The organism is Methylobacterium sp. J-118, from assembly GCF_057836565.1.
Genome location: NZ_JBYQFA010000001.1, coordinates 5,129,236 through 5,577,628, shown reverse-complemented (window position 1 = coordinate 5,577,628; position 448,393 = coordinate 5,129,236). Strand labels below are relative to the sequence as shown.

The window sequence follows — 448,393 nt, the reverse complement described above, 5'->3', positions numbered from 1 at the left end:
GCTTCTCTCGTGGGGAGGAACCAAACATGATCGGCCGTCTCAACCACGTCGCCATCGCGGTGCAGGATCTCGAGGCCGCCTGCGCGGTCTACCGCGATACGCTGGGCGCCACGGTCACGCCGCCGCTGCAGCAGCCCGAGCACGGTGTCACCGTGGTGTTCGTCGAACTGCCGAACAGCAAGGTCGAACTGATGGCGCCCCTTGGGGATGACTCGCCGATCGCGGCCTTCGTGGCCCGCAACCCGGGCGGCGGCGTTCACCACGTCTGCTACGAGGTCGACGACATCCTGGCGGCCCGCGATACGCTCAAGGCGCAGGGCGCCCGGGTGCTCGGCACCGGCGAGCCGCGGATCGGCGCCCATGGCAAGCCGGTCCTGTTCCTGCACCCGAAGGACTTTCTGGGCACCCTGGTCGAGCTGGAGCAGGTCTGAAGCCCATGATGACCACGCTGGCCCGCTCGACGCCGGTGACGCTCGTCGTCATCACGGTGCTGGTCGCGGCCTTCGTGGCGGCGGGGGTGGGCCTGTTCAAGCTGACCGTGGGCGGCGCCATCGCCCTCTACTTCGTGGTATGGTGGACGCTGCTCTTCGCGATCCTGCCCCTGCGCAACCAGCCCGAACGCCGGGCGACCCACATCGTGCCGGGCCAGGATCCGGGCGCACCCGCGGCGCCGCGACTGCGCGAGAAGGCGATCTGGACGACGCTGGTCGCGGGGGCCGCCTTCCTGATCGCGCTGGCGGTGTTCCCACTGACGGGGCTGTGACAGGCTCAGAGTAGCGTTCCGGAGGACGAGGTCACCGTCAGCGACTTGCCCGCCCGCGCCACGAGATGCGCGAAGGCCAGGGCCGCCGCGGAGGCCTGCGCGGCCGACGGGAAGGTCTGATCCGACTCGGCGATCGTCTCACGGGCCTCGTTGCGGAGGATCCAGGCCCAGCCCGTTTCGGCCTGGCGAATCTCGAAGTGCATGGCGGGCTCACCCAGGCTGCTGAGCCCATCCTGTGCGGCGCAACAGCCTGCCGGGTTAACGGCCTGCCCCACGCGAGCCGAAGCCGCGTCTTCTCCGCGCTTTCACCAGTCTTCACAGCGTCCCGGGACGCCGCGGCCGGCCCCGGAGAAGCGCCGCCGCGTTGCTGCGCCTGAAATAAAAAAAGCAAGGCCCGAGGCCTTGCTTTCAAGCTTCACTGGCTCGACCATTAAAGTCCTCCGCATTTCCTGCGGGGCGGTCGTTTTTCCTCCCGAGACTCGGACCTTGCGCCGCCTCTTCCGGGCATCGCAAACATCGCCGGACGCTTATAGGAACAACAATTCGTGTTGTCACCGGGTCCAAGCGAAAAATCTGCGCTTTCTTGCCGGCAAACGGGCAGATCGCCTCTGTTTCGGCCAGCGGGCGGCTGAAAGGCGAGGGCGCCTCCGGTTCGCCGCGATTACGCCGCGCCGTGGTCGTGCAGTGCTTGTAATTTGCGTCTCCGGCGTGTTGTGTGCCGGCGCGCCGCGGCTCCTCCCGGCCGGATCCAACATCCAAGACCGGACGATATGCGTCTCTCCCGCTACTTCATGCCGACCTTGCGCGAGACGCCCAAGGAAGCCGAGATCGTCTCGCACCGGCTGATGCTGCGCGCCGGCTTGGTCCGCCAGGAGGCCGCCGGCATCTACGCGTGGCTGCCGCTCGGCCTGCGGGTGCTGGAGCGCGTCTGCGCGGTGATCCGCCGGGAGCAGGACCGCTCCGGCGCCATCGAGATCCTGATGCCGACGGTGCAGTCCGCCGAACTCTGGAAGGAATCCGGCCGCTACGACGCCTACGGCAAGGAGATGCTGCGCCTGAAGGACCGGCACGACCGCGAGATGCTCTACGGCCCCACCGCCGAAGAAATGGTCACCGAGATTTTTCGGGCGAGCGTCCGGTCGTACAAGGATCTCCCCAAGAACCTCTATCAGATCTCGTGGAAGTTCCGCGACGAGGTGCGGCCGCGCTTCGGCACGATGCGCTCGCGCGAGTTCCTGATGAAGGACGCCTACTCGTTCGACTTCGATCAGGCCGGCGCCCGCCACGCCTATAACCGCATGTTCGTGGCTTACCTGCGCACCTTCGCGGGCCTCGGCCTCAAGGCGATCCCGATGCGTGCCGAGACCGGCCCGATCGGCGGCGACCTGTCCCATGAGTTCATCATCCTGGCCAAGACCGGCGAGAGCGAGGTCTTCTGCGACAAGGCCTATCTCGACTTCGCCATCCCGCCGGAAACGGTCGACTTCGACGACATTCCCGGCCTCCAGGGCATCGTGGATGCCTGGACCTCGCACTACGCCGCCACCGAGGACATGCACGAGCCGGCGGCCTTCGCGGAGGTCCCCGAGGAGAGCCGCCTCGCCGCACGCGGCATCGAGGTCGGGCACATCTTCTATTTCGGCACGAAGTATTCCGAGCCGATGGGCGCCAAGGTCGCCGGGCCGGACGGGATCGAGCGGCCGGTCCATATGGGGTCCTACGGCATCGGCCCGAGCCGGCTGGTGGCGGCGATCATTGAATCCAGCCACGACGAGGCCGGGATCATCTGGCCGGATTCCGTGGCACCCTTCGACGTGGCTCTGATCAACCTCAAGGTCGGTGATGCCGCCACCGACGCCGCCTGCGCGCAGATCCAGTCGGATCTCGAGACCGCCGGCCTGACGGTCCTCTACGACGACCGCGATGAGCGCCCGGGCGCGAAATTCGCCACCGCCGACCTGATCGGCCTGCCCTGGCAGGTGATCGTCGGGCCGAAGGGGCTGGCCGACGGCAAGGTCGAGCTGAAGCGGCGCGCCGGCGGCGAGCGCGAGAGCCTCGCGATCGTCGACCTGCTGGCGCGAATCCGGCGCGTCTGAGGGCTCCGATGGCGGCATCCGCGGCGATCGACCGGGTGAGGGGCTTCGCGGCCTCGTTCCGCCAGCAGGGGACCGCGCCGTTCGCGCCGTTCGAGTGGATCCTCGCCGGCCGCTACCTGCGGGCGCGGCGCCGGGGCGGGGGCGTCTCGGTGGTGGCGTTCTTCTCGGTGCTGGGCATCGCCCTCGGCGTCGCCACGCTGATCATCGTCCTGTCGGTGATGAACGGTTTCCGGGCGGAGCTCCTGTCGAAGATCGTCGGCATCAACGGTCACTTGTTCGCCACGCCGATCGACCGGCCGTTCAACGACTGGACCGACCTGTCGGAGCGCCTGTCCAAGGTGGCGGGGGTGCGCGCCGCCGTGCCGCTGGTGGAGGGGCAGGCCTTCGCCTCGTCGCAATACGGCGGCTCGGGCGTGATCATCCGCGGCGTGCGCGCCGCCGACCTCGACGCCCTGGCGGCGGTCTCGTCCTCGATCCGCGGCGGCACCCTGGAGGGTTTTGACGACGGCACCGGCGTGCTGATCGGCCGGCGCCTCGCCGACACGCTGGGCCTGCAGGCCGGCGACACGATCACGCTGGTGACGCCCAAGGGCTCCTCGACCCCGTTCGGCACCGCGCCGCGGACCAAGAGCTACACCGTCAAGGCGGTGTTCGAGGTCGGCATGACTGAGTTCGACCAGACCTTCGTGTTCATGCCCCTCGCCGAGGCGCAGGCGTTCTTCAACAAGGACGGCGACGTCAGCATGATTGAGATCTACGTCGACGAGCCCGACCATGTCGGCGAGATGCGCGAGCCGCTGGAGATGGCGGCCGAGCGCCCGATCCTGCTGACCGACTGGCGCCAGCGCAACCGGACCTTCTTCGGGGCGCTGGAGGTCGAGCGCAACGTGATGTTCCTGATCCTCAGCCTGATCGTGGTGGTGGCGACCCTCAACATCGTCTCTGGCCTGATCCTGCTGGTGCGCGACAAGTCGAGCGACATCGCGATCCTGCGCACAATGGGGGCGACGCCCGGCACGATCATGCGGGTGTTCCTGATCAACGGTGCGCTGATCGGCGTCGTCGGGACGCTCGGCGGGCTGGCGCTGGGCGTCCTGATCACCCTCAACATCAAGCCGATCCAGCACGTGCTGTTTCCGGGGGCCTGGGATCCGACGGTGCGGTTCCTGGCCGAGATCCCGGCCCAGATGAACCCGAAGGAGATCACCGCCGTGGTGATCACCGCGCTGCTGCTGTCGCTCGCGGCGACGCTCTATCCCTCCTGGCGCGCCGCCCGGCTCGATCCGGTGCAGGCCCTCCGCTACGGCTGACGGGCCACCCGCGCATGACCGACTCGAGCCAGATCGCCGGCGACCAGCCGGTGCCGGCCCTGTTCTTTTCCCGCGTCGAGCGGCGCTACGCCCAAGCCGAGGGGGCGCTGGAAATCCTGCGCGGCGCCGACCTCGCGATCTGGCCGGGGGAGCTGGTGGCCCTGGTGGCGCCCTCGGGCGCCGGCAAGTCGACGCTGCTCCACCTCGCCGGGCTCCTGGAGCGGCCGGACGGGGGGGAGGTCTATATCGGCGGCCAGCCCACCGCCGCGATGGCGGATTCCGAGCGCACCCGCCTGCGGCGCGAGGAGATGGGCTTCGTCTACCAGTTCCACCACCTCCTGCCGGAGTTCTCGGCGCTGGAGAACGTGGTGATGCCCCAGCTCATCCGCGGCCTGAAGGCCCCGGAGGCGAAGAGCCGGGCCACCGAGCTCCTGAGCTTCCTTGGCCTCAAGGAGCGGCTGCCGCACCGCCCGGCGGAGCTGTCGGGGGGCGAGCAGCAGCGCGTCGCCATCGCCCGGGCGGTGGCCAACGGGCCGCGGCTGCTACTGGCCGACGAGCCCACCGGCAACCTCGACCCGGGCACGGCCGGCCACGTCTTCTCGGTGCTGATGGCGCTGGTGCGGGCCTCGGGTCTCGCGGCCCTGGTGGCAACCCACAATCTGGACCTCGCCGCCCGCATGGACCGCCGGGTGACGATCCGCGACGGGCTGATCACGCCGCTCGACTGAGGACGGGCACACGCACCGGCGGGCCCGGAGGGCGCCGGCCCTGCGCCCGACACGCCGAACCGCCCGCGCGTTTTAATCCGTCGTGCCACGTGCGGCCCGTCACGCCGCGAAGTTTATCTTCCAACTATATTGCAGTTGTTGAGGATAAGCAGTGCCGATCTGAGACGATCGCCCTGCATAAAATTTGGAGAGACACCATGAAGACTAGCATTGCTGTTGCCGTCACTGCGCTCATGCTCGCCGCCGCGCCGCTCCCGTCCGCCCTGGCCTCCGACGGGGCCCGCTGGACCGGTTTCACCACCGCCGCACCCGAGACCACCGGCGCGCTCGGGCTCGGCCTCGGCGTCCACGATACGCCGCTCTACGAGGGCTGCCCGATGAGTTCGGCCGCCGAGGGCAACGCCAACCAGCAGACCCGGCCGGTCAAGCAGTACGGCCAGACCGCGGGCGGTCACCGCTGCTGATCCGGCGCGGCGACGGGTGACGCTCAAGCCCTTCTCCTATGTCATGATCGGCGCTTTCGCAGGCGGCGTCGTCATGACCCTGATCGGCTCGGCGCTCGTGCTGCTGGGCCCGTGATCCCGCGGCATCGCTCCGGAACCGGAGCGGTGCCGCGCCCGCTCAAGGCGCGGGTGGCGATCCGCGGCCGCGCCCCGCATGCGTCGCCGCGGCGCGCGCGGCCGCCAGGGCCTCCACCTGGTCGCAGGCCTCGGTGATCGCGTCGCGGCCCTCCGCCATCCGTGCCCGGGCCGCCGCGGTGGCGCGCGCCACCGCGGGATCGGCGAGCAGCCGGCGCAGGATCCGGGACGCCCGAGCGGGGCGGAAGGCGCGGCGGCTCACGGTCGCGCCAAGGTCCCGGTCCTTGAGCCGCCGCCCCTCGTCGAAATGGTCGAACGCCACCGGGACCACGAGTTGCGGGATCCCCGCCGCCAGCGCCTGCGCCACCGTCCCGACGCCGCCGTGATGGACCAGGGCGGCGCTGCGCGGCAACAGGGTGCTCAGGGGCGCGTAGGGCAGGTGGATGATCCCGTCCGGCAGTGGCTTGGGGATCTGCCCGCCCTGGGGGGCGAGCAGGACGCCGCGCCGACCCATGCGGCGGCACGTCTGCACCGCGGTGTCGAAGAAGCCGGCCCCCTGGCGCATCGCCGAGCCGTAGGTGAAGACGATCGGCGCGTCGCCCGCCGCCAGGAAGGCGTCGAGCTCCGGCGGCATGGTGGGCACGTCGCCGAACCGGTCCACCAGCGGGAAGCCGAGTTGCACCGCCTGGGTGGGCCAATCCGCCTGCGGAGCCGCGTACCAGTCCGGGAACATCAGAAGCATGCGCGTCGGGCTGTTCCACCAGTGCCGCAGCCGGTGGACCGGATCGAGTCCGAGGCGCGCGCGCAGGGCGTTCAGCGGCGGCAGCGTGAACGGACCGACCGCGAACCGGTCGACCCCGAGATTGACGTAGGCCCGGAGCGCCGCCGGCAGCAGCCGCGGCAGGGCGAGCCCGGGGAGACGGGGGGGATCGGACCGGCTCTCGATCAGGAACGGCATCACGTGCAGCGTCGCGGTCGGGAGGTCGTAGAGATCCTGGGCGAGTCGTGCGCCCCAACCGAGGGGCGAGGCGACCACCAGCAGGTTCACTCCGCGCGCCCGGGTCGCCCCCAGCCACAGACAGGTCGCCTCCGCCATGCGCAGGGCATAGTCGAACATGGGCCGGAAGCCCTGTTGCGGATGCCACAGATCCGGCTGGCGGATCACCGCCTCGTAATCGGCCACCGTCCCGAGGGGCTGGAACGCGAGGCCGGCCCGGCGCGCCATCGCCTCGAACGGGGCCGGGGCGGCCAGCGAGACGCCGTGACCGCGCGCGAGCAGCTCATGCCCCAGCGCGATGAACGGCAGCACGTCGCCATGCGTGCCCACGGCCACCAAGGCGACGTCGAAGCTCTCGGCCGTCGGATGCGCGGGAATGGCTTGCTCCTTACAACCCCCCCAATGCGGTGACGGGCTCGTTTCGAGGGCGGGGCATGCCAGCCCGCCCGATGCGCATCAAGACACTTTTTACCGTAACCCCAAGACGTGACCGCCTGACGCGCGCTGGCCCTTTCCCTGGAACAAAACATGAACATACTTGGCCGGGCACACGGGAGGCACGGCGATGCAGAAGCGGTTGGTCCTGACCGGGATGGTCGAGCTGATGATCGAGCTCATGGCGTTCGGGATGCTGTTCGCGGCGGTGGGGGCGTGGGCGATAGCCTTGGCACCGGTGCGTTAGCGGTTTTTCGCCGATGGCCGCCCGGTTCCCACCGCCGAGGGCTTATGCACAGGCGATCACCCTTCGGCGACCGATTATCCACAGAGGCGGCCGGAACTGGTGCTCAAGGGGCACGACCGGTGGATATCGTCGGCCGATGGCCCGGCCTACGTCGACTTGGTGACGGCGAGGGGGGATGCTGGGCGATCCCTGTACAAGGTCGGCCATGCCACGTCAGCTCAAGGAGGTCGGCTTCGTCCACCTCCATGTCCATTCGTCCTATTCCCTGCTCGAAGGCGCCCTGAAGGTCGGTACCTTGATCAAGGCCGCGGTCGCAGACCGGCAGCCGGCCCTGGCGCTCACCGACACCAACAACCTGTTCGGGGCGCTCGAATTCTCCGAGAAGGCGGCCGGGGAGGGCGTGCAGCCGATTGCCGGCGTGCAGCTCTCGGTGGCGTTCGAGGCCGCGGATCCCCACCAGCGAAACGCCCCGACGAGCCACAGCATCGTGCTGCTGGCCCAGGACGAGGCCGGCTACGCCAACCTGCTGCGGCTCGCGAGCCGCGCCTATTTCGACACCGCGCTCGGCGAGTCCCCCCGCCTCGATGCCGCGGCGCTCGTCGGATCCTCGGACGGGCTGATCGCGCTCACCGGCGGCCTGTCGGGCCCCCTCGACGCGGCCTTCCGGGCGGGCCGGCCCGAACTGGCGCTCGCCCGCCTGAAGCGCCTCAAGGAGGCCTTCGGCGAGGACCGGCTCTATGTCGAGCTCCAGCGCCACGGTCAGCCCGAGGAGGGGCGGGTCGAGACCGCGCTCCTCGACCTCGCCGGCCGTCACGGCCTCGGGATCGTGGCGACGAACGAGCCCTATTTCGCCAAGCCCGACGATTACGACGCCCATGACGCCCTGCTGGCCATCGCGGAGGGGCGGATCGTCTCGGACGAGCGCCGCCGGCGGGTGACGCCGAGCCACGCCTTCAAGACGCGGGCCGAGATGGCCGAACTGTTCCGCGACCTGCCGGAGGCCCTCCAGGCCACAGTGGAGATCGCCATGCGCTGCGCCGTGCGGGCGCGGACCCGTAAGCCGATCCTGCCGAATTTCGGCGCCGTGGCGGCGGGCGAGAAGCCCCCGATGGCCGACGCGCTGGCCGAGGCTTCGGAGGCGGGTGCCCAGGCGGTCTCGGCCGACGAGCCGACCGAACTGCGCCGTCAGGCCGAGGCCGGACTGGAACTGCGCCTGAAGCAGCACGGCACCGCACCCGGCTTCTCCGAAGACGATTACCGCAAGCGCCTCGCCTTCGAACTCGACGTCATCGTGTCGATGAAGTTCCCGGGCTACTTCCTGATCGTCTCCGACTTCATCAAGTGGGCCAAGGACCACGATATCCCGGTGGGGCCGGGCCGCGGCTCCGGTGCCGGCTCGCTGGTGGCGTGGTCGCTGCTGATCACCGACCTCGACCCGCTGCGCTTCGGCCTGCTGTTCGAGCGCTTCCTCAACCCCGAGCGCGTCTCGATGCCGGATTTCGACATCGACTTCTGCGTCGAGGGCCGCGAGCGGGTGATCCGCTACGTGCAGCAGCGCTACGGCGAGGGGCAGGTCGGGCAGATCATCACCTTCGGCACGCTTCTCGCCCGCGGCGTGCTGCGCGATGTCGGCCGTGTCCTGGAGATGCCCTACGGGCAGGTCGACAAGCTGACCAAGCTGGTGCCGCAGAACCCGGCGAACCCGGTGACGCTCGCCCAGGCGATCGAGGGCGAGCCCAAGCTCCAGCAGGCCATGGAGGAGGAGCCGATCGTCGGCCGGCTCATCGACATCTCCAAGAAGCTCGAGGGTCTGCACCGCCACGCCTCGACCCACGCGGCCGGGGTGGTGATCGGCGACCGACCCCTGGAGGAGCTGGTCCCACTCTACCGCGATCCGAAGACCGGCATGCGGGTCACCCAGTTCAACATGAAGTGGGTCGAGCAGGCGGGGTTGGTGAAGTTCGACTTCCTCGGCCTGAAGACCCTCACCATGCTCCGGTGCTGCACGGATCTCCTGAAGAAGCGCGGCATCGACATCGATCTCGCGGGCCTGCCGCTCGACGACCCGAAGACCTACGAGCCGATGGGCCGGGGCGAGACCGTCGGCGTGTTCCAGGTGGAATCGGCCGGCATGCGCAAGGCGCTCTGCGAGATGCAGGCCGACCGGCTGGAGGACATCATCGCGCTCGTGGCGCTCTACCGGCCGGGCCCGATGGCCAACATCCCGGTCTATTGCGAGCGCAAGCTCGGCCGTGACGCCGGCAATGAGGCGTCCTGGTACCCGGACCCGAAGCTGGAGCCGATGCTGAAGGAGACGTTCGGCATCATCGTCTACCAGGAACAGGTGATGGAGATCGCCAAGGTCCTGGCGGGCTACTCGCTCGGCGAGGCCGACATGCTCCGGCGCGCCATGGGCAAGAAGATCCGCGCCGAGATGGACGCGCAGCGCGACCGGTTCCTGAAGGGCTGCATCGAGCGCGGCCTAACCAAGGCCAAGGCCAACGAGATCTTCGACCTGCTCGCCAAGTTCGCTGATTACGGTTTCAACAAGAGCCACGCGGCCGCCTACGCGCTGCTGACCTACCAGACCGCCTACCTGAAGGCGAACCATCCGGTCGAGTTCCTGGCGGCCGCCATGACCCTCGACATCGACAACACCGACAAGCTCGCGGAATTCCGCCAGGACGCGCAGCGCCTCAAGATCACCGTCGAGCCGCCCTCGATCAACACCTCCGGCGAGGTCTTCGAGGTCCGCGACGGAAAAATCTTCTACGCGCTCGCCGCCATCAAGGGCGTCGGCCGCGAGGCGGTGCGGGCGCTGGTGGAGGCCCGCGGCGACCGGCCGTTCAAGGACCTCGACTGCCTCGCCCGCCGAGTCAATCCGCGGATGATCAACAAGCGCACCCTGGAGAGCCTCGTCCAGGCCGGGGCGCTGGATTGCATCGAGCCCGACCGGGCCCGGGCCTTCGCGGCGGTGGAGCCGATGATGAAGCTCGCCGCCAGCGCGGCGGAGGCCGAATCCGCCGGAGTCACCGACATGTTCGGCGGCGTCGTGGCGGACGACGTGTCATTGCGCATCCCGCCCCACGAGATCTGGCCGATGGCCGACACGCTCAAGCGCGAATACGCGGCGATCGGCTTCTTCGTCTCGGGCCACCCGCTGGACGAGTACGGCGACCTGCTCGACAAGCTGCGGGTGCAGAGCTGGGCCGATTTCTGCCGGGTGGTGCGGGCCGGGACCTCGAGCGTCGGCCGGGTCGCGGCCTCGGTGCTCGACCGGGCCGAGCGGCGCACCAAGACCGGCAACAAGATGGGCATCGTCACCCTCTCGGACCGGACGGCGCATTTCGAGGCGATCATCTTCTCCGAGGGCCTCGGCCAGTACCGCGACATCCTCGAACCGGGCCGCCCCCTGGTGCTGCAGCTCCAGGCGAACCTGGAGGGCGAGGATGTCCGCGCCCGCATCCTCACCGCCGAGCCCCTCGACCAGGCGGTGGCCCGCCACCAGAAGGGCATCCGCATCCACCTGAGCGACCCCCGCGGGGTCGGTCCGGTGCAGCAGCGGCTGTCGATGCGCGGCGAGAGCGAGGTGTCGCTGATCCTCAAGCTCGACGGCGGGGAGCGCGAGGTCGAGATCCGGCTGCCGGGCAAGTTCCAGGCGACCCCGACGCTCGCGGGCCAGCTCCGGACCGTGCCGGGGGTGGTGCAGGTGGAGGTAAGTTAGCAGGCCGCTCGCACGTCGCTGGCGGCTTGGTCGTGGAGCGGATTCACGTCGCCTGAATGAGGGGCGGCGCTGGGAGGGCCCCATTTCCGGGGGGCGATCCCGGGCCCCCTGACCGCATGCGATCCGGGGCGATTCAGAGGCGCTTCGGCACGGGGCGCCGACAATAGCCGCGGGCCTCCGCGGTCGAGAGACCGTCCTGCGCGGCGATACATTGGTCGAGGGTCAGCCCGATGCTGGCGGCGTAGGGCTCGTTCGGCGACAGGGCCTCGCGGGCGAGGTTGGCCAGGTAGATCAGGAACGCGGCCGCCGCGAGCACGACGGCCGCAAGCACGGCTCGGTTCAGCATCGCGTCCACGCCCCGGCGCCGCAGCCCGTCACGGGAAACCCGCGAGCAGGAGCGCGAGCACGAGGACCGTGAGTCCGACGGCGATCAGTGCGGCGGCAGTGCGGTCGATCCCCGATCGGCGCCGGCCGGGTTGTCCGATCCGGATCACGCGCCGCACATCCCGGCGGCATCCCGCACCGGGCTCACTGCAGCAGGCCCCAGAGGCCCGTGGCGAGGCCGAAGGTGAGCGAGAGCATCGCTGCGCCGAGCAGGACACGATCGATCACGCGGGCGGCGCGATCCTCCGGCTGGAATTCAGTCATCGTGGCGTCTCCTCTGCGCAGAGACTGACGGGCGCCTGTTGCTGCGCTGTGTCGATGCGCCGTCTGGGCCGGGTTCCGTGTCGTCGCGCCGGACAGGCACATCCCGCAGCGGCGGGCGCGGAGGTGCCGCAGGGCCGGAACACCCCGGAGGCTTCCTGGTTGGACCGGCATTCCAAACGGAGACGACGCGTGACCACCGACCCGCTGCACAAGTACCCCCGCCCGCCCTTCGAGGCGCGGCCGCAGAGCTTCCCCGGCAAGACCGGCCGCATGGCCCCGGAACCCGATCACGGCGAGGCGAGCTATGCGGGTTCGGGCAAGCTCACCGGCAAGGCGGCGCTGATCACCGGCGGCGACAGCGGCATCGGCCGCGCGGTCGCCATCGCGTTCGCCCGGGAGGGCGCGGACGTCGCCATCTCCTACCTGCCGGAGGAGCAGGCGGATGCGGAGGCGGTGGGCCAGTGGATCGAGAAGGCGGGCCGGCGCGCACTGCTCCTGCCGGGCGACCTCAAGGATCCCGCCTACGGGCGCCAGATCGTCGCCCGCACCGTGGAGAGTTTCGGGCGCCTCGACGTGCTGGTCAACAACGGGGCGTTCCAGCAGCCGAACCAGGGTCTCGACGCCATCGACGACAGCATCTTCGAGGATCACTTCCGCACGAACGTGTTCGGACCGTTCTACGTGACCAAGGCGGCGCTCGCCCATCTGAAACCCGGCGGCTCAGTGATCTTCACCTCGTCGGTCAACTCGAAGCACCCGATGCCGTCGCTCATGGCCTACAGCGCCACCAAGGGCGCCCTGAGCAACATGGTGCTCAGCCTCGCACAGCTGCTCGCCGAGAAGGGCGTGCGCGTGAACGGCGTGCTGCCCGGGCCGATCTGGACCCCGTTCATCCCGTCCGGCATGAGCCAGGATGCGGTGACCTCGTTCGGCAGCCAGGTGCCGTTCGGCCGTCCGGGCCAGCCGGCCGAGCTCGCCTCGGCCTACGTGATGCTGGCCTCGGACGAGAGCAGCTATACGTCGGGCGCGCTCGTCACGGTGGCGGGGGCGATGCCGGTGCTCTGACAGCGCCCCTCGATCGAGCGCGCGGGAGACCCGGCCGCGGCGAACCATCCGCGACCGGGTCGGGGCGCCGCCGCGGCCGGAACGGCACGCCGGTCTCCCCGTTCGCGCCCGAACAACCGAGCGCCACGGTGCGGCGTGGGCGTGTGGGTGACCCGGCACCTGCGACAGCGGCCGCCTCGAGCCGCCGCGATCAAACCATCTGCCGCGGAAAAATCTCGAACTTCCGTTCGGCCAGCATGCTCACGCGTCGTTCGTAATCTTCCAAGCTGTAGAGCTTGTCGTATTCGGCGACCAGGGCATGGTTGAGACGATCGTAGGCGGCACAATCCCGCCCTAAGCGCGTCATCAACGGGACGATACCATCGATCAGAGCTTCGGCGCTCTCAAAGAAATTGGGGAACCGCAGAAAATCTTCCGATGGGAAAAACTCTTTGCGAAAGATCGTTATCCCAATACCGCCTTGGAAGATCGGCTGTGCAACGTAGCCATCGAAGCCCTCGCCAAACGAGATCGAGAAGCGACAGCGGGTCGCCAACTCCATGTAATGATCGAAGGGCATGCCGCGCACCTCGATCAGCTGGCAATGCGGGAACGCTTCCCGCACACGCTTCAGACAGCTCGTCTTGTAAATGGCGTCATCGAGCGAGTAGATTAAAAGATCGCTCTTATGTTTTGCCGGAATTTTTCTGTAACCGCGGAGATCCGTATAAGCCGGTAGCAGCAATGTCGGCAGATTTCGGCGATCGGCTTCCGCCTGGTTGAAGTAGGCGTGATGCGCGACCGATTGACTGAGCTCGTCGGCAAAGCGACGCAACGCCACGAAGGTGCTGGCATCCGGCATGAGTTCGATGTTTTGATTAAGCAAGTTGATGTATAATTTTTTCCGCGATGACAGATAGCGTATGACGTCCCCCGAGCATCGATCAATAAATCCTGGTGCGGTATACTCCGGAATATGAATATATAATTCTTCAACGCCCTGACAGTATGTAAGCTGATCGAATCGAAACACATTCTCATCGTTGCGGAAATTTGTCTGTCGCGCATAGGTCGCCCCCTCGAGGTTCGGAGCGGTCATCACGACGACGTCATAGCCGTGCTCCCGCTTCAAGCTCCGAAGAGTCTTCGCGATCGAGAACATCGAGAAGATGCCCCCACTCATGGCATCGTGTTGCGGCACAACCATGACGATGAGCCGCTTTGTTGTCTCAAGACGTAGAGGGAACGTCATATCTTGATAGCGGGCGAAGATCTGATCCGTTGAGAAGCGCTCGATTCCAGGCGCCACCTCAAGGTAAGGTCGCCGTGACTTGGCAACACGTTGCTCGCCATGTTTTACATAATGCAAGAATGGCACAAGGCCCGATTCGGTTACATCCGCATAAGCTCTCGCGTAGAAAATCGTCGAGAATTCAGCATTCGGATCCCACCCGTCTTTCCACCCGATGAGCATGTAGTGCTCGAACGGATCGAGGCCTACAGTTCGGATCTCTGGATGACATCTCAAGTAAAAATCGGGATCGAAGGCCTCGACCAACTCAGGCAGCTGTTCGGCTTCGGAGAGCCGGTGCGAACTGACATAGTTCTCCTTCTTGCGTTGCAGCATGTAATGCGTGAACGGATTGGTGCCGACTTTGAGCCGACCGCGATAAACCTTGAGATAAAACCATGTCGAGAAATTCGGATTCGGATCAAATCCGAGCAACCACCCGATCGTGAGGTAATGTCGAATGGGCTCAATCGAGGTCTCGGACGGATCCAGATAGCTGCGACGGTAAAAATCCGCGTCGAAGCCGGCTTCTAACGCGACGAGCTCCTCATCTGTCACGACCAGGCGGGCCGGATATACGCGGTCCATTCCATACCGGATGAGATGAAGCATCGGGTTAAGTGCGGCTGGTTCACCGACCATGTACTGCGCCCGGTACCAGCGCGTCGCGAAGCTCGCGCTGGGGTCGCGTCCCTCAGCATGACCGTGGAGCAGATAATGCTCTTCCGGACCGAAGTCGGCCTGGCTGACATCCGAGTTTTGTCCCAAGTAGAAATCGCGATCGAAGGAATGCTCGATCTCTTTGACCTGACTCTTAAGGTCGTCAATCGTCGTTTCGCCTCGAAACGCCGTAAGATAATGAACGAACGGATGCATCCCGTCGGGAATTGCATCTTTGTGCGCCTTCATATGGGCCGCCGTCGAGAACCTGGAATTTGGATCTCGCAACTCGGAAGCGCCGTTTTGAAGGAAATGCGCGAACGGATCCATCCCGGATTTCTTGACATCCGGATTTTTTATTAAGTAGAAATAGGGATCGAAATTGTTCTTCACGAGCTCCATGACGTCAGGATCGAGCGATCTCAAGTCATAATTCGACGCTGAACCGCGCATAAATCACCTCGCATGAACGATGATGTACGACAGGCGCTCCGTGAAACCTGCTCCGTTACACCCTGCGGCCTCCCCAATGGCCGCCGTGTTGGCCTATCGGGCATGCCTGTCGATGATGGATCGCACCAAGTGAGCGATACTGCGCGCCGTTCCATCTGCCAGATCACCGTAGAAAGGTAAGCAGAGAACGTCCTGGGCTGCCTTCCTGGCCTCCGGCAGACTGTCGAGGGGAGCGAGGTGGCGATAGGGTTTGAAATCGGCGATGAGAGGGTAGAAATACCTGCGACTGAAGACATTAAATCTTTTAAGTTCGTGATATATCACATCTCGAAATTGCTCTATCCTGATCGGAAAATACTGATAAGATCCGCCGACGCAAGCGGGATAATCCGGGATGTGGACCTGCCGCACGGGCGATAGCTCTTCGGTGTAAATCGCCCTGACATCCCGGCGCCGGGACAATTCCTGCTGGTAGGTTCGGAGATTCAACAGCCCGAAGAGAGCATGGACTTCGCTCATTTTGCCGTTCAAGCCGACGCTATCCACGGTATCTTCGTCTATGATGCCGAAATTCCGGTAGTTTTTAAGACGGTCGTAGCGCTCCAGCGAACCGGTGCTCACCGCTCCACCCTCGATCGTGTTGAAGAGTTTCGTGGCGTGGAAAGAAAACACGCTTGCGTCACCGAAATCGGCGATGGATCGACCGCCGACTGTCGCGGCGAAGGCATGCGCCGCGTCGTAGACGAGCCGAAGGTCATGCTCCGCGGCGATGGCGGCAAGTTCATCGAGCCGGCACGGGAATCCGTAAACGTGCACGGCCAGGATGCAGCGGGTGCGATCCGTGATCTTCTTGCGGACTTCGATAGGATCGAGGGTCAGGTGTTCCGGTTCGATATCGGCGAAGACCGGCTGCAACCCGACGGCCTTGATGGAATGGGTGGTGGCTGCAAACGAGAACGGAGTCGTAATGACTTCAGAGCCGGGCGGCAGGTCAAGCGCCTGCAACGCAGCCATCAGCGCGATCGTGCCGTTATTGTACAAGACTAAATTATGGCCGCCGAGCACGGCGCGCAGTTCGAGTTCCAATTCCTGATGCATAGGACCCATATTCGTAACGTTGCCGCTTTGATAGACGCGCTCCATCCCTGAGGACAGTTGCGACAGAGGCGGCAACATCGGCTTGGTTATGAAGATGGGATGCGAGAATGCCGGCATCATTTAAAATTGACCGTTGAAATTGTGAGCAAGCCGAATACTTGATTATACGCAATCATATCCCTAATCATACCCTTCCTTCGAAAGTCGATCCTCCGTCGTCGGACAGTCTTCGTAGACTTCGCGGCTTAAAAAAGACTCGTAGAGATCGTTTGCGGCCTCGGCAGAAGTCGTTTCGAGGAAGAGGACGCCGGATCTGGCCTTCTGATCCGGAAGAAGGGCCTCGCCCATTCGCTGGATCGGATAAAAGGCGCGGAGCGGCAGCGGATGCTTCAATTCCAAGCCGGAATTGATGCCGCTTCGAGTCGACGTGACCGTATGCCGGACGACGAAACGGTCGAGATCCGAGGAGCCCGTCACTGTCTCCCCGATGAAGTAGGACGCATAGCGGGCTGCGTAGGGGAAACCCGTCGCGTATTCGATCAGGAGCGCGTAGAGATCGCCGGGGCAGCGGCGGGTCGCCTCGATGAGGTACGGCTGCCCGTCCCGCAGGACGAACTGGATGTGGAGAAGCCCGTCCTTCAGGTCGTGGTACTCGCTGATCCGGTGGACATAGGCGGCGAAAGCCGATGCCAGCGCCGCGGGCATGTTTCGGACGACGAAGCTCGTGTCGACGGCAAAGCGGTTGGCGGAGGAACCTTCCTTGACGAAAAAAGCCTGCGTGGCCTCAAACCGCTCCACGAAAACTGTGTAGCTGTAGAGCGGACCGGCGATAAACTCCTCGACGAGGATCGAGGCGGTCGGGCTCGTCTCGGTCGCCGCACGACGGGCGGCGGCGAAATCTCCAAGATTGTTGCCGTCGAAGATCGTGATACCGCGCCCGCTAAAAGAATCGGCCGGCTTGCAGATGAAAAGACCGCCGCGGGGAAATGCGGTCTCAGGCACCACGGGGGGCGCTGGTAGGCCAAGTCCGCGGCAGAGCTCGCGAAACTTCCTCTTGTCGCTCAGGACGTCGATCACGGACGGCGGATCGATATGGGGGGAGACAGCGGCGGCGGCCGCGGCCGCGAGCGAGACATCCGTGCATCCCGGAACCACGAGTCCGCAATCGTGTTCGTGGAGCCAGATCTTCACCGCCTCCAGTTGGCTATAATCCTGCTGCACCCAACGGGCCCCGGCCTTCCTGGCCAGGATGTCATCTGCGCGCGAGCCCATGACCCAGAGGTCTATGCCCCTTTGAGCAAGGTAATCGTATATGGGCAGCGCGGAGAACGCCGGATCCAGCAAGAGTACCGGTCTCATAATCCAAGTTTCCGTTCTGCAGTGCTCGGGAGCACTGATAGATCTGGGTACATTTAGTGCGGCACAACGACGGTCCGGCCGTCCTTCGCGGCCCGTAGGATCGCGTCCAGCACCACCATGTTGTTGTAGCCATCCCGTGCAGACACGAGCGGCGTGGCCCGACTGCGGATCACGTCGATGAAATGGGCGATCTGGCGCTCCAGCGGGTCGGCCCGGTCGGTCTCGAGTTCGCGGCTCTCGAAGGGTCGCCACCAGGATGGTGCTTCGGCACCGGAATAAAGTCTTGCCTTCATACTTGGGAAATCGAGCGATCCATTTGTACCGGCCAGATGGTAGGCGTATTCATCCTCATAGTATGGATATGCTGCATTCTCGCCGCTGGTCATCTCCCAACTCTTGCTGCTGGCTGCGACATCCGAGAGGATGAAAGTGCCGAGGCATCCGTTGTGGAAGCGGAGCCCCATCGCGAGGGTGTCCTCAACGGGGAACCCCCGCACGGCATTGCTAGCGAGCGCGACAACACGCTCCACCTCGCCGCATAGCGACCGCATGATGCCGATCTCGTGGATCAGGTTGATGAGGGCCGGCCCCCCGCCCGGCCGGCTTCGCCAAGGTCCGTCCGCGAAATATTCGGTGGGCTTGTAGAACTGGGCCGAGCCCTGGACGGTCACCAGCCGGCCGAATTCTGGCGCCTGGACGAACGCGCGGGCCCGCTGCAGCAACGGGCTGTGCGCCCGGTGATGTCCGGTCATCACCGGGACGCCGCTTTTCTCGGACGCCTCCACGATCGCCCGTGCGGTGCCGAGGTCATCGGATAGCGGCTTCTCCACCAGTGTCGGCAGACCGGCTGCGATGCAGGAAAGCGCCTGCGGGCCGTGGTTCCCGTTGGGTGAACTGATGATCGCACCCTCGAAGCGGGAGCCCGCCAGCGCGTCTTCGATGGTGGTGTGGAAACTGGCCCCGATGCCCTCGGCGGCGTCGCGGTGGCCGTTCCTGTCCGGAGCGACGATCGCGGCCAGGACGCAATCGTCCCGCTCGCGGATTCGCGCCGCATGGACGAGGCCGATCAAGCCAGGGCCGGATAGGAGCAATCTGAGCGGTTGATGCATGCGATCGACCCCGCCGCCGTTACGCTGAAGGGGTGTGCTTAGCTTCAAAAATCGTCGCTCTGTCAAGTTAAGCCGAGAAAACCATGGGTTGTTATAACGACCATTCAAGTAAAGTTTGATTTTTTTGAAGCAAATATTCCATTTGTATTATTTCATTACGCAGGTAGATTTTTATGATAGGCAATTTTGTATCTTATTTTTTCGCGTTTCAAAAATTTCAGACAATCTCTGTTTCACATTAGAGATTTTTTGATTTTCAATTCGCTTTTTTTAATTTGTAAAACATGTCTTTGGCGTTCAGTCATTTGGATTTCGCCTTCGCTGAAAAAGTATCCTATGTTTTGTTGAGGGATCGAATTATATCACCAGCCATCGAGCGTGAGGGAATGTGCAGGTTGATCGGTGCCCTCGACGGGCGACGGGCCGTCTGCGCGTCGATCACGCCGATGCGAATGCCCCGATCGCGGCGGTGGCCGTGTCGACACCGCCGCAATCGGCGGCTTGGATGGCGGGCTCGGCGTCGGGGCTTTGCCCTGGCCGACCGGCCCGCCCGGGGGGGGTGACGGGCTCCGGGGCTGAACCGGCGGTCGCTTCGGGGGCGCGCGTTCTGATGGATCCCGGCCGGTTCGACGCGCACCGCCGTCACGGAGGCAGGCTTTCATCCGGCGGGCGGTGATTGCGGGCCGGTCAAGACGCTGGCGCGCAGGGCCGGCCGCAGGGGCCCGGGAGAAGATACAGGGTGTCTCCTCGACGCGCCGGCCGCAGGCCCGCTTCCGCGACGAGCCGCCCCCCGCTCTTTTGAGGACTATCCGGGCATGATAACCCAACGCCCGGATCTCACGCGCGGGCGTCCCATCGCGGCGCGGCACGCACAACACGGGTGGATGGCGATCCATCCGAGGCCCGATGGCGCACGGTGAGGCGCGGGACATGACGAAAGCGACAGCACGTGATTGCCGCCCCGAAAGACCCTGACCCTCTCGCCGGCTGGCGCTTTTCCGTCGCCCCGATGATGCACTGGACGGATCGCCACTGTCGGGCGTTCCACAGGACGCTCTCGACGCGCGCGCGGCTCTACACCGAGATGGTGACAACGGGGGCGGTGCTGCACGGTCCGCGCGAGCGCCTGCTCGGCTTCTCGGAGGTCGAGCACCCGGTCGCCGTCCAGCTCGGCGGCTCGGACCCGGCGGAGCTGGCGCGGGCCGCGCGGATCGCTGCGGAATTCGGCTACGACGAGGTCAACCTCAATGTCGGCTGCCCCTCGGACCGGGTGCAGGACGGCCGCTTCGGCGCCTGCCTCATGCGCGAGCCGGCCCTGGTCGCCGATTGCGTGGCCGCCATGAAGGCGGCGGTCGCCGTGCCGGTGACGGTCAAGTGCCGCATCGGGGTCGACGATCAGGATCCCGAGGCGGCCCTCGACGCCCTGGCCGACGCGGTGGTGGCCGCGGGCGTCGACGGGGTGATCGTCCATGCCCGCAAGGCCTGGCTCCAGGGCCTCTCACCCAAGGAGAACCGCGACGTGCCGCCGCTCGATTACGGCCGGGCGGCACGGCTGAAGCAGCGGCTGCCGGGCCTGCCGCTCGCGGTGAATGGCGGCCTGCGCGATCTCGACGCCGCCCAAGCCCGCCTCGCCGAGGTCGACGGCGTCATGATCGGCCGCGCCGCCTATGCCGAGCCGGCCCTGCTTCTGGGCGTGGATCCCGCGCTGTTCGGAACCCCCGCACCGGCCCCCGACGCCTTCGCGGCGGTCGAGGCGTTCGAGCCGTATATCGCCGCGATCCTGGCCAGCGGGGAGCGCCTCCACGCGGTGACCCGGCACATGCTCGGGCTGTTCAACGGCCGGCCCGGCGCCCGGGCCTACCGGCGCCACCTCTCGACCCATGGGCTGCGGCCCGAGGCCGGGCTTTCGACCCTGCGCGAGGCCGTGGCGCTGGTCTCCCGGGAGGTGCCCACGGCGCGGGCGGCCTGAGCCGAAGGCCCGTCAGGGCGGGCTCAGGATCAGGCGGTCGCCACGGACCGCATAGCCCGACAGGCGTTGCAGGAAGCTCTGTCCGAGAAGATTGGCCGACAGCGCGCCGGGCTTGACCACCATGGCGTTCAGCCGCCGCTCCGTGATCGGACCGATGCTGAGCGAGTCGAGCTGGACCGGCGCCGCGTAGGCGATGCCGTTGGCCGTGGACACGCGCGCCGTGAACGCCGCGGCGGCGGGTGCGAGGCCGAGGGCGGCGGCGTTCTCGGCGGTCAGGACGACGCTGCTCGCGCCCGTATCGAACAGGAACGCTTGCGGTCGGCCGTTGACCTCGGCCTCGACCCGGAATTCGCCATCCGCCCGCCGGACGATCGTGACGGCACCGTCAGGGCCCGGGATCGCGGTTCCGGGCCGCACCGCACCGACCACCCGGGCGCCGAGGCCCCGGAGCCGATCCCGCTCGCCGTAGCCGATGACCAGGGCGAGGCCGATCAGCGCCCAGGCGAGGAGCGCTCGCAGGTTCGCGCCGAGCGAGGCGGTGAACGTCCGCCAGAACCCGGCCACCACCAGGATGAGGATCATCCCGGTCCAGGCGAGGCTCGCGAGCTGGTCCTGCCCGATCAGGCCGCCGACGCTGTCGCTGCCGTCGCTGAGCACGAGGGCGGCGAGGACCAGCGCGAGGGCGGCGAGCCCGATCAGGATCATGACGGCTGCGCCACCTCCGGCGGCGTCAGGTGGGCCGCGCGCATCCGGGCGCCGAGCCCGGCCATGACGGTGCGGCGCTGCGACTCCGACATCCTGCCCCAGGCGGCGATCTCGTCGCGGGTCCGGCCGCAGCCGCGGCACAGCCCGGTGACGGGTTCGAGCACGCAGACCCCGGTGCAGGGGGAGGAGGGTTTTTGCGCGGGCGGCATCCGAAAACCCTGGCCGGCGGATCGTGGCCAGGTCATGACCGATCAGGGCGCCGCGGCCGGGGCGTCACCCCGCCGCCGCGACCAGGGCCAGCAGGGCGGCGATCTCGGAGACCTGCTGGCAGGCCCCGATCACGTCCCCCGTCTGGCCGCCGATCTTTTTCCGCGCCAGCCGCGTCAGGCCCAGGGCCGCGAGGCCCGCGCACGGGATCATCAGCGCGATGCCGCCGAAGGGCAGGCCGAGGGGAACGGCGGCGAGCGCCAGACCCGCGCCGAGGCCGAGGGCGGTGGCGAGGCTCGCCCGATCCGGGCGTCCGACCGAGGCGGAGAGCCCCCCCGGGCGTGCGGGCTCCAGCAGCACCATCGGGGCCAGGGCGGCGACCCGCGACACAGCGGCGGCGAGCCCGAGCGCGGTGGCGGCCGCGTAGCCGGTGCGGTCGAGGAGCGTCGCCAGGGCGCCGATGCGCAGGGCCAGCGCCAGCACCAGCGCCGCCCCGCCATAGGCGCCGATGCGGCTGTCGCGCATGATCTCCAGGCGGCGCTCCCGGGTCGTGCCGCCGCCGAAACCGTCCGCCACGTCGGCGAGGCCGTCCTCGTGGAGGGCCCCCGTGGCCACCACCAGGACCGCGACGGCAAGCGTCGCCGCCAGGAACGGCCCGAGCCCGATCCACCAGCCCGCCGCCAGCACCAGGGCGGCCGGCAGGGCGACGATCACGCCGGCCAGGGGCAGCATCCGCGGCAGGCGGGTGAAATCCGGACTGCGATGCGGATCCGGCTCCCCGGGCAGTTGCGGCACGGGCAGGCGGGAGTAGAACCGCACGCACCCGGCGAGGTCGTACAGGGCGCCGCGCCCGGGCCAGTCGGCCTCGCCGCCGGTCTGCCTGTCCATCGCGGTCTCCCGCACCGCCCGCCGGTGGCGCGGGCCGGCCCGGTATACCCGCCCCGATCCGGCTCCGTCTGCCCGCGCCCACAGGAAATCATCGCCGCCATGACCGAGGCCAGCCCGTTCGACGATATCCGCAACCTGCTGCGGGCGATGCCCGGACCCGACCAGGAGGCGCAGGACGCCGTCGCCGCAAGGGACGCCACCCTGACCAAACCCGCGGGCTCCCTCGGGCGGCTGGAGAGCCTCGTGTCCTGGCTGGCAGCCTGGCAGGGCAAGGCGCCGCCGAGTTTCGACCGCCCCCTGGTCTGCGTCTTCGCCGGCAGCCACGGGGTGACGCGGCGGGGCGTCTCGGCTTTCCCGGACGCGGTCAACCGGCAGATGCTCGACAATTTCGCGGCGGGCGGAGCCGCGATCAACCAGATCTGCGCGGCCTACGGGCTCGGCTTCAAGGTGTTCGACCTCGCCCTCGACCTGCCGACCGGCGACATCACGGAAGGGCCGGCCCTCGACGAGCGCGCCACCGTCGCCACCATGGCGTTCGGCATGGAGGCGGTGGCCGCGGGCACCGACTGCCTCGGCATCGGCGAGATGGGCATCGGCAACACCACGGTGGCCGCCGCCCTCTATGCCGCCCTGTTCGGCGGCGATCCCGCCCACTGGGTCGGGCACGGCACGGGCGTGGACCGGGAGGGCTTAAGCCGGAAGGTCGCGGCCGTGGAGGCGGCGCTCGCCCACCATGCCGGCCATCTCGGCGATCCGCTCCAGGTGCTCGCCCGCTTCGGCGGCCGGGAGATCGCCGCCATGGTGGGGGCGATCCTGGCGGCGCGGCTGCAGCGGATCCCGGTGGTGATCGACGGCTACGTGGCGACCGCCGCAGCGGCCGTGCTGCACGCCGCCGATCCGTCCGCCCTCGACCATTGCCTCGCCGGCCACGTCTCGGCGGAGGGCGTCCACGCCGAGGTTCTGGAGCGGCTCGGCCTCGTGCCGCTGCTGGCGCTCGGCATGCGGCTCGGCGAGGCCTCCGGTGCCGCCATGGCGATGGGCATGCTCAAGGGGGCGCTGGCCTGCCACACCGGCATGGCGACCTTCGCGCAAGCGGGGGTGTCCGGGAAGGGAGCGGCTCCCACGGGCTGACGCGTCGGGGTTTTACCCCGGCCCCCCACCAAAGGGACACGGCCCTTTGGAATCCCCGATCATACCGACGGCCGTAGACACGGACTCTTCCAGCGTTTGGCCGTCAGTAAGCGCGAACGCGCGTCGCCGCTCATGCGGCGGTTGGCCCACGAGGCGTCAGCCTCATGGGCCACGGGTCTCAGCCGGTTTTCTCGATGTTCCAGAAGAACTGGACGGGGGCCATGACCATGCCCTTGAGCTTGGTGCTGACGGCCATCGGCTGTTGCACGAGGCCCGCCGGGGCGTAGGGGACGACCTCGAAGGCGCGCGCCTCGATGCGCGCGGCCAGCGCCTTCTGCTGCGCCTCGTCCCCCGTGGCGATCCATTCGCTCCGCAGCGATTCCAGCGTCGGGTCGTCCGGCCAGCCGAACCAGGCGGCCGGACCGTTGGCCCGGATCAGCGGGTGCAGGGCTGGATTGAGCACGTCCGCCCCCGACCACAGGGTGTGGAAGACCGACCAGCCGCCGGCATCGACGGGCCCGCGGTTGCCGCGGCGGGCGATGAAGCTGCCCCAGTCGGTCGAGACCAGGTCGACGTTCATCCCGAGCTGCTTGAGCAGGTCCTGGGTCACCAGCGACTGGTTGTAGGCGATGGGCTGGTCGGCAGGGGCGAGCAGCACGATCGTCTCACCCTTATAGCCGGCCTTGGCCAGCATCGCCTTGGCCTTGGCGAGGTCCTCCTGCATGGCGGCGCCCCCGCCGGCGCCGGTCGACATCGGCGAGCCCGGCGTGAAGAAGGTCTTGGCCTCCCGGTAGTAGTCCGGGTCGCCCACCACCGCCTGCATGTAGTCGTCCTGCTTCATGGCCATCATCACGGCCCGGCGGATCTCGGGATTGTTGAACGGCGGCTGCGTGTGGTTGAACCGCATCAGCAGGATCAGCCCGAGCGGCACGTTGCGGATCTCGATCCCCGGCTTGCCTTTGAGCACGGGGATCAGGTCGATCGCCGGCTGCTCGTACCAGTCGACCGCGCGCTGGATCATCGCGCCGACCGCCGCCGAAGCCTCCGTGATCGCCAGCCACTCGATCCGGTCGACCTTGGCGACCTTGCCGCCGGCCGCCCAGGAGGGCGCCTCCTCCCGGGGCCGGTAGCCAGCATGGCGGGTGTAGATCGCGTTCTGGCCCGGGATCCATTCCCGCGCCTCGAAGCGCCAGGGCCCGGAGCCCATGGCATCGGCGATCGGCTTGGACGCGTCCTGGAGCGCGATGCGCTCCGGCATGATGAAGGGCACGTTGGAGGACAGCTTGCCCAAAGCCGCCGGGAGCAGGGGGAACGGCCGCTTCAGACTGATGGTGAAGGTCCGCGCGTCCGCCTGGCCGTATTCCGCCACGAAGCCCGCGAGCGTCTGCCCGAACGCGTCCCGCTTGGACCAGCGCGCTATGGACGCGATGCAGTCCTTGGCCTCGACGGGGGTGCCGTCGTGGAAGCTGAGGCCGTCCCGGAGATGGAAGGTCCAGCGCAGGCCGTCGGGCGCGGTCTGCCAGTCGCTCACCATCTGCGGCTGGATCCGGAAGTTCTCGTCCGTGGCGAATAACGTGTCGTAGACGAGGTAGCCGTGGTTGCGGATGACGTAGCTCGTGGCGACGATCGGATCGAGGGACGGCAGCGGCGTCGACGGGATGAAGCGCAGCACGCTACCGCCGGGCTGGGCCCGGGCGACGTACGGGCGGCCGATGCCGGCGGCGGCCGCGCAGGCGGTCCCGGCCAGAAGCTGGCGGCGGTCGAGCGTCATCGCGGGCACCCTTTCCGGATCGAGCCCCGACGCCCGATCGATTTTATACAATTTCAACACCCGACTGCTGCCGTCAAGGGTCCCGCGGCGCTTCCGGGACGGATGGGGAGCGAACCATGAAGAACCGGACCATCGCAAGTTCGATCGGGTTCGAGATCCGGCGGCGCATCCTCGATGGGCGCTATCCGGCCGGCTCGCAGCTCCGCCAGGACGGCCTCGCGTCGGAGTTCGGCGCCAGCCGGATCCCGGTCCGGGAAGCCCTGTTCCAGCTCGAGGCTGAGGGCCTCGTGCGGATCCACCCGCACCGGGGTGCGACGGTGGCCCCGCTCTCGCCGGCCGACGCGGCCGAAGCCCTCGAACTCCGGGGCGTTCTCGAACCACGCCTCCTCGCCCTGTCGACGCCCCGGCTGACCGGGGGCGACTTCGATCGGGCGGACGCCCTGCTGGAGGACTACGCGGCGGCGCTGCGCGACGGGGCGACTGCGCGCTGGGGCACCCTCAACACGGAGTTGCACCTGCTCCTGTACAGCCGGGCCGACCGCCCCCGCACCCTCGGGATCGTCGGCGCGCTGCTGGCGGAGTGCGACCGCTACACCCGCCTGCAGCTCTCCACCGATGCGGCGGAGCTGGAGCGAGCGGACCGCGAGCATCGGGAGATCGTCCGGCTGTGCCGGAACGGTCACGCCTCGGCCGCCTGTGCCCTCCTGGCCGACCATATCGACCACGTCGCCGCCTCGCTGATGGCCTTTCTGGGCACGGCGCCAAAGCCATAGATCCCGCGGTTGATTGTATAAAATCCTTGCCCGAATCGCCCGCTGCTGCCATGGGGAGACGCGCCGTCCCGCGAGGCCGCCAGGCCGGCGGGGACGATCCCCCTCCCAGCAGACGAGCCGGCGATGGCCTCCGACCGACAGATCTTCTCCGGCACGATCCCGGCCCTGATGACGCCCTGCCGGCCGGACCGCACGCCCGATCTCGACGCCCTCGCCCGGAAGGGGCGGGACCTCGTCGATGCCGGGATGTCGGCGGTGGTCTATTGCGGCTCGATGGGCGATTGGCCGCTGCTGACCGACGCGGAGCGGATGGCGGGCGTCGAGCGGCTGCTGGCCGCCGGCGTCCCGGTGATCGTGGGGACCGGCGCGCAGAACCCAAAGGCGGCGGCGGCGCTCGCGGCCCACGCCAAAGCGGCCGGGGCGCAGGGCCTGATGATCATCCCGCGGGTCCTGTCGCGCGGCAGCTCGGCGGCGGCGCAGGAGGCCCATTTCGCCGGCATCCTGGAGGCGGCCGTCGACCTGCCGTCGGTGATCTACAACAGCCCCTATTACGGCTTCGAGACCCGGGCGGAACTGTTCTTCCGCCTGCGCGACCGGTACCCGCACCTCGTCGGGTTCAAGGAGTTCGGCGGCGCCCAGGCGCTCACCTACGCGGCCGAGCACATCACCGGCCAGGCGCCCGACATCACCCTGATGGTCGGGGTGGATACGCAGGTGGTGCACGGCTACGTCAATTGCGGCGCCCGGGGCGCCATCACGGGCATCGGCAACGTCCTGCCGCGGGAGGTGCTGCACCTCGTCGCCCTGTGCGAGAAGGCGGCCGCCGGCGACGTCCTGGCCCGGCGGCGGGCGGAGGAGCTCGACGCCGCCCTCGCGATCCTGTCGAGCTTCGACGAGGGGACCGACCTCGTCCTGTACTACAAGCACCTGATGGTGCTGGAGGGGAACGCGGAATACGCGCTCCACTTCAACGCCTCCGACGCGTTGAGCGCCGGGCAGCGCTACTACGCGGAGAATCAGTTGCGGATCTTCAAGGCGTGGTACGCGCGGTGGTCGGAGGAGAGCGGCCAGGACTGACCTTCGCCACAGCGGCCATCCTCGGCCGTCGGGGCGGCGCGGGGCACGCCCCGGGACACAGCGCCTTTGCGCGGGACGGCCGGTCGGCGCTATTGCGGGTGCGAAATCGGTCCCAGCCCGCGAACCCCCCCATGAAGATCACCCAAGCCTTCACCTTCGAGGCGGCCCACCGCCTGCCGAACGTGCCCGAGACCCATCGCTGCCACCGGATGCACGGGCATTCCTACCGGGTCGAGCTGACCGTGGCCGGGCCGGTCGATCCCCACACGGGCTGGGTGATCGACTTCTACGAGATCGAGTCGATCTTCGGCCCGCTGCTCGCCCGGCTCGACCACCATTGCCTCAACGAGATCGAGGGCCTGGAGAATCCCACCGCCGAGATCATCGCGGCCTGGATCTGGCATCGCCTGCGACCGGACCTGCCGGGCCTCGCCCGGGTGCGGGTCGCGGAGACCCCGATGTCCTGGGCGGAATACGATGGCGACTGAGACCGTGAGACCGGGTGACCACTCAGCGCTTGTGCTGTTCTCCGGCGGCCAGGATTCGGCGACCTGCCTCGCCTGGGCGCTGGACCGATTCGACCACGTCGAGACGCTGGGCTTTGACTACGGCCAGCGCCACCGGGTCGAGCTCGACCGCCGGGCCACGCTCCGGGACGGGATGGGGCGCATCGATACGGCCTGGGCCTCACGCCTCGGCGACGACCACACGATCGCCCTCGACGCCCTGGGCAAAATCTCCGAGACGGCGCTGACCCGGGATGCGGCGATCGGTTACGAAGCGTCGGGCCTGCCCAACACCTTCGTGCCCGGGCGCAACATCGTGTTCCTGACCTTCGCGGCGGCGCTCGCCTACCGGCGGGGCCTGCGCCACGTGGTCGGCGGCATGTGCGAGACCGACTATTCCGGCTATCCCGATTGCCGCGACGACACGATCAAGGCGCTGCAGGTGGCGCTGAACCTCGGCATGGACCGCCGCTTCGTGCTGCACACACCGCTGATGTGGCTCGACAAGGCGCAGACCTGGAGCCTTGCCGAGACCCTGGGGGGGGCGGCGCTGGTCGACCTGATCGTCGAGGAGAGCCACACCTGCTATCTCGGCGCGCGCGGACAGCGGCATCCCTGGGGCTACGGCTGCGGCACCTGCCCGGCCTGCCAGCTGCGGGCGGCGGGCTACGCGCGCTTCATGGCGTCCTGAGCCCATCGACTAGCACCGCCAGCGTCCCCCGGAAGGCGTCGGGACTCGCGAACAGGCGCTCCATCAGCAGCGCCCCCTCCAGGGTGGCGATGACGTAGCGGGCAAGCGCCGCCGGATCCGCGCCCGCGCGCACGCTTCCCGCCGCTTGGCCCTCCCGCAGGACCGCCTCCAGCCAGGCGAGGTGATCCGCGAAGAAGGCCGCGATGTCCCGGCGGAGGCGCTCGGGCAGGGCCTCGCCCTCGATGGCGAGCGCCGCGCACAGGCAGCCGAGCCCCTGCTCGACCCCGCCCAGATAGAGTTTGCCGTAGGCCTCCACCCGGCCCGGCCCGTCCGTACCGTCGGCGCGGATCACCGCCAGGGCGGCGGCGTAGCGGGCCGCGTAGGCCGCCACCAGGGCGGCCCCGAGATCGACCTTGGTGGGGAAGTGGTGGTGGATGCTCGCTTTGCGGATGCCCACCGCCTCCGCGAGGTCGGCATAGCTGAACCCGGCATAGCCGCGCCCCCGGACCAGGGTCTCGGCCTGCATCAGCAGCTCGGCGCGGGTGTCTCGCATCGCCTGAACCGTCTCGTCCGGCTCGCGCGAACGTGTCACCGTCCGGCGTCCGTTCCCCTGTCTGCCACTTGCCCGCCCAAAGATCTACCTACTTAATGGTAGATAACAAGATCAGGAGGATTCGGCATGACGGCGTCCGCCGTCCAACCGTGGGAATCCGTCGTCGCGGGCCGCCGCACCGTATCGCGGCGCGGCGCGCTGTTCGGCGGCCTGTGCCTCTGCTGCCTGCCGACCCTCGGCCGCGCCGCCGAATCTTTTACGATGGCGGAGGTCGGGCCGGGCATCTTCATGCGCAAGGGCCTGATCGCCGACGCCACCGCCGAGAATGCCGACGCCATCGCCAATATCGGCTTCGTCATCGGCCGGGACGGCGTGCTGGTCACCGAATCCGGCGGCAGCCTCGCCGACGGCCAATGGCTGCGCGCCGAGATCGCCAAACGCACCCCCAAGCCGATCACCCACGTGGTGCTGACCCATGTCCACCCGGACCATGTCTTCGGGGCGGGGGCGTTCGTGCAGGACAAGCCGGTCTTCATCGGCCACGCCAAGCTCACCGAGGCGCTCTCGGCCCGGGGCGAATTCTACCGCAAGCGCCTGAGCGATCTCCTCGGCGAAGACCGGACCGGGCCGGTGGTCTACCCGACGATGACCGTGGCCGACACGGCCGAGATCGACCTCGGCGACCGCCGCCTGACCTTCACGGCGCATGGCCCGGCGCACACCACCTCGGACCTGTCGATGATCGACTCGGGCAGCGGCCTGCTGTTTCCCGCCGACCTGCTGTTCGTGAACCGCATCCCCTCCCTCGACGGCAGCCTGAAGGGCTGGCTGAAGGAGGCCGAGCGCCTGAAGGCCATGGGTCCCGCCCGGGCGGTGCCGGGCCACGGGCCGGTGACGGTGGATCTCGCCCCGGCGCTCGCCGACCTCACCGGCTACCTGACGGCGCTGCGCGACGGCACCCGCGCGGCGATCGCCAAGGACGTGTCGATCGAGAAGGCGGTCGACAGCGTCGCGAAGGGTCAGCGGGACAAGTGGGCGCTGTTCGACACCTACAACGGCCGCAACGTTACCGTAGCCTACCAAGAACTCGAGTGGGACTAAGTTTCCGGACCGCCCTATCGTAACCAGACGGGAGACACGCCATGACCTCCAGGATCAACAGGACCGTTCTCGCCCTCGGGCTCGCCCTCGCGGCGACCGCCGTGACCGGGCCGCTCGCCGGCGCCGCGCGGGCCGCGGGCGCCTCCGACACGGATCAGGAGCGGGCCGCCCGCTGGCACGAGATCGCCACGTCGATCTTCGGCGACCGCGCGATCACGCCGACCGACAGCCTCGTGAAGATCGATGCGCCCGTGCGCGCCCTCGACGCCGCCCTGGTGCCGATCACCCTGACCATGCCCAAGGACGGGCAGATCAAGGCGGTGTCGCTGATCATCGACGACAACCCGGCGCCCTACGCGGCCCGGTTCGCGTTCGGCCCGGCCGCCGACCCGGCGGAGCTGAAGCTGCGCGTGCGGGTCAACAACTACACCGACATGCACGCCGTGGTGGAGACGCAGGACGGCAAGCTCTACGAGGCCAAGCAGTTCGTGAAGGCGTCCGGCGGCTGCTCGGCCCCGATGGGCATGAGCGACGAGGAGGCCATGAAGGGTATGGGCGACATGCGCATGAAGTTCGCCGACGCCCAGCCCGGCCAGCCCGTGGAGGCGACGCTGATGGTCCGCCACCCGAACTTCTCCGGCATGCAGATGAACCAGGTCACCCGGGACTTCACGCCGGCCCGCTACATCGACAAGATCGTCGTCTCGGCCGGCGATCAGACGGTCTTCACCCTGACGGGCGACATCTCGATCTCCTCGAACCCGGTGATCAACTTCGCGTTCAAGCCGGACGGCAAGCCGATCCAGGTGGCGGCCTCCGACAACCAGGGCGGGCACTGGCAGCACAGCTTCACCCCGCCGAGCCCGACGAACTGAGCGATGCGGACCGCAGGCCCGATCGTCCGGATCGCAGCGGCCCTGGCGGCGCTCGGCGGCCTCGCCGCCGCGCCGGCCGATTCCCCCGTCAACGTCCCGGAGCCGGAGGGGCTCTATGCCGGTCCACCGAAGGGCTATACGCCGCCGACCCTGACGGGCGCGGCGGTGGTCGACGCCGGCGCCGTCGCCGCCCTGCTGGCGGGGCCGGACAAGCCGGTGCTGATCGACGTGGCGGCGCCGGACCGCAAGCCGTCGAACTTCCCCGCCGGCCGCCTCTGGCTGCCGGTGCACCCCTCGATCCCGGGCGCGGTCTGGCTGCCCGAGGCCGGGGCCGAACCCCTGGCGCCCGAGCGCGAGGCGCTGTTCTACGCGCGCGTCGCCGCGCTGACCGGCAACGACAGGGCCAAGCCCGTCGTGGTCTTCTGCCATGTGGAGTGCTGGGGCAGCTGGAACGCCGCCAAGCGGCTGGTGCGCAAGGGCTATACCGGCATCCGCTGGTTCCCCGAAGGCGTCGAGGGCTGGCAGGACAAGCATGAGACCGCGGCCTTGCGCGTCGATCCGGCCTGGCAGGCGGGGACCGAGCCGCAGGCGGGGCGCTGACCCGGGGGGCAGGGCGGTGTAAGAAGCGCGACGAGGCCTGACACGCGCGTCTCCCTCCCCCCTCTGCGGGGGAGGGAGACGCGCGGATACCGAAAGGGATCTGAACCATGTCGCAGGTCGTGCAGTCCCGCCGGCTCCGGGCGATCGATATCGGCAAGCGCAAGGCCGAGGGGCACAAGATCATCGCGCTCACCGCCTATCACGCCCACACGGCCGGCATCGTCGACCCCTATTGCGACTTCATCCTGGTCGGCGATTCCCTCGGCATGGTCATGCACGGGATGGAATCGACCATTCCCGTGACCCTGGAGATGATGATCCTCCAGGCCCAGGCGGTGATCCGCGGCACCGAGAAGGCGCTCGTCGTGGTCGACATGCCGTTCGGCTCCTACGAGGCGAGCCGGGAGCAGGCCTTCCTCAACGCCGCCCGGGTGCTGAAGGAGACCGGCGCCGGGGCGATCAAAATGGAGGGCGGGGCGCATTTCGCCGAGACCGTGGCGTTCCTGGTCCAGCGCGGCGTGCCGGTGATGGGCCATATCGGCCTCACCCCCCAGGCGGTGAACACGATGGGCGGCTTCAAGGTCCAGGGCCGCGCCCCCGACGACGAGCGTCGCCTCCTGGAGGACGCAAGGGCGATCTCCGAGGCGGGGGCCTTCGCGATCGTGCTGGAGGGCATCGTCGAGCCGGTGGCGCGCGCCATCGCGACATCGCCGCGGGTCACGGCGGCCACGATCGGCATCGGCGCCTCGGCGGTCTGCGACGGGCAGATCCTGGTGCTGGAGGACATGCTCGGCCTGTCCGAGCGCACGCCGAAATTCGTGCGCCAGTTCGGCAGCCTGCGGGGGCATATCGAGGAGGCCGTGAAGGCCTATGCCGAGGAGGTCCGGGCCGGGCGCTTCCCGGCCGAGGACCACACCTACGGGTAGGGGCGCCGTCAGCCCCGCGGCAGCGGCCGGGCCGGGTTGCCGACGACGGTCGCGCCCGCTGGCACGTCGCGGGTGACGACGGCGCCCGCGCCGATGATGGCGTCGTCGCCCACCGTGACGCCGGGCAGGATCAGCGCGCCGCCGCCGATCCAGACATTCGCCCCGACCACGATGGGCCGGCCGGATTCGACGCCCGCCCGGCGCAGCGCCGGATCGCGCGGATGGTCGGCGGTCAGGAACTGCACCCCGGGGCCGACCTGGGTGAGGTCGCCGATCGACACGGGGGCAACGTCGAGGATCACGCAGTTGAAGTTGAGGAACACCCCGTCGCCGATCGCGATGTGCTGGCCGTAATCGCAGAAGAACGGCGGCCGGATTACCGCGTCCGCGCCGACATGGGCGAGGAGTTCGCGCAGGAGGACGCGCCGCTCGTCGGGGGAGGCGTCCAGGGTGGCGTTGTAGCGGACCATCCAGGCGCGGGCGCGCCGCGCGTCGGCGGCGAGTTCCGGGTCGCCGGGCCGGTAGGGCTCGCCGGACAGCATTTTTTGCTTTTCGGTTTTGGTCGTCATGCGGTTTCTCCTGCGGTGCCGGGCGGGGGCCAATCCTGTGCCTGCTTGATGGCCTCGGCCTGCCGAACGCCACGGCGACAGGCCGAGGCCATTGCAGGGGCGTTGAGAGCGACCGTTGATGACCATACGGAAATTCCGTATCGTCTCGCTCGATGACGGCCGACCGGTTCGCTCCCACCAAGGATGCGAGCAATCGCAGGAAGCACAAGCTGTCCCTGGCGTTTGGCGACCGGATCTTCGAGGACGGTGATCATCTGCTCATCCCCAGCATTCGCGAGATCGACGGAGAGGAACGGTTCAAGGTGGTCGGGCTGGTGGAGGGGACGCTGTTCACCGGCGTTTTCGTCTGGCGTGTGGACCGGGCGCGTTTCATCTCGGTGAGAAGGAGCAACACGGGTGAAGAGCGAGCCTATCGCGCTGCCGGCTGATCCGGCGGACGTCGAGGATTTCGATACGACGGCCGAGGCGCTGGACCGCGGTCAGCGTGCCCGCCTGATCCGCAGGACGCGGACCGGGCTCGGCCTGTCGCAATCCGAGTTCGCCAGCCGCTTCCGGGTTTCGATCGGCACGCTGCGCGACTGGGAGCAGGCGCGGACCACGGCACCGGATTTCGCCATCGCCTACATGCGGGTGATCGGGCAGCATCCGGAGATGGTGGCGAAAGCCGTCGCCTAGGCAATCATCGACCGGGTGCTCCCAGCCCGCAGCAGCCGAGCCCCATTACCCCACCCGCCGCAACGGCAGCCGCAGCCCCGGCGCGGGCCGCTCCAGAAGCACCTCCCGGCGGAACCGCACCAGCCGCGCCGGCCGGCCGGCGGCGCCGCTGGTGACGCTCTCGGTCTCCTCCACCAGCCCCTGCTGCGCCACGAGCCGGCGAAAATTCTGCTTGTGCAGTTGCGTCCCCGACAGGGCCTCGACGGTCTTCTGGAGCTGGAGCAGGGTGAATTCCGGCGGCATCAGCTCGAACACCACCGGGCGGTACTTGATCTTGCCCCGCAGCCGGCCGATCGCCGTGGCCAGAACCCGCCGGTGGTCGAAGGCCATGGGCACGCCGGCCGGGTCGTTCGGGAGCGCCGGGCCGGCATTGCCGCCGGCCTCCGGGATCAGCCCGGCCTCGAACAGCAATTCGTAGCGCTCCAGCACGCGCTCCTCGTTCCAGGTGCCGCCGTTCATGCCGAAGGTCAGGCCCAGGCGGTCGAGGCGGCGGGTCCGGGTGGCGCGGTCCTCGGGCTCCCCCGCCCAGGCGGAGAGCCGTTCCGCGATGGCGTCGAGCTGGGGCGGACGACCGTTGCGGAAATCCTCGTAGGGCAGGTAGCGGTACCAGTTCTGCCAAGCCGCCTCGGCGAGGCCGGCCGGGCGCTCCTCGCGGACCAGGGCGAGATAGGCCACCGAGAGGGAGTGCACCTCCGCCATGTCCGAGGCCCCGGAACGGTCGCGGTCGCCGAAGGTGTAGAGCTGCTCCACGTAGCCGAGGCGCTGGTGCGTCTGCCGCTCCACCCAGGCGCGCAGGCCCCGCTCCAGGGTGGCGTGCTCGGGAACCAGCGGACCGGCCGGCAGGCCGTCGCCGCGGCCGGGCGCCTGGTCGGGCACCCGGATCGTGAGGGCGCGCGGCTCCCCCCCGGTCGCGGCGACGATCACCGCGACGAGGCCTACGGAGGAGCGCTCCGGCGGGGCCTGCGCCCCGCGCGCACCCGTCTGCGCCGCGGCACCCTTCATCGTCCCTCGACCGCCTCTCCCCGCCGATCCGCCCTAAGATCTTGATCCACCGCGCGCGCGTCCGCCGACCGGCATCCGCTCCGGCGGCGCGCGCTCTATAGGGGGGCAGGATCGCCGCGCGTCAACGCCGCCGTTGACCGCGCGGCACCGGCGCATGGGACACGCTTGCCAAGCCGGCGGGGGCTGCCCAAACAGGGCCGCCCGGGACGGGCCGGCGCGGCGCCGGCCGGGGCGGGGGCCGAGCGACAGCGATGCCAGAGCGCGCGAACGCCGCATCGACCGGGGGCCGCGCGGTCGACCTGCGGCTCTACGGTCTCCTCGATGTCGGAATCTGCGGCGGCGACGGCGACCGGCTGGGGCGCCTCGGGGCCGAGGCGGTGGCGGGGGGCTGCACCCTGCTCCAGTACCGCGAGAAGGACATCCCGGACGCCCGCGCCGCCCTGGCGCGGATCCGGGCGATCCGGGAGGCGGTGGGCGGACGGGTGCCGGTGCTGGTCAACGACCGGGTCGACCTCGCCCTCGCCGCGGGGGCGGAGGGCGTGCATCTCGGCCAGTGCGACCTCCATCCGGCCGACGCCCGCCGCCTCCTGGGGCCGGACGCGATCATCGGCCTCACGGTGAAGACGGCGGCCCAGGCCGACGAGCTGTACCGGCTGCCCGTGGACTACGCCTGCATCGGCGGCGTGTTCGCCACCACCAGCAAGGACAACCCCGACCCGCCGGTGGGCCTCGACGGCTTTTCCAGCATCGCCTTCCGGGCGCGCCTCGCCCGGGGCGCGGGCCTGCCCCTCGGCGCCATCGCGGGGATCGGCCTGGAGAACGCCGCCGCCGTGATCGCCGCCGGGGCGGACGGCGTCGCGGTGATCACCGCCCTGTTCGGGGCGGAGCCGGTGCGCCCGCGCGCCCGGGACCTGCGCGCCCGGATCGACGCCGCCCTGGCGGAGCGGACGCGGTGAGCGGCCCGATGAGCCGCGGCCCGGTGCCGATCGCCGTGACCATCGCGGGCTCGGATTCCGGCGGCGGCGCCGGCATCCAGGCCGACCTCAAGACCTTCTCGGCGCTCGGCGTCTACGGCGCCAGCGTGATCACGGCGCTGACCGCGCAGAACACCCTCGGCGTCCAGGGCATCCACGACGTGCCGGCGGCGTTCGTGGCCCGGCAGATCGACAGCGTGTTCTCCGACCTCGCGGTGCGCGCCGTGAAGATCGGCATGCTGTCCCGGCCCGCGGTGATCGAAGCGGTGGCCGAGGGTCTCGCGCGCCACGCCGGGGCGATTCCCGTCGTCCTCGACCCCGTGATGGTCGCCACCAGCGGCGACCGGCTGATCGCCGACGACGCCGTGGCGGCGCTCCGGGACCGGCTGATGGCACGGGCCGACCTGATCACCCCCAACCTGCCGGAGGCCGCGGTGCTGCTCGGCGAGTCGGTCGCCGAGGATGACGCCGCGGCGGTGGCGCAGGCCCGGCGGCTCGTGGCGCTCGGCGCCCGGGCGGTGCTGATCAAGGGCGGCCACGGGACGGGGCGGGAGAGTATCGACCACCTCGTGACGGCGGACGGGACCCTGCGGACCCTGGCGGCGCCGCGGATCGCCACCGCCAACACCCACGGCACCGGCTGCACCCTCTCGGCCGCGGTGGCGGCGGGCCTCGCCCGGGGACTGACCCTGCCGGAGGCGGTGGCCAGCGCCAAGGATTACCTCACGGCCGCGCTCGCCGCCGCGGACCGCCTGGGCGTCGGGGCGGGCCACGGGCCGGTCCACCACTTCCACGCCCTCTGGCCGTAGACCGGGCGGGCGGCGGCGCTTTCCAGTGCGCCGAGCCCCCTCCGCCTTGCGCCCGGGCGGCGATTGCGTTTGAAGAAGCGCACGATCGTTCGGATAACGGAACGGCGCAGGCGGACCGGAGATCATGCAGGATCAGGCGGAACGGCCCGACCGGGGACGCGGGCGCGACCTGCTGACCGGGGCGCAGGTGCTCTCCGGCCAGCTCGGCAAGACCATCCAGCGCCTGCGCAAGGCCTACAACCTGTCGCTCTCGGAACTCGCCGAGCAATCGGGCGTGGCCAAGTCGATCATTAGCCAGATCGAGCGCAACGAGACCAACCCGACGCTCGCCACGATCTGGCGGCTCTCCCAGGCCCTCGACGTCTCGATCGAGCGCGTCCTGGCGGCGGGCGACGAGGAGCCGTTCATCGAGAAGACCTCCCGGGCGGACACGCCGATCCTGGTTTCCGAGGACGGCAAGGTGCGGCTCGCCATCATCGGCTGGCTGAAGACGATCGAGTGGCTGCAATGGTACGAGGTCACGGCCGATCCCGGCGGGGTTCTCGATTCGGACCCGCACCAGCGCGGCTCGGTGGAATCACTGTCGGTCGCCGAGGGGGCGTTCGAGGTGGAGATCGGCGGCATCGTGCAGCGGGCCCGGGCCGGCGAGACCCTGCGCTACCGCTGCGACCGGCCCCACCTCGTGCGCTGCACCGACGGACCGGCGCGGGCCACCATGGTGGTGATCCTGAAGGCCGCCGTGATGGAGTGAGGAACCAAGCGGTCGTCTTGCGCGGACGCGCTGCCTGAAACAATCTCTAACGCCGAACGGGATCTATCAGAATCAGAGGCGGCTCGGTGGAGCGCATCAGGCGGTTGCTCTTCGACCATCCGCTCATGAAAGCACTCGGCCTCGGCCTGCTTGGTCTGGTTGGCACCGTGCTGTCGGGCGCCTACATCTTTGAGATCACGACGACACGCGACGGAGTACAGACTCTCGACTGGAGTGCAACGCCACACAGCCGCTCGTTCTAGCTGCTCCTGATCGTCCTCCTGGGCATGGGGTTATACGGGTGGGGCGCCGCCCGCTCTGAAAATCGGGTGCGTCGCGCGTTGAGCGAGACAGATGTCCTGGGCATTGCGTTGCAGGAACTGGTGGGGCCGATGATCGAAGCGGCAAAACGCGATATCCGAGACGGGAAGCTGCGCACGCTCGACGATATCAAGCGCATGTTCGGATCCGAGCCGGGGGATCGCCAGACATGAACGCAGTCTTCACCCAGCACGCCGTCGATCACATGCGCGCGCAGGGCCTCAAAACCGTCGATGTGGATCGGCTTCTTCAACGAGTCGAGCGTGTCGCGCAGGATCGCGAAACACTGACGCATTCGGACGATGTCGTTCGCCTGGGTATGCTCAGCGGCGAGGAGGCTTTCCTCGTTCGCGCCGGTGACATGAGAGCCGTCCTGGCGGTCACCCGCGACCGTCCGGAGCGGGTCGTCGTGGTCGGTGTGTATCGAGCCGACGAGACTCTGCCCGCGTTCGAACTTGAGCCGCGTAATTAGATCGGCATGGCTGGTAAGCAGGCGGTCTTCGTACGTCCCGCCACGCCGGCAGATTTGCACGTCCTGGTCGCGCTGAACGCTATCGTGCAGGCGCTGCACGTGCGGCTGGAGCCGGACGTCTTCAAAGCCGAGGTCGATGCGGCCGAGTTGCGGGCCTTCTTCGCGAGCCTCCTCGACAAGCCCGAGAACGACCTTCTGATCGCCGAGCAGTCCGCCGAGCCGGTCGGCTATCTCTGGTACGAGTTGCAGGAACGTCCCCCCACCGTGCTCACGCAAGCGCGCCGGCGCATCTACATCCAGCGCATCGCGGTCCGTGAATCCCGCCCGCCATGCCGGCGTGGCGACGGCGCTCCTGCGCGCGGTGGAAGGCGCGACCACGGCTCTGCAGGTGGATCGCCTCGTCCTCGACGCGTGGACGCGGAACGAAGAGGCCCTCCGCTTCTTCCAGGGGCGCGGCTTCCGGCCGTTCAACGTCGTGCTGGCCAAGGCGCTGCGGTAGAGCGCGCCTTCGCCGAGACAGGTCCGGCGTCGGCGAGGGCGCTCAGCCGCAGATCGTAGGGCGTGTCCGAAAGGGCCCCGCCCGTCCAATCCTCCACCTCATCCTGTGGCGCCGGAGCGCAGCGGAGGCCTCGAAGGAGCCCTCCCGCCGGCCGCGCGATCCCTGGAGGCCTCCTTCGAGGCCCGCTGGCGCGGGCACCTCAGGATGAGGGCGTGGACGGGACGTCATCCTTCCAGAGGCGCACCGTCTGACGATGCCAGAGCGTTTGCGGACGATGCGGCCTCACCGCCCCGTATTCACCCACCGCACCACGTCGGCCAGCACGGTGATCAGCGCCTGATCGAGGGCGTGGGCGCTGGTACCGGCATCGATCTTGGCCACGGGGACCCGGGCCGTGAAGATCCGGGCGGCGGTCACCTTGCCGGTGCCGTCGGCCACGAGCTTTAGCGACAGGTCAACCACCGCCTCCCCGGTCCCGGCCTGGACGTCGAAGGCGCGGATCTCGCTGATCAGCTGGTAATCGGCCACGACCTTGTCGCCGGGCCGGCTCACCGAGCGCAGCCGACCGGAATTCTCCAGGCTCTGAATGATCCGCGTCTGGATCAGGCGCGGCAGGCGGTCGGCCCATTGGCCGCCGCCCAGGAAGGAGAGGGCGCCGCCGGGTTCGCGCACGATGATCCGGTCGGCCTCGAAGGGCTGGATGCCCACCGGCTCCGAGACCGCGATCGAGCGGACGGCCGCGACCGGCCGCCCGGCTGCGGGCAGGGCCGCCAGGTCGAAGGTGAGGGGCGCGGCGCCGCCGCCGCAGCCGCCCAGCAGGGCAGCGAGCAGCGTAGCGGCGGCAATGTGGGACGAGCGGACCATACACGCAACCTGAAAAGCCCCACCGGCGAACGGCGGAGCTGTATAAGCTATGCGGTTAAAACTACGCCGCCGCGGCATCCGTGCCGTGCGACGGGACACATCGGCCCGGCGACCGGTGATTTCACCGGCCGCCGTTGTATTCCGGCAACGACGGCTTGCCGCCGAAGATCACCTGGCTCGGGTCGCGCTCCAGGCTGCGGACCGTGCGGTTGAGGGTGCTCAGGGTCCGCTGGCCGTCCCCGGACAGGGCCTCCACCTCCCGGCGGCCGGTGCCGCTGAGCCGGCCGAAATTGGTCGCGATGCTGGCGGTGCGCTTGTCGAGGTTCTCCGACATCACCCGGAAGGCCTTGCCGGCGTCGCGCACCGAGACCGCGGCGGCGCGGATCTCCGAGAAGGTGCTGGAGCCCTCCTGGCCCGAGGCCGAGCCGAGGAAGCCCTGGGCGCCGTTGAGCACCGCGTCGATCTTGTCGGCCGAGGCGTTGAGCTTGGCGGCGAGCGACCGGGCGTCGTGCAGGCTCCCCTCGATGTCGGGGCTGGCCTTGGACAGGGCCTCCGAGAAGCGGTCGGCGTTGTCGATCACGTGGCCGAGCTTGGCGCCGTCCACCGCCTTGACCAGGGCCGAGATGTTCGGCCCGGCATCGGCCAGCGTCTTGGAGAAGGTCTCGACGTTGGTGAGCGAGCGGTTGATCGCGCCCTCGTTGGCCGAGACCAGCCGGTCGAGGCGGGCCAGCATGTCGTCGGCCCGCTGCGCCACCTGGCGGGCGAGCGCCATCATGTCCTGCATGTCGGAGGAATCGGCGAAGATCGTCGGCGGCTCGCCGTTGGCCATCGGGGTCAGCGCCGGCGCATCGGCGTTGCCGCCCGACAGCGAGATCACCGAGACGCCGGTGAGCATCGCGGAATCGAGCCGGGCGCGGGTATCGGCCCGCAGCGGCGTCGCTGGCTCGACCTTGATCTGGGCCAGAACCCGGCGCGGATCCTGCGGGGCGAGGCGGATATCGGTGACCTCGCCGACCTTGATGCCGTTGAAGTTCACGCTCGACCCGCGCGACAGTCCCCCGACCGAGCCGGAGAAGACGATCCGCACCGTCTGGCTGACCTGCCGCGACGAGCCGCCGGAGAGCCACAGCACGGTGCCGAAGCCCGCCAGGATGACGGCGATGGTGAAGGCCCCGATGAGGGCGTAGTTCGCGCGGGTTTCCATGCGCTCAGCCTGTTCTTCTGCCTGGCGGACGGGACCCGTCCGGGCGTCGGGCCTCAACTCCCGGACAGGAGCGGGGCGGGATCGGGATGGGGAAGCGGTCAGGCATGGGCCGCCGCATTCCCCGTGGCGATGGCCCGGGCGCGCTTGCCGTGGAAATAGGCGCGCAGCCAGGGATGGTCGCTCGCCAGCATCTCGTCGATGTTGCCGGCCGCGATGATCTGGCCGTCGCCGAGCGCCGCGATGCGGTCGCAGGCGGTGTAGAGGCTGTCGAGGTCGTGGGTGACCATGAAAACGGTGAGCCCCAGCGTCTCCTTCAGCGTCGAGACGAGGTCGTCGAACTCGCCCGCGCCGATCGGATCGAGGCCCGAGGTCGGCTCGTCCAGGAACAGGATCTCGGGGTCGAGCGCCAGGGAGCGGGCCAGAGCCGCGCGCTTGATCATGCCGCCCGACAGTTCCGAGGGCAGCTTGTCGGCGGCGTCGGGCTTCAGGCCGACCATCTCGATCTTGAGGCGGGCGAACTCGTCGAGCAGGCGCTCGGACAGGTTCAGGTGCTCGCGCATCGGCACCTGGATGTTCTGCTTGACAGTGAGCGACGAGAACAGGGCACCCTGCTGGAACAGAACGCCCCAGCGCTGCTCCATCCGCCGCCGCTCGGCGTAGGTCAGGTCGTCCACGTCGCGGCCGAACACCTCGATCGTGCCGGCCCGCTTCGGGTTGAGGCCCAGGATCGTCCGGGTCAGCACCGACTTGCCCTGGCCGGAGGGGCCGACGAAGCCCAGGATCTCCCCGGCCCGGATGTCGAGGTTCAGGCCTTTCAGGATGTCGCGGTCGCGGAAGCCGACCACGAGGTCGCGCACGCGGATGATCGGGGCGGGGGCGGTCATCGAGGCATCCATCGGGGCGGCCTCAGAAATCGATCGCGGCGAAGAACACCGCGAACAGGCCATCGAGGACGATGACCATGAAGATGGCCTTCACGACCGAGGCGGTGACGTGGCGTCCCAGCGATTCCGCCGAGCCCTCCACGGCGAAGCCCTCGATGGTCGCGATGATGCCGATGGTCAGCGCCATGAACGGCGCCTTGATCAGGCCGACCATCACGTGGTGGATGCCCACCGCCGCCTGGAGCCGGGCCAGGAACTGGTCGAGGGTCAGCCCGCCGTAGAGCATCGCGGTGAGGCCGCCGCCGGCGAGCGCCGCGATGTCGCCGATCAGCGTCAGCATCGGCAGGCCGATCATCAGGGCCAGCACCCGGGGCACGATCAGGATCTCGACCGGGTCGAGGCCCATGACGCGCAGCGCATCGACCTCCTCGCGCATGCGCATGGAGCCGATCTCGGCGGTGATCGCCGAGCCCGAGCGGCCGGCCACCATGATCGAGGTCAGGAGCACGCCGAGTTCGCGCAGGATCAGCAGGCCGATCAGGTTGACCACGAAGGTCTGGGCGCCGAAGCGCTGGAGCTGGAAGATGCCCTGCTGGGCGACGATGCCGCCCACCAGGAACGAGATCAGAACGATGATCGGCGTGCCGTTGAGGGCCACCTGCTCGATCTGGTTGACCAGGGCCGTGCCCCGGAAGGTGCCGGGCCGCAGGGCGACGCGGCCGCAGGCGGCGATCAGCTCGCCCAGGAAGGCGAGGGCGGTGACGAATTCCTGCCCCCCGCGCACGGTCCGGCGCCCGGTGGCATCGAGCCATCCCACGATCCGGCCGTGACGCCGCGGCGGCGGCGCCTCGGGCTCGCGCAGGCGGACCTCGCCCAGCAGGGTGCGGTGCTCGGACCGCACGCCGAGATAGGTGAGGCCGCCCCCGGCGCGCTCGATCTCGGCGCGGGTGCGCTCCAGGACCCAGGCGCCCAGGGTGTCGAGGCGCTCGATCCCCGCCAGGTCGAGGGCCACAGGCCCGGCCCGGCCGGCCGCCGCGATGCGCGCGGCCGCGGCCTCGACGGCGGGCGCCTGGTCGGCGGTCCAGCGGCCGTCGAGCGCCAGCCGGCCGTCCGACGTCCGGTCCCGCACCGATGCGCCCGCCAAGGCGGCGGGAACAATGCCCTCGCTCAGCAAGACTTCACTCCTCGATCGAGGCACCACCCTGCCGGGCGGTTATGTCGACATTACGGTTGACGATCCGTGTCCGCCCTCACCCCTGCCGCAGGGCGGGCGGCGAGGGCGAGCCCGAGGCCGGCGGCGGCCAGCGGCGCCATCAGCAGGAAGGCGAGGGGGCCGCCGGCCCGGTAGGCGAGGCCGCTCACCAGGGTGGCGACCACGGAGATACCGGCATTGACCGCGCTGAGCGTGCCCTGCGCGCGCCCGCGGGCGCCCTCCGGGGCGTAGGCCGAGACCGCCGCCATGGCGCCGAGCTGCGTCGCCCCGAAGGTCAGGCCGTGGAGGGCCTGCAGCGGCACCAGGGCGGCCAGGCGGTCGCCGAGCAGGAACATCCCGATCGCCCGCAGGATGGCGGCCCCCCCGCCGAGGGCCAGGAGCCGCACCGGGCTGCGCCACGCCGCCGGCAGGGCGGGCAGGGCGGCGAACAGCGCGATCTCGGCCAGCACCCCGGTCGCCCAGAGCGATCCGACCCAGGCCGCCGGGATGCCGCGATCAATCCAGTAGATGCTGCCGAACCCGTAGATCGCGCCGTGGCTCGCCTGGATCGCCGCGGCGGCGCCGATGCAGAGCCACAGGATCGGCGGCAGGCGCGGCCGTCCGGCGCCGGCGGCGGGCTGCGGCAGGGCCGCCACCGCGCGGCTGCGCCACGCCACCAGGGCCGCCCCGAGGGCGAGGCCGGTGAGCAGCAGCGGCACCGCCAGCCGGCCGCCCAGCGCCGAGAGCAGGAGCCCGCCGGCGAGGTTCGCCAGCAGGAAGGCGACGGAGCCCGCCATCCGGATCCGGGAATAGGCGAGGCGGGCGTCCCGGCGCACGGCCGCGAGCGTCAGGTAGTCGATGCAGGGCACGAGCGGTGCGCCGGCGACCGCGTTGAGCACGATCAGCGCGGCGAGCCAGGGCCAGGCGATCGCCGCGGCGGTCGGCATCAGCGCGTAGGTCAGGCTGAGCGCGAGGCTGCCGAGCAGGATCATCCGGCGGGGCCCGAGCCCGCGGTCGAGCAGGCTCATCAGCGGCGCGGTCGCGGCGATCCGGGTGGCGATCGGCAGCGCCAGCAGCACGCCGATCACCCCGGCATCGAGCCCGAGGGCGTCGAGCCAGACCGGCATGAACGGCATGGCGATGCCGATCTCGGTGAAGACCACGGCGTAGAGCAGCGACAGGCGCGCCGGGCCGGACGGGCGGGGCAAGACGGGCTCGGGGGCTTTCGGGGAGGCCCGGCGGCGGGCCGCCCCGTAAGTGCCCGTTAAACGGATCCTGTCAAATTGCCGCGGTGTCGCGCTCGCCGCGGGCGTTCAGGGAAGCTCATGTCCGGTCCCGCCACCCCGAGCCCGAACGCGCCGGCCGAGTACGACGCCATCGCGGCGACGATCGCCGCCTCCGAGCGCGGGCGCTGGTTCCTGGCCGAGCATGCCCGCCGGAACCGGGGGGCCGAGACCGAGACGCTGCTCGGGGCGATCGCCCGTCTGGAGCGGAACGTCGTCGCCGACCGCGGCCACGAGGCATTCGGACAGATGCGCGGCAACCTCGTCGAGATGGCCGAAGCGATCAGCCGGACCAAGAGCGAGATCGCGGCGATCAGCGCCGCGGACCGCCAGCAGACCCGTCTGACGCAGGCGTCGCTGGCCCTCGACGGGATCGTGCGCGAGACCGAGCGGGCGACGTCGGACATCCTCGGCTCGGCCGAGGCGATCCAGGAATCCGCCTGGACGCTGCGCGAGCGGGGCGCCGATGCGGCGGCCTGCGACGCCCTCGATCTGCACGCGACCGCGATCTACACGGCCTGCTCGTTCCAGGACCTCACGGCGCAGCGCACCGCCCGGATCGTCTACACCCTGCGCTACCTCGAAGACCGCCTGTCGGCGATGATCGCGATCTGGGGCGACAGGGCCGCGCGGGTGCCGTCCCCGCCCGGCGCCGGGACAGGCGCGCGGGCCGGCGCCGGGGAGGCCGAGGCGGGCGATCTCTGCCAGAGCGACATCGATCGCTACATCAGCATGGAGGTCCCGGCGGTGACGGCGGCCGCCCTCGTGGCCCGGCCGGGGAGCCCAGCGCTGCACGAGGATCTCGTGTTCCTGCCGGTCTCGGACGGCGCCCAGATCGGGGCCGACGCGGACAGCGAGCCGGCCCGGGAAATGCTCGAACTCGACTGGGCCGGGATCGTCGCGGCCGCCCCCGCGCCGGGCGGGATGCAGACGGAGGCAGGGCAGGGGGAGGCGGCGCTGAGCCTGGCCAAGATCGACGCCCTGTCGCCGGAGCAGCGGCTCGCCCTGTTCGCCTGACCGGCGCGCCGCATCGTGAACGGACCGGCGGCGCCCCGGATGGGGCATCCGCCGGCGCGCAGGTGGTCCGGAAGACCCGGTCCCCCTTTGCCCGATCATGCTCTATCAGGGGCCCCCGCCGAGACAACCGAGACCGCGCGCCCGTGGCCCTGCACCTGATCAAGCTCTGCGTCGGCCCCGCCTCGATCGCCGATCTCGAAGCGCGGCAGGCCCGGGTCCTGGCCGAGGCGCTCCGGGAGGGGCGGGCGGCCGCGCCGTCCCACGTCACCCGGACCCTGCCCAAGCGGCACCGCGAGATCAGCGGCCAGGGCTCGATCTACTGGGTGATCCGCGGGACCCTCTCCTGCCGGCAGGCGATCACCGCGATCGAGCCGGTGACGGGCGAGGACGGCATCCCGCGCTGCCGCCTGGTCTTCGATCCAAGCCTCGTCCCGGTGGCCCCCCGGCCCTGCCGCCCATTCCAGGGCTGGCGCTACCTCACGGCCCACGATGCGCCGGCCGACCTCGGCGCGGCGGCGGCGGGCGACCTCGCCGAGATGCCCGAAGCCCTGCGGCGGGAGCTGGTCGGCCTCGGCCTGCTGTGACGGCGCCGCCCGTCCCGGGGCAGGCCGGCGGGACGCGTCACAGAACCCGGCCCTTTCAAGATGTGTCCGGAGGTGCCGGGACACCGACCAGGCGCGGGATCCCCCTCACCATCGCTACGATGTCCACACATTGGCTCGGGAAGGCGCGACAGGCCCCCTCTCCTGTGCGGACCAGCGAATTCACGCTTCGCGTTCGGTATCATCGCCCGGTCGACGGGTGTGCCGGTCCGGCGTTGCCACACACCCTCCCTCCCCCGCAGAGGGGGGAGGGAAACGCGGTGAACATCGTAGCCCGCACGGCAGAAGGGACCCGCGCCCCGTCCTGTGCCCAAGTAGCCCGGCTCGATCCGTGAAGCCGCAAACCCGAAAGGCGGAGGGGAAACACGCGGCTTTTTCACGATGTTACAGCCATGGATCGTGATCCATGCACCCAGCCCAAACACCTTGAAAGGGCTGCTTCCAGAGCCGGTCCCGGTCGCGCTGCGAAGGGGACCGGCTCTGGCTCCTTGTTCGAACGGGCTCTCCTAAGCCGAACCGGCATCCACTGCGGCGGACAGCACGCTACGCCCCGTCGAAGCGCCCGCTGGCATGGGCCAGCATCGTGTAGACCTTGCCGGTCTCGGAGGTGAGATAGGCGTCGGTCCGCTTGGCGTCGCTGTCGTTCTTGACCACGTCGCCGAGCAGGCGCTCGAACTCGCTGACGTAGCGGTCGACGCTCCGGCGGAACTCCGCATCCGCCCGGTAGCGGCGCTGGATCTCCGTGAAGGTCGTCCGGCCCTGGGGCGTGTAGATCCGCGGATCGAACAGGTTCGGCTCGCCGCGCCGGTAGCGCTCCCACAGGTCGACGGCGGTCCGGTGCTCGATCATCTTGGCGATGTCGGTCGAGATCGTGTCGAGGGCGATCCGCCCGGTCTCGGCGGCGGCCACCGGGGTCCGCCGTCCCGACGGCGCGGCGGCGGCCAGTGCCTCGGCGCCCGGTTCGGCCTCCTGATCGTCGTCCAGCGAGGCGCGGGTCAGCAGGTCGGACAGCCAGCCCCGCTTGTCCCCGGCCTGCGCAGGGCCGGCGGGGCGGGCCGGGGCGGCCGTGCGCGGTGCCTCGATCCGGGCCGCCTGACCGGCCGCCGCGGGCCGCGACCGCGCCGGGGGCGCCGGCAGCGTCAGGGGCGGCATGGCGGGGGGGGCCGACGCGAAGGACGGGGCCGGTGCAGGAGCCTGGATCGCGGCCTGGGTCGCGGCCTGGGCGGCCGCAGGCACCGCGGCGGCCCGGCCACCGCCCTCGGCGACCCGCCGCTGGGCCTGCGGCTGGGCGACGTCCACCGAGCGGCCGGAGCGGGAGACCAGGGTCGAGAGCTCGTTGAGCGCCTTGATCTGGTCCGCCACCACCCGGCGCATCTCGCCCGTGGCGTCCTGCGTCTCGCGGGGCAGGTCGAGCACGCCCTTGGCGAGTTCGGCGCGGGTCGCGTCGAGTTCGCCGCGGATCGAGCCCGCCATCTCGCGCAGCGCCGAGAAGGAGTCGCCGAAGCTGGCCTGGGCCTCCTGGAAGCCGCTGCGCATCTCCCGGGACGCCTCCTCGATGGCCTGCCGCACGCCGTGGGCGGCCTTCTCGCCCTCGGCGCTGGCGCTGTCCTTCAGGTCGGCGAAGGCGCTCGTCACCGAGGCGCCGGCGCCCTGCGCCGTCCGGGTCAGGGTCTCGCCCACGCTGCGGGCGCGCTCCTCGGCGGCGCGCAGCGTGCGCTCGATCGTCTGCGCCAGGGCGTTGCCGTTCTGCTCCAGGGCGGCGGCGCGGGCCTCGAAGGTGGCCAGCGCCTCCGTGAGCGCCGTCTCGCGGCCCGACAGGGCCGAACCCAGCCGCTCCTCGATGGCGGCCAGCGAGGCCGCCGCCCGGTCGAGGGTGGCCACATGGGTGGCGGTCTGCTCCCCGAGCGAGCGGCCCCGGTCGTCGAGGGTCTCGGCCAGGCGGGACGCCTCGCTCAGGGCCCCGTCGGCGGCGCCGCGCAGGGCCTCGACCTGCGCGGAGACACCCGCGCTGGCTCTTCCGGTCTCGGCGGCGATGCGCTGCAGCGCCCCCTGGACCTGCTCGATCCGGTCCGCGAGGCTCCTTTCGACCGCGCCGAGATTCGTGTCGGCCCCGGCGACCAGCTCGCCGAGCGCCGCGTTGGCGGTCTCGATCCGCTGGAGCAGGGTGCCGAGTTCCCGGCCCATCCGGTCGTTGGTCTCGAACAGCTCCGACAGGGTGCGGCCCGCCCCGTCCTCGACGGCGGCGCGCAGCAGCTCGGCCGAGGCCCGCGACTGCACGGCCAGCTCCTCGGTCCGCTCCCGCAGGCTCTCGGCCAGGGGCAGGCCGGTCTCGGCGAGGGCCCGCTCGATGGCGTCGGCCCGGTCGGCCAGGGCATGGGACAGGTCGAGCATCGGCCCGTCGATGGCGGCCCGCAGGCGCTCGACATGCCCCTCCAGGGTGTCGCCGACCGCGCGTCCGCTGTCGTCGAGGCCGGCGAGGAGGGCACCGCCCCGCTCCTCGATGGCGCGCACCAGGACCTCGGCGCTCTCGGCGAGGCGGCGGGACAGGGCCTCGCCGCGGGCGTCCACGAGGGTGCCCAGGGCGTTGATCCGCCGCTCGAATCCGGCCCCGAGGGCCTCCGTGCGGTCGTCGATCAGGCCCGCCAGGGTCGCCTCGCGGCGGCTCAGCGTCTCGGCCAGCGCCGCGTTGTGGGCGTCGACCTGCTCGGCATGGGCCCGCGCCCGCTCGTCCAGGGCAGCCACGAGAGTCGCGGTGCGCTCGTCGATCAGGCCCGCGAAGGCCTCGTGGCGGTCGTCGAAGGCGTTGGCCAGCGTGTCGGCGCGCTGCGCCACCAGGGTCGCGAACAGCCGCATGCGGCTGTCGATCCGCTGGGTGAAGGCGTCGGCGCGGGCATCGACGCCGCGGGCCAGGGCCTCGCTGTGCGCCTCCACGGCCTGCGCCAGGGCCGCCGCGCGGCCCTCCACGACCCCGTCGAGGTCGCGCAGCCGGGTGTCGAACACCTCGACCAGCGCGCCGGTGCGGCCCTGGGCGGCGTCGATCAGGGTCCGGCTGCGCTCGTCGAGCAGCCCCTCGATCGCCGCGCGCGCCTCCTCGAAGGTCGTCCGCAGGGCCTCGATCCGCGTATCCACCCGCTCGGACACGTCGCGGCCGGTCCCCTCGACGATCGCGCCGAGGCGCCCCTGTACCCGCTCGAACAAGAGCTGCAATTCGCCGGTCCGCTCCTTGAGGAGTTCGGCGAGCTGGCCCTCGCGGGTCTCCAGCAGGCCGGCGATGGCGGGATTGACCTTCTCGATGGTCGCCTGGAGCGCCTGCGTCCGGTGCTCGATCGTGCCGGCGATCTGGCGGCCGCGGGTCTCCACGAGGCGGTCGATCTCGCCCTGCGCCCGCTCGAACAGGCCCTGGAGGTCCGAGAGCCGGTTATCCAGCAGGTCCGCCAGCTGGCCGGGCGCCGTGTCGAGGATCGTGCGCAGACCCTCGGTCCGGGTCGCGATGGCGTCGGCGACCTCCTGGCCGCGCCCGTCCACGAGGTCGCGCAGGCCGGTCTGGGCCTCCTCGAACAGGGTCTGGAGGCGCTGCGTGCGGGAATCGAGGGTGGCGGCGAGCTGGCGCTCGCGGGTCTCCACCAGCGCCGAGACGGCGGCGGGGGCCTCCTCCAGCACGCCGCGCAGGGACTGGATGCGCGCGTCGACCGAGGCGGTGAAGCGGCCACCGCCGTCCTCCACCACGGCGTCGAGGGCCGACTGGGCCTCCTGGAACAGGGTTTTGAGGGACTGGGCCCGCTCGCCGAGGGTGTCGGCGAGGCGGTTGCCGCGCCCCTCGACCAGGGTCTCGAGGTGGCCCAGCCGCTCGTCGAACAGGCTGCCGAGCTGCCGGGTCCGGTCGTCCAGGGCCCCGGTCGCGGTGCCGAACGCACCGTCCAGGGCGGCGACCAGGGCCTGCCCGCGGCCGTCCAGCGCCGCGTTGATCGGGCCCATGCGGCCGTCGAGGGTGGCGGCCAGGGTGCCGGCGTGATCGTCCAGCATCACGCGGATCTGGTTGGTGCGGTCGTCGAGCAGGGTATGGACCGTGCGCACGCCGTCGTCGAGCAGGCCGCTGATGTCGGCGGTGCGGCTCGACAGGGTGTGGCCCAGGCGGCCCTCGCCGGCGTCGAGCATGCGCTCGGCATCCGCGATGGTCTGCTGGAGCTTGGCCAGGACGCTCTCGCCGCGCTGGTCGATCAGTTCGGCCAGCGACGTGCCGCCGCGGTCGAGCAGGCGGGCCAGTTCGGTGATCCGGCCGCCGATCGCCCCGAACACCGCCCGGCCCTTCTCGTCGAGCTCGCCCGACACGGCGGCGATGCGCTCGTCGATGAGCCGGCCGAGCAGATCGGCGCGCTCCGCGAAGGCGGCGCGCACGGCCTCGGTGCGGGCGGCCAGCGTCGCGTCGGCGCTCTCGGTGCGCTCGTCCACCAGCCGCACGAGGGCCTCGGCGCGGCCCGACAGCGACGCCTCGAGACCGCTCGTGGCCGCCTCGATCGTGGCGGTCAGAGCGCGGACGCGCTCGGCCATGGCGCCGTCGAGGCCGCCGGTCCGGTCGGCGACCATCGCCACGAGGTCGCGCGTCCGGCCGGCCAGTTCCTCGTCCACCGCGCGGGTGCGCGCCTCGATGAGGCGGATCGCCTCGAAGGCCTGGACGCCGAAGCTCTCGTCCACGAGCCGGGCGCGCTCGTCGAGCGTGTCGGCGATCGCCTGCAGGCGGCCGATCACGCCGGCGTCGAAGTGGCCGGCGCTCTCCTCGATCCGGCGGGCGATCTCGCCCGTGTGCCGGGCGATGTCCTGCCCGAGCCCGGAGGTGCGCCCATCGAGCATCTCCACGAGGCCGCGGTGGCCCTCGGCCACGATGCGCGCCATCTCGTCGGTGCGCGACCGCAGGGCCTCGTCCATCGCGGTGGCGCGCCTGCCGAGCTGGCCGTCGATGTGGCTGACGAGGTCCGCGACGGCCGCGCCGATCTCGGCGGCCCGCTGGGCGGAGCGCTCCTCCAGCCCCCCGAGATGGGTCTCGATCAGGCTGCCGGCCTCGCGGGCCCGGGCCGAGATCGTCTCGGCCACGGCCTGGCCCTTGCCGGTGATGAGCCGGTCCATCTCCTCCAGCCGGGCGCCGACGGTCTCTCCGAGGGCGGCGGTGTCGCGGCCGATCCGGTCGGCCAGGATGTCGCCGCGGGCGATGGTCTCCTGCAGGGTGGCGAGGCGGCTGCCCAGCGTCTCGTCGATCGCCCGGACCCGGCCGTCGGCGGTCTCGGCGAAGCGCGCGCCCGTCTGGCTGAGGGTGTCGGCGATGCGGGCGCCCTGACTCGCCACGGCGAGCACGATGTCGCGGCCGGTGCCGCTGATCCGGGCCTGGGTCTCGTCGGCGTGGCTGGCGAGCAGGCCCGCGACGCTCCGGCCGTGCTCCCCGAAGGTGGATTCCATTGCGCCGATCTGGGCGGCGAGGTCGTCCGAGATCGCCCGGGCGGCCTCGGCGAGGCTGCCGGTGGCGTCGCCGGTGCGGGCGGAGAGTTCGCGGTTGAGATCGTCGAGGGCGGCGCGGACGGCCGAGACCGCCTCCGTGCCGCGGCTCCCGAGATCCGTCCCGGCGCGATCGGCGGCTTCGAGGAACCGGGCCATGAGGGACGCGGTCTCGGCCTCGACGGTGCCGGCGACCTCCGCGGAGGCGGTGCGCAGGGTCTCCAGGGTCGCGGCCAGCCGGGCGGCGGCGTCGCGGGCCTGCGCCTCGGCGGCGGTGCCCGTCCGCTCGGCGGCGGCGGCGAGCGCCTCGGCCGCCTCCTCGGTCCGCGCCGCCAGGGCGGCGGCCGAATCCGCGATCCGATGCTCGAAGGCCCGGACGGCCTCGAGGGTCCGGGTCTCGACCGCGCCGGTGGCGGCCTCGGTCGTCCCGTGCAGGGCGGTGGTGGCCTCCTCGGCGCCGCGCCGGAGCGCCGCGACCGCCTCGGCCGCGCGCCCGTCGATCTCGCCGGACAGGCCCTCGACCGTGCCGCGCAGGGACTTGACCGCGGAGGCCGCCCCCGTCTCGAAGCCCTGGCCCAGCGCCGAGAAGGCGGCCTCCAGGTTGGCCGCGACCGCGTCGGTCCGCCGCGCGATGCCGCTTCCGGCGCGCTCGGCCGCCGCGGCGACGCGGTTCTCCAGATCCGCCGCCCGCACCGTCACGGTCTCGTCGAGCCGCGCCGCGATGCCGTCCATCCGGTCGGCGACGCCGCCGCCCCGCTCGGCGAGGGCCTCGGCGATCCGCTCGGCGGCGCCGAGCAGGTCGTCGCGAACCGCGCCGGCCCGGGCCGTCAGGGTCTCGCCGACGCCGCTGGCGGCGAGTGCCAGGGCAGCCTGGGCGTCGCGCCCGCGCCCCTCGATCGTCTCGGCGACCGCCAGGCCCGCGCTCTCAATCTCGCCCCGCAACGCCGTGCCGCGGCCGGCGATGTCCTGCGTGAGGGCCGACCCGGTCTCGGCGAAGCGCGCCGTGATCTCGGCACCCATCGCGCCGAAACGGTCGGTCAGCTCGGATCCGCGCGACAGGAACACGGTCTCCAGCCCGGTCGCCGAACGCTCGAAGCTCTCGCGCACCGCGCCGGCCTGTCGCTCCAGCGCCGCGCCGACCCGCGCACCGGTCTCCTCGAGACTCCGGGCCAGGGTGCCGGCATTCTCGGACAGACGGCCCGCCAGGGCGGTGCCGGCGGCCTCGAAGGCGCCGGTCGCCTCGCCGGCGTGGCCCTGGAACGTGCGGGTCAGGCTCTCGCCGACCTCCTGGAGGCTGCCGCGCACCGCGTGGCTGGTGGCCGTGAGATTGTCGATGAGGTCGCTGCCGCGGGCGTTCATCAGGCCGACGACCCGGTCGCCGGCCTCGCCCAGGGAGGCGGTGATGGCGGCGCCGCGGGTCGCCAGAGCCCCGGTCACGCGCTCACCCGCGCCGTTCACCGCGGAGACGATCCGGTCGGAGGCGCCCTCCAGCTCCTGGCTCAGGCTCTGGTGCGAGCCGGTGATGGCTGTCCGCACCCGGTCGGCATTGGTGACGATGGCCTCCCGCTGGGCCACCAGCTCCTCGACGAGGGAGCGGATCCGGATCTCGTTGTCGGAATAGGCCCGTTCCAGCGTGGCGATCTCGCCGCGCACCAGGGTCTCGAGCTCGCCGGCCCGGGCAAGCGCCCGCTCGACGCCGTCGCCCACCGCCGCCACCTCCCGGCGCACGGTCTGCGACATGGTCAGGACCGCGTCGGTGGAGAAGCTCTCGGGCTCGGCCAGCCGCACCGCGACCTCGCCGACCGCGCGGGCGACGAGGCGCATCTCCTGGGCGCGCACCGCCAGCATGGCGGCGATGACGAACAGCACCACCGGGCCGAACAGGGCCGCGGCGGCGACGCTCGCCTGGAGGGCCGAGAGCCCCGCGACGACGACGCGCAGGTCGCCCTCGGACTTCGTCCAGGCGATCAGCACGAGGGCGCCGATCCAGGCGAGGCCGGCGGCCAGGGCGAACAGGTAGGGCTTCGGCGAGGAGCGGACCCGGAGGGTCTGCTGCAGGATGCCGATGTTGCGCCGGTCGTCGTTGGCCACGAGCGAGCGGTCGGGGGGCAGGAGGCCGCCCTCGCGGCGCGGGCGCTCCAGGCCGGGCGGGGGCAGGTCGGAGGCGAGCGGCGGGTCGAGGTCGAGGCGCGGCGGCATGGTCCGCCCGACCGGGTCGAGGTTCCCGTCGAGCAGCGGATCGGCGTCACCGACATCGGGCAGGCGCGGCTCGGCGCGACCCTCGGGGCCGGTCGGCGTCAGGGCGTCGAGGTTCAGCGCCTGCTCGATCGCAGAGAGCGCGGCCTCGGCCGGATCCTTCAGCTTCTTCTCGGTCGCCATTCAACGCCTCGTCACACGGGATCACCGGCACCTGGGGAGGCGGATGCCGGAGACGCAACGCCCCGTTTACCATTACAAGATTAGACCTGGGCAGCGATTGCCGATACCCGAGCCTCCGGCCGGCCCCAGAAAACGTTAACCGAATGGTTACCGACCCTGCCGCTCACCGCCTCCGCATCCTGCCGCACGGGAGGGGTCCGGCGCGATCCCCAGCCGGCGAATCGGGGGGTGAATTGTGTGGATCAGACCCGCAATCCCCGAAGAACACCGAGTCCGGGAGCCCCGGCATGCCGCCGATCATGCCGCCGATCGACCGCGCGGCGCTCGACGCCCAGACCGGCGGCGATGCCGACCTCGCCCGCGAGGTTCTGATGCTGTTTGCCGGCCAGTGCCGGTCGATCCTGCCGCGGCTCACCGACCCGGCCCTCCCGCGGGGTGAGCGCGCCGACCTCGCCCATACCCTGAAGGGCTCGGCCGCGGGGGTCGGCGCCACACGGATCCACGCGCTGGCGGATGCCGCGGAGACGCGCCTGCGGGACGGCGGCGGGCCGGTGCCCCTCGACGACCTCGCGGACGCGGTCGCGGCGGCGCTCGCCGCGGTCGCCGTCTGGCACCCCTGACGGGCCCGGCCGCGATGCGGCGATCGAACCGGGATCGGCGTCAATTGCCGCGCTTGCATTCCGAAGTTTCAGCCGCCAAGCAGTCACGCCGCCCGTTGGACTGAATGCGCCCGACGCGAGCCCGGAGCCCCCAGCATGCCCAAGATCACCTACGTCGACCACGCCGGGACGGAGAGGACCGTCGAAGGCAGTGTCGGCGCGACCGTGATGGAGACGGCTCTGCGCAACAACGTGCCGGGCATCGACGCGGAATGCGGCGGCGCCTGCGCCTGCGCGACCTGCCACGTCTACGTCGGCGACGCGTGGATCGAGGTGGTCGGCAAGGCCCAGGACATGGAGCAGGACATGCTCGATTTCGCCAGCGACGTGCGCGACAATTCCCGCCTGTCCTGCCAGATCAAGATCACCCCGGCGCTCGATGGGCTCGTGGTGACGACGCCGTCCCAGCAGGGCTGATCCGGCTTCGGTTCCGGTCGGTTCCGCCGGCCTGCCTCTAACACGCCATCGCGCGTGCAGCGAAGCGACCCGGGGCAGCGTGACGTCGGCGGGCATGGCACCGCTGGGCGGCTTCGCTGCGCTCGCAAAGACGGCGGCAGCGGGCGCTCAGCACCGCGACGGCGGCACCAGGAAACGGCGCCTCACCGCACCAGCGACCGCGCGGCCGCATCGAGCCCCTCCAGGGTGAGCGGGAACATCCGGCCGCCGACGAGCCGCTGCATCATCCCGACCGACTGGGTGTAGCCCCAATGCGTCTCGGGCACCGGGTTCAGCCACGCCGTCTTCGGGAAGTGATCGAGGAGGCGCTGCATCCACACGGCGCCGGCCTCCGCGTTCCAGTGCTCCACCGAGCCGCCCGGTGCGGCGATCTCGTAGGGGCTCATGGAGGCATCGCCCACGAACACCACCCGGTAGTCGCTGCCGTAGGTGCGGATCACGTCCAAGAGCGGCGTCTTCGCCTCGTGCCGGCGCCGGTTCTCGGTCCAGACCGCCTCGTAGGGGCAGTTGTGGAAATAGTAGTGCGCGAGGTGCTTGAACTCCGAGCGCGCCGCCGAGAACAGGGTCTCCGCCTGCTCGATGTGCCAGTCCATGGACCCGCCGACATCGAGGAACAGCAGCACCTTCACGGCATTGCGCCGCTCCGGCCGCAGCTTCACGTCGATATAACCCTGGCGGGCGCTCGCGCGGATCGTGCCGTCGAGGTCGAGCTCCTCGGCGGCGCCGGTCCGGGCGAAGCGGCGCAGGCGCCGCAGGGCGAGGCGCATCGTGCGCGCGCCGATCTCCCGGTCGTCGTCGAGGTCCTTGAACGCACGCTTGTCCCAGACCTTCACCGCGCGGAAGTTGCGGTTGCCGTCCTGGCCGATGCGGATCCCCTCGGGATTGTAGCCGTAGGCGCCGAACGGCGAGGTCCCGCCGGTGCCGATCCATTTCGAGCCGCCCTGATGGCGCCCCTTCTGCTCGGCCAGCCGCTGCTTCAGGGTCTCGAACAGCTTGTCCCAGCCGAGCGCCTTCAGTTCCGCCTTCTCGGCCTCGGTCAGGTACTTGTCGGCGATCCTGCGCAGCCATTCCTCGGGGACGGCGGTGGGCTCCACCGCCTCGCCCAGGGTCTCCAGACCCTTGAACACCGTGCCGAACACCCGGTCGAACCGGTCGAGATGCGACTCGTCCTTCACCAGGGCCGTGCGCGACAGGAAGTAGAACGCCTCGACCTCGTGCCCGGCGAGTCCCCGGTCGAGGGCATCGAGCAGGGTCAGGTACTCCCTCAGGGAGACGGGGACCTTGGCGTCCCGGAGGGCCGTGAAGAACTGCAGCAGCATCCGCCAAGAACGCGCCAGCCGGCGGCGCGGGTCAAGTCCAGGCGAATCGGAGTCACTTGGACCAAGCTTGGCAGGACTTCCCGGACCGGATTCCGAATCTTCAGGGATGGTCGACAAGATTCAGCGCCGCGTCACCGGTCGATTCCGACGCCGCGCGGAGTCTCTCCGGACACTCACGCCGCAGAAGCTGGGTATAAGTCATCGAATCTGTTGATATGTGCCGTCGGACGCCTCGTGCGGTCACTCATTCGGTCATGGGAATCGCTCAACTCGAAGGATCGAGTGTGTGCGGACGCGGCCACGCGGACCGGACAGGGCAAGCGAGGAGACCTGCGATGGCGGTCATCCTGCGGAATCTGACGGATTTCAAGCGGTTTCTTGGGAAGCCGGGCGCGACGATTCAGTTGGTGCGCAACACCTTCATGGACCGTCAGCCGGAGGCGACCCGGGAGGGCTACCGCGACAAGGGCATGTACGCGCCGCGCGCCGTGCAGGCCCTGTCGCGCAAGGCCGCGGTGTTCACCCTGCGGGGCTATCCCGGAACGGTCTGGCTCTACTGGGACAAGGGCGCGCGGGGCTGGCGCTTCTCCGGGGACACCGTGACGGTGCCGCTGGTCACCGGCCTCGGGCCGGCGGACGAGCTGGTCTACCGCTGCAGCTTCGCCGACGGGTTCGAGCCGGCGCAGCGCAACCGCGTCGTGCGGCGCCCGAAGCTCGCCGAGGCTCATCCCGCCCCGGCCTGAGGCCAGCCGCGCCGGACGAGGCCCGCGCGGCGATCCCGGGCCGGACGGGCCCCTGGCTCACGCCTCCTGGCCGGCCGCCTCCTCCCGGCGCCCGGGCTCCCGCTTCACCGCGGGCTTGCCCAGGGCCTTCCCGACGGTGCGCCGCGCCCGGAAGATCGGCTTCGCCTCGTTCTCGCGCTTCTTGAGGAGGGCCCGGTACTCGTCCCGCCGCTCGTGGATCGACGCGATGACGAGACCCATCGGCACGCCGACATCGACCAGCACCGCCTCGGACAATTGCAGGGATGCCTCGATCGTCTCTGGCACCGCGTCGTCGACGCCGAGTTCGTACAGCGCCGTGGCGTGGCGGGCGTCGCGGGCCCGGGCGACGATGGTCAGGTCCGGCCGCTCGGCGCGGGCCGCCGTCACCGCCGCCTCGACGGCCCGGGGATTGTCGAGGGTCACCACGAGGGCCCGGGCCGAGGCGATGTCGCAGCGGCGCAGGATCTCGGTGTTTCCGGAATCGCCGAAGAAGACCGGCGCGCCGGCGCGCCGCTGCTCGGCCACCCGGGCGGGGTCGGAATCGAGGGCGAGATACGGGATCTTGTGCCGCTCCAGCATCTCGCCGACCTGCCGTCCGACGCGGCCGAAGCCCGCGACGATCACCCGGTTCTCCACCCGGTCGGGCAGTGGTTCGGTCCCGGCGGCGGCCCGGGCGTTGGCCGTCGCCCGCAGCTTGAGCCGCCGGCCGATCGCTGCGAGCCCCGGGATCATAATCATCGTGACGGTGGTCACCACCAGGGCGGCGGATCCGACCTCCTCGGGCACGAGGCCGGTCGCCATCGCGCCGCCGATCAGCACGTAGGCGAACTCCCCGCCCGGCCCGAGCAGCAGCGCCGTCTCGATCGCCACCGGCCGGGGGATCTTCATCACCGGGGCGGCCATCACCACCACGGCGGCCTTGATCAGGACCAGCGCCAGCGAGAGGCCCAGGATCGCGCCGGGCGTCGCCATGAGCTGGGCCGGATCGAGGTTCATGCCCACCGAGACGAAGAACACCCCGAGCAGCAGGCCCTTGAACGGGTCGATGGTCGCTTCGATCGCCCGGCGATACTCGGTCTCGGCCAGCAGAAGCCCGGCCACGAAGGCGCCCAGCGTCATCGACAGGCCGCTCGCCGCCGCGGTCAGCGCCGTGCCGACGATGACGAGCAGGCAGGCCGCCATGAACAGCTCGGTGGAGCGCGTGCGCGCCACGAGCTGGAACAGCGGGCGCAGGGCGAGGCGCCCGGCGATCACGATCAGCACCAGCGCGATGGCCGCCTGGCCCAGGGCCATGGCGAGCGCCCAGCCCTTGTCGCCCCCGTCGTCGCGGCCGAGCACCGCGATGGCGAAGAGGGCCGGCGCCACCGCCAGGTCCTGGAACAGCAGGACCGCGAAGCTCGCCCGGCCGGTGGGCGCGTTGAGCCGCTTCTGCTCCGCCAGGACCGGCAGCACCACGGCGGTCGACGACAGGGCGAGCCCGATCCCCACGATCACCGCGCCGGCCAGCGGCACGCTCAACCCGTAGAGGATGATCGCGAGGACGAGGGCGGAGCAGCCCACCTGCAGGGAGCCCAGGCCGAAGACGAGGCGGCGCAGGATCCTGAGGCGCTCCCAGGACAGCTCGATCCCGATCATGAACATCAGGAAGATCACGCCGAACTCGGCGAGATGCGCGATCTCCGTGCGGTTGCCGATGGTGAAGAGGTGCACGTAGGGATGATCGTCGGCGAAGCGCCCGAGGCCGTAGGGTCCCAGCAGGGCGCCGGCGCCGATGAAGCCGAGCACCGGCGAGATCCGCAGACGGTGGAACAACGGCACCACGATGCCCGCGGTGACGAGGAACAGGATCGCTTCCTTGTAGGAGCCGGCGTGGAGCTCTGGCATCGGCGGCGGATCGAACCTCGCTGTTCGGGACGGAGCAGGCGCCGATCACGGCTGCGCGATCATGGGTCGCCTCCGCCCGGCGGGCAACCGGTTTCGGCGCCGGCGCGGCCGGCCGCGTGCGATCTGACACAAGCCGGATACACGATCCGGGTGAGACATTTCGGCCACCGGACCGGTGCCCACAGGCGCCCGGACGGTCGAGGCGTGCAACGCGGCCCAAAATCGGCACAATGCACGCATACACGCGGGAGTTAACCGAGGGTTAAGCGTGGGCGGGCCGTGCCCGGGACTGGACCCGATGGATGCGACGAGGCCGATGATTTCCATCAAATCGATTTTCTCCGGCCCGGCCGCCCCTCCGAGCCGCGACCGCAAGCGCGAGCAGCGGGAATGGAGGCTCGAATCCGACCGCTGGCGCCACCAGCGGCACGTCGACCGGGGCTACCGCGTCAAGTGGGGCTACGTGGCGATCGCCTACCTCGTCGAGTTCATGGTGATCGGCGCCTCGCTCTGGGGCGCGTGGCTGTTCGCCAGCGTGTACAGCGACGGCGACTGGCACGCGTTCTACTTCATGTTGCTGGCGCCCCTGGTCTACGCCGCCGTGGAGCTGTGCCGGGTCCCCCTCGGCATCCTGGCCCGCACCCAGCGCTCGTATTTCGTGCGCGCCCTCGCCGTGCTCGGCATCGTCTTCGCCGCCGGCGTGACGACCAAGTCGGTGTCGCAGCTCGGCGAGATGATGTTCCACCCGCGCCTGATGGAGGCCGCCAAGGCCAAGACCGCCCTGAAGGACGCCCAGGCCGACCGCGCCACGATCGGTGACCGCATCAAGGCGGCCGACGAGCGCGTGGCGCAGTACACGGCCGAACTCGACCAGATCGAGAAGCGCGCCTCCGACAACGCCCAGCAGCTCGCCGGCCTGCCGGCCCAGCGCTGCGAGCGGGTCTTCGGGACCAACAGCAAGGGCCGGAAGTACCAGAACCTGAAATGCCTGGCCGACCCGCGGGTGGCCGCCCTCTCGGCGGGAGTCACCAAGGCCTCAACGGACCGCGCTGCGCTGATCAAGAACCTCGAGGAGGCCCGCAAGGCCCGGGCGGCCCTCGATCCCGGCGCCGCCGACCGGCACGTGGCCGATGCCGAGCAGGCCTATCGCAACGCGGTCAACCGCTCGCAGCTCCACTCCTTCACCGCCATGGTCTACGGGGTCGACCCGATCGACGTGAGCGAGCGCCAGGTCCACGCCTTCCTGCGGATCTTCGTGTTCGTGCCGGCCCTCTGCGCCGCCTTCGCGTCGACGATCCTGGCGCTGAGCGCGGTCTCCACCCGCCGGACCTTCATGGACGAGGACGACCTCGGCGCCGCCGTGAACCCGGAGGCCGCCCCCTACATGCTGGACGCCATCGCCGACGCCCTGCGCTCGAATCCTGAGCCGATCCTGCCCCGGGCGGCCAACGCCTCGGGCGCGGTGATCCCGATGAACCGGCCCGTGCCGGGCCAGCAGGCCCTGCCCGGACAGACCCATCCGGGCCAGACCCTCCCGGCCGCGGGAGCCGGCGCATGAACTACGTCGCCAACGGCACGCCGGAGAACGTCGCCCTCGCCCAGCAGGTGAATTCCCGGCTGCGGGCGGATTCGAGCTACGTCGCCGCCCGCGCCTTCCTGTTCCGGGCGCTCGGCTTCGGCGCCTTCGCGTGCCTCGCGGGCATCGGCGTCGGGGCGGCGGCCTATGGCTGGGCGACGCTCAACCAGTTCGACACCGCGGCGGAGAAGATCGCCGCCGCCATGCAGACCGCGCTCTCGGACGTGACCCTCAAGACCAAGGGCGAGGTCACGCTGACCGACAACACCCTCAAGCTCGAGGGCCTGCCCAAGATGGGCGGAGGCACGCCGACGCCCACCCGGGCGCAGCTCGGCAGCGACGCCGCCCCGGCCTCGAAGGCGGCGGTGAACACCACCTTCACGGTGTTCAAGCAGGTGCCCTACCTCGACGGGCAGATCGTGACCGGCTGGAACTTCAAGGACAATGCCGACCAGCCCTACCAGCAATATTGCTACTTCTCCCGCCGCTCCAACGAGTCCAAGGGGCAGGTCGAGATCAAGATCGACCTCGCCATGGACGGCAAGACCTTGCCGCAGCCGCAGAAATCCGACGTGAACCTGGAGATCCTGGCCCGGAACTGCGTCTGGCACGAGAAGGGTTAGGCCCGGCTCGCTTGCCGGGCGGCGTCGCCACGCGCTACCGGTTGCGTCCAGGCCAGTTTCTCCGAGAGCGCGATGCGATTTTCCGGAACCGAGTCGTACGTCGCGACCCCCGACCTCACCGCCGCGGTCAACGCCGCCGTGGTCCTGGAACGGCCGCTCCTGGTGAAGGGCGAGCCGGGCACCGGCAAGACCGTGCTGGCCGAGGAGATCGCCAAGGGGTTGAACGCCCCGCTGATCGTCTGGAACATCAAGTCGACCACCAAGGCCCAGCAGGGCCTCTACGAGTACGACGCGGTCTCGCGGCTGCGCGACTCGCAGCTCGGCGACAAGCGGGTCTCGGAGATCGGCCACTACATCCGCCGCGGCAAGCTGTGGGAGGCGTTCACGGCGCCCGAGCGGCCGGTCCTGCTCATCGACGAGATCGACAAGGCCGACATCGAGTTCCCCAACGACCTCCTGACCGAACTCGACCGGATGGAGTTCCACGTCTACGAGACCGGCGAGACCGTGAAGGCCGTGCGCCGGCCGATCGTGATCATCACGTCGAACAACGAGAAGGAGCTACCGGACGCGTTCCTGCGCCGCTGCTTCTTCCACTACATCACGTTTCCGGACGCCGAGACGCTGCAGCGCATCGTCGACGTCCATTATCCGGGCCTCAAGCACCGCCTCGTCGAGGAGGCCCTGCGGACCTTCCTGGCGATGCGCGAGGTGCCGGGCCTCAAGAAGAAGCCCTCGACCTCGGAGTTGCTCGACTGGCTGAAGCTCCTCGTCTCCGAGGACATCGCCCCCGAGACCCTGCGCGAGCAGGACGGCCGCAAGCTGATCCCGCCGCTGCACGGGGCGCTCCTGAAGAACGAGCAGGATGTCAGCCTGTTCGAGAAGCTCGCCTTCATGATGCGGCGGGAGCAGCGGGGCGGCTGACATCCGAACCGCCGCGGTTCCCGCGCGCCGCGCTTTCGGCTAACCCGGCCCGGCGAGACCGCGGCGCCGGTCCGGATTTCTGGCCAGGGGCTCACGTCATGCGCAGGCTGATCCTGTTGCGGCACGCCAAGTCGGACCGACCGGCGGGCGTCGCCGACCGCGAACGTCCGCTCAACCCCCGGGGCCGGCGGGCGGCGCCGGCGGTGGGCGCCCGTCTCGCGCAGGACGGGCTGCGTCCGGACCTCGCCCTGGTCTCGACGGCCCAGCGCACCCGGGAGACCTGGGCGGCGATGGCGGCCGCGCTCGGCGACCCCGAGACCCGCTGGCAGCCGGAGATCTACGAGGCGCCGGCACACCGGATCCTGGCGGTGATCGGGGCCGCGCCCGACACGGCGGCCACGGTGATGGTCGTCGGCCACAATCCGGGGTTGGGCGACCTCGCCGCCGACCTCGCCGGGGAGGGGCCGCGCGACGCCCGCAACCGCCTGGCCCTCGAATTTCCGACCGCCGCCTACGTGGTGATCGATTTCGACACGGATCGCTGGGCCGAGATCGCCCCCGGGCAGGGGCGCCTGGACCGGTTCGTGCGCCCCCGCGACATCGATCCAGATCTGGGCGGCTGAAGTCTTTGGGATCCCAAAGGGCGAGCCCTTTGGTGGGGTATCGGGGTGAAACCCCGATGTCGGGCTTCGCCCGAGCCCAGCAGGGCGCTGCCCTGCACCCGCGAAAGGGCTCGCCCTTTCGAAACCCCGTCAGGCCACCGGCACCGCGGCGTGCGTGGCGACCTCCGCGTGGGAGGGCAGGGGGGAGCCCGGCACGAACGCCTCGAAGGCCGCCCAGAAATCCTGCCGGATCGCGTCGCGCTCCGACAGGATCTCGTGGCGCGAATCCGGCAGGACCAGGATGTGCCCGGCCTTGAGCCGCGCGGCGAAGCGCTCGGTATCGGGGGTGCCGCAGACCGGGTCGGCCCCCGACGCGACGATCAGGGTCGGCACGGCGATGCGCGGGGCCGCCCGCGGGTCGCGCAGGCGCGCCATCGCCCGGAACGCCTCGGAGAGCCACGCGATCGTCGGGTCGCCCACGGCGCCGGCACCGACCTGCCGGGCCGCGGCGGCGTTGCGGGCGTAGCGGACGGGATCCCGCGAGAGACGGTTGCCGGCATAGGGGTTGGTGGCGATCGAGACCGGCTTGCCGAACGGGATGTAGCGGCCCCCGAGCCCGAGGCGGTGCAGGCCCCGCGAGAGCAGGGCCGCCCCCGCCGGCCAGCGGATCATCCGGATCGACAGCATCGGCGCCAGCGCCACGAGGCGGCGGAACGGCAGCGCGCCGTCGAGCGCGGCCAGGAGCGCCACGCAGCCGCCCATGGAGTGCGCGAGGCCGATATGCGGCTCCGGCATCAGCGGCACCAGCACGGTCTCGGCCACGGCCCTCAGGTCGAGCCGGTAATCGTCGAAGCGGGCGACGTGACCCTTGTGCGGATCGTCCACCCGCCGGTCCGACTCGCCCTGGCCGCGCCAGTCGAAGGCCACGACCGCGAAGCCGCGGGCGCGCAGGTCGTGGATCGTCTCGTAATACTTCTCGATGAACTCGGCCCGGCCCTGCAGCAGGCAGACCGTGCCCCGGCAGGTCCGGGTCGCCGCAGGCCAGTAGGCCGCCCGCAGGGTGAAATCGTCGCGCGTGCCCACCGCGATCAGCGTGCCGCCCGGCGGCACCGGGTTGTCGGGCGTGCCGCGCAGGGTCAGCAGCGGCGGCTCTCCCCCGGTCTCACCGTCGAAGCGTCTCACGGGCCCACCTCAGCACGTCGGTCCACCGCCGGATCGTAGCGAAAAAATCCCGCCGGCCGCCATGGCGCGGCCACTTGAAGCCCGATTTTTCCCTCCCGATATCTCACCCGTGCCGGCCTCCGGGCGGCACGAGAGACGGGTCCGGCCCCTTCGGGCGGACCGATCCAACATGTTGCTCACACGAGGATATGTCATGCGTCAGTTCGACCTCGCCCCCCTCTATCGCTCCACCGTCGGCTTCGACCGGCTGTTCTCCGCCCTCGACCAGTTCGCCAGCGCCGAGGCTGCGCCCACCTACCCGCCCTACAACATCGAGCGCACCGGCGAGACCGCCTACCGCATCACCGTCGCGGTCGCCGGCTTCACCGAGGCCGACCTGTCGATCGAAGTGCGGGAGAACGCGCTCACGCTGAAGGGCGAGCGCACGGCCGAGTCCAAGGCCGAGTTCCTGCATCAGGGCATCGCGGCCCGGTCCTTCGAGCGCCGCTTCCAGCTCGCCGACCACGTCCAGGTGACGGGTGCGGCCCTGGAGAACGGCCTCCTCCACATCGACCTCGTCCGCGAGGTTCCGGAGGCGAAGAAGCCGCGCCGCATCCAGATCGCCACGGCGGGCCGCGCCGGCGCCCCGGTGATCGAGGGTGACGTCCGCAAGGATGCGGTCCAGCAGGCGGCCTGATCCCGCCCGCACGCGAGCTTCGGACCCTCTTGCAAAGCTCTGAAGCGCCCCGGCCGCCCGGCCGGGGCTTTTCATGTGTCGGCTGTCATAATCGCGTGTGCGCTTCGTGCTCTGTTTCCGGCGAAGCGGCGCATGACGCGCGCCCGGAGTGAACCGGACCATGGTCGCCAATCTCGCCCGCGGAGCCTACAGCGCGCTCGGAGCCGGCTGGCACAGGGGCGTGCAATGGGGCGTCGGCGCGCCGATCGCGAAGCTGCGCCGCCGGCAGATGCATCGCCGGGACCTCGCGGGCGGCCCGGCCGGCATCGCCGAAATCCTGTCGGCCGAGCAGGCGATCCGCCTGCCCGAACCGTTCGAGGGCCGCAGCCTGGGCCGGATCGGCAACCTCGAAGTGCGGCTGGCGACCAGGAAGTCCGAGATCCGCCGGGCGCAGCGCCTGCGCTTCAAGGTGTTCTACGAGGAGATGTCGGCGGTCCCCACGGGGCTCGCGGCCCTGTCGCGCCGGGACGCCGATGCCTACGACGCGCTCTGCGACCACCTCCTCGTCCTGGACCACGAGGCCAAGCGGCGGAAGAAGCCGTTCGTCGAGCACCGGCCCAAGGTGGTCGGGACCTATCGCCTCCTGCGCAGTGACGTGGCCGAGCGCCATGCCGGATTCTACTCCGAGGGCGAGTACGACCTCGCGCCGCTGCTGGCCGCCCAGGGCCACCGGCGGCTCCTGGAACTGGGCCGCTCCTGCGTGCTCAAGCCCTACCGGAGCAAGCGCACCGTCGAACTCCTGTGGCAGGGGATCTACGCCTACGTCCTGCACCACCGGATCGACGCGCTGATCGGCTGCGCCAGCCTGGAGGGCACCGATCCGGACCGGCTGGCCCTGCCGCTCGCCTTCCTCCACCACCATGCCCGCGCCCCCGAGGGCTGGCGGGTGCGGCCGCTGCCGGAGCGCGCGGTGGCGATGGATCGTCTGCCGCGCGAGGCGGTGGACCCCAAGGCCGCCCTGCAGGCGCTGCCGCCCCTGATCAAAGGCTACCTGCGCCTCGGCGCCACCTTCGGCGACGGCGCGGTGATCGACCGCCAGTTCGGCACCACCGACGTGTTCGTGACGCTGCCGGTGGAGGCGATCGGCGCCCGCTACCGCGGACATTTCGCGCCTGCGGGGTAAGCGGACCGGAGTGCCCCGGTGCCGTCATCCCATCCAACCACCTCATCCTGAGGTGCCGGAGCGGAGCGGAGGCCTCGAAGGAGCCCTCGAGATGGCGCCGCGATCCCTGGAGCCCTCCTTCGAGGCCCGCTTCGCGGTCACCTCAGGATGAGGGGGTCTGTTAGGAGGGGCGACCAAACCCGCTCGCCGTCTCCTACAGATCCCCCAGCGCCAGCTGGCCCTGATTGCGCGCCTTCGGGGCCGCCGTCTTCCGCTCCTTGGGACGCGCCGCGGCGGCGGGCTTCTTCGGCTTCGGGTCGCCGCGCATCCGGGCGACCGCCCTGTCGCGGGCCACCGCCTCCGGGGCGCTCGGATCGTCGGTCAGCCACTTGCCGCGCTTGATCACCTCGTTCACCCGGCCCTGATTGACCCCGACCTTGAAGGCGATCTCCTGCTGGGTCATGCCGGTCGTCGCATGCAGGTCCAGGATTGATCGGGCCAGCTCCGGAGTCATCTTCTGGCCGGTCAAACGCCGGGCCGGCTTGACCGTGCGGGTCGCGCGGTCGCGTTCGCGCAGGCGCTCCAGGAGCGCCAGCGCCATGTTCATGCCGTGCTCGCGCAGGGCTTCCTCGAATTCCTTCAGGGTCGCCATCGGCGCCATCCTCCGCCGGGCTCAGGGGCCGGTACTGGTGCGAGAACGTGCCGGGAACGCGACCATTGCGCAAGCACCCGGGACGGGCGCCCGCCCCCGTGTCGGTGGACGGACGGTGTCATCCACCGGAAATGGCGCCGGACCGCCGCCCCTGGTGTCCCCGCGGCGGCTCGGCTACAGGGGGCCGACCCGTTCCGGCAGCGCCAGCCCGCACACGATGATCAGCCCGATCCGCACCGTCGTCCCCGGCGAGACGCAGGGCTCCCTGGCCCGGGAGCTGGAGGCCGGGGCGGTGCTGCTGTTCCCGGACCTGCCCTTCCCGTTCAGCGATTTCGAGCGCCGGTTCACCGCGCGGCCCTTCGCGGACGGCAAGGCCAAGAACGTCAGCATCCGCGGTGAGGCCGCAGAGCTGCGCGGGGCGGCCGGCACCCCGGAGGAGCAGGAGGCCCTGCGCCAGCTCCTGATCCGGTACCGCGCCTTCGCCCGGGACCTGATCGGCACCTACCTGCCCGGTTACGCCGACCGGGTCAGCCTCGCCGGCACCTCCTACCGCCCCTTCGACGTGGATCAACGCAAGCTCAGCTGGCGGCGCGACGACACCCGGCTCCACGTCGACGCCTTCCCGTCGAACCCGATCGGCGAGAAGCGGATCCTGCGGGTGTTCCGCAACATCAACCCGTCGGGCGAGCCGCGCCGCTGGCGCGTCGGCGAGGATTTCGGGTCGATGGCCCAAAAATTCCTGCCGCGGCTGCCGGGCTACGCGCCGCTCCCGGCCCGCCTGCTCGCGGCCTTGCGCATCACCAAGGCCAAGCGCTCGGAATACGACCACCTGATGCTGCACCTGCACGACGCCCTCAAGCAGGACGAGACCTACCAGGTCGAGGCCCCCCAGGCCGACGTGGAATTCCAGCCCGGCGCGACCTGGGTGACCTTCTCGGACCTCGTGATGCACGGGGCCATGGGCGGCCGCTACATGCTGGAACAGACTGCCTACCTGCCGGTCACCGCCCAGGCCGACCCGTCCTTGAGCCCGCAGCGCATCCTGGCGGCCAAGCTCGGCCGCCCCCTTCGGACCTGAGAGAGGAACGTCACACCATGATCCTCGAAATCGCGCAGATCGAGATCAAGCCGGGTATGGAAGCCGCGTTCGAGGCGGGCATCACCGAGGCCTCCGCCATCTTCAGGCAGGCCAAGGGCTGCCGGGCCTTCGAGGTGCGGCGCTCGATCGAGCATCCGCAGCGCTACCGGTTGATGATCCACTGGGACACGCTGGAGGCCCACACCAAGGACTTCACCGGCTCGCAACCCTGGCAGGATTACCGCGCCCTGGTCTCCCATTGCTTCGCCGGGCCGGTGGCGGTCGAGCATACCGAGCAGGTCCTGAAGGCGTTCTGAGCGGCCCCGATCGGGTCCCCGGGGCCCGAAGCATTGCGGCGCCCTCCGCCGGTGCTAGGCTCCCGGGCGACGGCCCCGGGAGCGAATCATCGGGGAGGCGACACTTCGGGGACAGGCTCGGGGGACAGGCTGATGGCGCGACTCGGACGGCTCGCGGGTGTCCTGCTTCTGCTCGGATGCGCCGCCGCGCCGGCCCTCGCCCAGACCGCGCCGGCGGCCCGCACCGCCCCGCGGCCGGCGGCCGCCGCGCCGTTCTCCAAAACCTTCGTCCGGACCGACCTCGCCAGCGAGGCGATCCGCCTCGAGACGGCGCTCAAGGGGGAGGCCGGCGGTCCGCTCCGGCCGGCCGGCCCGTCCCGCGCCGCCGGCCAGGCGCTGCTCGCCGCCGACAAGCCGGACGAGGCCCTCGCGCCGCTCGCTGCCGCGGTGACGGCCGACCCGGCCGATCCGCGCAACTGGCAGGCCTACGCGCGCGCGGCCGCCGCGGCCGCCCCCACGCTGGACGAGAACGACGATCAGGGCCGGGCGCGCCTGCGCGATCGGGCGACGGCCGCCGCCTACCGCGCCTACGAGCGCGCCGCTTCGGCCAGCGACGCCGCGGCGTCCCTGGCGCTGCTGGGCGCCACGCAGGCCGAGCAGGAACTCTGGCGCCCGGCCCTCGATGCCTACGCGGCGAGCCTGGCGCTGGCCGACGACGGTGCCGTCCGCGCGACCTACGAGACGCTGCGGGCCGCGCACGGCTTCCGCATCCTCGCCTACACGGTCGATGCCGACGGGGCGGCCCCGCGCGCCTGTTTCACCTTCTCGGAAGCCGTGAAGCCCAAGACCGATTTCGCCCCCTTCGTGGCCGTGTCGGGCAGCAGCGCGGCCGCGGTGACCGGGGAGGGCTCCCAGATCTGCGTCGACGGGCTCAGGCATGGCGGTCGCTACGCCATCGTCCTGCGCCAGGGCCTGCCCTCGGCGATCGGCGAGAGCCTGCTCAAGGCTGCCGACTACGAGATCTACGTGCGCGACCGCGCCCCGCAGGTGCGCTTCACCGGCCGCAACTACGTCCTGCCGCGCACGGGCCAGGCGGGGGTGCCCCTGGTCACGGTGAACGCCGCCAAGCTCGACGTCGAGGTGCTGCGCATCGGCGACCGCGGCCTGCTGCCGACCCTGCGCTCCGAGGATTTCCTCGGTCAGCTCAGCGGCGCCACCGCCCGGACGATCGCGTCCGAGAAGGGCGTGCGCGTCTGGACGGGCACCCTCGACACCGCCACGGCCGAACTGAACCAGGAGGCGGTCACCGCCTTCCCGGTCCTGCAGGCCGTGGGCAAGCTCGAGCCCGGGATCTACGTGATGCTGGCCCGGCCCACCGGCACGGCCGCGTCGGACGACGCGGGCTACGCCACCCAGGCGACCCAGTGGTTCGTGGTCTCGGATCTGGGACTGACCGCGACCAAGGGCCGGGACGGGGTCCACGTGGTCCTGCGCTCGCTCGCCTCCGCGCAGGTCATGCCGGGCGCCGAGATCCGGCTGATCGCCCGCAACAACGAGGTGCTGGGCACGCGCACGACGGACGCGCAGGGGCACGCCGCCTTCGATCCGGGGCTGGCGCGCGGGGAGGGCGGGACGGCGCCGAGCCTCGTGGTCGCCCAACGGGGCGACGATTACAGCTTCCTCGACCTCAACCTCGGCGCCTTCGACCTCACCGACCGCGGCGTGAAGGGCCGGCCCGAGGCCGGCGGCCTCGACGCCTACCTGTTCCCGGAGCGCGGGGTCTACCGGACGGGCGAGACCGTCCAGCTCACCGCCCTCCTGCGCGACTCCCGCGGCGCGGCGGTCCCGGACCTGCCGCTGACCCTGGTGGTGAAGCGGCCGGACGGCGTCGAGTACCGGCGCGTCTCGGTGCCCGACCAGGGGCTCGGCGGCCGGGCGCTGCCGCTGCCGCTCCTGTCGGGCTCCATGCACGGCACCTGGCGGGTCACCGCCTACACCGACCCGAAGGCGCCCGCGATCGGCGAGACCAGCTTCCTCGTGGAGGATTACGTCCCCGAGCGGCTGGAGGTGAGCCTCAAGCCCCGGCAGCCGGCCCTGCGCCGGGGCGAGGCGGCGCAGGTCGACGTCGCCGCGCGCTACCTCTACGGCGCCCCGGGGGCGGATCTCGACGTGTCGGGCAGCGTCGTGGTCCAGGCCGCCGCGGCGAGCGGCATCGCGGGGCTTGAGGGCTATGCCATCGGCCTCGACGACGAGGCCGTCGAGCCGGTCACGCAGGAGCTTCAGGACCGCGCGACCACCGACGCGCGGGGCGCCGCCGCCGTGACGGTGCCGGTGCCGGTGGTTGCCGCACCGCGCGCCCTGGAGGCGAAGATCACCCTGGCGGTGGGGGAGCCCGGCGGCCGGGCCCTGTCGCGCAGCCTGACCCTGCCGATCCTTCCGGATCATCCGGTGCTGGCCCTGCGCAAGGGCTTCGCGGATCTCAAGGACGGCGGGATCGCGGGGTTCGACGTGGTGCTCGCGACGCCCGAGGGGGCGCTCCTTGCCCGGCCGGGGGTGAGCTGGACCCTGTCGCGGATCGACCAGTCCTATCAATGGTACCGGGCGGACGGGCGCTGGTCGTTCGAGGCGGTCAAGACGGCCCGGCGGGTGGCCGACGGCACCGTCGATCTGAAGGCCGGCGCGCCGGGCCGGATCGAGGCCCCGGTGAGCCTCGGCCGCTACCGCCTGGAGGTCTCGGCCCCGGGCGCCCCCGAGGCGGGCGCGAGCCTCGGTTTCGAGGTGGGCTGGGGCGGCTCGGAGACTGCGGACGCGCCCGACCTCCTCGACCTGACCCTCGACAAACCCGCCTACGCGGCCGGCGACACGCTGCGGGCCAGGCTGAGCCCGAAGTTCAGGGGGCAGGCCAGCCTGATGGTGGTCAGCGACCGGGTGCACGAGACCCTGGAGGTCGGCGTGCCGGAGGGCGGCACCACGGTCAACCTGCCGGTGAAGGCCGAATGGGGCGCGGGCGCCTATCTGGTGGCCACCGCCTACCGGCCCCTCGACCAGGCGGCCAAGCGCCTGCCCGGCCGGGCGCTGGGGCTGGCGTGGTTCTCGGTGGACCGGGCGCGGCGCAGCCTCGGCGTCGCCGTGACGGCGCCCGAGCGGGCACGCCCGCGCCAGGACCTGACCCTGCCGGTCCAGCTCAGCGGGCTGAAGGCCGGCGAGCCGGCGCGGATCACCGTGGCCCTGGTCGATGTCGGCATCCTCAACCTGACCCGCTACGCGGCGCCGGATCCGACCCAGTACTTCCTCGGCCAGAGGGCGCTGGGGCCGGAATTCCGCGACCTCTACGGCTACCTGATCGACGGCATGCAGGGCTCGGCCGGGGCGATCCGCTCCGGCGGCGACGCGGGCGGCGCCGAACTCGCCGATTCGCCCCCGACCCAGGCGCCGCTGGCCCTGTATTCCGGCGTCGTGACCGTGGGGCCGGACGGGGCGGCCACCGTCACCTTCCCGCTCCCGGCCTTCAACGGCACCGGCCGCGTGATGGTCACCGCCTGGAGCGGCGACCGGGTCGGGCAGGCCCAGGCCGACGTGATCATCCGCGATCCGGTCGTGCTCGCGGCGACGCTGCCGCGCTTCCTCGACACCGGCGACCGCTCGCGCCTGTTCGTGGCCCTCGACAACGTCGAGGGGCAGGCGGGCGACTACACGGTCGATCTCAGCCCGGCGGGCCCGGTCGTGGTCGGCGCCGGCGCCCTGCGGCAGACGCTGCGGCTGGAGGCCGGGGCCAAGGGCCAGTTCGCGATCCCGCTCACCGCCGCCGGCCCGGGCACCGTCCGGCTCGACCTCGCCCTGTCGGGCCCCGGGCTGACCGCGCCGCTGAGCCAGAGCTTCGCCCTCGGGATCTCCCCGGGGACCGGCGCCCTGCTGCGCCGCTCGGTGCGCAGCCTCGCCCCCGGGGCGGGTCTGACGCTGACGCCGGATCTCCTCGCCGACCTGCAGCCCGGGACCGGCAGCGTCTCCCTCTCGGCCACGCCCCTGACGGGGGTCGACGTCGCGGCCCTGCTCCGGGCGCTCGACCGCTACCCCTACGGATGTTCCGAGCAGGTGGTGAGCCGGGCGATGCCGCTGCTCTACGTCAACAAGCTCGCCGCCCTGGAGAAGCTCGCCCTCGACGCGGGCGCGGACGAGCGGGTGCGCGAGTCGGTCGAGCGGCTCCTCGCCCGCCAGGATTCGAGCGGCGATTTCGGCCTGTGGTCGGCGCAGGGGTCGGGCGACCTGTGGCTCGACGCCTACGTGACCGATTTCCTCACCCGCGCCCGGGAGCGCAACGTCCCGGTGCCGCAGAAGGCGTTCGCGCAGGCGCTCGACTACCTGCGCAACGCCGTGGCCAACGCCACCGAGGTGCGCAACGGCGGTGCCGACCTCGCCTACGCGGCCTATGTGCTCGCCCGGAACGGCCGGCCGGTGATGGGCGACCTGCGCTACCTCGCCGACACAAAGCTCGCCGCCTTCTCGTCGGCGCTGGGACGGGCGCAGCTCGCCGCCGCCCTGGCGCTGCTCGGCGACCGGGGCCGGGCCGCCCGGGCGATGGATTCGGCCCTCGCCGTGCTGCGCGGCGAACGGGACAGGGGCCTGTACCGCACCGATTACGGCTCCCGCCTGCGCGACGGGGCCGGGCTGATCACCCTGGCGGCCGAGAGCGGGCTCACCCAGGCGGCCCTGGGCCCGGTGGTGGCGGTGCTCGGCGAGGAGCAGCAGGCCGAACGGGTGACGAGCACGCAGGAGAATGCCTGGCTGGTGCTCGCCGCCGAGAGCCTGTCCAACGAGGGCGGCGCCCTGTCGTTCACCCTGGACGGCGCGCCCCAGACCGGGATGCTCGCCCGGGTCTACCGGGAGGCGGGCCTGGGCGACCGGGGCGTGCAGCTGGTCAATACCGGCCGCGGCCCCGTGCAGGTCGCCGTGACCGTCAACGGCAGCCCCCTGGCGCCGGAGCCGGCGGCGGCGCAGGGCTACACGATCGAGCGGAGCTTCCACCGCCTCGACGGCAGCCCCGTCGATCCGGCGGGCGGCCTGCGCCAGAACGACCGGCTCGTGGTGGTGCTCAAGGTCACCGAGGCCAAGGCGGAGGCCGCGCGCCTCCTGCTGGTCGATCCCCTGCCGGCCGGCCTGGAGATCGACAATCCGAAGCTGCTGGACGCCGACGCGCTCCAGGGGCTGGCCTTCGCCAAGTCCGACGTGCAGCCGGTCCACACCGAGTTCCGCGACGACCGGTTCGTCGCGGCCTACGACCTCGATCCGGGCCAATCGGCCTTCTTCACCGTGGCCTACACGGTCCGGGCGGTCTCACCCGGGACCTACGTGCATCCGGGGGCCACCGTGGAGGACATGTACCGCCCGGCCCGGTTCGGCCGGACTGCCTCGGGGAGCGTGACGGTCGGGGCGGTGAAGTAGGGCGCGCAAGCACACGCTCCGGGGCCGCCGCGCCCGTACGGGCTTCCAGAGGGCGTGCCGTTTGGCCGGGGGGGTGTCGGGGCGGAGCCCTGCACCCACGAAAGGTCTCGACCTTTCGAAACTGTGAGCGGTTCAGTCGTCGGCGCCGGCGTAGAAGCTCTCTACGCCGAGACCCTCCTCCTGCATCAGCCGGGCGCGGGCGCGCAGCTTCTCGGTCTCGCTCTTGAGCTGGCCGCAGGCCGCCAGGATGTCCCGGCCCCGGGGCGTGCGCACCGGCGAGGCGTAGCCGGCGTTGAACACGATCTCGGAGAAGCGCTCGATCCGGTCCCAGTCGGAGCATTCGTAGCGGCTGCCCGGCCAGGGGTTGAACGGGATCAGGTTGATCTTGGCCGGGATGCCCTTGAGCAGGCGGACCAGCTCCCGGGCATCCGCGTCGGAATCGTTGACGCCCTTCAGCATCACGTACTCGAAGGTGATCCGGCGGGCGTTGCTCAGCCCCGGATAGGTCCGGCAGGCCTCGAGCAGTTCGGCGATCGGGTATTTCCGGTTGAGCGGCACCAGCTCGTCGCGCAGGTCGTCGCGCACCGCGTGGAGCGAGATCGCCAGCATGGCGTTGGCCGCCTCGCCGAGGCGGGGGATCTGCGGCACCACCCCGGAGGTCGAGACCGTGATCCGACGCCGGGACAGGCCGAGCCCCTCCTGATCCGACATCACCGCCACCGCGTCGACCACGGCGTCGAGGTTGTACAGGGGCTCGCCCATGCCCATGAACACGACGTTGGTCACGAGCCGGCCGACCTCGCCGGCCCCGCCCGCGTCGCGGCTCGGCATCTGGCCGGGCCAGTCGCCGAGCTCGTCCCGGGCGGTGACGAGCTGCTGCACGATCTCGGCGGCCGAGAGGTTGCGCACGAGGCGCTGCGTGCCGGTGTGGCAGAACGAGCAGGTGAGGGTGCAGCCGACCTGGCTCGACACGCAGAGCGTGCCCCGGTCCGGGCCCGGGATGTAGACGCACTCGATCTCGGCGCCGCGGTTGTGCTCCTGCGGGTTGGTCGGCGCCATGCGCAGCAGCCACTTGCGGGTGCCGTCGCGGGAGACCTGACGGCTCGCCACCTCGGGGCGTTCCAGGGTGAAGTGCTCGGCGAGCTGCGCCTTCAGGGCCTTGCCGACATTGGTCATGGCGGCGAAGTCGCTCGCCCCGCGGAAATTGACCCAGTGCCAGATCTGGCCGGCGCGCATCCGGCTCTCGCGCTCGGGCACGCCCATGCCGACGAGCTGCGCCTTGAGGGCATCGCGGGTGAGGCCGACCAGGGATGGCCGCCGGCTGGGCAGCGCCTCCGGCTGGAGGTCGGGGGCCTTCTCGATCGCGGCCTCGGCCGCGCGGGCGCTGTCGAGCGACGGCGTCGCCATGGCGTTCAAACAATCCGTGCGATGGGAAAGACTTCGGTATACGCGATCGCACCGGCGAACGCGAATGCGCCCGGCCCACGGGTGACCCGACCGGGCGCGATGGCAAACGGGCACGCAAAAGGGCGCCCGCAGGCGCCCCGATCCGTCTCGCGAAGTCCCGATAAACTCAGGCGGCGGCGGTCTTCACCGGGACGCCCTTCTCGGCCAGGAAGGTCTGCAGTTCGCCGGACTGGAACATCTCCCGGGTGATGTCGCAGCCGCCGACGAACTCGCCCTTCACGTAGATCTGCGGGATGGTCGGCCAGTTCGAGAAGGCCTTGATGCCCTCGCGGATTTCCTGGTCGGCCAGCACGTTCACGCCCTTGAACGGCACGCCGAGGTAATTGAGGATCTGCACCACCTGCCCCGAGAAGCCGCATTGCGGCATCTGCGGCGTGCCCTTCATGAACACCACCACGTCCTGGGAGGTGATCTCGTTCTGGATGGTCGTGTTGGCGTCGGTCATCACTCTATCCTCAGTTCTACGGTCTCGTATGTGCGGTCTCAATCAGCGGCGTGCAACCGAGGCGGCGATCGTTCGCAGCGCACGATCGATATCGAAATGGTCCGACAGAAGGTCCTCGGGCACGATCGGGCACGCCTCCGGCAACCCCGGAAGAAGCTGATTCCCATAGGCACCGAGACCAGCCTCCGCGGTCGTGACCGCAGATTTCCAGATCCTGGGCCAGTTCAACCTCTGCCGCATAGACGCCTCGTAGGCATTCCAGGCCGTGATCTGAAATGTCGCGATCTCTTCCCTCCAATGCAAGCTTGATGGGGCGAGGGGCGCGGAGGCGCGCTTCAGGAGGTGGGCGAGCGTCTGGATCAGCAGTCCCTCGACCGCCCGCAAATGGGATCGCCCCACGCTTTCGATCTCCTCGGCGACGTTCTCCCAATCGAGTGCATTCGACAGATCGCCTCGGGTTCCGAGGGCGCGCAGAGCCGCCGCCTGCTCCTCGGCCCAGGTCACGATATCGTCGTCGTAGAGACTCGGTCGGTCCATCGGGAGCGCTCCCGCAAGAAGGCTCAATCCTGCGGGACGCCCGTGGTCAGCGCAAGGGCGTGGAGCACGCCGCCCATCCGGCCCTGGAGGGCGCCGTAGACCATCTGGTGCTGGGCGACCCGGGTTTTGCCCTTGAAGGCCGACGACAGGACCGTCGCCGCGTAGTGGTCGCCGTCGCCCGCGAGGTCGCGGATCTCGACCTGCGCGTCCGGCAGGGCCTCGCGGATCATGCGCTCGATCTCGCCCGCATCCATCGGCATCGGGAAATTCCTTGGGTCGGGGGTTCAGGACGCCGGAGCCGCCGGCTGGCTCGCCATGTAGGCGGGCAGCCAGCCCTCGTGCGCCGCGGTGAGGTCGGCCAGCGATATGGTCTCGCCGCCCGGCAGGGTCAAACGGTCGGAGCCGGTGACGCCCACGGAAGCCGCCTCGACACCCTGGGCCGCGGCGGCGGCGAGGAGGTCGCTGGCGGCCTCCGGCTTCACAGCCAGCAGGTAGCGGCCCTGGTCCTCGCCGAACAGGTAGGCGTGGGCTGCCAGATCCACCGGCACGTCGGGCAGCGCCGCGCCGAGGCGGCCCGCCATCGCCATCTCGGCGAGCGCCACCGCGAGGCCGCCATCCGAGAGATCGTGAACCGTGTCGACGGTGCCCGCGAGGATCAGGCCGCGGACGAAGTCGCCGTTGCGGCGCTCGAGCGCCAGATCCACCGGCGGCGGCGCGCCCTCCTCGCGGCCTTCGATCACCGACAGGTAGGCGGACTGGCCGAGCCAGCCCTCGCCGGCGCCGATCAGCACCAGCACGTCGCCCTCCCGCTTGAGGGCGATCGTGGCGTGGCGCGCCACGTCGTCGAGGACGCCGACGCCGCCGATGGTCGGGGTCGGCAGGATGCCGACGCCGTTGGTCTCGTTGTAGAGCGACACGTTGCCGGACACGACCGGGAAGTCGAGCGCCCGGCAGGCCTCGCCGATCCCCTGGAGGCAGCCGACGAGCTGGCCCATCACCTCGGGCTTCTCCGGGTTGCCGAAGTTCAGGTTGTCGGTGATGGCGAGCGGCCTGGCGCCGACCGCGGTGATGTTGCGCCACGCCTCGGCCACGGCCTGCCGGCCGCCCTCGACCGGGTCGGCCTCGCAGTAGCGCGGGGTGACGTCACAGGTCAGCGCGAGGCCCTTCGGCCCGTCCTCGACCCGCACGATGGCGGCGTCGCCCCCGGGCTTCTGCACGGTGTTGCCCAGGATGAAGTGGTCGTACTGCTCGAACACCCAGCGCTTGGACGCCAGGTCGGGCGAGCCGACGAGGCGCTTCAGCGCGTCGGTCAGCGAGGCCGGGGCCGGGACCTCGGAGGCCGCGAGCACCGGCAGGTGGGTGTTGGCCAGGTGCGGCCGGTCGTAGAGCGGCGCCTCGTCGCCGAGTTCCTTGATCGGCAGGTCGGCCACGGTCTCCCCGTGCCACTTGACCACGAAGCGCAGCGTGTCGGTGGTCCGGCCGATCACCGCGAAATCGAGGCCCCACTTCACGAAGATCGCCTCGGCCTCGGCCTCCATGCCGGGCTTGAGCACCATGAGCATCCGCTCCTGGCTCTCAGACAGCATCATCTCGTAGGGGGTCATGCCCTCCTCGCGAGCCGGCACCTTGTCGATGTCGAGTTCGACGCCGAGGTCGCCCTTGGCGCCCATCTCCACCGCCGAGCAGGTCAGCCCGGCCGCGCCCATATCCTGGATGGCGATGACCGCCCCCGAGGCCATCAGCTCCAGGCAGGCCTCCAGCAGCAGCTTCTCGGCGAAAGGATCGCCGACCTGCACGGTCGGGCGCTTCGATTCGGTGGCCTCGTCGAACTCGGCCGACGCCATGGTGGCGCCGTGGATGCCGTCGCGGCCGGTCTTGGAGCCGAGATAGACGATCGGGTTCCCGATTCCGGCGGCGGCCGCGTAGAAGATCCCGTCGGTGCGGGCGAGGCCCACCGCCATGGCGTTGACCAGGATGTTGCCGTCGTAGCGCCGGTGGAAGCCGGTCAGGCCGCCGACGGTGGGCACGCCGAAGGAGTTGCCGTAGCCGCCGACCCCCGCCACGACCCCGGAGACGAGGGCGCGGGTGCGCGGATGGTCGGGGGAGCCGAAGCGCAGGGCGTTGAGGGCCGCGATCGGCCGCGCGCCCATGGTGAACACGTCGCGCAGGATACCGCCGACGCCGGTCGCCGCGCCCTGGTAGGGCTCGATGTAGCTTGGGTGGTTGTGGCTCTCCATCTTGAAGACGCAGGCCAGCCCGTCGCCGATGTCGATGACGCCCGCGTTCTCGCCCGGCCCCTGGATCACGTGTGGGCCCGAGGTCGGCAGCCCGCGCAGATGCTTGCGGGAGGACTTGTACGAACAGTGCTCGTTCCACATCGCCGAGACGATGCCGAGTTCGGTCAGCGTCGGATCGCGCCCAATCAGGCCGCGGAAGCGCGCGTACTCGTCCGGCGTCAGTCCATGCTGGGCCACGAGCTCGGGGGTGATGGGAACGTCGTTGCGGAACATGCGGCGGTCTCGGCAGGAAGCGGCCCGTCCCGGGAGACGCGTGCCGCGGCGAGCCCGAACCGGGCGGGGATCCAGGCTGCCCCGGCTCTAGAGCGGAAGCGCCCGCGCTGGCAACATCCCGGGGCCGATCGAGGGCGGACGGGGGTGGATCGCCACGGCCGGGCGGGGTTGTCCGGGGCGCGTCTCGGCCCCCTGCGGTCAGAGTTCGGCTTCGCCGTCCGTGCCCGGAGCGTGCCCCCGGCATCGGGCCGCGAGGGCATGCACCGGCTCCGGTCCCGTCACCAGATCGAGATAGTCGAACCCGCTGCCGCTCTGGCTCGCCATGAGCAGCTGGAAGTGCATCTGGAACAGGTTCCACTGGCGCCGGCGGACGTCGGCGCCGGTGATGAGATCGCTGATCATCACCCCGAGCACGGCCGGGCGCCCGGGATCGGGGGGGACGAGGCCGCAGGCCGCGAGCGGGTGGCCCTGATGGATCGACAGCCAGTCCCAGGGCGCGCGCAGGTCGAGCCAGCGGATCTGCGCCGCCCGCCCGAAGCGCAGGAGTGCATCCCGGAATCCCTGGGCGGCCGGGTCGAGGCCGAGCCACGGGATGACGCTGCCCATGCTCACGAAGGTGACCGGCGTCCCGCCGCGGCCGAAGCCGGGGGCATGGGCGAGCACCCGGTCCAGCACCTCAATGCCGAGGAAGCTCGACGAGGAATGGCCGACCACCACCACCTCGTCGGCCTCATGCTCCGCGGCCCTGATGCGCGCCGCGAAGGCGTCGAGCCGGGGGGCGATCTCGGGCGCCGCCCCGGCCGCGTAGGCGTGGGTGAAGGCGGTGTCGTCCACGAGGTGCGCGACGTAGAAGGGCTTGCCGCGGGTCGCCCGCATCAGCCCCGCCAGGATCGCGTAGGCGAGGGGCGGCACCGCCAGGAGCGGCCAGGGCTGGAGCGCGGCCGGCGCCAGGGTCGCGAGGCCCCAGGCCGCGCCGAGGCTCAGCAGGACGAGCGCGCCGTAGATGGCGTGGACGCCATAAATCACCGTGAAGAAGCGCCAGCCGTTCCGGCGCAGGTCGGCCATGTAGCCCGACCGCCACAGCCGCCAGAGCAGCACCGGGACGCCCGTCAGCCGCGCCCAGCCGGATTGCGGGAAGCGCGCGCGGACGACGTCGTCCCAGCGCAGGAGGACGTAGCGGGTGGAGACGCCGCGCGCCCGCACCGTCCAGGCGAGCGCGATCCCGTCCGCCGAACGGACCGGATCGCCCACCGCGATGGCGGCGCCGCGGCGCGCCGCGGTGAGACGGGCCTCGCGGCGGAACAGGCCCCAATAGGTCTCGGGTTCGCGCGGGTCGAAGCCCGGCAGGTAGAACACGATGCGGGAGGTCAGCGTCCGCGGATCGCGCGCGACCGACGGGGCCGCGGTTTCGCCGGGGCGCGGGGCCTCGGCGACGGGCACTTCTATCGAGATGACGGGTCCGATCGATTCGGTTGAGAGGCGGGCGCCCTGCCTACACGAACCGGCCCGGCGCGCCGAGGGCGATCGTCCTCCGATCCGGTCCTACGCCGCCGGCGGCTGGGCCAGGAACTCGGCGACCGCCGTCACGAACCGTTCGCCGTAGGCCTCGCGCTTGCGCTCGCCGACCCCGTGGACCGCGCGCAGGGCCCAGAGGTCGACGGGCTTCTGACGGGCCATCTCGATGAGCGTCCGGTCGGGGAAGACCATGAAGGCCGCGATGCCCTCGGCCCGGGCCAGCGTGGCGCGCAGCCCGCGCAGGTGCTGGAACAGGGCCTCGTCGGCCTCGGAGAGGGTGCTCTCGCCATCCTCGCGCGGCGCGGCCCGGCGGCGCTCGCGCGATTCGGCCTTCAGCTCCGGATCCGGGCGGAGCTGGACCGGCTCCCGCCCGTACAGGATCGCCTCGCCCTTCTCGGTCATGGACAGGCCGCCGTAGCCGTCGGCATTCTCGGCGATGGCCCCGGCGGCGAAGAGCTGGCGCAGGATCGCACGCCAGGCCGCCACCGGCTTGTCGGCACCGACCCCGAAGGTCTTCAGGCTCGCATGTCCGTTGCGGCGGATCGGCTCGCTCTCCTTCCCGTGGACCACGTCGCAGATATAGGCCGCGCCGAAGCGCTGGCCGGTGCGGACGATGGCCGAGAGGATCTTCTGCGCCGGGACCGTCCCGTCCACCAGGGTGACGCCGCCGCGGCACAGGTCGCAGCGGCCGCAGGCGCCGCTCGTCTCGCCGAAATAGGCGAGGAGCGACTGACGCCGGCAGGTCGCGCCCTCGCACAGGGTGATCATCGCCTCGAGCTTGCGCCGCTCGACCCGGCGGCGCTCGTCGGAGATCTCCTTCTCGTCGATCTGGCGGCGGCGGAGCGCCATGTCGTCCAGGCCGTAGAGGGTGAGCGTGTCGGCGGGCAGTCCGTCGCGGCCGGCGCGGCCGATCTCCTGATAGTAGCCCTCGACGTTGTTGGGCATGTCGGCGTGGCAGACGAAGCGCACGTCGGGCTTGTTGATGCCCATGCCGAAGGCGATCGTGGCGGTCATCACCACCCCGTCCTCCTGGAGGAACCGGTCCTGGTTCCGCATCCGCGTCCCCTGATCGAGGCCAGCATGGTAGGGCAGGGCGTCGAACCCGTCCTTCCTGAGGGTCTCGGCGAGCTGCTCGACGCGCTTGCGCGAGGAGCAGTAGATGATCCCGCTCTCCGACCGGCGGTGCTTCAGGAAGCGCTCGATCTGGCGGGCCGGGTTGTCCTTGGGCTGGAAGGTCAGCCGGATGTTCGGCCGGTCGAAGGAATGGACGAAGATCTTCGGCGGCCGGCCCTGCGGGAACAGCCGCTCGGCGATCTCCGTCCGGGTGGCCGCGTCGGCCGTGGCGGTGAGCGCCAGGGTCTGGATGTCGCCGAGCGCGGTCCGGGCCCGGGCGATCTCCCGGTACTCGGGCCGGAAATCGTGGCCCCATTGCGAGACGCAGTGGGCCTCGTCCACCGCAAGGCGCCGGACCCCGGCCCCGCGCAGGGCCTCGATGCAGCCCTCCATCAGCAGGCGCTCGGGGGAGACGAACAGGAGGCGCAGCTCCCCCGACCGCAGGCTGCGCCAGGTCTCGCGCGACTCCGCCTCCGTCACCGTCGAGTTGAGGGTGGCGGCCTCGACGCCGACGCTGCGCATCTGCTGCACCTGGTCGTGCATCAGGGCGATCAGCGGCGACACCACCACGGTCAGGCCCGAATCGATGAGCGCCGGGAGCTGATAGGTCATCGACTTGCCCGAACCCGTGGGCATCACGGCGAAGACATCGTCGCCGTCCAGCACCGCGCCGATCACCTCGTCCTGCCCGGTCCGGAAATCCTCGTAGCCGAACGTCTTCTTCAGCGCGGCGCGGGCCTCGTCGAGGCGGGTCATCGGGATCCTTGTTCGGGGTACGCGCCGCGCTTGCGGCTCTGGTGTGTAGGCACTAGCCTCCCTGCGTCTACACGGAGGCTGTCGTGCCGCTCAACATCCGCAGCGAAGAGGTCAACCAATTGGCCGAGACGCTGGCATCGCGGGCCGGCGTGAGCAAGACCGAAGCGGTGCGAATCGCGCTCGAAAACGAGATCGCGCGGCGCAGCCGACGCGTGCCGCTCGCGGAACGCCTGAAACCCTTGCTCGACAAGATGGATGCCGTACCGCGCACGGGCCTGGAGGCCGACAAGGCGTTCTACGATAGCCTGAACGACGAGTGATGTTCGTCGACGCCTCGGCTCTCGTGGCGATCCTGACGGCCGAGCCGGAGCGTGCCGTCCTGCTGGACTGCCTCGATGGCGCGATGACGCCGCTGACATCGGGCATCGCCGTCTTCGAGACGGTGGTCGCGGTGGCGCGCAAGAAGGCGATCTCCGTGGCAGACGCCGAGACGGAAATCGCCGCGTTCATCCGTATCGCAGGTCTGCGAGTCGTGCCGATTTCGGCGGCGGAATCCGCCCTCGCCCTCACCGCCCATGCCCGTTTCGGCAAGGGCCGCCACCCCGCCCGCCTGAACCTCGGCGACTGCTTCGCCTATGCCTGCGCGCAGGTCCACGGCGTGCCCCTGCTGTTCGTCGGCGATGATTTCCCGCAGACCGATATCCGCTCCGCCCTGACGTAACGCCTCACCCGGCGTGGAACGCCGCAACGTGCTGCGCCACGATCGCGTCGAAGGAGGCGTCCGCCCGGAAGCCGAGGGCGAGGGCCGCCTCCGGCTCGAACGCCTCCGGCCAGGAGCCGACGATCCGCGCGATGGTCGCGTCGGGCTCGCGCCGGATCAGCGCCACGGCCCTGTCGGCCGCCGCCCGCCGAAGGGCCTCGATCTCCTCGGCCACCGTCGCCGAGACGCCCGGCATGGTCAGGCTGATCCGCGGGCCGATCGCCGCAAGGTCGAGCCCGGCCGCGTGGATCAGGAAGCCCACCGCCGCATCGGGGCTGGCGAACCAGTGCCGCACGGTATCGGGGACCGGCAGGATCGCCTCCTGGCCGGCCAGCGGTTCGCGGATGATCCCCGAGAAGAAGCCCGAGGCCGCCTTGTTGGGCTTGCCCGGCCGCACGCAGATGGTCGGCAGGCGCAGGCCGATCCCGTCCAGGAAGCCGCGCCGGGCGTAGTCGGCGAGCATCAGTTCACCCATGGCCTTCTGGACGCCGTACGAGGAGGCCGGGCGCAGGATGAAATCGTCCGGGATCACCTTGGGGAAGGGCGGTCCGAACACGGCGAGCGAGGAGGTGAAGACCAGCTTCGGCCGGTAGCCGTCCGCCGCGTTGGCGTGGCGGATCGCGTCGAGGAGCAGGCGGGTGCCGTCGAGATTGACCCGGTAGCCGAGTTCCAGGTTGGCCTCGGCCTCGCCCGAGACCACCGCGGCGAGGTGGAAGATCACCTCCGGGCGCCCCGCGATGGCGGAATCGGCGGCGCCGGGGGCGGTGAGATCCGCGGCCTCGGCCCGGACCGGGCCGGAGAACCCCGCCGGCGCCGTCGGTGGCACCACGTCGAGCAGGGTCAGCGCGGTGAGCGGCTGGCCGCCGACCCGGCCGTCCTTCACCAGGGCGTCCACGAGGCGGCGGCCGATCATGCCGGCGGCGCCGAGAATCAGGGCGTGCATGCAATTCCTCCGGTCACAGTGTGAGGCTTCACGCCATCATGTCGAGGGCGCGGCCGAAGAAATCCGGGCCGCCGAAATTGCCTGATTTCAGGGCGAGCAGCATCGGCTCGGGCCGTCCGGCACTACGCAGGACGGGGACACCCGCGGCGATCTCGGGGCCGAGCAGGAAGGCGCTGAGGCCGAGCCGGTCGACCACCGCGCCGGAGGTCTCACCCCCGGCCACCACGAGCCGGCGCACCCCCCGGGCGACCAGCCCCTCGGCGATGGCGGCCAGAGCCGCCTCGATGGCGTGGCCGGCGGCGTCGACCCCGTGCCGGGCCTGGAGGGCGCGCACCGCCTCGGGGGGCGCCGAGGAGGCGATCAGAACCGGGCCGGCGGCGAGGCGCTGCTCCGCGAAGGCCAGGGCCTCGGCGACCACGTCGGCACCGGCGAGCAGCCGTGCCGGGTCGAGGCGCAGCACCGGCATCAGCGCCTCCGCGGCGGCGACCTGCTGCAGCGTTGCCTGCGAGCAACTGCCGGCGAGGCAGGCGGCGCCTCCGCCCACCGGTTCGCCGATCGCCGCCCCGGCGGCGTCCTTCGTGCCGCGCCCGTCGGCGGCGAGCGCCCGCGCGAGGCCGAGCCCGAGGCCCGAGGCGCCCACGGAGAATTTGCGTCGAACGATCGCCCAGCCGAGCACTTCGAGGTCGCTGTCGAAGATCGCGTCCGCGATGGCGGCACCCTTGCCCTCGGCCGCCAGGGCGTCGAGGCGGGCCGCCACGGCCTCCGCGCCCCGGGCGACCGTGGCGGTGTCGACGAGGCCGACCGGGCTCGCGCTCTGGCGCCCGAGCACGCGCACGAGGTTGGCGTCGCGCATCGGGTTGAGCGGATGGTCCTTCAGCGGGCTCTCGTTCAGCGGCACGGCGCCGACGAACAGGTTGCCCTGGTAGACGCTGCGCCCCGTCTCCGGGAAGGCCGGGGTGACCAGCGCGATGGCCTCGCCGGCGTCAGCCCGCAGGGCATCCATCACCGGGCCGATATTGCCCGCGTCGGTGGAATCGAAGGTCGAGCAGACCTTGAACATCACGTGGGCGGCGCCCCGGGCCCGCAGCCAGGCTTCGGCCTCCCGGGAGCGCGCCACGGCCTCGTCGGCCGGGATCGAGCGGCTCTTCAGCGCCACCACCACCGCATCGGCCTCGGGCAGGGCGCGGCCCGCCTCCGGCACGCCGATGGTCTGGATCGTGCGCAGGCCCGCCTTGGTCAGGGTGTTGGCGAGGTCCGAGGCCCCCGTGTAGTCGTCGGCGACGCATCCCAGGGCGAGGCTCATCGGGCGTTCCCCTTGTAGGCGGCGAGCCAGCCGAGGCCCGCGACGGTATCGGCGGCCGGGATGTACTCGCAGCCGACGAAGCCGGCGTAGCCGAGCCGGTCCAGCTCGTCGAACAGGAAGACATCATCCATCTCGCCGGTGCCGGGCTCGTGCCGGTCCGGCACGCTGGCGGTCTGGACATGGCCGATCATCGGCATCAGCGCGCGCAGCCGCATGGTCACGTCGCCGTGCAGGATCTGGCAATGGTAGAGGTCGAACTGGAGCTTCAGGTTCGGCAGCGCCAGGTCGCGGATCAGGTCCGCCGCCCGGCCGAAATCGTTGAGGAAGTAGCCCGGCATGTTCCGGCCGTTGATCGGCTCCAGGACGAGGTCGAGACCGGCTGGCGCCAGGCGCTGCGCCGTCCAGGCGACCGCCCGGCGATAGGCCTCGGCGGCGCGCGGGTCGTCGTGCGGCGCGAGCCCCGCCATCAGGTGGAGCCGGCCGACGCCGGTCGCCTCGGCATAGCGCAAAGCCGTCTCGACCCCCGCCTTCAGTTCATCGAAGCGCTCGGGAAACGCCGCCAAGCCACGCTCACCCTTGGCGAAATCGCCGGGCGGCAGGTTGAACAGCGCCTGGGTCAGGCCGTTGCCCCGGAGCCGCGCGCCGATGGCCTCCGGCGGGTGCTCGTAGGGGAACAGGAACTCGACGGCGTCGAATCCGGCTCTGGCGGCGGCCTCGAATCGGTCGAGGAACGGAACCTCGTTGAACATGAGGCTCAAATTGGCGGCGAAGCGCGGCATTGTTCTGGGACTCCCTACGCTCGATCCGGCTACGCTTGACCCGGCAGCTTGGCCCCCGAGACCTGCGCGTAGAGCCGCGCCACGGAGGCGTCGTCGTCCCGGCCCATGCCGGCGCCCGACGCCATCAGGAACATCTGAAGCGCCGCCGCCGCCACCGGGACCGGGTATTTTTCGGCTCGGGCCATGTCCTGCACGATGCCGAGATCCTTCACGAAGATGTCGACGGCGCTCTTCGGGCTGTAATCGGCGTCGAGGATGTGGGGCACCCGGTTCTCGAACATCCAGGAATTGCCCGCCGACTTGGTGATCACCTCGTAGACGCGGGCGAGGTCGAGGCCCTGCTTGGCGGCGAAGCTCATCGCCTCGCAGGCGGCGGCGATGTGGACGCCCGCGAGCAGCTGGTTGATCATCTTGAAGGCCGCGCCCTGGCCGGCGGCGTCGCCGAGCTCGTAGAGCGTGCCCGCCATGGCATCGAGGGCGGGCCGGGCCTTCGCGAAGGCCGCCGCCGAGCCCGAGGCCAGGAAGGTGAGGCCGCCATCCGCCGCGCGGGCGGCGCCGCCGCTCATCGGGGCGTCGAGGTAGTGCCGGCCGGTGGCCTCCAGCCTTGCCGCCAGCGCCCGGGCGACGGCCGGGTCCATGGTGGCGGAGGAGACGAACACGGCGCCTTCGGGCATCGCGCCGGCGGCGCCGGCGGCGCCGAACAGCACCGCCTCGGTCTGGGCGGCGTTGACGACGACGCTCACCACAACGTCGGCGTCCCGGGCCGCCTCGGCCGGGTTGGCGGCGGCGCGTCCCCCGGCGGCGGCGAAGCGCGCCACCGCCTCCGGGTTCACGTCGCAGGCGGCGACGGAGAAGCCCGCCCGCAGGAGCGAGCCGGCCATGCCGGAGCCCATGGAGCCCAGGCCGATCACCGCGGCGCGGTGTGTTGGGTTGGTCATCGGGAGCGGCTCCTGCCTGGAGTGGTGGAAGGGGTCGTTACGTCGCTGAGTGGGGTGCATCGGGAGCCGCATTTGTCCCTCCCCCCTCTGCGGGGGAGGGTGGCCCGCGAAGCGGGTCGGGAGAGGGGAGCGACGGTGCAGAATTGAACGCCGGCCTTCATGAAGGTTGCGCCCTTTCCTGAACCCGGGTTCCCCCCTTGCGGGACTTCGTCCCGACCCGACCCCTGCTGACGCAGGGGCCACCCTCCCCCCTCTGCGGGGGGAGGGAGACCGGCGCGCTTGGCTCAAGGCCTCAGCGGTTGACCATCCGGGCCGGCGTGACGAACACGCAGGCCGCGCCGACCACCAGCATCACGGCGAGGGCGTACATGCCAGCCGCGGTGCTGCCGGTGGCGTCGCGCAGGGCCCCGATCACGTAGGGGCTGGCGAAGCCCGCGAGGTTCCCCACCGAGTTGATCAGCGCGATGCCGGCCGCCGCGCCCGCGCCGCTCAGGAAGGCGGTGGGCAGGGACCAGAACAGCGGCGAGCAGGTCAGCACGCCGGCCGCCGCCACCGAGAGCGCCGCCACCGCGACCGTCGTCGAGCCGGCGCTCGCCGAGACCACGAAGCCGACGGCGCCCAGCAGGGCCGGGACGATGAGGTGCCAGCGCCGCTCGCGCATCCGGTCGGCGCTCAAGCCCAGCAGGACCATCACGATGGCGGCGGACAGGAACGGGATCGCGCTGATCAGCCCGATGTTGAAATTGCCCTGCACCCCGGACGCCTTGACGATCGTCGGCAGCCAGAAGGTCAGCCCGTACTGGCCGGTGACGAAGGCGAAGTAGATCAGGCTCATGAACCACACGCGGCCGTTGCGGAACACGGTGGCGATGGAGTGCGGGCTCGATTCCTTGCCGTGGTTGTCGGCGGCGATGTCGCGCTCGAGGACCTGCTTCTCGGCCTCGCTCAGCCACTTGGCCTCGGTGGGGCGGTTGTCGAGGTAGAAGAACACCGCGAGGCCGACCAGCACCGCCGGCACCGCCTCGATCAGGAACATCCACTGCCAGCCGGACAGGCCGTGGGCGCCGTTGAACCCGTCCATGATCAGGCCCGAGAGCGGGTTGCCGAAGATGCCCGAGATCGGGATCGCCGCCATGAACACCGCGATCACCTTGGCCCGGCGATGGGCCGGGAACCACTGCGTCGTGTACAGGATCACCCCCGGATAGAACCCGGCCTCGGCGAGCCCGAGCAGGAAGCGCATCCCGTAGAAGGTCCATTCCGAGTTCACGAACACGAACGCGCCGGAGATGATCCCCCAGGTGATCATGATCCGGGCGATCCAGACCCGGGCGCCGACCCGGTGCAGGATCACGTTCGAGGGCACCTCGAACAGGAAGTAGCCGAGGAAGAAGATCCCGGCGCCCAGCCCGTAGACCGTCTCGGAGAACTTCAGCTCCTGGGACATCTGGAGCTTGGCGAAGCCGACATTCACCCGGTCGAGATACGCCACCACGTAGCAGAGCATCAGGAACGGCACGAGGCGCCAGAACACCTTGACGTAGGTGCGGTCGACGAAGGATTTTTCGTCCCTGGGTGCGGCGGCACTCCCCAGCGGAGCGGCTTGGACCGGCATCGGCGTTCTCCCGGGTCCGGGGCAGGGGCCCTCGGACGATGGTCTTCGCCGCACGGTTGGCAGCGCTGGGCCGGTGGCATATCTCCTTTTGGCAGCGCTGCCAATCCGGTTGTGCGGAATAATGCAGGCGGGTATGTCGGGTGTCGAAGCGCCGAGGACGGTCTTCCCATCACCCCCCCTCATCCTGAGGTGCCGGAGCGCAGCGCAGGCCTCGAAGGAGCCCTCCAGCCGGCCGCGCGATCCCTGGAGCCCTCCTTCGAGGCCCGCTGACGCGGGCACCTCAGGATGAGGGGGTTTGCGTGGGAGAAGTGATCGTCGTCGCAAGAAAAATCGCGCCGGGAGAGCGGGGCCATGGACGACCTTCAGCCGCCGGGGCGGCTCGTGACCCTCACCGACGTCGCCCGGGAGGCCGGGGTGGGCGAGAGCACGGTCTCGCGGGTCCTGCGCAACCACGGCTCCTATTCCAAGCGCGCCGGCGAGCGGGTGGCCGAGGCGGTGGCCCGGCTCGGCTACGTGCCGAACCGGCTGGCCGGGAGCCTCGCCGGGCCGGGGGCGAGCACGCGGCTCGCAGGGGTCGTCATCCCCTCGCTCGCCAACGTAGTCTTTCCCGACCTGCTGCGCGGCCTGACCACGGCGCTCGATGCCGAGGGCATCCAGTGCGTGATCGGGGTGAGCGACTACGATGCGGACCGCGAGGAGGCGCTCGTGGCCGCGCTCCTGTCGTGGCGCCCGGCGGCGCTTCTGCTCACCGGGCTGGAGCACACGCCCGGGACGGTGGCCCTGGCGCGGGCCGGGGGCCTGCGGGTGGTCGAGATGATCGACACGGACGGGGCCGGGATCGACGCCGTGGTCGGCTTCTCCAACCGGGCCGTGGGGGCGGCGAGCGCCCGCCACCTCGTGGGGCGGGGCTACCGCCGCATCGCCTATCTCGGCCACGATCTCGCCGTCGACCTGCGGGCGGGCAAGCGGCTGGCCGGGTTCGAGGAAGCCCTGGCGGAGTCAGGTTTGGCGCTCTGTGGCAAAGACATCCGCCCCGGCCCGTCCTCGCCGGGTTCCGGGCGGGCCGGGCTGGAGGCGCTGCTCGCGCGCCGCCCGGACCTCGACGCGGTCTATTTCTCCAACGACGACATGGCGCTCGGCGGCTACTTCGCGTGCCTGGCGGCGGGCCTGGCCGTGCCGGGGCGGATCGCCCTGTTCGGCTTCAACGGGCTCGACTTCGCGACGGCGATGCCCCAGCCCCTGTCGACGGTGCGCACGCCGCGCCTGGAGATCGGCCGGCAGGCCGCCAACTGCGTGATGGGCGAGCGTGCCAAACGGATCGATCTCGGCTTCACGCTGATCGAGGGAGCGACCGCATGAATGAGACGGCGTTGCGCGAGGAGATCTGCCGCTACGGCCGCTCGCTGTTCGAGCGTGGCCTGACGCCGGGCTCGTCCGGCAACATCTCCCTGCGCCTGCCCGACGGCGGCTGGCTGGTGACGCCGACCAACGCCTCGCTCGGCTTCCTCGACCCGGCGCGGATCTCCCGGCTCGACGACGCCGGCCGGCTGGTCTCCGGCGACAAGCCGACCAAGGAGATCCCGCTGCACAGCGCGCTCTACGAGAGCCGGAGCGGCGCCAAGGCCATCGTCCACCTGCACTCGACCCACGCGGTGGCGGTCTCGATGCTGCCGGAGATCGACCCGAAGCAGGTGCTGCCGCCGCTGACGCCCTACTACCTGATGCGCACCGGCGGCACGGCGCTCGTGCCCTATTACCGCCCCGGCGACCCGGCGGTGGCGGACGCGATCCGGGGGCTCGCGGGGAAGTACAGTTCGGTGCTGCTCGCCAATCACGGACCCGTGGTGGCCGGCGACAGCCTGGAGGGCGCGGTCTTCGCCACCGAGGAATTGGAGGAGACCGCCAAGCTGTATTTGTTACTCCGCAACCTCAACCCGCGGCAGCTCAGCCCGGGGCAGGTGGCCGATCTCGTCAGCCATTTCGGCCTGACCCTGCCGGAAACCGACGGGCACCACGATCACGGATGAGGCGCGCGTCTCCCTCCCCCTCTATGGGGGAGGGTGGCCCCTGCGTCAGCAGGGGTCGGGCCGGGACGAAGTCCCGCAAGAGGGGAACCCGGGTTCAAGAAAGGGCGGGGCCTTCAAGAGAGGCAAGTGCCCTCTTCTGCACCGTCGCTCCCCTCTCCCGCCCCCCCTCCGGGGGCCACCCTCCCCCGCAAAGGGGGGAGGGAGACCGGCGTGCCTCACCCCTCGATCTTCGAGAACTCCGCCACCTCGCGCGTCGCGGCGCGGAGCGCGTTGAGCAGCAGCAGGCGGTTCGCGCGGAGCTTCGGATCGGGGGCGTTGACGGTCACGTCCTGGAAGAACGCGTCCACCGGCGCGCGCAGCGTCGAGAGCGCCTGCATGGCGCCGGCAAAGTCCTCGCGGACCACAGCCGCAGAGGCGGTCTCCCGCGCCTTGGCCAGGGCCTCGGCGAGCGCCCGCTCCGCCGGCTCGCCGGCGGCCGCGAGGGCGGCGTCGGGTTCGGAATCGTAGGCGTGGCCGTCCTTCTTCTCCTCGATGCGCAGGATGTTGGCCGCGCGCTTGTAGCCCGCGAGCAGGTTCTTCCCGTCCTCGGTGTCGAGGAATTGTCCGAGGGCCTCAACCCGGCGGACCACCATCAGCAGGTCGTCCTGGCCGGGGAGGGCGAAGACGGCGTCGATCAGATCGTGGCGGGCGCCCTGGTCGCGGAGGTAGACTTTGAGGCGGTCGGCGAAGAAAGCGAGAAGATTGCCATCTGATGAATTGAAGATCCGCGGAAAAGCCTCGCTTTCCGTCTCTTCGCCGGTGATATCAGGAACCAAATATTTATACGCCTCGAATGCGTGCTCTGATAGCTTGAGCCGCAATCCATTCTCGATAATGATTCGGATCATACCGAGGGCGGACCTTCGAAGCGCGTACGGATCCTTACTGCCGGTCGGCTTTTCATCGATAAACCAAAAGCTCACCAGCGTATCGAGCTTGTCGGCCAGTGCCACTGCGATCGAGACTGGATCGCTCGGCACCCGGTCGGTGGGACCGACCGGCTTGTAGTGCTCTTCGATGGCGGCACAGACGCTGGGTTGCTTGCCTTGAAGGGCCGCATATTTGCGGCCCATCAGGCCCTGAAGCTCCGGGAACTCGCCAACCATCTCGGTTACGAGGTCAGCTTTGGCGAGGTGGGCGGCATCTTCAGCTTGCTTGGAATCAGCGTCAATCAGCGGTGCAAATTCCCTCGCGAGTGCGGCGATGCGAGTGATCCGCTTGCCCTGTTTCCCAATTCGCTCGTGGAAGACGATGGCGTCGAGCTTCGGCAGCCGGTCCTCCAGCGGAACCGCCCGGTCCGTGTCCCAGAAGAATTTGGCGTCCGACAGGCGCGCGCGGACCACCCGCTCGTTGCCGGCGGTGATGGCCTGTCCCCCATCGGTGGCCACGAGGTTCGAGACTAGGATGAAGGCCGGCGCCAGATCCTCCGAGCCGCTTTTCCGCAGCACGAAACACTTCTGGTTGGCCCGGATCGTCGCGCGGATCGCCTCGGCGGGGATGGCGAGGAAGGCTTCGTCGAAGGAGCCCAGCAGCACCACCGGCCATTCCACGAGGCCGGCGACTTCGTCCAGCAGGCCTTCGTCCTCCACGAGATCAAGGCCGCGGGCGAAGGCGAGGTCGCGGGCGTCGTGCAGGATCACGTCCTTGCGCCGGTCGGGATCGAGGATGACCTTCGCCCGCTCCAGGGCCTGGATGTAATCGTCGAACCGGCGCACCTCGATCGGCTCCGGCGCCAGGAACCGGTGGCCGTAGGTCACGGTCCCGGCCGGGATCCCGCCCACCGTGAACGGCACGACCTCCGGGGTCTCGGTCTCGGGGCCGAAGGTCGCGACGATCGATTGCAGGGGGCGCACCCAGCGCAAGGCGCCCGGCTCGGCCGAGGCCGCGCCCCAGCGCATGGATTTCGGCCAGGGGAAGGTCTTGATGATCTCGGGCAGGAGTTCGGCCAGCACGTCCAGGGTCGCACGGCCCGGGCGCTCGATCACCGCGAGGTAGAATTCGCCCTTCTTCGGGTCGGTGATTGTCTGGGCGTCCTCCAGGCGCGCCAGGCCGGCGCCCTTCAGGAAGCCCTGGATCGCCGCCTCGGGGGCGCCGACCCGCGGGCCGCGCCGCTCCTCGCGCACGGCCTCGCCGCGGGCGGGCAGGCCGGCCACGTGCAGCGCTAGGCGCCGCGGCGTCGAGAAGGCCTTGGCGCCCTCGTAGAGGAAGCCGCGCTCGACCAGCGCGTCGGTGACGCGTTTCTTCAGATCCTCCGCCGCGCGCCGCTGCATGCGGGCGGGGATCTCTTCCGAGCGGAGTTCGAGCAGGAGGTCGGGCATGGCGCGGCCATATCGCCGCGCCGCAGGCCTGTCGAGGGCCGCGGGCGGGGGCTCAGCGCGCCTCGCCCTTCAGGATGGTCGAGAGCTGCCACTTGCGGTCGCCGATCGCGTGGGCGTCGGACACCTTCCAGCTCCCGTCCTCGCGCACGAGGTCGTAGACGATGGATTTCGAGCCGTCGCCGCCCTTGCGCTCCACCGTGACCTTGGCCTGGTCCTGACCCTCGGTGGCCTCCTTGAAGGTCAGGGCCTTGACCGTGTCGGGCTTCAGGGGCTCACCGTTGAGGCGGTAGTCGAAATCGAGGTTGCCGGCGGCGCCGTTGGCCTGCTTGGCGTCGGCGTCGAACAGGCCCTGGAGCCGTTTTGAGTACACCGCGGAATGATTCGGATGCGGCTCGGCGTAGAGCTTCTTGACCACCGCCTCGGGGCCGGGATCGGCCGCGAGCGCCGGGGCCAGGCCGAGCCCGAGGATGCCGAGGGCGAGGAGGGACTTTTTCATCGAACGGTTCCCGCGTCTGCGGACGCGCCGGGGCGCGCCGGTTGGCGGGGGTTGCAACGCGCGAGGGCTCAAGCGGCTCCGTTGGGGCCGGCGGGCGAATCGATCAGGGCCCGCGGTCCGTTGGACGCTCGATAGCCGGAACCAAGCGGCCGCTGGGTGATTCGAGGAGGTCAGCGCGTTTCATAAAGTGCAATCCGAGGGTCCGCTTCACGCCCCCCCGGCCGCCGTCCTCAGCCACGCCGCCCCGCAGGCCTTGGCCAGGTCCCGCACCCGCAGGATGTAGCTCTGGCGCTCGGTGACCGAGATCACCCCGCGGGCGTCGAGCAGGTTGAAGACGTGGCTCGCCTTGATGCACTGGTCGTAGGCCGGCTGCGCCATGCGGTGGCGCTCGCCCTCTGCGGCCGGCGCGCCCGCGTCCAGATAGGACCGGCAGGCGGCCTCCGCGTCGGTGAACTGGCGGAACAGCATCGCCGTGTCGGCCGCCTCGAAGTTGTGGCGGGAATATTCCTGCTCGGCCTGGAGGAACACGTCGCCGTAGGTGACCCGGTCGGCGCCCGCGGCGCCGTTGAAGTCGAGATCGTAGATGTTCTCGACGCCCTGCACGTACATGGCGAGCCGCTCCAGCCCGTAGGTCAGCTCGCCCGCCACCGGCGCGCATTCGAACCCCGCCACCTGCTGGAAATAGGTGAACTGGCTGACCTCCATCCCGTCGCACCAGCACTCCCAGCCGAGGCCCCAGGCGCCGAGCGTCGGACTCTCCCAGTCGTCCTCGACGAAGCGGATGTCGTGGAGCGTCTGGTCGACGCCGATGGCGGCGAGCGAGGCGAGATAGAGCTCCTGCAGGTTCGGCGGGTTCGGCTTCAGGATCACCTGGAACTGGTAATAGTGCTGGAGCCGGTTGGGGTTCTCGCCGTAGCGCCCGTCCTTGGGCCGGCGCGAGGGCTGGACATAGGCCGCCTTCCAGGGCTTGGGCCCGAGCGCCCGCAGGGTCGTGGCCGGGTGGAACGTGCCGGCGCCGACCTCCATGTCGTAGGGCTGCAGGATCACGCAGCCCTGCGCCGCCCAGAATTCCTGAAGCGTCAGGATCAGCCCCTGGAACGATTTCTTTTGGGACATGGGTGTCGGCGGCTCGGGATCGTGCGGCCGGTCGGACCGCCGGCGCGCCGGTTTAAGTGCGGGCCGGCGGGGGTGCAAGGCGCCCCGGCTTGCGCATCCGGGGCGGAGGATGGTCCGATCCCGCCGGACGGAACCCGGAGGACATCATGGACGCTGACACGGCCGGCATCGCGATTCGCCCGATCGGACCGGGCGACCGGGCGGCGTGGGGGCCGCTCTGGCGGGGCTATCAGGCCTTCTACAAGGTCGACCTGTCGGAGGCGGTCACCGACACCACCTGGGCCCGGCTCAACGACCCGGCCGAGCCCGTGGACGGCGCCCTGGCCTGGCGCGGGACGGAGGCCCTGGGCCTCGTCCACCACATCCGCCACCGCTCGGCCTGGACGGTCGGGGACTATTGCTACCTGCAGGACCTGTTCGTGGCGGACGGCGCCCGGGGCCTCGGGATCGGCCGGCGGCTGATCGCCCACGTCTACGCGGTCGCCGAAGCGGCGGGCTGCGCCCGCGTCCACTGGCTGACGCACGCGACCAACACCGACGCGATGCTGCTCTACGACCGGATCGCGGAGAAATCCGGCTTCGTGCAGTACCGCAAGATCTTCTGAGCTCAGACGCCCCGGGTGCGGCGGGACACCGAAGCCGGGCGGTTTTCGGGCAATAAGCCGGAACCGCCGAGCTGACGGCCAAGTTATCAGTCCAACAGGGGATCTCGGCACCTTCGCGCTGCCGACTCGAATGCATCGGACGACCAGCCATGCGCAATGCTCGCACCATCGACACCTTCGGCCGCAAGAACATCGCCGTCCTCGCCGCGCTCGCCATCTCCTCCCTGGTCGCCACGCCCTTCGTGATGAGCGCCAGCCGCGCGCTGGCCACCGCGGAGGATCAGCCGATCGCCGCGACCCTGCGGGTCGAGCCGGTGGAGGTCGCCCCGGTGGCGGCGGCGCCCAAGGCGACCTGCCTGCGCAAGGTGCGGGTCGTCTACAGCGGCTACGGCCAGCCGGCCGATGGCTGCGCCGCCCACTGACGGCCGCGCCCCGAACTAACCATGGGCCGGCGCGGTGCCGGCCAAGCGCTTGAGGTGGAGCTCCTCCAGGTCGAGTTCCGTCTCGAGCTGCCGCAGCACCGAACTGTGGATCCGGTTCTCGCGGTGCAGGCCGATCAGGGCCGACCGGCCGGACCGCACCGCGAGCAGCGCGGCGGCGAAGTGCTCGGTCTTCTCGGCCGCGAGCGCCGCGCGCTCGTCACGATCCCGGGACGCGGCCCGGACCCGGCGGCGGTACTCCTCGACGAGGCGCGGGTGCTGCAGGCCCCCGGTCTCGGGACGCACCAATCCCTCCAGGGCGGCGAGCCCCGCCTCGTGCACCACCACCCGGGCCATGGGCGCATCGAGTTGCCCGTCGGGCAGCTGCGCCGCGGGGTCGAGGCCGAGCCGACGGATCAGCGGCCCCAGGGTCGTCCCCTGCACCAGCACGGTGAACAGGATCACCGCGAAGGACGCCACCAGGATCGCGTCGCGGCCGGGGAAGTCGACCGGCAGCGCCAGGGCCGCCGCCAGGGTCACCACCCCGCGCATGCCGGCCCAGCCGACGATCAGCGGCACCGCCGGCCTCGGCGCGGGTTCCTGCGCCCGCACCCGGACCCACAGGATCCGCCGCAGGTAGACGGCGGGAAAGACCCAGAGCAGGCGGGCGACCACGCAGGCCGCCGTGACGGCGAGCGCCAGCGGCAGCCCGGACGAGAGCGATCCGAGTTCGCCGCCGGTCCGCGCCAGCACGCCGCGGAGCGCCAGCCCGATCAGCACGAAGACCAGCGCCTCCAGCACGAAGACGACGAATTCCCACACCGCCACGGCGTGGCGGCGGGCCTGGGCGTCGAAGGTCTCGTGCTCGCGTCCGCCCATCATCAGGCCGCAGGCCACCACGGCGAGCACTCCGGAGGCGTGGACCTCCTCGGCCAGCAGGTAGGCGATGTAGGCGGCGAGGAAGCTCAGCACCGTGACGGCGTTGGCGTCGTGCAGGCGCCGCACGACGGCGTTCACCACCATCCCGCAGGCGAGCCCGATCGCGACGCCGGCCACCGCCAGCCAGGCGAAGCTGCCGACGGCCGCCGAGGCGCTGAAGCTTCCGGTCAGAGCGGACGCCACGGCGAAGCGGTAGAGCACGAGGCCGGAGGCGTCGTTGACGAGGCTCTCGCCCTCCAGGACCGTGATCATCCGGCGGGGCAGGGCGACGCGGGCGAGCACCGCCTTGGCGGCCACGGCATCCGGCGGCGAGACGATGGCGCCCAGCGCGAAGCAGGCGGCCCAGGGCAGGGCCGGCGCCACCGCGTGGGCGACGAGCCCGACCGCCAGGGTCGTGAACAGGACCGCGCCGAGGGACAGGGACAGGATCGGGCCGAGGCTCGCGCGGAAATCGCGCCAGACGGTGAAATAGGCCGATGCGAGCAGGAGCGGCGGCAGGAACAGGACCATGATCAGGTCCGGATCGAGGTCGAAGGCCGGCAGGCCCGGCACCACCGCGAGCGCCATGCCGCCCAGCACCAGGGCGGCGGCCGGCGGGAACCCGAGCCGCCCGGCGGCCAGCGACACCAGCAGGGCCGCCCCGAGCAGTGCGAGGATCACTTCGAACAGGGCGACGGGCGTCATCGATCGGCCATAGCGCGGTCTTCCGAGAAACGTCAGGGTTTCAAGAGGTCCGAGGCCTTTTGCGGGTCCACGGCAAAGCCCTGCAAATCTCGAAGGCTCCGCCCCCGAACCCCGCCGAAGGGCTCAAGCCCTTTGGAAACCCCTCTCAGAGCGCGCCCTCGCGCACCGCACCCGGATCGGCCAGGGCGTGGAGGATGCGCGCGGCGCTGTGGGCGAAGCGCAGGGTCACCGCCTTGCGCCGGGCGCCGCTCAGCGGGTGCTCCGGGGCCTCCCGGAGGATCCCGGCGCCGTAGCCGTCGGCGACGATCAGGCCGCATGCCTCCGGGATCAGGGATTCCGGCACGTCCTCGGGGATCGCGAAGAAGAAGCGGTCGCAGAAGTCGCGGTAATCCGGCCATTTCCGGTCGGCGCGGAAATCCGCCACGCTCGACTTGATCTCCACGATGGTCAGCCGGCCCGCGCCGCAGAGCGCGATCACATCGGCCCGGCGGCCGTTGACGAGGGAGAATTCCGGCAGGGTGACGCAGCCCATCTCGGAGAACAGCCGGCGCACCCCGCGCTGGATGCGCAGGGCGGTGGGCGACTGGCGCCGGTCCGGCGGCAGCAGCGCCTCCACGGCCGGGGCGGCGGAATCGGGCAGGCTGAGGGAAGCGGACATCGATCGGGGCGTGTGTCTGTGCCGAATCGGGACATCCTGCCGATCCGGACGCCATCCGTCACCTGCGGCGCGGCAGCGCCCCGGCCTCAGCCGCCCAGGCAGGCCCGGATCGCGTCGAATCCGTCGGTGAGGGCGGCCGGACCCGGCTGCAGGATCAGCGGCGCCTTGATCTCGTGGATGCGCCCGTCGCGCACAGCCGGGATCGCCGCCCAGCCCGGGCGCGACCGGATCCGGTCGAGATTGACCTTCTTGCCGCACCAGGAGGCCAGGATCACCTCCGGCGCGGCCGCCGCCACCTGCTCGGGCGTGACGATCCGGTCCCGGGCGGCGGGCTGCCGGCTCAGCGCCGGGAAGACATCCCGGCCGCCGGCATAGCCGATCAGGTCGGAGACCCAGCCGATCCCGGAGATCATCGGCGCGTCCCATTCCTCGAAGTAGACGCGCACGGGCGGGCGGTGCCGCGCCGCCGCTTCGGCCTCCGCCAGCCGCGCCGCGAACCCCGCCGCCAGGGCCTCGGCCCGCTCCGGGACGCCCACCAGCGCGCCGAGGGTGCGCACCATGGCGAGGCATCCGGCCACGTCGCGCTGGTTGAACAGGTGGACCGCGATGCCCGCCCGGGCGAGGTCGGCCACGATCTCGGCCTGGAGATCGGAGAAGGCCAGGACGAGGTCCGGCGCCAGCGCCAGGATCTTCGGGATGTCGGCGCTGGTGAAGGCCGAGACCCGGGGCTTCTCCCGCCGGACCCGGGGCGGCCGCACCGCGTAGCCCGACACGCCGACGATCCGGTCCTCCTGCCCCAGCAGGTACAGGGTCTCGACGGTCTCCTCGGTGAGGCAGACGATGCGCTCCGGCGGGAAGCGGCGCATCAGCGGGCGCGCCGGGTCATCGGTTGAGCCGAGTCACTGGTCGAGCCACGCGAGCAGCCCGGCCCCGGGGGCGAGCAGCACGAAGGCCCAGACCAGCGCCGAGGCGACGTTGGCCGCCTGGAACGGCAGCCGCGACAGCCCGAGGATGCCGGCGAGCAGCGGCACCAGCGCCCGGGCCGGCCCGAAGAACCGCCCCAGGGCCACCGCGGCGATGCCCCAGCGCCCGATGAAGGCCTCGGCCTTCGCGGTGAGGTCGGGATAGCGCCGCAGGGGCCATTTCGTCTTGGCCCCCGGCCCGAGCCAGCGCCCGGCCTCGTAGGAGACCCAATCCCCCAGGGCGGCCCCGCAGGCGGCCCCGAGGACCACCGGCCAGAAAGCGAGATCGGCGCCGCCGACCAGGGCGCCGATGCCGATCAGGATCACGGTGGCCGGCACGAACAGCGACAGCACCGCGATCGACTCGCAGAAGGCGAGCCCCCCGGCGATCAGCGGCGTCCAGACCTTGTGCGCCTCGACGAAGGCAAGGGTCGCGGTGCGCAGGGCTTCGATGTCCATCGGGCTCGGGGGGCGGCGGGGCGACCGGACGCATCTGAGGTGGGGGCGGGCGGGGGACAAGGGTTTTTCGGGTTTAGGCTTGCCTGGAGGCGCAAGTGAGAAGCGCCGCCATGGGCGGACCTTCGGAATCGGCTTATTCTTCCCGGTATGGAGAGGCCGCTCCATACCGGGGTCGAGACCGAGATCTATCTGCGTTCTACGGAGCGCGTGATGGATGAGGCGGAGCGCGATGCGGTGGTCGACCACCTGTCGGCCAATCCGCAGGCCGGCGATCTGATTCCCGGGACCGGCGGTATCCGCAAGGTTCGGGTTCCCCGCGCCGGGCGGGGAAAGCGCGGCGGCGGCCGCGTGCTCACATACGTTCTCGTGGATCGCGCCGTCTACCTGCTGCTGGCCTACGCGAAGGGCGATCAGGCGCCCCCCTCGCCCGAGCAGGTCCGCATCCTGAAGCGGCGGATCGAGGATCTGTCCGGAGGGATCGCAGCGGCGCGGCTCAGGCCGCCCGAGCCAGATCCCCTTCGATCGCGGCGAGCGCCCGCTCGAGCGCCGCGAAGCAGGCCGGGTCGAACGCCGTACCGAGATCCGCGCGCATGATGCCGAGCGCCTTCTGAAGCGGCATAGCCGCCCGGTAGGGACGGTCGGCGGTCAGCGCGTCCAACACGTCCGCCACCGAGACGATCCGGGTCTCGGGTGCGATCGCATCCCCTGCAAGCCCGCGCGGATAACCCTTGCCATCCAGCCGTTCGTGATGGCCGCCGCCGACAAGGGCCATCTCGTGGAACGCCGCCACCCGGGTCAGGATGGTTTCGGATAGGGACGCGTGATTGCGCATGTCCCGCCACTCCGCCTCGTCCAGCTTGCCGTTCTTGTCGAGGATCGCGTTCGAGACCCCGAGTTTGCCGACATCGTGCAGCAGCGCCGCCCGCTTCAGCCAGCGGCGGCGTTCCGACGTATAACCGAGTTCGGCCGCGATCATGTCGGCGTAGACCGCGACCCGCTCCGAGTGGCCGGAGGTGAACGGGCTTTTGGCATCGATGATCTGGGCGAAGGCACGGGCGATATCGTCGAGGTAGTCCTCGTCCACGACGATCGAACTGTGCGGCGCCAGGGCCAGCACCGCCGCCTCGACCTCGTCCGAGGCCAGGGTTTCCCAGAAGCCGGGCTCGGCCGCGACGGCCTCGAAGCAGGCCACAACCTGAGGATCGAACCATGTCCCCGAGCGTGTCCGCACCTCGGCGATCGCGGCCGCGGGGCCGGCCGTCGTGTGGAAGACGTCTACGACCTGAGCCAGCAGCGCCACGCGTGCGTAGAGCGGGATTGCAGGGCCTGCGAGATGGTCCGGCCGGCCCGCGCCGTTCCAATGCTCATCCAGCGTGTGGATGGCTTCGCAGACGCTCGCGGGGAACCGCAATTGCCGGGCGATCTCGGCACCGCGCTGACAGCGGGTTTGGATGAGGTCGTCGACGATCGAGCCGCCGTTCTGCAAGATATTGAGCACCGCACGGAAGCGTTCGGCCAAACCGGCCTTCAGGCCCGTATGCGAGAAGACAAAGCCGAGCACCTTCGGAAGGCTATCGCTCACTGTCTTGAAATCACGCTTGAAACTGAGATCATCGGATAGATAGAGCTCGCAAATGCGCGCGGCGTTGCTCGAGCAGCCGAGATCCTTCAATATGATCGTGTGATAGAGCTCCCAGAGCTTCGACTCAGGCAGATCAAGCTTCCGGCCGATTTGGAAGCCGATCCACGTCGCGCGGACGCAATGACCCACGGGCTGACCTTCCGTCAGATCGAGGGCGTGGCTCAGGGCGCCGAGGATTTCGGAGAGCGCGACCGTCTTGTCTTCCGCTTTACCGCCCGCCACGATCTGCATCGCTGTAGCCAACTCTAGACCTGTTCAGCAGTAGTATTATTCTCAAAGTCTAATAAAAGCGTTGCCGTTTCGTCCGAGCCGGATGACGAATGCGCAGCCGGTACGGCACGCACGAGCCGCACTCGGATCGCAGCCGGGCCAAACGACCGCGGTGCCTTCGGGGCAGGGCCGTAGGGCAGCGGCACTGAGGAGGCCCGCCTCGACGCTCCGGCCGCCCCGGGGCAGAAAGCCGCCGAACCGCGCGTCGCAGACCATCGGAGACGGTCACCAACCGCCGAGGCCAAACCACCCCGCGCCCATCGCACCCCCGCGCTTGCACCCGCGCCCCGGATCGCCGACAGCTTCGGCACCCCCACGGCACCGGGAATCACCCGCGTTGAACGTCCTGTCGATCCAGTCCCACGTCGCCTACGGGCATGTCGGCAACGCGTCGGCGGTGTTCCCGATGCAGCGGCTCGGGGTCGAGGTCTGGCCGGTCCACACGGTGCAGTTCTCCAACCACACCGGCTACGGGGCGTGGCGCGGCCCGGTCTTCGAGGCGGAGGCGATCCGCGAGGTGGTGCGGGGCATCGGCGAGCGCGGGGTGTTTCCCACCTGCGACGCGGTGCTGTCGGGCTATATGGGCTCGGCCGCGATCGGGGAGGCGATCCTAGAGGCGGTGGCCGCCGTCCGGGCCGCCAACCGCCAAGCGCTCTATTGCTGCGACCCGGTGATCGGCGACGTCGCGGAGGGCGTCTACGTGCGGCCGGGGATCGAGGCGTTCCTGCGGGAGCGTGCCGTGCCGGTGGCCGACATCCTCACCCCCAACCAGTTCGAGCTCGACCTGCTCACCGGCCTGCCGAGCCGCACCCTGCCGGAGGCCGCCGCCGCCATCGCGGCGCTCCAGGCCCGGGGGCCGCGGGTGGTGCTGGTCACCTCGGCTCTGTGTGCCGATACGCCGGCCGAAAGCATCGACCTGCTGGCCGGGGCGGAGGGCCGGGTGTTCCGGGTCCGCACCCCGCGGCTCGCCATCGCGGTGAACGGCGCCGGCGACTGCATCGCGGCCCTGTTCCTGGTCCACTACGCCCGCACCGGCTCGGCCGCCACGGCGCTCGGCGCGGCGGCGGCCTCGGTCTACGGCCTGCTCAGGCGCACCGCCGAGGCGGGGTCCCGGGAGATCCTGACGGTGGCCGCGCAGGAGGAATATGTGAATCCGAGCGCGGTGTTCTCGGTCGAGGCGGTGTGAGGCGCGGGACCGCGCGCATCCGCCCTCACGTCCCCTCCCGCACGATCGTCGGCTCGTGGGCCACGGAAAAGTTCACCGAGCGGGCGATGAAGCACAGGGCGTGCGCGCGCCGGTGCAGCGCCAGGGCCGCGTCGGGGTCCGAACCCGCCGCGATGGTCACGCGGGGGCGCAGGATGACCGCGGTGAACTGGCCGGCGCCGCCCGCCTCTTCGGTCATGCGTCCCTCGGCGGCGTCCTCGTAGGCGGTGACGACGATCCCGGCCTGCGCGCACAGGCCGAGATACCAGAGCTTGTGGCAGGCGGCGAGCGAGGCCACCAGCAGCTCCTCGGGGTTCCAGCGGCCGGGATCGCCCCGGAAGGCCGGATCGGACGAGCCGGCGATGGGCGGCTTGCCCGGCGCCGACAGGGTGTGGGCGCGGGCATAGCCGCCAGACGTGCCGGTCCCCGTCCCGGTATTGCCCGTCCAGGTCACCGTGACGGCGTAGCGGTGCAGCGTCTCACCCATGGATCCCCCCGCGACAGATTCGGTCCGCACGCCGTCCAGGCCCCCGGGCCGGGTCGATACGGCGCGCCGCACCATGTACCAAAGGCGCGCCCCGCCCTCGAATCGCGGCCGTCCCGCCGCCGGGCCCGCGCGACACGGAAGGTCCGACACGATGGCGCGCCGCTTCGTCACCCTCGACGTGTTCACCGCGCAGAGGCTCGCCGGCAACCCGCTCGCCGTGGTGCTCGACGCGGAGGGCCTCGACGCGGCCGCCATGCAGGCCATCGCCCGGGAGTTCAACCTGTCCGAGACGGTGTTCGTGCTGCCGCCCACGCAGGCCCGGCACCGGGCGCGCCTGCGCATCTTCACCCCCGGCCGGGAGCTGCCCTTCGCCGGTCATCCGACGGTGGGCACCGCGGTGCTGCTCGCGCTCCGGGATCCCGCGCGGGGCGATGCCCGGGCCTTCGGCCTGGAGGAGGAGATCGGGGTCGTGCCCTGCGTGGTCGAGACCCTGGCGGATGGCAGCGGCGGACGGGCGCGGTTCAGGCTCCCGGTCCTGCCGGACTATCTCGGTCCGGGCCCCGAGCCCGCCCTGCTGGCGCAGCTCCTCGGCCTGGAGCCCCGGGATATCGGCACGGGCCGGCACGCGCCGAGCCGCCACGGGGTCGGCCCCCGCTTCACCTGCGTGCCCGTCGGCTCGGTGGCGGCCCTCGACGCCGCGCGGCCGGCCCAGGCGCCGGAGCCGGGGGACGGGCTCTACCTCTACGCCCCGGACCCGGAGGGCACGGGCGCGAGCTGGCGGGTGCGGATGTTCGCGCCGGATCTCGGCGTCCCGGAGGATCCCGCCACCGGCGCGGCGGCGGCCGCCTTCGCGGGGGTGCTGATGCAGTTCGAGGCGATGGGGGACGGCACCCACGACGTGGCGATCCGCCAGGGCGAGGTTATGGGCCGGCCGAGCGCGATCGCACTCCAGCTCACCCTCGCGTCGGGCGCCCTGCGCGCGGTGGAGATCGGCGGCGCCGCGGTGATCGTCTCGGACGGCACGCTGCATGTCTGAGGGTTTTCGCAGCACGCGCCTCACCGACGTGACGGCGCGGTTCGTGGATCACGCCTGGGCCTTTCCGCGGGCGCACGAAGCCGCCATCGCGGCGCATTGGCAGGCCCGGATCGCCCGCAGCCCCGGCCTGTTCGACGGCACCGTCCTCCTGTGCTGCGCCCACGCCATCGTCGACGGGGTCGCCCAGCTCGACCTGTTCGCGACGCGCTATTCCATCTTCACCTACTACCGGCATGTCCGGCACGCCGATCCGCAGGTGCGCAACGCCTTCGCGGCGATCGTCCCCTGGACGGCGGACGGCGCCGTCCTCCTCGGCGCGATGGGCGCCCACACGGCCAATGCCGGCCAGCTCTACTTCCCCTGCGGCACCCCGGACCCGGACGACGTGCGCGGGACGGCGGTCGACCTCGCCGGCAGCGCCGCCCGGGAACTCGCCGAGGAGACCGGCCTCGAACTGCCGGAGGCGGCCGAGACGGCGTGGATCCTCCTCGAAGGCGAGGACCAGCTCGCCTTCCTGCGCCCCGTGCGCTTCCCGGAGCCGGCCGCGGTGATCGCGGCGCGCATCGCGGACCACCTCCGGAGCGAGGCCGAGCCGGAACTCGCCGGGATCGCCGTCATGCGGAGCGCCGCGGAGATCGACCCGGCCCGCATGCCGGGCTTCGTGCGGGCCTATCTGGCGCAGGCTCTGCCGAAGCGGGCCTGAGCCCGTCCGCGCGCCGCGCCCGCTCCGATGACAACGGTCTCGCCTCGCGTAGCGGCATGGCCCCCACGGGACGACGCCGGCAGGGATTTTTGCGGCATCGCGGGAGCTTCGCAGTTGCCGGCACGTTCACTGGACGCTCCCCGCAGCGGCACGTGGCCGTGCGGGTCGCGTTCCGGAGTGTCCATGTTCGATTCCCGACGTCCTGCTTCACAGGCCCGCGCGACCCGCACGCGCATCGAGGAAGGCCAACCCTATCCGCTCGGCGCCACCTGGGACGGGCTCGGCGTCAACTTCGCCCTGTTCTCGGCCCACGCCACCAAGGTCGAGCTCTGCCTGTTCGACGATGCCGGCGAGCGCGAGATCGAGCGGATCGAGTTGCCCGAATACACCGACGAGATCTGGCACGGCTACCTGCCCGATGCCCGCCCGGGCACGATCTACGGCTACCGGGTCCACGGCCCCTACGAGCCGAAGGCCGGCCACCGGTTCAACCCCAACAAGCTGCTGATCGACCCCTACGCCAAGGGGCTCGTCGGCTCGATCACCTGGAACCCGGCCCTGTTCGGCTACCAGATGGAGACGGGCGACGACCTGACCTTCGACGAGCGCGACAGCGCGCCGTTCAACCGCCGCTCCCGGGTGATCGATCCGGCCTTCACCTGGGGCCGGCACCGCAAGCCGAACGTGCCGTGGGAGAAGACGATCTTCTACGAGACCCACGTCAAGGGCATGACCAAGCTCGACCCGCGGGTGCCGGAAAAGCTGCGCGGCACCTATGCCGGCCTCGGCACACGGGACGTGCTCGACTACATCAAGAGCCTCGGCGTCACCTCGGTGGAGCTGCTGCCGGTCCATTCCTTCGTGCAGGACGATTACCTGCAGGAGAAGGGGCTGGTGAATTACTGGGGCTACAACACGATCTCGTTCTTCACCCCCGCCAGGCGCTACGCGGCGGTGCCGGACTTCGCCTTCTCCGAATTCAAGGAGATGGTCTCGCGCTTCCACGGCGCCGGCCTCGAGGTGATCCTCGACGTGGTCTACAACCACACCGCAGAGGGCAACGAGAAGGGCCCGACCCTGTCGTTCAAGGGGGTCGACAACGCCTCCTACTACCGGCTGCTGCCCAACGAGCCGCGCTATTACATCAACGATACCGGCACCGGGAACACCTTCAACCTGTCGCATCCGCGGGTGCTGCAACTCGTCACCGATTCCCTGCGCTACTGGGCGACCGAGATGCGGGTCGACGGCTTCCGGTTCGACCTCGCCACGATCCTCGGCCGCGAGCCCTACGGCTTCGACGAGGGCGGCGGCTTCCTCGACACCTGCCGGCAGGACCCGGTGCTCAACGGCGTCAAGCTGATCGCCGAGCCGTGGGATTGCGGCCCCGGCGGCTATCAGGTCGGCGGCTTCCCGCCCGGCTGGGCCGAGTGGAACGACCGGTTCCGCGACGATGTCCGTGCCTACTGGAAGGGGGACGGCGGGCTGCTGCCGGATCTCGCGGCGCGCCTCGCAGGCTCGGCCGACAAGTTCAACAAGCGCGGGCGCAAGCCCTGGGCCTCGGTGAACTTCCTCACCGCCCATGACGGCTTCACCCTGCACGACACGGTGGCCTACAACGAGAAGCACAACGAGGCGAACGGCGAGGGCAATCGCGACGGCCACTCCCACAACCTCTCGTACAATTACGGCGCCGAGGGCCCGACCGACGATCCGGTGATCCGGGCGGTGCGGCTGCGCCAGATGCGCAACATGCTGGCGACCCTGTTCCTGTCCCGGGGGACGCCGATGCTGCTCGCCGGTGACGAGTTCGCCCGAACCCAGAACGGCAACAACAACGCCTATTGCCAGGACAACGAGGTCTCCTGGCTCGACTGGGCGGCGATCGGCGAAGAGGAGCGGGATCTGGCCGAGTTCGCCCAGCGCCTGATCATCCTGCGCAACGCCCTGCCGATCCTGAGCCGCGGGCGGTTCCTCACGGGCCGGTACGACGAGGAGTTCGGCGTCAAGGACGTGGCGTGGCTGCGCCCGGACGGGAGCGAGATGACCCCCGAGAACTGGACCGACGGGGGCGCCCGCGCCTTCGCGGTCCAGCTCGACGGCCGCGCCCAGGCCACCGGCCTGCACCGCCGGGGCGGCGACGCGACCCTGCTGATCATGTTCAACGCCCACCACGACCTCGTGACCTTCACGCTGCCGGAATCGGTGGGCGGGGTGGCCTGGACGCGGCTCCTCGACACGAACCTGCCCGACAGCCAGGACGTGGAGAGCTTCCGGTTCGGCACCGGCTACGCGGTGACCGGGCGCTCGCTGCTGATGTTCGTGCTTAAGCCCGAGGACAGCCCCGGCAGCGGCGACGACGCCATGGAGCGCTCGTACCAGCACGTGATGCAGGCCTTCGAGCGGGCGAACGTGGAGCATGTCCGCTTCCACCTCGACGACGAGGCCTGAGACCCAAGGCCGGGCGGTTTTCACGCCGTCCGCGCCTTGCGCGCGGCGGCGCACCCGGCTAACAGCACGGCACCGCGCGGCCCAGGCCGCGTCCGGCGCCCTGCGGGCGCGCCCGGGCGCCCGGTTCGCGGCTGGAGGGGTGGCCGAGTGGTTGAAGGCGCACGCCTGGAAAGTGTGTATACGGGAAACCGTATCGCGGGTTCGAATCCCGCTCCCTCCGCCAGCCTTTCGCCCCGTGGCTGATCCGCCGCGAAGCACACTGAAATCAAAGGCTTACGTCTCGGCGGCGGCTGAAGACGTTTCGATCGGGCGACGGGGGACGTCTTCCCGTCGCCCGCTTGGGTTTGCCGGGCTGGCGGATCGGCGACGGGGCCGTTCCCGCCGCTGATCCGGGGCGCCTGATCGCCGGTCCGATGAACCCGTCCAAACGGCTCAGCGGGCCGCGGTGATGACCGCCTCGATCAGAACCTGCGGGCCGAGTTCGGCGACGCCGATGGTGGAGCGGCTCGGCAGGATCTCGGGCGCGAACCACGCGGTCCAGGCCGCGTTCATCTCGTCCTTGAGCGCCATGTCGGTGATGTAGAGCGTGGCCGTCAGGATCTTGGTCCTGTCGCTGCCCATCTCGGCGAGCAGCGCGTCGATCCGCGCCAGGATCTGTTCGGTCTGGCCCTTCATCGCGGCCGATCGATCCTCGGCCACGATACCGCCGAAGTAGAGAACGCCGCCGTGCTCCACCACGCGGTGCATGATCGGCGTGCGGATATGGCGCTGGATCATCGAAACGTGTCCTTCCGTTTGCGGGGGTTCTAACCGGCGGGCTGGAGCAGCGCCGACCGGGTCTCGGGCACGGCGCCCGGCTGGCCGAAGCGGGCCGGTGCGAACGCCGCGATGGGGTGGTGCGCGGCGCCGTCGAGCAGCAGGCCGGCGACGATCTCGCCGACGAGGGGCGCCAGGGCGAAGCCGTGCCCGGAGAAACCGAAGGCGTGCACCAGGCCGTCCGCCACGGCGGATCGGCCGATGACCGGCAGTTCGTCCGGCGTGACGCCCTCGATGCCGGCCCAGGCATGCACGATCCGCGCGCCGCGCAGGATCGGGAACAGGTCGAGGGCCGTGCGCGCCGAGTAGGCGAGGCGCGGGACGTCGAGTTGCACCGCGCCCGTGTCGAGATCCGCGTGCCCCTTGTGGCCGCCGCCGATCATCACGTGGCCGCTCTCGGACTGCTTGAAGGACAGGGGCCGGCCGGTCGCCCCGACCACCGGTGCCAGGAACGCCGGCCGCGCGTCGGTGAGCAGCATCTGGAAGGCGTTGAAGCCGAGGGGGATCGGCTCCCCGGCCGCGCGGGCGAGGCGGCCGCCCCAGGCGCCCGCGGCGTTGACCAGGAGGGGCGCGGCGTGCGCCGCGCCGCCGCGGGTCCGCAGGTGCCAGCGCCCGGCACGGCGCTCCACGGCGGTGACGCGCGCCTCCTCGACGATCTCGGCTCCGGCGGCCCGCGCGGCGCGGCCGAAGGCGAGCGTCGTGCGCAGGGGGGCCGCGAAGCCGTCGCGATGCGCGACGATGCCGCCGACGACGTGCTCGGCGACCGCGGGGAGCAGCCGGCGCACGGTCGCGGCGTCGGCCAGTTCCTCGTGCGTCCAGCCCCCGGCCTGCAGGCGCGCGACCCGTTCGGAGAGGAGCGCGAGTTCCGCCCGGTTCTCGGCCACCCGGACCTGCCCGGCGGCATGGAAGCCGCAGCCGTCGCCGACGAGGTCCGCGATCCGGTGCCAGCGCGCGACCGCCTCCAGGGCGAGCGGCACCTCGGCGATGTGGCGGCCCAGCGTGCGCACGCCGCCCGCCGAGTATCCCGAGGCCTGGGCCGCGACCCGTCGGGCCTCCAGCACGCGGACGCGTCGACCGGCTCGGGCGAGGAACAGGGCGGCGGACAGGCCGTGCAGGCCGCCGCCGACGACGAGGATGTCGGGATCGGTCATGCGAGCGCGCCTTCGTCCCCCTGCGGCGGGACCGGCTCCGGCAGGGTCGCGGCGAGGCCGGCCAGGGCCGCGAGACCGACGGGCCGGGCCGGCACCACCGCGCCGAGGATCGCACCCTGCGCGAGCGCGGCCCCGGTCCGCCCGGGTCCGGCGGGCCGTTCGAGCAGCGCCGCGAGGGCGACCGGATCGAGCCGCGTCACGGCGGGGTCCGCGGCCGACGGCGGCGACGGCTGGATCGGGGGCCCGGCGCGCAGGGCGCGGGCCGCGGCGACCGCCTGCCGCTCCGCGGCCCGTGCCGTCGCCGCGCCCGCGACGCGGCCGGCCGCCCCAATGCCGGGCACGCTGGTCCGACCGTCCGCGTCGGTGCGCACCCGGCCGTCCGAGATTGCGCAGCCGAGCGCCGCGAGCAGCAGCGGCTCGTCGGCGCAGACGAGCAGGACGTCGAACGGCTCCGCCCAGACCCGCCCGTCGCCCTCGACCCAGACACGGCCGGGCTCGGCGTGCCAGGCCGTGGCGTCGGGCCGGGCGATCAGGACGGCGCCGGGCAGTTCGGCCAGGGCGGCGCGACCGGCCGGGCCGCCGCCCACGATCACCGCGCGGGGGGTGTCCGCGGCGCTCACGCGGTCAGCTCCGGCATCGCGTCCGGCCGCCCGTTGGCCAATTCACCCACCGTCATCGGCTTGAACGGCGCCCGCGGGCGCAGGGCGCCGACCGTCTCCATGGAGGCGCCGCGGGTCTCGGCAATCAGCCCGGCGACGACGGTGCCGCACATGCGGCCCTGGCAGGGGCCCATGCCGGCGCGCAGATACGCCTTGACCTGGTTCGGGCCGGCGGCGCCCAGGCGCGCGGCCCCGCGGATTTGCCCGGCCGTGATCTCCTCGCAGCGGCAGACGACCGTGTCGTCGGCGGGGGCGAGGATGCCCGCGGCGGGGCGGTAGAGACGGTCGAGGAAGGGCCTGAGCGCCAGGGCCGCGCGCTGCGCGCGCCGGGGCTCCGCGGCACGGGCGTCGCGGGCGGCGGCGTCCAGCCGGCCGAGGCGGAGGGCCGCGTCGAGGGCGGCGAGCCGTCCGCCCGCCGCGGCGGCCTCCCAGCCGCCGATGCCGCCGCCGTCGCCCGCCACGGCCAGGTTCGGATGGCTGGTGGCGCCCCAGGCATCGAGGCGCGGCCGCCAGCAGAGCTGCAGGTCGTCCCAATCGTGGTCGAGGCCCAGCGCCCGGGTGATGTGGGTCGACGGGATCACCCCCTCGTGCAGGAGGAGCGTGTCGCAGGGAAGCACCTGCTCGCGGCCCCCCTGGCGCCACCGCACCGTCGAGACCCGGCCGTCGCCCTCGGCCCGCAGGTCGCGGACGTTGCGGACCACGGTGAGGCCCCGCGCCCGGGTCTCGCGCATCAGGGCGATGCCCTTCGTCAGGAGCCTGCGGCCGGTCCAGAGACCGCCCGCCCGCAGGGCGTCCCGGAGGGCGCCGCCGGCGCCGGTCTCGAGCAATGTCAGCCGTTCGACCCCGGCGCGCAGGAGTTGCACGGCCAGCAGCCAGCAGAGCGGCCCCTGCCCGGCGATCACCACGGATCCCTCGGGCACCGCGCCGGCGGTCTTGAGCAGGATCTGGGCGGCGCCCGCGCTCATGACGCCCGGCAGCGTCCAGCCGGGGATCGGCACCGGCCGCTCCTGGGCGCCGGTGGCGAGGAGGACGCGCCGTGCCTCGATCTCCGCGGTGGCGCCGTCCGAGGCCACGGACAGCAGGCCGGCATCCGGGTCGAGGTGCCAGAGGGTGGTTCGCGGGCGGTAGTCGATCCCCCGGGCCGCGCGGAATCGCGCCGCCAGGGCACCGCCGGAATCGAGGAACTCGCCGGCGAGCGCCGGGTCCCCGGAGGCGGCCTCCACCGCCCGGAAGACCTGGCCGCCGGGGGCGGGCTGCTCGTCCAGCACGGCGACCGAGAGGCCGAGGGCGGCGGCCTCGATGGCGGCGGCCATGCCGGCCGGGCCGGCGCCCACGATGGCGAGATCGTGGCTCATGCGGCGTCCTCGATCCGCGCCGCGCGGGCGCCGCGCTGCGGCTCGATCCGCATGCCCGGGGCGACCGGCACGAGGCAGGACTGGCGGTTGGCCACGCCGTCGATCTCGGCGAGGCAGTCGAAGCAGGCGCCGATCATGCAGTAGGGCAGGCGCGGCGCGCCGCCGACCGGGGTGGTCCGGATCGCGGGCAGGCCGGCGAGCAGGACCGCGGCGGCCGCGGAGGCGCCCTCCGGCACGCGGACCGGCCGGCCCGCGACGAAGACCTCCACCAGCCGGTCCCCGGGGGCCGGACGGGCCTCAGGCCGCCTTCTGAACATCGAAGCGTCTCGCGCTGAAGGGGGACAGGTCCGGCGTGAGCGCGCCGGCCGCGATCATCGGGGCGAGCAGGCCGGCATGCGCGCCGGCGAGCGTCACCCCCGAATGGCAGTTGGCGATGGTCGCGCCGGGGTAGCGCTCGGATTCATCGTAGATCGGCTTGCCGTCCGGCGACATGACGCGCAGCGCCGCCCAGGCCCGGACGATGTTGAGCTCGGCGATCCACGGGAAGGTCTGGACCGCGCGTTGGGCGATGGCCCGCATGATCGCGGGGGTCTGGGTCAGGGTGTCGAAGCCCATGTCCTCCTTGCTGTCGCCCAGCAGCAGCGAACCCTCCTCGGTCTGGCGGACGACATGGGTCGGCAGGGCGAGCACCTGCCGGGTGCGCTCCGTGACCAGGATCTGCCCGCGCTCCGGCCGCAGGGGGGCGGACAGACCGACGAGGGGCGCGAGCTCGGCATTGCCGAGGCCGGAGGCCAGGACGAGGCGCGGGGCACGGACGGTCTCCGCCCCGATATCGACCGCGAAGTCGCGCGGAGCCGCCGTGACGGCCGTGACCTTGGCGTTCGGCCGGTAGAGGCCGCCCAGATCCTGGAACGCCGCGTGGAGCGCGCGCAGGAGATGCAGGGGGCTCGCGTGGCCGTCATAGGGCGTCCACGAGGCGCCCACGACCTGCGGCCCGAGGCCCGGCACCAGGTCGCGCAGCTCCGCGGCCGGGATCATGCGGTATTCGTAGCCGGCATTGCCGGCCTCCCGGCGCAGCTGGCCCATCAGCGCGTCGCGCTTGGCCATCTCGTCGTCCGAGAAGCAGAAATGCAGCCCCCCCGGCTGATGCAGCCCGACGCCGATGCCGGTCGTCTTGAGGAGATCGGCGGCCAGTTCCGGCCAGGCCCGGGCCGAGGCGTGGGTCCAGTGCTGATAGTGCGGCGCGCCGAGGCCCTTCGACTGGACCCAGACCAGCCCGAAATTGCCCCGGCTCGCCCGGTGGGCGACGTCGCCCTCGTCGAGCATAACCGTCGACAGACCCTGGCGCTGCAGGCCGTAGGCGATGGCCGCGCCGACGAGGCCGCCGCCAATCACGATCGCGTCCTGCATCTGGTGTCCGGTCATGCGCGGCGCTCCCCGGTGAGCAGGCGGTCGATCGGGTAGAAGCGATCGAGGCCTAAGAGGACCAGGGCGGTGACGACGATCAGCGCCGCCGAGACCGACGCGACCAGCGGGTCGGTCATCTGGTCGATGTAGTTGAACAGTTGCACCGGCAGCGGGTTGGCGGCGGGCGAGGCCAGGAACAGGCTCACCGTCAGCTCGTCGAAGCTGGTGACGAAGGCCAGGATCCAGCCGCCCGCGAGGCCGGGGGCGATCAGCGGCAGCGTCACGCGCCGGAACACCGTGAGCCGGTCGGCGCCGAGGCTCTCGGCGGCGCGCTCGATGCGCGGATCGAGACCCGACAGGCCGGCGCCGACGAGGCGCAGCATGTAGGGCGTGATCACGATGACATGGGCCGCCACGAGGCCGGCGAAGCTGCCCGACAGCCCGAACCCCGAGAAGAAGCGCAGCAGCGCGACGCCGAGCACCACGTGCGGGATCATCAGCGGCGAGGCGAGGACCGCCACCAGGGTGCCCCGCCCCGGGAAGCGCCAGCGCGCGATCGCCAGGGCGGCCGGGACCGCGATCAGGGCCGAGAGGGTCGCGGCCGTCACGCCGAGGCGGGTGCTGTACCAGAAACTCTCCAGGAAGCGCGGGTTGTCGCCGATCGCCCGCCACCAGCGCAGCGACAGGCCGTCGACCGGCAAGGCGAGGTAGCCCTGGCTGGTGAACGAGACGGCGATCACCACCAGCAGCGGTGCCAGGATGAAGGCCAGGAACAGGGCGTGGAAGGCCAGCGCCAGGGGGCCGTTGCGGCTCATGCCGGGCCTCCCTGCGCGACCGCGCCGAGGCGCCGCAGCGCCCGCTTCTCGACGAGCCGCGTCCAGAGGAGCGTGGTGAGGAGGATCGCCGCCATCAGCACGGTTGCGAGCGCGGCACCGAGCGGCCAGTTCAGGGTGTTGAGGAACTCGTTGTAGGTCATGCTGGAGACGACCTTCAGGCGCTTGCCCCCCAGCATGGCGGGGGTCGCGAAGGCCGAGGCCGAGAGGCAGAACACCATCAGCGCGCCGGCCATGACGCCCGGCATGACGTTGGGCAGCACGACCCGGGTGAACACCGTGAACCGCCCGGCCCCGAGGCTGGTCGCCGCCCGCTCCAGCACCGGATCGAGCCGGCCGAGGCTCGCCCAGACGGACAGGACCACAAGCGGCACCATCACGTGGACGAGGCCGACCACCACGGCGCCCTCCGTGAACATCAGCCGGAAGGGCGCCCCGGGCACGTGGAGGGCGGTGAGCGCCTGGTTCACGAGGCCGTTCGTGCCGAGGAGCACCATCCAGCCGAAGTTGCGCACCACCACCGAGACAAGCAGCGGCCCGACCACGACGAGGAGCATCGGCCCGCGCCAGCGCGGGTCCATGCGGTGGATGATCCAGGCCTCCGGCACCCCGACGAGGAGGCAGATCAAGGTGGTCAGCCCGGCGATGCGGAAGGTCCGCGCCAGGGCCTCGCCGAACAGCGGATCGGTGAAGAGATCCTGGTAATTGGCGAGCCCCCAGCTGGGCAGCACGCCCTTCTCGAAGTCGAAACCGTGCAGGCTCAGGGCCAGCACGCCGGCCAGCGGCAGGAGCAGCGCCCCGGCATAGACGAGGGCGGAGGGCGCCGTCAGCAGCGCGGGGGTGAGGCGGTCGAGGCGGGTCATACCGGCTCCAGCCGCCGCAGGCTGTGGGCGTCCCAGTCGAGCGTCACCGCGGCGCCCTCGTCGAGGGGCGTCGCGCCGGTGTTCTGGGCCATGACAACGAAGGCGCCCAAAGCCGTCTCCACCGTGTAGAGCCAGAACCCGCCGAGGAAGAGCCGCGCCTGCACGCGCCCCTCGAGGCCGGGCGGACTCTCGGGCGCCCGCTCGCAGCGGATCCGCAGGCGCTCGGGCCGGATCGTCAGGAGGATGTCGCCCTGGCGGTCGGCGAGTTCCGGCGGCAGGCAGAAGCGGTGCCCCGCGGCCTCCGCGTGGCCGGAGGCGGCCCGCGCCGGCAGCCGGTTGCTGCGGCCGAGGAAATCGGCCACGAAGGCGTCGGCCGGGATGTCGTAGGCCTGCCAGGGGGCGTCGATCTGGACGACCCGGCCCCCCTGCATGATCGCGACCCGGTCGCACAGGGCCATCGCCTCGGCCTGATCGTGGGTGACCAGCACCGTGGTGACGCCGATCCGGCGCTGCAATTCGCGCAGCTCGACCTGCATCTCCTCACGCAGCTTGGCGTCGAGGTTCGAGAGCGGCTCGTCGAGGAGCAGCAGGCGCGGCTCGACCACCAGCGCCCGCGCCAGGGCGACGCGCTGCTGCTGCCCGCCCGACATGTTGCGCGGGAAGCGCTCGGCGAGGTGCCCGAGGCGGACCTGCGCCAGCGCCTCGGCGACCCGCCGGCCCCGCTCGGGCCTCGGCACCCGGCGCATCTCCAGGCCGAAGGCGACGTTCTCGGCGGCCGTCATGTGCGGGAACAGCGCGTAGGACTGGAACACGAGGCCGATGCCGCGCTGGGCCGGCGGCGTGCCGGTCAGGTCGCGCCCCTCCATCAGGATGCGGCCGCGGCTCGGGGCCTCGAAGCCGGCGATCATCTGCAGCGTCGTGGTCTTGCCGCAGCCGGAGGGCCCGAGCAGGCCGAGGAACTCGCCCGGCGCGACCGCGAGGCTGACGTCGCGGACCGCGGTGACGGTGCCGTAATCCTTGCCGAGACCGTCGAGGGTGAGGAAGGCCGGCGCGGACATCAGCGCTCGACCTGCCGCTGCCACTGCCGGGTCCAGTCGGCGCGGTTGCGGTTGACCACGTCCCAGTCGAGGCCGATCAGCGAACGCACCTGATCCTCGCCGTAGATCACGCGGTCGGCGACCTCTGGCGGCAGCTTGGTGGCGCGGTTGGTCGGGCCCGCCCCGTACTGCGTGGCGAAGATCTCCTGGACCTTCGGCGAGACGAGATAGGCCAGGAACTTGTCGGCGAGCGCCGGTTCCGGGCTGCCGGTGATGGCGCAGCCCGCCGTCATCAGGACGACGGCGCCCTCCTTCGGCCGGGCGATGGCCAGGGGAAAGCCCGCCTGCTGCATGGCGGCGACCCGGGACGAGCCCCAGACGGCCAGCCAGATCTCCCCCGACTGGAACATCTCGCTCATCTTGCCGGGGCTGCTCTCGTAGGCGAGCACGTTCGGGTTGATCTGCTGGCGCATGACCTTCAACCCCGGGGCGATGTCGCTGTCGCTGCCGCCATGGATGCGGGCCATCATCGCCAGGGTGTGGACGCCGTAGGTGTTGTCGATGCCGGGGATCGCGATCCGCTGCCGGTAGTCCGGCCGGGCGAGGTCCATCCAGGAGGTCGGCACCGGGAAGCCGCGCTCCTTGAACAGCTTCGTGTTGTAGGCGATGCCCGTGAAGCCGAAGCCGGTGCCGACGGCGTGGTCGTCGCCCAGGACGGCGATCGGGTAGACCGCGTCGCGCACCGCGTCCGGGAGCTTCCGGCACAGGCCGAGGGACACGGCCTGCACCATCGGGCCGTCGTCGAGCACCGCCACGCCGACCGTCTGGTTGCCGCGCTGCGCCTGCATCCGGGCGAGGTTGTCGGAGGAGTTGCCGGTCAGGTAGTCGATCTTGACGTCGTTCTCGCGCTCGAAGGCCGGGATCACGCTCGTGCGCATGATCTGCTCGTAGCTGCCGCCGTACCCGGCGACGGTGAGGCGCGGCTCGGCCGAGGCCGGGGATGCCGCCCCGGCGAGCGCGGCCGCCATCGCGGTGAGAAGACCCAGTATCGGCCGCAGCATTGCTTTGCCCCCGTGAGCAATCGGAAAGCTGTTCGTGAGCAAGAAGCGGGCAGGGCGCTCCTGTTCTGAGCATCTCCGCCACGTATCAGTCCCGAATGCTGATCAACGTGCGATCTCTTGACGAGGGAGGCAAATTCATAATTTTTGCCGTTTCATTCCTCACGGTAGCGAGGGGCGGGATTTTCGATGACGCCGAGCCGGCTCCGCCAGTTGGAAGCGTTCCGCGCGGTCATGCAGAGCGGCTCGGTCAGCCGCGCGGCGCAGCGGATGTATCTCTCGCAACCGGCCGTCACGAAGCTGCTGCGCGGCCTGGAGGACGAGACCGGGCTGCCGCTCTTCGACCGCTCGCGCCGCCACCTCCAGCCGACGCCGGAGGCCGTGAAGCTGGAGGGCGCCGTCGCGACGCTGTTTGCGGCCGCCGACCGCCTGGATCGCACCATCGACGACATGCGCGGAATCGGAAGCGGCGAATTGCGCGTCGCGGCCATGCCGCTCATGGGGCTGTCGCTCATCCCCCGGCTGCTGGCCCAATTCGCCACCGACGTGCAGCCCGTGCGGATCTCGCTCGTGGTGGCGAGCTCGCGCGAGGTCTACGATCTGGTGCAGGCCGGCAATGCCGATCTCGGCTTTGCCCTGCCGGTCGGCCGCAGCGCGCTCGTGGCAGCCCCACCGATCGAACTGCCCGGGCTGGTCGTCCTGCCGCCCCGTCATCGCCTGGCGCGCAACAAGGTCGTTCCGCTCTCCGAGCTCCACGATGAGCCCTACATCTCGCTCGGTCGCCAGTATCGCCTGCGCGATCAGGTCGACGAACTCTTCACCAACAACGGCGTCACGCCCCGGCTCGTCGCGGAGACCCAGAACGCGGCGGCCGCCTGCGCCATGGTCGCCGCGGGCCTCGGCTTCACCATCGCGGAGGCCGTCACCGTGCGCGCCCTGAAGGGACAGGTCATCGCGCGCAGCCTGCGGCCGACGGTGACCTACACGGTCACGGTCCTGGGCAGCCCGGGGCACCCGCTCTCGTCCACCGCGCTGGGCTTTCTCAAGCTGGTCCGCGGCGAATTGAGCAACTGACGTCGGATCGGGCCCGGTGGGCGCGCGACGATCGATCTGGGCCTCGCTACGGAGGGGCTGTTCCGCTCGAATCCTTGATCGCAGGCCGCCGCCGCGTCAGCGGGATCGGCTCTGACGGCACAGGCCCTCGACCCGCCTGGAGGGGCGTGGCCGGTTTCGGCGCTCGCTGACGGAACAACCGTTCGCGTGATGCCCCGGGCTCCAGGTCCGGCGCCCCGTCCTGAGGGCTCTCGTCGGCTGCCGATTAAGTCGCACGCCGTGGCGCCCCGTGAACCGGACGATCCGGATATCCTGTGGGCGTTGCCGCGGGTGACGACGAGCGACCGCGCGGCGCCTGTCGCAGCCCGGCGGGAGGACATTGTGGATCGCCGCGCCGCGCGCCCTCGAAGACGCGGTCCCCGCGCGGATCCCAGGCCGTCGGGCGGCGCATATCCGGATCGGACAGGAAGGCGGTACCGATGACGACCCAGGATCTGTCGGACTTCCCGCGGGAGGCCTTCGCGAAGCACGATCGTGATCCCGATCCCCTGTTCTACGCCCAGCCGCGCTTCGTCACCCATATCGACGCCGCCGCGATCGCGGCCGTGACCGAGATGTACAGGACGGTCGTCCCTGCGGGCGGTGTCGTCCTCGACCTGATGTCGAGTTGGGTCAGTCACCTGCCGGACGAGGTCGCCTACGCCGGCGTCATCGGTCACGGCCTGAATGCCGCGGAACTCGCCGCCAACCCGCGCCTGACCCGGCATTTCGTGCAGGACCTCAACGCCGACCCGCACCTGCCCCTCGACACGGCCTGCGCGGATGCCGCCCTGGTCTGCGTCTCGGTGCAGTACCTGCAGCAGCCGGTCGCCGTCCTGTCCGAGATCGCCCGCGTGCTGCGCCCGGGCGCCCCGGTGGTGATCAGCTTCTCGAACCGCCGCTTCCCGACCAAGGCGGTGGCCATCTGGAACGCCCTCGACGGCGCGGGACATGCGCGCCTCGTCAGCCTGTATCTCCAGCGCGCCGGCTTCGCCGATCTCGACGTGCGCGTCCTGAAGCCGGAGGGAGGGGCCAGCGACCCCATGACGGCGGTGATCGGCCGGACCGCCGCGGCTTGAGGGGCCCGGCGGCCGGTCCGGACGGGGCGGTCGTGGGGGATCGCGTTCGCCGAAGACCCCGGTCGCCACGGATGGCCGGTCAGGCCGGGGGGCGGGTCGGGAACCAGTTGCCGTGGAAGCCCGGCGGGATCCGGTGCGCGAGGCGAACGCGGGCGATGGGCGGGGCCTCGAACGATCGGGCGTCGAGGATGACGAAGTCGGTCGTGTCGTTCGCGGTGTCGATGACGAACCCGACGAGCCAGCCTTCGTCCTCTGCGGCCCCGGCGCGCGCCGGCACGAAGACGAACTCCCCCGGGACGCGGTCGGCACCGAAGGCGTGCACCCGGCGGCCGCCGGTCTCCAGGTCGTGCTTGTAGAGCTCTGTCGCCCCGGCCAGCTGCGTGTTGCCGTCGGCGGGGACACTGACGGTGTAGACGTACCGGTGGCGCTGCCCGAGACGCCGCTCGTCGATGCGGGGGAACTCCTGCGCCGCGGGGTCGAGGACCCGCCGCGCGACCCGCTTCGTGCCAGGGTCGATCGTCCAGCGTTCGAGCCGGCCCGGCCTGTCGAGCCCGCCCCCGGCCGAGGCGAACACCGTCTCGTAGGCGACCACGTCGAGGATCACCCGTCCATCCGCGTCGTCGTAGGCGTTGGCGGCGTGGAACACGAAGCACGGTTCGACGGCGCACCACACGATGTCGGCGCCTTCGCCCTGCCGGGGCAGGAGGCCCACGCGGGCCCCGTGGCCGGGGTTCCAGCGGAACGGGAAGCGGTAACCGGCGAGCAGGGCCCGCAGCGAGAAGGTCACGGGCAGATCCAGGACGATCGCGAAGCGCGCCGTGATCGCGCAGTCGTGGATGCAGGGGCCGTGCGCGACCGCCACCGGCACGTCCCGCACGACCCGCCCGGTCGGCGCGACGACGACGTGGCGGATCTGGTCCCAGACGCGGCCGTCATAGGCGATCGCGTGGGTCTCGCCGGTCAGCGGGTCGCGGTGCGGGTGTCCGGTGAAGGACCCGGCGAGCGTCCCATCGAACGGGTTGTAGCGCTGCACCTCCAGGTCCTGCGCGAGTTCGACGGGAAAGCTGCCGGCCTCCACCACGGCGAAGATCCGGCCGCCGATCTCGACCACGTTGGTGTTGACGGTGTCGTTGCCGCCCCGGCGCGGCCCGGACGCGGCGGGACGGCCGAGCGCGGCGGCCGCGGTGCGGGAACCGATCCAGCGGTTGCGATACCACAGCGCTTTGCCGCCCTCGATCGCGAGACCGTGCACCATGCCGTCGCCGAGGAACCAATCGTGGCCCCGCCTCGCCGGGCGGACGGGGTTGGCCCCCATCTTGAGGTAGAGGCCGTCGAGCCCGGGCGGGATCGCCCCGGTCACGGCGAGGTCCCGCAGCGTCAGCTCTTCCCGCATCGGTTCGTGAACGCCGACCACGAAGGGGTTCTGCGTTCCGGGCAGGCGCAGGCGGTTGCAGGCCGCCACCAGGGCGACGCCGCCCTCGAGGGCGGCGCGGACAGCCGACTGGACTGGGTTCGGCATCGGCATCGGTCCCCGGGTGAGGTGGCAGACCGGGATCTAGTCGGGCGGGGCGCGCCCGGTTCCCGTCGGGGAGGGATCCGAGGACCGATCCGGCCCGCACGCTGACCGAGGCCGAGCCGCACGCGCGCCACGCCGGGCTGTGCCGTCGAGGCGGCGGATGTCGGGTGCCCCCGACCCTCCTCCGTCGGCGTGACGGCGGCGGCGGTGCGAAGGTCGGTCAAGTCGGGGCGATGCACAAGGGCGACGCGCCGCCCCGCCCGCGCGGTCCCTGACGTCTCTGCCGCGCCCGACGACGGGCGGTGACTCTGCCGCAGGAACACGACCGTCCCGCCCCGGTTCGCTGACCGAGATCGACGGACGGGGATGCGAGACATGGCGCAGATACGCGGATCGACGGTGGTGATCACCGGCGCGTCGAGCGGCATCGGACGGGCCGCCGCCTATGCCTTCGCGGCCAGAGGCGCGCGCGTCGTCCTCGCGGCCCGCCGTGCCGATGTGCTCGACGATATCGTGCGGGAGATCCGAGACGCGGGCGGCGCGGCCGTCGCCATCCCGACGGATGTGACCGATTCCGACGCGGTCTTCGCGCTGGCGGAGGGCGCGCGCCGGGCCTTCGGCGGCATCGACGTCTGGATCAACAACGCGGGGGCCGGCGTGTTCGGCCCGCTCCTCGACGCGCCGCTCGCCCTGCACCGGCAGACGATCGAGATCAACCTGATGGGCGCCATCCACGGTGCCTACGCCGTGCTGCCGCACTTCCGGCGCCAGGGGCACGGCACGCTGATCAACACCATCTCGATGGGCGGCTGGGCGCCGACGCCGTTCGCGGCCGCCTACACCGCGAGCAAGTTCGGCCTGCGCGGCTTCTCGGCGAGCCTGCGCCAGGAACTCGCCCGCCACAGGCACATCCACGTGTGCGGGGTGTTCCCGGCGATCGTCGACACGCCCGGCCTCGAACACGGGGCCAACGTCACGGGCAAGACGCTGAACCCGGGCCACCTCTACTACGCGCCGGAGGACGTGGCCGCGACCTACCTGCGCCTGGTCCGGCACCCGCGCCACGAGACGGCGGTCGGCTGGCCGGCCCGCCTCGCCCAGGCCGGCTACGCGCTCGCGCCCGCACTGACCGAGCGCATGATGGGCGCCGGGTTTCGCTTCGCCCTGGACCGTGCCGACCCGGGGCCGCGGACCCACGGGGCGCTGGAGAAGCCGATCCCGCAGGGAACGGGCGCCGATGGCGGCTGGCGGGCGCGCAAGGGTGTCCCGTCGGCGGGGACGATGAGCGCCGGGCTGGTCTGGGCCGGCGTCGGGGCCGCCGCGCTGCTCGGCCTCGCCCTCGGCACGCGGAGGTTGGGACAGCGGAGCTAGCCGCATCCGCTCGGACGATCCGACGGCACCGATGGGCCGGGCCTAGGGACGCCCTGCCGAGCCTCGGGCCGTCCGCACCCGGCCCGACCGAGCCGGAGGACCGTCGGCGGGACTCGATCGAGGATGCGGCCCCCTGCGGGGAAGCAGGCCGTGAGCGTTCGCGCATGAGCGAGGCCATCGTTTCGCGAATTCCACATCGAAGATCGCGCTGAGCCCCCGACGAAGACTGGGATTCCGGCTTCGCGCCCACCGCGGACCCGCCTCGGGAAGAAGGATCTTCCGAGGCGGCTCTGCGTCCACTCCGCCGACGCGCCGCCTCTAAGGATAGGCCGCCGCCAAGTCATCGGACATCGCGCACGAAATTTTGGAACATCTCGCCAGCTCTGTCGGCGCGATCGGCGGGAACTGATAAGAAGAGACTCTGACCTGCCGGTGTAATGAACCCGTCAAGTCTTCTCGTGCGTGGCACGCGTGTTGCTAAAACGGTGGGACGCCTGAGGAGTCTTCCGGCTTGCCCCCTTCGTTCAACGTGACCGATCTCTCCCGCCGCACGGTGCTGGCGCTTCCCCTCGGGCTCGCGGCCGCCGCGAGCGGCGCGCGCGCCGCCGAGCCGAGGCGTGGGGGCACGATGGTGATGATCGTGCATCCCGAGCCCTCGACCCTGGCCCATTACGCGGTGTCGGCGGGCAACATCCCGCCGATCGCCACGCAGGTCTACGAGGGGCTGTGCACCTACGACTGGGACCAGAATCCGCAGCCGAACCTCGCCAAGGCCTGGGACGTCGCCCCCGACGGCAGAACCATCACCTTCACACTTCAGGAGGGCGTGACCTTCCACAACGGCAAGCCGTTCACCAGCGCCGACGTGCAGTACTCCTTCATGGAGATCCTGAAGAAGTACAATCCGATCGCCCCGGTCATGCTCGCGGAGCTGGTCGCCGTCGACACGCCGGACCCGATGACCGCGGTCCTGCGGCTCGCCAACCCGGCCCCCTACATCATGAAGGCGCTCTCCGGGCGGGACCTGCCGATCCTGTGCCGCTCGGTGTTCGAGGGTACGGACGTCCTGCAGAATCCCAGCGCCAACAAGCCGATCGGGACCGGTCCGTTCAAGTTCGTGAGCTGGGAGCGGGGCCAGTCCGTGCGCCTGGACCGCAACGCGGCCTACTGGAAGCCGGGCCTGCCGTATCTCAACCGGATCGTCGCCCGGTTCATCCCGGACGCGGCCACCCGCTCGGCGGCGATGGAGGCGGGTGAGGCGCATTTCGCCGGGTACAGCGCGGTCAACTACGCCGACCTCGCCCGGATGAAGACCAACCCGATCCTCGACCTCACCACCAAGGGCTACGAGATGACGCCGGCCCAGAGCGTCCTGGAGCTGAACGGCCGGCACCCGCAGCTCCAGAAGAAGGCGGTGCGCCAGGCGATCGCCTACGCCATCGACCGCAAGGTCATCCTCAGGGACGTGATGTTCGGCTACGGCCTGCCGGCCACCGGACCGCTCAGCCGCAAGTTCAAGACCGCCGGCCTCTACACCGACGACGTGCGCCAGTACGACGTCCCGGACCGGCTCGACATCGCCAACCGGCTGCTCGATGAGGCCGGCGCCCCGCGCGGCCCGGACGGGACCCGCTTCCCCCTGCACCTGGAGGTGAATTCCTTCGGCGAGCAGTGGCTGCGGCAGGCCGAGTACCTGAAGCAGGCCCTGGCAATCGTGGGCATCGACGTGACGCTCCGCTCGGAGGACACCGCGACCTGGCTGCGGCGGGTCTACACGAACTACGATTACGACCTGAACGAGCCGTTCCTGAGCCAGGGCGTCGACCCGGTCTACGGGCTCAACAAGCAGTTCCTCACCAGCCAGATCCGCAAGGGCGTGACCTTCGTCAACGACACCTTCTACGCGAATCCCGAAGTCGACCGCCTGCTCGGTGAGGGCGCGCGCGAGCCGGACCCGGAGAAGCGGAGCGCGCTCTACAAGACGGTCCAGCAGATCCTGGCCGAGGACAGCCCGATGATCTGGCTCATCGACGTGCAATACGTCAGCGTCTTCAACCGGCGCCTCAAGGACCACACCACCGGCCCCCTCGGAACCCAGCAAGCCTTCGAGCGGGCCTGGATGGACACGTAGTCCCGTGCGGCTCGCGCGTTTCCTCGGCTACCGGCTGCTGCTGGCGATCCCGGTGGTGCTGGGCATCGTGGTGCTCAACTTCTTCCTGATCCACCTCGCGCCCGGCGACGCGGCCTCCGTACTGGCCGGCGAGAGCGGGGCGGCGAGCCCCGAATACATGGAGCAGCTGCGGCACAAGTTCGGCCTCGACCGGCCGCTCCTGGCGCAGTTCGGCGTCTATCTGCTGAACATGGCCCACCTCGATCTCGGCTACTCGTTCCGCAACGACAGCCCGGTGGCGAGCCTGATCGTCGACCGGCTCTGGCCCACCGGCCTGCTGATGCTGACCGCCTTCGCGGCCGCGTTGCTGATCGGGACGCTCCTCGGCCTCGTGGCCGCGACGGGCCGCAATTCCTGGCGCGACGGGATCATCTCCCTCCTCAGCCTCGTGGCCTACGCGACCCCGGGCTTCTGGCTCGGGCTGATGATGATCGTGGTGTTCGCCATCCGCCTCGGCTGGCTGCCCACCAGCGGCTACGACACGGTCGGCGCCGACAACGAGGGCTGGGACGAGGTCTGGGACGTCGGCCGCCACCTGGTCATGCCGGCCGTCGCCCTCGCGCTGTTCTACCTCGCCGTCTACGCCCGGGTGATGCGCGCCTCCGTGCTGGAGCAGATCGGCATGGATTACGTCACCACCGCCCGCGCCAAGGGCCAGACCGAGGCCCGGGTGATGACCGGGCACGTCCTGCGCAACGCGCTGCTGCCGGTGGTCACCATGGCGGGCGTGCAGGCCGGCAACCTGATCGGCGGCTCGATCGTGGTCGAGACCGTCTTCGGCTGGCCCGGGATCGGCACCCTGGCGTTCAACGCCCTCCAGTCGCGCGACCTCAACCTGCTCCTCGGCATCTTCTTCGTCTCGGCCTGCCTCGTGGTGGTGATCAACCTCGTCGTCGACCTCGTCTATGTCGGCCTCGACCCGCGGATGGAACTCTAGCGATGCGCACGGCCCTGGCGCGGTTCGCGCGCAACCGCCTGGCGCTCGCCGGGGCGGCGGTTCTCGTCGGACTGGTCGTCCTCGTGGCGCTCACGCCGCTGCTCTATCCCGGCGACCCGTTCCGCCTGGTCGGCCCGGCCCTCCAGCCGCCGGGCCGGTCCTTCCTGTTCGGCACCGACACGCTAGGGCGGGACGTGGCCGCCGAGATCGCCTACGGCGCCCGCACCTCCCTGATCATCGGCCTCAGCGCGACCGGGGCTGCGATCCTGCTCGGGACCCTGATCGGCGGGCTCGCCGGCTATTACCGGGGCGGCGTCGAGGTCGCGCTGATGCGGCTCACGGAGTTCTTCCAGACGATCCCCGCCCTCGTGCTGGCGATCCTGATCGTGGCGATCCTCTCGCCGTCGCTCGGCAGCGAGGTCGTGGCCATCGTGGCCGTCTCCTGGCCCGGCATAGCCCGTCTCGTGCGCGGGGAGTTCGTGGCGCTCGGCGGCCGCGAATTCGTCCTCGCCTGCGACGGCCTGGGCGCGGGCGACGCCCGCATCGTCTTCCGCCACATGCTGCCGAACTGCACCTCGGCGATCATCGCGGTCGGGACGCTGCTCATCGGTACGGCGATCCTGATCGAGGCGGGGCTCGCCTTCCTCGGCCTGGGCGATCCGAACGTGATGAGCTGGGGGCTGATCATCAGCTCGGGCCGCGCGGTCCTCCGGTCGGCGTGGTGGATCTGCACCTTCCCCGGGCTCGCCATCCTGCTGACCGTCCTCGGCATCAACCTCGTCGGAGACGGGCTGAACGAGGTCCTGAACCCGAGGCTGCGAGAGCGATGAGCGACGCCGTCCTCGAGATCGAGAAGCTGACGATCACGCTGCCGCCCGGCGCGGACCGGCCGCACGCCGTCACCGATCTGGATCTGGTCCTGCGCCCCGGCGCGGTCACCTGCCTGATCGGCGAGAGTGGATCGGGCAAGTCGATGGTGGCCCGCGCGATCCTCGGGCTGCTGCCGGGGCCGCGCGTCCGGGTGGCCGGCGGCCGCATCCAGTTCGAGGGCGATGATCTCGCGGCGATCACGCCGCGGCGGATGCGCGGCGTCCGGGGCGCGCGCATCGCGATGATCTTCCAGGAGCCCATGACGGCGCTCAACCCGCTCCACACGATCGGGCGCCAGATCGACGAGGTCCTGCGCATCCACACCCCGCTCGGGCGCGGTGCCCGCCGGACGCGCATCCTCGCGCTCCTCGACAGCGTCCACTTGCCCGACCCGGCCCGGCTCCTGCGCGCCTACCCGCATCAGCTCTCGGGCGGCCAGCGCCAGCGGGCGATGATCGCCATGGCGCTGGCGCTGAACCCGCGGCTGCTCATCGCCGACGAGCCGACCACGGCGCTCGACGTCACCACGCAGGCGCAGATCCTCCACCTGATCCGCGCCCTGCAGCGCGAGCACGGCACGAGCGTCCTGTTCATCACGCACGATTTCGGCGTCGTGGCCGACATCGCCGACACGGTGGCGGTGCTGCAGAAGGGCGTCCTGGTCGAGCAGGGGCCCGCGGCCGCGGTGCTCGGGGCGCCGCAGCATCCCTACACGCGCGCCCTCATCGCCGCCGTGCCGAAGCTGGCGCCGCCGCCGCGCCGGGCCGCCAGCACCGCCCCCCTGGTGGTGGAGGCCCGGAACGTGGAGAAGACCTACGGTGCCCGGGGCCTGTTCGGGGGCCGCGTCATCCGCGCCCTCGACGGCGTGGACGTCACCCTGCGGCGGGGCGAGACCCTGGGGCTCGTCGGCGAGAGCGGCTCGGGCAAGAGCACGCTCGCCCGGGCGATCACCCGGCTGATGCCCGTCGACGGCGGGGAGATCCTCCTCGCCGGGCACAGCGTCGCCGAACTGAGCCGCCGCCAGATGCGCCCGCACCGGCGGCGCGTGCAGATGGTGTTCCAGGACCCCTACGGCTCCCTCGACCCGCGCCAGCGCGTGATCGACATCGTCGCCGAGGGGCCGATCATCCACGGCACCGAGCCCGGGACCGCGCAGGCCGAGGCGCGCGCGATGCTGGCGCTGGTTGGCCTCGACCCCGCGGCGGCGCAGCGCTACCCGCACGAGTTCAGCGGCGGCCAGCGCCAGCGGATCGGCATCGCCCGGGCGCTCGCCATGAAGCCCGAGATCCTGGTGGCCGACGAGCCGGTCTCGGCCCTGGACGTCTCCGTGCAGGCGCAGGTCCTGGCGCTGCTCGCCGACATCAAGGCGCGGCTCCATCTCAGCATGCTGTTCGTGACCCACGATCTCCGGGTCGCGCTGCAGGTCTGCGACCGGATCGCCGTGATGCGGGCCGGCCAGGTGGTCGAGGTCGCCCCCACGGCCGAGATCTTCTTCGCGCCCAAGCACCCCTACACCCGGGCGCTGTTCGCCGCCGTGCCCGGCGCCCAGTGGCAGGAGCCGATCCCCGCATGACGCCCGAGCAGCCCCTCTCCACGGACCCGTTCCTGCCCGGGCCGCGGGCCCGCGTCGCCGGCGCCGCAACCGGACCGCTCGCCGGCCTCGCCTTCGCCGTCAAGGACCTGATCGACGTCGCGGGCTTCCCCACGGGGGGCGGCAATCCGGACTGGCCGCGCGTCTACCCGACGCCGGACCGCCACGCCGGCGTGGTGCAGGTGCTGCTCGATGCCGGCGCCTCGGTCGTCGGCAAGACGGTGACCGACGAGGTCTCCCTGGGGATCCTCGGCGAGAACGCCCATGACGGGACGCCGTTGAACCCGGCGGCGCCGGACCGGGTGCCCGGCGGCTCGTCGAGCGGCTCGGCCTCGGCGGTGGCCGCGGGCGCCTGCGACTTCGCGTTGGGGACGGATACCGGCGGCTCCGTACGCGTGCCGGCGAGCTTCTGCGGCCTCTACGGGATCCGGCCGACCCACGGCCGGATCGACTTCGCCGGGATCTGCGTCCAGGCGCCGAGTTCGGATACCTGCGGCTGGTTCGCCCGGGACGCGCGCACCTTCGCGCGGGTCGGCGAGGTCCTGTTCGGCCAGGCGATGCCGGACCACCTGCCGCACACGCTGCTCGTGGCCGCGGACGCGCTCGGCTTCGCCGACGCGGCGGTCCAGGAGGCGCTGGCCCCGCGGATCGACCGCCTGGCCGCGCTGATCGGCAATCGCCGCGACGTGACGCTGGCGCCGCAGGGCCTGTCCGTGTGGCAGCGGGCGCAGCGCGTCCTGCAGAGCAGCGAGGCCTGGCAGACCTTCGAGCCCTGGCTCGATAGCTGCAACCCGCGCCTGGCCTTCTCGGTCGCCCGGTCCCTGATCCAGGGCGCGACGATGACCGATGCCGAGCGCAGCGCCGCCAGCCTGATGCGGATCGAGGCCCGGGCCCGCCTCGCGCGGCTGCTTCCCCCCGGCACCATCCTGTGCCTTCCGACCACCCCGTTCCCGGCGCCCCGGCGCGGGCTGCCCCTCGGCGCGCTGCACCCGCTGCGGGAGCGCATCGCGTGCCTGACGAGCCACGGCGGCCTCACCGGCGTTCCGCAGGTGAATCTGCCGGGCGCGCAGGTCGACGGCGCTCCGCTGGGGCTGTCGATCATTGGGGGGCGCGGGACCGACCTCGACCTGATCCGCACCGCGGTCGCCCTGGAGGGCTGAATGGACGTGACCCTGATCCGCCCCGCGGTATGCCGTGATCGGGCGTGACGACGGCTCCAGTCCGGGATATCGTCGACGGCCGACCGCCTTGTGGGATGCCACGGGCGCGGGCGCGTTAAACCGCGTGCGCAATTCACCCGCCCCCGGGCCGCCGCCCGCCTTCTTGGGGGCCGCGGCCGCCGAGACCACCGTCGGGGTGTTCGCACGGAACGCGGCGGTTCGGGCGTGCGGGAGGCGTCGATCCAATCCCCGAGGCTGCGGAACGCCCGCGCCGACCCGCCCATCGACACCGCCGCGGGTGTCGGCGCGCGACGGCGCCGGTCGTGCGCTGATCGATCCCGCCGCGGGTCAGACCGGAGACGTCATCCGCTCGGCATCGGCGACGACGGCTCTCACGCGCGCGTCCAGACCTGCCTTCAGGGCAATCCACCGCTCCCGGCCTCTTCCGGGATTGGTCGCACGCGCGGTGCTCTGCATCGGTCCGAGACGCGCCACCATGATAATGCCCGCCAATTGCAATGAATCCGGCAGCACGTCAGTCGCTCAGGATTCTGTGCCAATGTCGGACGAATTCATCCCGTTCTGGAGATTGTTGGTCTCCGCGGAAGAACAGCTTCAGTGGGGCATCGAGCCGGAGACCATGGAGGATACGGCCCGAACGCTCGCGTGCCGGCATCCGGGCAGCGCATTGGCCGAGCGCCTGATGGCGCGGGCGGCCTATGTCAGGGTCATGGGCGCGCGCATGCCGAGCCACGGGACACGGACGGCGTCCGCACCCCCGCGAGGGGCCTGAGCGCCACCGGATCGCCCCACGGGCGAGACGGGGCTCAGGCGACCCTGTGGCGGTCCGCCGGAGCCTGCGGCGCCGGAGCGGCGGCGTTGGCCTGGTCGGTCAAGGTCCGAAGGGCCGCCACCATCGCGTCGGTCTGCGCGTCCAGGGTCGGCGTGGCCTGACCGTCGCGGCTGCCGCGCCACACCATCAGGAAGCTGGCCAGCACGGCCGCGGCGCTGGCCACGAACGGTGCGGTGATCAAGGCGGCGAGCGGACTGACGGGCCCCAGCAGGGCGGCCGTCGCCACGCCGCCGCCGAGTGCTGCCACGACCAGGAAGAGCATCGGAGCCTCGCCCGACAGAGGGAGCCGACCCCATCGGTCGGCCCCTGTCCCGCCAATAGGATGAATTCGTTACCGACCGATTAACGACAAGGTCTACGGTCAGCATAGATCTTAGCAATTCGGGTTCAGGCGAAGCTTCGAACCCATATCCAAACGACGTGACCGCAATCCGCAGGTCCCGAGCGGGATCGCGCCGCCATACGTCCCGGAGGCAGCCGGCCCGGGCATTGTCGACGGTCGAGCCGGGCCCCGCAACGCGGACGTTCCTGCACAGGACAGGGCTATCGGGCCATCGATGACCCGCAACACCCCTTAAGATTTCGCAAACCGCGGCGAGAGACATGCCGGATCTCGCCGCACTGCAGCGAAGGCACCGGGGGCCGGCCGTCGCATCCTCCCGGCATCTTGAGCCGGCGGCCGGGACGGGCGGTTAACCATACGCCGCCTGCCGGAGCCGCACGATCGGCCCGTCGCGCCGGCCGGGTTGCAATCGATCGCTAAATGGCTAAGCTCATGCGTATGTACTACTGAGGAGGGCGGCGATGAAATCAGTCTATCCCCAGGGCGAAGACCGTATGGAAGCCCCGCTTCCGTCGGCACCGGCGATCCCTTCGCTGCACGAGGACCTCGTCCTCCAGGAGCAGATGCGGCGCCTCCACAACACGCGCGCCCGCCAGCGCGCCGCCCGGCATCATCGCGCCGGCCGATAACCGCTGTAAATGCCGTGCTCGATTCCGTGCTCCTCGTCTGCGCCGTGATCGCCATCGTGGGGACGGCGGTCCGGATCGGCATCGCCGCCTCCGTCCCGGCCATCCGCCGCCGCCGAATCGAGTGGGATGATCCCGCCGAGGCGGAGGGCTGAGGGGAAGGGCCGCCAGCGGGCTCGGCAGGCGTCAGCGCCGGTCTTTCGGGCCGGATCGACGGTCCGGCGAAGGTCGGGCCTGGCGCCATCCCCCGCGCGTTTCGGATCGACGCGGGGGCGCGGCGCCCCTATACGCGCCCGGCGGGCGGCGCGGTGATCGGCGCCTTCGCGTCCGCTGAGGGATCCGGCGTGGCGGAGAGCGTGGCAATCGTCGGCCTCGGCTATGTCGGGCTCCCGCTCGCCCTGGCCTTCGGCCGGACGCGGACCACGATCGGCTACGAGCACTCCGCCGACAAGGTGGCGGCCTACCGCGCCGGGCGCGATCCCGCGGGCGAGATCGACGCGGCGGCGTTCCGGGCCGCCGAACACCTCGCGGTCACCGACGACCCGACCCGGCTGGCGGCGGCCGACGTGATCATCGTCACGGTCCCGACCCCGGTCGACGCGGCCCAGCGCCCGGATTTCGATCTGCTGATCCGGGCCTCGGCGCTGGTCGGGCAGCACATGCGGCCCGGGGCGACCGTGGTGTTCGAATCGACGGTCTATCCCGGCGCCACCGAGGAGATCTGCATCCCCGTCCTGGAACGGTGCTCCGGCCTGCACTGGAAGACGGATTTCTTCGTCGGCTACTCACCCGAGCGGATCAATCCGGGCGACCGGGAGCACAGCCTCGCCCGGGTGGTGAAGATCGTCTCCGGCGACGGCCCCGAGACCCTGGCGCGGCTGACCGCGCTCTACGGATCGATCATCGAGGCGGGGGTCCACGCCACCGCGTCGATCCGGGTGGCGGAGGCCGCCAAGGTCATCGAGAACACCCAGCGCGACCTGAACATCGCCCTCATGAACGAATTGTCGCTGATCTTCGACAAGCTCGGCCTCGACACGCTGGAGGTGCTCGCAGCCGCCGGGACCAAGTGGAATTTCTTGCCGTTCCGCCCGGGGCTCGTCGGCGGCCACTGCATCGGGGTCGACCCGTACTACCTCACCCACAAGGCCGCGATGATCGGCCACCACCCGCAGGTGATCCTGGCCGGGCGGCGCATCAACGACAGCATGGCCGCCCACGTCGCCCGCGGGACGGTCAAGCGCATCGTCCGGCAAGGCGGCGGCGGCCGGAGCGCGCGGGTCATCGTGCTCGGCCTGACCTTCAAGGAGAATTGTTCGGATGTGCGCAATTCCAAGGTCGCCGATCTCATCCGGGAGCTCGGGGAATTCGGCTGCGCCGTGTCGGTCCACGACCCCCGCGCCGGGAAAGCGGAGGCCCGGGCCGCCTATGGCCTCGACCTCGTCGACTGGGCCGACCTGCCGGGGGACGCGGACGCGGTGGTGATCGCCGTCCCGCACGGCGACTACGCCCGGCTCGGGCCGGCGGCGATCGCCGCGCGGGCGAAGCCCGGGGGCCTGATCGTGGACGTGAAGGGGCTGTACGACCGGGCCGACTTCGAGGGGATCGGCTACGAGGTCTGGCGGCTGTGACCGCCGCGATGTCCGGCCCTGCGACGAACCCCGGGATGAGACACAGGCCATGATCGAGACGGGCGACGATGACCGGCACGCACGCTACCCCGACGCGCGGATCCGCGCGATCCTGAACGCCACGCGCACGATCGCCCTGGTCGGAGCCTCGGCGAACCCGGCGCGCCCGAGCTGGATCGTGCTGAAATATCTGCTCGACCGGGGCTACGCGGTCACCCCGGTCAATCCCGGACTCGCCGGCCAGGATCTGCTCGGGCGCCGGGTCGCGGCCTCGCTCGCCGAGGTCCAGGCCACGCTGGGCGGCCCGCCGATCAACATGGTCGAGATCTTTCGCAATTCGGCCGCCGCGGGTCCCCTGGTCGACGAGGCGCTGGCCCTCTCGCCCCTGCCCAAGGTCATCTGGATGCAGCTCGGCGTGCGCGACGACGCGGCCGCCGCCAGGGCCGAGGCGCGCGGGCTCACGGTGATCATGAACCGCTGCCCCAAGATCGAGTACGGGCGGCTCTCCGGGGAGATCGGCTGGACCGGCGTGAATTCCCGCATCCTCAGCGCCAGGAAGCCCGTGCTGGCGGGCCGGGGCGTCCAGCGGCTGACCATCGCCGAGCGGGGCCGGCGCGGGGACCGTTGACGGTATTCTAATACCTCATCTCATAAGTCGTTGCAGAAGAGCGATTTTTCGCGATTTCGCGATTCCGTGTTGACCCGCCATCCGGGTCCGGCTATGCACTCGGCACCGCCGCCGCGTGCACCCCACGCGGCGGCTCGTTTTTCGGCACCCCGATGCCGGAGGGCCCCGACCTGTCGGAGCCGGACGCGTCGGAACCCCTGGGATTTGGCTATGAAGACCACCTCGCTGAAGCCCGCCGAGGTCGACAAGAAGTGGATCGTGATCGACGCGGAGGGCCTCGTGGTGGGCCGGCTCGCGTCGATCGTGGCGATGCGCCTGCGCGGCAAGCACAAGCCCGCCTACACGCCCCACGTCGATTGCGGCGACCACGTCATCGTCGTCAACGCGGACAAGGTGAAGTTCACCGGCCGCAAGTACGTTCAGAAGCGCTACTACTACCACACCGGCTATCCGGGCGGGATCAAGGAGCGCACGGCCAAGTTCATCCTCGAGGGCCGGTTCCCCGAGCGCGTGGTCGAGAAGGCCGTCGAGCGCATGCTGCCCCGCGGCCCGCTCTTCCGTCAGATCCTCGGCAACCTCCGCGTCTACAAGGGTGCCGCGCACCCGCACGAGGCCCAGCAGCCGCAGGCGCTCGACGTCGGCGCCCTCAACCGCAAGAACGTGAGCGCTTGATCATGGCGACCCTGCAGTCCCTCGCCGACCTCAACCGGGCGAATACCGGCGCGGTCGACCCCGCCAACGAGGCCCCCATCCACGTCCAGAAGCTGGACGCACAGGGCCGTGCCTACGCCACCGGCAAGCGCAAGGACGCGGTCGCCCGCGTCTGGATCAAGCCGGGCAACGGCACGGTCACGATCAACAAGCGTCCGGTCGAGGTCTATTTCGCCCGTCCGGTGCTGCGCATGATCCTGCGCCAGCCGCTGGAGATCGCCGGCCGCGTCGACCAGTACGACATCAACGTCACGGTCGCCGGCGGCGGTCTCTCGGGCCAGGCCGGCGCCGTGCGCCACGGCCTCTCGAAGGCGCTGACCTACTACGAGCCCGAACTGCGCGCCCCGCTCAAGCGCGAGGGCTTCCTCACCCGCGACGCCCGCGTGGTCGAGCGCAAGAAGTACGGCCGCAAGAAGGCTCGCCGCAGCTTCCAGTTCTCGAAGCGCTGAGATCCGGTCACAGAGGTGTCACGGAGAGGGCGGTTCCTGCGGGGGCCGCCCTTTCGCATTTTCAGGCTGCGGCGCGGCCGTTGACAGGATGGGGCACCGCGCTCACCTGATCGGTGACCGTGGGGCCCGAGTCGGGCGGCGCGTGAGGATCGAAGAGCGAGACGGACGATGGCTGGCGACGGCGCGACGAAGCCCACGGTGTTCATCGACGGCGAGGCCGGCACCACCGGCCTCGGCATCCGCGAGCGCCTGGAGCGCGACGGGCGGGTCGCCCTGCGCAGCATCGCCCCCGAGCACCGCAAGGATCCGCAGGCCAAGCGCGCGCTGCTCGCCGAGGTCGATCTCGTCGTGCTCTGTCTGCCGGACGAGGCCGCCAAGGAGACGGTGGCGCTGGCCGACAGCCTGCCCGGCGGCGGCCCGCGCGTCCTCGACGCCAGCACCGCCCATCGCGTGGCCGAAGGCTGGACCTACGGCTTCCCGGAGATGACCGGGGTGCAGGGCGCCGCGATCGCCCGCGCCCGGCGGGTGGCCAATCCGGGCTGCTACCCGACCGGCGGCATCGCGCTCCTGCGCCCCCTGGTGGAGGGCGGGCTGATCCCGGCCGATCACCCGATCAGCGTCAACGCGGTCAGCGGCTACAGCGGCGGCGGCAAGAGCATGATCGAGGCCTTCGAGCAGGGCACGGCCCCGCCGTTCCAGCTCTACGGCCTCGGCTTCGCCCACAAGCACGTGCCGGAGCTGCAGCGCTACGGCGGGCTGTCCCGGCGGCCGATCTTCGTGCCGTCCGTGGGCAATTTCCGGCAGGGCATGCTGGTGAGCATCCCGCTCCACCTCGACGCGCTGCCGGGCCGGCCCGCAGCCGATGACCTGGAGGCCGCCCTGCGCGACTGGTACGCCGGCCAGCCGCTGGTGCAGGTCGTGCCGGGCGCCGGCACGGGGGCGCACCGCGAGAAGATCGAGCCGGAGGATCTCAACGACACCGACCGGCTGGAGCTGCGGGTGTTCGGCGCCTCCGACCACGGGCAGGCGGTGCTGGTGGCCCGCCTCGACAATCTCGGCAAGGGCGCCTCCGGGGCGGCGGTGCAGAATCTCGGGCTGATGCTCGGGCTCGACGGCTGAGGCCCGCGCCCCGGATCGACCGGCGATCCGGGCGCATCGTCGGCGACCAGCCGATCGCGCGGCGCGCGGCCGTCGCCGTCGGTCTCCCCGCGGGGGCTTGCAGCACGCGGCGTCGATCGGCGCGGATGCCCCGCGCGCCGCCCCGATCCCCCCACGCCGATCCCTTCCGGCGCATCGCCGTCCCGACCGCCGCGCGGGAGCGACCTTTACCGCCCATGGGTTGACGCTCCAAAGCGCGTGCCACGCAAGGCGCGCGGGAGGCGTGAGCGCATCGCAGCCGGCGCTCTCGACGGCAGAGCCATGGAAACCTCATGACGACCGAGCCCGATATCGACGCGGAGAAGCAGAAGCTGCTCAGGCACCTCGTGACGTTCGACGCGCGGATCCGGTATCCGGCGCCCTACGTCGCCTTCGCCGGGAAGCCGTCGTCCCAGATCTTCGAGAACGGCTGGCACTACGACGGCCTGGGATACCGCAACGACGTGACGGTCGGCCCCCGGGGCAGGGCCGAGGCGGCCCGGGTGTTCATCGTCGGCGACAGCACCCTGGTCGACGGCCTCGACACCGCCGATACCGTCCCCGGCCGCGTCCAGACCGTGCTCCGTCAGAGCCTCGGAGCGGGCGCGCACGTCTACAATTTCGGCGCCATTTCCAACTGCCTGAATCAGGCGATCATGCTGATCACGACGAAGCTCATCGATCTAGAGCCGGACGCGATCGTCATCCTCGCCGGCGGAACGGACGTCTTCCAGCCCTGGACCTTCGACCCGCGCCCCGGTCAGCCGTACAATCAGTTCGCCATCGAAGCCATCCACGACGACCTGTTCTCGCAGGGCACCGACACCCGCGCGGCGAGCATCGTGGATCAACGCGCGATGTTGGAAATCCTCTTTTCGAGACTGCGCAACCTGCGGCTGGTGACGTGCTGGAAGGAGGCCGCCTGGGAATGGGAGGTGGTGCGGAATTTCGAACTCTCGGTCGACCGCATCGGCCGGCTCTCCACGGGCATCGGCATTCCCATCCACCTCGTCCTGCAGCCGATGGTGGTGCGCAAACCGGCGCTGTCGGAAGAGGAACGGTCGTTCGCCACGCTCGAATTTCTCGAGTATCTCGATCGTCAATACACGAGGCTGAAGGCCGTCGTCGGAGATTACGACCGGAAATTCGGCCGGCGGAAATTCTTCACCGTCCATGATCTCAGCGACTTGTTTTTCGATCACACGGACAGCGTCTTCACCGACATCGTGCATTACAACGCGAGCGGCCGACAAAGGATGGCGGAGGAACTCGTCGGCCTGCTGAATATCGTCCGGCCCGGCGCGGCCTGACGGCAACCCGCGACCTGGGGTCGGGGCGTCGCCCGACGCCGCCCCAGAACGGCGCCCCGAGGCCATTCCCGACCCGGAGCTTCGACGCCCGAGGGACTTAGTTTGGCATGTCGTTTTCGATCTTCGCGTCCGAGTCGCGCGATGCCGGCGGGGCCTCGAACGTCGCGGCGGCGGCGGACTGAGGCATCCGGACTTGATCACCGCCCCCGGGCACTGCCTTGACTCGGCCGTTCCGAGGGCCCTAAAGCCCGCCGCGATCGGATTGCCACACTTTACGCGACACGCTGACGGGACCGGTCCTTCCCGAGGGGAGGGCGATCCAAGCCACGCCCGCTTCCTGAACTGCCGAAGCGCAGCGGCGTCCTCCGGGGATCGCGCGGCCGGCCGGAGGCCTCCTTCGGGCGGGATGGGATCGCCGGGTGCCGGGCACGGCGTCGAGCCCTCGACCGCGCGCGCCGCCGAACCGGTGTCCATCGTCCATGCTTCGACGGGATCGCGCGGGATGACCACGATGACCAACGCCGCCCTGACCGTCGCGGATTATGCCTTCGCACAGGCGGAGTTCTACACCTGCCGGCGAACGCTGGCCGACTATGCCGCGCGGCTGTCGGAAGCGGCCGACCTGCTGCGCGTACGGACCGACCGGGTGAGCATCACCGGCGTTGGCCCCATCCCCCGGCCCGCCGGCGCGCCCGTCATCGACGGTTCGGCGCTGCCCGCGGCCACCGACATCCAGCGGGCCCTGGAGCGCTATCGCGGCGCCTACGACAGGCTGCGCCGGGCCTGGGACGGACTGCCGCCGACCGAGCGCCAGGACCTGCGGCCGCCGCCCTCCGAACTGCCGACGCTGCGGCCCGCGGACGGTTAGGGCCGCGTCCCGGGAGGCCGCGCGGCGCCCGGGCGATCTCGGAGCCGGCCGTTGCGGCCCGCCGGAGCCCTGGCTATCAGTTGCGCCCGCTCGAGACCTCAGGACGACATGGACGCCGCGCCGCACTCCGACCTGTCCGCTCCGGAACGTTCGGAGCCCGCCCGCGCGGTATCCCCCGAGACCGCCGCGGTCGCGCAGGCGATCTCGGAATCCGGCCTGTTCGACCCCGCCTGGTACGCGGCCCGCCATCCGGAGGCGGCCGACGATCCGCTCGCCCACTACGTCGCGCACCGGACCGAGGCCGGGTTCGATCCGAACCCCCTGTTCGACACCGCGTGGTACCGGGCCCAGGCCCCGCAGGCCGGGGCGGGCGCGCTCCTGCACTACGTCACGCACGGCGCCGCCGCGACGCTCGATCCGCACCCGCTCTTCGATACCGCCTGGTACTTCGCCTGCAACAGCGACGTGGCCGGGGCGGGGGCGAACCCGCTGCAGCACTACCTCGCCGAGGGGGGCCGCGAGGGCCGCAACGTCCATCCGCTGTTCGACACCGGATGGTACCTGCGCCAGCGCCCGGACGTGCGGGCGGCGGGACTCAACCCGCTGCTGCACTTCCTCGCCGATGGCGGCCGGGAGGGCGTCGATCCCCATCCCCTGTTCGACAGCGCGTGGTATCTCGCCCGCCACCCGGAGGTCGCGGCCACCGGCGAGAACCCCCTCGTCCATTACCTGCGGGCCGGCGCGCGGCTCGGCTACGACCCGCATCCGCTGTTCGACACGGCGTGGTACCGCGGCCGGTTCCCGGATGCGGGGGAGAACGCGCTGCTCGATTATCTCGGCCGGGATCCCGAGGACGGCGCCGAGCCGCACCCGCTGTTCGACTCGCCCTGGTACCTCGACCAGGCGCCGGACGTCGCCGAGAGCGGGATGAACCCGGCGATCCATTATTTCACCGAGGGGGCCCGGGCCGGCCTCGGCCCGCACCCGCTGTTCGATCCCGCCCACTACCTGCGGCAGGTGCCGGAGGCGGCCGAGGCCCGGGCGAACCCGCTCCTGCATTACCTGAAGGACCGCGGCGAGACCGACCCGCATCCCCTGTTCGACGCGGCCTGGTATCTGCAGCGCAACCCCGCGGCCCGGGGCGGCAACCCGCTGCTGCATTACCGGCGGCACGGCGCCGGGCTCGATCCGCATCCGCTGTTCGACGCCGCCTTCTACCGCGCCCGGAACACGGATCTCGTCGCGAGCGGGGGGAGCCCGCTCGCGCATTTCATCGCGGGGGGCGCCGCCGAGGGCCGCGACCCCTGCCGGCTGTTCGACACGTCCTGGTACCTCGCGCGCAATCCGGACGTGGCCGGCTCCGGGCAGAACCCCCTGGTCCACTTCCTCGGCGACGGCGGCCGGGAGGGGCGCGACCCGCACCCGCTGTTCGACAGCGGCTGGTATCGCGGCCGGGTCCCGGATCTCGGCGCGGCCAACCCCCTCGTCCACTATCTGGCGCACGGGATCCGGGCCGGCATCGATCCGAACCCCCTGTTCGACGCCGCGTGGTACCGGGCGCGCCATCCCGAACTCGGCCCGGATGCGGATCCGCTGGCCGACTACATCGCGCGCGGGGTCCATATCGGCTCCGAGCCGCACCCGCTGTTCGACGGCGGCTGGTACCTGCGGACCTATCCGGACCTGATCGACGCCCACGAGACGCCGCTGCACCATTACCTGCATCTCGGCGTGGCGGAGGGACGGGATCCGAGCCCGGACTTCTCGACCCGCTGGTATCTCGAACGCCACCCCGACGTGGCGCGCGCCGGCCTCAACCCCCTCGCCCATTTCGCCGTCGCCGGGCGCGCCGAGGGTCGGGCGCCGCTGCCGCTGGAGGCCCTCCATGCCCGGCGCGTCGCCGCCGAACGGCTGGCGCTCGCCGCCGAGATCCAGGACATCCACCGCCATATCGGGCTGATGGTCGTGCGGCCGACCTTCGTCGTGCTGGTCGAGGGCGGGGATGCGGAGGCGGAGGCGCGCACGCGCGCCTCGCTGGCGCGGCAGATCTACGACCGGATCCAGGTCTGCGACACGCGGGCGGCCGCGGCCGAGGCCCTCCGGGATCGGACGGAGGCCTACCTGCTCTGGCTGAAGGCCGGCGACGCGCTGCCGCCACGCGCCCTCTACGACCTCGCCTGCGACATCAACCGGGCCCCCGCGGCGGACCTGATCTACGGGGACGAGGAGATCGAGGGGCCGGACGGGATCCTGCCGTTCTTCAAGCCCGGTTGGAGCCCGGACTACCTGGAGAGCGTCGATTATATCGGCCGGGCGGCCTGCTACCGCGGCGCGGCGGTGGCCGACCTCGTCCCGGACGCGCGCAGCGCCTTCGCGCTGAGCCTGCGCCTCGGGGCGGCGGGCGCCCCGGTGCGGCACCTGCGCCGGATCCTGCTGCGCGGGCCGGACCGGCGCTCCGGCGCGGACGAGACCGAGCGGGCGCTGATCGGCGAGCACCTGGCGCGGACCGGCCGCGCGGGCGCCCGCGTCGAGGCCGCGCGCGGCGCACGTCGCTACGCCGTCGCCCCGGGGCCGCGCGACGAGACCGTCTCGCTGATCGCCGCGCTGGCGCTCGGGCCCGCCGGCGGGGAGCCGCGGGCGGTCGCGGCCTTCCTCGATCGGATCGCGGCGATCCGCGAGGCATCGAGCCACGGCTCCCTCGACGTGGTCGCCGTCCTCGACCGGGAGGCCGGCGCCGCCGAGGCGGGGGCGCTCTGGGCGGCCGGATGCCGGACCGTCGCGGCCGAGCCCGCGGCCGGCCCCGCGCGGGGGTTCAACGCCGGCGCCCGGGCGGCCACGGGCCCGTTCCTGCTCTTCCTCGATCCGGATCTGGAGCCGGTCGAACGCCACTGGATCGAGCGCATGCTGATCCAGTTCGACAAGCCCGCGATCGGCGTCGTCGGGGCCCGCCTGATCGGTGCGGACGGGCAATTCCGGCATGCGGGCATCGTGATGAACGGTGGCAGCCCCGAGCCGATCCGCGAGGGCCATGGCGGCGCCGACGGCTACTTCTTCAGCGCGGCGGCGGCGCGGAATTTCCTCGCCGTGAGCGGCGCCTGCCTGATGACCCGGGCCGAGGCGTTCCGCGCGGCCGGCGGCTTCGACGCGGGTCTGGACGGGGCGCTGTGGGACGTCGACTACTGCCTCGGCCGGCGCGCGGCGGGCCTCCGGGTCGTCTACGAGCCGGGGGCGGTGCTGGCCGACACGCGCCCGGGGCGGCCATCGCCGATCCGGGCCGACGAGGCCGCGCGCTTCACGCGGCGCTGGGGGGCGCGGATCGCGCACGATCCCTACTACAACGCGGCCGTCCTGCGGCTGGGGCCGCCGAACTACGATGGCCAGCCGGTGCCCTGAGGGCGCGGGCGGGCGAGTTTACGGGGCCGAGCGGTTCCATTAGTGCGCTCAGCGAGACCACATCCGCGCGGCCATCGACCGCCGCCCCAGCACCGAGTCCTCCGGCACCAAGTCCTCATGAGCCCGACCGACCCGATCCGCGCGACCGCGCCCGCGAGCCCTGCGGGCGCCCTGCGCCCGAGCCGAGAGGTGCCGTGATGGTGCTGCGCTTCACCCGGGGCGGCCGTCGCAGCCTGAGCGGCCTCGGCCGGACCGTCGGCAAAGCCATCGCCCACAGCGGCGCCCTGCGCGCGCTGAGCCGCCTCGACGGGCGCTATCACCGGTGGGCGGGGGCGCCGGAGACCCGCGCGAGCCGCAATCCCCTGGTGCGCCTCCTCGCCCGCGGCGGCCTGCCGGCCGCCACCGATCCGACCGCCGAGGCCGAGCAGCTCGCCGCCCTCGCACCCCATTTCGACGCGGCCTTCTACGAGAGCTGGTACGGGATCGGCGGCCCGGCGGCGCTGCGCGACTATCTCCGCACCGGCTGGCGCCAGGGCCGGGACCCGCGTCCGGACTTCTCGACCGCCGCCTACCTCGCCGCGCACCCGTTCCTCGCGCACACGGAGGTGAATCCGTTCCTGCACTACCTGCGCGCCCTGCTGGCTCGGGGCGTGCAGGCGATCCCGCAACCCGACCCCCGCCGCGCGGCCCGCCTCGCGCGCCGGCTCGTCGACGGCGACCATTATCTCGCCGGAAACCCCGACCTCCGGGCCGCCGGCGTCGATCCCGGCAGCCACTACATGAATTCGGGCTGGCGCGAGGGCCGCGACCCGTCGCCGAACTTCGACGTCCCGTATTACTGCCTGTCGCACGGCATCAGCTACGCAACCGAGAATCCGCTGCTGCACTACGTCCGGCACGGCGGCAAGGCGCGGCCGGCGAGCGAGGACGAGGCGGTGGCCTTCCGGATCGCGACGATCGCGCCGTATTTCGACGCCGCCTATTACCGCGGCCGCGGCGACGACCGGTCCGACGAGAAGCTCCTGCGCGCCTACGCGGCCGGCGCATGGCGCGAGATGCGCAGCCCGCGCCAGGATTTCGACCCGGCGGGGTTCGTGCAGGCGCGGGCCGACAACCGCGTGGTGCGCGGCGACCCGTTCTTCCGCACCATCGCCGAGACGCTGCTCGCGGGGGAGACGCCGTTCTCGGGTCCCGGCCAGATCAGCTTCCCGGCGGTCGACGACGACTGGTACCGGGCGACCTACGCGGACGTGCGCGGCAGCGGCCTGCGGCCCTACGCGCATTTCGCCAGCACGGGCTGGCGCGAGGGCCGCGATCCGGGACCGCAGCACGCGACGCTCTACACGTTGCTGCGCGTCTGCGGCTTTCGCCCGGAACGGCCGCCCGTGGAGGACACGGCCTGGATCGCGCAGATCGGCCGCGAGCCGGTCGACCGCGAAGCGTATCTGCGGCTGCAGACCGCCCTGGCGGCGCTGCATTTCGATCACGCCTACTACCGCGCGCGCTACGGCGTGCCCGATACGGTCGACGCGGTCCGCGACTATTGCGAGCGCGGCTGGCGGACGGGGCGCAATCCGCGCGCGGATTTCAACGGTCAGGACTACCTCGACCAGCACGGTTCCGTGCTGGAGACCGGGGTGGCGCCCTTCGTCCACCACCTCGCCACCGCGGTGATGCTCGGCGTCGACGTCGCGGCCGGAACCTTCGACCCGCGCTACGGGGCGCCGCCCTCGGAGGCGGACGAGGCCCTGGCCGACGAGGCGCTCCTGATGGAGCCCCATTTCGACGCCGATTTCTACGCGAGGCGCTATCCCGACGTCGCCGGGGCCCGGGGCGGGCCGCTCGCCCATTTCGTCGCCCACGGCCAGCACGAGGGACGGCTGCCGAACAAGCGCTTCTCGTACGATTTCTACGGCAAGACCTACGGCCACCTGCTGGCCGCGGGGGAATCGCCGTTCCTGCACTACGTCCGCACCGGCCACGCCGCCGGGCTGATGGCCTGCCCCGAGGATCTCGGCACCTGGCCGGCCATGACCGCCCCCGAACCGCACGAATGGGACGGCCTGCCCCGGGCCCTGCCGATCGCCGGGGCCGACGTCGTCGTCATCATGCCGGTCTACAAGGGGCGCGGCGAGACCCTGCGCGCCATCCATGCCTGCCTGTCGGCCCGGCAGCGGACCCGGTTCACGCTGCTCGCCATCAACGACCGCTCGCCCGATCCGGGTCTCACCGCGGAGCTGGCGGATCTCGCCGGCCGCGGCCTGTTCCACCTCGTCGAGAACGCGCAGAATCTCGGCTTCGTGCGCTCGGTCAACCGCGGCCTGTCCCTGCGCCAGGGCAAGGCCGTCGTCTTGCTCAATTCCGACGCCCAGGTCTTCGGCGACTGGCTCGACCGCCTGGTCGCCCATGCCGAGGCCCGGCCGCTTGTCGGCAGCATCACGCCGCTGTCGAACAACGCCACGATCTGCAGCTATCCGAAGTTCAACGCCAACAACAGCATGCAGCTGGAGATCGCCCGGCCCGAGCTCGACGCCGCCGTGGCCCGGATCAACCGGGGGCATGCCGTGACGGTGCCCACCGGCGTCGGCTTCTGCATGTACATGACGGCGCCGTCCCTGGAGGCCGTCGGGGTTCTCGACGAAATCGCCTTCGGCAAGGGCTACGGCGAGGAGAACGACTGGTGCATGCGCGCGCTCAAGGCGGGTTACGTCAACCTGCTCGCCGAAGACGTGTTCGTCTATCACGCCGGCCAGATCTCGTTCGGGCTCGACGAGGGCGGCGAGTACGACCAGGGGCAGGCGGCCTTGCTCGCCAAGCACCCCGACTATCCGGCCGTGGTCGGCCAGTTCGTCCAGGCCGATCCCGGCCGCCGGACGCGGGCGCGGATCGACCTGTACCGGCTGGCCCGGCACTTCCGGGAGCGGGCCGTGCTGTTCGTGACCCATAGCTGGGGCGGGGGCATCCAGCGGCACATCGAGGACATGATCGCCCGACTCCAGGGGGAGGGGACCAGCGTGGTCCTGCTGTCGGTCGACCGGGACCGCAACCTCCAGATCAACGTCTCGTACCGCAGCGGCGACCTGCTCTACCTGCCGACGGTCGAGAGCCTGTATCTCCCCCACGACGAGGCCCAGATCGCCGAGTTCCTCGGCTGGCTGGCGCCGCAAGTGATCCACGTCCACTCGCTGGCCGGCCTGCGCTGGTCGGCGGCGCGGACGATGATGCGGCTGGTGGCGGAGTCCGGGCGCCCCTACGCCTGGACGCTGCACGACTTCTCGCCGGTCTGCCACCGCAACCACCTGGTCCAGCCCGACGGCAGCTATTGCGGGCTCGCCCCGGTCCCGGTCTGCCGCGGCTGCCTGAATGCGGACCAGCAGGGCTTTGAGGAGCCGGATCCGGAGGCGCGGCGGGCGGCGTTCGGCGGGTTCCTGGCCGGTGCCGCGCGGGTCTTCGCCCCCTCGCCGGACACGGCCGGGCGGCTCGCCGCGGCCTATCCGGATCTCGCGATCACCGTGCGGCCCCATTTCGAGGCGGACCGCCGGATCCGGCCCGCGATCCGCAAGCGCCAGGAGGGCCGGCGCCGGGTGGCGGTACTCGGCGCTATCAACATGATGAAGGGCGCGCGCTTCCTCCAGGCGCTCGCCGTGGATGCCCGCGACCGGGACCTGCCGATCGACTTCACCATCGTGGGCTTCTCCGACCCGGCGCTGCGTCCGGCGCTGAAGGCCGTCGGCGTGACCGAGACCGGCCGCTACAGCAGCGACGACGAGGCCCTGGACCTCACGGCGCGCGCCTTCGCCGACATCGTGCTGCAGCCGGCGATCTGGCCGGAGACCTACTCCTACGCCCTGACCCTGGGCCTGCGCACCGGCCTGCCGGTGGTGGCCTTCGACCTCGGCGCGCAGGGGGAGCGGCTGCGGGCCTATCCGCACGGGCACGTCCTGCCCTACGGGCTGATCCACGATCCGTCCGGGTTCAACGACCGCCTGCTCGCGGTCGACGTCTCGCCACGCGGCCGGATCCGCGGGCCCATCGCGGCGGCCGAGTACGGCGATCTGATGCGCGACTATTACGGCCTGGACCCGGCGCCGGCCGGGACGGAGCGCCTCGCCGCCGCGGACGCGGCCTGATCGCCGTCCCGGGCGATCCGGGCTTCAATCGCCGTCGCGGTCATGCTCTGGGCAGAGAGGGCGCGGGTCTCCGCTCGCGTGTGGGCTACGGAGTTCGCACAGCGCGGCCGGATGCAGGCCAGGCCGCCCCCCGCGCGTCTCCCTCCCCCCTCTGCGGGGGAGGGTGGCCCCCGAAGGGGGTCGGGAGGGGGGAGGGAGGGCGCGCAGGTACGGCCATTGCCCCCATCCGGCAGCGATACGCGAACATCGAAGCCGGCTTACCTTTTTCTGTGCCGGAGGCCCATAAATCCGGCGGCTCAGATCGTCCCGTCGAGGCGCAGGTTGGCAGCCGGGTAGTCGATCATCGTCCGGCGCTGCTCGGGGGAATTGGTCCAGCCGCCCGGCCGGATGTAGTCGCCGGTATCGACCACCTCGACCACGTTCCGGACGGTCGGGATCTCCCGGAACCGGTGATCGTAGCCGTTGGCGAAGGTGACCACGGTCTCGACCGAGTCGGACAGGTAGCAGATCGCCGGCCCGAGCGTCCCGAACCCGAAGACGAGGTGGCGCCCGTTCACCAGGGCGGCGGTGTCCTCGACGATGGTCCCGCTCTGCACGGTGAACGGGATCGCCCGGGCCGCGAGATGGGCTTTCAGCGCCTCGATCACCGGGTTCAGGCGGTTCTCGTAGACGAGCTTGACCCGGCCGATGCGGCCCGCCTCCAGGAAGCGGTCGATGACCAGGGTGTAGAAGGACAGCGGCGGCTGGATATAGGCCGCGTTGACCCAGGTGCTGAACACGTCGCCCGACCGGAGATGGATGATGAGTTCGTCCTCGGGCTTCGGCGCGAACACGGGCGGCAGCAGGTTGTACAGCGGGTGGATGACCGTGCGGACCATCGCGCGCTTCTCCTGCGGCGTCAGCAGGTCCCGGGCGAAGCGGGTGTGGTGCTCGAGCTCCCAGAAATAGCCCTCCAGGAACCAGCCGCCCGGGGGCAGGGGGTCGGCGGCCGGCAGGAAGGTGAGGCCGCCGAGTTCCATCGGCTCGGTACGGGCGATCACCCCGCTACTCTCCCGGGTGGCGAGCTTGACGTAGCGCAGGCCCAGCCTGCGGGCGATGGCGATCGCCATCGAGTGCTGCATCAGGCCGTTGCCGAGGGCGGCGTTGAGCACGAGCGACACGCCGATCAGCGGGGCGTCCCGGGTGCCGGGGGCGCCGACGAGGGCGTAGCTCATCTGCTCGACCGCGCCGGGGGTCTCGGCCAGCAGCGGCACGTCGAGGCCGATCGCGTCGCGCAGGCGGATCAGTTCGAGGGCCGGCCGCTCGACGAAGACCTCGACCTGGGTCAGGACCAGCGGCTGGCGCTCGTCGAGGGAGACCCTGACGAAGCGGGCCCAGACCAAGCCGGCCAGGGGAAGCTGCAGGGGGATCGCCTGCCCCTTCGCCCGGAAATGGGTCAGCCCGGCGTGGATCAGGGTCCAGGCGGTCCCATCCTCCGAGACCTCGACCCGCAGCGAGCGGGCCGCCTCCCGCGCGACGTCCCGCCGGTTGTGGACGACGATCGCCGCCAGGGGCAGGCGCTGGCCCAGGTCGACCTGCCACCAGGCCGGCGGCTCCGCTTCCGTATGGGCGTTGTATTCCCGGCTGAAATCCCCGTCGACGAGCCCGTCCGGACCCAGGGGGCACCAGGCCGGCCGGGAACTCTGGCTCGCCGGCCTGCCCAGGGCGACGTTGACGTAGAGGTCCGGATCGTCGAACGGCGCGGTCATCGCCGGGCTCTGAGCAGGTCGCGGGGGCGCGGTCAACCGCCTTGCCGGCACCAGGCCATCCCGCGGCCGCCGCGCCTTGCCTGGCCGCGAGACATCCGGCTAGAGCTGCGCCCGCGCGGGGCGTGACGCGGTCCCGTCACCGCGTGGCCCTGTCGGACGCGCCCGCGCGCCATCGCCCCGGAACGGGCGGAAGCGGCTCGACCCGGCCGCCCGCGCGCCGCCGTAAATGCCGGTCCGCCGACCGTGACGGGGACATCCGGGAGCCGACGAGAGCATCGCATGGCCGCAGCAGCCGATCGGACCGAAGATTGCGTGGATGTCGCGGCCACCCGGGATCAGACACGCGCCCACGACGGCATGGCGCTGACGCTCCAGGTCGATCTCGGCGCGCGCTTCCCGATCTCGGCCGTGTCGGTCAGCCCGGTCGAGGACGGCCGGAGCGGGGCGGGGGCCGCCCTCCGGCTCGCCGTCTCGTCCGACGGGCTGACGTGGTCGGAGGTGGAGCCGGCGGGACTGACCGAGGCGGACGGGGCGATCCGGCTGGCCCTCGCCGCCGGGGTGGCGGGTTGGGCCCGCCACGTCCGCGCGGTGCTCCCCGCCGGAGCCGGGGCGACGCCCGGGCGGCTGCAGGTCTGGTGCGCCGCCGCAGCGCTCGACCTGATCGCCTTCCGCAGCCAGCTCGGCGTCGCCTTCAACATCCTGCACGAGCGTCCGGAGGCGGTGCTGCACACCTCCTACAGCCTCGTGTGCGCGCCGCATCCGCGCGCCAAGGCGATCGTCGGCCTCGCGCTCCTGGAAAACGGCGCCTTCGGCAATTGCCTCGTCCAGTACGCCATCGCCATCTCGGTGGCGCGCGCCCTCGGGCTGAAGCTCGTGAAGATCCCCAAGATCGACCGGAGCCAGGTGATCTTCCTCACGGAGCGCCTGACCTGCGCCGGGATCACGTTCATCCCCGCCGACGAGCCGCTGCCGGACGACGGCTACTTCCTGTCGGGGATGTTCTTCGATTCGCCGTTCCAGCCCCTCGTGAACGCGCGCGATCCCCTGCCGGTGCGCGCGATCGTCCACACCTACATCCGCCGGGTGTTCAACGGCCTGCCGGCGGCGTTCCCGGCCAAGCCCGCGGACGAGTTGATCATCCACATCCGGTCGGGCGACATCTTCAGCACCTGGATCGACCCGAACTACCCGCAGCCGCCGCTCGCCTTCTACCGGATGGTGATCGAGCGCCTGATGGGCGAAGGCCGGATCCGGTCGGTCAAGATGGTGTTCGAGAACCGGGCGAACCCGGTGATCCCGGCGCTGGAGGCCTATGTCGCGGAGATCGGCCTGCCGCTGACGACGCAGAGCGGCACCCTCGCCGCCGACGTCGCGGCGATCGCCGACGGCCGCTACCTCGTCTTCGGCTTCGGCTCGTTCGGCCCCGGCGTCTGCCACGTCTCGGAGCGCGTGGAGCAGGTGTTCTACTTCTCGTGCAACTGGCCGCAGGGCTTCCAGTCGATCGAGACGGTGGGCCAGGCCATCGAGGTCCGGGATGTCGGGGGCGGGTACATGAAGATCGGCGACTGGGCGAACACCGAGGCCCAGCGCCGGCTGATGATCGACTACCCGGCCGCGAATCTGGCCTTCGACGACCGGCTCTGAGCCGGGTTTCCAGAGGGCCGCTCGACACCTCGACATGGGCTGGGGCCCGGACCTTCCGAAACCATCGCGTCCGAGGGTCCTAAGCCTCGATCACGGTGGCGGGGATCGCGCGGCCCCAGGATGCGAAGGTCACCTCGGTGCGGGCGCGGGCGTCCATCGCCTCGAAGCCGCGCGTGTAGTTGTCGTGCACGAGCAGGTTGGCCTGGCTGCCCTGCCGGGAGGTCTCGCTCTCCGGCCAGAGCGGCGGCGCGTAGCCGCGCCCGTCGGCGCCGACGATCAGGCAGGTCAGGCCCAGGGCCATGACCCGCCGGGTGAGGCCGTCCGGGCCGCTCTCCGCGAAGAAGGCGTCGAGCTTGGACCGGATGGCGTAGGTGCCGAGCAGGGCGGCGGCATGCTCCCGCCGCATCGCGAAGGCGTTGGTCCGCAGGTGCGGATTCGGGAAATCCGGGAACAGGCGGTTGATGTAGCGCAGGCTCTCGAAGGACCCCGTCGCGCCGACCAGGCCGACGCCGGGGCTGTCCAGGTTGCGCAGCAGCTTGGCGAGCCAGTGCGGGGCGTTGAGCTCCGCGTTCGTGTTGAGGAAGCAGACGTGGTCCTCGCGCACGCGCGACAGGGCATCCGCGTAGGCGCCGAGGTCGAAGCTGAGATCGTCGGTGTCGATCGCCTGGACGGGCAGGCCGTCGAAGGCCTCCTCCGCGGCCGAGCGCTGCGTGGCGTCGGCGAATCCCTTGAAGATCACGTAGAGCGCGTGGTCGTGGCCGGCCGGATGCGCCCGGTAGGAGGCGGCGAAGCGCCGGAACCGGTCGGCGTGGTCGGCGTCGTAGCCGCGGGCGAGGTAGAGGACGGCGGCGGTCCGGGTCGACATGGTCTTCGGGCACTCCGACGGCGTGGCCGGCCCGGGCGGCCGGACCGCGGGCCTTCACGGCGAGGCTGATAGAGGCTGCCGGCCGGCGTGACGAGGGGGGTCCGCGCGGGCGGGGGCTCCCGCCGACCCGGCCGCGTCCGGAGGAGGCGTCGCCGCCCGGGGTGATGACGGGTTGTACAGCATCGGCCTTCGCGCGTAAGCCGCACGGGATCGGAGTGGAAGGCCGGCCCCCGCGCCGCCGGCGCGGCGCGACGCTCCGGCGGGACCGACGGATTGCCGGGGAGGCAGGGATGAAGGCGGTGATCTTGGCGGGCGGCCTCGGGACGCGCCTGTCGGAGGAGACCGGGACGCGCCCGAAGCCGATGGTCGAGATCGGCGGCCAGCCGATCCTGTGGCACATCATGAAGGGCTTCGCGGCCCACGGGGTGCGCGAGTTCGTGATCTGCCTCGGCTACCGCGGCTACATGATCAAGGAATTCTTCCTCAACTACCGGCTCCACCTCTCCGACGTCACCGTCGAGACCGGGACGGGCGCGATCGAGTTCCACCGCAGCGGCGCCGAGGACTGGAGCGTGTCGCTGATCGAGACCGGGCCCGAGACCATGACCGGCGGCCGGCTGAAGCGCGTGCGCCCCTATCTCGGGACCGAGCCGTTCTTCATGACCTACGGCGACGGGGTCTCGGACGTGGACCTGACCGCGCTCGCCGCCTTCCACAGGGCCCACGGCCGGATGGCGACCCTGACCGCCGTGGCCCCGCCCGGGCGGTTCGGCGCCCTGGAGCTGGAAGGCGACGCGATCCGCAACTTCCGGGAGAAGCCCGCCGGCGACGGCGCGGTCATCAACGGCGGCTTCTTCGTCCTCGACCCGCGCGTGCTCGACTACGTGACGGGCGACAGCACCGTGTGGGAGAACGAGCCGCTGGAACGCCTGGCGCGCGAGGGGCAGCTCCAGGCCTACCGGCATACCGGGTTCTGGCAGGCGATGGACACCCTGCGCGACAAGAACCAGCTCGAGGCGCTCTGGACGCGCCGGGCCGCCCCCTGGATGGTGTGGTGATGGGCGCGCGCAATCCGGATCCGGGCTTCTGGGCCGGCCGGCGGGTGCTGGTCACCGGCCATACCGGCTTCAAGGGCGGCTGGCTGAGCCTGTGGCTCACGCATCTCGGCGCCCGGGTCACCGGCTTCGCGCTGGCGCCGGAGACCGAACCGAGCCTGTGCGCGCTCACCGATCTGCCCACCCGGATCGACAGCCGGATCGGCGACGTGCGCGAGGCCGCGGCGCTCGCCGCCTGCGTGGCCGAGGCGCGGCCCGAGATCGTCCTGCATCTGGCCGCCCAGGCGCTGGTCCGGCCGTCCTACGCCGACCCGGTCGGCACCTACGCCAGCAACGTCATGGGCACGGTCCACCTGCTGGAGGCGGTGCGCGCCTGCCCGTCGGTCCGCGCCGTGGTGATCGTCACGAGCGACAAGGCCTACGAGAACCGCGAGTGGGTCTGGGCCTACCGCGAGGACGAGCCGATGGGCGGGCGCGACCCCTATTCCAACTCGAAGGGCTGTGCCGAGCTCGTCACCAGCGCCTACCGCGCCTCGTTCTTCGGCGCAGGCGCCCACCCCGCGCGGATCGCCAGCGCCCGGGCCGGCAACGTCATCGGCGGCGGCGACTGGTCCCTCGACCGCCTGGTCCCGGACGCGGTGCGCGCCTTCGCGCGCGGCGCGCCGGTGGAGATCCGCGCGCCGGGTGCGGTGCGGCCCTGGCAGCATGTCCTGGAGCCGCTCTCGGGCTACCTGGCGCTGGCCGAGGCCCTGTGCGGGGCGGATGGGGGACGCTACGCGGAAGGCTGGAACTTCGGCCCGGCCGACGCGGATTGCCGGCCGGTCTCCGAGGTGGTGGCCGGGCTCGCCCGGGGCTGGGGGGCGGGCGCGCAGTGGCGGCTTGCCGCCGGCCCCCACCCGCACGAGGCGACCTTCCTCAAGGTCGACGCGTCGAAGGCGCGCGCGCATCTCGGCTGGGACCGGCGGCTGGCGCTCGCCGAGGCGCTCGACTGGACCGGGGCGTGGTACCGCGCCCAAGGGGAGGGCGCGGACGCCGCCGCGCTGACGTTGGATCAGATCGCGCGCTACGCAGCGCTGGCGGAGACGGGGGACCGGGCATGAGCGCAGGAACGGAACCTCTCCCCGCCGCCGCGGCCCGGGCCTGCTGCCGATCCTGCGGTGCGCCGCTCACCCGCACCGTGGCCGATCTCGGCCTGTCGCCGCTCGCCAATGCCTACGTCCCGCCCGAGCGGGCCGGGCAGGGGGAGATGGTCTACCCGCTCCACGCCTATGTCTGCGAGACCTGCTGGCTGGTGCAGCTCGAAGCGTTCGAGAGCCCGGAGCAGATCTTCTCCGACTACGCCTATTTCTCCGGCTTCTCCGCGGGCTGGCTGCGCCACGCGGAGGCCTACGTCGCGGCGATGACCGGGCGCTTCGGCCTGGGGCCGGACAGCACGGTGGTGGAGGTCGCGAGCAACGACGGCTACCTGCTCCAGTACTTCGTCGCCCGCGGCGTGCCGGTGCTCGGCGTCGAGCCGGCCGCCAACGTCGCGGCCGCGGCCCGGGACAAGGGCGTGCCGACCGAGGTCGCGTTCTTCGGCCGCGCCACCGCCGAGCGGCTGAAGGCCCAGGGCCACGGCGCCGACCTGATGGCGGCCAACAACGTCCTCGCCCACGTCCCCGACATCCTCGACTTCGTGGCCGGATTCCAGGTGCTGCTGAAGCGCGACGGCGTCGGCACCTTCGAGTTCCCGCACCTGCTGCGCATGATCGAGCACAAGCAGTTCGACACGATCTACCACGAGCATTTTTCCTACCTCTCGCTCGGTGTCGTGTCCGGCATCCTGGAGCGCTCGGGCCTGCGGGTGTTCGACGTGGCGGAACTGCCGACCCATGGCGGCTCGCTGCGGGTGTTCTTCTGCCACGCCGACGGGCCGCACGCGCCGACGCCCGCCGTGGCGCGGGTGCTGGACGCCGAGCGGGCCGGCGGCCTGTTCTCGGCCGAGGGCTACGCGCGGTTCGCCGAGTCCGTGGTCGCGATCAAATGCGCGAGCCTGGACTTCCTGATCGCCGAGCGTTGGGCGGGCCGGCGGGTCGTGGGCTACGGGGCGGCCGCCAAGGGCAACACCTTCCTGAACTATTGCGGGATCGGCCCGGAGCTGGTCACGGCGGTGGCCGACCGCTCGCCGCACAAGCAGGGCCGGCTCCTGCCCGGCAGCCGGATCCCGGTGATCGCCCCCGAGGCGCTGCTGGCGCTGCGCCCGGACACCGTGCTGATCCTGCCGTGGAACCTGAAGGCCGAGGTCATGGACGAGATGGCCGGGATCCGCGCCTGGGGCGGACGCTTCGTCACCTGCATCCCGAGCCTGAGCGTGGAGTAGGCCGGTGATCGTCGAGGAGCTGCCGCTGGCGGGCGCCTATCGGATCGGGATCCGCCCGCACACGGACGAACGCGGCTTCTTCGCCCGTACGGTCTGCGAGGACACGCTGGCCGAGCGCGGCCTGGTCGGCCGGTTCCGGCAGTCGAGCGTGTCGTTCAACCGGCTGCGCGGCACGGTGCGCGGGATGCACTACGCCCTGGCCCCGCACGCCGAGACCAAGCTCGTGCGCTGCACGATGGGGGCGATCCACGACGTGATCGTCGACCTGCGCCGGGGCTCGCCGACCTATCTCCGGGCGGCGGGGATCGAGCTCTCGGCGGAGAACCGGGCGGCGCTGTACATCCCGGCGGGGTTCGCCCACGGCTTCCAGACGCTGCGGGACGACACGGAGGTGCTCTACATGATCGACCGCGCCTACGTGGCCGAGGCCGCCCGCGGCCTGCGCTGGGACGACCCGGCGCTCGCCGTGGCCTGGCCGGAGCCCGTGGCGGTGATCGCCGAGCGCGACCGCACCTATCCGGCCTGGACCGGCGCGGATCCGGTCGTATGAGCGTGGGCGCGCGCCGCGTCCTCCTCACCGGGGCGACCGGGTTCGTCGGCGCCCACGCGATCCCGGCGCTCCAGGCCCGCGGCTTCGCGGTCCACGCCCTCGGACGCCGGCCGCCGGCCGCGGAGACCACCTTTCACCCGGTGGACCTGCTGGACACGGCGGCGATGCGGCGTGTCGTCGGCGCCGTCCGGGCGAGCCACCTTCTGCACCTCGCCTGGTACGCCGAGCCGGGCCTGTACTGGCGCTCGCCCGCCAACCTCGACTGGGTCGCGGCGAGCCTCGCGCTGGTCCGCGCCTTCCGGGAGGCCGGGGGCGGGCGGGCGGTCGCGGCCGGCACCTGCGCCGAATATGCCTGGGGGCCGGAGCACCTGCGCGAGGACGCGCTCTGCGCGCCCGCGACCCTGTACGGCGCCGCCAAGGACGGCACGCGGCGCGTCCTCGAGGCCTATGCGGGCGAGACCGGCCTGTCCCTCGCCTGGGGGCGGCTGTTCTTCCTGTACGGGCCCGGGGAGAAGCCAGGCCGGCTGGTCGGCGACGCGATCCGGGCGCTTGAGGCGGGGGCGCGCTTCGGCACCAGCCCGGGCCACCAGCGCCGGGATTTCAGCCACGTGGCGGACGCGGCCGGGGCGTTCGCGGCCCTGGTCGACTCGGAGGTCGCGGGACCGGTCAATATCGGCTCGGGGACGGCGCCGCCGGTGCGGGCGATCTTGGAGCGGATCGGCCGCCTGACCGGCCGCCCGGACCGGATCGATTTCGGCGCCCGGCCGCTCGCTGCGGGCGAGCCGGCCTGCATCGCGGCGGACGTGACCCGCCTGCGCGCGGAGGTCGGCTTCCAGCCCCGCTTCGACCTCGATGCGGGGCTCCAGGCGACGCGCGCGGCGTACGGGGCGGGGGTGTAGCGCCTGTCAGCACACGGCGCGTCTCAGCCCGGCCGCCGCTCCGTCCCGCACCATTCGGCCACGAACAGCGCCATCGCGGTGGTGCAGCGCTGCACGGAGGCGAGGCTCACGCGCTCGTCGAAGCCGTGGATCGCCTCCGCTCTCGGCCCGTAGCACAGGGCCGGCACCCGGTCGTAGAGGGCGTGGACCCGCGTATCGAGGTAGCTCGCGCTCATGAAGCTCTGAAGCGGCGCGCCCATCGCCCGTTCATGGGCGCGGCCGAGCACGGCCTCGGCCTCGGAACCCGCGTCGAGCACGTAGCCCTCGGCGAAGAAGCCGTTGAACGCCACCCGGGGCGGGTTGTTGGCCAGGAACGAATCGGTGCGGGCGAATCGCGCCACCGCGGCCTCGACCTCGGCCGCGGCCCGCGCCGCCGGCACACCCGGATAGAGCGCCACCCGGCAGTCGATCCGGCACCAGGCCGGGACCGAGGAGGCCCAGTCGCCCCCCGCGATCCGGCCGATATTAAGGTTGATCGGGTGGTCCTCCCCCTCGAAGTGCCGGTGCCCGGCCGCCTCGGCGTTCCAGCGGGCCTCGACCTCGCGGAGCGCGCCGATCACCCGGTAGGTGGCGTCGATGGCGTTGGCGCCCGCACCCATCTCGCGCACGTGGACCGGCACGCCCCGGACCTCGACGGTGAACCACAGCACGCCGGTATTGGCGCGCACGAGCTTCTCGTCCTCCGGCTCGGGGATCAGCACGGCCTCGGCCCTGTAGCCGCGCAGATGGGTCATCAGGGCGCCGTTGCCGGTGGATTCCTCCTCGACCACGGACTGGACCGTCACCGAGGCCGCCGGCTGCAGGCCCAGGCGGGCGAGCGCATCGAGGGCGAACAGGTTGGCCGCGTGCCCGGCCTTCATGTCGCCGGCGCCGCGGCCGTACATCCAGTCGCCCTCGATCACCGGGTCGAAGGGGGGATGGGTCCAGAGGTCGAGGGGGCCCGTCGGCACGACGTCGACATGGGCCTGCAGGATCAGGGAGCGCCCGGTCTCGGTGCTCGGCCGGTGGTGGCAGACGACGATCGGCGCGTCCGAGTGGTGCGCCGGGTCGATCTTCGAGCCGCCCGGATGGGCCGCGATGGCGTCCCGGTCCATGGCGAAGCGCTCGGTGGCGTAGCCGCGGGATCGGAACCGGTCGAAGACGTAGTCCTGGCAGGCATGCTCGGCGCCGCGCAGGGAGGCGAACCGGACCAGCGCCTGCGTGTGGGCGACCTGATCGGCAAAGCCCTCCGCCACGGAGGCTTCGATCTCGGCGACGAGGGCGGGGTCGAGGGCCATGGGATCTCCGGCAGGTTACAATCGGGAGGAAGCGCCCGGCCCCGGACACGTGTCAACCGAGGCGGGATCTCAGCTCGATTCGGGCGCGGCCCGGGCGGCGGGCGGGGGACCGCAGGCCCGCGCTCCGCAAAGCGTGACCGCCTGCGCCGGGAACCGCGGTGTTGCCAACGGCTTAGCCAATCGGCAAACCGTCGCGGTTTCGCAGTCGGAGTGGCTCATGCGTATCGGTCTGGTCTCGGTCCTGTCCGGCCTGCTCCTGTGGGCCGCAATCCCGGCGCCCGCCTCAGCGGACGTGCTTGTCAGCGTCGACAAGGGCACGCAGCGCATGGAGGTCGCGGTCGACGGTCAGCCCCGCTATTCCTGGCCCGTCTCCACGGGTGTCGAGAGCTACGACACCCCGTCCGGGTCCTACCGCCCGTTCCGGATGGAGCGCGCGCATTTCTCGAAGGAGTGGGACGATGCCCCGATGCCCTTCGCGATGTTCTTCACGAACCAGGGCCATGCCATCCACGGCACCAACCACGTCCGCAACCTCGGCCGGGCGGCCTCGCATGGCTGCGTGCGCCTGTCGGTGCGCAATGCCGCGACCCTGTTCAATCTCGTGAAGGCGCAGGGCATGGGCCGGACCCGGGTGGTGATCGAGGGCGCGGACATGCCGGTGGCCGAGGGTGAGCCGCGCGCCATCCGCGTCGCCCGCCGCCGCGGATCCGACGCGCCGGAATTCCTGCAGGCGGATGGCGACCAGATGGGCCGCCGCCCGCGGCCGGCCTACTACGAGAGCCGCCCGACCTACGTGCCGGCGGTGGGTTACGGCTACCCGGTCGACGCGAACCCGACGGACGCCTGGTAGGCCGCCCGCGTCCCGCACGGCGGCGCCGGCGGGGGCCCGGCAAGGCCCCTCCGCCCGGACGACCGCCGGTCGCGTGGTCCGGGTGCGAACGTCATGCGCGGTGGCGCCTGCCCATTGCCGCGGACCCCGTCCAGGCTTAGCTCCACCGCGGCCCCAGAGCCCACGCGGCTGCGGCCGCGATCCGACACGGATGGAGACACCCCCGAAATGCCTTTCGCGTTCTGCCGGTCCCTTCCCCTCGCCGCCCTGGCGCTCGCCGCGGCCACCGTGCCGGGCTACGCCCTGGACGTGACGCGCTCGGCCGACATCGCCGCGCCCCCGGCCAAGGTCTGGCAGACGATCGGGGAGTTCTGCGGCATCGGCGACTGGCACCCGGCCATCGAGAAATGCGCCCTGTCCGACAAGGACGGCATGAAGGTCCGCACCCTCAGCCTGAAGGGCGGCGGCACCATCAAGGAGGAGCAGGTCTCCCGGGACGACAAGGTGATGAGCTACACCTACACGATCCTGGAGAGCCCGCTGCCGGTCTCGGACTACAAGTCGACCCTCTCGGTCGCCCCCGCCGGCTCCGGCTCGAAGGTGACCTGGACCGGGACCTTCAACGCCAAGGGTGCGCCGGACACCGTTGCCGTCGACGCGGTCCAGGGCATCTACGATTCCGGCCTGAAGGCGCTGGCCGACAAGGCGAAGTAGCCGCCGTCACAATTTGGCGTGCGCGGCGGCACCGTGACGGCGGCCGCGCGCGCCAAGCCCCTCTGACGACACCGGAATTCCGCGCGGCGGGTATCCGCCGCCCCGCATCCTGTGATCGATCGTCCCGTCGCGGCGGCGATTGACCCGCTGCCAAGCTCGGCTCAAAACCCGGGCGGCGCGGCCCCTCGCGCCCCAACAGGATGATCGCCGTGCCCGCGTCCCGTCTCCCGATGCGCCTCAGCCTCGCCGTGCTCGCCGTCGCGGCGCTGGGGGCCTGCCAGCAGCGCGCCGCGCCCGCGGTGGCGGAGCCCTCGACCATCGTCCCGGCCCCGCTGGCCCTCCCGACGGGCAGCGGCTGCGGCCCGGAGATCGCGCGCACCAAGGCGATCGTCGACAGCGACGTCGCCACCGGCAATCTCAACAAGCCGGTGGGCGACCGCTTCAACGCCGATCTGGCGCAGGCCGCCTCGGAATGCGCCGCCGGCAAGTCCGGCGAGGCTGTGCATCTCCTGGCCGCCGCCAAGAGCCGGTACGGGTATCGGTGAGCGGAGTCTTTCGGTTCGGCGCGCCGTTGGGGCCTCTGGTTTCAATCCTCAACGTGCGTCCAACCCATCTCCCTCATCCTGAGGCGCCGGAGCGCAGCGGAGGCCTCGAAGGAGCCCTCCAGCCGGCCGCGCGATTCCTGGAGCCCTCCTTCGAGGCCGCTCCGCGGCACCTCAGGATGAGGGGGATTGGCTTAGGATAGGGATTGCCCCAACGCGGGCGCAGTTCAGCTAGATCACGAACAGCAGGTTCAGCCCGGCCCGCCGGAACCCCTCCTCGGCGATCTTGAGATCCAGCCCGTAGGCGGCGATGTCGTCCGCCACCGGGTCGAGGGTCGGCGCCCGGTGCTGGTGCAGGTGCTTGATGTAGCTGTGGCAGGTCGTGCAGGTCTCGACCTGGACGTCCTTCGAGACCTCGTCGAGGCCGTAATAGCTGACGCCCTCGCCCGCGCCGCAGGCGGTGCAGCGGATGCGGACATGGTTCCAGAAGGTGCCGCAGAGCGAGCAGCTCAGGTAGCGGGCCTTGTCGGCCGGGGTCCAGGCCACGATGACGCTCGCCACCGGGGCACCGCCGCAGCACGGGCAGACGCCGTCGGCCACCGGCTTCAGGACCTTGGTGTCGAGGCGGGCGGCCTGTTCGGCGAGGCGGATCTGCAGGGCTGCCGCCACGAACACGCATTCGGCGATCCGGTCCATCGGCAGCGCCCCCTCGAAGACCTGCAGGGCGAGGTCGAGGCGATCCGCCGGGGACGCCGCGCGCAGGGTCTCCCGCGCCGCCTGTGAGGCCTCAGGTGCCGTGGCGAGGTCGACGGCGTCGAGGAGGCCCAGGAGGCAGGCGTCGAAGCCCGTATCGGCCTCCAGGCTGTGCCGCGACAGGGGCGGCATGCCGTGCTCGCTCCGCAGCGCCAGATCGGCCGCGTCCGGCAGGGTGGCCGGCGGCCCCTTCGCCTGGAGCGTCGCCTGGGCCCGGGCGATCGCGGCCACGAACCGGAGATAGGCCTCCAGCGGGTGGCCGGGCGCGATCGCAATCAGGCGCTCGGCCCGGTCGGCGAACAGCGTCGCCGGATCGGGCAGGCGCACGAACGGGACCGAGCCCGAGATCCCGATCTTGTCGGGGTCGGGCTGCAGCTCGGAGAAATCTCGGCGGCGGGGTTTCGGTTCGGCCGCGACGGGGGTCGACTCATCCGCGGCCGGCGCCGCGGGCTTGCGCCGGAAGAAATTGGCCACGCCTCAGGATCCGCTCTTGTCCACCGCGCCGTCGCGGGCCTTGCTGCCGGCGATCTGCCGGAACCACTTGCGGTGGTGGCGATAGGCCCAGCCGCCCGTGACCGTGCCGCGGACCATCGCCCGGCCGGTGCCGCGCACCCAGATGCCGGCGTAGATGTGCACGACGATGATCGCGATGGCGATCACGGCGGCGAGCGAGTGGGCAAGCAGCGCCCAGCGCTGGGTCTCGATCGAGGTGAAGCCGCCGAAATAGGTGTTCCAGATCACGAGCCCGGTGACGAACATCACGCCGATCAGCGCGGTCTGGCCCCAGAACACGCCCTTCTGCCCGGCATTGTACTTGCCGAGTTCGGGCAGCCGGTCCTCACGGTTGGTGACCACGTCGCCGATCTTCATGGACCACGCGACATCGTCCTTGTTGGGGATGTTCAGCTTCCAGAAGCGCACGAACAGGAAGAAGAAGCTCACGGCGAGCGCCACGCCGAACCAGGGATGGATCGCCCGGGTCGCCTGCCCGCCGCCGAAAAGGCCGGTGAGCGAGAACAGGTAGGGCGTGAACATCGCCAGCCCCGAAAGGGTCAGCAGGGTGAACAGGATCGCGGTGATCCAGTGGTTCACGCGCTGCACGCCGGTGTAGCGCGGGACGTACAGCACCTCCGGCGTCTCGGCCTTGGCGTGGTGCAGGGGGCGGGGATCGCCGTCGCGGATATCGCTGTGGATCGTCATCGGCCTTCACTCGCCTGACGGGGCCGGCTCCGCGGCGCGGGGCGGCCGTTTCGTACAAGATAGGGTGTGGCGGCGGTGCCGTCTCCACCCTGTCGATTCCGGAACCGCGCGCCTTTCCCTCCCCCCTCTGCGGGGGAGGGTGGCCCCTGCGTCAGCAGGGGTCGGGCCGGGACGAAGTCCCGCAAGAGGGGAACCCGGGTTCAGAAAGGGGCGGCGCGGTGATGAAGGCCGCAGCCTTCTTCGGCACCGTCGCTCCCCTCTCCCGACCCCCTTCGGGGGCCACCCTCCCCCGCAGAGGGGGGAGGGAGACCGTCGCGTTTCAGTGCGGCCGGGCCTCGCCGCCGCCGGTCTCCCGGCGCTTGGCCTCGTCATACTCGACCGCCTCTTCCTCCTCCTCGGGCACGACCTCGTTCGGGCCGGCCGTGACGTAGTGGAAGAAGCCCGCCACCGCGGCGAAGCCCATGGCGGCGAGCCCGAACACCTTGGCGCCGCCCTTCCAGAAGGCGACCAGCGGCGAGATCTTCGGGTCGTTCGGCAGGCCGGCATAGAGGCTCGGCTGGTCGGCATGGTGCAGCACGTACATGACGTGCGTGCCGCCGACACCGGCCGGGTCGTAGAGGCCGGCATGGGCGAAGCCGCGCGACTTCAGGTCCTCGACCCGGGTCTCCGCCTGCTCGATCATCGCCTGCTTGGTGCCGAACATGATCGAGCCGGTCGGGCAGGCCTTGGCGCAGGCCGGGGCCTGACCGACCGCGACCCGGTCCGAACACAGGGTGCACTTGTACGCCTTGTGGTCGGTCTGGCTGATCCGCGGGATGTTGAACGGGCAGCCCTTCACGCAGTAGCCGCAGCCGATGCAGTTCTCCTCGATGAAGTCGACGATGCCGTTGGAGTACTGCACGATCGCGCCCGGCGACGGGCAGGCCTTGAGGCAGCCCGGCTCGGTGCAGTGCATGCAGCCGTCCTTGCGGATCAGCCATTCGAGGTTCTGGGTCTCCGGGTTCTCGTACTCGGTGAACCGCATCAGGGTCCACGACTTCGGGGTGAGGTCGTGGGGGTTCTGATAGCTGCCGGTGTTGACGCCGATGTCGTCGCGCAGGTCGTTCCACTCTTCGCAGGCCGATTGGCAGGCCTTGCAGCCGATGCACTTCGACACGTCGATGAGTTTTGCGACCTCCACCTGGCGGCGGATCTCCGGCGGCGTCTCCGTGGAGGCGGAGCGCTGGCGGATGTCGAGGGAGCTGTAGTCGGCCATGTGTCAGCTCCCCCTATGCGACCGCGTCCGACGGCGGCGTGGTCGGCTCCATATTCACGAGCCAAGCCTTGAACTCCGGCGTCTCGGTGTTCGCGTCGCCCACCACGGGTGTCAGCGAGTTCGGGTGCCATCCTTTCTTGGTCAGACCCATGAAGCCCCAGTGCTGCGGGATGCCGACGACGTGGACGGGCTTGCCGTCGCAGATCAGCGGCTTGATCCGCTTGGTCACCATGGCCTTGGCCTTGAGCGAACCGCGCTTCGACCAGACGCGGACCCATGAGCCCCTGGCGATGCCCTTCTCCTTGGCGAGTTCCTCGGAGATCTCCACGAACGCCTCCGGCTGGAGGATCGCGTTGATCCGGGCATGCTTGGTCCAGCCGTGGAAGTGCTCGGTGAGCCGGTAGCTCGTCGCCGCGTAGGGAAACTCCTTCGCGTCGCCGAGATCGGCCAGGTCATCCTTGAAGATGCGGGCCGCGGGCGCGCCCTTGATCTTCGGGAACGGGATGTTGGCCACCGGCGATTCGAACGGCTCGTAGTGCGTCGGGAACGGCCCGTCGCGCATGAGACCCCGGGTCCACAGGCGGGCGACGCCCTCCTGGTTCAGGATGAACGGGCCGACGCCCTTATCGGGGGCGACGGTGACGCCGTAATCCGGCACGTCGAAGCCGATCCACTGCTTGCCGTTCCACTCGATGAGCTTCTTCTTCTCCGACCAGGGCTTGCCCTCGGGGTCGCAGGACGCCCGGTTGTAGAGCACGCGCCGGTTGGCGGGCCACGCGAAGGCCCAGTTCGGCGCGATGCCGCGGTCGCCGGGATCATTGTTGTCCCGGCGGGCCATCATGTTGCCCTTCTCGGTATAGCAGCCCGAGTAGATCCAGCACCCGCAGGCGGTGGTCCCGTCGTCCTTGAGCTGGGCGAAGCCGTCGACCTGCTTGCCCGCCGGGATGATGGTCCCGTTCAGGTCCGGGGTCGGCGCCAGGGTATAGCCGTTGAGTTCGCGGGCCAATTCCACGGGCGTCGGCGACTCCGACATCGCGTAGTCCCACTTCAGATTGACGATCGCGTCCGGGAACGCCCCGCCATCCTTCTTGTAGGCCTCCTTCATGCGGAGGAAGATCCCCGACATGATCTCGATGTCCGAGCGGCACTCGCCCGGCGCTTCCTGGGCCTGCCAGTGCCATTGCAGCCACCGGCTCGAGTTCGAGAGCGAGCCCTCCTCCTCCACGAACAGGGTGGTCGGAAGCTCGAACACCTCGGTCTGGATCTGGGTCGGATCGACGTCGTTGTACTCGCCGTGATTCTCCCAGAACCGGGCCGTCTCGGTCTTGAGCGGATCCATCACCACGATGAACTTCATCTTGGAGAAGGCCTCCGTCATCTTGGCGCGATTCGGGAACGACATCAGGGGGTTGAAGCCCTGGATGACGTAGCCGGTCATCTTGCCCTGCTTAGCGAGCTCGAACCCGCGCAGCACGTCGTAGGTCGCCACATCGAGCTTGGGCAGGTAGTCGTAGGCCCAGTCGTTCTCCTTCGTGGCGTAGTCGCCCCACATTGCCTTCTGGAACGAGACGAAAAACTTGTTGTAGTTCTGCCAGTAGCTCGTCTGCCCGGGACGCAGCGGCTTGAACTGCCGCTTGGCGGCGTAGCTCGCGTAATCGGGCTCCTTCTCCACCGGGATGTTCAGATAGCCGGGGATGAGGTTGCTCATCAGCCCGAGATCGGTCAGCCCCTGGATGTTGGAGTGGCCGCGCAGGGCCTGCATGCCGCCGCCGAGCATGCCGATATTGCCGAGCAGCGTCTGGACGATGCACATCGCCCGGATGTTCTGCGAGCCCTTGGAATGGTGCGTCCAGCCGAGCGCGTAGAGCGAGGCCATCGTCCGCTCCGGAGAGGACGTGGTCGCGATCATCTCGCAGACCTTCAGGAAGGTCTCCTTCGGCGAGCCGCAGATCCGCTCCACCATTTCCGGCGTGTAGATGGCGATGTGCTTCTTGAGGAGCTGCATGACGCAGCGCGGGTGCTGCATCGTCTCGTCGACCACGGCGTAGCCGTCGGGGCCGATCTCGTAGTCCCAGGTGGTCTTGTCGTAGTCGCGCTTGTCGGCGTCGTAGCCCGCGAACAGGCCCTCGCTGAAGTCGTAGCCCTCGCGGACCACGTACCCGGCGTTGCTGTAGGCGGAGACGTAGCGGTGCTGCAGCTTGTCGTTGTCGATCAGGTACTTCGCGACGCCCGACAGGAACGCGATGTCCGACCCCTGCCGGATCGGGCAGTACAGATCGGCCACCGAGGCCGTGCGGGTGAAGCGCGGATCGACGACGATCAGCTTGGCGTTGTTATGGGCCTTCGCCTCGACGACCCACTTGAAGCCGCAGGGATGCGCCTCGGCGGCATTGCCGCCCATCACGGTGATCACGTCCGCGTGCTTGATGTCCATCCAGAGGTTGGTCATCGCACCGCGTCCGAAGGAGGGCGCCAAACTGGCGACCGACGGACCGTGTCAAACCCTGGCCTGGTTGTCGAAGACCAGGGCCCCCATGCTGCGGACTGTCTTGTAGGTCAGCCAGGCCGTCTCGTTGGTGGTGGCCGAGGCGCCGAGGAAGCCCATCGTGGTCCAGCGGTTGACCGTGAGGTCGCCGTTCTTGGCCACGAAGTTCTTGTCCCGGTCCTCCTTCATGAGCTTCGCGATCCGGTCGAGGGCGAAGTCCCAGGAGACGCGCTTGAACTCCGAGGAGCCCGGGGCGCGGTGGAGCGGGTACTTGGTGCGGGTCTCGGCATGCACGAAGTCGAGCAGCGCCGAGCCCTTCGGGCAGAGGGTGCCGCGGTTGACCGGATGATCCGGGTCGCCCTCGATATGCATCACCGAGGAGCGGGCGTTCTTCGAGCGGTCGCCGAGGCTGTAGAGAATCACGCCGCAGGCGACCGAGCAGTACGGGCAGGTGTTGCGGGTCTCGCGCATCTGCGCGAGCTTGAACGGCCGCACCGCGGCCGCCATGGCCGGTTCGAGGCCGCCGAACCCGAGCGCGCCGAGCGTGCCGCCCGCGAGGCCGGCGCCGGCCCCCCTGAGCAAGCCGCGCCTTGAGACCTGGACCGTCATCTCCGCCTCACAAAAAAGCGATCTGGTATAATTCCAGGGTGTCCCAAAAAAGCGTGCGCGAGGCAAGTGCGGTTGCGTGACACAGCATCCGATCCTGTCCCGGATGAAGCGGCCCGTTTCCCCGGTCCGGTATCATCCTCCGGGGAAACGGTTTTTTTACTTGCTCGGAATCGCGGGATTGGTTCCCGAAGGCCCCGCGGTCCGGTGTTCCAGGGGCGCCTGCGGCTCGGTGGCGGAGGAGCCGCCCGTTTCGGCCTTCGGGACCGGACGGTCGGCATTCTCCTTGGTCGACTGGCCGCCGGGATCCGGCGCGTCCTTGGCGGCCGATTGTTCCCGGGGCACGGGAGCCTGGCTCCATCCGTCCTGGGCGCTCCGGGACTTGTCGCCCATCGCGTCGACGCCCTTGATCTCCCCGGGCTTCGTCTGGGCCAGGCACGGCGATCCGGCCATGACCGCCACCAGAAATACCAACGTCGTCAACGGGATCGGGCGGGACACGGGCGGCTCCGGGCAGCAGGATTGTCAAAGGTGGGCAACGTGTCCCCGGCGGCGCCAGTTCCGGCCTGCGACACCGCCCCGGCGGTCGGTGCGCCCCGCCCGGCCGGAGGAGACTTGTCCTTAACCAAGCTTTGCCATTCTGGTCCGGAGCCGATGCCAGGATGTCCCGATCATGTCGAAGCCGCATCCCGAGCGTCCATCTCCGCCCGGACCGGCCGCGCGCGCGACACCCCTTCCCACCGGAATCCGGCGCCACCTCGGCCAGAACCTGCGTGTCTACTACGCGGAGGCCCTCGCGGCCCCGGTGACGCAGCGCCTGGAAGCGCTCATCGCCCAGCTCACCAAGCCGAAGGTCTGATCCGGACCGGAATTTTACAGGCGCGCTCGGACGAGCGGGCTCGTCACGCCCGGCAGGCGGACCTGCGGGCAAGATCGGTGTGCGCCACCACACAATAGATCGTTCGTTCTATGGAACCAGCCGAGACGTCATGTTTCTTCCCCTCGATCCGATCTCGGGAGAAGATCCATGCCTTCTAGCCGGCTACGTCCCTGACGACGCTTGCCTTTCTAACGGTCTCCCGGATTCTCCCCACCGCAGGGCATCGGGCATTTTCGCGGCTGGACTTGACTTCGTTCGATAAAACGAACGATTTCTGGCTCTCCGGGGGGCGACCCCTGCATCGCAACCGCGAATGGCCGGGGATCGGACGGGATGACGTACGCTGCGGGTCGAAGCCGAATCGTCCGGGCGGTCGCCCTGTCCCTGCTGGCCGGGGCCGGCCTGTGGACCGGCCCGCACCCGGCCGCCGCCGAGACCGCCCTGCTCAACGTCTCCTACGACCCGACCCGTGAGCTCTACCGGGAGATCAACGCGGTCTTCGCCGAGGAGTGGAAGGCCAAGACCGGGGAGGCGATCACGGTCCGCGCCTCCCACGGCGGCTCGGGGGCGCAGGCGCGCACGGTGATCGACGGCGTCGATGCCGACGTGGTCACCCTGGGCATCCCCTCGGACATCGACGCCATCGCCCGGCTCACCCACAAGATCCCGGAGGATTGGCGGACCAAGCTCCCCAACGAGGGCGTGGCCTACACCTCGACGGTGGTGTTCCTGGTCCGCAAGGGCAACCCGAAGGGCGTCAAGGACTGGGCCGACCTCGCCAAGCCCGACGTGAAGGTGATCACCCCGAACCCGAAGACCTCGGCGGGCGGGCGCTGGAACTTCCTGGCGGCCTGGGGCTACGCCTACGGTCAGGACAAGGACGCCGCCAAGGCCGACGCCTTCGTGGGGCAGATCTACAGGAACGTGCCGGTGCTCGACACGGGGGCGCGCGGCTCGACCGTGACCTTCGCCCAGCGCGGCCTCGGCGACGTGCTGCCGACCTGGGAGAACGAGGCCTATCTGGTGCTCCAGGAGTTCGGCGCCGACAAGTTCGACATCGTCTCGCCGCCGAGCTCGATCTACGCCGAGCCGCCGGTGGCCCTCGTGGCGGTGAACGCCGAGCGCAAGGGCACCACCAAGGCCGCCCAGGCCTATCTGGACTTCCTCTACACCGACCGCGCCCAGGCGATCTTCGCCAAGCACCATTATCGGCCGATCAAGCGGGACGCGGCGGCGCCCGCCGACCTCGCCCAGCTCCCCGAGATCAAGCTGTTCAAGATCGAGGACCTGCAGGGCTCCTGGGACGAGATCCAGAAGCGGAACTTCGACGCCGGCGGCCTGTTCGACCGCTTGAGCCGCGCCGGCCGCTGAGGCTCCGGACCATGGTCGAGACGCCGCGTCGCAAACGCACCTTCCGCCGGCCGAGCGTGATCCCGGGTTTCGGGATCAGCTTCGGCTACACGCTGACCTGCCTCGGGCTGATCGTGCTGCTGCCGCTCGCCGGGCTGGTCGCCAAGGCCTCGGGGCTCGGGCTCTGGGGGATCTGGGGGGTCGCCACCGATCCGCGGGTGGCGAGCGCCCTGCGGATCAGCTTCGGCGTCTCGGCGCTCGCCGCCCTCGTGGCCTCCGTGTTCGGCTTCCTGGTCGCCTGGGTGCTGACCCGCTACCGCTTCCCGGGCCGCAAGCTCGTCGACGCGGCGGTGGACCTGCCCTTCGCCCTTCCGACCGCGGTCGCCGGCATCGCGCTGGCCTCGCTCTACGCGCCGGACGGGCTCGTCGGCGCGCCCCTGGCCCGGCTCGGCATCCAGGCGGCCTACACCCCGGTGGGCATCTTCATCGCCATGGTGTTCATCGGCCTGCCCTTCGCGGTGCGGACCGTGCAGCCGCTGATCGCCGAGATCGACAAGGAGATCGAGGAGGCCTCCGCAACCCTGGGCGCCACGCGGATCGTCACCTTGACCAAGGTCGTGCTGCCGCCGCTGATCCCGGCGGTGCTCACCGGCTTCGCGCTCGCCTTCGCTCGGGGGGTCGGCGAGTACGGCTCGATCATCTTCATCGCCGGCAACCTGCCCTACGTGTCGGAGATCGCGCCGCTGCTGATCGTGATCAAGCTCTCCGAGTTCGACTATGGCGGGGCGGCGGCGATCGCCACGATCATGCTCGGGATCTCGTTCCTGACGCTGCTCGCCATCAACCTCATCCAGACCTGGTCACGGCGGCGGTTCGGCTATGTCTGAGATCTTCTCCCCGGCCTCCGTGCCGTCGGCCAAGCCGGACTCGGTCGCCTCCGAGGGGGCGGCCACCCGCGCGGTCCTGATCGGGATCGCCGTGGCGTTCCTGGCGCTGTTCCTGGTGCTGCCGCTGATCGCGGTCTTCACCCAGGCCCTGTCGCACGGGCTGGCCGCCTTCCTGGACGCGTTCCGGGAGCCGGACGCCTGGAGCGCGATCCGCCTGACGCTGACGGTGGCGGCGATCGCGGTGCCGTTCAACGTGGTGTTCGGGCTCGCCGCCTCCTGGGCGATCGCCAAGTTCGAGTTCCCCGGGAAATCCCTGCTGATCACCCTGATCGACCTGCCCTTCTCGGTCTCGCCGGTGGTCTCGGGGCTGATCTACGTGCTGCTGTTCGGTTCCCAGGGCCTGTTCGGCGGATTCCTGCTCGATCACGGCATCCAGGTGCTGTTCGCCCTGCCGGGGATCGTGCTGGCTACGGTGTTCGTGACCTTCCCGTTCGTCGCCCGGGAGCTGATCCCGCTGATGCAGGAGCAGGGCACCGCCGAGGAGGAGGCGGCGCTGACGCTCGGCGCCTCGGGCCTGCACGCGTTCCGCACGGTGACGCTGCCCAACATCCGCTGGGGCCTGCTCTACAGCGTGCTCCTCTGCAATGCCCGGGCGATGGGCGAATTCGGGGCGGTCTCGGTGGTGTCGGGCCACATCCGCGGCCTGACCAACACCATCCCGCTCCACGTGGAGATCCTCTACAATGAGTACAACTTCGTCGCCGCCTTCGCCGTCGCTTCGCTCCTTGCCGCCCTTGCCCTCATCACCCTCGTCCTCAAATCCGTCCTCGAATGGCGCTTCTCAGGCGAGCTCGCGGGCGGCCGGGCGCACTGACGCCCCCTCGGATCGCCCGTCGACGGCGATCCGGGTCGAGACCGTCTCGAAGACCTTCGACACGGCGGCGGTGCTGCACGACCTGTCCCTCGACGTGCGGGCGGGGGAGCTGATCGGCCTGCTCGGCCCCTCAGGTTCCGGCAAGACGACGCTGCTGCGGATCATCGCGGGGCTCGACGCGCCGGACCGGGGCCGGATCCTGTTCGGCGGCGACGATGCCACCGGCCTGCCCGTGCAGGAGCGGGCAGTGGGCTTCGTGTTCCAGCACTACGCCCTGTTCAAGCATATGAGCGTGGCCGACAACATCGCCTACGGGCTGAACGCGCGCCGCCGGGCCGACCGGCCGGCCAGGCCTGAGATCAAGCGCCGGGTCGGCGACCTCCTCGATCTGATCCGGCTCTCCGGCTTCGGCGACCGCTATCCGTCGCAGCTCTCGGGCGGCCAGCGCCAGCGGGTGGCGCTCGCCCGGGCGCTCGCGGTCGAGCCCCGGGTGCTGCTGCTGGACGAGCCCTTCGGGGCGCTGGACGCCCAGGTGCGAAAAGACCTGCGCCGCTGGCTGCGGGAGATCCACGACCGCACCGGCCAGACCACGATCTTCGTGACCCACGACCAGGACGAGGCCCTGGAGCTGTCCGACCGGGTGGCGGTGCTCGACCACGGGCGCCTCGAGCAGGTCGGCACCCCCGACGAGGTGCAGGAGCACCCGGCCTCCGCCACCGTGATGAAGTTTTTGGGGGATTCCGTCGAGGTCGAGGCCATCGCCGAGGGCGGCCGCGTCCTGGTGCGGGGCCGGGAGACGCCGGTGGTCGCGCCCGCCGGGGTGATCGGCCCGGTCAAGCTCTACGTGCGCCCCTGGCAGCTGCAGCTCGCCGAGCCCGAGACCGCGCATCTCACCGGCACCGTGCGCAGCTCCTACCGGACGCAGGGACGCCAGCGGATCGAGGTGGCCGATGCCGAGGGGCACCTGCTCGCCGTGGAGGATTTCGACGGCGTGCGCTACCCGGCCGGGCACCCGGTGGGCCTGCGGATCAACGGGGGGCATGTGTTCGGGTGACGCTCGCCAGCCCCGGCGCACCTGCCTAGGTTCCCGCCCATGACCGAACCGAATCGCACCGCTCCGGATGTCCTCGCCGCCATCGGCGACACGCCGCTGATCCGCCTGCGCCGGGCCTCCGAGGCGACCGGCTGCGAGATTCTTGGGAAGGCCGAGTTCCTCAATCCCGGCCTGTCGGTGAAGGACCGCGCCGCGCTCGCCATCGTGCGGGACGCGGAGGCGCGGGGCCTGATCCGGCCGGGCGGCACCATCGTGGAGGGCACCGCCGGCAATACCGGCATCGGCCTCGCCCTGGTGGCGTCGGTGCGCGGCTACCGGACGCTGATCGTCATCCCGGTCACCCAGTCCGAGGAGAAGAAGCAGACCCTGCGGCTCGCGGGGGCACGCCTCGTCGAGGTGCCGGCCGTACCCTTCGCCAACCCGAACAACTACGTCCACGTCGCCCGACGGCTCGCGGACAAGCTCGCCGCCACGGAACCGGCGGGTGCCTTCTTCGCCGACCAGTTCGACAATGTCGCCAACCGGCAGGCCCATGTGGACGGCACCGGCCCGGAGATCTGGGCGCAGACCGGCGGCCGGGTCGACGGCTTCACCTGCGCGGCCGGGACCGGGGGCACGCTGGCCGGCACCGCCGAGGCCCTGCGCGCCCGCAATCCGCAGGTGAAGATCGCCCTCTCGGACCCGGAGGGCTCGGCCCTCTACGCCCACTACACGACCGGTACCCTGAAGGCCGAGGGGTCCTCGATCACCGAGGGGATCGGCCAGGGCCGCATCACGCGGAACCTCGACGGCTTCACCCCGGATCATGCCTTCCGCATCCCGGACCGCGAGGCGCTGGACATCGTGTTCGGCCTGATGCGGGAGGAGGGGCTGTCGCTCGGCGGCTCCTCGGGGATCAACGTCGCCGGGGCGATCCGGCTGGCCTGGGAACTCGGGCCCGGCCACACCGTGGTGACGATCCTGTGCGACGGGGCGGCGCGCTACGCCTCGAAGCTGTTCAACCCGGCCTTCCTGACGGAGCGGAACCTGCCGGTGCCGGGCTGGCTCGACGCGCCCGGGGATGCGCTGCCGGACTGGCACGCCTGAGACCCGGGCGCCCATCCGAAACTTTCCTCACAAAAGCGTGGCGTGGGGTTGAACGGAACGGAATGTCGCAGCGTTTGAACGGTCACGCTCGCATCAGCGCGACCGTCCGGAGAGTTCGACCATGTCCCTCGTCACCATCCTCCTCATCATCCTGATCATCCTGGCCTTCGGTGGCGGCGGCTTCCTCGGCGGCGGCGCCTATCGCGGCCCCGGCTTCGGCCTCGGCGGCATCCTGCTCATCGTGCTGATCGTCCTGCTGGTCACCGGCCGGCTGTAATCCGCGGGCCGTTGCCCGAAGCCTCACCCCGAAAGACGGCCTCCGGCGTTCGGGGTGAGGCGGATCGAGGGACGAAGGCATCGTCCCGATCGCGATTTCGCGGGACGGTGCGCCGGCGCCGCTCCCGAACGTGCCGGACCGCGGTCGTCGACCTTGCGATGACGGAATGGACCGGCGTTCGGCATCCCACCCCGACCGCCCTTCGCCGGGGGCGCCGGAGCGCAGCGGAGGCCTCGAAGGCGGGCGCGGGCTGGATGGCCAGGGTGCCCAAGCCAAGGGCCCCCAAGCCTCGCGCCTGACCGCGCCCTCGGGAGGCGCTAGCGGCAGGCGATGCCCACCACCGCCCGCGCCACCGCCCCGGGGCCGCCGTCCTGAAGCGGCTTCGCCTCGGCGATGCCCTGGGCGGCGAGGAACGGGCCGATCGCCCGGACCGGCACCAGCGGCAGGCGCGCCGGGGGCACGATCCCGGCGACCCGGCGCGGCGCCGCGGGATAGCGGGCGACCAGCCCGACGAGCCGACCGGACCGGTCGAGCACCGGCGCGCCGGCCGAGCCCGGCTGGAGGGCCGCGATCACGTCGCCCCCGACCGCGCTTCCGGGGGCGGCCCCGATCCCGTCCGGGCCCGGGGCGAGGGCGATCAAGCCGTCCTCGGCCCCGACCGGCTCCACCCGCGCTGCGGGCCGGAGCGGGGCGGGGGACCCCGGCGCGTCGAGGAGCGCGAGACCAGCCGGGTCGGCGGCGAGCATCCGGGCCGGCGCGCTCCCGATGCGGGGCAGGGCGCAGCCCTCCAAGACCGCGGCGGCCGTGAGCACGCGGCCCGGCGCCACCGTGAGACCTGCCCCCGCGCTGGAGACCTCCTGTGCCGGGGCAGGGCCGGCCTCGGGCCGGGCCGGAGCCGGTCGGGCCGTCGCAGAGCCCGGATCGGTCGGCACCGCGGCGGCCTCCGGGAACGGCGCGAAGGCGTTCGCCACCGCGATCACGAGGCGGTCGACCTCCGGCGCCAGGGCCCGGTCGTAGCCGAACAGGAAGCCGCGCACGCCCGCCGGCCCGGCGGCGTAGCGGATATAGGACCGGCCGGTCCCGGTCTCGGCGGTGACCACCACGCTGTCCGGCCGCCGCAGCCTGTAGGTGACCTTGCGGCTCGGCAGCGGCGCGGTGGCCTTCTCGAACAGGCTGTCCAGGGTCTCGGTCCCCGGCGGGTAGGCCCGGGTCTCCAGGGTCACGCGGCCGTCCTGGCTCTGCCAGCGGGTCCCCGAGGGGAGGGCGGTGCGCTTCGCCAGCAGGCGCTCGGGCACGCCCATCGCCGCGCCGCTGCCGGGATCCACGGCGACCCGGAAGCGCGCCGCCGCCCTGGCCGCGGCGCCGGCCGCCAGGAGCGCCGCCCGCCCGCGCGGGTCGAGGGGGTCGGCCCCGCCGGCGCGGGTCCGGTAGGCGTCGAGCGCCTCGAAGGTCCGCCGCCCGAACGCCCCCGAGACCACGGCGTTGAAGTCGCCGGTCCAGACCAGGGCCTCCTGGACGGCCCTGCGCTCCGCCTCGGGCAGGGCCTCGAACGCCGCCTTCGCCGCCTCGAAGGCGGGATCGACCGGTATCCCGGCCGCCGGCGCAGCCCGGGGCGGGACCGGCCGGGCCTGGGCTTGGGCTTGGGTCTGGGCGGCGGCGAGGAGGCCGGCGAGCAGCACCGTCGCGCCCCGGATCCCGTCCAGCCACGATCCGCCCGAATCCATGTTCGCCCCCGATCCAACGGCCCGATCCTGGCAGAGGCCGATGCGGCAGGCCAGATCGCACCGTTTCGATCCCCGCCGACGCTGTGCCACCGTGCGTCCCCCGCCGCGATGCGCTACAGGGCGCCTGTCCGGCCCCGGGCGGCGGCCGGACACCCGAATCGGCCTAGGGGCCGCGCGACGCCGCCACGGTTCGAGGGGGCCGGCATGAGCGAGACGAACAACACCTTCAAGAAGGCGCCCAAGCGCAAGGCCGCCAAGGGCAAGAGCATCAGCGTCTCCCCGGAGATGCGGCAGGCCTATGCCGACCTGATCCAGGAGCGGGCGGAGAAGCAGGAGGTCTACGGGCGCCACCTGCCGCAGGACGAGCCGCGCAAGCGCTAGGCGCACCGCCGCATTCCGCCCGCGGCGGGCTCAGCGCTTGCGCACGAACTCGGTGCGCAGGACGAGGCCCTTGATGGTGTCGTGGCGGCAGTCGATCTCCTCCGGATCGTCCGTGAGCCGGATCGACCGGATGACCGTGCCCTGCTTCAGGGTCTGGTTGGCGCCCTTGACCTTGAGGTCCTTGATCAGGGTCACGGAATCGCCGTCGGCGAGGATGGTACCGGCCGCGTCGCGGACCGCCACCGTCTCGGGGGCCGCCACCGTCTCGGGGGCCGCGCCCGCCGCCCCCGGCGGCAGCCACTCGCCGGTGGCCTCGTCGTACACGTAAGTCTCGTCGTCGCCTGTCAAATCCTCAGCCCCCGGGTTCGGTTCGGGGCAGGGTCCGGTCAGGATCTCGCAGGCCCGTCATCCGCGCGTCCCCACGCACCGAGCCAGTCGCCGAGTCGGCGGGGGACGGACGAGCTTAGCCGATCGGGCGGCCCGGGCGCGAGCCCGCACTTGCATCGGGCACGGGCCCGCACTGGCCAGGCGCGCCGCCCCCGGGGCCGGGCGGGCTACCGCTTGAGCGGCCCGGCCTCGATCACGTCCTCGACGGTGCGCAGACCGGCGCGGGGGGAATTGACCAGGCAGGCCATGTTGCCCGGCGGGTGCAGGTTCTTCCACATCTTGGTGTGGGCCTGGGGGATCTTGTCCCAGGGGAACACCTCGCTCATGCACGGGTCGATCCGCCGGTCGAGCACGAACTGGTTGGCCGAGGACGCCTGCTTGAGATGGGCGAAGTGCGAGCCCTGGATCCGCTTCTGCCGCATCCAGACATAGCGGGCGTCGAAGGTGATGTTGAAGCCGGTGGTGCCGGCGCAGAACACCACCATGCCGCCGCGCTTCACCACCAGCGCCGAGACCGGGAAGGTCGCCTCGCCGGGATGCTCGAACACGATGTCGACATCCTGCTTGCCGGTGATCTCCCAGATCGCCTTGCCGAATTTCCGCGCCTCTTTCGTCCAGGCGTGAAATTCAGGGGAGTTCACCTTCGGAAGCTGGCCCCAGCAGTCGAAGTCTTTCCGGTTGATGACGCCCTTGGCGCCGAGGCTCATCACGTAGTCGCGCTTCGACTCGTCCGAGATCACCGCGATGGCGTTGGCGCCGGAGGCCGCGCAGAGCTGGACGCCGAACACGCCGAGGCCGCCGGAGGCGCCCCAGATCAGGACGTTCTGGCCCGGACGGACCGTGTGCGGCGCGTGGCCGAACAGCATGCGGTAGGCGGTGGCGAGCGTCAGCGTGTAGCAGGCCGCCTCCTCCCAGGTCAGGTGCTTGGGCCGGTGCATCAGCTGGCGCGACTGAACCCGGCAGAACTGCGCGAAGGAGCCGTCGCCGGTCTCGTAGCCCCAGATCCGCTGGGTCGGCGAGAACATCGGATCGCCGCCGTTGCACTCCTCGTCGTCGCCGTCGTCCTGGTTGCAATGGACGATGACCTCGTCGCCGACCTTCCAGCGCTTCACCTTGGCGCCGACCTTCCAGACGATGCCCGACGCGTCCGAGCCGGCGATGTGGTATTCGCCCTTGTGCACGTCGAAGGGCGAGATCGGCTCGCCGAGGCCGGCCCAGACGCCGTTGTAGTTGACGCCCGCCGCCATGACGTAGACCAGCACCTCGTCGTCGCCGATCTCCCAGACCGGCAGCACTTCGAGCTGGTGGGACTGCTCCGGGGGCCCATGGCGCTCGCGCCGGATCGCCCAGGCATACATCTTGGCCGGCACGTGACCCAGCGGCGGGATCTCGCCCATCTCGTAGAGGTCCTTGACCTCGCCGGTTGCCGGACCGACCGCAGCGCTCGCCGCCATCTCGCTCTCCTCTCGTCCCGCGTGGTTCTAGAAGGCCGCGGTTCTCCCCCGCGCTATAGCGGCGATGCCGAAGGTGTCCAAGTGGGCCGAAAGTCGAAACCGAAGGGTTTCCGACAGGAAAAAGGCCCCGGCACAGGGACGGCGCCCGCGTATTCAAATTCGGCTTTTCGGCAGGCCAAGTATTATTCCGCGCCGGCCTTGCGGGTGTCGGGTCCGAGACCTTGCGCCGCCCCGGAACCGAAGATCGGGTGGACTTTATACCAGCGATCCATCCTCCGCCCCGGGATCGGGGGTGGACGATCGCCCGACGGGGTGATTCCGGCCTTCGCGCGCCGCCGGCTCGCGTATCGGGACCGACTGCCTGGCCTTGGACGGATCGAAGACCGAAGACAGCCCTCAAATCGGGCTGTCCGGGCGGGCAAGTTTTTTAAAGGCCGGCCGGGACCCGCGGGAGCGACTTGCACGTCTGTCCCGGATGACGCGTCGCCAAGGCTTCGCTACGGTGGCCGCAAGACCGCGCCCCGCGCGCGGACATAAGATCATATGGAGGCGAGGGATGGGCGCGAACGTCGCGGAGACCAAGAGCGACAAGTCGAGCCGCGACAAGCCCTGGATCATCCGCACCTATGCGGGCCATTCCAACGCGGCCGAATCCAACGCGCTCTATCGGGGCAATCTCGCCAAGGGCCAGACCGGCCTGTCGGTGGCCTTCGACCTGCCGACCCAGACCGGCTACGATCCCGACCACGAATTGGCGCGCGGCGAGGTCGGCAAGGTCGGCGTCTCGATCGCGCATCTCGGCGACATGCGGACCCTGTTCCAGGACATCCCGCTCGCCCAGATGAACACCTCGATGACCATCAACGCCACGGCACCGTGGCTGCTGGCGCTCTACCTGGCGGTGGCCGAGGAGCAGGGCGCGCCGTTCGACGCCCTCCAGGGCACGACCCAGAACGACATCATCAAGGAATACCTGTCGCGCGGCACCTACGTGTTCCCGCCCGCGCCGAGCCTGCGGCTCACCAAGGACGTGATCCTCTTCACCACGAAGACCGTGCCGAAGTGGAACCCGATGAATGTCTGCTCCTACCACCTGCAGGAGGCGGGGGCGACGCCGGTCCAGGAGCTGTCCTACGCACTGGCCATCGCCATCGCGGTGCTCGACACGGTGCGCGACGACCCCGAATTCGACGAAAAGAGTTTTTCCGACGTGTTCGGGCGGATCTCGTTCTTCGTGAACGCCGGGCTGCGGTTCGTCACCGAGATTTGCAAGATGCGAGCCTTCGCCGAACTCTGGGACGAGATCGCGCAGGAACGCTACGGCATCGACGACCCGAAGAAGCGCATCTTTCGGTATGGCGTTCAGGTCAACAGCCTTGGACTGACGGAGCAGCAGCCCGAGAACAACGTCCACCGCATCCTGATCGAGATGCTGGCCGTGACCCTGTCCAAGCGCGCCCGCGCCCGGGCCGTGCAGCTGCCGGCCTGGAACGAGGCGCTCGGCCTGCCGCGCCCCTGGGACCAGCAATGGTCCATGCGCATGCAGCAGATCCTGGCCTTCGAGACCGATCTTTTGGAATATGACGATATCTTCGACGGCTCGAAGGTCATCGAGGCCAAGGTCGAGGCTCTGAAGGCCGAGACCCGGGCGGAACTGGAGCGGATCGGCGGCATCGGCGGCGCGGTCGCCGCGGTGGAGACCGGCGCCCTCAAGCGCGCCCTGGTCGAGTCGAACGCCAAGCGGATCTCGGCGATCGAGGCCGGCGAGCAGATCGTGGTCGGCGTCAACAAGTGGCAGCAGGGCGAGCCCTCGCCGCTCACCGCCGGGGAGGGGGCGATTTTTTCCGTCTCCGAGACGGTGGAGATGGAGGCGCAGGGCCGGATCCGCGAGTGGCGCAGCAAGCGCGACGACCGGGCCGTCGGCCAGGCGCTGGACGCCTTGGAGCAGGCGGCGCGCTCCGGCGCCAACATCATGCCGCCCTCGATCGCGGCCGCGAAGGCCGGAGTCACCACGGGCGAGTGGGGCGAGCGCCTGCGGCAGGTCTTCGGCGAGTACCGGGCGCCCACCGGGGTGAGCGTGGAGACGGTCTCCGCCGGGGCGGCCGAGGAGGCCAAGCTCCTGATCGCCGATCTCGGCGAGCGCCTGGGCGAGACGCCCAAGCTCGTGGTCGGCAAGCCCGGGCTCGACGGCCACTCGAACGGCGCCGAGCAGATCGCGCTGCGCGCCCGGGACGTCGGCTTCGACGTCACCTACGACGGCATCCGCCAGACGCCCGCCGAGATCGTCGCCAAGGCGAAGGAGACCGGCGCCCACGTGGTCGGCCTGTCGATCCTGTCGGGCAGCCACGTGCCGCTGGTGCGCGAGGTCCGGGCCCAGATGCGGGAGGCGGGGCTCGACCACATCCCCGTGGTGGTCGGCGGCATCATCTCGCCCGAGGACGAGTTGGTCCTGAAGAACATGGGCGTGCGCGCGGTCTACACGCCCAAGGACTACGCCATCGACCAGATCATGGTCGGGCTGGCCAAGGTGGTGGAGAAGAGCCTGGAGCGCCGGGACGACCGGCCGCGGGCGGATGCGCAGGTCTACTGAACCGGGCCACGCGCAAGGCGAATCGCGTCTCGATCGCGCACCGAACAAGGCGGAGCAGGTGGTGGCGACGCGGAAGATCGTCCGCCACGTCGCCGAGGCGGCCGCCGGCACCGGCGCGGTGACCGGCACCCTCGCGAGCCTCGCCCATTCCGCCGCCGCGCAGGGGCTCGGGGCCGCGCGCGCTGTCGCGTCAGTCCGAGCATCGGGAGCCGAGGTCGCGCGCTTCCGCACCACGCGGGCGGCCCGACCCCGCCCCTTCCCGGCTGCGCGGCGGATCGCGTAGGACGGCGCCATGCCGTCCGCCCTGCCCACGATCCTCCTCCTCGCCGTCCCGCTGGCCGCCGCCCTCTCGGCGGGGCTGATCCTGCGCCTGTTCCCGCTGCTCCGGCGCTACGCCCTGGCGCGGCCGAACGCCCGCTCCAGCCACACCGTGCCGACCCCGCAGGGCGGCGGCATCGCCGTGGTGACGGCGCTCCTGACGATCTCGGGGCTGCTCATCGCCGCGCCGGAGATCGGCGGCCGGCCGGACTGGATCTGGCTCGCAGGCTGTACCCTGGCCCTGGCTTTCCTCGGTGCGGTGGACGACCTCCGACCGCTGCCGGCCGCCCTCCGGCTCGCCGTGCAGGCGGTCGCGGTCGGGCTGCTGGTCTGGCACCTCGACGGGCGGCTCCTGCCCGGGGCACCCCTTTGGTTCGAACGCGGCCTCGCGCTGCTGGCGGGGCTCTGGTTCGTGAACCTGACGAACTTCATGGACGGGCTCGACTGGATGACGGTCGCCGAGACCGTCCCGGTGGCCGGGGCGCTGCTGCTGCTCGGGCTCACCGGATGCCTCCCGCCGCTGCCGACGCTCGTGGCGGCCTGTCTGCTCGGGGCGATGCTCGGCTTCGCGCCGTTCAACCGGCCGGTCGCGAAACTCTTCCTCGGGGATGTCGGCGCGCTGCCGGTCGGGCTCGTCACCGCGTGGCTGCTCTGGCATCTGGCCCTGGCGGGGGGCCTCGCGGCCGCTCTGCTGCTGCCGCTCACCGCCGTGGCCGATGCCACTTTGACGCTGGCCGCCCGGGCGGCCCGGGGCGAGCGGGTCTGGGAGGCCCATCGCGGCCACTACTACCAGCGCGCCACCGTGAACGGCCTGACGGTTCCGGGCGTGGTGGGGCGGGTGTTCGCGGTCAATCTCGCGCTGGCGGCGCTCGCCGCCGCGACCTTGTTTTGGCCGTCCTGGCCGGTCACCCTCGCGGCGCTCGCGGCCGGGCTCGCCCTGGTCGCGTCCCTGCTCCGCCGCTTCGCCCGCGCCCCGGCGCCGGCCCCCGCCGAAGGTGCCGCCCGCCCGTGACCGGATCGATCGCGCTCACCGGGGCGACCGGCTTCATCGGCCGCCGCCTGCTCGCCGACCTCACGGCCCGCGGCTACCGGGTCCGGGTGCTGCTGCGCCGGCCCACGGCCCTGCCGGAGGGCGCGGCGAGCGCGGTGGTCGGCGACCTGACGCGCCCGATCAATATGGCGGCGGCGCTCAGCGGCGTCGACGCCGTGGTGCATTCGGCCGGTCTCGCCCATGCGATGTCGGGCGCCCCGGAGGACGATTACCGCACCCTCAACACCGAAGCGACGCGCAGGCTCGCGGAGGCGGCCGCGCGCGCCAAGGTGCGCCGGTTCGTGTTCCTGTCCTCGATCCGCGCGCAGGTCGGCGCCAGCGCGCCCGGCGTGATCGGCGAGGGCGATCCCGCGGCGCCGACCGACGCCTACGGCCGCTCCAAGCTGGAGGCCGAGCGGGCGCTCGCCGAGACCGGGCTCGACTGGGTCGCGCTCCGCCCGGTCCTGGTCTACGGCGCCGGCGTGAAGGGCAACATGGCCGCGCTCCTGCGGCTCGCCCGCAGCCCCTATCCGCTGCCGCTCGGGGGGCTGACGGCGCGGCGCTCGCTGATCGCCCTGGAGAGTCTGTCGGCGGCCGTGGACGCGGTGCTGCGGGCGCCCGAGCCGCTGCGCCGGGCGCTGATCGCCGCCGACCCGGATCCGCTGAGCCTTCCCGAGATGATCGCCGCGCTCCGCGCCGGCCTCGGCCGCAATCCGGGGCTGGTCCCGGTGCCGGCGAGGCTCCTCGGGCTGGCCTGCCGGCTGACCGGGCGGGCGGCGCAGTTCGCCCGGGTGGCGGAGGGCCTGGAGGCCCGCGCCGACGGCCTCGCGGCTCTGGGATGGCGCCCGGCCGGGCCGACGCGGGACGGGCTGGTGCGGCTGGCGCGGGACGGGGGTTGAGCGCCGGACTGTCGTGTCGCGCCTGTTCTCCCTTTCGGGAGAGCCGTATTCCTACATCGGAGCCCGGACCAAGTGCACGATGGCGGCCTGCGCCGCATCGCCGAGCGAGGGGATTCACGCATCGGGGATGGGTCTTCAGGACCGGGCGCAGATCCCCTCTCCCGTGCGGGCTACGGGCTACACAAGTTTGAGGTACCAGTGCTGTCGTAGACCGCGCCGCGTCCCTCTCCCTTGCGGGCTACCGGATGCACACATCTTCGACGATAGAGGGCAGCGGCCGGACACAGTCGCGTCTCCCTCCCCCCTCTGCGGGGGAGGGTGGCCCCCGAAGGGGGTCGGGAGAGGGGAGCGAGGGTGCAGAATGGGACTAGCGCGTCATGACCGTCGCGCCCTGTCCTGAAGCCGCGCTCCCCTCTCCCGACCCCTGCTGACGCAGGGGCCACCCTCCCCCGCAGAGGGGGGAGGGCGCGTGTCATCTCTGGAGCGGGGTCTGAAGTCCAGCCGGAGCGATACAAGACCCGATGTGTGAATCCGGTAGCCCGCATAGGAAAGGGGACCCGCGTCTTCTGCGCCCACGGCTACGATCGAAACCTGTGTAGTCCGTAGCTCTGCGGGGGGAGGGTGGGCGCGTGGCTGTTCTGAACTGCCATGGCCGTCGACCGGGCGATGACCCCAAACCCGATCTGTGAATCCCGTAGCCCGCACGGGAGAGGAGGGCGGCGGCGCTCTCTTCCTTCAACGCAAGACGCGCGGACGTCATAGCCCGCAGACGTGACGGGCGTGTGCCCGATCAGCCGGTCACGGCCGGCGCCGCACCGGCCGACGGGTCGGCCTCGATCGTCACCGCGGCACGCGTCGCACGCCCGGGCGGCCTTTGTCCGTGGCGCTCGCGGAAATGCGGCACCGCCGCCTCGAACACCGCCTCCGCGGCCGCCCGATCCCCCGCCGCCACGGCGTCGCGCAGCTGTGCCACCCAGCCGTCGAGCCGGCCCCGGTCGGCGAAGACCGGCCGCGCCGCCATCACCCCGTCGATGCCCGGCAGGGCGACCCGGGGTTCCTCCCGGGCGAACAGGATCTCGTTCAACCGCTCGCCCGGCCGCGCCCCCGTGAAGGCGATCTCGATCTCCGCGCCGGGCTCGAAGCCGGCGAGCCGGATCATCCGCGCAGCGAGGTCGGCAATCCGCACCGGCTGGCCCATCTTGAGCACGTAGACCGCGGCGCGCTCGGTCTCGGCCGCGGCGCGCGCCTCGGTGTCGGCGTGGGAGGCGGCGGTCAGCACCAGGTCGCAGGCCTCGCGCACGGTCATGAAGTAGCGGACCATGTCGGGGTGGGTCACGGTGACCGGGCCGCCCCGGGCGATCTGCGCCTTGAACACCGGCACCACCGAGCCGGCCGATCCCAGGACGTTCCCGAAGCGCACGGCGATCAGCCGGGTCGGCGGAGGGGACGCGGGGTCCGGCCGGGCGGATTGCTCCGCGTCCAGCGCCTGGGCGACCATCTCGGCGAAGCGCTTGGTGACGCCGAGCTGCGAGACCGGCTCGATCGCCTTGTCGGTGGAAATCATCACGAGCGCCCGGGCGCCCGCCGCCACGGCGGCCTCGGCGACGTTGATCGAGCCGAACACGTTGGTCTTGATGCCCTCCTGCCAGTCCCGCTCCAGGTAGGGCACCTGCTTGAGCGCGGCGGCGTGCAGGACGTAGTCCGGCCGGAACGCCGCGATGACCTCATGCGTGCGCGTCCGGTCGCGGATATCGGCGAGCACGCCGGTCACCGCGGCCTCGGCGGCCAGGATCGCCGGGTGGGTGAGGATGCCGTGCAGCGCCGGCTCGGAGGAATCGAGCACCAGCACCGCCGCGGCCCCGAAGGCCACGGCCCGCAGGCAGATCTCCGAACCGATCGAGCCGCCGCCGCCGGTGACCACCACCCGGCGGCCGGTCAGGAACGCCTCCAGCCGCGTCCGGTCGATGGCGACCGTGGCACGCAGCAGCAGATCCTCGATCTCCAGCGGCGCCAGTTCGGGGCCCTGCGCGCCCTCGCCGAGCCCGACCACCCGGGCGAGCGGCAGGCCGAGGCGGCGGGCGCGGGCGAGGAGGTCGTCGGGGGCAGCCTCCGGCACCAGGGCGCTCGGGGCGGCCACCAGCCGCCGCACCGGCTCGCCGCCGGCGGCCAGGTCCGCCACCACCCGTTCGAGATCCCGGAAGCCGCCGAGCACGGGCACGCCGCGCATGAACTGCCCGGTCTCGTCCGCCCGGGGCGAGAGGATCCCCCGGGGCGCCAGCTTCCTGACCGAGCCCGCCTCGATGGCGCGGATCAGGACGTCGAGATCGGCGCCGCGCCCGAGCAGCAGCGTCGGGACCGTGGCGGCCCGGGCGCTGGATTGCCGGGACCGGGTGTCCTTGAGGTACCGGAAGGCGAGGCGGGTCCCCCCGAGCAGAAAGATCTGGAGGACCCAGTACAGAAGAATCGCGATCTTGCCGAAGAAGTAGAAGCCGTACAGGTCGGAGGAGACCAGGACCCAGTCGGTCACCAGCAGGGCGAGCGCCAGCACGCTCGCGGCGCGGACGATGCCGGCGAGATCCTGCAGGGAGGCGAAGCGCCACTTGGTCCGGTACAGCCGGAAACGGCCGTAGACGAGCCCAGCGCAGGCCAGGAACGGCGGCAGCAGGAGGGGCAGGGCGTGCAGGCGCTCGTCCAGCATCCCGCCCTGGAAGCGGAACAGGAAGGTGAGCACCACGGCGGCGGCGGTCGCCGCGAGGTCGTGGGCCACCATCACCGCGGTCTTGTAGAGGCGCTGCTGCATCGGGGGCCGGATCGGGTGCCGCGGGGTATCCGCCGCGCCACCGGTCCTGTCAACGCGCGGCATCGGCGCCGCGCCACACGGACGCGCGACCGCCCGGGCGGCCGCGGTACCGCCTACTTGACGAACGCGCCGGTGAAGCCGGTCTTGAAGTTCTTCCGGTAGACACGGCCCTTGACCGGGTCGAGCTTGTCGACGAGCACGATGCGGACGCGTTCGTTGAAGTCTTCGGTGGTCACGGTCTGTGCACGACCGGTGATCAAGGTTCGGGCCATCATCGTCTCCGCTGCGTCGCCCATGGCACAGGATTGCGCGGAGGGTCCGTTTTACTTGGGGTCCGGGCGGCCGTTTACAATCGCGGCGGATGACAAACCGCCGAATCCGGGTCGCGCACGCGGCTCAGGTCAGCGCCCGGGCCGCCGCGCCGGCGGCATCGTCCACGCGGTCGATGTCCGGGGCCTCGATGCGCCGGTAGCGGGCCTGGATCAGCCCGAAGGCCCCGAAGGCGGCGTGGCCCGCCGCCACGAGCCCCAGCAGGATCCAGCCGTAGGGCTGGGCGCGGAGCAGCGCGAAGGCCTCGGCCAACCCCTTGGCTTCGGAGGAGCGCTGGTGCCACGCCGCTGCCACGAGGAACCCGCCGATGATCAGGAAGGCCAGGCCCCGCGCCGCGTAGCCGAAGCGGCCGATCGGGCCGGCCCAGCGCGCCCGGGCCTGCGCGTCGAGGGCGAGTCGGTCGGTGACGTCGCCGCGCCACGCCTTGCCGAGGAAGCCGAAGCCGCCGCCGACGACCGCAAGGCCACCCAGGGCCACGAGCCAGCGGCCGAAGGGCTTGCCCAGGAGCCACGCCGTCCCGTCATGCACGCCGTCGCCGCCGCGCATGCCGAGGCCGAGGCTCAGGGAGGCGGCGCTGGCGGCGAGTCCGAGATAGAGCGCGGCGCTGACCACGTGCGCGCCGCGCACCGCCAGGCCCTTGATCGCGGTGCCGCGCCGGTCGGCATCCGTGATGCCCTCGACGAGGCGCCAGAGGGCGAAGCCCAAGAGGCCCAGCGCGATCAGGCCGACGAGCGCCGACCCGAAGGGTCCGGCCAGCACGGTACGCAGGGCGTCCTGGCTGTCGCCGGCCCGCCCGCCATGCCCGAGCGCCGCCAGCAGCGCCAGGGCACCGACCACGATATAGACCACGCCCCGGGCCCCGTAGCCGAGGCGGGCGATGCGCTCGATCGTGTTGCGGCCACCGGGGAGGGGGCTCATGCCGGGCCCCGGGGCGCGGCGGATCGGACGTTCGGCGGGGATGGCATCGACGGGCGGCATCCGGTGGGGCGGGACCGGCCAACGCCCGGCCGCGCGCACGCAATCCATGGCCGGCACGGGGACCCGGGCCGATGCCCTATGGCGGCGTCCGCTCGGCCCGCCCGGCGAGCGCCACGTAGAACCCGAGCCCGTCCTGACCCGGCAGGGTCTGCAGGCGCTCGATCAGGCCGCGGCGCTTCGCGTCGAGGAGCAGGCGCCCGGCCGGCTGGAACAGGGTCTCGCCGCCGCCCTCGGGGGGCGGGTCGAGTCGGATCGCCACGGTCTTGCCCTTGGCGAAGCGGCTGCGCTCCAGCATGTCCTTGAGCGAGGCCTCGGCGGTGGCCCGGTTGGCGCCGCGCAGGTCGAGCACCGAGTCCGCGTCCGTCACACCGAGGGAGCCGCGCAGCTTGGCCGCGTAGAAATCGTCGAAATGGGGCAAGTCGGTGCCTTGGTGCTCTGGCGGGCCGGGGAAGCCGGCCGTTGCGATCGGGTGCGGCTCAGACGCTGAGGCCGCGATAGATGTCGCGCACCGGCACGGCGCCATCAAGCTCCGGCAGCGTCACGGTGCCGTCGAGCCCGAGCGCCGTCACGCTCCAGTCCGCCGCGTCCCGCCGCCAGAGCTCGACCCGGGCCTCGTCGGAATAGACGATCAGCAGGACCGCGAGGCCCGGCACGGTCCGGTAGAAATCGATCTTGCGGCCCCGGTCCAGGCTCATGGTCGAGGGTGACAGCACCTCGGCGACGAGGAGCGGATCCGGCGCGTAGCCGTCCGGCAGGGGCGGCCCGCAGCGCACGACCACGTCGGGGATCGGCGCGAAATCGTCCATCGCGGCGCTGAGGATCGCCAGGCCCGGCAGGGCGCGGCAGCCCCGCGGCTCCGCCAGCGAATCGAGGCGTCCCGCTAGATTCATCACGATGCGCTGATGCTGCTCCCGGGGCGGGGCCATGAGCACGGGGTCCCCATCGAGCAGTTCCCAGCGCTCGTGCTCCGGGCGGGTCTCCACCCAGAGCCGGAACGCCGACACGTCCATCCGCACGTCTCGCTTCGCGGCCAGAGCCATAGCCGACCTCCGTTCCGGACTCAGACTAGCATCGGCGCGGCGCGCCCGCACCGGCGGCACCTCAGAAAGCCACCCGGGCGTAGACCTCGGCCAGCGGCAGGGTTCCGCCCAGTTCCGGCAGGTCCACGACGGCCTCCGCGGCGGCCACCCGCATGGCCCAGCCGGCATCCCGGCGCCAGACCTCGATCCGCGCCTCGTTCTGATAGACGATGAGGAGGGACTGCAGGCTCGGCACGGTGGCGTAGAAATCGAGTTTGCGCCCCCGATCGTTGATCATGGTCCCCGGCGAGAGCACCTCGACGATCACCAGGGGATCGTCGACGAAGCCGGTCGGCGGCATCGGTCCGCAATGGACCACGACATCCGGGTAGGGCGCGTAATCGTCCATCGCCGCGCTGAGGATCGCCAGCCCCGGATAGGCGCCGCAACCGCGTCGTTCGGCCAGGGCGTCGAGATGCTTGACCAGATTCGTGACGATCCGCTGGTGCCGGGCGCTCGGGGGCTCCATGAGCACGGGCTCGCCGTCAAGCAGCTCCCAGCGCTCCTCGTCCGGGCGCGGCTCCGCCCAGCGCCTGTATTCGGCGACGCTCATGCGCGCGTCGCGCTGCACAGCCAATGCCATGACGGCCTCCGATTCCGGCTCGGAGGCTAGCACGGACCGGCCCGGTCGGCGACGGATTCAGTCGGCGTCGCGCTGCGCGCTCGCGAGGGCCGTGCCGGCATTCAGGAAGCGCTGCGGGTCGACCGGCGCGCCGTCAATGCGGGTCTCGTAGTGCAGATGCGCCCCGGTGGAGCGCCCGGTGGAGCCGACGGCGCCGACCACGTCGCCCGCGGCGACGCGCTGCCCCGGGCGCACCGCGATCCGGGCCAGATGGCCGAACCGGGTGGTCAGGCCGTGACCGTGATCGATCTCCACCATGTTGCCGTAGCCGCCCGCGGCCTCCGCGGCGATCACCCGGCCGGGGGCGGTGGCGCGGGCGGGTTCGCCGTATTCCGCCTTCAGGTCGAGCCCGGTATGCAGGGCGAGGCCGCGGGTGAACGGGTCGAGCCGCGTGCCGAACGGGCTCGATACGGTCGCCGCGCCCCGGATCGGCCGGGCCAGCGGCAGCGCGGCGGCCGTCAGGCGCAGGCGCTCGCTCTCCATCAGCGCCCGGCGGGCCAGGGCCAGGCCGGACTCGAAGCCCGCCGCGTCCAGGATGCCGGCGTCGAGGGGGACCAGCGGGCCGCCGAGGCCCGCGGCCGGCGCGTCGAACCGCCCGGGATCGAGACCGGTCCGGCCGATCAGGCCGCGCATCCAACGGACGGCGTCGCCGGCCCGCGCGGCCAGGCCGGCGAGGCGCTCCCCCTGCGCCGCCTGCACACCCGCCAGGCGCGCCTCGAGCCGGATCAGGCCGGTCTCGGTCTCGAGGGCACTCCGGCGCGGCAGGGGGCGGTCGGGCCGGTCCGGCGCGGCCCCCCCGCCGGGGCGCAGGAGCGGTTCATCGTCGGCCGGCTCCAGGCCCGCACCAGTCTCCGGACCCGCACGGGAGTCCAGGCCCGCATCGGGGCGCGGCGCCAGCGCGCCGGTGACGGTCGGATCGGGCAGAGCCTGGCGCTCCAGACCGGCCAGGGCCGCCATGCGCCGCTCCAGCTCGGCCTGCCGCTCCAGCGCCGCCGCGACCCGGTGCGCCAGGCCGGCCTCGGTGCCGTCCCGACCGTCCCGGTCGCGGACGATCCGGTCCTGCAGATCGGCGATCCGCGCCTCGTAGGCGTCACGCATCGCCCCCTGACGGGCCACGAAGCCCGCGAGCACGTCGTCGTGGAACACGATCAGATACGAGGCGCCGAGGGCCCAGAGCAGCGCGCAGGCGGCGGCCAGCCAGGGCAGGGCCCGGAGCGGCGCGCGGGGCGGGAGGATCTTCGGAGGAAGCATCGGACGGCCCCGCGGGATCCGCCATTGAGGCCCCCGTAAGGTTAAGGATCCGTCGCGCCGCGCCCCTCCGATCCGTCAGGGGAGGGCCCGGGCGGCCGCCAGCACGGCCTCGGCGTGGCCCGGCACCTTGACCTTCGGCCAGATCCTGGCGATGCGGCCGGCGCGGTCGATCAGCACGGTGGTGCGCTCGACGCCCATGTACGTGCGCCCGTACATGCTCTTCTCGACCCAGACGCCGTAGGCCGCGAGCACGCCCTTGGCCTCGTCGGAGGCGAGGGGGAGGGCGAGCCCGTACTTGCCGCAGAACTTGTCGTGGCTCTTCACCGGGTCCGGCGAGACGCCGACGACCTTCGCCTCGGCCCCCGCGAAGTCCGGCAGCAGGCCGTTGAAATCCTGCGCCTCCAGGGTGCAGCCGCTCGTGTCGTCCTTCGGGTAGAAGTAGAGCACGACCTTGTGACCGCGGAGCGCGGACAGCGCGATCCGCCCGCCGCCCGAGGCCGGCAGGTCGAAATCGGGAGCCGGATCACCCTCTGATAGCGGCATCGTGCCTTCCTTTCGGCCGAATGATGGTGTGCAACCGATCGCGTGCCCGGCAGCACGCGATTGCGCCGCGCACACCCGAGCCAAAACCGGAGTCGCCGCCGCTGTAAAGCGGGGGCGCGCTTCGATCCACCGGCCGCGGAGCCCGGGAGCCCCGCGCGCAGAGTCCCCGGAACAAGGGTCCCGATGGCGGACGAGACGACGTCGGCAGGCAGGCCCCGGGGGAGGGCGCGGCGCGTGGGGGGCTTCTGCCTCGTGAGCGCGCTCGCCCTGGTACTGGTCCTCGGCGCCGGGATCGGCTCGATGGCCCTGCGCCTGTCGAACGGACCGCTGCAGATCGACGGCCTGTCGCGCCGGGTCGCGGCCGCGGTGGCCGAGCGGATCGGCCCGGGCTGGAGCATCGGCATCCGCGGCAGCAGCCTCGAACTCGACCGCGAGAACGCCCTCAGCCTGCGCTTCTCCGGGCTCGACATCCGCAATCCGCAGGGCGCCCTCGTGGTGCGCGCGCCCCTGGCGCTGGTCAGCCTCGATCTGTGGGGTCTCCTGCGGCTCAACCTGCAGCCGCGCGCGATCGAGTTCCGCGAGACCCAGACCACCGCGCTGATTCACCGGGACGGCTCGATCGCCTTCGCGGCCTCAGAGGCCAACCGCCCCGTCGACATCGAGCCGGTCACCCCGCCGAGCGTGGACGGGGTGCGGGGCAGCGTCTCGCCGCTCTCGGCCGCCATCGCGTCGATCTTCGGGGTGGTGCTCGATCCGAGCGGCGTGGTCGGCGCCCTCGACCGGGCGCGCGTCACCGATGCGCGGCTGCGGCTGATCGACGAGGAGGGCCACGAGCGCGCGGTGTTCGCCCGGGTCAACGGCCTGTTCGGGCGCGATCCGGTCAACGGCACCCGGAATTTCGAGCTTCGGCTCGACGGCCCGCACGGGGAATGGCGGTTCGGCGGCTCGCTGCGCGACGGCGGCGAGGGGCAGGAGCGCTCGGGCCGCATCACCCTCGACGACCTGCCGGTCACCGATCTGCTGCTGCTCTCGGGCCAGTCGGAGGTGCCGCTGACCACCGACCTGAAGGTCTCCGCCCGCGCCGACGTGAGCCTGGCGGCCGGGCGCGTCCGGACGATGACCGCCAAGCTGCATACCGGCGACGGCACCTTCCTGATCGAGGAGAAGGACTTCAACCCGGTGACGGTCGAGAGCCTCGACGCGTCGCTGGACTGGGACGAGGCCGGCCGGGTGATGGCGCTCACCGGCCTGGACTATCGGGGCGCCGGCAACGCCGTGCACCTGAGCGGGGCGTGGGCGGGCAGCCCACCGGGCGCGGGCACGGCCTGGACGGCGACGCTGACGGGCCGCGACGCCACCCTGCGCGGAGCGACGCCGCAGGACGCGCCGGTGAAGATCAAGGCGATGGACGCGCAGCTCTCGGGCCGGGACGGCGGCATCGCCATCGACGCGCTCACCCTGTCGGCTCCGGGGGTGACCGGGGCGATCACCGGGACGATCGGCACCACGGCGGACGATGGCGGGCTCAACCTCCACATCGTCGGCCGCGACGGCGAGGTCCGGACCGGCCTGCGCCTCTGGCCGGAGCATATCGCGCCGCCGGCCCGGACCTACCTGGTGGATCAGCTCCGGCACGGCCGCGTCGAGTCCGTCGACATCCGGGTGAAGATGTCCGGGACGGTGCTGGCCGCCGCCACCCGGGGCGAGCCGGCCCCGGACGACGCGGTCCATATCGACTTCCACGTCTCGGACGCGGCGATCGACGTCACCGCGGACGCGCCGCCGGTGACCAAGGGCAACGTCGTCGGAACCATCACCGGGCGCTCGACGACGGTGCGCAACGTGACCGCCGAGGTCCACGGGCCGGACGGGCGCGGGCTGGCGATCACGGACGGCAGCTTCGTCATCCCGCAGATCACCCCCGACCGGGTGGTGGCGCAGATCGGCATGCGGCTCTCCGGGGGCGCCGACGGGATGGCGTCCGTCCTCCAGGCGAAGCTGTTCAAGAGCGTGATGAGCGTCGATCTCGACCCCGCCACGATCAAGGGCAGCGCCGACCTGCGCGTCGATTTCCCCCTCGACCTCAAGCACATCGTCGATCTGCCCGACCTGCCGGTGACGCTGACCGGCACGCTGGCCGACCTGTCGGTCGACAAGGTGATGGGCAAGGACCGGCTGGAGGCGGGCCGGTTCTCCCTGTCGTATGATCGCGGCGCCTTCAGCTTGAAGGGCGATGGCCGGGTGGCGGGCGCCCCCGTCTCGGTCGAGCTGCGCCAGCCGAAGGTCGGCCAGCCGGGCGAGGCGGTGGTCAACCTGTCGCTCGACGACGCCGTCCGGGGCCGCAAGGGCCTGCCGACGGCGCCGCAGCTCACCGGCACGATCCCGGTCCGCGCGGTCGTGCCGATCGGCCGGCCCGGGACGGGCAAGCCGCCGATCAGGGTCGAGGCCGATCTCGCCAAGGTCGGGATCGACGGGCTGCTGCCGGGGCTGACGAAGCCGGCGGGCAAGCCGGGACGGCTGACCTTCACCCTCGTGGATAGCGGCCAGGGCCTCGACCTGCGCGACTTCGCCTTTGACGCGGCCCCGGCCTCCGCCCGCGGCACCGTCGCGATCAGCCCGGAGGGCGGCCTGGAGCGGGCGGAGCTGACGAACGTCAAGCTGTCGCCCGGCGACGACCTGCGGGTCAGCCTCGACCGGACCGGCGGCGGCTACAAGGTCGTGGTCCGGGGCGCGGTGGTGGATGCCCGGCCGTTCCTGAAGTCCCTCGGCGGACCGGACGGCAAGGGCGGCAAGGAAGCGAAGGATACGAACCCGAAGGATATCGACGCCGACATTCAGGTGCCGATCGTCACGGGCTTCAACGACGAGGCGCTGACCGGCGCCAACCTGCGGCTGTCGCTGCACGGCAAGACCCTGCGGGCCGCCACCATCACCGGGCGCTTCCGCGCGGCGCCCTTCGCCGCCTCCGTCGCCCGGGGCGAGCGCGGCGTGCCGACGCTCGCGGTGGATTCGGCCGATGCCGGTGCGACCCTGCGCTTCGTCGACGTCTACCGGCGGATGTATGGCGGCCGGCTCAATGCCGGGATCGGCCTGAATGACGGCCCGCAGGCGGGCGTCGTTCAGATCCGCGACTTCATCCTGCGCAACGAGCCCGCCCTGTCGAGCATCATGGCGCAGGGGCCGGAACCGGCCGATACCGACGCCGCCCGGGGGCGCCGGATTGCCCCGGGCCGGGGGGCGAGCGACGTCACCTTCGACCGGATGCGGGCCAACTTCGTGCGCAGCGGCAGCCGGGTCGATTTCAGCGACGCGGCGATCTCGAACGCCGCCATGGGCTTCACCCTGTCGGGCTGGCTCGATACCAGCCGCGAGCGCACCGACATAACCGGCACCTTCGTGCCGCTCTACGGGCTCAACAACGTCGCCTCGCAATTGCCCCTGCTCGGGCCGCTGCTCGGGGGCGGGCACAACGAGGGCCTGTTCGCGGTCAATTTCCGCGTCTCCGGCAAGCTCGCCACGCCGGACGTGAGCGTGAACCCGCTCTCGGCCATCGCCCCGGGCTTCCTCCGCAAGCTGTTCAGCGCCGGCGGCGGCCCGTTCGCGGACGGGATGCCGACGGTGGCGCAATAGGCTTCGCCCTGGAAAGTCGTCGCCGGCTTTCGGGGGAGACTGCGCCTGAAACGATTGGCGCACCCGCCGGCGCCCCCGGCCCTGGCGCCGGTCTATCGCGTGCAGCAAAAAACCCGGCGCGGCGAACCGCACCGGGCTGAACGCGAAGTCGCAAAACACTACTTCTCGACGAAGGCCTTCTCGATCACGTAGTGGCCGCCCTCGCCGTGGTTGCCTTCCTCGTAGCCGCCGCCCGAGAGCAGCTCGCGGGTGTCGCGGATCATGTCGGGCGAGCCGCAGAGCATGAAGCGGTCGGCCTCGACCGACATCGCCGGCAGTCCAATGTCGGAAAAGAGCTTGCCCGAGACCATCAGATCGGTGATCCGGCCGCGGTTGCGGAACGGCTCGCGGGTCACGGTCGGGTAGTAGATCAGCTGGTTCGAGATCATCTCGCCCAGGAACTCGTGCTTGGGCAGGGACTCGGTGATGGTCTCGCCGTAGGCGAGCTCCTGGACCTGCCGGCAGCCATGGACCAGCACGACCTTCTCGAACCGGTCGTAGGTCTCCGGGTCCTTGATGATCGACAGGAACGGGGCGAGCCCCGTGCCGGTGCCGAGCAGGTAGAGGTGCCGGCCGGGCAGGAGATTGTCGAGCACCAGGGTGCCGGTGGGCTTCTTGCCGACGATGATCGGATCGCCGACCTTGAGATGCTGGAGCTTCGAGGTCAGGGGGCCGTCCTGGACCTTGATCGAGAAGAACTCCAGTTCCTCCTCGTAATTGGCCGAGACCACCGAGTAGGCGCGCAGCAGCGGCCGCCCCTCGACCTCCAGGCCGATCATCGTGAATTCGCCGTTGCGGAACCGGAACGCCGGGTCCCGCGTGGTGCGGAACGAGAACAGGTTGTCGGTCCAGTGGTGCACCGACAGCACGCGCTCCTCGTAGAACTTGCTCATCGACGGATCAGTCCTCGAATCCTCTGATGCTCGGCACACGGTCCCGACGATCCGGGTCTTATGGTTCGGCGGATCCCCGCCGAACCACCCGGATTCGGATGATGGATATACAGGCGCTGCTTCTTTCGCAGTTGCAGCACGCCCGTCAAGGCGCGCTGGGATCACACCCGCGGAAGAAGTGAACGGCCTGGAATCGTTCGAATATTGAGCCTCCCCGGTGCCGTCCGCAGCGCCGTCCCGGACATGGCAGGGTTGTCGCCGGACGGGGCGGCGGTCAGCCGATGGTTCCGGGCCGGAGGGGCTTCAGCCCGGCCTCGATCTCGGCCCGGCGCGGCTCCAGGAACGGCGGCAGGGCAAGGCGCTCGCCCAGGGTCTCCAAGGGCTCGTCGGCGGTGAAGCCGGGCCCGTCGGTGGCGATCTCGAACAGGATGCCGTTGGGCTCGCGGAAGTAGAGGCTGCGGAAGTAATAGCGGTCCACGGGTCCGCTGGTCGGCACCCGGGCCGCCTTGAGCCGGTCGGCCCAGGCTCCGTAATCCGCGTCCGGGATGCGGAAGGCGACGTGATGCACCGCCCCCGCCCCCTGCCGGCTCGGCGCGGACGGATCGGCCAGGAGCTGGATCTCGGCGGCCGGGCCGCCGGGTCCCATGGCGTAGACCGCGACGGGCCCGTCCGGCGTCTGGAACGCCCGGTCCCGGCGCATGCCCAGCACCGCGGTCAGCACCGCCGCCGTGCGCCCGGGATCCGGCACCGAGAGCCGGATCGGCCCGAGGCCGCGGATCTGGTAGGCGGCCGGCACCGGCGAGCCGTCCCAGGGATGCTCGGGGCCCGTCCCGCCATCGTCCACGAGGGCGAGGCGCTGGCCCTCCGGGTCCTCGAAATCGACGGTGAGGCGCCCGTCGCGCGGGACGGGCTCGGCCTCCACGATCCCGGCCTCGCGCAGGCGCGCGTGCCACCAGGCCACGGCGGCCGCCCCCGGGACGCGCAGATGCGTCCGGGTGATGCTGTTCGAGCCGCGCTGCTCCCGGGGCGCAGGCCAGTCGAAGAAGGTGATGTCGGTGCCGGGGCTCGCCAGACCGTCCGCGTAGAACAGGTGGTAGGCCGAGACGTCGTCCTGATTCACGGTCTTCTTGACGAGGCGCAGCCCCAGCGTGCCGGTGTAGAACGCGACGTTCTCCGCCGCGCGGGCGGTCACCGCGGTGAGGTGGTGGATGCCGGTGAGCTGCATGGGGGTCCGGGGGTTCAGGCCGATCGGCCTCAGGTGGGGATTGGAGCCGGCGTTGCGAGGGCGGGGCCATGATGTACGAAACCGACGTCGTCCTGCCGCCGCTGCATCCCGGCGAGGTTCTGCGCGAGGATTTCCTGATTCCCTCGGGATTGTCCGCCGGGTCGGTCGCGCGTGCCTGCCACGTTCCGCGCACGCGGATCGAGCGGATCGCCGCCGAGCAGATCGGGGTCTCCACCGACACGGCGCTGCGCCTGGGCCGCTTTTTCGGGACGCGCGCGGAGTTCTGGCTCAACCTGCAACGCCAGTTCGAGCTGGAGACCTTGAGGCGGACCCTTGGGCCGGAGATCGAGCGGATCGCTCCCCTGGCGAGCGAGGCGGCTTAAGAATAGCAACACAGGACTGCCGCGGTTCGTCAGAGCCCGGAAAAGGCTGTTGCGCCTAGCGAATCGACATCCTGGCTTCGGTCGTCATGGCCTGCCCATGCCGGATAACGGCTTGCGGGCCGCGTGGCGAAACCGCTGCACGACGACCTCATCGTCGCCCATGAAATAGTCGATGTGGTAGGGATAGGGTGTCAGGAAGATGCGCCGAACTCCGGGATCGACGTCCGCGCGCCGATATGAGGATGATCGCGCACGACTGCGATGAGGGCTGTCAGCCGCGCTTCGACCTTGGCTGCGCCCTGCGGGGATTGCGCCGCGATGTGGCCCAGGGCGCGGTCGATCTGCTGCAGGGCACGCCGCTGAAAGCGAAGCCTCAAAGGCGATACTTGGTCAGGACGGCCTCGACTTCGGCCTCCGTCGCGAAGTCCCCGCGCATCCTCTCGGCCTGCGCCTCGATGAGATCGGTGACTTCATCAGCCGTGAGTTCGATCACGGCCTCGTCCCGGCCCGCATAGGCCAGCACGAGCCGAGCGATCTCGTCCTGCATCTCGGGGGACAGCGCGCGGGCGGTCTGCACGGCTCGGTCAAGAAGCTCGGTCATGCGTCCACCATTGCCTCAACCGCCGCTCGAGAAAAGCGACAGCCTGTTCGACCCGAGATAATCTCCAGGGCTCCGCCCTGGACCCGCGAAAGGTCTCGACCTTTCGAAACCATGACGGGAGCGAACCGCGCGCGCCCGTCGAACAGGCCCTCAGAGACCGACCGGCCGTCCCGCGGCGACCACCAGCATCTTCCCGTCCGCGAAGGTGCGGGCGGCGGCACGGCGGATGTCGGCCTGGGTGACGGCCGACACCAGGGCGTTGCGGCGGGCGATGTAGTCCATGCCCAGCTCCTCGAAGGCGATCTGCACCAGCTGGTGGGCGATCTTGGTCGAGGTGTCGAAGCCCAGCGCGTAGGAGCCGGTGAGATAGTCCTTGGCCTTCTGCAGCTCGTCGTCGTCCGGCCCGTCCGTGATCAGCCGGCCGATCTCGTCGCCGATCACCGACAGCGCCTCGCCGACGCGCTCGTTCTTGGTGGCGGTGTAGCCCCAGGTCATCGAGGCCGACCGGTGGCTGACCAGCGAGGTCCCCACCGAGTAGGCCAGCCCGCGCTTCTCCCGCACCTCCTGGAACAGGCGCGAGGTGAACACCCCCCCGCCCAGGATGTGGTTCAGCACGTAGGCCGGGATGAAGTCCGGATCGCGCCAGGGCACGCCGGCCATGCCGAAGCGGATCACCGATTGCGGCACGTCGAGATCGACCACGATCCGCTGGCCGAGACCCTGCACCTCCGTGCGCGGGACCGCCTTGAGCGACCCGGCCTCCGGCAGGGACCCGAAGGCGCGGTTCAGGCCCTCGGCGAGCTGCTCGGCGCCGATGGCGCCCACGGCCGCCACCTTCACCCGGCCGCGCCCGATGATGCGGGCATGCATCGCCAGGAGGTCGTCCCGGGTGATCGTGGCGATGCTCTCCACCGTGCCCGAGGAGGGGTGGGCATAGGCATGGCCGGCGAACGCCTCCTGGAAGAACCGGCGCGAGGCCAGGACACCCGGATCGTTCTGCTGGTAGCGCAGGCCCGCGATGACCTGGCCGCGGACGCGCTCGACGGCGTCGGGATCGAGGCGCGGCTTGGCGAGCGCCAAGGCGAGGAGCCCGATGGCCTCGTCGGCGTGCTTGACCAGCATCTTGAGGGAGCCGCCGACCGCGTCGGGCCCGGCATGGAACGACAATTCGATCGCCCGGGCGGCGAGCCGCTCCTGGAACATGTCGGAGGTCAGGTCGCCCGCCCCCTCGTCGAGGAGCCGCGCCAGCATCTGCGCACAGCCGGCCTTGCCGGCCGGGTCCTGCGCGGCACCGCCCTCGAAGGTGAAGGCGAGGGCGATCATCGGCACCACGGGGGATTCGACGTGCCACGCCTCGACGCCGGCGGCGGTGGCGACCGGCAGCGCCGTGGTGGGCGAGTTGGCGGCGGGGGCGACGGTCTCGACCAAGGTCTCGGTCAAGCTCATGGGAACCTCTTGTCTCTGTCTCGGGCGGCGGCGGAGCGGGCCAAGGCTCCCGTTCGGTGCGCGCCCCGACACCGCCCGGCGGCGGGCGGACGGGGCCGCGCGCGGGGTTACTCGGCGGCCATCGCCACCGGGGCGTCGGGATCCTGCGCCTTGGTCAGGTAGCCGGTGACCGAGCGCGCCGGCGTCAGCCAGCGCTCGGCGGTGGTCTTGAGGCGATCCTGCGTCACCGCCTCGATGTCGGTCGGCCAGCGGCGGACCTCCTCGATCGTCTCGCCGATCGCCAGGGCCGAGCCGTAGATCCGGGCGAGCGACGACTGGCTGTCCGACGAGTAGACGGTCTCGGCCACGAGGCGGGTCTTGGCGCGCTCGATCGCCTCGGCGTCCAGGGCCTCCGCGGGGGCGCGGCGCAGGACCTTGTCCACGGCCTCCTCCAGCTTCTCCAGGGGCACGCCCTCGGCGGGGATCGCGTAGACGGAGAAGCGGGTGTCGTCGATCGCCGAGCCCATGTACCAGGCGCCGGCATTGACCGCGAGGCCGGTCTCCAGGACCAGCTTGCGGTAGAGATAGGAGGTCGAGCCGCCGCCCAGCACCTCGGCGAGCAGTTCGAGGTCGTGGCAGCCGCCGTCGCGGGCGGTGATGCAGGAGGGCGTCAGGTAGAGCCGCTGCAGGGTCGGCTGCTCGACCTTCGGGTCGGCGACCGCGACCCGGCGGAGCGCCTTCGGCTCCGGCTCCCGGGGGCGCAGGCGCTCGGGCCGGGCACCCTGGGGCGTGACGTGGCCGTAGGTGGTCTCCGCGAGCCGCCGGACCTCGTCCGGGGTGACGTCGCCGGCCACCACCAGGATGGCGTTCTCGGGGGTATAGAAGCGCTTGTAATAGGCCAGCGCGTGCTCGCGGTTCAGCCCCTCGATCTCGTGCATCCAGCCGATGATCGGGATGCCGTAGGGGTGGTGCACGAACAGGCCGGCCGCCATCGCCTCGGAGAGCTGGGCGGAGGGGTCGGTCTCGACCCGCATGCGCCGCTCCTCCAGCACCACGTCGCGCTCGGGGGCGACGACGGCGTCGTCGAGGACGAGGCCGCTCATGCGGTCGGCCTCGAATTCCATCATGGTGCCGAGATGGTCCCGGGCGACCCGCTGGAAATAGGCGGTGTAGTCGTAGCTGGTGAAGGCGTTCTCCTGGCCGCCGAGGCCCGACACCGCCTTCGAGAAGGCGCCGACCGGGTGCGTCTCGGTGCCCTTGAACATCAGGTGCTCGAGGAAGTGGGCGATGCCCGACTGGCCCAGCGGATCGTCGGCCGAGCCGTTGCGGTACCAGATCATGTGGGTGGCGACGGGGGCTCGGTGATCGGGCACGACCACCACGTCGAGGCCGTTGTCGAGGGTGAAGGCCGTGACCTCCGGTCCGCCCGCCTCGGAACGCCCGAACGGCGCGGCCTCGCCCCGGCCGGCGCTGGCGCCGAAGGGCGAGCCCGGACGCAGCGGGAAGAGGGGGGGCGTCGCCGTCCTGAACAGGTGCATTCCGCTTTCCTTCTGCCGGCCCCGCCGTGCGCCACCGCTCGGGATGCGCGCGGGTCGGGACCGTCCTGGCCTCCGGCGGGCAAGAACCGCACCGGGGCAAACACCACATGTTGCCACGCCGGGCCGCCGTTGCAACAGCGCCACGGCGCTCCGGTTACTGCTGCGCCCGCTGGCGGAGATAGGCCTGCGGATCCGCCTCCTCGCGCTCGCGGCTGGCGTTGTTGATCGGGTCGTTCGACGGCGGGCGCGCCAGCTTCTTCGGCGATTGCCGGTAGCCGGTCGGCGGATCCGTGAGGACGTCGCGGTTCGGCTCCACGTCGGCGGGCTCGGCGTTGGCGCTCTTGCCCTTCAACAGCTCGAAGGGGCTGAGCAGGCTGTCGTCGCGGTTGTTGTCGCCGGGCTTGCGCTCGGCCTCGGTGGTCACGTTCGCGCCGGCGCGGCGGCCGTTGCGGATCTCGTCCACCGAGAGGGTGGCGTTGTTGTCGTCGTAGCGACCCCGGGCCTGGCTGCCCGTCGGGCGGCGGCGCTCCGCGGCGGCATGCTCGCGCTCCACGATCTCGGGATCCTTCGGCCAGGCGGTGCTGGTGGAGCGGGCCCGGGGCTGGGGCAGGGCCTTGCCGTCGATCTTCGGCGGCATCACCAGCGGCGGCCGCTCGTGATAGTCGATCGGGTCCTGGCGCTTCTCCAGCAGGCCGATGCCCGACAGCGCGTCGCGCATGAACTCGCCGCGCTCCTGCGCCTGGGCGCCGGCCACGAGGAGCGGCGTCAGGGCGACCGCGGCGGGAAGGAGAAGACGAAGCCTGCGATGCGCGGTCATGCTGCCTCACGGGTTCCGGACGGGGGAGTCCGGCTCAGGGATCGCCGCGGCGCGGCCCGATCCGACGGGTCCCGGCCTGAGACCGGTTTCCGGCGATCGTATGGCGCCTTGGCTACGTCGCGCCAGGGCGATCGGGCAGGGCGCCCATTGTGTCGCACGGATCACAGGCGCGGGGCCGGATCGCCCGGCGCGGGCGCCGTCCGTCCCCTGCGGCCGGCCGGGGACAGGCTGTCGAGGATCAGGCCGATCACCCCGGCCACGATCGCCGCGTCGGCCACGTTGAACACGTACCAGGACCAGCCGCCGGCATGCAGGTGGACGAAGTCGAACACCGCCCCGTAGACGGCCCGGTCGACGGCGTTGCCGAGCGCGCCGCCGACGATCAGCCCGAGGGCGACCGCGAGGAGCCGCGAGCCCGCCCGCATCATCCAGATCCCGAGCCCGAGGGCGGCGGCGAGCGACAGGACCACGAGGAGCCAGCGCCCGAGCCCGCCCTCCTGCTGGAACAGCCCGTAGGAGACGCCCCGGTTCCAGACCACCACGAAGTCGGCGAAGGGCGCCAGCCGCCAGGGCTGGGTCAGGACGAGGTCGGTGCCGACATAGAGCCCGAGCTTGGAGGCCTGGTCGAGCACCAGGGTGAGGAGGAGGGCCAGCAGGCCGGCGCGGGCGGGGGTCATGGGCGTCGATCCCAGCACGCGTCTCCCTCCCCCCTCTGCGGGGGAGGGTACCCTGCGAAGCAGGGGGGGAGAGGGGAGCGCCGGGGCAGAAGAACGCAGTGTCCTTCATATCGGTCGCGCCCTCTCTTGAAGCCGCGCTCCCCTCTCCCGACCCCCTTCGGGGGCCACCCTCCCCCGCAGAGGGGGGAGGGCGATGTCGCGAGCGATCTCACGCCGCGCTCGCCTCCGGATGCGCCGCGTCCCACTCGCGCAGGGCCTGGGCGTCGCGGGGGGTCACGTCGGGAAAATCCGGATCGCTGCCCACGTCCGGGCTGACCCGCCAGGAGCGGGCGCATTTGCGCCCCGCGGCCGGGCTCGGGACCACGGCGACGCCGCGGACCTCGTCGAGGCGGAAGGCGTCGGCCGGGCCTTCGCCCGCCACCACGGTGATGTCCGAGGTGATGCAGGTATCGGCGAAGGCACAGCCCTCCAGCGCGGCCAGAAGCTCCGGATCGGCCACGTAAACGGTCGGCGCCGCCTCCAGGCTCGCGCCGATCCGCTTGGCCGCGCGCTCGATCTCCAGGGCGCCGGTGACCACCCGCCGCACCCGCCGGATTTTCTGCCAGCGCTCCGCGAGGGCGTCGTCGCGCCATGCGGCCGGGGTGTCCGGCAGCGTCTGGAGATGCACGGAGCCATCCGCGGACGGGTAGCGGTCGAGCCACGCCTCCTCGGCGGTGAAGGCCAGCACCGGGGCGAGCCAGATCGCCGCCCGGTGGAATGCCGCGTCGATCACCTGCAGGGCCGCCCGGCGGCGGACCGAGGAGACGGGATCGCAGTACAGGGCGTCCTTGCGCACGTCGAAGTAGAAGGACGACAGGTCGCCGGTCATGAAGCCGTTGAGCAGCGCCACCACCCGCTTGGTGTCGAAGGTCGCGTAAGCCTCGCGGATCTCGCCGTCGAGCTCGGCCAGCCGGTGCAGGATCAGCCGCTCCAGCTCCGGCATTTTTTGGAACTCGACGTCATCGCCCGGCACCCGATGCGCCAGGGAGCCGAGCATCCAGCGCAGGGAGTTGCGCAGCTTGCGGTAGGTCTCCGCAAACGTCTTGATGATCTCCGGTCCGATGCGCAGGTCGTCGGTATAGTCCGAGGCCGCCACCCACAGGCGCAGGATGTCGGCGCCCGAATCCTTGATCACGCTCTGGGGCGCGACGACGTTGCCCTTCGACTTCGACATCTTCAGGCCCTTGGCGTCGAGGACGAAGCCATGGGTCAGGACGATGTCGTAGGGCGCCCGGCCGCGGGTGCCGGAGGATTCGAGCAGCGAGGACTGGAACCAGCCCCGGTGCTGGTCCGAGCCCTCCAGGTACATCACCCGGTCCTGGCCGCCGTCGCGGACCCGCCGCACCCCGGCCAGCCCCGGGAAGGCCTCCGGATCGTCCAGCACGAAGGCGTGGGTCGAGCCCGAATCGAACCAGACGTCGAGGACGTCAGTGACTTTTTCGTAAGACGCCGGGTCGTGGTCGGGCGCGAGGAACCGCGCGGCGGCATCGTCCCGGAACCACGCGTCGGCGCCCTCCGTGGCGAAGGCGTCGCGGATGCGGGCGTTGACGGAAGCGTCCTTCAGGATCTCACCGGTCTCCCTGTGGACGAAGACGGTGATCGGCACGCCCCAGGCGCGCTGGCGCGAGACCACCCAGTCCGGCCGGTTCGCGACCATGCCGGTGATGCGGTTCTTGCCTTGCGGCGGGACCCACTGGGTGTCGTCGATGCCCTGGAGCGCCACCTCGCGCAGGGACCGGTTGCCGAGGCTGTCCACCGCCCGGTCCATGGCGATGAACCATTGCGGCGTATTGCGAAAAATCACCGGCTTCTTGGAGCGCCAGGAATGCGGGTACTGGTGGCGCAGCACGCCGCGGGCGACGAGCGCCCCGGCCTCGGTGAGCGCGGCGATGACCGCCTTGTTGGCGTCGCCCTTCTCGCCCTTGTCGGTCAGGACGCGCTTGCCCTCGAAGCCGGGGGCGGCCTTGGTCAGGGCGCCGTCGGCATCCACCGTGTAGGGGATGGCCGGGTCGATGCCGCGCTCGGCGAGCAGACGGCCGCTCGCCATCCACAACTCGAAATCCTCGCGGCCGTGGCCCGGCGCCGTGTGGACGAAGCCGGTGCCGGACTCGTCCGTGACGTGGTCGCCGTCGAGCATCGGGACGGCGAAGCCGTAGCCGAGCGCCGCCAGGGGATGGTTCAGGGTGAGCGCGGCGAGAGCCTCCGGACGCACGTCGCCGACGCGCTCGAACGCCTCGACGCGGGCAGCCTTGAACACCGTGGCGGCCAGGCTGTCGGCGAGCACATAGGTCTGGCCGGGGGTCGCCCAGTTGTCGGCGGGTGCCTGCGTGACGCGGTAGAGCCCATAGGCGATCTTTTTGGAATAGGCCACGGCGCGGTTGCCCGGCATGGTCCAGGGGGTCGTGGTCCAGATCACGACCCGGGCGTCTTTCAGCGCCGCGTCGGCTCCGTCCCGGATCGGGAACGCCACGAACACGGTGTCGCTGACGTGCTCCTCGTACTCGACCTCGGCCTCGGCGAGCGCGGTCTTCTCGACCACCGACCACATCACCGGCTTCGAGCCGCGATAGAGCTGGCCCGACATCGAGAACCTCATCAGCTCGTCGGCGATCACCGCCTCGGCCGGGTAGGCCATGGTGGCGTAGGGGTGGTCCCAGTCGCCGGTGCCGCCGAGGCGCTTGAATTCCTCCCGCTGCACGTCGAGCCAGTGCGCCGCGAAGGTCCGGCATTCCTGCCGGAACTCGATCACCGGCACGTCGTCCTTATTGCGGCCCTTGGCGCGGTACTGCTCCTCGATCTTCCACTCGATCGGCAGGCCGTGACAGTCCCAGCCCGGGACGTAGTTGGCATCGAAGCCGAGCGCGCCTTGCGAGCGCACCACGACGTCCTTCAGGATCTTGTTGAGCGCCGTGCCGATATGGATGTTGCCGTTGGCGTAGGGCGGGCCGTCGTGCAGGACGAATTTCGGCCGGCCCCGGCCGCGGGCGCGCAGCTTGCCGTAGAGGTCGATCTCGTTCCAGCGCGCGATGAGGAGCGGCTCGCGGACCGGCAGGCCGGCGCGCATCGGGAATTCGGTCTGCGGCAGGAACAGGGTCTTGGAATAGTCGCGGGCGGGCGCGGCGGGCGCAGTCTCGGGGGTGGTCATCGGATCTCGCATCGGCGGTCGGGCCGGCGGCGGACGGCCGGCAGGTTCGGGTCAGGCGGCAGGAGGATCCCGGACCTCCGCGCGGCCGCGCCGAAGCGGGCCCTCAGGCGGAGGCCGGGCCGGTAATTCGAATCGGGCGGCCGGGGCCGCGCGGGGCGCACGAAGCGGGCATGACGCGTTCTCTATCAGCCGCCCCGGCCCGAGGCCAGCGGCAGGGCCGATCACGCGAATGCGAGCGCGGATGAGACCTTTCGGCGCCTGGGCCGTTGACCCGGACATTCTCCGCGCCCGAGGCGGCGCGGAGCCGTCCTAGAGGAAGACCGGAGAAACCCCCATGAAAAAGATTCTGATCACGACCCTCGCCCTGGCGCCGCTGGCCTTCGCGGGTGCCGCGCAGGCCCAGGGCACGGCCCGCGGCGCCCAGCGCGGCGCCGAGGACGGTGCGGCCGCGGCCGGCCCGGTGGGCGGGGTCGTCGGCGGTGCCATGGGCGCGGCCACCGGCACCGTCGGCGGCGTGCTCGGCACCGATCCGGATCCGGCCCGCCGCGCCCGCGAGGATCGCCGCGAAGAGCGCCGCGAGGATCGGATGGACCGCCAGGAACGCCTTGGTCGCTGAGCTGATCCCGGCCGGTCGCCTCAGGCGGCCGGCCGCGCCTCCCGGCGGATCGTCTCCTGCGCCAGGAGATACAGGCCGGACCCGACCACGATCATGGCGCCCGCCACGGTCCAGCGGCTCGGCAGGTCGCCGAACAGCAGGAAGCCGAAGGTCACGGACCAGAGCAGCTGCGTGTAGATGAACGGCGCCAGCACGTTGGCCGGCGCCCGGGCATGGGCCAGCACCAGCAGCCAGTGGCCCAGCGTCCCGAACAGGGCGACCCCGAGCAGCAGCGCCCACTGGGTCAGGCTGGCGGGGCTCGACCAGATCCACGGCAGGAGCGGGGCCATCAGGCCGAGGCCCGCGAGCCCGGTGTAGAACATGGTGGTGGCGGTGGAATCGTAGGCCGCGAGCTTGCGCGTGATGATCGCGTAGAAGGCGTAGACGACCACGTTGGCCACGCATAGGAGCGCGGCCGGGTGCATCCCGCCGACCCCCGGGCGCACGATCACCAGCACGCCGAGGAAGCCGACGCCGATCGCCGCCATCCGCGCCCGGGAGGACCATTCGCCCAGCAGCGGCCCGGCGAGCAGAGCCACCGTCAGCGGCGCGGCGAACTGGATCGAGATCGTCTCGGCCATCTGCAGGTAGCGCAGGGCCAGGAAGTTCAGGGCCGTGGAGGCGAAGAGCAGCAGCGAGCGGATGATCTGCAGCGGCAGCCGCCGGCTCTTCACCACGGCGGGGGTGCGCACCGGGTTGATGAACAGCGAGATCATGGCGACGCTCGCCGCGTAGCGCATGAAGGTGGTGACCAGCGGGTCGACCCCGGCCCGGGCCAGCGTCTTGCCGCAGGCGTCGAGGCTCGCGAAGAAGGCGACCGCCCCGCACATCAGCGCGATGCCGACGAGCCTCCGGCGGCCGGCGAGATCCGCGTCGGGGGCGGGGCGCGCGGGGGCGATGTCATCGGTAACGGACGTCGCGACCCGCGTGCGCATCTCGGCTCAACCTCGCTGGAGGCCGATACTCCTGCCACGCGCGCGCCCGCTCCGGTATCGGCCGGCTTGCAGGGGAACCATGCAGGCGGCACGGTCGGCAGGCGGCCGGCTCAGCGCTTGGCCGCGACCTTCTCGGCCGACGCGGTCCGGGTCGCCGCCTTGGCGAGCTTCGGCTTCGACGGCGTCGCGCCGGCGATCAGGGTGGCGAGGTGCGTCTGGTCGAGACCCGAGACCGGACCGATCCCCGCCGCCGGCACCACCGGGGCGGGCGGGGCGCCCGCGGCGGCGAGCGGACGCTCGACCCGACGGGGCTCGATCGATCCCGTCACGGCCGGCTCGGACGCGGCGGCGGCCGCCACGGGGAGCGCGGCCTCCCTCTGCACGCGCAGGGTCCAATGGGCGGCGGTGGACAGCGCGGCGACCGCCAGGATCGCCTTGATGCCGCCGGTGAGCAGGGCTCGCATGATCTCAGGCCCGAAAGAACGCGGTTACGCCGGACCGGATCCCCGGCCTCGTGGCATCATCGCCCCGGAGCGTGAACGAAGCCGCAATCGCCCCGGGCGGGCCCGTCCCGGAACGGGTCAGGTCCGCGCTGCTGGGTGTCGAACGGGGGAAGCGATGTGGGCCTTGCGCCGAACCCGCGGTTCCTGTTCCCCGCGCTCCCGACACTCCTGCAGCGACTCGGCCCACTGAGCCTCACAGGAACGACCCAGAGAACTGGTCCGGACCGCCCCGTCACTACCGACCCCGCTGCCATGCAGGCCCGAGCGGGCTCGCGAAACCTTCAGGCGCATCGGCGGCCGGGGACAGCCCGTGTAGAGGCTGACAGCCGAGCCGGCAACAGAGGCGGGATCGTTTCGGCGCCCCCGCGGCGATCAGCGCGTCACGGCGGCCGCGGCGAAGCGCATCAGGGCCGCGATGTCGGCCTCGCCGGCCTGTGCGGCGAGGTGCCGGTAGAGGCCGGCATAGCCGGTGAAGACCTGCCGGCCGGCCGCGTCCGCACCGAGGAAGTCGGCGATCTCCGCCATCTCGGGCGCCCAGCGGTAGGCCTTCGGCGCCATGTCGGGCAGGCCCTTGGCGAAGCGGGCCAGCAGCGCCGGCTCGTTCTCGGCGAGTTCGGCCAGGAGGGCCGGGCCGGCCCCAGCGCGCTCGGCGGCCAGGATCATGATCGCGGCGAGCGCCGTCAGGCCCTTGTTGAGGCCGGCATAGCTCATCTTCAGGCTGGAGGCGGCGCCGACATCCCCGGGGCAGACGCGCAGGTCGAGGCCCAGATCGCGCAGGACCAGGGCCGGGGCGGTGTCGGCGCCCGAGACGTAGACGCGCGGCCCCTTGGTGCCGGGCTGCGGCGGCAGGCCCAGGATCGCCCCGTCGAGGAACGGCGCGCCGGTGGCGGCGACGATCCCGGCGATGCGGCCGACCGTATCCGGGCTGACGGCGTTGGCGTCGATGTAGACCGGCTTGCGTGGGGCGGCCGCCAGGGCGGGCGCGAGGCGCCGGGCCAGCGCCTCCGCGTCGGCGGGGGGCACGATGGAGAGCACGAGGTCGGCGGCGGCGAGGTCGGCATCCGCCGCGTGGACCATCCCGGCGGCCTCGGCCCGGGCCCGGCTCGCAGCCCCGCGCCCGTCGAGGGCGGTCAGGACGCGGGCGCCGTGCTGGACAAGCCGGGCCCCGACGGCGCTGCCCATGGCGCCGGGGGCGATCACCGCGATGGTGGGCATGGAATGGCTCCGACGGGACGAGAGGGGTGCCTTGGTGAGGACCGATATACGCCCGTCGGGAAATGCCGCACCAGGGTCTCTCCGAACGGCTCGGCCCATCGAAGAGCGCGCCGCGATCGCCTTTACGGGCCCCGGCTGCGCCGGTATCTTCTCCCCCATGTCCGATCCTGCGGTGCGCCCTGCCGAGCCATCCGGGCCGTGGCGTCTGAAGGATGCCAGCGCCCGTTTCACCGAACTGGTTCGCCGCGTGCGCAGCGATGGTCCGCAGCACGTGACCGTCGACGGTCAAAACACTGTCGTGGTGATCTCCGCCGAGGAGTTCCGCCGCCTCACCGCGACGGCGACAGGAAAGGCGCTGGTCGAGGTCCTGCAGGCATCGCCCCATCGCGATGTCGATCTCGAGCCCGAACCGGTCATGATGTCCGTCCGCGACGTCGATCTGTGACGCGCTGGCTGCTCGACACCAATATCCTGTCAGAGCTGCGCCGCCCTCGACCGGAGCAGCGCGTTGTCGCGTTCATGACCACGCAGCCGCTCGAAGCGTTGTACGTGAGCGTGGTAACCTTCGCCGAGTTGCGGTTCGGCATCGAGCGGCTGGCCGACGGCCCCCGCCGCACAGAGCTGACCGACTGGCTGAACCGGCAGCTCCGCCCGATGTTCGGACCGCGCGTCCTGCCGATCGACGAGGATGTGATGGTGCGCTGGCGGTTCCTCGTCGATGAAGGCCGGCGGAGCGGGCATACGTTCTCTCAGCCCGATCTGCTCATCGCCGCGACCGCGCTGGTATCAGGACTGACGCTGGTCACACGCAACACCGCGGACTTCGTCGCCGCGCGCGCCCCGCTCCTCGATCCCTGGAGCGACCCGCTGCCGTGAGCAGCCAGCCGCTTAGGAGCCCCCGGGGGCCTACCGCAGCGAGCCGCAGAACCGCTGGATGCGCCGGCAGGCTTCCTCCAGCACCGCGTTCGAGGTTGCGTAGGAGATGCGCAGGTTCGGGCCGAGCCCGAAGGCCGAGCCGTGCACCGCGGCCACGCCCTCGGCCTGGAGCAGCTCCGTGACGAAGTCCTCGTCGGTCTCGATGGTCTTGCCGGCTTCCGTCCTCTTGCCGATCAGGGCGGCACAGGACGGGTAGACGTAGAAGGCGCCCTCCGGCGTCGGGCAGGTCAGGCCGTTGGTCTGGTTGAGCATCGACACGACGAGGTCGCGCCGGCCCTGGAAGGCCGCGCGGAACGTGGCGAGGTGATCCTGCGGCCCGTCGAGGGCGGCGACCGCGGCCCATTGCGCGATCGTGGTGGCGCCCGAGGTCTGCTGGCCCTGCACGAAGTCCATCGCCTTGATGAGTTTTTCGGGCCCGGCCGCGTAGCCGATCCGCCAGCCGGTCATGGCGTAGCCCTTCGAGACGCCGTTCATGGTCAGCGTGCGCTCGATCAGCTGCGGCTCGACCTGGGCCGGGGTGACGAATTCGAAGTCGCCGTAGGTCAGGTGCTCGTAGATGTCGTCGGTCAGGATGTGCACGTCGGGATAACGCAGCAGCACGTCGGTGAGCGCCTTCATCTCGTCGCGCGTGTAGGCGGCCCCGGACGGGTTCGAGGGTGAGTTCAGGACGATCCACTTGGTCTTCGGGGTCAGCACCCGGTCGAGCTCCTCTGGCTGGAGCTTGAAGCCGTGGTCCATGTCGGTGTCGGCGAAGACCGGGGTGCCGCCGCACAGCCCGACCATCTCCGGGTAGGACACCCAGTAGGGGCGGGGGATCACGACCTCGTCGCCGGGGTTCAGGGTGGCGAGGAACGCGTTGTAGAGCACCTGCTTGCCGCCGGTGCCCACGATGGTCTGCGACACCGTGTAGTCGAGCCCGTTCTCGCGCTTGAACTTGCGCACGATCGCCTCGCGCAGGGGCGCGATGCCGGAGACCGGCGGGTAGCGGGTCTCGTTGCGGTGGATCGCCTCGATCGCGGCCTGCTTAATGTGGTCCGGCGTGTCGAAATCCGGCTCGCCCACCGACAGGCTGATGACGTCGACGCCGGACGCCTTCAGGTCCCGGGCCTTCTGGGTCATCACGATGGTCGCGGACGGCTTCACCCGCGAGAGGACGTCGGCGAGGAGAGCCATGATGTGTCGATCTCCGTGAGGGGCGCGACAGTCTTGGGCGCCCGCAATGCGGGCGGGACCCTAGGCCGACGGTGCGGTGCGGACAAGGCTGCGCGGCCGGCCCGATTCCATGCTAGTCTGGTGCCGAACCAAAGCGGGCGATTGACGCGGGCGACTTATGCCACCGGCCGAGACGATCAGTGTGACGCTGCCCCCCGAGACGGTCCGCGCCCTGCGCGAGCGCGTCGAGGCCGGCGAATACGCCTCGCTCGGGGCGGCCATGGAGGACGCGGTACAGGCCTGGCAGAGCCGGCGCCGGGAGGATGCCGAACGCCTCGACGCGATCCGAGCCCGCATCCGTCAGTCTCTCGACGACCCGCGGCCGCCGCTGAGTCTCGATGCGGTGAGAGCCCAGATCAAAGCGCTTCACGCCGCGACCTTGAAAGCCCATGGGAATGCAGCGCGCTGAAGTCGTCTTCCTCGCGGAAGCCGAGTTCGATTTGCTGCAGATCTACCAATGGGTCTACGACGCGAGTCGCGATCCGGACGTTGCCGACCGGTTTCTGGACCGGCTCGTCGGTCGGTGCGAGCGTATCGGCGACGCGCCGCATGGGGGCCGCCCGCGCGATGATCTGGAACCCGGGCTGCGGACGGTGTCGTTCGAGCGTTCGGCGGTGATCGCCTATCGGGTCGACGACGATCAGGTGCGAATCGTCAACGTCTTCTACGGAGGGCGGAACGTCGACGCTCTGTTTCAGGACCGGGATCGAGAGGACGGAACGGGCTGAGGCCGCGCCCGCGCCTTAGCCGCCAGCCTCAGCGCCCTCGCGCCGGCCGACCCGCACCCCTATCTCTTGTCGATGACCCCGCTCTCCGTCCTCGACCTCTCCTTCGTCAGCGCCGATTCGACCCCGGCGCAGGCGCTGCACGACACCCTGGCGCTCGCCCGGCACGTCGATGGGCTGGGCTACACTCGCTACTGGCTCGCCGAGCACCACGCGCTGCCGAACGTGGCGAGCCCGGCTCCCGAGATCATGATCGGCCAGATCGCCGCCGCGACCCGCCATCTCCGGGTCGGCTCGGGCGGGATCATGCTGCCGAACCACGCGCCGCTGATGGTGGCCGAGCGCTTCCGGGTGCTGGAGGCGCTGTTCCCCGGCCGGATCGATCTCGGCCTCGGGCGCGCGCCGGGCACCGACGGCCTCACGGCCCGGGCGCTGCGCCGCCGGGAGGCGCCGGGGGAGGGCGGCAACGACGACTTCCTCGACCGCCTGCAGGAGCTGCTGTTCTGGGACGCGGGCTTCCCGGAGGGGCACCCGTTCGCCCGGATCACGGCGAGCCCGGCGGATGTGAGGCTGCCGCCGCTCTTCCTGCTCGGCTCCTCCGACTACAGCGCCCAGCTCGCCGGCGAGATCGGCTGCGGCTTCGGCTTCGCGCAGCACTTCTCCGGGATGCCCGCCGAGGCGCCGATGCTGGCCTATCGCCGCCTGTTCCGGCCGACGCGGCTCGGCGCCCGGCCACACGCCATCCTGACCGTGGCGGCGATCTGTGCCGCCACCGATGCCGAGGCTGAGCGGCTGGCCGCGAGCGCCCGCCTGTCGACGCTCCGACGGGAGCGGGGGGAGTACCGGCCGCTGCCGAGCCTCGCGGAGGCGCTGGCCTATCCATATTCCGAGGCCGAGCGGGCCCAGATCGAGCGCGGCCGTGACAAGCTGCACGTGGGCGGCCCCGAGACCCTGCGGGCGCGACTTGCGGAGCTGGTCGAGCACACGCAAGCGGACGCGCTGATGATCGTCTCGGCGATTCCCGACCAGGCGGCGCGGCGGGAATCCTACACGTTGCTGGCGCGGGCCTGGGGCCTTGCGGGGACCGTCGGATAGGGAATCCCGCACTCTATCCCGGCGGAATACGGCCGATTGCGCCCCAGATACCTTCTATCTGGTGCATGGATACGGGCCAACGCCTCACCAAAAAAGACGTCTGTTCCGTGAAATCAATTTACGAGGCCGCGACGGGAAGTTAAAACACCCGAAACCGAACGGACGGGCGCCGCCATGAGCCAGACTGCCGCGAATCCAGCGCGCGCTGCGCCGGCCGCTCGGACCCTCGTGGTTGTGGTGCACGGTCTCGGAAGTTCGGCGCACCGTCTGCGCGACGTCATCGCCGCGGCCCGGATCGCCTACGGACCGGATACACAGATCTTCGCCCCGGACCTTCCCCATGGGAGCTGGCTCTCCGGGGCACGGGCCGGCGCGATCATCGGCCTCCTGCTCGACGGCATCGACGAGCAGGTGCGCCTGCGCGAGCCCGACCGGATCGTCCTCGTCGGCCACAGCGTCGGCGCCACAGTGGCACGGCGCCTGTTCCTGGTCGCGGCCGGCTGGCCCAGCAACTTCCGGCAGGAGCGCGATCTCGGCCATCAGAGGCCGCGCGACTGGGCCTACAAGGTCGAGCGCATCGTCATGCTCGCAGCCTTCAACCGCGGCTGGAAGATCTCCGAGCGGATGAGCTGGTACTACACCATCCTGTTCAACCTCGTCGGCCTGTTCGGTCACATTCCGACGCCGGGGAAAGGCTGGACCCCGACCGCCTTCGATTTCCGGCTCGGCGCGCCGTTCATGGCGCAGACCCGGCTGCACTGGCTCGCCTATCGCAGGAACCCGCCGCCCCACCTCGTCGACAAGGATCGTCCGATCCTCATCCAGATGCTCGGCACGCAGGACGACTTGATCTCGCCGGTCGACCAGGTCGACCTCGCGGTCGACGGCAGCAAATGGGCCTTCCAGGAGACCGGCTACACGGCAGCCCCCGCCGGTCCGACCCAGCAGGACTACTTCCTGATCGAGTTGCCCGACACCGACCATGCACAGGCGATCACGCTCGCGGGCGATCCGGCCGCCCTCCGGCGCGGGCATCTGGTCCAAACGGCCCTGACGGCCACGCGCCCCACCTTGGCGAAGGCCGCCCTCGATCCGGCCCTGCTCGTCGATGAGATCGACGCCGTCGATTTCGATGTCGGCAACACGGTGTTCGTGATTCACGGCATCCGCGACGACGGATTCTGGACGCACCGGATCGCCGAGAAGGTCCGGGACAATGGCGGCAAGGCCGAGAGCGGGGTCACGCAGTTCCGAAGCTGGACGCCCAGCTACGGCTACTTCGCGATGCTGCCGTTCGTGCTGCCGTGGATCCGGCGCGAGAAGGTCGAGTGGTTCGCCGATCAGTATGTGACGGCCTTCGCGCAGTACCCGAAATCCGACTTTCACTATGTCGGGCACTCGAACGGCACGTACCTCGCCGCGCGGGCGCTGACCGACTATCCGGCGATCCACTTCAGGCACGTCCTGTTTGCCGGCAGCGTCGTGCGCCGCGACTACCCGTGGGCGCAGATGCTCAATAATGGACGCATCACGGCCTTCCAGAATATTGTGGCGGCTGACGATTGGGTGGTCGCCCTGCTGCCGAAGAGTGTCGAGTGGATCCGCGCATTCGATCTCGGGGGCGCGGGCTTCGACGGCTTCCGGGATGCCGGGCTGCGGCCGGCCCTCACCGAGTACCGCTACCTCCTGGGCGGACACGGGGCCGGGATCGGGGAGGCGCACTGGCCCGAGATCGCCGCTTTCATCGTGGGCGGGAAACCCTTTCCGCCCAACCCGACGCGGACGGTGCCGGGTCTTCACGATACGGCCCCCGATCCGACCCTCGCGATCCTCGGCAGGCTGCGGATCGGCCTGCCGGCGCTCGTCCTCGCCGGCGGTCTCGCCTGCTACCTCGCTTGGTCCCACGGCGGCCTCTTCGGCCTGTTGCTCGCGATCCTCGTGCTCCGCTTCATCGTGCTGCGGGTGTGATGCGAAGGCTGTGAACGCAGGCGTTCCGGGGCGACGGAGCGGATGTCCGTCCGGCGCCCCGGATGCTCAGCGCCCGAACAACCGTCCGAGGCGACCGAGCAGGCTCGGTCCCTTCTCGCCAGCCTGTGAAGCCGCCGGCTGGGACGCCTGGATCGTGGGTGCCAGAACCAGCCCCAAGGCCGCCGTATCGGTGGTCTCGCGGTCGATCAGGATCAGGCTGCCGGTCTCGCGATTCTCCGCGTAGGCGTCCACCGCCACCGGCCGGTCGAGGCGCAGGGACACGTCGGCGATGTCGTTGGCCGACAGGCGCTCGGCCGGGCCGGGCTTGCCGGTCTCCGGGTCGATCCGCGAGACGATCCGCTCCACGGTCGCGGTGACCGTGGCGGTGCCGATCTTGGCGAACAGGCTGGCGCCCGGGCTGAGATCGGTCTCGGCCGCCCAGAACAGGCGGGCGTCCAGCGTCTCGGTGACCCGCATCGGCGCGTCCGTCGCGACGATCACCTGCCCGCGGGAGGCGTCGATCTGGTCGGCGAGCACCAGGGTGACCGACTCGTCCTCGCCGGCCTCCGCCAGGTCGCCGTCGGCGGTGTAGATCCGCGCCACCGTGGAGGTCCGGCCGGAGGGCTGGACCGTCACGGAATCGCCCGGGCGGACCCGGCCGCTGCCGATCCGGCCGCTATAGCCGCGGAACTCGGAATTGGGCCGGTTGACCCACTGAACCGCCATCCGGAACGGCGCGTTCAGCGCCTCCGCGTGGACCGGCACGGTCTCCAGGTAGCGGAGCAGCGGACCGCCCGTGTACCAGGGCGCCGCGACCCCGGCCTCCACGACGTTGTCGCCGTTCTTGGCCGAGAGCGGGATCGCCTTGACCTCGGAGAAATTCAGCCCCCGGGCGAAGTCGGAAAAACCCGCCACGATGCCGTCGAAGGTGCCCTGCGCCCAGCCGGCGAGGTCCATCTTGTTCACCGCCAGCACGACCCGGCGGATCCCCAGATTCGAGACCAGCAGCGCGTGGCGCCGGGTCTGGCGGGTGAGCCCCTGACGGGCGTCGACCAGGATCACCGCCACGTCCGCCGTCGAGGCGCCGGTGGCCATGTTGCGGGTGTACTGCTCGTGGCCGGGGGTGTCGGCCACGATGAACGAGCGCGTGTCGGTGGAGAAGAACCGATAGGCGACGTCGATGGTGATGCCCTGCTCGCGCTCGGCCTGGAGGCCGTCCACCAGCAGCGCGAGGTCCATCTCCGCGCCCTGCGTCCCGTGCTTGCGCGAGTCGCGCTGGAGCGCCGAGATCTGGTCGTCGAAGATCTGCTTGGTGTCGTGCAGGAGCCGGCCGATCAGGGTCGACTTGCCGTCATCCACGGAGCCGCAGGCGATGAAGCGCAGCACGGCCTTGTTCTGGTGGGCGGCCAGGAACGCCTGATAGGTGGCGGCACGGTCACCGAACGCGGTGGGAGCCTGGTGCACCGTCATCAGAAATAGCCCTCCTGCTTCTTGCGCTCCATGGCGCCCGCACCGTCCTTATCGATCACCCGGCCCTGGCGCTCCGAGGTGCGCGCCGCCAGCGTCTCGCCGACGATCTCGGGCAGCGTCGCCGCGTCGCTCTCCACCGCGCCGGTCAGCGGGTAGCAGCCGAGCGTCCGGAACCGGACGAGGCGCTGCTGCGGAACCTCGCCGGGCTCCAGGGGCAGGCGGTCGTCGTCGACCATGATCAGCTGGCCGTCGCGCTCCACCACGGGGCGCTCCTTCGCGAAGTAGAGCGGCACGATCGGAATGTTTTCCTGCTCGATGTAGAGCCAGATATCGAGTTCGGTCCAGTTCGAGAGCGGAAACACCCGCAGGGACTCGCCGCGCTTCTTCTTGAGGTTGTAGAGGTGCCAGGGCTCCGCGCGCTGGCGCTTCGGGTCCCAGCGGTGCTGCGCGGTGCGCAAGGAGATGATCCGCTCCTTGGCGCGGCTCGCCTCCTCGTCCCGGCGGGCGCCCCCGAAGGCGGCGTCGAACTTGTACTTGTCGAGGGCCTGCCGCAGGGCCTGCGTCTTCATCACGTCGGTATGGACCTCGGAGCCGTGGCTCACCGGCCCGACCCCGCGGGCGAGCCCGTCCGGGTTGGTGTGGACCAGAAGATCGAGGTCGAGTTCCTTGGCGCGGGCGTCGCGGAAGGCGATCATCTCGCGGAACTTCCACGTGGTGTCGACGTGGAGCAGGGGGAACGGCAGCCGCCCGGGCGCGAAGGCCTTGAGCGCCAGGTGCAGCAGCACCGAGGAATCCTTGCCGATCGAGTAGAGCATCACCGGGTTCTCGGCCTCGGCGACCGTCTCCCGGAAGATGTGGATGGCCTCGGCCTCCAGCCGCTTGAGGTGGCTGAGGCGGTCGGCAGGGGCGCTCGGCTGCACGGCGGCGGCGAGGGCGGCGCTCATCGGGCGAACTCCGGCTGGCGGGTCTTCACGTCTGGATTGCTTTCGAAGATTGCGGGCTCCTGGCCCGGTTGCACCGACGCGGAGGGCTGGCCGACATGCAGGCCGCACTCCTTCTTGTCTTCCTGCTCCCACCACCAGCGGCCGGCGCGCTCCGGCTCGCCGAGCTTCACCGCGCGGGTGCAGGGGGCGCAGCCGATCGACGGGAAGCCGCGGTCGTGCAGCACGTTGTAGGGCACGAAATTGTCGCGCACGAAGCTGTCGACCTGCGCCCGCGTCCAATCGGCCAGCGGGTTCAGCTTGATCAGGCCGCGCGCGGGGTCGAATTCGGCGAGCGGCGTCTCGGCGCGGTTGGCCGACTGGCCGGCCCGCAGACCCGTGAGCCAGCCGCTGGCGCCCTCCAGGGCGCGGCCCAGGGGCTCGACCTTGCGGAAGCCGCAGCAGGCCTGCCGGGCGGCCACCGAGCGCCGGAAGCCGTTGATGCCCTCGTCCCGCACGAAATCCTCCGCGGCGGCGCGCTCGGGCGCGTAGGCGGTGATCCGGATGCCGTAGGCCGATTCGGTCTCGGCCCAGGTGTCGTAGGTCTCGGCGAACAGGCGGCCGGTATCGAGGGTGACGATCGCGACCCGACCCTTCGTCAGCCCCTTGGCCAGGCCCGCCATGGCCAGCGCGTGCGTGAGCGCCTGATCCTCGACGCCGAGGCTCGTGGTGAAGACGAGGCGGCCGGGAATCGCGGCGGCGATCGCGTGAAGGCGGCCTGGAAGGTCGAGCCCGGACAGCCGCTCCGCGAGGGCTTCGGCCGTCTGTCGGTCAAGACGGGTCATCGCACCATGTCCCGGGGTTCGTGAAGGGATAAGGACGCGGTCGGTGCCGCACCCCGTTGTCGAGGGGTCGAGATGTTCGCTATACCGAACGAAGTCAAGGCGCTTCGGCGCGCTTGTCGGGCCTGGAGACGCGGTCCGGCGTGCGGTTGCACACAGCGGCCGCCGCGGCCCCGCGGCACCCAGGTGAAAAAATCTTCTTCACCGCCCCCGGGCGACCCTGTACCGATCGCGGGCCTCACCCGCGTGGACGGACCCCACGGAGACAGCCTTGGACGCGATCGATCTCAAGATTCTCGCCCTGCTGCAGACGGACGCGACGCTCTCCATCGCGGCGATCGGCGAGCGCGTCGGCCTGTCCCAGACCCCGTGCTGGAAGCGCATCCAGAAGCTGGAGGCCGACGGCGTCATCGACCGGCGGGTGGCGGTGCTCGATCCGGTGAAGCTGGGCCTCGGGCTGACGGTGTTCGTCTCCATCGAGACCGCAGACCACTCCCAGGATTGGCTGCAACGCTTCGCCGCAACCGTCTCGGCCATGCCGGAGGTGCTGGAGTTCTACCGGATGGCCGGCGATGTGGATTACATGCTGCGGGTCGTCGTGGCCGACATGCAGGCCTACGACAGCTTCTACAAGCACCTGATCGCGGTGCTGCCGCTCAAGAACGTCACCTCGCGCTTCGCCATGGAAAAGGTGAAATCCACCACCGCCCTGCCGTTGCCGGCCCCGCCCAAGAACGGCCGGCACCTGCCCGGAACCGGGCCGGTCCTTGCGGTGGTCGGAGAATGATCTTCTCTTTCTTCGCAGCGCAACGAACGTGATGTTCTAATCCTCGCCCGTTCTGCAAAACGAACGTTTCTCGATTGACACCGGCCCCGTAGGCCCCGACATGGTCACCTGATGTCACGCCAGAATCTCCTCCCGCGCACTGCCCCGTTCGGGGACGGCGAGCGCGCCAGCCTCGACGCGGTGCTCGGCGCCGCGAGCCCCACGCAGCGCGCGTGGCTGGCCGGCTTCCTGGCCGGGCTCGACGCCGCGGGCGGGCAGCCGGCCGCCGTGCCGGCCGCCCCGCCCAAGGCCGCAGCGCCGCTGACGGTGATCTACGCGAGCGAGTCGGGGAATTCCGAGGCGCTCGCCGGGACCGTCGCGAAGCTCGCGCGCAAGCAGGGCTTCAAGCCGAAGATCGTGGACTTCGCCGACCTCGACGTGGCGACCCTGCCCAAGGCCGGCAAGCTCGTCGCCATCGCGGCCACCTGGGGCGAGGGCGAGCCGCCGGCGCGCGGCGTGCGGGCCTACGGCGAGCTGATGGGGGAGGGCGCCCCGCGCCTCGACGGCGTCGAGTTCGCGGTGCTGGCGCTGGGCGACACCTCCTACGCGGAGTTCTGCGCCATCGGGAAGGCGCTGGACGCGCGCTTCGAGGCCCTGGGCGGCAAGCGCGCCGCCGAGCGGGCCGACCTCGATCTCGATTTCGAGAAGCCGGCGGCCGACTGGATCAAGGCCACGCTCAAGGCGCTGGCCCCCGCGGAGGCGGCCGACAACGTGGTGGCGGTCGATTTCGCCCGCGTCGCCGCGGGTGAGGACGACGAGGCCGAGCCGAGCCGCGAGCCGCTGGTGGTCGAGGTCGTCGAGCACGTGAACCTCAATTCCTCGCGCTCCGACAAGGAGACGATCCACCTCGCGCTGGCCTTCGAGGACGGCGCCCCGGCCTACGAGCCGGGCGATTCGCTGGAGCTCTTCCCGGAGAACGATCCGCAGCTGGTGGACGAGATCCTCACCGCCGCGGGGCTCTCGGGCGACGCGGCCCTGCGCAACGCGCTCCTCGCCGAACGGGACATCACCACCCTGTCGGCCGCCACGATCGAGCGCTTCGTGAAGGCCACCGGCCACACGGACGCGCAGCGGCTCATCGAGAGCGGCGAGGCCAAGGCCTGGATCGAGGGCCGGCACCTGATCGACCTGATCGCGACCTTCCCGGCGACGCTGACGGCCGAGCACCTCACCGCCATCACCCGGCCGCTGCCGCCCCGGGCCTACTCGATCGCCTCCTCGCGGAAGGAGGTCGGCGACGAGGTCCACCTCGCCATCGTGGCGGTGCGCTACGAGACCCACGGCCGGGCCCGCTCCGGGGTCGCCTCGGTCCACGTGGCCGACCGGATCCGCGACGGCGCCAAGCTGCGCGTGCGGCTGAAGCCGAACCGCCATTTCCGCCTGCCGCAGGACCCGGCCACCGACATCATCATGGTCGGGCCGGGCACCGGCGTCGCGCCGTTCCGCGCCTTCGTGCAGGAGCGCCGCGCCATCGAGGCGCCCGGCCGGTCCTGGCTGTTCTTCGGCGACCGCCACTTCCTGCACGACTTCCTCTACCAGCTCGAATGGCAGGAGGCCCTGGAGGATCGGTCGCTCACGCAGATCGACGTGGCCTTCTCCCGGGACCAGCCGGAGAAGGTCTACGTGCAGGACCGGATCACCCATCACGCGCGGGAGCTGGTCTCCTGGCTGGACGGCGGCGCCCATTTCTACGTCTGCGGCGACGCCAAGAACATGGCCAAGGATGTCCGGAACGCGGTGGTGAAGGCCTACGAGACCGCCAAGGGCCTGAGCCCGGCCGAGGCCGAGGCGCAGGTCGCGGCGCTGGAGCGCAGCCACCGCTACCAGCAGGACGTATACTGAGACACACGGAACCCTCCCCCCTCCGCGGGGGAGGGTGCCTGCGGAGCAGGCGGGAGAGGGGAGCGCGACGGTTCAGGATGAATCGCCCGTCGCGACATCTCCGGTCCCGGCGCTCCCCTCTCCCGACCCTCGCTCACGCGAGGGCCACCCTCCCCCGCAGAGGGGGGAGGGAGGTCACGCGGCAAGCGGTTTGATCATTTGAAGACGAACGCCCATGACTGACACCAAGCGCGTCTACGAGACCCCGCCGACCGAGCGGCCGATCACCGATGCCGAGGCCGCCCGGGCGGCCCAGCTCGCGGCGAACGAGCACATCAAGATCGCCAGCGGCTATCTCCGCGGCACCCTGGCGGACGGGCTCCTGAAGCACGCCACCGGGGCGATCTCGGAGGATGACGGGCAGCTCGTGAAGTTCCACGGGATGTACCTGCAGGACGACCGCGACCTGCGCCCCGAGCGGACCAAGAAGAAGCTCGACAAGGCCTACAGCTTCATGATCCGGCTGCGCATCGCGGGCGGCGTCATCAGCCCGAAGCAATGGCTGGTCCTCGACGACATCGCCCGGACCTATGCCGGGAACGCCCTGCGCGCCACGACGCGCCAGACCTTCCAGTATCACGGCGTCATCAAGTCGAACCTGAAGCGCACGATGGCGGCGATCGACGCCACGCTGCTGGACACGATCGCGGCCTGCGGCGACGTCAACCGCAACGTCATGGCGGCGACCAACCCCGCCCAGGCCGGCGCCCACAGGGCCGCCTACCAGCTCGCCAAGGACATCTCCGATTCGCTGCTGCCGAAGACCAGCGCGTGGCGGGAGATCTGGCTCGACGGCGAGCGCGTGGCCGGCGGCGAAGAGGAAGCCGAGGTCGAGCCGGTCTACGGCCGGACCTACCTGCCGCGGAAGTTCAAGACCGTGGTGGCGGTGCCGCCGTCGAACGAGGTCGACATCTTCGCCCACGACCTCGGCTTCATCGCGATCCTCGACGAGAAGAACCAAGTCACCGGCTGGAACGTCACGGTGGGCGGCGGCATGGGCATGACCCACGGCGAGCCCGACACCTTCCCGCGCACCGCCGACGTGATGGGCTTCGTGGAGCCTGAGGACGCCATCAAGGTCGCCGAGGCGGTGATGACGGTCCAGCGCGACTGGGGCAACCGCAAGAACCGCAAGAACGCCCGGCTCAAGTACACGATCGAGCGCTACGGGCTCGACGCGTTCCGGGCCGAGGTGGAGACGCGGATCGGCAAGCCGCTCGCCGCACCGAAGCCGTTTACCTTCACCAACAACGGTGACCGCTTCGGCTGGACCGAGGGCGATGACGGCCGGCACCATCTCACGCTCTACGTCCCGTCCGGGCGGATCAAGGACATCGAGGGCGGCGCGCAGTTCCTCTCGGGCCTGCGCCGGATCGCCGAGGTGCATACGGGCGATTTCCGCCTCACCGCCAATCAGAACGTGATCATCGCCAATGTCCCGGCGGAGCAGCGCGCCGCGATCGAGGCGCTGGTCGATGAGTACGGGCTCACCAAGGGAGCGGGGGCGCTGCGGCGCAATTCCATCGCCTGCGTGGCCCTGCCGACCTGCGGCCTCGCGCTGGCCGAGAGCGAGCGCTACCTGCCGGACCTGATGACCGAGCTGGAGCAGAGCCTCGCGTCCCATGGCCTCGCCGAGGAGGAGATCACGATCCGCTCCACCGGCTGCCCGAACGGCTGCGCCCGGCCGTTCATCGCCGAGATCGGCCTCGTGGGCCGCGGCCCCGAGCGCTACCACCTCTATCTCGGCGCCGCCTTCGACGGCTCGCGGCTGAGCAAGCTCTACCGGGAGGACGTGCAGGCCTCCGAGATCCGCGACACCCTCGATCCGCTGTTCGCCGACTACGCGAAGGGCCGGCAGCCGGGCGAGCATTTCGGCGATTACCTGATCCGGGCCGGGCACGTGGCCCGCACCACCAACGGCCCGGACTTCCACGAGCGGACCGGCGCCCTCAAGCCGGCCCTGCAGGGCTGAGACCCGGTCGCACGGATCCCGCAAGTCCGGGATCCGTGGGATCCGGCGGACGAGAGCCGCCGCCCCCGCGCGGGCGAACCGCACCGCGCCTCTCGCGAGCCGGCCACCATCTTCCCGGGCGGGCGACGCGCTTTGCCGCCCGTGCACGCGCCCTGCCGCAGGGTCCACAGGACTGTCGCGCGGGAGATCCCGTATCGGGATGTGCAGCCTCCGCACGCTGCGGAGTCCGGGCAAATCGGCTCGGCGATCTCAAGTTATTCCAATGCGACAATGTGTCCGCTTGGTCACGTCCGGCAAGTTACGGTCGAATCCAAGCCGCATCCCGCGCACGCGCATTGAAAAATCATCGGCGCTTCGCTCAAGGATCCGTACACCCGATCGGTGCGGTTTCTCTTGAGAGCGATTATAAACTATGCCCGGGGGCCGCAGACGTACGGACAGCATTCGCCGCAAGCGCCGTGGAAACAGTCTCTCCATTGGACGTGTTTTCGCGACGACTCTGTTTTCTCTGGCGACGACTTCCGTACAGGCGGAAGTTGACGGTCCATCGGGCGACGTTGTCCTTTCCGAGCTGAGCGTCACCGGCACCGGTCCCGCGGTCGAGCGGGCCGGCAGCCCCGTCGCCGGCTACCGGGCCACGCGCTCGGCCACGGCGACCCGGACCGACACGCCCCTGCGCGACACGCCGCAATCGGTCCAGGTGGTGCCGCGGGACGTGCTGGTCGACCAGCAGGACATCCGCCTCGGCGACGCCCTGCAGAACGTCAGCAGCGTCCAGCCCGGGGGCACGATCCAGGGCCGGAGCGACACCTTCATCATCCGCGGCTTCAGAACCCAGACCTACGCCATCGACGGCGTGCTTCTGAACCAGGCCGGCAACTTCTCGACGGTCACCCGGGATCTCGCCGACGTGGAGCGGATCGAGGTGCTGAAAGGTCCGGCCTCGGTGCTGTACGGCCGGGGCGAGCCCGGCGGCCTGATCAACATCGTCACGCGTCAGCCGACGCTGGCGCCGTCCGGCGACATCAACCTGCAGGGCGGCAGCTTCGGCTTCCGCCGGGTCCAGGGCTCGGTGTCGAGCGCGATCGAGGGGGTGGAGGGCCTCGCCGGACGCCTCAGCTTCGCCGGCCAGTCCGACCCGACCTTCCGCAACTTCGGCGACCGGGACAATTCCCGGACCTTCGTGGCTCCGGCCTTCACGTGGAACCCGAGCCCGGATACCCGGGTCTCGTTCGTTGGCGAGTTCACGCGGCTGGATTCGCAGTATGACGAGGGGCTGGTCGCCCGGAACGGCGGCGTCCCGCTCGACAATATTTCACGCTACTACGGCGAGCCGTTCTCCCGCTACAACGGCACGGCGAATTTCGGCCTGCTGAAAGTCGAGCATGACCTCGACGAGAACATCACGCTCCGCGAAGTCCTCAACGCCCAATGGGGCGGCTTCAACTTCCTGGCGACACGCGCGACCGGGCTCGCCAGCCGCAACACGCTGGTGAGCCGGCGCGAGACCGCGGGCTACTCGACCTACGCCTCCGTCGACAGCCAGACCGAGATCGTGGCGAAGTTCGACCTGCTGGGCTTCCGGCACACCGTGCTGGCCGGGATCGAATACAGCAACGGCTACCGGCATTCCTACACGACGCAGAGCACCAACTACCCGTCGGTCAACTTCCTGAACCCGGTTCCCGGATCCGCCATCGTCGGCCTCCAATTCCAGTCGGATCTGAAGCAGAAGAACGAGCTGAACGGCCTCTACGTGCAAGACCAGATCGATCTCGGCCTCGGTCTGCAACTGTTGATCGGCGTCCGTTACGATACCGGCACGCAGTATTATTTCAGCCGCATTCCGACCTCGCGCACGATCCCACCCGAACAGCAATTGTCCGGCACCTCGCCGCGCGTCGGCCTCGTCTACCGGCCGGTGGATCCGCTGACGTTCTATGCAAGCTACACGACCTCGTTCAAGCCGCAGACCGCCAACATCCTCAACGTCACCAACCCGCCCCCCGAAACCGGCGAGCTCTACGAGATCGGCAGCCGGCTCGACCTCACCCCCGACCTGACCCTGTCGGCGGCCGCCTTCCGCATCACCCGCAACAACGTGTCGGGGACCGACCCGAACAACAGCCTCTACTCGGTGATCACCGGCCAGCAGCGCTCGGAGGGCGTGGAGGCCGACCTTGCCGGCCAGATCCTGCCTGGGTGGAAGGTGATCGGCGCCGTCAGCTTCCTCGACGCGCAGATCACCAAGGATCAGGTCTACCCGGTCGGCAACCGCCTGCCGGGAGCGCCGTCCTTCAGCGGCAGCATCTGGTCGACCTACGCGTTCCAGGAGGGTTTCCTGCGCGGCTGGAACGTCGGGGCCGGGATCACCTATGTCGGACGGCGCACCGGCGACCTCAACAACAGCTACACGGTCGGCGGCTATGCCCGGCTCGACGCCGCCGTGTTCTACGACTTCGGCGAGCACGCCCGGTTCTCGATCAACCTGCGCAACCTGACCGACAGGCGCTACATCGAGCAACCCTTCAGCCCGACCGACAATCTCCCCGGCGCGCCGTTCTCGGTGCTGGCGACGATCACCGCGCGGCTGTGAGCCGGGTCGGATCGGGGACGATCAGGGTTTCAAAAGAGCGAGCCCTTGTGCGGGTCCAGGGCGGAGCCCGGGTCTCTCAGGGGCTCCGCCCCCGAACCCCGCCGAAGGGCTCGCCCTTCGGAAACCCGGTCTTCGCCCCCGGCAGGACGCTCCGGCGCCGCGTATCCGCGCGGCGACGCAGGACGTAGAGGGTCAGGCCGGTCGCCGCGAAGCCCGGCAGGGCCAGCGCCGCGAGGCAGAACAGCAGGGTGAACGGGGCGCCGAAGAAGCGGCCGCGATGGACCTCCAAGATGTTGTCCAGGATCCGCCGGCCCAGCGGCGCGTCGGCGGCGCGCTCGGCCGACAGGAGCGCCCCCGTGGCGGCGTCGTAGCGCGCCTCGTTGCGGGCGCTCGGATCATCGACGCCCTTCGAAAACCAGCGGATCCGGATCGCCTTCGCGTCGAGGTCCGGCAGGGTCAGGGTCGCGACCCCGGCCTCGCGCCCCGCGCCGGACCGGAACGCCGCCCAGGCGCGGTCGACGGCCGCCGGCCCGGATGCGTCGCCCGGCGCCTCGGGGGCAGCCCTGCGGCCGGCACGGGCGGGCTTGCCCGCGGCCCGGTCGCCCACCAGCAGCCACGTGGCGGCGTCCTTGACCGACGGGTAGGACCACGTCAGCCCCGTCAGCGCGGCGACGAGGTAGACCGGCAGGAACCACGTCCCGGCCACGGCGTGGAGCGACCACCAGCGCGGCCGGCCGGGGCGGGACAGGCTCGGCTTCAGCCAGATCCGCCAGCGGTGGACCTTGGGCCAGCGCAGGTAGAGGCCGGTGGCCAGGAAGGCCAGCAGCGCCAGCGTGCAGGCCCCCGTGATCGTGCGGCCCCAGCCCTTCGAGCCGCCCGGCAGCAGCAGCCAGCGATGAAGGTCCCGGATCGTCGCGAACGCCGCCTCCAGCCGCACGGGGCCCAGCACCGCGCCGTCATAGGGGTCGGCATAGAGGGCGGGCGGGCGCTCGCGGGTCTCCGGATCGCGGGCGAAGCGCACGGCGACGCTGGCATGCGGGTCGTCCGACAGGGTCAGCGCGCTCACCCGGCGGCCGCCCGCCCGGGCCTCGATCCGCGCCGCGAGGGCCGCCGGCGGGAGCGCCGCGCGATCGCCGGCGACCACGGCCAGACGGTCGCGGTTGGCGAAGGCGGTGATCGCCTCCTCGTAGCTCATCAGCGCCCCGGTCAGGCCCATCAGGGCGAGCACGAGACCGGCGGTGAGGCCGAGCGCCCAATGCAGGCGGAAGAGCACGGTCCGGGGGGAGGGAATCGGCAGCGTCATGGCGGTGCCGGCTGCCTACCAGTTTCCGGCCAAGCTGACGACGCCGCGGGACGCATGGGCCGTGGCCGGGCCCCCCGGTCTCAGGTGATCGGCGCCGGGTTGAACAGGGTCAGGTCGTTGAACAGGCCCCAGCGGTCCGACCAGGGCTGCTTGCGCCCGCTCGCCACGTCGAGGATCAGGTGGAACAGCTCCCAGCCGACCGCCTCGATCGTAGCCTCCCCGGTGGCGATCCGGCCGGCATCGAGGTCGATCAGGTCGGACCAGCGCTCGGCGAGCTCGGTCCGGGTTGCCACCTTGATCACCGGGGCCTGGGCGAGACCGTAGGGCGTGCCGCGGCCGGTGGAGAACACCTGCAGGGTGATGCCCGAGGCGAGCTGGAGCGTGCCGCAGACGAAGTCGCTCGCCGGCGTCGCGGCGAAGATCAGGCCTTTTTCGCGCACGCGCTCACCGGGAGCCAGCACGCCGGAGATCGCGCTCGTGCCGGACTTGGCGACCGAGCCCAGGGCCTTCTCGACGATGTTGTTGAGGCCGCCCTTCTTGTTGCCCGGGGAGGGGTTGGCCCGGCGGTCGGCCTCGCCCTTGGCGAGATAGGCATCGTACCAGGCCATCTCGCGGATCAGGGCCTGGGCGACCTCCGGGCTCTTCGCCCGCGGGGTCAGGAGATGGATCGCGTCGCGCACCTCCGTCACCTCGGAGAACAGCACGGTGGCGCCGCTGCGCACCAGGAGATCGGCCGCGAAGCCCAGCGCCGGGTTGGCGGTCACCCCCGAGAAGGCGTCGCTGCCGCCGCATTGCAGGCCGACCACCAGGTCGGCGGCCGGGCAGGTCTCGCGGGTGCGCCGGTTCAGCACCTCCAGGCGGGCCTCGGCCATCGCCAGGATGCTGTCGAGCATGGCAGAAAAACCCCGGTGGCGCTCGTCCTGGAGGCGGACCACCCCGTTCCCGGCCGCGCCGTTGTCAGGCAGCAGGCGCTCCGAGACGAGCTTCTCGCAGCCGAGGCCGACGACCATGACCTCGCCGCCGAAATTCGGGTTCTGCGCGAGGCTCTGGAGGGTCCGGATCGGCACGACCGCCTCGGGGGCGTTGATGGCGACGCCGCAGCCATAGGCGTGGGTCAGGCCGACCACGTCGTCGACGTTGGGGTAGCGCGGCAGCAGCTCCTGCTTGATCCGCCGGATCGCCACGTCGAGGGTCCCGGCGACGCATTGCACGCTGATCGAGATCGCCAGGATGTTCTTGGTACCCACCGACCCGTCGGGGTTGCGGTAGCCCGCGAAGGTGTAGCCCTCGAGCGGGGGCAGGGGGGCCGGCACCCGCGTGGCCAGGTCCAGGGCGTCGAGGGCGGGGGCCAGCGGCGTTGCCACCCGGGATTCCTCCACCCAGGCGCCCCGCGGGATGTTTTGGGTGGCGATGCCCACCACCTCGCCGTAGCGGCGCACGTCGCCGCCCTCGGGGATGTCGGTGAGCGCCACCTTGTGGCCCTGCGGCACGAACTCGACGAGCTCCAGCCCGTCCGGGAACACCGTGCCGGCCGGCAGGCCGAAGGCGTTGACCACGATCGCGACGTTGTCCCGTTCGCTCAGGCGGATCGTGCGCGGCAGGTCGCCGGACGGGCGCTCGCGGGACGGGGCTTCGCTCTCGGCCTGCATCGCCATCCCCTCAACTTGGCGTCCGAAAACGCCCGGCCAAAGCCTCGGCGTTGCGGGCGAGCAGCCCCATATCGGACCCCACCGCGGTGAACCGGGTGCCGGCGGCGATGTAGCGCTTGGCCAGCTCCTCGCTCGGGGTCAGGATCCCGGCCTGCTTGCCGGCCTTCCCGATCCGGGCGACCGCGTCCTCGATGGTGCGGACCACCTCGGGGTGACCCTGCTGGCCGAGATAGCCGAGGCTTGTGGAGAGGTCGCCGGGGCCGATGAACACCCCGTCCACGCCCTCGACCGCGGCGATCGCGTCCAGATTGTCCAGGGCACGGCGCGATTCGACCTGCACCGCCACGAAGATCTCGGCCTCGCAGCGGGTGTGGTAATCGGGAATGCGGCCGAACCGGGCGGCGCGGGGCGCCTGCGAGAAGCCGCGGATGCCCCGGGGGGCGTAGCGCGTCGCCGCGACCACCCGCCGGGCCTGTTCGGCATCGTCGATATTGGGGATCATCAGCGACTGCGCGCCGGCATCCAGGATGCGCTTGATGGTGATCGGATCATCGCTCGGCACCCGCACCATCGGGTGGGTGGGGCCCTCCATCATCGCCTGGAGCTGGGCGTAGATGTCCCGCAGGTCGTTGGCCGAGTGCTCCATGTCGAGGAGCAGCCAGTCGAACCCGGCCCCGGCGACGATCTCCGTGGAGATCGGGCTGGCGAGGCTGCACCACAGGCCGATCTGCTGGCGCCCCTCGGCGAGCGCCGCCTTGAAGCGGTTGGTGAGGCTGTCCATCGCGAGTCCCTCCCTGGGCACCGGGCGTCTGCGCGCCGTCCGGTGCCATCAGGCGCAGCCTTCCGCCCCGAGGTCAAAGCCAAAGGCTGGATCGATCGATGCGAGCGCGGCATCGATGCGCCCGTTGGGATCAGCCGGCCGGCATGTCCGACAGGATCGAGACCAGCTGCGCGATCAGGGGATCGTCCGCATCGCGCCGCCAGGCCAGGAGCAATTCGACCGGCCGCGGCGCGGACAGCGCGAGCGGGCGGAACACCACATCCGCGAAGCGCAGGCGCTCGGCCGCCGCCGGGACCAGGGCGATCCCCACCGCGGCCCGGACCAGGGCCAGGATCGAGTGGATCTGCGTCAGCTGCTGGACGATCCGCGGCTGGATCCCGGTCTCGACGAGCAGGTCGCGGGTGAGATCGTGGAAGTAGCGCGCCTCGTTCGGCGCGTAGCCGATCAGCGCCGCGCCACCGAGATCGCCGGGACTGAGCCGGTCGCGCGGCGCCAGGGGATGGGCCGCCGGCAGCGCGACCACCAGGGGCTCGGCCAGGACCCGGATCGCGGTCAGGTCCGGATGCGTCACCGGCGGACGCACCAGCGCGGCGTCGATGCGGCCGGCCAGCAGATCCGCGATCTGATCCTTGCTCACCATCTCGCGCAGGGCGAGGGTGACGTCCGGCAGCGTCCGCCGGACCGCGGAGACGAGGCAGGGCAGGACGTCGTAGGCCGAGGCCGCCGTGAAGCCGAGCTTCAGGACGCCCGCGCGTCCCGCCGCGACCTGCCGGGTCACATGGGTCGCGGCCTCGGCGAGGCGCAGGATCCGCTGCGCCTCGGGAAGGAAGCTGCGCCCGGCCGCGGTCAGCCGGACGGAACGGCTCGTGCGCTCCAGGAGCCGGACGTCGAGGATCCGTTCCAGCACCTGGATCTGCCGCGACAGGGGCGGCTGCGTCATGTTCAGGCGGGCCGCCGCGCGTCCGAAATGCAGCTCCTCCGCGACGGCCGCGAAGCACCGGAGCTGGCTGAAGTCGAACATGGGGGCTCCGGTGCGCGCCGCGATGCGGGCCGGGAGCATAATCCGTGGCCACCGCCGCGTCCCCGCGGCGACGTCCAGTCAGGTCAGGCCGTGTACCGGTGGATTCGGCACGGCCACGACACGCCGTCCGGTCAGCAGCTCAGCCGGCGGCCTTCCCGACGCCCGAACGTGCGGTAATGCGCGGCCCCGGATTCCATCTGGCCGTTGGCGATGGCGCGGCGGACATCCGGATTGCAGCGCAGGTACTCGCGCTCGTCGAACTCGAAGGTGGCGCGCCCGCGATACTCGTCCCGGTCGCGATAGCCGCGATCCCGGTACTCGTCCTCGCCGCGATCCCGATAGACGCGGTCGCGGCCGCGATCGCCGTAATCCTCGTAATCGGGACGGGGCTGCGCCGAGACCGGGCCGACCACGCCCAGGATACCGAGGCTCACCGCGGCCGCTGTCAGAAGCGCCTTCATTGTTCCAGATCCTTCTTCCGGTGGCGTGAAACGCATCGCACCGGGAATGGTTCGATAGGCTTGGCCGTGAGATCGGGGCGGGCGGCACCCGCCGATACGCGGCAGGCGGGCGGTTCGGAGGCCGGACGGCCAACCCGTGCAGTGCCGCCGCGGGGCAGGCCCCGCGGCGGATCGGCCTCACATCCGGTGCATCATGCGGTGGCGCATGTCGCGGCGCATCATGTGACGCTCCATCCGGTGGCGCATCATCCGGCGCTCCATGCGGCGGTGCATCATGCGGTGCTCCATCCGGTCCATCTGAACATGGGTGACCATGTCGGCGGGGGCAGCGGCGGCGCCGGGCCCGATCGGCGCGGCCGAGGCCGGCAGGGCGACGGCACTGCCGAAGACGGCGATCAGTGCAGCGGTGATGATCGTGGTGCGCAAGGGGGTGTCCTCTCTCGCCGCCGGTGAGGGCAGGCGTTTCCTCGAGACCGTTGGCGGGAGCAGATTCTCCCACGGGTCGGCGAGGAAGCCGCTTGCGGCCCGGATGGTTCCCACCGGCCCGGCCGTGTTCGGGGCCGACGGGGGGCCGACGGGGCGCCCACAGCCTGGATGGGGCGGGATGACGAAGGGTGCCGGAGCGGCCGGCGCGAATGCCGCAGGTGTCGCGGCAAGGATTCCGCAACCATCGGGTGAGAAAGCTGCCGTCTCAGCACCGCCGTCGGTGCTTCGGGGCGCGGTTCGCGCCGGTCGAACGGATCCGCGAGCGCCGATGCAGACAGACGCGCCTTCCCCGGTCGCGCCGCCGAGCCCCGCCGCGTCCCCGGCCACGGGCGAGCCGGCCCCCTGGGACGGAGCCGCCGGATTCGGCCAGTGGCGCCTCGATCCGCTCAGCCGCCGGGTGACCCGGTCGGCGGGGCTCGCGCGCCTGCTCGGGGCGCCGGAGGCGCGCGACCTCGCCTTCGAAGACCATTTCGCCTGCTACCATCCGGACGACCGCGCCGCCGTGACCGCGCGGGTCGAGGGGATCCTGTCCGGAAACCGGCCGGCGAGCCCCTATCAGGCACGGGCCCGCATCATGCGTCCGGACGGCTCGCACCTCGACGCGATCATCCAGGGCGTGCCCGAATTCGGACCCGACGGCACGCTCGTCGCCCTGCACGGCATGCTCCTCGACGTGAGCGACCTCGTCCGGTCCGAGCGGCGCGCCCACGAAACCGACCGGCTCCTGCACGGGACGCTGGACAGCATGGACCAGGGCCTCGTCGTGCTCGATGCCGAGCAGCGGGTCCGCGTGTTCAACCGCGCCGCCGCGGAGCTGCTCGACCTGCCGGGCGACGTGCTGCGCGCCGGCGTCGCCTTCCCGGACATCCACGCCTACCAGCGCGCCCGGGGCGACTTCGCGGCGGCGGAATCCGACCTGCGGCTCGGGCTGGTCGGCCGCGACCTGCGGGCGCTCCCGCCGCTGTTCGACTGGCGCCTGCCCACCGGGATCACCCTGGAGGTCCGCCGCTCGCCCCTCGCCGATGGCGGCGCGGTCCTGACCTTCAGCGACGTGACGCAGAACCGGATCGCCGAGGGCGCGATGGAGGAGAGCGAGCGCCGCTACCGGCTGCTCGCTGAGAACGCCACCGACATCATCATCTGGTCCGACCTGAGCACCTGCCGCCGCTACGTCTCCCCCGCCGTGCGCGCCGTCCTCGGCTACGATCCGGAGGCGCTGATCGGGACGCAGCCCCTCGCCGACGTCCATCCCGACGACGTCGCGGCCTACCGCGCCGTCCTCGACGGCCTGACCAGCGGCCGCACCGAACAGGCCCTGACCTGCCAGCGCTACCGGCACCGGGACGGCCACTGGGTCTGGCTGGAGATCTCCTTCAGCCTGACCCATGACGGGGTGACGGGCCAGGCGGATGGCTACGTCGCCACCCTGCGCGACGTGAGCGGCCGCAAGGCCGCGGAGGACGCCCTGCGCCTGAGCGAGGCGCGCTACCGGGCGCTGGCGGACGCGCTGCCGCAGCTCGTCTGGATCGCCGGCACGGGGACCGGGGAGGCGACCTACGTCAACCGGCGCTTCGAGGATTATTACGGCCCGATCGGCCCGTCGCGGGCCGCGCGGATCGCCCGCAACCATCCCGAGGACGCGGAGCGGATGGAGCAGCTGTGGTGCGCGGCGCGCGAACGGCGGACCGCCTACGAGGTCGAGGGGCGGCTTCAGCGGCACGACGGCGCCTATCGCTGGCACAAGCTCGTGCTCCTGCCGATCTGGCACGGGGAGACGATGGTCGGGATGCTCGGCACCGCCCTCGACATCGACGAGATCGTGACGGCGCGCCGCGAGGTCGAGGAGGCGAGCAGCCTGCTGCATCTGGCCCAGCAGGCCGCCAAGGCGGGCACCTGGCACCTCGACCTCGACACCGGCCGGATCGACTGGTCGGCGGAGAGCGCGCGCCTGCACGGCATCGAGACCGACCGGGATTACGGGCTCGACGCGCAGACCTGGCTCAGCCTGATCGATCGCCGGGACGGGGAGTGCGCCCTGCGGACCGCCGCCGCGGCCGCGGAGACGGGGGAGACCTTCTCGATCGAGTTCCAGGTCCCGACCGCGGAGGGGGGCGTGCGCTGGATCAACGGCGTCGGGCGCGGGGCCCCCGGGCCGGACGGCCGGACGCGGCGGATGATGGGCCTCAACATCGACGTCACCGCCCGCAAGGCCGCCGAGGCGGCGCTCCTCGCCGCCAAGGCCGCGGCCGACGCCGCGCGCCTGGAGGCGGAGCGGGCGAGCGCGGCCAAGAGCGAGTTCCTGGCGGCCATGAGCCACGAGATCCGCACGCCGCTGAACGGCGTGATCGGCTACGCCGACCTGCTCCTCGACGAGACGGACCTCGGACCGGTGGCGCGCCGGCACGCCGACCACATCCGCACCGCGGGGGCGGCGCTCCTGACGGTGGTGAACGACGTCCTCGACTACTCGAAGGTCGAGGCCGGGCAGGTCGAGATCGTACCCCGGCCCTTCGCCCTCGAAGCGCTCATCGACAACGCGGTCTCGATCGTGCGCCCGTCGGCCGAGCGCAAGGGCCTCGCCCTCACCATCACCTGGACGCCGGGCCTGCCGGCCTGGCTCGAGGGCGACGAGGATCGCCTGCGCCAGGTTCTCCTCAACCTGCTCAACAACGCCGTGAAGTTCACCCCGGCGGGACACATCGGCCTGCGGGTCCTGGCCGGCCCCGGCGGCGGGGCCGGCGCGCCGACCCTGCGCTTCGAGATCGACGATACCGGGATCGGCATCCCGGCGGACAAGTGCGACCGGCTGTTCCGGCGGTTCTCGCAGGTCGACGGCTCGATCAGCCGCGAGTACGGCGGGACCGGCCTGGGCCTCGCCATCTCCAAGTCGCTGGTCGAGCTGATGGGCGGGACGATCGGCGTCGCGAGCACGGTGGGGCGCGGCTCGACCTTCTGGTTCGAGGCCGCGCTGCCCGAGACCGCCCCGGCGGCGCCCGCGGCGGCCTCCGCCTCGGCCCGTCTCAGCGCGACCGGCAAGCGCCTGCTCCTCGCCGAGGACGTGCCGCTGAACCAGGAACTCGCCCGGACGATCCTGGAACGGGCCGGGCACGCGGTGGACGTGGTGGGCGACGGCGTCGCCGCGGTTTCGGCGGTCCAGGCCCGGCCCTACGACCTCGTCCTGATGGACGTGCAGATGCCGGTGATGGACGGGATCGCGGCGACCCGGCGGATCCGCGCGCTCGGCGATGCACCGGGCCGCGTCCCGATCGTGGCGATGACGGCCAACGTCCTGCCGGAGCAGGTGGCCGAGCTGCGTGCGGCCGGGTTCGACGACCATGTCGGCAAGCCGTTCCGCGCGCAGACGCTGCTCGCCGCGATCGACCGCTGGACCGACCGGCCCGCGGAGCCGCCGTCCCCCGGCGGCACGATCGACCGCGCCGTCCTCGACGAGATGACCCAGATGATCGGCCGGGCGCGGATGAACGATCTGCTCGCGATGCTTGCCAAGGAGCTGTCCCAGCGGTTCGGCACCGCCGCGCCCGAGACGAGCCGCGACCGGCTCATGCTGGACGCCCACGCGATGGTGTCGGCGGCCAGCATGGTGGGCTTCGCGGCGCTGGCCGAGACCTGCCGGGCCGTCGAGGCGGCCTGCCAGTCGGGGGCGGATGTCGCCCCGATGCTCGGCACGCTCCGGGACCGCACGGCGGTCACGATCGCCGAGATCGAGGCCCTGCGGGCGGCCTGATCCCGCCCGCGCGGCGTCGCGTGGCTATGCGGGCGATGCCGGATTGTGCTGGACGGCCCGGACTCGTCGGCGGTGGTGGTGCCGCCGCCACTTCAGCACGGCGTAGCGCAGCCTGCTGTAATAGGCGTACAGCCGCGAATTGCGGTGCTGCCGGTGGGCAAGACGGACGCGGGCGATCCGCGGCGGCACGGCCGCGTACCGGGCCACGGCCCTTTCCGGCGCGGCGGCGGGCTTCGCGTTCAGGACGGCGACCGGATCCACGTAATTGACCTTGCGCACGACCTGGGTCTCGCCGCAGCCGGTGCAGAGGGAGCCGTTGAGGCGCTGCCACATCAGCTGTTCCCGCGCCAGGACCCGCCGGTCATTGGCGTCCGACAACTCGACCGGCGCCCGCAGCAGCGTCGAGCGGCTGCCGAAATTGGGCTTGTTGAGGATGATGCCGAGATCATTGGGCACCTCCAGCATCGGCAACCTGACCTGCTTCGGCTTGCCGTAGCAGGTGGCCGGGAAGACGACCGTAGACGCCAGGAGGGACAGCACTGCGGATTCGAGTGCTAGACGGCGCATCCTAGTCTCCGAGCTGGGTGGACGCTATCACATAGCGCCAAATCGGCAGCTTCCCTACAACTAATTTGCGTTTAGAATATCCGTCTGCGGGCTGCGGGTTCATGAACCCACGGTAAGCAATAATAATATGGCCACGCCTCAGTAGCGATTGCGGAGGATGGACAGGCGCAAGCGTTGCCGTAAGGCGTTCTCGACCCGTCCGGGCCACGATCGGGGCCGCACTCTACCCACGAAGAACGGCGCGTCGGCAAAGCCTTGCCATGGACGTGTCGCCCGCGACGGCTCGCACCCGCCACCGCGGGGCGCGCGGTCTCGCCGGAGGGGAAGCCGGCGGCGCAGGCGTTTTGTGAGAGGCGCTTATTGGCAGACCGGCCTTTCTCGATCATCGACTTCCAGTTGAGACGGCCACGGGCACGGGGCGACACGGCGCAGGACCGCCCCGACCAGCGAGGGACAGTTCAGATGGACCAGGCGGCGGACGATGTCGTGTCGGAGGCGGCGCTCTGTGCGGCCCTCCAGGCCTCCGGCGGCGTCGGCTTCTGGACCTGGGACATCGCCAGGGACGATGCGCGCGCCGATCCGGTCAGCGCCCTGCTGTTCAACATCAGCCCCGCGCGGTCGCGCGCCGGGGTCAGCCTCGCGGAGATCCTGGAGGCGGTCCATCCGGACGACAAGGCGCACATCGCGCAGGTGATCCTGGATTGCGTCGAGTCCGGCGGCTCCTACGCGGCCGAGTACCGCGTCTGCTCGCCGGCGGGTCGGCTGCGATGGGTGTTCACCCGCGGGCATTTCTACCTGGACGAGGCCGGCCAGCCGACCACGGGCCGGGGGGTGATCGTCGAGATCTCGGACAGCAAGTCCGCCGGCACCGCCTTCGCCCAGCGCGACGGCGCCAGCATCGACGACGCCCTCAACCGGACCGCGGACCTGTGCCTGTCGCTGCACAACGCGGTCTCGCAGCTCGACGACGCAGGCATGCAGGCGCTGACCGAGACCCTGCTGCTGGAGATCGGCCGGCACCTGGCGGCGCGGCAGCGGATCGCGCACGACCCCGCGCTGCACTGACCGGGCCCGCGGGTCCCGGCGCCGCGTCGCGATGCGCGGCGCCCTCGGTCGGAAGGGCCGCCCCGGCGCTCAGAACGGGTAGTAGCGCAGGGAGGTCAGGCCGGTGACGAGGTGGTTGGAGGGGGCGATCCCGAAGGCGCCCCGGAACGCGTCGCGCTCGGTGTAGGAGACCTGGGCGCCCGCCACGAGGCGGCCGTAGCCGCCCTTGTACAGGTCGTGCCAGAAGCCGCCGGTGATCTGGCGGATGTCCCGGGTCTCCGCCTGGCAGGTCCCGCTCGCCGCCCCCTCGACGTCGCAGCCCGTCACCACCAAAGTGGGCGATCCGTAGCCCGTGGCGTTCGGCGCGCCCGCCCGGGACGCGTGCTCCCAGCCGGCATAGAGGTAGACGTCGGTGCCCGGCTGGACGTGGGCGACCGCGCCGGCGAGCAGCTGGAAGGCCGGGACCGGCGCGATCGAGCCGTCGGCCTTCAGGGCGAAGTCGGGCAGCTGCGCGGAGCCGTAGCGGCCGATGCCCTGGCCGACGAGGCCGCTGACCTGGAGATCGAGGCGCTTGTCGATCACCGGCAGGGTCGCGGCGCCGCCGATGCCGTAGCCCACCGCGGTGTCGGAGTGGCCGGGGAGACGGGTCGCGGTGGTGAGGGTGGTGGGGCTCAGCCGGTCGTCGAAGAAGCGCACCAGCCCCTTCAGCTCGAAATGCCCGAAGCCCGGCTCGATGGCGAGCTTGCCGATGAGGTCGGGGATGCTGCTGTTCGAGTAGGTGGTGGAATTGTTGAGCAGGCCGGCCGCGTCGCCGGTGTTGTTGACGTTGACGAGGCTGGGCGCCGCGAAGGGGCTCGGCGGCAGGACGCTCTGGGGCGATTCCGCCGACAGGCCGGCCCACAGGCCCGGGGCGATGTCCTTGACGACGCGCACCTGCGGGTTGCGGGTCCAATTGAAGCCCGGCACGTACTGGGCGTCGATGGTGAGCGGGATCTGCTCCTTGAGCGGCGTGATGCCCGACAGGTCCGTGGTGACCAGGCTCCAGGCCTGGCCGGCGAGCACGTGCCAGCCGCTATCGAGGGCGTCGACAGTTGTAAAAATCTGCCGGACGCGGGGCGTGTAGCTGTTGCTCTCGCGCGAATTCGAGGTGGTGCCGGCCGCCAGGAAGTCGATCTCGTAATAGCCCGAGATCTGGAGCGTCGGCTCGACCCGGGCGGTGAACAGCCCGCTCAGCCGGCTCTGCCGGGCGGAGAAGCGGAACTCGCTCTCGCGGGACTGGGGGCTGTTGCGGAACGGGATGCCGTTGAAGTCGGTGGCGGTGTCCGAGACCGTGTTGGGGTTGCGGAAGATCCCGGCCAGCTCGACGAAGCCCCCTGGGGTGAAGCAGATCGCCGGCCCGAGCGCGTAGCTGCCGGCGTTGCAGACGAGGTCGTTGGCGAGGATCACCGGCGTGTGCTCGCTCACCCCCGGCCGGGCCCCGCCGGGACCGCCCGCCTGCGCGACGCGCTGCTGGTGCTCGGTCCGGGCGGCGAGGCGGGCCTGATCCCGCGACAGGACCCGGCGCTCCCGGGTCTCGCCGGCGAGCGCCGCCCTCTGCGCGCCGGACTGCCGGCGCAGGGCGGCGAGTTCCTGCTGCATGGACAGCATCTGGCGCTGCATCGCGTCCATGCGCGCGGCCATCTCGGCGACGGTCTGGGCCCGGGCCGGACCGGCTCCGAGACCGGCCGTGAGACCGAGGGCGAGACCGGTCGCCGCCGCGGTGGCGCGGGCGCTCGGCAGGTTCAGGCGCAGCATCGGTCCTCACCCAACGGGGTCGGGGATCCCCGGGCGGGATCCGCGGCGAACAGCCCGAGGTTGTGGGATGTGGCTTACGACGCTCGCATGACGTTTCCCCGCGGGGTACCCCGGAGGCGGGGGAAAACGCCGGCCGGCGACCGGTTCCGACGCGCTGTGGCGCCGCCGCCACGGTCGCTAACCCCTTGTCGTCACACGAATTCGTTGGTTCGGCCCGGCGCGGCGCCCCCCGCTCACCACCGCGCCGGGCCGAAGCGGGCCGGCGACCCGGATGGGAACGGGCCGCAGGGAACTTGGCCGTGCCGAGCCTGCGTTCTCTGGTTGTACGGGCCTCAAATCCCGCAGCTTAACAAAGGTATCGGCCATGGCCACCGACACGCACGAGATCTACGTCACCGCCCTCAAGAACACCCATGCCGTCGAGATGCAGGCGCTCCAGATCATGGAGCGCCAGGTCGAGCGCCTGGAGCATTATCCGGAGATGGAGCAGGCCCTGCGCCGCCACATCGCCGAGACGCACGGCCAGCGCCAGCGCCTGGAAGAGGCGCTCCAGAGCCTGTCCGAGAGCCCCTCGGCCCTCAAGGAGGGGTTTCTGGGCTTCGTGGGCAACATGATGGCCCTCGGCCACGCGCCGGCCCAGGACGAGATCCTGAAGAACACCTACGCCAACCACGCCTTCGAGAACTTCGAGATCGCGGCCTACGAGTCGCTGCTCGTGATCGGCGACGCGGCCGGCCAGCAGGGCCATCGGACGGCCTTCCAGCAATCGCTGAAGGAGGAAGAGGGCATGGCCGCGGCGGTGCGCTCGCTGATCGGGCCGACCACCGAGCGCTACATCAAGCTCACCACCGCCGGCGCGAAGGCCGACCGGTAGGGGGCTTCCGGCGGGATCCGCGACCAGACCGCCCGTGACGGAACCAGCCGAGCCGCGAGCGTTCGGCCAGTCATGGCCAAGCTCAGGCGAGATCAGGCCGGACCGCCCCCGAGGGCCTTCCGGTTTCCGGACACGCGATATCCGCCGATCCGGACACGAAAAACAGTCCCGGCGGGCGAACCTGTGGCGGGTGTGACCGTTATGTCTCCAAACACGGTTCCGGAGGACAGGTTATGGCCAAGCACGAGATCCTCGGCTACTTCGAGCACCGCCGCGACGGAGCCTGGGTCTGCGTCCGGCCCTTCACCCTGACGACCCGGGATGCCAGCGTCGACATCCGCCAGGGGATGCGCTTCGATTACGGCAAGCGGGTCGGCGGCGTCGACCTCGCGGAATACCTCGAGCGGCTGGGCTCGCAGTTCGGCTCGTAGGGCCCGGGCGGGGGCCGTCCCCCGCCGAGCCCGCTCAGCGTACGAGGCGCCGGACCCGGGTCCGGCGCCTCGCGTCGTTTTAGGCCCCGCCCCATTGCATCGTCAGCCCGCCATCGACCACGAGAGTGTGGCCGGTGACGTAATCGGACGCGTCGGAGGCGAGGTAGAGGATCGCCCGGGCGATCTCCTCCGGCTGGCCGGCCCGGTGCCACGGGATCCGCTCCAGGGACCGGTCGAGCACCTCCGTCCTCTCGAAGCGGTCGGCGGTCATCGGGGTCTCGATCAGGCCGGGGGCGACGTTGTTGACGTTGATCCGGTCCTCGGCGAGTTCCCGCGACAGGGACCGGCACAGGGAGCCGAGCCCCGCCTTCGACATGCCGTAGGGGGCGCTCTCCGGGGTCGGCAGGTGCTGGGCCACGGAGGAGACGAACACGATCTTGCCGTTGCCGCCCTGTGCCCGGCGCATCTTGATGAACGGGCGCGCGCAGAACAGCGGCCCCATCAGGTTCACCCGCAGGATCCGCTCCAGCAACCCGTCGTCCATCTCGGCGACCGGCACGCCGCTCATCGCCTGCCCGGCATTGGCCACCAGCACGTCGAGGGTGCCGAACTCGCTGCCGATCCGGTCGAAGGCGGCCGTGACGGCGGCCGGATCGCCGACATCGAGCTGGAGCACCAGCGCCCGGCGACCGGCGGCTTCGACCCGGGCGGCGGTCTCGCGGATACCGGCCTCGTCGGTGTGGTAGGTGATCGCCACGTCGGCGCCTTCGCGGGCGAACAGCTCCGCGGTCGCCTGCCCGATCCCGGAATCGGCTCCGGTGATCAGGGCACGGGTATCGGTCAGGGTCATCGTGCTTCCTCGCAGGCGCGCCGCGGTCGCGGCCGGATGCCGGGGCAATGGGCGCCGCCGGACCCGGTTCCGCACGCGCCCACCGGCCGCAGGCGCCGCGCGGGGGAACCCGCGTCGCGCCCTCTCTTTGACGCTCCGCGTCCGCATGGCCTACTGAGGACCCATGTCCGTCGATGACACGATCCAACTGGTCGCGGAGGAGTGCGCGCCCGACACGCGCAGCCGCATCCTCACGGCGGCGGACGCGTATTTCCGCGAGATCGGCTACCAGAAGACGACGGTGGCCGACATCGCCCGGACGCTGAAGATGAGTCCGGCCAACGTCTACCGCTTCTTCGAGTCGAAGAAGGCGATCAACGAGGCGGTGCTGGAGCGCCTGATCGGCGAGGTCGAGGCGCTGATCTCGGAGATCGCCGACCGGCCGGGCCTCGACGCCACCGCGCGGCTCGTGGCGGCGATCGAGACCCTGCACCGCGACTGCACCCGCCGCTGCGAGGCGTTCCCCCGGCTGCACGAGATGATCGAGGCGGCAATGGCGGAGAGCTGGGAGGTCTGCCGCCACCACGTCGCCCGGATCACCGCCGGGTTCGAGCGCATCATCCGCGACGGCGTGGCGCGCGGCGCGTTCGAGGCCGCGGACCCGGCTCTGGCGGCGGCCTGCATCCACGCCGCGATCGCCCGCTACACGCATCCGGTGCTGGTCGGGACGTCGATGCTTCAGCCGGTGCCGCCCGTGGAGGCCATGACGGCGTTCCTGCTGCGGAGCCTGGCGCCGACGGCACCCCGACCGTAGCGCGCCGGACGCGAATCCTGTTCCGACGGCGCCCGGCCTGCTTCCGCTGCCGCGAAGGCCCGCCGAGGCGCTGCCTTGGCACGGCGTTCTCCCTACCGGGCGATCCCGGGACGCCTCTCCGAGGCTGCTTCGCAGCACCTCGGGATAAGGAGAAGATCGGGATACACGTCCGTCAAAAGCGTCACGCGCCGGCGATCGCGCCGTCAGACCGGCGCTCCAGCGGCACGTCTACTCGGAGGCCGCCCCGGCTTCCGGCGCCGGCTCGGAGGCGCTCGGCTGCGGGCCGTCATAGCCCTCGATCACCAGGATCTCGGCCTCGACGCCGCCGCGCTGCTTGGCCTTGGCGGCCTGGTAGAGGTCGGAGTTCCAGCAGGCGAGGGCGTCTTCGTAGCTCGGGAACTCGATCACCACGTTGCGCGACCGGGCCTGGCCCATCACCGCCTCGTGGGCGCCCCCGCGCACGAGGAAGCGGCCGCCGAACTTGGCGAAGGCGGCACCGTTGGCCGCCACATAGTCCTTGTAGGCCTCCGCGTCGCGGACATCGACACGCGCAATCCAGTAGCCCTTCGTCATGCCGGCGCCTCCTCGCTCGGGTGCGAAGTGGATCCCGGGCGTCCGAAGGCAATGGCGGAGGGGATCAGGTCAGCGCGGCGACGATCGCCTGCACCGCGGCCCGCGGATCCGCGGCACCGGTGATCGGCCGCCCGACCACCACGTGGTCGATCCCCGCGTCCCGCGCCTGCCCGGGCGTCATGACCCGCTTCTGGTCGCCGGCCGCCGCGCCCGCCGGGCGGATCCCCGGGGTGACGATCAGCCTTTCCGGCCCGACGATCCGCCGGATCGAGACCGCCTCGGCCGCGGAGCAGACCAAGCCGTCGATGCCGATCTCCGCGGCCTGGGCGGCCCGCTTCGCCACGAGCTCCGCCACCGGCAGGGCGTAGCCGGCCTCGGCGGCGTCGGCATCGTCGTAGGAGGTCAGCACCGTCACGGCCAGAATCTTCAGGCCCGCGCCCCGCCCGCGGAGCGCCGCCCGCATGGTCTGCGGATAGGCATGCACGGTGAGGAAGGTGGCGCCGGATCCCGAGGCCGAGCGCACGCCCTCCGCGACGGTGTTGCCGATGTCGTGGAGCTTCAGGTCGAGGAAGACCTTGAGGCCGCGCGCCGCCAGCCGCTCGGCCAGCGCCAGCCCGCCCGCGTAAGCGAGCTGGTAGCCGATCTTGTAGAACGTCGCGGCCTCGCCGATCCGGTCGATCAGCGCCTCGGCCTCGGGCACGCCGGGCAGATCGAGGGCGACGATCAGGCGGTCGCGGGGGTCGGCTGTGTCGGTCATCGGGCGTCCTTCCGGCTCGCGGCACGGATCACGGCCCGGCCGGGGCTGTCAATCGGCCGCCGGACGCTCGATCGCCCCTACCGGCCCTGGCGCGCGCCCTGCCGCCCGCGCCGCCCGGCCGGGCCCGGCCCCGACCACCGCGCCATTTTTCGCACGGTTGCCGTCTCATCACCCCGCCATAGCTGCACCGCGGGAACCTGATCGACCCCGGGGCCTTCTCCCACCATCTGATAGATCCTGCCGCGCTTGCGCCCCGGTGCGCGCGGCCAATGACGAGGACGGTGGCCCGATGCGGCGCGCCCACAGCATGGATTTCGGGGCCGAGATGGTCGAGGGCGGCGTCCGCTTCGCCCTCTGGGCCCCCACCGCCAAGAGCGTCGATCTCGTCGTCAACGGCACCGACCATCCCCTGCCCGAATCCGGCGGCGGCTGGCGGCGCACCGCCCTGCCCGGGGTCAAGCCCGGCGCCCGCTACGGCTTCCGCATCGACGGCGACCTCGTCGTCCCCGATCCCGCCTCCCGCTTCCAGCCGGACGACGTCGGGGGCCTCAGCGAGGTGCTCGACCCGCGCGCCTTCGCGTGGTCGGACGAGGCCTGGACCGGGCGGCCCTTCGAGGAGGCGGTGATCTACGAGTGCCATGTCGGCACCGCGACCCCGGAGGGGACCTATGCCGGTCTCCAGGCGCGCCTGCCCGACCTCAAGGCGCTCGGCGTCACCGCGATCGAGCTGCTGCCGCTCGCCGACTTCAAGGGCTCGCGCAATTGGGGCTACGACGGCGTGCTGCCCTACGCGCCCGACGGCGCCTATGGCCGCCCGGACGACCTCAAGCGCCTGATCGACGCCGCCCACGGGCTCGGGTTGATGGTCTATCTCGACGCGGTCTACAACCATTTCGGCCCGGCCGGGAACTACCTCCACGCCTACGCCAAGACCTTCTTCACCGAGCGCCACCAGACCCCCTGGGGCGCGGGCATCAACTTCGACGGCAAGGAGAGCGGCGCCACGGTGCGGCAGTTCTTCATCCAGAACGCCCTGTACTGGCTGGAGGAATACCGTTTCGACGGCCTGCGCTTCGACGCCGTCCACGCGATCCTCGACGATTCGCCGCGCCATTTCCTGGCCGAGCTCGGCGAAACGGTCCGCAAGACCTTCCCGGACCGGCAGATCCACCTGATGCTGGAGAACGAGGCCAATCAGGCGCGCTGGCTGGAGCGCGACGCCGCCGGCCGGCCGAAGATGCACGACGCGCAATGGGCCGACGACCTGCACCATGGCTGGCACGTGCTGCTCACCGGCGAAGACGCCGGCTATTATAAGAGCTTTGCCGACAAACCGGTCGCCCACCTCGCCCGGTGCCTCGCGGAGGGATTCGCCTATCAGGGCGAGCCGTTCGCGACCCTGGACAACCACCCCCGCGGCGAGCCCTCCGGGCACCTCCCGCCCTCCGCCTTCGTGACCTTCCTGCAGAACCACGATCAGGTCGGCAACCGGGCGCTGGGCGAGCGGCTCAGCCACCTGGCGGATCCGAAGAAACTCGATCTCGCCCGGGCCGGGCTGCTGCTGGCCCCGCAGATCCCGATGCTCTGGATGGGCGAGGAATGGTCGGCCTCGGCGCCGTTCCTGTTCTTCGTCGACTTCGCCCCGGACGAGGCGCTGAACACGGCGGTGCGCGACGGCCGCCGCCGGGAATTCAAGAGCTTTGCCGCCTTCGCGGACGATACCGGAAAGATCCCCGATCCCACGGAGCGTGACACCTTCGAGGCCTCGAAGCTGGACTGGTCGGAGCGCGACCGCTCGCCCCATCGCGAGGTGCTGGCCGAGACGACGCGGCTGCTGGCCCTGCGCCGCGACGTGGTCGTGCCCCTGGCGAAGTCCGGCTATCGGGGCGCCGCCGCGACCCTGCCGCGGCCGGACGTGGTCGACTGCACGTGGCGCTTCGGCGCCGGAACCCTGCGCTGCGTCGCCAATTTCGGGGACGCGGCCTATGCGGTCGATCCGGGCGGCGCCCGGGTGGTCTGGACCAACGCCCCCGACACGACCGGACGGGACCTGCCTTCCTGGACCGGCGTGTTCCTCTCGGAGTCCCGCTCGTGAGCCCCCTGGAACAGCTCGCCGACCTGGTCGGCGTCGCCGCCGGCTACACGGACGCCTTCGGCAAGCCCGTCGAGACCTCCCTGGAGGTGCGCCGCGGCCTGCTCGCGGCCCTGGGTTTCGCGGTGGACGACGAGGCCGCGATCGCCGGGAGCCTCGCCGAGGTCGAGCATCTGCGCCGCGGCCCGATCCCGCCGCTCCTGCCGGTGGAGGCCCGTCGCACCGCCCGGGTGCCGGTCCGCGTTCAGGACGGCGCGCCCCACACCCTGGTCTGGCGCCTCGTGGACGCCCGCGGGACCGCCCGCGAGGGCCGGGCCAACCTGCAGGGTCCGGAGCCGGGCTTCGAGCTGCCGCCGCTGACGCCGGGCTATCACCGCCTCACCGTCCAGGCCGGGCAGAGCCGGGCCGAGGCCTGGGTGATCGCCGCGCCGCAGCGCTGCTGGCGCCCGCGGCCCTACACAGAGGAGGGGGCTTCCGACTGGGGCCTGGCCGCGCAGCTCTACGGCCTGCGCTCGGCCACCAATATCGGCATCGGCACCTATGCGGATGCCGGCGAGGCGGCCCGCGAGGCGGCCCTGCGCGGGGCGGCCTTCCTCGGCCTGAGCCCGGTCCACGCCCTGTTCGCCTCCGACCGGACCAAGATCTCCCCCTACTCGCCGTCCTCGCGTCTGTTCCTGGAGACCCTGTTCATCGCGCCCCGCAGCCTGCCGGGACTGGCGGGATCCCGGGCCGAGGCGCTGCTCGCCGCGCGCGAAGACGCCATCACGGCGTTGCGCGAAGCGGCGCTGGTCGACCACCAGGGCGTGCACGACGTGCTCGAGCCGGTGCTCCGGGCCCTGTGGGCGGATTCGCCGGCCCGGGCCGGGACGGACGCGGGCTTCCAGCGCTTCCGCCAGGAGGGCGGCGCGGATCTCGAAGCCCACGCGGTGTTCGAGGCCCTGGCGGAGCATTTCCGGGGGCAGGGGGCCCATTGGCTAGGCGACTGGCCGGAGGAATACCGCCGTGCCGGCACGGAGGCGGTGCAGGCCTTCGCGGCGGAGAACGCGGAGGCCGTCGGCTACCATGCGTGGCTGCAGTACCTCGCCGACCGGCAGCTCGCGGAGGCCTCCGCGGCGGCGCTCGGGGCCGGCATGCGGGTCGGGCTCTACCGCGACCTCGCGGTCGGCGCCGACCGGGGCGGCTCCGAGATCTGGTCGCATCCCGAGCGCTTCGCCGACAAGGTGTCGATCGGCGCGCCCCCGGACCTCCTCGCCCCCAAGGGCCAGAACTGGGGCCTACCGGCCTTCGACCCGCTGGCGATGGAGCGCGACGGCCTCGCGGCGTTCCGAGCCCTGGTCCAGGCCAACATGCGCCACGCCGGCGCGATCCGGATCGACCACGCCTTCCAGCTCGCCCGCCTGTTCCTGATCCCGCTGGGCGCGGGCGCCCAGGCCGGCGCCTACGTGGCCATGCCGTTCGAGCCGATGCTGGCGGTGCTGCGGCTGGAGAGCCACCGCAACAAGTGCCTGGTCATCGCCGAGGATCTCGGCACCGCCCCCGAGGGGTTTTCCGACGCCCTGATGCGGGCCGGCGTGCTGAGCTACCGGATCCTGGCCTTCGAGCGGGAAGGGGACGGCCGATTCAAGGCCCCGTCGGCCTATCCGCGCGACGCGCTCACCGCGATCACCACCCACGATCTGCCGACCTTCGTCGGCTGGTGGCGCGGGGTCGACACCGACACCCGCCAGTCGCTCGGCCTGTACGATCAGGACCGCGCCGAGGCCGAGCGCAACGAGCGGGTGGTCGAGCGCCGCCGCCTCACCGAGGCGCTGGCCGGGGAGCAGCTGCTGCCCTCGGCCGAGCCGCCGGAGGCCGCGCCCTTCGAGGCCGCCGCCCGCTACCTCGCCCGGGCGCCGTCGATGCTGACCGCCGTCCAGTACGAGGACGTGGTCTCGGAACTCGCCCAGGCCAACGTCCCGGGTTCCACCGAGGGCTACCCGAACTGGCGGCGCAAGCTCGACCGGGACCTGACCGACATCGCCGCCCCCGGCGGCCCGCTGGCCAAGCTGGCGGCGGCGCTCTCGGCCGAGGCGCGGGGGCCGCGCTCCGGGGCCGCCCGGCTCGCGGTGCCGCCGCCGCAATCGACCTACCGGCTCCAGTTCCACAAGGACTTCACCTTCGCGGATGCGGAACGCATCGTCCCCTATCTGAAGACCCTCGGGATCAGCCACGTCTACGCCTCCCCGCTCCAAAAGGCCCGGGCCGGCTCGACGCACGGCTACGATATCGTCGACCACGGGGCGCTCAACCCGGAACTCGGCGGCGAGGCGGGCTTCGTCGCCCTGTCCGACACCCTGCGGGCGCACGGGATCAAGCTCCTCCTCGACATCGTGCCGAACCACATGGGCGTCGGCGGAGCCGACAATCCCTGGTGGCTCTCGGTCCTGGAATGGGGCTCCCTGTCGCCCTTCGCCGACGCCTTCGACATCGACTGGCAGCGCCTCGGGGCCGGGCGGAATCTCGTGATCCCGTTCCTCGGCGACCGCTACGGCGAGGCCCTGGAGAAGGGCACGCTGACGCTGAAGTTCGACCCCGAGACCGGGGCCTTCAGCGTCTGGCACTACGAGCACCAGCTGCCGATCCGGCCCCTGAGCTACCCGACTATCCTCAACCGGGTGATCGCCGCCATCGGGGCGGTGGACGACGACACCACCGCGGAGCTGCTCGCCATCTCCGAGCGCCTGCGCGCCATGGCGATCGACACCGACGAGACCCGCCGCAAAGGCTTCCCCGAGGAGGCGGAAGGGTTGAAGCGCCGGCTCGCCGAGATCTACGGCGTGTCGCCGCTGATCCAGGAGGCCACCGCCAGCACGCTCGCGCTGCTCAACGGCTTCAAGGGCCGGCCGGACAGCTTCGGGCCGCTGCACCGGCTGCTGGAGGCCCAAGCCTACCGGCTCGCCCATTGGCGGGTGGCCTCGAGCGATATCAACTACCGCCGGTTCTTCGACGTGAACTCGCTCGCCGGCCTGCGGGTCGAGCTGTCCGACATCTTCCACCGCTCCCACGAGACCGTGTTCCGGCACGTCCGCGCGGGCCGGATCGACGGGTTGCGCGTCGACCACATCGACGGGCTGGCCGACCCGCTGGGCTACGCGCGGGCGCTGCAGGCCGCCGTGGGCCCCGGCTTCTACGTGGTGGTCGAAAAGATCCTGGAGCCCGGGGAGCGGCTGCGGCCCTGGCCGGTGGCCGGAACCACGGGCTACGACGTGCTCAACCAGCTCGACGGGATCCTGGTCGACAAGGGTAGGCGCGGGAAGGTCGAGCGCCTCTACACCTGGGCCACGGGCTTCGACGAGCCCTACGGGTTCCAGCTCCGCGCCGCCAAGGCCGAGATCCTGGAGATCAGCTTCGCCAGCGAGCTGGAGGTGCTGACCTCCGACCTGAAGGAGGTCGCCGATGCCGACCGGCGCACCCGCGACTTCACCGTCAACGCGCTCCGCCGGGCGCTGATCGAGATCATCGCGCGCTTCCCGACCTACCGCAGCTATCTGCCGCCGGAGCTGGAGGAGGGCGAGGTCGAGCCCGAGGACGTGCGCCTGATCGAGGGCGCGGTCGCCAAGGCCAAGCGCTGGTCGGGCCTGCCGGACCGCTCGGTCCACGACTTCGCCGCCGAGGTCCTGCTCGGGCGGATCGAGACGACCGGCCCGGGCCGTCCGGACCCGCGGGTGGCCCTGCGCTTCCGCCGCCGGTTCCAGCAGCTCACCGGCCCGGTCATGGCCAAGAGCCTGGAGGACACGCTGTTCTACCGGTACGCGTGCCTCCTCGGCCTCAACGAGGTCGGCGGCGATCCGGGGGAATACGGCATCGACGCGGAGCATTTCCACGACCTGCAGGTCGCCCGCGCCCGCGACTGGCCGAACGCCATGATCACCACGGCGACCCACGACACCAAGCGCGGCGAGGATGCCCGCACCCGGCTGCTCGCCCTCTCGGAGATCCCGGAGGAATGGGCCGGGGCCTGGGACCTGTGGCAGCGCGCGGCCGGACCGCACCTCGCCCGGATCGACGGCGAGCCCGCCCCCGACGCCAACGACCAGTGGATGTTCTTTCAGGCGATCCTCGGCGCCTGGCCCCTGGAGCTGCTGGAGCGGGACGAGCCCGCCGTGATCGCGACGTTCCGCGACCGCCTGATCGCCTATGGCGAGAAGGCGATGCGCGAGGGCAAGCGCCGGTCGAGCTGGGTCAATGTCGACGAGGTCTACGAGGGCGCGGTCAAGAAGCTGTTTTCCGCGCTGATCGCCCCGGGCTCCGACTTCCTGCGCGCGCTCCGGCCCTTCGCCCGGCGGCTCGCCCATCTCGGCATGCTGGCGAGCCTCGGCCGGACGGTCCTGAAATGCACCCTGCCGGGCCTGCCCGACACCTACCAGGGCACGGAACTCTGGGACTTCTCCTTCGTCGATCCCGACAACCGCCGCCCGGTGGATTACCCGGCCCTGGAACGGATGCTCGAACAGGGCGGCGAACCGGCGGCCCTGCTGGCGCATTGGCCGGACGGGCGGGTCAAGCAGGCGACGCTCGCGCGGCTCCTCACGGAGCGGGCCGAGCGCCCGGACTTCTACGCCAGCGCCGCCTACGAGCCCGTCGCGGCCGCGGGCGCCCGGGCCGACCACGTGATCGCCTATCGGCGGACCGATCCGGGCCAGGAGGGCGGCGACCTGTTCGTGGCGGTGCCGCGGCTCGTGGCCGGGCTCGTCGGCGAGACAACCTGGTCGGGGGAGGCTTTTGCCGGCACCCGGGTCGATCTGGGGGTCGGGACCCGCTGGCGCGACCTCGCGACGGGGCGGATCGTCGAAGGGGAGGGGGCCGATCTCGGCGTCCTCCTGCGCGATCTGCCCTACGTGGTGCTGCGGCGGGAATCGTGAGGGGACCGGCGCCCCCGCTTCTCTCCCTCCCCCCTCTGCGGGGGAGGGTGGGCCGGCCGTCAGGCCGGGTCGGGAGAGGGGAACCCGGGTTCCGGAAAGGCCAGGGCAGCGGTGAGCAGCGCGGCATCGTCTGCGCCGTCGCTCCCCTCTCCCGACCCGCTTCGCGGGCCACCCTCCCCCGCAAAGGGGGGAGGGGACGCGCAGGGTGGCAGGTGCGGCAGCGCGTATTCCAAAACGTCCCTCCGCAGCCGTGTCATCCAACTCTGCTGAGACACGTCGAACCGCGCGGCACAGCCACACGCTTCGGGCGTTACGACACAGTGAACGGGAGCCAGGGGCCAGCATGAACGCACCGACCAAAGCCGCCGCGACGTCCGGGGCCGAGGCCGTCCTGCCCGCCGCCCTGGCGCCCCGGGCCGAGGGGCCGCGGATCTACAACCTGTTCCCGCTCCTGGTCGGGCGCGTGTCGGACTGGACCGCCGAGCTGCCGCGCATCGCGAGCCTCGGCTTCGACTGGATCTACCTCAACCCGTTCCACCAGACCGGCGGCTCGCGGAGCCTGTACGCGGTCGCCGATCCCGAGCGCCTCGACGAGCGGTTCCGGGACCAGGACGGCACCCCGGACGACGCGCAGATCCAGCGTTTCTGCGCCGCCGCCAAGGCCGCCGGCCTGTCGGTGATGACCGATCTCGTGATCAACCACACCGCCGACAACGCCCGGCTCGCCACCGAGCGGCCCGACCTGTTCATGAAGGAGCCCGACGGCTCGATCATGCACCCGGCCGCGGTGGATCCGGACGATCCGTCGATCCGCACCGTCTGGGGCGACCTCGCCGAACTCGACTACCACACCCAAGCCGCCCGGGACGAGCTGACCCGGATCTGGGGCGCCTACGTCGCCCGGCTCCAGGGGCTCGGCGTGGCCGGCTTCCGGTGCGATGCCGCCTACAAGGTGCCGCCGGAGACCTGGCGCGTGCTGATCGGGGAGGCCAAGGGCCGGGATCCCGCCTGCCTGTTCGCCGCCGAGACCCTCGGCTGCACCTTCGAGGAGGCGAAGGCCACGGCCGGCGCCGGCTTCGACTACCTGTTCAACTCCTTCGCGTGGTGGGACCTGCAGAAGCCCTGGGCCCTGGAGCAGTACGAGCGCCTGCGGGTGCTGGCGCCCTCCATCGCCTTCCCCGAGAACCACGACATGAAGCGCCTCGCCGCCGGGATCGGCGGCGGCCCCGAGGCGGTGGCGGCGCATCTGCGCACCCGCTACGCCCTCGCCGCCTTCTTCTCGGCGGGCGTGCTGATGCCGATCGGCTACGAGTGGGGCTACCGCCGGGCGCTGCACGTGGTCGAGACCACCCCGCGCGACCGCGAGAGCGAGACCGGGATCGACATCTCCGGCTATGTCCGGGCGGTCAACGCCCTGCGGGCCGAGCTGCCGGCCGCCAATGTCGAGGGTGCGCAGCTGCGGATCTCCGCGCCCGACAGCGACCTGGTGGCGCTCGCCCGGTTCGACACCGGCCATCCGGCCTCGGCGCGGCACGGGCTGATCGTGCTCTACAATCCGACCGAAAGACCGGTGCCGGTGGATGCCGGCACGCTGATCGCCCGCACCGGCGGGATGCTCGGCGCCTTCGTCGACCGGACGCCCGGGGCCGAGCCGATCGCCTTCCATCCCGGCAGCGCCATCGATCTGCTCCCGGGCGAATTGCGCATCCTCGCGGCGGGCACCCAGCAGGCCGCCGAGTTCCCCGATCGGGGCTCCCCGGACGGTGAGGGCCGGGTCGTGATCGAGGCGGTCACCCCCGAGATCGACGGCGGCCGCTCGGCGGTGAAGCGGATCGTCGGCGAATCCCTGCGGGTCGAGGCCGACATCTTCTCCGACGGCCACGAGATCATCGACGCCGCGATCCTGTCGCGGGTCGCCGGCAGCGAGGGCTGGCGCGAGGACCCGATGGTCTTCGCCGACAACGACCGCTGGGCCGGGCATTTCCCCCTGGAGAAAAACGCCCGCTACGAGTTCACCCTGATCGCGTGGCGCGACCCGTTCTCCTCCTGGATCCGCGACACCCTGAAGAAGCGCGCGGCCGGGGTCGACATCCGCCTGGAGACGATCGAGGGCGTGACCGTCGTCGAGACCGCCGCCGCCCTCGCCCGGACCCGGGGCGGCCGCGACGCCGAGCGCCTCGCCGCCCTGGTGGCGGCGCTGGCCGCCGAGGAGGCGGGCTCGCCCGCCCAGCTCGACCGGATCCTCCAGCCTGACGCCGCGAGCCTCGTGCGCCGGAATGCCGAGCGGGTGAACCTCACCTGCTATCCCGTGACCCTGCCGGTGATCGCCGACCGCCTCGCGGCCCGGTTCTCGGCCTGGTACGAGATCTTTCCGCGCTCGCAATCGATGGACGTGAACCGCCACGGCACCTTCGACGACGTGATCCGGCGGCTCCCCGAGATTCGCGAGCTCGGCTTCGACGTCCTCTACTTCACGCCGATCCACCCCGTGGGAAGAACCAACCGCAAGGGGAAGAACAACACCCTCAAGGCCGAGCCCGGCGATGTCGGCTCGGTCTACGCGGTGGGCGCGGAGGAGGGCGGCCACGAGGCCGTGCATCCCGACCTCGGCACGCTCCAGGACTTCGAGCGGCTGGTGGCGGCGAGCCACGCCTACGGGATGGAGATCGCGCTGGACTTCGCGATCCAGTGCTCCCCCGACCATCCCTGGATCAAGAACCACCCGGAATGGTTCGAGTGGCGCCCCGACGGCACGCTGAAATTCGCCGAGAACCCCCCGAAGAAGTACGAGGACATCTCGAACGTCCATTTCTACGGCGGGGCCCTGCCCGGGCTGTGGATCGAATTGCGCGACATCCTGCTCGGCTGGTGCGCCCGGGGCGTGCGCATCTTCCGGGTCGACAACCCGCACACCAAGCCGATCCCGTTCTGGGAATGGGTGATCGGCGAAGTCAACGGCCGCTATCCGGATGCGATCTTCCTGGCCGAGGCCTTCACCCGGCCGAAGATGATGAAGAAACTCGCCAAGGCCGGCTACCAGCAGAGCTACACCTACTTCACCTGGCGCAACACCAAGCAGGAGCTCACCGACTACGCCCTGGAGCTGGCCGGGGAGATGGGCGAGTACTACCGCCCGAACTTCTTCGCCAACACACCCGACATCAACCCGTACTTCCTCCAGACCAGCGGGCGCGCCGGCTTCGTGATCCGCGGCACGCTCGCCGCCACCCTGTCGTCGGTCTACGGCATCTACAACGGCTTCGAATTGTGCGAGGCGGCGCCGTATCCGGGCAAGGAGGAGTACCTGAACTCGGAAAAATACGAGCTGAAGGCCTGGGACGATCACCGGCCGGGGAACATCCGCGCGCATATCGTCAAGCTCAACACGATCCGGCGCGAGAACCCGGCCCTCTGGGATTTCCGCAACGTCGTCTTCACCGGGGCCTTCAACGATCAGATCATCGCCTACGCGAAGGCGACGCCGGAGCGCGACAATTGCGTCTTCACCATGGTCAACCTCGATCCGAAGAACCGCCAGGAATGCACCTACGAAGTGCCGCTCTGGCTGTTCGGCCTGCCCGACGACGGTGCCGTCGAGGTCGAGGACCTGCTCCAGGGCTACACGTTCGAGTTGCGCGGCAAGACCCACCGCATCGCCCTCGATCCGGCCGAGCGATCCTGCGTGATCTGGCGCCTCCGGGCGCCGCGGCGGGTTGCGGGCTGAGCGCGCCCGTGGCACTCGGCCATGGCAGTTGAATCCTGCGGCGGGCGTTCCCGTCGCCGACCCTTGCACCCGCGCGGCGGCCGACCGACCGCGTCCCGGCCGGTCCCCCCGCCGGTCCCGTCAGATCCGACCGATGAGGCAGCGACGCGATGATCGATCGCAGCGACCCGCAATGGTACCGTGACGCCATCATCTACCAGATCCACGTCAAGTCGTTCTTCGACGCGAACAACGACGGGATCGGCGACTTCGAGGGTCTGACCCAGCGCCTCGACTACGTCCGCGACCTCGGCGTCACGGCGATCTGGCTGATGCCGTTCTACCCCTCGCCGCTGCGCGACGACGGTTACGACATCGCCGATTACGAGGGCATCAACCCGTCCTACGGGACCATGGAGGACTTCAAGGCCTTCGTGGCGGCGGCCCATGACCGGGGCCTGCGGGTGATCACCGAACTCGTGATCAACCACACCAGCGACCAGCATCCCTGGTTCCAGGCCGCCCGGGAGGCGCCCCCCGGCTCGCCCGAGCGCGACTTCTACGTCTGGTCGGACACCGACGAGCCGTACAAGGACACGCGGATCATCTTCCTCGACACCGAGGCCTCGAACTGGACCTGGGACCCGGTCGCCAAGCAGTATTTCTGGCACCGGTTCTACAGCCACCAGCCGGACCTGAACTTCGACAACCCGAAGGTGCTGGAAGCGGTCATCGCGACGATGCGCTACTGGCTCGACATGGGCGTCGACGGCCTGCGCCTCGACGCGATCCCCTACCTGATCGAGCGCGACGGCACGAACTGCGAGAACCTCGCCGAAACCCACGATGTGATCAAAAAAATCCGGGCGGCGCTGGATGCCAGCTATCCCGACCGGATGCTGCTGGCGGAAGCCAACCAGTGGCCCGAGGAGACCGCCCAGTATTTCGGCGACGGTGACGAATGCCACATGGCGTTCCACTTCCCGCTGATGCCGCGGATGTACATGGCGATCGCCCGGGAGGACCGGCACCCGATCACCGACATCATGCGCCAGACCCCGGAGATCCCCGAGGGCTGCCAATGGGCGATCTTCCTGCGGAATCACGACGAACTCACGCTCGAAATGGTGACCGCCGAGGAGCGCGATTATCTTTGGTCGTTCTACGCCGCCGAGCGGCGGGCCCGGATCAACCTCGGCATCCGCCGCCGCCTCGCGCCGCTCCTCGAGAACGACCGGCGCAAGATCGAATTGATGAAGTCCCTCGTCCTGTCGATGCCCGGCACGCCGGTGCTCTATTACGGCGACGAGATCGGCATGGGCGACAACATCTATCTCGGCGACCGCGACGGCGTGCGCACGCCGATGCAGTGGACCCCGGACCGCAACGGCGGCTTCTCCCGGGCGAACCCCCAAAAACTGTTCCTGCCGGCGATCCAGGACCCGATCTACGGCTTCGACGCGATCAACGTCGAGGCGCAGATCCAGGCGCAGACCAGCCTGCTGAACTGGACGCGGCGCATGATCGCGATCCGCAACAACAGCGTCGCCCTGGGGCGCGGCACGATCCAGTTCCTGTATCCGTCGAACCGCAAGGTGCTCGCCTGGATCCGCGAGCACGAGGACGAGCGGGTCCTGTGCGTGGCCAACCTGTCGCGCGCGCCCCAGGCGGTGCAGCTCGACCTGTCGGAACTGCGCACCGCGGTGCCGATCGAGCTCACCGGCGGCACCGAGTTCCCGCCGATCGGCGACCTGCCCTACCTGCTGACCCTGCCGTCCTACGGCTTCTACTGGTTCTCCCTGAGCGCCGCCCGCTCGGGGGCGATCGGCCCGCAGCAGGAGCCGCCGGAGCTGTTCACCCTGGTGCTGACCGGCGGCATCGAGAGCCTGATGTCGGGCCGCGAGCGCGTCGCCTTCGAGCGCACCGTGGTGCCGCCCTTCCTGACGAGCCGGCGCTGGTTCGGCGCCAAGGGCTCGCGGATCAGGGGCGTGAAGGTGATCGACTGCGCCGCCGTCAAGGACGTGGACGGGAGCGCGCGCTTCCTCCTGCCGCGCCTCGACGTGCAGCTCGCCAACGGCGAGACCCACCAGTACTTCGTGCCGGTGGGCGTCGACGAGGGCCGCGAGGACGAGACGCTGCTGCCCTTCGCGGTGGCGCGGGTGCGCCGGGGGCCGCGCACCGGCCTGCTCTACGGGGCGGCCGGCTCCAACGACTTCGCCGCCGGCCTGATCGACGACATGCGCCGGGCCCGCGAGATCCCCACCGAGAGCGGGCGGCTGGTCTTCGCCGCCACCTCGGCCTTCGACCCGGAGGTCACGGTCGACGTGGCCGACATCCGCCGGCTCTCGGCGGAGCAGAGCAACACCTCGATCGCCATCGGCTCGAAGATGATGCTCAAGCTCCTGCGCCGCCTGCAGCCGGGGATGCATCCCGAGATCGAGGTCGGGCGCTTCCTCACCGAGCAGGCGGGGTTCTCCAACACCCCCGCGCTCCTCGGCACCCTCGAACACGTGGCCGAGGACGGCACGCGGACGGCGCTGGCGGTCCTTCAGAAGTTCGTCATGAACCAGGGCGACGCCTGGACCCTGATGCTGGAGGGCCTGCGCCGGGACTTCGAGACCGTGGTGCTCACCCCCGAGAGCGAGGCTGCGACCCCTGAGGAGGCGTTCCAGGCCCATCGGCCCTGGGCGGAGCTGCTCGGGCGGCGCACCGCCGAGCTGCACGCGGCGCTGGCGACCGAGACCGACGACCCGGCCTTCGCGGCCGAGCCGTTCACCGAGGCCGACCTCGCGGTGCTCGCCCGGGACGCCCGCCACCAGGCCGAGCGCGCCTTCCGGGCGCTGAAAGGGCTCACCGAGCGCGGCCTCGACGCCGGCAAGACCGCCTGCGCGGCCCTCCTCCCGCGCCGGCAGGAGGTCGAGACGCTGATCGACGCGCTCACCGACGCGCCGCCTCTGGGCGCCTACAAGACCCGCATTCACGGCGACTACCACCTGGGGCAGGTCCTGGTCGCCGAGAGCGACCTGATCATCGTCGACTTCGAGGGCGAGCCCTCGCGCCCGGCCGACGAGCGCCGGGCCAAGTCGATGCCCCTGCGCGACGTGGCCGGGCTGATGCGCTCCTTCGCGTATGGTGCCGAGACCGTGACCCGCGAGATCGCCGCCCGGTTCGGCGACACCGAGGAGCGGGCCCGCGACGCCGCCACCGCCTGGCGCGGGATGATCGAGGCGGCGTTCCTGGACGGCTACGAGGCCGCGGTCGTGGGCTCCCGGGCCGCCGTGACCGACCCGGGCACGCGGGCGCGGCTGCTGCGCCTGTGCCTCCTGACCAAGGCCCTGTACGAGGTCGACTACGAGGCCAACAACCGGCCGGACTGGATCGAAATTCCCGCCCGCGGGGTTCTCACCATTCTGGACGCGGACCGACACGAGCCCGGAGCATCGGAATGACGGCGATCGACGAGACCTTCGCAACGCGGGCCGACCCGGAAGCGGCGACGGCGCGGGACGCAGAGGTCCCCGGCTCCGCCGCCGCGGCGCCGAGCGTCCATCCGGACGCGATCGCCGCCCTGATGAGCGCCAGCCACGGCGACCCGTTCGCGGTGCTCGGCCCCCACCGGGCCGGGCCGGATGCCTGGGAGGTGCGCGCCGTGCTGCCCGAGGCCCGGGCCGCCACCCTGGTGATGGACGGGCGCAGCGTGCCCTTCGAGAAGCGCCACCCGGACGGGTTCTACGTCGCCCGGGTCGAGGGCGAGCACCGGCCGCTCTACGAGATCGAGGTCGAGGCCTGGGACGGATCGAAGCGCCGCCGCTACGACCCCTACGGCTTCGGCTCGTCGATCGAGCAGTACGACGTGGCGACCTTGCGCGAGGTCGGCACCAACCTCGTCTACCGGATGCTCGGGGCCCAGTCCGGGCGGCTCGACGGCATCGACGGCTTCCGCTTCGCCGTCTGGGCGCCCAATGCCCGCAAGGTCAGCGTGGTTGGCGACTTCAACGACTGGGACGGGCGGCGCCACCCGATGCGCCTCTGGCAGGACGGCGGCATCTGGGAGCTGTTCGTGCCCGGGCTCACCGCCGGCGTGCGCTACAAGTTCGAGATCCGCGGCCCCGACGGGGCCCTGATCCCGCTCAAGGCCGACCCGGTCGCCTTCGCGGCCCAGCACCCGCCGGAAACCGCCTCGGTCACCCACGGGACCGGGGAGTTCGACTGGCGCGATTCCGGGTGGATGAGCACCCGCGGCGCCAAGGACCCGCGCCACGCGGCGATCTCGGTCTACGAGGTCCATCTCGGCTCCTGGGCGCGGGTGCCCGAGGAGGGCAACCGCTACCTCACCTACAAGGAGCTGGGCGAGCGGCTGATCCCCTACGTCAAGGATCTGGGCTTCACCCATATCGAGATGCTGCCGATCACCGAGTTCCCGTTCGACGGGTCCTGGGGCTACCAGCCGGTCTCGCTGTTCGCCCCGACCAGCCGGTTCGGCACCCCGGAGGAATTCGCGGCCTTCGTGGACGCCGCCCACGAGGCCGGCATCGGCGTGCTGCTCGACTGGGTGCCGGGCCACTTCCCGCTCGACGCCCACGGGCTCGGCCAGTTCGACGGCACGCACCTCTACGAGCACGCCGATCCCCGCCAGGGCTTCCACCAGGATTGGGGCACATACATCTACAATTTCGGGCGCACGGAGGTCGCGACCTTCTTGGCGGCCAACGCCCGGTTCTGGCTGGAGCACTACCACCTCGACGGCCTGCGCGTGGATGCGGTCGCCTCGATGCTCTACCTCGACTATTCGCGCCGCCAGGGCGAGTGGATCCCGAACCGCTACGGCGGCAACGAGAACCTCGACGCCATCGACTTCCTGCGCAAGACCAACGAGGCGACCTACAGCCACGCCCCGGGCACGATCACCGTGGCCGAGGAATCGACCTCGTGGCCCGGCGTCTCGCACCCGACCTATACCGGCGGGCTCGGCTTCGGCTTCAAGTGGAACATGGGCTGGATGCACGACACCCTGCATTTCATGCAGGAGGATCCGATCCATCGCCGCTACCATCACCACAACCTGACCTTCGGGCTGCTCTACGCCTTCTCGGAGAACTTCATCCTGCCGCTCTCCCACGACGAGGTCGTGCACGGGAAGGGCTCGCTGCTGAACAAGATGCCCGGCGACCGCTGGCAGAAATTCGCGAACCTGCGCGCCTATTTCGGCTTCATGTGGGGGCATCCCGGCAAGAAGCTGCTGTTCATGGGCGGCGAGTTCGGCCAGGAGCGGGAGTGGAACCACGACACCAGCCTGGACTGGCACCTGCTCGACGATCCCCTGCACAAGGGCGTCAAGGACGTGGTCCGGGACCTCAACCGGCTCTACGTCGCGACGCCCGCCCTCCACAGCCGCGACGTGGAGCAGACCGGCTTCCAGTGGCTGGTGGCGGACGACCAGGACAACAGCGTCATCGCCTGGGCCCGCAAGGGCGCCGAGCCGGGCCAGGTCGCCATCGTGGTGTCGAACTTCACCCCGATCCCCCGGGAGGGCTACCGGATCGGCGTGCCGGAGGCGGGCTTCTACCGCGAGGCGTTCAACTCGGATGCCGGCGTGTACGGCGGCTCGAACCTCGGCAACAACGGCGGCGGTCACAGCGACGGACAGGCGAGCCACGGCCAGGCCCAATCCCTGTCGCTGACCCTGCCGCCGCTGGCCACGATGATCTTCGTGCTGGAGCGGTGACGTAAATCCCGCCCGCCCTCTGCGGGCTACCGGATTCACACATCTCAGTCTGACGCCAACACGCTGAAAACAGAGCGCTTTTCCCCTCCCCCTTGTGGGGAGGGGTCAGGGGTGGGGGTGGCTCAGAAGGCACCGCACCGCTCCATCCTGCACGACCCCCACCGCCAACGCCTCACCGCACGGGGGAGGCGCGAACGTGTCGGCCAGCAATTGTGCGCATCGTAGCGCTGCGGGGAGGGTGGCCCCTGCGTCAGGAGGGGCCACCCTCCCCGCAGAGGGGGGAGGGCGAGGAGCCGATCCGTCTGTAAAAACCCTACGCGGCGCGCCAGCGGAGCGCCGGGCTGTTGCCGATGGCGCGGGCGTAGAGACCGGCGTAGTTGTCGGCGGCCCGATCCCAGCCGAAGCGGGCCGCCATGGCCCGCCGCCGCATGGCGTTGAGGCGCTTCTTCTGGCCGAAGGCCTCCAGCGCCCGGCGGACCGCCGCCCCGAAGGATGCCGCCGAGGGTTCGGCGAAGGTGAAGCCCGTCACCCCGTCCTCGACCGTGTCGGCGAGGCCCCCGGTCCGGCGCACGATCGGCAGGGAGCCGAAGCGCTGGGCGTACATCTGGGCCAGCCCGCAGGGTTCGAAGCGCGAGGGCATCAGCAGGAAGTCGCTACCCGCGAACATCCGCCGGGCCTGGGCCTCCTCGAAGCCGACATGGACACCGACCGCGTCGGGATGGCGCCTGGCGAGGCCGCGCAGGGCCTGCTCGAACCGGCCCTCGCCCTGGCCGATCACCACGAGCTGGCCGCCCTCGGCCACGATCGCCTCGGCGGCCTGCAGGCTCAGGTCGATGCCCTTCTGGTGGACGAGCCGCGACACGATGGCGAAGAGCGGCCCGCGGGAGACCGCCAGCCCGAACTGGTGGCGCACCGCCTCGGCATTGGCGCGCTTGCCCTTCCAGTCGTCGACCTCGAACCGGGTCGCGAGGTGGGGGTCGGTGCTCGGATCCCAGGTCTCGTCGATGCCGTTGAGGATGCCGGCGAGCCGGCCCTGTCCGGCGCGGGTGCGCAGCAGCCCGTCGAGGCCGCAGCCCAGCTCGGGGGTCTGGATCTCGCGGGCGTAGGTCTCGCTCACCGTGGTGACCTGCGAGGCGTAGAAGATCCCCGCCTTGAGGAAGGAGAGCTGGCCGTAGAACTCGGCGCCGTCCACCTGGAAGGCCGAGTCCGGAACGCCGAGGCGGCCCAGGCTGTCCCGGGGGAACAGGCCCTGATAGGCGAGGTTGTGAATCGTCAGCACGCTCGGGATCCGGCGGCCGCGCCAGGCGAGATAGGCCGGGGCGAGCGCCGCCTGCCAATCGTTGAGGTGCAGGAGATCGGCCGCCCAATCGGCATCGATGCCGGCGGCGATCTCCGCGGCCGCGAGGCTGAGCCGGGCGAAGCGCAGGTCGTTGTCGCCGAAATCGCCGTGGGCGTCGCCGTAGGGCGTGCCGTCGCGCTCGTAGAGGTCGGGCGCCAGCAGCACGTAGATCCGCAGCCCGTCCGCCGCCTCGACGAGGCCGAGGTCGCAGGCCGGGACCCCCGCGAAGCCGTCGAGGCGCGCGACCACCGGGATCTCGGGGAACGCGGCCCGGACCTCCCGGTAGCCCGGGATCAGGACGCGGATGTCGTAATGCGGCACCATGGCCCGGGGCAGGGCGGCCGAGACCTCGCCGAGACCACCGGTCTTCACGAAATCGGCCATCTCGGGGGTTGCGTAGAGGATGCGGCGGCGCAGCGAGGCCGGCCGGGCGGCCGAAGGGACATGAACGGCGCCGTCCCCTTCGCCCGACGGCCGATCGGCGAAGGGATCACCACGGCGCGCATCGAGCATCGGCATTGATCCTGGCCGGGCGGGATGCCCCGGTCTGGCAGACGATCGGGCAGACACGGCTGTCGCGATCTCAACCACAGTCAATGCTCCTCCGTCGCGACGGTTCCGCTGCGACGCACAAAATAGGCCACTGGCTGCGTTAAACTTCGGTTACGCCGCGTGCAATGCGGCATGAGCTGCACCCGGACGGAGTCCCTCCAGCCGCCGACACTTCTATTCGCGGCGCAGGATCACCCCCTCGGCGGCGTCGAGGGCCAGGGCGGCGCGGGCCGCCTCGCCCGTGCGGCCCGGGCGGGTCGAGAGCAGCACCCTCCAGCCGCCGTCGGGCAGCGGCAGGCTCCGGGCCGCGCCGCCGAAGTTCAGGACCATCCGCAGGACCTCGCCGCCGAGGACGCGCTCGTAGGCGAACACCCCCTCGACCCCGAGGGGCACGCCCCGGTAGTCGCCGACCGCGAGCGCCGCGTGGTCGCGGCGCAGGGCCAGCAGCCGCCGGTGCAGGGTCAGCATCGAGGCCGGGTCCGAGCGCTGGGCCTCGACGTTGCGGGTCGCCCAATCCTCCGAGAGGGGCAGCCAGGGCTCGGCGGCGGACGAGCCCGCACAGAAGCCCGCCCGCGGGCTGTCGTCCCACTGCATCGGCGTGCGCTCCGGGTCGCGGCCGTGCCCAGGCTCGTTGCGTTCCCAGGGGTCCCGGGCGCGCCCCGGGGGGATCGGCACATGGCCGAGGCCGATCTCGTCGCCGTAATAGAGGGTCGGCGTTCCGCGCAGGGTCAGGAGCAGCATCGCGGCGATGCGGGCCTGGGCCTCCCCGACCCGGGCGGCGATGCGCGGCTGGTCGTGGTTGCCGAGCACCCAGTTCGGCCAGCCGCCCGGGGGCAGGGCGGCCTCGTAGCGCGCCACGAGGTCGGCCACGGCCTCGGCCCGCCACGGGGTCTGGATCAGCTGGAAGTTGAACGGCAGGTCGGCCCCGGTCAGGTCCGGGCCGTAATAGGCCACCAGCCGCTCCACCGGCAGGTAGATCTCGCCGATCAGCACGCGCTCGCCATAGCCGCGCAGCACCGCCCGCATCCCGGCGATCACGTCGAACACCTCCGGCCGGTCGGCGGAATAGACCTGGAGGAAGCGGGTGATCCCGGGCGCCCCCGGTGCGGCGTCGGGATTGACCGGGTTGTCGCGGAACGCCGGATCCTTCATCAGGTGCCAGATCACGTCGACCCGGAACCCGTCGACCCCGCGTTCCAGCCAGAAGCGGAGCACGGCGTGCATGGCCTCCCGCACCGCGGGGTTGCGCCAGTTCAGGTCCGGCTGCTCCTTGAGGAAGGCGTGGTAGTAATACTGGCCGGTGGCCGGATCCAGCGTCCAGGCCGGGCCGCCGAAATTCGACAGCCAGTTGTTGGGCGGGCCGCCGTCGGGGCCGGGATCACGCCAGATGTACCAGTCGCGCTTCGGGCTCGTGCGCGACGCGCGGCTCTCCGTGAACCACGGATGGGTGATCGCGGAATGGTTGGGCACGAAGTCGAGGATCACCCGCAGCTTGCGCCGATGCGCCTCCGCGACGAGCGCGTCGAAGTCGGCGAACGTGCCGAACAGCGGGTCGATCCCGCAGTAATCGGCGACGTCGTAGCCGAAATCCGCCATGGGCGAGGGGTAGATCGGCGAGATCCACACGGCGTCGACCCCGAGCCAGGCGAGGTGGTCGAGGCGCGCCGTGATGCCCGGCAGGTCGCCGACCCCGTCGCCGTTCGTGTCCTGAAAGGAGCGGGGATAGACCTGGTAGACGGTCCCGCGCTTCCACCAGACGGTGTCGGTCATGCTGCGCCTCTCGCGTTGCCGCCCTGAGCAGACTTAAATTGGCGAGCCACACCGTACGCGACAGCGACGCCATCCTCGCCGAATGGGGCGCGGGTCCCCTCTCCCGTGCGGGAAAGGGACAGGGTGCGGGATGAGAACATTCAGGAAAAGGCTCGGCCTTTACGCGCGTCGATGGCGCGCTCCATCCTGATTCCTCCCGCCCCTCACCCCAACCCTCTCCCGCACGGGAGAGGGGGCTCGTTGCGCTTGCCAAACAAGTCGGCGCACGACTGTCATGGACCGTGGGAAGGCCAATCCTGCGTCCGCTCAGATCCTTGGTTGGCTGAAGGTTTTCGTCGCAAAATCAGCAGCTCCTTTTGCGAAACCCGCTCAGGGTCAGCGGCAAACCCCACCGCCCGCGACCGGCAGTGCGGCCTGCCTATCGGACGCGTGTGACTGGAATGTCACGAATGCGTGCCATATCTCCCGGGCCGTGCCCGTGCGCCGTAAAGGCGCAGCGCTGCCACGACTTCGCCGGAAGCCGGCCGCACACTCGGACGCTTCGGGGCACGGATCGCCCGCCCGTTCACGGGGCGGCAATCCACAGAAGAGATAATCCGCCCACGATTGCCCCGGCGCCAAAAGCCGGGGGCCAGACTTTGGGGGACGCGCACGTGTTGAACGATGTTCTGATCCGGCCAGCGCCGCAGGATGCCTCCCGCGAGGAGCGCGCGCCCGAGGCCCCGGCGCCCGTGTCTTGGACCGCCCCGGCCCTGTCCGCAAGCGGCGACGCGGTGGTGGACCTGCGGGAGGCGATTCGCGCCAAGCTCACCTTCGCGCTGGGCCGGACGCCCGAGGCCGCCCGCCCGCGCGACTGGTTCGCGGCGACCGCGCTGGCGCTGCGCGACCGGATCGTGGCGGCCTGCATGGCCGCCGAACGCCGGGTGCCGAACAAGCGGGTCTACTACCTGTCGCTGGAATTCCTGATCGGCCGGCTGATGTCGGACGCGCTGAACAACCTCGGCCTCACCGAGACCACCCGGTCCGCGCTCCGGGAACTCGGGGTCGATCTCGACGCCGTGGAGGAGGCCGAGCCCGACGCGGCGCTCGGCAACGGCGGCCTGGGGCGGCTGGCCGCCTGCTTCATGGAGAGCATGGCCAGCCTCGGCATCCCGGCCATGGGCTACGGCATCCGCTACGACCACGGCCTGTTCCGGCAATCCTTCGAGGACGGCTGGCAGCGCGAGGCGCCGGAGACCTGGCTCGCCGAGGGCAATCCCTGGGAATTCGCCCGGCCCGAGGCGACCTACGCGATCGGCTTCGGCGGCACGGTCACGATGTCCTCGCAGGCCGAGGGCGTGATCCGGCGCCACTGGCAGCCGGCCGAGACCGTGCGGGCGGTGGCCCACGACGTGCCGGTGGTCGGCTGGCGCGGGCGCCACGTCAACGCGCTGCGCCTGTGGAAGGCCGAGGCCGGCGAGCCCGTCGACCTCGCCTTGTTCAACGGCGGCGACCATGTCGGGGCGGTGGCGGCGCGGATGCGCGCGGAGGCGATCTCCCGGGTGCTCTATCCGAGCGATTCCTCCGCCGCGGGCCAGGAGCTGCGCCTGCGCCAGGAATACTTCTTCACCGCGGCCTCCCTCCAGGACCTCGTGGCCCGCCACGTGGCCGAGCGCGGCGACGTCCGGTCCCTGCCCGATCACGCGGCGATCCAGCTCAACGACACGCACCCGGCCATCGCGGTGCCGGAGCTGATGCGCCTCCTCCTGGACGTGTACGGCCTGTCCTGGGAGGATGCCTGGCACGTCACCACCAACACGCTGCACTACACCAACCACACCCTCCTGCCCGAGGCGCTGGAGACCTGGCCGGTGGAGCTGATGGAGCGGCTGCTGCCGCGCCACATGCAGATCATCTACCTGATCAACTGGATGCATCTGGAGGAGCAGGCCAAGCACGGCCGGCAGGGCGCCGAGACCGACAAGGCCGCCTACCTCGCCTCGATCTCGCTGATCGACGAATCGCACGGCCGCCGGGTGCGGATGGGGCACCTCGCCTTCCACGGCGCCCGCCGGGTCAACGGCGTCTCGGCGCTGCACACGGACCTGATGCGCTCCACGGTCTTCGCCGACCTGCACGCCCTCGACCCGGACAAGATCGTCAACAAGACCAACGGCATCACCTTCCGCCGCTGGTTCCACAACGCCAATCCGGGCCTCACCCGGCTCGCCGTGGAGACCGTGGGGGCGGGCGTCCTCGACGATCCGGAGCTGCTGCGCGGCCTCGAGGCCCATGCCGAGGATCCGGCCTTCGTGGCGCGCTACGCCGCCGTGCGCCGGCAGCGCAAGGAGGCGCTGTCCGCCCTCGTCGCCGCGCGCACCGGGATCGACATCGATCCGGACGCGCTGTTCGACGTCCAGGTCAAGCGCATCCACGAGTACAAGCGCCAGCTCCTCAACGTGGTCGAGACGGTGGCGCTCTACCAGGCGATCAAGGCCGAGCCGCACCGGGACTGGACGCCGCGGGTGAAGATTTTCGCCGGCAAGGCGGCCCCGAGCTACGTGCAGGCCAAGCTGATCATCAAGCTCGCCTGCGACGTCGCCAAGGCGGTGAACGACGATCCCGAGGTCGCGGGCCGGCTGAAGGTGGTGTTCCTGCCGAACTATTCGGTGAGCCTGGCCGAGGCGATCATCCCGGCCGCCGACCTGTCCGAGCAGATCTCCACCGCCGGCATGGAGGCCTCCGGCACCGGCAACATGAAGTTCGCCCTCAACGGCGCGCTCACGGTGGGGACGCTCGACGGCGCCAACATCGAGATCCGCGACCATGTCGGGGCGGAGAACATCTTCATCTTCGGCCTGGAGGCCGACGGGGTGCGGGACCGGCTGGCCGTGCCGGACCATGCGGCGCGGGCGATCCAGGCCTCGCCGCGTCTGGCGGCGGCGCTGGACATGATCGCCGCGGGGCGGTTCTCCCCGGAGGAGCCGGGCCGGTTCCGCCCGCTCACCGACGACCTGCGCCGCCGCGACCAGTACCTGCTCACCGCCGATTTCGACGATTACTGGCGGGTGCAGCGGTCGATCGACGCCGCGTGGCGCGATCCCCGCGGCTGGTGGGCGAAGGCGATCCGCAACACCGCCCGCATGGCGTGGTTCTCCTCCGACCGGGCGATGCGCGAGTACGCCGCGGAGATCTGGCGGGTCCGGCTGGGCTGACCGGCCCGGGATCACGGATCTGGCGCGTCCGCGAGCCCCCCGCGGCTGCCGGGGCCTCACGCTGTGGCGCCCATGGCGGCGAGCCCGCCCATCGTCGACGCGCGCCGTGGGAGCGGACGCCGCCTGGCCGCGGGGAGACCCCGTCGCGGCCGGCATCCCGTGGAACGCCAAGGGCGGCGGGCGCGGCGGGAGGCTGGAGCCGACGGTGATCGACCCGGCCGCCCCGGCGGCGACCCGGGGTTCGGCGCGGGACACGCGAAGGCAGGCTCCGGGATGCAGGATCGAATTCAATTGTCGTGACGGCTATTCAATAGGTTCCGACCGCACCGAGCCGACATCGGCCACGAAAACTGTGGGCCGGCGCCTCAAAGGCCAAGGTTAAAACACAATTCGGGCCTGCCATGGCGCCCTGCCACGGGAGCGCCCATGACGATCCTCGATCCGACGACCGGCGAGCTGGTCACCATCCCCATACCGCGGCCCCGTCCCCGGCCCGATCCCCGCTGACGGGGGAGCCCGGCCCCATGGCGCATCCGATCGATCTAGGAATTGTCCTCCGGACGGCGCGCGCCGAAGGGGGCCGGATCCGGGGCCGGATCCGCACGGTGCCGCCGGGCTTGCTGCTGGTCGGCGCGGTCCCGGGGACGGGCGGCGCGCCGAGCGCCGCCGACCTGATCGCCCTGGCCCGGGCGGCGCGCCGGGACGAAGCGGACCGGAACGCCCGAGAGCGTCCGGAGCAGGGTTGAGGCGGTCCGCTCCGGCGGCTCGCTGAACCGACGCGGACGAGATCGCGCCGCGCGTCACGGGATCCGGGTCAGGATCCGCGGTGTCGCCGGGACTGGGGAAGGAGCCGGCGCGCCGCTCAGCAGCCGGAGCAGATCGGCTTGGCGGCGCGGCGGCCATCCTGCTCCAGGCGGTCCATCACCACCTCCCGGTTGTAGGTCGGCGCGGCGGCCTTGGCGGCCGGACGGTCCGCGGCGAGCGCCCCCGTCTCCGCAACGCTCGCGTGCACGAGCGCCCGGTCCATGAAGAGCGGCCTGGTCAGCTCCGCGGGGCGCATGACCGTCCAGGACAGCCGCGCCCGCGCCGAGGCCTCCAGGACATCCGTGGGGTTCACACCCTGTCCTCCACCCGTCGCGACACCGCGTCCCAGACCCGCACCCGGGATGCGGATGGCCGGCAAAGCCGCCTCCGGAACCGCCGTCACGGCGAGACTTGTCGCAGCGAGACTCGTCGCGGTGGGGCTCGTCACGGTCCGCGCGAGCTCGTGGGCCGGCGCGACCGGCGGAAGGGAACTGTACGCGGTGGGCACGCTCGGCAAACGCGAACAGGCACTTGCCAGGAGCACGATGAGTCCTAGAACCGCGATCCGCGACACCATATTGCCACCCGAAAGCAATACTCAGCCCTTCTGGCCAAGCTTGATCCCGGTGATATACGAGCCAGTAGGCAGTGTCCAATGACGGCCAAGGCTGATCCACCCCCCGACGGGATCCGTGCCGGGCTGTGGCTTTCGCGCCGGGGCGCGGGCCCGACCAGGGCGGCCGCCGCGCTCCGCAGGGCGGGCAGCCCCGTCATCGGCCCGGTCACCCCCGCGCTGCCGGGGGTCTGGAACAGGGTCACGACCCGGAACGGCGTCACGATGGATGCAACGCCCGCCATGGCCCGGGCCCGCGCCGCCGGGCTTCCGGAGACCCGCTTCGTGATACGGCCGGGCTCGCCCGAGTCTCGCACCCTGGCCGGCGCCCGGGCGCGTCGTGGCGGCGGCCACGGCGTTCCCTCGGCAGCCCGCCGTGACGGGACGGGCCTCGATTCAACGCGGCGGTGCCGCGGGACATGCGCCAGATACGCAGCGCCGCGCATGCCGACGCGGCGTTAACGGAGGACGATGATGAGCACACGACGCGACTTCCTGCACCTCTCGGCGGCCGCGACGGCGGCCGGCGTCCTGGCGGCGCCTGCCGCCGCGCAGGCGCCCGACGCCGGCCCGGGACGGCCGATCCCGCCCGCGGGCGGGAGCCAGGGGGCGCTGCGCCTCGCCACGTTCGTCCCCGAGGCGGGCGGCACGCCCCGGCTCGGCGCCGTGCGCCCGGACGGCCGCATCGTCGATCTGTCCCGCGTCCCGGATCTCGGCTTCGACGCCGCGCGGATGGTCGCGCTCATCGAGGCCGGGCCGGCGGCGCTGGAGCGCGTCCGCCGGATAGCCGCGTCAGGCGACGGCCCTTCGGTCGAGACCGTGCGGCTCCTCGCCCCGATCCCGGCGCCGACGCGCAACATCTACGCGGTCGGCTGGAACTACCTGGAGCACTTCGCCGAGGGGCAGGCGGTCCGCGGCACCCATGCCGAATACCCGGCCCATCCGGTGTTCTTCACCAAGGGCGTCAACACGGTGAACGGGCCCTACGACCCGATTCCCTACGATCCGACCGTCTCGACCGCCATCGACTGGGAGGTGGAGCTCGCCGTGGTCATCGGCACGGGCGGGCGCAACATCGCGGAATCCGACGCGATGGGCCACGTCTTCGGCTACAGCGTCATCAACGACACCACCGCCCGCGACATGCAGATCAAGCTCCACGGCGGCCAATGGTTCAAGGGCAAGAGCCTCGACGGCCACGGGCCGATCGGCCCGTGGATCGTCCCCGCGGCGGATCTCGACCCCGCCGACCTCCGGCTTCAGACCCGGGTCAACGGGGTGATCAAGCAGGATGCCTCGACCCAGCAGATGTACTTCAAGGTCGCCCGGATCATCGCCGAGCTGTCGCGCGGCCTCACCCTGGTCCCGGGCGACATCATCGCCACCGGCACGCCGCCCGGCATCGGCAACGCCCGCAAGCCGCCGGAATTCCTCAAGCCCGGCGACGTGATGGAGACCGAGGTCGCGGGCATCGGCACCCTGCGCAACGTGATCCAGGCGGTACCGAGCTAGGGCCGTCCCCGGATTCCAAAGGGCTCGGCCCTTTGGCGGGGTTCGGGGGCGGAGCCCCTGAAGGACCAGGGCTCTGCCCCGGACCCGCAGCAGGGCTCGCCCATATGAAACCGGATTCTCAGCCGCGCAGCTGCGCCACGAAGGCGCGGATGAACGGCGGCAGCCCGTCGAGGTCGCGCAGGCACAGGGTCAGGTCGCGTCGCGCCCAGGGGTCGGCCAGCGGCACCACCGCGAGGGCGAGGCCCTGCGCGGCGCGGGCGGCCGCGCTCTCGGGCAGGATGGCCAGGCCGACCCGGGCCTCCACGAGGCGGCAGACGGCGTCGAAGTCGCGCAACTGCACCCGCAGGCGCATCGGGCGTCCCTCCCGGGCGGCCTGGGCGACCAGGAACCGGCTGATGGCGCTGCGCCGGTCGAGGCCGACGAGGTCGTGACCGAGCACCTCGGCGAAGGGGATCGCCCCGCGCCCCGCCACGGGATGGTCCCGGGCGGCGACCAGCACGAACCGGTCCTCCCGGAACGGGAAGGTCCGGAGCGAGCCGGTATCCACCGTGCCGGACAGGATGCCGAGATCGGCCACCCCCTCGGCCACCAGCCCGACGATCTCCTCGGAGGTGCGCTCGTCGACCTCGACGCCGATCCCGGGGTGATCGGCCAGGAAGGCCGAGAGCGCGTCCGGCAGGAACTCGGTCAGCGCGTTGGTGTTGGCCAGCACCCGGATCTGGCCGAAGGCCCCGCCCGAGAAGGCCGACATCTCCTCGCGCAGGCGCTCCACCCCGGCCAGGACCTCCCGGGCGTGGACGAGGAGCGCGCGCCCGGCCGGGGTCGGGCTCACGCCCTGGCGCCCCCGGGTGAGGAGGGCGGCCCCGAGGGAGTCCTCCATCAGCCGGATCCGCGTGGAGGCCGCCGCCAGGGCGAGGTTCGCCCGCGCCGCCCCATGGGTGATCGAGCCGGCCTCGACCACGTGCCGGAACAGGCCGAGATCGATGAGATCGAACCGCATCATCGTCCTGGCGCCCTCCGTCCACCCGCCGCGTCGCGCCGTCCGACGACGGTAGCGTCGGCCCGGCCGCATGTCAGCGCGCCCGGGCCGACGCGGCACCCGGGGCGCCCGAAGACGGGGTGGCCCGGCCCGGAGCAATTCTGTTGATGGCTATGCACCCAAATCAGTACAGTAGATGCAGCTATCAGCTGCTCTTAACATCGATAAGTCTGGTACAAACACGTCAAAAACTACCCTTTCAGGCCAAAGATAGATATTTATATGCAACAATCGAAGCTTATATTTCTTGAGATCGAAAGCATTATTCACTGGTCATTAACTCAGACAGTCCAATGATCTCCGACACGGTCTGGATCATCTGAATCGATGGCAAAACGATCCCTGGCGCCTGTCACCGAAGCGAACACGGCGCACCGGTCCGGGCGTCCGCGGGCGCCCGCCACACGCTCTGAGAGCCCGTGATGGACGCGCTTCTGGTTGACGACAGCGCGACTATGCGCCTGCGGCTGCGCCGGCTGCTGGAGGCCAAGCCCGATGTGAACGTGACCGACTACGCCGATCCGGCGACGGCCCTCGTCGAGGCCCAGATGAAGGCCTTCGACCTCGTCCTGGTGGATTGCCACTCGCCCGCCATGGACGGGATCGCCTTCATCCGGTGCATGCGGACGATCCCGCACTACGCGCAGGTGCCCATGGTGATGATCACCAACGACATCTCCGAAGCGGTGCGGCTCGCCGCCCTGGAGGCGGGGGCGTCCGATTTCCTCGACACGTCCATGCAGGGCGTCGAGATGACCGTGCGGCTGCGCAACGTGATCCGCCTCGCCAAGGCCGTGCGGCGGCTGGCCGAACAGGCGGCCTGGCTCGACGGCGAGGTCGAGGCGGCCCTGCGCCACATGCGCGAGCGCGAGGAGGAGATCATCTTCCGCCTGGCCCTGGCGGTCGAGTACCGCGACAACGACACCGGGGACCACACGTGGCGGGTCGCCCGCTACAGCCAGATCGTGGCCGAGGGGCTCGGGCTCGCCCCGGATTTCTGCCGCAGCCTCTATCTCGCGGCGCCGCTGCACGATGTCGGCAAGGTGGGCATTCCGGACGGCATCCTGCTGAAGCCCGGCCGGCTCGACCCGGACGAGTTCGCCCTGATCAAGACGCATGCGATCATCGGCAAGCGCATCCTGGGGGGGAGCGCGTCCGAGCTGATCCGGCTGGCCGCCGAGATCGCCGAGGCGCATCACGAGAAATGGGATGGCAGCGGCTATCCGAACGGCCTCGCGGGCACGGCGATTCCCCTGGCGGCCCGGATCGTCGCGGTGGCGGACGTGTTCGACGCCCTGACGACGCAGCGGCCCTACAAGGCGGCGATGTCCTTCGAGGCGGCCCTGGCCTGCATCCGCGCCGAGAGCGGGCGCCATTTCGACCCGGCCTGCGTCGCGGCCTTCTGCGCGCGCTGGCCGGACATCGGCGTCGCCGGCGGGCAGGGACAGGCCGAGATCCGGCCGAGTGCCGGACCGGTCACCGAGCCCTGGGCGCGGGTGCCGACCCTGTTCCGCGAGATCGCCGCCGCGGCGCCCGAGCCCGCGGGCTGGCTCGTCCGCAACCCGCACACCCTCGTCGCCCGGGAGGACGGCCCGGTGAAGCCGCCGCCGGTTCCGCCGTTGCGCCGGGACCCCGGCGGATCACGGACGGAGCCTCGGCATGACCGCGCGATGGATGACGGTGCCGGCGATCGCGCGGGAGCGTCACAGCTCCCTGGACGCGGCGCAACGCCTGGTGGACGCGACGGGCTGCCCGAAGGTCGTCCGCACGGACGGCACGGTCGACCTCATTTGACCGCCGCACGGCCTGAGGACGGCCGGCCCGGACGGACGGCCTGACGCGGCGTTCGATCGCCCCCGATCCCCTCCCGCCGGACCGGATTCCGTGTCGGCGCGGGGCGGTCGGGAGCATCATCCCGAAAGGCGGCCTCCGGCTTCCGGAAGAAGAGGATGCGAAATCAAGGACCTACAGCATCGTGCCGGTTCCGATGTCCGGGACGATGCGCTAGCCTCGCGGGATGCGTGTCCTCCACAGCCCCGACTCGGCCCGGCACGATCCCGCGCTCTACATGCGGCGCGGCACGCCGATCCCGCATCCCGAGCAGGCCGCGCGCTACGCGATCCTGCGCGACGCGGCGCTGCAGGGCGGCCACGTCCTGGCGGAGCCGGGCGACCATGGCCTCGGCCCGATTCACGCGGTCCACGATCCCGACTACGTCGCGTTCCTGGCCGAGGCCTGGACGCGCCGGGCGGAGATGCCGGGCATCGCCGACGAGATCCTCACCGGCGCCTTCGCCCGGCCGCAGATGCACCGGAAGCCCGCCGGCCTCCTCGGGCTCGCCGGCCTCTACATGGCCGACACCTCGACGCCGATCCGCGCCGGGACATGGCCCGCGGTCTACGGCGCGGCGCAATGTGCCGTCGCGGCCGCCGATGCCGCCCTGGCCCTGGGCCAGGCCTACGCCCTGTGCCGGCCGCCCGGCCACCACGCCTACGCGGAGTCCGCCGGCGGCTTCTGCTTCCTGAACAACAGCGCGATCGCGGCTGCCCGGATGCGCGCCGCCACCGGCGGTCCGGTGGCGATCCTCGACATCGACGTGCATCACGGCAACGGCACGCAGGGGATCTTCTACACGCGCGCCGACATCCTCACGGTCTCGGTGCATGCCGATCCGGCGAACTATTTCCCGTTCTACGCGGGCTATGCCGACGAGACCGGCGCGGGGGCGGGGGCGGGCTTCAACCGCAACCTGCCGCTGCCCGAGGGTTCGGGCGACGGGCCCTGGCTCGCCGCCGTGGAGGCGGGGCTCGCGGCCATCGCCGCGCGGGGCGCGCGTGGGCTCGTGGTGGCGCTCGGCCTCGACGCCGCCGGGGACGACCCGATCGGCGCCCTGAGCGTCACCCGGGCGGGTTTCGCCGGCGCGGCGGCGCGGATCGCCCGGGCCGGGCTGCCCACGGCCCTCGTGCAGGAGGGCGGCTATCTCTGCGCCGCCCTGCCCGAGAACCTCACGGCGTTCCTGGCGGCCTTCGACGCGGCCCGGACCTGAACCCCGCGCCGTCTCCGTGCCGCGGCCCCGCGGACGGCCGGGCTACGCCTCGTCGTCCTCGTCCTGGTGCCGGCCCTTGAGCTTGGCGAAGACCGAATCGGCATCGAGCCGCTCCTCGCGACCGCCATGCTCCTCCGCCTCCTCGGGCTCGGACTCCCGGGCCGTGGAGATTTCCGTGGGCAGGAGCGAGGCCCCGGATTCGGCCGCCACCGCGGCCGGGCGGTCGGCCGCAGCGCGCTGGACCTCGAAGTCGAGGTTGATCTGGGTGGCGAGCCCCAGCGTCACCGGGTCCATCGGCTGGAGCGAGCCCGAATTCCAGTGGGTGCGCTCGCGGATCTGCTGGATCGTCGACTTGGTGGTGCCGACCAGGCGGATGATCTGCGCATCCTTCAACTCGGGGTGGTTGCGCAGCAGCCAGAGGATGGCGTTCGGCCGGTCCTGGCGGCGGGACAGGGGGGTGTAGCGCGGCCCCTTGGTGGTGCGCTTCACCTCCGGCAGCTTCACCTTCGAGACGGCGGGCTTGAGCTTGTAGTGCGGCGCCTTCTGGGCCTTCTCGATCTCGTCGCGGGTGAGCTGGCCGGTGGAGACCGGATCGAGCCCCTTGATGCCGGCCGCGACCTCGCCGTCGGCGATGCCCTTCACCTCCAGCGGGTGGAGCTTGCAGAAATCGGCGATCTGCTCGAAGGCGAGCGAGGTGTTCTCGACCAGCCAGACGGCGGTCGCCTTGGGCATCAGCGGACCCTGGGACATGTCTTCTCGTGCTCCGGCCTGGCGGGACGGGGGCCGGGCATCGGGCCGCGGGCTCCGGATGGTCGATCCGGATGTCCCGTCTCACGCTGTTGAATGGGGATGGGGCACTATAGGCCGGGGCCGGGAGGGGCGCAATCGCGGGTTCGACGGTTCGGCGGCCGCGGATCGATTAACCGGCGTCCGGAGGCCGGCTACAAACGGGCCGTGAGCCTGACCGACTCACCCGCGAAGGCCGCACGCGGCCGGTTGCGGCCGGGAGTGCAGAGGATGGTCATCTCTCTGGCATGGTCCAGACAGGCAGACGGCGAGTGGAGCTTCCGACTCCGCCTCGCCGTCCACCCGTTTGTCTGGATTTGGCTGACCCGCGTGAGCGGGTGATGCCAGGGACCGGCGGCGGCTACCGCCGGTCCCACTCCCGAACATAGCGCGGCCCGGGCCGCCCAACAACATTCCGGCGCCGGCCGCCGGTCAGCGCGGGCGCACCCCGTCGAGGAACAGGCGCACCGCCGCCTGCCGCCGCCGCTCCTGGGTCTCCGGGTCGGTGGCGATGCCGTAGAGGGACGCCTGGGACGACCGGCCGAGGACGAGGCTGAGGAACAGGTCGGCGGCGATCTCAGGGTCCGCCACCGCGATCCGCCCGCGCCGGGCGAGGGCGTCGAGGAGCTGCGCCACCGCGCGCACGCCGCGCAGCCAGCCCTCCTCGTGGGCGAGGCGGGCAAGCTCGGGGAACTGCAGGGCCTGGGCCACGAGGTTGCGCTTGAGCATCGCCGCCCCCGGCGACTGCCCGTGGGCCAGCAGGGTGCGGCTGAGATCGTGCAGGGTCGCCTCGACATCGTCGGTCCCGGCCTGGGCCGCCTGCGCCTCGGCGGCCGCCGCCAGGGGCGCCAGCCAGGCGGCGATCCGCTCGCGCAGCACCGCCTCGAACAGGGCCCGCTTGTCGCGGTAGCGGGCGTAGACGGTCGGCTTGCTCATCCCGGCGGCCTCGGCCACCGCGTCGATGGAGGTGGCGTCGAAGCCCCGCTCCAGGAACAGGGCCGTCGCCACGGCGATCAGGTGCGCCTCGCGCCGGGTCGCCTCCGCACGGGTCGGCCGGCCGCCCCGCCGCGGCCCGGCCTCCGCCCCCTCGATCTCCGTGACCGTCACCCGCGATCCTCCTTGCCTGACAGCGTCGTTCGGATTATCAAAACGATACCGTACCGTTTTAATTCTGGCCAGACCTGATGGACGCACGTCGCAGCGACAGCTTCAAGAGCGCCGACCCAGTTGCGGGCGGCACGGCGCCCGTCGCGGGCGGCGCGGCGCCTGTCCCGACCCCCGCGGTGAAGCCGCGGCGCGGCCGGGCGCGGGTCGTCCTGCCCCTGGTCGGGCTGCTCGCCCTCGGCGGGGCGGGGAGCTACGGCTGGCACTGGTGGACCATCGGCCGCTTCCTCGAGACCACCGACGACGCCTATCTGCAGTCCGACAAGGTCACGGTGGCGCCACGCGTCGCCGGCATCGTCGCGGAGGTGATGGTCGGCGACAACCAGCCGGTGAAGGCCGGCGCCGTGATCGCCCGCCTCGACGACCGGTCCTACCGGGTCCAGCTCAAGCAGGCCGAGGCCGAGGTCGAGAAGGACAAGGCGCAGATCCTGGGCGTCGCCTCGGCCATCATCCAGCAGCGGGCGCAGGTCGCCTCGTCGCGGGCCGACCTCGCCAATGCCGAGGCGGCGCTGACCTTCTCACAGCAGGAATACACCCGCTACCAGAACCTGCTGCAGACCGGCTCGGGCACGGTCCAGCGCCAGCAGCAGGCGGATGCCGACCTGCGCCAGCGCCACGCCGCCCGCGACAAGGCCGCCGCCTCCCTCGACGCGGCGGAGAAGCAGATCGACAGCCTGAAGGCGCTCGAAGCCAGCACCCGGGCGAGCCTCGCCGGGGCGCAGGCCAAGGTCGAGGGGGTGACGCTCGACCTGAGCTACACCACCGTCACCGCCCCGATCGACGGCGTCGCCGGCGACCGGGCGCTGCGGGTCGGCCAGGTCGTCTCGGCCGGCACCGGCCTCCTGACCCTCGTGCCGATGGGCCGGGACATCTACTGCGTGGCGAACTTCAAGGAGACCCAGACCGGCCACATGGTCGAGGGCCAGCGCGTGACGTTCACGGTGGACGCCTTCGGGGACCACGAATTCCAGGGTCGGATCGAAAGCTTCTCCCCGGGCACCGGCGCCCAGTTCGCCCTGCTGCCGCCGGAGAACGCCACCGGCAACTTCACCAAGGTGGTGCAGCGGGTGCCCGTGCGCATCGCCCTCGATCCCACGGACCCGCTGGTCGCCCGCCTGCGCCCCGGCCTGTCGGTGGAGGCCACGGTCCACACGGCCGATCCGGTCGAGCCGGCCCTGGGCCGGCCGAAGCCCGCCCCGGCGGCGCTGGTCAGCGAGGCCCTGCCCCGATGAGCGCCGTGCCGCCCGTGGCGGTTTCCGAGAAGGCGAGCCTCCGGGACTGGCTCGCCGTGTTCGGCGCGATCCTCGGCGCCTTCACGGCGATCCTCGACATCCAGATCACCAACGCCTCGCTCGCCGACATCCAGGGGGCGCTCGGCGCCTCCACCGAGGAGGGGAGCTGGATCTCCACCGCCTACCTGATGGCCGAGATCATCGTGATCCCGCTCACCGGCTGGCTGTCCTCGGTGATCGGCCTGCGCCGCTACCTCGCGGTGAACACGATGCTGTTCACCGCCTTCTCGCTGGCCTGCGCGCTCTCGACGTCCCTAAGCCAGATGATCCTGTTCCGGGCCGGCCAGGGCTTCACCGGCGGCGTGCTGATCCCCACCGCCATCGTGATCGTGCGCACCCGCCTGCCGAAGAGCCAGCAGGCGGTCGGCATCGCCCTGTTCGGCCTGACCGCGACCTTCGCGCCGGCGATCGGCCCGACGGTGGGCGGCTGGCTCACCGACAACCTGTCCTGGCACTACATCTTCTACCTGAACCTGATCTTCGGGCCGATCGCGGCGGCGATCCAGCTCGGCGCCTTCGAGAAGGCCCCGGCCCGCTGGGGCGAGTTGCTCAAGGGCGACTGGATCGGCATCGGCCTGATGGCGACCGGGCTGCCGGCCCTGACCTTCGTCCTGGAGGAGGGCCAGCGCAAGGACTGGTTCGGCTCCCCCGTCATCGTCGAGGCGAGCGGGCTGGCGGCGGCCGGCATCGCCGGGTTCATCGTCCGCGAATTGACGGCGGCGCGGCCCTTCATCAACCTGCGGGTGCTGGCCAGCCGCTCGGTCGGGGGCGCCTGCGTGCTGATGACCGTGCTGGGCGCGGTGTCCTACGGGTCGATCTACATCATCCCGGTCTACTGCGCGCAGATCCAGGGCTACAACGCCGAGCAGATCGGCACCGTGGTGATGTGGTCGGGCCTGCCGCAGCTGGTCCTGTTCCCGATGATGCCCCTGCTCATGCGCGCCGTGGACGCGCGGCTCCTCGTGGTCACCGGCACGCTGTTCTTCATCGCGAGCTGCTGGATCAATGTCGGCCTGACCCACGACGTCGGCGCCGACCAGCTGATCCTGCCGCAGGTGATGCGGGCCATCGGCCAGCCGCTGTTCACGATTCCGCTCTCGCAGCTCTCCACCGTGGGCCTGAGCCCGCGCGACACCGCCGACGCCTCGGCGTTGTCCAACATGATGCGCAACCTCGGCGGCTCGATCGGGATCGCCCTCCTGTCGACCATGATCGACCGGCGCGAGCATTTCCACTTCTCGGTGCTGGCGGAGGCGATCACCGTCAACGCGACCCGGACCCAGGACCGGCTCGCGGCGCTCGCCGCCGGGATGCACGCCCGCCTCGCCGACCCGCTGGCCGCCAAGGGCGTCGCCCTGGGTCAGCTCGCCGCCCAGGTCCGCCGCGAGGCCTATGTCATGGCCTATGCGGACGGGTTCTGGCTGGTGGGGGTGAGCCTCGTGGCGAGCCTCGCGGTGGTGGCGATCCTCAAGAAGCCCCAGCGCGCCGCCGGGCCCGTTGAGGCGCACTGACGGGCGGATGCGGCGCCGGGGGCTACTTCCCCGGCAGCCCGTGGACGATCGGGAAGAACGTGTCCTTCCAGTCCTTGGGCTCGGCCTTGATGGTCTTCATCGCGTAGAAGTGCCGGGCCTGGAGCATGATGCCGTAGGGGGTGGTCGAGAAGTTGGTCCCGGGCTCCTTCATGATCGCCACCAGGGTCTCGGGCGGGGTCTTCTCGTTGGTGGCCGCCACGTAGTCCTTGGCCGCCTGGAGCGGGTCCCTGGCGATCTCGGCATTGGCCTCGTCGATGGCGGCCACGATCGCGGCGGCGAGCTTCGGGTTGCGGGTGTACCAGCCGGTCCGGGCGTAGAAGATCGCGTTGCTCACCGGCTCGCCGACCAGCTCGTAGGAGTTCAGCACCACGTGGATCGCCGGATCCTGCAATTCGCGCTGCTGGAACGGCGGCAGGGAGAAGTGGCTGTTGACCTCGTTGCGGGGGCTGGCCAGCGCCGCCACCGCGTCGGGATGGCCGAGCTGGACGGTGAGCGGGTCGAGCTTGGTCGCGTTCTCGGGCCCGAAGGCCTTCGTGGCGGCGATCTGGAGCAGCACCGCCTGCGACGAGACCTTCACGGAGGGCAGGGCGATCTTGTCCTTGCCGGAGAAATCCTTGACCGTCTTCACGTCCGGATCGCGGGTCAGCAGGAGCATCGGCGTCGAGCCGACGCCGCACAGGCCCTTCACGTCGCCCCGGGTCCGGTCGTTCAGGAGCAGCATGTTGGTGGAGCCGCTGTCGACGATGTCGATGTTGCCCGAGAGCAGCGCGTCGTTGCCGGCGGCGCCGCTCGTCAGGTTGACCCAGTCCACCGTCACCTCCCCGAGGCCGGCCGCCCTGGCGTGCTTCTCGATGAGCTTGTGCTGCTCGGCGAGCACGGCGGGAAGGTAGACGAAGCCCGGCTGCCGGCTGATCCGGACCCTGGCATCCTCGGCCCGGGCGGGGGCGACGAGCGCCAGCCCGGCCAGCAGGAGGGCGGCCGGCCCCACCCCGAGGAGGCGGCGGCGACCCAGCCGAAACGAGCCCGTCCGCGACGCGCGCACCATATCGATCCTCCCTGCGGCCCGGCCGGTTCGTATCGGGCGCCGGGCTTCGTTGGCGGCGAGTGGACAGCCTCGCGCCGGTGCGCGCAAGGCCCCGCCGCCGCGCTCCGCTGACGGCCACGCCCGGGCGCCGCCTCTTTTTCCCGGGCGGCGGTCCGCGCGGCCGGCACGGCGGCCCGATCAGCCGCGCTCCGCCGGAGGCGCCGCCAGGAACCCGGCCACGGCCTTCGAGAATTCCGGGGTCCGCAGGTAGCCGTAGGATTTGTGCCGGTTCTCGGTCCCGTCCGGCCCCCGGTAGGCGTTGATCACCGGCACGTCCCGGACCCGCACGCCGGCGGCGTTCGGCGCGCAGATCGCCCCGAGATCGTCGCCCACCGTGGCGATGTCCTGGCGGTCCATCAGGTTGGTCCAGGCGGTCAGCGCGGCCGGGACGCGCAGGGCGCCGTGCTCGTCGGCGAGCTTCAGCTTCAGCTCGGCCAGCCCCAGGGGCGAGCCGAGGGTGACCAGGGTGCAGCGGGGCAGGGGGGTCCCGTCGGCCTCGGCGGCGCGCAGCACGTCGTAGGCGATCAGGCCGCCCATCGAGTGCGCGGCGATCAGCACGTCCTCCCCCGCGGCCTCGGCCAGGGCGACGCGCAGGCGCTCCCGGGTGGAGGCCCGGAACGCCGCGTCCGCATAGTAGCCCCAGAGGTCGTCGAGGCGGTATTCCAGGATCAGGTCGTCCACCGGGGTCAGCCCGGTGGCCTCCTGCAGGTGCGAGAGGCCGCGATAGATCCGGTCGGTGAGCGTCGGCGCGGCGCTGGCCGGATCCCCCGCCGGCGAGGGGAACGGGCCGAGGCCGTGATCGGGGCGGTAGGGCTCGCGGTTGCCCGCGCCAGTCAGCGGCTGCGGGTAGCGCAGGTCCGCCCAGTAGACGAAGCGGAAGGGCAGGCCGGCCTCGGGCACCTGCAGCCCGAGATTGCGGGCGAGCCCCTCGCGCATCGCGGCGTGCCACCACGCCGCCTTCTCGTCGCGCGGCGGCTTGTTGGCGAGCCCGTGGATGCCGATGATGCGCGCCCGACCCAGTGTCCGCTCCCAGACCGAAGAGAGTGCCGAACCGGCCAGATAGGGCCCTCCCGCCCGGACGGGACTGCGGCTCAGTTTCCGGGGGCCGCGCTCAGTCGAACAGGCTGGAGACGCTGGATTCCGTCGCGGTCCGGCCGATCGCCTCGCCGAGGAGCGGCGCGATGGTCGCCACCCGGATGTTGCGGGCGAGCTTGACGGCCTGGGTCGGCTGGATCGAATCGGTGATCACCAGCTCCTTCATCCGCGAGGCGGCGATGCGCGAGACCGCGCCCCCCGAGAGCACGCCATGGGTGATGTAGGCCGAGACGTCCCTGGCGCCGGCGTTGAGCAGCGCCTCGGCGGCGTTGACCAGGGTGCCGCCCGAATCGACGATGTCGTCGACCAGGATGCAGGAGCGGCCCTCGACCTCGCCGATGATGTTCATCACCTCGGACTCGCCCGGGCGCTCCCGGCGCTTGTCGACGATGGCGAGCGGGCAGTCGATCCGCTTGGCGATGGCGCGTGCCCGCACGACGCCGCCGACGTCGGGGGAGACCACCATGCGGTCGGCGCTCGGCAGCCGCTCCTTGATGTCGCGCACCATCACGGGGGCGGAGAACAGGTTGTCGGTGGGGATGTCGAAGAAGCCCTGGATCTGGCCGGCATGGAGGTCGAGGGTCAGGACCCGGTCGGCCCCGGCCTCGGTGATCAGGTTGGCCACCAGCTTGGCCGAGATCGGGGTGCGGCCCGAGGTGCGCCGGTCCTGCCGCGCGTAGCCGAAATAGGGGATCACCGCCGTGATGCGCCGGGCCGAGGACCGGCGCGCGGCGTCGATCATGATCAGCAGTTCCATCAGGTGGTCGTTGGCCGGGAACGAGGTCGACTGGACGATGAACACGTCCTCGCCGCGCACGTTCTCCTGCAGCTCGACGAAGATCTCCATGTCGGCGAAGCGCCGCACCATGCATTTGGCGAGCGGCAGCTCGAGATAGGCCGCGATCGCCTCGGCCAGGGGCCGGCTGGCATTCCCGGCGACGATCTTGATGGAGGATTTCATGGGCGGCCGCTCACTCGCGGCCGGGCTGCCCGCCGCGCTCCGATGACCGGTCCCGTGATGGGCCGGAACGATGCGATGACGGGCGAGGCTCTTAGCAGCGGGCCGGAAGTGTCACAATGCCTTCACGCAGTCCTTACGGATGTGCGCACAGGCCGCTCAGGCGACCGGGGGTTCCAGCAGCCGGTGCAGGTGGACCACGAAGTAGCGCGTCTGGGCGCTGTCGACGGTGGCCTGCGCCTTGGCGCGCCATGCGGCCTGCGCCGAAGCGTAGTCCGGAAAGATCCCGACGATGTCGAGGTTCGCGATGTCCCGGAAGCGGATGCCGTCGAGATCCTGCAACTCGCCGCCGAAGACCAAGTGCAGCTTCTGGTCGCTGTCGATCGCCGTCGCCATGGCCACTCCTCCACGCTCATCCGCGGCGCTCGCAAATGGCGGGCGTCCGGTCAAGCCTGAAACGCCGCATCCGAGCCCTGCCGCCGCCGCAGGCCTCCCCGGCGACGGCCGCGAAATCGCCGGGGCGTCATGCTAGGAGCGGCCCATGACACGCTTCCGTCTCCGCATGGCACTCGTCGCGCTCGCCCTGTCGGCGCTGCCGGCCTCGGGCGAGCCGGCGGGCCGGGCCCCGGGCCGGGCCGCCCCCGAGCGGCGGGCCGGGCCACCGGTGATCGGCTGCCCGTCGCTGGCCAATTACCGGATGCTGATGCGTGGCGGCGCGCAGGCGGCGGCCGCGCAGCTCGCCGATCCGAAGGCGGACCATCTCGGCTGCGCCGCACTGCCCCGCGCCGACATCACCGGCATCGCCGACCGGGTCGCCCTGGGCGGCCGGAGCTACGACTGCGCCGCGCTGCGGAGCACCACGGCCTGCCACTGGATCGAGGCCGGGGCGGCCGACCGTCCCGTCCCGGCCGGGCGGTGACGGCCTCAGCGCAGGTGACCGCTGGCGCGCAGATCCCGCTCCACGGCCTCGTGGACGGCCAGGAGCGGGTTGTCGTTCGTGGCGACCGGCGGGCGGAGGGGCCGCATCGCCGCGGGCTTCGGGTCGCGGCCCGCCAGGGGGACGGAGCCGCCGGGTCGCCGGGCCGGCCAAAGAGCCACCAAGGGCGCCGCCCTGGCGCGCAGCGCCGCGCGGAGACCGGGCGGGAAGAGCGTGACGAGGGTGTCCAGCATGGCCGGCCTCAGGGAAGGCGGCCGGCGGACGGCGCGGGGCCTACGGGCCGGCGCGGGCCAGGAACCCCCGGTACGGGAGCGGCCCATCGGAGTAACCGGCCGGGAAAGTCACCGTTCTGAACCGTCACGATCGCCAATTTCACTGCAGCTAACCCTTCGGATAATGACGAACATGAAGTCATCGGTCCGGACTGTCGAGAGCGCGGCGCAGCCGATGTCCGGCACGCGCGGATCCGCGGCGCTCCGCCGCCTCCGCCCGGATCTGTGCGGGCAACGGATTCTAAGGGGTTCGAAGGGGTTTTGACGCGCATCCGATCCGGTGACCCTCACCGGGATCCGCCGCGATCCACCGCTCGCATCCGGGCCGGCGCGGGTTGAGCGACTGCGCGCGTCGCGCGTTGGCGTCCTGTCCCCGCCGAACCGGAGCCCCGATGTCGAGCCTGTCCGAGCGCAAGGCGCGCCTGATCGTCCACGGCGACCAGCCCTACAATGCCGAACCGCCCCTCGGCCGGCTGCGGGACGCCTACCGGACCCCCGCCCGCGACTTCTACGTCCGCTCCCACGGCGACCTGCCGGAGATCGATCCGGACACGTGGCGCCTGATCGTCGATGGCGCGGTCGGCACCGCGCTGGACCTCACGCTGCACGGCCTGCGCACCCGCTTCCCCGCGGTCACGGTGACGGCCACGATGCAGTGCGCCGGCAATCGTCGCGCCGACATGCGGGCGGTCGCCCCCGTCTCGGGCGATCCGTGGGACGGGGGCGCCATCGGCACGGCCGACTGGACGGGCGTCCGGCTCGGCGACGTCCTGCGCGGGGCCGGGATCGGCACGGATGCGGACCTCCACGTCGCCTTCGAGAGCCACGACACGGTGGAGGGGCACCCGTACGGGGTCTCGATCCCGCTCGCCAAGGCGATGGCCCCCGAAACCCTGTTGGCCTACGCCATGAACGGCGAAGCCCTGCTGCCCGAGCACGGTTTCCCGGTCCGGGTGGTGGTGCCGGGCTTCGCCGGCGTGCGCAGCCCCAAATGGCTCCGGCGCATCACGGTCCAGGCCCATCCCTCCGACAACCCGATCCAGGCCGGCGACTACAAGCTGTACCCGGCCGACGTGACGGCCGAGACCGCCGACCCGACCCGCGGGCACACCATCGAGGCGATGCCCCTCAACGCCGCGATCTGCGAGCCGGCGCGCGGCGCGGCCCTCCGGGCCGGACCGAACGCGGTGCGCGGCTACGCGGTGGCGGGCGACCGGGCCGTCATCCGCGTCGACGTCTCCGGCGATGGCGGGCGGCGCTGGGCGCAGGCCGCCCTGGAGCACGCCCCCGAGGCGCCGTTCGCCTGGACCTTCTGGACGGCCGAACTCGACCTGCCGCCCGGGGAGCACGAGCTCGCCGTCCGGGCCTGGGACTCGGCCGGCCAGACCCAGCCGGCGCGCCCCGACGACACCTGGAACCACAAGGGCTATCTCTGCACCTGCTGGCACCGGGTGCGGGTGACGGTCGCCTGAGGCGCGGAAACGCCGCCGCGGCGTCCGGGCGGCGCGAAGGGCCGACACGCCCGATGGCAACCGGTTGCGCGGGGCCGTGTTGCCCCACCCGGAGGTCGCTTCCCCATGGCGCGTCGCATCCTGATCACCGGCGCCAGCATCGCCGGCAACACCGCCGCCTGGTGGCTGAGCCGCAGCGGCTTCGACGTCACGGTGGTCGAACGGGCCCCCGCCTTCCGGGACGGCGGCCAGAACATCGACGTCCGCGGCGTCGGCCGCGCGGTGCTGCGCGGGATGGGCCTGGAGCGGGCCGCGCTCGACAACGGCACCGGCGAGGAGGGCACGGCCTGGGTCGACGGCCGGGGCCGGGCGGTGGCCCGGTTCGACGTCGCCGGGTTCGCGGGCGACGGCCCGACCGCCGAGATGGAGATCCTCCGCGGCGACCTGGCCCGCCTCCTCTACGATTCGGCCCGCGAACGGGCGCGCTTCCGCTTCGGCGACCGCGTTGCGCGCATCGACCAGGACGATGCGGCCGCTTCCGTCACCTTCGCGGGCGGCGGGGTCGAGCGCTACGATGCGGTGATCGTCGCCGAGGGCGTGGGTTCGGCGACCCGGGACCTCGTCTTTCCCGGGGAGAACGAACCGCGGTGGATGGGCCTGACCATCGCCTACTTCACCATCCCCCGGACGCCCGACGACGACCGGATGTGGCGCTGGTTCAACGCGACGGGCGGGCGCGGCATCGCGCTGCGGCCGGACCGGCACGGCACCACGCGGGCGATGCTGATGCTCCGACAGCCGCCCGGCGCGGAGCAGGGCTGGGACGCCGCCCGGCAGAAGGCCTACCTGCGGGCGCGTTTCGCCGATGCCGGGTGGCAGGCGGAGCGTGTCCTCGCCGGCCTGGAGGGGACGGACGACTTCTACGTCGACGTCCTGCGGCAAGTGCGGATGGCGCGGTGGTCGGCCGGCCGCGTCGTGCTGACCGGCGACGCGGCGTGGTGCGCGACGCCGCTGGCGGGGATCGGGACCACGCTGGCGCTCACGGGCGCCCGCGTGCTGGCGGGCGAGCTGGCGCGCACCGACGCGGTCGCCGCCGCGGTCGCCGCCTACGCGCGCGTCATGCGCCCCTTCGTCGCGAAGGCGCAGGGCGTCCCCACGCTCGCGCCGAAGCTGATGAACCCCCGCACGCGGCTCGGCATCCGCCTGCTCCACGGGGTGCTGAAGGTCGCGAGCACGCCCGCCATCCGGCGCGCGGGCGCGAAACTGTTCGGCGGTCCCTCCGGGGAGCCCGACCTTTCCGGCTACGGCGACCCGACCTGAGACCGCGCCCCGGCGCACGCGGCTCAGACCGAGGCCCGTCCACGATCCCCGGCTTGGCCCGGGAAAGGCGCTCGACCACGCCAGAAACCGCACGCCGATCACACTCGATCGTATCCAAACCGGATCAGGACGGTCTCGCTCCGGCCGCTTGGGCAACGATTAGCTATCGATATGGCCGCGCTTCAGGTAGAGGCTGTTTGAAGACTTTGGTGAACCTGCGGGATTTCTAGCATGGCGGTCGATGGAACGGCGGCGCTGACCCAGACCGTCGCCGCTGAGGAAGCGGGGATCCGCGCGGCCTGGCTCGCGCTCCTGAAGGCGGGCGGCTCGCTCCAGACGGGCCGCATCCGGGAGGCGGAACTCGACACGCAGGCGCGCACGGTCCTGGAGCAGCTGCGCGACGGCCTCGCGGCCGCCGGGACGGATGTCCGGGCCGACGCCTATGCGGCCCTGCGCGACACCCTGTCCGAGATCTCGCGCTCGCGCGCCATCCAGGGCTTCACGCCCACCGATACCGCCAACTTCGTGTTCTCGCTCAAGGAGCCGGTCTTCGCCGCCATCGACCGGACCCATGGCGGCGACCCGGCGGCCGCGACCGGCGGCACCTGGGCGGCGAGCCATCTCCTCGACGCCCTCGGCCTGCACACCATGGAGGTGTTCCTCGCCGGCCGCGAGGAGGTCATCGGGCGCCAGGGCCAGGAGATCGCCGAGCTCTCGACGCCGGTGGTGCGGCTGTGGGACGGGATCCTCGCCCTGCCGCTGATCGGGACCCTGGACAGCGCCCGCACCGGCGTCGTGATGGAGAACCTCCTCCAGGCCATCGTCGACGAGGAGGCGGAGATCGCCATCATCGACATCACCGGGGTGCCCACCGTCGACACCCTGGTCGCCCAGCACCTGCTGAAGGCCATCGCGGCCGCGCGCCTGATGGGCGCCGATTGCATCGTCTCCGGCATCCGGCCGCAGATTGCCCAGACCATGGTCCATCTCGGCGTCGAACTGAACGTGGTCTCGAAATCGACCCTGGCCGATGCCTTCGCCCTGGCCCTGAAGCGGACGGGCCGGATCGTCACCCGCAGGCAATCTGCCCTGTCCCCGACCGCCTCCTGATCGACGGCCGATTCCATGGACCGCATCCCGATCCTCAAGCTGGGTGGCGTGCTCATCGTCACCATCCAGGTCGACATGCACGACCGGCTCGCCCTGGCCCTGGAGGAGGACCTCACCGCCCGGATCGCCGGGACCGGCGCGCGCGGCGTGCTCATCGAGATCTCCGCGCTGGAGATCGTCGATTCGTTCATCGGCCGGATGCTCGACAACATCGCCGCCATCTCCCGGGTGCTCGACGCCGAGACCGTCGTGGCGGGCATGCGCCCGGCCGTCGCCATCACCCTGGTCGAACTCGGCCTGGAGCTGACGGGCATCCGGACGGCGCTGAACGTCGAGCGCGGCCTGGCGATGATCCGCGACCGGCTCGCCGAGGACGACGACCTCGAGAGTGCACGTGCCCGTCACGACGACTGAGGTCCTGCCGATCCGCACCAGCGACGACGTCGTGCGCGTGCGCCAGGCCGTGCGGGTGCGCGCCGTCGGGATCGGCCTGGGCCTCGTGGATCAGACCAAGATCATCACCGCGGCGAGCGAACTCGCGCGCAACACCCTGGATTACGGCGGCGGCGGCGAGGTCCGCCTCGACGTGATGCAGGAGGGCGCGCGCCGGGGCCTGCGCCTGAGCTTCGTGGACCAGGGCCCCGGCATCCCGGACATCGCCCGGGCGCTGACCGACCACTACACGACCGGCGGCGGCCTCGGGCTGGGGCTGGGGGGAGCGAAACGTCTCTCGAACGAGTTCCATATCGAATCGACGCCCGGGGTCGGCACCCGCGTCACCATCGCCCGCTGGAAATGACCATGCTCAGCGTGCCCGTGACCGAGGCGAGCCAGGTGGCGGAGACGCGCCGACGGGCCGTGACGATGGCCCAGGGCCTCGGCTTCGACGAGACCGCGGCCGGGCGCGTCGCGATCGTGGCGACGGAGCTGGCGACCAATCTCGTCAAGTACGGCACCGCGGGCGAGGTCCTGATCGGCACCTTCGAGGACGAGACCGGCACCGGCATCGAGCTCCTCGCCCTCGATCGCGGGGCCGGCTTCCCGAACGTCGACGACGCCCTGCGCGACGGCCACTCGACCGGCGGGAGCGCGGGCACGGGCCTCGGCGCGGTCCGGCGCCAGTCGCAGGCCTTCGACGTCATATCCTGGCCCGGACGGGGCACCGCGGTGGTGGCCCGCCTGCAGAAGTCCGTCGCCGCCTCGGCGGCCCCGCAGGCGACGGTCGGCGCGGTCACGGTGCCTCTGAAGGGCGAGACGGCCAATGGCGACGCCTATTGCGTCCGGCGCCGGGGCGACGGATGGACCGCGATCGTCGCCGACGGTCTGGGGCACGGTCCCCTGGCCGCCCAGGCCTCGGATCAGGCGGTCCGGCTGTTCCGCAAGCACGAGGACGCGCCGCCCGGCGCGATCCTGGCCGCCGTGCATGCCGGCCTCGGGCATACCCGCGGGGGCGCCGTCTCGGTGGCGCGCTACGATCCCGACAGGGCGCAGGTGACCTTCGCCGGCATCGGCAACGTCGCCGGCGCCGCGGTCGGGGCCGGCGGGACCAAGCGCACGGTCTCGCTGCCCGGCACCGCCGGCCACGTCGCCCGCCGCATCCAGGAATTCGAGTACCGGCTCGACCCGGACGGCCTGTTCGTGATGTGCTCGGACGGCATCGGCACGGCCTGGGCGCTCGAGGCCTACCCGGGCCTGATCGGCGCGCATCCGAGCCTGATCGCGGGGGTGCTCTACCGCGACTTCACCCGCGTCCGCGACGACGCGACCGTGGTCGTGATCCGGAACCGGCCCGCGTGAAGTGGCCGCTGCTCACCGCACCGATCGCGCACGAGGACGACATCGTCGCGGTGCGCCAGCGCGTGCGTCGGATCAGCGACCGGATCGGCTTCGGGGTCCAGGACCAGACGCGGATCGCCACGGCCGTCTCCGAGATCGCGCGCAACGCCTACGGCTATGCCGGCGGCGGCAAGGTCGAGTACGGCCTGGACGAGGATCGCGAGGGGCAGTTCCTCGTCGTCAGGATCAGCGACCGCGGCCCGGGGATCGCCGATCTCGCCGAGATCCTGGAGGGACGCTACCGCTCCTGCACCGGCCTGGGCATCGGGATCACCGGCTCGCGCCGCCTGATGGACCGGTTCGAGATCGCGTCCGCCCCCGGGCAGGGCACGGTCGTCACCTTCGGCAAGCTGCTGCCGCCGAACGGGGAGGCGTTCACCGGCCCGAAGCTCGCCGCCCTCGCCGACGCGGCGGCCCGGGCGCAGGCCGAGGATCCCGGCGCGACCCTGCGCGAGCACAACCGCGACCTCCTGCGCAGCCTGTCCGACCTGGCCGAGCGCGAGGAGGAGGCGCGGCGCCTGAACGCCGAACTCGCCGAGACCAACCGGGGCGTGGTCGCGCTGTATGCCGAGCTGGAGGCCCAGGCCGGGCAGCTGCGCGCGGCCGGGGCCAACCTGGAGCGCCAGGTCGCGGCGCGGACCCGGGAACTCGCCGAGGCCAACGACCGCCTGCGCGCCGAGGCGGTCGAGCGCGGACGGATGGAACAGGATCTGCGCCAGTCGCAGAAGATGGAGGCGGTCGGGCAACTGACCGGCGGCATCGCCCACGACTTCAACAACCTGCTCACCGGCATCGTCGGGTCCCTCGACCTGATGCGGTCCCGCATCGCCCAGGGCCGGATCGAGACCCTCGGGCGCTATCTCGACACGGCGATGAGTTCGGCCGACCGGGCCGCCGCGCTGACCCACCGGCTGCTCGCCTTCGCCCGTCGGCAACCGCTCGATCCGAGCGTCACCGACGCCAACGCCCTGATCGTCGGCATGTCCGACCTGCTGCGCCGGACGATCAGCGAGGCCATCGATCTGCGCATCGAGACCGCCCCCGGGCTGTGGCCGACCCTGTGTGACCCGCACCAGCTCGAGAACGCGATCCTCAACCTGGCGATCAACGCCCGCGATGCGATGCCGGACGGGGGCACGCTGACGATCGAGACCGGCAACGGCCGTCTCGCCGACACGGACGCCGCCCCGCGACCGGGTGCGCCGCCGGACGAGTACGTCCGCATCGTCGTCCGCGACACCGGCACCGGCATGCCCCCCGAGGTCATCGCCCGGGCGTTCGACCCGTTCTTCACGACGAAGCCGCTCGGTCAGGGCACCGGGCTCGGCCTGAGCATGATCTACGGCTTCGCCAAGCAGTCGGAGGGCCATGCGCGGATCGAGAGCGCGGTCGGCACGGGGACGTCGATCACCCTCTACCTCCCCCGGCACCACGGCGACGCCGATATCCGGACGGGCTCCGTCGCCGGCGCCGAGATGCGGCGGGGGGCCGGCGAGACGATCCTGGTGGTCGAGGACGAACAGGTCGTCCGCGACCTCATCGTCGAGGTGCTGCAGGATCTCGGCTATCGGGTGCTCGAAGCCGTGGACGGCCCCGCCGGGCTGCGGGTCCTGCAGACCCCGGGGCGGATCGACCTGCTCGTCACCGATGTCGGGCTGCCGGGGCTGAACGGCCGCCAGCTCGCCGATCAGGCGCGCGAGACCCGGCGCGCCCTGAAGGTGCTGTTCATCACCGGCTATGCCGAGACCGCGGCGAGCGCCTCCGGGTTCCTCGATCCCGGGATGGCGATGATCACCAAGCCCTTCCCGATGGAAGCCCTGGTGGCGCGGATCCGGGCGATGATCGAGGGCGGCACGGCCTGAGATCCCGGACGCGTCCCGCCTGCGGAATGGTTTCAGGGCCGGGCGGAACGCCGACGGGGCTTCACCCCGGTCGGGATCGCAGGGGCCCTGTCGTGCCGTGCAGGCTCGGGGACGGATTTGGCGGAAGCGGATGGGAATCGAACCCACCGTACGCTGTTGGCGTACCGCTGGTTTTGAAGACCAGGAGGGCCACCAGACCCCGTTCGCCTCCATAATCGGAGCTAGGGGCCGCGGCCGCCGGGGTCAAGGTCCCGGCCGCCGCGTCCCGACGCGACGGCAGGGCCGCGTCCAGACGCGACGGCAGGGCCGCGGCCGGACGCGGCGGCCGGGCCGCGCGCAAAGGTCGCGGCCGGCCGGATCCCGCCCCCGAATGCCCCGACCGTCGGGATCGACGCCGCCCGCTCAAGGCCCCCGCTCGTCCGGCGCCAGCGCCAGGCCGACCGACGCCCCGGTCCGGGCCGACGTGAGCGCCGCCTCGAGGCAGGCCATCACGCGAACGGCCTCCAGCGCCGCCGCGTCGTCGACCGGCCCCCGGGCGATCGTCTCGGCCACGCCCTGGTAGAATCGGCGCTGGTCCCCGGCCACGGCCGGCACACGCGTCACCCGCCCGGCCCCGTCATGGATCTCCAGCGCGTCCGGATCCGCGCCCCATCCCGGCGCCCCGGGGGCGAGGCCCGCCAGCAGCTGCCGTTCCTGGAGGTCCGGCCCGTGCTTGATCAGGCTGCCGGCCTCGCCGTGCACGCGGAAGCGGGGCGACCCGCCGGCGACGAGCATGCTGGCGTGCAGCACCACGCGCAGGCCCGGATAGTCCAGCACAACGTGGGCCCAGTCGTCGGACCGCGCCCCGGGCCGGAGCCGCGCCAGGGCGGCGGTCACCCGGTCGGGCAGGCCGAAGAGAAGGAGCGCCTGATCGAGGAGATGGGGCCCGAGATCGTACCAGATCCCGCTCCCGGGGCCGTCGCCCTCGCGCCACCGGTCGCGGACCTGGGGGCGGAACCGGTCGAGATGCGATTCGAAATGCCGGACCGGTCCGATCACGCCCCCGGCGATGGCTCTGCCGACGGTCAGGACATCGCTGTCCCAGCGCCGGTTGTGGAACACCGCGAGCAGCCTGCCCCGGCGCCGCGCCGCGTCGCGCAGGGCGCGCGCCTCCGCGAGGTCGAGGGTGAAGGGCTTGTCGACCACCACGTGCTTGCCCGCCGCCAGGGCCGCCCGCGCCAGGGGGGCGTGGGTGTCGTTGGGGGTGGCGATCACCACGAGGTCGACCGCCGCCGCGGTGGCGACCGCCACGGGATCGGCGACGACCGCCAGACCGGGCAGGTCGGCCTCGACCCGGGCGGGATCGCGCGAGCCGACCATCCGGAGATCGAGGCCGGCGACGGCGCGGATCAGGGGCGCGTGGAAGGTCCGGCCGGCATAGCCGTAGCCGATCAGGCCGACCCGGATCGCGGCGGCGGGGGAAACGCCGGTCATGCCTCGGTCCTCCTCCGGCCCCGCCGCGCGGCCGGCCCCGGGTTACGCCCGGGGCCGGCCGAGTCGCCACCGGAAAATCCCGGCGCCGCGGCGTGGCGTGTGGTGGTGGACCCGCGATGAACTCAACTTGCGCGCGTCATCATCGACGGGCCGAGTCGTATTAATTCCGCCACACTGTTGTGGCCCTGCACCAGTCATGCCGTTCCTGCAGCGCTCACCGACAGAGGAAGGCCCCGCGCCGGACCCGGAAGGGACGGGCGAGGGGACGGGTCAGGACGCGGCGCTGGCGGAATCGCTGCGGCCGGGCCCCCGCGGTCCGGGCTGGGTCGGGGCCGCCGTGGTGGTCACCGCCCTGATCTCGGCGCTGGCGACCTTCCTGATCCTGGCCGGGGTGATCCGGGTGACGCCGACGCCCGCCTACGGCGTGACGCTGCTCGGCATCAACGCCGCCCTGGTGCTCGGCCTCGCCTTCATCATCGCCTGGGAGGCGCGGGTCTTCCTGCACGCCCGCAAGGCCAACGCCGCGGTGGCGCGGCTGCACACCCGCATCGTCGGCCTATTCAGCCTGATCGCGATCCTGCCGACGATCCTGCTCGCGGTGGTCGCCTCCGTGACCATCGACCGCGGCCTGTCGCTCGGCTTCACCGACCGGGTCCGCGACGTGGTGCTGAAATCCGTGGAGGTGGCCGACGCCTACCAGGAGAACCAGTGTCAGAGCCTCGCCCGGGAGATCCGCATCCTGGCCGACGACCTCACCCGGGCGCGGCCGAACTTCGACGTGAACCGCGACTGGTTCCAGACCTTCCTGACGACCCGGGCGACCAATCTCGGCCTGCCGGTCGCCCAGATCATGCGCGGCCCCACCGAGGTGGTGGCCCGGGCCAAGATCGATGTCCTCAAGACGAACCGCCTGCCCTCGGCGGCGGCCTTCGAGGACGCGGCGACCTCCGCCGACCCGATCTGCCTGCTGCCCACCGAGGGGCGGGTCTTCGCCGCCCTGGTGCGGATGCCCGCCTACGACGACGCCGTGCTGATGGTGCAGCGGGAGGTCAGCCAGCTCGCCATCGAGTTCCCCGGCGTGTCCCGGGCGGCGGCGGCCGAGTACCTGACCTACGATTCCCTGCGCCGCTCGATCCAGATCACCTTCGCGTCGGTGTTCCTGCTGATCGCCCTGATCGCGCTCCTGTCGGCGGTGTGGTTCGGCATGAACTTCGCCAACCGGTTCGTGGCCCCGATCCGGCGGCTGATCAACGCCGCCGACCAGGTCGCGTCGGGCAATTTCTACGCCCAGGTGCCGACCAGGAAGACCAGCGGCGACCTCGCCCATCTCGGCGAGGCCTTCAACAAGATGACCCAGGAACTGCGCCGCCAGCATGCCGGCCTGCTCGCGGCGAGCGACCTGATCGACACCCGCCGCCGGTTCACGGAGGCCGTGCTGTCGGGGGTCTCGCCCGGGGTGATCGGCCTCGACGCGTCGGGATTCGTCACCATCGCCAACCCGGCCGCCGAGCGGATGCTCGACCTGGAGAGCGACGCCCTGGTCGGCCAGTCCCTGGCCCGGGCCGTGCCGGAACTCGCCCCGGTGCTCGCCGAGAGCGAGGCCCGCCCGCGCAGCCTGCAGCAGCAGCAGATCCAGCTCGCCCGGTCGCGGGGCGAGCGCACCATCACGGTGCGGGTGACGAGCGAGCAGGCGCAAGGCTCGTCCCGGGGCTCGGTGGTGACCCTCGACGACATCACCGACCTCGTCCAGGCGCAGCGCAGTTCGGCCTGGGGCGATGTCGCCCGCCGGATCGCCCACGAGATCAAGAACCCCCTGACGCCGATCCAGCTCTCGGCCGAGCGGATCCGGCGCAAGTACGGCAAGGTCATCACCGCCGACAAGGAGGTGTTCGACCAGTGCACCGCCACGATCGTGCGCCAGGTCGACGAGATCAAGCGCATGGTCGACGAGTTCTCGGCCTTCGCGCGGATGCCCAAGCCGGCGATCGCCCCGAACGACCTCACCGAGATCGCCAAGCAGAACCTGTTCATGATGCGCGTGGCGCATCCGGACATCGACTTCGCCTTCTCGGCCGAGACGGGCGCGGCGGAGGGCGGCGCGGCCAATTCGGAAAAGATCGTGGCGGCCTTCGACATCCGGCTGCTCAGCCAGGTGATCACCAACATCCTCAAGAACGCCGTCGAGGCGGTGGCCGAGGTGCCGGAGGCCGAGCTCGGCAAGGGCAAGATCGGCTTGAGCCTCGCCGTCGAGGACGGGTTCGCGGTGATCGCCGTCACCGACAACGGCAAGGGATTTCCCGCCGAGGGACGCCAGCGGCTGCTCGAGCCCTACATGACCACCCGCGAGGGCGGCACCGGGCTGGGGCTTGCCATCGTCAGCAAGGTGCTTGAGGAGCACGGCGGCGGGATCGAACTGAACGACAATCCCGCCGGCCGCGGCGGCCAGGTGCGGATGCGGATCCCGCGCGAGCACGGGCCCGAGCCGGCCGGGGCGAACCCCGGCACCAGTCCCGTCACGACAGAGGAGAAGGGCGCCGCGCCGACGGCCCCCCGGATCGCGGAGATGCACGCATGAGCGCCGATATCCTGATCGTCGACGACGAGGCCGACATCCGCGACCTCGTGGCCGGGATCCTGGACGACGAGGGCCACCGCTGCCGCACGGCCGGCGGCTCGGACGAGGCGCTGGCCGCCATCGAGGCGCGCCGGCCCCACCTGGTGTTCCTCGACATCTGGCTGCAGGGCTCCCGGCTCGACGGCCTGCAGGTGCTCGACCTGATCAAGGCGGCCAATCCCGACCTGCCGGTGGTGATGATCTCCGGCCACGGCAACATCGAGACCGCGGTCTCGGCCATCAAGGCGGGGGCCTACGACTTCATCGAGAAGCCGTTCAAGGCCGACCGGCTGATCCTGGTGGCCGAGCGGGCGCTGGAGGCCTCGCGGCTGCGGCGCGAGGTCCGCGACCTGACGGCGCGCTCCGGCACCACCAACCGCATCGTCGGCGCCTCCCTGGCGATCAACCAGCTCCGCCAGACCCTCGACCGGGTGGCCCCGACCAACGCCCGGGTGATGATCACCGGGGCGCTGGGCTCGGGCAAGGAACTCGCCGCCCGCAGCCTGCACAAGGCCTCGGCCCGGTCGAACGGCCCGTTCGTGCTGCTCAACGCCGCCGCGATCCTACCCGAGACCATGGAGGCGGAGTTGTTCGGGGTCGAGGGCGAGACCGGCCGGCGGGTCGGCGCCCTGGAGGAGGCCCATGGCGGCACCCTCTACCTCGACGAGGTCGCCGACATGCCGCGCGAGACCCAGAGCCGGATCCTGCGCGTCCTGGTCGACCAGAATTTCCAAAGGGTCGGCGGCACGACGCGGGTCCACGTGGATGTCCGGATCATCTCGTCCTCCTCCCGGGACCTCCAGGAGGAGATCGCGGCGGGCCGGTTCCGCGAGGACCTGTTCCACCGGCTCTCGGTGGTGCCGATCCGGGTGCCGGCCCTGTCCGAGCGCCGCGAGGACGTGCCCGAGCTGATTCAGTTCTTCATGGACAACATCTCGTCCCAGACCGGCCTGCCCAAGCGCCGGATCGCCGAGGACGCGATGGCGGTGCTGCAGTCGCACAACTGGCCGGGCAACGTCCGCCAGCTCAAGAACAACGTCGAGCGGCTGATGATCCTGACCCAGGCCGACCCGGAGCAGGAGGTCACCTCGGAGATGCTGCCCTCCGAGATCGGCGCCCTGGTGCCGACGACGCCGGGGGGCGCGGGCGGCGAGAAGCTGATGAGCCTCGCGCTCCGGGAGGCCCGGGAGATCTTCGAGCGCGAGTACCTCGTGGCGCAGATCGCCCGGTTCTCGGGCAACATCTCGCGCACCGCCGAGTTCATCGGCATGGAGCGCTCGGCCCTGCACCGGAAGTTGAAGTCCCTGGGTATCGGCCCGTGAGCGGGAGAGCCGGGCCGACGCGGTGAGAGTGGTGCCGATCCGTCACGGATGACGCCGAAGCGGGGGTTGCTTGCACCCACGCTTTCACCAAGTCATGGTGCTTGTATACAAAGCCGCGGGCGGGATGGTCGGTGATCCGGCCCGCGACATACCCATCCCGGGCGGATCGAGCCGGGACAACAAGAAGGCCAAGAAGATGGCGGGCGAACGCGCACAGAACCTTCAGGACACGTTTCTCAATCATGTCCGCAAGAACAAGATCCCGCTGACCATCTTCCTCGTCAACGGCGTCAAGCTCCAGGGCGTGGTGACCTGGTTCGACAACTTCTGCGTGCTGCTGCGCCGGGACGGGCATTCCCAGCTGGTCTACAAGCACGCGATCTCCACGATCATGCCGGGCCATCCGGTGCAGCTGTTCGAGCCGGACGAGACCGCCGAGAAGGCGTGATTTTCGCGGAAAGGCGGCACCGTCCCGAACCGCCCTGGGCTTGGACGGCGCGGGTCCGGTCTCCCGGGCGGGCCACGCGGTTCAAACATCGGCATTTGTATCGCTCCGGCTGGACTTCAGGCCCGCTCCGGAGCTGACACCCGCCCTGCCTCCCCCCTCTGCGGGGGAGGGTGGCCCCCGAAAGGGGGTCGGGAGAGGGGCAGCGCGACGGTTCAGGATGGATCGAGCGGCGCGACATTTCCTACAGCGGCGTTCCCCTCTCCCGACCCCTGCTGACGCAGAGGGCGCCCATTGGGCCACCCGCCCCCGCAGAGAGGGGAGGGGGACGCACCTGGGGCTGGCCGTTGGCCTCATCTGGAGGCGGCGTGTGAACGTCACAGCCTCTGCGGGGGGCGGGTGAGGGCCCCATCCCGCCGTGGGATATCTGCGGCGGTTCCCGGCCGGCATCTTGGCCCGGCCCGCCCGCATCACCATTCTGTCGAATCCGACTTCTCGAACGAAGCCGCCGGCGTTCCGGCGGCGCTAAAGGCTGCATGAGCGAGACGCTGACGTCCGGCGAAGCCCGCCTCCAGGCGCAGGCCGCCCCCGAGGGCGAGATCGCCGCGGCGACCCACACCCTGGTGATCGGCCCCTACCTCGCGCGCGGCGCATCGGGGTCCGGGCACGGGCCGGCGGCGCCCACGCGCTCCGTGGAGGCGCGCCTCGACGAGGCCACCGGCCTGGCCGCCGCCATCGAGCTCGACGTCGTCGAGAGCCTCGCCGTCAGCCTGCCGCGGATCCGCCCCGCGACCTATCTCGGCAAGGGCCGGGTCGAGGAGATCGCCGGCCTGATCCGCGCCCGGGAGATCGGCCTCGTGGTGATGGACTGCGCCCTGTCGCCGGTGCAGCAGCGCAACCTGGAAAAGGAATGGGGCGCGAAGGTCATCGACCGGACCGGCCTGATCCTGGAGATCTTTGGCCGCCGCGCCTCGACCCGGGAGGGCACGCTCCAGGTCGAGCACGCGCACCTCGCCTACCAGAAGTCGCGCCTCGTCCGCTCCTGGACCCACCTCGAGCGCCAGCGCGGCGGCTTCGGCTTCCTGGGCGGCCCCGGCGAGACCCAGATCGAGGCCGACCGGCGCATGATCCAGGAGCGCATGACCCGGATCGAGCGCGACCTCGACGCGGTGGTGCGCACCCGCGGCCTGCACCGGCAGAGCCGGGCGCGGGTGCCGTACCCGATCGTGGCGCTCGTCGGCTACACGAACGCCGGAAAGTCGAGCCTGTTCAACACGCTGACCCGGGCCGAGGTCACCGCCAAGGACATGCTGTTCGCCACCCTCGACCCCACCGCCCGGGCGACCAAGCTGCCCCACGGCGAGACCGTGATCCTGTCCGACACGGTGGGCTTCATCTCCGACCTGCCGACGCCCCTGATCGCGGCCTTCCGGGCGACCCTGGAGGACGCCATCGAGGCCGACGTGCTGCTGCACGTGCGCGACGTCAGCCACGTCGATTCCGAGGCCCAGGCCGAGGATGTCGGCGAGGTGCTGCGGGAACTCGGCATCGAGACCAGTGCCGAGCGGATCATCGAGGTCTGGAACAAGGCCGACCTGCTCGACGACGACGAGCGCACCCGGCTGATGAATCTCAGCGGCCAGGGCAAGGTCCGCAACGACCGCGACAGCGCCGCGCCGGTCCTGGTCTCGGCGCTGACCGGGGAGGGGCTCGCCGCCCTCAACAGCCGGATCGAGGCGCGGATCGGGCGCCACCGGGCGAGCTTCGCCGTGGCGCTGCCGCCGGAGGACGGGGCGGCGCTGAACTGGCTCTACGAGAACGCCGAGATCCTTGACCGGCGCGCGGAGGCGGACGGCACCCTGCACCTCGCGGTGCGGATCGCCCCCGAGAAGGAGCCGCGCTTCCTCAACCGGTTCGCGGCGGCCCGGCGCCTCGACCGGGGCGGCTGATGGCCCCGGGCGGCGCCGAGAGGCCGCCGCTTCCCGCCCCGCTCCCCGCCCGGGCGCAGGCCGAGGGCCGGGCGGCCGCGGGTTCGGACGACGCGGCGGTGCTGCGGGCCATGCAGGCGGGCGGGGGCCTGCGCCTGCTCGGGCTGCGCGCCATCATCGTGCTGGTGCTGCTGATGGCGGCCCAGGCCTATGACGGCTCCCTGCACGCCCTCAGCCACTGGTTCATCCTCGGCCTCTACGGCTTCGGGACGGTCTGGTTCGGGCTCGGCGAGCGGAGCGGCGGCGCGCGCGCCACACGCTGCAGCTGGGCCGGCACCGGGCTGAATGCCGGGCTCGCGGTCTACGTGATCATCGAGCACATGCTGGCCGGGGGCGGGGCGGGCCTCGGCGCCGACGCGGTGAGCCGCCTGCCGGCCTTCCTGCTCCTGCTCCAGACCGGCCTGAGCATGCGGGTGGCGCAGACCCTGGTGTTCTGCGGGCTCGTGACCGCCTGCTGGAGTGCGGCCTTCCTGGCCGGCCTGATGCGGCCGGACCTGTTCCCGGGGCCCGACACGTTCCCGACCGCGCAGGTGACCGGGCTCGCCACCTTCGTGGCGGCGGGGCTCCTCGTGGTCGACGGCGTGAGCCGCCTGCGCGGGGCGGTGACCCGGGCGCTGCGGATGGAGCACGAACGGGCCCGGCTCGCCCGCTTCGTGCCGGATCCGGTTGCCCTCGATCTGGCCGCCGAGGAGGGCGGTTCGGCGCCGGGCGTCCACCGGCGCCACGCCTGCCTGATGATCCTCGACATCCGCGGCTTCTCCCGGCTCTCCCGGGAGCACCCGCCCGAGACCATGGTGGCGGCCCTGCTCGCCGTCCGGGCGGCCGCGCAGGCGGCGGTGGCCGAGCGGGGCGGCCTCGTGGACAAGTATATCGGCGACGCGGTGCTGGTGCAGTTCGTGGTCGGGCCGCCCGCCGCGCAGGCGCGGGCGGCGCTGGCCTGCGCCCTGTCGCTCCGCCGCCGGATCGCCGCCCTCAACGCGGCCCGGGCGGCGGAGGGGCTGTTCACCCTGCGGGTCGTGGTCGCCCTGCACGCGGGCGACCTCCTGGTCGGGGTGTTCGACGACGGGGTCCGGGCCGAGTACACGGTGCTGGGCCCGGCCATGAACGCCCTGTCGCGGATCGAGGCCCAGGCCAAGGCCGCCGAGATCGAGGTCGCCGCCTCGGGGGATTTCTTGGATCTGCTCCGGGGCGCCCTGCCGGCCGGCATTCGGGCCGTCCCGGTGCCGCAGGCGACCCTGCCCGAACCCCTCACCCTGTTGGCCATCGCGGCGGGTCCGGGGGCCTGATCCGGCCCTCCCCCCGGGCGGGTGAGGCGAGGCCGGGATCGGAGGAAGCGGTCGCGGCCGGGGCGGCCCTGCGCCCTGTCACAGGATGCCGCGCCGCAATTCCGGGCCGCATCCGGAACCGGATCGTCCGCAACCCGTTCGGTCGGCGCGGCGCAGGGTCGCGGAGAGATACTCGTCCCATGAACAAGATCATCCTCGGCGCGACGCTCGCGCTCGGCCTCGTCCTTGGCACGGCGGCCCCGGTCCTGGCCGCCCCCGGCGACGGCCTCGACCGGAACGCCGCCGCCCAGGGCAACGGCAATTTCGGCGGCATGCACCGCAACGCCCGGATGCAGTCGGGGATGATGCGCCATCGCATGATGCACCGCCATCACCGCCACCACATGATGCGCCGGCACATGCGCTGACCGATTGGCCCCCGCCCGCTCCTCGGAGAGCGGCGGGCCGGGGGCCTCGACCGGGACCGGGCGCGGCTCTACCGCGGAGACGCGGTGACCCCTCTCACCATTTGTAGCTGACCTTCGCCAGGACGCGCCGGGCGTCGCCGTAGAAGCAGGAATTCTCCGCCTGACAGGAGGAGACGAAGCGCCGGTCGGCGAGGTTCGTGGCGTTCACCTGGAAGCGCCAGTTCTCGTAATCGTAGTGGACCTGCGCGTCGAACAGCACGTAGTCGGGCAACCGCAGGGTGTTGGCGACGTCGGCGAAGGAGCGCCCGATGTAGCGCACGCCGCCGCCGAAGCCGAAGCCGCGCCAGTCGCCGGCCGGGATCGTGTAGTCGAAGAACAGGTTGGCGAGGTTCTCCGGCGTGTTCACCGGGACGCGGCCGATCTGGTCGGCATTGCCCCGCACGCTGTTGATCCCGAACACCGTGTAGGAGGCGACCACGTTGAGGCCGTCGAGCACGTTGGCCACCAGCTGCGCCTCGAAGCCGGTGGAGCGCACTTCGCCGATCTGGGTCTGGAACAGGGTGTTGACCGGGTTCGGGGTCTGCACGTTGCTGCGGTGGATGTCGAAGCCGGCCAGCGTCAGGAAATAGCCCTGGCCCGGCGGCTCGAACTTCACGCCGCCCTCGATCTGGTCGCCCGTCTCGGGCTTGAAGGTCTGGCCGTTGATGTCGGTGCCGATCAGCGGCTGGAACGAGGTCGCATACATCACGTACGGCGCGAGACCGAAGTCGAAATTGTAGATCGCGGCCGCCCGGTAGGTGAAGGCGCTGTCGTTGCGGCCGTTGGTGTTCGACGGGGTCAGCCGGTCGTAGACCGTGTTCTCGACGAAGTCCTGGCGGCCGCCGAGGATCAGGCTCAGCTCCGGCGTGAGCTTGATCTGGTCCTGGAAGTAGAGCCCGATCTGCTGAAACGAGTCCGCCTGGATCAGGTAGGGCGTGGCCGAGACCGTCTGCGGGCCGTAGATCGGCGCGAGGATGTTGAGGTTCGGGCCGGGGAAGCCCGAGGCCTGGTTGTCGTGGATCTGGAAGTTCCGGTACTCGACGCCCATCAGGACATCGTGCCGGAAGAAGCCGTCGGAGAACTTGGCCTCGGCCTGGGTGTCGACGTCGAGCTGGGCGACCTTGGCGTGGTCGCGGAACAGGTAGCGGGCGAGCTGGGTCTGCTGGGCGTCGGCGTAGCCGAGCTGGCCGATATAGGAATTCTGGTTGCTCTCCGCGAAGGCGTAGCGGGCGTTCTGGCGCACCGCCCAGGTGTCGTCGAAGACGTGCTCGAACTCGTAGCCGATGGAGGCCTGGTCGCGCTGGAAGGTGTTGAAGCCGGCGTCACCCACGTTGAGGGAGCGCGGGATGCGCAGGCCCAGCACCGTGGGCTTCACCGTGCCGTAATAGGGCAGGAAGTTCGAGGTCACCGCCGTGTTGTCGTGCTGGACGCTCGACAGGATGGTGAGCTTGGTCGACCCGTCCGGCTTATAGGTGAAGGCCGGGGCGATGTAGTAGCTGTCGTCCGGCGCGCCCTGGACCTGTGTGCCGCCGTTGCGGGCATAGCCGGTCAGGCGGGTGAACCAATGGCCCTCCTGGTCGGCCGGGCCGCCGACGTCGAAGGCGGCGTAACGCTGGTCGAAGGAGCCGCCGCCGACCTCGATGGAGCCGAACGGGGTCTCGGTCGGGCGCTTGGTGACCTGGTTGATCAGGCCGCCGGGATTGCCGGCGCCGAACAGCACCGCGGCGGGGCCGCGCAGCACCTCGACCCGCTCCAGCCCGTAGGTGTCGACCCGATAATAGGCGAAGCCGTAGTTCAGGAGCTGCAGGCCGTCCCGGTAGAGGCCGTAATCGCTGGCCACGAAGCCGCGCAGCTGGAAATAGTCGAGGCGCGTGTCGGCGCCGAAGGTGCCCGCATAGGTGCCGGCGACGTATTGCGTCGCCTGCTGCAGGGTCTGGGCGTTCTGGGTGTCGAGCTGCTGGCGGCCCACCACGGTGATCGATTGCGGGGTCTCGATCAGCGGCGTGTTGGTCTTGGTGGCGGTGGCCGAGCGCCTGGCCACGTAGCCGTCTACCGGGCCGGTCGGGCTCTCCACCGCCCGCGCGGCCGCGCCCGCCCGGGCCACGGGGACCGGCGCGCCGCCCCCCTGGCTCTCGACGCTCAGTTCCCCAAGCTGCACGCTGCTCCCGGCCGGCGAACCGACGCCGCGGCGGGGCGCGTCCTGGGCCAGGCTCGGCGCGGCCTGCGCCAGGACTGCGAACGAGGCACCGGCCAGCAGGGTGCGGGCGAGCGGGGTGCGGAAACGGGGGTGAGCAACTCTCATGGGACCTGGCCGGATGCGACGCCACGGGCAGCCGGCCGCGATCGCCGGGATGGCCCCCGCCGCCGATGCCGCGCTGTTTAGAATTGTGCTAAACTACTGTTTTGATTGGTCTTTCGTCTTCAAGACCTACGCGCAGCCATGCGCTGCCGCAAGCGGCCCTCGCGCATCGGGCGAGGGCTGTTGCGGTCGAGACACGCATCGGTGGCAAGCCGGGCCGAGCCCGGCGGGGCGGATAGGGGAGGGGCGGCCTACCGGACGCGCCCCGCGAGCCAGCCGGCCACGAGATCGGCCACGGCGTCGCTGTTGGTCTCCAGCATCATCATGTGGCCGTTGCCGCCCAGACCCCGGTCGGCCAGCGGGATCACGTCGGGCTTGGCGCCGGCCTGGGTCAGGAAGGCGGCCGTGCAGGCATCGTAGGGGGCGTGGAAGGAGGCCTCCGCGGTCACCAGCACGGTCGGGACCTTCGCGAGGTTCGGCAGGGTGCGGACGGGCTCGCCCTGGAGCCAGCAGCGCACCCGCCCCTCCGCCGCCTTGCTGTCGGGCCCCTTGTCGGGCCCCTTGTCGGGCCCCTTGTCGGGCCCCTTGTCGGGCCCCTTGTCGGGCCCCTTGGCCTCCTGCGCCACGATCAGGTCCTCGGGCGCCCTCACGGCCGGCGCGAAGGTCAGCGGCATGCGGGTCAGCCCGTAGGCGCGGGTGCGCCCGTCCCCGGCCTTCTCCCAGAACTCCTTGCCGCCGCGGAACTGCACGTCGAAGAAGGGCGGTCCGCTCGGCTCCACCGCCACATGCGCCTTCACGAGGTCCGGCCGGGCATCGGAGGCCGCCCAGCCGAACAGGGCCCCCTGGCCGTGGGTGAGCAGGATCGCCGGGCCGATCCGGTCGAGGAGCGCGATCAGGGCGGGATCGACCAGCTCCTCGGTCTGCTGGCTGTTGGCGAGGAACGGGACCTGGCTGGCGAAGAACTGGTCGAAGCCGGCATTGCCCTGCACGCCGGCCCCGCCCGGCCAGCGGGTGTGGAGCTTGGCCTGCGGGTACAGGTCGTAGACCTCCGGCGCCGTGTGGGTCCTCTCGAGGCTGCGCGTGCCGAGCCGGTCGTAGGGGCCGTAGACCTCCGGGTTGGTCCCCGAGCGCCCGCGCCCGACCTGATCGAGCACGTAGACCTGATAGCCCTTCTCGACGAAGCGCTGCACCCAGCCGGGCCGTCCGTCCGCGGTGGCGAGGAAGTTCACCCCGGTCTGGGCGAGCCCGTGGACCATCACCACCGGGTAGGGCTGGGTGACCCGCTCCGGGGTCCGCGACTGCACGAACATCTGGCCGATCATCACGGTCTTGTCGCCGAGCTTCGCGTAGCGGCCGCCGACGTAGAAATAGCCGGCCCGGGTCACGGGCTCGCCCGGGGCCGGGCCGGAGGCCAGCGATGCCGGCGTCGGGACCTTTCCTGGATCGGGCACTTGCGTAGGCACTTGCGTAGGCACCTGCGCCGGCACCGTTTCCTGGGCGCGGGATGGCCCCGCGGTCAGGATCGCCGCCTGAAGGGCGAACCAGGCCGCGAGGGCGCCGTTCGCGATGCCGTTGCCGGCCATGCCGTCTCTCCCGGATGCACCCCGCTCCGCGCGGGGGGCTTATTGCGGGAAACGCAACGCTCGGCCACCTCGGAAAGCTGCACGGTCCCGGTCTTCGCGCCGCCGCCGCACCAGTGCCGGCGGGGCGCAGGCCGTCCGGGACCCGGCGAGCCCGAACGTGGACGCATGCCAGGCGCGACCATGCGGCGCTGGCGGCGCGGGGCCGGCACGCCCACCTTGGGATGGTGCCGACGCCGTGATCGTGGGCGCCTCGCCCGGACCGTCCGCGGCGCGATTCAGCTAAGGACTCCCCGCCGTGGACCCCGCAACCGCCAAGACCCTGGTCTCCGCCGCCCTGGTCGCCTCGATCGCCCTATTCAGCCTGGTGTCGTTCCAGGCGTTCTTCGCCCAGGTCCTGGCCGACCTGCGCGACGCCCGGGCCGTGCGCGTCCCGGTGCGCGCCGACCGCCGGGATCCCCCGCGGACCTGACCGGCCGGGCGGTTCCGGCGAGCCTCGGTCTCAGGCCTCCTCCTCCCGGGCCCGCGCGCGCAGGACGAACTTCTGCACCTTGCCGGTGGAGGTCTTGGGCAGCTCGCCGAACACCACGTGGCGGGGGAGCTTGTAGGATGCGAGCCGGCCCCGGCACCATTGGATCAGCTCGTCGGCGGTGGGCGTCGCCCCGGGCTTCAGCTCCACGAAGGCGCAGGGCGTCTCGCCCCATTTCGCATCGGGCTTGGCCACCACGGCGGCGCCCGCCACCGCCGGGTGCTTGAACAGGGCATCCTCGACCTCGATCGACGAGATGTTCTCGCCGCCCGAGATGATGATGTCCTTCGAGCGGTCCTTGAGCTGGATGTAGCCGTCCGGGTGCTTCACCCCGAGGTCGCCGGTGCGGAACCAGCCGCCCGTGAAGGCGGCCTGCGTGGCGGCCGGGTTCTTGAGGTAGCCGCGCATCACCACGTTGCCGCGCATCATCACCTCGCCGATCGTCGTGCCGTCGGCCGGCACCGGCGCCAGCGTGTCCGGATCGCGCACGTCGAGGGCCTCCAGCACGGGATAGCGCACCCCCTGGCGGGCTTTTTTGGCCGCCCGCTGATCGGCCGCCAGGGCGTCCCAATCGGCGTGCCAGGCGTTGACCACCGCCGGGCCGTAGCTCTCGGTCAGCCCGTAGAGGTGGGTGACGTCGAACCCGGCCTCGGCCATGCCGGCGAGCACCGCCTCGGGGGGCGGGGCGGCGGCCGTGAAGAAGGCCACGCGCCGGGGCAGGTCCCGGCGCTCGGAATCGGCGGCATTGATCAGCATCTGCATGACGATCGGCGCGCCGCAGAGATGCGTGACCCCGTGCTCGGCCATCAGCCGGTAGAGCGCGTCCGCCCGCACCTGGCGCAGGCAGACATGGGTGCCGGCCACGATCGACAGGGTCCAGGGGAAGCACCAGCCGTTGCAGTGGAACATCGGCAGGGTCCAGAGATAGACCGGGTGCTGCCCGAGGCCGCCCGTGACGACGTTGCCGAGCGCCAGCAGCGCCGCGCCGCGGTGGTGGTAGACCACGCCCTTCGGGTCGCCCGTGGTGCCCGACGTGTAGTTCAGTGTGATCGCGTCCCACTCGTCGTCCGGGAGCTGCCAGTCGTGGTCCGGATCGCCGGCCGCTAGGAACGCTTCGTAGTCGGTCTCGCCGAGGCGTTCGCCCGGGCCGTCATAGACCGGATCATCGACGTCGATGACCAGGGGCTTGGTCTCCAGTCCCTCCAGGGCCGCGGCGGCGGTGCGGAAGAATTCGCGGTCGGTGATCAGCACCCTGGCCTCGCCGTGCTCCAGGCAGAACCGGATCGCGGCGGCGTCGAGGCGGGTGTTGAGGGTGTTGAGCACGGCCCCGGTCATCGGCACGCCGTAGTGGCACTCGATCATCTCGGGGGTGTTGGCCAGCAGCGCCGCCACCGTGTCGCCGCGGCCGATCCCGCGCCGGGCCAGGGCCGAGGCGAGCCGGCGGGCCCGGGCGTAGAGGTCCCGATAGGGCCGCCGCAGGGCGCCGTGGATCACCGCGACCTGATCGGGGAACACCCGGGCCGCCCGGTCCAGGTAGAGCAGGGGGGTCAGCGGCTGGTGGTTGGCCGGCACGCGGTCGAGGTCGCGGTCGTAGATCGTGTCGCGGGCCATCCCGTCCTCCCCGGCAATTCGTTGTCGGGACAGTAGCTTGCCGGCGTCGACGGCTCCAGTCGTGGTTTCGAAAGGTCGAGACCTTTCGCGGGTCCAGGGCGGCGCCCTGGAGAACATCTCAGGGTCCAAGATCTCAGGGCTCCGCCCCCGAACCCCGCCAAAGGGCTCGCCCTTTGGAAACCCGCTTCAATGCCGCGATTCGTCCTCGGGCTCGGGCAGGAAGCGGGCGAGCTCGAAGCCGATCTCGATCATCAGGTGTTCGATCCGGTCGGTGAGCGCCGGCCGATGCAGGGCGCGGGCGAGGTCGCGCAGGGCGATGATGTGCTCGGCCATCCGGTTCACCACGCGCTCGCTCTGCACGAGGTTGACCGCCTGCTCCTCCGTCCGGTCGATGGCGATGCCGCGCCCGCGCGTCGCCCGCCCGGTGGGATCGTGCTCGATCCGGCCGCGCATCAGCAGCGTGCGGATGCCGTCCCGGGTGTCCCGCGTGCGGAACTCCGCCTCCACGGAACCGCCGATCACCGCGGCCGCATGCAGGTAGCTCTCGATCCGGACGCGATCCTCGGGATGGGTGCGGTCCAGGAAGGTTTCGAGGGACACGCCGCTCGCCGCAGCCGCCGGGTCCAGGCCGAGCAGGCCCGCGAAGGAGGCCGAGAGCTCCAGCTGCCCGGCCCAGTAGTCGTGGACCCACGTGCCGACCACGCCGGAGGCGTCGAGGACGGATTGCGGGATCGGGGCTTCGGCCATGCCATTCCTCGCGGGGATGTCCGACGTTCTTAAACTTGAGGTTATCAACCCCGCAGACTCCCCATGTCGGTCGTGCCCAAGCTACGGTATCGACGCCGACGTGGGAAGTCTGTTAACCCATTTCAGGCCAAAAATCTTAACCTGAAGTTTAGGATCTTTCGAGGTGCGCCGGTGCGATCTGCATGAGGCGGGCCAAACGCGCTCTTAACGCTCCGTTAACCATGTCGGCGCCACCGTGCCCATGGGCCTCCTCGGGCTCCGGGATCGCGGCACCGGGCGATCCAGCCACCTGAGGTTGGCTCAAGCGGCGCCGTGACCGCGAGTCGCAGGCGCCCGGACGGATGCGCGGGGCCTTCTGGAGGACGCCCAGGATGAAAGCGATCACCTTCGTCACGCAGAAGGGCGGCAGCGGCAAGAGCACGCTGTGCATCTCCCTGGCGGTGGCCGCCCGGGAGGCGGGCCACACGGTCTGCATCCTGGAGATGGACCGCCAGGCCACGATCTCGGACTGGGCCGACCACCGGACCGTCGATGGCCCGGAGGTCGCGCAAATCGACGCCACCCAGATCGATGCCGTGATGGAGCGCCTGCGCGACTCGGCCTACGACTACGTGTTCATCGATACGCCCGGCGTCGATTCCACCGGCACGCTGTCGGCGATCCGCGCGGCGGATCTCTGCATCATCCCGTGCCGGCCGACGCCGGCTGACCTGCGCGCGTTCAAGCCGACCCTGGCGGCCGTCTACCGGCTGGAGAAGAAATTCGCCTTCGTGCTCAACCAGACCCCGCCGCGCTCCTACCGGGTCCGGGACGCCGCGGACGGGCTCGCCGTGCTCGGCATCCTGCCCGACGTGAACATCGTCGCCCGCGCCGACCACCAGGACGCGATCGGCCTCGGGCAGGGCGTCACCGAGTTCAACCCCAAGGGTCAGGCCGCCGGGGAGGTCCGCCGCCTCTGGTCCTGGATCGAGCGCCGCACGCAGTCCCTGAGGACGGGCCAGCATGTCCAAGCCGCCTAAGCTCAGCCTCGCGGCGATCGTCGCCTCGGCGAGCCCGCCGGCCCGATCCTCCGCGGCGCCGCGGCCGCAGGGCGCCGAGATCGTCGCCCTGACCCTGGCGCCCCCGGCGCCGAGACAAGCGGCCACGCTCAAGCAGCGCGCCCGCCAGATGTCGGTCTACCTGGAGCCGCCGGTCTACGATCAGGTCCGGGACCTCGCCTTCGCCGAGCGGACCAAGATGCACGCCCTGATCCTGGAGGGCCTCGACCTCCTGTTCAAGCAGCGCGGCGCCCGGTCGATCGCCCAGCTGACCGAGACCCGCTCCCGCTGAGGCCGCCCCGCGCCGTCGGAGACGCGCGGCCCCCCCCTGAACCCCCGCCGCCGGCAGCGTTCAGGCTTCCTTTACGCGATCGCTACAATTCTGGGTGGACCCGGTCGCGAGCCTCTTGGCGCGGCCGGGTCCGGTCCGGTCCGGACCCCGGTCACGCGTAGAGTTTGGTGAAGTCCACGATGGTGCGCACGACCCTTTCCCGGCCTGCGCGCGTCGCCCTGCGGCTGCTGGCCGTCTCGGGCGTGGCCCTGGCCACGGCCAATTGCGCCACCGCGCCCCAGCAGAAGCTCGCAGCCGGCAACGGGGTCGATCCGAAATACGGGGTCAAGGCGAGCCCGCGCCTCTACAACGAGGGCGACGTCATCCCGAAGGGCGGCGGCCGCCGCTACACCGGCAAGCCCTACGTGGTCGCCGGCCAGACCTACGTGCCCAAGGAGAACCCGCAGGGCTACGTGCGCGAGGGCCTCGCCTCCTGGTACGGCTCCGCCTTCCACGGGCGCATGACCGCCAACGGCGAGGTGTTCGACCGCCACTCGATCGCGGCCGCCCACCCGACCCTGCCGCTGCCCAGCTACGCCCGGGTGACCAACCTCGACAACGGCTCCTCGATGGTGGTGCGCGTCAACGACCGTGGCCCCTACCATGCTGGCCGGGTCATGGACGTGTCGGAGGAGGCCGCCGACGCGCTGGGCTTCCACCGCCAGGGCACCGCGCATGTCCGCGTCGAGTATGTCGGCAAGGCCTCGGTCGCCGGCAGCGACGACCGCAAGCTGCTGGCCAGCCTGCGCACCGACGGGCGCCCGGCCGGCCGCTCGGCCGTGATGATGGCCGATCTCGGCCCCTCCGAGGAGCCGGAGCGCTACGAACGCTCCGCCCCCGCGCCCCTCGCCTTCAAGCCCGCCCCCGAGCCCGAGGAGCCCGCCGCGTCTCCGGCGCCGCGGCCCGCGCCAGTCCGGGCCCCGATCGTGCTCGCCGCGGCCGCCGTGACGGTCCCGGCGGCGGTGCAGCCCACGGCCCCGCGGGTGCGGGAGTTCCACCCGGCCCCGATCGCCGCCAGAGGCGCGAACCTGAAGGTCGCGGGGCTCAACCCGGCCGCCATCGAGGCCGCCCCGCAGGCGGCCGGGCATGGCGCCTCCCCGAAGGCCGCGGCACCGGGCCGCCTCGCCCTGGCCGAGGCCGGCCGGCGGCCGTCCGCGGTCTCCGGCCCGGCCCGGACCCCGGTTCCGACGCAGCTCGCCCAGGCGGCACCGGCGGCGATGCCGGGTCCGGCCAAGCAGGCCATGGCACGCCTCGCCTCCGCGGCGGCGCCGGGCAAGGGTACGACCGTCAAGATCGCGATGGTGAAGGACGCGGCGGTCAAGGCCGGCGCGGCGCCGCGCGGGGCGGCGGTGCATGCGGCCGCCCCGCAGGCCGCCCCGGCCGTCAAGGCGGCGGCGATCAAAGCCACGCCGGCCAACACGGCGCCGACCCGGACGGCCGCCGCCGGAACCCGGCCGTCCCGGATGGCCGGGATCTACTGACGCCCCGGCGGCGTCCGACCGCCCGGGGGAGGAGCCCGGGGGCGGATCCGGCCGCCGATGAGACATTTCGCATTCGATCCGGCGCCGAAACCGTAATATGGTTACGCTTGTTATTGGGATAGGGCCGGGGTCTCCTCCGGCCGGACGACAGGCGCGGGACGGAGCGGCGATGCGCAGGACCCTTCTCACCCTTCTCGCGGCCGCCTGCGCGCTCGGCGCGGGCCTCGCCGGCGCCGCCGCGCAGGGCTTCCAGACCGCGGCCCCGCACGCGATCCTGATCGACGCGGATTCCGGCTCGGTCCTGTTCGAGAAGGCCGCCGACGAGCGGTTCTCGCCGGCCAGCATGGCCAAGCTGATGACCACCGACATCGTGTTCGAGGCGCTGAAATCCGGCCGCCTGTCGATGGACACGGAGTTCACCGTCACCGAGGACGCGTGGAAGCGCGGCGGGGCCGGGGGCGGCGGCTCGTCGATGTTCGCGCAGGTCAACAGCCGCATCAGGATGTCGGACCTGCTGCGCGGCCTGATCGTGCAGTCGGGCAACGACGCGGCGATCACCATCGCCGAGAACATGGCCGGCTCCGAGGAGGCGTTCTCTGGGCTGATGAACCAGCGCGCCAAGGAGATCGGGCTGACCAACTCGACCTTCCGCAACGCCACCGGCTACGCGGCCCCCGACCAGAAGGTCACGGCCCGGGACATGGCCAAGCTCGCGCTGCACATCATCGACACCTACCCGGACTACTACAAGATTTTCTCCGAGAAGGAGTTCACCTGGAACAAGATCCGCCAGCAGAACCGGAACCCGCTGCTGACCCTCGACATCGGCGCGGACGGGCTCAAGACCGGCTACCTGGAGGAATCCGGCTACGCGCTCACGGGCTCGGCGGTGCAGAACGGCCAGCGGCTGGTGCTGGTGGTGTCGGGCCTCAAGACCGCCCGGGACCGCGCCTCCGAGGCGCGCAAGCTGATGGAATGGGGTTTCCGCGCGTTCGAGACGCGGCAGATCTTCGGGGCCGGCGAGACCGTGGCCGAGGCCTCCGTGTATGGCGGCCAGGCGGGCTCCGTGCCGCTGGTGGCGAAGAAGCCGGTGCGGGTGCTGCTGCCCCGCGGCTCCAGCGACCGGGTCAGCGCCAAGGCGATCTATACCGGGCCGCTCGTCGCCCCCGTGGCGGAGGGCCAGCCGGTCGGCGCCCTGCGCATCCAGCGCGGGGACACGGTCGCCCTCGACCAGCCGCTCTACGCCGGGGCGGCGGTGGAGCCCGGCACGCTGCCGCAGCGGGCCATGGACGCCGCGCTGGAATTCGGCACCGGCCTCGTGCGCAAGGCCCTCGACCGGGCCGGCAAGGGTGGCGACAAGAGCAGCGACAAGGCCGGGGCCGGGGCCGCCAACCCGTCGTGACCGCGCAGCCGTGATCGTGCCACGCTTCGGGGATCCCGCGGAGGCGCGGGGCGCCTTCGTCACCTTCGAGGGCGGGGAGGGGGCCGGCAAGTCGACCCAGATCGCCCGCCTCGCCGAGACCCTGCGGGCGCGGTCCGGACGGGGCGTCTGCGTGACCCGCGAGCCGGGGGGCTCGCCCCGGGCGGAGGAGATCCGCGCCGCCCTGCTCGGCGGCGTCGCCAAGCCCTACGGCCCCTTCGCCGAGGCCCTTTTATTCTGCGCCGCCCGGATCGACCACCTCGACCGGCTGATCCGCCCCGCGCTCCAGCGGGGCGAGACGGTGCTGTGCGACCGGTTCATCGACTCGACCCGGGCCTATCAGGGCGCGGCCGGGGGCCTCGATCCGGACGTCCTCACCGCCCTGGAGCGGGTCGTGGTCGGCCCGACCCGGCCGGACCTGACCCTGATCCTCGACCTGCCCCCCGAGGTCGGGCTCGCCCGGGCGGCGGTGCGCGGCGGCGGGCAGGGGGCCGACCGGTTCGAGGCCGAGGCCCTCGACTTCCACGTCCGGCTGCGGGAGGCCTTTCTGGCCATCGCCCGGGCGGAGCCCGAGCGCTGCGCGGTGATCGACGCGGCCCGCGACCCCGACGCGGTGGAGGCCGCGATCCGCGCCGCCGTCGCGACCCGGCTGCCGGACCTGCTCCCGGGGGAGGGCAGCCGCGGCGATGCGGCGTGAGGGCGCCGCCGAGGTCAGGGCTCCCGGGGATCGCGCGATCCCTGGAGGCCTCCTTCGCGGCGGCTTCGCCGCACTTCAGGAGGAGGGGGATTGTCGGGCGGGATGTTGCACCGCCCCCCGCCCCCTCAGGCGGCCTTCTTCCCCCGCTCGGCGATCTTGACCAGGCTGCGCAGCACCTCGGTGGCGGTCTTGAGCCGGGCCGGGACCGTGGTCAGCTCGCGCACGAACACCACGCTCATGTCGGGCCGCACCTTCGCGAAGGAGGCCTGCTCGGCGACGTAGGCCACCAGCCCCTGCGGGTTGGCGTAGGACCGGTCGCGGAAATGGACCACCACGCCCTTCGGCCCGGCCTCGACCTTCTCGACATTGGCCTTGCGGCACAGGATCTTGATCGTGCCGATCTTGAGGAGCTGCTCCACCTCCGGCGGCAGCGGCCCGAACCGGTCGATCAGCTCGGCCCCGAAGCTCTCCATTTCGGCGTCGTCCTGGAGGGTGGCGAGCCGCCGGTACAGGGCGAGGCGCACGCCCAGATCCTCGACGTAATCCTCCGGGATGGTGACCGGCGCGCCGAGCGCGATGGTCGGCGACCACGCCTCCTCGGGCAGGTCCTCGATGCCGGCCTTCAGCGCGGTGACCGCGTCCTCCAGCATCTGCTGGTAGAGCTCGTAGCCGACCTCCTTGATGTGGCCGGACTGGGCGTCGCCCAAGAGGTTGCCGGCGCCGCGGATGTCGAGGTCGTGGGAGGCGAGCTGGAAGCCCGCCCCCAGGGTGTCGAGGCTCTGCAGCACCTTGAGCCGCTGCTCGGCCTGGGCGGTGAGCTGGCGGTTGGCCGGCGTCGTGAACAGGGCGTAGGCCCGGGCCTTGGAGCGCCCGACCCGGCCGCGCAGCTGGTAGAGCTGGGCCAGCCCGAACATGTCGGCCCGGTGCACGATCAGCGTGTTGGCGGTGGGGATGTCGAGGCCCGATTCCACGATCGTGGTCGAGAGCAGCACGTCGAACTTGCCCTCGTAGAAGGCCGTCATCACGTCCTCCAGCTGCCCGGCCGCCATCTGGCCGTGGGCCACCGCGACCTTGATCTCCGGCATCTCGGCGTCGAGGAATTTCTTGACCTCGGCCAGGTCCTCGATCCGGGGCACCACGTAGAAGGCCTGGCCGCCGCGGTAGCGCTCGCGCAGCAGGGCCTCCCGGATGGTCAGCGGGTCGAACGGCGTCACGAAGGTGCGCACCACCAGCCGGTCCACCGGGGGCGTGGCGATGATCGAGAGCTCGCGCACCCCCGTCATGGCGAGCTGGAGCGTGCGCGGGATCGGGGTCGCCGAGAGGGTCAGCACGTGGACGTCGGCCTGGAGCGCCTTCAGCCGCTCCTTGTGGGCCACGCCGAAATGCTGCTCCTCGTCCACGATGATCAGGCCGAGATCCTTGAAGGCGATGTTCTTGGCGAGCAGCGCGTGGGTGCCGACCACGATGTCGAGGGTCCCGTCGGCCAGACCCGCGCGGGCCTGCTTCATCTCCCCGGCGCTGGCGAAGCGCGAGAGCTGGGCGACCTGAACCGGCAGCCCCTTGAACCGCTCGGCGAAGGTCCGGAAATGCTGGCGGGCGAGCAGGGTGGTGGGCACGATCACCGCCACCTGCTTGCCGGAGATCGCCGCCGCGAAGGCCGCGCGGAGCGCCACCTCGGTCTTGCCGAAGCCGACATCGCCGCAGACCAGCCGGTCCATCGGCCGGCCGGCATTGAGGTCGTCCAGCACCGCGTCGATGGCGTTGGCCTGGTCCTCGGTCTCCTCGAACGGGAAGCGGGCGGCGAATTCTTCGTACAGGCCCTCGGGCGCCTTGAGGGACGGGGCCTTCCGGACGAAGCGCTGGGCCGCGACCTTGATCAATTCGCCCGCCATCTCGAGGATGCGGCGCTTCATCTTGGCCTTGCGGGCCTGCCACGATCCGCCGCCGAGCCGGTCGAGGGCGACCTCCGAATCCTCCGAGCCGTAGCGGGTCAGGAGCTCGATGTTCTCCACCGGCAGGAGCAGCAGGCCGCCGGTATAGGCGAGTTCCAGGCAATCGTGCGGGGCGCCGGCGGCGTGGATCGTCTTCAGGCCGGAGAACCGGCCGATGCCGTGGTCGGCGTGGACCACGAGGTCGCCGGGCTGGAGCGCCTGGACCTCCAGGATCACGTCCTGGGGCCGCTTGGCCTTGCGCTTCTGGCGCACCAGCCGGTCGCCCAGGATGTCGCCCTCGGACACCACCGCGAGGTCGCCCGCGACGAAACCCGCCTCCAGGCCCCAGACCGCCACGGCCGAATCCGCGCCGCGCTTCAGCGCGTAGACGTCGGTCAGCCGGGTGATCGCCACGGGCTTCCTGAGGCCGTGATCGGTGAGCACGCCGCAGAGCCGGTCGCGGGAGCCGTCGGACCAGGCTCCCAGGATCACGTGATGACCGGATCCCTGGAGGTCGCGGATATGGGCCACCGCCGCGTCGAACACGCTGGCGTTCTCGTCGGCCCGCTCCGGCGCAAAAGTCCGTCCGGCCCTGGCGCCGCAATCGATCACCGCGCGCTCAGGCGATTCGGGCTGCGCGAAGGGCGTCAGCCGCGCCACGGTGGCGGTGCCGATCCGCTCCTTCAGCTCGTTCGGCGTCAGGTAGAGGGCCCGGGGCGGCAGCGGCTTGTAGGGGGCGACGCCCGATTGCGGCGTCTTCATCGCGCCCTCGCGGGCCTGGTAATAGTCCTGGACCAAGCTGATCCGCTCGGCGGCGGCGTCCTCCACCTGCGGATCGAACACCAGCGGCACGCCGGGCAGATAGTCGAACAGCGTGTCGAGGTGGTCGTAGAACAGCGGCATCCAGTGCTCGAGGCCGGCGTAGCGCCGCCCCTCGCTCACGGTCTCGTAGAGCCGGTCGTCCCGGGTCGCGGCGCCGAAACTCTGGATGTAGCCCTGGCGGAAGCGCCGGATCGTCTCGGTGGTGAGCTGGACCTCGCTCATGGGCATCAGGTCGAGCGAGCGGAGCTGGCCGGTGGTGCGCTGCGTCTCCGGGTCGAAGGCGCGGATCGATTCCAGCGTGTCACCGAAGAAGTCGAGGCGGATCGGCGCCGGCAGGCCCGGCGGCGACAGGTCGAGGATGCCGCCGCGGACCGCGTACTCGCCGGTGTCCCGCACCGTCCCCGTGCGCAGGAAGCCGTTGGCCTCCACCCAGGCGACCACGTCGTCCATGGCGATGACGTTGCCGATCGCCGCCGAGAGCGCCTCCCGGGCGATGTGGGCCCGGGGCGGCACCCGCTGCACCAGGGCGTTGACCGTGGTGCAGAGGATGCGCGGGCGGTCCTCGGCGGAGCGGGTCCGGGCCAGGCGGGCCAGAGCGGTCATCCGGGCGGCGGCCGTGGCCGTGGTCGGCGAGACCCGGTCGTAGGGCTGGCAGTCCCAGGCCGGCAGGTTCATCACGTCCATCTCGGGCGCGACGAAGCCGAGCGCCGCCTGGAACGACGCCGAGCGCCCGGAATCCCGGGCGACGTGGACCAGCACCGCGGGGGCGTCGACGGTCGGCGCCAGGGCGCGGGCGAGGTCGGCCAGCGCCAGGGCGTCGAACCCTTCGGGGGCGCTCGCCAGGACCGGGCTGTCGCCGCGCTTCAGGGCGTCGATCGCCTGGGCGAGCGCCGAGGATTTCGGGAGGGCGAAGCGCGCGACCTGCGGCTTGGCGGCGGGGGCAGGGGGCTTCGGGGACGATTTCGGCTGGGGCTTGGCCATCGGGTCTTTCGCGGGGAGTCCCGCCGGGCACAGGGAGGGCTGACGCGGGCCGGCGTTAGCCCATTGAGCCGTCGTGATAAAGCATCCCGCCGGCGGCGTTGGGGTGGCTGACGGTGCCCTATATGGCGGCGACGCTCCAGCATGGAACGCGTGTTTGGCTGCAATTCGGGACAGCGTGCGCTGCTGCTGGAGGCGCGGCACTTCGACCTGTTGGATATGGCCGAGGTTTTCGCCGACGACGCGCGGCTCGATCTGTTGGACGATCGACGCGAGTACGGCGGGGAACGCCGCGTGACCGTCGGCCGGGCGCTGGGAAGCCGTCTCGCTCAAGCTCGACAGCGACGTGCTACAAGAGTTCCGAAAAGCCGGCCGCGGCTATCAGGCCCGGATCAACGCCGTGCTGCGGCACCACATGCGGGCGGCCGGGAAGGGGCGCTGAGCCCTACGCGTCGGGCCCGACGATCTCGGCCAGCGCCGCTTCGACCCGGCCGCGGAAGAAATCCGCGTTGGGCATGTGCGCGGTCATCGCGGCGGCCCGGTCCGTCGCCTGCCGCAGGATCGCGCCGCGCAGCGCCGGATCCGAACGCTCCATCATCTCCAGCATGATGCGCACCACGAGTTCGGTGGCGATCGACCGGGCGGGGTGGTCGTAATTGGGCTTCGGTTCGTCCATGGCGGCCTCGCGTCAGGAATGGATCGGCGCGTCGTGCCGGTGGAACGCCCGCACGCGCTGCCAGACCGACGTGTCGTAGTTCGAGGGCGTCTCGGCCTCGCCGGTGAGCCACTTGAACAGGTCGCGGTCCGGCACCTCGATCAGCGCCTCGAACTGGTCGAGTTCCGTCTCCGTCAGGGTGCCGATCTCGGCATCGGCGAAGCGGCCCATGATCAGGTCCATCTCGCGGATGCCCCGGTGCCAGGACCGGAAGAGCAGGCGGCGGCGGCGCGGATCGAGATCGGCGCTGGTGCGGGTGGTGCCGGACATTGTTTGGGGCTTTTGCGTCGGAGGGGCGGGCAGGACCAAGATAGGCGGCCGGGGGCGCGGGATCCAGGATCCGGGCCCGGATCGGGCCACAACCGCAGGGCGAACGGCAAAAAGAAATTGCCTCCGGCGGCCGCTCCGTTATCTGCGGCTGCAACGCCCCCGAACGGGGCGGCGAGCGGGAGTACGACGATGCCGAAGGCAATCCGGGTCTACGCGTATGGCGGCCCCGAGGTGATGCAGTTCGAGGACGTGCCCCTGGCCGAGCCGGGCCCCGGGCAGATCCGCGTCAAGCAGGCGGCCATCGGCGTCAACTTCATCGACATCTACTTCCGCACCGGCGCCTACAAGTCCCCGCACCTGCCCTACACCCCCGGCAAGGAGGGCGCTGGCACCGTCACGGCCGTGGGCGAGGGGGTCACGCAGTTCAAGCCGGGCGACCGGGTCGCCTACGGCTCGGTGGCGGATGGCTGCTACGCGCAGGAGCCGGTGATCCCGGCCTCGGCGGCCGTGCCGATCCCGGAGGGCGTCAACGCGACGACCGCCGCCGCGATGATGCTGAAGGGCCTCACCGTGGAGTACCTGCTGCACCGGACCTACGCGGTGAAGCCCGGCGACACGATCCTGTGGCAGGCGGCGGCCGGCGGCGTCGGCCTGATCGCCTGCCAGTGGGCCAAGCACCTCGGCGCCACGGTGATCGGCACAGCCGGCAGCCCCGAGAAGGCGGAGCTCGCCAAGCGGAACGGCTGCGACCACGTCATTCTCTACCGCGAGGAGGACGTGGCCAAGCGCGTGCGCGAGATCACCGGCGGCAAGGGCGTCCCAGTGGTCTACGACGGCGTCGGGCAGGCGACCCTGATGGGCTCGCTGGACAGCCTCGCGCCGCTGGGACTTCTGGCGAGCTTCGGCTCGGCCTCCGGGGCGATCACCGGGCTCGACCTGGGGCTGCTGGCGCCGCGCGGCTCGCTCTACGTGACGCGCCCGACGCTGGCGACCTTCTCGTCGAACCGCGCGACCCTGGAGGAGGCGGCCGCCCGCCTGTTCAAGGTGGTCGGCGACGGCGCGGTGAAGATCACCGTCAATGCCACCTACCCGCTCTCCGAGGCGCAGCAGGTGCACCGCGACCTCGCGGGCCGGGAGACCACCGGCTCGATCGTGATGCTGCCGTAGGGCTCAAGCCGTGACGCCCGGCGGCGCCGACCTGCTCCTCGTGATCGATGTGCAGGTCGATTTCCTGCCGGGCGGGGCGCTGCCCGTCCCGGAGGGCGACGCGGTGGTGGGCCCGGTCAACGCGCTCCAGCAACAGTTCCAGCACGTCGCCCTGACGCAGGACTGGCACCCGGCCGACCACGTCTCCTTCGCCGACAATCATCCGGGACGGGCAAGCTTCGAGACCGTGGCTTTGCCCTACGGTCCGCAGGTGCTGTGGCCCCGGCACTGCGTCCAGGGCAGCAAGGGGGCGGGTTTCGCGCCGGGCCTCGACACCGACCGGGCCGGGCTGGTGATCCGCAAGGGGCTGGATCCCCGGGTCGACAGCTATTCGGCCTTCCTGGAGGCCGACCGGACCACCCGCACCGGCCTCGGCGGGGCGCTCCGGGAGCGCGGGATCACCCGCCTCGTCCTGTGCGGGCTGGCCACCGACTTCTGCGTCGCCTGGAGCGCGCTCGACGCCCGCGACGCGGGTTTCGACGTCTGGGTGGTGGACGATGCCGTCCGCGGGATCGACGTCGACGGATCCCTCGCGCAGGCCTGGGCGCGGATGCGGGCGGCGGGGGTGCACCGGATCGCGGCGGCGGAGATCGGCTGAGCGCCCGCACGGCCCCGGAGGCGAACCGCCGCACGGGCCCCGGGCGACCGCATCGGCCCCGACGCGTTGGCCTCGCTCCGGAACGCGACAGGAGCCAGCATGTCAGGCAAGCACCCCAAGACCGAGACGCCCACCGACGCCGACCTCAAGGGCAATCCCGGCATCGGCACCTCGAAGGGCATGAGCGGCGCCGACCCCGCCGATCTGCAGGCGGATTCGACCTTCGAGGGCGACGTGGACAACGAGACCAAGCTCGACGGCGGCATCGATCCGAACCACCGGCCGCGCAAGAACGCCTGAGCCTGAACGCCCGAACGATGCAAACCTCACGTTGTCCCGGGCGTCGAGCAGGCGCCCGGGCCTGCGGTTCGTTCAGCGGGCCGGCATGCGGGCCGGCACCTTCTGCCCATGCGGAGCGGCGGCAGGGGCGGGGGCGGCGATGGAGTTGGTGAAGAGCCGGTCCTCGTCGCTCTCAGTCGGCACATAGAGGCGGCCGGGGCTCGCGGTGTTGCCCATCAGCAGCGCCGTGTTGGAGGCGCTGAAGGCGGAATTGCCGTCCGCGAGGGCGGCGCCGGCCGACAGGGCCAGCGTCAGGGCAGCGGTCGCGACCAGCGCAGTGGGCTTCGTCATGGACAGGGTCCTTCTCTCTCGGCGGCGCCCGTCCGTACGGTGCTGCACGCCGTGCCGCCAATCTGGTGTTGCCCTGCCGAACCGAAAGTGCGGCATCGCACAATGGGCGTTGCGTCGCAGCATAGGACCCGTAACCTAAAATTGATCGCCTCTCTATAGCTCTAACCCGAGTTGCATCGGCCCCTCGATCTCCCCCTGCGCGAAGCCCGACAGCGAGACGCCGACCAGCCGCGCGCTGCGCCGGAGGGGAAACAGGCCGGCGAGCAGGTCGAGGCCGATCCGTTCCAGGCTCGCCCGGTCGGCGACCGGCGCGGCGAGCGACTTCGCCCGGGTGACCTGGGCGAAATCCGAGAATTTGAGCTTCAGGGTCACGGTCCGGGCGCGCATGCCCTTGGCGTCGGCCCCGGCCCAGACCTTGTCGAACAGCGGGGCGAGGCGGGCGGCCAGGACCGCGAAGGCGGCGGTGTCCTCCGAGAACGTGGTCTCCGCCCCGATCGACTTGCGCACCCGGTGGGCCCGAACCGGCCTGTGATCGATGCCGCGGGCGACCGCGTGATAGTAGGCGGCCGACGAGCCGAAGATCTCGCGCAGGCGCTCCGGCGTCCAGGCGCGCAGATCCGCCCCGGTGTGGATCCCGAGGCGCTTCATCTTGGCCTCGGTGACCGGGCCGACCCCGTGGAACCGGCCGATCGGCAGATCCGCCACGAAGTCCGGTCCCATGGCGGGGGTGATCACGAACAGGGCGTTCGGCTTGCGGTGGTCGGAGGCGACCTTGGCCAGGAACTTGTTGTACGAGACCCCGGCCGAGGCGACGAGCCCGGTGCGCTCCAGGATCTCGGCCCGGATCGCCTTCGCCACCGCGGTGGCGGTCGGCAGCCCCAAGAAATTCTCGGTGACGTCGAGATAGGCCTCGTCCAGCGCCACCGGCTCGATGAGCGCCGTGTGCCGGGCGAAGACGTCGCGGATCTCCTCCGAGACCGCCCGGTAGACCTCGAAGCGCGGCTTCACGAACAGCAGGTCCGGGCAGAGCCGCCGGGCGGTGGCCGACGGCATGGCCGAGCGCACGCCGAACGTCCGCGCCTCGTAGCTCGCCGCCGCCACGACGCCGCGCTCCCGCGAGCCGCCCACCGCCAGCGGCTTCCCGCGCAGGGCGGGGTCGTCGCGCTGCTCCACGGAGGCGTAGAACGCGTCCATGTCGATGTGGATGATCTTTCGGAGCGCGACCTCCGGATCCATCGCCGCCTCGGGTGCCGGGCTTGAGTTCCTGTTATGTTCCAAACACACAGGACTGGAGGCCCGGGTCAACCGGCCCGGTCCCGTAGCGCACAGGGGATCGCGTGAAGTCCGAAGAAATCAGGCCACGCTGCCGTAGAGATCGTAGGCCTCGGCCCGGTCGACCTTCACGGTGACGATGTCGCCGACCCGGACCGGGCGCCGGAAGGCGGCGTGGACGGTGCCGTCGATCTCCGGCGCGTCGGCCTTCGACCGGCCCCGGGCGACGCCGCCCTCGACGGCATCGACGATCATGGCCAGCCGCTTGCCGACCTTGGCCCGCTGCAGCCGGAGCGCGATCCCGTTCTGCGTCTCCATGAACCGGCGCTTGCGCTCGGCCTTCACCGCCGGCGGGACCAGGTCGCCCAGCGCGTTGGCGGTGGCGCCCGCCACCGGCTCGTATTCGAAGCAGCCGACGCGATCGAGCTTGGCCTCCTGGAGCCAGGCCAGCAACTCCTCGAACTCGGCCTCGGTCTCGCCGGGGAAGCCGACGATGAAGGTCGAGCGGATCGCCAGATCCGGGCAGACCTGCCGCCAGCTGCGGATCCGGTCGAGCTGGCGCTCCTGGTTGCCGGGCCGGCGCATGCGCTTGAGCACCGAGGGGCTCGCGTGCTGGAGCGGCATGTCGAGGTAGGGGAGCACCTTGCCCTCGGCCATCAGCGGGATGACCTCGTCCACGTGCGGATACGGGTAGACGTAGTGCAGCCGCACCCAGGCCCCGAGTTCGCCGAGCTCCTTGGTGAGATCGTAGAACTTCGCCCGCACGCTCCGGTCGCGCCAGGGGCTCTCGGCGTAGCGGATATCGACCCCGTAGGCGCTGGTGTCCTGCGAGACCACCAGCAGCTCCTTCACGCCGGCGGTGACGAGTTTCTCCGCCTCGCGCAGCACGTCTGCGGCGGGGCGGCTGACGAGGTTCCCGCGCAACGATGGGATGATGCAGAAGCTGCAGCGGTTGCTGCAGCCCTCCGAGATCTTCAGGTAGGCGTAGTGGCGCGGGGTGAGCTTGATCCCCTGCGGCGGCACGAGGTCGAGGAACGGGTCGTGGGCCGGGGGCACCGCCTCGTGGACGGCGGCCACCACCGACTCGTAGGCCTGGGGCCCGGTCACCGCCAGGAGGTCGGGGTATTTCTCGCGGATCTCCTCCGGCTGGGCGCCCATGCAGCCGGTGACGATCACCCGGCCGTTCTCCGCCATGGCCTCGCCGATGGCCGCGAGCGATTCCGCCTTGGCCGAATCCAGGAAGCCGCAGGTGTTGACGATCACCACGTCGGCCCCGTCGTGGCGGCGGGCCAATTCGTAGCCCTCCGCACGCAGATGCGTGAGGATCCGCTCGGAATCGACCAGCGCCTTCGGGCAGCCGAGCGACACGAACGAGATCTTTGGAGCCGAGGCCTTGGGGGCGGATCCGCTGGGGGCGGGCGTGGCGGTGGCGGTCATGGGCGCATTCGACGGGTCGGACGCCGCCCGCGTGTGGCCGGTGGGGCAGCCACACGGAGCGCGGGGACGAGAATTCGGGGTCGCATCCCTATAGCGGTTCCAGCCCGCCCGCGCGAGACCGTCCGCCGCAGGGGTGGCCGGCCCGGGGCGCGAGGCTACGATAAATCAAAAAACCCTTTTCTCTTGCAGAAGGTTCTAAATGATTCCTCAGAGATCACATGAGCGTTTGCCCTGTGTCTCGCATCCTGCCGGAGGCACACAAAGCTCGCGGCTAAGCGCAACCGCCTGACACACCCACGTCTCCCTCCCCCCTCTGCGGGGGAGGGTGGCCCCCGAAGGGGGTCGGGAGAGGGGAGCGACAGTGCAGAACGAGGCTTATGCCCGTCTTGAAGGCCCCCGTCTCATTCTGAAGCCGGGTTCCCCTCTCCCGACCCCTGCCGATGCAGGGGCCACCCTCCCCCGCAGAGGGGGGAGGGAGAGACCCGGAGCCCTTCGCGCCTGTTATCCGACGGAAAAATATGAGGTCATTGGCCTGCATGGAGGAGCGGGCCGGTCGCGCTCGACCGTCAGCGTCGGTGTCCGCCTCAGGGTGTATCCTGCGCCGCGGACACGTCCTGCCCGCACCGAGCGGCGGTGCCTGCGTGGAACTGCCGCTTCCCCCGCGGCATCGCCTGTGCGACGGCAGCGGATGACGCATAGCCAGAGGATAGCGGCCCCGGACCCGGCCATGTGGACCCGAGAGATCCCCTTCATCGACCCGGTGGCGGCAGCGGCCCGGCTGCGGTCCCTGCCCGGGCTCGCCTTCCTCGACAGCGCCATGCGGCACGAGTCCCTGGGGCGCCAGTCGATCGTGGCCGCCGACCCGTTCGCCCGCTTCCGCTACCGCGACGGGCGCGCGACCCTCGACGGGCGCCCGGTGCCGGGCGGTCCCTTCGCGGCCCTGCGCGCCTGCCTCGCGCCCTACCGGATCGCGCCCGACCCCGAAAACCCCTTCCCGGGCGGGGCGATCGGCTATCTCGCCTACGATCTCGGCGCGGCCCTGGAGCGCGTCGCGGCCCCGGCCCGGCGGGCCGGGCTCACCGACGACATCGCCCTGAACCTCTACGACACGGCCCTGGTGATCGACCACGCCGCCGGCACCAGCCGGCTCGTCGCCACCGGCTTCCCGGAGCGCGACCCGGAGGCCCGCCAGGCCCGGGCGGCGGCGCGGCTCGCCGGCTTCGCCGACCGGCTCGGCAGCGCCGAGCCCGCGGATGCGGCACCGGACCGGCCGGGCACACCGCTCGCGTGGCGCTCGAACTTCGACCGGCAAGGCTATGAGCTGGCTGTCGAAAAGGTCCGTGATTTCATCCGCGCCGGCGACATCTACCAGGCCAACATCGCCCAGCGCTTCACCGCCGATCTGCCGGCCGGGTTCGATCCGTTCGGCTTCTATCGGCGGCTGCGCGCCACCAACCCGGCGACCTTCGGGGCCTATCTCGAGCTGGAGGGGCTGCGCGTCGCCTCCTCCTCCCCTGAGCGCTTCATCCGCCTCGACGGCCGGCAGGTGGAGACGCGCCCGATCAAGGGCACCGCCCGCCGCCTCGACGATCCGGAGGCCGACCGGGCGGCGGCCGCCGCGCTCCAGGCCTCCGTCAAGGAGCGGGCCGAGAACGTCATGATCGTCGACCTGCTGCGCAACGACCTGTCCCGGGTCTGCGCGCCGGGCAGCGTCGCCGTGCCCACGCTCTGCGGGCTGGAGACCTACGCCAACGTCCACCATCTGGTGTCGGTGGTGACCGGGCAACTCCGCGACGGGCTCGACGCCCTCGACCTCCTGGAGGGCACCTTCCCCGGGGGCTCGATCACCGGCGCCCCGAAGATCCGGGCCATGGACATCATCACGGAGATCGAGGGCGACGCGAGGGAGCTCTATTGCGGCGCCATCGGCCGGATCGGCTTCGACGGGGCGCTGGACACATCCATCGCGATCCGGACCGTGTTCATGGACGACAGGCAGGCGGTGCTGCAGGCCGGCGGCGGCGTGACCCTGCTGTCGGAGCCCGGGCCGGAATACGACGAGACCCTGGCCAAGGCCGCCCGGGTGTTCGAGGCCTTCGCATGATCCTCGTCCTCGACAATTACGATTCCTTCGTCTTCAACGTGGTCCGCTACCTGGAGGAACTCGGCGAGGAGGTCCGGGTCGTGCGCAACGACGCGCTGGACGTCCCCGGCATCCGGGCGCTCGCCCCCGAGGCCCTGGTGGTCTCGCCCGGCCCCTGCACCCCGGCGGAGGCCGGAATTTCCCTGCCGGCGATCCGGGAGCTGTCGGGTGCGGTGCCGATCCTCGGGGTCTGCCTCGGCCACCAGGCCATCGGCGCGGCCTTCGGCGGCACGGTCGCGCGGGCGCAGCGCCCGCTCCATGGGCAGGCGACGCCGATCGCCCATACCGGCGAGCGGCTGTTCTCCGGGCTGCCGGCGCCGATGCCGGTCGGGCGCTACCACTCGCTGGTGGTGACACCGGAGCCCGGCATGGAGAAGCACCTCACCGTCGACGCGGTCTCGCCGGAGGGGGAGGTGATGGCGCTCTCGCACCGGGCCCACCCGACCTACGGCATCCAGTTCCACCCGGAATCGGTCCTGACCGAGGGCGGCCACGCCCTGTTCGCCAATTTCCTGGGCCTGGCCCGCGCCTGGCGCGCGCAGCCGGAGGGACGCCGCGATGCTGTGGCGTGACGGGGCGATCGTCCCGGGGACGCACGCGCCCCTCGACCACACCGACCGCGGCCTGACGCTCGGCGACGGCCTGTTCGACACGGCGCTGGCGCTCGGCGGCCGCGTCGCCTTCGAGGACGCCCATGTCGACCGGCTCGTCGCCTCCGCGGCGACGCTCGGGATCCCGGCCGAGCCGGAACGGATCCGCGCCGCCATGCGGGCGCTCGCCGGGCAGGGCAGGGGGGAGACGGACAGGCTGGCGATCCGCACCACCCTCACCCGCGGCTCCGGCCCGCGGGGCCTGAAGCCCCCGGAGGATCCGCACCCGACCCTGTTCGCCACCGCGGCGCCGAGCGCCCGGAGCGCGGCCTTCGCGCCCCTGCGCCTGTGGCCCACGGCCATCGCCCGCAACGACACGGCGCCCACCGCCCGGCTGAAGACGCTGGGCTACCTCGACGCGGTGCTGGCCGCCCGGGAGGCCGCCGCCGCGGGCTTCGACGAGGCTCTGTTCCGCAACACACGGGGCCGCGTCGCCTGCGCAGGCACCGGCAACCTGTTCGCGCTGTTCGGGCAGACCCTGGCGACGCCGCCGCTGACCGACGGGGTGCTGGCCGGGATCGTGCGGGCGGAGGTTCTGGGGCTCGCCGCCGGCTGCGGCCTGCGCGCGGAGGAACGGTCCCTGAGCCTGCCCGACCTCCTCGGCGCCGAGGCCGTGTTCCTGACCAACTCCCTGCGGCTGCTGGCGCCCGTGACGGCCATCGGCGACAGGGCGTTTCCCGGCGCCGGCCACCCGGCCTCGGCCCGGCTCATGACGGCGCTGCGCGCCCGGGTGGCCCGGGCCTGCGGCGTACCGGAGGACGGGGTTGCATGACCGATCAGGCGATCGAGACGGGGCGGCGGCGTCTGCGCTACGGGCTCGCGGCCGTCTACCTGTTCATCGGCGTCGTCCACCTCGTGGCCACCGACGCGATGCTGCCGCTGATGCCCGACTGGGTGCCGGCGCCGCGCCTCGTCCTCCAGGCCACCGGCCTGTGCGAGATCGCCGGCGCGGTCGGCCTCCTCACCGGGCGATTCCGCCGGGCGGCGGCGATCGGCCTCGCCCTCTACGCGGTCTGCGTCTACCCGGCGAACCTCAAGCACGCCTTCGGCCACGTCCACGTCGACGGCATCCCGGATTCCTGGTGGTACCACGGCCCGCGGCTCGCCTTTCAGCCGGTCTTCGTCTGGGCGGCGCTCTGGGCCGGCGGCCTGATCGACTGGCCGTTCCGCCGATCCAGCAGACCGGCCGGGATCGCCCGAAAACCGTGATCCCGGGATCCCAGGATCCTGGCAGGCCCTGATCCCGGGATCCCGGGCCGGGGACAGGACCCGGTGCCGCCGGGCGAAAAATTCCTCCGGCGGGGGACGAGATCGGCCGGATACGCTTGGCTGGACCGGCGTTGCCCGTCCGGTGGCCGCCGATCCGAGGGTGGCGCCGCAACGGAGACAGACCGCCATGGCCAAGCAGAAGACGCTGCACGACGCCTTCTACGAGACCCTGAAGGACGTCTACTACGCCGAGAAGCAGTCGGTGAAAGCCCTCAAGAAATCCGCCAAGGCGGCGGAGCACGGGGAGTTGGCCCAGGCCTTCGAGACCCATGCCGAGGAGAGCGCCCAGCAGGTGGAGCGCCTGACGCAGGTGTTCGAGATCATCGGCAAGCCCGCCCGCGCCAAGACCTGCGAGGCGATGCAGGGCATCGTCTCCGAGATGGAGGAGGATCTCGAGGATTTCGAGGGCAGCCCCGCCGCCGACGCGGTGCTGGCCGCCTGCGCCCAGGCGGTGGAGCATTACGAGATCGCCCGCTACGGCACCCTGAAGACCTGGGCGTCCCAGCTCGGCTACGCGGACGCCGCCAAGCTCCTGGACGAGACCCTGCAGGAGGAGAAGAAGACCGACGCCCTGCTGTCCAAGATCGCCACGTCGATCAACACCGCCGGCACGCCCGGCGACGATGCCGAGCCGCCGGCCGAGCCGCCGAAGGCCAAGGGCAAGAAGGCCGCCTAGGCCCAGGAAGGCCGCCTAGGCCCAGGAAGGCCGCCTAGGCCCAGGAAGGCCGCCTAGGCCCAGGAAGGCCGCCTAGGCCAAGGACGAGAAGGCCGCCTGAGCGCTCCCAAGAGAAGGCGCCGCTCCCGCGCATCATCCCGAGCGGTGCGTTCCGGCTTTCGAAAAGAGATGACGCCAAACCAAGGGCCTAGCGCCGCGTCCTGGTTCCGATATCCAGGACGCGGCGCTAGGCGCCGCCGGCCCCGCCCGTCCTGCGCCGCCGGGACGCGCCGCGGGCGAGAGGACCGGTTAACGACAGCCTCGATCTTCCGACGGGGACGAATAACGCGATCGATCAGCCGAATACCCAAAATATTTAAATCGATACTCGAATATATCTCCTACCTGTCGGATGATGCCAACTGCATTCGTCCGAGATTGGAATCCGTTCTGCAGATTCGATTATGCTTATTCATTGAGCAGAGAGAGTCAGCGTGCTAGGGCGTCGCCAACCGCGACAGCGGCCAGACCGGCGCAGGCAGCATTGACCGCGCGCCCGGTGACCGACACCGCTGGATTGGCTTCCGATGAGACTCCTCGACGACATCAAGATTCTTACGAAGATCGTCGCGCCCCTGGCGATCACGACCCTGATCAGCGCGATCACCGTCTTCTACGCGCTCAGCACGATGTCCTCGATCCAGGCACGCAGCAGTTACGTCGGGGATTATCTGGCCGGTCGCCTGACGGGGCTCCAGAACACCCGGATCCATCTGGGCGACGCCGCCCTCATGAACCGCAACATGATCATCGGAAAACCGGAGGTCGACCTCGTCGCGTTCAAGAGCCGCTACGACGAGGCCGCCAAGGCGACGCTCGACGCCCTCGACCGTCTCATCGCCGCATCGAAGACCGACGCGGAGAAGGCGAAGATCGAGACCATTCGCGCGGCCGCCGCTTCGGTGTTCGAGATCGTCGCGCGCAGCAACCTCGCGGCCCTCAAGGGCGACCGGGACGGGGCCATCCAGATCTCGGTGAAGGACGCGCAGGCGATGCGTCAGGCGTTCCACACGGCGATGCAGGGGCACATGCAGGAGGTGGAACGGCAGATCGACGACGGCAAGCGCGCCACCCAGGCCGAGGTCGAGCGCGCGGGCACCATCCTGATCGTCACCGCCGTGGTCGGGCTGCTGGCCGCGCTCGGCGTCGCCTGCGGGATCGCGGTGCTCGGGGTCACGCGCCCCCTCGACAGCCTGGTGGCCGCCCTGCAGCGCATGGCGGGCGGCGAGAGCGGCACCGCCCTCGCGGTGGCGGCCCGCCGGGACGAGATCGGCGCGGTCGGCCGCGCGGTCGAGGGCATCAAGGCCATGGTCGCCCGCAGCGCCGCCGAGGAGGCGGAGCGCAGGCACGCGGACGAGGCCGCCGCCGCCGCGCAGCGCAAGCGCTCCATGATGGACCTCGCCGACGCCTTCGAGCGGGCGGTGGCCGGCATCGTCGGGCTGGTCTCGTCCGCGGCCGCCACCCTGCAGGAGACCGCCCGTCGGATGTCGGCGACCGCCCAGGAGACCGCCGAACAATCCACGGCCGTGGCCGTGGCCGCCGAGCAGGCCGCCGCCAACGTCAACACGGTGGCGGCGGCCACCGAGGAACTCAGCAGCTCGATCCAGGAGATCAGCCGGCAGGTGACCGGCTCGACCGACCTCGCCCAGAAGGCCGTCGGCGAGGCCGATCAGACCGCGGCGCTGGTGGGCGCGCTGAGCGAGGCGGCCACCCGGGTCGGCGACGTGGTGCAGCTGATCTCCGGCATCGCGGCCCAGACCAACCTGCTGGCGCTCAACGCCACGATCGAGGCGGCGCGGGCCGGCGAGGCGGGGCGCGGCTTCGCGGTCGTCGCCGCCGAGGTGAAGGAACTGGCGAACCAGACCGCCAAGGCCACCGGGGAGATCGCCGGGCAGATGTCCCAGATCCAGGGCGTGACCGGCGAGGCGGTGGGGGCCATCGGCACGATCATGGGCCGCATCCGCGAGATCAACGCGGTCGCGGCGACGATCGCGGCGGCGGTGGAGCAGCAGGGCGCGGCCACCCAGGAGATCGTACGCAATGTCGGCCAGGCGACAGCCGGAACGCAGCAGGTCACCGGCAACATCGCCGGCGTCGCCCAGGCCTCGGAGCAGACCGGCCGGGCGGCCGACCACGTTCTCACGGCGGCCACGGACCTGTCGCGCCACGCCGAGCAGCTCTCGGCCGAGGTCGAAAGGTTCCTCAGCACCGTGCGGGCGGCCTGAGGGACCGGGTTCCGGCCCCGGCGATCTCAGTTCGGCGTCGCGATCGCGCTCAGCGGCGTCCAGTAGCAGCGGTCCTGCGCGCCCTCCGGGGCGAGGCAGCCGTAGCTCATCGTCCGGGATTCCAGCCGGACCGCCTCTCCGGGCTTCCAGGACCGGCACTCGCCGCTGGCGAGACTGCCCCGCAGGAGTTGCCCGAAGCCCGACTCGTCGCCGGCCATGACCAGCTTGAACAGGCGGTCCGTGACCTCCTGGCTGTGGCAGCCGAACCGCCCCTGGACGATCGTCTCGGCTGCGGCGGGCCGGGACAGGGACGCGGCGAGCGCGAGGGCGGCGAAGGCGGGGAGGGCGAGACGCATGGGCGGAACATATCCGCCGGTCGGGGCCTGTCGAGCCCTCGGGGATGGCCGCGCCCCGCGCAGGATCGTCGCGCCGGCCCGGCCCATCGTCCCTTCCGAAAGCCGGCCACCCCCTTGCTGGACGATGCGCTCGCTTTCCGATCCGCATCGTCTCGTTCCGAAAGCCGGTCTCCACCTTTCGGGACGATGCGCTACCCGGTCCGATGATCCCCCTCGTCGCGCTTCGCCGCCTGCCAGGCGGCCTCCATGGCGGACAGGTCCGACCGGCCGAGGTCCCCGCCGGCCGCCCGCAGGTGCGCGGCCATGGCGGCGAAGCGGCGCTCGAACTTGGCGGTGCCGTCGCGCAGGGCCGCCTCCGGATCGATCCCGGCATGGCGGGCGAGATTGGCCACCGAAAACAGGAGGTCGCCGATCTCTTCGGCGACGGCCGTCCGGTCGGCCGCCGCCAGGGCCTCGGCGACCTCGTCGGTCTCCTCCCGGACCTTGCCGACCACCTGGGCGGCGTCGTCCCAGTCGAAGCCGTAGGCGGCCGCCCGCCGGGAGATCTTCTCCGCCCGGGCCAGAGCCGGGAGCGCGCGGGCGACCCCGTCCAGCGGGTCCGGCGCGGAGTCCGCCGCCGCCCGGGCCGCCCGCTCCTGCGCCTTGATCGCCGCCCATTGCGCCTCGACCTGCGCCGGATCGCGCAGCGGCGACCCCGCCGGCAGCAGCGTCCCGTCCGGCGCGAACACGTGCGGATGGCGGCGCACCAGCTTGTCGCCGATCGCCCGGGCTACGTCGTCGAACGCGAAGGCGCCCTGCTCCTCGGCCATGCGGGCGTGGAACACCACCTGCAGGAGCAGGTCGCCGAGTTCGTCGCGCAGGTCGTCCCGGTCGCCGCGCGCCACCGCGTCGGCGACCTCGTAGGCCTCCTCGATCGTGTAGGGCACGATGCTGGCCGGGGTCTGCGCCACGTCCCAGGCGCAGCCGCGGACGGGGTCGCGCAGCACCGCCATCAGGCCCAGGAGCCTGCCCAGGGGGGTCTCCGCCGGCGCGCCCCCGGTGGGCGCCCCGGCGCCACCGGATCGGCCCGTCTCGCGTGTCTCGCTCATGCCGGTGGCGTTAGCGCATCGCCCCGGAAACCGGAACCGGAACGATGGGCGGATGTCGCGACGGGCATCGCGTCCGTCGAACGCCGACGACCGCCGGATTCACGCGCACGCGTCAGGTCCGGACGGCGCGCTCGCGCACCTGCTCGGCCTGCAGGGCGTTGAGATAGCCGGTGAGGCGTCCGCTGACCGCGGGGTCGGCGCATTGCACCCAGAGCGGGGCCGGCAGGGCCCGGACGGGCAGGCGCAGCAGGAACGCCTCGGCCGACAGGGCCGCCTCCCGCTCGGAGGCGGCGGCCAGCAGCCGGGCCCCTGCCTGCGTGCCGATCAGGATCGCGATCGTGGCCATTGGTGATCATCCGCTTTCGGACGACAACGGCACGAGAGCCGCAAGTGTTGCGCGGCAAGTGTTGTGCTGGAAGTGTCGCGCCGGATTCAGCGCGCCGGGCGGATGCAGATCATGAGAACGCGCGATCCCGCGCCGGGGGCTGCCCGCGGGTGTGACCCGGGGCCTCGTCCCGAAGGGCGGTTGCCGGGACGGCGCGCACGGGTCGCAGCCGGCCGCTCCGGGACGTGCGCGCCAGGCCGTGCGGGGTCTTGTTCCAGCGTTCGGGGGCGCGGACCAGCTCGATCAGCGCCAGCCACGCCGCCACGCTGACCAGGAGGAAATAGGCGGGCATCAACGGGACCGATTGGGCGAGGTCGCCCCAGCCGCGCCGGGCGCAGCCGAGCAGGGCCGGGAGGATCAGGGCGACGAGCCCGGTCCCGAACAGGGTGATCGCGAGCCCCGTGGCGAGATTGTCGAGGAAGACGGGGGCGGCCGGGATCTCGCGGACCAGGAAGGCCCAGGCCGCCGCGGCGAGGCACACCGGATAGGCCAGCGCCGAGGCGACGGTGCCCGGAACCAGGGCCACGGCGCAGAGCATGTCCAACGCCCCGAGGCGGCGCGCGTTGGCCAGCGGATGGCGCCCGTGGGTGAGGCTGGTCTGGACCAGGCCCTTCAGCCAGCGGGTGCGCTGGGCGAGCCACGGCCCGAACCGGGCGGGCGCCTCCTCGATGGTCGCGCTCGGCGGGTCGCCGACCGTGTAGCCCGCGAGCGCCAGCCGGATCCCGAGATCGGCGTCCTCGGTCACGTTCGCGGGGTCCCAGCCGCGCAGGGCCCGCAGCACCCGGGTGCGCAGATGCATCGAGGTGCCGCCGAGGGGGACCGGCAGGCCGCACCGCGCGAGCGCCGGGTTCAGCACGTCGAACAGGCCGGCATATTCCAGGGCGAAGGCGCGGCTGAGCCAGGAATCGCCGGCATTGTCGATCACGAGCCGGCCCTGGAGGCAGGCGGTCCGCTCGGGCAGGCGCGCGAACAGCGCGGCGGCCAGCCGCAACTGCCCGGGATCGGGGGCGTCCTCGGCGTCGTAGACGGTGAGCAGGTCCCCGCGGGCGAGCGGCAGGGCGGCGTTGAGCGCCCGCGGCTTGGTGCGCGGGCCGCCCGGCGGCACCGTGATCACCTCGAACCGGGCGGGCAGGGGCACGCGGGCGAGCGCCGCCCGGGTCTCCCGGTCGCCGGCCTCCAGCAGCAGCTTGATGTCGAGCTTGGCCGGGGGATAGTCGAGGGCCGCCAGCGCCCGGAGCAGGGCCGGCACCACCGCCGCCTCCCGGTGGAGGGGGACGAGGATCGTGTAGACCGGGAGGTCGGCGTCGGCGAGGGGCGGCACCTCGGCCGTCACCGGGGCCGCGATCACCAGGGCGGCGATGCGGAAGGTCGTCATGGCCAGGAACAGGCTCTGCCCGGCCAGCAGCACCGCGCGGGCGAGGGGCGCCGGGAGCGCCGCGCACAGGCAGAGCCCCGCGGCGAGGGCGAGGGCGAGCACCAGCAGCCCCCAGTAGGCCGGCTCCCGCGCGGTCGCGCGCTCGGGCGCGTGCCGCGCCAGGTCGTTGGCCGCGTGATCCGCCACCTGCCCGGGGATCGCGGCGAACACGGCCTCGCGCAGGTGGGTCGGGCTGGTCAGGGCCGGCAGGCCGGTCCGGCGCGGGCGGTCGAGCAGGTCGGCGATCACCCGGCCGCGGGGCGCCAGCACGCAGGGGACAACCGACGGGACAACCGACCCGAGCGCCAGGGGCGCGAGACCGGCGACCAGGCTCTCGGGGAAGCGCAGGCCCGGGCCGAACGGGATCGGCCCGTCGAGGTAGGGGGTGCCGAGCGCCCAGGCCAGGGCCCGGTAATACGCCGCCTCGTCCATCAGGCCGGCATTCAGGAGCGCGGTCGCCGCGTCGGTGCCGGCCGCGGCCGCGTCGGCGGCCGCCCGGTCCAGCAACCGCCCGTCCACGCCCTCGGCGCGCAGGAACGCGATCTCCGGCGGCAACGCGTGGGGAGGCTGGAACGGCACGCCGGCGCTCCCCCGGTGGCCCCAGGTCGTGATAGAGGAGGGGGGTGAGCCAGTCCCCAGCCCCGCGCTCCGAGAGGAGCACCGCCCCCGCCCCGCCGTCAAGAGGCGGGCGGACAGGATTCCCATGGCGGGTCGCGGCGGTCGTGGTCGCCGCCGCCCTCTGCACCGGACCGCGCCCCGCCGCCGCCGCCGCGCCGCCGGAGCCGCAGAGTGCCACCCCTGGCACCCCCGCCGTCACGGTCCCGGATTTCTGGAACCCGCGCAGCCGCGGCGAGCGGGTGGAGGCGCCCCAGACCGGCCGGGCGGTCCGCTTCCTCACCGACGACGAGTTCCCGCCGCTGCACTTCGCCGGCCCCGACGGCAACCCGACGGGTTTCGTGGTCGAGCTCGCCCGGGCCGTCTGCGAGAAGCTGACGATCCCCTGCACGGTGCAGGCGCGCCGCTTCGACACCCTGCTCGACGCGCTGGACGGCAAGCAGGGCGACGTGGTCGCGGCGGCGATCCCCCTGACGGCGAAGCTGCGGGAGAAATTCCTGACGACCCGGCCGTATTTCCGGTGGCCGGCCCGCTTCGCCGCCCGGGCCGACAGGGGCCTGCCGCTCCCCTCGGCGGCGGCGCTCGCCGGCCGGAGCGTCGGCGTGATCGACAACAGCGCCCACGCGGCCTACCTCAAGGCCTTCTTCCCGAAGGCCGTCCCGAAGGACTTCACCGATCTTGCGGCGGCCGAGGGTGCGCTCAAGCGCGGCGAGATCGACTACCTCTTCGCCGACGGCCTCAACCTCGCCCTCTATGTCGGCGGCCAGGAGGCGGACGCGTGCTGCGCGCTCACCGGCGGCGACTACCTGGAGAACCGCTATTTCGGCGAGGGGATCGGCCTGATCACCCGCCAGGAGGACGCGGCCCTGTCCCGGGCGCTGGACGACGCGCTGCAGCGGGTCTGGGACGACGGGAAGTACACCGAACTGTACCTGCGGTTCTTCCCGGTGAGCCCGTTCTGAGGGCTTTCATCGCGGCGGGGAATCGGGAACCCTGCCCGCCGGGCTTCGGCTGTCGGAGGCACCATGACGGATCTTCTCGAACAGGCCGTGGCGAAGGCGCGCGACCTGTCTCCGGACCTGCAGGACGCGATCGCGCGCCTGATGCTGGCCTTCGTGGGGGATGAGGACTCGGTCTACCAGTTCACCCCGGAGGAGGCGGCGGAGCAGGACGAAGCCGACGCCGAGGAGGCCCGCGGCGAATATGCCACCGATGCGGAAGTCCGCGCCATCTGGGCGAAGTATGGCCTGTGAGGCTGCGGCTGACCCGCACCGCCGCGCGCCAGCTCGATCACGTGCTGGCCGATATCACGCGCCATCATCCGGCGGGTGCCGACGCCGTCCTGCAGCGGATCGGCGCGTGCTTCGAGCTCCTTCTCCGACATCCCTATGTTGGCCAGACGACTGACCGGCGTGGCATTCGGCGCATCGTCGTGACACCTCACCCCTACATCATGACCTGTCGCGTCGGTTCCGATGAAGTCATCGTGCGCAGCATCCGGCACACGGCGCGGCGGCCGATAGCTTGAGCGACACGCCCGCAACAGGGCGCCTGCGGGTGAGCGGGTCTTCGCATTGCACCGCCGGGCGTTCCGCTCCGGTGCGAACCGCTCTAGGGTGCGCGCGTCCACATCGCGTTCATCCCAGAAGACATGCAAGCCGCGCCCCCAGCCCTGACCCTCGACCCCGACACCATCGAGGCCGCCGCCAACGCCGCCGCCTGGCCCTTCGAGGAGGCGCGCAAGCTCGTGGCGCGGCTGGAGAAATCCGGCAAGACCGAGGTGCTGTTCGAGACCGGCTACGGCCCCTCGGGCCTGCCGCATATCGGCACCTTCGGGGAGGTCGCCCGCACCTCCATGGTGCGGCACGCCTTCCGGGTTCTGACCCGCGACGCGGTGCCGACCCGGCTGCTCGCCTTCTCGGACGACATGGACGGGCTGCGCAAGGTCCCCGACAACGTCCCGAACCGGGCGATGCTCACCGACCATCTCAACCAGCCGCTGACCCGGGTGCCGGACCCGTTCGGCACCCATGACAGCTTCGGGGCGCACAACAACGCCGAGCTGCGCCGCTTCCTCGACGCCTTCGGCTTCGCCTACGAATTCGCCTCGGCCACCGACTACTACAGGGCGGGCCGGTTCGACGCGGTGCTGCTGCGGGTGCTGGAGCGCTACGATTCCGTGATGGAGATCATGCTGCCGTCCCTGCGCGCCGAGCGCTCGGCGAGCTACTCCCCGTTCCTGCCGCTCCACCCGGTCACCGGCCACGTGATGCAGGTGCCGATCGACGCGGTGAAGGCTGAGAGCGGCACCATCGTGTGGCGTGATCCCGCCACGGGCGAGCGCTACGAGACCCCGGTGACCGGCGGCCACGCCAAGCTGCAATGGAAGCCCGACTGGGCGATGCGCTGGGTGGCGCTGGGCGTCGATTACGAAATGGCCGGCAAGGACCTGATCGATTCGGTCAAGCTCTCCGGCAGGATCGCCCGGGCGCTCGGCGGCGAGCCCCCGGAGGGCTTCAACTACGAACTCTTCCTCGACGAGAAGGGCCAGAAGATCTCGAAGTCGAAGGGCAACGGCCTGACCATCGACGACTGGCTGAAATACGGCACGCCGGACTCGCTCGCCCTGTTCATGTACAACAAGCCCCGCGAGGCCAAGCGGCTGTTCTTCGACGTGATCCCGCGTCACGTGGACGAGTATATCGGCTTCCTCGACCGCTATGCCGGCCAGGACGCCAAGCTCCGGCTCGGCAACCCGGTCTGGCACCTGCACGCCGGCAACCCGCCCGAGCCCGAGCGGGTCGAGGGCGCGAGCCTGACCTTCGCGATGCTGCTCAACCTCGCCGCGGTGGCCAACACCGAGGATCCGGCCGTGCTGTGGGGCTTCATCCGCCGCTACGCGCCGCAGACCGGGCCGGAGACCCATCCGGGCCTCGACCGGCTGGTGGTCCACGCGCTGAAGTACTTTTCGGATTTCGTGCGGCCCGCCAAGACCTACCGGGAACCGACGCCCGAGGAGCGGGCGGCCCTGGCGGACCTCTCGGAGACGCTCGAGGGCCATGCCGGCTCCACCGATCCGGAGGCCCTGCAGGCGGCGGTCTACGAGGTCGGGCGGCGCCACTTCCCCGACACGTCCGGCAAGGCCAAGAGCCCGGACGGGCGGCCCGGCGTGTCGCAGGCCTGGTTCACGAGCCTGTACAACGTGCTGTTCGGCGAGCCCCGGGGCCCGCGCTTCGGCTCCTTCGTGGCGCTCTACGGGGTGGCGGAAACCCGCGCGCTGATCGACGCCGCCCTGTCCGGCGCCCTGGTGGCCGAGCACGAAGCCTTCGCGGCCGGCGGGACGGTCGCGTGAGCGGGGTGATCATCGACAGCCTCGCGGCGCTGGAGGCGATCTACCACACGCCCCCGGCGCCCGCCTCCACCGCCAAGGTGGCGGCCTCGGTCACACCGGATTACGCGGCGCTGATCGCCGCTTCACCCTTCGCGGTGCTGGCGACGAGCGGTCCCGAGGGACTCGATTGCAGCCCGCGCGGGGACGGCCCGGGCTTCGTGCGGGTGGCCGATCCGCGCACGCTGATCTTGCCCGACCGGCGCGGCAACAACCGGATCGATTCCCTGCGCAACATCGTGCGCGATCCCCGGGTGGCGCTGCTGTTCCTGATCCCGGGCTCGGGCACGACCCTGCGGGTGAACGGCACGGCCCTGATCTCGGCCGATCCGGATCTGCTGGCGTCCTTCAGCGTCGACGGCCACGCGCCGCGCACGGCCCTCGTGATCCGGGTGGACGAGATCTACTTCCAGTGCGCCCGGGCGATCATCCGCGCCCGGCTGTGGGATCCGGAATCCCGCGTCGATCCGGCACGCCTGCCGAGCCCGGGGGCGATCCTGGCGGCGCTCACCGCCGGAGAGATCGGCGGCCAGCGCTACGACGCGGAATGGCCGGAGCGGGCGGCGAAGACGATGTGGTGAGGACTGGGTTCGGCAGCCGCCGACGCTATGCGACGCCGAGAAATAGCGCGAGTGACCGCGTCACGGCCAACAGGGTCACGTCATCGAGCCGCCCGATCGGCGGCCCGACTTTCGCCCGCCTGACCGTCATGACCTTGTCGATCTGGACCTGAGACGGCCTTTTCAAGCCGTTTTGAGGTGTTGGCTGCACGGACAGCCGGATCAGCGGGGCATCCACTTGCGTCGACGAGAGCAGCAGGACCGTCACCGAGTTGGTCTGCACGAAGGTGTCGGCCTGGATCACGAGTGCCGGACGCGGCTTTCCGAAATCCCCCGCCATGGCGACGGTGACGAGATCGCCGCGTTTCACGGCTCGGCCGGATCGTCGAGATCGGCGAGCGCGGCGTCGAGGAAGGCGTTCAGTTCGTCATCGGCCGCATCGGCCTCCGCCACCAGCAACGACTGGCGCCGGCATTCCTCGGCGAAACCTGGCTGGCTCGAATCCGGAACCCAGATCTGCACCGGCCGAAGCCCGGCCGCGCGCAATGCCTCTCGACGCTTCCGAACTCTCTCGACGACCGGCGTGCCCATCCGAGTCTCGCATCCAGTTACATGTAACATGTAAGAACGCGGGTCGAACTCCGTCAAGGCGAGGAGGGCGAAGACGCGGCCCGTCGCGTTTTCGTAGCCCCCGCCGTCTCACCCCACCAGCGCGAGATCCTGCGTCTCGGTATCCGGGATCACGTCGACCTCGACCTTGAGGCGCTGCTTGCCCGAGCCGCTGACGATGCCGTCGACCGGCGCCACGTCGCCGTAATCGCGGCCCCGCGCCACCACGATGTGGTCGTCGCGCACGGCCACGCCGTTGGTCGGGTCGAGGCCGAGCCAGCCCGCGCCGCACCAGACCGCCACCCAGGCGTGGCTCGCATCCGCCCCGCGCAGGCGCGGGCGGCCCGGCGGCGGCACGGTGCGCAGGTAGCCGCTGACATAGGCGGCCGGCAGGCCCATGCCCCGCAGGGCGGCGATCATCACGTGGGCGAAGTCCTGGCAGACCCCGGCCCGCAGGGCGAAGGATTCGGCGAGCGGCGTGTAGACGGTGGTGGCCTTGGAATCGAAGCGGAAATCGGCGCCGATCCGCAGCATCAGGTCGTGGGCCGCCCCGTAGGCGCTGCGGCCGGGCGTGAAACTCGGCCTGGCATAGTCGGTCACCGCAGGCAGCAGCGGCACCCGGCCGGTCGGGAACAGGAAGTGCACCGGCGCCCGGCCGCCGAGCTCGCGCCCGGCCACCACGGCGTCGCGGACCCGCTCCCAGGGCATGCCGGATTCCGGCGGCGGCGGGGTCGGGCGCTCGACCCGCACGGTGGAAAGCGCCTCGACGCTGAAGGTGGTGTGGGGCACCTCCAGGGTGATCGCCATCGCGTCGATCCCGAAATAGTCCCGGCGCATCACCGCCGTGGTCGGGCTCGGGTCGATGGTGACGGCGCTCGCCAGCACGCTCTGCCCCTCGCCGTCCTGCGGCTTGAGCCGCAGGGCGCAGCGGGCGAAGCGCACCGCCCTGCCGTAGCGGTAGGTGGTGCGGTGGCGCAGCGTGTAGATCATCCCGGCGGCCGCGCGGCGCGGCAGGGGCTGCAGACCGTCCCCGTGGCGAGGGCGTTGCCGGCGCAGGTCATCAAGCCAGTCCCGTCAGCTTCTCGGGGCGCAGGGCATTCGGCCCGGTGGGGAAGTAGCGCGCCGCGATGCCGTCGGCGAGGCGCTCCAGGTCGGTCTCCAGGGCGGTGAGGCGCACGGCGTCGAAATCGGCGGCCTCGCCGCTGCGCAGCTCCGCCAGGATCCGGGAGGCGAGGCGGCGATGCGGCTCGGGGATGCCGTCGGCCGAGAGCGCCGGCAGGTCGTCGAGGTGCCGGGCGATCGCCTCCGCCTGGAAGGCGATCGAGCGCGGGTTGTAGGGGTCGAGCACCACCATGTCGCGCACCGGGTCGAGGGCCGCCCCCTGCAGGTAGCGCCGCCCGTAGCTGATCTGCGAATCGCAGAGCGACAGCATCACCCCGAGGCAGCCCGGGGTCGCCTCGTCGTTGGCGAAGGCCAGCGCGAAGGTGCAGGTGTTGATCGCCCGCTCGATCCGCCGGCCGAGTTCGACGAAGTGCCAGCCCTCCGCCCGGCTCATGTTCTCGTGGGTGAGGCCGGAGAGCGCCGCGAGGTGGCTCAGCGCCCGCTCGGCGCGGCCGGCGAGCTGCGATTCGGTCAGCGCCCGATCGGGATCGAGGGACAGGAGCTCGTTCAGGTCGGCGAGCACCCGCCAGGCCTCGCCGGAGAGCCGGGCGCGCAGGGCGGCGACGTTGCGGCGGGCCGAGACGATGTGGGCGCGGGCCGAGCCCGCGCGCTCGCGCCCGGCCAGGGCCTCCTGGGCGAGGCGGGCGGTGGGCAGGTCGGCCGCGCCGGTGGCGCCCCATTCGTGCAGGAGGGCGCGCAGCGCCAGGGCCGCCGGGGTGTCGAGGGCGCCGGAGATGTCGGCCCCGACCGCGTCGCCGACGCTGCGCAGATGGGCCAGCACCAGCCGCATCACCGCCTCGGCGCGCTCCAGGTAGCGGCCGAGCCAGAACAGGCCGTCGGCGGCCCGGGCGGGCAGGTGGCCGCCGACCCGCCGCACCCGCGGGGCCGCGTGCGATCCGATCAGGGGCGCGGCGACCGGCTTCTCCGACAGCACCCAGACATCGGCGGAGCGGATGCCGAGCCGCATCTCGATCGGGTCGACATCCGCCCCCTCCGAGACCCGGCAGAAGCCCCCCGGCATCACCTGCCAGCCGAGCGGCGTCCGGGTGGCGAAGACGCGGACCACGAAGGGGCGGGGCACGAGGGTGAGGCCGTCCGCCCCGCGCTCCCAGCCCGGCATGGTCGAGAGCGGCGCCGCCTCCTGGGCGACGTAGTCGAAGGGCCGGTCGCGCAGGGCCGCCACGACCTGCGCGCGCTCCGCCGCCAGGGCCGGGCCCGCCAGGATCGCGTCGCGCCCCGCCCCCCGCTGGGGCGTGGCGGCCGGGCGCAGGATCAGGCTGTCGAGGTTGGCCTGCGCGTGGGCGAGGCCCTCCAGGTCGCCGCACCACCACGCCCGGGGGTGGCCGAGCCGCAGGGGCTCGCCCCGCAGCCGGCGGGCGATGCCGTCGAGATACGGGGCGAGCGCCGCCGACTCGACCAGCCCCGAGCCCGGCATGTTGGCCATCACCAGGGAGCCGTTGCGCAGGGCGTCGAGGATGCCCGGCACGCCGAGCCGCGAGGCCGGGTTCAGCTCCAGGGGATCGAGGAAGTCGGCGTCGATCCGCCGCCACAGGGCATCGGCCCGCTTCAGGCCCGAGACGGTGCGCACGTGCAGGCGGCCGTCCTGCATGACGAGGTCGTCCCCCTCCACCAGCATCAGGCCGAGATAGCGGGCGAGCGCCGCCTGCTCGACATAGGTGCTGCTGTAGGGGCCCGAGGTCAGCAGGCAGATCCGCGGGTCCGCGCGCTCGGCCCCGAGCGCCAACCCGTCGCGGAACGCCTGGAAGAAGGCCGGCAGGCGCTCGACATGGAGATCCTGGAAGAAGTCCGGGAAGGTCCGGGCCAGGACCATGCGGTTCTCCAGCGCCCAGCCGAGGCCCGAGGGCGCCTGAGTGCGGTCGGCCAGCACCTGCCAGCGCCCGTCCGGACCCCGGCCGAGATCGGCGGCGTAGAGCTTCAGGTAATGGCCCCCCGGGGGGACGACGCCGTGGAGCGGGTGCAGGAACTCGGGGGTGCCGGCCACGATCGCGGCGGGCAGGAGCCCCTCCTCGACCAGCCGGCCCGGGCCGTAGACGTCGGCGAGGATCGCCTCCATCAGCTCCGCGCGCTGGACGATGCCGGCGCTCAGCGCCTCCCACTCCGCCCCCTCGATCACCAGGGGCAGGCAGCCGAGCGGCCAGGGGTGCTCGCGCTGGTCCCCGGCGATGCGGAAGGAGATGCCCGCGTCCCGGATGTGCCGCTCCGCCGCGACGAAGCGGGCCGTGATCTCCGGCTCCGTGAGGCCGCCGAGCTGGTCGAGCAGGCGCGGCCACGCCCCGCGGGGCTGGCCGTCCGGGCCCAAAAACTCGTCCGGCCGGCCCGGGGCGGGGCGGTAATCCGCCGTCCAGCGGGCGACGCGCGCCCGCGGGTCCTCCGCCGGCTCGGTCCGGGCGAGGCTTGCCGCGAGCGCCGCCTCCATCACGGCCCCCCGGTCATTGCGGCTTGCGGATCCACACACCGGGTTCGGGAGCGCAGTCCGCTCATCGTTGAGGCGGTCCGGAGCCCCCACGCGCCCACCCTTCCCTCTTTGTGAGGGAGGGAGGCCCCCGAAGGCGGTTGGGTCGGGACGAAGTCCCGCAAGGGGGGAGCGACGCTGCAGAACGAGGCACCGGCCTGCATGAAGGTTGCGCCCTCTTCGGAAGCCGGGTTGCCCTCTCCCGACCCGGCCTGACGGCCGGGCCATCCTCCCCCGCAGACGGGGGAGGGAGGGCGCGTAGGAGGTCTGGTCTGCCCCCTCCATCGACCGGACCACGATCCCGACCCGGATGCCTGAACATCGGGGATCATTGCGGGACCGGTGTCCGCAGGTCGAGGGTCAGCGGGAACTCGGCGCTGGCCTCGGCACGCGGCATCTCGACCCGTCCCGGCGTGTGGCCGAGGGGCTCGAAGCGGGCGAGGCGCCTTCCCTCCGCCTCGTAGGCGTTGACCGGGTGGGTCTCGTAGTTGCGGCCGCCCGGATGGGCGACGTGATAGCGGCAGCCGCCGAGGGACCGCCCGCTCCAGGCATCCAGGATGTCGAAGGTCAGGGGCGAATGGGCCGGGATCGTGGGGTGCAGGGAGGAGGCCGGCTGCCACGCCTTGAAGCGCAGGCCCGCCACGGCCTCGCCGCCGCGGCCGGTGCCGGCCATGGGCAGGCGGCGGCCGTTGCAGGCGATGACGTGCCGCCCGGGCACGAAGCCCTCGACCTTGACCTGCAGTCGCTCGACCGAGCTGTCGACGAAGCGCACGGTGCCCCCGCTGGTCCCTTCCTCGCCCATCACGTGCCAGGGCTCCAGCGCCTGGCGCAGCTCCATCCGGACCCCGCCCTGCTCGACCGTGCCGAAGACGGGGAAGCGGAACAGGGCCTGCGCCTCGAAGGCGACCGGATCGAAAGCGTAGCCCGCCACCCGCAGATCCTCCAGCACCGAGAGGAAGTCGGACCAGAGGAAATGCGGGAGCATGAAGCGATCGTGGAGGTTCGTGCCCCAGCGGACACAACCCCCGGTCTGCGGCTCGCGCCACAGCCACGCCACCAGCGCCCGCAGCAGCAGCTGCTGGGCGAGGCTCATGCGGGCGTCCGGGGGCATCTCGAAGGCCCGGAACTCCAGCAGGCCGAGGCGGCCGGTGGGCCCATCCGGGGAGTAGAGCTTGTCGATGCAGATCTCGGACCGGTGGGTGTTGCCGGTGACGTCGACCAGGATGTTGCGGAACACCCGGTCGACCAGCCAGCGCGGGATGTTGGGCGTGTCGGGGGCCGGGATCTGGGCCAGCGCGATCTCGAGCTCGTAGAGCCCGTCGTGGCGGGCCTCGTCCATGCGCGGGGCCTGGCTGGTCGGGCCGATATAGAGGCCCGAGAACAGGTACGAGAGCGCCGGGTGGCGCTGCCAGTAGAGCACGAGGCTCTTCAGCAGGTCGGGCCGGCGCAGGAACGGCGAATCGTCTGGGGTGACGCCGCCCATGACCACGTGGTTGCCGCCGCCGGTGCCGGTATGGCGCCCGTCGACCATGAATTTTTCCGCGCCGAGCCGGGTCTGCCGGGCCTCGGCGTAGAGGTCGGTGGTGATCGCCACCGCCTCGCGCCAGGAGGCGGCCGGGTGGACGTTGACCTCGATCACGCCCGGATCGGGGGTGACCTTGATCAGGCCGATGCGCGGGTCGTAGGGCGGCTCGTAGCCCTCGATGTGGATCGGCAGCTTCAATCCGGCGGCGGCCGCCTCGAGATGGGCGGCGAGTTCGAGATACTCGTCGGCCCGCTGGGTCGGCGGCATGAACACCCGCACGATCCCGTCCCGGGGCTCGATCGCCAGCGCGGTGCGCACCGCGACGCCGGTGATGCCGGCCCCGTTGACGACGGTCCTGGCCATCGGGTCACCGGCGAGCGGGCCGCGGGGCTCCAGGGGGTCCTGGGGCTGGTAGTAGGGATAGTGCTCGGGCGGCACGTAGGGCAGGGACGACAGGGGCAGCCGGAAGCCGAGGGGCGAATCGCCCGGCACCAGGAAGGCCTGGCCCCGGCGGAAGTCCCACATCTCCGAGATCCAGACCCGGTCGGCATCGCCGTCCTTGCCGGTGGGCAGGCTCGCCAGCGGCAGGACGTAGCCCGCCGGCTCCCCGAGGCCGCGGGCATAGACCCGCTGGAACCGCGCGTCGAACTCCACCGAGCCGGACCGGGCCGCGGCCGGCGTGACGTTGACCGGCAGTTCGGCGGTCTTTTTCTCCCAGAGGTCGCCGTCCTCGAAGGCCGGGATCACGTAGTCCGACAGGCCGAGGCGGCGGGCCAGCGCGTCGGCGAGCGCCCGGGCCTGCGCGATGGTGGCGGTGCCCGCCTCCCCCGCGGCCATCTCGGGGGCGATCAGGGCCGGGTCCGTCCAGATCGGCTTGCCGTCCTTGCGCCAGTACAGGGCGAAGGCCCAGCGGGGCAGGCTCTCGCCGGGATACCACTTGCCCTGGCCGTAATGGAGCAGGCCGCCCGGGCCGAACCGGTCGCGCAGGCGCCGGATCAGCTGGTCGGCGCGGCCGCGCTTGGTCGGGCCGACGGCGGCGATGGTCCATTCGGGCGATTCGAAATCGTCCACCGACACGAAGGTCGGCTCGCCGCCCATGGTCAGGCGCACGTCCTGCGCCGCGAGGTCGGCGTCGACCCGCTCGCCGAGCGCGTCCATGGACGCCCAGACCGCCTCCGAGAACGGCTTGGTGATCCGCGGCGTCTCGGCGACCCGGGTGATGCGCATCGCGAAGTCGAAGGTGGTCTCGGCCGGCTCCATCGCCCCCGAGATCGGCGCCGCCGAGCGGTAATGCGGCGTGGCGGCCAGCGGGATGTGGCCCTCGCCGGTGAGCAGCCCCGAGGTGGCGTCCAGGCCGACCCAGCCGGCGCCCGGCAGGTAGACCTCCGCCCAGGCGTGCAGGTCGGTGAAGTCCGCCGACGCGCCGGTCGGGCCGTCGACCGCGGTGGTGTCGGGGACGAGCTGGAGCAGGTAGCCGGAGACGAACCGGGCGGCGAGGCCGATCCGGCGCAGCACCTGCACGAGCAGCCAGGCCGAGTCCCGGCAGGAGCCGCTCTTGAGGCGCAGGGTCTCGGCTGGCGTCTGGACGCCCGGCTCCATGCGGACGCCGTAGGCGATCTCGCCGGCGATCAGGCCGTTGAGCGCCACCAGGAACAGGACGGTGTTGGGCTCCTCCGGGAGCCGGGCGAGGAGCGCCTCCATCTCGGGGCCGTCCGCGTCGACCAGGGCGCGGTAGGGCGCCAGTTCCTCCGCGAGGTCGGGATCGTAGGCGAAGGGGTGGGTCTGGGCGTAATCCTCGACGAAGAAGTCGAACGGGTTGATCACCGCCATGTCGGCGGTGAGATCGACCTCGATCTTGAGCTCGTCGGCCTTCTCCGGGAAGACGAGGCGGGCGAGCCAGTTGCCGCTCGGGTCCTGCTGCCAGTTCAGGAAGTGGTTGGCGGGGGTCACCTTGAGCGCGTAGGCCGGGACCTTGGTGCGCGCGTGCGGGGCCGGGCGCAGGCGGATCACCTGGGGACCGAGGCTGATCGGCCGGTCGTAGCGGTAATGGGTGACGTGGTGCAGGGCAGCTTTGATCGACACGATGGCTCCATCGGAAGGATCGAACGCGGTCTCGTCGCCGGTCCCGGGCGCCGCGGCGGGCCGAACGCCGGCCCCCGCCGGGCGGTTATGCGACACAGACCGCGTGACAAGCAATTTCCATGCGGCGCCCTTCCGCCGCCGCGCCCCGGCCGGAACTTTGCCGCCCGGCCCCGCTTGACCGCCCAGTGGGCCCGCTGCCGGCCCGGGACCGCACGATGAAGATCTTCCAGTGCCAGGCTTGCGACCAGCCGGTCACCTTCGAGGCGACCGCCTGCGAGAGCTGCGCCCGGCGTCTGGGCTATGTCTGCGCGGTCCACGAAGTCTCGGCCCTGGAGCCGCAGGGCCACTCGGCCCATCCGCTCATGGGCGGCGCCCCGGTGTTCCACGCCTACGCGGATCCCGGCCGGCGCTACCGGTTGTGCAACAACGCCCTCTCGGGGGCCTGCAACTGGCTGGTGCCGGAGGACGACCCCGACATCTACTGCACCGCCTGCCGCCACAACCGGGTGGTGCCGGACCTGGCGCAGCCCTGGAACCTCGCCCGCTGGCGCCCGGTCGAGGCCGCCAAGCACCGGCTGTTCTACTCGCTGCTGCGCCTAAACCTGCCGCTGGCCACCCGCGCCCAGTACACGGACGGGCTGGCCTTCGATTTCCTGGTCGACCCGTCCGAGAGCTTTTCCGGCGGGCCGCCGGTGCTGACGGGCCACATCAACGGCCTGATCACCATGAACATCGCCGAGGCCGACGACGTCGAGCGGGAGCGCCGCCGGATCCTGTTCGGCGAGCATTACCGCACCCTGCTCGGCCATTTCCGCCACGAGATCGGGCATTATTTTTGGTATTTGCTGGTCATGAACGGCCCCACGATGGGGGCCTTCCGGGCTTTGTTCGGCGACGAGAGCCGGAACTACGTCCTGGCCCTGCAGGACCACTACGCGAAGGGTGCGCCGGCCGACTGGGACGAATCCTACGTCTCGGCCTACGCCACCGCCCATCCCTGGGAGGATTTCGCCGAGACCTTCGCGCATTACCTGCACATCGTCGACACGGTGGAAACCGCCTCGACCTTCGAGCTGCACGTGCGCCCGCGCCTGCGCCACGGGCGGCAGGCGCCGACCGTGATCGACTTCGACCCCTACAACAACGCCGATCTCGACCGGCTGATCGCCGCGTGGCTGCCGCTGACCTACGCGATCAACTCGCTCTCCCACAGCATGGGCCAGCCGGCGCTCTACCCGTTCAAGCTGACGCCGACGGTGATCGCCAAGCTCGCCTTCGTGCACGAGCGGATCTACGCCTCCCGCACCGGGATCCTGCCGGATGACGGCGAGTCCGGGGCCGAGATGCTGCGCGCGGTGATTTTGGGTTTGCGCCAGAAGGTGGCGGCGGCGACGGGGTGAGGACGGGGCGGCCGGCTCAGGTACGCCTTCGGGTACGAGCAATCCTCCGGCATCGATCAGCGCTGCGCCTCCATCGGAGAGCCGTCTTGCGGTGTCAGCGCCGAACTCACGTCGCCGGCAGCGGAGGTGTTTCGCCGTCCGGCCGACCGTGGACCTCCGGCGCCGCCACAAGCGCTTCTCTCGCCTCAGGTGCCAACCAGGGAAGATCCGCTGCCATGAAGGCCGCCGCCGCCTGCTCGATATCAGGAAGGCCCCGGTGCTCCCGACCGAGGGGGCCGCGCGTCACCCTGCGGTCGGGCGCAGCCGGTTTTGGCACGAGCGCAACTTTCGGCACTGGGATCACCTCCGGACCATATGATGAGGGTCACCCAAGTCGGGGGCAAGTGCAAAGCCCTGCACCGTGTACGAGGAGATAAGGCCCGGGTCGACGTGATGAAGCCGAAGCTCCGGCACACCGATCAGCTGCCTGTAGGCTTCCGCCATCGTGAGGGCGATCTCGATCACCTGCCCCTTGAGCGGATGTGTTGGATCAGGATTGCCTTCGAGGAAGTCCAGGGCAACGAACCTGTCCTGGTTCACGGCGCCGACCGCCAAGCCGCACAGCGTCTCGTCGTGCCAGATCGCAGCGTTGAAGCACTTCGGATGGACGTTCTGGAACTTGGCCGACAGCGCGGCCCAGTCCCACGTGACCGGTCGGCGCTGGTGTCCGAGCCAGGTTGCCGTGAAGGCTGCGCGCGCTGCGCCGGCGATGATTTCACCGCGCACGGCGGGACCGAGGCCCAACTTGGCCACCGCCAGCGCACCGGCGCGTGTCAGGCGTTTTGCGTAGGCAGATCTGACCGTGGGGCGTTGCATCAGGTGCCCCGAGAGCTCCTCACGCGACGTCCGGTCATCCGAAGGCCGCCCTCAGCCCACGAGAGCGCAGCGGGCGTTCCATGAGAGGCTCTTGGTCGACCTGCCAGGGCAGCGGCACGCGCGATTCCGGAGGCCGAGCCCGCATGACGCACGCAGATGCATCGATCACAACGCGGCCCGTCGCCCGTCACGCCCCCCCGTGCCCCTCCACGAAGGCGCGGAAGGCTGCGAGCGTCTCGGCGCTGACATGGTGCTCGATGCCCTCCGCGTCCCGCCGGGCCGTCTCGGGGCTCACCCCCAGCGCCCGCAGGAAGCGCTCGACGATGCGGTGGCGCTCCCGCGCCTGGGCGGCGAGCCGGCGGCCGGCCTCGGTCAGGAACACGCCGCGATAGGGCCGCTGCTGGACGAACCCGTCCTCGCACAGGCGCTTGAGCATCTTGGCGACGGTCGGCTGCGCCACGCCGAGGCGGGCCGCGATGTCCACCTGCCGCGCCTCGCCGCCATCGCCGATCAGGTCGTCGATCAGCTCGACGTAATCCTCGACGAGTTCCGAGCGCCGCGCCTCGCGGGCCTGGCGAAAACTCTCCACGTGCTGCTCGGGATCGACCAGAACGGTCTCGGGCGCGCCCTGCTCGGACGGTTCCTGCATCGGCTCTCCCCCCTCGGCTCGCGCGCCGCCCCGGACCTGTCTAGCAAGAACCGGCCATGGGAGGGGAGTCCCACGGGCTCGGCAAATGCCCCCTTGAATCCAGCTCGGCCAACCCTGATTATAGCTTGGGCTATATCTTTGACGAGAGGGTGAGCATGGAGGCGCCGAACGCCGCGACGGTCCCGGGGGGCGCCGCCCCGGGGACGATGAGCGGGCGGGCGGAGGGCGCGATCCGCGACGTCCTCGACGGACGGCCGGGGGGAAGGGGCCGGTTTCTGCTGTTCGCGGGCCCCGCCGTGACGGCGTCGATCGCCTACATGGACCCCGGCAACTTCGCCACCAACATCCAGGCCGGCGCCCGCTACGGCTACGGCCTGCTCTGGGTGGTGCTGCTCGCCAATCTCACGGCGATGCTGTTCCAGGCGCTCTCGGCCAAGCTCGGGATCGTCACCGGAAAAAACCTCGCGGAGCATTGCCGGGACGCGACGACCCGCCCGGTGCGCCTCGGCCTGTGGGGCATCAGCGAGGTCGCCGCCATGGCCACCGACCTCGCGGAGTTCCTAGGCGGCGCCATCGGCCTGTCGCTGCTCACCGGCCTGCCGCTGATGGCCGGGATGGCGGTCACCGCGGTGATCACCTACGCGATCCTGCTCCTGGAGAACGGCGGCTTCCGGCCGCTCGAGATCGCCATCGGCGCGATGGTCGGCACGATCGGCCTCTGCTACGCGGTCGAGCTGCTGGTGGCGCCGGTGGCCTGGGGCGAGGCCGCCCGGGGCCTCGTCACCCCAAGGATCCCGGACGCGGAGGCGCTGACCATCGCGGTCGGGATCATCGGCGCCACCGTGATGCCGCACGCCCTGTTCCTGCATTCCGGCCTGACCCAGGGGCGGGGCAGCCCCCGCAACGAGTCCGACCGGCGCCTGCTGGTGCGCTACTCGAACCGCGAGGTGGTGGTGGCGCTGCTGCTGGCCGGCCTCGTCAACATCGCCATGGTGATCATGGCGGCGGCGGCATTCCATCTCGGCCACAGCGCGGTCGCCGAGATCGGCGAGGCCTACCGGACCCTGACGCCGCTGCTCGGCCCCGCCGCCGGGGCGGCCTTCCTGGTGTCGCTCCTGGCTTCGGGGATCTCGTCCTCGGTGGTGGGCACGCTCGCCGGCCAGATGGTGATGCAGGGCTTCACCGGCTGGCACATCCCGCTCCTCGTCCGCCGGCTCGCGACCATGCTGCCGGCCTTCGTGGTGGTGGCGATCGGGGTCGATCCGACCCGGGCGCTGGTCCTGTCGCAGGTGGTGCTGTCGCTGGCCCTGCCGGTGCCGATGGTGGCCCTGGTGGTGTTCACCCACCGCCGCAGCGTGATGGGGGCCTTCGCCAACGGTCCGCTCACCCAGGCGGCCGCGGTGGCGGGGGCGGCCGTCGTGCTCGGCCTCAACGCGGTGCTGCTGGCGGCGGCGTTCGGGGTGCCGGTGCCGGGGTTGGACTAGCCGCCCCTCACGTCGCCCGCACCACCACCTCCACCAGATTGGCGCCCCCCGACCGGATCCCGGCCTCGATCGCCGGGGCGATGTCGGCGGCCTGGGTCACCCGGCGCGCCGGCACCCCCATCGAGGCCGCCAGCGCCAGAAAGTCGATCCGCGGGTCGGTGAGGTCCATGGCGATGAAGCGGTTGGCGCGCACCGAGGCGTAGTGCGCCTGGCCCTTCATGAAGGTCTTGAGGATGTTGTACTCGGCGTTGTTGATCACCACGAAGGTGACCGGCAGTTTTTCGTGCGCGGCGGTCCACAGGGCCTGGGGCGAGTACAGCGCGGCCCCGTCGCCGACCACGCAGACGACCGGCGCGCGGTCGAGGCCTAAGGAAAATCCCACCGCGGCCGGCATGCCCCAGCCGAGCACGCCGCCGCGCATCGCCGCGTATTGATGGGCCGAGGGGCTGTCGAGGAAGGTGCGCAGGTGGGTCAGCGTCGCGGGCGCCTCGTCCACGATGGTGGTCTGCGCCCCCACCGCCCGGGCGACCTCCCGGGCGGCGACCAGCGGGGCGATCACCGGATCCGCAAAGGCCGCGTCGGCGGCGGCGGCGAGCGCCGCCCGGCGCTCGGCCCGGGCGGTCACGGCTTTGGCGCGCAGGTCCGCGAACGTCGCGGCCCGGTCGGCGAGGCGGGGGCCGAGCAGCGGCAGCAGGGCGTCGAGCGAGGCGCGGATGTCGCCCACCGTCGACAGGCCGGTGGCGTAGGTCCGCCCGAGGTCGCGGACATCCGCAGAGAGCTGGAACACCCGCACCCCCGGCGGCACCGCCGAGACCTCCGAGTAGAGCACGGTGATCAGCGACTTGCCGCCGAGCGCGAACACCGCGTCGTAGCGCCCGAGGATCTCGGCGATGGAATCGGCCCGGGTCGGCAGGTTGCCGGCCCAGAGCGGGTGCGCGGTCGGGAAGGGGATGTGGGCCGGCCAGGACGAGCCGTAGACCGGTGCCGCCAGCAGGTCGGCCAGCGCCACCATCTGGGCCGAGGCGTCCGAGGCGTCGATCTCGTCGCCGGCGATCAGGGCGAGGCGGCCCGGCGCGATCGCGGCGAGTTTTTCGGCCAGCCGGTCGAGGGAGCCCGCCACCGCCCGCTGGTCGATGGTCGAGGTCTCCCCCGCCGGCACCGCGGTCAGGGCGTCCATCACGTCCATGGGCAGCGACAGGAAGACCGGGCCGGAGGGGGCGGCGGCGCAATCGTGGAAGGCCCGGCGCAGCAGGATCGGGATCTGGTCCGGGCTCGTCACCTCCCGGGCCCATTTCATCACCGGGTCGGCGATGGCCACGAGGTCGCCCATCAGCAGCGGGTCGGTGAGCGCGTGGCGCAGGTCCTGCTGCCCGGCGGTGACCACCAGCGGCGTGCCCGAGACCTGCGAGTTCACCAGCCCGCCCATGGCGTGGCCGAGGCCGCCCGCCGTGTGCAGGTTGAGGAAGGCGGGCCGGCGCGCGCCCTGCGCGTAGCCGTCCGCCATGGCCACCGCGGTCGCCTCCTGCAGGGCGAGGATGTAGGCGATGTCCGGCGCCTCGGTGAGGGCGTCGATGAGCGGCAATTCGGTGGTGCCGGGATTGCCAAAAATGTAGCGCACGCCCTCCGAGCGCAGCACCTCCACCAGGAGGTCGGCGCCCCGGCGTCGGCCGGCGGCCTCCACGGTCTCGATCGCCATGCCCGGCCCCCGATGGAATCGGCCCGCAGGCTAGCCCATGGGCGCCCCGGGGCAAGGCCCGGCGACCCGCGCGTCGGGCGGCTGCGGGAGCGGGGCCCCGTCTTGGCTTTCGTCCCCCGGACCGCGCCGATCCCGACCCCGGGACGGGATCGGTCAGACTTGGTATAAGTCCTTGATGTGATGCGCGCGTTCACGCCGGACCGGTCTCCCCGTCGGCGGCGTGCGCTCTGGCCGCAGAGCACGAGGGACCCGACCCCCTGGGATGCGCGTATACCCCGAGCAGCAGGCGCTGGTGGTCGACCGCACGGTCGGGATGCACCCTGCCGCGGCCGTCGGAAGGACACCATGGACCAGCGGACGCCGCCCGATCTGATCCGCGACGCCGAGGCCGCGGCGCGCGCGGTCTCCCTGTCGGCGGCGTTGCGCGCCGGCGCCGAGGATTGCGACGACGGGTTCCCGCGCGCGGACGTCGCCGACCTCGCCCGCCTGGGCCTGCTCGCCGCGCCGGTCCCGGCCGCGATGGGCGGGGCGGGCCTCGGCGCGGAGCCGGGCGCCGGGACGCTGTCCGAGGTGCTGCGCCTGATCGGCTACGGCAGCCTCGCCCTCGGACGGCTCTACGAGGGTCACGTCAACGCGCTCCAGCTCATCGCCCAGCACGGCGCGGCCGGCCAGCGCGCGCGCCTGTTCGCCGACGCCCGGGCGGGCCACCTGTTCGGCGTCTGGAACACCGAACCGGCCGGGGCCGGCCTCGCCCTCGAGGCGGACGCGGAGAGCCTGCACCTGAGCGGCGCGAAGTCCTTCGCCTCGGGCGCGGGCTTCGTGACCCGCGCCCTTGTCACGGCGCGGTGTCCGCAGGGAAGCGGCACGCTCATGCTGGTGGTGCCGCTGGAGCCGGGCACCCGGGCCGACCTCTCGGCGTGGCGGGCCCACGGCATGCGGGCCTCGGCCACCGGGACCCTCGATTTCGGCGGGATCACCCTCGGGCCCGAGGCCGTCCTCGGCGATCCGGACGCGTATTTCGGCCAGCCGGCCTTCTCGGGGGGCGCGTGGCGGTTCACGGCGGTGCAGCTCGGCGGTATCGAGGCCGTGTTCGACGTGTGGCGGGCGCATCTCGTCCGGACCGGGCGCGGGACCGACCCGCATCAGCTCGCGCGTCTCGGCGAGGGCGCCATCGCGGTCGAAGGCGCCAGGCACTGGGTGACGCGGGCGGCCGCAGTGGCCGCGGGGGGAACAGTGCCGCCCGCGCGCGTCGTCGCCTTCGTCAACCTCGCCCGGCTCGCCGTGGAGAAGGCCGGGCTCGACGTGCTGCAGCTCGCCCAGCGCTCCGTCGGCCTGCAGGGCTTCCTGCGCGGGCATCCCCTGGAGCAGCGCGCCCGCGACCTCGCCACCTACCTGCGGCAGCCCGGGCCGGATCGGGCGCTCACCAGCGCGGCGGAGGAAATCCTGGCGGCCGGGGACCGGGTCTCCGACCTCTGGGACGGAGGCGCCCCGTGAGCCGGAGCCCGGCCGACCGCGCCGGACCGGTCCGGGCCGTCTGGCGCGACACGCCGCAGGGCTACGGCCGCGTCAGCCGCGGATTCCACTGGCTGATGGCGGCGCTGTTCGCCTGGCAGTTCGCGGGGGCGCTGCTCTATGTCGGCCTTGGCGACACGGCGCTCACGCGCTTTGTCGGCGGCAGCCACTTCACCCTGGGCTTCACGCTGTTCGCCCTCGTGCTGCTGCGCGGGGCCTGGGGCCTCGCCAACCTTACCCGGCGCCCGCCGCATGCGGGGCGCCTGGGCCGTGCCGCGGTGGCAGGCCATGCCGTGATCTACGCCCTGATGATCGTCGTGCCCGGCCTCGCCCTGCTGCGCCAATACGGGTCGGGGAAGCCGTTTTCGCCCTACGGCCTCCCGGTCATGGCGGCGCGGGACGGCAAGATCGACTGGATGGTGGCGCCCGGCGACCTGCTCCACCATTGGCTGGCCTTCCTCCTGCTGGCGGTGCTGCTCGGCCACATCGCCATGGCCGTGCTGCACCGCGTACTCTGGAACGACGCGGTCCTGACGCGGATGGTCCGGGGCTGAGCGGGGCGGATCAGGGCATGTCCCAGACCATCGATCGCGGCACCCTCGACCGGCTCGTCGCCCTCGGCCGGGCCCGGGGGGAACTCTCGGCGGACGACCTGCGGGCCGCGCTGCCGGTGGCGCACATGGAGGTCGACGCCCTCGTCCTAGTGATGCTGGAACTCGAGGCCGCGGGAATCAGCGTCGAGCCGGACGCCTTCGGCCCCCCCGCCGACCGGCCGATCCCGGCCCCGGCGATCCCCCCGGCGCGGGATCCCGGGCTCGCCCCGCCGGTCCGGCCGGCCGAGCGCGCGGACGCGGCGGTCTCCGGGGCGGAATCCGGATCGCGGCCGGCGGCGCCGGGGGCGGAGCCGGACGACCGGGCGGGGGTCAACCGGGCCGTCGCCCTGGCGGGCCTCGCGACGCTGCTCGTGCTCGCGGCCGTGCTGCTGCTGTGGTGAGGGCCGGGGGCGGGGAACGCTTCCCCCGGCGGCTCCGTTGGCCCGGCGCCGCGTCGGGACCCAGCCCTCCGACAGGCCCGGTCCGACCCGATCCGCCGCCTCGCGGACGCGCCCCAGAGGAAGATCCCGCCCCATGCGCCAAAGCCCCGACGGAACCCTGGCCCTGCTGGTCGCGGCCCTGCGCGAAGGCGCGGCCCATGTCGAGGCGGTGCTGACGCTCGCGCGGATCGAGGTCGACGGCAACATCCGGACCCTGGCGTCGCTGATCGCGATCGTGGGAACGATCCCGGTGCTCCTGATCGTGACCTTCTTCCTCGGCCTCGACGGCGTGGTGAAGCTGCTGGCGCTGCCGCTGGGCTCCGAGGCGCCGGCGGCGCTGATCGTCGCCGCGCCCTTCCTGGCCATGGCGCTGTGGCTCGGCTGGCTCGGGGCGCGCCGGATGGCGCTCTCGAACCTGGAACCCTGGCGGACCTGGCGGCAGGTGAAGCGGGACGCCCGGGCCGTGGCGCGGACCGAAGCCTGACGCCGGAGCCGGTCCTCAGCGTCCCCGGGCGGCCCGCGCCTCCGGGCGCAGGTGCAGGAAGCTGCGCTCGCCCGTGGCCGCCTCGGCGACGTGCTGGATCGTATCGAGCAGCTCGGCCACCGCCTGCGGCGCGACCGGCCGGAATTCGGCCTTCGGCGCGACCCAGCGCTTCCGCGTGCGTCCCGTGGCGATCTGCGCCTCGCTCAGCGCGTCGAAATCCCGGCGTCGGGTCATGGATCTTCCCTCCAAGCTGGGCCTGCGATGGGAAAATCTGCCCGGAACATGGTTGATGGATGGTTAACAGTTGGCCCGGTTCCCCCGTTCGGTCCCCGATCCGATACGGCGCGCGCACCGTCGCGGCGCCGTCCGGAAGGCGACTCGATGCTGTCGGCTTGATCCCCGGACGGGATCCCTCTAAGCAGTAAAAACCTTGGTATATCAATAGATTGGTGTGATTATAAACTGCAGCCTCCGGGCCGCCGCCGGATCCCCGCCGCGGTGACCGGACCCGCCGGACTCGCGCTCGGCACCCGGGTCGCCGGCTCCCTGGCCGGCCTGCGGCCGCTGGCGCCGTTCGTCTGCCTGTACGTGACCTTCGGGGCCACGCTCGGCTTCCTGTCGGGCGGGGCGCCCCTGATCCTGCGGGCGCGGGGGGTGGAACTTGCCGAGGTCGGCCTGCTCCAGCTGATCAACCTTCCGGTCGGGCTCACATTCCTGTGGGCTCCCCTCCTCGACCGCCTGCGCCTGCCGGTCCTGACGCACCGCATCGGCTGGATCGCGGCCGCGCAGGGGGCGACGATCCTCCTGCTCGCCGTCCTCAGCCTCGGCGAGCACTGGCCGCTCCCGCTGCTCCTCGCCCTGGCGGTGGCGGCCTGCACCGGCGTGGCCACCATGGACATCGCCCTCGAAGCCCTGGTGGTCGAGACCGTGCCGGCGGACCGGCGCGCCGCGGTGGCCTCCGCCAAGCTGGCCGGGGCCTCCCTGGGCGGCATCCTGGGGGTCGGCGTGCTGGTCGGCTCCTACGACCGGATCGGCTGGCACGGGGCGGTCCTGGCCTGCGCGGCCCTCGACGCCCTCTGCCTCCTGCCGATCCTGGGCTACCCGGAGGCGCGCCTCCGCGGGATCGGGAACCGGCCGGAGCGATGGTCGGGCTCCCTGTCCCGCCTGCGCGTCCTCGGGGGGCGGGTGCTGGTGCTCGGGGCCTACTTCGCCGCCGCCTACCTGCTCTCCGGGCCCAACGCCCTGGCCCTGCTCGATCTCGGCGTCCCGCTCGGGCCGGTGGGCTTCCTGACCGGCACCGTCCTGCCGGCGGTCAATCTGGTCATGGCGCTGGCGGCGGGCGGCCTCGCCGCCCGGTTCGGCACGGTCCGGCTGATCGCCCTGGGCGCCGCCGGAATCCTCGCCTCCGGGGGGCTGATGGCCGTCGCCTGCGCGGGCGGGATGGCGGACCTCGCGGTCGCCGCCACGGTCCTGAACTTCGTCGCCGGCGGGTTCCTCGGCGTCCCGGTGTTCAACATGATCTACCGCTGGGCCCAGGGGCCGAAGCCCGCCACCGACTACGCGCTGCTGTTCGGGGCGGCCTTCTTCGCCGCGATGCCCCTGCGGGTCGCCGCCCCGGCGCTGGCCGGCTGGATCGGCTGGCCGGGCTACTTCGCCGCCGCCCTGGCGCCCTACGCGGTCGCGGTGGCCTGGCTCGCCGTCGCGGTGAACCGGACCCTGCGGGCCGACCGGGCGGGGCTGCGATGACCGCCCGACTGATCGCCGAACTGGCCGCCCGGGTCCCCGACGCCCTCGCGGCCTACCGGGACGGCGTCGCGGCCGGCCCCGGCGGCCCGGCGGCGACGCCGCTCCGCGCCCTGCGCGATCCCGGCGTGTTCGACGCGACCCTCGCGGCCTTCGCGGCGGGGCTCGGCCCGGATGCGGGCCGCGACCGGCGCGTCCTGGTCTCGTACTGGAGCCAGTTCTACCTCGCGGCCCTCGCGACCCCGGCGCTGACCGCCCTGGTGCGCCTCGGCCGGCCGCTACCGCTCGCCTTCGACGCCGTGAGCCTCGAATGCGACGGGGCCGGCCGGCCCTGCCGCTTCCGCCTCCCCGCGGACGCGCCCGGCCGCACAGCCTGCCCGGCCCCCGGCCTCGCCGGGCTGGTGGAGGCGCACCTGCGCCCCTTCGTGGACCTGTGCCACACCCGGTGCGGGATCGCCCCGCGGATCCTGTGGGGCAACGCCGCAGTGATCCTCGACCACGTCGCCCGGGAACTCGGCGCCCCGGAGGCCTCGTCCTGTGACGACGTCGCGTCCGGCCTCGGATGGCGCGGCGGGCCGGGCTGCTCTATGAGCCCCCTGGCCCAGGCGCTCTGCCCGGGGGATTCGGGCTGCCGGCGCCGGCGTGTCTGCTGCCTGCGCCACCGCCTGCCGGGGGTGCCGTCCTGCGGCGCGCTCTGCCCCGTCGACTGCGCCGCGAAACGCCGATCCGAGCCGCGATGCTGAAGGCCTTCCTCGCCTATTACCGGCCGCACCGGACCCTGTTCCTGGTCGATTTCGGCTGCGCCGTGCTGTCCGGCCTGCTGGAGCTCGGCTTCCCCATCGCCGTGAAGGGCTTCATCGATTCCCTGCTGCCCCGGCAGGATTGGGGGCTGATCGTGCTCGCGGCCGCCGGGCTCGCGCTGATCTACGTGGCCAATGCCGGGCTGATGGTGGTGGTCACCTACTGGGGCCACGTGCTCGGCATCAACATCGAGACGACGATGCGGGAACGGGCCTTCGACCACCTGCAGAAGCTGTCCTTCCGCTTCTACGACGCCCAGAAGACCGGCCACCTCGTCGCCCGGGTGACCAAGGACCTGGAGGAGATCGGCGAGGTCGCCCATCACGGGCCCGAGGACCTGTTCATCGCGGTGATGACCCTGGCCGGCGCCTTCGCGCTGATGCTCATGGTCCACGCCCCGCTGGCCCTGATCACCGGGGCGATCCTGCCGGTGATCGCCTTCGTGTCGATCCGCTACGGCGGCCGCATGACCCGCAACTGGCAGGCGCAGTACGGCCGGGTCGGCGCCTTCAACGCCCGGATCGAGGAGAATGTCGGCGGGATGCGGGTCGTCCAGGCCTTCGCCAACGAGGCCCACGAGCGCGCCCTGTTCGCCCGCGACAACGCCCGCTACCGGGACACCAAGCTCGAGGCCTACCGGCTCATGGCGGCGGGCCTGTCGATCAACTATCTCGGCCTGCGCCTCGTGCAGATCGCGGTGCTGCTCGGCGGCGCCGCCTTCGTGGTCCGGGGCGACCTGACGCCCGGCGGCTTCGTCGGCTTCCTGCTGCTCGTCGGGGTGTTCTACCGGCCGCTGGAGAAGATCGGCGCGGTGGTCGAGACTTATCCGAAGGGCGTCGCGGGCTTCCGCCGCTACCAGGCGCTGCTGGCCACCGAACCCGACATCACCGACCGGCCGGGCGCCCGCGCGGTGGAGGCCTTGCGCGGCGACATCCGCTTCGCGGGGGTCGGCTTCGGCTACGGCCCCGGCCGGCCGGTCTTCACCGGCCTCGACCTCGCGGTGGCGGCCGGGGAGACCGTGGCGTTCGTCGGGCCCTCGGGCGTCGGCAAGACCACGCTCTGCGCCCTGCTGCCGCGCTTCTACGAGGTCGAGTCCGGCCGGATCACGATCGACGGGATCGACATCCGCGACCTGACGCTGGCTTCCCTGCGCCGCCAGATCGGCATCGTGCAGCAGGACGTGTTCCTGTTCGCCGGGACGATCCGGGAGAACATCGCCTACGGCCGCCTCGACGCCACGGAGGCGGAGATCGACGCCGCCGCCCGGCGCGCCCGGCTCGGATCGATGATCGACGCCCTGCCCGAGGGGCTCGGCACGGTGGTGGGCGAGCGCGGGGTGCGGCTGTCGGGCGGCCAGAAGCAGCGCATCGCCATCGCCCGGGTGTTCCTGAAGAACCCGCCGATCCTGATCCTCGACGAGGCGACCTCGGCGCTGGACACGCAGACCGAGCGGGAGATCCAGCGGGCGCTGGCCGATCTGGCCAGCGGGCGCACGACCCTGGTGATCGCCCACCGCCTCGCCACGATCCAGGACGCCGACCGGATCGTGGTGCTGGGGGCGGGGGGCGTCGTCGAACAGGGCCGGCACGCGGCGCTGCTGGTCGCGGACGGCCCCTATGGCCGCCTGCATGCGGCCCAGTTCGGGGGCGTCCGCGCGGCGGAGTGAGGCCGCCGGCCGCCGCGGCGGCCCACCCGCGCCGACAAAAAAGCCCGCCGCGGCACGGGCCGGGCGGGCTTTGAGGTGATCTCGTCTCGGAGACCTTCTTCGTAGAGACCGAACCGGGGCGATGCATCCCCTATCCGGGTGAGGCCGGCACACGATCCTGCGACCGCACGCGCGATCCGGGCCGCGGCGCTCTCAGCCCCCGAAGGCGCGGGGCGGCAGGCCCCGGACGCCGACGTCGAGTTCGAACAGGGCCCCGGCCTCCGGCACGGACTCGGCGCCCCGGGACGCCGAGGTGACGAACAGGCGGTCGAGCCCGTCGCCCGCGAAGGCGCAGCTCGTGATGTTGGGGGCGGGGAGGGGGATCGCCCGGATCAGGCGCCCGTCCGGATCCACCCGGCTCAGCCGGCCGCCGCCCCAATGGGCGATCCAGAGGCAGCCCTCCTCATCCGTGGTCATCCCGTCGGGCCAGCCCCAATCCTCCGGGAAGCGCAGGAAGGCCCGCTTGCCCGAGAGCGTCCCGTCCGCGGCGAGGTCGAAGGCGTAGACCGTCCGGGCGGCGCTGTCGCTGTGGAAGATGATCCGGCCGTCGAGGCTGAAGGTCGGCCCGTTGGCGACGCCGTAATCGCCGTCCATCCGCTGCCAGGTCAGGTCGGGGTCGAGCCGGTGCAGGGACCCCGAGACCGCGGTCTCGGCCTGGTGCATGCTCCCGGCCCAGATCCGGCCGGCGAAATCGACCTTGGCGTCGTTCAGGCGGTTGTCCGGATGGTCCGGCTCAGGGTCGCCGATCGGCGTGAGCCGGCCGGATTCCAGGTCGAAGGTCGCGAAGCCGCTCTTCAACCCGACGATGAAGTCCCGCCGTCCGGCCCGGGGGATGATCCAGCCCAGCGGCTCCGGGAACGGGCGCGTGCCGGTCCCGCCGCCGGCGAGGTCGAGCCAGTTCAGGGCCGGCGCCTCGATGTCGACCCAGAACAGCCGCGCCCGCTCCGGCACCCAGATGGGCCCCTCGCCCAGCCGGTCGCGCCCGGCGCGGGGGACGATGCGGATGTTCGGATCCATGGATTCCCCCTTCCGGTCAGGCCGACGGGGCGGGGCCGGGCCGGCAGCCCCACAGGGCGTAGGCCAGGACGTAGAGTTCACAGGCGGCCGTGATCAGGAAGGAGCGCTGCAGCCCGAACCGGTCCGCCGCCCAGCCCTGCGCCACCACCAGGGCTCCGCCCGCGATCGCCATGATCAGCAGCCCGGCCCCCGCCTCGGTGAGCGGCCCCAGGCCGCGGATGCCCAGGGTGAAGATCGTCGGGAACATGATCGCGTGGAACAGCCCGACCGAGATCAGCGCCCACAGCGCCACCGGGCCGGTGGCGAAGGCCGCCACCAGCATCACCGCGCAGGCGCCGACCGCCGCCGCGGCCAGCACGGTCTCGGCCGGCCGGCTCTGCATCAGGTAGCTGCCGGCGAAGCGGCCGACCATCATCCCGCCCCAGAGCAGGAACAGGTAGCGCGACGCCTGGGCGTGGGTCAGGTCGCCGATCTCCGGCTGCGACGCGAAGCTGATGAACAGGTTCGACACCCCGATCTCGGCGATCAGGTAGATGAAGATCGCCGGCACGCCGAGCACGAGGTTGCGGTGGCGCCAGAGCGATCGGCCGGCGCGCGCGGCCCCGGCGGCCCGGCGGGCGGTGCCGCCGTCCCCCATGGCGGGGAGCGGGAAGCGGGCGATCACCACGGCGAGCCCGATCAGGATCGCCGCCACGATCAGGTAGGGGAGCTGCACCGACTGCGCGTCCGCCAGGCGCTCGGCGGGGGTCAGAACGGTGCCCGCCGCGGCGTTGCCCGAGGTCGAGCGGCCGAGGATCAGGTAGCCGCCGAACCTGCATTCCTGGCCGTTCCCAGCAATCCCTCAAAGGTCTGATCATGCATGGCTTTTTCAAAGCCGGCGTCCCCCGTGGACCCTTGGCGTCCCCCCAAATCCGCGTTTATGATGTGGGTAGAAGCGCGGGTGAAAACCATATGCAGGGTAAGCTCACGGCCCTCGGCGTGGCAAGGTTGAAGACGCCGGGCATGTACGGCGACGGGCACGGCCTATGGCTGCAGGTCACCGGCAAGGGGGCCAAAAGCTGGATCTTCCGGTTCGCGCTGGCCGGGCGAGCGCGGGAGATGGGGTTGGGCTCGGCCCACACCTTCAGCCTTGCCGAGGCGCGAGAGCGAGCCCGCGACTGCCGCAAGCTGACGGCTGATGGCATCGACCCGATCGAGACCCGCAGGGAAATGCGCCAGGAGGCGGCGCTAGAGGCCGCGAGGACAATCACCTTTCGTGGCTGCGCCGAAGCCTATTTCGAGGCCCACAAGGCCGGCTGGCGCAACGACAAGCACATCGCGCAGTGGTCGAGTTCGATGGAGGCCTACGCCTACCCGGTATTCGGGCACCTGCCGGTGCAGTCGATAGACACCACCCAGGTGATGAAAGCGCTGGAGGCGATCTGGGCAACCAAGCCGGAGACGGCCAAGCGGGTGAGGGGGCGGATCGAGTCCGTCCTCGATTGGTCTGCGACCCGGGGTTACCGGCGCGGCGAAAACCCGGCCCGCTGGCGCGGGCACATCGCCAACCTGCTGCCGAAGCGATCCAAGGTGAAGAAGGTTAAGCACCACGCGGCGATGCCCTTCGCCCAGGTGCCCGCCTTCATGGCGGAACTCCGCAATCAAGATGCTGTCGAGGCCCTAGCCCTGGAGTTCGCGATCCTGACGGCTGTCCGATCCGGCGAGGCCACCGGCGCTCTCTGGTCCGAGATCGACCTAGAGACCGGGATCTGGACCGTGCCAGCCGAGCGGATGAAGGCCGGGGTCGAGCACCGGGTGCCGTTGTCAGCACCGGCCCTCGTGCTTCTTAAGCGGATGCAGGGCGCCCACGACACGCTGGTCTTCGTGGGCAGCCGGAGCAAGCGACGCCTCAGCGACAAGGTTCTGCGCAACATGTTGGTGAAGGTCGCCAGCGTCGATGCGACGGTTCACGGTTTCCGATCGTCATTCCGCGATTGGGCCGGCGAATGCACCTCGTTCCCACGAGACCTCGCCGAGATGGCGTTGGCGCACACGGTCGGCGATGCGACGGAGCGCGCCTACCGGCGTTCCGATCTGTTCGAGAAGCGGCGCGAGCTGATGGACGCTTGGGCGCTCTACTGTTCCGGAACGCGATCATGAAGGACGTGTGGACCTGGGAACAGATTAAGGCGTGGCATGACGAGCACGACAGTAAGCGCGCCGAGGAGGCCAAGCGCAATCTGAAGCGCCGAGCGATGGAAATCGACACTAATGTTCAGAAAGCGCTAAAACTTGATCATCTGAGCGCAAATGATCGCGGCGCATTGAATTACGCTAGGCAGGAGATGGTTCCGCGCTGGAGCGATATCGAAATCACGATGGCTGCCGTCGAGCAGCTTAGTCCTGAATTATATAGAAGACTGATCAAACAGCTAGATGATTTCACTGCCGGCCTAGTACAGGGCGCAGATAAAGGCGGCGTCACTGAGAGCGCATGGCTGTATGTAAAGAAGAAAGTTTCAAGCAAACATACCGAGCCGGGGCGGAAGGCATCAGCCAAGAAACAGACCAGAAGAGATCAACTTCTCGATGAACATTTTGGTGAACTCGTTGATAGTGGACTCAATGGTCAGCGTCTCTTGGGAGCCGTTCTCGAGCTGCTCTCACACGAGCCGTTGAAACCCGGCCTGAGCAAGCCGAGTCTGCGGTCCGTTACAGCTTGGGCCACCAACTATCGCCGGACGCGCTCTTGGAGGCCACAATCAAAGGCAAATGCGCAGACCTAATAAGTCTGCGCGCAGAGCTATCACGATTGCGCAGCGTGCTGGGTCGACTGAGCGCGTTCAGTATCCCAAGTTGATGCCGTCCCCCGGGACTTCGGGGAACCCACCAAGGAAAGCAGCCATGAACTCACTGGTTCAGGGCGCCGCAGGAGATCTGCGCGCCCCAACGGGGAAGCTTTTGCATCGTCGTCTCGACGCTCAGCACACTCTCAGCGTCAGCAACACCACGTTCCACCGGCTGGTCGAGCAGGGGAAGCTGAAGGTCGTCCATATCGGACGGGCGAGCTACGTCACGGACGAGAGCCTGCGCGCCTACGTGGCGTCTTTGGTGCAGGAGGCCGCGTAGCAAGATGGTCTTGAAAACAGTTGAGGGACGGAGCGCCGGCCAGCGCTCACGTCCCTCGGAATGTTTATCTCGCCAGATTGACCATTCTGAAATAGCACCCACCCCATTCCGCGTCCATAGGCTCACTAGCCGTTTCGGCTTGCCGCCCGCCACCGCGGCAGTGCTTGCCGAACTCGCGTTCCCGGCCGTCGATAGCTGGAGGGCAACGCGATGACGCTCTCCGGAACGATACCCTGCGCGCCGCTCGCGTTCGATGCGGTCGCGGAGCGGGCTGGCTTAGCCGCTCGGTACGTAGAAGCCGCCGCCTACCTCGCTTCTGCGCAAGACGGACCCGGCATGGCTCACGCCCTCGGGTGCGCCGGCCGGGCGCTCCTAGCTGCCAGTGAGGCAGCGGCCACGATCCGCCCGTCGAGACGGGAGGTGTCGTGATGATGGACCTTCGCTCCGCAGCGCGTGCGCTTGGAGGCGAGGTGGTCGGCCGGGGCATCGTCTGCCCCGGTCCCGGCCACACCCGCCAAGACCGCAGCTTGTCCATCCTGTTCGACGCCTCGGCTCCGGGCGGGTTCACCCTGCACTCTCATGCCGGTGACGACTTTGGTGCCTGCCGGGACTACGTGCGCGATCGGCTCGGCATGGGTGCCCAAGTTGGGCAGCCTTTCGAAGCGCCGATCAAGAGTGACAATGTACACCTTGAACCGGGCTCGGATCGCACGGCACTAGCCCTGCGGATCTGGCGTGAAAGCCGGCAGCCCACCGAATCGCCGGTCGCCCGCTACCTCGCGCGTCGCGGCCTCGAAACTTTGTACAATGTACAAGATTGCCTCCGCTTCCATCCGACCTGTCCATTCGCGGGGACTCGGACGCCGGCCATGGTCGCGCTGGTCCGGAACGTCGTCACCAACCAACCGCAGGCGGTGCACCGCACGGCCCTGAACCATGAAGGTGAGAAGGTCGAGGTTGCCGGCAAGGACCGCCTCGCCCTCGGCAGCATTCGCGGCGGCGCCGTAAAACTCACGGCTGACGAAGAGGTCACGACCTGCCTGGGAATCGGCGAGGGGATCGAGACCACGCTCTCGCTCCGGCGCCTGCCCGAGTTCGGCGCCTCGCCTGTGTGGTCCGTCCTGAACGCGGGCGGGATCACCAGCTTCCCGGTTCTGCCCGGCATCGAATGTCTCTGGATCGCGGTCGATGACGATCCGGCCGGCCGAGGCGCCTCCGAGTTGTGCGCCGACCGCTGGCGCCGTGCCGGCCGCGAGGTTTTCCTCGTGCGCTCCACCATCGCGGGCGCCGATCTCAACGACATCCCGGAGGTGCGGCATGCCTGAGCCGGCCTATACCATCGAGCATCTGCGCCCGGCTGCCGGGGGTCGTCCGCCGCCCCTCATCCGTGCCACGCCCTACGTCTATCGCGACCCGGCGACGATCCCGGTGAGGCAGTGGGTGTACGGCAAGCATCTGATCCGCAAGTTCCTGAGCACGACGGTCGCGCCCGGTGCCGTCGGCAAGTCCAGCCTCTTGCTGGTCGAGGCCATCTCCATGGTCACCGGAAGGCCCCTGCTCGGCGTACCCGTGCCGAAGTGCCTGCGGGTCTGGTACTGGAACGGCGAGGATCCGCTCGAAGAGATCGAGCGCCGCGTGGCCGCGATCTGCATGCACTACGATATTGATCCGCATGAGCTTGAGGGGCGGCTGTTCCTCGACTCCGGCCGCACCAGCAGCATCGTCCTGGCGACCCGCACCAAGGACGGCGTGAAACTCGCCGAGCCGCTGATCGAGGAGTTGATCAATCAGATTGGTGCGCACCTGATCGACGTGCTGGTGATCGACCCGTTCGTGTCCTCGCACCGCATTTCCGAGAACTCGAACGACGAAATCGACCTCGTGGCCAAGGCTTGGAATCGGGTGGCGGACGGCGGAGACGCCGCGATCGAGTTGGTGCACCACGTCCGCAAGGGCATGGGACCGGCGGGCGAGTACACCGTCGAGGATGGTCGTGGCGCCATCGCCCTACTTGCTGCCGCGCGCAGCGCCCGGGTTCTCAACCCCATGACGAAGGATGAGGCCGAGCGTGCGGGCTTGGACACGCACCGCGGATACTTCCGGGTGGACAACGGCAAGAGCAACCTCGCGCCGCCGCCTGACCGCTCCGAGTGGTTTCACCTCACGCCCGTATCCCTCGGCAACGGCCCGGCAGGCTTGGTGGACGACAGCGACGACGTCGCCGTCGTCGAGCCATGGGAATGGCCGGACGCCTTCGCGGGCATCGAGGTGCGGGATCTAACAGCAGTGCAGGCCGAGGTTATGGCCGGCGGCCCGTGGCGGCAGAGCCCGCAGTCGCCGCAGTGGATCGGCCGACCCATCGCCAAGGCGCTGCGCTTGGATCCAGCCAGCAAAGCCGATCGCCAACGCATCGGGCGGCTGCTCAAGACTTGGACCGCCAACGGCATGTTCGTGACGGTGGAGGGCTTGGATCACAACCGGCAGACACGAACATTTGTCGAGGTCGGTACTCTGGCGTGCACCACCTTGGATAATGCCTGAAAATGGGCCGGATCTGCACCACCACCACTGCTCGACCCTATAAGGGGGTGGTGCAGGTGGTGCAGTGTCGCAAAGATCCCCAAGGGCATCACTGCACCACTTTGCACCGCTACACTCGTCCTAGGTGGTGCACGCCAGGAGAGCGCGACGGCGGTTAGCCAGCCGATAGACGCGGGAAAGCCAAGCTGTGGCCGCTAGGATGACGGTTACCGGCTAGACGGGCAGGACGGCGATCAGATCGCTCAAGCCGCTGTGGGATCGGTTCGGAAATAGGCCTGGCAGATGCGCTCACGTCCAGGCGCCACCGTCGATAAAATCTGACGCAGGCACCGCGACCCCTCGAAAACCCGTGTCGGCGGATATGCCTTCCGCCAACGAGGCCGAAAAACACAGCAGCGGCAGCGCGTTGGATTTTGGCCCGGGCCGCTACCCACATCGCGCCCCACAATCACGGGTGTTTCTAACCCAATCTGGCGCCGGCCTTACTGCTTCGGCTTCTGGCTCGGCGGGGCCGACTGATCGGTCTGCGGCTCCATCTTGGACGAGTCCGCCTTCGTGGGCGTGTTGTTCTCGGCCTTCTTGTCGTCGCAGCCGGCTACGCCGACAGCGAGTAGGGCGATGAGTGCGAGGGGCTTCACGGCCTTCATGGCGATCTCCAGCCTGTCTGGTGACGGGCGCAGTGAACGCAGGGCGGATAGGGACCGTTCCGGCAACGGAACTGGTAGGTCTCAAGCACCCGACAGGCACACGTTGGCCAGCGTTGTGAGGGGTTCCGGTGCTCGTCCCACCTGAGCAGCGATCCATCTCGCCGGAATGAGAATCGCCGCAGCGGTGTTGCTAACCCACCATCTGCCCGCGGTCTTCGTGATCGTCTCCGGCCTGCTGGTCCATCGCCGATCTCCGTCGCCGACAGGTCAAGTGATCGCAGCCGGGTCGAGCCGCACCCATCCACAGGAGATCGTCGTGGTTAACGATCCGTTGTCGGGCGACGGGCCCTGCCGAGCCCCCTTCACCAAAGCTCAACCATTCTAAGCAGTAGTCGGCTATCGTTCGGCCGAGCGCTGAGGTGAGATCGTGTTCGACTTCACGCTTGGGGCTCACTCGCCCGACGACATCGCCCACATCATCCAGGTCTCACTGGCACCAGCCTTCATCCTCGCGGGCCTGGCGCAGATGCTCAATGTGTTCTCGGCCCGTCTCGCGCGGATCGCCGACAAGGTGAACGCAACAGCGAGGGACCTCAATGAGGCGGGTGCCGCGGAAGCTCACCACCTCTCGCATCAGCTCTCATACCTTCGGCGGCGATCCTTCGTGCTCGATGCAGCCGTGGTGTTCGTCTGTCTCGGCGCTGGATTGATCCTCAGCTCGATCCTGACTCTGTTCGTCGGCGCATTGCGCGATGCGGCTGCGGCCTCTGTACTGTTCGCCTGCTTCGGGGCCGGCTTGCTCTTCACCATCTGCGGGCTCGGAGCCTTCCTGACCGAGATCCTGATGGCGGGTCGGGGCATCCGCGTCGAGGTCGATCGGCAGCAGGATCAAGCCTTGGTCGCAGAGCGCGGCTAAAGCACACGCAACTGCTATCCCGAATTAGCCCTGCCGGTTCGGCATCCACCGGGACATAAACCGAGGTGACCGGACGACATTGGTGACGTCGTGCATCGGCGCCCCAGCGTCCGGTAACAGCGAGGCGATTAGCTGAAGCAGCTCGTCCCTTTCCTGCCCCTGGAACAGCACCAAGAAAGAGACGAGGTCGAGTTCAACCGGCAGTTCATTCTCGCCGTGACGATAGAGCACGTAAGTCCGCCCCGTCTTCAGATCTCGTGTCAGTAACCAGCGCTTGTCATCCGGTTCCGTGTGGAACTCCCTCGCCGTCTGTGGCGCACTCTCAATCATGGCCTCCTCGAGGCATACCGTGAAAGCTGGTCGGTGGTGTCACATGCAGCATCGAGTGTCGCCACAACATAGGGTGACAACAGGGAGCTGTGGAGAAGACAGGATGAGGTTCGCGGGCTGAGGATCTGAAGGGGCTTGAGACTCTTGTTCGAGTAGCCCGACACACAAACCCCGCCGCCCGAAAATTCCTCCCGGCCCGCCGAGGGCCGATCCTCAGTGCATCGACGTCGGCTAAACCTGAGTTCCCGCCATTCTTCGCTTGCGTATCATTTTCATACAACCGTATGATGTTGATACACGACGCAGGAGAATACAAGATGCCGGCCGCTTCCCGCCAGATTATCGCTTACCTGCGGGTCTCGACCGGAGCCCAAGGGCGCAGTGGCTTGGGGCTGGAAGCGCAGAGCACGGCCGTCCAGAGCTTCGCGGCGGCCCATGGCTATGAGATCGCGGCCGAGTACGTGGAGGTGGAGACCGGCAAGAGTGCCGACGCGCTCGACCGTCGCCCGCAGCTCGCTGCAGCCCTGACCGCCGCGCGCAAAGCCAAGTGCGCGGTCGCTGTGGCGAAGCTCGACCGTCTTTCCCGGGACGTGGCGTTCATCGCCGGACTAATGGCGCAGCGGGTGCCGTTCATCGTCGCCGAGCTGGGCGAGGACGTGGATCCGTTCGTCCTGCACATGTACGCCGCGCTCGCCGAAAAGGAGCGGGCGATGATCTCGGCACGGACCAAGGCGGCGCTGGCCAGCAAGGTCGGCAAGGGCATCCTCGGCAACAAGACGAACCTGGCCGAGGCCAGCGCCAAGGGAACGGCCATCCAGCGTGCCGAGGCCGACGCCTTCGCCAAGAATGTGCTGCCGGTGATCGCCAGCCTGCAGGCAGCGGGTATCACGTCCCTGCGGGGCATCGCAGCCGAGTTACAGGCCCGTGGCGTTCGGACGGCCCGTGGCGGTTCTTGGACGGCCGCTCAGGCCTCCCGGGTCTTGGCACGCCTTGTTGCGTAACTGCATTTATCGCAATGCTCATTGCTTACACCGCCGCCATGCGGCACGGTGATTGCAATCCGGCTGTCCGTGACTGCATTGCAGGAGCCATTAATAAATGTCCGGTGAATTCATTTCATTCTGGAAACTGGTCTTGGCCGCCGAACAAGAGCTTCAGTCGGCGGACGATCTGATTAAGCTGGAAGACTTGGCGCATGCGCTCATTCGGCGGCAGCCAGGCAGCGCCATCGCTGATCGGCTCTTGGAACAGGCCGCATACCTCAGGGCGACGGGCTCACAGGTGCGCATCGTAGCTGGCCCGAAGGTGCTGAAGGTGGCGAGGCGGACGGCGGCATAACCGGCTTCATCACCGCATGCCTTTCGCCTTGCATCAGCTGGCCGCTGGCGCGGATCAGTTGAGTTCCGGCTTCCTTCCTACCGCAGCCTCGACCTCAGCCTGCGCCGCGGCTTCCAGCTGGCTATCGCTCACCGCCGCTCCTGCTCGGTTGACTATGCGAACCTTCCAGCCTTGTCGGATCAGGAGATCGCGTCGCTCCACGGCCACCCACGTTGAGGCACAGGGCAGTTGCTTGGTCTCACGGCCGCGCACTGCGTGGATAATGTAGGCGTGGTTCACGTCCGCCTCCCGATGAGCGCCGCGCCATGCAAGCGGGAGACCTCAGCAACGATTTGGCGGCGGCAGTTGGAGCACAACGCAGGCGCAAAGGCTGCTGGCGCGGATTGACGCTTAGTCTGACGGTCAGGGTTCGTTGGCCCTCGCCGCCGCATTGACGTCGAGCTGAGATAGAACTTCCAGCCGTGCTTTAGGTGTCGACGCACCATTCAGGTCGAAAACTTCCACGCTCCAACCTTGCTGCTCGAAGAGTTTGCGTCTCTCCAGAGCGACCCATGCTGACGCACAAGGCACCGTCAGGCTCTCGCCACAGCGTGCCGTACGGATTGTGTAGGTGTGTGTCACGTCCCCCCCCGGTGCGGTGCGTCGACGATGCAAGCTGCGGACCCAACCATCGTAAACGACCGTGACACTGTATAGCATGTGCTATATTATTGGCGTGATATCGCTGGTTCAGGTCGGGAAAAGTCATGAAAGGGCTCGGACGCAGCACGGTCACGAACGGCAACCGCCTCGGCGTCGGTCTCGACGGACGCACGGTCTGGGGGCGGCGAATGAAGGATCTCATTGAGTTGCACATCGCCGACCTCGGCGGCGCGTCCGAGATCTCTGAAGGCGGAGCGGTCCCTGATCCGTCGTGCGGCCACGATCGCCACTGAACTGGAGCGGATGGAGGCACAGTTCGCGGGAGCCGGTGAGGCGGACCCGAATGCCCTCGACCTCTACGGGCGGCAGTCCGGCAATCTGAAGCGCATCCTTGAAGGAATCGGCCTGAAGCGCTGTCCGCGTGACGTGACACCGGATCTCATCACACACATCGAGGGTCGTGCGGCATGAGAGACCTGAACGCACGCCTGCAGAAGCTGGAGAGCGCCATCCGCCCGCCGCAGCACCGGACGGTGCGCCACTTCGCGATCAAGGGCCCGAAAGACCTCCCCGAAGGTGCCACGACCGCGCTCCTCCGGGAGTGCGGCCACGACATCAGGGATGAAGACCTGAACATCATACGGATCATGGTTGCGCCCGGGCGAGACCTGCCGCTGAAGGACATCACAGCGGATTGCTACCGATGATGCCGATCCCTGTTTTTTTCCTGTTCTTACAGGACACCCGAGAGGCCCGAGGCTGAGCCATGCCGAGCGAGGAAACCCAGTTCGGCGCCGGCCGGAGCGGCAACCCTGGTGGCCGACCGAAGGGCGCTCGCAACCGCACGACCCAAGCTATCGAGGCGATCCTAGACGGCGAGGCCGAGGCTCTAACCCGCAAGGCGATTGAGATGGCCTTGGACGGCGACGGCCCGGCCATGCGGCTCTGCCTCGACCGGCTGTGCCCGCCCCGGAAGGATCGGACCATCAGCTTCACCCTGCCGGAGATTGAGACCGCTGCCGACCTGACCAAGGCGACGCGGGCGCTGATGCAGGGGGTGGCGGACGGTGAGATCACGCCGGCCGAGGCAGCCGAGCTGAGCAAGCTGGTTGAGGCGCACGTGAAGGCCGTCGAGGTCCGGGACGTCGCGACCCGGCTTGCCGCACTGGAGCAAGCCGCGGAGCAGACATCGGCAGGAGGCAGGCGGCAATGGCGGGCTTGATCGATCGGATAGCGCGGCTGGAGGCGGCGGCTGTTCCGCCCTCGACCGGCAAGCATCTCACGTTCCAGGTTGAGGCCTCGCAGGGGACCCCGACCGGCGACATCGTCGCCTTCTTGCGGAAGCGTGGCCACGCCATCCACGAGGGTGACGACGTGTTCGTCATGAACGTCGGCGCCTACGGGATGACTGAGGGCGATGCGCCGCGGGACCTGTCGCCCGCCCTTCTGACGGACGAAGAGCGCGCGGCGGCCCCGCCGGCTGGACGGTGGCCGAAGGGCTGCGAGTGGTTCACCTTCAAGCTCGACAGCCCGGGACTGCACGCATGAGCCTGCGCCTCGCTGAGCGGGTCGCCCGCCTTGAGCAGCGGCAGGCCACGGCGCGGAGCGATAGCTACGCCATGCCGCCCGGTCTCTATGAGCACCTGCTGCGAGACGCGGTCCAGCACTTCAGCGACTATCCGCGGGACGAGGCCGACACCCTGAGCAACGGGCTCGCCCGTCTCCTGGGCTACGGCGACCGCGCGGAGGCGGATGCCGCTACAGCAATGGACCCGGAGACCATCCGTGAGCAGATGGCGGCCCTCTGGCCGCGCTTGGTCGAGCTATATGCACCGTCGGGATCGTGCGAGGAAAGGGCCTACGACAACCCGCTGTTCAAGACCTGGGCTGGCATCCTCGGCGGGGTGCCTCCGTTCAAGAACTACCAGCACAAGACGGCGGATGCCTTCTACGGCCCGAACGGGCTGATCCGGTTCGACTACTCGTCCGCCTGTGTGCGGGCCGCGTTCGCGTTCTACGGGACCAAGGTCGAAAAAGTGGGGGCGGACCGCGATGAACTCCAGCAATCTCGCTAGGCGCCTCGCCCGGCTTGAGGCGACCCGCCCCACGGTGCCCGTCCGGCTGACGCCTGAGGAACGGAAGGAAGCTGCGCAGCGGTATGAGGCCACGCTGCACCGAGGAAGATCCGACTTCGCCGGAAGCCGCGGCATACTTCGCGACCGCGACCCTGCCTCAGCTCGCCGAGGATTACGCCGCCATGTGCCGGGTCGCCACCGCCCCGTGGGAATGAGGTCGAGACCGTGCCGAGCCTATCCCTCCTGCGACGCATCGAGGCCTTGGAAGAGCGGTTCGTCTCGGGCGGTGCGCCGTCGCCGATGCACCCCGTGGCCCGGATCCTCAATGTCCTGGTCGCCTACCATCTCGGCCGGGCCGGCCCGAGCGACAGCATCGCAGAGGGGATGGCTCGCGGGCTCGGCTATGGCAGCCCGCAGGATTTCAGATCCGCGCTCATGGGTCGCTCAGATGCGTCGACTGCAGGCGATCTGGATGCCCGGTGGCACGATGCCATGGTGCGTTTGTTCGCCTTGAAAGGGGCGGCGCCGGACTGCGATGGGCCGGTGTTCGGGATGGTGGTCGAGGCGCTGTTTTCCGAGATGCCTGAGCGGCTTCAGCGTCACCCGCTCCTCGTCGGGGCAGTCTGACCCCGCCACGCCTCAGATCAAGTGTTCCACGTCCTCAACGACCCGCGGCCATTCGTAGTGCAGCCCGTGCCGCTGGGCGACGTGGTAGTTTATGACCTCCCGATGCCACTTCGGCAGATAGCCTTTCTGGCGCAACGGCTGCGGGTAGATCCCGCAGCGTACCTTGGCCCAGAAAGCCTGCACGCTCGGCTCCTCAACGTAGGCTGCGACCGTCTCGGCGCGCATCTCCACCGGCCATATCCCGAACGAGTAGATGGGCGGCTTACCCATGCCGCGCTTTCTAGGTCGCCGTCATCGTCCCGGACCCATCGTCGGTGTCGACCGCCTCGACCCGCGGGCCTGGTATGCCCATGGGGGTCAGCCTATCCAAGAACTGGTTACAGGCCGCGGAGAGGACGGCGCTGTCATCGGTGGGCATGACGCCCAGCAATTCGCGCATCACCCCGCCTATGGCCATGTCGCGGCCGGCACCGATAAACCAACCGACCCCGTCCCGTTCGCGCTCGAAGGCCGAGACGACGTTATCGGCGATCAGCGTGGCGAACCGCTCAAGGTCGGGGCTCGGCATCATCTCAGAGGTGCCTACAAGAAGAGAACTTCCTCAAGAGCGTATTGCGTTTTGCCGCGCGACGATAGATCGTTATGTCTTACTCAAAATCAGGTACATCGTGAGCGAGAACGTCGAAACCATTGAGGTCCAGGCCGTCAATTTTATTGAGCTGACGGCTGACATCGTATCGGCCTACGTGTCCAAGAACTCGGTACGGCCTGCCGACATGGCGGAGCTGATCGCCAGTACGCACACTGCACTCACGGGGCTTGGCAATGCCGGCGCATCTACTGCTCCTGCCACTGAGAAGCTCACAGCCGCCCAGATCCGCAAGTCGATCACGCCGGACGCGCTGATCAGCTTCCTCGATGGCAAGCCGTACAAGACCTTGAAACGGCACGTCACCGGCAACGGCATGACAATCGAGCAGTACCGCGAGCGCTTTGGATTGCCGCGGGACTACCCCTCGACGGCCGCCAGCTACTCGGCGCAGCGCTCGGCGCTCGCTCACAGTTTCGGGCTGGGCCAGAGGCGCAGGGAGGCAGCTCCGAAGGTTGCTGAGCCTGCTGAGACCGTCTCCGATAAGCCGAAGCGGGCTGGACGGGCACGGAAGACCAACGACGTCGCAGAGGCGCAGGGTACACGCGAGTAGCATTCTGCCGAACCTTCGCCGCACAACGCAGCGAGGGGGATGCCTATGCAATGGAGCTCAGGCAGCATGGCGATGAGACGTTCGATCTCGGCCGCAGCAGTCCTCGCGACTCTCACCACCGTCGCGTTCGCGCAGAATGCGCCAGTCCCTGCGGAGAAGCCGAATGCCGGTTCACCTCAGGGGGGGCGACGACAAGATGACGGACGCCGACCCCGAGCTGCTTGCGCGCTGTAAGCGCGAAGCTGCGCAGAAGAAGCTCAAGGGCTGGGAGCGAGCGACGTTCATGAACACGTGCGTCGAGCCGGGGGATTGAGCATTTGGGGGCCGAGCTTCTGCGCTTCCCTGCTGGCGCGCACGACGACCGTGTCGATAGACTTGGCCTCAATCCTGAAGCGAAGCAGTATTATGGCACCACTGCGCTGTGCCAGACGCGATCGATTTGCGATCTCTCCTTTATCGCATCGAAAGTTGCGGTTTAAAGTCTTGATCAATTGAAAGTTGCAATACTTGACCTTGGATGGGGTGAAATCAGGGATACCTTCCATTACTCAGATTAGAATTAATCAATATGTACTATCGTCACAAGCAAGTGGGGGAGAGTGAAATATTTTTCTATTTGGCCATAGTTTGATATGCTCTTCTGTTGCGGCATATGATTTGCTAAGATGAAGGGGCTCAGAGGGATCGCTTAAAATGCGCATCATCGGCCGCGCTCATAGGAAGCTGGACAACTTTGCCCGATCTGCTTTGCATGGAGCAATGTCAACGCCGGTAGCAAGGCGGCGCATCGAACGTCACTATGATTTTATACGCGCTGCGCAGAGATTTGACATAGATTTGCTTGATCATTGCGATCAGTTAGCTGTTCAGGCTCTGCGTGATACAGGCATATATCAGACTCATTTAAACGATCTAAATCTTCCCAAAACCAGGGAAATGTTAAGCGCAGCCGATGTAGTGCGTCAAGACATTGAAGCGCGCCTTACCAATGGCGCGTCAGGTGCTTTTGATCCATATTTGATTCAAGCAAACAAACCAGAATTAGAAAAACGCCCCGAGATATATTTTTTCGGACTTGGGGAAAGGATCCTCAAAATCGTCGAATGCTACTTAGATCTGCCTGTTGCTTTTGGTGGGTTCAACTTTTTTTATACGTTGGCAGATGGGCGAGAACGAGGTGCTAGAGTATGGCATCTCGACGGCGAAGATGAAAGTATTGTCAAAGTTGCTGTTTACTTAAATGAGGTCGATGCAGATGGCGGTCCGTTTGAAATGATACGTGAAAGGATTTATAACGGCAGCAACCTATACACGCGCCCTGCGAGGCACGAGAAACTAGAACGTATTGCCGGCAGAAGCCTGTCCTCGGAGGATATTGTAACGTGCGTCGGCCCGAGCGGGAGCGTCATATTCTGTGACACAGCGCGCTACTATCATCGTGGCAAGCCTGCGACGGGGAATAACAGGGCAGCAATCTTCTTCAACTATTATCCCCGCCCGCCTCGGCGCCCATACTTCTGCGGAAAGCCTATCGTTGACTTATCAGATTATAGAATGCTTCGCTCATCATTAACTGATTATCAAACGCGATGCGCGCTCTGGCGCGATGATCTTCCCTTAGTCGCGAGGTATGTTTTACCAAAGTAAGGCCACAGATTTACCACTCCAAGGCTTCGGTAGTTCTAGAGCCTTGCCTTCAGGCCACGGCTGTGAGGGTTGGCGTTGCCGGATGAGTCCAAGGTAGCAGGTCATCGAGATGGCGCTAAAGATGGCCGTCGACGATGTGGGCGATGTCGCAACGTTGCACCTTCGCCCCAGATGGTGCTCACGTTGTGAGCTCGGCATTCGAAGCCTCGGCGGCACCTATGCGACCCTCCCTCGCACTCTTCACCGCTGTAGCTGCCCTTGCCTGCCTTCCTACGGTGGGGCACGCACAAAGCACGTCAGAGCCGACTAGAAAGCCGGCCTCGGGCGCATCCGCTGCCGGCGAGGAAGCGGCATCAGCCGTTGACCCGGCGGTACTCGATCGCTGTCGGCAGCGGGCGGGTAACCAGAAGCTAAGAGAGGGTCCAGAGCGGAAGGCCTTCTTAGGGACTTGCGTCACGCCAGAGGATTGAAGCGCGGCGGCGTTTAGCAAGTCCTGTCTCTTACAGGAACCCGCTTCCCGAGTGCCCCTTGAACGCGTTCGCCCGCTGGATGTAGCCGATCACGGTCCGCGGGTACCAGTGGCTCAGACAATCATCTTTCCCTTATGGCCGCGACCTGGTCCAGGCTTTCGGTGATGCTCTACTCGTTGTTTTTCACCGACCAGCACCGGTGTCTCACCTTCGCTCAGCACCGACATGACCACCGCGCGAAAATCGTTGCATAGCCGCGGCTCCATGGCCTCACAGGCACGCGGACAGATCCTACGCCAGGCCTCCCGATCGACGCGCGCGGAGCGGTGTTGGTTAGACACGACGACGCTGAACGATAACCCGCAGTGCGGACAACAAACGGGCACGAAGCGCATGACAAACCCCGGGGGCATGGAGAAACGCTCCTCGGGCGATGCTCGTCCAGCGGATTGTATTCAAAATGCGATGGGCGCGGCATCGAGCAATCTGCTTGCGAACGCATCAGCCAACTCGATGCCGACGAACTGCTCAGCGTCCGCGTTTGTCTGCCGAACACCCTCAGCACTCACCGCGGGCACGTCGCCGCCACCGCGCGCTACACAGTAGCCGTCGCTCCGGCGCGAACGCCGAACGGCACAGGGCCGAACAACGTCATCACGGGATCCGGCCTATATCCATAGCGATCCCTCCGATCGGATTGGGTGGGCTGTAACCCCCACGTGGATCTCTCCGCCTCAGCATAATGAAAATCGTTCAACTTGATGTGATCGACTGTGCGTCGTCGACTGAATGCACTCGTGCGACCTGAACTTGAGACCAATTGATACACATGCCACAAAATAGACATCGATAGTTCAGCTCCCGCTCATCGACAGCGGCGCAGCTTAGTCATCGCCCGGTCGGCAAGTTGCCGACGGACAGCGATGGAGGAACTGTCATGATGCACGCGAAGGTGCTCGCGATGGCCGCGGTCCTGACCGGTGGCCTTGCTACGATCGCTGAGGCTGCCCCCTTATCACCGGCACCCCTCGCAGGTAATGCCACTGTCCAAACGGTTGCTTTCGGATGCGGCCCCGGCTTCCATCCTAATCCGTGGGGCATCTGTCGTCCGAACTGGGGCTGGGGGCCGCGCCGGGTCTATGGCCCAGGCTGGGGCTACTATCGGCCTCGCCCGTACTATCGCCCCTACGGCTTCTACGGCCCGCGCCGGTTCTAGTGAACCCCGCTGCCTGAATGGACGGCGCTGAACCCCTCATCGGAACGTGTCCGGCGCCGTCCTCTCTCAGAACTGGCCCTTTACCCGCGTGTGATGCCGTCCTGGCCTCACCATTAAACCACTGGGCTCCTGATGGCATTGTGCCAGCCGACGATGAACTCGTGACACCATTGCCATGACGCTCATCGTCCGCTTGTTGCTGATCGCTTTATCCGCTGGTCTTGCCGTGCACGCGGCTCGCTCAACCTCGCCGTCCAGCCCTCCGAAGGTGTCCCTGCATCACAAAACATGGACGGACCCCCATGCCGGTCACGCGTAGAACATTCATCCTATCGGCTATCGCCTCTGCCGCTGCGGGGCATGCCCATGCCGGGCCGGGCGGCCGGACGATCGTGCCTCTGTGGGCTGGTGGTCCGCCGGGTGGTGGCGGTCCGTCCAGGCCGGCAGTAGTCGACGCCAAAGGCGCAATCAGCAACATCGCTGTGCCAAGCTTGGAGGTCTTTGTTCCCGCTAAGCCGAACGGCGCGGCCATGCTCGTAGCCGGGGGTGGGGGCTACAAGCGCATCGAAATTAAGCGGGAAGCACGCCCGGCCGCCCGCTGGCTCGCAGCGCACGGCATCACTGCCTTCGTGCTCGCCTATCGTCTGCCGCGTGAGGACTGGGACACCGGTCCGCTGGCGCCCCTGCAAGATGCTCAGCGCGCAATTCGCGTCATCCGCGCGGGAGCACGAAGCTACGGGGTGGATCCTGATCGGGTCGGGGTACTCGGTTTCTCGGCCGGCGGCCACCTCATGGGTCTCGCTGCCACGCGCTCGGCCTTCGGATCGTACACGCCCATCGATGCCACAGACGGTCTCTCGGCCCGCCCCGCGGAAGCCGCGCTGATCTACCCGGTGATCACCTTGGAGCCGCCCTACGACCACACCTCGACGCGGGTCCAACTTGTTGGGCGTCACCCCGATCCGGCGGCAAGCGCGGAATGGTCGGTCGAGCAGCACGTGCGATCACACTGCCCGCCTGTGTTTCTCGCACAGGCGGAAGATGACCCGATTTCCGACGTGATGAACAGCCGGATCATGGCCCGGGCATGCGAGCGGGCCAGCGTCCCTGTGGATCTGCATGTCGTAGCCGATGGCGGACACGGCTTCGCGATGGGGCGACCCGGCACAGCGAGCGCGGCATGGCCGGGCTGGTACAGTGCATGGTTGCGGGCCAACGGTGCCTTGACGTGACGCCCAGTGCCGGACGATCGATCGTGACATTTTAAGCTCTACGGACATCTGGTCCGGCGGGTCGGCGAGGACTCGCGATGACAAACATGTCATCCGACGGCGTCAAACGCGACGATAGAGACCGAACCAACGTCGAATGCGAAACAAAAATTACATGAGCTGCGTCATCCCGCACCACTGCACCTCAACGTGAGTTGCCTCGCTCGGTACGCGATCTAATAGAAGTGCTTGGCCCGAGATATCTCTCCTTGAGTGCGTTGAAGCCGATGCCGCCTGCCGTCTCGAAACTCACGCCGGCGCAGATCCAAAGATCGATCAGCCCCGATGCGCTGATGAGCTTCGAGGATGGACGGTCCTACAAGTCATTCAAGCGGCACCTCGCTAAACTGGGCCTTACCCCGCAGGCCTACCGCGAGAAATGGGGGTTGCCCCGAGACTATCCGATGGTTGCACCATCCTATTCGGACCGGCGCTCCCGCTCGGCGAAAAGCTGCAAGCTCGGCCGCAAACCGGGCGATCCGTCCCCTGCGCTCAACCCTGACACAATCGAAAACGGGCGATAACGCTCCATCGCACCGTGCTTCACCTGCGGTTGCAGGACCTCGGCGCGACGATACTATACGGAACTATCTAATAGTTGCAGACTATTTCGAAGGTCGCCTCTCGCGCATCGAAGTCCGTAATTGCGATATCGACGTGCTGGCCATCCTCCTGACGCAGGATTACCGTTGGTTCGGGCCACATGTTTCTCAGCGCATCGCGCGTCGCGTTTGAGGAAGAGACTGGCGTGATGGTCCCGGACGGGTCTCCAATTTGGAACTGGTACGCGACAGCGACCAGCTTACGGCCGACTGCGATGATCATCCCGCGTCCCGCTGTGCCCCGAGATGTGTGGGGGACCGTGCGTTCCCTGAGAGAACAGGTATGTTCGGCCATCGCAGATCCCGATATCGGCCTGGCACACGTATCGTCGGGACTGTCCGATAAGAAATCACATCGCCGTTAGAGCAGTAGGATTGCCGAATTATCCCGCTCAGTTTTGCCTCTATACCCCATGGTGATCCAAGATTAACGCGCAGTCGATGTGGCGACGAAGCCACAATACGAGTCAAAGCTTTGTTGCAGCTTCAAAATATCGGATAAACACGGTCTCGTGATTTATTTTTAGCCGGAGATCAAGCATCGATCAGATTAGCGCACCCGAGAAAAGCGGGGCGTAGTCTGAGATTTGGTTGGGGGAACACATGCGCGCCTTGCGCGGCAGCTTGATCGCGTCCGTGGCAATGATGCCGGGACTGGCACAGGCGCAGCAAGCCGTGACGCTCGGTGAGATCAGTGTAGTTTCGACATCGCCAGTCGGTGCCGGCGGGGGCAATTCAAGCCGCGTGCAGAACCTCGATAACGCCGCCCAGGCGGCTCCGACGCTACCGGCGCCCGCCGGTGGATTACGCCTTCGGGGCTCAGAACAACCCCTCAACAAGATCCCCAGCACCGTCGAGACCGTGACGGCACAGGAGATCGACATCGACCGTGGTACCGATAACGTCATCGCCACGCTGGCACGGCAGACACCCGGCATCAACCTGTCCGACTCGCAGGGCAACTCGAACCGGGTCGACGTGACCTACCGTGGCTTCACCGCCTCGCCGGTCCAGGGCGTGCCGCAAGGGCTGGCCGTCTACCAGAACGGCGTGCGCATCAACGAGGCCTTCGGCGACATCGTCAATTTCGACCTGATCCCCCCGCAGGCGATCCAGCGCATCGACATCGTCACCGGTAATCCGGTCTTCGGCCTCAACGCGATCGGTGGTGCCGTCAACATCCAGATGAAGAACGGCTTTACTTGGCAGGGTACCGAGATCAGCGCTTGGGGCGGCTCAGACGCACGCACCGCCGGCTACCTCGAATACGGCAAGGTCTCCGGGGATTGGAGCTTGTACTTCACCGGCGACGGCCTGAACGACCGCGGCTGGCGCTACGAGAACCCGAGCACGATCGGTCGCCTCTACGCCGACCTCGGCTACCGCACCCCCGACTCCGAGTTCCACCTGATCGGTATGGCCGCGCGCAGCTTCTTCGGCGCGGCCGCCGCGACCCCGGTGGACTTCAGCCACGTCGATCCGCGTGCGATCTTCACATATCCGCAGACAACCACCACCGAGGTTGGCACGATCCAGCTCACCGGCCGGGTCGACCTCTCGCCGACCTGGGACCTTGCCGGTAACGCCTACTTCCGTCGCTTCAGCCAGAACTACGTCGATGGAAACCAGGGCAATTTCGAGCAATGCAGCAAGCAGTCGAGCTATCGCGGCTTCCTCTGCTTTCAAGATGATGCCTTCAACGTGAACGCACCCGCGAAGGGGACCGCCGCCCGGAATGCATTCGCCAATCAGTTCCTGATCCTCGGCCAGCAGAACCAAAAGATCCCGTTCCTGGCGAACGTCCCTTACGCCACGATCGACACGACCAAGACCCAGGCTACCGGCTATGGTGGCTCCCTCCAGGCCGCCAATCGCGATAAGATCTTCGGCCTCGGCAATACGTTCGTGGTCGGCGGCAGCGTCGACGCGGCCGACTTCTCGTTCAAGTCGTCCAGCCAGCTGGGTGTGTTAAACCCGAACCTCTCGGTCACGGTCGATCCGAACAATCCCTACTATGGCACGATCCCCGGCCTAGGCACGCAAATGGTCCGCACCCTCGGTGCCCTCGGCATCGCGCCGAGTTCGGTCGACGGCTCGAACCTGTATCTCGGCCTCTACGCCACCGACACGCTCGACGTGACCGATCGACTGTCGCTCACCGCAGGAGCCCGGCTCAACTATGCCCGCATTCAGACGCGTGACCTCACCGGTTTCTCTCCGGACGTGACGGGCACGCACGAGTACACGAAGGTCAATCCGCTCGCGGGTCTAACCTATCAGTTCACGCCGGCCCTGAACCTCTACGGCAGTTACTCGGAGTCGAACCGCGCGCCGACGCCGCTGGAGTTATCCTGCTCCAGTCCGAGCCAGCCATGCCTGCTTCCAAACTCGCTTGTGGCCGACCCGCCGCTGAAGCAGGTGACGGGACAGACCTACGAGACCGGCTTCCGAGGCGTCATCCCGGATTTATACGCTGGCGGTCGCCTAACTTATAAGGCCGGCGTCTTCCGCACGGATCTGCAAAATGATTTGATCCAGTTGGCCACCCCCGGGAACGCCGCCCGGGCCTACTATGTCAACGTCCCGGCGACGCAGCGGCAAGGCATCGAAGTCAGCGCCGAGTATGTCACGCCTGACCTACTGATCTACGCCAACTACGCGCTGATCGATGCGACCTTCCAGTTCAAGGGCACATTGTCCTCACCCAACAATCCGCTTGCCAGCACCGGAGCGAGCGGGGGCGCCCTGTCCGGCGATATCGTCCCGAATGGCGGCATCCTCGTTCGCCCCGGCAATAAGATGCCCTTGGTTCCCGATCATCAGATCAAGGCTGGGTTCGAGTACAACATCACACCCGAATGGCGATTTGGCGTGAATGTCCAAGCGTTCTCAGCCTCCTACTACCGCGGCGACGAGTCTAACCTTAACCGCAAGCTTCCAGCGTACTACGTGATGAACCTCACAACGAAGTACCAGCTTACAAAGAACCTTGAGATATTTGGTCTAATTACGAACCTCACAAACAATCGCTACACCACGTTTGGCACCTTCGCGGAGACGGGCGCGGTTGCCGGCAACCTCTCGATCAATGACCCACGAACCACGACACTGGCGCAGCCGCTTTCGATTTATGCGGGCTTCAAGTACGCCTTCGGTGCGGATCCAGTATCCATGTCGCCTGAGCCGATTATGCGGAAGTACTGAAACTCGCACGTTTGTCGGCTTGGTAACTGCATGAAGAGCCGCGGGAAGCGTAGCCCGCGGCTTATTCTTGATCTAATCCCATTTCTTGGTAGATGAGGCCGCCCTAAACATCCTTTACCTGATCCTGAGCGGATCCGAGTGGGGGTGGAAGATAGGCCCAAGTGAGCATGGCATAGCCAAGGCGCAGTTCGCCGTCATCTTTGATAAGCGCTTTACTCAGGCCACGGCAGCCTGATGTTCAACCCGCTGCCACCACATGAAATTCCTGCCAGGCTCAGGCTCGGTGATATTGTACTCAAATTAGAGCGAGGTCGGCCGGATGCCCCCCTGGAAACACCCTGTTCAAGCTGGTTTGATCGAGCCCGTACAGCCGCTGGATCACGCCGCCGAGCAGTGAGCGGTAATCGGTGAGCACTGGGCAATCCCGATTCTGGGAGAGATGTGCCTCGTCCATGCGCACTTGAGGACCCGCGATGCGGCCGCCGCGAACGCTACCACCGAGCACCCAGTAGGCGCTACCGTGGCCGTGATCGGTGCCGCGGTTGCCGTTCTCGCGAAACGTCCGGCCGAACTCGGATAGCACCACCACGACGGTATCGGGCCAGCTCGGACCGATCTCCTCGACGAAGCCCGCAAGCCCGCGGCCGAGTTCACCCATCCGGTCGGCGAGATAACCGGTGCCCGCGCCCTGGTTCACGTGCGTGTCCCAGCCGCCGACATCGACGAAGCCAAGGTTGAACGTCTCGCGCATCAGCCGGCCGATGCGTCGCGCCGACAGCTCGAACCCCTTCGATGAGACCGCCCCGCGGTCGGCCTGATCGGCGCGATCAGAGATCGCATGGTAGACTTGCTCGCGCACGCGAAATCCCTCGGCGACCGCGCCGGCGAGATTGGTCTCCCGGTACATCGCGGCGATCAGCTTCGCCTGGCGGTCGTCGATGCCGGGCTTGCCGACGCCAGCGATGTTGATGTTCGGCACCGCATCGCGGCCGCGAAAGATCAGTGGCATCTGATCGGTGAAGGCGATCGGCCGAACCCGGGTCAACTCGGCGGCAAGCCTTGCCATGAACCCCGAATTGTAGTCGCGCGAGCCGCCGATGGTCTGCCCGAGCTCGATCGTGTCCTGCGTCTCGAAGTGGCTGCGGGTGAGGTCATCGGTGCCGGCGAACGGCACGAAGGCGGCTTGACCCTTGGCGTAGAGCGGCAGGATGGTGTCGCGCAGCGCCGGGTGCAGGCTCCAGTCGACATCGAGTGCCGAGGCTGCCTTGGGATCAGCCGGGTCGGGCCGCGCCACCGCGAGGTTGGGTCGCGCGTGATAGTAGAATTCACTGCCGGTGGGGATCACCACGTTGGCGGCGTCGTAGGCGCCACGCAGGAACACGACGAGCAGGCGTGCATCCGCCCGCGGCGCCGCCCAGACGCGACCCGCGACCGTGGAGAGACCGAGCGCAGCCGAGGCGCGGATCAGATCGCGACGGTTCATCGCATGAACTCCGGCGAGGCGAGATACAGCGTATTCCAGTCCTGTTGCGATACCGCCTGGGCCAGCGTTGCACGCGTTGCCGGGCTCAGCGTCCCGGCGAGGGTCGAGAAGTACAGGGCATTGGCCACGAGCGGGAAGGCGGGCTCGTCCGGCTGGTCAGGCAACGCCGGCTTGAACAGGCCGGCCGGCCCCGAGCCGATCTGTCGTGCGATCTCGAAGCGCGTGGCGAGCTGCCCCGGGCCGCTCCAGGCTGCGGCGTCGACAGGATAGCCGTCTGGCGTCGATCGGTTGAAAGGGCCTTCGCCGAGACGGTTGAGCCAGCCGAGCACCGGCCCAGTATTGCGGATCACCCGCCCATCATAGGCGAGGCGAACGGCCGAGAGCACGTAGCGCACCGGGTCCTTGAACGCTCCCGCCTGCGCCGCCGTGAAGTCAGGGGCATGAACCAGAGCCTCCATCACCGCGGCGATGTCCCCGTTGGTACGGATGAACACCGCGGCGAGCCGCGCCGTGAGGGTGTCGTCTGGCCGTCGCCCGGTGAAGTAAGCGGCGAGCGCGCGTGAGACGTTGGTTGCCGTCGCCGGATCGCGGCTGATGAGATCGAGCGCCTCCTCCACCTCAGGCCAACCACGCCCCCGGATCGTGTGCCCGAGGAAGAGCTTGTCACCATAATCGTGTCGGTTCGGGTTGAACTCGAACAGCCCGTCGCGGATGAAGTCGGCCGCATGGTCCGGGCGCAGCTTCGGGTCCTCGGGCCGCATGTCGATGCCGACACCCGTGAGGATGCGCGCTAGCGCCTCCACGTCGCCCTGCGTGTAGCCGGAGCCCACACCCATCGTGTGCAGCTCCATAATCTCGCGGGCGTAGTTCTCGTTGACGTGACCGGCGGCGTTGTCGGCATTGTCGAGGTAGCGCAGCATCGCCGGATGGCGCAGCGTCGCCATGAGCAGGTCGCGGAAGAGCCCGAGCGTGTGCGGGCGGATCGCCGTGTCGAGGTAATCGCCCACCATCGCCCGCAGGTTGGCCTTGCCCTGATGGACGTTGAAGCGGTTGAACCAGAACCACGTCAGCCGCTCGCGCAGCTGGTTTGTACTGTACAAAGCGCGGAGGACCCAGGCCGCGGTGGCGTCGCGAGCCGCCCCATTCAGGGCACTCTGGTAGGCGCCCTGAGCAGCCTTCTTCACCTCCGGATCGAGCTCGGCGTTGGCGGCTTTGGCCTGTGCATCGAGCGCCAGCACGCGCTCGAACAACCCGGCCTTCGGGGTAAGCGCATCGACCTGCGCCTGTGCGTCCGGTGGCAGGTGCAGGCCTGTCGGCAGGCGCAGCTGCTCCTTCAACCAACGATCGCGCCCCTCGGCGCGCAGGGCCGCGAAGGCCGAGGGCGTGACGCCCCAAGTCAGTGCATCGAGGAAGGTCACATCCTCAGCGGCGGAAGGTGAGGCGGGAGCCCAGGTCGGCGCCGCTACCAGAGGTCGACCCGCGACGAGAAACATCGTCGTGACAGCGGCGATCCGGAGGATGCCAGATGTAGCACACGACATCGTGGGTCCCCGCTGGCCGTCCTGTCAGTCATTCAAGCGTGGCCCTGAGAGCCTGTACCGAACCTGAAGATAACGTCTCGATGGGATGAGCTATCGCTCACGATTTCAAACCAGCTCCCACGCCGCCTCAGTGCGCATCAGCTTGGCCACCAAGGCGTGGTTTAGCTCGTGCCCGGTATGCTCAGCGGTGATGCGGACCTCGACGGGATAACCCGCGAGAGCAAAATCCCCGATGACGTCGAGAATGCGATGTCGGACCGGCTCTTCCGCGAGCTGCATCCCCCCAAGAACTCGACCTCGCACCAGAAGAGCCGCCGAGGTGGGGCTAACACCTTGCAGGAAGGGTTTGCGCGCCACGAAGCCGTAGGCCCGACCGAGCATCGCCCAGCCATAGCGACCAAAGCTGCGTGCCGGCGCGATCTCGGTGCAGAAGCTTTCCGGCGTGATCGGACCCGACCAAGCCAAGCGGCCGAAATGCGCCAGCGCAATGCGGCCCGTGATGTGCAGGCCCTCGCCCGGCTGGATGTGAAGAGAACGCTCACCCTGCTCGACCGTGACAGGCTGAAGTACCCGGATGAACCGGCGGGGGCTGTTCTGCTCGACGCGGCCAGCGTTGCGGATCGCCGTACACCAAGGGGCTGCGCTGCCGTCGAAGATCGGTAGTTCCTCGGCACCGATCTCGATCAACGCGTTATCAATCCGCAATGCGCTCAAACTCGCCATCAGGTGCTCGACCGTGCGGACGAGGATACCCTCTTCGGAGCAGAGCGCCGTGCACAGCGGTTGAGACACGCGATAACGCCACTGGGCCCGCACATCCACAAGCCGCCCGTCTGTGAGCGTCCGTCGGAAGACGATGCCGTAGTTGGCTGGAGCGGGACTGATCCGGGCTGTGGCACGGCGTCCGGTATGCAGGCCACGACCAGAGCAGGCGAAAGCATGCACAAGCGTCGCCTGCCAGCCTCCGGATAGTGGACTGGGCATAAAGGTTGTCGCACGATCATAACAGGTTGGGATGGAGCGGAGCCCAGCGACGCGATCACGCGCTGCCGTAGCATGGCTTATACTCGCTCACACGATCCGGGGTGGCGCGTTGGCGGTAAGGGGGCCGACTGAACGCCAGACGTTGCGGCGCACGCCGAACTGCTCCAGCCGGTCGAGCAGCCACCACTCGATCCGGGTGCGCCAACGGGCCAGCCCGGTGAGGGACCAGACGTCGACCCCGGCCAGCGGCAGGAACGGGTTGTGCCGGTCGTAGGCCCAGACTTCGATGCGCACCGCTGGCCGCAGCGACGGGCCGCGGGCATGGAAGCCCACCGTGTCGCCCACCACCAGCGTGTTGCCCGGGACCGCGAAGACCACCGGGTCGGGATAACCCATCCGCTTCAGCTCCGCGGAGCTCGCCCGGAACGAGCCGCGGCCGCTAAGCCGGTCGAGGCCGCTCGCGGCGTTGATGGCGGTGCGGCGCTCCCAGGCGAGCCGGCGCTTGGTCAGGCGGTGCGAGCCCGGCACGTAGGTGAACGGTCCCTCGTCGGCGGCGACGTCGGTGAGGAACAGCCACGCCTTCATGGTTGGATGGAAGGTGTCGATGTGGAAGTTAGTTTGTGGGTCAGGGGGCGCGTCGGTGACGTGAGACAGGATGGTCTGCACGGTCAGGATCGGCTCGCAGTTGAAGCTCGACACGTAGCGCAGGAGGTTCTTCCACTCGGGCATCGCTAGCAGCTGGCGCATGGCCGGCATCTGCTTGAGCGTCTCCGGATCGAGCGGGATGCGGCGGGTGACGGTGTCGCCCTGCACCTGCTCGCGGCCTTCAGCGGCGACGCCGGTGACCTCGGCGTAGACAGCCCTGTGCAGGTCGGCGGGCATGAAGTCGGCGCGCTTGATGAAGCCGTCGCGGGCGAAGTTGGTTCGGTCGTGCGCACTGACGAGATGCGCGAGCTGGCGGCGGCGCAGGGCCGCCATGGCATGGGCGATGCGCACGCGCAGGGTGTGCAGGCCCGCTCGGTTGAGCCGCTCCGAGCCGAGGATCGGGTTATCGACGAAGGATTTCGCTCCGGTCGCGAGCTGGGTGAGCCACACGGGCGTCATCAATGTGCCGCGAAACATCTGCGCGATCGACATCTGTGCTGGCCTCAGGCTCGCTGCGCCGACGCTTCCATTGCCGGCATCATAGGTACAGCGTTGTAGGAGGGCGAAATCGAGACAGGGATTACGACATAGAGGCCGTCTGAAATTCACGATCGTGTTATAAGCTGGTGGTTCTCCACCTGTGTTGCTGATGGGTGATCAATGCTTTGGAGATCAGGCGCCGAGCCACCAGCCTACAGAACGCCGGTCCCACTGTGCCCCTTGAAGGCGCTCGCCCGCCGGATGTCACCGTCCCCGGATCCCGGTGGCCGGACTGATCCACGATCTTGCCGAGGTCGGTGCCGGACTCTGCCGAAACCGATTTAGCGGCTACCGCCTCTTCGAGATGTCGTGCTTTGGCGAGGCCGACCAGCGTAGCAGCGCGTAGATGCGGCGGGCGGATTGAGGCTCTACCTCCCGCAACTTTTCCGGAATGTCGCGAGGAGAAGGAGCCAGATGACGTCTCGGGCAGGTGGACGAAGCTTATTGACGCGGCGGGTGCCTGAATTATCTCCCCTGAGCCGGATGCAATCCATCGCGTCGCGGCAAGGAGATATCTTATGCGTTTCCTGACCCTCACCGTGCTTGCCGCAGCCGGTTCGGCAATCCTGTCATTCCCAGCCGCCGCGGTGCCAGTCGGTCCGGTCGCTAGCGTCTCGTCGCCGTCCGATATGCTCACTACCGTGCGGGCGAAGCGCCATCGCAAGAAGAGCTCGATGATGTCGAACTCCCAGATGATGAAGCCCGGCGCCAGCGGGGTAAACAACAAGACGCCTGGTGCGCCTGCCGGTAGCGGCGGCGGCAACGGCGCGACGGGCAGTACTGCTGCTCCGAGTGGGAAGTGATGTTCTAGACACAGGCGCGAAACAGGCCTTGCTGTAGCGCACGCCGGTTCGGCCCTAAGAGTCCGTCCGAGAAGTCAGGCTGATCGGGCGAGGCGTCTGACGAGGATCATGACGGCTGCGGCGTAGAGGAAGGCTCGTGCGGAGGCGAGTGTCGCTTCCGGATCCTTCCAGAGGCGTCGGTTGCGGCTGATCCAGGCGAAGAACCTCTCAACGACCCACCGACGTGGATGAACAGCGAAGCCAACCTGATCCGGCGGCTTGCGCACGATCTCCACGGCGATGATCGTCGCGCTCGCTGGCTTGTCGCCGGCATAGCCGGCGTCGGCGAAGGCCTTGGTGATGAACGGGAAGGTCCGGCGCGACAGGCGCAGGACCGGACCGGCTCCGTCCCGGTCCTGCACGTCGGCAGGTTGCGGATCGAGGACGAGCGCACGCCCTTCCGTGTCGACCAGAGCTTGGCGCTTGCGGCCTTTGACCTTCTTGCCAGCGTCGTAGCCGCGCGGCCCGCCGCTCTCCATCGTTTTGACGGTCTGGCTGTCGAGCACGGCTGCAGACGGCGAGGCTTCCCGCCCGACACGCTCGCGATCGGCCATGACGAGGTGATGGTTGATCCGGCCGAACAGCCCTGTGTCGCGCCAGCGGCTGAAGTAGCCGAACGTCGTCGAACGCGGCGGCAGATCCTTGGGGATCATCCGCCAGGAGATCCCACCTCTCAGAACGTAGAAGATGGCGTTCAGGACTTCCCGTGTCGTCCAGAGCGGAGGCCGGCCACAGGACGCTGGCCTCGGCATCAGCGGCGCGATCACAGCCCACTCGGCATCGGTGAGGTCAGTTTCATAGCGAAGGCCCGCGCGGCTATGCTGCCGCCGGGTGGTCGGGGTCCACATGGCGCTTCCAGGTTAGGCTTCAGCACCCTCCTGGAATCATCGCCATCCCGGCCACTCAACCCCGCCTCAGGCCCTTATCGGACGGGCTCTAAGACCACGAGCCCCTTCAGCCCGCCCGGTTCGCCGGCGCGGGCCTTTCGTACCCCGGATCCCCCGCAAGTCACACCAGGCACGGGGCATCTGCACAGCCCGACAGCGCGCATCACCCTCAGATCCAAGTGACACCCCCTCACGCAGAACTAGCCATGCACCTGAAGCGGGACCGGCAGCTCGTTCGCTGCGACGCATGCTTCCGTGATTTGTAGACAGTTGTATGCAAACCTACGGTCGCGCCTTTAGAACCAGCCTAGGGCCCGAGGCATGGATGATACGGCGCAGGCTTTGTCGATGATTGCCGACGCGCTCGGCATCTCGATTGAGACCCTTTGGGTAGCCCGACAGCTGAACGATGCGAAAGGCTTGAGCCTTTCAGAGAATGCTGAGTTGATCCGAGCGTTCGAGAAGCTCGAGGACGTGGCCGTTCGGCACCGCGTCATCAGCTACGTGCAGGGTGAAGCCAATCGAGCCGCATTACGGGCGGTAGGTCGGACCCTGGGAGGGCCGACTGGACCTTAGTGATAATTGACCCCCACCCCCTGCCGCGTCGCACATCGGCTCGGCTCACACGCTGGTGGGACCGGACGCCCCCCACCCCGCGAGCAGATCGGGCCGGAGGACGACCAGCGGAGCGGCAGAGGCCGAGGACGGATCCTGGGTGACCTCCGCCTTCGGCAACCTACTCAGGACGTGGTGCTGAGCCGAGGGCGGACGATGGCTCCGGCGGGTGGGAGCTAAACCCCCGGCCTCTCAGTGAGCGAACCTCGCCGGGAGCACCGACGAAGCGGGACTCGACGCGTTGGACGCCGCGAAGGAGGCTACGAAGCCAGCTAGGGAACGGACATCATCCGGTTGACGCGGATCCCGGGCGACTGCCTCCGCCTCTCGCTCTAGCCGAAGGTTGCAGGCCTTCGAGGGCAGGCCGACATCCGGCGTGCAGGCGTCGTGCCGAGCGCAGGCGGCGTCGAGGGCGTCGATCAGCGGCAGCGGGGCGTTGTTGCCCGAACCGCAGTAGTTCCCGTGGATGAGCAGCTTCGGACCACCATTCGCGGCGGACTGTGCCAGGGACGGAGCAGCCCATGAGGCGATCAAGAAGACTGGGGCGGCGAGGCTGATGACGGTGCGAGCCAACATGGTGGAGACCCTCCAGCACCCACGCCTCGTAGCTCAGCGGCGTTGACGGTGCGAGATATGGTTAATCCCCACACACCATCTCGCGGTGTGCTCTGGAGCACTACCCCTATTTAGATAACGCTCCATTCGCGTGGCCGCACTCGCGACCGCCGGAAACCTCTTCCGCGACATCGTGCAGAACCACGGGCGGCAGATGGCGAAGGCAGAGTGAAAACAACTTTATTCCGCAGCCGCCAGGGTACAAATCAACGTGCGCGAGGCTTATTTCGCCGCACGCTAGATAGGTTCACATCCTCAATCTTCTCCAAAGCATTGATATGTTCTTGCGTTTGAAATGGGGCAGTGCTGAAGAATCGCGAAATGTTCACAGGATGCCCTACACGCCGTTCAATCATAAAGTCAGCGCGCTCTACCGCATCCAGCGGAGATGGCTGTATCACCGAGCCAGGCTTATCTTGCAACGGGCTACCTAAACCAAATGACAGTCTCTTGAGATATGCTCGACTAGTGTCGTTTGTGTAAGCACTAACAATTTCCGACATTGATGAAAGCAGGGAGCTAGCTTCCGAAAATTCCGGCGATAATTCCACGACTATCGCACTCTGATATGATATTTTGCATTTCTCAACTTGATATCTATAGCTAAATGTCGAAATCAGGAATGAAGAAAGATCTTCAAAAATTTCGTGACACGTGTCCGTGTTGGCAGCAGATATAACACATCCATCTTGGACGAATATCATGTGGCCGATTGCGCGGGCAGGTTTATCGTCAGCCCTTAATGCGCCCTGCATCATTACAGTAGGCGCACCTGAACTGCCCACATTAACTGAAAGAAAGTTATATCGCGCATTCAAGAGACTTGCTACATCCTGTGCAGGAGGTTCGACCGATGGCACGTAATCTTCCGGCGAAACTCGGACCGCCATTGAAGCTTGCAGGATGCTAATGAGCTTCATACTGGCCCCAATTATTCAGTGAATTGATGTCGGCAAAAGCAAATGGATCCTGACCAAATCTGGCCCTTGATTGCTTTGCATCCTGTCCGAATTTGGTCAGGTCAATGGCTGGCGACAGACTTTGGTTGCCGACCAATTGAGGTCCGCTCTTAAGGTCTAGCCTAGCCAGAACATTATATAGAGCGGTTGTGTTATAATCACCTTCGGCAACGGGCATCGTGATCAACTTACCCTGCCTATCGCAAAAATTGCTACTTTTAATCTTTTCCGCATCGAATGATGTACGTCGTAAATTCGAAGCGCTCATATTTTGACTGCGTGCTAGCCATTCGTCCCACTCTGGCAAATCAATCCAAAGGGGTAGATCAAAGGCGGCCGCAATTTCGAACAACGTTTGCAGGGTAAGTTTTCCGTAGTCGGGATCTTCAATCCGGGACACGACACTCTGAGTCTTAGACATTTTCTGTCCAAGTTCGGCCTGAGTCCATTTTCTATCTGGCTGCTCCCGCAAGGCGCGGATCATCAAAGCGAGGCGTACGCGAACTTGATCAGCAACGTAGACATCTCGGGCTTCTTTATCTTCCGAAATTTCGTCGACGAGCCCTTCAGAATAATGTAATCCAGAGGTTGCATGCGTGGTTGTCATCTCGCTCAACCTCAGCCTTCCGATTGAGAGCCTGCCTGCAAGCGTTGGGTGGAACCCAACGATCGTTTTTTTCTTTAGCCCAGAAAAGAATTGTGTATTCATCGTTGCCGGATTTAAATCCCAGCGGTCGTTGCTGAGTTTTATCAGCAAAAAACCTGATCTCTGATAGACCTTCGCAATCACCGTGCAGTATTTTGAAGAGATTTTCGTGCCATTCATTTTCCGGCAAACTCGATAAAGCACGAAGGCGCGATCGAAATTTACCCTTGACGTCGGCAGAAGACCTATCGAAGTGGGATTTAATCTCGTTTAATCCCCGAGCAGAGACGTAGCATCGGAACCTCCATGGCGGCGCCATACGGTATCTCAAAATTGCGATGCGATCAACGCTGATCGCTTCGTTCGACGCGAATGCAATTGGTGCACGCATGCAGGTAGGTTGGATCGTGGGTGGCTCAACCAGGACCGGTAACAACCTTCCTCAACCTCACCCCCGGTCCCTCGCCATTCTCCTTGATGAAAATGACGCCACCGGCTTCACGACCTCGGTGAACTCGGGGGCTGGATCACCTGATGCGAGCTGGTGCTGGCGCGCTTGAGCGCGATCCCGGCAGCAGCTTGCCTGCCATCCTCCGTGATCATCCATTCCTCGCGGCCGAAGCGATCATGGCGGCCGGTGCGAGCGATCAAGCCATTCCGGGCCAGACTGTTCAAGGTTGAGCTACCCGGCCTGTAGAAGCGATCCCGCTCCCTCAGAAGCCGGAGGCGGTTTCGGTACGTGTCACTCAGAGGGCCTATCATGTGCCAGCCCACGCAGACTGTGTGCCGACCCCAAGACGCGTGGTTCAGGCCAGCCCCGCAGTGAGCGCCTCTTTCACGAGGAAGGGGATGGGGTCAGTGCAGCCGCCAGACCCTTTGGTTCGTAGCCACAATCGCCAGGACGTAAAGGGCGACGCCGAGCGGCGTGCCGTAGGAGATCACAAGGACGCCGATCCCGATCCAGCCGGCCAGCAGCGCGACCATTATGGCTAGCACGCGAGGGTTCATGGCCGCCTCCGTCAGGACCGCTTCGCCTTCAACGCTTCCTTTTCGAGCCGGCGTAGTGGGTCAGGAGCCCAAATAACCTGCACGGCATAGTTCGCGACGAACCTCTTCAAAGATTTCGCCCGTCAGATCATCGTTGCCCGCAGGGGGTGGAAGCAGCGGCTGTATAGGCGCCAACTTGGCGTTCCCCGCAGCCATCGGCGGCTTAACTGACTCACCTTTCGATAGGTGCTTCTTTGGCCTACGAACCTTGAGCAACAGTTCGTTCAGCATAAGCTCTCCGCGGATGCTGAATGAGCCCGCCTTAAGGCGGCATCGTGGACCTGAAATCAGTTCTCGTAAACAGCAGAGCCAAATCGCTCACAATCATGTCACTTCAGATAGCCCTTTGCATTCGGGCTCTCGTCGAGCCGAACTGTCAAAGGGTATCCCAAATCCACGCCGCTCCCATCATCGTGCCACCGCCTATCATCAAGGCGACCACGACGTAGGCGTGCAGGCGATCGTAGATAGATACGGGCATTGCAAGCAGCCCCGATCAAGTGAAGTTCTATGATCCCGCGGAGCTTGGCGGCACGCCATAATCAAATGTTAACAACCGGTAAATTCCAGCACCGCGTGATCCAGCCGCCACAGTTTTGGCTCATTTCGACAAGCTTGGCGCAGGCCGTTCGGCAGTGATTAGGACCGCTTCGCTTTCAAGGCGTCCTCTACGAGGCGGCGGATACGATCAGGGCTTGGCGATGTGCCATGCTCCGTTGAACACGCCATCGCCATTGGCATCGCCGGGCTTCGTATCCTTGGCGAAGGTGTAAAGCGGCTTGCCCTTGTAGGCCCATTGCGTGGTGCCGTCGTCGCGCGCCACAACTGTCCAGTCGCCGGACGCCGCAGAGCCGGGAGCAGCCGTAAGTGCTGGCCAGTTCGCCGCACAGGTGCCGTTGCAGGCGGATTTGCCGGCCGAGTCCTTGTCGAAGGTGTAAAGGGTCATGTTCTTGGCATCTATTAGGGCCGGACCCTTGGGAGTCTGGCCAGGCATCGCCGGCGCAGCAGCTTGGGCAGACACCACAGCGAAGGCCAAGCATGTGATGGCAGAGCGGATCAGCAAGGTGCGCATCGGTAGGATCTCCCGCGGTCGGGCCTGACCGCATCGAGAGATATGCTAGCGGTCCGCGTCTGTTCCGAGCGATGCAAAATTTCGGGCCCCGGAGCAACCGCTCAATGTTCGTTCTTGGCGAGCTCCGACAGAGGTGCGCGTAGCCAGGCGAGCTGTGATGATATGGCCACCCAGCCGATCTGATGCCTACTGGCACACCACGTAGGCAGTGACGTTGAGTGCCGCGTTCTCGTCCGATTGGTTCACGATCGCAACACGCCAACCCGTGTTTGTGCCGTCGGTGTAGGGATGGCTAGCGCTAGCTGACAATAGCATCCTGTCGTTGGTAATTTCGTAGCCGCCCGACACACCCTTCTGACCGTTCGCGCACATGACCTTCTGTTCGGCTGTCTGGTGCGATGCGAGCGATTTCTCGGGGAAGGTGGCCTGAACGACGTCCGCTGCGATAGCGGCGCTTCCGAGGGAAAAGAAAGCGAGCGTGCTCAGAAGCTTAAGCATCACGGTCTCCAGTGGCCGTCCATGCGACCTTTCCCCAAATGGGACCGATCGCTTTAGCCAGCAATCTCATCGTTGGGTCTGCTCACACCTTCCGCTTCGATACCGGCTTCCGGCCCCGCCGTTCTCAGGAATGATCTCCAAACCGGTGGCCTCGATGGCAGCTACCACGCGCCCAAAAGATGCCCGCCGGCCAGCACGACGACAACCATTGTCACAGCCGAGATGGTAAATTTCTCCGCCAATTCGGACAGGCGGTAGGGGCGACGCCGACTGGTTCGAGGCTTGAAGACCACGATCTTCGGATCCGTCAGATGCTGGGTCAGGCTGTCGGGTAGCCTGCGCTTCAAACGCGCCTTGCGCATACAGTCCCCCTCTGAAGATCAGTCCGCTTAAGTGCCATTTTCACGGGCGGTGCTACTGCCGAGGAGCTGGTGCAGGAGGTTGCGGAGAAGCCCCTGGCTGCGCAGGTGCTTGCGGGATTGAGCTTGATGGCGACGCCGGCGACTGAGTTGAGGCCGAGCCTGCCGATCCTTGATCGTTCTGCAGCGTCTGGTTCGCCTGGGTCTGGATCTGGTCAGCGGTCTGCTGGCTGATTAAGCCGTAGGAGACAGCCGCCGCGAGAGCGATGGCGATGACCGCACCGATGATCGTCTTGGTGAGCTTCGGCGGCATCGAGTCATCCTTTTGCGTGATCGTCCCAACTGCAGCGCCTCTTCCACAAGGCGGCGGATGAGCAGAAGCTTCGGACTAATCGTCTTCCTCAAGGCGCCGGTCCTCCCTACGACGCAGCCGCCGCTCGCCGGCATACTCTTCTGCTGCCCGTGGCGGGACACCAACGGCCTCCCCTTCTCGAATGCCTTCGAGGACATTGGCTCGGCCGTCCCGACCCTCGGTGCCGCCTGGTTCGGTCACTGCAGGCTCACCGGCTGGCGCACTGTAGGATTGAGCCTGAGCGACACCTGCGCTGCCGAGCAGCGTGGCGAGGGAAGCGACAAGGGCAAGCTTCGTCATGGCGCGCTCATCCGTTCGATCGCAGCGGATTTTGCTGTGTCGTTCGGCACGAGATGTAGGGCTGCAATCCGCTGGAGCGAATACGGCCTATTTCAGGTCGCCCTTCGCTTTCAGGTGCTCTGTGAGAAGGGTTTGAGAGTGCCCCCGCCCCCGCCGCGATCGTGCACAATGACATTGCCCACGCGAGCTTCCCAGATCAACTCCAGCAGCAACCAGCGGCGGTGCGGTCAGGGTCCGCGTGGCTGTACGAGCCGTGATGATATGGCCGCCCAGCTCCGTGACCGACTTTACATGGCAACCCCCATGCATGCCTTCGGGCATGGCTGTGTTCCACCTCCAATGCGTGGTCCACCGTGGATGCGTGAGTGGCATCGCGCTCGACGCTCAGCGGATCGAAGCCCGTACCGAAGCTGAGGCTGTCAGAGAGGCCGAGGAACGGTTCACCCAGCTTCTTGGGATGCGATCGGGATTGGCCAGCCTAAAGGACGATGCAGGCCGCGTGGTTTGGCCCTCGCGTCGCCCTGTAGAGCCCCACGCTTCCGCCGAAGCGCAAGAGGCTGAGGGATAGGCGCCACGGGGTTTCGAGGTCAGGTCTGCGCGAGGTTAAGGGGTAGTGGCCCCGGCGCACAATTCGAACACGGCCTGATGGGGCTCGGTGCCACCCCTTGCGACAAGGGGCCTGCACGCGAAAGCTTGACCCAATCGACGGCTCACAGTCGCTCTGGCTTTGCGAGCATGATGGCGGCTCGCACGGCAGCGCGCCGGAGCTCAAAGCTCGCCCAAGGTTGGCCGATCAAAGTTTTGGCGAAGGGGTGGTCCGCGATGGCTGCAGCCGGGTCCATCCGATAGCCCTTGCCGAACGAGACCGGATCAGAGGCCGGGTCGGCCATGTAGGCGTTCATGACGGCAGCGACGTCGTCGTCGACGATGTCGAGGGTGTCGAACAGATTGAGCGTCATGAGCCGGTTCGCCATGACCACGCCCTAGCGACTTCACGATCGCCATGCTCTGAACGAGGTTAACCGATCGCGTGCAGCTCGGTCATTTCTCTGCGAGGTGCGGCAGTCAGTAGGATGTGCTCAGCGGCGGCCACCATCAGCCCCTGGCTTCATCGCCCGCTCGACAGCCTCCATGGCGCTCTCAAAGGCTTTGGCTTCGCTACGATGCGGCCGGTCGGAGCGCTCGATCAGCGTGCCGCTCCGACGGATCGCCCATTGGAAGTGGCCTTCCGGTTTGGGAAGCGGCGAGACCTTGATGGAGTAGGGGTGCGGGACTTCATTGGCCATCAGCACGTTGTGCCAGCCTACAGGCGATGACGCCACCGCCGAGGCGGCATCATCGATCCATAGGCCGGCCTGTTACGGTCAAGCCGTCTTCAGGTTCGCGGCGCTCTCCTTGCCGCTACGCCGGTCGGCCTCGACATCGTAGGAGATCTTCTGCCCCTCGATCAGGTTGCGCATGCCGGCGCGCTCGACAGCCGAGATGTGGACGAACACGTCTCTGCCGCCGCCGTCATCGGGCTGGATGAAGCCGTAGCCCTTGGTCTCGTTGAACCACTTCACAGTGCCGGTAGCCATAGCAGTATCCTAGTCGTCGTCGACTCGCCAACGCGGCGTGCCATGGGGTTCGAACCTGCACATCTGGTCGCGTGTTCCAGAAGAGAGGGCGCACCGCTACTCGATATCGGCCGCGGAAACGCTCACCCCTTCCGCTCTCGAAAGCGGATCTCGGCCCCTCGCCGTTCTCCTCGATGAAGATGACGGCGTCGGCTTCACTCTTTCGGCGAGGGTTCGGCGGCTGCAGCACCCGCCTCGGGTGCAGGGCCGGTATCGAGGGTACCCCCGCTGACCAGTGCGGCAGCCCAGGCGCTTGCGATTAGACGGACCTGCTCGATGGCCTCGGCCCGGGTGAACGGTTCATCGCCCTCGTCGCCACTACCGTCTGACCACGCCACGAAACCGGTACGCCGGCCGTTGGCATCCTCGACGCAGGCCGCGTCATCGAGGATGCAGATGCGGAGCGGGAGCGTGAGGCCGAGCGTGGGCATGCGAGCCATGTAGAGCGTGCGGGATCGACTTCGACTGCCCTGCCTACCTCAACAGCCCGCTCACCATCGTAACCATGCCGAAGCCGAGTGAGATGAGAGCCGCAACGAGCAAAGCGCGGTCGATGGCACGGCTGCGGGCTTTCTGGATTTCATTCTGCATCGGTCAACTCCCTTGGCCCGAAGCTGATCGGCGTTCATTTCCTGGGTGTTGCTGGGAGTAACAGATCCGTGAGCGATGCACTGGCGCAACTGTTGCGATGAAGTTCGCACGCGGGCGAATGAGATCAGCGAAAAACCGCGGCGACCAAACCTACGGCCGTGAGGCCGGCTGTTAGAACCATCACCTGCGGATGTTCGTAGCCAATCCCGTTAAGGATATTCACGGCGCCGGCTGCCACGACGATGACGCCCATCATCATTTGGGCCCGGGTCAGCCTCATTTAAGATAGCCCTTCGCCTTCAGGTGCTCGGTGAGGGCTTCACGAAGGATATCCGGCCGCGATGGCTTTGGATCCGGTCGAGCGTCGATCAGGGCATCGAGGGGGGCGGTATGTTCGGGATGCAACCGAACGGTGACCGGCTCGCCCTGGCCCGTTGGCTTAGGGCCACGGCGTTTCTTTGGTGTCAAAGTTTCTTGCGTGCCCATAAGATCCATGGTGCCAAGAAAGCGGCCCGACAGGAAGGTGAGATTTTCAGCCGGGCCTGACCATCCACGCACTGGAGCTACGTCAATGGCTACCCACGCCCATAGCACACGCACGCCCTTATTACCTCTGTCCGGCAGCTATCAGCCGGGCCCCGTCACCCACGCAATCCGTGCGATGCGGGCAGCCGATCCCGCCGATCAGGCCATCGCGGCCATCGAGAACGGGCTAAGCCGGCACTTCGCTGAGGCCGACGCCAGCGGTCCCGCCACACCAGCCACCCTGGCCAAGCGCGCAGCGGCTTTGCGCCAGCGCCTTGAGGCTCACATCGGCCATGGCGCTCAGGATCCGCACCTGCCGCACCAGGATCGCCTAATCGCCGCACACGCCGCCGCCATGGCCGTGCGCTGGGTGTTCGAGGTCGAGGATCCAGACGCCGAGCGCTACAAGGCAGCCCTGGCCGTCGACAACGTGCTGAGACGTCTCCTCAGTGAGGTACTAGGCCTGCCTGCGCCACGCACAATGGCCGGGCTCGCGGTAGTCTGGCTCGCAGCCGCCTTCGAGGTCGAGGGCGCGCTATCGCACTGATGCCTGGAGAATGAGGACAAGCTGGCCACCACGGCTCGGGCGATCCTGTCGCTGACCCGTACCGAGCTGCCTGCCGGCTTCCTCGGCTTCGGTGACGAGCCGGACTTCGAGGCGCGTGAGCAAGCGATCCTGACGCCGCCTGTTGGGTAGGCCGATCCCGAGCATCCACGCCCGTCCTTGTGAAGCTGAGATAGCAGGACGGGCGTGGAGGTCGGTGGGACCAAACCGACGCCGCTACCGAGGCAAGAACCGTGCAGCCACGCCCGCCGTTTGGCCTAGTCGGCTTAGACAGCTTTAAGGCGAGCGTGGAGGTCAGCGAAGCGCCCGCAGCCGCTAACCTCATAACGGATGCAAAGAGCGTGCGGCAGGACACGAGCTTTACTCAAGCAATGGGCCCAACTGGTCAATTCTTTGTGTAACCGCATTTGTTGGACATCTTGGTGCTCCAGCACCCATCCTGCATGCACTTCGGCATAGCATCTGCGCATTGCGACGTGCAAGCAGGCTTCTTCGCGAAATTGGTCTCGCAGAAGTTAAAACATTCTTTGTTACGTTCGTTACAACTCATCGCAATGGCACTTGATGACCCGACTGCGCCGATCGCCATCAGGACCAAACTAGTAAGAAGCGCAAATCGCATGGGAGCACCTCAACAAAGCGCGCTGATTCGCGCCGCCGACGATGGTTCACTAGGGAGCAAGTCCTGGCAAGGGCAGCGAGTACTTGCTCAAAACTGATCAGGGTTGGGGCCAAGTTCGAGCCTGCGCTGGCTGCACGAAACTTGGCGCGCCCTCTCACGAACGCCGCTCGTGCATCCCGTGCGGGCGGATCAGTCCTAAACCGTACCTATGAAGTCGCCAAATCAGCATGGGCTAAGATGTGGGTAGACGCCCAAAACCAAAAGATAAGCGCCTGATTAAATTGATTTTTAGTCTAAATATCCGGGGATCAGGTAGCCGCCGAACAGCGGCGCCAGGGTGGTGCCGAGGGAATTGAAGGCCTGGACGAGGTTCAGCCGCGCCGGGGCGCTCTCCGGAGGGCCGACCACCGCCACGTAGGGGTTGGCGGCGACCTGGAGCAGGGTGATGCCGCTCGCGATCACGAACAGAGCCGTGAGCGTGATCGCGAAGGAGACCCGGTGGGACGCCAGCACCATGCCGAGGGTGCCGGCCGCCATGATGCCGAGGCCGATCACCAGGGCGCGCTGATAGCCGACGCGGGCGATCAGCGCCGCCGCGGGCATCGAGGCGACGAAATAGGCGATGAACCAGACCGACTCGATCAGGGTGGTCTGGGTGTAGTCGAGGTCGAACACGCTGCGCAGGTGCGGCAGCAGGGTGTTGTTGATGACCGTGATGAAGCCCCACATGAAGAACAGGCTGGCCAGCAGCGACAGGGCCGGGCGGGCGCTCACCTGCTCCTGCGCGCCGGTCCCGGCTGCAGCCGGCCCGGCGCTCGCGATGGGTGCTGCCATCGAGCGGTTCCTCTCTCGGCGGGCCGCCTTACCCCGGGCCCGCTTGCCCAGGGCCAGCTTGGCTCCGCTCATTTGTCCGAGTATCGCCCGGTGTCGCGGGCGTCAACCGGGACAGCGCCGACGCGCCCGACCATCGCAGCTGCGGACGAGACCTGGACGGGGCGATGCGGCATCCTCAGCCTGCCCCGGCAGCGACACCCCGCAAGCCTCGGGCTGGATTGCCCCGCATCGTATCGGTCGCAGGCCCATCGAGGCTCGTCACCGGAGGCCTCGGCATGGGCGGCCCCACCACACCCGTACGTTCACCGATGGTCCTCTCGTCGGCGCGGCCGGATACGATACCTCCGGCCCCAGGGTTGTACGATGGCCGGTACGAGGCCCGAGATCCGGATGCCATGAAGCAGATCTCTTCCGCGGTCTTGCAGGAACCGGGCAATCGCTCCAGCGACGCCCGCGCCGATCGGATCCTGGCCTTCAGCAAGACCGACTGAGAGAGGGCCCGGCGGCTCGGGACGCGCAGCGGGGCGCGACCGCCATATTGAGAAAAGCCCTGACCGGCCCGTCGCGGCGGAGAGCGCCAACGGCGACGTTGCGGTCTGTCGGGGCGCCGTGTTGTCCATTTTATTTGTAGGAGTATATGATCGGATTCGCGGAGATCAACCGCGGCCCCCGTCGCGAACCGGCGCATGATCGCCGGGACGGGGGATCCACAACAGGGGAGGAAGCGATGCGTGGAGTCGGACTCGTGGCCGTGTGCGCCGGTGTAGCCATCCCGGCCCTGGCTCAGGCCGGGGCGCCGTCCAGGACCGTGTTCGGCACGCTCCCGGACGGGCGGACGGTGGAGGAAGTGACGCTGACCAACGGGAAGGGGGTCACCGCCCGGATCCTCTCCTGGGGGGCGCTCCTGCGGTGTCTCGACGTGCCGGATCGCGCGGGCAAACCGGCGGACGTGGTGCTCGGCTACAACGACCTCGCCGGCTACCTGGCCAAGCCCAACTATTTCGGCGTGAGCGTCGGGCGCTACGCCAACCGCATCCGGGCGGGCCGCTTCACCCTGGACGGGCAGGCCTACACGCTGGCCACCAACGACGGCCCGAACGCCCTGCACGGCGGCGCGGCCGGCTTCGACAAGCGGCTCTGGACCATCACCGGCGTGACCGGCGGCGCGGCCCCGTCGGTCACCCTGCGCTACGTCAGCCCGGACGGCGAGGAGGGCTATCCCGGCACGCTGACGGCGACCGCCACCTACAGGCTGGACGACACGAACACCCTCACGGTCACCTACGAGGCCACCACCGACAAGCCGACGATCGTCAACCTGACCAACCACAGCTTCTTCAACCTCGCGGGGGAGGGCTCGGGCCGGTCGATCCTGGACCAGACGCTGACCATCCCGGCGGAGCGCTACACGCCGGTCGACGCCACCCTGATCCCCACCGGGGAGCACCTGCCGGTGGCGGGCACGCCCTTCGACTTCCGCAAGCCTGCGGTGATCGGCGCGCGCATCCGCGACGGCCGGGACGTCCAGATCGCCCGCGGGCGCGGCTACGACCACAACTGGGTGGTGACCGGCGCCCCCACCGCCGAGCCGCACCTCGTGGCGCGGGTGGAGGAACCGGGATCCGGCCGGGTGCTGGAGATTGCCAGCACCCAGCCGGGGGTGCAGTTTTACGCCGGAAACTTCCTCGACGCGACCGCGGTGGGCAAATCCGGCCTCGCCTACCGGCAGTCGGACGCCCTCGCCCTTGAGCCGGAACTCTTCCCCGACACGCCGAACCAGCCGGCCTTCGGGTCCGCCCGGCTCGACCCCGGCCAGACCTACCGGAACGTGATCACCTACCGCTTCTCGACCAGCCCCGCTCACCGGACCCGCCAATGACCGACCGACCGATTGCACGCCCCCTGCGCTCGCGCGCCTGGTTCGACAACCCCGACAACATCGACATGACGGCGCTCTACCTGGAGCGCTACCTGAACTTCGGCCTCAGCCTGGAGGAGCTGCGCTCGGGCAAGCCGATCATCGGCATCGCCCAGACCGGGTCCGACCTGTCGCCGTGCAATCGGCACCACCTCGTCCTCGCGGAGCGGATCCGCGAGGGCATCCGCGAGGCCGGCGGCATCGTGCTGGAATTCCCGGTCCACCCGATCCAGGAGACCGGCAAGCGGCCGACCGCGGGCCTCGACCGCAACCTCGCCTATCTCGGCCTCGTGGAGCTGCTCTACGGCTATCCGCTGGACGGGGTGGTGCTGACCACGGGCTGCGACAAGACCACCCCGGCCTGCCTGATGGCGGCCGCCACCGTGAACATCCCGGCCATCGCGCTCTCGGTGGGGCCGATGCTGAACGGCTGGTTCAAGGGCCAGCGCACCGGCTCCGGCACCATCGTGTGGCGGGCGCGCGAGATGCTGGCGGCGGGCGAGATCGACCACGAGGGCTTCATCAAGCTGGTCACCTCGTCGGCGCCCTCCACCGGCTTCTGCAACACGATGGGCACGGCCACGACCATGAACACCCTCGCCGAGGCCCTGGGCATGATGCTGCCCGGCTCGGCGGCGATCCCCGCCCCCTACCGCGACCGGCAGGAGGTCGCCTACCTGACCGGCAAGCGCATCGTCGCGATGGTGGCCGAGGACCTGAAGCCCTCCGAGATCCTGACCCGCGACGCCTTCCTCAACGCCATCGTGGTCAATTCGGCGATCGGCGGCTCGACCAACGCGCCGATCCACCTGGCGGCGATCGCCCGGCACATGGGGGTCGAACTCGACATCGCCGACTGGCAGACCTACGGGCTCGACGTGCCGCTGCTCGTGAACCTGCAGCCGGCCGGCGCCTATCTCGGCGAGGATTACTACCGCGCCGGCAGCCTTCCGGCGGTGGTGGCGCAGCTCATGAGCCGCGGCCTGATCCGCGAGGGCGCCCTGACGGTGAACGGGCGCACCATCGGCGAGAATTGCCGCGGCGCGACGATCGAGGACGCGGACGTGATCCGGCCGATCGACACCCCCCTTATGGAATCGGCCGGCTTCCTGGTGCTGCGCGGCAACCTGTTCGAGGCCGCGGTGATGAAGACCAGCGTGATCGGGGAGGAGTTCCGCAACCGCTACCTGTCGAACCCGGAGGATCCGGACGCCTTCGAGGGTCCGGTCGTGGTGTTCGACGGGCCCGAGGATTACCACCACCGGATCGACGATCCGAGCCTCGGCATCACAGCGGAGACCCTGCTGGTGATGCGGGGCGCCGGGCCGGTGGGCTATCCCGGGGCCGCCGAGGTGGTGAACATGCGCCCGCCCGCGGATCTGATCCGGGCCGGAATCCACGCGCTGCCCTGCCTCGGCGACGGGCGCCAGTCCGGCACCTCGGCCTCGCCGTCGATCCTCAACGCCTCCCCGGAGGCGGCGGCCGGCGGCGGCCTCGCGCTGCTGCGGACCGGCGACCGGGTGCGGGTGGACCTGCGCCGCGGCACCGCCGACATGCTGGTCGACGCGGACGAACTCGCCCGCCGCCGCCGCGCCCTGGAGGAGGCCGGCGGCTACGCCTACCCGGCCTCGCAGACCCCCTGGCAGGCGATGCAGCGCGCCGCGGTGGGGCAGATGCATACGGGCGCGATCCTGGAGGGCGCCGAGCGCTTCCAGCGGATCGCGCAGACCAGCGGCCTGCCGCGCGACAACCACTGATCGGATTCGAAAGGTCCGGGACCTTTCGCGGGTGCAGGGCGGAGCCCGCTGGGTTCGGGCGAAGCCCGATATCGGGTTCAAAGGACTCGGGTTTCTGCCCGATGCCCCGCCCAAGGGCTCGCCCTTTGGGATCCCGGACTCTTAAGGCCGCAGCGCCGTCTCGGTGTCGGCGAGGGCGAGGCGGACCAGATCGGTCATCGTCCCGCGGGCGGCCTCCGGGTCGCCCGCCACGATCGCCTCGTAGAGGACCCGGTGGTCGGGCATCGGATCCCGGGGCAGGCCCTGGCGGCGATGCTTGAAGATCGTCGTCCACGTCACGGCCGCCGCGATGGAACTCGACAGGGCGATCAGCGGGCCGTTGCGGGCGGCCTCCAGGATCGCGGTGTGGAAGGCCTGGTCGGCGGCCCGGCCGGCCTCCGTCGTGAGGCCGTGGCGGCCCATCTCCTCGAGGGCATGGCCCATCCGGGCGATGTCGAGGCCCGAACGCCGGGCCGCGGCGAGCGCCGCCGCGGCCGGCTCGACGATCATCCGCAGCTCGAACAGGTCGCGGATGAAGGTCTCGCTCGGCTCCGACTCGAAGGCCCAGGCCAGGATATCGGGATCGAGCAGGTTCCAGCGGCTGCGCTGGCTCACCCGCGTCCCGGTGCGCGGGCGGCTCTCCACCAGCCCCTTTGCGCTCAAGATCCGGATCGCCTCGCGATAGGCGGTGCGCGAAACCTTGAGCTGCTCCGAGAACTCGATCTCCCCGGGCAGGACGTCGCCCGGCGCATAGCGCCCCGCCAGGATCGCCGCACCGAGGTCGCGCGCCACCGAGCCGTGGATGCGCCGCGAATCCGACGCGAGCGGGAGCCTGACATCCTCGTATCCGCGATCCTGTCTCACCCATGGCCTCCGGTCCGAGCCACCGGGACGGGCCAGGAACGCCGGGATCGTATCTGGAAGTTGTACGAGTGCAAGCGTCGACACCTATAAGCAAAGGGACCGGAACTCTTGCGGCCCAGAGGAATCTGATCTAGCTTATTTGTATGAGTAAAGAACCCGCCAGCGACGCGACGATCCGGGGCAGCGTCCTGGTCGGCGCAACGGATGTGACGACGGCCGAGACGTTCCGGGCCGCCGATCCCGCGACCGGCGCGGCCCTGGAACCGGCCTTCGCGTCGGCGGGCGCCGAAGAGGTCGCGGCGGCCTGCGCCCTGGCGGAGGCCGCGTTCCCGAGTTTCTCGGAGACCGATCCCGCGGCGCGGGCCGGCTTCCTCGAGGCGGTGGCCGCTCGCATCGCCGACCTCGGCGAAACCCTGATCGCGCGGGCGACGGCGGAGACCGGGCTGCCCCGCGCACGGCTGGAGGGCGAGCGGGCCCGTACGGTCGGGCAGCTCCGGATGTTCGCCGCGCTGGTCCGGTCGGGCAGCTGGGTCCAGGCAACGATCGATCCGGCGCAGCACAAGCGCCAGCCGCTGCCCCGGCCGGACCTGCGCCGCCGCCACGTCGCCCTGGGTCCGGTGGCGGTGTTCGGGGCGAGCAACTTCCCGCTGGCCTTCTCGGTGGCTGGCGGCGACACCGCCTCGGCCCTGGCGGCGGGCTGCCCGGTGGTGGTCAAGGGCCACCCGGCCCATCCCGGGACCGGGGAGCTGGTCGCCCGGGCCGTACGCGGCGCGGCGGCGGACTGCGCCCTGCACCCGGGCGTGTTCTCCTATCTGCCGGGGCCGTCGAACGCCCTCGGCGCGGCCCTGGTGGCGGATCCCCGGATCAAGGCCGTGGGCTTCACCGGGTCCCGCGGGGGCGGGCTGGCGCTGATGCGGGTGGCGGCCGGCCGGGCGGAGCCGATCCCGGTCTATGCCGAGATGAGCGCGGTCAATCCCGTCCTGCTCCTCCCCGCCGCCCTGCGGGACCGGGGCGCGGCCCTGGCGGCGGGCTTCGTCCAGTCCCTGACCCTGGCGGCGGGGCAGTTCTGCACCAATCCGGGCCTGCTGATCGGGATCGCGGGGCCGGAGCTCGACGCCTTCGCGGAGGCCGCCGGGGCGGCGATCCGGGCGAGCGCGCCGCACACCATGCTCACGGCCGACATCCGGGCGCGGTTCGAGGGCGCCGTCGCCGCGATGGCGGAGCGCCCGGGGGTGACGGTGGCGGCCCGCGGGACGGCGGCCGGACCGGGGGGCGCCCCCGCCGCCCTGCTGCGCACGCAGGCCAGCCGGGTCCTGGCGGATCCGACCCTGGCCGAGGAGATGTTCGGACCCGCGGCGATCCTGGTGGCGGCCGCCGACATCGCGGAGGTCGCCCGGGTGATCGAATCCCTCGGGGGGCAGCTCACCGCGACCCTGCAGCTCGACCCCGCGGACGAGCCCCTCGCGGCCGGGCTCGTGCCGCTGCTGGCCCGCAAGGCCGGCCGGATCCTCGCCAACGGCTGGCCGACCGGCGTGGAGGTGGCCCCCGCGATGGTGCATGGCGGTCCCTTCCCGGCGACGTCGGACGGGCGCAGCACCTCGGTCGGCACCCTGGCGATCGAGCGGTTCCTGCGCCCGGTCTGCTACCAGGACCTGCCCGCGGCGCTCCTGCCGCCGCCCCTGCGCCCGGACAATCCCTGGCATCTCGTGCGCCGGATCGACGGCGCCCTCGAACCACAGCCCGGCGGCTGAAGGACAGGCGCAGGTCACGCACAGGCGCGCGGCCGGCCTCGGCCGCGCATCGGGGCGGCCCGCAGAGGCCGCCCTCGGAGGACATCGGGATGGGTCGATCACGCCTTCAGGTTCGGAAGCCGGACGGGCCGCAAAGCGGCGCTTCGGGCGCCGAAGGCTTGGCGCGGCGGGTGCGCGGCGTCCCGGCGACCGCACCCTGCGCGCGGGAGCTCTGAGATGGCGCAGCCGATCCGCATCGGGCTGGTGGGCGTCGGCAAGATCGCCCGCGACCAGCATCTTCCGGTCATCGCCGCCTCCCCGGACTACGCCCTGGCGGCGGTGGCGAGCCGCCAGGGCGGCCTCGACGGGGTGCCGAGCTACCGGACGCTGGACGCGATGCTGGCCGCGCGGCACGACCTCGACGCCCTCGTCCTGTGCCAGCCGACCCAGGCGCGGTTCGAGGCCGCCCGGGCGGGGATCGCGGCGGGGCTTCACGTCTTCCTGGAGAAGCCCCCCGGGGCGACCCTGGCCGAGGTCGGGATCCTGGTCGCGGCCGCGCGGGCGCAGGGCGTCAGCCTGTTCGCGAGCTGGCACTCCCGCTACGCCCCCGGGGTCGAGCCCGCCCGCCAGTGGCTGTCGGGCCGCCGGATCCGGTCGGTGTCGATCGCCTGGCTGGAGGATGTCCGGCACTGGCATCCGAACCAGGACTGGATCTGGGAGGCGGGCGGCATGGGCGTGTTCGATCCGGGGATCAACGCCCTGTCGATCGCCACCCACATCCTGCCGCCCTTCGTCCTCACCGGCGCGACCCTGTCGGTCCCGGAGAACCGGCAGGCGCCGATCGCCGCCGATCTGCGCTTCACGGATTCCGACGGCACCCCGATCCAGGCCGCGTTCGACTGGCGCCAGACCGGCCCCCAGACCTGGGACATCCGGGTCGAGACCGAGGACGGGGAACTCGTGCTGTCGAAGGGCGGCGCGGTTCTGGCCGTAAACGGCCGCGACCAGCCCCTGCCGCCCGAGGCCGAGTATCGCGGCCTCTACGACCGGTTCGCCGCCCTGGTCCGCTCCGGCGCCAGCGACGTCGACCTCAATCCACTGATCCACGCCGCCGACGCCTTCCTGCGTGGCGAGCGCCGCAACGTGGAGGCCTTCACGGACTGACCGGGAGGGCCCCCCTGCGGGACACGAACGCGACAGAGCCCAGAAGGCCGCGCGGTTAAGGGGGAGTTACGATGATAGGACAGCATGCACGGTGGGCAGCGCTCGCGCTCTGCACCACGATGGCGGCCGGCATCCGCTCGGCCGAGGCTCAAGGCGTGGCCACCGCGCCGGACGGGGGGCCATCCCTGGTGAATCCGGGCCCGAAGGCCAGCCCGGCCCAGAAGGCCCAGTACCGGGCGAACCGCGCCCGGCGGCGGGTCATCCGTGAGGCACGGAGCGCGGCCGGTCCAAGCAGCGCGGCGGCCGAGGGCATCACGCAGGGCGCCACCGCGGCCCCGCCGTCGCTGCCGCCCGGCACCGTCGACCTCGGGCACGGGATCACCGCGATCCTGAACTACACGGGCGAGTTCGCCGCCAACCCGAAGGGCGGCCTCCGCCAGGGCTCGGACTATGCCGGCCAGGTCTTCTTCGGCCTCGACGCCGACCTCGGCCGCCTCGCCGGGATCGACGGCGGCTCGATGCACGCCATCGTGACCGACCGCCACGGCCGCAGCCTGTCGCGGGACCTGATCGGCAACAACACCAGCGTGCAGGAGATCTGGGGCGGCGGCCAGACCGTGCATCTCTCGTCGCTGTCCTACGAGCAGAAACTGTTCGATAACCGCCTCGACATCGAGGTCGGCCGCCTTTTGGCCAACCCGAACTTCCTTGCCTCGCCGTTCTACTGCAATTTTCAGAACAATGGAACCTGTGGTGCGCCGAAATCGGCATTCAAAATGACGAACATCACCTGGTGGCCGATCGCCACCTGGGGCGCCCATGCCAAGGCCTGGGTGACCGACAAGGTGTTCGTGCATGCCGGCATCTACGAGGTGAATCCCCGCGATCAGCAGGACAACCAGAACGGCATCGACTGGTCGACCAACGGCGCCACCGGAGTCGTGGTGCCGGTGGAGGTCGGCTACTCGACCAATTTTGGCAACGACGCTCTGCCGCGCAACTACAGCGTCGGCGCGATCATCGACCAGTCGGACTATAGCGATCCGGTGCTCGACATGCGTCGGGGGGCCCAGCTGTTCAGCGGCCTCGACCCGCTGACCCGGTTCGGCCGCTCGGCCGTCTATGCCCGCTTCGACCAGATGGTCTGGCGTCCGGATCCGAACGGCGTCCAGGGCCTGTCCCTGTTCGGCGCCGCGGTGTTCGGGACCGGCGGTCGACAGACCCAGGACTACTTCCTGGAGGGGGGCGCCGTGCTGACCGGCACCTTCCCGGGCCGGCCCTACGACACCCTCGGCTTCGTGTTCGCCATGGAGCACCTCTCGCCCCTGGGCACAGCCAATATCCGGGCGGCCCGGGCTTCCTATGGGCTCGGCAGCCGCAACGTCGAATCCCTGCAGACCATCCTGGAGCTGAGCTACGGCATCCAGCTGACCCCGGCGGTGCGGCTGATGCCGAACCTGCAATACGTGATCGATCCGGATCAGACCCGCTTCCCATTCCGGCCGAAGCCGATCCCGGACGCCTTCGTGGTCGGCGCGAAGCTCTCGGTGGACCTGTTCACCCTGGCGGGCTTCTCCAAGGGCCCCGGGAGCCTCTGAGACGGCCGCCGACCCGCGCGAGCCGGCATCGCCCGGCTCGCGGACCGACGAAACGACAGGGCCGCGCGGACGATCCGCGCGGCCCTGTCGTTTCCGAGGGATCATCCGTTCGCCGCAGACGGGCCGGGGCCAGCCGCGATGGCCGGCCCCGGCCGTTCAGCCTGCGCCGAGACGCGGAGCGCCCCGGAGGCTCACTCGGCCGCGGTCATCTCGGCCGTGAAGTGGCCGCACCAGTCGCTCGAGGTGACCACCGGCCACAGGCCCTTGGATTCCGGCTCCGGCTGGCTGACCGGCGGGTTGAACCGGCACAGGCCGGCATCGGCCTGGGGCGCGGCGCCGTTGCCGGTGTGCTCGTCGAAGAACTTGCAGCTCTCGCAATGGGCGTTGGCCATGTCGCGTATCTCCCGGTGAAGATCGGCTCCGTGCCGTTCTGTTGCGAATTAGAACAGCTATAATCTAGAAGTCAATGCGGGATTTCGGGCGCGGCTCCCCGCACGCAACCGCACAGCCCCCGAACCCGGCGCGCGCCGCGGGCCGGGGCGCCCCGTCGGCGCGCGGCCCGAACGGCCGGCACCGCGGGCGGTCTCCGGATCCCGGGGAAGCGTTTTCCCGCCGTCGCCCCGCCGGGGGATGATCGTCCTCCCGGCCCCGGGATCGGGAGATCTGTCGGGCTTTCCGGGCGGCCTGCGGGCTCAGGCCCTGTCTCCGGCGAGAAAAATCCGCATCCGGAGCGAGACGAAACTTCACCCATGACGCCGGATTACGGGGAGAACATTTTTCTCGCTCCGACGAATAGGGAAAACCGTTTCATTGACCTGCGGATAGGGGGCGATCCATTCTAGTCGCCCGTTCCGAGATCCGGCCGCGCCGCCTTTCGTCCGTCCCGGCCGGAGCGTTTCGCCGTCCCGCCCATCGCAAGGCACAAGGCAGCCAGAATGACACGACCGAGACTCGTCGGGCTGAGCGCGAACGTGCAGCGGCCGTCCAAGACCCGCACGCTGGTCGACGCGGTGCTTCGCGAGGCCAGCGCCCAGGCCGCCCTCGACGCCCGCATCCTGGACTTCGTCGATGCCGGCTCCGGCCTCGGCGCCGCCTGGACCCGCGACCGGCTGCCGCCGCCCGCCCGCGCGGTGCTCGACGCCATCGAGGAGGCGGACGGGCTCGTCGTCGGCTCGCCGGTCTACAAGGGCGCCTATACCGGCCTGTTCAAGCACCTGTTCGACCTGGTCGATCCGGGGGCGCTGGCCGGCAAGCCCGTGGCCATCGTGGCCACCGGCGGGGGGCTGCGCCACGCGCTGGTGGTGGAGCACGCCTTCCGGCCGCTCTTCGGCTTCTTCGGCGCGCTCCAGATCCCCACCGCGGTCTACGCCTCGGACGCGGATTTCGACGACGGCGTCCTGACCCAGGCCGGCGTGCGGGCCCGCGCCGCGGAGGCGGGCGGGCAGCTCGCCGCGCTCCTCGTCCACCGCGCGGCCGCTTCGGCCCCGGTCGCGCTCGCCGCAGCCGAGTGAGCCCCGCGATGCTCGACCGCCGCACCCTGCTCGCCGGCCTGCTGGCGCTTCCGGCTGGCCTCGCCACCGCCCGGAGCGCCGGGGCGGCCGAACCGGGACTCCTCCGGATCGGCTACCAGAAGAACGGCATCCTGGTGGTCGCCAAGCAGCAGGGGATCCTCGAGCGCCGCCTGGCGCCCCTCGGGCAGACGGTGCGCTGGATCGAGTTCTCCTTCGGGCCGCCGCTCCTCGAGGCCCTGTCGCTGGACGGGATCGATTTCGGGCAGACCGGCGATGCGCCGCCGGTCTTCGCGCAGGCGGCGCGGTCCAACCTCGTCTACGCCGCCGCCCAGGAGGCGGGCGGCTCCGGATCCGGGATCCTGCTGCCGAAGGGCTCGACCCTCACCGGCCTCGCGGATCTCAAGGGCAAGCGGGTCGCCTTCGCCAAGGCGTCGAGCGCCCACAACCTGACCATCGCGGCCCTGGAGAAGGCGGGGCTCGGCTACGCCGACATCGAGCCGGTGACCCTGGCGCCCGCGGATGCCGCCGCCGCCTTCGCCCGGGGCAGCATCGACGCCTGGACGATCTGGGACCCGTACTTCGCCATCGCCGAGGCGGGGGAGGGGGTGCGCGTGCTCGCCTCCGCCACGGAGATCGCCCCGCAGAACAACTTCTTCCTGGCGAGCCGGCCCTTCGCGGAGAGCCGCGCCCCGGTGCTCGCCGCGGTGATCGGGGCCCTTGCCGAGGTGGCGGCGTGGTGCACGCAGAATCGCGGTGCGGTCGCCGAGCTCCTGTCGCAGGGCACCGGCGTGCCGCTGGCCGCGACCCGCCGGGCGGTGGACCGGACCGACTACGTGATCGGCCCGATGAACGACCGCGTCGCCGCCGCGCAGCAGCGCGTGGCCGACCGCTTCCACGCCCTGAAGCTGATCCCGAAACCGGTCCGGATCGCCGACGCGGTCTGGACGCCCCCCGCCCGCAACGGCTGAGTCATGACCGACCGAACGCCCCGCGCCCTGTCCCTGGCGCCGTCCGCCGGGCTCGCCCCGAGCCGCCGCCTGCTCCTGTCGGCGGGCCTCGGCCTCGCGGCCGCCTGCGCCCTGCGCCCCGCCCGGGCCGCGGGCGGCACGATAAGGATCGGCTACCAGAAATACGGGTCCCTCGTGCTGCTGAAGGGCCGCGGCACCCTGGAACAGGCGCTCCAGCCCCTCGGCACCGCGGTGGTCTGGTCGGAATTCCCGTCCGGGCCGCCGCTGATGGAGGCGCTGAACGCCGGGGCGGTGGATTTCGGCTCGGCCGGGGAGGCCCCGCCGATCTTCGCGCAGGCCGCGAGCCCGGACCTGCGCTACGTCGCCGCCGAGCCGCCGGCCCCGAGGGGCGAGGCGATCCTGGTGCCGAAGGACAGCCCGATCCGCAGCCTCGCCGACCTGCGCGGCCGGACGCTGGCGCTCAACAAGGGCTCGAACGTCCATGTCCTGGTGGTGCGCGCCCTGGAGAAGGCCGGCCTGCCCTACGACGCGGTGAGGCTCGCCTTCCTGGCCCCGGCCGACGCCAACGCCGCCTTCGTGCGCGGCGCGGTCGACGCCTGGGCGATCTGGGACCCGTATCTCGCCGCCGCGGAGCGGGCCACCGGCGCCCGGGTCCTGGCGGACGGGCAGGGGCTCGCGCCCAACCGCCAGTTCTACCTGTCCCGGCGCGGCTTCACCGACGCGAGCCCCGAGATCGTCTCGGCCGTGCTCACAGCGATCGGCGCGGTCGATGCCTGGGCCGAGGGCCACGCGGACGCGGTGGCGGCGGAGCTGGCGCAAGCGGTGGGCATCCCGGCCCCGATCCTCGGCGTCGCGCTGGGCCGCCTGTCCTACGGCGTGGCGCCCCTCGACGCGGCGACCGTGGCCGACCAGCAGAAGGTCGCCGACGCCTTCCACGGCCTCGGCCTGCTGCCCAGACCCGTCCGGGTCGCCGACGCGGTCTGGACCCGGCCCGAACGCCGGGCCGAGAACCGGGGGGAGACCCGCTGATGCCTGTTCTGACCCGCGCGCGCCTGCGCGACACGGCCCTGCCCTGGCTGCTGCCGGCCGCGATCCTCCTGGGCTGGCAGGCCGCGGTCTCGGCGGGCCTCGTCTCCAACCGGTTCATGCCGGCGCCCCTCGACGTGGTCCGGGCCGGCTGGGAGGCCGGGCGGACCGGGGAGCTCTGGACCAATCTCGGGGTCAGCACCCTGCGGGCCCTGGCGGGCTTCGTGGTCGGCGGCGGCATCGGCTTCGGGCTGGGCCTGGCCAACGGCCTGTCGCGGCTGTCGGAGACGCTCACCGACACCTCGGTGCAGATGGTCCGCAACGTGCCCCACCTGTCGCTGATCCCGCTGGTGATCCTGTGGTTCGGCATCGGCGAGGAGGCCAAGCTGTTCCTGGTGGCGCTGGGCGTGTTCTTCCCGATCTACGCCAACACCCTGCACGGCATCCGCGCGGTGGATCCGGGCCTCGTGGAGATGGGCCGCGTCTACGGCATGTCCCGCACCGAGCTGTTCACCAGGGTGGTGCTGCCCGGCGCCCTGCCGTCGATCTTCGTCGGCCTGCGCTATGCGCTGGGCATCATGTGGCTGACGCTCATCGTCGCCGAGACGATCTCGGCCTCCTCGGGGCTCGGCTACATGGCCATGCAGGCGCGCGAGTTCATGCTGGTCGACGTCGTCGTGCTGGCGATCCTGATCTACGCGGCCCTCGGCAAGCTCGCCGACGCGCTGACGCGCAAGCTGGAGCGCGTCTGCCTCGCCTGGAACCCCGCCTACAGGAGCGCCTGATGCTGCTCGACGCCGTCCGCCGCGAGGCGCTTCCCGACGCAGCGACCGCCCCCCGGCAGGCCGGAGACCCGGAACCGGCGCGGTCCGCGGCGGAGTCCACCCGCGGGATCGCCGTGACCGCCCGCGACCTGCACAAGAGCTTCGACGGCCATCCGGTCATCGCGGGCCTCAACCTGTTCCTGCCGGCCGGCGGGTTCACCGCGGTGGTCGGCCGGTCCGGCTGCGGCAAGAGCACCCTGCTGCGCCTGATCCTCGGGCTGGAGACGCCGACCGGCGGCCGGATCGAGCTGCAGGGGCCGGAGGGCAACCCCCGCCGGTCCGAGCCGCCCCGGCGGATCATGTTCCAGGAGCCGCGCCTCCTGCCCTGGGCCCGGGTGGTGGACAACGTCGCGGTCGGCCTGTCCGGCCAGGGCACCCGGGCCGGGCGCCGGGAGCGGGCGCTGGCGGCGCTCGCCGAGGTCGGCCTCACCGAGAAGGCCGGGCAATGGCCCGCGACCCTGTCGGGCGGCCAGCGCCAGCGCGTGGCTTTGGCCCGGGCGCTGGTGAGCCGGCCGGGCCTGCTCGCCCTCGACGAGCCGCTCGGCGCCCTCGACGCCCTGACCCGCATCGACATGCAGGATCTGATCGAGCGGATCTGGCGGGTGCAGGGGTTCACCGCGCTGCTGGTCACCCACGACGTCGCCGAGGCGGTGGCTCTGGCCGACCGCATCCTCGTCGTCGAGTCCGGACGCATCGCCCTCGACCTGCGGGTCGAGGTGCCGCGCCCGCGCCGGCGCGGGGATCCGGATCTGGCGCGGCTCGAAGGCCGTATCCTCGATCATCTGCTCGGCGCGCCGCAGGCCGCCTGAATCGTGACGGAGACTCCGATGACCGCACCGAATGACGGGCGCGCCGACGTCCTCTGGTTCCTGCCGACCCACGGCGACGGCCGCTATCTCGGCGCCCAGGAGGGGGCCCGGGAGGTCTCGCTCAGCTACCTGCGCCAGATCGCCCAGGGCGCCGACGCGCTCGGCTATTACGGCGTGCTGCTGCCGACCGGGCGCTCCTGCGAGGATTCCTGGATCGTCGCCTCGGCGCTGGCGCCCCTGACCGAGCGCCTGCGCTTCCTGGTGGCGGTGCGGCCGGGCCTGATGGAGCCCTCCGCGGCGGCCCGCATGACCGCGACCCTCGACCGGATCTCGGAGGGGCGCCTCTTGATCAACGTGGTCACCGGCGGCGACCCGGTGGAGCTCGCCGGCGACGGCGTGTTCCTGTCCCACGACGCGCGCTACGCCGTCACCGACGAGTTCCTGACGATCTGGCGGGGCCTGCTCTCGGGCGAGACCGTGACGTTCCAGGGCGAGCACCTGCGCACCGAGAACGGCCGGCTGATCTACCCGCCGGTGCAGAGGCCCTACCCGCCGCTCTATTTCGGCGGCTCCTCGGCGCCCGGCATGGCGGTGGCGGCCGAGCATTGCGACGTCTACCTCACCTGGGGCGAGCCGCCGGCCCAGGTCGCCGAGAAGATCTCCTCCGCGCGCCGGGCCGCGGAGGAACGTGGAAAAACCTTCTCCTACGGCATCCGTCTGCACGTGATCGCCCGGGAGACGGAAGGAGAGGCCTGGGACGCCGCGGAGACGCTGATCTCGAAGCTCGACGACGCCACCATCGCCAAGGCACAGGAGACCCTGAAGCGGCAGGATTCCGTCGGCCAGAGCCGGATGATGGCGCTCCACGGCGGCCGGCGCGAAAACCTCGTGGTGTCGCCCAACCTCTGGGCGGGCGTCGGCCTCGTGCGCGGCGGGGCCGGGACGGCTCTGGTCGGCTCGGCCGACCAGGTCGCCGACCGGATGAAGGAGTATATCGACCTCGGGATCGACCGCTTCATCCTGTCGGGCTACCCGCACCTGGAGGAGGCCTACCGCTTCGCCGAGCTGGTCTTCCCGAAGCTGCCGCTCCGCGCCACCACGGGCCGCCCGGCGAGCAACGCCCGCAACGACGGCCCGTTCGGCGAGATCATCGCCAACGACCTCGTGCCGGCCCAGCGGGTCGGGGCGCATTGACCGGTGCGCAGACATGGCTGATCTGCACGCGCGCCATCCGGGCGTCATGGTCACGCCATTCTTGGCTCGCATCCGTCCGGCCCATCGCCGCGCGACACGCTCGCGCGGCCCGGATGCGTGAAGGATATCCATGACTTCGACCAAGACGGCCCTGACCGGCCTCCTGGCCATCGGCCTGTCCCTCGGTTCCGCCGCGGCCTTCGCGGAGCCGTCGCCGGCCCGGGAGGCCCTCAAGCAGCACTGCACCGGCGACTACATGGATTACTGCAGCGCCTACGCGCCCGGCGGCCCCGAGGTCGAAGCCTGCTTCAAGGCCAATCTCAAGAACCTCACGCCGGGCTGCTCCGCGGCGATCACCGCCTACAAGAAAGAGCAGAAGTCGACCAAGCGCTACAGCGAGGCGCACTGACGAATCGGGCGCCCGCGGGACGGTCGCCGCACGTCCCCGGACGCGGCCTGCTTCCGCGCAAGACTTCGACAGTCCTGCGCGCCGCACCGAGACCGATCCGGGGGTGCCGGCCGGGCTAGGCGGCCGCAACCCCAGATGTCGGCCGGACGGCGTGCGTGAAATCTCTGGACGCATCCGGAGATCATCATGAAATTTTAAGCGTGCGGCCGCGATGACGAGGCGCTAGTTCGGACAAGCCTGATTCCGACGGCCCCGGGCGGATCGCGCGGCGGCGCGGAACTGAGTCCCGGCTCCCTCGGAGCTTCGTAGACCCGGATCCCGTGCCGATGACGACCACCGACAGGACCTCCGCCGGAGGCGCGGCGCGCGCGGTGTCGGCGCGCGTGTCGCGGACGATCCTGGCCGCCGGCGTGGCGACCATGATGATCGTGCTCGATCTCATCGTGTACTCGCAGCTGATCTTCTCGGGTCCCCTCGCCGAGAGCCGCACCGCCGGGGTGGCGGCGATGTTCGCGGCCTACGTCCTGGGGGGCCTCGTCTTCGCGGCGCTCAAGCGGGACATCGTGATCTCCCTGTCGTTCTTCGGGGCGGCGGCCATCGTGCAGGCGGCGATCGCCGCCGCGATCGCCGGGCAGCTGCACGGGGCGGGCGTGACCGATCCGGACGCGGTCGGCCAGATCGTCCTCCTCGCCTGCGGCGTGACGACCCTGCTGACGGGCCTCGCCTTCGTGTCCCTCGGGAGCCTGCGCGCCTCTCTGGTGGCCCAGCTGCTGCCCTACCCGATCCTGACCGGCTTCCTGTCCGGCGTCGGGCTGCTGCTCCTGCGCAGCGGCGTGCAGATCGGCGCCCATATCGACGACGCGCTCGCGGCCGTGCTGGGCAGCCTCGATCCGGTGACGCCGACCCCGGGCCCGATCGATCCCGGCACCCTCGGGCGCATCGCCCTGACCCTCGGCATCGGCGTCTGCGCCTTCTACCTGCCCCGGCGCCTCCCGCATTGGGGGACCTTCCCCGCCATCGTCATCGCCAGCTTCGCCCTGGTGCATCTCGGCCTGTCGGCCCGGGGTCTCGACACGGCCGCCGCCCAGGCGGCCGGGTGGCTGGTCGATCCGCTGCCGCCGGGATCCCTGCTGCAGGCACCGGCCATCGGCGGCCTCCCGGCCTTCGATCCCGCCCTGCTCCTGCCGATCCTGCCGAAGATCGCCACCGAGATGCTGGTCGCGGTCATCATCCAGATCCTCTACGTCGTCAGCGTCGAGCTGGACCTGCGGCGCGAGTTCGGCATCGACCGGGTCTTCGTCGCCGCGGGCTGGACGAACGTCCTCGGCAGCCTGTTCGGCAGCCCGGTGATGGGATTCGACCGGACCTCGACGCTGTACCTGCACACTATCGGCGGCGGCCAGTGGCTGGGCCGGTGGCTGACGCTCACCGTCATGGCGGCCGTGCTGGTGTTCGGGGCGAGCGCCCTCGGCCTGCTGCCCCGCCCCCTGGCCGGCGGCGCCCTCATCGCCATCGCGCTGGGGCACCTCTTCAACCTCTCCCGCGCCCACCGGACCCTGCTGCCCTGGGAAGTCGCGGTGGCGCTGGCCGTGTGCGCGACGACCGCCCTGTTCGGGGCGACAGTGGGCTTCCTGACCGGCATGCTGCTGGCGATGCTGATCTTCGCGGTCCAGTACGCCCGGATCCCGACCATCCGCCGGGTGCTCTCCGGGGCGGAGCGGCGCAGCAGCATCATCCGCGCGCCCGACACCGCCGCCCTGCTGCGCGAGGCCGGGACGCGCACGCGGATCTACACCCTGCAGGGCTTCCTGTTCTTCCTCAACGGCCAGGCGATCTACCAGCGGGTCGCCGCGGAGGCCGGAACCCTGCGCGTGCTCGTCCTGGACTTCCGGGACTGCGTCGGCCTCGACAGCTCGGCGCTCGTGGCGTTCCGGAAGATCGGGCAGCGCGCCGAGGCGCAGGGCTTCGACGTGCTGCTGGTGCATCTCGGGGCGAAGGCGCTCCGGCTGATCGAGCGCAACGGCCTCACCGCCGGACCGCGGATCCGTGTCCTGCCGACCCTCGACGAGGCCCTGCGCGCCGCCGAGGCGACGCTGCTGTCGGAGACCGGGATCTCCGGGGCCGGCGCGACCGCGCGCTTCGCCCAGCACCTGTCGGATCAGCTCGGCTGCGCGATCGAGCCCGGCGACCTCGCCCCCTACGTGACCGTGCGCACCCTGGACACCGGCGCGGCGCTGATGCGCCAGGGCGAGGCGGCCGACGCCCTGTATTTCCTCGAGCAGGGCCTCGTCTCGATCGAGATCGCGGTGCCGGGGCGTCCCCATATGCGCCTGCGCACCACCACGGCGGGCACGGTGATCGGCGAGGTCGCGCTGGTGCAGGGCGGGCGGCGGACCGCCACGGCCATCGCCGAGAGCCCCTGCCGCGTCACCGGCCTCGACCGGGCGGGCCTCGCCCGCATGGAGCGCGAGCGCCCCGACCTCGCGCTGTACGTCCAGCGCTTCCTGATCCTGGAACTGGCCGGCAAGCTCACCGACACGAACCGGCTGCTCGAGGTCGAGTTGCACTGAGACCCGGTCTCCCGGATCCGGGGTCGGGCTCATCGCGGTCCGGTATGAGGCCCCCGGATCCGCGCGATCAGGCCGCCGCCAGGATCGCCGCCAGACCGATATGGGTCGCTTGGTGGAGGAACTGGTCGATGCCGATCAGCCACCAGAACCGGGCGTCGGTGGCGGGGAGGCGCGTGCGCCGGCCGATCAGGCTCTTGCCGCGGTCGATCGCCGTGTGCACGGCGAAATCCACCAGCGCCAGCCACCACAGGGCCGGCTTGACCGGCAGCGCGATCAGCAGCGTGCCCAACCCGTGCAGGCCGGTATGGGCGCAGAGCGGCACGGCCCAGGCCGAGGCGCGGTCCTTGCCCTGCGCCATCCAGGTGGTCTGGAGCAGGAAATCCGCCGCGAGCTGCTTCACCGCGAAGGCGAGGAACAGCAGGGCCAGGGCGCCGACCGGAACGGGCGTGTCGAAGGACGGCATCGCAGCGCTGGGTCTCCTGCCGCGCTCGAGCGGGCCGACGGCGCGGGCGCCGAATCGATGGGTCTCCAGCATACACCCCCGGCCGGCCCCTGGCTCGGTTCGGGCCGGGGCCACGCCGCGGGGGCAGGGGGGAAAGGGGAGGGAGGGGACGCGACCGGACGACCGCACCCAGACGCGCGGCGATCCTCACGGGCGGCCGATCCAGGCCGCGCGCAGCACCCGGAGGTTGGCCGCCGGGACCGGCGCGGCCGGTCGGGACGCGGGCGGTCCGGACCGCGCCGGATCGATCACCGCCAGCCGGGCGACCTCCGCGGCCAGACGGGTGTAGTCGGCCAGATGCACGCCGTCCTGGTGCAGCCCCGGCCCGGCGAGGCCGCCAGCGCCGGCGCGCAGGGCGGCGAACGGGTCGAAGAAGGCGTGGCCCCGCGCGGCGCAGAGCGCCGCGAGGCGGTCCGAGAAGATCGCGACGGCGGCCGGGTCCCGGCCGGTCGTCCAGGCGCCGACCGGCGGCACGGCGGCGACGAAGACCTGCGCCGACCAGGTGTCCAGGAGGTCCAGGATGCGCCGGACCTCGGCCTCGAACCGGCGCACGCTCCGGTCCCGCTCCGGGTGGCGCCAGCGCAGGATGTCGTTGGTGCCGATGATCAGAACGGCGGCCGCGCAGCGGACCGGGACGGGCAGATCCGCGAGGTGGCGGGCGCAATCGGCCGCGGTGCTGCCGCCGACGGCGACGTTGAGGCTGGGCCGGCCGCCGAAATCCGGCGTGCCGATGAACTCCGCGTGGGAATTGCCCGCCAGCAGCACGCTGTCCGGCGTGGCGGCGCGGAGCGCGGCGCGGAGGTCGGGCCGCCGTTCGGCGAGCCGCCGCCCGACGATCCGCCGGTGCCGCCAGTGTCGGATGGCGGTCTCGATCCAGGGAGCGCGCATGGCTGTCCTGAGCAGGCGTGAGGGATCGGCCGCGCCGGGGGGCCGGGGCGGGGTAGGGAGCGGGCACGGGCCGGATCGACTATCGGTGACCGCAGGCAGGCGACGGAGAAGTCAGGCTTTCATCATTCAGGCGCCGGAAACACACGGAAATACTTTCCAATACTGCGTGCCGACGGTGCCGATCTATAAGTGGGAAAATTTCACACGTCAATGGCCACGCTGGCCGTCGCCCGGTCCGGGTCCGGCGGCTTCCGGCTCCGGCGCGGCCGCGCTAGAGTGCCGTCCGCCGGAGTGGATGCCGGTTCGGTGCGAGAAAGCACGTCACCACAAGCACGTCACCACAGGACCCTCGGTCGGGGGTCTCAGGGGCGGCCGCGCCGCGGCGGCGGCCCGGGACGGTCGGGGAAAGCCGGGATGGTCAGGGATCGCGTCTTCATCGTCACGGGCGCCGGCTCGGGGCTGGGGGAAGCGGCGGCGCGCGGCCTGGTGGCGGCGGGGGCGCGGGTCGTGGTGGCCGACATCGCCCGGGAGGCGGGGGCCCGGGTGGCGGCGGAGCTGGGCGCGCAGGCGCGCTTCGCGGCGACCGACGTCACGCGCGAGGCGGACGGGCAGGGGGCGGTCCGGGCGGCCCTCGACGCCTTCGGGCACCTGCACGGGCTGGTGAACTGCGCCGGGATCGCGCCCGGGGAGAAGGTCCTGGGCCGCGAGGGACCGCACCGGCTCGACAGCTTCGCCCGGGCGGTCTCGGTGAACCTCGTCGGCACCTTCAACATGATCCGGCTGGCGGCCGAGGCGATCGCCCGGGAGGCGCCCGATGCGGACGGCGCCCGGGGCGTGATCGTCAACACCGCCTCGATCGCGGCCTTCGACGGGCAGATCGGGCAGGCCGCCTACGCGGCCTCGAAGGGCGGGGTCGCCGCGATGACCCTGCCGATCGCCCGGGAACTCGCCCGGCACGGCATCCGGGTCGTCACCATCGCGCCGGGCATCTTCGCGACGCCCATGATGGCGGCCATGTCCCAGGACGTGCAGGACGCGCTGGGCCGCTCCGTGCCGTACCCGCCCCGGCTCGGGCGCCCGTCGGAATACGCCGCCCTCGTCCGGCACATCTGCGAGAACCCGATGCTGAACGGCGAGACGATCCGCCTGGACGGGGCGCTGCGGATGCCGCCCCGCTGAGCGTCTCTCAGCCGATCGACACGCTGGTCAGGATTTCGGCGGCCCGGCGCACCTCCGCGGCGATCATCTCCTCGCTCGGCCCGTCGATCGGCAGGTCGGACAGGATCGCCGCGACGTCGCGCTTCACGTCCTCGCGGATCTCCGGATTCTCCTCCGACAGGCGCCCGATCAGGACGCCCAGCACGATCTCCAGCGCCGACAGCTTCGCGTGCAGGCGCGTGACGTCGTCCAGGGGCTCGGGCTCGTGTCCGGTCATGGGCGGCTCCGTCTCAGATGGGGGGCCGACGCACGCGCCGGCGGGCTCGGCGTCTCATACAGCCGCGGCGGCCGGCCGTCTCGCCGGACGGTGCAGCGTCCGGGCCGGCGTCGCATGGGGGCGGGGGCGGCGCTCCGAGGACCGGCGCGCCACGGCCGCCCCGCCGCTGCATGGTGTCGCCCCGCCGCGGGAATGCGGAGCCGGACGGCCGCCCCGGCGATTGCTCCCGGACGCGGCGTCCGCCAGGGCGTGGATCGCAGGGCGCTGATCGGGAGGGCGGCATGGCTGCAGGTGCGCGGGATTCCGGAGCCGAACTCGGCAAGGCCCACACCCGGGTCGAGGGGCCCGACAAGGTCACGGGCCGGGCCCTCTACAGCTCCGACCGCACCGGCCCGGAGGCGGGCACCGCCCACGCCGCCCTGGTGACCAGCCCCATCGCCCGGGGCCGGATCACCGGGTTCGACCTCGCCGCCGCGGCCCGCATGCCCGGCGTGCTCGGCCTCTTCACGCATAAGGACTTTTCCGGGGCGGTGGCGCCGGTGAAGCACCTGATGGCCGGGGGCTACGCCAACAGCACGCACCGGCCGCTCGAATCCGACGCGGTCGCCTATGCCGGGCAGATCGTGGCCCTCGTCGTGGCCGAGACCCTGGAGGTGGCCGAGGCCGCGGCGGGCGCCGTCCGGGTCACCTACACGGAGGAGCCCGCCGCCGGGGGCTTCGACGCGCCCGGGGCCGAGACCGTGCGGCTCGCCGACCTCAAGCCCCACCACGCGGACATCGCCCGGGGCGACGCCGAGGCCGGCTTGGCGGAGGCGGCCGTCCGCGTCGAGGCGCGCTACGAGACCCCGGTCCAGCACCACAACCCGATCGAGCTGTTCACCACCCGGGCCGCCTGGGACGGCGACCGGCTCACCGTGCACGAGCCGACCCGCTACGTCGGCGCCGTGCAGCACGGGCTCGCGGCGCAGCTCGGGCTGGATCCCGCGAACGTGCGGGTGGTGGCCGGCCTGATCGGCGGCCATTTCGGCTCGAAATTCGCGCTGTCGCAGCACACGGCGCTGGTCGCCCTGGCGGCCAAGCGCCTCGGCCGGCCGGTCTCCCTGGTGCCGACCTGGCGGCAAGGCTTCACCATCGCCAATTACCGGCCGGAATCGCGCCACCGGATCCGGCTCGGGGCCGACCGGACGGGCCGGTTCACCGCCCTGGTGCACGAGGCCGAGACCGTGACCTCGCGCTTCGATCCCTTCGTCATGGAGGGCGCCGAGGTGACCGCCAGCCTCTACGCCTGCCCGAACATCCGGACCGAGGAGCGGGCCGTACGGGTCGACCGCAACACCCCGGGACCGATGCGGGCGCCCCCGGAGGTGCCGTTCCTGTTCGCCCTGGAGAGCGCCGTCGACGAGATGGCGGTGGCGCTCTCTATGGACCCGATCGAACTGCGCCGGCGCAACGACACGGCGGTCGATCCGGTCTCGGGCAAAGCGTTCTCGACGCGGCCGCTGATGGCCTGCTTCGACGCGGGCGCCCAGGCCTTCGGCTGGTCGCGCCGGGTGCCGCGCCCGGGTTCGATGCGCGATGGTCCCTGGCGGGTGGGGCTCGGCTGCGCCACCTCGGTGCGACCCGTAAAGATCGCCGCCGCGACGCTGCGGGTCCGGCTCGGCCCGGACGGCGCCGCGGAGGTGGCCTGCGCGCACCACGAGATCGGCAACGGCATCACCACGCTGCTCGCCATGGGCGCGGCGGACGGGCTCGGGGTGGCGGTGGAGCGGGTCACGGTCCGGCTCGGCGACACGGACCTGCCGGCGGCGGGCATCTCCGGCGGATCGAGCACCACGACCAGCCTGATGAACGCCCTGGCGCTCGGCTGCGGGCAGATCCGCGCGGTCCTGGCGCAGGCCGCGACCGGGCAGGGTGGGCGTTTCGCCGGCCGGGATCCGGACACCCTGCACCTCGGGGGCGGGCGGCTCGCGGCCCCGGACGGGACGGGAATCGCGCTCGCCGAGGCGGTCGGGCCCGGGGGCGTCGAGACGCTCGCCGCGTTCGTGCCCGCGGGGGGCGACCGGGACACGGCCCTGGCGGCCCTGCGGCAGGGCCATATCGGGCTCTCCCTCGGCGGCGGCGGGCAGGCCGTGTCCTGGGGCTTCGGGGCACAGTTCGCCGAGGTCCATGTCCATGCCGAGACCGGGGAGATCCGGGTGGCCCGGCTGACCGGCGCCTTCGCGGCGGGGCGGATCCTCAATCCGCTCACCGCCCGGAGCCAGCTCACGGGCGGGATGATCTGGGGCCTCGGCTCGGCGCTCCTGGAGGAGACGGTGGTCGACGGCGCCGCCTACCGCAACCCGGACCTGGCCGAGTATCTCGTGCCCACGGCGGCCGACGCGCCGGAGGTCGAGGCGCTGCTGGTGCCCGATCCCGACGATCAGGTCGATGCCCTGGGCCTCAAGGGGCTGGGCGAGCTCGGGATCATCGGGGTGAACGCGGCCATCGCCAACGCCGTCCACCACGCCACCGGGCGGCGCATCCGGAGGCTGCCGATCCGCCTGGAGGATGTGGCGTGAGAGGGGCCACCTCTCCCTCCCCCCTTTGCGGGGGAGGGTGGCCCGCGAAGCGGGTCGGGAGAGGGGAGCGACGGTGCAGGAGGACGCTATTGTCCGTCTTGAAGGCCTCGCCTCTTTCTGAAGCCGCGCTCCCCTCTCCCGACCCTCGCTGACGCGAGGGCCACCCTCCCCCGCAGAGGGGGGAGGGAGCGCGCGCCGTTCTGCGACCGACCTACTCCATCGTCGGCGCGAGCTTCTGCACGCTCTGCACATCCTCGCCGAGCCACGCCGCATTCTTGGCAGTGCCGTCGAAGGTCGCGCTCGTCTTGAACAGCTCGTACTTGCCCTCCAGCGCGTAGGGCCTGGACCGCGACAGCAGCTCGGCCACCGCCGCCTTGTCCATCGGCTCGAAGGTCTTCACCGCCTCGAACGCCTGGTCGAGGTCGCGCTGGTTCTGGATGCCGGTGATCACCACCGAGACCGGCAGGTTCAACGAGAAGTGCAGGTACTCGATCGGCTTGATCGGGGCGTCCGCCTTCAGGATCACGCCGTCGCCAAACGTCTTCATGGCGAGCGGCGCGATGCCCTCGGCCACGAGGTGCGGCAGCACCAGATGGCCGAACGAGCGGAAATGCGCGTCCATCACGTTGAGCGGCATCTGGCAGGAATCGAAGTGGAAGCCCCGCTCCTGCGCCACCGCCAGCATCTGCAGGTGGATGCGCGGGTCCTTGTGGCCGGTGAAGCCGATGTAGCGCAGCTTGCCCTGCTTCTTGGCCTCTAAAAAACCCTCCATGGCGCCGCCCTCGGCGAAGACCCGGTCGGGATCGTCGAAGCGCAGGATCTCGTGGTGCTGGACGAGGTCGATCCGGTCGGTGCGCAGGCGCAGGAGCGACTGGTCGATCTGCTTGAGCGCCTCCGCCTTGGTCCGCCCGTCCATCTTGGACATCAGGAAGACCTTGTCGCGGTAGCCGCCCTGCGCCAGCGCCGCGCCCATGCGCAGCTCGGAGCGGCCGTCGTTGTAGTCCCAGCAATTGTCCATGAAGGTGATGCCGCGGTCGATCCCGGCATGGATCAGCCGGGTCGCCTCGTCGTCGGTCACGGCGCTCTTGCCGAGGTGGAACCCGCCCATGCCGATGGCGGAGATCTTTTCGGAGGTCTTCCCGAAGGTCCGGTAGAGCATCTCGCCCCGGCGCTCGCCGGGATCGGTGACGAAGGGCAGGTCGGCGGGGTCCTGCGGGCGGGTGTTCGGGAGTGCGGGGGCGTTCACGGCCGCACCTGCGCTGCCGGCGCCCGCCAGAGTAGTCCCTGTAAGCCCTGCGCCGAGCACGGCGCCCTGTAGGAAGCTGCGGCGTTCCATCGGCTGTCTCCGTTCGCGGATGTCCGGGTGAGGGGAGGTAACAGGTCGTACCGGGTCATCGTTCGCGCTCCTCGGCGAGGCGTCCTGCCGCGTTGAGCAGGCGCAGGGCGGCGCAGGCGGCGCCGTAGCCGTTGTCGATGTTGACCACCGTGATGCCCGGCGCGCAGCTCGCCAGCACGGCGTCGAGGGCCACGCGCCCGCCCGCGGCGACGCCGTAGCCCACGGAGGTCGGCACCGCGATCACCGCGCCGGCGACGAGGCCGCCGACCACGCTCGGCAGCGCCGCGTCCATGCCGGCGGCGACGATCACCACCGGATGCGCCCGGATCTCCTCCAGCCGCGTGGTCAGCCGCCACAGGCCAGCGACGCCGACATCGGCGAAGAGTGTCGCGGCCCGGCCGGCATAGGCCAGCGTCCGGAGCGCCTCGCGGGCGACGGGGACGTCCGAGGTGCCGGCCGCCACCACGGCGACCCGGGCCGGTCCCCTGACCTCCGGCGGCGCGCCGAACACGGCCGTGTGCGAGACCGGGCAATAGTCGAGCCGCGCCGTCTCCCGGAGGCGGGCGCATTTCTCCGGGTCGAGGCGGGTGAGGAGGAGCGAGGCGCCCCGGGCGCCGGCGGCCGCCAGGATCGCGTCGATCTGTTCCGGATTCTTGCCGGCGCAGTAGATCGCCTCCTCCAGCCCGATCCGCTCGGGCCGGGCGAAATCGAGGGTGAATTCTTCCGTGACGCTCATGATGGGGACGCCCCCGTCAGGAACGCGCTGCCGACCCGGTAGGGGGCGAAGCGGACCAGCCCGGCCAGACGCGGCGGCGCGATCGCCCGGATGCCGGCCCCGAGTCGTTCGCGATCCTCCGCGGCGAGGGCGGCGAGGCTCTCGGCATCGAGCTCCACCACCACGCCCTCGGCGCGGACCCGGCATCGGACGGCCCGCTTGGCGCCGGCCCCGGCGTCGAGGGCCCCGCCCACCAGCCGCTCGACCGCGTGGATGAAGCCCAGGGTCTCCGGCTCGATGGCGATGCCGGTCTCGACCCGGCTCGACAGGCAGGGCGCGGCCGGCAGCTCCGCCACCGCGCCGAGGCCGAGGTCGCGGGCGAGCGCCCGGACGGCCGCCTTGTCGAACCCGGCCTCCACGTAGGGGTGGCGGACGCCGTGCGCCCGGGCGGCGTCGAGGCCGGGGCGGTACTCGCCGAGGTCGTCGCGATTGGCCCCCGACAGGATCTGGCGGTCGGTGACCTGCCGGACCGCCCCGTACAGGTTGGTCTTGCAGAAGAAGCAGCGGTTGACCGGGTTGGCCCGGTAGGCCGGGTCGGCGAATTCCCCAGCCTCGATCACGCGCAGGTCCCAGCCCTCGCGGGCGGCCTCGGCCCGGACCCGCGCGGTCGCCTCCCCGGGCACCGCCGGCGAGACCGCGTGGACCACCAGGGTCGCCCCCGGCGTGAGCCGGTGGGCGAGGGTGGCCAGCGTCAGGCTGTCGACCCCGCCGCTCACCGCCACCGCGACGGGGCCGAGCCCCGACAGGACCGATTCGAGATGCCGGCGCGTCACCGCCCCTCCTCCTGCTCGAGCGCGCGGCGCTCGGCCTCCCGGCGCAGGGTCGCCCGGGCCGCGTGGCCCGCCTGGTCCCGGGCGTCGTCGGCCTCGGCCTTGGCGGTGCGCCCGCCCGGCCGGTCGACGACCTTCACCCGGACCGGCCGGCCGCCCTGCTCCACCGTGCGGGCGTCGCGGTCGAGCACCGCGCCCTCCACCCGGTGGTAGCGCAGGCCGATCGTGGTGGTCTCCCGGAAGCAGGCCTCGATGGCGGCCTCCAGGCTGTCCGGCCGCACCAGGGCCTGGATATGGGCCATCATCCGGCCCTTCTTGCCGATGACCGGGGCCTGCACGACGTCCAGCATCCCGGGCTCGGCGCGCAGCCGGTCGAGGCCCAGGGCGAGATCCTCGCCCGACTGGTCGTCGACCTCGAAGGCGATCACCGCGAGATCCCGCCGGCTCCCCGCGGCGGCGTCATCCTCCAGCACCAGGGCGCGCAGGCAGTTGCTCAGGCCCGGCAGCACCTTCGTGCCGAAGCCGATGCCGGTGCGCCCGAGGATGCCCCGGGGGCGGCCCCGCCCGGGAGCGCCGCCGCAGAGATGGCGCAGGATCGCCGCCCCTGTGGGGGTGACGCGCTCGCCGGGAATCCCGTCGTCGAGGGTGGAAAACCCTTCGAGCAGCAGGGTCGTGGCCGGCGCCGGGACGGGGAGGGGGCCGTGCTGGGTCTTCACCCGGCCGGACCCGAGCGGCAGGGCCGAGACGCTCCAGCTCCGCGCCTCCAGGGCGGCGATCAGGTGGGCGGCGGCCACGATGTCGGCGATCGAGTCGACGGCGCCGACCTCGTGGAACGCCACCGCCTCGACCGCGAGGCCGTGGACCCGGGCCTCGGCCTCGGCGAGGTGGCCGAAGATGGCGAGGGCATGCGCCCGGACGGCGGGGGCGAGGTCGGCCGCCGTCAGCGCGGCGCGGATCTCCGACCAGGGCCGGTGGCCGTGAGGCCCGTCATCGCCGTGATCGTGCCCGTGATCATGGGGCGTGTGGGCGTGTCCGGCGTGGGCGTGCCCGGCGTGGGCGTGCCCACCGTGATCGTGCCGATGCGGCGCGGGGGCCCGGTCCGCCCCGGGGGCCGAGACGGCGAAGCGCAGCCCGCGCAGGATGCCGTCGTTGTGGGCCTGAACCGCGCAGGCGATGCCCGCGTCGGCCGCGCGCACGCTGGCGCGCACGCCCTCCAGGTGTTCGGGAAAGGCGTCCAGCAGCGCGGCGGCGAACATGTCGCCGGCGACGCCGCCGAGCGCGTCGAGGTGGATGTGCATCGTCTGCCGGTCGATCTGCCGTGAATCACGACGTTTCGCACAGATCGGCCGCGGACGCGGCAAGGCAAGGTTCGGCGGATGACCGCGACCGCGGCGTTTCGCCCGAAACCCGCGGCTCGAACGGAGCCATCCTGGTCCATCGATGGTGCAGGGCAGTGCCCTGCGCCATCCGCGGGGCTCTGCCCCGAGACGCCGCCAAAGGGACGATCCCCTCGGAATCCACGCGATCGGGTCGACAGGCGATCCCGCGCGGCAACGGTCAACGATACGGTCTACGTGGCGGCCCCGACCGTATCGGCCATGTGCGCCCGGCGCGTGCCCAGGGGTTCCGGCTCGCCCACGGTCGTGTCCTCGGCGGTCTGATGCTCCATCTCGGCGTTCACCTGGGCGCCGGCCAGCACGATCATGGTCGAGAGCCAGATCCAGGTCATGAATCCGATGGCCGCGCCGAGCGAGCCGTAGGTCTTGTTGTAGCTGCCGAAATGGGCGACGTACCAGGAGAACAGCAGCGACGCGACCAGCCAGAGCAGGGCCGCCAGGCCGCCCCCCGGCGTGACCCAGCGCCAGCGCGGGGCGTCCCGGCTGGGACCGTAGCGGTAGAGCATGGCGAGGCCGAACAGGACCGCCACGAGCAGCGTCGGCCAGCGCAGGAGCGTCAGCCACCACGCATCCGTGCCGAGCCCGACATAGGACAGCACCACCGGCAGGACCACCACCGCCGCCAGGGCCAGGACGAGGAACAGCAGCGCCCCCGCGGTGAAGGCGAGGGAGGCGAGGTTGAGCATGACGACGTTGCGCTTCTCGCGCTCGTTGTAGACGAGGTTGAGCGCGTCGAAGACGTGCTTCATGCCGCCGTTGGCGCTCCAGATCGACAGGACGATGCCGAGGAGCAGGCTGAACCCGAGGGTGGTGTCGCCCTGCGCGTTCAGGCGCTTGACCTGATCGCCCACGATCTCCAGCGCCCCCTGGGGCAGGATGCCCTGGAGGCTGGCGAGCTGGTCGTTGATGGTCGAGGCGTCGGCCACGAGGCCGTAGCAGGAGACCAGGGCCGCCACCGCGGGGAAGATCGCCAGGAGCGTGAAGAAGGTGACGCCGGCCGCGATCAGCGAGAGCCGGTTCTCGCCGATGGCGCGATAGGTGCGGAGCGCAATGTCCTTCCAGCCCTTGGCGGGGATCTCGGTGGGTCCCGCGGCGGCGCGCCCGCGATCGGTCTGGCTGCGGGCGACGGCGTGCGCCGCGTCCCCCGCATGCGCGGGGGACGGCCGGCGCGCCCCGTCCTGGGCGGGGGCCGGTCCGGCGGGCCGCCCCCCGTGCGGGCGGGTTCGCGGGAGGGCGACCACGCCGATCAGCGCGGTGGCGAGGGCCAGCGTCCAGACCATGGAGGCGTGTCCCTGAGGACCGGCATCCTCGGGGCGGGCGGGTTCGGGGGCTGGCATGGCGGATCTCGGACGGGGTCGGGCCGGCGACGGGGCGGAGATTCCGAGGCGTGTGACGACGCGTCCGAAGAGCCGCAGCTGCGAGGGGAACGCCGCATCGCGTGCAACGGTTCGCCCTGCAGTTGAAACATGCACGGTGAACCACCCAGGCCGGCGGCCGCGGCCGAATGGCCTTCGGGGAAAGCGCTAACCCATGTTGCGGCATCGGCCGCCCGGGCACGCCACAACGATCCCGCGGGTTCGACCGGCCCGCGCCGACGCCCGGACCTGAATGCCCGACACCGCAGGCTCATCCCTCTTCGATCCCGTCGAGGAAGCCCGGCACGGCCTGCCGGAGGCCGTGCGCGCCCATCTCGGCAGCCTGCTCGGCCATACCTACGACCGGATCGGCCCGGCGCCGGGGTCCGCCTCGGACCGCTTCGCCGAGCTCCTGGCCCGCCTCGAGACCGCGCTCGCGCAGGAATCGGGCGCGCGTGAGGCGTCCTTCCGCGCCGGCCTCCTGGAGGTGGTGCCGGCGCTGCACCGCTTCGCCGTCTCCCTGACCCGCGACCCGGCGGCGGCCGACGACCTCGTGCAGGACACGCTGCTGCGCGGCTGGCGCGGCCGGGGCGGCTTCACCACCGGCACCAATCTGGAAGCGTGGCTGTTCACGATCCTGCGCAACGTCTTCTACAGCCAGCACCGCAAGCACGGCCGGGAGGTCGCCGACACCGACGGCAATTACGCCGAGCGGCTGACCAGCATCCCGGAGCAGGGCGGCCACCTCGACCTCCAGGACGTCCGCGCCGCCCTCGACCGGCTCGCGCCGATGATGCGGGAGGCCCTGGTCCTCGTGGCGATCGAGAACCTCAGCTACGAGGAAGCCGCCGCCGTGATGAACTGCCGGATCGGCACCGTGAAGAGCCGCGTCTGGCGCGCCCGCGAGCAGCTCGCGCGGATGCTCGGCTACGGAGGGGACGAGATCGGCAGCGACGGCGTGATGCTGTCGGTGACCGGCACCACGGCCTGATCGACGGCGAGCGCCGTTTTCAACGTCGAACGATCAAATTCGGCATTTATCCAGATGTATTCATCAGGAATTTGACTTAGGTAAAAGCGCCCGGGCACAGACCTGGGCGATATGAGGAGGGTTGGGCCGATCCGTCGGCTCGGCTCGGCTCCCGTCGGTGTGACATCCCCCCGATCCACCGACGGGAGCCCCCTCGGATCCTCAGCGCGCAGCGCCGTCCGCCCGGTCCGCGTCGAGTTGCAGCAGCAGCTCCGCCAGGCGCGGATCCAGGACCTCGTCGATCACCGGATCGTACATCGCCCGCAGCTGGCGGCCGAGCCGCACGCGCGTCTGCGCGTCGAGGACCGGGCCGCCCGCGACCGGGATGACCCGCAGGGCGGCGGGTGCTCCGCCGGGCCCCGTCCGCGCGGCCTGTCTGGAAGCGGCGGGTCTCGGGGCGGCGTTCTGGGGTTCGAAGTGAGGCATGGCTCCTACATCGGCCCGCGGCGGGGCGACGGCAACCGCCCGGCCGCACGGAGTTTCGGGGACCGGAGCGATGGCGCATCGTCCCACCCCGGTCCGGGGGGTCAGCGCAGCCCGTGGGCCGCGAGTTCCTCCGGTGCGTGCCCGGCCGCCGCCTGCCGCGCCAGGATCGCCTCCAGCGCGGCCGGACGGTCGTCCCAGGCATCGACGCCGACATCGCAGGAGCGGGTCGTGTCGGCCAGCCAGCCGTGGCTGTGGCCGTAGAGGTGGCGCGTCTCCCGCCACAGGCCCGGCCAGGCCCGGTGCGCGTAGTGCGACAGGAACAGGCGGTGCTCCCGGCCCTCGGCGTCCGGGATCGACAGGCGGGCGCTGTCCACGGGCGGTTCCGCCCAGGGCAGATCCAGCACCCGGTTCGAATCGTGGTTGCCCCGAATCAGGCGCTTCGTCCCGTTCAGCCGGGCGAAGATGGCCGCGCAATGGGCGCGGCTCGCATGGGCGGCGAAGTCGCCCAGGTGCCAGACGCTGTCTCCGGGGCCGACGACGGCGTTCCAGCCGGCGACCAGGGCCTCGTCATGGGCCTCGACGGTGTCGAACCGGGCCCGGCGCTGCCGGAGGATGTGCGGATCGCCGAAATGCGTGTCCGCGGTGAAGAAGATCGCCATGCCGCCGAGACCCGCCCCCGCACTCGCATCCCTCGAGACCGTCACGCCGGACCGCGCGTTCGCGCATCCCGGTGGACCGGAGCGCACGCCCCGGAATCGGCATCCGGTCGACGGGCGCGCCGCCGGTCGCGCCGGTGGGTGCCGGCCTCAGCGGCCGACCGTCCGGCGCAGGGCCTCGACCATCGCCTCGACCGTTTGCTGGGCGGTCTCGCCGAGGTCGATCTGGGCCTCTCCGGCGGTGACGAGGCCGCGCCCCGCCAGTTCGGTGACGCCCTCGGGATCGGCCTCGTGGCCGGCGCCGTCCCGGCGGATCACCGAGGTGACGCGCTCGCCGCTGACGAGCCGATGGTAGGCCGCGAAGGCGAAGATCGAGAGCGCCTTGTCGGAGAGTCCGTTCACGTCGTCGGCCATGCCTGCTGTCCTCGCCTGCGATCCCTGCGTGCAGCCCCGGGGTCGGGCCCGACGGACGAACGCCGCACGCGGCCGGCGGCTCCGGATGCCGGCGGGGGTGCGACGACGGGTGCGGCATCGCCGACACGCGCGCATCGCACCGGGACTGTCTTCCTGCTAATCTGCCGCCCTCCATGACCGCACAGACCGACCTGACCGAAGTGGAAGCCAGCCCCAGCGCGCCGCAGGGGCTTGTGCGTCCCGATCTCGACTATCGCCTGCGCCAGCAGGCGATCCTGTCGGAATTCGGCGTCGAGGCCCTGCGGGGCACCGACGTCGACCACCTGCTGCAGCGGGCCGCGGCGCTGTGCGCGGAAGGCATGGGCGCCGAGTTCTGCAAGGCCCTGGAATACCGGCGCGGCGCCGACTCGCTGCTGGTACGGGCGGGCGTCGGCTGGGGCCCCGAGGTGATCGGTCGGGCCCGGGTCGGGGCCGACCTCGCCTCCCCGGCGGGCTTCGCCCTCAAGACCGGCCGGCCGGTGATCTCGAACCACCTCGCCGCGGAGACCCGGTTCCGCACGCCCCAGCTCATGGCCGACCACGGCATCCGCCGGGCGATCAACGTGCTGATCGAGAACCGGGACGGCGCCTTCGGGGTGCTGGAGGTGGACGACACCCGCGAGGGCATGTTCGAGGAGGCCGACATCGCCTTCATGCAGGGCTTCGCCAACCTGCTCGGCGGCGCCATCGAGCGCCAGCGCACGGAGAGCCTGCTGCGCGCCGCGCTCGCCCGCCAGGATCTCCTGGCCCGCGAGATGAGCCACCGGGTCAAGAACAGCCTCGCCATCGTGGCGAGCCTGCTCGCCCTCCAGGCCCGCGCCGCCGAGGCCGAGCCGGCCGTGCGGGCGGCCCTGTCGGACGCGCGCAGCCGCGTCGAGGCGATCGCGGGGGTCCACGACCAGCTCTGGCGGCAAGGCGATGAGGCCGAAGGGCAAGGCGGAGGGGAGGGGGTTCCGGGCGAGCTGGATCTGGCACCGTTCCTGGAGAAGCTCGTGGCCAATCTCGCCAGCGGCAAGCCGGGCCAGCGGCTCGTCTGCACGGCCGCCCCGCACCGGATCTCGGCCGACCGGGCGATCCCGATCGGGCTCCTGGTCAACGAACTCGTCACCAACGCGCTCAAATACGCCTACCCGCCCGGGACGCACCCGGAGGGCGGCGAGATCCGGGTCCGGGCCGAGGCCAGGCCCGAGGGCCTCGTGGTCGAGGTCGCCGACGACGGGGTCGGGCTGCCCCCGGGCTTCGCGATCGGGCGCGCCTCGAAGAGCCTCGGCATGCGGGTCGTCGGAAGCCTGACCGGCCAGCTCGGCGGCAGCCTCACGACGCCGCCGCGGGCGCGGGGGGCCTGCTTCCGGCTGGAGGTGCCGCTGACGGCGTGAGGGCAGGGGCCTTCTCGGGCTCCCCTGCGCCGGGCCCGCTCAGGCCGCCCGCAGGCGGCGGCGCGCGCCGGAATCCTGGGCCACGGGCATGTCGGACCCGGCGATCGGCCGGAAGCGCCCGCCCGCGCCGTCATAGGCCAGGAGCGCGCCGGTCTCGATCTCGAAGAACCAGCCGTGCAGGCGCAGGCTCCCCTTGGCCAGCGCGGCCGCGACGCTCGGATGGGTGCGCAGGTTGGCGAGCTGCACCACCACGTTCTCGAGGGCCAGGGCGTGGTGGCGGGCCTTCGCGTCCATGTCCTCGGGATAGGCCTCGCAGACGATCCGCTCGGCGGCCTCGGCGTGGCGCAGCCAGGCCGCGACGCTGGGCATCCGCGCCAGGAGATTCCGGTTCATCAGCCCATGCATCGCGCCGCAATCGGAATGGCCGCAGACCACGATGTCGCGCACCTGGAGCGCCACCACGGCGTACTCGATCGCCGAGGAGACGCCGCCGATCACATCGGAGGCCGGGGGCACGATGTTGCCGGCGTTGCGGCAGACGAACAGATCACCCGGCCCCTGGGTGATGTGCTCGGGGGAGACGCGGGAATCCGCGCAGGCGATGACCAGCGCGCTCGGGTGCTGCCCGTCGCGCACGAGCTGCTCGTACATCGCGCGCTGGCCGGGGAAGACGGTGCCCTGGAAGCTGGCGATGCCCTGGATGAGGCTGTTCATGACGGGATCCCTGACGGTGGGGGGTCGGGGGGAGCGGGGGATGCGGCCGCCCGGGACGGAGCCCGGCCCGATCGCGTCGTCCCGCACGGTCATCCGCCGACGTCGGGCGCGTGCCCGGGCCGTCGGAGCGACCATGGGCATAGGCGCCGCCGGGACGGTCGGATGTGCGTCCCGACACGGGACCAGGCGGAGCTTCCCGATCCTCCGCCTCGGATTGACCCGGTGCGCGCACGCCTCTCGGCGCGCCCGCGCGGGTTTGACGGGTTCGGCCAGCGGACGCGCGCCGCGGATCGATCGTCCCGCGCCGCCGAGCGCCTCCCGGGTCCGGGGCCATGAGAGCGCGGGTCGCGTTCCGCGGTGGGGCCAGGAGCGGGATCAGGAACGAGATCAGGAGCGGGATTGCCTGGCCCGCAGGCCCGGCGGCGGTGCCACGGCCTCCGCGCGGGCCACCGGCAGGGGGACCGCCGCCACGTAGACGAAGCCGTCGGCCTCGTAGGCGAGACGGGCCGAGTTTCGACCCGCCAGGCCCCGCTCCAGGAGGCGCGTGCCGAATCCCGTCCGGGCCGGGGGCACGACCGGGGGACCGCCGCGCTCGCGCCAGCTCAGCCGCAGGGTCCGGGCGCCCGGACCGGTCTCCAGCGTCCAGGCCAGCGCCACCCGGCCCCCCGGGACCGACAGGGCGCCGTGCTTGACCGCGTTGGTGCACAATTCGTGCAGGATCATCGTGAGCGCGAGCGCCCCTTCGGGCGGCAGCCGCAGGTCGGGGCCCTCCAGGGACAGGCGGGGCGACGCCCCGCCGGGCGGTGCCCCGCCGGAGGCGGCCTCCGCGGGAAAAATCTCCCCCAGGAAGGGACGGACGGCCTGGTCGGCCACGCTGCGCAGATCCGCGCTCGCCCAGCTCTCCCGGGTCAGGATGTCGTGGGCGCGCGACAGGGCGAGGAGCCGCGCCTCGAAGGCGTCGCGCCCGGCCGCGGCCCCGCCGCCGAGATTGCGCAGGCTCTGGGCCGCCATCGACTGCACGGTGGCCAGGGTGTTCTTCACCCGGTGATTGAGCTCGTCGATCAGCAGCCGGTGGGCCTCCGCGCGCCGGGCGAGCTCGTCGGCCGCCGCGCCCAGGGCGTCGGCGATCATTTCGCCCTCGCACACGAGGGAGCGGGGGAGCGGCGGCAGGGGTCGGTCGCGGCCCAGCGCCCCGGCCGCGGCCGCCAAGTCCCGCAGGGGGCGGGCGATCAGGCCGGCGAGCAGCCACGCGAGCAGCGCCGCCGCGAGCGCCACCGCGCTGCCCGCCGCCAGGATGTCCCCGCGCAGGGCCGCCGCCGCCGCCAGGGCCCGGTCGGCGGTCTGGCGCACCACCACCTGCCAGCCGAGGCCGGGATAGTCGCGGTAGCCCGCCGTCGCGGCGCGCGCGCTGAGATAGGCGGTGCCATCGGGCCAGGGACCGACCCGGCTCGTGCCCTGCGGGTCGAGGACCCGCCCGCCCGCCAGCGCGTCCCGGGGCAGGGGGCCGCCCAGCAGGGCGGGGGGCCCGAGGAGCACGGTGCCGTCGCGGGCCAGGATCAGGATCTCGGCCCCCTCGCGGCGACCCCGGAGCGAGCCTTCGAGGGTGCGCGCCATGTCGCGCGCCCAGGTCCAGTCGAGATGGGCGGCGAGCACGCCGACGACGCGCCCGTCCGCGGCCCGGACCGGGGCCGCGACGTCGAGGAGGCGCAGGGGTTCATGGACGGGGCGGGGTTCATGGGCAGGACCGGGTTCATGGACGGAACCGGGTTCACGGGCCGCATGGCCCGGGGCCAAGACCGCCTGCAGGAGCTTGGCCGGGTGCACGTCCTCCACGAACGGGGTCTCGCGGCCGCGGCGGAAATAGGACCGGCCGGAGACGTCCGTCCCCTCCAGGGCCCCGGTGCTGGTCACCGCGACGCGCCCGTCCGCATCGATCAGCCCGATGATCGCGTAGGCCGGATAGGTCGCCTGCATGCGTTCCATCAGGGCGCGCTTGGCGGCCGGCCCGATGCCGGGATCGCGCAGGCTGTCCGAGGCCGCGGCGATCTGGATGTCGCGCCAGCGCTCGAACATGCCGAGATCGAGGCTGCGGGCCATCTGGCCGGCGATCTCGGCGAGCTGGCCGCCGACCTCCGCCTCGAGGCGGCGGCTCGCCTCGCGGCTCACCAGGGCGGCGAGTGCCAGGGTGGCCAGGAAGCCGAGAGTGCCGAAGCCCAGCGCCAGGACCACGCGCAGCCGCGGCACCGGAAACCCGCGGCGTGGATCGGTCCGGCCCGGGGGATCGGCCGGCCCGGCCGTAGACGCGGTCGCAGAAGGGGCTGCAGAAGGGGATTTCGATCGCGCGACCGCTTGCATCCGATCTCCCGCGGATCCGGCCCGTCTCCGTCGACCAAGCCTTCTCGACTTCAAGCCGTCGTCCCACCGTCTGAGCACGCACCGGTGGGCGCAACAAGGGTGCGGCGCCTCAGGGGGATGCGAAATCTCCATCCTGAGTTGCAAATATGACCCGGCCGCCCCGGATCCTTCAGCCCACCAGCAGGGCGTGGGCCGCCCGGACCAGGATCCCGTCCGGCCGGCGCAGGGCGTCGAGGACCGAGAAGTGCTCGGCTCCGGGCACCGGCAGCAGCGGCCCGGGGGCGTGGGCGGCCGCCCGCAGGGCATGCAGGTTGCGGGCATCGTGGATCAGAGCCGGCAGTTCGCCGGTGCCGTAGGCGATGCACAGGGGCTTGCCCACCGCCGGCAGGCGCAGGGGCGAGAGGGTCTCGACCTCCGCGTCGCTGAGGCCGAGCTTGGCGTCGAGACCGGTCTGGCGGATCGGCGCGAGATCGTAGACACCCGAGATGGCGAGCCCCGCCGCCACGGCCGGGTGGCCGAGCTGCACCGCGGTGAGCAGCGCCCCCGCCGACCAGCCCGACAGCACCAGGGGGCCGCGGATCCCGTGGGCGGGCCCCTGCGCGGCGAGCCAGTCGAGGGCCGTGCCGATCTCGGCCGCGATCTGAGTGAGGCGCGCCTCCGGGGCGAGGGTGTAGCCGACCATCGCCACGGACCAGCCGGCGGCGTTCGGTCCTTCCGCGAAGCAGGCGAACAGCTCCCGGGCGCCCCGCTGCCAGTAGCCGCCGTGGAGGAAGACCAGGCAGGGCGCGGTGCCGTCCCGGGCCGGATAGAGGTCGAGGGCGTTGCGGGCGCCCGGGCCGTAGGGCCGGTCGAGATGCCCCGGATGCGCGGCCCGGTAGGCAGCCGAGGCGGCGTCCCGGGCCGCGATCTGCCGGGCGCTGTCGGCCACCGCGCGGGTGTTGTCGTAGCAGGCGTCCCGCGCCTCCGGATCGAGGGCGGTCCAGTGGCGGCGCGGATCGGCGGGGGTCGGATCGTCCAGGCGGAAGTCCAGAACCATCGTGGGTTGTCTCCGGCATCCCCATCACCCGCACCATGGCAGGATGCCGGGATCGGGTCGAGGCGGGTCAGTAACCCGGCCAGGCCCCCGGGATCGTCCCGCCGTAGCCCCAGCCCGTGAAGGGCGGCGCCGCGACCCGCTCGCGCGTGGCCGGGGCGAAGATCCGGGCGAACGGCCGCGGCTCCTGCCAGGCCCGCCAGTCCCGCAGCCGGTCGCGGTCGGCCATCCGGGCGAGCGTCCGGTCCATCTCGGAGGCCGGCCGTGGATGCCGCCCCGGCTGCGGCCGGGCCTCGGCGCGGGCCAGGGTCAGCAGGAGGAGGGGGAGGATCAGGGCCGGGAAGATCGCCTTGGGCGGGGGGCGCATGGGTCTCGGGCTCGACGGGAGGGGCCTGCACCGGCAGCTACGCGGCGGGCGGTCCTCCGGTTCCGGGATCCCCCGACGGCCGAAAACCCCGTACAGTCCCGGCCAGTCCTTCCTGATGATTCGCGCGGTCCATGACAGAGCCCGGACAGAACGCCGCCCCGCGCGCCGCCGAGGCCCCCGACCCGGTGTCGCTGCTGGCAACCCTCGTCGGCTTCGACACGGTGAGCGACCGCTCGAACCGGCCGCTGATCGACTGGGCGGAGGCCTATTGCCGCCGCCACGGCGCCGCGGTGGAACGGGTGCCGGACGAGACCGGCCGGAAGGCGGCGCTGCTCGTCAGCCTCGGCCCGTTCGCGAGCCGCCCCGGCTACGTGCTCTCCGGCCACAGCGACGTGGTGCCGGTGGCGGGCCAGCCCTGGTCGTCGGACCCGTTCACCCTGCGGGAGGCGGGCGGCCGGCTCTACGGGCGGGGCACCTCCGACATGAAGGGCTTCCTTGCGGTCTGCCTCGCGCTCCTGCCCGAGATGGCGGCGGCGGACCTCGCCACCCCGCTCCACCTCGCGATCTCGTACGACGAGGAGGTCGGCTGCCTCGGGGTGCGCCCGCTGATCGCCCGGATGCTGGAGCGGGTCCCGCGCCCGCTCGGCTGCTTCGTGGGCGAGCCCACCGGGATGGAGGTGGTGGTCGGCCACAAGGGCAAGGCGGCCGCCCGCCTCACCTTCCGGGGCAAGGCCAGCCACTCGGCCCTGGCGCCCCAGGGCGTCAACGCGGTGGAATACGCCGCCCGGTTCATCGAGCATGTCCGGCTGTCCGCGGAGGCGCTCGCCCGGGACGGCGCCCGCGACGGCCTCTACGACGTCCCCCACACCACCGGCCTGTCGAGCGTGGTCCAGGGCGGCGCGGCGCTCAACATCGTGCCCGACACCTGCAGCGTCAGCTTCGAGTACCGGGCGATCGGCGCGGACGATGCCGGGGCCCTGGCGGCTTCGGCGATCGCCTACGCCACCGACACGCTGGCGCCGCTGATGCGGGCCGTGGATCCGGCCTGCGACGTCGAAGTCGAGCCGCTGATCGACTATCCGGGCCTCGACACCGACCCGGAGGCGCCGATCGTGACCCTGGCCAAGGGGCTCGCCGGCCGCAACGGCCATTCCAAGGTCTCGTACGGGACGGAGGGCGGCCTGTTCGAGCGGCTCGGCGGCGTGCCCGCCGTGGTGATCGGCCCCGGCTCCATCGCCCGCGCCCACCGGGCCGACGAGTACGTGACCCGGGCCGAGCTCGACGCCTGCGCGGGCTTCGTGCGCCGCCTGATCGCGACCTGCCGGACCTGAAATCAGGGGATCCCAAAGGGCGTGCCCTTTGGTGGGGTGTCGGGGTGAAACCCCGACGAACGGCTCTTCCACGCCCTCGCGAGGGGGTGGAAGAGCCGTACCGCAGGGCGCTGCCCTGCACCCGCGAAAGGTCTCGACCTTTCGAAACCATGATTTTCGCCGATACGCCGCCCTATCTCGCGGGGATCTGATCCGAACCCCGGACCCCGCGATGGATGATCCCCGGCACGGCCGTTACGCCTACAGCGCCCTTCCCGACCGGCCGGTCTACGACTGGCCCGGCGGGCGGCGGCTCGCGGTCTATGTCGGGCTCAATCTCGAGACCTTCGATTTCGGGGCGGGGCTCGGGGCCGAACTCGCCCCGGGTGGCCCGCAGCCCGACGTGCTGAACTACGGCTGGCGCGACTGGGGCAACCGGATCGGGGCGTGGCGGCTGCGCGATACCCTCGAGGCCCTGGCCCTGCCGGCGAGCGTCCTGGTCAACAGTCGGCTCTACCGGGACTGCCCCGGCCTGATCGAGGCCTTCCGGGCGCGGGGCGACGAGATCGTCGGCCACGGCCGCACCAATGCCGAGCGCCAGGGGACGCTGCCGGAGGCGGAGGAGCGCGCCCTGATCGCGGAGGCCACCGCGATCCTGACCCGGCAGGAGGGGCGGGCGCCCGCGGGCTGGCTCGGCCCGTGGATCTCCCAGTCGCGGGTCACGCCCGACCTGCTCGCCGAGGCCGGCTACCGCTACCTGCTCGACTGGTGCCACGACGACCAGCCGACCTGGATGGCGACCCGCGGCGGCGGCCGGATCCTCGCCGTGCCCTACCCGCAGGAACTCAACGACATCCCGGCGATCGTCGCCCGCAAGGAGACGGGCCGCCAGTTCGCCGACGCGCTCGTCGACGCCTTCGACGAGATGCTGGAGCAATCCGCCACGGCCCCCCTGGTGATGGGGATCGCGCTCCACCCCTACATCGTCGGGCAGCCCCACCGGCTGCGGCCGCTCCGGGCGGCGCTGGCCCACATCGCGGCCCACCGGGACCGGATCTGGCTCACCACCGCGGGGGCGATCGCCGCGCAGGTCCCCGGCCCCGGCCCCGAGATCGGAACCGGGTCGAGGCCGTCGGCCTTTGACATCGCATCGTCTTTCTCCGAAACCCGGTGACCATCCTTCGGGACGATGCTCCAGACCGCCGCCATGCTGCGCCTGCGGGACTATCAGCGCGCCAGCCTCGACGCGCTCTCGGCCGCCTGGGGGCGGGGAGGGGGCGACGCGGCGGCGCCCGGCCACCTGGTCGTGCTGCCCACCGGGGCCGGCAAGGCCCTGGTCATCGCCGCCCTCGCCCGGGAAACGCTCGCCGAAAACCCCCGCGCCCGGGTGGCGATCGTCACCCATAGCCGCGAGCTCGTCGCCCAGAACTTTTCCGAACTGACCCGCTACTGGCCGGAGGCGCCGGCCGGGATCTTCTCCGCCGGGCTCCGGCGGCGGGAGGCCGGGGCGCAGGTGCTGGTCTGCGGCATCCAGTCGGTGGCCGACCGGCTCGACGCGGTGGGTCCGCGCGACCTCGTGATCGTCGACGAGGCCCACCTGATCCCCCGCGCCGCCGACACCCGCTACGGCCGGTTCCTGGCGGGCCTGCGGGCGGCGACCCCCAGCATGCGGGTGGCGGGCTTCACCGCGACCCCCTACCGCCTCGATTCCGGCCGCCTCGACGAAGGCGCGGGCCGCCTGTTCTCCGGGATCGCCTACGAGGCCGACACGTTCGACCTGATCCGGCGGGGGTTTCTGGCGCCCCTCGTGTCCAAGGCGACGCTGACCCAGCTCGACGTCTCCGGGGTCGGACGGCGCGGGGGCGACTACATCCCGGGGGAGCTGGAAGCGGCGGTCAACCGCGACGGGATCACCCGGGCCGCGGTCGCGGAACTGGTGGATTATGGCCGGGGGCGGCGGGCGTGGCTCGCCTTCTGCGCCGGCCTCGCCCATGCCGATTCCGTGCGCGACGCCGTGCGGGCGGAGGGCTATGCCTGCGAGACCGTCTCGGGCGAGACGCCCCGCCGGGAGCGCGACCGGATCGTGGCGGGGTTCCGGGCCGGACGGATCCGCTGCCTGACCTCGGTGGGGGTGCTCGGCACCGGTTTCAACGTTCCCGAGGTCGATCTCGTGGCGCTCCTGCGCCCGACCCGCAGCACCGGGCTCTACGTGCAGCAGGTCGGCCGGGCGCTGCGCTGCGCGCCGGACAAGGCCGACGCGCTGATCCTCGACTATGCCGGGCTGGTGCGGATGCACGGCCCGGTGGATGCCGTCACCGTCCGGAGCGCCGCCGAGGTCCAGGGCCAGCTGCGCGGCGGGGCAGGGGGCCTGCGCGCCAAGCCCTGCCCCGGCTGCGGTGCCCTGATCGCCCTCAACGCCTCGACCTGCGAGGCCTGCTGGACCGAGCCGGAGGCGGAGGCCCTGCCCCCGCACGACGCGGCGGCCGACGACGCGCTGCCGATCCTCTCGACCGATCTCGGCGCGCACGGCATCGGACCGGGCGGCCCTGCCCCCGTGCCGGAGCCCGCCTGGCATCCGGTCACGGGGCTGAGCCTGCAGGCCGCGCCGGACGGACTCGACCTCGTGATCGGCTGGCGGGACGGCGCCGCGGAGGCCGATTGGCACGTGCGCCTGCGACCCGAGCGGAGCGGCTACGAGCGCGAGAAGGCGGTGCACTGGTGGCGCGGCCTCGGCGGCGGCCGGGACGCGCCGATGACCGCAGCCGGGTTCCTAGACCGCGCCGCCTGCCTGACCCGGCCGGCGGCGATCCGGATCCGGCCCGGCCGGCTGTCGGAGCAGATCGAGTGCCGGGCGCCGGACGGGCGGATTCTCGGCGCTGTGCGGCGCCGGCCCGGGTACGACGCGTGACATCCGCGCGGGGAGGGGACTGGGACCGCCCTCGCCCGGCCGGCCCGGTGCAGATTCAGCGCAGCCTCGGCGAGTCCGGCGGAGCACGCCGCCCCGTCCGCTGCAGCGTTCCCGAAGGCTGGATTTCCGTCGGCTGGATTTTTGCCGAACCGCCACCGCACGGCGATCCAGGCCCCCTCACCCCGCCGCATCGATGTGTCTAGTTCCATAATATATCTTATGCGAATTCCGGATGGGCATCGGCCGAGAGCAGCCGGGGTGTCGTCTTGCGGTCTGTCGGCGGTTCCGGCGTCACCGGACCGAAGCCGGGCCGCCGCTCCGCCGGGACGACGGTGTCGGAGATCGTCCGCCTCGGAGTCGGAGGCAGCCCCGTGGCCGGACGGATCGGACCGCGCCGTCGATCGGGGGCAGGGCCGGTTGGGTCCCCTCCCCGCAGGTCGGACGCCGCTCCGGTCGCCTGCCGGCCTTGGCGGTGGTCGCCCGGGATGGGGCCACGGTGAGATCGTGGCTTGAGGGCATCGTCCTGAAGGTCGGGATCAGGATGATGGACTGTGATCGCGCCCGTTGCCGCGCAGGATCGCCTGTCGACCCGATCCCGTGGATTTCAACGGGATCATCCCTTTGGCGGGGTCTCGGGGCAGAGCCCCGGGTCGGTGCGGTGGCCGGTCACCACCGCTCAGCCGGATCGGGGGTCACTTCGGGGACCGCGCGGCACGCGCGCCCGGTCGCTCCGTCAGCGGCTCCCGCATCGCCCCGGACGATGCCGCCCCCGGCGGTCGGGATAGGCCGTCGCGCCCGGGGAATCGAACGTATCGATCGGCCGCACATCCGGCAGGGTCCGATCGTTTTCATAGACCAGACCGATATACGAACTTGGGACTTGGTTAATCCTAAATCTTGGCACGCTCTTAACGCGCCGCCGCCTAGGGTCGCCCCGCCGGTCGGTCCTGCTGCGCAGGCCTGGCCGACAGGGTCATTCTCGGCAGGAGCTTCGTCGATGCTCAGGTTCCTCGCGGCGCCCGCCGCCTGTCTGATCCTGTGCGGCGCCGCCGCCGCGCAGGACATGCCGGGGCTCGCAACCCTGGCGCCCCCCGATCTGATGCAGCCGAGCCTCGTTGCGCCTGAACGGGGAGCCGATACCGACCGCCCCGACGCCGGCCCGGCCGTGCCGGTCGGCGCCAGGGCCGGCCAGTCCCCCCTCGGGGCCCGCGCGGCACGCGGCGATCCGGGTGGGAAACAGGCGCTCGCCGACCTGAAGTCCGGGCCCGCCCGGCCCTGGTGCGCCCAGGATCGCCGGGTCGGCACCGGCGCCGGCTTCTGCCTGATCAACTGAGCCGGCCGGTCCGGCGCGGGGCTCACGAGGCCGCGTAGACCGAAACCTCGTCGAAGGTCTCGTCGGCCCCCGGCGCGTAGGCGAGGGAGGCGACGAGCAGCACCAGCACGGCCGCGCCGATCGCCGCGGCGACGAGCAGGCGCGTGAGGAGTTCCGCGTGCGCCCGGGCGGCATGGATCACCGCGCAACCGAGCACGAAGGCGCAGGCCTGCGCCGCCGGGCTCACGAGGGCCGGCATCACCACCCGCCTCCGGGGCTCCGATCCCGGTCGATCCCGCCCATGGTCCCCTCCCCGGCCCGAACGGCCCATCTCCGGCGCGGCTTATGCCGCCGCCTTCGAGACGGCGGATCGCCCTGCCGCGGCGACGGTACGATCCGGCTCGCCCGCCGCGCGACCCCAATATGGGGGACCCGGCCCCGCGGCCGGCGATCCGTCACGCGTTCGTGACCCGTCCGCGCAGGGTCACGCGGGCGTCGAATCCGGGGTTGCCAGCGCATAGGTGGCCTCGCCGACGCGGCGCAAAGGTCCGCCCGGGCCGGACCGCTTCCACAGGCGGGTGTTGAGGGCCGCCACGGGATCCCGGCCCGGCAGGGTGAAGCCCTGGCCCAGGAGGCGTTCCAGGATCTCGGCTGCGTGCAGCGGCCGGCCCGCCTGCGCGATCGCCGTGCAGGCGGCCTGGACCAGGGCCCGCCCGTAGCGCCGGGCACCGGCCGCATCCTCCGTGAAGGCCACGGCCGGCGGGACCGCCCCGCGCGTCTCCGCGGTCCCGGAGGATCCGCCGCCGGACGCGCGCCCCGCGATTGGCGGTGCGGGGAGCGGGACCGCGTCCGGCTCGGGCGCCGGACCGTCGGCGGGGCCGGCACCCGGTTCGGGCGTCCGGTCGCGGGTCGCGGCCCCTGCCCCCAGGCGGCGGCCGAGGTCGCGGTACAGGATGAGGTCCGCGATGTCCCGATCGAGCGCCTCGCGCTGCCGGCGCAAGGCTTCGAGCCGCATCGCGATCTCGGCGTCGGACAATCCCATCGGCCATTCCCTCTCGTCGGAGGGAACATACACGCTTTCCCTCCCTAGGGAACAGAGGTCGCTATCTTCCGTGCGAGCCCTCCAAAATATTCCTACCAGGCCGGCCGGTCAGATAGAATATTCCATCGTGCTTGTCCGGTGCCCGGCCGGCTCACGGATCGAGCGCGGTCTGCCGCGCGTGTCAGGGATCGCCGCCCGCCGGCCGGGCCGGTCGCTCAGCGCCGCGCCCGTATTCCCTTGGCCGCCGGCCGGGGCGGAACCAGCAGCGCGCTCGGATCGGCCGGGTGCAGGGTCAGGCCGCCGTCGTCCAGCATCATCGGCAGGCGGGGGAAAACCTCGCGCAGATGGGCGAGATCCGCCTTGAACGCCTGCCGGAAGCTGCGGATCGAGGCGTTCTCGGCGCCGAACTGCGCGTGGAGGTTGGACCAGGTCAGCCGCAGCGGCCGCTGCAGGGACCGCAGCCGGTAGCCGGTCCAGAACAGGAGGTCGAGCTTGCGCGCCGAGCCCGAGAAGGCGCGGGCGGCCCGGACGTCGACCGGCAGGGCGTGCCGGATCAGGGTCTCGTAGAATTCCGGATCGAAGCGCACGGTGCGCCCCGCGGTGTCGTCGCCCTCGCCGGCGCGGGGGCGCCACAGTTCCAGGCTGCGGAACGGCGGGACGTTGAGGGTGGTGGCGCTGTCGCGCCCGTCCCAGAGGCCGATCTGCATGGAGCAGGCGGCCAGGCGGTTCAGCTGCTCCTTGAACTGGCGGATGGTGCCGCGCTCGCCGCCCGTGACCGCGAAGCCCATCTCGCGCATGAAGCCCGACAGGGTCTCGGCGACCTTCACGGTGGGGCTGCGCTGGCGTACCGCCTCGGTGCAGAGGTGGAGCAGCACCAGCCGGGCCTTCGGCCCGTAGGGCAGCCCCTGGGGCGTGAAGGCGCCGGTCTCGGGGTCCTTGATCCGTCCGGCGATCAGGCTGAGCGAGTTGCGCCCGTAGGTCCGCGAGAACTCGCGGACCGGCCCGGGGTCGCGGTAGGGCAGGCCGCACAGGGCCAGCACCGAGTGGATGTGCTGGAGGCTCGACGGCAGCGCCGGCTCGCTCTCGATCACGAGCCGCACGGCGTCGCGGCGGCGCTGGTCGCGCGAGAGGGCGGCGCGGCGGAGTTCCGCCTCCCCCAGGAGGGCGGCCTGTGCGTCGCGCTCGCGCTGGCGATGCAGGACGTGCTCGACGATCTGCGCGAACAGGAAGCCGCCGCGCGCCGCCTCGACCTCGGCCCGCAGGTCCGGATCGTGGATGTCGGCGATCTTCTCCTCGATGCCCATCGCCCCTCGGCCCGAATCGCACGGACGCGCGCCTTCCCGGCAGACGGGAGGGCGGCCCGATCCTGCCATGCCACGATTCGGCCGCCGAAGTCCGGGGGCGGTCCGGCTTGTCCCGATAATCCCCGCTTCCCGCCCCGTTTCCCCGGGCCGCGGACAGCCGAGTGCGCAGACTTGCATACGGCCCGGATCGGTCGCCGCATCCGGCGCAGAGTTCGATACGGCCGGGGGTGCGCATTCCGTCCCCGCTATCCACCGCGCCCGGCTCGAATCCGCGCCGAATCGGATACGCCGCCGCGCAGACTCCGATACGCCGCCGTGCCGCACCGGCGCAGACTCCGATACGTCCGGGCGCAGAGTTCGATGCGCGACCGCGCAGAGTCGGATACGAGAAACAGGCTCAATGCCCTGGCGCAGCTCACGAATTTCGAACCCCATATAGCTTGCTGAACTGACTCTCTGAGAGATTCTTACAGATAATCTTCCTAGTGCGTCGGAGCTCGTTCGTTCTGACGAACGCACCTCTGGACGGGCACGTCTGCACATGGTTTCAAGGGAATATGCCGGTCTTGTCCACATTCCGGATCCGCCCGGGACCACGGCACGACCGCATCCCCGCTCCCGACCCGGTCGCCGACGGGCGCCTTGACGCGGAGCGCGCCGCCCGGTTTCTCGGGAGCGCCCGAGAGGGCCTTCAGAAAGGCCGAGCCGATGCCCCCCTCCCCGATCGCGTTCCGATGACGGACCGCCGCACCGACGGCCGTGCCCCCGAAGGCCGGCCGCCCCGCCCCCGTCCGTCCGGACCCCGGGGGCCGGGCACCCGGCCCGGGAACCGGTCCTTCACGAAGGGACCGCGGCGGGACCTCGACGACGACGGACCTGCGGTGCTCTACGGCTGGCATCCCGTGGTCCAGGCGCTCGGCAACACGGCCCGCGGCCTGCATCGGCTGCTCGCCACCGAGAACGCGGCCGCGCGGCTGGAGGCGGAGTTCGGCGGCGCCCTGCGGATCACCCCGGAACTGGTCCGCCCGAGCGAGATCGGCCGGCTGCTCGGCCCGGACGCGGTCCACCAGGGCCTCTATCTCGAGGCGGAGCCCCTGCCCGCCCCCGGGCTCGACGACCTGCCGGCCGACGCCCTGCTGCTGGCCCTCGACCAGATCACCGACCCGCACAATGTCGGGGCCATCGTGCGCACCGCCGCGGCCTTCGGGGTGTCGGGGATCCTCACCACCGCGCGCCACGCGCCGGGCGCCACCGGGGTCCTGGCGAAATCCGCCTCCGGCGGGCTGGAGCACGTGCCGTTCGTGACCGTCCGGAACCTCGCCGAGGCGCTGATCGCCCTGGGCGAGCGGGGGTTCACGCGGGTCGGGCTCGATTCCGACGCGCCGGAGAGCCTCGACGCGCTGACGGTGGCCCGGCCGCTGGTGATCGTGCTGGGCGCCGAGGGCAAGGGCCTGCGCGAGCGCACCCGGGGCTGCTGCGACGTCCTGGCCCGGATCCCGTTCTCGGGGGCGATCCGCAGCCTCAACGTCTCGAACGCCGCCGCCATCACCCTCTACGCCCTGGGCCGGGCCTGAAACGTCGCGGAGCGGCGCGACGGGGTTCCGGGGCGTTGCGCCGGACACGTTCGGAAACACCAAACCGGCCGCGGACGCCGCTGTCCCGCCTAGGCAAACTCCTCAACCTTCCGTAGAACGGGTGGCGAGGGGGGCGTAGGCTCAGAGGCACGCGCCGGATGCTGGACGATGCGTTTACCTACGGGGGCTGGGCCTTCAGCCTCGTCGCCGTCGGCGTGTGGATCTGGCTCGCGCGCCGGGCCTTCCCGAACTTCGACTCCTTCGTGAGGGGGTTCGACGACGAATTGCAGCTGGGCGCCAGTTCCGAGGAACGTGCGCGCAACGCGCGCTGGCATCAGGTCCGGCAGGCCGCAATGGCCCTGACGGCGGTGGCGGCCCTGTGCCTGTCGATCGGCTTCGCGATCCCCGACTGACCAGGGGCTGACCAGGGGCGCCGCGTCGTGCGTCGTCTCCGGTTCCGATCAGCGGGCCGCGTCCCCGCTGTCCGCGGCGGCGCGGTCACGGCGCAGCAGGTAGATATCCATGATCCAGCCGTGCCGGATGCGGGCCTCCGCCCGGATCCGGCGGATCTCGTCGCCCACGCTGCCCAGCCGGCCGGCGATCAGGATCTCGTCCGGGCCGCCGAGATAGGCGCCCCAGTGGATCGCCAGGTCCGGATCGAGATGGGCGAAACTCGGATCGCCGTCGAGCATCACCACGACGCTGTCGGCGCCGTCGGGCCAGCCGGCCGCGAGGCGCCGGCCGGTGGTGATCAGCACCGCGCCGCCGATGCCGTTCAGCGGCACCCCGTGGCGGGCGGCGAGCACCTGCACGCTGGACAGGCCGGGGATCACCGTGCGGGCGAAGGCCACGCGTCCGTGGGCGGCGATCCGGTCGAGGATCCGCAGGATGCTGTCGTAGAGGGCCGGGTCCCCCCAGACCAGGATCGCCCCGATCTGCCCGGCCCCGAGCTCCGCCGCGAAGGCCGCCTCCAGCCGCGCGGCCCGGGCCGCGTGCCAGGCCTCGACGGTGCTCCCGTAATCGGCCGGCCGGCGCTCCCGGGGCGGGTCCTCCACGGTGACGACCCGATGGGCTTTCCGGATATGGGCCGCGCAGATCCGTTTGCGGATCGCCACGAGGTCGGCGGTCTCGGCGCGCTTGTCGAGCACGAACACGACGTCGATGTCGGAGAGCGCCCGCACCGCCTGGAGGGTCAGGTGCTCGGGATCGCCGGTGCCGATCCCGATGACCCGGATCTGCCTGTCCTGCATGCGCAATCCCGGTTTCAAAGGGGCCCCGACCGTTTGCGGGTGCGGGGCTTGCGCCCCGATCACCCGCCGGAGGGGTCATGCCCTCTGGACGCCCATTTGGCCAGGATCGCCCGGGCGATGGTCAGGTCCTGCAGGGCGATGCCGGAGGAGTCGAACACCGTGATCGCCTCCGGATCGGTCCGGCCCCCCTCCCCGGCCCGGAGCACGTCGCCGATCGCCCGCAGGGCCGCCAGGGCGCGCGCGGAGGCGTGCTGGAACTCGCCGAGGGTGCGCGCCTGCTCCGGCAGGTCGCAGAACAGCTGCGCCCGCTCCAGCAGGGCGGGGGGCAGCTCCTGCTTGCCCGTCGCGTCCGCCCCCATGGCGGCGACATGCGTGCCGGGGCGGACCCACGCGTCCTCGAACAGCGGGGCGCGCGCCGGCGTCGCCGTGACGATCACGTCGGCGGCCGCGCAGGCCTCCCGGGCGGCGGCGGCCCGCACCGCGATCCCGGATCCCCCCTGCCCCGCCAAGCGCTCGGCGAAGCCCGCGACCTTGGCCGTGTCCCGGGCCACGACCAGGACCTGGCGGATCGGCAGCACCCGGGCGAGCGCCGCGCACTCGAACGCCGCCTGGTTTCCGGCCCCGAACACGGCGAGCACCGTGGAATCCGGACGGGCGAGGACGCTGGCCGCCACCGCGTCGGCGGCGGCGGTGCGGTAGGCGTTGACCCGGCCCGCCTCGATCACCGTGTCGATGCGGCCGACCGCCTGGTCGAACAGCAGGATCACCGAATTGTGCCGGGGCAGGCCCCGGTCCGGGTTGCCGGGCCAGAACGAGCCGACCTTCAGGCCCGCGTAACCGGCGGTCGAGCCCGACTTGATCGAGAACCGGTTGGCCGGCTCCGAGCCGTGCCCGAGCACCGCCGGGAACAGGGTGGTGCCCGGCGCCACCGCGGCGACCAGCGCCTCCCGGGCCGCCTCGAACGCCATGGCGTGATCGACCAGCGCCGCCGATTCGTCCTCCGAGATGAAGCGCATGACGTGAAGACCTCCAAAGTTAAGGTTTCAAAAGGTCGAGACCTTTTGCGGGTGCAGGGCAGAGCCCTGCCGCCGGGCTTCGCCCGGTATCGGGGCGCCGCCCCGATACCCCGCCAAAGGGCCGAAGGCCCTTTGGAAACCCATCTACAACGTCATGCCGCGGGCGGTGACCGGCCAGATCGCCTCGACCCGGCCGTTCCGCACGCCCACGTACCAGTCGTAGACGTTGACCGTCGGGTCGCAATGGCCGGGGATCAGCTTCAGGCGCTCGTTGAGCTTGAGGACGTTGCCGGGATCGCTGAGCACCCCGTGCTCGTCCGAGCACTTGATGTATTCGACGTCGTCCCGGCCGAAGACCTTCGGCAGGCCGCTGTCGATGCTCTGCGCCTTCAGGCCGGCATCGCAGATCGCGACATCCGCCTTCGCCTTGCTCATGATCGCCGTGTAGATGAACAGGCTGTTCTCGAAATCCGCGATCGGCCGGCCCTCGGCGTCCTTCACCCGCTGGTAATCCGCGTCCATGAAGACGTAGGAGCCGCATTGCAGCTCGTTGTAGACGCCGCTGCCGCCCTCCAGGGCGAAGCTGCCGGTCCCGGCCCCCGCCACGATGGCGCAGGCGAGACCCTCCGCCGTCAGCAGGTCGACGGTGCGCTTCGTGTCGTCGATCGCCGCCTGGATCAGGGCCCTGCGCTCGGCGTAGTCGCGCACGTGCTGGGCCTTGCCCTGATAGGCCTGCAGGCCCGCGAAGGTCAGCCCCGGCGCCGCCGCGATCTTCTTGGCGATCGCCAAAGCGGGCGCGCCCGGGGCGACCCCGCAGCGGCCGGCGCCGACATCGATCTCCACGAGGCATTCGAGGGTGACGCCGTACGTCACGGCCGCCGCCGAGAGGGCGTCGACATTGCCGGAATCGTCGACGCAGACCAGCACCCGCGCCCGCTTGGCCAGGGCCGCCAAGCGCTCGATCTTCCTCGGCGCGGTCACTTGGTTGGAGACCAGCACGTCGCGGATGCCGGCGCTCACCAGAGCCTCGGCCTCGCTGACCTTCTGGCAGCAGATGCCGCAGGCGCCGCCCCGCTCGATCTGCATCACCGCGATGTCGGAGGATTTATGGGTCTTGGCGTGGGCCCGGTGGCGCAGGCCGTGCTCCGTCATGAAGCGGCCGAGCGTGTCGATGTTGCGCTCGAGGGCGTCGAGATCGACCAGCAGGCAGGGGGTGTCGACCTCCTCGACCGGCATTCCGACGCTGGCGGGGATGTTGTTGCGCATGGTGTTTCCTCCGGATCTGTATTGGCGGGTCCCGTCAGGGGGCGAGGCCCAGAAGCTCGGCGATGCGCGGCGTCGCCTTGATGCCGGTGCCGGTCAGCACCACCACGGTGGTCTCCCCGGGCCGGATCGCACCGCCGGCGGTGAGGTCGGTGAGCGCCGCCGCGGCCATCGCGCAGGTCGGCTCGACGTAGAGGCCCGAGCGGGCGAGCGCCATCAGGGCCGCCTCGATCGCGGCCTCGGAGACCGCCACGGTGCCGCCGCCGGACCGGCGCAGGGCCGCCAGCACCGCCCGGCCCCGGACGGGCTGGGCGATCGATGCGCCCTCGGCCAGCGTCGGGCGCGGGGTGACGGGCACGTAATCCGCGGCGCCGGCCGTGAACCCCGCGTGCAGGGGCGCGCAATGGGCGGGCTGAACCGCGTAGAGGCGGGGCAGGCGGGTGATCGCGCCCCGGCGCAGCAGCTCCGAGAAGCCGATGTCGCAGCCGAGCACGTTGCTGCCCGCGCCGCAGGGGATGATGACATTGTCGGGCGCGGAGAAACCCAGATCCTCCCAGAGCTCGTAGGCGAGGGTCTTGGTGCCCTGGAGGAAATGGGCCTGCCAATTGTGGCTGGCGTAGAAGATCGTGTCGGACTGCCGGATCGCGGCGTCGGCGGTGTCCTGGCGGGTGCCGGGGACCAGCTCGACCTCGGCGCCGACGGCGCGCATCTGCACGGTCTTGGCCGGGGAGGTCGAGGCCGGGACCAGGATCCTGGCCCGCATCCCGGCGGCGGCCGCGTAGGTCGCCACCGCGGCGCCGCCATTGCCCGAGGAATCCTCCAGCACCGCGTCGATCCCCTGCTGGCGCAGGATCGACAGCATCACGGACGCGCCGCGATCCTTGAAGCTGCCCGAGGGGGCGAACCATTCGAGCTTGAAATGGGCGTGGCCGCCCCGCCAGGGCCGGCGCACCAGCGGCGTGCAGCCCTCCCCGAGCGTGACCGGGTCGGCCACCGCCACCGGCAGCGCGGCGGCGTAGCGCCAGAGGGACCGCACCCCCGTGTCGATCGCGTCCCGGCCGATCCCCGGTAGGTCGGTGATCATCAGCGGGCCGCCCGAATCCGCCCGCCAGCGGGGCGTCTCGATCGGGTAGGTCTCCCGGGTGACGGGATCGAGATAGGCGGGGGGCGCGGGCATCGCGGCTCGGGTTCCGGGGCGTCTCGATGATAGAATACAAAATAATCTGGGGAAACGCGCCGTCCGTCCCCCCGAAAGGACGGCGCGTTTCATCCCGGTCCGGCCCCGTATGGCCGGCCCCGGACCGGGATCGTTTTCGCCGGTCGCCGCGCCGGCGCGGTGGTCAGGCCGCGAGCGGCAGGCTGGTCCCCTCCGGGGCGTGCGCGGCGGCGAGCGCCCCGGCGACGATCTCGGCGGTGGCGCCGGACAGCGTCCAGCCGAGATGGCCGTGCCCGGTGTTGTAGAAGACCCCCGGCAGGCGGCCCCGGCCGACCTTGGGCAGCATGTTCGGCAGCATCGGGCGCAGGCCGCTCCAGGCCACCACCCGGTCGGTGTCGACCAGCGGGAACTGCTCCCGGGTCCAATCAACCAGCGGCTGGATCCGGTCGTGGCGGATGTCGCGGTTGAAGCCGTTGAACTCGGCCGTGCCGGCGACCCGCAGGCGCGCGTCGCCGAGGCGGCTGGTGACGATCTTGGCCGCCTCGTCGAGGATGCTCACCTCGGGGGCCGCCCGCTGCGCCTCCGGCGTCATCAGGTTCACGGTGATCGAGTAGCCCTTCACCGGATAGACGTTGACCCGGTCCCCGAGCATCGCGGCGAAGTGCCGGCTGGCGCAGCCCGCGCAGATCACCACGGCGTCGACGTGCAGGACCTGCTGGGCGCCGGCCGGATGGTCGGCCTGCTGGCCCGCCTGCCGCCAGCCGACGGCGTAGCCCCCCTCCCCCGGCGCGATCGTCTCGACGGTGGCATCCTGGATGAAGCGGACACCCTTGCGGGCGCAGGCGGCGGCGAGGCCGCGGGTGAACTTGTGGATGTCGCCGGTGGCGTCCGAGGGCGTGAAGAAGCCGCCGTGATAGGTCCCGGCGAGGGTCGGCTCGAGGGTGCGGATCTCCTCGGGGGTCACGGCGTGGCGCTCGAGCCCGCCCTCCCGCAACAGGGCGTTGACGGCATGCGCCTTCTCGAAGCTCGCCCGGTCCCGGTAGAAATGCAGGATGCCGCGGGTCTTCAGGTCGAAATCGATGCCCTCCGCCTCCGCCATGGCGAACAGGGCCGCCCGCGCCTTCAGCGCCAGCCGCACGGTCTCGACGGTGTTCTCCCGGTAATGGGCGATCTCCCGCATGAACTCCGCCATCCAGGACAGCTTGTGCCAGGAGGGGGTGGGGTTCATCAGCAGCGGCGCGTCGCGGCGCAGCATCCACTGGACGCCGTGGAGCACGGTGGAGAGCTTGTTCCAGACCTCGGCGTTGCAGGCCGAGAGCTGGCCGCCATTGGCGAAGGAGGTCTCCATGGCGGCGTAGCGCTGCCGGTCGAGGACGGTGACGCGGTAGCCGCGCTGGGTGAGCGCGTAGGCGGTCGTCACGCCGGTGATGCCGGCGCCGATCACGGCGATATGGGTCATGGGTCGGGAACTCCGGAACGTCTGGACGCGGGAAGGCCGCCCTCACGCGGTCGGCCGGTTTTCGCGCCCCATCTGTCCCGATGCCTGAGAGCTTGATCCGCGCGGCCCTGGCAAGGCTCCACGCGAACGTCCCCTTCGGCGGGTGCCCACGGGCTTCCCCGCTGCACCGCTCTCCAGATCGCCCTGACGACACGGTTCCGGTGCCTGAGAGTTTCCGGGGCGGTTGCTCCGTCGGCGCCGGGTCCCCCTCTGTGGGGCGATCCCGGTCTCTCCCGCATCGTCGCGATGGGCTGATCCCTCGATACGCCGATTCGGCCGCGCGGGAGAAGCCCGGTTTCCCCGCATCCTGCCCGTTCGGCGGACAGCGGGTGCGTGCTGTCACCGGCCGGGAGCGATCCCGGCCGCCGGCCGTTGACGGAGGATCCCTCAGGAGACGCCCGATGCTCACCAGGACCGCGATCTACGAGGGCACGGTGCGCGACGGCCAGGACGAGGCGTTCTTCCGCCGGGTGCGGGCGGAGCTGGAGCCGTTCTGGCGGCGCTTCCCGGGTGTGATCGCGGTGCGGGTCCAGCGTCTCGTCTCCAAGGATCCCGACGCGCGGCCGATCGCCATGATCCTGGAGATGGATTTTTTGGACCAAGCGGCGCTCGACGCCTGCCTGGCCTCCTCGATCCGCCCGGAATCCCACGCCGCCACCGAGGCGGTGATGCAGATGTTCGACGGCCGGTTCTACCACCTCGTCAGCGAAGGCCGGACCCTGCCGCCGGCCGATTAGCGCATCGTTCCGGACATCCGGACATCCAGGCCCGGACCGGCCGCTATCCGTGGCGATGTGTTACCGATCATAAACCTATCAATACGAAAATACCGGTCGAAGTGACAAATCTCTGCGAGATCCAAACGCCTGGCAATTGATTTTAAGTCCCTCGGCACAGGATCCCTAAAGACGAAATCCCACCGGTCTCAGGCGGCGGCGCGATGGCGAAGTGGATACCGGGCGCGGCCATCTTCGGCCTGCTGTGCCTGATGGTCATCCCGGCTCCCGGGATCTGGGGCGTTCTGATCGGCGCTGCCTGCGTGCTGGCGATCGTCGGCAGCCTGTGCATGCTGCTCCTGGACCGGACCGCGACCGCCATCCTCGCGTGGCGCAGCCGGGCCCGGCAGACGCGCGGGAACCGGGCCCGGGCGGTGCGGGCCGGCTTCGGGATGACCCGGAAGGTCTGACGGTCCGGCGGGGACTGGATTCGCCGTCCCATCGGTGCGAGGTCCCGGCGGCGGCGCGCCCAGGGTGCCGCGACGGCGCCACGACCAACCGGGACGGTCCGATGAAGCTCTTCTACTCCCCCGCCTCCCCCTATGCCCGCAAGGTGCTGGTCCTCGCCCACGAGACCGGGCTGATCGACCGGATCGAAGTCACGGCCGCCACGGCGTCCCCGACCGGCTCCGCCGCGGAGGTCGCCGCCCACAACCCGCTCGGCAAGATCCCCGCGCTGGTTCTGGAGGACGGGACCGCCCTCTACGACAGCCGGGTGATCTGCGAGTACCTCGACGGCCTCTCGGCCGGTCCGCGCCTGTTCCCCGAGGGTGCGGCGCGCTGGGACGCCCTGGTCCGGCAGGCGCTCGCCGACGGCCTGCTCGATGCGGCGCTGCTGACCCGCTACGAGCGGGTGCTGCGCCCGGAGGCGCAGCGCTGGGAGTCCTGGGAGGCCGGCCAGACCGGCAAGATCGCGGCGGCGCTCGACCGGTTCGAGGCCCTGGTCGCCGGCATGCCGACCCTCGACATCGGCACGGTCGCGATGGCCTGCGCGCTCGGCTACCTCGACCTGCGCTTCCCCGACCTCGCCTGGCGCGCGGGGCGCCCGGCCACCGCCGCCTGGTACGCGGCGTTCGAGGGCCGGCCCTCGATGACCGCGACGATCCCGAAGGGGTGAGGCGCCGGCACAGGACTCCGCAGGGCCTGCGCCCTGCACCCGCAGGAGGTCCCCCGGATCGCTCGAAGCCAGGATCGGCCCCTACGGCCGGTCCTGGACCGCGTAGGGGTGGGACGAGGCGAGCGGGTCGGCGAAGAAGTCCTGGACCGTCCCGGCGCCGGTGCCGAAGGTGATGAGCAGGAAGCCGCCCGCCAGCGCCACGTTCTTCAGGAAATCCCAGAACAGCCCCCGGCCCGTGCCGCCGGACCAGAAGTCGCCCGGCACCCAGAACTGCTTCCAGAGCAGCGCCGTGACCCCGCAATAGCCGGCCAGCACGAAGGCGGCGGCCCGGTCGGCGGTGCCGGTCAGGATGCCCAGCGACATCCCGATCTCGACGCAGAGCCCGGCCAGGATCAGCGCCGTGGCGGGCGCGGTGGCGTGCACCGCCTCGCGCGCCTGCCCGACCGCCCCCCTGAAGTTCAGGATCTTGTCGAGGGCGCTGAACGGCAGGAACAGCAGCACGAGGAGCAGGCGAACGCCGAATGCGATCGCGACGCTGAGGCTGGCCATGGGCGTGACACGCTTCCCGATCTGGCCCTGCGGCCCGTTGCTCATCTAGCGTGCGTTCCGCCGAAGGGGATGCCGGTTCGGCGCAAGAAAGCACGTTCCGACACGGAGCCGGAGCCGTTCCCCGTCGCAACGCGGCCGGGGGCGGCTCTGCGCAGCGTCCCGAAAGGTGGCCCCCCGCGATGATCCGCGCGCGCCACCGAAGCGGGCACCGGCCCGGTCAGGCCGCCCGCACCCGGGTCAGGAAGCCGCCCACGGCCTCGCGCAGGGCGCCCGCCTGCCGGGAGAGGTCGCCCGCCGCCTGCAGCACCTGGGCCGAGCCCTGGCTCGCGGTGTTCGCCGCCGTGCCGACCCCCGCCATGTGGCCCGAGACTTCGCGGGTGTCCTGCGAGGTCTGCGCGGTGGTCCGGGCGATCTCGGCGGTGGCCGCGCCCTGCTGCTCCACCATGGCGGCGATCTCGGCGCCGATCCGGGCGAGGGTGCGGATCACCTCGGTGATGCCGCCGATGGACCGGACCGAGGCCTCCGTGGAGTCGGTGATCTCCGCGACCTTGGCGGTGATCTCCCCGGTGGCCCTGCCGGTCTGCTCGGCGAGGTGCTTCACCTCGGCGGCGACCACCGCGAAGCCGCGGCCGGCCTCCCCGGCGCGGGCCGCCTCGATGGTGGCGTTGAGCGCCAGCAGGTTGGTCTGCCCGGCGATCTGCGAGATCATCGCGACGATCTCCCCGATGCTGCCGGCCGCCGCGGCGAGGCGCCGGACCTCCCCGGCCATGCCGTCCGCGTCCCGGGTCGCGGAGGCCGCGAGATCGGCCGAGGCCCCGACCTGCACGCCGATCTCCCGCACCGAGGCGGTGAGTTCCTCGGTGGCCGCCGCGACCGTATCGGCGGAGTGCGCGGCCGAATCCGCCGTCCCGGCCACCGCCCGGCTGAGGTCGGTGGTGTCCTGGGCGGCCCGGGCCATGCCGTGCGCGGAGGCCTCCAGCTGGGCGGCGGCGGCCGAGACCCCCTCGACGATGCCGCCGACCTGGCGCTCGAAGCTGTCGGCGAGGCCGAGCGCGGCCTGGCGCCGGGCGGCGTCGGTCTCGGAGGCGCGCCGCTCCTGCGCGGCCCGGGCCGCGCGGCGCTCGGCGACGCTGTCGCGGAACGTCAGAGCGGCCGCGGCGATCGCCCGGACCTCCTGGGGGCCGCCCGTGGGGATGTCCAGATCGGCGTCCATCCCCTCCTCCCGGCCGATCGCCGCCAGCACCCGGGCCATCCGGGCGAGCGGCCGGGCGATGGCCGTGCCGAGCCAGACCGCGAGGCCGGCCGAGAGGGCGAACAGGGCGAGGCCCCCGGCGGCCCAGAGGGTCAGCATCCGGTCGGCCCCGGCGCGCACGGCGCCGGCGGCGGCCACCAGATCGGCGGTCAGCCGGTCCTCCACGCCCTTCAGGGCATCGATGCGCTGCGTGGCGAGGCGGAACCAGGCGGGGGCGTCGCGGAAGGCGAGGGCCGCGCCCGGCATCGTCTCCTGGGCGGCCTGGCGCAGGCGCGCGACCTCCCGGGCCGGCTCCGTCGCCTCGGCGGCGTCGAGCAGGGCCGCCTGCCCGGCCCCGGCCCCGGCCCGGAACAGGCCCGCATAGG

405 protein-coding genes, 2 tRNA genes, 4 pseudogenes and 2 riboswitches (1 of these 413 cut by a window edge) are annotated in these 448,393 nt (G+C 70.9%); of the genes and pseudogenes, 217 read left to right on the top strand and 194 right to left on the bottom strand.

All coding sequences use genetic code 11. From position 1 onward, the window contains the following. Window positions 1-26 precede the first annotated feature (26 nt). Window positions 27-431 carry a methylmalonyl-CoA epimerase gene (gene mce, locus AC3IF3_RS27130; protein ID WP_489230984.1) on the top strand — a complete coding sequence of 135 codons (405 nt, stop codon included), beginning with the start codon at window positions 27-29 and terminating at the stop codon, window positions 429-431. A 5-nt stretch (window positions 432-436) separates the two neighbouring features. After that, on the top strand, window positions 437-763 hold the full coding sequence (locus tag AC3IF3_RS27125; protein ID WP_243967723.1) for a DUF1467 family protein: 327 nt from the start codon (window positions 437-439) through the stop codon (window positions 761-763). 5 nt (window positions 764-768) lie between these two features. Here AC3IF3_RS27125 and AC3IF3_RS27120 read toward each other — a convergent pair whose 3' ends face one another. Continuing rightward, entirely contained in the window at window positions 769-966 is a 198-nt protein-coding gene (locus AC3IF3_RS27120) for a hypothetical protein (RefSeq protein ID WP_243967724.1), read from the bottom strand. Window positions 967-1,533: 567 nt separating this feature from the next. Between AC3IF3_RS27120 and proS the strand changes: the two genes are divergently transcribed. The 4 genes from proS (at window position 1,534) to AC3IF3_RS27100 (ending at window position 5,361) form a co-directional block, all read left to right on the top strand. Then, window positions 1,534-2,859, top strand: coding sequence for a proline--tRNA ligase (gene proS, locus AC3IF3_RS27115; RefSeq protein ID WP_489230983.1), 1,326 nt, complete (start codon window positions 1,534-1,536; stop codon window positions 2,857-2,859). Window positions 2,860-2,867: 8 nt separating this feature from the next. Then, window positions 2,868-4,169, top strand: coding sequence for a lipoprotein-releasing ABC transporter permease subunit (locus AC3IF3_RS27110; RefSeq protein WP_243967728.1), 1,302 nt, complete (start codon window positions 2,868-2,870; stop codon window positions 4,167-4,169). Between the two features lie 14 nt (window positions 4,170-4,183). After that, complete coding sequence (locus AC3IF3_RS27105) at window positions 4,184-4,897, top strand: ABC transporter ATP-binding protein (protein WP_243967729.1); 714 nt, start codon at window positions 4,184-4,186, stop codon at window positions 4,895-4,897. A gap of 197 nt (window positions 4,898-5,094) precedes the next feature. Further along, complete coding sequence (locus AC3IF3_RS27100) at window positions 5,095-5,361, top strand: hypothetical protein (RefSeq protein WP_243967730.1); 267 nt, start codon at window positions 5,095-5,097, stop codon at window positions 5,359-5,361. Between the two features lie 157 nt (window positions 5,362-5,518). Here the strand turns inward: AC3IF3_RS27100 and AC3IF3_RS27095 are convergent, their stop codons facing one another. After that, window positions 5,519-6,808, bottom strand: a complete 1,290-nt coding sequence (locus AC3IF3_RS27095; protein ID WP_243967731.1) for a glycosyltransferase — start codon at window positions 6,806-6,808, stop codon at window positions 5,519-5,521. Window positions 6,809-7,359: 551 nt separating this feature from the next. Here AC3IF3_RS27095 and dnaE point away from each other — a divergent pair. Then, window positions 7,360-10,878: a DNA polymerase III subunit alpha gene (gene dnaE, locus AC3IF3_RS27090; protein WP_489230982.1), complete on the top strand. Its 3,519-nt coding sequence runs from the start codon at window positions 7,360-7,362 to the stop codon at window positions 10,876-10,878. A gap of 133 nt (window positions 10,879-11,011) precedes the next feature. On the opposite strand, the gene AC3IF3_RS27085 is transcribed toward dnaE, so the two are convergent. After that, on the bottom strand, window positions 11,012-11,224 hold the full coding sequence (locus AC3IF3_RS27085) for a hypothetical protein (RefSeq protein WP_243967733.1): 213 nt from the start codon (window positions 11,222-11,224) through the stop codon (window positions 11,012-11,014). 491 nt (window positions 11,225-11,715) lie between these two features. Here AC3IF3_RS27085 and AC3IF3_RS27080 point away from each other — a divergent pair, with 491 nt between their 5' ends. After that, window positions 11,716-12,591: an SDR family oxidoreductase gene (locus tag AC3IF3_RS27080; RefSeq protein ID WP_489230981.1), complete on the top strand. Its 876-nt coding sequence runs from the start codon at window positions 11,716-11,718 to the stop codon at window positions 12,589-12,591. A gap of 190 nt (window positions 12,592-12,781) precedes the next feature. Here AC3IF3_RS27080 and AC3IF3_RS27075 read toward each other — a convergent pair whose 3' ends face one another. The 4 genes from AC3IF3_RS27075 to AC3IF3_RS27060 form a co-directional block, all read right to left on the bottom strand. Next, complete coding sequence (locus AC3IF3_RS27075; RefSeq protein ID WP_489230980.1) at window positions 12,782-14,923, bottom strand: hypothetical protein; 2,142 nt, start codon at window positions 14,921-14,923, stop codon at window positions 12,782-12,784. A 144-nt stretch (window positions 14,924-15,067) separates the two neighbouring features. Then, window positions 15,068-16,192: a DegT/DnrJ/EryC1/StrS family aminotransferase gene (locus AC3IF3_RS27070; protein ID WP_489230979.1), complete on the bottom strand. Its 1,125-nt coding sequence runs from the start codon at window positions 16,190-16,192 to the stop codon at window positions 15,068-15,070. Between the two features lie 60 nt (window positions 16,193-16,252). Then, a complete protein-coding gene (locus AC3IF3_RS27065) occupies window positions 16,253-17,416 on the bottom strand; it encodes an ATP-grasp domain-containing protein (RefSeq protein ID WP_489230978.1) in 1,164 nt (387 codons plus the stop codon). Between the two features lie 68 nt (window positions 17,417-17,484). Next, entirely contained in the window at window positions 17,485-18,540 is a 1,056-nt protein-coding gene (locus tag AC3IF3_RS27060; RefSeq protein WP_489230977.1) for a Gfo/Idh/MocA family protein, read from the bottom strand. Between the two features lie 949 nt (window positions 18,541-19,489). Here AC3IF3_RS27060 and dusA point away from each other — a divergent pair. After that, the gene (gene dusA / locus AC3IF3_RS27055; RefSeq protein ID WP_489230976.1) at window positions 19,490-20,509 is read left to right on the top strand and encodes a tRNA dihydrouridine(20/20a) synthase DusA; all 1,020 of its coding nucleotides are present in this window, start codon (window positions 19,490-19,492) and stop codon (window positions 20,507-20,509) included. A 12-nt stretch (window positions 20,510-20,521) separates the two neighbouring features. Here the strand turns inward: dusA and AC3IF3_RS27050 are convergent, their stop codons facing one another. The 3 genes from AC3IF3_RS27050 to cobS form a co-directional block, all read right to left on the bottom strand. After that, complete coding sequence (locus AC3IF3_RS27050) at window positions 20,522-21,214, bottom strand: retropepsin-like aspartic protease family protein (protein ID WP_489230975.1); 693 nt, start codon at window positions 21,212-21,214, stop codon at window positions 20,522-20,524. Next, the gene (locus tag AC3IF3_RS27045; protein ID WP_489231379.1) at window positions 21,211-21,423 is read right to left on the bottom strand and encodes a DUF1289 domain-containing protein; all 213 of its coding nucleotides are present in this window, start codon (window positions 21,421-21,423) and stop codon (window positions 21,211-21,213) included. The genes AC3IF3_RS27050 and AC3IF3_RS27045 overlap by 4 nt, the downstream gene beginning before the upstream one ends. A gap of 64 nt (window positions 21,424-21,487) precedes the next feature. Beyond that, window positions 21,488-22,309 carry an adenosylcobinamide-GDP ribazoletransferase gene (cobS, locus tag AC3IF3_RS27040; RefSeq protein WP_489230974.1) on the bottom strand — a complete coding sequence of 274 codons (822 nt, stop codon included), beginning with the start codon at window positions 22,307-22,309 and terminating at the stop codon, window positions 21,488-21,490. Between the two features lie 99 nt (window positions 22,310-22,408). Here cobS and cobT point away from each other — a divergent pair, with 99 nt between their 5' ends. After that, window positions 22,409-23,440, top strand: a complete 1,032-nt coding sequence (gene cobT / locus AC3IF3_RS27035) for a nicotinate-nucleotide--dimethylbenzimidazole phosphoribosyltransferase (protein ID WP_489230973.1) — start codon at window positions 22,409-22,411, stop codon at window positions 23,438-23,440. Window positions 23,441-23,618: 178 nt separating this feature from the next. Here cobT and AC3IF3_RS27030 read toward each other — a convergent pair whose 3' ends face one another. Further along, a complete protein-coding gene (locus AC3IF3_RS27030) occupies window positions 23,619-25,211 on the bottom strand; it encodes an ABC transporter substrate-binding protein (RefSeq protein WP_489230972.1) in 1,593 nt (530 codons plus the stop codon). A 116-nt stretch (window positions 25,212-25,327) separates the two neighbouring features. Between AC3IF3_RS27030 and AC3IF3_RS27025 the strand changes: the two genes are divergently transcribed. The 4 genes from AC3IF3_RS27025 (at window position 25,328) to queC (ending at window position 28,258) form a co-directional block, all read left to right on the top strand. Beyond that, entirely contained in the window at window positions 25,328-25,984 is a 657-nt protein-coding gene (locus AC3IF3_RS27025) for a GntR family transcriptional regulator (RefSeq protein WP_489230971.1), read from the top strand. Window positions 25,985-26,107: 123 nt separating this feature from the next. Beyond that, window positions 26,108-27,061, top strand: a complete 954-nt coding sequence (locus tag AC3IF3_RS27020; RefSeq protein ID WP_489230970.1) for a dihydrodipicolinate synthase family protein — start codon at window positions 26,108-26,110, stop codon at window positions 27,059-27,061. A gap of 131 nt (window positions 27,062-27,192) precedes the next feature. Then, a complete protein-coding gene (gene queD, locus AC3IF3_RS27015; protein ID WP_243967747.1) occupies window positions 27,193-27,549 on the top strand; it encodes a 6-carboxytetrahydropterin synthase QueD in 357 nt (118 codons plus the stop codon). Further along, on the top strand, window positions 27,539-28,258 hold the full coding sequence (gene queC / locus AC3IF3_RS27010; RefSeq protein ID WP_243967748.1) for a 7-cyano-7-deazaguanine synthase QueC: 720 nt from the start codon (window positions 27,539-27,541) through the stop codon (window positions 28,256-28,258). Before queD ends, queC begins: the two co-directional genes overlap by 11 nt. Here queC and AC3IF3_RS27005 read toward each other — a convergent pair. After that, the gene (locus AC3IF3_RS27005) at window positions 28,245-28,811 is read right to left on the bottom strand and encodes a TetR/AcrR family transcriptional regulator (RefSeq protein WP_489231378.1); all 567 of its coding nucleotides are present in this window, start codon (window positions 28,809-28,811) and stop codon (window positions 28,245-28,247) included. The genes queC and AC3IF3_RS27005 overlap by 14 nt on opposite strands. 126 nt (window positions 28,812-28,937) lie before the next feature. Between AC3IF3_RS27005 and AC3IF3_RS27000 the strand changes: the two genes are divergently transcribed. The 4 genes from AC3IF3_RS27000 to panB all read left to right on the top strand — a co-directional run bounded on the left by AC3IF3_RS27000 (window position 28,938) and on the right by panB (window position 32,313). Continuing rightward, window positions 28,938-29,912 carry a quinoprotein relay system zinc metallohydrolase 2 gene (locus tag AC3IF3_RS27000; protein WP_489230969.1) on the top strand — a complete coding sequence of 325 codons (975 nt, stop codon included), beginning with the start codon at window positions 28,938-28,940 and terminating at the stop codon, window positions 29,910-29,912. 41 nt (window positions 29,913-29,953) lie between these two features. Further along, window positions 29,954-30,787: a quinoprotein dehydrogenase-associated SoxYZ-like carrier gene (locus AC3IF3_RS26995; RefSeq protein WP_243967750.1), complete on the top strand. Its 834-nt coding sequence runs from the start codon at window positions 29,954-29,956 to the stop codon at window positions 30,785-30,787. Between the two features lie 3 nt (window positions 30,788-30,790). Next, window positions 30,791-31,387 (top strand): rhodanese-like domain-containing protein, encoded by a 597-nt coding sequence (locus tag AC3IF3_RS26990; RefSeq protein WP_489219080.1) that lies wholly within the window; start codon window positions 30,791-30,793, stop codon window positions 31,385-31,387. A 107-nt stretch (window positions 31,388-31,494) separates the two neighbouring features. Continuing rightward, complete coding sequence (gene panB / locus AC3IF3_RS26985) at window positions 31,495-32,313, top strand: 3-methyl-2-oxobutanoate hydroxymethyltransferase (RefSeq protein WP_489230968.1); 819 nt, start codon at window positions 31,495-31,497, stop codon at window positions 32,311-32,313. Window positions 32,314-32,321: 8 nt separating this feature from the next. Here the strand turns inward: panB and AC3IF3_RS26980 are convergent, their stop codons facing one another. After that, complete coding sequence (locus AC3IF3_RS26980) at window positions 32,322-32,882, bottom strand: sugar O-acetyltransferase (protein ID WP_489219078.1); 561 nt, start codon at window positions 32,880-32,882, stop codon at window positions 32,322-32,324. A gap of 152 nt (window positions 32,883-33,034) precedes the next feature. Here AC3IF3_RS26980 and AC3IF3_RS26975 point away from each other — a divergent pair, with 152 nt between their 5' ends. Together AC3IF3_RS26975 and AC3IF3_RS26970 are read left to right on the top strand one after the other, a co-directional pair. Beyond that, window positions 33,035-33,310, top strand: a complete 276-nt coding sequence (locus tag AC3IF3_RS26975; protein WP_489230967.1) for a BrnT family toxin — start codon at window positions 33,035-33,037, stop codon at window positions 33,308-33,310. Next, window positions 33,279-33,557: a helix-turn-helix domain-containing protein gene (locus AC3IF3_RS26970; protein WP_489230966.1), complete on the top strand. Its 279-nt coding sequence runs from the start codon at window positions 33,279-33,281 to the stop codon at window positions 33,555-33,557. The genes AC3IF3_RS26975 and AC3IF3_RS26970 overlap by 32 nt, the downstream gene beginning before the upstream one ends. Before the next feature lie 45 nt (window positions 33,558-33,602). Here the strand turns inward: AC3IF3_RS26970 and AC3IF3_RS26965 are convergent, their stop codons facing one another. Further along, on the bottom strand, window positions 33,603-34,598 hold the full coding sequence (locus AC3IF3_RS26965; RefSeq protein ID WP_243967757.1) for an NUDIX hydrolase: 996 nt from the start codon (window positions 34,596-34,598) through the stop codon (window positions 33,603-33,605). 251 nt (window positions 34,599-34,849) lie between these two features. Between AC3IF3_RS26965 and AC3IF3_RS26960 the strand changes: the two genes are divergently transcribed. The 4 genes from AC3IF3_RS26960 (at window position 34,850) to AC3IF3_RS26945 (ending at window position 37,395) form a co-directional block, all read left to right on the top strand. Then, window positions 34,850-35,554 carry a thiamine phosphate synthase gene (locus AC3IF3_RS26960; RefSeq protein WP_489230965.1) on the top strand — a complete coding sequence of 235 codons (705 nt, stop codon included), beginning with the start codon at window positions 34,850-34,852 and terminating at the stop codon, window positions 35,552-35,554. A gap of 8 nt (window positions 35,555-35,562) precedes the next feature. Then, on the top strand, window positions 35,563-36,381 hold the full coding sequence (thiD, locus tag AC3IF3_RS26955) for a bifunctional hydroxymethylpyrimidine kinase/phosphomethylpyrimidine kinase (RefSeq protein WP_489231377.1): 819 nt from the start codon (window positions 35,563-35,565) through the stop codon (window positions 36,379-36,381). Window positions 36,382-36,505: 124 nt separating this feature from the next. Next, entirely contained in the window at window positions 36,506-37,132 is a 627-nt protein-coding gene (locus tag AC3IF3_RS26950) for a helix-turn-helix domain-containing protein (protein WP_243967760.1), read from the top strand. A gap of 86 nt (window positions 37,133-37,218) precedes the next feature. Beyond that, on the top strand, window positions 37,219-37,395 hold the full coding sequence (locus tag AC3IF3_RS26945) for a hypothetical protein (protein WP_243967761.1): 177 nt from the start codon (window positions 37,219-37,221) through the stop codon (window positions 37,393-37,395). Here AC3IF3_RS26945 and AC3IF3_RS26940 read toward each other — a convergent pair. Next, window positions 37,392-38,201, bottom strand: coding sequence for a hypothetical protein (locus AC3IF3_RS26940; protein WP_489230964.1), 810 nt, complete (start codon window positions 38,199-38,201; stop codon window positions 37,392-37,394). The genes AC3IF3_RS26945 and AC3IF3_RS26940 overlap by 4 nt on opposite strands. A 37-nt stretch (window positions 38,202-38,238) precedes the next feature. Here AC3IF3_RS26940 and AC3IF3_RS26935 point away from each other — a divergent pair, with 37 nt between their 5' ends. Continuing rightward, a complete protein-coding gene (locus tag AC3IF3_RS26935; protein WP_489230963.1) occupies window positions 38,239-38,424 on the top strand; it encodes a GNAT family N-acetyltransferase in 186 nt (61 codons plus the stop codon). A 282-nt stretch (window positions 38,425-38,706) separates the two neighbouring features. On the opposite strand, the gene AC3IF3_RS26930 is transcribed toward AC3IF3_RS26935, so the two are convergent. The 5 genes from AC3IF3_RS26930 to AC3IF3_RS26910 form a co-directional block, all read right to left on the bottom strand. Next, window positions 38,707-39,288, bottom strand: coding sequence for an ABC-type transport auxiliary lipoprotein family protein (locus tag AC3IF3_RS26930; protein ID WP_243967767.1), 582 nt, complete (start codon window positions 39,286-39,288; stop codon window positions 38,707-38,709). Between the two features lie 121 nt (window positions 39,289-39,409). Beyond that, window positions 39,410-40,492, bottom strand: coding sequence for an MlaD family protein (locus AC3IF3_RS26925; protein ID WP_243967768.1), 1,083 nt, complete (start codon window positions 40,490-40,492; stop codon window positions 39,410-39,412). A 98-nt stretch (window positions 40,493-40,590) separates the two neighbouring features. Next, window positions 40,591-41,376, bottom strand: a complete 786-nt coding sequence (locus AC3IF3_RS26920) for an ABC transporter ATP-binding protein (protein WP_489230962.1) — start codon at window positions 41,374-41,376, stop codon at window positions 40,591-40,593. 22 nt (window positions 41,377-41,398) lie between these two features. Continuing rightward, entirely contained in the window at window positions 41,399-42,535 is a 1,137-nt protein-coding gene (locus tag AC3IF3_RS26915; protein WP_409564796.1) for an ABC transporter permease, read from the bottom strand. 65 nt (window positions 42,536-42,600) lie between these two features. After that, entirely contained in the window at window positions 42,601-43,776 is a 1,176-nt protein-coding gene (locus tag AC3IF3_RS26910; RefSeq protein WP_243967771.1) for an MFS transporter, read from the bottom strand. Window positions 43,777-43,893: 117 nt separating this feature from the next. Here AC3IF3_RS26910 and AC3IF3_RS26905 point away from each other — a divergent pair, with 117 nt between their 5' ends. Together AC3IF3_RS26905 and AC3IF3_RS26900 are read left to right on the top strand one after the other, a co-directional pair. Then, entirely contained in the window at window positions 43,894-44,868 is a 975-nt protein-coding gene (locus AC3IF3_RS26905; protein ID WP_489230961.1) for a hypothetical protein, read from the top strand. Between the two features lie 143 nt (window positions 44,869-45,011). Then, window positions 45,012-45,452, top strand: a complete 441-nt coding sequence (locus AC3IF3_RS26900) for a DUF1489 family protein (RefSeq protein ID WP_243967773.1) — start codon at window positions 45,012-45,014, stop codon at window positions 45,450-45,452. 561 nt (window positions 45,453-46,013) lie between these two features. Here AC3IF3_RS26900 and AC3IF3_RS26895 read toward each other — a convergent pair. Next, window positions 46,014-53,333: an apolipoprotein A-IV repeat region-like domain-containing protein gene (locus AC3IF3_RS26895; RefSeq protein WP_489230960.1), complete on the bottom strand. Its 7,320-nt coding sequence runs from the start codon at window positions 53,331-53,333 to the stop codon at window positions 46,014-46,016. A gap of 299 nt (window positions 53,334-53,632) precedes the next feature. On the opposite strand from AC3IF3_RS26895, the gene AC3IF3_RS26890 reads away from it, so the two are divergent. Both AC3IF3_RS26890 and AC3IF3_RS26885 read left to right on the top strand, forming a co-directional pair. Then, complete coding sequence (locus tag AC3IF3_RS26890) at window positions 53,633-53,953, top strand: Hpt domain-containing protein (RefSeq protein ID WP_243967783.1); 321 nt, start codon at window positions 53,633-53,635, stop codon at window positions 53,951-53,953. Window positions 53,954-54,088: 135 nt separating this feature from the next. Then, window positions 54,089-54,409, top strand: a complete 321-nt coding sequence (locus AC3IF3_RS26885) for a 2Fe-2S iron-sulfur cluster-binding protein (protein WP_243967776.1) — start codon at window positions 54,089-54,091, stop codon at window positions 54,407-54,409. Window positions 54,410-54,591: 182 nt separating this feature from the next. Here AC3IF3_RS26885 and AC3IF3_RS26880 read toward each other — a convergent pair whose 3' ends face one another. Further along, the gene (locus tag AC3IF3_RS26880; RefSeq protein WP_489230959.1) at window positions 54,592-55,767 is read right to left on the bottom strand and encodes a vWA domain-containing protein; all 1,176 of its coding nucleotides are present in this window, start codon (window positions 55,765-55,767) and stop codon (window positions 54,592-54,594) included. 335 nt (window positions 55,768-56,102) lie between these two features. Between AC3IF3_RS26880 and AC3IF3_RS26875 the strand changes: the two genes are divergently transcribed. After that, window positions 56,103-56,510 carry a hypothetical protein gene (locus AC3IF3_RS26875; RefSeq protein WP_243967778.1) on the top strand — a complete coding sequence of 136 codons (408 nt, stop codon included), beginning with the start codon at window positions 56,103-56,105 and terminating at the stop codon, window positions 56,508-56,510. Window positions 56,511-56,567: 57 nt separating this feature from the next. On the opposite strand, the gene AC3IF3_RS26870 is transcribed toward AC3IF3_RS26875, so the two are convergent. Then, a complete protein-coding gene (locus AC3IF3_RS26870) occupies window positions 56,568-58,415 on the bottom strand; it encodes a cation:proton antiporter domain-containing protein (protein WP_489219063.1) in 1,848 nt (615 codons plus the stop codon). A gap of 298 nt (window positions 58,416-58,713) precedes the next feature. Here AC3IF3_RS26870 and AC3IF3_RS26865 point away from each other — a divergent pair, with 298 nt between their 5' ends. The 4 genes from AC3IF3_RS26865 (at window position 58,714) to AC3IF3_RS26850 (ending at window position 62,161) form a co-directional block, all read left to right on the top strand. Further along, window positions 58,714-59,973, top strand: a complete 1,260-nt coding sequence (locus tag AC3IF3_RS26865; protein WP_489230957.1) for an ATPase — start codon at window positions 58,714-58,716, stop codon at window positions 59,971-59,973. After that, window positions 59,970-60,614: a hypothetical protein gene (locus tag AC3IF3_RS26860; protein ID WP_243972319.1), complete on the top strand. Its 645-nt coding sequence runs from the start codon at window positions 59,970-59,972 to the stop codon at window positions 60,612-60,614. Before AC3IF3_RS26865 ends, AC3IF3_RS26860 begins: the two co-directional genes overlap by 4 nt. 72 nt (window positions 60,615-60,686) lie before the next feature. Then, window positions 60,687-61,538, top strand: a complete 852-nt coding sequence (locus AC3IF3_RS26855) for an AAA family ATPase (RefSeq protein WP_243972321.1) — start codon at window positions 60,687-60,689, stop codon at window positions 61,536-61,538. A 98-nt stretch (window positions 61,539-61,636) separates the two neighbouring features. After that, window positions 61,637-62,161, top strand: a complete 525-nt coding sequence (locus tag AC3IF3_RS26850) for a SixA phosphatase family protein (RefSeq protein ID WP_489230956.1) — start codon at window positions 61,637-61,639, stop codon at window positions 62,159-62,161. 129 nt (window positions 62,162-62,290) lie between these two features. On the opposite strand, the gene AC3IF3_RS26845 is transcribed toward AC3IF3_RS26850, so the two are convergent. Then, window positions 62,291-63,283: an alpha/beta fold hydrolase gene (locus AC3IF3_RS26845; protein WP_489231376.1), complete on the bottom strand. Its 993-nt coding sequence runs from the start codon at window positions 63,281-63,283 to the stop codon at window positions 62,291-62,293. Between the two features lie 232 nt (window positions 63,284-63,515). Between AC3IF3_RS26845 and AC3IF3_RS26840 the strand changes: the two genes are divergently transcribed. Both AC3IF3_RS26840 and olsB read left to right on the top strand, forming a co-directional pair. Beyond that, window positions 63,516-63,998: an Hsp20 family protein gene (locus tag AC3IF3_RS26840; RefSeq protein ID WP_489230954.1), complete on the top strand. Its 483-nt coding sequence runs from the start codon at window positions 63,516-63,518 to the stop codon at window positions 63,996-63,998. A gap of 160 nt (window positions 63,999-64,158) precedes the next feature. After that, window positions 64,159-65,160, top strand: coding sequence for a l-ornithine N(alpha)-acyltransferase (olsB, locus tag AC3IF3_RS26835; protein ID WP_489230953.1), 1,002 nt, complete (start codon window positions 64,159-64,161; stop codon window positions 65,158-65,160). Between the two features lie 193 nt (window positions 65,161-65,353). Here the strand turns inward: olsB and AC3IF3_RS26830 are convergent, their stop codons facing one another. Then, window positions 65,354-65,791 (bottom strand): RNA polymerase subunit sigma-70, encoded by a 438-nt coding sequence (locus tag AC3IF3_RS26830; RefSeq protein WP_243972329.1) that lies wholly within the window; start codon window positions 65,789-65,791, stop codon window positions 65,354-65,356. Between the two features lie 217 nt (window positions 65,792-66,008). Here AC3IF3_RS26830 and kdoO point away from each other — a divergent pair, with 217 nt between their 5' ends. The 3 genes from kdoO (at window position 66,009) to AC3IF3_RS26815 (ending at window position 72,604) form a co-directional block, all read left to right on the top strand. Beyond that, the gene (gene kdoO / locus AC3IF3_RS26825; RefSeq protein WP_489231375.1) at window positions 66,009-66,869 is read left to right on the top strand and encodes a Kdo hydroxylase KdoO; all 861 of its coding nucleotides are present in this window, start codon (window positions 66,009-66,011) and stop codon (window positions 66,867-66,869) included. A gap of 17 nt (window positions 66,870-66,886) precedes the next feature. Further along, window positions 66,887-67,186 (top strand): antibiotic biosynthesis monooxygenase family protein, encoded by a 300-nt coding sequence (locus tag AC3IF3_RS26820; protein ID WP_243972331.1) that lies wholly within the window; start codon window positions 66,887-66,889, stop codon window positions 67,184-67,186. 132 nt (window positions 67,187-67,318) lie between these two features. Beyond that, entirely contained in the window at window positions 67,319-72,604 is a 5,286-nt protein-coding gene (locus AC3IF3_RS26815) for an alpha-2-macroglobulin family protein (protein ID WP_489230952.1), read from the top strand. A gap of 132 nt (window positions 72,605-72,736) precedes the next feature. Here AC3IF3_RS26815 and rlmN read toward each other — a convergent pair whose 3' ends face one another. The 7 genes from rlmN to recQ all read right to left on the bottom strand — a co-directional run bounded on the left by rlmN (window position 72,737) and on the right by recQ (window position 80,947). Further along, window positions 72,737-74,011: a dual-specificity RNA methyltransferase RlmN gene (gene rlmN, locus AC3IF3_RS26810; RefSeq protein WP_489230951.1), complete on the bottom strand. Its 1,275-nt coding sequence runs from the start codon at window positions 74,009-74,011 to the stop codon at window positions 72,737-72,739. A 166-nt stretch (window positions 74,012-74,177) separates the two neighbouring features. After that, window positions 74,178-74,516: a Grx4 family monothiol glutaredoxin gene (gene grxD, locus AC3IF3_RS26805; protein WP_243972336.1), complete on the bottom strand. Its 339-nt coding sequence runs from the start codon at window positions 74,514-74,516 to the stop codon at window positions 74,178-74,180. A 42-nt stretch (window positions 74,517-74,558) separates the two neighbouring features. After that, complete coding sequence (locus AC3IF3_RS26800) at window positions 74,559-75,053, bottom strand: DUF29 domain-containing protein (RefSeq protein WP_489230950.1); 495 nt, start codon at window positions 75,051-75,053, stop codon at window positions 74,559-74,561. A 23-nt stretch (window positions 75,054-75,076) separates the two neighbouring features. Next, the gene (locus AC3IF3_RS26795) at window positions 75,077-75,313 is read right to left on the bottom strand and encodes a BolA family protein (protein WP_243972339.1); all 237 of its coding nucleotides are present in this window, start codon (window positions 75,311-75,313) and stop codon (window positions 75,077-75,079) included. 24 nt (window positions 75,314-75,337) lie between these two features. Beyond that, window positions 75,338-77,563, bottom strand: coding sequence for a phosphoribosylformylglycinamidine synthase subunit PurL (gene purL, locus AC3IF3_RS26790; RefSeq protein ID WP_489230949.1), 2,226 nt, complete (start codon window positions 77,561-77,563; stop codon window positions 75,338-75,340). Window positions 77,564-77,761: 198 nt separating this feature from the next. After that, window positions 77,762-78,919, bottom strand: a complete 1,158-nt coding sequence (locus AC3IF3_RS26785) for a hydrolase (protein WP_489231374.1) — start codon at window positions 78,917-78,919, stop codon at window positions 77,762-77,764. A 186-nt stretch (window positions 78,920-79,105) separates the two neighbouring features. Further along, window positions 79,106-80,947: a DNA helicase RecQ gene (gene recQ / locus AC3IF3_RS26780; protein WP_489230947.1), complete on the bottom strand. Its 1,842-nt coding sequence runs from the start codon at window positions 80,945-80,947 to the stop codon at window positions 79,106-79,108. Between the two features lie 83 nt (window positions 80,948-81,030). Here recQ and AC3IF3_RS26775 point away from each other — a divergent pair, with 83 nt between their 5' ends. Beyond that, a complete protein-coding gene (locus AC3IF3_RS26775; protein ID WP_243939712.1) occupies window positions 81,031-81,267 on the top strand; it encodes a type II toxin-antitoxin system VapB family antitoxin in 237 nt (78 codons plus the stop codon). Then, on the top strand, window positions 81,267-81,668 hold the full coding sequence (locus AC3IF3_RS26770; RefSeq protein ID WP_489230946.1) for a type II toxin-antitoxin system VapC family toxin: 402 nt from the start codon (window positions 81,267-81,269) through the stop codon (window positions 81,666-81,668). The genes AC3IF3_RS26775 and AC3IF3_RS26770 overlap by 1 nt, the downstream gene beginning before the upstream one ends. Window positions 81,669-81,672: 4 nt before the next feature. On the opposite strand, the gene denD is transcribed toward AC3IF3_RS26770, so the two are convergent. The 5 genes from denD to AC3IF3_RS26745 all read right to left on the bottom strand — a co-directional run bounded on the left by denD (window position 81,673) and on the right by AC3IF3_RS26745 (window position 87,285). After that, window positions 81,673-82,650 carry a D-erythronate dehydrogenase gene (gene denD / locus AC3IF3_RS26765; protein WP_489230944.1) on the bottom strand — a complete coding sequence of 326 codons (978 nt, stop codon included), beginning with the start codon at window positions 82,648-82,650 and terminating at the stop codon, window positions 81,673-81,675. A 28-nt stretch (window positions 82,651-82,678) separates the two neighbouring features. Next, entirely contained in the window at window positions 82,679-83,953 is a 1,275-nt protein-coding gene (otnK, locus tag AC3IF3_RS26760; protein WP_489230943.1) for a 3-oxo-tetronate kinase, read from the bottom strand. After that, the gene (gene otnI / locus AC3IF3_RS26755; protein ID WP_489230942.1) at window positions 83,950-84,732 is read right to left on the bottom strand and encodes a 2-oxo-tetronate isomerase; all 783 of its coding nucleotides are present in this window, start codon (window positions 84,730-84,732) and stop codon (window positions 83,950-83,952) included. The genes otnK and otnI overlap by 4 nt, the downstream gene beginning before the upstream one ends. A gap of 29 nt (window positions 84,733-84,761) precedes the next feature. Continuing rightward, the gene (ltnD, locus tag AC3IF3_RS26750; RefSeq protein ID WP_279598100.1) at window positions 84,762-85,730 is read right to left on the bottom strand and encodes an L-threonate dehydrogenase; all 969 of its coding nucleotides are present in this window, start codon (window positions 85,728-85,730) and stop codon (window positions 84,762-84,764) included. A gap of 232 nt (window positions 85,731-85,962) precedes the next feature. After that, window positions 85,963-87,285 carry an MFS transporter gene (locus AC3IF3_RS26745; RefSeq protein WP_489230941.1) on the bottom strand — a complete coding sequence of 441 codons (1,323 nt, stop codon included), beginning with the start codon at window positions 87,283-87,285 and terminating at the stop codon, window positions 85,963-85,965. Between the two features lie 351 nt (window positions 87,286-87,636). Between AC3IF3_RS26745 and AC3IF3_RS26740 the strand changes: the two genes are divergently transcribed. Both AC3IF3_RS26740 and otnC read left to right on the top strand, forming a co-directional pair. Continuing rightward, window positions 87,637-88,644: a LacI family DNA-binding transcriptional regulator gene (locus tag AC3IF3_RS26740; protein WP_489230940.1), complete on the top strand. Its 1,008-nt coding sequence runs from the start codon at window positions 87,637-87,639 to the stop codon at window positions 88,642-88,644. Then, on the top strand, window positions 88,641-89,312 hold the full coding sequence (gene otnC, locus AC3IF3_RS26735) for a 3-oxo-tetronate 4-phosphate decarboxylase (RefSeq protein WP_489230939.1): 672 nt from the start codon (window positions 88,641-88,643) through the stop codon (window positions 89,310-89,312). The genes AC3IF3_RS26740 and otnC overlap by 4 nt, the downstream gene beginning before the upstream one ends. 215 nt (window positions 89,313-89,527) lie before the next feature. Here otnC and glyS read toward each other — a convergent pair whose 3' ends face one another. From glyS to AC3IF3_RS26720, 3 genes are all read right to left on the bottom strand, one after another. Continuing rightward, a complete protein-coding gene (glyS, locus tag AC3IF3_RS26730; protein ID WP_489231373.1) occupies window positions 89,528-91,621 on the bottom strand; it encodes a glycine--tRNA ligase subunit beta in 2,094 nt (697 codons plus the stop codon). Window positions 91,622-91,721: 100 nt separating this feature from the next. Then, window positions 91,722-92,165, bottom strand: a complete 444-nt coding sequence (locus tag AC3IF3_RS26725; RefSeq protein WP_243973653.1) for a DUF3828 domain-containing protein — start codon at window positions 92,163-92,165, stop codon at window positions 91,722-91,724. Window positions 92,166-92,372: 207 nt separating this feature from the next. Beyond that, complete coding sequence (locus AC3IF3_RS26720; protein ID WP_243973654.1) at window positions 92,373-93,281, bottom strand: glycine--tRNA ligase subunit alpha; 909 nt, start codon at window positions 93,279-93,281, stop codon at window positions 92,373-92,375. Between the two features lie 146 nt (window positions 93,282-93,427). Here AC3IF3_RS26720 and AC3IF3_RS26715 point away from each other — a divergent pair, with 146 nt between their 5' ends. After that, the gene (locus AC3IF3_RS26715) at window positions 93,428-93,886 is read left to right on the top strand and encodes a GNAT family N-acetyltransferase (protein ID WP_243973655.1); all 459 of its coding nucleotides are present in this window, start codon (window positions 93,428-93,430) and stop codon (window positions 93,884-93,886) included. A gap of 149 nt (window positions 93,887-94,035) precedes the next feature. Next, entirely contained in the window at window positions 94,036-94,308 is a 273-nt protein-coding gene (locus AC3IF3_RS26710; protein ID WP_243973656.1) for a hypothetical protein, read from the top strand. Between the two features lie 15 nt (window positions 94,309-94,323). Here AC3IF3_RS26710 and AC3IF3_RS26705 read toward each other — a convergent pair whose 3' ends face one another. From AC3IF3_RS26705 to AC3IF3_RS26685, 5 genes are all read right to left on the bottom strand, one after another. Beyond that, window positions 94,324-95,928, bottom strand: a complete 1,605-nt coding sequence (locus AC3IF3_RS26705) for a Na+/H+ antiporter (protein ID WP_489230938.1) — start codon at window positions 95,926-95,928, stop codon at window positions 94,324-94,326. A 145-nt stretch (window positions 95,929-96,073) separates the two neighbouring features. Next, window positions 96,074-96,586 (bottom strand): MmcB family DNA repair protein, encoded by a 513-nt coding sequence (locus tag AC3IF3_RS26700; protein WP_243973658.1) that lies wholly within the window; start codon window positions 96,584-96,586, stop codon window positions 96,074-96,076. A gap of 86 nt (window positions 96,587-96,672) precedes the next feature. Next, entirely contained in the window at window positions 96,673-97,452 is a 780-nt protein-coding gene (locus AC3IF3_RS26695; protein WP_489230937.1) for a cobalamin-binding protein, read from the bottom strand. Window positions 97,453-97,485: 33 nt separating this feature from the next. Beyond that, the gene (locus tag AC3IF3_RS26690; RefSeq protein ID WP_243973660.1) at window positions 97,486-98,007 is read right to left on the bottom strand and encodes a DedA family protein; all 522 of its coding nucleotides are present in this window, start codon (window positions 98,005-98,007) and stop codon (window positions 97,486-97,488) included. 493 nt (window positions 98,008-98,500) lie between these two features. Continuing rightward, window positions 98,501-99,880 carry an HD-GYP domain-containing protein gene (locus tag AC3IF3_RS26685; protein WP_489230936.1) on the bottom strand — a complete coding sequence of 460 codons (1,380 nt, stop codon included), beginning with the start codon at window positions 99,878-99,880 and terminating at the stop codon, window positions 98,501-98,503. 376 nt (window positions 99,881-100,256) lie between these two features. Between AC3IF3_RS26685 and pdxY the strand changes: the two genes are divergently transcribed. Next, complete coding sequence (pdxY, locus tag AC3IF3_RS26680) at window positions 100,257-101,105, top strand: pyridoxal kinase PdxY (protein ID WP_243973662.1); 849 nt, start codon at window positions 100,257-100,259, stop codon at window positions 101,103-101,105. Window positions 101,106-101,130: 25 nt separating this feature from the next. Here pdxY and AC3IF3_RS26675 read toward each other — a convergent pair whose 3' ends face one another. Beyond that, on the bottom strand, window positions 101,131-101,610 hold the full coding sequence (locus AC3IF3_RS26675) for an OsmC family protein (RefSeq protein ID WP_489230935.1): 480 nt from the start codon (window positions 101,608-101,610) through the stop codon (window positions 101,131-101,133). 151 nt (window positions 101,611-101,761) lie between these two features. Between AC3IF3_RS26675 and AC3IF3_RS26670 the strand changes: the two genes are divergently transcribed. From AC3IF3_RS26670 to AC3IF3_RS26655, 4 genes are all read left to right on the top strand, one after another. Further along, the gene (locus AC3IF3_RS26670; RefSeq protein ID WP_489230934.1) at window positions 101,762-102,646 is read left to right on the top strand and encodes a PhzF family phenazine biosynthesis protein; all 885 of its coding nucleotides are present in this window, start codon (window positions 101,762-101,764) and stop codon (window positions 102,644-102,646) included. Continuing rightward, window positions 102,639-103,349: an NUDIX hydrolase gene (locus tag AC3IF3_RS26665; RefSeq protein WP_489230932.1), complete on the top strand. Its 711-nt coding sequence runs from the start codon at window positions 102,639-102,641 to the stop codon at window positions 103,347-103,349. The genes AC3IF3_RS26670 and AC3IF3_RS26665 overlap by 8 nt, the downstream gene beginning before the upstream one ends. Before the next feature lie 183 nt (window positions 103,350-103,532). Beyond that, window positions 103,533-105,800, top strand: coding sequence for a glycogen debranching protein GlgX (gene glgX / locus AC3IF3_RS26660; RefSeq protein WP_489230931.1), 2,268 nt, complete (start codon window positions 103,533-103,535; stop codon window positions 105,798-105,800). A gap of 133 nt (window positions 105,801-105,933) precedes the next feature. Continuing rightward, window positions 105,934-106,023: transfer RNA gene (locus AC3IF3_RS26655), tRNA-Ser, on the top strand. A 209-nt stretch (window positions 106,024-106,232) separates the two neighbouring features. On the opposite strand, the gene AC3IF3_RS26650 is transcribed toward AC3IF3_RS26655, so the two are convergent. Genes AC3IF3_RS26650 through AC3IF3_RS26605 form a run of 10 tightly spaced genes read right to left on the bottom strand, consistent with a single transcriptional unit; the run spans window position 106,233 to window position 114,982 of the window. Continuing rightward, window positions 106,233-106,577, bottom strand: coding sequence for a RidA family protein (locus tag AC3IF3_RS26650; RefSeq protein ID WP_489230929.1), 345 nt, complete (start codon window positions 106,575-106,577; stop codon window positions 106,233-106,235). Window positions 106,578-106,606: 29 nt separating this feature from the next. Then, window positions 106,607-107,767, bottom strand: coding sequence for an NAD(P)/FAD-dependent oxidoreductase (locus tag AC3IF3_RS26645; protein WP_489230927.1), 1,161 nt, complete (start codon window positions 107,765-107,767; stop codon window positions 106,607-106,609). Beyond that, a complete protein-coding gene (locus AC3IF3_RS26640) occupies window positions 107,764-108,387 on the bottom strand; it encodes a hypothetical protein (RefSeq protein ID WP_243972724.1) in 624 nt (207 codons plus the stop codon). Before AC3IF3_RS26640 ends, AC3IF3_RS26645 begins: the two co-directional genes overlap by 4 nt. Then, entirely contained in the window at window positions 108,384-109,781 is a 1,398-nt protein-coding gene (locus tag AC3IF3_RS26635) for an FAD/NAD(P)-dependent oxidoreductase (RefSeq protein ID WP_489230926.1), read from the bottom strand. Before AC3IF3_RS26635 ends, AC3IF3_RS26640 begins: the two co-directional genes overlap by 4 nt. Then, window positions 109,778-110,098: a (2Fe-2S)-binding protein gene (locus AC3IF3_RS26630; protein ID WP_489218996.1), complete on the bottom strand. Its 321-nt coding sequence runs from the start codon at window positions 110,096-110,098 to the stop codon at window positions 109,778-109,780. The genes AC3IF3_RS26635 and AC3IF3_RS26630 overlap by 4 nt, the downstream gene beginning before the upstream one ends. Then, window positions 110,079-111,206: an NAD(P)/FAD-dependent oxidoreductase gene (locus tag AC3IF3_RS26625; RefSeq protein ID WP_489230925.1), complete on the bottom strand. Its 1,128-nt coding sequence runs from the start codon at window positions 111,204-111,206 to the stop codon at window positions 110,079-110,081. The genes AC3IF3_RS26630 and AC3IF3_RS26625 overlap by 20 nt, the downstream gene beginning before the upstream one ends. Further along, entirely contained in the window at window positions 111,203-112,003 is an 801-nt protein-coding gene (locus AC3IF3_RS26620; RefSeq protein WP_489230924.1) for an ABC transporter permease, read from the bottom strand. Before AC3IF3_RS26620 ends, AC3IF3_RS26625 begins: the two co-directional genes overlap by 4 nt. Beyond that, window positions 112,000-112,884, bottom strand: coding sequence for an ABC transporter permease (locus AC3IF3_RS26615; RefSeq protein WP_489230923.1), 885 nt, complete (start codon window positions 112,882-112,884; stop codon window positions 112,000-112,002). Before AC3IF3_RS26615 ends, AC3IF3_RS26620 begins: the two co-directional genes overlap by 4 nt. Then, window positions 112,881-113,942, bottom strand: a complete 1,062-nt coding sequence (locus tag AC3IF3_RS26610) for an ABC transporter ATP-binding protein (protein WP_489230922.1) — start codon at window positions 113,940-113,942, stop codon at window positions 112,881-112,883. The genes AC3IF3_RS26615 and AC3IF3_RS26610 overlap by 4 nt, the downstream gene beginning before the upstream one ends. Next, window positions 113,942-114,982 carry an ABC transporter substrate-binding protein gene (locus AC3IF3_RS26605; protein ID WP_489230921.1) on the bottom strand — a complete coding sequence of 347 codons (1,041 nt, stop codon included), beginning with the start codon at window positions 114,980-114,982 and terminating at the stop codon, window positions 113,942-113,944. The genes AC3IF3_RS26610 and AC3IF3_RS26605 overlap by 1 nt, the downstream gene beginning before the upstream one ends. A 186-nt stretch (window positions 114,983-115,168) precedes the next feature. On the opposite strand from AC3IF3_RS26605, the gene AC3IF3_RS26600 reads away from it, so the two are divergent. Both AC3IF3_RS26600 and AC3IF3_RS26595 read left to right on the top strand, forming a co-directional pair. Next, window positions 115,169-116,053, top strand: a complete 885-nt coding sequence (locus tag AC3IF3_RS26600; RefSeq protein WP_243972735.1) for a LysR family transcriptional regulator — start codon at window positions 115,169-115,171, stop codon at window positions 116,051-116,053. A gap of 458 nt (window positions 116,054-116,511) precedes the next feature. Next, window positions 116,512-117,150: a class I SAM-dependent methyltransferase gene (locus AC3IF3_RS26595; RefSeq protein ID WP_489230919.1), complete on the top strand. Its 639-nt coding sequence runs from the start codon at window positions 116,512-116,514 to the stop codon at window positions 117,148-117,150. Between the two features lie 79 nt (window positions 117,151-117,229). On the opposite strand, the gene AC3IF3_RS26590 is transcribed toward AC3IF3_RS26595, so the two are convergent. Further along, on the bottom strand, window positions 117,230-118,669 hold the full coding sequence (locus tag AC3IF3_RS26590) for an 8'-apo-carotenoid 13,14-cleaving dioxygenase (RefSeq protein WP_489230918.1): 1,440 nt from the start codon (window positions 118,667-118,669) through the stop codon (window positions 117,230-117,232). 372 nt (window positions 118,670-119,041) lie between these two features. Between AC3IF3_RS26590 and AC3IF3_RS26585 the strand changes: the two genes are divergently transcribed. The 7 genes from AC3IF3_RS26585 to AC3IF3_RS26555 all read left to right on the top strand — a co-directional run bounded on the left by AC3IF3_RS26585 (window position 119,042) and on the right by AC3IF3_RS26555 (window position 127,558). Then, the gene (locus AC3IF3_RS26585; RefSeq protein WP_243972746.1) at window positions 119,042-120,037 is read left to right on the top strand and encodes an SDR family oxidoreductase; all 996 of its coding nucleotides are present in this window, start codon (window positions 119,042-119,044) and stop codon (window positions 120,035-120,037) included. Window positions 120,038-120,548: 511 nt separating this feature from the next. Next, window positions 120,549-122,168, top strand: a complete 1,620-nt coding sequence (locus tag AC3IF3_RS26580) for an ABC transporter substrate-binding protein (protein ID WP_489230917.1) — start codon at window positions 120,549-120,551, stop codon at window positions 122,166-122,168. 4 nt (window positions 122,169-122,172) lie between these two features. After that, window positions 122,173-123,144 (top strand): ABC transporter permease, encoded by a 972-nt coding sequence (locus AC3IF3_RS26575; protein WP_243972750.1) that lies wholly within the window; start codon window positions 122,173-122,175, stop codon window positions 123,142-123,144. A 2-nt stretch (window positions 123,145-123,146) separates the two neighbouring features. Next, the gene (locus AC3IF3_RS26570) at window positions 123,147-123,974 is read left to right on the top strand and encodes an ABC transporter permease (protein WP_489230915.1); all 828 of its coding nucleotides are present in this window, start codon (window positions 123,147-123,149) and stop codon (window positions 123,972-123,974) included. Then, window positions 123,971-125,587 (top strand): ABC transporter ATP-binding protein, encoded by a 1,617-nt coding sequence (locus tag AC3IF3_RS26565; protein ID WP_489230914.1) that lies wholly within the window; start codon window positions 123,971-123,973, stop codon window positions 125,585-125,587. The genes AC3IF3_RS26570 and AC3IF3_RS26565 overlap by 4 nt, the downstream gene beginning before the upstream one ends. After that, the gene (locus AC3IF3_RS26560) at window positions 125,584-126,765 is read left to right on the top strand and encodes an amidase (RefSeq protein ID WP_489230913.1); all 1,182 of its coding nucleotides are present in this window, start codon (window positions 125,584-125,586) and stop codon (window positions 126,763-126,765) included. The genes AC3IF3_RS26565 and AC3IF3_RS26560 overlap by 4 nt, the downstream gene beginning before the upstream one ends. A 559-nt stretch (window positions 126,766-127,324) precedes the next feature. Then, on the top strand, window positions 127,325-127,558 hold the full coding sequence (locus AC3IF3_RS26555; RefSeq protein WP_243972761.1) for a hypothetical protein: 234 nt from the start codon (window positions 127,325-127,327) through the stop codon (window positions 127,556-127,558). A gap of 34 nt (window positions 127,559-127,592) precedes the next feature. On the opposite strand, the gene AC3IF3_RS26550 is transcribed toward AC3IF3_RS26555, so the two are convergent. After that, complete coding sequence (locus AC3IF3_RS26550) at window positions 127,593-127,880, bottom strand: hypothetical protein (protein ID WP_489218983.1); 288 nt, start codon at window positions 127,878-127,880, stop codon at window positions 127,593-127,595. A 724-nt stretch (window positions 127,881-128,604) separates the two neighbouring features. Between AC3IF3_RS26550 and AC3IF3_RS26545 the strand changes: the two genes are divergently transcribed. From AC3IF3_RS26545 to AC3IF3_RS26500, 10 genes are all read left to right on the top strand, one after another. Next, window positions 128,605-128,742, top strand: coding sequence for a hypothetical protein (locus AC3IF3_RS26545; protein WP_489218982.1), 138 nt, complete (start codon window positions 128,605-128,607; stop codon window positions 128,740-128,742). A 189-nt stretch (window positions 128,743-128,931) separates the two neighbouring features. After that, window positions 128,932-130,218 carry a nucleotide sugar dehydrogenase gene (locus AC3IF3_RS26540; protein WP_489230912.1) on the top strand — a complete coding sequence of 429 codons (1,287 nt, stop codon included), beginning with the start codon at window positions 128,932-128,934 and terminating at the stop codon, window positions 130,216-130,218. A gap of 49 nt (window positions 130,219-130,267) precedes the next feature. Next, a complete protein-coding gene (locus AC3IF3_RS26535; protein ID WP_489230911.1) occupies window positions 130,268-130,846 on the top strand; it encodes a CoA-binding protein in 579 nt (192 codons plus the stop codon). 210 nt (window positions 130,847-131,056) lie between these two features. After that, window positions 131,057-131,518, top strand: coding sequence for a 50S ribosomal protein L13 (gene rplM, locus AC3IF3_RS26530; protein WP_243972770.1), 462 nt, complete (start codon window positions 131,057-131,059; stop codon window positions 131,516-131,518). A 2-nt stretch (window positions 131,519-131,520) separates the two neighbouring features. After that, a complete protein-coding gene (rpsI, locus tag AC3IF3_RS26525) occupies window positions 131,521-132,006 on the top strand; it encodes a 30S ribosomal protein S9 (protein ID WP_243972771.1) in 486 nt (161 codons plus the stop codon). 168 nt (window positions 132,007-132,174) lie between these two features. Continuing rightward, window positions 132,175-133,125 carry an N-acetyl-gamma-glutamyl-phosphate reductase gene (gene argC / locus AC3IF3_RS26520; protein WP_489230910.1) on the top strand — a complete coding sequence of 317 codons (951 nt, stop codon included), beginning with the start codon at window positions 132,175-132,177 and terminating at the stop codon, window positions 133,123-133,125. 365 nt (window positions 133,126-133,490) lie between these two features. Next, entirely contained in the window at window positions 133,491-134,453 is a 963-nt protein-coding gene (locus AC3IF3_RS26515) for an SGNH/GDSL hydrolase family protein (RefSeq protein WP_489230909.1), read from the top strand. A gap of 502 nt (window positions 134,454-134,955) precedes the next feature. Next, complete coding sequence (locus AC3IF3_RS26510; protein ID WP_489230908.1) at window positions 134,956-135,321, top strand: hypothetical protein; 366 nt, start codon at window positions 134,956-134,958, stop codon at window positions 135,319-135,321. Window positions 135,322-135,429: 108 nt separating this feature from the next. Further along, complete coding sequence (locus tag AC3IF3_RS26505; protein ID WP_489230907.1) at window positions 135,430-138,714, top strand: glycosyltransferase; 3,285 nt, start codon at window positions 135,430-135,432, stop codon at window positions 138,712-138,714. Between the two features lie 197 nt (window positions 138,715-138,911). After that, window positions 138,912-142,844, top strand: coding sequence for a glycosyltransferase (locus AC3IF3_RS26500; RefSeq protein WP_489231372.1), 3,933 nt, complete (start codon window positions 138,912-138,914; stop codon window positions 142,842-142,844). A gap of 296 nt (window positions 142,845-143,140) precedes the next feature. On the opposite strand, the gene AC3IF3_RS26495 is transcribed toward AC3IF3_RS26500, so the two are convergent. Further along, window positions 143,141-144,592, bottom strand: a complete 1,452-nt coding sequence (locus AC3IF3_RS26495; protein ID WP_489230906.1) for a discoidin domain-containing protein — start codon at window positions 144,590-144,592, stop codon at window positions 143,141-143,143. A gap of 279 nt (window positions 144,593-144,871) precedes the next feature. Between AC3IF3_RS26495 and AC3IF3_RS26490 the strand changes: the two genes are divergently transcribed. Beyond that, window positions 144,872-146,236, top strand: coding sequence for a discoidin domain-containing protein (locus AC3IF3_RS26490; protein ID WP_489230905.1), 1,365 nt, complete (start codon window positions 144,872-144,874; stop codon window positions 146,234-146,236). Window positions 146,237-146,315: 79 nt separating this feature from the next. On the opposite strand, the gene AC3IF3_RS26485 is transcribed toward AC3IF3_RS26490, so the two are convergent. Then, window positions 146,316-147,101 carry a hypothetical protein gene (locus tag AC3IF3_RS26485; RefSeq protein ID WP_489230904.1) on the bottom strand — a complete coding sequence of 262 codons (786 nt, stop codon included), beginning with the start codon at window positions 147,099-147,101 and terminating at the stop codon, window positions 146,316-146,318. Window positions 147,102-147,391: 290 nt separating this feature from the next. Between AC3IF3_RS26485 and rfbF the strand changes: the two genes are divergently transcribed. The 5 genes from rfbF to AC3IF3_RS26460 are packed head-to-tail and all read left to right on the top strand — an operon-like array spanning window position 147,392 to window position 151,964. Further along, complete coding sequence (rfbF, locus tag AC3IF3_RS26480; protein ID WP_243971548.1) at window positions 147,392-148,159, top strand: glucose-1-phosphate cytidylyltransferase; 768 nt, start codon at window positions 147,392-147,394, stop codon at window positions 148,157-148,159. After that, window positions 148,159-149,256, top strand: a complete 1,098-nt coding sequence (gene rfbG, locus AC3IF3_RS26475; RefSeq protein WP_489230903.1) for a CDP-glucose 4,6-dehydratase — start codon at window positions 148,159-148,161, stop codon at window positions 149,254-149,256. Before rfbF ends, rfbG begins: the two co-directional genes overlap by 1 nt. Next, window positions 149,253-150,515: a methyltransferase domain-containing protein gene (locus AC3IF3_RS26470; protein WP_489230902.1), complete on the top strand. Its 1,263-nt coding sequence runs from the start codon at window positions 149,253-149,255 to the stop codon at window positions 150,513-150,515. Before rfbG ends, AC3IF3_RS26470 begins: the two co-directional genes overlap by 4 nt. A 4-nt stretch (window positions 150,516-150,519) precedes the next feature. Continuing rightward, entirely contained in the window at window positions 150,520-151,065 is a 546-nt protein-coding gene (locus tag AC3IF3_RS26465; RefSeq protein ID WP_243971542.1) for a dTDP-4-dehydrorhamnose 3,5-epimerase family protein, read from the top strand. Continuing rightward, window positions 151,062-151,964 carry an NAD-dependent epimerase/dehydratase family protein gene (locus tag AC3IF3_RS26460; protein ID WP_489230901.1) on the top strand — a complete coding sequence of 301 codons (903 nt, stop codon included), beginning with the start codon at window positions 151,062-151,064 and terminating at the stop codon, window positions 151,962-151,964. The genes AC3IF3_RS26465 and AC3IF3_RS26460 overlap by 4 nt, the downstream gene beginning before the upstream one ends. Window positions 151,965-151,987: 23 nt before the next feature. Here the strand turns inward: AC3IF3_RS26460 and AC3IF3_RS26455 are convergent, their stop codons facing one another. Then, window positions 151,988-153,280: an ArgE/DapE family deacylase gene (locus AC3IF3_RS26455; RefSeq protein WP_489230900.1), complete on the bottom strand. Its 1,293-nt coding sequence runs from the start codon at window positions 153,278-153,280 to the stop codon at window positions 151,988-151,990. Between the two features lie 217 nt (window positions 153,281-153,497). Here AC3IF3_RS26455 and AC3IF3_RS26450 point away from each other — a divergent pair, with 217 nt between their 5' ends. From AC3IF3_RS26450 to AC3IF3_RS26440, 3 genes are all read left to right on the top strand, one after another. Then, window positions 153,498-154,130 carry a L,D-transpeptidase gene (locus AC3IF3_RS26450; protein ID WP_489230898.1) on the top strand — a complete coding sequence of 211 codons (633 nt, stop codon included), beginning with the start codon at window positions 153,498-153,500 and terminating at the stop codon, window positions 154,128-154,130. 207 nt (window positions 154,131-154,337) lie between these two features. Continuing rightward, on the top strand, window positions 154,338-154,823 hold the full coding sequence (locus AC3IF3_RS26445) for an SRPBCC family protein (protein WP_243971535.1): 486 nt from the start codon (window positions 154,338-154,340) through the stop codon (window positions 154,821-154,823). 200 nt (window positions 154,824-155,023) lie between these two features. Beyond that, window positions 155,024-155,368, top strand: coding sequence for a hypothetical protein (locus AC3IF3_RS26440; RefSeq protein ID WP_489230897.1), 345 nt, complete (start codon window positions 155,024-155,026; stop codon window positions 155,366-155,368). A gap of 228 nt (window positions 155,369-155,596) precedes the next feature. Here the strand turns inward: AC3IF3_RS26440 and fdhE are convergent, their stop codons facing one another. The 5 genes from fdhE to AC3IF3_RS26415 form a co-directional block, all read right to left on the bottom strand. Then, on the bottom strand, window positions 155,597-156,592 hold the full coding sequence (fdhE, locus tag AC3IF3_RS26435) for a formate dehydrogenase accessory protein FdhE (RefSeq protein WP_489230896.1): 996 nt from the start codon (window positions 156,590-156,592) through the stop codon (window positions 155,597-155,599). A 3-nt stretch (window positions 156,593-156,595) separates the two neighbouring features. Then, the gene (locus AC3IF3_RS26430; RefSeq protein ID WP_243971529.1) at window positions 156,596-157,318 is read right to left on the bottom strand and encodes a formate dehydrogenase subunit gamma; all 723 of its coding nucleotides are present in this window, start codon (window positions 157,316-157,318) and stop codon (window positions 156,596-156,598) included. Between the two features lie 319 nt (window positions 157,319-157,637). Beyond that, complete coding sequence (fdxH, locus tag AC3IF3_RS26425) at window positions 157,638-158,573, bottom strand: formate dehydrogenase subunit beta (RefSeq protein WP_243969524.1); 936 nt, start codon at window positions 158,571-158,573, stop codon at window positions 157,638-157,640. 13 nt (window positions 158,574-158,586) lie between these two features. Next, window positions 158,587-161,667: a formate dehydrogenase-N subunit alpha gene (gene fdnG, locus AC3IF3_RS26420; RefSeq protein WP_489230895.1), complete on the bottom strand. Its 3,081-nt coding sequence runs from the start codon at window positions 161,665-161,667 to the stop codon at window positions 158,587-158,589. A 156-nt stretch (window positions 161,668-161,823) separates the two neighbouring features. Next, the gene (locus AC3IF3_RS26415) at window positions 161,824-162,165 is read right to left on the bottom strand and encodes a hypothetical protein (protein WP_489218955.1); all 342 of its coding nucleotides are present in this window, start codon (window positions 162,163-162,165) and stop codon (window positions 161,824-161,826) included. 172 nt (window positions 162,166-162,337) lie between these two features. Here AC3IF3_RS26415 and AC3IF3_RS26410 point away from each other — a divergent pair, with 172 nt between their 5' ends. The 7 genes from AC3IF3_RS26410 to AC3IF3_RS26380 all read left to right on the top strand — a co-directional run bounded on the left by AC3IF3_RS26410 (window position 162,338) and on the right by AC3IF3_RS26380 (window position 168,072). After that, on the top strand, window positions 162,338-162,523 hold the full coding sequence (locus AC3IF3_RS26410; protein ID WP_243969530.1) for a hypothetical protein: 186 nt from the start codon (window positions 162,338-162,340) through the stop codon (window positions 162,521-162,523). A gap of 354 nt (window positions 162,524-162,877) precedes the next feature. Next, window positions 162,878-163,915 carry a sulfate ABC transporter substrate-binding protein gene (locus tag AC3IF3_RS26405; RefSeq protein ID WP_243969532.1) on the top strand — a complete coding sequence of 346 codons (1,038 nt, stop codon included), beginning with the start codon at window positions 162,878-162,880 and terminating at the stop codon, window positions 163,913-163,915. An 11-nt stretch (window positions 163,916-163,926) separates the two neighbouring features. After that, window positions 163,927-164,781 (top strand): sulfate ABC transporter permease subunit CysT, encoded by an 855-nt coding sequence (cysT, locus tag AC3IF3_RS26400; RefSeq protein WP_489230894.1) that lies wholly within the window; start codon window positions 163,927-163,929, stop codon window positions 164,779-164,781. Continuing rightward, complete coding sequence (gene cysW / locus AC3IF3_RS26395) at window positions 164,774-165,655, top strand: sulfate ABC transporter permease subunit CysW (protein ID WP_489230892.1); 882 nt, start codon at window positions 164,774-164,776, stop codon at window positions 165,653-165,655. Before cysT ends, cysW begins: the two co-directional genes overlap by 8 nt. A gap of 70 nt (window positions 165,656-165,725) precedes the next feature. Further along, window positions 165,726-166,709: a sulfate/molybdate ABC transporter ATP-binding protein gene (locus AC3IF3_RS26390; RefSeq protein ID WP_489230891.1), complete on the top strand. Its 984-nt coding sequence runs from the start codon at window positions 165,726-165,728 to the stop codon at window positions 166,707-166,709. Window positions 166,710-166,748: 39 nt separating this feature from the next. After that, entirely contained in the window at window positions 166,749-167,795 is a 1,047-nt protein-coding gene (locus tag AC3IF3_RS26385; RefSeq protein WP_489230889.1) for a cysteine synthase A, read from the top strand. A 121-nt stretch (window positions 167,796-167,916) separates the two neighbouring features. Beyond that, window positions 167,917-168,072 carry a hypothetical protein gene (locus tag AC3IF3_RS26380; protein ID WP_007563230.1) on the top strand — a complete coding sequence of 52 codons (156 nt, stop codon included), beginning with the start codon at window positions 167,917-167,919 and terminating at the stop codon, window positions 168,070-168,072. A 317-nt stretch (window positions 168,073-168,389) separates the two neighbouring features. Here AC3IF3_RS26380 and AC3IF3_RS26375 read toward each other — a convergent pair whose 3' ends face one another. Further along, window positions 168,390-169,796 (bottom strand): S1 family serine peptidase, encoded by a 1,407-nt coding sequence (locus AC3IF3_RS26375; RefSeq protein WP_489230888.1) that lies wholly within the window; start codon window positions 169,794-169,796, stop codon window positions 168,390-168,392. 204 nt (window positions 169,797-170,000) lie between these two features. Here AC3IF3_RS26375 and AC3IF3_RS26370 point away from each other — a divergent pair, with 204 nt between their 5' ends. Next, complete coding sequence (locus AC3IF3_RS26370) at window positions 170,001-170,177, top strand: hypothetical protein (protein WP_243969544.1); 177 nt, start codon at window positions 170,001-170,003, stop codon at window positions 170,175-170,177. A 30-nt stretch (window positions 170,178-170,207) separates the two neighbouring features. Here AC3IF3_RS26370 and AC3IF3_RS26365 read toward each other — a convergent pair whose 3' ends face one another. Together AC3IF3_RS26365 and ccrA are read right to left on the bottom strand one after the other, a co-directional pair. Then, window positions 170,208-170,525 carry an alkylphosphonate utilization protein gene (locus AC3IF3_RS26365; protein WP_243969546.1) on the bottom strand — a complete coding sequence of 106 codons (318 nt, stop codon included), beginning with the start codon at window positions 170,523-170,525 and terminating at the stop codon, window positions 170,208-170,210. 206 nt (window positions 170,526-170,731) lie between these two features. Next, window positions 170,732-172,018, bottom strand: coding sequence for a crotonyl-CoA carboxylase/reductase (ccrA, locus tag AC3IF3_RS26360; protein WP_243969548.1), 1,287 nt, complete (start codon window positions 172,016-172,018; stop codon window positions 170,732-170,734). Window positions 172,019-172,574: 556 nt separating this feature from the next. On the opposite strand from ccrA, the gene AC3IF3_RS26355 reads away from it, so the two are divergent. The 4 genes from AC3IF3_RS26355 (at window position 172,575) to AC3IF3_RS26340 (ending at window position 176,855) form a co-directional block, all read left to right on the top strand. Beyond that, window positions 172,575-174,608: a protein meaA gene (locus AC3IF3_RS26355; protein ID WP_489230887.1), complete on the top strand. Its 2,034-nt coding sequence runs from the start codon at window positions 172,575-172,577 to the stop codon at window positions 174,606-174,608. A 61-nt stretch (window positions 174,609-174,669) separates the two neighbouring features. Beyond that, window positions 174,670-174,891 (top strand): hypothetical protein, encoded by a 222-nt coding sequence (locus AC3IF3_RS26350; protein WP_489230885.1) that lies wholly within the window; start codon window positions 174,670-174,672, stop codon window positions 174,889-174,891. Window positions 174,892-174,900: 9 nt separating this feature from the next. Further along, entirely contained in the window at window positions 174,901-175,938 is a 1,038-nt protein-coding gene (locus tag AC3IF3_RS26345; RefSeq protein ID WP_489230884.1) for an MraY family glycosyltransferase, read from the top strand. Then, window positions 175,935-176,855 carry an NAD-dependent epimerase/dehydratase family protein gene (locus AC3IF3_RS26340; protein WP_489230883.1) on the top strand — a complete coding sequence of 307 codons (921 nt, stop codon included), beginning with the start codon at window positions 175,935-175,937 and terminating at the stop codon, window positions 176,853-176,855. The genes AC3IF3_RS26345 and AC3IF3_RS26340 overlap by 4 nt, the downstream gene beginning before the upstream one ends. Before the next feature lie 790 nt (window positions 176,856-177,645). Here AC3IF3_RS26340 and AC3IF3_RS26335 read toward each other — a convergent pair. The 8 genes from AC3IF3_RS26335 to AC3IF3_RS26300 form a co-directional block, all read right to left on the bottom strand. Then, window positions 177,646-179,655: an SDR family NAD(P)-dependent oxidoreductase gene (locus tag AC3IF3_RS26335; RefSeq protein WP_489230882.1), complete on the bottom strand. Its 2,010-nt coding sequence runs from the start codon at window positions 179,653-179,655 to the stop codon at window positions 177,646-177,648. A 113-nt stretch (window positions 179,656-179,768) separates the two neighbouring features. Further along, window positions 179,769-179,951: a hypothetical protein gene (locus tag AC3IF3_RS26330; protein WP_243969562.1), complete on the bottom strand. Its 183-nt coding sequence runs from the start codon at window positions 179,949-179,951 to the stop codon at window positions 179,769-179,771. A 100-nt stretch (window positions 179,952-180,051) separates the two neighbouring features. Continuing rightward, window positions 180,052-180,903: a DUF1206 domain-containing protein gene (locus tag AC3IF3_RS26325; protein WP_489230881.1), complete on the bottom strand. Its 852-nt coding sequence runs from the start codon at window positions 180,901-180,903 to the stop codon at window positions 180,052-180,054. A 136-nt stretch (window positions 180,904-181,039) separates the two neighbouring features. Next, a complete protein-coding gene (locus AC3IF3_RS26320) occupies window positions 181,040-181,381 on the bottom strand; it encodes a hypothetical protein (RefSeq protein WP_243969566.1) in 342 nt (113 codons plus the stop codon). Window positions 181,382-181,439: 58 nt separating this feature from the next. Further along, on the bottom strand, window positions 181,440-182,003 hold the full coding sequence (locus tag AC3IF3_RS26315) for a Uma2 family endonuclease (protein WP_489230880.1): 564 nt from the start codon (window positions 182,001-182,003) through the stop codon (window positions 181,440-181,442). A gap of 61 nt (window positions 182,004-182,064) precedes the next feature. Then, window positions 182,065-182,625, bottom strand: a complete 561-nt coding sequence (locus tag AC3IF3_RS26310) for a Uma2 family endonuclease (protein WP_489230879.1) — start codon at window positions 182,623-182,625, stop codon at window positions 182,065-182,067. A gap of 57 nt (window positions 182,626-182,682) precedes the next feature. Then, complete coding sequence (locus tag AC3IF3_RS26305) at window positions 182,683-183,915, bottom strand: M23 family metallopeptidase (protein WP_489230877.1); 1,233 nt, start codon at window positions 183,913-183,915, stop codon at window positions 182,683-182,685. A gap of 75 nt (window positions 183,916-183,990) precedes the next feature. Beyond that, window positions 183,991-184,458: a peroxiredoxin gene (locus AC3IF3_RS26300; protein ID WP_489230876.1), complete on the bottom strand. Its 468-nt coding sequence runs from the start codon at window positions 184,456-184,458 to the stop codon at window positions 183,991-183,993. A 183-nt stretch (window positions 184,459-184,641) separates the two neighbouring features. On the opposite strand from AC3IF3_RS26300, the gene AC3IF3_RS26295 reads away from it, so the two are divergent. Beyond that, window positions 184,642-188,088: a hypothetical protein gene (locus AC3IF3_RS26295; RefSeq protein ID WP_489230875.1), complete on the top strand. Its 3,447-nt coding sequence runs from the start codon at window positions 184,642-184,644 to the stop codon at window positions 188,086-188,088. Between the two features lie 158 nt (window positions 188,089-188,246). On the opposite strand, the gene AC3IF3_RS26290 is transcribed toward AC3IF3_RS26295, so the two are convergent. Beyond that, window positions 188,247-189,020 (bottom strand): ferredoxin--NADP reductase, encoded by a 774-nt coding sequence (locus AC3IF3_RS26290; RefSeq protein WP_489218933.1) that lies wholly within the window; start codon window positions 189,018-189,020, stop codon window positions 188,247-188,249. Window positions 189,021-189,294: 274 nt separating this feature from the next. Beyond that, window positions 189,295-190,245 carry a ring-cleaving dioxygenase gene (locus AC3IF3_RS26285; RefSeq protein ID WP_489230873.1) on the bottom strand — a complete coding sequence of 317 codons (951 nt, stop codon included), beginning with the start codon at window positions 190,243-190,245 and terminating at the stop codon, window positions 189,295-189,297. Between the two features lie 68 nt (window positions 190,246-190,313). Here AC3IF3_RS26285 and AC3IF3_RS26280 point away from each other — a divergent pair, with 68 nt between their 5' ends. After that, window positions 190,314-190,628, top strand: a complete 315-nt coding sequence (locus AC3IF3_RS26280) for a HigA family addiction module antitoxin (protein WP_489230872.1) — start codon at window positions 190,314-190,316, stop codon at window positions 190,626-190,628. Between the two features lie 373 nt (window positions 190,629-191,001). Here the strand turns inward: AC3IF3_RS26280 and AC3IF3_RS26275 are convergent, their stop codons facing one another. The 6 genes from AC3IF3_RS26275 to ileS all read right to left on the bottom strand — a co-directional run bounded on the left by AC3IF3_RS26275 (window position 191,002) and on the right by ileS (window position 198,870). Further along, complete coding sequence (locus tag AC3IF3_RS26275) at window positions 191,002-191,229, bottom strand: hypothetical protein (protein WP_489230871.1); 228 nt, start codon at window positions 191,227-191,229, stop codon at window positions 191,002-191,004. Between the two features lie 150 nt (window positions 191,230-191,379). Next, window positions 191,380-192,675 carry a M16 family metallopeptidase gene (locus AC3IF3_RS26270; protein WP_489230870.1) on the bottom strand — a complete coding sequence of 432 codons (1,296 nt, stop codon included), beginning with the start codon at window positions 192,673-192,675 and terminating at the stop codon, window positions 191,380-191,382. Between the two features lie 107 nt (window positions 192,676-192,782). Next, entirely contained in the window at window positions 192,783-194,192 is a 1,410-nt protein-coding gene (locus AC3IF3_RS26265) for a M16 family metallopeptidase (protein WP_489230869.1), read from the bottom strand. Window positions 194,193-194,346: 154 nt separating this feature from the next. Then, window positions 194,347-195,009, bottom strand: a complete 663-nt coding sequence (locus tag AC3IF3_RS26260) for a hypothetical protein (RefSeq protein ID WP_243970313.1) — start codon at window positions 195,007-195,009, stop codon at window positions 194,347-194,349. A 161-nt stretch (window positions 195,010-195,170) separates the two neighbouring features. Next, a complete protein-coding gene (lspA, locus tag AC3IF3_RS26255) occupies window positions 195,171-195,686 on the bottom strand; it encodes a signal peptidase II (RefSeq protein WP_489220420.1) in 516 nt (171 codons plus the stop codon). Window positions 195,687-195,894: 208 nt separating this feature from the next. Next, entirely contained in the window at window positions 195,895-198,870 is a 2,976-nt protein-coding gene (ileS, locus tag AC3IF3_RS26250; protein ID WP_489230868.1) for an isoleucine--tRNA ligase, read from the bottom strand. A 334-nt stretch (window positions 198,871-199,204) separates the two neighbouring features. Between ileS and AC3IF3_RS26245 the strand changes: the two genes are divergently transcribed. Further along, window positions 199,205-199,486: a hypothetical protein gene (locus tag AC3IF3_RS26245; protein WP_489230867.1), complete on the top strand. Its 282-nt coding sequence runs from the start codon at window positions 199,205-199,207 to the stop codon at window positions 199,484-199,486. Between the two features lie 20 nt (window positions 199,487-199,506). Here the strand turns inward: AC3IF3_RS26245 and AC3IF3_RS26240 are convergent, their stop codons facing one another. The 3 genes from AC3IF3_RS26240 to AC3IF3_RS26230 form a co-directional block, all read right to left on the bottom strand. Then, on the bottom strand, window positions 199,507-200,460 hold the full coding sequence (locus tag AC3IF3_RS26240; RefSeq protein ID WP_243969308.1) for a DMT family transporter: 954 nt from the start codon (window positions 200,458-200,460) through the stop codon (window positions 199,507-199,509). A gap of 110 nt (window positions 200,461-200,570) precedes the next feature. After that, a complete protein-coding gene (locus AC3IF3_RS26235) occupies window positions 200,571-200,924 on the bottom strand; it encodes a hypothetical protein (protein WP_489218922.1) in 354 nt (117 codons plus the stop codon). Between the two features lie 411 nt (window positions 200,925-201,335). After that, a complete protein-coding gene (locus AC3IF3_RS26230; protein WP_243969304.1) occupies window positions 201,336-202,178 on the bottom strand; it encodes a DUF1932 domain-containing protein in 843 nt (280 codons plus the stop codon). A gap of 157 nt (window positions 202,179-202,335) precedes the next feature. Here AC3IF3_RS26230 and AC3IF3_RS26225 point away from each other — a divergent pair, with 157 nt between their 5' ends. Both AC3IF3_RS26225 and AC3IF3_RS26220 read left to right on the top strand, forming a co-directional pair. After that, a complete protein-coding gene (locus AC3IF3_RS26225; protein ID WP_489230866.1) occupies window positions 202,336-202,623 on the top strand; it encodes a type II toxin-antitoxin system prevent-host-death family antitoxin in 288 nt (95 codons plus the stop codon). Next, window positions 202,620-203,054: a type II toxin-antitoxin system VapC family toxin gene (locus AC3IF3_RS26220; protein ID WP_489230864.1), complete on the top strand. Its 435-nt coding sequence runs from the start codon at window positions 202,620-202,622 to the stop codon at window positions 203,052-203,054. Before AC3IF3_RS26225 ends, AC3IF3_RS26220 begins: the two co-directional genes overlap by 4 nt. A gap of 30 nt (window positions 203,055-203,084) precedes the next feature. On the opposite strand, the gene AC3IF3_RS26215 is transcribed toward AC3IF3_RS26220, so the two are convergent. Further along, window positions 203,085-204,287, bottom strand: coding sequence for a pyridoxal phosphate-dependent aminotransferase (locus AC3IF3_RS26215; protein WP_243969299.1), 1,203 nt, complete (start codon window positions 204,285-204,287; stop codon window positions 203,085-203,087). Window positions 204,288-204,468: 181 nt separating this feature from the next. On the opposite strand from AC3IF3_RS26215, the gene AC3IF3_RS26210 reads away from it, so the two are divergent. The 4 genes from AC3IF3_RS26210 to AC3IF3_RS26195 all read left to right on the top strand — a co-directional run bounded on the left by AC3IF3_RS26210 (window position 204,469) and on the right by AC3IF3_RS26195 (window position 208,114). After that, window positions 204,469-204,735 carry a ribbon-helix-helix domain-containing protein gene (locus AC3IF3_RS26210; protein ID WP_489230863.1) on the top strand — a complete coding sequence of 89 codons (267 nt, stop codon included), beginning with the start codon at window positions 204,469-204,471 and terminating at the stop codon, window positions 204,733-204,735. Then, window positions 204,722-205,054 carry a type II toxin-antitoxin system RelE/ParE family toxin gene (locus AC3IF3_RS26205; RefSeq protein ID WP_489231371.1) on the top strand — a complete coding sequence of 111 codons (333 nt, stop codon included), beginning with the start codon at window positions 204,722-204,724 and terminating at the stop codon, window positions 205,052-205,054. Before AC3IF3_RS26210 ends, AC3IF3_RS26205 begins: the two co-directional genes overlap by 14 nt. Window positions 205,055-205,126: 72 nt before the next feature. Further along, window positions 205,127-206,146: an LLM class flavin-dependent oxidoreductase gene (locus AC3IF3_RS26200; protein ID WP_243969295.1), complete on the top strand. Its 1,020-nt coding sequence runs from the start codon at window positions 205,127-205,129 to the stop codon at window positions 206,144-206,146. 174 nt (window positions 206,147-206,320) lie between these two features. Then, window positions 206,321-208,114 (top strand): alpha/beta hydrolase, encoded by a 1,794-nt coding sequence (locus AC3IF3_RS26195; protein ID WP_489230861.1) that lies wholly within the window; start codon window positions 206,321-206,323, stop codon window positions 208,112-208,114. A gap of 66 nt (window positions 208,115-208,180) precedes the next feature. On the opposite strand, the gene cysN is transcribed toward AC3IF3_RS26195, so the two are convergent. The 3 genes from cysN to AC3IF3_RS26180 are packed head-to-tail and all read right to left on the bottom strand — an operon-like array spanning window position 208,181 to window position 211,349. Beyond that, on the bottom strand, window positions 208,181-209,584 hold the full coding sequence (cysN, locus tag AC3IF3_RS26190) for a sulfate adenylyltransferase subunit CysN (RefSeq protein WP_489218911.1): 1,404 nt from the start codon (window positions 209,582-209,584) through the stop codon (window positions 208,181-208,183). Further along, a complete protein-coding gene (gene cysD, locus AC3IF3_RS26185; RefSeq protein ID WP_243969288.1) occupies window positions 209,584-210,528 on the bottom strand; it encodes a sulfate adenylyltransferase subunit CysD in 945 nt (314 codons plus the stop codon). The genes cysN and cysD overlap by 1 nt, the downstream gene beginning before the upstream one ends. Beyond that, window positions 210,525-211,349, bottom strand: coding sequence for a phosphoadenylyl-sulfate reductase (locus AC3IF3_RS26180; RefSeq protein WP_489230860.1), 825 nt, complete (start codon window positions 211,347-211,349; stop codon window positions 210,525-210,527). The genes cysD and AC3IF3_RS26180 overlap by 4 nt, the downstream gene beginning before the upstream one ends. 268 nt (window positions 211,350-211,617) lie before the next feature. On the opposite strand from AC3IF3_RS26180, the gene AC3IF3_RS26175 reads away from it, so the two are divergent. The 4 genes from AC3IF3_RS26175 (at window position 211,618) to AC3IF3_RS26160 (ending at window position 218,621) form a co-directional block, all read left to right on the top strand. Then, complete coding sequence (locus AC3IF3_RS26175; RefSeq protein ID WP_161393443.1) at window positions 211,618-212,133, top strand: Lrp/AsnC family transcriptional regulator; 516 nt, start codon at window positions 211,618-211,620, stop codon at window positions 212,131-212,133. A 111-nt stretch (window positions 212,134-212,244) separates the two neighbouring features. Continuing rightward, a complete protein-coding gene (locus AC3IF3_RS26170) occupies window positions 212,245-214,014 on the top strand; it encodes a diflavin oxidoreductase (RefSeq protein WP_489230858.1) in 1,770 nt (589 codons plus the stop codon). Window positions 214,015-214,228: 214 nt separating this feature from the next. Continuing rightward, window positions 214,229-216,025: an NADPH-dependent assimilatory sulfite reductase hemoprotein subunit gene (locus AC3IF3_RS26165; RefSeq protein WP_489230856.1), complete on the top strand. Its 1,797-nt coding sequence runs from the start codon at window positions 214,229-214,231 to the stop codon at window positions 216,023-216,025. A gap of 412 nt (window positions 216,026-216,437) precedes the next feature. Then, on the top strand, window positions 216,438-218,621 hold the full coding sequence (locus AC3IF3_RS26160) for a TonB-dependent siderophore receptor (RefSeq protein WP_489230855.1): 2,184 nt from the start codon (window positions 216,438-216,440) through the stop codon (window positions 218,619-218,621). 76 nt (window positions 218,622-218,697) lie between these two features. Here the strand turns inward: AC3IF3_RS26160 and AC3IF3_RS26155 are convergent, their stop codons facing one another. From AC3IF3_RS26155 to AC3IF3_RS26130, 6 genes are all read right to left on the bottom strand, one after another. Further along, window positions 218,698-219,924 carry a PepSY-associated TM helix domain-containing protein gene (locus AC3IF3_RS26155; RefSeq protein WP_489230853.1) on the bottom strand — a complete coding sequence of 409 codons (1,227 nt, stop codon included), beginning with the start codon at window positions 219,922-219,924 and terminating at the stop codon, window positions 218,698-218,700. 80 nt (window positions 219,925-220,004) lie between these two features. After that, complete coding sequence (gene garD / locus AC3IF3_RS26150; RefSeq protein ID WP_489230852.1) at window positions 220,005-221,573, bottom strand: galactarate dehydratase; 1,569 nt, start codon at window positions 221,571-221,573, stop codon at window positions 220,005-220,007. Window positions 221,574-221,583: 10 nt separating this feature from the next. Next, the gene (locus AC3IF3_RS26145) at window positions 221,584-222,354 is read right to left on the bottom strand and encodes an HpcH/HpaI aldolase family protein (RefSeq protein ID WP_243969276.1); all 771 of its coding nucleotides are present in this window, start codon (window positions 222,352-222,354) and stop codon (window positions 221,584-221,586) included. A 130-nt stretch (window positions 222,355-222,484) separates the two neighbouring features. Next, on the bottom strand, window positions 222,485-223,375 hold the full coding sequence (locus AC3IF3_RS26140; protein ID WP_243969275.1) for a LysR family transcriptional regulator: 891 nt from the start codon (window positions 223,373-223,375) through the stop codon (window positions 222,485-222,487). Between the two features lie 131 nt (window positions 223,376-223,506). Continuing rightward, window positions 223,507-223,836, bottom strand: coding sequence for a hypothetical protein (locus AC3IF3_RS26135; protein ID WP_489218902.1), 330 nt, complete (start codon window positions 223,834-223,836; stop codon window positions 223,507-223,509). Between the two features lie 177 nt (window positions 223,837-224,013). Beyond that, window positions 224,014-224,262 carry a hypothetical protein gene (locus AC3IF3_RS26130; protein ID WP_243969271.1) on the bottom strand — a complete coding sequence of 83 codons (249 nt, stop codon included), beginning with the start codon at window positions 224,260-224,262 and terminating at the stop codon, window positions 224,014-224,016. Window positions 224,263-224,590: 328 nt separating this feature from the next. Between AC3IF3_RS26130 and AC3IF3_RS26125 the strand changes: the two genes are divergently transcribed. Further along, window positions 224,591-228,067, top strand: a complete 3,477-nt coding sequence (locus AC3IF3_RS26125; protein ID WP_489230851.1) for a PAS domain S-box protein — start codon at window positions 224,591-224,593, stop codon at window positions 228,065-228,067. 24 nt (window positions 228,068-228,091) lie between these two features. On the opposite strand, the gene AC3IF3_RS26120 is transcribed toward AC3IF3_RS26125, so the two are convergent. Further along, entirely contained in the window at window positions 228,092-228,634 is a 543-nt protein-coding gene (locus AC3IF3_RS26120; protein ID WP_489230850.1) for a hypothetical protein, read from the bottom strand. 462 nt (window positions 228,635-229,096) lie between these two features. Here AC3IF3_RS26120 and AC3IF3_RS26115 point away from each other — a divergent pair, with 462 nt between their 5' ends. After that, window positions 229,097-229,699, top strand: a complete 603-nt coding sequence (locus tag AC3IF3_RS26115) for a PAS domain-containing protein (protein WP_489230849.1) — start codon at window positions 229,097-229,099, stop codon at window positions 229,697-229,699. Window positions 229,700-229,768: 69 nt separating this feature from the next. Here the strand turns inward: AC3IF3_RS26115 and AC3IF3_RS26110 are convergent, their stop codons facing one another. Further along, window positions 229,769-231,472, bottom strand: a complete 1,704-nt coding sequence (locus AC3IF3_RS26110; RefSeq protein WP_489230847.1) for a hypothetical protein — start codon at window positions 231,470-231,472, stop codon at window positions 229,769-229,771. Between the two features lie 364 nt (window positions 231,473-231,836). On the opposite strand from AC3IF3_RS26110, the gene AC3IF3_RS26105 reads away from it, so the two are divergent. Both AC3IF3_RS26105 and AC3IF3_RS26100 read left to right on the top strand, forming a co-directional pair. Continuing rightward, window positions 231,837-232,346 carry a ferritin-like domain-containing protein gene (locus AC3IF3_RS26105; protein ID WP_489218898.1) on the top strand — a complete coding sequence of 170 codons (510 nt, stop codon included), beginning with the start codon at window positions 231,837-231,839 and terminating at the stop codon, window positions 232,344-232,346. Window positions 232,347-232,579: 233 nt separating this feature from the next. After that, window positions 232,580-232,777, top strand: coding sequence for a hypothetical protein (locus AC3IF3_RS26100; RefSeq protein ID WP_012318739.1), 198 nt, complete (start codon window positions 232,580-232,582; stop codon window positions 232,775-232,777). A gap of 79 nt (window positions 232,778-232,856) precedes the next feature. On the opposite strand, the gene AC3IF3_RS26095 is transcribed toward AC3IF3_RS26100, so the two are convergent. Next, the gene (locus tag AC3IF3_RS26095; RefSeq protein WP_489230845.1) at window positions 232,857-233,627 is read right to left on the bottom strand and encodes an SDR family NAD(P)-dependent oxidoreductase; all 771 of its coding nucleotides are present in this window, start codon (window positions 233,625-233,627) and stop codon (window positions 232,857-232,859) included. A gap of 163 nt (window positions 233,628-233,790) precedes the next feature. On the opposite strand from AC3IF3_RS26095, the gene AC3IF3_RS26090 reads away from it, so the two are divergent. Continuing rightward, window positions 233,791-234,420 carry a TetR/AcrR family transcriptional regulator gene (locus AC3IF3_RS26090; protein WP_243969258.1) on the top strand — a complete coding sequence of 210 codons (630 nt, stop codon included), beginning with the start codon at window positions 233,791-233,793 and terminating at the stop codon, window positions 234,418-234,420. A gap of 228 nt (window positions 234,421-234,648) precedes the next feature. Here AC3IF3_RS26090 and AC3IF3_RS26085 read toward each other — a convergent pair whose 3' ends face one another. Both AC3IF3_RS26085 and pyrF read right to left on the bottom strand, forming a co-directional pair. Next, window positions 234,649-234,993 (bottom strand): DUF1330 domain-containing protein, encoded by a 345-nt coding sequence (locus tag AC3IF3_RS26085; RefSeq protein ID WP_489230844.1) that lies wholly within the window; start codon window positions 234,991-234,993, stop codon window positions 234,649-234,651. Window positions 234,994-235,057: 64 nt separating this feature from the next. Beyond that, a complete protein-coding gene (pyrF, locus tag AC3IF3_RS26080; RefSeq protein ID WP_489230843.1) occupies window positions 235,058-235,750 on the bottom strand; it encodes an orotidine-5'-phosphate decarboxylase in 693 nt (230 codons plus the stop codon). Window positions 235,751-236,039: 289 nt separating this feature from the next. Between pyrF and treZ the strand changes: the two genes are divergently transcribed. The 5 genes from treZ to glgB all read left to right on the top strand — a co-directional run bounded on the left by treZ (window position 236,040) and on the right by glgB (window position 252,171). Beyond that, window positions 236,040-237,845, top strand: coding sequence for a malto-oligosyltrehalose trehalohydrolase (gene treZ, locus AC3IF3_RS26075; RefSeq protein WP_489230841.1), 1,806 nt, complete (start codon window positions 236,040-236,042; stop codon window positions 237,843-237,845). After that, window positions 237,842-242,743 (top strand): malto-oligosyltrehalose synthase, encoded by a 4,902-nt coding sequence (locus tag AC3IF3_RS26070; RefSeq protein WP_489230840.1) that lies wholly within the window; start codon window positions 237,842-237,844, stop codon window positions 242,741-242,743. The genes treZ and AC3IF3_RS26070 overlap by 4 nt, the downstream gene beginning before the upstream one ends. A 343-nt stretch (window positions 242,744-243,086) precedes the next feature. Beyond that, window positions 243,087-246,467: a maltotransferase domain-containing protein gene (locus tag AC3IF3_RS26065; protein WP_489230839.1), complete on the top strand. Its 3,381-nt coding sequence runs from the start codon at window positions 243,087-243,089 to the stop codon at window positions 246,465-246,467. 149 nt (window positions 246,468-246,616) lie between these two features. Next, window positions 246,617-249,895, top strand: a complete 3,279-nt coding sequence (gene treS, locus AC3IF3_RS26060; protein ID WP_489218891.1) for a maltose alpha-D-glucosyltransferase — start codon at window positions 246,617-246,619, stop codon at window positions 249,893-249,895. Continuing rightward, a complete protein-coding gene (glgB, locus tag AC3IF3_RS26055; protein WP_243972490.1) occupies window positions 249,892-252,171 on the top strand; it encodes a 1,4-alpha-glucan branching protein GlgB in 2,280 nt (759 codons plus the stop codon). The genes treS and glgB overlap by 4 nt, the downstream gene beginning before the upstream one ends. Window positions 252,172-252,484: 313 nt before the next feature. Here the strand turns inward: glgB and glgA are convergent, their stop codons facing one another. After that, complete coding sequence (gene glgA, locus AC3IF3_RS26050; protein WP_489218889.1) at window positions 252,485-254,023, bottom strand: glycogen synthase GlgA; 1,539 nt, start codon at window positions 254,021-254,023, stop codon at window positions 252,485-252,487. Between the two features lie 213 nt (window positions 254,024-254,236). Beyond that, window positions 254,237-255,832 carry an alpha-amylase family glycosyl hydrolase gene (locus AC3IF3_RS26045; RefSeq protein WP_489230837.1) on the bottom strand — a complete coding sequence of 532 codons (1,596 nt, stop codon included), beginning with the start codon at window positions 255,830-255,832 and terminating at the stop codon, window positions 254,237-254,239. A 653-nt stretch (window positions 255,833-256,485) separates the two neighbouring features. Between AC3IF3_RS26045 and AC3IF3_RS26040 the strand changes: the two genes are divergently transcribed. Both AC3IF3_RS26040 and AC3IF3_RS26035 read left to right on the top strand, forming a co-directional pair. Next, a complete protein-coding gene (locus tag AC3IF3_RS26040) occupies window positions 256,486-259,026 on the top strand; it encodes a glycogen/starch/alpha-glucan phosphorylase (RefSeq protein ID WP_489218888.1) in 2,541 nt (846 codons plus the stop codon). A 524-nt stretch (window positions 259,027-259,550) separates the two neighbouring features. After that, a complete protein-coding gene (locus AC3IF3_RS26035; protein ID WP_489230836.1) occupies window positions 259,551-259,772 on the top strand; it encodes a hypothetical protein in 222 nt (73 codons plus the stop codon). Window positions 259,773-259,888: 116 nt separating this feature from the next. Here AC3IF3_RS26035 and AC3IF3_RS26030 read toward each other — a convergent pair whose 3' ends face one another. Beyond that, on the bottom strand, window positions 259,889-260,143 hold the full coding sequence (locus AC3IF3_RS26030; protein ID WP_243972482.1) for a hypothetical protein: 255 nt from the start codon (window positions 260,141-260,143) through the stop codon (window positions 259,889-259,891). Between the two features lie 774 nt (window positions 260,144-260,917). On the opposite strand from AC3IF3_RS26030, the gene AC3IF3_RS26025 reads away from it, so the two are divergent. Further along, window positions 260,918-261,955 (top strand): fumarylacetoacetate hydrolase family protein, encoded by a 1,038-nt coding sequence (locus tag AC3IF3_RS26025; RefSeq protein ID WP_489230834.1) that lies wholly within the window; start codon window positions 260,918-260,920, stop codon window positions 261,953-261,955. A gap of 118 nt (window positions 261,956-262,073) precedes the next feature. On the opposite strand, the gene AC3IF3_RS26020 is transcribed toward AC3IF3_RS26025, so the two are convergent. Then, window positions 262,074-262,958, bottom strand: a complete 885-nt coding sequence (locus AC3IF3_RS26020) for a LysR family transcriptional regulator (protein WP_489218886.1) — start codon at window positions 262,956-262,958, stop codon at window positions 262,074-262,076. Window positions 262,959-263,416: 458 nt separating this feature from the next. On the opposite strand from AC3IF3_RS26020, the pseudogene AC3IF3_RS26015 reads away from it, so the two are divergent. Together AC3IF3_RS26015 and AC3IF3_RS26010 are read left to right on the top strand one after the other, a co-directional pair. Beyond that, window positions 263,417-264,517: pseudogene (locus AC3IF3_RS26015) on the top strand (HD domain-containing phosphohydrolase); the annotation flags it as partial. A gap of 494 nt (window positions 264,518-265,011) precedes the next feature. Beyond that, on the top strand, window positions 265,012-266,040 hold the full coding sequence (locus AC3IF3_RS26010; RefSeq protein ID WP_489230832.1) for a histone deacetylase family protein: 1,029 nt from the start codon (window positions 265,012-265,014) through the stop codon (window positions 266,038-266,040). A 42-nt stretch (window positions 266,041-266,082) separates the two neighbouring features. Here AC3IF3_RS26010 and AC3IF3_RS26005 read toward each other — a convergent pair whose 3' ends face one another. Together AC3IF3_RS26005 and AC3IF3_RS26000 are read right to left on the bottom strand one after the other, a co-directional pair. Then, the gene (locus AC3IF3_RS26005) at window positions 266,083-266,790 is read right to left on the bottom strand and encodes a DUF1013 domain-containing protein (RefSeq protein ID WP_243972471.1); all 708 of its coding nucleotides are present in this window, start codon (window positions 266,788-266,790) and stop codon (window positions 266,083-266,085) included. 468 nt (window positions 266,791-267,258) lie between these two features. Next, window positions 267,259-267,933, bottom strand: coding sequence for a TetR/AcrR family transcriptional regulator (locus AC3IF3_RS26000; RefSeq protein WP_243972469.1), 675 nt, complete (start codon window positions 267,931-267,933; stop codon window positions 267,259-267,261). Between the two features lie 77 nt (window positions 267,934-268,010). Here AC3IF3_RS26000 and AC3IF3_RS25995 point away from each other — a divergent pair, with 77 nt between their 5' ends. After that, the gene (locus tag AC3IF3_RS25995) at window positions 268,011-269,222 is read left to right on the top strand and encodes an HlyD family secretion protein (protein WP_489218883.1); all 1,212 of its coding nucleotides are present in this window, start codon (window positions 268,011-268,013) and stop codon (window positions 269,220-269,222) included. Next, a complete protein-coding gene (locus AC3IF3_RS25990; RefSeq protein WP_489230830.1) occupies window positions 269,219-270,793 on the top strand; it encodes a DHA2 family efflux MFS transporter permease subunit in 1,575 nt (524 codons plus the stop codon). The genes AC3IF3_RS25995 and AC3IF3_RS25990 overlap by 4 nt, the downstream gene beginning before the upstream one ends. Window positions 270,794-270,815: 22 nt before the next feature. On the opposite strand, the gene AC3IF3_RS25985 is transcribed toward AC3IF3_RS25990, so the two are convergent. The 4 genes from AC3IF3_RS25985 to AC3IF3_RS25970 form a co-directional block, all read right to left on the bottom strand. After that, window positions 270,816-271,859, bottom strand: coding sequence for an ABC transporter substrate-binding protein (locus AC3IF3_RS25985; protein WP_489230828.1), 1,044 nt, complete (start codon window positions 271,857-271,859; stop codon window positions 270,816-270,818). Window positions 271,860-272,036: 177 nt separating this feature from the next. After that, on the bottom strand, window positions 272,037-272,834 hold the full coding sequence (locus AC3IF3_RS25980) for a hypothetical protein (RefSeq protein ID WP_489230826.1): 798 nt from the start codon (window positions 272,832-272,834) through the stop codon (window positions 272,037-272,039). A gap of 175 nt (window positions 272,835-273,009) precedes the next feature. Next, a complete protein-coding gene (locus tag AC3IF3_RS25975) occupies window positions 273,010-273,954 on the bottom strand; it encodes a ribose-phosphate pyrophosphokinase (protein ID WP_243970965.1) in 945 nt (314 codons plus the stop codon). A 156-nt stretch (window positions 273,955-274,110) separates the two neighbouring features. Beyond that, the gene (locus AC3IF3_RS25970) at window positions 274,111-274,347 is read right to left on the bottom strand and encodes a DUF4170 domain-containing protein (RefSeq protein ID WP_243970963.1); all 237 of its coding nucleotides are present in this window, start codon (window positions 274,345-274,347) and stop codon (window positions 274,111-274,113) included. Window positions 274,348-274,492: 145 nt separating this feature from the next. Here AC3IF3_RS25970 and AC3IF3_RS25965 point away from each other — a divergent pair, with 145 nt between their 5' ends. Beyond that, window positions 274,493-274,870 carry a hypothetical protein gene (locus AC3IF3_RS25965; RefSeq protein WP_489230824.1) on the top strand — a complete coding sequence of 126 codons (378 nt, stop codon included), beginning with the start codon at window positions 274,493-274,495 and terminating at the stop codon, window positions 274,868-274,870. A gap of 5 nt (window positions 274,871-274,875) precedes the next feature. Here AC3IF3_RS25965 and AC3IF3_RS25960 read toward each other — a convergent pair whose 3' ends face one another. Continuing rightward, window positions 274,876-275,121 carry a hypothetical protein gene (locus AC3IF3_RS25960; protein WP_243970959.1) on the bottom strand — a complete coding sequence of 82 codons (246 nt, stop codon included), beginning with the start codon at window positions 275,119-275,121 and terminating at the stop codon, window positions 274,876-274,878. A 431-nt stretch (window positions 275,122-275,552) separates the two neighbouring features. Here AC3IF3_RS25960 and AC3IF3_RS25955 point away from each other — a divergent pair, with 431 nt between their 5' ends. The 7 genes from AC3IF3_RS25955 to AC3IF3_RS25925 all read left to right on the top strand — a co-directional run bounded on the left by AC3IF3_RS25955 (window position 275,553) and on the right by AC3IF3_RS25925 (window position 282,739). Further along, window positions 275,553-276,632: a molybdopterin-dependent oxidoreductase gene (locus tag AC3IF3_RS25955; RefSeq protein WP_489230823.1), complete on the top strand. Its 1,080-nt coding sequence runs from the start codon at window positions 275,553-275,555 to the stop codon at window positions 276,630-276,632. Window positions 276,633-276,737: 105 nt separating this feature from the next. Next, window positions 276,738-277,931 carry an FAD-dependent monooxygenase gene (locus tag AC3IF3_RS25950; RefSeq protein ID WP_489230821.1) on the top strand — a complete coding sequence of 398 codons (1,194 nt, stop codon included), beginning with the start codon at window positions 276,738-276,740 and terminating at the stop codon, window positions 277,929-277,931. Between the two features lie 231 nt (window positions 277,932-278,162). Then, complete coding sequence (locus tag AC3IF3_RS25945; RefSeq protein WP_243970954.1) at window positions 278,163-279,041, top strand: STAS domain-containing protein; 879 nt, start codon at window positions 278,163-278,165, stop codon at window positions 279,039-279,041. Between the two features lie 15 nt (window positions 279,042-279,056). After that, entirely contained in the window at window positions 279,057-279,455 is a 399-nt protein-coding gene (locus AC3IF3_RS25940) for an STAS domain-containing protein (RefSeq protein ID WP_243970952.1), read from the top strand. Continuing rightward, complete coding sequence (locus AC3IF3_RS25935; RefSeq protein WP_243970951.1) at window positions 279,436-279,840, top strand: anti-sigma regulatory factor; 405 nt, start codon at window positions 279,436-279,438, stop codon at window positions 279,838-279,840. Before AC3IF3_RS25940 ends, AC3IF3_RS25935 begins: the two co-directional genes overlap by 20 nt. Window positions 279,841-279,842: 2 nt before the next feature. Further along, window positions 279,843-280,838, top strand: a complete 996-nt coding sequence (locus AC3IF3_RS25930) for a SpoIIE family protein phosphatase (protein WP_489230819.1) — start codon at window positions 279,843-279,845, stop codon at window positions 280,836-280,838. Next, window positions 280,835-282,739 (top strand): ATP-binding protein, encoded by a 1,905-nt coding sequence (locus AC3IF3_RS25925; protein WP_489218875.1) that lies wholly within the window; start codon window positions 280,835-280,837, stop codon window positions 282,737-282,739. The genes AC3IF3_RS25930 and AC3IF3_RS25925 overlap by 4 nt, the downstream gene beginning before the upstream one ends. 118 nt (window positions 282,740-282,857) lie before the next feature. Here the strand turns inward: AC3IF3_RS25925 and AC3IF3_RS25920 are convergent. Both AC3IF3_RS25920 and AC3IF3_RS25915 read right to left on the bottom strand, forming a co-directional pair. Next, window positions 282,858-282,950: transfer RNA gene (locus tag AC3IF3_RS25920), tRNA-Sec, on the bottom strand. A gap of 191 nt (window positions 282,951-283,141) precedes the next feature. Then, entirely contained in the window at window positions 283,142-284,212 is a 1,071-nt protein-coding gene (locus tag AC3IF3_RS25915; protein ID WP_489230818.1) for an oxidoreductase, read from the bottom strand. 196 nt (window positions 284,213-284,408) lie between these two features. Between AC3IF3_RS25915 and AC3IF3_RS25910 the strand changes: the two genes are divergently transcribed. The 6 genes from AC3IF3_RS25910 to AC3IF3_RS25885 all read left to right on the top strand — a co-directional run bounded on the left by AC3IF3_RS25910 (window position 284,409) and on the right by AC3IF3_RS25885 (window position 292,274). Continuing rightward, window positions 284,409-286,787 carry an ATP-binding protein gene (locus tag AC3IF3_RS25910; protein WP_243973244.1) on the top strand — a complete coding sequence of 793 codons (2,379 nt, stop codon included), beginning with the start codon at window positions 284,409-284,411 and terminating at the stop codon, window positions 286,785-286,787. Beyond that, window positions 286,784-288,148: a nitrogen assimilation response regulator NtrX gene (gene ntrX, locus AC3IF3_RS25905; RefSeq protein ID WP_243973246.1), complete on the top strand. Its 1,365-nt coding sequence runs from the start codon at window positions 286,784-286,786 to the stop codon at window positions 288,146-288,148. The genes AC3IF3_RS25910 and ntrX overlap by 4 nt, the downstream gene beginning before the upstream one ends. Window positions 288,149-288,344: 196 nt before the next feature. Then, complete coding sequence (hfq, locus tag AC3IF3_RS25900) at window positions 288,345-288,596, top strand: RNA chaperone Hfq (protein ID WP_007563033.1); 252 nt, start codon at window positions 288,345-288,347, stop codon at window positions 288,594-288,596. A 533-nt stretch (window positions 288,597-289,129) separates the two neighbouring features. Continuing rightward, window positions 289,130-290,542, top strand: a complete 1,413-nt coding sequence (gene hflX / locus AC3IF3_RS25895; RefSeq protein ID WP_243973248.1) for a GTPase HflX — start codon at window positions 289,130-289,132, stop codon at window positions 290,540-290,542. Further along, on the top strand, window positions 290,542-291,867 hold the full coding sequence (locus tag AC3IF3_RS25890) for an adenylate/guanylate cyclase domain-containing protein (RefSeq protein WP_489230817.1): 1,326 nt from the start codon (window positions 290,542-290,544) through the stop codon (window positions 291,865-291,867). Before hflX ends, AC3IF3_RS25890 begins: the two co-directional genes overlap by 1 nt. A 179-nt stretch (window positions 291,868-292,046) precedes the next feature. Beyond that, the gene (locus AC3IF3_RS25885) at window positions 292,047-292,274 is read left to right on the top strand and encodes a hypothetical protein (protein WP_243973252.1); all 228 of its coding nucleotides are present in this window, start codon (window positions 292,047-292,049) and stop codon (window positions 292,272-292,274) included. A gap of 94 nt (window positions 292,275-292,368) precedes the next feature. On the opposite strand, the gene AC3IF3_RS25880 is transcribed toward AC3IF3_RS25885, so the two are convergent. Then, complete coding sequence (locus AC3IF3_RS25880) at window positions 292,369-294,615, bottom strand: TonB-dependent siderophore receptor (protein ID WP_489230816.1); 2,247 nt, start codon at window positions 294,613-294,615, stop codon at window positions 292,369-292,371. A gap of 248 nt (window positions 294,616-294,863) precedes the next feature. Next, a complete protein-coding gene (locus AC3IF3_RS25875) occupies window positions 294,864-296,195 on the bottom strand; it encodes an alpha/beta hydrolase (RefSeq protein ID WP_489230815.1) in 1,332 nt (443 codons plus the stop codon). Window positions 296,196-296,490: 295 nt separating this feature from the next. Between AC3IF3_RS25875 and AC3IF3_RS25870 the strand changes: the two genes are divergently transcribed. Then, window positions 296,491-296,664 carry a hypothetical protein gene (locus tag AC3IF3_RS25870; protein ID WP_489218782.1) on the top strand — a complete coding sequence of 58 codons (174 nt, stop codon included), beginning with the start codon at window positions 296,491-296,493 and terminating at the stop codon, window positions 296,662-296,664. A gap of 30 nt (window positions 296,665-296,694) precedes the next feature. On the opposite strand, the gene AC3IF3_RS25865 is transcribed toward AC3IF3_RS25870, so the two are convergent. Next, window positions 296,695-298,332, bottom strand: a complete 1,638-nt coding sequence (locus AC3IF3_RS25865; protein ID WP_489218781.1) for an acyl-CoA synthetase — start codon at window positions 298,330-298,332, stop codon at window positions 296,695-296,697. Between the two features lie 186 nt (window positions 298,333-298,518). Further along, on the bottom strand, window positions 298,519-299,079 hold the full coding sequence (locus tag AC3IF3_RS25860; RefSeq protein WP_243973260.1) for a PAS domain-containing protein: 561 nt from the start codon (window positions 299,077-299,079) through the stop codon (window positions 298,519-298,521). A gap of 371 nt (window positions 299,080-299,450) precedes the next feature. On the opposite strand from AC3IF3_RS25860, the gene AC3IF3_RS25855 reads away from it, so the two are divergent. The 5 genes from AC3IF3_RS25855 to tmk all read left to right on the top strand — a co-directional run bounded on the left by AC3IF3_RS25855 (window position 299,451) and on the right by tmk (window position 304,045). After that, a complete protein-coding gene (locus tag AC3IF3_RS25855) occupies window positions 299,451-300,098 on the top strand; it encodes a ParA family protein (RefSeq protein ID WP_243973262.1) in 648 nt (215 codons plus the stop codon). Then, entirely contained in the window at window positions 300,082-300,408 is a 327-nt protein-coding gene (locus AC3IF3_RS25850; protein WP_243973264.1) for a ribbon-helix-helix domain-containing protein, read from the top strand. Before AC3IF3_RS25855 ends, AC3IF3_RS25850 begins: the two co-directional genes overlap by 17 nt. Before the next feature lie 179 nt (window positions 300,409-300,587). Continuing rightward, window positions 300,588-301,928 carry a septal ring lytic transglycosylase RlpA family protein gene (locus tag AC3IF3_RS25845; protein ID WP_489230814.1) on the top strand — a complete coding sequence of 447 codons (1,341 nt, stop codon included), beginning with the start codon at window positions 300,588-300,590 and terminating at the stop codon, window positions 301,926-301,928. A gap of 169 nt (window positions 301,929-302,097) precedes the next feature. Beyond that, window positions 302,098-303,330, top strand: a complete 1,233-nt coding sequence (locus tag AC3IF3_RS25840; protein WP_489218779.1) for a D-alanyl-D-alanine carboxypeptidase family protein — start codon at window positions 302,098-302,100, stop codon at window positions 303,328-303,330. A 10-nt stretch (window positions 303,331-303,340) separates the two neighbouring features. Next, entirely contained in the window at window positions 303,341-304,045 is a 705-nt protein-coding gene (gene tmk / locus AC3IF3_RS25835; protein WP_489218778.1) for a dTMP kinase, read from the top strand. Between the two features lie 125 nt (window positions 304,046-304,170). Here the strand turns inward: tmk and mfd are convergent, their stop codons facing one another. Continuing rightward, on the bottom strand, window positions 304,171-307,779 hold the full coding sequence (mfd, locus tag AC3IF3_RS25830) for a transcription-repair coupling factor (RefSeq protein ID WP_489218777.1): 3,609 nt from the start codon (window positions 307,777-307,779) through the stop codon (window positions 304,171-304,173). A gap of 325 nt (window positions 307,780-308,104) precedes the next feature. Between mfd and AC3IF3_RS25825 the strand changes: the two are divergent. Then, window positions 308,105-308,218: pseudogene (locus AC3IF3_RS25825) on the top strand (BrnA antitoxin family protein); the annotation flags it as partial. Window positions 308,219-308,221: 3 nt separating this feature from the next. On the opposite strand, the gene AC3IF3_RS25820 reads toward AC3IF3_RS25825, so the two are convergent. Both AC3IF3_RS25820 and AC3IF3_RS25815 read right to left on the bottom strand, forming a co-directional pair. Continuing rightward, the gene (locus AC3IF3_RS25820) at window positions 308,222-308,452 is read right to left on the bottom strand and encodes a hypothetical protein (RefSeq protein WP_243970999.1); all 231 of its coding nucleotides are present in this window, start codon (window positions 308,450-308,452) and stop codon (window positions 308,222-308,224) included. Window positions 308,453-308,464: 12 nt separating this feature from the next. Beyond that, the gene (locus AC3IF3_RS25815) at window positions 308,465-308,761 is read right to left on the bottom strand and encodes an FAD assembly factor SdhE (protein WP_243970997.1); all 297 of its coding nucleotides are present in this window, start codon (window positions 308,759-308,761) and stop codon (window positions 308,465-308,467) included. A gap of 189 nt (window positions 308,762-308,950) precedes the next feature. Here AC3IF3_RS25815 and AC3IF3_RS25810 point away from each other — a divergent pair, with 189 nt between their 5' ends. From AC3IF3_RS25810 to AC3IF3_RS25800, 3 genes are all read left to right on the top strand, one after another. After that, on the top strand, window positions 308,951-309,928 hold the full coding sequence (locus AC3IF3_RS25810; protein WP_489230813.1) for a quinone oxidoreductase family protein: 978 nt from the start codon (window positions 308,951-308,953) through the stop codon (window positions 309,926-309,928). Window positions 309,929-309,938: 10 nt separating this feature from the next. Then, a complete protein-coding gene (gene pncA, locus AC3IF3_RS25805; RefSeq protein ID WP_489230812.1) occupies window positions 309,939-310,565 on the top strand; it encodes a bifunctional nicotinamidase/pyrazinamidase in 627 nt (208 codons plus the stop codon). A gap of 99 nt (window positions 310,566-310,664) precedes the next feature. After that, window positions 310,665-310,865: a hypothetical protein gene (locus AC3IF3_RS25800; protein ID WP_243970991.1), complete on the top strand. Its 201-nt coding sequence runs from the start codon at window positions 310,665-310,667 to the stop codon at window positions 310,863-310,865. Between the two features lie 72 nt (window positions 310,866-310,937). On the opposite strand, the gene AC3IF3_RS25795 is transcribed toward AC3IF3_RS25800, so the two are convergent. From AC3IF3_RS25795 to rimO, 3 genes are all read right to left on the bottom strand, one after another. Next, the gene (locus tag AC3IF3_RS25795; RefSeq protein WP_243970990.1) at window positions 310,938-311,195 is read right to left on the bottom strand and encodes a hypothetical protein; all 258 of its coding nucleotides are present in this window, start codon (window positions 311,193-311,195) and stop codon (window positions 310,938-310,940) included. A gap of 153 nt (window positions 311,196-311,348) precedes the next feature. Further along, window positions 311,349-312,431 (bottom strand): DNA polymerase IV, encoded by a 1,083-nt coding sequence (dinB, locus tag AC3IF3_RS25790; protein WP_243970988.1) that lies wholly within the window; start codon window positions 312,429-312,431, stop codon window positions 311,349-311,351. Window positions 312,432-312,548: 117 nt separating this feature from the next. Further along, window positions 312,549-313,904, bottom strand: a complete 1,356-nt coding sequence (gene rimO, locus AC3IF3_RS25785) for a 30S ribosomal protein S12 methylthiotransferase RimO (protein ID WP_489230811.1) — start codon at window positions 313,902-313,904, stop codon at window positions 312,549-312,551. Between the two features lie 727 nt (window positions 313,905-314,631). Here rimO and pabB point away from each other — a divergent pair. The 6 genes from pabB to AC3IF3_RS25755 all read left to right on the top strand — a co-directional run bounded on the left by pabB (window position 314,632) and on the right by AC3IF3_RS25755 (window position 320,906). Beyond that, window positions 314,632-316,008: an aminodeoxychorismate synthase component I gene (pabB, locus tag AC3IF3_RS25780; protein ID WP_489230810.1), complete on the top strand. Its 1,377-nt coding sequence runs from the start codon at window positions 314,632-314,634 to the stop codon at window positions 316,006-316,008. Continuing rightward, window positions 316,005-316,619 (top strand): anthranilate synthase component II, encoded by a 615-nt coding sequence (locus AC3IF3_RS25775; RefSeq protein ID WP_489230809.1) that lies wholly within the window; start codon window positions 316,005-316,007, stop codon window positions 316,617-316,619. Before pabB ends, AC3IF3_RS25775 begins: the two co-directional genes overlap by 4 nt. Continuing rightward, on the top strand, window positions 316,606-317,469 hold the full coding sequence (locus tag AC3IF3_RS25770) for an aminotransferase class IV (RefSeq protein ID WP_489230808.1): 864 nt from the start codon (window positions 316,606-316,608) through the stop codon (window positions 317,467-317,469). The genes AC3IF3_RS25775 and AC3IF3_RS25770 overlap by 14 nt, the downstream gene beginning before the upstream one ends. Next, entirely contained in the window at window positions 317,466-317,906 is a 441-nt protein-coding gene (locus AC3IF3_RS25765) for a DoxX family protein (protein WP_489230807.1), read from the top strand. Before AC3IF3_RS25770 ends, AC3IF3_RS25765 begins: the two co-directional genes overlap by 4 nt. Window positions 317,907-318,093: 187 nt before the next feature. Next, entirely contained in the window at window positions 318,094-318,642 is a 549-nt protein-coding gene (locus AC3IF3_RS25760; RefSeq protein ID WP_243970977.1) for a YciE/YciF ferroxidase family protein, read from the top strand. A gap of 566 nt (window positions 318,643-319,208) precedes the next feature. Further along, entirely contained in the window at window positions 319,209-320,906 is a 1,698-nt protein-coding gene (locus AC3IF3_RS25755; protein ID WP_489230806.1) for a methyl-accepting chemotaxis protein, read from the top strand. Window positions 320,907-320,932: 26 nt separating this feature from the next. On the opposite strand, the gene AC3IF3_RS25750 is transcribed toward AC3IF3_RS25755, so the two are convergent. The 4 genes from AC3IF3_RS25750 to AC3IF3_RS25735 form a co-directional block, all read right to left on the bottom strand. Then, on the bottom strand, window positions 320,933-321,262 hold the full coding sequence (locus AC3IF3_RS25750) for a hypothetical protein (RefSeq protein WP_243968231.1): 330 nt from the start codon (window positions 321,260-321,262) through the stop codon (window positions 320,933-320,935). 191 nt (window positions 321,263-321,453) lie between these two features. Then, entirely contained in the window at window positions 321,454-322,350 is an 897-nt protein-coding gene (gene mazG, locus AC3IF3_RS25745) for a nucleoside triphosphate pyrophosphohydrolase (protein WP_489230804.1), read from the bottom strand. A gap of 112 nt (window positions 322,351-322,462) precedes the next feature. Then, window positions 322,463-322,696 (bottom strand): hypothetical protein, encoded by a 234-nt coding sequence (locus tag AC3IF3_RS25740; RefSeq protein WP_243968234.1) that lies wholly within the window; start codon window positions 322,694-322,696, stop codon window positions 322,463-322,465. A gap of 109 nt (window positions 322,697-322,805) precedes the next feature. Then, window positions 322,806-324,728 carry a glycosyltransferase gene (locus AC3IF3_RS25735; protein WP_489230803.1) on the bottom strand — a complete coding sequence of 641 codons (1,923 nt, stop codon included), beginning with the start codon at window positions 324,726-324,728 and terminating at the stop codon, window positions 322,806-322,808. A 44-nt stretch (window positions 324,729-324,772) separates the two neighbouring features. Here AC3IF3_RS25735 and AC3IF3_RS25730 point away from each other — a divergent pair, with 44 nt between their 5' ends. The 5 genes from AC3IF3_RS25730 to AC3IF3_RS25710 all read left to right on the top strand — a co-directional run bounded on the left by AC3IF3_RS25730 (window position 324,773) and on the right by AC3IF3_RS25710 (window position 328,733). Next, complete coding sequence (locus tag AC3IF3_RS25730; protein ID WP_489230802.1) at window positions 324,773-325,726, top strand: transporter substrate-binding domain-containing protein; 954 nt, start codon at window positions 324,773-324,775, stop codon at window positions 325,724-325,726. A gap of 63 nt (window positions 325,727-325,789) precedes the next feature. Continuing rightward, window positions 325,790-326,017, top strand: coding sequence for a hypothetical protein (locus tag AC3IF3_RS25725; protein WP_489230801.1), 228 nt, complete (start codon window positions 325,790-325,792; stop codon window positions 326,015-326,017). Then, window positions 326,014-326,292 carry a type II toxin-antitoxin system RelE/ParE family toxin gene (locus AC3IF3_RS25720; RefSeq protein ID WP_489230800.1) on the top strand — a complete coding sequence of 93 codons (279 nt, stop codon included), beginning with the start codon at window positions 326,014-326,016 and terminating at the stop codon, window positions 326,290-326,292. The genes AC3IF3_RS25725 and AC3IF3_RS25720 overlap by 4 nt, the downstream gene beginning before the upstream one ends. A gap of 123 nt (window positions 326,293-326,415) precedes the next feature. After that, window positions 326,416-328,116, top strand: coding sequence for a lysine--tRNA ligase (locus AC3IF3_RS25715; RefSeq protein ID WP_489230799.1), 1,701 nt, complete (start codon window positions 326,416-326,418; stop codon window positions 328,114-328,116). 5 nt (window positions 328,117-328,121) lie between these two features. Further along, on the top strand, window positions 328,122-328,733 hold the full coding sequence (locus AC3IF3_RS25710) for a pyridoxamine 5'-phosphate oxidase family protein (RefSeq protein ID WP_489231370.1): 612 nt from the start codon (window positions 328,122-328,124) through the stop codon (window positions 328,731-328,733). Window positions 328,734-328,758: 25 nt separating this feature from the next. Here the strand turns inward: AC3IF3_RS25710 and AC3IF3_RS25705 are convergent, their stop codons facing one another. The 5 genes from AC3IF3_RS25705 to AC3IF3_RS25685 form a co-directional block, all read right to left on the bottom strand. Further along, a complete protein-coding gene (locus AC3IF3_RS25705) occupies window positions 328,759-329,082 on the bottom strand; it encodes a type II toxin-antitoxin system PemK/MazF family toxin (protein ID WP_489230798.1) in 324 nt (107 codons plus the stop codon). Further along, a complete protein-coding gene (locus tag AC3IF3_RS25700) occupies window positions 329,079-329,303 on the bottom strand; it encodes an antitoxin MazE family protein (RefSeq protein WP_243968240.1) in 225 nt (74 codons plus the stop codon). Before AC3IF3_RS25700 ends, AC3IF3_RS25705 begins: the two co-directional genes overlap by 4 nt. A 108-nt stretch (window positions 329,304-329,411) precedes the next feature. After that, window positions 329,412-330,311, bottom strand: a complete 900-nt coding sequence (locus tag AC3IF3_RS25695; RefSeq protein WP_489230797.1) for a transglutaminase family protein — start codon at window positions 330,309-330,311, stop codon at window positions 329,412-329,414. Window positions 330,312-330,381: 70 nt separating this feature from the next. Further along, window positions 330,382-332,919: a circularly permuted type 2 ATP-grasp protein gene (locus AC3IF3_RS25690; RefSeq protein ID WP_489231369.1), complete on the bottom strand. Its 2,538-nt coding sequence runs from the start codon at window positions 332,917-332,919 to the stop codon at window positions 330,382-330,384. 364 nt (window positions 332,920-333,283) lie between these two features. Further along, complete coding sequence (locus tag AC3IF3_RS25685; RefSeq protein WP_489230795.1) at window positions 333,284-336,562, bottom strand: transglutaminase family protein; 3,279 nt, start codon at window positions 336,560-336,562, stop codon at window positions 333,284-333,286. Between the two features lie 215 nt (window positions 336,563-336,777). On the opposite strand from AC3IF3_RS25685, the gene AC3IF3_RS25680 reads away from it, so the two are divergent. Then, window positions 336,778-337,962, top strand: coding sequence for a zinc-binding metallopeptidase family protein (locus AC3IF3_RS25680; RefSeq protein ID WP_243968243.1), 1,185 nt, complete (start codon window positions 336,778-336,780; stop codon window positions 337,960-337,962). A 339-nt stretch (window positions 337,963-338,301) separates the two neighbouring features. Here the strand turns inward: AC3IF3_RS25680 and AC3IF3_RS25675 are convergent, their stop codons facing one another. Together AC3IF3_RS25675 and mntR are read right to left on the bottom strand one after the other, a co-directional pair. Then, window positions 338,302-338,817, bottom strand: a complete 516-nt coding sequence (locus AC3IF3_RS25675) for a hypothetical protein (protein ID WP_489230794.1) — start codon at window positions 338,815-338,817, stop codon at window positions 338,302-338,304. Between the two features lie 187 nt (window positions 338,818-339,004). After that, a complete protein-coding gene (mntR, locus tag AC3IF3_RS25670; RefSeq protein WP_243968246.1) occupies window positions 339,005-339,466 on the bottom strand; it encodes a manganese-binding transcriptional regulator MntR in 462 nt (153 codons plus the stop codon). 155 nt (window positions 339,467-339,621) lie between these two features. On the opposite strand from mntR, the gene AC3IF3_RS25665 reads away from it, so the two are divergent. Beyond that, a complete protein-coding gene (locus tag AC3IF3_RS25665; RefSeq protein ID WP_489230792.1) occupies window positions 339,622-340,950 on the top strand; it encodes an Nramp family divalent metal transporter in 1,329 nt (442 codons plus the stop codon). Window positions 340,951-340,957: 7 nt separating this feature from the next. On the opposite strand, the gene AC3IF3_RS25660 is transcribed toward AC3IF3_RS25665, so the two are convergent. Further along, the gene (locus tag AC3IF3_RS25660; protein WP_489230791.1) at window positions 340,958-342,646 is read right to left on the bottom strand and encodes a thiamine pyrophosphate-binding protein; all 1,689 of its coding nucleotides are present in this window, start codon (window positions 342,644-342,646) and stop codon (window positions 340,958-340,960) included. A 345-nt stretch (window positions 342,647-342,991) separates the two neighbouring features. Between AC3IF3_RS25660 and AC3IF3_RS25655 the strand changes: the two genes are divergently transcribed. The 4 genes from AC3IF3_RS25655 (at window position 342,992) to AC3IF3_RS25640 (ending at window position 345,675) form a co-directional block, all read left to right on the top strand. Further along, the gene (locus tag AC3IF3_RS25655; RefSeq protein WP_489218755.1) at window positions 342,992-344,140 is read left to right on the top strand and encodes an acyl-CoA dehydrogenase family protein; all 1,149 of its coding nucleotides are present in this window, start codon (window positions 342,992-342,994) and stop codon (window positions 344,138-344,140) included. Then, a complete protein-coding gene (locus AC3IF3_RS25650) occupies window positions 344,137-344,712 on the top strand; it encodes a cytochrome b (protein ID WP_243968252.1) in 576 nt (191 codons plus the stop codon). The genes AC3IF3_RS25655 and AC3IF3_RS25650 overlap by 4 nt, the downstream gene beginning before the upstream one ends. Before the next feature lie 17 nt (window positions 344,713-344,729). Continuing rightward, complete coding sequence (locus AC3IF3_RS25645) at window positions 344,730-345,152, top strand: RNA polymerase sigma factor region1.1 domain-containing protein (protein WP_243968253.1); 423 nt, start codon at window positions 344,730-344,732, stop codon at window positions 345,150-345,152. 133 nt (window positions 345,153-345,285) lie between these two features. Beyond that, window positions 345,286-345,675: a phage holin family protein gene (locus AC3IF3_RS25640; RefSeq protein WP_243968254.1), complete on the top strand. Its 390-nt coding sequence runs from the start codon at window positions 345,286-345,288 to the stop codon at window positions 345,673-345,675. Between the two features lie 15 nt (window positions 345,676-345,690). Here AC3IF3_RS25640 and AC3IF3_RS25635 read toward each other — a convergent pair whose 3' ends face one another. After that, window positions 345,691-345,909: a hypothetical protein gene (locus AC3IF3_RS25635; RefSeq protein ID WP_243968255.1), complete on the bottom strand. Its 219-nt coding sequence runs from the start codon at window positions 345,907-345,909 to the stop codon at window positions 345,691-345,693. Window positions 345,910-346,173: 264 nt separating this feature from the next. On the opposite strand from AC3IF3_RS25635, the gene AC3IF3_RS25630 reads away from it, so the two are divergent. The 3 genes from AC3IF3_RS25630 to AC3IF3_RS25620 are packed head-to-tail and all read left to right on the top strand — an operon-like array spanning window position 346,174 to window position 349,885. Next, a complete protein-coding gene (locus tag AC3IF3_RS25630) occupies window positions 346,174-347,421 on the top strand; it encodes an MFS transporter (protein ID WP_243968256.1) in 1,248 nt (415 codons plus the stop codon). Continuing rightward, window positions 347,418-348,161, top strand: coding sequence for a siderophore-iron reductase FhuF (gene fhuF / locus AC3IF3_RS25625; RefSeq protein WP_243968257.1), 744 nt, complete (start codon window positions 347,418-347,420; stop codon window positions 348,159-348,161). Before AC3IF3_RS25630 ends, fhuF begins: the two co-directional genes overlap by 4 nt. Continuing rightward, window positions 348,155-349,885, top strand: a complete 1,731-nt coding sequence (locus AC3IF3_RS25620; RefSeq protein ID WP_489230790.1) for an ABC transporter ATP-binding protein — start codon at window positions 348,155-348,157, stop codon at window positions 349,883-349,885. Before fhuF ends, AC3IF3_RS25620 begins: the two co-directional genes overlap by 7 nt. A gap of 192 nt (window positions 349,886-350,077) precedes the next feature. On the opposite strand, the gene AC3IF3_RS25615 is transcribed toward AC3IF3_RS25620, so the two are convergent. Beyond that, window positions 350,078-350,941 carry an SMP-30/gluconolactonase/LRE family protein gene (locus AC3IF3_RS25615; RefSeq protein WP_489230789.1) on the bottom strand — a complete coding sequence of 288 codons (864 nt, stop codon included), beginning with the start codon at window positions 350,939-350,941 and terminating at the stop codon, window positions 350,078-350,080. Window positions 350,942-350,957: 16 nt separating this feature from the next. Beyond that, window positions 350,958-351,656 carry an MFS transporter gene (locus AC3IF3_RS25610; RefSeq protein ID WP_489230788.1) on the bottom strand — a complete coding sequence of 233 codons (699 nt, stop codon included), beginning with the start codon at window positions 351,654-351,656 and terminating at the stop codon, window positions 350,958-350,960. A 236-nt stretch (window positions 351,657-351,892) separates the two neighbouring features. Between AC3IF3_RS25610 and AC3IF3_RS25605 the strand changes: the two genes are divergently transcribed. The 5 genes from AC3IF3_RS25605 (at window position 351,893) to AC3IF3_RS25585 (ending at window position 356,590) form a co-directional block, all read left to right on the top strand. Then, window positions 351,893-353,080: a tyrosine-type recombinase/integrase gene (locus AC3IF3_RS25605; RefSeq protein WP_489231368.1), complete on the top strand. Its 1,188-nt coding sequence runs from the start codon at window positions 351,893-351,895 to the stop codon at window positions 353,078-353,080. After that, window positions 353,077-353,706 carry a hypothetical protein gene (locus tag AC3IF3_RS25600; RefSeq protein WP_489230787.1) on the top strand — a complete coding sequence of 210 codons (630 nt, stop codon included), beginning with the start codon at window positions 353,077-353,079 and terminating at the stop codon, window positions 353,704-353,706. Before AC3IF3_RS25605 ends, AC3IF3_RS25600 begins: the two co-directional genes overlap by 4 nt. 118 nt (window positions 353,707-353,824) lie before the next feature. Beyond that, complete coding sequence (locus AC3IF3_RS25595) at window positions 353,825-354,049, top strand: DNA-binding protein (RefSeq protein WP_489230786.1); 225 nt, start codon at window positions 353,825-353,827, stop codon at window positions 354,047-354,049. Between the two features lie 428 nt (window positions 354,050-354,477). After that, entirely contained in the window at window positions 354,478-355,374 is an 897-nt protein-coding gene (locus AC3IF3_RS25590) for a DUF7146 domain-containing protein (RefSeq protein ID WP_489230785.1), read from the top strand. Further along, entirely contained in the window at window positions 355,367-356,590 is a 1,224-nt protein-coding gene (locus AC3IF3_RS25585; protein ID WP_489230784.1) for an AAA family ATPase, read from the top strand. The genes AC3IF3_RS25590 and AC3IF3_RS25585 overlap by 8 nt, the downstream gene beginning before the upstream one ends. 482 nt (window positions 356,591-357,072) lie before the next feature. Here the strand turns inward: AC3IF3_RS25585 and AC3IF3_RS25580 are convergent, their stop codons facing one another. Beyond that, complete coding sequence (locus AC3IF3_RS25580; protein ID WP_489230783.1) at window positions 357,073-357,237, bottom strand: hypothetical protein; 165 nt, start codon at window positions 357,235-357,237, stop codon at window positions 357,073-357,075. Window positions 357,238-357,664: 427 nt separating this feature from the next. Here AC3IF3_RS25580 and AC3IF3_RS25575 point away from each other — a divergent pair, with 427 nt between their 5' ends. Then, window positions 357,665-358,153 (top strand): DUF2721 domain-containing protein, encoded by a 489-nt coding sequence (locus AC3IF3_RS25575; protein ID WP_489230782.1) that lies wholly within the window; start codon window positions 357,665-357,667, stop codon window positions 358,151-358,153. A 24-nt stretch (window positions 358,154-358,177) separates the two neighbouring features. Here the strand turns inward: AC3IF3_RS25575 and AC3IF3_RS25570 are convergent, their stop codons facing one another. Further along, window positions 358,178-358,483, bottom strand: a complete 306-nt coding sequence (locus AC3IF3_RS25570) for a hypothetical protein (RefSeq protein WP_489230781.1) — start codon at window positions 358,481-358,483, stop codon at window positions 358,178-358,180. A gap of 317 nt (window positions 358,484-358,800) precedes the next feature. Here AC3IF3_RS25570 and AC3IF3_RS25565 point away from each other — a divergent pair, with 317 nt between their 5' ends. Beyond that, window positions 358,801-359,484 carry a recombinase family protein gene (locus tag AC3IF3_RS25565; protein ID WP_489230780.1) on the top strand — a complete coding sequence of 228 codons (684 nt, stop codon included), beginning with the start codon at window positions 358,801-358,803 and terminating at the stop codon, window positions 359,482-359,484. Between the two features lie 97 nt (window positions 359,485-359,581). Beyond that, window positions 359,582-359,821: a hypothetical protein gene (locus tag AC3IF3_RS25560; protein WP_489230779.1), complete on the top strand. Its 240-nt coding sequence runs from the start codon at window positions 359,582-359,584 to the stop codon at window positions 359,819-359,821. A gap of 54 nt (window positions 359,822-359,875) precedes the next feature. Here AC3IF3_RS25560 and AC3IF3_RS25555 read toward each other — a convergent pair whose 3' ends face one another. Continuing rightward, on the bottom strand, window positions 359,876-360,100 hold the full coding sequence (locus AC3IF3_RS25555; RefSeq protein ID WP_489230777.1) for a hypothetical protein: 225 nt from the start codon (window positions 360,098-360,100) through the stop codon (window positions 359,876-359,878). Between the two features lie 467 nt (window positions 360,101-360,567). On the opposite strand from AC3IF3_RS25555, the gene AC3IF3_RS25550 reads away from it, so the two are divergent. The 7 genes from AC3IF3_RS25550 to AC3IF3_RS25520 all read left to right on the top strand — a co-directional run bounded on the left by AC3IF3_RS25550 (window position 360,568) and on the right by AC3IF3_RS25520 (window position 363,165). Continuing rightward, a complete protein-coding gene (locus AC3IF3_RS25550; RefSeq protein WP_489230776.1) occupies window positions 360,568-360,756 on the top strand; it encodes a hypothetical protein in 189 nt (62 codons plus the stop codon). 10 nt (window positions 360,757-360,766) lie between these two features. Continuing rightward, on the top strand, window positions 360,767-360,934 hold the full coding sequence (locus AC3IF3_RS25545) for a hypothetical protein (RefSeq protein WP_489230775.1): 168 nt from the start codon (window positions 360,767-360,769) through the stop codon (window positions 360,932-360,934). Continuing rightward, window positions 360,931-361,170: a hypothetical protein gene (locus AC3IF3_RS25540; RefSeq protein WP_489230774.1), complete on the top strand. Its 240-nt coding sequence runs from the start codon at window positions 360,931-360,933 to the stop codon at window positions 361,168-361,170. The genes AC3IF3_RS25545 and AC3IF3_RS25540 overlap by 4 nt, the downstream gene beginning before the upstream one ends. A gap of 59 nt (window positions 361,171-361,229) precedes the next feature. Continuing rightward, window positions 361,230-361,685, top strand: coding sequence for a DUF5681 domain-containing protein (locus AC3IF3_RS25535; protein WP_489230773.1), 456 nt, complete (start codon window positions 361,230-361,232; stop codon window positions 361,683-361,685). After that, window positions 361,673-362,011 carry a hypothetical protein gene (locus AC3IF3_RS25530; protein ID WP_489230772.1) on the top strand — a complete coding sequence of 113 codons (339 nt, stop codon included), beginning with the start codon at window positions 361,673-361,675 and terminating at the stop codon, window positions 362,009-362,011. Before AC3IF3_RS25535 ends, AC3IF3_RS25530 begins: the two co-directional genes overlap by 13 nt. Continuing rightward, window positions 362,008-362,538 carry a hypothetical protein gene (locus AC3IF3_RS25525; protein WP_489230771.1) on the top strand — a complete coding sequence of 177 codons (531 nt, stop codon included), beginning with the start codon at window positions 362,008-362,010 and terminating at the stop codon, window positions 362,536-362,538. Before AC3IF3_RS25530 ends, AC3IF3_RS25525 begins: the two co-directional genes overlap by 4 nt. Window positions 362,539-362,799: 261 nt before the next feature. Next, window positions 362,800-363,165, top strand: coding sequence for a hypothetical protein (locus tag AC3IF3_RS25520; RefSeq protein WP_489230770.1), 366 nt, complete (start codon window positions 362,800-362,802; stop codon window positions 363,163-363,165). A gap of 12 nt (window positions 363,166-363,177) precedes the next feature. Here AC3IF3_RS25520 and AC3IF3_RS25515 read toward each other — a convergent pair whose 3' ends face one another. Both AC3IF3_RS25515 and AC3IF3_RS25510 read right to left on the bottom strand, forming a co-directional pair. Then, window positions 363,178-363,435: a hypothetical protein gene (locus AC3IF3_RS25515; RefSeq protein WP_489230769.1), complete on the bottom strand. Its 258-nt coding sequence runs from the start codon at window positions 363,433-363,435 to the stop codon at window positions 363,178-363,180. Window positions 363,436-363,445: 10 nt separating this feature from the next. Continuing rightward, window positions 363,446-363,736, bottom strand: coding sequence for a hypothetical protein (locus AC3IF3_RS25510; protein ID WP_489230768.1), 291 nt, complete (start codon window positions 363,734-363,736; stop codon window positions 363,446-363,448). 97 nt (window positions 363,737-363,833) lie between these two features. On the opposite strand from AC3IF3_RS25510, the gene AC3IF3_RS25505 reads away from it, so the two are divergent. From AC3IF3_RS25505 to AC3IF3_RS25480, 6 genes and pseudogenes are all read left to right on the top strand, one after another. Continuing rightward, the gene (locus AC3IF3_RS25505) at window positions 363,834-364,367 is read left to right on the top strand and encodes a Ros/MucR family transcriptional regulator (protein WP_489230766.1); all 534 of its coding nucleotides are present in this window, start codon (window positions 363,834-363,836) and stop codon (window positions 364,365-364,367) included. A 163-nt stretch (window positions 364,368-364,530) separates the two neighbouring features. After that, on the top strand, window positions 364,531-364,680 hold the full coding sequence (locus AC3IF3_RS25500; protein ID WP_489230765.1) for a PsiF family protein: 150 nt from the start codon (window positions 364,531-364,533) through the stop codon (window positions 364,678-364,680). Between the two features lie 380 nt (window positions 364,681-365,060). Next, the gene (locus tag AC3IF3_RS25495; protein ID WP_489230764.1) at window positions 365,061-366,014 is read left to right on the top strand and encodes a hypothetical protein; all 954 of its coding nucleotides are present in this window, start codon (window positions 365,061-365,063) and stop codon (window positions 366,012-366,014) included. 1,407 nt (window positions 366,015-367,421) lie between these two features. Next, window positions 367,422-367,700, top strand: a complete 279-nt coding sequence (locus AC3IF3_RS25490; RefSeq protein ID WP_489230763.1) for a GCG_CRPN prefix-to-repeats domain-containing protein — start codon at window positions 367,422-367,424, stop codon at window positions 367,698-367,700. A 302-nt stretch (window positions 367,701-368,002) separates the two neighbouring features. After that, complete coding sequence (locus tag AC3IF3_RS25485; RefSeq protein ID WP_489230762.1) at window positions 368,003-368,932, top strand: alpha/beta hydrolase; 930 nt, start codon at window positions 368,003-368,005, stop codon at window positions 368,930-368,932. A 179-nt stretch (window positions 368,933-369,111) separates the two neighbouring features. Beyond that, a pseudogene (locus tag AC3IF3_RS25480) lies at window positions 369,112-369,495 on the top strand (MucR family transcriptional regulator); the annotation flags it as partial. 67 nt (window positions 369,496-369,562) lie between these two features. Here the strand turns inward: AC3IF3_RS25480 and AC3IF3_RS25475 are convergent. Further along, entirely contained in the window at window positions 369,563-369,796 is a 234-nt protein-coding gene (locus AC3IF3_RS25475) for a hypothetical protein (protein WP_489230761.1), read from the bottom strand. Window positions 369,797-370,176: 380 nt separating this feature from the next. Here AC3IF3_RS25475 and AC3IF3_RS25470 point away from each other — a divergent pair, with 380 nt between their 5' ends. Both AC3IF3_RS25470 and AC3IF3_RS25465 read left to right on the top strand, forming a co-directional pair. Further along, on the top strand, window positions 370,177-372,777 hold the full coding sequence (locus AC3IF3_RS25470; RefSeq protein ID WP_489230760.1) for a TonB-dependent receptor: 2,601 nt from the start codon (window positions 370,177-370,179) through the stop codon (window positions 372,775-372,777). Window positions 372,778-372,856: 79 nt separating this feature from the next. Next, window positions 372,857-373,012 (top strand): annotated as a pseudogene (locus tag AC3IF3_RS25465) (IS256 family transposase); the annotation flags it as partial. 60 nt (window positions 373,013-373,072) lie between these two features. On the opposite strand, the gene AC3IF3_RS25460 reads toward AC3IF3_RS25465, so the two are convergent. The 4 genes from AC3IF3_RS25460 to AC3IF3_RS25445 all read right to left on the bottom strand — a co-directional run bounded on the left by AC3IF3_RS25460 (window position 373,073) and on the right by AC3IF3_RS25445 (window position 377,907). After that, on the bottom strand, window positions 373,073-374,260 hold the full coding sequence (locus AC3IF3_RS25460; RefSeq protein ID WP_489230758.1) for a DUF1501 domain-containing protein: 1,188 nt from the start codon (window positions 374,258-374,260) through the stop codon (window positions 373,073-373,075). After that, window positions 374,257-375,753 (bottom strand): DUF1800 domain-containing protein, encoded by a 1,497-nt coding sequence (locus tag AC3IF3_RS25455; protein ID WP_489230757.1) that lies wholly within the window; start codon window positions 375,751-375,753, stop codon window positions 374,257-374,259. The genes AC3IF3_RS25460 and AC3IF3_RS25455 overlap by 4 nt, the downstream gene beginning before the upstream one ends. 153 nt (window positions 375,754-375,906) lie before the next feature. Then, a complete protein-coding gene (locus tag AC3IF3_RS25450) occupies window positions 375,907-376,785 on the bottom strand; it encodes a UDP-3-O-acyl-N-acetylglucosamine deacetylase (RefSeq protein WP_489230756.1) in 879 nt (292 codons plus the stop codon). An 87-nt stretch (window positions 376,786-376,872) separates the two neighbouring features. Then, complete coding sequence (locus AC3IF3_RS25445; RefSeq protein ID WP_489230755.1) at window positions 376,873-377,907, bottom strand: phytanoyl-CoA dioxygenase family protein; 1,035 nt, start codon at window positions 377,905-377,907, stop codon at window positions 376,873-376,875. Between the two features lie 581 nt (window positions 377,908-378,488). On the opposite strand from AC3IF3_RS25445, the gene AC3IF3_RS25440 reads away from it, so the two are divergent. Then, window positions 378,489-378,773, top strand: a complete 285-nt coding sequence (locus tag AC3IF3_RS25440) for a hypothetical protein (protein WP_489230754.1) — start codon at window positions 378,489-378,491, stop codon at window positions 378,771-378,773. A gap of 74 nt (window positions 378,774-378,847) precedes the next feature. Here the strand turns inward: AC3IF3_RS25440 and AC3IF3_RS25435 are convergent, their stop codons facing one another. Next, window positions 378,848-379,660, bottom strand: coding sequence for an IS5 family transposase (locus AC3IF3_RS25435; RefSeq protein WP_489229115.1), 813 nt, complete (start codon window positions 379,658-379,660; stop codon window positions 378,848-378,850). Between the two features lie 360 nt (window positions 379,661-380,020). Here AC3IF3_RS25435 and AC3IF3_RS25430 point away from each other — a divergent pair, with 360 nt between their 5' ends. Next, a complete protein-coding gene (locus AC3IF3_RS25430) occupies window positions 380,021-380,275 on the top strand; it encodes a hypothetical protein (protein WP_489230753.1) in 255 nt (84 codons plus the stop codon). A gap of 231 nt (window positions 380,276-380,506) precedes the next feature. On the opposite strand, the gene AC3IF3_RS25425 is transcribed toward AC3IF3_RS25430, so the two are convergent. The 3 genes from AC3IF3_RS25425 to AC3IF3_RS25415 form a co-directional block, all read right to left on the bottom strand. Beyond that, complete coding sequence (locus tag AC3IF3_RS25425) at window positions 380,507-380,890, bottom strand: phospholipase A2 family protein (protein WP_489230752.1); 384 nt, start codon at window positions 380,888-380,890, stop codon at window positions 380,507-380,509. Between the two features lie 245 nt (window positions 380,891-381,135). Continuing rightward, the gene (locus AC3IF3_RS25420) at window positions 381,136-381,849 is read right to left on the bottom strand and encodes a hypothetical protein (RefSeq protein ID WP_489230751.1); all 714 of its coding nucleotides are present in this window, start codon (window positions 381,847-381,849) and stop codon (window positions 381,136-381,138) included. After that, window positions 381,836-382,714, bottom strand: a complete 879-nt coding sequence (locus AC3IF3_RS25415) for a helix-turn-helix domain-containing protein (RefSeq protein ID WP_489230750.1) — start codon at window positions 382,712-382,714, stop codon at window positions 381,836-381,838. Before AC3IF3_RS25415 ends, AC3IF3_RS25420 begins: the two co-directional genes overlap by 14 nt. A 354-nt stretch (window positions 382,715-383,068) precedes the next feature. On the opposite strand from AC3IF3_RS25415, the gene AC3IF3_RS25410 reads away from it, so the two are divergent. Beyond that, window positions 383,069-383,215, top strand: coding sequence for a hypothetical protein (locus tag AC3IF3_RS25410; protein WP_489230749.1), 147 nt, complete (start codon window positions 383,069-383,071; stop codon window positions 383,213-383,215). A 174-nt stretch (window positions 383,216-383,389) separates the two neighbouring features. Here the strand turns inward: AC3IF3_RS25410 and AC3IF3_RS25405 are convergent, their stop codons facing one another. The 11 genes from AC3IF3_RS25405 to AC3IF3_RS25355 form a co-directional block, all read right to left on the bottom strand. Further along, complete coding sequence (locus AC3IF3_RS25405) at window positions 383,390-383,542, bottom strand: hypothetical protein (RefSeq protein WP_489230747.1); 153 nt, start codon at window positions 383,540-383,542, stop codon at window positions 383,390-383,392. A 60-nt stretch (window positions 383,543-383,602) separates the two neighbouring features. Further along, complete coding sequence (locus AC3IF3_RS25400) at window positions 383,603-383,812, bottom strand: hypothetical protein (protein ID WP_489230745.1); 210 nt, start codon at window positions 383,810-383,812, stop codon at window positions 383,603-383,605. Window positions 383,813-384,269: 457 nt separating this feature from the next. Then, the gene (locus AC3IF3_RS25395; RefSeq protein ID WP_489230744.1) at window positions 384,270-384,653 is read right to left on the bottom strand and encodes a COG4315 family predicted lipoprotein; all 384 of its coding nucleotides are present in this window, start codon (window positions 384,651-384,653) and stop codon (window positions 384,270-384,272) included. A gap of 186 nt (window positions 384,654-384,839) precedes the next feature. After that, the gene (locus AC3IF3_RS25390) at window positions 384,840-385,151 is read right to left on the bottom strand and encodes a hypothetical protein (RefSeq protein ID WP_489230743.1); all 312 of its coding nucleotides are present in this window, start codon (window positions 385,149-385,151) and stop codon (window positions 384,840-384,842) included. Between the two features lie 161 nt (window positions 385,152-385,312). Continuing rightward, window positions 385,313-385,513: a hypothetical protein gene (locus AC3IF3_RS25385; RefSeq protein WP_489230742.1), complete on the bottom strand. Its 201-nt coding sequence runs from the start codon at window positions 385,511-385,513 to the stop codon at window positions 385,313-385,315. 52 nt (window positions 385,514-385,565) lie between these two features. Next, a complete protein-coding gene (locus AC3IF3_RS25380; protein WP_489230741.1) occupies window positions 385,566-385,823 on the bottom strand; it encodes a hypothetical protein in 258 nt (85 codons plus the stop codon). Between the two features lie 1,049 nt (window positions 385,824-386,872). Then, a complete protein-coding gene (locus tag AC3IF3_RS25375) occupies window positions 386,873-387,121 on the bottom strand; it encodes a hypothetical protein (protein ID WP_489230740.1) in 249 nt (82 codons plus the stop codon). 120 nt (window positions 387,122-387,241) lie between these two features. Continuing rightward, window positions 387,242-387,448, bottom strand: a complete 207-nt coding sequence (locus AC3IF3_RS25370) for a hypothetical protein (RefSeq protein WP_489230739.1) — start codon at window positions 387,446-387,448, stop codon at window positions 387,242-387,244. A 78-nt stretch (window positions 387,449-387,526) separates the two neighbouring features. Continuing rightward, entirely contained in the window at window positions 387,527-387,739 is a 213-nt protein-coding gene (locus tag AC3IF3_RS25365; protein ID WP_489230738.1) for a cold-shock protein, read from the bottom strand. Window positions 387,740-387,933: 194 nt separating this feature from the next. Then, entirely contained in the window at window positions 387,934-388,218 is a 285-nt protein-coding gene (locus AC3IF3_RS25360) for a hypothetical protein (RefSeq protein ID WP_489230737.1), read from the bottom strand. A 275-nt stretch (window positions 388,219-388,493) separates the two neighbouring features. Beyond that, entirely contained in the window at window positions 388,494-388,649 is a 156-nt protein-coding gene (locus tag AC3IF3_RS25355) for a hypothetical protein (protein ID WP_489230736.1), read from the bottom strand. Between the two features lie 291 nt (window positions 388,650-388,940). Here AC3IF3_RS25355 and AC3IF3_RS25350 point away from each other — a divergent pair, with 291 nt between their 5' ends. Next, window positions 388,941-389,441 (top strand): hypothetical protein, encoded by a 501-nt coding sequence (locus tag AC3IF3_RS25350; RefSeq protein ID WP_489230735.1) that lies wholly within the window; start codon window positions 388,941-388,943, stop codon window positions 389,439-389,441. A gap of 928 nt (window positions 389,442-390,369) precedes the next feature. On the opposite strand, the gene AC3IF3_RS25345 is transcribed toward AC3IF3_RS25350, so the two are convergent. Further along, window positions 390,370-390,915: an MFS transporter gene (locus AC3IF3_RS25345; protein WP_489230734.1), complete on the bottom strand. Its 546-nt coding sequence runs from the start codon at window positions 390,913-390,915 to the stop codon at window positions 390,370-390,372. 727 nt (window positions 390,916-391,642) lie between these two features. Here AC3IF3_RS25345 and AC3IF3_RS25340 point away from each other — a divergent pair. Together AC3IF3_RS25340 and AC3IF3_RS25335 are read left to right on the top strand one after the other, a co-directional pair. After that, window positions 391,643-392,794 (top strand): aldose epimerase family protein, encoded by a 1,152-nt coding sequence (locus tag AC3IF3_RS25340; RefSeq protein WP_489230733.1) that lies wholly within the window; start codon window positions 391,643-391,645, stop codon window positions 392,792-392,794. After that, window positions 392,791-394,590 (top strand): IlvD/Edd family dehydratase, encoded by a 1,800-nt coding sequence (locus AC3IF3_RS25335; protein ID WP_489218750.1) that lies wholly within the window; start codon window positions 392,791-392,793, stop codon window positions 394,588-394,590. The genes AC3IF3_RS25340 and AC3IF3_RS25335 overlap by 4 nt, the downstream gene beginning before the upstream one ends. A gap of 141 nt (window positions 394,591-394,731) precedes the next feature. Here the strand turns inward: AC3IF3_RS25335 and AC3IF3_RS25330 are convergent, their stop codons facing one another. After that, complete coding sequence (locus AC3IF3_RS25330) at window positions 394,732-395,472, bottom strand: FadR/GntR family transcriptional regulator (RefSeq protein WP_243968264.1); 741 nt, start codon at window positions 395,470-395,472, stop codon at window positions 394,732-394,734. Between the two features lie 143 nt (window positions 395,473-395,615). Between AC3IF3_RS25330 and AC3IF3_RS25325 the strand changes: the two genes are divergently transcribed. The 3 genes from AC3IF3_RS25325 to AC3IF3_RS25315 all read left to right on the top strand — a co-directional run bounded on the left by AC3IF3_RS25325 (window position 395,616) and on the right by AC3IF3_RS25315 (window position 399,964). Then, complete coding sequence (locus AC3IF3_RS25325; protein ID WP_489230731.1) at window positions 395,616-397,223, top strand: aldehyde dehydrogenase (NADP(+)); 1,608 nt, start codon at window positions 395,616-395,618, stop codon at window positions 397,221-397,223. A 216-nt stretch (window positions 397,224-397,439) separates the two neighbouring features. After that, complete coding sequence (locus AC3IF3_RS25320) at window positions 397,440-398,366, top strand: Gfo/Idh/MocA family protein (RefSeq protein ID WP_243968266.1); 927 nt, start codon at window positions 397,440-397,442, stop codon at window positions 398,364-398,366. A 71-nt stretch (window positions 398,367-398,437) separates the two neighbouring features. Beyond that, entirely contained in the window at window positions 398,438-399,964 is a 1,527-nt protein-coding gene (locus AC3IF3_RS25315) for a carbohydrate porin (RefSeq protein WP_489230730.1), read from the top strand. 191 nt (window positions 399,965-400,155) lie between these two features. On the opposite strand, the gene AC3IF3_RS25310 is transcribed toward AC3IF3_RS25315, so the two are convergent. Further along, the gene (locus AC3IF3_RS25310) at window positions 400,156-400,356 is read right to left on the bottom strand and encodes a hypothetical protein (RefSeq protein WP_243969498.1); all 201 of its coding nucleotides are present in this window, start codon (window positions 400,354-400,356) and stop codon (window positions 400,156-400,158) included. Window positions 400,357-400,899: 543 nt separating this feature from the next. On the opposite strand from AC3IF3_RS25310, the gene msuE reads away from it, so the two are divergent. The 8 genes from msuE (at window position 400,900) to AC3IF3_RS25270 (ending at window position 409,275) form a co-directional block, all read left to right on the top strand. After that, window positions 400,900-401,475, top strand: coding sequence for an FMN reductase (gene msuE, locus AC3IF3_RS25305; RefSeq protein ID WP_243969500.1), 576 nt, complete (start codon window positions 400,900-400,902; stop codon window positions 401,473-401,475). 8 nt (window positions 401,476-401,483) lie between these two features. Further along, a complete protein-coding gene (locus tag AC3IF3_RS25300; protein ID WP_489230729.1) occupies window positions 401,484-402,443 on the top strand; it encodes an aliphatic sulfonate ABC transporter substrate-binding protein in 960 nt (319 codons plus the stop codon). Between the two features lie 3 nt (window positions 402,444-402,446). Next, complete coding sequence (locus AC3IF3_RS25295; protein WP_489218743.1) at window positions 402,447-403,472, top strand: sulfonate ABC transporter substrate-binding protein; 1,026 nt, start codon at window positions 402,447-402,449, stop codon at window positions 403,470-403,472. Further along, window positions 403,472-404,254 (top strand): aliphatic sulfonate ABC transporter permease SsuC, encoded by a 783-nt coding sequence (ssuC, locus tag AC3IF3_RS25290; RefSeq protein ID WP_243969505.1) that lies wholly within the window; start codon window positions 403,472-403,474, stop codon window positions 404,252-404,254. Before AC3IF3_RS25295 ends, ssuC begins: the two co-directional genes overlap by 1 nt. Then, complete coding sequence (locus tag AC3IF3_RS25285) at window positions 404,254-405,102, top strand: ABC transporter ATP-binding protein (protein ID WP_489230728.1); 849 nt, start codon at window positions 404,254-404,256, stop codon at window positions 405,100-405,102. The genes ssuC and AC3IF3_RS25285 overlap by 1 nt, the downstream gene beginning before the upstream one ends. An 18-nt stretch (window positions 405,103-405,120) precedes the next feature. Further along, complete coding sequence (gene ssuD, locus AC3IF3_RS25280) at window positions 405,121-406,296, top strand: FMNH2-dependent alkanesulfonate monooxygenase (protein ID WP_489230727.1); 1,176 nt, start codon at window positions 405,121-405,123, stop codon at window positions 406,294-406,296. Between the two features lie 130 nt (window positions 406,297-406,426). Then, the gene (locus AC3IF3_RS25275; RefSeq protein ID WP_243969510.1) at window positions 406,427-406,705 is read left to right on the top strand and encodes a cysteine rich repeat-containing protein; all 279 of its coding nucleotides are present in this window, start codon (window positions 406,427-406,429) and stop codon (window positions 406,703-406,705) included. Between the two features lie 326 nt (window positions 406,706-407,031). Further along, window positions 407,032-409,275, top strand: a complete 2,244-nt coding sequence (locus AC3IF3_RS25270; RefSeq protein ID WP_489230726.1) for a cyclic nucleotide-binding domain-containing protein — start codon at window positions 407,032-407,034, stop codon at window positions 409,273-409,275. Window positions 409,276-409,342: 67 nt separating this feature from the next. Here AC3IF3_RS25270 and AC3IF3_RS25265 read toward each other — a convergent pair whose 3' ends face one another. Both AC3IF3_RS25265 and AC3IF3_RS25260 read right to left on the bottom strand, forming a co-directional pair. Next, window positions 409,343-409,738, bottom strand: coding sequence for a DUF3307 domain-containing protein (locus tag AC3IF3_RS25265; protein WP_243969514.1), 396 nt, complete (start codon window positions 409,736-409,738; stop codon window positions 409,343-409,345). A gap of 186 nt (window positions 409,739-409,924) precedes the next feature. Then, window positions 409,925-410,665, bottom strand: coding sequence for an SGNH/GDSL hydrolase family protein (locus AC3IF3_RS25260; protein WP_243969516.1), 741 nt, complete (start codon window positions 410,663-410,665; stop codon window positions 409,925-409,927). A gap of 414 nt (window positions 410,666-411,079) precedes the next feature. On the opposite strand from AC3IF3_RS25260, the gene AC3IF3_RS25255 reads away from it, so the two are divergent. Further along, window positions 411,080-411,844 (top strand): 3-hydroxyacyl-CoA dehydrogenase, encoded by a 765-nt coding sequence (locus AC3IF3_RS25255; protein ID WP_243969518.1) that lies wholly within the window; start codon window positions 411,080-411,082, stop codon window positions 411,842-411,844. 7 nt (window positions 411,845-411,851) lie between these two features. On the opposite strand, the gene AC3IF3_RS25250 is transcribed toward AC3IF3_RS25255, so the two are convergent. Next, window positions 411,852-412,100, bottom strand: coding sequence for a hypothetical protein (locus tag AC3IF3_RS25250; protein ID WP_243969520.1), 249 nt, complete (start codon window positions 412,098-412,100; stop codon window positions 411,852-411,854). A 281-nt stretch (window positions 412,101-412,381) separates the two neighbouring features. On the opposite strand from AC3IF3_RS25250, the gene AC3IF3_RS25245 reads away from it, so the two are divergent. After that, window positions 412,382-414,658, top strand: coding sequence for a xanthine dehydrogenase family protein molybdopterin-binding subunit (locus AC3IF3_RS25245; protein ID WP_489230723.1), 2,277 nt, complete (start codon window positions 412,382-412,384; stop codon window positions 414,656-414,658). A 211-nt stretch (window positions 414,659-414,869) separates the two neighbouring features. Here the strand turns inward: AC3IF3_RS25245 and AC3IF3_RS25240 are convergent, their stop codons facing one another. The 5 genes from AC3IF3_RS25240 to AC3IF3_RS25220 form a co-directional block, all read right to left on the bottom strand. After that, window positions 414,870-415,994: an aldo/keto reductase gene (locus AC3IF3_RS25240; protein WP_243968853.1), complete on the bottom strand. Its 1,125-nt coding sequence runs from the start codon at window positions 415,992-415,994 to the stop codon at window positions 414,870-414,872. A 55-nt stretch (window positions 415,995-416,049) separates the two neighbouring features. Further along, a complete protein-coding gene (larB, locus tag AC3IF3_RS25235; RefSeq protein WP_489230722.1) occupies window positions 416,050-416,730 on the bottom strand; it encodes a nickel pincer cofactor biosynthesis protein LarB in 681 nt (226 codons plus the stop codon). Then, window positions 416,727-417,542 carry an ATP-dependent sacrificial sulfur transferase LarE gene (gene larE / locus AC3IF3_RS25230; protein WP_489230721.1) on the bottom strand — a complete coding sequence of 272 codons (816 nt, stop codon included), beginning with the start codon at window positions 417,540-417,542 and terminating at the stop codon, window positions 416,727-416,729. The genes larB and larE overlap by 4 nt, the downstream gene beginning before the upstream one ends. Beyond that, window positions 417,539-418,837: a nickel pincer cofactor biosynthesis protein LarC gene (gene larC, locus AC3IF3_RS25225; RefSeq protein WP_489230720.1), complete on the bottom strand. Its 1,299-nt coding sequence runs from the start codon at window positions 418,835-418,837 to the stop codon at window positions 417,539-417,541. Before larC ends, larE begins: the two co-directional genes overlap by 4 nt. A gap of 272 nt (window positions 418,838-419,109) precedes the next feature. Then, complete coding sequence (locus tag AC3IF3_RS25220) at window positions 419,110-420,273, bottom strand: YihY/virulence factor BrkB family protein (protein ID WP_489230719.1); 1,164 nt, start codon at window positions 420,271-420,273, stop codon at window positions 419,110-419,112. A gap of 271 nt (window positions 420,274-420,544) precedes the next feature. Here AC3IF3_RS25220 and AC3IF3_RS25215 point away from each other — a divergent pair, with 271 nt between their 5' ends. Continuing rightward, a complete protein-coding gene (locus AC3IF3_RS25215) occupies window positions 420,545-421,282 on the top strand; it encodes a sigma-70 family RNA polymerase sigma factor (protein ID WP_243968843.1) in 738 nt (245 codons plus the stop codon). Between the two features lie 201 nt (window positions 421,283-421,483). On the opposite strand, the gene AC3IF3_RS25210 is transcribed toward AC3IF3_RS25215, so the two are convergent. The 3 genes from AC3IF3_RS25210 to AC3IF3_RS25200 all read right to left on the bottom strand — a co-directional run bounded on the left by AC3IF3_RS25210 (window position 421,484) and on the right by AC3IF3_RS25200 (window position 422,817). Then, window positions 421,484-421,747: a hypothetical protein gene (locus tag AC3IF3_RS25210; protein WP_243968842.1), complete on the bottom strand. Its 264-nt coding sequence runs from the start codon at window positions 421,745-421,747 to the stop codon at window positions 421,484-421,486. 101 nt (window positions 421,748-421,848) lie between these two features. After that, window positions 421,849-422,406 (bottom strand): metallophosphoesterase, encoded by a 558-nt coding sequence (locus tag AC3IF3_RS25205; protein ID WP_243968870.1) that lies wholly within the window; start codon window positions 422,404-422,406, stop codon window positions 421,849-421,851. A 147-nt stretch (window positions 422,407-422,553) separates the two neighbouring features. Next, window positions 422,554-422,817 (bottom strand): hypothetical protein, encoded by a 264-nt coding sequence (locus AC3IF3_RS25200; protein WP_243968840.1) that lies wholly within the window; start codon window positions 422,815-422,817, stop codon window positions 422,554-422,556. Window positions 422,818-422,990: 173 nt separating this feature from the next. Here AC3IF3_RS25200 and AC3IF3_RS25195 point away from each other — a divergent pair, with 173 nt between their 5' ends. After that, window positions 422,991-424,232: a sensor histidine kinase gene (locus AC3IF3_RS25195; protein WP_489230718.1), complete on the top strand. Its 1,242-nt coding sequence runs from the start codon at window positions 422,991-422,993 to the stop codon at window positions 424,230-424,232. A 39-nt stretch (window positions 424,233-424,271) separates the two neighbouring features. On the opposite strand, the gene AC3IF3_RS25190 is transcribed toward AC3IF3_RS25195, so the two are convergent. The 4 genes from AC3IF3_RS25190 to AC3IF3_RS25175 form a co-directional block, all read right to left on the bottom strand. Continuing rightward, on the bottom strand, window positions 424,272-424,946 hold the full coding sequence (locus AC3IF3_RS25190; protein WP_489230717.1) for a carbonic anhydrase: 675 nt from the start codon (window positions 424,944-424,946) through the stop codon (window positions 424,272-424,274). A 387-nt stretch (window positions 424,947-425,333) separates the two neighbouring features. Beyond that, window positions 425,334-427,301, bottom strand: coding sequence for a sensor histidine kinase (locus tag AC3IF3_RS25185; RefSeq protein WP_489230716.1), 1,968 nt, complete (start codon window positions 427,299-427,301; stop codon window positions 425,334-425,336). 169 nt (window positions 427,302-427,470) lie between these two features. Then, window positions 427,471-428,337 (bottom strand): alpha/beta hydrolase, encoded by an 867-nt coding sequence (locus AC3IF3_RS25180; protein ID WP_243968832.1) that lies wholly within the window; start codon window positions 428,335-428,337, stop codon window positions 427,471-427,473. A gap of 67 nt (window positions 428,338-428,404) precedes the next feature. After that, on the bottom strand, window positions 428,405-428,701 hold the full coding sequence (locus AC3IF3_RS25175) for a hypothetical protein (protein WP_243968830.1): 297 nt from the start codon (window positions 428,699-428,701) through the stop codon (window positions 428,405-428,407). Between the two features lie 131 nt (window positions 428,702-428,832). Here AC3IF3_RS25175 and argE point away from each other — a divergent pair, with 131 nt between their 5' ends. The 4 genes from argE (at window position 428,833) to AC3IF3_RS25155 (ending at window position 434,252) form a co-directional block, all read left to right on the top strand. Continuing rightward, complete coding sequence (gene argE, locus AC3IF3_RS25170) at window positions 428,833-430,032, top strand: acetylornithine deacetylase (RefSeq protein ID WP_489230715.1); 1,200 nt, start codon at window positions 428,833-428,835, stop codon at window positions 430,030-430,032. A gap of 211 nt (window positions 430,033-430,243) precedes the next feature. Next, complete coding sequence (locus AC3IF3_RS25165) at window positions 430,244-431,185, top strand: polysaccharide deacetylase family protein (protein ID WP_489230714.1); 942 nt, start codon at window positions 430,244-430,246, stop codon at window positions 431,183-431,185. A 33-nt stretch (window positions 431,186-431,218) separates the two neighbouring features. Beyond that, window positions 431,219-432,919 carry a DEAD/DEAH box helicase gene (locus tag AC3IF3_RS25160; RefSeq protein WP_489231367.1) on the top strand — a complete coding sequence of 567 codons (1,701 nt, stop codon included), beginning with the start codon at window positions 431,219-431,221 and terminating at the stop codon, window positions 432,917-432,919. 997 nt (window positions 432,920-433,916) lie between these two features. Then, on the top strand, window positions 433,917-434,252 hold the full coding sequence (locus AC3IF3_RS25155; RefSeq protein ID WP_489230712.1) for a hypothetical protein: 336 nt from the start codon (window positions 433,917-433,919) through the stop codon (window positions 434,250-434,252). 22 nt (window positions 434,253-434,274) lie between these two features. On the opposite strand, the gene AC3IF3_RS25150 is transcribed toward AC3IF3_RS25155, so the two are convergent. From AC3IF3_RS25150 to AC3IF3_RS25140, 3 genes are all read right to left on the bottom strand, one after another. After that, complete coding sequence (locus tag AC3IF3_RS25150) at window positions 434,275-434,490, bottom strand: hypothetical protein (protein ID WP_489230711.1); 216 nt, start codon at window positions 434,488-434,490, stop codon at window positions 434,275-434,277. Window positions 434,491-434,715: 225 nt separating this feature from the next. Continuing rightward, complete coding sequence (locus AC3IF3_RS25145) at window positions 434,716-435,273, bottom strand: hypothetical protein (protein WP_489231366.1); 558 nt, start codon at window positions 435,271-435,273, stop codon at window positions 434,716-434,718. 215 nt (window positions 435,274-435,488) lie between these two features. Then, a complete protein-coding gene (locus tag AC3IF3_RS25140) occupies window positions 435,489-436,577 on the bottom strand; it encodes a replication protein RepA (protein ID WP_243968818.1) in 1,089 nt (362 codons plus the stop codon). 734 nt (window positions 436,578-437,311) lie between these two features. Between AC3IF3_RS25140 and AC3IF3_RS25135 the strand changes: the two genes are divergently transcribed. Beyond that, window positions 437,312-438,151 carry a TrmH family RNA methyltransferase gene (locus tag AC3IF3_RS25135; RefSeq protein ID WP_489230709.1) on the top strand — a complete coding sequence of 280 codons (840 nt, stop codon included), beginning with the start codon at window positions 437,312-437,314 and terminating at the stop codon, window positions 438,149-438,151. A 158-nt stretch (window positions 438,152-438,309) separates the two neighbouring features. Continuing rightward, window positions 438,310-438,564 (top strand): hypothetical protein, encoded by a 255-nt coding sequence (locus tag AC3IF3_RS25130; protein WP_489230708.1) that lies wholly within the window; start codon window positions 438,310-438,312, stop codon window positions 438,562-438,564. Window positions 438,565-438,612: 48 nt separating this feature from the next. Here AC3IF3_RS25130 and cobF read toward each other — a convergent pair whose 3' ends face one another. The 5 genes from cobF to AC3IF3_RS25105 all read right to left on the bottom strand — a co-directional run bounded on the left by cobF (window position 438,613) and on the right by AC3IF3_RS25105 (window position 444,295). Next, window positions 438,613-439,401 (bottom strand): precorrin-6A synthase (deacetylating), encoded by a 789-nt coding sequence (gene cobF, locus AC3IF3_RS25125; RefSeq protein WP_489230707.1) that lies wholly within the window; start codon window positions 439,399-439,401, stop codon window positions 438,613-438,615. Window positions 439,402-439,460: 59 nt separating this feature from the next. Then, window positions 439,461-440,417: an ornithine cyclodeaminase family protein gene (locus AC3IF3_RS25120; protein ID WP_489230706.1), complete on the bottom strand. Its 957-nt coding sequence runs from the start codon at window positions 440,415-440,417 to the stop codon at window positions 439,461-439,463. Between the two features lie 144 nt (window positions 440,418-440,561). Beyond that, entirely contained in the window at window positions 440,562-441,683 is a 1,122-nt protein-coding gene (locus AC3IF3_RS25115) for a DSD1 family PLP-dependent enzyme (protein ID WP_489230705.1), read from the bottom strand. A 34-nt stretch (window positions 441,684-441,717) separates the two neighbouring features. After that, window positions 441,718-442,857 (bottom strand): threonine synthase, encoded by a 1,140-nt coding sequence (locus AC3IF3_RS25110; protein WP_489218721.1) that lies wholly within the window; start codon window positions 442,855-442,857, stop codon window positions 441,718-441,720. Window positions 442,858-443,020: 163 nt separating this feature from the next. Continuing rightward, window positions 443,021-444,295, bottom strand: a complete 1,275-nt coding sequence (locus AC3IF3_RS25105; RefSeq protein ID WP_489218720.1) for a D-amino acid dehydrogenase — start codon at window positions 444,293-444,295, stop codon at window positions 443,021-443,023. A gap of 70 nt (window positions 444,296-444,365) precedes the next feature. Continuing rightward, window positions 444,366-444,474: riboswitch (glycine riboswitch) on the bottom strand. Window positions 444,475-444,477: 3 nt separating this feature from the next. Next, window positions 444,478-444,580: riboswitch (glycine riboswitch) on the bottom strand. 155 nt (window positions 444,581-444,735) lie between these two features. On the opposite strand from AC3IF3_RS25105, the gene AC3IF3_RS25100 reads away from it, so the two are divergent. The 3 genes from AC3IF3_RS25100 (at window position 444,736) to AC3IF3_RS25090 (ending at window position 446,227) form a co-directional block, all read left to right on the top strand. Then, window positions 444,736-445,071, top strand: coding sequence for a hypothetical protein (locus AC3IF3_RS25100; RefSeq protein WP_489230703.1), 336 nt, complete (start codon window positions 444,736-444,738; stop codon window positions 445,069-445,071). A gap of 203 nt (window positions 445,072-445,274) precedes the next feature. Beyond that, the gene (locus AC3IF3_RS25095) at window positions 445,275-445,520 is read left to right on the top strand and encodes a hypothetical protein (protein ID WP_243968801.1); all 246 of its coding nucleotides are present in this window, start codon (window positions 445,275-445,277) and stop codon (window positions 445,518-445,520) included. 101 nt (window positions 445,521-445,621) lie between these two features. After that, window positions 445,622-446,227 carry a glutathione S-transferase gene (locus AC3IF3_RS25090; RefSeq protein ID WP_489230701.1) on the top strand — a complete coding sequence of 202 codons (606 nt, stop codon included), beginning with the start codon at window positions 445,622-445,624 and terminating at the stop codon, window positions 446,225-446,227. 81 nt (window positions 446,228-446,308) lie between these two features. Here AC3IF3_RS25090 and AC3IF3_RS25085 read toward each other — a convergent pair whose 3' ends face one another. Then, window positions 446,309-446,776 (bottom strand): DoxX family membrane protein, encoded by a 468-nt coding sequence (locus tag AC3IF3_RS25085; protein WP_313900856.1) that lies wholly within the window; start codon window positions 446,774-446,776, stop codon window positions 446,309-446,311. A 217-nt stretch (window positions 446,777-446,993) separates the two neighbouring features. Further along, a protein-coding gene (locus AC3IF3_RS25080; RefSeq protein ID WP_243968795.1) for a methyl-accepting chemotaxis protein crosses the window boundary here: on the bottom strand, window positions 446,994-448,393 show its 3' portion. The gene runs 652 nt beyond the window's last position; the window shows 1,400 of its 2,052 coding nt (coding positions 653-2,052); its start codon lies beyond the right edge, outside the window; the stop codon is at window positions 446,994-446,996.

Coding starts and splice junctions, on each gene's coding strand:
- mce (WP_489230984.1), top strand. CDS start 27: ATGATCGGCCGTCTCAACCACGTCGCCATCGCGGTGCAGGATCTCGAG.
- AC3IF3_RS27125 (WP_243967723.1), top strand. CDS start 437: ATGATGACCACGCTGGCCCGCTCGACGCCGGTGACGCTCGTCGTCATC.
- AC3IF3_RS27120 (WP_243967724.1), bottom strand. CDS start 966: ATGCACTTCGAGATTCGCCAGGCCGAAACGGGCTGGGCCTGGATCCTC.
- proS (WP_489230983.1), top strand. CDS start 1,534: ATGCGTCTCTCCCGCTACTTCATGCCGACCTTGCGCGAGACGCCCAAG.
- AC3IF3_RS27110 (WP_243967728.1), top strand. CDS start 2,868: ATGGCGGCATCCGCGGCGATCGACCGGGTGAGGGGCTTCGCGGCCTCG.
- AC3IF3_RS27105 (WP_243967729.1), top strand. CDS start 4,184: ATGACCGACTCGAGCCAGATCGCCGGCGACCAGCCGGTGCCGGCCCTG.
- AC3IF3_RS27100 (WP_243967730.1), top strand. CDS start 5,095: ATGAAGACTAGCATTGCTGTTGCCGTCACTGCGCTCATGCTCGCCGCC.
- dnaE (WP_489230982.1), top strand. CDS start 7,360: ATGCCACGTCAGCTCAAGGAGGTCGGCTTCGTCCACCTCCATGTCCAT.
- AC3IF3_RS27085 (WP_243967733.1), bottom strand. CDS start 11,224: ATGCTGAACCGAGCCGTGCTTGCGGCCGTCGTGCTCGCGGCGGCCGCG.
- AC3IF3_RS27075 (WP_489230980.1), bottom strand. CDS start 14,923: ATGGAGCTCGTGAAGAACAATTTCGATCCCTATTTCTACTTAATAAAA.
- AC3IF3_RS27070 (WP_489230979.1), bottom strand. CDS start 16,192: ATGATGCCGGCATTCTCGCATCCCATCTTCATAACCAAGCCGATGTTG.
- AC3IF3_RS27060 (WP_489230977.1), bottom strand. CDS start 18,540: ATGCATCAACCGCTCAGATTGCTCCTATCCGGCCCTGGCTTGATCGGC.
- AC3IF3_RS27050 (WP_489230975.1), bottom strand. CDS start 21,214: ATGATCCTGATCGGGCTCGCCGCCCTCGCGCTGGTCCTCGCCGCCCTC.
- AC3IF3_RS27045 (WP_489231379.1), bottom strand. CDS start 21,423: ATGCCGCCCGCGCAAAAACCCTCCTCCCCCTGCACCGGGGTCTGCGTG.
- cobS (WP_489230974.1), bottom strand. CDS start 22,309: ATGGACAGGCAGACCGGCGGCGAGGCCGACTGGCCCGGGCGCGGCGCC.
- cobT (WP_489230973.1), top strand. CDS start 22,409: ATGACCGAGGCCAGCCCGTTCGACGATATCCGCAACCTGCTGCGGGCG.
- AC3IF3_RS27030 (WP_489230972.1), bottom strand. CDS start 25,211: ATGACGCTCGACCGCCGCCAGCTTCTGGCCGGGACCGCCTGCGCGGCC.
- AC3IF3_RS27025 (WP_489230971.1), top strand. CDS start 25,328: ATGAAGAACCGGACCATCGCAAGTTCGATCGGGTTCGAGATCCGGCGG.
- AC3IF3_RS27020 (WP_489230970.1), top strand. CDS start 26,108: ATGGCCTCCGACCGACAGATCTTCTCCGGCACGATCCCGGCCCTGATG.
- queD (WP_243967747.1), top strand. CDS start 27,193: ATGAAGATCACCCAAGCCTTCACCTTCGAGGCGGCCCACCGCCTGCCG.
- queC (WP_243967748.1), top strand. CDS start 27,539: ATGGCGACTGAGACCGTGAGACCGGGTGACCACTCAGCGCTTGTGCTG.
- AC3IF3_RS27005 (WP_489231378.1), bottom strand. CDS start 28,811: ATGCGAGACACCCGCGCCGAGCTGCTGATGCAGGCCGAGACCCTGGTC.
- AC3IF3_RS27000 (WP_489230969.1), top strand. CDS start 28,938: ATGACGGCGTCCGCCGTCCAACCGTGGGAATCCGTCGTCGCGGGCCGC.
- AC3IF3_RS26995 (WP_243967750.1), top strand. CDS start 29,954: ATGACCTCCAGGATCAACAGGACCGTTCTCGCCCTCGGGCTCGCCCTC.
- AC3IF3_RS26990 (WP_489219080.1), top strand. CDS start 30,791: ATGCGGACCGCAGGCCCGATCGTCCGGATCGCAGCGGCCCTGGCGGCG.
- panB (WP_489230968.1), top strand. CDS start 31,495: ATGTCGCAGGTCGTGCAGTCCCGCCGGCTCCGGGCGATCGATATCGGC.
- AC3IF3_RS26980 (WP_489219078.1), bottom strand. CDS start 32,882: ATGACGACCAAAACCGAAAAGCAAAAAATGCTGTCCGGCGAGCCCTAC.
- AC3IF3_RS26975 (WP_489230967.1), top strand. CDS start 33,035: ATGACGGCCGACCGGTTCGCTCCCACCAAGGATGCGAGCAATCGCAGG.
- AC3IF3_RS26965 (WP_243967757.1), bottom strand. CDS start 34,598: ATGAAGGGTGCCGCGGCGCAGACGGGTGCGCGCGGGGCGCAGGCCCCG.
- AC3IF3_RS26960 (WP_489230965.1), top strand. CDS start 34,850: ATGCCAGAGCGCGCGAACGCCGCATCGACCGGGGGCCGCGCGGTCGAC.
- thiD (WP_489231377.1), top strand. CDS start 35,563: ATGAGCCGCGGCCCGGTGCCGATCGCCGTGACCATCGCGGGCTCGGAT.
- AC3IF3_RS26950 (WP_243967760.1), top strand. CDS start 36,506: ATGCAGGATCAGGCGGAACGGCCCGACCGGGGACGCGGGCGCGACCTG.
- AC3IF3_RS26930 (WP_243967767.1), bottom strand. CDS start 39,288: ATGGTCCGCTCGTCCCACATTGCCGCCGCTACGCTGCTCGCTGCCCTG.
- AC3IF3_RS26925 (WP_243967768.1), bottom strand. CDS start 40,492: ATGGAAACCCGCGCGAACTACGCCCTCATCGGGGCCTTCACCATCGCC.
- AC3IF3_RS26920 (WP_489230962.1), bottom strand. CDS start 41,376: ATGACCGCCCCCGCCCCGATCATCCGCGTGCGCGACCTCGTGGTCGGC.
- AC3IF3_RS26905 (WP_489230961.1), top strand. CDS start 43,894: ATGTCCGGTCCCGCCACCCCGAGCCCGAACGCGCCGGCCGAGTACGAC.
- AC3IF3_RS26895 (WP_489230960.1), bottom strand. CDS start 53,333: ATGGCGACCGAGAAGAAGCTGAAGGATCCGGCCGAGGCCGCGCTCTCT.
- AC3IF3_RS26890 (WP_243967783.1), top strand. CDS start 53,633: ATGCCGCCGATCGACCGCGCGGCGCTCGACGCCCAGACCGGCGGCGAT.
- AC3IF3_RS26885 (WP_243967776.1), top strand. CDS start 54,089: ATGCCCAAGATCACCTACGTCGACCACGCCGGGACGGAGAGGACCGTC.
- AC3IF3_RS26880 (WP_489230959.1), bottom strand. CDS start 55,767: ATGCTGCTGCAGTTCTTCACGGCCCTCCGGGACGCCAAGGTCCCCGTC.
- AC3IF3_RS26875 (WP_243967778.1), top strand. CDS start 56,103: ATGGCGGTCATCCTGCGGAATCTGACGGATTTCAAGCGGTTTCTTGGG.
- AC3IF3_RS26870 (WP_489219063.1), bottom strand. CDS start 58,415: ATGCCAGAGCTCCACGCCGGCTCCTACAAGGAAGCGATCCTGTTCCTC.
- AC3IF3_RS26865 (WP_489230957.1), top strand. CDS start 58,714: ATGGATGCGACGAGGCCGATGATTTCCATCAAATCGATTTTCTCCGGC.
- AC3IF3_RS26860 (WP_243972319.1), top strand. CDS start 59,970: ATGAACTACGTCGCCAACGGCACGCCGGAGAACGTCGCCCTCGCCCAG.
- AC3IF3_RS26855 (WP_243972321.1), top strand. CDS start 60,687: ATGCGATTTTCCGGAACCGAGTCGTACGTCGCGACCCCCGACCTCACC.
- AC3IF3_RS26850 (WP_489230956.1), top strand. CDS start 61,637: ATGCGCAGGCTGATCCTGTTGCGGCACGCCAAGTCGGACCGACCGGCG.
- AC3IF3_RS26840 (WP_489230954.1), top strand. CDS start 63,516: ATGCGTCAGTTCGACCTCGCCCCCCTCTATCGCTCCACCGTCGGCTTC.
- olsB (WP_489230953.1), top strand. CDS start 64,159: ATGGTCGCCAATCTCGCCCGCGGAGCCTACAGCGCGCTCGGAGCCGGC.
- AC3IF3_RS26830 (WP_243972329.1), bottom strand. CDS start 65,791: ATGGCGACCCTGAAGGAATTCGAGGAAGCCCTGCGCGAGCACGGCATG.
- kdoO (WP_489231375.1), top strand. CDS start 66,009: ATGATCAGCCCGATCCGCACCGTCGTCCCCGGCGAGACGCAGGGCTCC.
- AC3IF3_RS26820 (WP_243972331.1), top strand. CDS start 66,887: ATGATCCTCGAAATCGCGCAGATCGAGATCAAGCCGGGTATGGAAGCC.
- AC3IF3_RS26815 (WP_489230952.1), top strand. CDS start 67,319: ATGGCGCGACTCGGACGGCTCGCGGGTGTCCTGCTTCTGCTCGGATGC.
- rlmN (WP_489230951.1), bottom strand. CDS start 74,011: ATGGCGACGCCGTCGCTCGACAGCGCCCGCGCGGCCGAGGCCGCGATC.
- grxD (WP_243972336.1), bottom strand. CDS start 74,516: ATGACCGACGCCAACACGACCATCCAGAACGAGATCACCTCCCAGGAC.
- AC3IF3_RS26800 (WP_489230950.1), bottom strand. CDS start 75,053: ATGGACCGACCGAGTCTCTACGACGACGATATCGTGACCTGGGCCGAG.
- AC3IF3_RS26795 (WP_243972339.1), bottom strand. CDS start 75,313: ATGCCGATGGATGCGGGCGAGATCGAGCGCATGATCCGCGAGGCCCTG.
- purL (WP_489230949.1), bottom strand. CDS start 77,563: ATGTTCCGCAACGACGTTCCCATCACCCCCGAGCTCGTGGCCCAGCAT.
- recQ (WP_489230947.1), bottom strand. CDS start 80,947: ATGACCCGCCTCGACGAGGCCCGCGCCGCGCTGAAGAAGACGTTCGGC.
- AC3IF3_RS26770 (WP_489230946.1), top strand. CDS start 81,267: ATGTTCGTCGACGCCTCGGCTCTCGTGGCGATCCTGACGGCCGAGCCG.
- denD (WP_489230944.1), bottom strand. CDS start 82,650: ATGCACGCCCTGATTCTCGGCGCCGCCGGCATGATCGGCCGCCGCCTC.
- otnK (WP_489230943.1), bottom strand. CDS start 83,953: ATGAGCCTCGCCCTGGGATGCGTCGCCGACGACTACACGGGGGCCTCG.
- otnI (WP_489230942.1), bottom strand. CDS start 84,732: ATGCCGCGCTTCGCCGCCAATTTGAGCCTCATGTTCAACGAGGTTCCG.
- ltnD (WP_279598100.1), bottom strand. CDS start 85,730: ATGCACCCCACTCAGCGACGTAACGACCCCTTCCACCACTCCAGGCAG.
- AC3IF3_RS26745 (WP_489230941.1), bottom strand. CDS start 87,285: ATGCCGGTCCAAGCCGCTCCGCTGGGGAGTGCCGCCGCACCCAGGGAC.
- AC3IF3_RS26740 (WP_489230940.1), top strand. CDS start 87,637: ATGGACGACCTTCAGCCGCCGGGGCGGCTCGTGACCCTCACCGACGTC.
- otnC (WP_489230939.1), top strand. CDS start 88,641: ATGAATGAGACGGCGTTGCGCGAGGAGATCTGCCGCTACGGCCGCTCG.
- glyS (WP_489231373.1), bottom strand. CDS start 91,621: ATGCAGCGGCGCGCGGCGGAGGATCTGAAGAAACGCGTCACCGACGCG.
- AC3IF3_RS26725 (WP_243973653.1), bottom strand. CDS start 92,165: ATGAAAAAGTCCCTCCTCGCCCTCGGCATCCTCGGGCTCGGCCTGGCC.
- AC3IF3_RS26720 (WP_243973654.1), bottom strand. CDS start 93,281: ATGTCCCAAAAGAAATCGTTCCAGGGGCTGATCCTGACGCTTCAGGAA.
- AC3IF3_RS26715 (WP_243973655.1), top strand. CDS start 93,428: ATGGACGCTGACACGGCCGGCATCGCGATTCGCCCGATCGGACCGGGC.
- AC3IF3_RS26710 (WP_243973656.1), top strand. CDS start 94,036: ATGCGCAATGCTCGCACCATCGACACCTTCGGCCGCAAGAACATCGCC.
- AC3IF3_RS26705 (WP_489230938.1), bottom strand. CDS start 95,928: ATGACGCCCGTCGCCCTGTTCGAAGTGATCCTCGCACTGCTCGGGGCG.
- AC3IF3_RS26700 (WP_243973658.1), bottom strand. CDS start 96,586: ATGTCCGCTTCCCTCAGCCTGCCCGATTCCGCCGCCCCGGCCGTGGAG.
- AC3IF3_RS26695 (WP_489230937.1), bottom strand. CDS start 97,452: ATGCGCCGCTTCCCGCCGGAGCGCATCGTCTGCCTCACCGAGGAGACC.
- AC3IF3_RS26690 (WP_243973660.1), bottom strand. CDS start 98,007: ATGGACATCGAAGCCCTGCGCACCGCGACCCTTGCCTTCGTCGAGGCG.
- AC3IF3_RS26685 (WP_489230936.1), bottom strand. CDS start 99,880: ATGCAGATCGTGGCGGGCGGTAAAGCGGAAGACAAGACGGTCGCGCTC.
- AC3IF3_RS26675 (WP_489230935.1), bottom strand. CDS start 101,610: ATGGGTGAGACGCTGCACCGCTACGCCGTCACGGTGACCTGGACGGGC.
- AC3IF3_RS26670 (WP_489230934.1), top strand. CDS start 101,762: ATGGCGCGCCGCTTCGTCACCCTCGACGTGTTCACCGCGCAGAGGCTC.
- AC3IF3_RS26665 (WP_489230932.1), top strand. CDS start 102,639: ATGTCTGAGGGTTTTCGCAGCACGCGCCTCACCGACGTGACGGCGCGG.
- glgX (WP_489230931.1), top strand. CDS start 103,533: ATGTTCGATTCCCGACGTCCTGCTTCACAGGCCCGCGCGACCCGCACG.
- AC3IF3_RS26650 (WP_489230929.1), bottom strand. CDS start 106,577: ATGATCCAGCGCCATATCCGCACGCCGATCATGCACCGCGTGGTGGAG.
- AC3IF3_RS26645 (WP_489230927.1), bottom strand. CDS start 107,767: ATGACCGATCCCGACATCCTCGTCGTCGGCGGCGGCCTGCACGGCCTG.
- AC3IF3_RS26635 (WP_489230926.1), bottom strand. CDS start 109,781: ATGAGCCACGATCTCGCCATCGTGGGCGCCGGCCCGGCCGGCATGGCC.
- AC3IF3_RS26630 (WP_489218996.1), bottom strand. CDS start 110,098: ATGTTCAGAAGGCGGCCTGAGGCCCGTCCGGCCCCCGGGGACCGGCTG.
- AC3IF3_RS26625 (WP_489230925.1), bottom strand. CDS start 111,206: ATGACCGGACACCAGATGCAGGACGCGATCGTGATTGGCGGCGGCCTC.
- AC3IF3_RS26620 (WP_489230924.1), bottom strand. CDS start 112,003: ATGAGCCGCAACGGCCCCCTGGCGCTGGCCTTCCACGCCCTGTTCCTG.
- AC3IF3_RS26615 (WP_489230923.1), bottom strand. CDS start 112,884: ATGACCCGCCTCGACCGCCTCACCCCCGCGCTGCTGACGGCGCCCTCC.
- AC3IF3_RS26610 (WP_489230922.1), bottom strand. CDS start 113,942: ATGTCCGCGCCGGCCTTCCTCACCCTCGACGGTCTCGGCAAGGATTAC.
- AC3IF3_RS26605 (WP_489230921.1), bottom strand. CDS start 114,982: ATGCTGCGGCCGATACTGGGTCTTCTCACCGCGATGGCGGCCGCGCTC.
- AC3IF3_RS26600 (WP_243972735.1), top strand. CDS start 115,169: ATGACGCCGAGCCGGCTCCGCCAGTTGGAAGCGTTCCGCGCGGTCATG.
- AC3IF3_RS26595 (WP_489230919.1), top strand. CDS start 116,512: ATGACGACCCAGGATCTGTCGGACTTCCCGCGGGAGGCCTTCGCGAAG.
- AC3IF3_RS26590 (WP_489230918.1), bottom strand. CDS start 118,669: ATGCCGAACCCAGTCCAGTCGGCTGTCCGCGCCGCCCTCGAGGGCGGC.
- AC3IF3_RS26585 (WP_243972746.1), top strand. CDS start 119,042: ATGGCGCAGATACGCGGATCGACGGTGGTGATCACCGGCGCGTCGAGC.
- AC3IF3_RS26570 (WP_489230915.1), top strand. CDS start 123,147: ATGCGCACGGCCCTGGCGCGGTTCGCGCGCAACCGCCTGGCGCTCGCC.
- AC3IF3_RS26565 (WP_489230914.1), top strand. CDS start 123,971: ATGAGCGACGCCGTCCTCGAGATCGAGAAGCTGACGATCACGCTGCCG.
- AC3IF3_RS26560 (WP_489230913.1), top strand. CDS start 125,584: ATGACGCCCGAGCAGCCCCTCTCCACGGACCCGTTCCTGCCCGGGCCG.
- AC3IF3_RS26555 (WP_243972761.1), top strand. CDS start 127,325: ATGTCGGACGAATTCATCCCGTTCTGGAGATTGTTGGTCTCCGCGGAA.
- AC3IF3_RS26550 (WP_489218983.1), bottom strand. CDS start 127,880: ATGCTCTTCCTGGTCGTGGCAGCACTCGGCGGCGGCGTGGCGACGGCC.
- AC3IF3_RS26535 (WP_489230911.1), top strand. CDS start 130,268: ATGATCGAGACGGGCGACGATGACCGGCACGCACGCTACCCCGACGCG.
- rplM (WP_243972770.1), top strand. CDS start 131,057: ATGAAGACCACCTCGCTGAAGCCCGCCGAGGTCGACAAGAAGTGGATC.
- rpsI (WP_243972771.1), top strand. CDS start 131,521: ATGGCGACCCTGCAGTCCCTCGCCGACCTCAACCGGGCGAATACCGGC.
- argC (WP_489230910.1), top strand. CDS start 132,175: ATGGCTGGCGACGGCGCGACGAAGCCCACGGTGTTCATCGACGGCGAG.
- AC3IF3_RS26510 (WP_489230908.1), top strand. CDS start 134,956: ATGACCACGATGACCAACGCCGCCCTGACCGTCGCGGATTATGCCTTC.
- AC3IF3_RS26505 (WP_489230907.1), top strand. CDS start 135,430: ATGGACGCCGCGCCGCACTCCGACCTGTCCGCTCCGGAACGTTCGGAG.
- AC3IF3_RS26500 (WP_489231372.1), top strand. CDS start 138,912: ATGGTGCTGCGCTTCACCCGGGGCGGCCGTCGCAGCCTGAGCGGCCTC.
- AC3IF3_RS26495 (WP_489230906.1), bottom strand. CDS start 144,592: ATGACCGCGCCGTTCGACGATCCGGACCTCTACGTCAACGTCGCCCTG.
- AC3IF3_RS26490 (WP_489230905.1), top strand. CDS start 144,872: ATGGCCGCAGCAGCCGATCGGACCGAAGATTGCGTGGATGTCGCGGCC.
- AC3IF3_RS26485 (WP_489230904.1), bottom strand. CDS start 147,101: ATGTCGACCCGGACCGCCGCCGTCCTCTACCTCGCCCGCGGCTACGAC.
- rfbF (WP_243971548.1), top strand. CDS start 147,392: ATGAAGGCGGTGATCTTGGCGGGCGGCCTCGGGACGCGCCTGTCGGAG.
- rfbG (WP_489230903.1), top strand. CDS start 148,159: ATGGGCGCGCGCAATCCGGATCCGGGCTTCTGGGCCGGCCGGCGGGTG.
- AC3IF3_RS26470 (WP_489230902.1), top strand. CDS start 149,253: ATGAGCGCAGGAACGGAACCTCTCCCCGCCGCCGCGGCCCGGGCCTGC.
- AC3IF3_RS26460 (WP_489230901.1), top strand. CDS start 151,062: ATGAGCGTGGGCGCGCGCCGCGTCCTCCTCACCGGGGCGACCGGGTTC.
- AC3IF3_RS26455 (WP_489230900.1), bottom strand. CDS start 153,280: ATGGCCCTCGACCCCGCCCTCGTCGCCGAGATCGAAGCCTCCGTGGCG.
- AC3IF3_RS26450 (WP_489230898.1), top strand. CDS start 153,498: ATGCGTATCGGTCTGGTCTCGGTCCTGTCCGGCCTGCTCCTGTGGGCC.
- AC3IF3_RS26445 (WP_243971535.1), top strand. CDS start 154,338: ATGCCTTTCGCGTTCTGCCGGTCCCTTCCCCTCGCCGCCCTGGCGCTC.
- AC3IF3_RS26440 (WP_489230897.1), top strand. CDS start 155,024: ATGATCGCCGTGCCCGCGTCCCGTCTCCCGATGCGCCTCAGCCTCGCC.
- AC3IF3_RS26430 (WP_243971529.1), bottom strand. CDS start 157,318: ATGACGATCCACAGCGATATCCGCGACGGCGATCCCCGCCCCCTGCAC.
- fdxH (WP_243969524.1), bottom strand. CDS start 158,573: ATGGCCGACTACAGCTCCCTCGACATCCGCCAGCGCTCCGCCTCCACG.
- AC3IF3_RS26410 (WP_243969530.1), top strand. CDS start 162,338: ATGTCGAAGCCGCATCCCGAGCGTCCATCTCCGCCCGGACCGGCCGCG.
- AC3IF3_RS26405 (WP_243969532.1), top strand. CDS start 162,878: ATGACGTACGCTGCGGGTCGAAGCCGAATCGTCCGGGCGGTCGCCCTG.
- cysT (WP_489230894.1), top strand. CDS start 163,927: ATGGTCGAGACGCCGCGTCGCAAACGCACCTTCCGCCGGCCGAGCGTG.
- cysW (WP_489230892.1), top strand. CDS start 164,774: ATGTCTGAGATCTTCTCCCCGGCCTCCGTGCCGTCGGCCAAGCCGGAC.
- AC3IF3_RS26385 (WP_489230889.1), top strand. CDS start 166,749: ATGACCGAACCGAATCGCACCGCTCCGGATGTCCTCGCCGCCATCGGC.
- AC3IF3_RS26380 (WP_007563230.1), top strand. CDS start 167,917: ATGTCCCTCGTCACCATCCTCCTCATCATCCTGATCATCCTGGCCTTC.
- AC3IF3_RS26375 (WP_489230888.1), bottom strand. CDS start 169,796: ATGGATTCGGGCGGATCGTGGCTGGACGGGATCCGGGGCGCGACGGTG.
- AC3IF3_RS26370 (WP_243969544.1), top strand. CDS start 170,001: ATGAGCGAGACGAACAACACCTTCAAGAAGGCGCCCAAGCGCAAGGCC.
- ccrA (WP_243969548.1), bottom strand. CDS start 172,018: ATGGCGGCGAGCGCTGCGGTCGGTCCGGCAACCGGCGAGGTCAAGGAC.
- AC3IF3_RS26355 (WP_489230887.1), top strand. CDS start 172,575: ATGGGCGCGAACGTCGCGGAGACCAAGAGCGACAAGTCGAGCCGCGAC.
- AC3IF3_RS26345 (WP_489230884.1), top strand. CDS start 174,901: ATGCCGTCCGCCCTGCCCACGATCCTCCTCCTCGCCGTCCCGCTGGCC.
- AC3IF3_RS26335 (WP_489230882.1), bottom strand. CDS start 179,655: ATGCAGCAGCGCCTCTACAAGACCGCGGTGATGGTGGCCCACGACCTC.
- AC3IF3_RS26330 (WP_243969562.1), bottom strand. CDS start 179,951: ATGGGCGACGCAGCGGAGACGATGATGGCCCGAACCTTGATCACCGGT.
- AC3IF3_RS26325 (WP_489230881.1), bottom strand. CDS start 180,903: ATGAGCCCCCTCCCCGGTGGCCGCAACACGATCGAGCGCATCGCCCGC.
- AC3IF3_RS26315 (WP_489230880.1), bottom strand. CDS start 182,003: ATGGCTCTGGCCGCGAAGCGAGACGTGCGGATGGACGTGTCGGCGTTC.
- AC3IF3_RS26310 (WP_489230879.1), bottom strand. CDS start 182,625: ATGGCATTGGCTGTGCAGCGCGACGCGCGCATGAGCGTCGCCGAATAC.
- AC3IF3_RS26305 (WP_489230877.1), bottom strand. CDS start 183,915: ATGCTTCCTCCGAAGATCCTCCCGCCCCGCGCGCCGCTCCGGGCCCTG.
- AC3IF3_RS26300 (WP_489230876.1), bottom strand. CDS start 184,458: ATGCCGCTATCAGAGGGTGATCCGGCTCCCGATTTCGACCTGCCGGCC.
- AC3IF3_RS26295 (WP_489230875.1), top strand. CDS start 184,642: ATGGCGGACGAGACGACGTCGGCAGGCAGGCCCCGGGGGAGGGCGCGG.
- AC3IF3_RS26290 (WP_489218933.1), bottom strand. CDS start 189,020: ATGAGCAAGTTCTACGAGGAGCGCGTGCTGTCGGTGCACCACTGGACC.
- AC3IF3_RS26285 (WP_489230873.1), bottom strand. CDS start 190,245: ATGCAGCTCACCGGCATCCACCACCTCACCGCGGTGACCGCCCGCGCG.
- AC3IF3_RS26280 (WP_489230872.1), top strand. CDS start 190,314: ATGATGTACGAAACCGACGTCGTCCTGCCGCCGCTGCATCCCGGCGAG.
- AC3IF3_RS26275 (WP_489230871.1), bottom strand. CDS start 191,229: ATGACCGAGCTTCTTGACCGAGCCGTGCAGACCGCCCGCGCGCTGTCC.
- AC3IF3_RS26270 (WP_489230870.1), bottom strand. CDS start 192,675: ATGAGCTTGACCGAGACCTTGGTCGAGACCGTCGCCCCCGCCGCCAAC.
- AC3IF3_RS26265 (WP_489230869.1), bottom strand. CDS start 194,192: ATGCACCTGTTCAGGACGGCGACGCCCCCCCTCTTCCCGCTGCGTCCG.
- AC3IF3_RS26260 (WP_243970313.1), bottom strand. CDS start 195,009: ATGACCGCGCATCGCAGGCTTCGTCTTCTCCTTCCCGCCGCGGTCGCC.
- lspA (WP_489220420.1), bottom strand. CDS start 195,686: ATGACCCCCGCCCGCGCCGGCCTGCTGGCCCTCCTCCTCACCCTGGTG.
- ileS (WP_489230868.1), bottom strand. CDS start 198,870: ATGACCACCCCCGAGACTGCGCCCGCCGCGCCCGCCCGCGACTATTCC.
- AC3IF3_RS26245 (WP_489230867.1), top strand. CDS start 199,205: ATGAAAAAGATTCTGATCACGACCCTCGCCCTGGCGCCGCTGGCCTTC.
- AC3IF3_RS26240 (WP_243969308.1), bottom strand. CDS start 200,460: ATGCGCACGCGGGTCGCGACGTCCGTTACCGATGACATCGCCCCCGCG.
- AC3IF3_RS26235 (WP_489218922.1), bottom strand. CDS start 200,924: ATGCGAGCCCTGCTCACCGGCGGCATCAAGGCGATCCTGGCGGTCGCC.
- AC3IF3_RS26230 (WP_243969304.1), bottom strand. CDS start 202,178: ATGCCCACCATCGCGGTGATCGCCCCCGGCGCCATGGGCAGCGCCGTC.
- AC3IF3_RS26225 (WP_489230866.1), top strand. CDS start 202,336: ATGTCCGATCCTGCGGTGCGCCCTGCCGAGCCATCCGGGCCGTGGCGT.
- AC3IF3_RS26215 (WP_243969299.1), bottom strand. CDS start 204,287: ATGGCTCTCCTCGCCGACGTCCTCTCGCGGGTGAAGCCGTCCGCGACC.
- AC3IF3_RS26205 (WP_489231371.1), top strand. CDS start 204,722: ATGCAGCGCGCTGAAGTCGTCTTCCTCGCGGAAGCCGAGTTCGATTTG.
- AC3IF3_RS26200 (WP_243969295.1), top strand. CDS start 205,127: ATGACCCCGCTCTCCGTCCTCGACCTCTCCTTCGTCAGCGCCGATTCG.
- AC3IF3_RS26195 (WP_489230861.1), top strand. CDS start 206,321: ATGAGCCAGACTGCCGCGAATCCAGCGCGCGCTGCGCCGGCCGCTCGG.
- cysN (WP_489218911.1), bottom strand. CDS start 209,584: ATGACGGTGCACCAGGCTCCCACCGCGTTCGGTGACCGTGCCGCCACC.
- cysD (WP_243969288.1), bottom strand. CDS start 210,528: ATGAGCGCCGCCCTCGCCGCCGCCGTGCAGCCGAGCGCCCCTGCCGAC.
- AC3IF3_RS26180 (WP_489230860.1), bottom strand. CDS start 211,349: ATGACCCGTCTTGACCGACAGACGGCCGAAGCCCTCGCGGAGCGGCTG.
- AC3IF3_RS26170 (WP_489230858.1), top strand. CDS start 212,245: ATGTCACGCCAGAATCTCCTCCCGCGCACTGCCCCGTTCGGGGACGGC.
- AC3IF3_RS26165 (WP_489230856.1), top strand. CDS start 214,229: ATGACTGACACCAAGCGCGTCTACGAGACCCCGCCGACCGAGCGGCCG.
- AC3IF3_RS26160 (WP_489230855.1), top strand. CDS start 216,438: ATGCCCGGGGGCCGCAGACGTACGGACAGCATTCGCCGCAAGCGCCGT.
- AC3IF3_RS26155 (WP_489230853.1), bottom strand. CDS start 219,924: ATGACGCTGCCGATTCCCTCCCCCCGGACCGTGCTCTTCCGCCTGCAT.
- garD (WP_489230852.1), bottom strand. CDS start 221,573: ATGCAGGCCGAGAGCGAAGCCCCGTCCCGCGAGCGCCCGTCCGGCGAC.
- AC3IF3_RS26145 (WP_243969276.1), bottom strand. CDS start 222,354: ATGGACAGCCTCACCAACCGCTTCAAGGCGGCGCTCGCCGAGGGGCGC.
- AC3IF3_RS26140 (WP_243969275.1), bottom strand. CDS start 223,375: ATGTTCGACTTCAGCCAGCTCCGGTGCTTCGCGGCCGTCGCGGAGGAG.
- AC3IF3_RS26135 (WP_489218902.1), bottom strand. CDS start 223,836: ATGAAGGCGCTTCTGACAGCGGCCGCGGTGAGCCTCGGTATCCTGGGC.
- AC3IF3_RS26125 (WP_489230851.1), top strand. CDS start 224,591: ATGCAGACAGACGCGCCTTCCCCGGTCGCGCCGCCGAGCCCCGCCGCG.
- AC3IF3_RS26120 (WP_489230850.1), bottom strand. CDS start 228,634: ATGCGCCGTCTAGCACTCGAATCCGCAGTGCTGTCCCTCCTGGCGTCT.
- AC3IF3_RS26115 (WP_489230849.1), top strand. CDS start 229,097: ATGGACCAGGCGGCGGACGATGTCGTGTCGGAGGCGGCGCTCTGTGCG.
- AC3IF3_RS26110 (WP_489230847.1), bottom strand. CDS start 231,472: ATGCTGCGCCTGAACCTGCCGAGCGCCCGCGCCACCGCGGCGGCGACC.
- AC3IF3_RS26105 (WP_489218898.1), top strand. CDS start 231,837: ATGGCCACCGACACGCACGAGATCTACGTCACCGCCCTCAAGAACACC.
- AC3IF3_RS26100 (WP_012318739.1), top strand. CDS start 232,580: ATGGCCAAGCACGAGATCCTCGGCTACTTCGAGCACCGCCGCGACGGA.
- AC3IF3_RS26095 (WP_489230845.1), bottom strand. CDS start 233,627: ATGACCCTGACCGATACCCGTGCCCTGATCACCGGAGCCGATTCCGGG.
- AC3IF3_RS26090 (WP_243969258.1), top strand. CDS start 233,791: ATGTCCGTCGATGACACGATCCAACTGGTCGCGGAGGAGTGCGCGCCC.
- AC3IF3_RS26085 (WP_489230844.1), bottom strand. CDS start 234,993: ATGACGAAGGGCTACTGGATTGCGCGTGTCGATGTCCGCGACGCGGAG.
- pyrF (WP_489230843.1), bottom strand. CDS start 235,750: ATGACCGACACAGCCGACCCCCGCGACCGCCTGATCGTCGCCCTCGAT.
- treZ (WP_489230841.1), top strand. CDS start 236,040: ATGCGGCGCGCCCACAGCATGGATTTCGGGGCCGAGATGGTCGAGGGC.
- AC3IF3_RS26065 (WP_489230839.1), top strand. CDS start 243,087: ATGAACGCACCGACCAAAGCCGCCGCGACGTCCGGGGCCGAGGCCGTC.
- treS (WP_489218891.1), top strand. CDS start 246,617: ATGATCGATCGCAGCGACCCGCAATGGTACCGTGACGCCATCATCTAC.
- glgB (WP_243972490.1), top strand. CDS start 249,892: ATGACGGCGATCGACGAGACCTTCGCAACGCGGGCCGACCCGGAAGCG.
- glgA (WP_489218889.1), bottom strand. CDS start 254,023: ATGCTCGATGCGCGCCGTGGTGATCCCTTCGCCGATCGGCCGTCGGGC.
- AC3IF3_RS26045 (WP_489230837.1), bottom strand. CDS start 255,832: ATGACCGACACCGTCTGGTGGAAGCGCGGGACCGTCTACCAGGTCTAT.
- AC3IF3_RS26035 (WP_489230836.1), top strand. CDS start 259,551: ATGGCGCATCCGATCGATCTAGGAATTGTCCTCCGGACGGCGCGCGCC.
- AC3IF3_RS26025 (WP_489230834.1), top strand. CDS start 260,918: ATGAGCACACGACGCGACTTCCTGCACCTCTCGGCGGCCGCGACGGCG.
- AC3IF3_RS26020 (WP_489218886.1), bottom strand. CDS start 262,958: ATGATGCGGTTCGATCTCATCGATCTCGGCCTGTTCCGGCACGTGGTC.
- AC3IF3_RS26010 (WP_489230832.1), top strand. CDS start 265,012: ATGCGTGTCCTCCACAGCCCCGACTCGGCCCGGCACGATCCCGCGCTC.
- AC3IF3_RS26005 (WP_243972471.1), bottom strand. CDS start 266,790: ATGTCCCAGGGTCCGCTGATGCCCAAGGCGACCGCCGTCTGGCTGGTC.
- AC3IF3_RS25995 (WP_489218883.1), top strand. CDS start 268,011: ATGGACGCACGTCGCAGCGACAGCTTCAAGAGCGCCGACCCAGTTGCG.
- AC3IF3_RS25990 (WP_489230830.1), top strand. CDS start 269,219: ATGAGCGCCGTGCCGCCCGTGGCGGTTTCCGAGAAGGCGAGCCTCCGG.
- AC3IF3_RS25985 (WP_489230828.1), bottom strand. CDS start 271,859: ATGGTGCGCGCGTCGCGGACGGGCTCGTTTCGGCTGGGTCGCCGCCGC.
- AC3IF3_RS25980 (WP_489230826.1), bottom strand. CDS start 272,834: ATGCGCGAGGGGCTCGCCCGCAATCTCGGGCTGCAGGTGCCCGAGGCC.
- AC3IF3_RS25975 (WP_243970965.1), bottom strand. CDS start 273,954: ATGAAATCCTCCATCAAGATCGTCGCCGGGAATGCCAGCCGGCCCCTG.
- AC3IF3_RS25970 (WP_243970963.1), bottom strand. CDS start 274,347: ATGGCGACGGCGATCGACAGCGACCAGAAGCTGCACTTGGTCTTCGGC.
- AC3IF3_RS25965 (WP_489230824.1), top strand. CDS start 274,493: ATGACACGCTTCCGTCTCCGCATGGCACTCGTCGCGCTCGCCCTGTCG.
- AC3IF3_RS25960 (WP_243970959.1), bottom strand. CDS start 275,121: ATGCTGGACACCCTCGTCACGCTCTTCCCGCCCGGTCTCCGCGCGGCG.
- AC3IF3_RS25955 (WP_489230823.1), top strand. CDS start 275,553: ATGTCGAGCCTGTCCGAGCGCAAGGCGCGCCTGATCGTCCACGGCGAC.
- AC3IF3_RS25950 (WP_489230821.1), top strand. CDS start 276,738: ATGGCGCGTCGCATCCTGATCACCGGCGCCAGCATCGCCGGCAACACC.
- AC3IF3_RS25945 (WP_243970954.1), top strand. CDS start 278,163: ATGGCGGTCGATGGAACGGCGGCGCTGACCCAGACCGTCGCCGCTGAG.
- AC3IF3_RS25940 (WP_243970952.1), top strand. CDS start 279,057: ATGGACCGCATCCCGATCCTCAAGCTGGGTGGCGTGCTCATCGTCACC.
- AC3IF3_RS25930 (WP_489230819.1), top strand. CDS start 279,843: ATGCTCAGCGTGCCCGTGACCGAGGCGAGCCAGGTGGCGGAGACGCGC.
- AC3IF3_RS25915 (WP_489230818.1), bottom strand. CDS start 284,212: ATGACCGGCGTTTCCCCCGCCGCCGCGATCCGGGTCGGCCTGATCGGC.
- AC3IF3_RS25910 (WP_243973244.1), top strand. CDS start 284,409: ATGCCGTTCCTGCAGCGCTCACCGACAGAGGAAGGCCCCGCGCCGGAC.
- ntrX (WP_243973246.1), top strand. CDS start 286,784: ATGAGCGCCGATATCCTGATCGTCGACGACGAGGCCGACATCCGCGAC.
- hfq (WP_007563033.1), top strand. CDS start 288,345: ATGGCGGGCGAACGCGCACAGAACCTTCAGGACACGTTTCTCAATCAT.
- hflX (WP_243973248.1), top strand. CDS start 289,130: ATGAGCGAGACGCTGACGTCCGGCGAAGCCCGCCTCCAGGCGCAGGCC.
- AC3IF3_RS25890 (WP_489230817.1), top strand. CDS start 290,542: ATGGCCCCGGGCGGCGCCGAGAGGCCGCCGCTTCCCGCCCCGCTCCCC.
- AC3IF3_RS25885 (WP_243973252.1), top strand. CDS start 292,047: ATGAACAAGATCATCCTCGGCGCGACGCTCGCGCTCGGCCTCGTCCTT.
- AC3IF3_RS25880 (WP_489230816.1), bottom strand. CDS start 294,615: ATGAGAGTTGCTCACCCCCGTTTCCGCACCCCGCTCGCCCGCACCCTG.
- AC3IF3_RS25875 (WP_489230815.1), bottom strand. CDS start 296,195: ATGGCCGGCAACGGCATCGCGAACGGCGCCCTCGCGGCCTGGTTCGCC.
- AC3IF3_RS25865 (WP_489218781.1), bottom strand. CDS start 298,332: ATGGCCCGCGACACGATCTACGACCGCGACCTCGACCGCGTGCCGGCC.
- AC3IF3_RS25860 (WP_243973260.1), bottom strand. CDS start 299,079: ATGGCCGAAGCCCCGATCCCGCAATCCGTCCTCGACGCCTCCGGCGTG.
- AC3IF3_RS25855 (WP_243973262.1), top strand. CDS start 299,451: ATGAAAGCGATCACCTTCGTCACGCAGAAGGGCGGCAGCGGCAAGAGC.
- AC3IF3_RS25850 (WP_243973264.1), top strand. CDS start 300,082: ATGTCCAAGCCGCCTAAGCTCAGCCTCGCGGCGATCGTCGCCTCGGCG.
- AC3IF3_RS25845 (WP_489230814.1), top strand. CDS start 300,588: ATGGTGCGCACGACCCTTTCCCGGCCTGCGCGCGTCGCCCTGCGGCTG.
- AC3IF3_RS25840 (WP_489218779.1), top strand. CDS start 302,098: ATGCGCAGGACCCTTCTCACCCTTCTCGCGGCCGCCTGCGCGCTCGGC.
- mfd (WP_489218777.1), bottom strand. CDS start 307,779: ATGGCCAAGCCCCAGCCGAAATCGTCCCCGAAGCCCCCTGCCCCCGCC.
- AC3IF3_RS25820 (WP_243970999.1), bottom strand. CDS start 308,452: ATGGACGAACCGAAGCCCAATTACGACCACCCCGCCCGGTCGATCGCC.
- AC3IF3_RS25815 (WP_243970997.1), bottom strand. CDS start 308,761: ATGTCCGGCACCACCCGCACCAGCGCCGATCTCGATCCGCGCCGCCGC.
- AC3IF3_RS25810 (WP_489230813.1), top strand. CDS start 308,951: ATGCCGAAGGCAATCCGGGTCTACGCGTATGGCGGCCCCGAGGTGATG.
- AC3IF3_RS25800 (WP_243970991.1), top strand. CDS start 310,665: ATGTCAGGCAAGCACCCCAAGACCGAGACGCCCACCGACGCCGACCTC.
- AC3IF3_RS25795 (WP_243970990.1), bottom strand. CDS start 311,195: ATGACGAAGCCCACTGCGCTGGTCGCGACCGCTGCCCTGACGCTGGCC.
- dinB (WP_243970988.1), bottom strand. CDS start 312,431: ATGGATCCGGAGGTCGCGCTCCGAAAGATCATCCACATCGACATGGAC.
- rimO (WP_489230811.1), bottom strand. CDS start 313,904: ATGACCGCCACCGCCACGCCCGCCCCCAGCGGATCCGCCCCCAAGGCC.
- pabB (WP_489230810.1), top strand. CDS start 314,632: ATGTGGACCCGAGAGATCCCCTTCATCGACCCGGTGGCGGCAGCGGCC.
- AC3IF3_RS25775 (WP_489230809.1), top strand. CDS start 316,005: ATGATCCTCGTCCTCGACAATTACGATTCCTTCGTCTTCAACGTGGTC.
- AC3IF3_RS25770 (WP_489230808.1), top strand. CDS start 316,606: ATGCTGTGGCGTGACGGGGCGATCGTCCCGGGGACGCACGCGCCCCTC.
- AC3IF3_RS25765 (WP_489230807.1), top strand. CDS start 317,466: ATGACCGATCAGGCGATCGAGACGGGGCGGCGGCGTCTGCGCTACGGG.
- AC3IF3_RS25760 (WP_243970977.1), top strand. CDS start 318,094: ATGGCCAAGCAGAAGACGCTGCACGACGCCTTCTACGAGACCCTGAAG.
- AC3IF3_RS25755 (WP_489230806.1), top strand. CDS start 319,209: ATGAGACTCCTCGACGACATCAAGATTCTTACGAAGATCGTCGCGCCC.
- AC3IF3_RS25750 (WP_243968231.1), bottom strand. CDS start 321,262: ATGCGTCTCGCCCTCCCCGCCTTCGCCGCCCTCGCGCTCGCCGCGTCC.
- mazG (WP_489230804.1), bottom strand. CDS start 322,350: ATGAGCGAGACACGCGAGACGGGCCGATCCGGTGGCGCCGGGGCGCCC.
- AC3IF3_RS25740 (WP_243968234.1), bottom strand. CDS start 322,696: ATGGCCACGATCGCGATCCTGATCGGCACGCAGGCAGGGGCCCGGCTG.
- AC3IF3_RS25725 (WP_489230801.1), top strand. CDS start 325,790: ATGACGGATCTTCTCGAACAGGCCGTGGCGAAGGCGCGCGACCTGTCT.
- AC3IF3_RS25715 (WP_489230799.1), top strand. CDS start 326,416: ATGCAAGCCGCGCCCCCAGCCCTGACCCTCGACCCCGACACCATCGAG.
- AC3IF3_RS25700 (WP_243968240.1), bottom strand. CDS start 329,303: ATGGGCACGCCGGTCGTCGAGAGAGTTCGGAAGCGTCGAGAGGCATTG.
- AC3IF3_RS25695 (WP_489230797.1), bottom strand. CDS start 330,311: ATGATCTACACGCTGCGCCACCGCACCACCTACCGCTACGGCAGGGCG.
- AC3IF3_RS25690 (WP_489231369.1), bottom strand. CDS start 332,919: ATGGAGGCGGCGCTCGCGGCAAGCCTCGCCCGGACCGAGCCGGCGGAG.
- AC3IF3_RS25680 (WP_243968243.1), top strand. CDS start 336,778: ATGAAGATCTTCCAGTGCCAGGCTTGCGACCAGCCGGTCACCTTCGAG.
- AC3IF3_RS25675 (WP_489230794.1), bottom strand. CDS start 338,817: ATGCAACGCCCCACGGTCAGATCTGCCTACGCAAAACGCCTGACACGC.
- mntR (WP_243968246.1), bottom strand. CDS start 339,466: ATGCAGGAACCGTCCGAGCAGGGCGCGCCCGAGACCGTTCTGGTCGAT.
- AC3IF3_RS25665 (WP_489230792.1), top strand. CDS start 339,622: ATGGAGGCGCCGAACGCCGCGACGGTCCCGGGGGGCGCCGCCCCGGGG.
- AC3IF3_RS25660 (WP_489230791.1), bottom strand. CDS start 342,646: ATGGCGATCGAGACCGTGGAGGCCGCCGGCCGACGCCGGGGCGCCGAC.
- AC3IF3_RS25655 (WP_489218755.1), top strand. CDS start 342,992: ATGGACCAGCGGACGCCGCCCGATCTGATCCGCGACGCCGAGGCCGCG.
- AC3IF3_RS25645 (WP_243968253.1), top strand. CDS start 344,730: ATGTCCCAGACCATCGATCGCGGCACCCTCGACCGGCTCGTCGCCCTC.
- AC3IF3_RS25640 (WP_243968254.1), top strand. CDS start 345,286: ATGCGCCAAAGCCCCGACGGAACCCTGGCCCTGCTGGTCGCGGCCCTG.
- AC3IF3_RS25635 (WP_243968255.1), bottom strand. CDS start 345,909: ATGACCCGACGCCGGGATTTCGACGCGCTGAGCGAGGCGCAGATCGCC.
- fhuF (WP_243968257.1), top strand. CDS start 347,418: ATGACCGCCCGACTGATCGCCGAACTGGCCGCCCGGGTCCCCGACGCC.
- AC3IF3_RS25620 (WP_489230790.1), top strand. CDS start 348,155: ATGCTGAAGGCCTTCCTCGCCTATTACCGGCCGCACCGGACCCTGTTC.
- AC3IF3_RS25615 (WP_489230789.1), bottom strand. CDS start 350,941: ATGGATCCGAACATCCGCATCGTCCCCCGCGCCGGGCGCGACCGGCTG.
- AC3IF3_RS25605 (WP_489231368.1), top strand. CDS start 351,893: ATGCAGGGTAAGCTCACGGCCCTCGGCGTGGCAAGGTTGAAGACGCCG.
- AC3IF3_RS25600 (WP_489230787.1), top strand. CDS start 353,077: ATGAAGGACGTGTGGACCTGGGAACAGATTAAGGCGTGGCATGACGAG.
- AC3IF3_RS25595 (WP_489230786.1), top strand. CDS start 353,825: ATGAACTCACTGGTTCAGGGCGCCGCAGGAGATCTGCGCGCCCCAACG.
- AC3IF3_RS25590 (WP_489230785.1), top strand. CDS start 354,478: ATGATGGACCTTCGCTCCGCAGCGCGTGCGCTTGGAGGCGAGGTGGTC.
- AC3IF3_RS25585 (WP_489230784.1), top strand. CDS start 355,367: ATGCCTGAGCCGGCCTATACCATCGAGCATCTGCGCCCGGCTGCCGGG.
- AC3IF3_RS25580 (WP_489230783.1), bottom strand. CDS start 357,237: ATGAAGGCCGTGAAGCCCCTCGCACTCATCGCCCTACTCGCTGTCGGC.
- AC3IF3_RS25570 (WP_489230781.1), bottom strand. CDS start 358,483: ATGATTGAGAGTGCGCCACAGACGGCGAGGGAGTTCCACACGGAACCG.
- AC3IF3_RS25565 (WP_489230780.1), top strand. CDS start 358,801: ATGCCGGCCGCTTCCCGCCAGATTATCGCTTACCTGCGGGTCTCGACC.
- AC3IF3_RS25560 (WP_489230779.1), top strand. CDS start 359,582: ATGTCCGGTGAATTCATTTCATTCTGGAAACTGGTCTTGGCCGCCGAA.
- AC3IF3_RS25550 (WP_489230776.1), top strand. CDS start 360,568: ATGAAAGGGCTCGGACGCAGCACGGTCACGAACGGCAACCGCCTCGGC.
- AC3IF3_RS25545 (WP_489230775.1), top strand. CDS start 360,767: ATGGAGGCACAGTTCGCGGGAGCCGGTGAGGCGGACCCGAATGCCCTC.
- AC3IF3_RS25540 (WP_489230774.1), top strand. CDS start 360,931: ATGAGAGACCTGAACGCACGCCTGCAGAAGCTGGAGAGCGCCATCCGC.
- AC3IF3_RS25535 (WP_489230773.1), top strand. CDS start 361,230: ATGCCGAGCGAGGAAACCCAGTTCGGCGCCGGCCGGAGCGGCAACCCT.
- AC3IF3_RS25530 (WP_489230772.1), top strand. CDS start 361,673: ATGGCGGGCTTGATCGATCGGATAGCGCGGCTGGAGGCGGCGGCTGTT.
- AC3IF3_RS25525 (WP_489230771.1), top strand. CDS start 362,008: ATGAGCCTGCGCCTCGCTGAGCGGGTCGCCCGCCTTGAGCAGCGGCAG.
- AC3IF3_RS25515 (WP_489230769.1), bottom strand. CDS start 363,435: ATGGGTAAGCCGCCCATCTACTCGTTCGGGATATGGCCGGTGGAGATG.
- AC3IF3_RS25510 (WP_489230768.1), bottom strand. CDS start 363,736: ATGATGCCGAGCCCCGACCTTGAGCGGTTCGCCACGCTGATCGCCGAT.
- AC3IF3_RS25500 (WP_489230765.1), top strand. CDS start 364,531: ATGCCGGTTCACCTCAGGGGGGGCGACGACAAGATGACGGACGCCGAC.
- AC3IF3_RS25495 (WP_489230764.1), top strand. CDS start 365,061: ATGCGCATCATCGGCCGCGCTCATAGGAAGCTGGACAACTTTGCCCGA.
- AC3IF3_RS25490 (WP_489230763.1), top strand. CDS start 367,422: ATGATGCACGCGAAGGTGCTCGCGATGGCCGCGGTCCTGACCGGTGGC.
- AC3IF3_RS25485 (WP_489230762.1), top strand. CDS start 368,003: ATGCCGGTCACGCGTAGAACATTCATCCTATCGGCTATCGCCTCTGCC.
- AC3IF3_RS25475 (WP_489230761.1), bottom strand. CDS start 369,796: ATGATCATCGCAGTCGGCCGTAAGCTGGTCGCTGTCGCGTACCAGTTC.
- AC3IF3_RS25470 (WP_489230760.1), top strand. CDS start 370,177: ATGCGCGCCTTGCGCGGCAGCTTGATCGCGTCCGTGGCAATGATGCCG.
- AC3IF3_RS25460 (WP_489230758.1), bottom strand. CDS start 374,260: ATGAACCGTCGCGATCTGATCCGCGCCTCGGCTGCGCTCGGTCTCTCC.
- AC3IF3_RS25455 (WP_489230757.1), bottom strand. CDS start 375,753: ATGTTTCTCGTCGCGGGTCGACCTCTGGTAGCGGCGCCGACCTGGGCT.
- AC3IF3_RS25450 (WP_489230756.1), bottom strand. CDS start 376,785: ATGCCCAGTCCACTATCCGGAGGCTGGCAGGCGACGCTTGTGCATGCT.
- AC3IF3_RS25445 (WP_489230755.1), bottom strand. CDS start 377,907: ATGTTTCGCGGCACATTGATGACGCCCGTGTGGCTCACCCAGCTCGCG.
- AC3IF3_RS25440 (WP_489230754.1), top strand. CDS start 378,489: ATGCGTTTCCTGACCCTCACCGTGCTTGCCGCAGCCGGTTCGGCAATC.
- AC3IF3_RS25435 (WP_489229115.1), bottom strand. CDS start 379,660: ATGTGGACCCCGACCACCCGGCGGCAGCATAGCCGCGCGGGCCTTCGC.
- AC3IF3_RS25430 (WP_489230753.1), top strand. CDS start 380,021: ATGGATGATACGGCGCAGGCTTTGTCGATGATTGCCGACGCGCTCGGC.
- AC3IF3_RS25425 (WP_489230752.1), bottom strand. CDS start 380,890: ATGTTGGCTCGCACCGTCATCAGCCTCGCCGCCCCAGTCTTCTTGATC.
- AC3IF3_RS25420 (WP_489230751.1), bottom strand. CDS start 381,849: ATGAAGCTCATTAGCATCCTGCAAGCTTCAATGGCGGTCCGAGTTTCG.
- AC3IF3_RS25415 (WP_489230750.1), bottom strand. CDS start 382,714: ATGAATGGCACGAAAATCTCTTCAAAATACTGCACGGTGATTGCGAAG.
- AC3IF3_RS25410 (WP_489230749.1), top strand. CDS start 383,069: ATGCGAGCTGGTGCTGGCGCGCTTGAGCGCGATCCCGGCAGCAGCTTG.
- AC3IF3_RS25405 (WP_489230747.1), bottom strand. CDS start 383,542: ATGAACCCTCGCGTGCTAGCCATAATGGTCGCGCTGCTGGCCGGCTGG.
- AC3IF3_RS25400 (WP_489230745.1), bottom strand. CDS start 383,812: ATGCTGAACGAACTGTTGCTCAAGGTTCGTAGGCCAAAGAAGCACCTA.
- AC3IF3_RS25395 (WP_489230744.1), bottom strand. CDS start 384,653: ATGCGCACCTTGCTGATCCGCTCTGCCATCACATGCTTGGCCTTCGCT.
- AC3IF3_RS25390 (WP_489230743.1), bottom strand. CDS start 385,151: ATGCTTAAGCTTCTGAGCACGCTCGCTTTCTTTTCCCTCGGAAGCGCC.
- AC3IF3_RS25385 (WP_489230742.1), bottom strand. CDS start 385,513: ATGCGCAAGGCGCGTTTGAAGCGCAGGCTACCCGACAGCCTGACCCAG.
- AC3IF3_RS25380 (WP_489230741.1), bottom strand. CDS start 385,823: ATGCCGCCGAAGCTCACCAAGACGATCATCGGTGCGGTCATCGCCATC.
- AC3IF3_RS25375 (WP_489230740.1), bottom strand. CDS start 387,121: ATGACGCTCAATCTGTTCGACACCCTCGACATCGTCGACGACGACGTC.
- AC3IF3_RS25370 (WP_489230739.1), bottom strand. CDS start 387,448: ATGGCCAATGAAGTCCCGCACCCCTACTCCATCAAGGTCTCGCCGCTT.
- AC3IF3_RS25365 (WP_489230738.1), bottom strand. CDS start 387,739: ATGGCTACCGGCACTGTGAAGTGGTTCAACGAGACCAAGGGCTACGGC.
- AC3IF3_RS25360 (WP_489230737.1), bottom strand. CDS start 388,218: ATGGCTCGCATGCCCACGCTCGGCCTCACGCTCCCGCTCCGCATCTGC.
- AC3IF3_RS25355 (WP_489230736.1), bottom strand. CDS start 388,649: ATGAGGCTGACCCGGGCCCAAATGATGATGGGCGTCATCGTCGTGGCA.
- AC3IF3_RS25350 (WP_489230735.1), top strand. CDS start 388,941: ATGGCTACCCACGCCCATAGCACACGCACGCCCTTATTACCTCTGTCC.
- AC3IF3_RS25345 (WP_489230734.1), bottom strand. CDS start 390,915: ATGGCAGCACCCATCGCGAGCGCCGGGCCGGCTGCAGCCGGGACCGGC.
- AC3IF3_RS25340 (WP_489230733.1), top strand. CDS start 391,643: ATGCGTGGAGTCGGACTCGTGGCCGTGTGCGCCGGTGTAGCCATCCCG.
- AC3IF3_RS25335 (WP_489218750.1), top strand. CDS start 392,791: ATGACCGACCGACCGATTGCACGCCCCCTGCGCTCGCGCGCCTGGTTC.
- AC3IF3_RS25325 (WP_489230731.1), top strand. CDS start 395,616: ATGAGTAAAGAACCCGCCAGCGACGCGACGATCCGGGGCAGCGTCCTG.
- AC3IF3_RS25320 (WP_243968266.1), top strand. CDS start 397,440: ATGGCGCAGCCGATCCGCATCGGGCTGGTGGGCGTCGGCAAGATCGCC.
- AC3IF3_RS25315 (WP_489230730.1), top strand. CDS start 398,438: ATGATAGGACAGCATGCACGGTGGGCAGCGCTCGCGCTCTGCACCACG.
- AC3IF3_RS25310 (WP_243969498.1), bottom strand. CDS start 400,356: ATGGCCAACGCCCATTGCGAGAGCTGCAAGTTCTTCGACGAGCACACC.
- msuE (WP_243969500.1), top strand. CDS start 400,900: ATGACACGACCGAGACTCGTCGGGCTGAGCGCGAACGTGCAGCGGCCG.
- AC3IF3_RS25300 (WP_489230729.1), top strand. CDS start 401,484: ATGCTCGACCGCCGCACCCTGCTCGCCGGCCTGCTGGCGCTTCCGGCT.
- AC3IF3_RS25295 (WP_489218743.1), top strand. CDS start 402,447: ATGACCGACCGAACGCCCCGCGCCCTGTCCCTGGCGCCGTCCGCCGGG.
- ssuC (WP_243969505.1), top strand. CDS start 403,472: ATGCCTGTTCTGACCCGCGCGCGCCTGCGCGACACGGCCCTGCCCTGG.
- AC3IF3_RS25285 (WP_489230728.1), top strand. CDS start 404,254: ATGCTGCTCGACGCCGTCCGCCGCGAGGCGCTTCCCGACGCAGCGACC.
- ssuD (WP_489230727.1), top strand. CDS start 405,121: ATGACCGCACCGAATGACGGGCGCGCCGACGTCCTCTGGTTCCTGCCG.
- AC3IF3_RS25275 (WP_243969510.1), top strand. CDS start 406,427: ATGACTTCGACCAAGACGGCCCTGACCGGCCTCCTGGCCATCGGCCTG.
- AC3IF3_RS25270 (WP_489230726.1), top strand. CDS start 407,032: ATGACGACCACCGACAGGACCTCCGCCGGAGGCGCGGCGCGCGCGGTG.
- AC3IF3_RS25265 (WP_243969514.1), bottom strand. CDS start 409,738: ATGCCGTCCTTCGACACGCCCGTTCCGGTCGGCGCCCTGGCCCTGCTG.
- AC3IF3_RS25260 (WP_243969516.1), bottom strand. CDS start 410,665: ATGCGCGCTCCCTGGATCGAGACCGCCATCCGACACTGGCGGCACCGG.
- AC3IF3_RS25255 (WP_243969518.1), top strand. CDS start 411,080: ATGGTCAGGGATCGCGTCTTCATCGTCACGGGCGCCGGCTCGGGGCTG.
- AC3IF3_RS25250 (WP_243969520.1), bottom strand. CDS start 412,100: ATGACCGGACACGAGCCCGAGCCCCTGGACGACGTCACGCGCCTGCAC.
- AC3IF3_RS25245 (WP_489230723.1), top strand. CDS start 412,382: ATGGCTGCAGGTGCGCGGGATTCCGGAGCCGAACTCGGCAAGGCCCAC.
- AC3IF3_RS25240 (WP_243968853.1), bottom strand. CDS start 415,994: ATGGAACGCCGCAGCTTCCTACAGGGCGCCGTGCTCGGCGCAGGGCTT.
- larB (WP_489230722.1), bottom strand. CDS start 416,730: ATGAGCGTCACGGAAGAATTCACCCTCGATTTCGCCCGGCCCGAGCGG.
- larC (WP_489230720.1), bottom strand. CDS start 418,837: ATGCACATCCACCTCGACGCGCTCGGCGGCGTCGCCGGCGACATGTTC.
- AC3IF3_RS25220 (WP_489230719.1), bottom strand. CDS start 420,273: ATGCCAGCCCCCGAACCCGCCCGCCCCGAGGATGCCGGTCCTCAGGGA.
- AC3IF3_RS25215 (WP_243968843.1), top strand. CDS start 420,545: ATGCCCGACACCGCAGGCTCATCCCTCTTCGATCCCGTCGAGGAAGCC.
- AC3IF3_RS25210 (WP_243968842.1), bottom strand. CDS start 421,747: ATGCCTCACTTCGAACCCCAGAACGCCGCCCCGAGACCCGCCGCTTCC.
- AC3IF3_RS25205 (WP_243968870.1), bottom strand. CDS start 422,406: ATGGCGATCTTCTTCACCGCGGACACGCATTTCGGCGATCCGCACATC.
- AC3IF3_RS25200 (WP_243968840.1), bottom strand. CDS start 422,817: ATGGCCGACGACGTGAACGGACTCTCCGACAAGGCGCTCTCGATCTTC.
- AC3IF3_RS25195 (WP_489230718.1), top strand. CDS start 422,991: ATGACCGCACAGACCGACCTGACCGAAGTGGAAGCCAGCCCCAGCGCG.
- AC3IF3_RS25190 (WP_489230717.1), bottom strand. CDS start 424,946: ATGAACAGCCTCATCCAGGGCATCGCCAGCTTCCAGGGCACCGTCTTC.
- AC3IF3_RS25185 (WP_489230716.1), bottom strand. CDS start 427,301: ATGCAAGCGGTCGCGCGATCGAAATCCCCTTCTGCAGCCCCTTCTGCG.
- AC3IF3_RS25180 (WP_243968832.1), bottom strand. CDS start 428,337: ATGGTTCTGGACTTCCGCCTGGACGATCCGACCCCCGCCGATCCGCGC.
- AC3IF3_RS25175 (WP_243968830.1), bottom strand. CDS start 428,701: ATGCGCCCCCCGCCCAAGGCGATCTTCCCGGCCCTGATCCTCCCCCTC.
- argE (WP_489230715.1), top strand. CDS start 428,833: ATGACAGAGCCCGGACAGAACGCCGCCCCGCGCGCCGCCGAGGCCCCC.
- AC3IF3_RS25165 (WP_489230714.1), top strand. CDS start 430,244: ATGGATGATCCCCGGCACGGCCGTTACGCCTACAGCGCCCTTCCCGAC.
- AC3IF3_RS25160 (WP_489231367.1), top strand. CDS start 431,219: ATGCTGCGCCTGCGGGACTATCAGCGCGCCAGCCTCGACGCGCTCTCG.
- AC3IF3_RS25155 (WP_489230712.1), top strand. CDS start 433,917: ATGCTCAGGTTCCTCGCGGCGCCCGCCGCCTGTCTGATCCTGTGCGGC.
- AC3IF3_RS25150 (WP_489230711.1), bottom strand. CDS start 434,490: ATGCCGGCCCTCGTGAGCCCGGCGGCGCAGGCCTGCGCCTTCGTGCTC.
- AC3IF3_RS25145 (WP_489231366.1), bottom strand. CDS start 435,273: ATGGGATTGTCCGACGCCGAGATCGCGATGCGGCTCGAAGCCTTGCGC.
- AC3IF3_RS25140 (WP_243968818.1), bottom strand. CDS start 436,577: ATGGGCATCGAGGAGAAGATCGCCGACATCCACGATCCGGACCTGCGG.
- AC3IF3_RS25135 (WP_489230709.1), top strand. CDS start 437,312: ATGACGGACCGCCGCACCGACGGCCGTGCCCCCGAAGGCCGGCCGCCC.
- AC3IF3_RS25130 (WP_489230708.1), top strand. CDS start 438,310: ATGCTGGACGATGCGTTTACCTACGGGGGCTGGGCCTTCAGCCTCGTC.
- cobF (WP_489230707.1), bottom strand. CDS start 439,401: ATGCAGGACAGGCAGATCCGGGTCATCGGGATCGGCACCGGCGATCCC.
- AC3IF3_RS25120 (WP_489230706.1), bottom strand. CDS start 440,417: ATGCGCTTCATCTCGGAGGACGAATCGGCGGCGCTGGTCGATCACGCC.
- AC3IF3_RS25115 (WP_489230705.1), bottom strand. CDS start 441,683: ATGCGCAACAACATCCCCGCCAGCGTCGGAATGCCGGTCGAGGAGGTC.
- AC3IF3_RS25110 (WP_489218721.1), bottom strand. CDS start 442,857: ATGCCCGCGCCCCCCGCCTATCTCGATCCCGTCACCCGGGAGACCTAC.
- AC3IF3_RS25105 (WP_489218720.1), bottom strand. CDS start 444,295: ATGACCCATATCGCCGTGATCGGCGCCGGCATCACCGGCGTGACGACC.
- AC3IF3_RS25100 (WP_489230703.1), top strand. CDS start 444,736: ATGCTCACCAGGACCGCGATCTACGAGGGCACGGTGCGCGACGGCCAG.
- AC3IF3_RS25095 (WP_243968801.1), top strand. CDS start 445,275: ATGGCGAAGTGGATACCGGGCGCGGCCATCTTCGGCCTGCTGTGCCTG.
- AC3IF3_RS25090 (WP_489230701.1), top strand. CDS start 445,622: ATGAAGCTCTTCTACTCCCCCGCCTCCCCCTATGCCCGCAAGGTGCTG.
- AC3IF3_RS25085 (WP_313900856.1), bottom strand. CDS start 446,776: ATGGCCAGCCTCAGCGTCGCGATCGCATTCGGCGTTCGCCTGCTCCTC.